A 455415-nucleotide genomic window follows, 5' to 3' on the forward strand; every position below is an offset into this window, starting at 1 on the left:
ACCACCAGGGGCGGGTCTGGCGAATATGGGTGAAGCAAACCGCCGCCGCCGGCAGGACGCCGAGCAGCGCCAGCCACAGCCCCATGCGCGGCGTCAGCAACGCCGTCGCTTCGTGGGTGTTGGTTTCAAAGGCGTTTTGCATCATGTTGCCGTCGATCACCACGCCATAGCTGTACATGAAATAGTTGGCTGCGGCGCTGCCGAGCAAGAAAAAGACGATCAGCGGTTTGCGCAGGTAGGGCACGGTCAACACGCTGAAGATAATATTCAGCGCACAGAAGATCACCACCGGCATGCTGGCGGCGAATATCACGCTGTGGACGCTATCGAAGGTGATATACGACCAGGCGCGATGCAGGAATAACGCGTTTTGGAACAGAGTGAAGAACAGGGCGGTGGCGAGGATAAAACCGAGGCTGTTGCACTGTAAGCGTTGACGTAACCACATTGCCAAATCTGGATCCTGAGAGTAGATAATGCCTTGAAATCTACCGGATGAAACTTAAGAAAACCTTAGAAATTCAGAATACTGGCGGCGGCGAACGCGGGAAAACGCCAGGCCGGTGGCCTGGCGGTGAGGGGAATTAGTAGGCGGCGGTGAATTGGGCGCGAATAAACTGAGGTTTTTCAATCTCATCGACGATAGCCACCGCCAGATCTTCCACCGAAATGCTGGCCGGCGCGTCGCCGTTCATCAGCAGCTGCGTGGTGCCGAGGCGGAACTGGCCGGTGCGTTTGCCCGGTTCCAGCAGGGCGGCCGGAGAGAGATAGGTCCAGTCGAGCGCTGATTCGTTGCGCAGTTTATTGCGCAGATCGCGCACCGCCTGCGCGCCGGGGCGGATATTTTCCGGGAATTGCGGCGTATCCACCAGTTCAACGCCCGGCGCCACTTCCAGGCTGCCTGCGCCGCCTACCACCAACAGGCGCTTGACGCCTGCCTGCTCGACCGCGGTAAGGATCTGCTGGGCGCCGCGCGCAGTCTTCTCATACAGGTTGTCTTCACCCCAGCCGGGATTGTAGGCGCTGATCACCGCATCCTGACCGTGCAACTGCCCCGCCAGCCAGGCGGTATCGGCGACGTCGCCCAGCGCGACGGTCAGATTGGCGTGGTCCGGCAAATCTTTTTTCTGACGGGCGATCGCCGTTACCTGAATGCCGCGAGCCAGCGCTTCATCCACCACACGGCGGCCAACAAAACCGGTTGCTCCAATAATGGCTACTTTCATCTGTATGCTCCTTCAGGGATGGTTCAGTATCGTAAGGCAGGCCGATGCGCCTGCTGCGTGGGATCTACTCTAGTCCTTAACAATAGCCGTGATTAGTGCCATATTCATGCTTTCTTGATTAAGTAAAACTTCATAATCGTGGATAAACTCAATCGAATGGCGGTGTTCGCCACCGTGGTGGCGGAGGGATCGTTGGCCGGTGCGGCGCGGCGGCTGGGCATGACGCCGTCGGCGGTCAGTCAGCATATGCGCTCGCTGGAGAAGGCGCTCGGGGTGCCGCTGTTGCACCGCTCCACCCGCCGTCTGGCGTTGACCGAGGCGGGGGCGGCGTTTTATCCCGGCTGCGAGGCGATGTTGCAACAGGCGCAGCAGGCGGAGCAGCGGCTGGCGGAACTGCGGGACACGCTGGTGGGCGAGCTGCGCATCGCCACTCCGGTCGGCATCGGCGGCCGCTCGTTGGCGGAGGCGCTGGCGCCGCTGTTGCAGGCGCATCCCAAGCTGACGCTGCGGGTGCTGGCGGACGATCGCATCGTCGACATGATAGAACAGCGGGTCGACATTGCGCTGCGCGCCAATCGTCAACTGGCGGACGCCAATATGATCGCTCACCCGCTGACGGCGTGGCCGATGGTGCTGTGCGCGGCGCCGCGTTACCTCAGCCAGCATGGGGTGCCGGAAAAGCCGCAGGATTTGGTGCAGCACCGTTGGATCTCCAGCGGCTACAGCGGGGCCCATCTGGATTTGCTGCATCAATCCGGCCAGCAGGTCAAGCTGCGGCTGGCGGAGGGGCAGATCGTCAGCGAGAGCATGAACGTGATGCGCGCCTTTACCCGCGCCGGCCTGGGCATTTCCGTTCAGCCGCTGTATGAAATTGGCGACGAACTGCAGCGCGGCGAGCTGTTGCTGCTGTTACCGGAGTGGCGGCCGGCGCCGCTGCGGCTGCACGCGCTGACGCTGGAACGCACTATGCCGGAGAAAAGCCGCCAGGCGCTGCGCTATTTGCGCGACTATTTTCGCCGCAATGGCGAAAAGGGACTTGCCAGCGGCGGCGATGACGTCTTCAATTAGCAGGAGAATGCAGGAGGGCCCGTGGCACAGCAGCTTGAGTTTTTCGACATCCCCAGCCCGTGTCGCGGCATTTGCCAGGCCGACGATCGCGGTTTCTGCCGTGGCTGCCTGCGCAGCCGCGAGGAGCGGTTCGGCTGGATGAGCATGAGCGACGCGCAAAAGCGCGAAGTGCTGCGTCTGTGTCGCCAACGTTTCCTGCGCCTGCAGCGCGCCAACAAAGCCCCCGACGAGCCGCTGCCGGAACAGCCTTCGCTGTTTTGACCCTTTCCTGATCTGCCGCACGTTCATGCGCCTTTGCGCTTCCCTGCGCCTCACCGGCTTGTGTATGCTGGCTGACAACTAATGTCATGAGGTTTTCGCAATGGTAGAACGCATTCGTCTCGCGCCGCAGGGGCCTGAATTTTCCCGCATGATTTGCGGTTACTGGCGGTTGATGGAGTGGGGCATGTCGCCGCAGCAGCTGCTGACGTTTATCGAACAGCATGTCGAACTGGGCGTCACCACCGTCGATCACGCAGATATCTACGGTGGTTATGCCTGCGAGCAGGCATTCGGCGACGCGCTGCGCCTGAAGCCCGCGTTGCGGCAGTCGCTGGAGCTGGTGAGCAAGTGCGGCATCGCCACCACCGCCAAGCCCGGCAACCCGATCGGCCACTACATCACCGATCGCGATCATATCGTACAGAGCGCGGAACACTCGCTGCGCCATCTGCATACCGACTACCTCGACCTGTTGCTGATCCACCGCCCGGATCCGTTGATGGACGCTGACGACGTGGCCGAAGCCTTTGTCGCGCTGCACAAAAGCGGCAAGGTGCGCCATTTCGGCGTCTCTAACTTTACGCCCGCGCAGTTCCAACTGCTGCAGTCGCGTCTGCCGTTCTCTCTGGTCACCAATCAGGTGGAAATTTCGCCGATTCACCAACCGGCGATCCTGGACGGCACGCTCGACCAGTGCCAGCAGCTGCGCATCAAACCGATGGCCTGGTCCTGCCTGGGCGGCGGCCGCTTGTTCAACGACGCCGAGTTCCAGCCGCTGCGCGACGAGCTGCAGCGGGTGGCGCAAGAGATCGGCGCCGAGACCATTGAACAGGTGGTTTACGCCTGGGTGATGCGCCTGCCGTCTTCGCCGCTGCCGATTATCGGCTCCGGCAAGATCGAGCGGGTGCGTTCGGCGTTGAAGGCGCAGAAACTGGCGCTGAACCGCCAGCAGTGGTTCCGCATTCGCAAGGCGGCGTTGGGGTATGACGTGCCCTGAGACGGGGTAGAAAGAGGAAAGCCGGGCGGCGAAAGCGCCCGGCTTTTTTTACGTCGGTCTTTAGGCCAACACCACCTGATCGGGGTTGAAATGATCGAGCGAGACGCCGATCAGCGTGACCTGGCTGTGGCCGAAGGCCAGCACCAGATCGTCGTTTTGCTGCGTGGCATAGTCGCGGATATTCCCGCTGGCGCCCTCGGTGCCGATAAATACCAGTTTGTCGGTGGCGTTGAAGCCATACAGCTGGTCGCGGCCGAAATCGCCGCTGAACAGGAAGGTATTGCCGTTGCCGACCCCCTTCAGAATGTCATCGCCGCTGCCGCCGACGAAGGTCAGGTTGCCGCCGGCATGGCCGATCAGCGTATCGTTGCCGGCATTGCCGAACAGCCAGGCGTCGTGGCTGCGAGCCTGCAGAACGTCATCGCCGTCGCCGCCGGTGGTGGCGGCTGCATAGGCTTTGAGGCCCGAATCCGATTTCAATCCGGCGGCGGTCACCTGATGATCCACCTCTTTGCTGAAAATCAGCCAGGAGGTTTCTTTGCTGCGCAGGGTGCTGATGTCGTCCGCCAGCGTAATGCCGCCTTTGGCGTCGCGCAGGTAAAGCGTATTGCCGTCGTAGGCGACCTCGGTGTTTTTCAACGCCTGCTGGGTATCGAAGATATTGTGGCCTTTGCCGCCGGCGATCAGGTTATAGCCGCCGGCGTCGCGGAAGATATCGTCACCGTCGCGGCCCTCGAGATAGTCGTTGCCTTTGCCGCCCTTGATCAAATCATTGCCGTCGCTGCCGATGATAAACGTCGGCCCGCTGTGCGTTTCCGCGTTGCGGTTCAGATCTTCCACCCAGGTACTGCCGCGCGTGACGTTCGACAAGTTGGAGACGATGATGGTCGAGTCTTTGTCGGTCAGCGAATAAAACTCGGAGTTCAGCACCCGCATCAGGCCATCCTGATAGAAGAACGGCAGGTGGGATAGCCAGGTTGGAATGTTGAGAATGGAGAACGGCAACAGATTCCAGGCGTCCGACGCGTAGTGGTCGTTGAAGTTGACGATATTGTTGGTGGCGGAGGTATGCGGCGCATCGTGAACGCCCAATGACGGCAGGGTCAGCGAGGTGCCGTCGAGCGCGCGAAACACCGGATCGTTCTCATAGCCGATGTTGATCACCTTGCCGCCGGCTTCGTACTGGGTCGGCGAGGCGAAGGCGACATAGTTGGACTGCGCGTAGAAGCCGCCCCAGTTGGCGTCGCTCTGCGCCGCCATGCTGTTGACCGCCAGCCCGCCGAGGCTGTGGCCGCTGATCACCACGTCTTCGCCGCTCAGCCCGTGGGCCTGCGCGAATTTCGCCACGTCCCCCAGCAAATTGCCGAAGGCCTTCAGCGTATAGCCGTCGGCATAGCCTTTCGGCCCGAACCCGGCCAACAGATCGTTAATCACATCGCCGATGGTATCGCCGATCAGCGACTCGCGCGGGCCGCTGGTACCGCGAAATGAGATGCCAATGGCGGTGAGATTGCCTTCGCTGTCATATTTGCCCAGCACCTCGGCCTGAGCGGTGGTGTAACCGGCGGTTTCGCCGTAGTAGGTGCCGCGCGCATCGGTTTTGCCGGCGTAACCCAACTGCGCGGCGTCGATCACTGACCAGCCGGCATTGTTCACCGCGTCCTGCGCGGCCTGTTCGGAGTCGGGGTTCCAGGGAAGACCGGGCAGGCCGCCCTGCGATTGGGTGCTGCCGATGAGCGCCGTGATCAGCGTCAGCGGCAGACCGAGGCCGAAACCGGTCTGGTGATAGCCTTCATTGAAGCCGTTATCGATATTGTGGTAAGCGTAGGTAGAGATGGCCAAGGCGTCGGAAAACAGCGCCTTTGACGCGTTTTCGTCCAGATCCTTATAGCTAAAGATGCCCATATCAGTTCCTTATGAAGTATGCCGCCTGGCCGGGAAGTGAACTCTCGCGCGTCGGCGGTGGAAACAGGGAAACAACGTTAGCCGAACGACAGCTGGTCAGAGGACCAACATCGGTAGAATTATTATTGGTGCTAAATATTAGGCCCGCGAATCAAATTGGCGAGATTGTGCGTTGGTTAACAGTGCTGGCGCTGGCTCTCCTATACTGATAACTCGATATAGTCATTAAGGAGACTGATTGATGAAACGTTATTGGTATGCGGCGCTTGGCCTGATGGCCTGCGGGGCCGCTCAGGCGGCGACGGTCGACGTTGAGATGAACTTGGTGACCGGGCAGGGCATCGGTCAGGATATCGGCAAAGTGGCCATCAGCGAAACGCCTTACGGCTTACTGTTCACGCCGAGCCTGAAAGCCTTGCCGGCCGGGGTGCACGGTTTCCATGTGCATGAGAAAGGCAGCTGCGAGCCGGGCATGAAGGACGGTAAGGCGGTGGCGGCGCTGGCGGCCGGCGGGCATTTTGATCCGCAAAAAACCGGGAAACACCTCGGGCCGTATGCCGACGGGCATCTGGGCGATTTGCCGGCCATCTATGTGACCGCCGACGGCATGGCGAACGACCCGGTGTTGGCGCCGCGGCTGAAAAAAATCAGTGAAATTGAGGGCAAGGCGCTGATGGTGCACGCCGGCGGCGATAATCACTCGGATCATCCGCTGCCGCTCGGCGGCGGTGGTGAGCGCTTCGCCTGCGGCGTGATCAAGTGATCATCTGCCGCTGACGGCCGCTGTGGCGGCGGGCTGGCCAATGGCCTGTTGCAGTTGCTGCAGCGAGCAGTAGAGCCGCCAAATCAGGCCGGCCAGATCGCGCGCCGCCTGTTCCGGGTGGTGCGCCAGGGTGTTGCTCATGCGCAGCAGTTCTTGCAGCGTGGCGTCCAGCGAACTGTGCTGTACGCCTTTCTCCGTCATGATGCCGCGCAGGCAGTGGATACAGACGTTGCGCACCGCCGACAGCGGATCTGAGCGGGTTTGCCAGTCGCGCAGCTGCCAGACGATATGGCTGCAGTTGAGCAGCACCACGCCCCAGCGCAGCAACCAGGTGCGCGCCTCCTGATCCTGACTTTGATTGAGCTGGCTGATGCGATGGTAGATCAGCGATTCAAACTGGCTTTCGCTCTGCTGCGGCTTTTTGCTCAACTGATCGATAAAGTCGCGGCGCAGCGCGCGGATAATACGGCGGCTCTTTCGCTTGTCCGAGCTGGGGCGCAGGATCTGAAACGCCAGCCCGGCCAGCAGCACACCGACAATTTTACCGATGTTGTCATTGATAAAGGACTGGTAGTCATAGCTCGGCGGATTGCTGACGGTCAGAAATGAGCCCATAAAGACGATCAGCTGCCCCCAAAGCGCGGCATAAGGCGGATTCTGCAGCTTGAGCATCTGCATGGTCACCAGGATCGGGAACAGGAAGGCGCAGAACACCCAGAAATCGTCAATCTGGATCATCAAACCGAATTTCACCACGAAGCAGGCGACCGAGAGCAGCAGCACCGCCTTGAGCAAGGTGCTGACGCTGTTGATCGGCGAAGGCGTGGAGGAGTAGAGCACGCAGCTGATGGCGGTGAGCGTCAGCGCCGCGCTGCCGGCGTCCCACTGCGTGTTGATCCAGTAGGCGCAGCCGATCACGATGCATAAAAAGGTGCGCAGGCCGTTATAGGCGGCTTCGTAGCTGTCGGTATGGCGCGCCAGCGAGGTGACGCGCGGCGGCTGGAGATCGCTGACCGCCGTGGCGCTTTCCAATCGCTGCAGCCAGCGGTTGCAGCGCAGATAAAGCCAGCAGAAATCACGCAAACGCAGCCAGAAGGCGCGATGGCGGTAGTCCGCTGCATCTTGCGGGGCGATCTGCTGGAGCAGGCGCGCCAAGCGATATTTATCGGTGGCGGGATCGCGCAATTCATCCAGCAGTTGCGTCAGCACCGGCATCAGATTGGCGGGACGATCCGGCCAGTTCAGCAGCATGCGGCGCAGGCTGGAAATGACGCTGGTAATGCGCAGCTGCTGGTGCAGCAGATAGTTGAGCAGGTTATTTTGCCGCCGCAGGCGGTAGTGGCTCCAAAACGCCTGAATGCGCAGCAGGTTCATGGTCAGGATCTGGCCGATAACCCCTTCGTGCGAGGTGCGCATCTGCGCGGTGACCTCCGGCTGCCATAGCATGGCGGCGTGCTCCAGCAGCCGCTGCTGCATGCGCCGCAGCGAAGTCAGCAAGGCTTCGCCGTCGGAGGTGCTGGGCAGGATCATCATCATCAGCCCGCCGCACAGAATGCCGGTGATCACTTCGCAAACCCGCGCCTGGGCGATATCGAAGATCTGCTGGGTATCGGTGACGTTGACCGTACCGAAGGCGATGATGGCGGCGGTATAGCCCGCCAGCGCGAACGCGTAGGAAACGTTGTTTTGATAATGGTTGGAGAAATAGGTGCATAGCCCGATCCAGGCGGCGATGAACAGCGTGAACAGCCAGGGATCGTTCAGGCAGTGGCCGGCGATCGCCACCGAGGCGGCGGCGCCCACCAGGCTGCCGAAGATGCGGCCGATGCTTTTGCTGATCACGCCGCCGATGGTGGGGAAGCTGACCACCGCGGCGGAGGTGAGCGCCCAATAAGGTTCGTCGAGCTCGAGCACGAACGCCACCCACAGCGCCAGACACATCGCCAGCGAGTTGCGCAGCGCATAGCGCCATTGGCCGCCGGTCGCTTTACCCCAGGGGGTACGGCTCCACTCCAGAAAGGGCAGGTTCACACTTTAGTTCCGCTGATGAATCGAAATGGTGCAGGTGGTGCCGGCAACCAGCGTCAAATCGGCGGGCACGTTGAGCAATTTTATCCGCACCGGCACGCGCTGAGCCAAACGCACCCAGGGAACATTGGGCTTAACATCCATTAATAGATCGTTGTTGCTGTCAACGCTCTGATCGTAAATGGCGCGGCCGATACTCTCTACTTCCCCCTGCAACGGGGTGTTGCCGTTATATAAGACAATATCGGCTTTATTGCCTTCTTTTATATGTTTCAGCTTGGTTTCTTCGAAATAACCGAGTACATAAAACGAATGGACATCCACCAGTGCGACCAAAGGCGTGCCGGCGTTGGCGTAGTTCCCGACCCGCGACTGCAGATTGGTGATATAACCGTCGGTCGGCGCGTAAATTTTAGTTTTGCTCAAATTCCATTTGGCCTGTTCCAGGTTGGCCAGGGCGGCTTTATAGGCGGCCTTCATTGCCTGAGCGGCTAAATTGGACTCATCCAAATCTTCAGCGGAAATAACGTTGCGCGGCAACCCGCGGCGTCGGGCGGCTTCATGGTCCGCCTTGGCCAGATCCGATTGCGCTTTTGCCACCGCGGCCTCGGCATTGTTCAGCGCGATCTGATAAGGCACCGGGTCGAGGGTAAAAATCAGACTTCCCGCAGGTACGAATTGATTGTCATTCGCACTTATTTTCTCTAATCTTCCAGAAACCTCAGGGGTGATATTGACGAGTTCTGCGCGCACTTTTCCGTCACGGGTCCATGGGGATTGCATATAATAATTCCAGAGCCACCAACCGGCGCAGACGGCAATGGCGCAGACGATCACCGTAGAAAAGTATTTTAATGTTTTATGCTGCATGGGTTACCAACTCGCTAAAATCCATAAGGAACCGCTGACGGTCAGGACGAAAATGGACAGGTCCATCAACATGGGGTGCCAGATTTCACCGGAATACATCCAGTCCCTGAGCAGCTGATGAATCAGCAACCATAAGACCAGTCCTAGCAAAAAAGCTTTAAATATGGGTGGAAAATAAAGCGATGCCCCCAGGACCAAATCGGGTAAGGGCGATGAGGCGTGTAACCATGATGTATTCACATTAACAATCCCTACGGGTGAATATGTTGAATATTTGCATAACGATTAAACAATAGCGGTTAAAAATAGTGGTTATTTCCACAATATACATTATATACATTTGTGTTTTTAATGTGAGTTACCCAAAATAGTCTAAGCTCTGGGAGGTAATGTTAGCATGCTAATTATAAGGAGGGGTAAGTGGAGTCAACATTAGGTTCAGATTTAGCACGATTGGTTCGTGTTTGGCGAGCGCTCATCGATCATCGGCTCAAGCCGTTGGAGCTGACCCAAACGCATTGGGTTACGTTGCACAATATCAATCGCTTGCCGCCGGAGCAGTCGCAAATCCAGCTGGCCAAGGCGATCGGTATCGAGCAACCGTCACTGGTTCGCACGCTGGACCAACTGGAGGAGAAGGGGCTTATCACGCGTCACACCTGTGCCAACGATCGCCGCGCGAAGCGCATCAAGCTGACCGAAGCGGCCGATCCGATCATCAGGGAAGTCGACAGTGTGATCACGTCTACGCGCAGTGAGATTTTAAGCGGCATTACCGCCGACGAAGTGCATCTGTTGGTAGGGCTGATTGGCAAGTTAGAACAAAATATCACCGAACTGCAGAACAAATAATAATATTCTTATTTTTCTACGATTACAGTTTCACAGCATCAGAAATAAAACCGGAGGCGATTGCCTCCGGTTTGCCGTGTGCCGCCTGCTGACTTACAGCGGAGAGACGGTGATGGTGTCGCCCATGCGCGCCATGCGCACGCGCTGACCCGGGCTGAACTTGGTGTCGCCTGCTTTCTGCACCACGACGATGTTCTCTTTCTGGTCGGTTTTGATTTCCAGCTCGTAGCCTGAGGTACGACCGGCCACTTCACCGATGCTGTTGCCCGCCGCGCCGCCGGCGATAGCGCCCGCCGCGGTAGCCAGCGTACGGCCGGTGCCGCCGCCAACGGTGTTGCCCAACAGCCCACCAATTACCGCGCCGCCGATCATCCCCAAGGCGTTGGAGCCTTCGCCGCCCTGAATTTTAACCGGACGCACGGAAACCAGCGTCCCGTAAGTGACGTTCTGCACCTGCTTGGCCTGCGAGGACGAGTAGACATCGCCGGACATGGATTCATTGGCACACCCAGCCAACGTAACGGCGGCGACGGCAACGACGAGAAGACGCTTGATCATATAAAACTCCTGATGGTAGTAGTCCATAACCTGGCAATGCTCACCAGGCAAGATTCAGTGAAAATGATAGACAAAGTATGGCTGAAAGTTGATACAGCGCCATGCCTCATCGCTGCACGCAGCTTAACTTTTCTCTGTTCAACCAATAATAAACCGCGGTTTACCTTTATGACAGCCTCACCGACATTCCGTTGCCGGTTAACGCACGGTTTAACACATAAAATGTGCCACAGCGACGCACCTGGCTCACGGCGCGTAAAAAAAGCATCATAATTCATGGCGTTAATTCGTCAATTCTGGTTTATTTGTCAGGATAAAATTTGCTTACCGTGCGGGTTAGAGGATGTTGCTATGAAGTCAGGCCGCTATATAGGCGTCATGTCCGGCACCAGTCTGGACGGAATCGATGTGGTATTGGCCGCGATTGACGATCGCATGGTGGCGCAGCAGGCCAGCTATAGCCATCCGATGCCGATCGCGCTGAAAAAAGAGATCCTGGGAATGTGCCAGGGGCAGCAAACCACGCTGGCCGCCGTCGGCCGGTTGGACGCACAGCTGGGCACGCTGTTTGGCGAGGCGGTGCTCGGCCTGCTGAAGCAAACCGGCATCGACGCGGATCATATCACCGCCATCGGCTGCCACGGCCAGACGGTATGGCACGAACCGGAAGGCGACGCGCGTTTCTCCATGCAGCTCGGCGACAATAACCGCATCGCCGCACTGACCAATATCACCACCGTCGGCGATTTCCGCCGGCGCGACATGGCTTACGGCGGGCAGGGCGCGCCGCTGGTGCCGGCGTTTCATCAGGCGCTGCTGGGGCATCCCGTCGAGCGACGTATGGTGCTGAACATCGGCGGCATCGCCAACCTCTCTCTGCTGTTGCCCGGTGCGCCGGTGCGCGGTTTCGACACCGGGCCGGGCAACATGCTGATGGACGCCTGGATCTGGCGCCACTGCGCACAACCTTACGATCAGGACGGCGGCTGGGCCATGCAGGGGCGCGTCTGTTTGCCGCTGTTGCAGCAGATGCTGGCGGACCCTTACTTCGCGCTGCCTGCGCCGAAAAGCACCGGCCGCGAGTATTTCAACATCGCCTGGCTGGAGCGTCAGCTGGCCGGATTACCGGCGTTTGCGCCGGTCGACGTGCAGGCCACGCTGACGGAGCTGACCGCCGTCAGCATCAGCGAACAGGTGCAGCTGGCCGGCGGGTGTGAGCGCCTGCTGGTCTGCGGCGGCGGGGCGCGCAACACGCTGCTGATGGCGCGCCTGTCGGCGCTGCTGTCGGGCACCGAGGTCGGCCTGACCGACGATTGCGGCGTCAGCGGTGACGACATGGAGGCGCTGGCCTTCGCCTGGCTGGCGTTTCGCACGCTGTCCGGCCAGGCCGGCAACCTGCCTTCGGTGACCGGCGCCAGCCGTGAAACGGTGCTGGGTGGGATTTATCCGGTTTTGCCATTCGGGGGGCGCTAGCTCTGTTAGGATAGCCTGTGAAGGATTTTTCTAAGGAGCAACAGCATGAAAAAAGTCATTTTCATCGCCGGCGCGCTGGCGCTGTCCGGCTGCAGCTATATCCTGCCGCAGAGCAGCCAGACGATGCACTACCAGTGCGGCACCACGCCGTTGACGGTGGCGCTCGACGGCAAGGCGAGCGAAGTCAGCCTGCTGATGGATGGCGAACAGCTGCATCTCAAGCAGGTGTTGGCGTTGACCGGCGCCAAATACAGCGACGGCAAATACACTTTTTGGTCGAAAGACCGCAATGCCTATCTTGAGCGCAACGGCAAGGTAGTCATGAGCGACTGCGTGTTGACGGAGTGACGGTCAGCGGCGGCGTCGGAGCGATTGAGTTCCTGGCGCCGCAGGCGCAGAATGTAACGACGGATTTTTCAGTTGGTCGATAACCCAGATGATTGAAAAGAATGAGTTTGATGTTGCGGACCTGCGCCGTGAATATACCCGAGGCGGCCTGCGCCGCAACGATCTGACCGCCAATCCGCTCGAGCTGTTCGAGCGTTGGCTGAAACAGGCCTGCGACGCGCGCCTGGCCGATCCGACCGCCATGTGCGTCGCCACCGTCGACGAACGCGGCCAGCCGTATCAGCGCATCGTGCTGCTCAAGCATTTCGATGAGCAGGGGCTGGTGTTTTACACCAACCTCGGCAGCCGCAAGGCGCAGCAGCTGGCGCAAAACCCGCATATCAGCCTGCTGTTCCCCTGGCACATGCTCGATCGTCAGGTGATTTTCCTCGGTCAGGCGGAGCGCCTGTCGACCCTCGAAGTGCTGAAGTATTTCCATAGCCGGCCGAAGGACAGCCAAATTGGCGCCTGGGTGTCGCAGCAGTCGTCACGCATTTCCGCGCGCGGCGTGCTGGAAAGCAAATTCCTCGAGTTGAAGCAAAAGTTCCAGCAGGGCGAGGTGCCGTTGCCGAGTTTCTGGGGCGGATTCCGCGTGAAATTCGACTCCGTCGAGTTCTGGCAGGGCGGCGCCCACCGCCTGCATGACCGTTTCCTGTATCAGCGGGACGGGAATGACTGGAAAATTGACCGACTGGCACCTTGAAGACGTAAAATCCCCCTCTAAGCGCTGGTGCTGACGCCGCCGGCGCTTTATTCTATGCGCTACCCTGAATTTTTATTTCGCCACTGGGCGAAAGGCCGTGTACCGGCAAAGGTGCATTCGTTTATACATGGAGTCATTGATGGCAAGCAGCAACTTGATTAAACAACTGCAAGAGCGGGGCCTCGTTGCCCAGGTTACGGATGAGGAAGCGTTAGCGGAGCGACTGGCGCAAGGGCCAATTGCACTGTATTGCGGTTTCGATCCGACCGCTGACAGCTTGCATTTGGGCCATCTGGTTCCTCTGTTGTGCCTGAAGCGCTTCCAGCTGGCCGGCCACAAACCGGTAGCGCTGGTGGGCGGCGCCACCGGCCTGATCGGCGATCCGAGCTTCAAAGCGGCGGAGCGCAAGCTGAACACCACCGATACGGTGAACGAGTGGGTGGAGAAGATCCGCAAACAGGTTTCCCCGTTCCTCGATTTCGACTGCGGCAGCAACAGCGCTATCGCGGCCAACAACTACGACTGGTTCGGCGGCATGAACGTGCTGACCTTCCTGCGTGATATCGGCAAGCACTTCTCCGTCAACCAGATGATCAACAAGGAAGCGGTCAAGCAGCGCCTGAATCGCGACGACTCCGGCATCTCCTTCACCGAGTTCTCCTACAACCTGCTGCAGGGCTTCGATTTCTCCGAGCTGTACAACCGCCACCAGGTGGAGCTGCAGATCGGCGGTTCCGATCAGTGGGGCAACATCACCTCGGGTATCGATCTGACGCGTCGTCAGCATCAGAAGCAGGTGTTCGGCCTGACCGTGCCATTGATCACCAAGGCAGACGGCACCAAGTTCGGTAAAACCGAAGGCGGCGCGGTCTGGCTGGCGCCGGAAAAAACCAGCCCGTACAAGTTCTACCAGTTCTGGATCAACACCGCCGATGCCGACGTTTACCGCTTCCTGAAGTTCTTCACCTTCATGAGCCTGGAAGAGATCAACGCGCTGGAAGAAGAAGACAAGAACAGCGGCAAGGCGCCGCGCGCCCAGTACGTGCTGGCGGAAGAAGTGACCGGCATGGTGCACGGTGCGGAAGGCCTGGCGGCCGCCAAGCGCATCACCCAGAGCCTGTTCTCCGGCGCGCTGCATGACATGACCGAAGCGGACTTCGCCCAGCTGGCGCAGGACGGCATGCCGACCATCAAACTTGAGCGCGACGCCGATCTGCAGCAGGCGCTGGTGAATGCCGAACTGGTGCCGTCACGTGGCCAGGCGCGCACCATGATCGGTTCCAACGCGGTGACCATCAACGGCGAGAAACAGTCGGATGCCGAATACCGCTTCAGCGATGCGGACCGTCTGTTTGGCCGTTACACGCTGCTGCGCCGCGGCAAGAAACACTACTGCCTGGTGGACTGGCAGTAAGCGTCAGGCTACATGACATGAAAAGCCCGGGGTTCTCCCCGGGCTTTTTTTTCGCATGGCGCGGATGAAGATTAGGCAAACGCCTCCGACGGCGAATTTTCGGCCGCAAGACCGTTCACGGTGACGGCCGGCGCATGGTAGTGCAGAGAGACGGCGGCCAGATAGGGATCCTGATTGCCGATCGAGAACACCACATCATCGGCGTCAAACGTCTGGTTATGATTTTTATCCACGATGACATAGACCGATTTATCCAGTTTCAGCAAACCGACTTCCGCCAACTGGTGGGTGCTGGCGCCGTTGGTCATTTTCGCCAGAACCTGCGAGAACAGCGCCTGGGCGTTGTTGGCGCCCGTCAGACCGCTAAACGCCGCCTGCAGTTCGGTGGCGCTGGTCGCGCTGCCATACAGCGTGGCGGTTTTATCGCCGGCCTTGGAGAAGACCCATTGGCTGGCGGCATCACCGACATTGATCACGCTATTCTGATAGCCGACGTTCAAGGTGACCATGTCATCTATTTTACTGTCGCTGAAGGAGAGTGTCCGTGCCGAGTCCACCGTGGTATTACCTTTTACCTGTGCTTTCAACACCGTCAGGCCGGTATCGTCAATGGTCAGTTGATGCCCGTTCAATTCGTTGATGACAGTGCTGAAATCGTCTTTGTTGGCCAAGGAGTTCAATGTGTTGTAGAAGCTGCCGCCACCGGTGCCGCCTTTCTCCGCCACTAACTGCAGCTTCATATCCGAATAAAAGCGGCGATCGATGTAGTCGTTTCCGCGAATGGTTTGCAGATTATCGCTGAAATCCGCCGCGACGGTGAGGTTGAGCACCAGTGCTTGATCGCCGGCATACATCGCACCGGTCAGTAGCAGGTCGGAAATTGAGTTATCCCCGCCGCTGAGCGTCATGGTGCGGTTTTGCACCATTTCTGCGTTGCTGCCCATATAGACTTCCAGCGTTTGTTTATGGTCAGAGGTAAAGCTGAACGTGCCCATATCCAAATCGAAGAACTTGCCGCTGTCTTTGGTGAATTCCAACGTAAAGCGGGTATCGCTTTGCCGGGTATCATGAATATGAATATGGCTGTTGCTTGTCAGACCGCCGGCCAGTTTGAACGAGTCATTGCTGACGTTAAGCAGTGTCAGGTCGCCGGAATAAGCTGAAATAATCCCACCGGCGTGGCCGGTATAACCGTTGCCGTTGCTCAGGGGCAACTCGGCTTGGGTGAGGGAGGATACGTTGGCGTAAGCCGCGTTGTGGATGCCGGCATTTTGGCTGAAAAGACCAAAGTCGAAGACCTTGCTGCCTTCGCTGGCAACCCATTTTCCGTCGAGATAAATGTCGCCGGTTCCTTTGTAGTGAGTCAGATCGATATAGTCAAAATATCTGAATTGGTTGACGTTGCTGACGATACTGCCGTCGAGATTACCGAGCTGATTTGTGGTCAGATAAACTGATTTGGTAATGAAGTTAGCTGACAGCATTGTGATAGTGGACGAACTCGCGGATTTAGCCTCTGCCAAAAAATGGCTGCCGATATGGTTGGCGCCGCCGTTGACGCCATTGCCGGCCCAGAGCAAGTTTTTCGCCATCAGGCTGGTATGGGCATTGTTCAGGCTGCTGCTTCCTTCAACCACGACGTTTAAAAAGCTGATGGGTAAAGCGGCATCCGCATTGGCGATATTGGCATCGTTGAGGCGCAGAGAAACGAATTTATTGCCCAGCGAAGAGAGCACCATGGTGTTCGTAGCATAGAGACCGGACAGCACGATGGAATTAACATTCTTCAAGGCTGTCACATCAAGGTTCGTGGGCGTATTGACGTTGAGGTTGATCTGACTCAACGTGACTATCTCGGCATTGGTGACCTCATGATCCCCTCTGCCATTAATGCTGGCCACCAGTTTACCGCTATCTGACAGGCTTAACGTTCCGTTGAAGTCCCGTTGATAGCCCAATGCATCGCCCAATTTTATATCGAAGTTTTTCAGCAGACTGGCCTGGGGCGGGTAGGGGTGATTATCCAGTGGGAATTTGCCTTCGCGGAAGGCATCGATAATCAGCGAGGAAGCCTTGATATTGTCGTTGCCGGCCTTCAGCAGGATAGCCTGCGCTGAAGCGCTGTCGAGTGGCTGGCCATAGAGTTTGAGGTAAATCTTTTGATAATCTCCGGCGTTGCGGAATTGGTAGGCGCTTGACAACATTTTAAGCAGATCGCTGTGAGAGGTGCCGCTGGCCAACAAACGGCTAAAGGTATCGAGCGCAGTGGCGTCAGCGGCGGTTCCGGCAACCGTCAGGTACAGCGCCATCACCGCTTCGGTATAAACGGGCGGCGGTAATTCACCTGGTCCATATACATGAGTTGCCGCCGTGAAGTTTTGCTTGGCGGTGGTGGCGGCGGCGTCATTTCTGATGTCATCCATCATGCGCACTATGACATCACCGCGTGTTTCACTGTGATCGTTCAATCCCGTCACGTATTTTTGCAGGTCACTCTCACTGGCGCTTTTACCAAACCCCGTCGAAAATATTTTCCTGACAAAATCGTCGTTGCTGAGTGAATGGATATAGCTTTTCGTGGCGATGAATGCATTGGCGATGTCGACGGTGTTTTTCTTGCCGCTAACCAGTAGGTCGCTCCAGTATTGGACGGCGGCGGAATGGGTCATGCTACCGAGCAGATAATAGAGACCTTGTACATCTGCTGCTGCAGAGAGCTGTGACGGTTGCACCAGCTCTGAAGGATACAGCGTGGTGTTGACGATCGTCTGCAAATGCTGTTGTTGAGCTTGCAGTCCGGCATCGTTGCCCGTGTAGTTTATGACGTTGGCGATCAACTCAGTCGTCAGGTTGCCGAGAGATTTTCCCGCGTTGACCTGCGTGGTGAGCGCGTTCAGCGTCAAGGCATCCGGCTGTGCGCCGGTGGTATTCTGATAGATGTATTGTATTTTTTGGCTGGTGGTCAGGCCATCGTAGCGATGTTGCCCGTCTTGCGAACGAATAAACATATTGGCTAATTCACTTTGCGTGTAATCGCCTTTCTCCAGTTTTTTGGCGAAATAATTCAACGCGTCATCATCGGCTTTTTTGCCCAATGTGGCATAGAACAGCTTGGCTACACCTTGTTGCAAGGTCAGTAGGCTCATGATATTTCCCTGTGTGTTGTTAAAATAAGTGCGAGGCATCGACAAGTACAGCCCAAAACAGCCTGATTGCAATGCGAGTGAACCTAAGGAAATTCTGTATTTGTTGAAAGTGCGGCCACCCACGACGCGAGGCGGCCGCTAATGACCATCAGGCCATGGCTAATTCCGTTGCGGGTGCGGCGGTGTTGCCGGCAAGCGTGATGACTGGCGCCTGATAATGAAGATGGGTCGTGATATCGTGGATGTCTTTATTGCCTAGCGAGAAAATAATATCCTGAGAATCAAGTTTTTGGTTGTTATTATTGTCAATAATAATATAAGCATTATTACCTAGCTTAACCACACCGACGCTTTGCAATAGGGCTTCACCGTTGCCATGCGTTATTTTCGTCAGGGCCTGGTTAAATATGTCCTGCGCGGAATCGCTGGGGCTGACAGCCAGTGAGTCAAACAACGCGTTGACCTGTTCCGTTTGGCTCAGTTCACCGTAAATGACGATCTCGCCTGATGACTTGGCGTTGAAGACCCAAGAACGATTCAAGTTGTTTAGCGAAATAGATCAGGGCGTTATCGTCGGCTTTTTTGCCCAGCGTGGCGTAGAATAGAATGGCAACGTCTTGCTGTAGTTTTAATAAACTCATGGCATTCTCCATGGCGTCGTGAAAAAGCAACATTGGCAAGTAAGTAAAGTCTATCGTCGTCGAAATGCAATTCAGCGGCCGTGGGAAGATCCCGGATTTTCAGGTCGCAGAGGCCTTGCATGCGGTTCTCGGCTTTTTTTGAATCGGACTTTTCGCTACAATACGCCGCCGTCGAAAGCATAAAAATTCCTCTCATTTCTTGTTTTTAACAGCGCCGGCATGACGTTTTCGCGTTATGCACCCATTTTCATTTCGCCGCGGGCTGATGCACACGGCATGGCGAGGTCAGTTGTTCCGATGAAAAACATTCTTTCTATCCAGTCGCACGTGGTGTTTGGTCACGCCGGCAACAGTGCGGCGGAGTTTCCGATGCGCCGCATGGGCGTCAACGTCTGGCCGCTGAACACGGTGCAGTTCTCCAACCATACGCAATACGGTCAGTGGACCGGCTGCGTCATGCCGGCCAGCCACCTGAGCGATATCGCGCAGGGCATCGCCAATATCGATCAACTGAAGCGCTGTGATGCGGTGCTGAGCGGTTATATCGGTTCGCCGGAGCAGGGCGACCATATTCTGGCGATCGTGCGTCAGGTTAAGCAGGCGAATCCGAATGCCTGGTATTTCTGCGATCCGGTGATGGGACATCCGGAAAAGGGCTGCATCGTGGCGCCGGGGGTGGCCGAGTTTCACTGCCGTCAGGCGTTGCCGTGCAGCGACATGGTGGCGCCGAACCTGCTGGAGCTGGAAATGCTGAGCCAGATGGCCGTCGCCAACGTGGACGACGCGGTGCAGGCCGCTCGTTCGCTGATCGCCAAGGGGCCGCGATTGGTGCTGGTCAAGCACCTGGCCCGTGCCGGCTATCACACCGACTGTTTCGAAATGCTGCTGGTGACGGCGGACGAAGCCTGGCACATTAGCCGGCCGCTCGTGGACTTCGGGGCGCGTCAGCCGGTCGGCGTCGGCGATTTGACCAGTGGTCTGCTGCTGGTGGATCTGCTGAAGGGCGAGGCGCTGGATAAAGCGCTGGAGCACGTGACCGCCGCCGTGTATGAGGTGATGCTGACCACGCAGGCGATGGGCGAGTATGAATTGCAGGTGGTGGCGGCGCAGGATCGGATCGTGCAGCCGCGCAGCGAGTTCAGAGCGGTAAAACTGTAAGCGGCATCGGGCCCCGGCGAGAGCCGCCGGGGCTGAACCTTACTTCAATCCTTCGGCGTTCAGCGCCGCATCTACCGCCGGGCGCGCCGCAACGCGATCGAACCAGGCCGCCAGATGGGCGTGCTTGCGCACATCGAACTGCAAGGCGAATGCCCAGCGCAGCACGGTGAACAGGTAGGCGTCGGCCACGCTGAAACGGCTTCCCAACAGGAAGTGCTGCTTCGCCAGCACCGAATCCAGATAGCTGAACTGCTGCTCCAGCCTGGCGCGCGCGATGGTTTTATATTCCTCGGGCGTCTTCGGGTTGAACAGCGGGCTGAACCCTTTGTGCAGCTCGGTGGCGATGTAGTTCAGCCATTCGATCGCGTGGTAGCGCGACAGGGTGCCCGCCGCCGGGATCAGGTTGCGGTCCGGTACGCGGTCCGCCAGGTATTGCACGATCGCCACGCCTTCGGTCAGCAGGCTGCCGTCATCCAGCAGCAGCGCCGGTACCTGTCCCTTGGGGTTGATGGCGAGGTAATCGGCACCGCTCTCGGTTTTCTTCTGCGCCAGATCGACCTTCTCCGCCGTAAAATCCAGCCCTGCCTCACGCAGCACGATATGCGGGGACAGCGAACAGGCGCCGGCTTTATAGAACAGTTTCATCGGAAGCTCCTTGTTGATGACGAATGACGGGCATGCTTAACCTCTCATCGTAGTCCCACAGCGCCAAAATTACAGCGGCTTAGCTAACAAATTTAACCGACGATCGCCTCGGCGGGCTGCAGCTGCGCCAGCGTCGCGGCGATCTGCTGCTGCAGCGCCTGCGGCGCCACCTGCATCGGCGAGCGCAGTTCGTTGGCGATCAGCCCCTGTTGGGCCAGCACGGTCTTGACCGGCGCCGGATTCGGGAAGCTGAACATCTGGTGGATCATCGGCAACAGCTCATAGAAGTTGCTGCGCGCCGCGGCCAGATCGCCGGCGGCGACTTGCTGCACCAGCTGGACGAAACGTTCCGGGTGAACATGCGCGGCGGCGGAGATGGCGCCGGTGCCGCCGAGGCACAGCGTGGTGAGGATCAGATTGTCTTCCCCGGTCATCACATCGATTTCGCCGTCGGCGATCAGCGCCATGGTGGCGTCAGGGTTGCCGCCGCAATCCTTGATGGCGGTGATGCGCGGGTGACGTGCGAGCCGGCGCAGCGTGGCCAGCTCCATGGCGATGCCGGTGCGCTGCGGAATGTTGTACAGGATCACCGGCACGGTGGAGGCGTCGGCCAACTGGGTGAAATAGTCTATCAGGCCGCATTGCGAAGGGCGGATGTAGTAAGGCGCCGGGATCAGCACGCCGGCGATGTCGCGCAGCTGAATGGCCTGCTGCATCTGCAGCGTGGCGGCCATGTTATTGCCGGAAAGGCCCATCACCACCTGATGGGCGGGCGCCACCTCCAGCACGGCGTCGAGCACCGCCAGCTGTTCTTCCTTGCTTAGCGCGGCGGCTTCACCGGTAGAGCCGCAGACCACCAGACCGTCGATGCCGGCGTCGAGCAGGTGCCGCGCCAGGCGTTTAACCGCCGGCAGATCGACGGCATCTTGATTGAAAGGGGTAACCATCGCTACCCAAATACCCGAAAATGAGGCCATAAAATATTCCTTCTGTGTGACCGACAGAGAAGCCAGATGAGAAAATTGAAGGCGGGGCATTGCAGGCCATCCAGTCAGCTCATCTGACGGGACAGCTCGCCCCGGTCAAATGAGCGTCTGTTTCTTTGATGTAACCGCCGCCAAACCGCCAACGGGCAACGCCGGGAGAATCGGTGTATTAACGTTGCGCGGATAGGTCATGGCAGTCTCGTGAAAAGAGGATGTGGAGGTGATAATGAATATTCTTCATCAGGCTGTCAATTTACAACAGATTGATAACATTGTTATTCATGATGGGTGAGGGCAGATGAGTTTGGCTAATAAACGACAATCCCCGCGGCGGCGGGGATTGTTTGGCTGATTCAGCGCGGCGGGCGGGTACCGATGGTGGCGGACCAGCTGAAGGTGTCGCCGCTTGGTCGGTAGCGGTTGGCCTTGCGCTCCGCGCGCTCTGCCTTGGCGAGCTTCGCTCTGGCGGCCATGATGCGCGCCACCACTTCATCTTTGACCTTGTGCTGTTCGGCGTTGGTCAGCGGCCGGCCGTGGCTTTTACGCGCTTTGTCCAGCTCGGTTTTGACTTCTCGTTGCTCGCTTTCCGTCATCTCTTTCAACGTCAACTTTTTCATCTTTGCCGCCCGTTCGGTGAAGTTGGCTTTCAGTTTAACGGCGTTATGTGACCGAAAATGTTATGGGCATAACGAAAATGCCCCGTAAGCCCAGGTTACACCTCTTCCAGCAGATCGTCGACAAAGCGCCGCATGCGTTCGGTGCGCTGCTCGGCCATCTGTCGCCCGGCGGCGGTCTGGAAGCCGTCTTGCAGCTTGAAGAGCTTGGTTTCGAAGTGATCCAGGCTGAAACGCTTGTCATCGTATTGACGATGTTCGGCCCGCGGATCCGCAGCGTCATACAGCGCGCTGCGCATGCGGCCGCCGATATAGAAGCAGCGGGCTACGCCAATCAGGCCAATGGCGTCGAGACGATCGGCGTCCTGCAGGATCTTCGCTTCCAGCGTTTGCGGAGGGATGCCGGCGGAAAAACTGTGTGCTTCGATAGCGTGGGCCACCGCCGCGATGTCCGCCGGCGACCATTCAAGCCGGGTCAGCGTCAGCGTGGCTTGCTGCGCCGCCATGCGCGAAGCCAGGTGACGCTGCGGCGAATTCTTTTCCACCGCCACGGCGTCATGTAGCAGCACCGCCGCGCAGAGAATGCGCCGGTCGCCGCCTTCCAGCTTGCTGATGCGGCGGCAGTTCTTCCAGACTCGGTGTAGGTGCGCCACATCGTGCGAGCCATCGTCCGATTCGAGGGTGAGCGGCAGCAGCGTTTGCGCCAGCGTCTGGTAGGGGGAAAACGGCTGTAACAGCTCTTGCGTTAGCGAGGGTAAAGACACGTTCAGCTCCTGTTGGGGGAAATCGGGCAATCAGCATAGCCGCGTCGGAGGTCGAGAGAATGACAGAAGACGACTATTGTTTACTAAAGTGCAACCTACTATTGTCACAACTGCGGTTTTTGCAGCGAAACAAGCAACCTAGAATAGCCGCATTCCGCCGTCTCCGCCTGGTGAGAGCCTGTGTCCGCGGAGATGGTCGGAATATCCTTATCAGCCATGGGAGAAGAGACATGCCAACCCCTCTTGAGATAGTGCGCGCGACTTACGAAGGCAGTTCCGAAGAAAACGGCCGTAATCTGCTGGCGGCGCTGTCCCCCGATGCCGAGTGGACCGAAGCCGCCGGTTTCCCTTACGCCGGTACTTATATCGGCCCGGAGAATATCATCAAGAACGTGCATCAGCGTTTGGGCAGCGAATGGCAAGGTTACCGCGCCGATGTCGATCACTTTTACGACGCCGGCGACAACGTGATTGCTCAGGGTTTTTATCACGGCACTTACCGGGCCACCGGCAAAACCTTCAGCGCCTCCTTTGCGCATATTTATACGGTGCGCGCCGGCAAGATCGTGAAGTTCGTGCAGATTGTCGACAGCGCTAAAGTGCTGGAAGCGATGCAGCCTTAATCGCCGCTGTGCTTGCCGAATTTGCGGTCAAACTCGCGCCGGTAACCCCGAGCCTTGTTGCGATCGCGGATCCACAAATAGCCGCACACCAGCGCAACCGCTCCCGAGAAGGTGACGTTGCGCATATCCCGGTCATACCAAAACACCAACAGCGCATCCAGCGCAGCAATCAGCGCGATCCATTTGTACATATGGGATTGGCGCCGCGTGGCGGCGTTGAGTCGTTTTAACTGTCTGGCTTCGTCCAACACCGGTTTTTGCTGCATAGCGTTTCGTTATCATCAGGCTGTTCACGCTAAATTAGCAGAATCCTGCCAACTGCCGCAAAGATTAACGCACGCCGTCAGGCGGTTTTCAGCGTTCCCCGGGGCACGCTGAAAATTTATGCGCAGACGCTGGTATTGTTTATCGGGTGTGATAGGTTATTTATTCGCTATTTATGGGTTTTTATTCAATCGTCGCTGTGTCATCAAGCCGTAGCACTGGGCGGTTAACGTGATGGGTTCGACGCATGCGGCGGTTAACTTCGGCAGGAGAACATGATGAACGATAAGACGGCACGCCCGCAGGATGTGGTTCAACAACAGCTTGACGCCTATAACGCCCGCGATATCGAGGCCTTTATGGCCTGTTGGGCGGATGACGCGCAGTATTACGAACACCCCGACACGCTGCTGGCCAGCGGCAAGGCGGCGATCCGCGAACGGCATCTGGCGCGCTTTCGCGAGCCGAGCCTGTACGGCGAACGAATAAAACGCATGGCGGTGGGGAATATGGTGGTCGATCAGGAGGTGGTGACGCGCAACTTCCCGCAGGGGCGCGGCAAAATGGATGTCATCGCCATTTACGAAGTGGAACAGGGGCGGATCGCCAAAGCCTGGTTCAAGATCGGCCCCTGCGTGCCGGACGAAGGCGCGCTCTAGCCGCGCCTTATTGCAACGCCATCACCGCCTCTATCTCTACGCACACTGCGGGTGAGAACAACGCGCTGACCGCCATCAATGAACAGGCCGGCAGCGCGCCGTCGAAATAGTCAAACAGCACCGGGCGCACGCTCGCCAGATCGGCGATGTCGGTCAGGAACACGCTGATTTTAATCAATGCCTTGAGATTGACGCCTTCGCTGGCGGCGATGGTCGCCAATTGCTCAAGGATCTCCTGCGTTTGCTGCGGCGCGCTCAAGCCCTGCGCGTCGGTGGCGAAGGCCGTCAAGCCAGATACGTACAGGCGATCGCCGTGGCGCACGGCGTGCACATAAGGGCCACCCGGCGTAGGCAATTGCGGATAATTAATGCGTTTTAATGATGTCATGGTCAAACCCCGCGCAAGACCGGTTAATAAAATCGACAAACTTGGTTAGGATACTGGAGAAAACGCGGCAAAGCGCCGCACGCCGATGATATCTGAGAGAATCATCCCCCTTTATGTTATACGCCGTCTCTCACGCGAATGTGACAGTGCGGCGCAGATCGGCAACAAGGACGCAGAGACGATGAACCCGCTTTTTACGCCTTACCTGCAGCGCTGGCGGCTGGAGCAGGACGGCAAAGCCTTCGAAACCCACAGCAGTCTATTGATGCCGGTGCGTTACCGGGGCGCGGCGGCCATGCTGAAGATCGCCCGCGAGCAGGAGGAGCGCTTCGGCGGGCAGCTGATGTGCTGGTGGCGTGGAGAAGGCGCCGCGCAGGTGCTGGCGTGGCACGACGACGGCATTTTGCTGGAGCGCGCGCAGGGCGAAGGGTCGTTGGCGCAGCTGGTGCGTGACGGCGACGATGAACAAGCCACGCAGATCCTGTGCCGGGCGATCGCCGCCTTGCATGCGCCGCGGGCGGCGCCGTTGCCTGAGCTTATCCCGTTGCAGGAGTGGTTCAGCTCGCTGTGGCCAGCGGCCCAGGCGCACGGCGGCATGCTGCGTCTCAGCGCCACGGCGGCGGCGGAGCTGTTGAGCAGCCCGCGAGAAGAAAGCGTGTTGCACGGGGATATCCACCATGACAATGTGCTGGACTTTGGCGCACGCGGTTGGCTGGCGATCGATCCCAAGCGTTTGTACGGTGAACGGGGCTTCGATTACGCCAACATCTTCTGCAATCCTAACTACGGCGTCGCCACCGATCCGGCCATTTTCCATCGCCGCGTGGAACAGGTGTGCCGGTTGGCCGGGCTGGATCGCCGGCGTCTGCTGCAATGGATCCTGGCCTGGTCGGGGCTTTCCGCCGCCTGGTTTATGGAAGACGGGCAGGCGGCGGACATTGATTTTCGCGTCGCTGAACTGGCGGCGCGCGCGCTGGATCTCACGTTGCCGGACGGCGATTCAGGGTTCATCCTGCCAGTAATCGAGCGAGGCTGAAGGGCGCTGCAGATAACGCACCTGCTCGCCATCATTGCCGCGCGCCATCGCCTGGTATTTACCTGAGTCCGGATACATCACCACTTCCGGCTGTTCGCGCGTGCTGACGGACAGATACTTAAGCGGCGCATCGGAGGTGTTGATGATCTGGTGCGGGTATTCCGGGCCAGGCGGAATGAAAATGACATCTCCGCTGATGATCGGCAGCATTTCTCCGGCTACCCGCAGCGTTCCGCTGCCTTCCAGAATGATGAACATTTCCTCCTGAGCGTAGTGAAAATGATAGGGGCAGGAACGCATGCCCGGCGCCACACAATCGAAGGAGGCGCCCAGCTTGTCGGCGGCGGTGCCGGTGCCGAGACGAGCGCCGACGCTGTCATACAGCGGCGGCCGCCGGTCATGCTTCATCTCTACCTGTTCGACATTGCGTATCAAGCGCTGGGCCAACAGCGCGGCTTTCTCGGTCATAATCTTCCTTGGTGACGGTGTCACTTATTATGTGAATTGACATTCAGACGACAGAGAAAGTGAAGGCGCCACGGCGCCGCTTGTCAATGTAGACCGCCCGTTACGCCACGGTGGTTCGCCGCGGCAGCGACAGCAGCAGATGCGCGATGGCGCCGCCGACAATGCCCCAGAATGCCGAACCGATGCCGAGCAACGTGACGCCGGAGGCGGTGATGAGGAAGGCGATCAGCGCCGCGTCGCGCTGTTTTTCATCATGCAGCGCGCGTTGCAGGCTGCCGCCGATGGTGCCGAGCAGTGCCAGCCCGGCGATGGTGTGGATCAAGGCGACCGGCAACGCGCTGAACAGCAGGCCGATGGCGCCGCCGAACAACCCGGCCAACAAATAGAAGCCGCCGGCGGCCACCGCGCCCATATAGCGCCGCTTTGGATCGGGATGCACGTCCGGCCCCATGCAAATCGCGGCGGTAATGGCGGCGATGCACACCGAGAAACCGCCGAATGGCGCCAGCAGCAGCGCAGTCAGCGCTGTCCAGGCGATCAGCGGTGAGGTGGGGACACGGTAGCCCGCCGCCTGCAGCGTAGCGATCCCGGGGGCGTTCTGTGAAGCCATGGTGACCACGAAGAAGGGCACGCCGATGCCGAGCAGCGTCGGCCAGCTGAAATGCGGCGCGATAAATTCCGGCACGGCGACCGCCGACGCCTGTTGCGCCAGATGGATATCGCCCTGTAGCGCGGCGATCGCCAGCCCAATCGCCAGCGTCAGTACGATGGCGTAGCGCGGCAGGTAACGGCGGCTGAGCAGATAGGCCAGCCCCATACCGGCGCTGAGGAGGAAATTGAGCTGCAGTGAAGCGAAGGCGTCCAGCCCGAAACGCAGCAGGATCCCCGCCAACATCGCGGCAGAAATCGCCTGCGGAATATAATCCATCAGGCGGGCGAACAGCCCGGTGACGCCGCAGAGCAGGATCAGGCCCGACGCGAAGATGAACACCCCGATCGCCTCATTGATCGGCGTGCCGGGCAGGCTGGTGACCAGCAGCGCCGCTCCTGGCGTCGACCACGCGGTGAGGATCGGGGTGCGATAGTACAGCGAAAGCCCCAGCGAGGTGACGCCCATCGCGATCCCAAGCGTGCTCAGCCAGCCGCCGATCTGCGCCGGCGTGGCGCCAGCAGCGGCGGCGGCCTGGAAAATGATGGCGGCAGAGCTGGTGTAGCCAACCAGAACGGCGACAAAGCCGGCCATGACGGCGGGCAGGGTCAGATGGCGCAAGGAGAGGGCTGGGCGCATGAGGAGCTCCAATCGGTGAGTGTGCGTTATAACGCACGTTGAGAAATTAGCATAGCACCGTGCGCTATAGCGCACAAGCGGGTATAATCGAGCGCGATATGCAGAGGAGAACAGGATGCAGGAACTTGCCGGCCATTTGGCGCACACCCTTCGCACGCTGCGCGCGCAGCGCGGCTGGAGCCTGACGCAGGCGGCGGAATACACCGGCGTCAGCAAGGCGATGCTCGGGCAGATTGAGCGCGGCGAATCCAGCCCGACGGTGGCGACGCTGTGGAAGATCGCCACCGGTTTCAACGTGGCGTTCTCCGCCTTTCTTGAGGCGTCGCCCGCGCAGCAGCAGGCGACGCTGCACCGCTACGGCGAGTTTCCGGTGTACGATCAGGACAACGCCGATATGCGCGTGGTGCCGCTGTTTCCGTACGATCGCCAGCTGGGTTTCGACATGTTCGTCATCGATCTCGCGCCGGGCGCGCTCAGCGAATCGTCGCCGCATGAGCCGGGCGTGATTGAGCATGTGATCGTGATCAGCGGCCGGTTGGAATTGGCGATAGACGGCGAGTGGCACAGCCTGGCGGCCGGCGAGGCGATGCGCTTTCAGGCCGATCGGCCGCATGCCTACCGCAACGCCGGTTCACACACGGTGCGCATTCACGATCTGATCCACTATCCTCAATCCTGACTCAACGCGGCGGCCGCGGGCTTTGACTCCGCGCCGCCAAACGCCTACCTTGTTGAAAATGACTCTTATTTCACAGGCTGTCGCCCATGACGAGGCGGCGTTGCAGCCGACTCAAAAGGAGCTTGATTTTGCCGGTCACCAATCGACGTCAGTTTATTAAACTCAGTGCGCAAACCGCAGGAGCCGTATTCGCGATGACTTCATTACCCAACAGTATCCGCCTGGCGATGGCGGCGGAGGGCGGCGCGGCCGCCGGCGATGAATTCCTGTGGCTGGAAGAGCTGCAGGGTAAAAAAGCGCTGCAATGGGTGCAGCAGGAAAATCAGCGTACCGTGGCGCGTTTCGGCCAGGGCGAAGACTTTCAGCGCATTGAGCGCGAAGTCCTGGATATCCTCAATAAAGACACCCAGATCCCGTGGGTGAGCAAACGCGGCGAGTACTATTACAACTTCTGGCAGGATCAGGCCAACCCGCGTGGCCTGCTGCGACGCGCCACGCTGGATGAGTACCGCAAGGCCAAACCGGCCTGGGAGACGGTGCTGGATATCGATGCGCTGGGCAAGGCGGAGGGCAAAGATTGGGTTTATCAGGGCTCTCAACCACTGGCACCGGAATACCGTTATTGCCTGATGCAGCTGTCGCCGGACGGCGGCGACGCCACCGAAATCCGCGAATTCGATCTGGTGGCCAAACGCTTCGTCAAAGACGGTTTTAACGTACCGGTGGCGAAAAGCCGGGTTTCCTGGGTCGATCGGGACACGCTGTTCATCGCCACCGATTTCGGCCCCGGCTCGATGACCCAGTCCGGCTACGCGCGCATCGCCAAACGCTGGCGGCGCGGCACGCCGCTGAGCGCCGCCGAAACGCTGTACGAAGCGCAGCCCGAGGACATGGCGGTCTTCGCCTATCACGACCGCACGCCGGGCTTTGAGCGCGATTTCGTCGGCCGCAGCCTGGACTTCTACCGCCGCGACTATTTCTTGCTGACTCAGGACGGCCGGCAGAAAAAAATCGACATCCCCGCCGACGCCGAGCTGGATACGCATCGAGAATGGCTGCTGATAAAGCCGAGCAGCGATTGGGACGTGGGCGGCAAGCGCTATCCGTCCGGCTCGCTGTTGGCGGCCAATTTCGACGACTATCTGGCGGGCAAGCGCGAGCTGCAGCCGCTGTTTACCCCGACGGCGGAGCAGGCGCTGAGCGGCTACAGCGGCACTCGCGATCACCTGATCCTCAGCATCATGGATAACGTGGTCAACCGACTGGAAGTGCTGACGCCGCAGGGCGGCAGCTGGCAACGTCGCCCGCTGGGCAACCCCGGCGCCATCAGCACCCTTTCCGCCGGCGGCATCGACGACGAGAGCAACGCCTATTTCCTGACGGTCAGCGGGTTCCTGCAGCCGACCTCGCTGTATATGGGCAACCTCGACGGCGGGGAAGCGACGCTGCTGAAACAGGCGCCGCAGGACTTTGACGCCGCCGGCTATCAGGTCAGCCAGCATTTCGCGCGCTCCAGGGACGGCACCCGCGTGCCGTATTTCCAGATCGCCGCCAAAGATCTCAAGCTGGACGGCAGCACGCCGACGCTGCTGTACGGCTACGGCGGGTTTGAAGTGCCGCTGCTGCCGGGCTATCTGGGCGGCAAGGCGCCGGCCTGGCTGGAGCGCGGCGGGGTATACGTGGTGGCCAACATTCGGGGCGGCGGTGAATATGGTCCGGCCTGGCATCAGGCGGCGCTCAAGCAGAATCGTCATCGTGCCTATGAGGATTTCGCCGCCGTGGCCGAAGACCTGTTCGCGCGCAAGGTGACTTCCGCGCCGCATCTCGGCGCGCGCGGCGGCAGCAACGGCGGCCTGCTGGTAGGCAATATGCTGACGCTGTATCCGCAGCTGTTCGGCTGCATCGTCTGCGAAGTGCCGCTGTTGGACATGCAGCGCTATACCCAACTCTCCGCCGGCGCGTCGTGGATCGCGGAATACGGCGATCCGAGCAAGCCGGAGCAGTGGGCCTATATCAAAACCTTCTCGCCGTACCACAATATTCAGGCGAAAACGGCCTATCCGCCGGTGCTGTTCTATACCGCCACCAGCGACGATCGTGTCAACCCGGCCCACGCGCGCAAAATGGCGGCGCGCATGCAGGCGATGGGGTATCAGCAGGCTTACTTCTACGAAAATACCGAGGGTGGGCACAGCGCCGCCGCCGACAAGCAACAGGCGGCGTTCCACAGCGCGCTGGTGAGCGAATTCATGTGGGCCAACCTGAGCGGCAAGCGCAAGCCAGCGTAAACACGTTTCTTGCGGGCATAAAAAAACGCCGGGGGTTAACCCCGGCGTTTCTATTTACGCTCAATCCACAGGCGATCAGTGAGCCGCCGTGGCTTCCTGCGCTTTCTGATTCAGGTCTTCGCTGGTGTCCAGCGTCATGCGGTACAGTTTCGGCGCGGTCAGCATCATCAGGATGGCGATGACGGCGGTGGCGATGCCGATTTGCATAAACACATGGCTGTAGATGGCCAGTGAAGCGTGCGCGTCGTTGATGTCGCTGGGGACGGCGGTCAGACCGGCGACTTTACCGGCGATCAGCGCCGCGGCGGCGGTGGTCAGGAACCAGGAACCCATGATGAAGCCCATCAGACGCTGCGGCACCAGCTGCGCCACCATCGCCAGACCCAGACCGGAAATCATCAGCTCGCCGATGCTCTGCAGCGCGTAGCTCAGGATCAGCCAGTTGACCGACACGATGCCCTGTTCGTTGGCGAAGCTGGCGCCCCATGGCAGCACCAGGAAGGCGCAGGAACACAGGATCATGCCGAAAGCGAACTTGTGCGGCATCGGCAGGCGATCGCCCATCTTGTTATACAACGCGGCCAGAATCGGGCTGGCGAGCATGATCCAGAACGGGTTCAGCGCCTGGTACTGCTCCGGCTCGAAGGCGACGCCGAAGATGCTGTGCTCCACGTTGTGGATGGCGAAGAAGTTCAGCGACGTCGGCATCTGGCTGTACAGCACGAAGAATACCACCGCTTCCAGCATCAGCAGGAAGGCGACGATCATTTTGCGGCGTGCGGCGCCATGCAGGGCGAAGGCTTCCTTGGCGAACACGATCACGATCCCGGCGGAGATGAAGGCCAGCGCCCAGCGCGCGATCACCTGGTTGTGCAGCAGCCAGCTGGACACGGCGACCAGCGCCACGATGCCGACCAGCACCATCAGCAGTTTCGGCAGATGCAGCGGCTTGAAGTCAGGCCTGGAGCCGTTTTTCTTCACCCACTTGTGGCACATCATAAAGTTGACCAGGGTGATCAGCATGCCGACCACGCTCAGGGAGAACGCCACGCTCCAGCCGTACTTCGCCGCCAGCCACGGGGTAGCCAGCATGGAGAAGAAGGAACCGATGTTCACCGACATGTAGTACATGGTGAAGGCGCCGTCGATACGCGGGTCGTCTTTCTCATAGCAGGTGGAGAGCAGGGAGGACGGGTTGGCCTTGAACAGGCCGCTGCCCACGGCGATGGTCGCCATGCCCAGATAGACCCAGAAGATGTCGTGGCCGGAGTAGGCCACCATGGCGTAACCGGCGGCCAGCACCAGCGCGCCGAGCACGATCACGCGTTTGGCGCCCAGCACCTTGTCGCCCAGCCAGCCGCCAATGGCGACGAAGCCGTATACCAGAGCGCTGAAAGAAGAGAACAGGGTGATGGAGTCGGCTTCGCTCAGACCGAGCATCTTGACCAGATAAACCGCCATGATGCCTTGCAGGCCGTAATAGCCGAAGCGCTCCCACAGTTCGATCGAGAAGATCAGATAGAATGCTTTCGGTTGTTTGAACGCGTTAAGGCTCACGCTCTCCTGGTGTTGGTTGTTTGCTGTTGACACGGGTACCTCTGTTTTTTCGCAGCCCGTCTTTAGGGGACGGGAAAGTACAAAAGTTGATGCGGAACGGCATCCTTTTGCGTTGTTATAGGATGGGGACGGCGGTTAATGTTCACTATCTTTGTCAACGTGGCAAGCAGTTTGTCATATTCGGTTACATTTAACGCTGGCAGGATTATGCCGCGATGTTGCAAATGTTATGCAGTATTAACTTTCGGCTTTTAGTGGTTTATCGATTTTTTGTTTTGACTAAAAGCTATACGAATTTTAAACAGGGATATATTCTGCTGAATTGCTATTTTTTAGCGCATCAGTGTACGTGAGGTTATTAATCCGTTGGAATGTTGTGTATATGGCGCGATTTGTAAAATTATAGAAATTTAGGAAAACGGGGCTGGCATTTGTGAACGCCTTGTGATCCCGAAAGCGTGACGTTCACCGCAATTTTCGACTAATTTTTTGCTTGAAAATAACGCAGCGATGGGTTTCTTACTGAAAACCGCGATAACGCCGGGGTTACTGCTGCGCGATATCACATTTTTGATAAAAAAGCGGCGTTGGCGAGGGAAGAGGACGCGGCGGGTGCGGTTTGCCGCACCCAACGGACTCAGGATTCCGGATAAACCTTTTCTTTATATTCGCACAGGTCTTCGATGATGCAGGAGCCGCAGCGCGGTTTGCGCGCGATGCAGGTGTAGCGTCCGTGCAGGATCAGCCAGTGATGGCAATCGACCTTGAATTCGGCGGGCACCACCTTCAACAGTTTCTCCTCCACCTGATCGACGTTCTTGCCCGGCGCAAAGTGGGTGCGGTTGCACACCCGGAAGATATGGGTGTCCACGGCGATGGTCGCCCAGCCGAAGGCGGTGTTGAGCACCACGTTAGCGGTTTTGCGGCCAACGCCCGGCAGCGCCTCCAGAGCGGCGCGATCTTCCGGCACCTCGCCGCCGTGCAGCTCCAGCAGCATGCGGCAGGTCTTGATCACGTTTTCGGCCTTGCTGTTGAACAGACCGATGGTCTTGATGTACTCCTTGACGCCATCAACCCCCAGCGCCAGCATGGCGGCGGGGGTGTTGGCGACCGGATAGAGTTTGGCGGTCGCCTTGTTAACGCTCACGTCGGTGGCCTGCGCAGACAGCAATACCGCGATCAGCAGCTCAAACGGCGTGGTGTACACCAGCTCGGTGGTCGGATGCGGATTGTTGTCGCGCAGCCGGGTCAGAATTTCCAGTCGCTTCTGCTTGTTCATCAGGCCTTCTCAGCACGTCCTTGTTCCAGCAGTGGTTCCGCCGCCACGGCGCGGGCTTTGCGCGCCTTCATTCTTTCGTCGATCAGATACTTGACCGCCAACAGCAGGCCCAGGCCGATAAAGGCGCCTGGCGGCAGCATGGCCAGCAGGAACGGGCTGTCGAAGTGCACCACTTCGATGCGCAGCGATTTGGCCCAGCCGCCCAGCAGTTGATCGGCGCCGTCGAACAGCGTGCCGTTGCCCAGCAGCTCGCGCATTGAACCCAGCGTCACCATGACGCCGGTGGCGCCGAGGCCGATGGCCATGCCGTCCAGCGCCGAGAGGCCGACCGGTTTCTTGGCGGCCACCGCTTCGGCGCGGCCCACGACGATGCAGTTGGTCACGATCAACGGAATAAAAATGCCGAGCGACTGATACAGACCGAAGGCATAGGCGTTGATCAGCATCTGCACGATGCTCACCACCGCGGCGATGATCATGACGTAGATCGGAATACGCACTTCGCTTGGCACCCAGCGGCGCACCGCGGAGATGGAGGCGTTGGTGAGCGTCAGCACCAGCGTGGTGGCCAGCCCCAGCCCCAGCGCGTTGGTGACGGTGGAGGTCACCGCCAGCAGCGGGCACATGCCCAGCAGCTGCACCAGGGCGGAGTTGTTCTTCCACAACCCCTGGACGATCAATTCTTTGGCTTCACTCATTCGCTGGCTCCACACGCAGGTAAGCTTTCAAGTTTAGGCGGCAGCGTTTCCATATACAACGCCGTGCGGCGCACCGCATTGACCACCGCACGCGGGGTGATGGTGGCGCCGGTGAATTGGTCGAACATGCCGCCGTCTTTCTTCACCGCCCAGCGTTTGTCGTCCGGGCCTTCGATTTTCTTGCCGCTGAAGAAGGAAATCCAGTCGGAAATGCGCAGTTCGATCTTGTCGCCCAGCCCCGGGGTTTCATGGTGTTCAATCACCCGGGTGCCGAGTACCGTGCCGTTGAAATCGGCGCCGACCAGCAGCTTGATGGCGCCGGAGTAGCCGTCCGGCGCGGTGGTTTCCAGCGCGGCGGCGGTCGGTTGCCCGTTTTTGCGCGCCAGGTATAAACGGTGTGGCGCGCCGTCGCCCAGCGCCGGATCGCTGACCAGGAAGCATTCGTTCTGCATGACGTTATCGTAATTTTCCGGCGGCACCACCTGATCGAGCAGGGCTTTTTGCTGCAGCGCCGCCTGATGCGCGATGGTGGTTTTCGTCAGGGCGTAGACCACGGCGGTGAGGCCGGTGGTGACCGCCGCAAACACCGCCAGCGTGGTGCCGTGCTTTCTCATGGAATTCAGCATGGCGGCTCCTTAGCGATGGCCGTACACGCGTGGCTGCGTGTAGTGGTCGATTAACGGGACGGTGATGTTGGCGAGCAGCACGGCAAAGGCCACGCCGTCAGGGTAGCCGCCATAAACGCGGATCAGCCAGACCAGCACGCCGATCAGCGCGCCGTAGATTAAACGGCCCTTCGGCGTGGTGGAGGCGCTGACCGGGTCGGTGGCGATAAAGAACGCGCCCAGCATGCTGGCGCCGGAGAACAGGTGGATCAGCGGCGAAGCCTGATGCGCCGGATCGAGCCACCAGGCCAGACCGGAGCAGAAGGCGATGGCGGCCAACATGCTGAAGGGGATCTGCCAGTGGATCAGGCGGCGCGCCAGCATAAACAGGCCGCCGGCCAGAAAGCCGAGGTTGACCCACTGCCAGCCGATGCCCGCCAGCGCGCCGCCGAACAGCGGCTGCTGCAACACTTGTTCAACGCTGTGGCCGCTGCGCAAACCGGTTTTGAAGCCGTCGAGTGGTGTAGCCTGGCTGATGCCGTCAACGCCCATCTGCAATTCGTGCAGCGTCGTGCCCTGAGCGGTATGGCCGCTGAAAATGGCCAGCAGCGTGTCGTGGAACGACAGCGCGGTGGCGCGCAGCTCATCCGGCGGCAACCAGCTGGTCATCTGCACCGGGAAGGAGATCAGCAGCACCACGTAACCGACCATCGCCGGATTGAACGGGTTCTGCCCAAGGCCGCCGTACAGCTGTTTGGCGATGACGATGGCGAAGAAGGTGCCGATGACGATCATCCACCACGGGGCCAGCGGCGGCAGGCTGATGCCGAGCAGCAGCGCGGTCAGCAGGGCGGAGTTGTCCGCCAGCCGGCTGCGCACCGGCAGCTTGCGCAGCCTGAGGATCGCGCCTTCTGCGGCCAGCGCGACGATCGCCGCCAGCGCCACCTGAATCAGCACGCCGTAACCGAAGAACCAAATCTGTGCTGCGATGCCGGGAATGCAGGCCAACATCACCCACAGCATAATGCGGCTGGTGCTTTGCTGGTTGTGGGTGAACGGCGAGCTGGCGATGTGTAAGCCTTTGGCGGCTGTGGGTGATACCGGCCTGAACTTCATAGAGTAACGATACCTTCTGCGCCGCGCCTGCGGCAGTTTCGATGCGCCGAATTGCGGGCGCGGCAAAAATAATAGCCGAGCATTCTACCTGATTCGATGCGAGGGTAATACGCCTTAATGATAGGGGTATTCGGCTTTTCGCACCCGTTGAGATCGGCGTGGCGCGATTTGATTTTTTTTTGGCCGGAAAATGGGCTAACGTGAGGAATTGTCTGTGGAACTTGTGCCGCCATCGCCCCTGAGAAATGGGGTAACCGTATGAATGAAATATCATTTTTGTCCAGATTTCCGCACAAAATAACAACTTTCACATAATACGTGTAGGTTACTATCGCGAACATTATTGAGTCAGTGAATCCATAATAATGACAAATGAAGACATTTTTTTTATTGAAGAGCTAATTGAGTGGGTGGAGATACATCTGGAGAAACGGCCAAACCTGGATGAAGTTGCGCGTATTTCGGGCTATTCCAAGTGGCATCTGCAGCGTAAATTCAAGCGTATTACCGGCATTCAACTCGCCACCTATATCCGTTCGCGCATCCTGACGCGCGCCGCGGTGGCGCTGCGCATCACCCGTCGCTCCATCATCGACATCTCCGATGAGCTGGGCTTCGACTCGCAGCAGACCTTTACTCGCATGTTCAAGCAGCGCTTCGGCACCACGCCCAATCGCTACCGCTCGATGGAGCACTGGGACGTGAAAAACCTGATGCCGCGCTTTAACTTCGAAGCCAGCTACGGCGCGGGATATTATCCGGAAGTGAAGCGGCTGACGCTGCCCGAGATGCAGCTGGTCGGCTTCTCGCGCCGGCTGGATTTCGCCTCCGAACAAGAGCTGGAGTACGCGTCCTGCATGGCGATGAAGGACGAGATTTTCAATGACTTCTTCAAGGGGTTGCACGTCGACTGCCGGCGAATTTACAGCATTTATTGCCCGCAGGCCGGGGAAGGCGACGAGCTGTCGTCCACGCTGGTGATGGCGGTCGATCCTGAACATAAAAAGGACATTCTTTCCAATCATCAGATAGACACCATCCATCTGCCGAGCCGCGAGTTTATCTCCATCAACCATAAGGGCACGGCGAAGGAGTGTCTGCAGTTTTTCGGTTATCTGGTGTCGCATGTGATGCCGGGGCTGAAGGATAAGGTGCGCGGCAGTATGGAAATGGAGATCATTCAAACCAAAGAGTGGAACCCGGAGTCCAAACTGCGTCAGATTGAAGTGGACTATACCTATCTGATCTCTATCGATTAAACGGCGCCCGGCGTAGGCCAGGCGCCGCCGTCATCATTTGTCTTCCGTTTCCGCCGCCAGCGATTCTCTGGCGGCTTTTTTGGCTTTGGCGCGGGCGATAGCCGCCGCGACCGCCGCCTTGCGCGGATCTTCTTCGGCGTCAGCCGGAGCCGGTTCTGTCTCGGCAGGAGCGTCCCCCTGCTGCGCCGCTTTTTTGGCTTTGGCGCGGGCGATAGCCGCCGCGACCGCCGCCTTGCGCGGATCTTCTTCGGCGGCAGCTGGAGCCGGTTCTGTCTCGGCCGGAGCGTCCGCCTGCTGCGCCGTTTTCTTGGCTTTGGCGCGGGCGATAGCCGCCGCGACCGCCGCTTTGCGCGGATCTTCTTCGGCGGTAGCCGGAGCCGGTTCTGTCTCGGCCGGAGCGTCCGCCTGCTGCGCCGCTTTCTTGGCCTTCACGCGAGCCAGGGCGGCGGCGACTGCCGCTTTACGCGGATCTTCTTCGGCGGTAGCCGGAGCCGGTTCTGTCTCGGCCGGAGCGTCCGCCTGCTGCGCCGCTTTCTTGGCCTTCACGCGAGCCAGGGCGGCGGCGACTGCCGCTTTACGCGGATCGTCCTCTGTCGCGGCAGGGGCGGTGATGTCTGCGGCCGGTGCCTCTTTGCGCGCCTTCACGCGGGCCAGCGCCGCGGCCACGGCGGCCTTACGCGCGTCGTCACCTGAGGTTGCCGGCGAGGCTTGTTCCGCTTCGGCCGCCAACTGGGCGCGCCGTTCACGCGCCTGCGCTTTACGCGCTTCGCGGGCGGCGATCATCTCGCTGTTGTCCGGCTGCTGGCCGTCGACCGGCGTAACCGCCGCTTCGGCATTCTTGCTGCGTACGCGCGCCAGTGCGGCCTGTACCGCCCCCTGATCGTCGTCGGTCAGTTTGACGGCGGCCTTTTTGTGCCGCTCTTCGCGCGCCAGTTTCTCGCGCTCCAGACGCGCCAGCTTGGCCTCGTAACGCGCCTTGGCCTCGGCGGTGCGCGCCGCTTCCAAATCGATAGCCTTGATTTCGGCCTTTTCCTGCCGGTAGTACTGCACCAGCGGAATGTTGCTGGGGCAGACGAACGCGCAGGCGCCGCATTCGATGCAATCGAACAGGTTGTGGTTGCGCGCCTTGTCGTGCTCCTGCCCGCGGCTGAACCAGTACAGCTGTTGCGGCAACAGCCCGGCAGGGCAAGCGTCCACGCACAGGCCGCAGCGGATGCAGGATTGCTCGGGTTCCTGCGGCGTCATTTCATCCACCGTCGGCGCCAGAATGCAGTTGCTGATCTTGACGATCGGCACGTTCAGCGCGGGCAGGGTAAAGCCCATCAGCGGGCCGCCCATCACCACCATCTGCTGCGCCTGCGGACGGAAACCGACGAAATCAAGCAGGTGCTGCACCGGCGTGCCGATGCGTGCCCACAGGTTGCCAGGGCGCTCGACCGCCTCGCCGGTCAGGGTCACCACGCGCTCAATCAACGGTTCGCCGTCGACGATCGCCCGCTTGATGGCGAAGGCGGTGCCGACGTTTTGCATCAGCACGCCGATAGCGGAGGAGTGCTTGCCGTGCGGCACTTCCTTGCCGGTCAAAATCTTGGTCAGTTGCTTGGCGCCGCCGGACGGGTATTTGGTGGGGATGACGCGCAGGGCAATGCCGGTCTGGCCGCGCAACGCCTGTTTCAGCGCCGCGATCGCCTCTGGCTTGTTGTCTTCGATCCCGATCAGCGTGACCTTGGGCTGCAGAATGTGTTGCAGGATCTGCGTGCCTTCAACGATCTGATCGGCATGTTCCTGCATCAGGCGATCGTCGGCGGTGATGTAAGGCTCGCACTCGGCGGCGTTGAGGATCAGCGTTTCCACGCCGCTCATGCCGCCTTGCAGTTTACTGGCGGTCGGGAAACCTGCGCCGCCCAGACCGGCGATGCCGGCCTGATGAATACGTTGAATCAGCTCCGCGGCGGGCGATTGGCGGTAATCCGCTACCGGCTCGCGCTCGCACCAGCGGTCTTCGCCGTCTGCCTCGATAATCACGCACAGCTCCGACAGCCCGGAAGGGTGAGCGGTGATGTGCGGCGTGATGGCGCTAACGGTGCCCGAGGTCGGGGCGTGCACCGGCACGGTGCGCCCGCGGCCGACGGTCAGCGGCTGGCCTTTCAACACCCGATCGCCGGCGTTGACGCACAGTTCGCCTTCCGGCCCCAGATGCTGCTGCAGCGGAATGATAAAGGTCTTGGGCAGAGGGGCGACACGCAGCGGCGCGCCGCTCGACTGAGTCTTCATTTCCGGTGGATGGATCCCGCCGTCGAAATCCCAGATCCGGTCTTTTTTAAAGGCGGCGAACAGATTAAGCATGTTGCTCCACGTGGATCACTTGCACCGGGATCGTCTTCATGTCCCACTTCCAGTTGGCGGTGGTGGTGGCGACCGGTCTCATTTCAATACAGTCGGTAGGGCAAGGGGCGACGCACAGATCGCAGCCGGTACAGAGGTCGGTAATGACGGTATGCATGGCGCGGGTGGCGCCGACGATGGCGTCAACCGGGCAAGCCTGAATGCACTTGGTGCAGCCGATGCAGTTGGCCTCGTCGATATAGGCCACTTTACGCTCCGGCTCGGCGGCGGCTTCGCTGCCCAGCGGCTGCGGCTCCACGTTGAGCAGCTCCGCCAGTTTCAGCATCACCTGTTCGCCGCCCGGCGCGCATTTATTGATCATCTCGCCGTTGGCCACCGCCTCGGCATAGGGGCGACAGCCGGGGTAGCCGCACTGGCCGCACTGGCTCTGTGGCAAGATCGCGTCGACCTGCTCGGCGACCGGATCCTCTTCCACCTCAAAACGGCGCGCGGCGTAGCCCAGCACCAGTCCGAACAGCAGCCCGAGCGCGCTCAAAGCCGCGATAGCTATCCACAACGCAGTCATTAGAATTTCACCAGCCCGGTAAAGCCCATAAAGGCCAGCGACATCAGCCCGGCGGTGATCAGTGCGATCGAGGAGCCGCGGAACGGCGCCGGCACGTCGGCCACCGCCAGACGTTCGCGAATGGCGGCGAACAGCACCATCACCAGCGAGAAACCGGCGGCGGCGCTGAAACCGTAAACGGCGGACTGCAGGAAGTTATAACCGAGGTTGACGTTAAGCAACGCCACGCCCAGCACCGCGCAGTTGGTGGTGATCAGCGGCAGGAAGATGCCCAGCAGGCGATAGAGCGCCGGGCTGGTCTTGCGCACCACCATCTCGGTGAACTGCACCACCACGGCGATCACCAGAATGAAGGAGAGCGTGCGCAGATACACCAGATCCAGCGGAACCAGAATAAAGGTGTTGATCACCCAGGCGCTGACGGAGGCCAGCGTCATGACGAAGGTGGTGGCCATTCCCATGCCGATGGCGCTTTCCAGCTTCTTGGAAACGCCGAGGAACGGGCACAGGCCAAGAAACTTCACCAGAACGAAGTTGTTCACCAGTACGGTGCCGACAAACAGGAGCAGGTATTCGGTCATTGCGATGCCTAAAAAAATAAAAGCCGCCTATTATCGGGAATCGGCGGCCGGACGACAACATATGAATCGCAGGGGTATTGCCTTTTTTGGTGAAAATTTACACAAATTACCCAATAAAATGTGCTGCAATCGCCTTTAACGTTCGGTAAAGGTCCCTTTGACCCGCTGCGAACGCTTGATGTAAGGCACCAGCAGCGCCGCCATCAGCAGCGGCCAGCCGAGGCTGCGCACCGCCACTTCATCTGGCACCGGCGCGAAGGCGAAGGCTTTCACCGCCAGGATCACCGTGATCAGCAGCCATAACAAGAACAGTTTAGGGAAGCGCTGCGACCGCTGGCAAAACAGAAATACCAGCCACAGGGTGAAGCCCCACATCAAGAGCGTGGTCAACACCGAAAAGTACCACTGCAGGGTAAACGCCTGGGCGTTGGTCAACAGATAGTCGCGCGACTCGGGCATGAAGATCGCCATGGCGTACAGGAGCAGCATCAGGCTGGCGCTGAGCAGGGTGACGATCAGATAGGCCAGCGGGGCCAGCAACCAACCGCCGATACGAGAGTATTCAGCTTGAGACATAAAACGGCTTCCTGATTGAAACGGGGATCACAGGCGGCATAGCTTAGCGGGTAATACCGGCTTCGTCATCCCTATCAACCGGATAGCTCGGCATCGCGGGACCGGGCCGCACGTTTGGCTACTCCGGCGCCGTGCCGACCCCGCTTCGAATTAACATCTCATTTACTTCTTGTTCCAGCCGTCCGCATGGTGTCAAATCGAAAGGGTCTGTCGTGAGCCTGCAAGAGGAAATCCCATGGCTGAGAAAATTCGTGTCGGGCTGGTCGGTTACGGCTACGCCGGCAAAACCTTTCATGCGCCGCTGATCGCCGGTACGCCCGGGCTGGAGCTGGCCGCCGTTTCCAGCAGCGATGCCGGCAAAGTGCGCGCGGACTGGCCGTCGATGACGGTGGTGGGCGATGCGCAGGCGCTGTTCGCCGATCCGGCCCTCGATCTGATCGTGATTCCTACCCCCAACGATACCCATTTCCCGCTGGCGCAACAGGCGCTGGCCGCCGGCAAGCACGTGGTCGTGGACAAACCGTTTACCGTGACATTGTCACAAGCTCAGACGCTGCAGCAACAGGCGCAGCAGAGCGGTTTGCTGTTGTCGGTGTTCCACAACCGTCGCTGGGACAGCGATTTCCTGACACTCAAAGCGCTGCTGAACGACGGTTCGCTGGGCGAGGTGGTGTACTTCGAGTCGCACTTCGATCGTTACCGGCCACAGGTGCGTCAGCGCTGGCGCGAACAGGGCGGCGTCGGCAGCGGCATCTGGTTCGATTTGGGGCCGCATCTGCTCGATCAGGCGCTCCAACTCTTCGGCAAACCCGAGCGGCTGTTTGTCGATCTGGGTGAGCTGCGGCCGGGGGCGCAGGCGGTGGATTATTTCCACGCGCTGCTGAGCTATGGCGATCGCCGTGTGGTGCTGCACGCCAGCATGCTGGCGGCGGCGGAGAGCCCGCGCTATGTGGTGCACGGCACCCGCGGCAGCTATGTCAAATACGGCCTGGATCCGCAGGAAGACCGGCTGAAGGCAGGCGAACGCTTGCCGCAGGCCGACTGGGGTTATGACATGCGCGAGGGTGTAGTGACGCTGTCACGTGGTGACCTGCTGGCGGAACAGCCGCTGCTCAATATTCCCGGCAACTACCCGGCTTATTACGCGGCGGTGCGCGACGCGATTGCCGGCATAAGCGAAAATCCGGTGCCGGCCGCCGACGCCATCGCGGTGATGGCATTGATCGAACTGGGGCTGGAATCGGCCCGGCTGCAGCAGGCGCTGCCGGTGGTCTGATCCCGCCCACTTTTCTGTGGCCCGGCGCAACGTCGGGCCTTTTTACGACTCTACGTGCAAGGAAATCCGTTTCATGTCCTGGTTGCAGCGTTTGCGCATTGATAAATTTTTGCTGGTTCTGATTTTGGTGGTGATCGTCGCCTCGCTGTTCCCCTGCGAAGGCATCTGGAAAACCTTCTTTGAACACCTGACCACCGCCGCCATCGCGCTGCTGTTCTTTATGCACGGCGCCAAGCTGTCGCGCGAGGCGATCATCGCCGGCATGAGTCACTGGAAGCTGCATCTGCTGGTGTTCCTCAGCACCTTTGCGCTGTTCCCGCTGCTCGGGCTGGCGATGAACCTGTTGGTGCCGGGCATCATGACGCCGACGGTCTATCTCGGCTTCCTCTATCTGTGCGCGCTACCGGCCACGGTGCAGTCGGCCATCGCCTTTACGTCGGCGGCAGGCGGTAACGTGGCGGCGGCGATCTGCAGCGCCTCGGCGTCGAGCATTCTCGGCGTGTTCCTGTCGCCGCTGCTGGTGGGGGCGTTGATGCATACTCAGGGCGGTAATACCGACGTGCTGCACGCCATCGGTTCGATCATTTTGCAATTGATGGTGCCGTTCGTGATCGGCCACCTGGCGCGGCCATTGATCGGCAAGTGGATCGATCGCCATCGCAAACTGATCAACCTGACCGACCGTTCGTCGATCCTGCTGGTGGTGTATACCGCGTTCAGCGCGGCGGTGGTGGAAGGGATTTGGCATCGCATCGACGGCTGGTCGCTGCTGACCATCCTGGTGATGTCGCTGGTGCTGCTGACGGTGGTGCTGGTGATCAACACCTACGCGGCGCGCTGGCTGGGCTTTAACACCGCCGATGAAATCACCATCGTCTTCTGCGGCTCGAAAAAGAGCCTGGCGAACGGCATCCCGATGGCCAACGTGCTGTTCCCGGCCGCGGCGGTGGGCGCCATGGTGCTGCCGCTGATGATTTTCCACCAGGTGCAACTGATGGTGTGCGCGGTGCTGGCGCAGCGCTATGCGCGTAAAACCGCTAAACAGCGGGCCGAGGCGGAGGCGCTGGCGGCCAAATAGGCCGCAGGCCGCTAACGGCGGCCCAGCGCGTCGAGCAGAAAGTCGGCGCGCTCGTCCGGTGAGGCGTGCGGCAGTTCTTGCAGCTGATAGTCATAGCGTCGATAGACGGCCACCATCGCCCGATAGGTTTGCTCGGCTTCGGCGAAAGACTGTTTTCTCTCGCTGTCCTGCACGTAGATCGCTTGCCACGGCGGGGCGATGAACACAGTATCGGCATAGCGAAAGACGTCGATCGCCGCCGTTAAGGGGGCGGGGATCGATAATCCGCACAGCGTGAGGTAACCGGCGATATCCGGCAGGCCGCGATCGAAGAACCAGCATGTTTCCCCCGTCGCTTCGCGCCATGAGCGCAGTTCCCAATCGAGCATCCGCTCGGCGAAGGCCTGGCGATCGCCCCACGGCAGCGCATGGCCGCCGATACTCACCTGATCCTGAATAATCGCCCGGCCGGCCTCCTGCGAGTGCGGAAAGCCGCGGCGATGAAGAACGTCGATGAGCGTGCTTTTGCCCGAGCCGGGGCCGCCGGTCAGCACGATGCGGCGTGTTTTGTCAGACATGCGAAATTCCTCTCTTGCAGCAGGGTCATGGGGTAACACAGCGATAAAGACGAGCAGTCGGAAGAAGACGGCGGGGAGAGGGATGAGAAGAAGGCGCCGTTTGGCGCCTGGGGGGGATTTAGCCCTGAACTTTGGCGCGCAGCGCCTGTTTTTCCTGCTCGCTGAGGAAAGCCAGCTTCAGGCCGTTTTCCTGCGCGGTGCGGATTTCTTCCGGCGTCAGCCCGGCCTGCGGCGCGGCGACGCGGTATTCATGCTCGATCTCGATGCCCTGAACCGCCGGATCGTCGGTGTTGATCGACGCCAGCACGCCGTGGCGCAGGAAGGTGGCCAGCGGATGCTGCGCCAGCGACGGCACGGTGCTGGTCTGGATGTTGGAGGTCAGGCAGGATTCGATGCCGATGCCGTGTTCCGCCAGGAAGTCCATCAGCGCCGGGTCTTCGACCGCTTTCACCCCGTGGCCGATACGTTCGGCGCCCAGCTCGCGGATCGCCTGCCAGATGCTTTCCGGGCCGGCGGCTTCGCCCGCGTGCACGGTGATGCGCAGGCCGGCGTCGCGGGCGCGGCTGAAGTGGTTGAGGAACAGGCTACCGGGGAAGCCCAGCTCATCGCCCGCCAAATCCAGCGCGGTAATGCCGTCGCGGTGCGCCAGCAATCCTTCCAGTTCCTGCAGACAGGCGGCCTCGCCGAAGGTGCGGCTCATGATGCCGATCAGGCGAATGTCGATGTCACGATCGCGGCAGCCCGAACGGATCCCGTCGATCACCGCTTCCACCACGCCGGCGACCGGCAGTTGATGCTTCATCGCCATGTAGTAAGGGGAGAAACGCAGCTCGGCATAGTGCAGGCCGGCGTTGGCGGCGTCCTCGACGTTTTCGTATGCCACCCGGCGGCAGGCGTCCAGATCGCCCAGCACCGCCACGCCCCAGTCCAGTTTCTGCAGGAAGCTGACCAGATCCGGTTCGGCATGGGTGATCTGCACGTGCGGGCGCAGGCTCTCCAAATCGTTGGCCGGCAGGGCGAGATTGAACTGGCGGCCGAGGTCGAGAATGGTCTGCGCGCGGATGTTGCCGTCGAGATGGCGGTGAATATCGGTAAGCGGTAGGCGGGGATCGATCATGCTGGGCACTCGCTAATTATCGTAGGTAAAGTGCAGAACAGTATAAAAACAAATGGATGAAACTTGCCATTGCGTTGCATAAAAAAGTGATGTGGATCACAAATAATGCGCGATATATCGCATTATCGTCGTGAATCAGGCTTTCAACACGCTGACCCCCGCCTGCTGCAACGGCGCGATCAGCGCGTCATCGGTAGCCCGCTCAACGATGATGGTGTGCGCCAGCGTAATATCGCCGATCGCATACTGCGATGCGGCGTTAAGCTTGGCGGCGGAAGCCAGCACTACGGTTTCCGCCGCGCGAGCCGCCAGCGCGCGTTTGATGTAAGCCTCCTCCAGATCGCCGGTGCTCAGCCCCGCGGTGGGGTGCACGCCGGTCACGCCCATGAAATAAATATCGGCGCGGATATGCGACATCGCTTCTACGGCGGCGGCGCCGACGCTGACGATCGAATGCTTATACAGTCGGCCGCCGATCAGGATCACCTCGACCGTGGGGTGATCGACCAGGCCCACGGCGACGCTGGGGCTGTGGGTGACGATGGTGGCGTTGAGGTTGGCCGGCAGTTGCCTGACCAGCTCTGCGGAGGTGGTGCCGCCGTCGATGATCACCACCTGGCCGGGGGCGATCAGCGCCGCCGCCGCTTTGGCGATCGCGCGTTTGGCGCCGGATTCCAACTGATTGCGTTCGGCGAAGCTGGCGATGGCGGAAGAAACCGGCAGGGCGCCGCCATGCACCCGTTGCAGCAACCCCTCGGCGTCCAGTTCACGCAGATCGCGCCGGACCGTATCTTCCGACAGCCCGAACATCTCGCTGAGCTGTTTGGCCAAGACCTGACCCTCCTGGGCCAGTTTTTCCAAAATGATCTTCTTGCGTTGGCTGGTCAACATGGCCATTTCCTCTCAAATTTCCTATGCACGAAATATCTTGATCATACACGAAACTGCACGATAGTATCCATTTCCTTCCTCTGGCGGAGTAAACCGATGATAGCCACCAAAGACAGGGTTCGTATTGTCGAAACCCGGGTGTTGTCCGATGACTGGTACCTGCTGAAAAAAAACCACCTTTGATTTTCTGCGGCGCGATGGCGTCTGGCAGCGGCAAAGCCGTGAGACTTACGATCGCGGTGACGGCGCGGTGATTTTGCTGTTCAACCGGCAGGCGCAGACGGTGATCCTGACGCGCCAGTTCCGCTTTCCGGTGTTCGTCAACGGTCATGACGGCATGCTGATTGAGGCCGCCGCCGGGCTGTTGGACGACGCGTCGCCGGAGGCGCGCATCCGCGCCGAAGTTGAAGAGGAAACCGGCTACTTCGTGCAGAACGTGGAGAAGGTGTTTGAGGCGTACATGAGCCCTGGTTCGGTCACCGAAAAGCTGCACTTTTTCGTCGGTGAATATCAGGCGAGCGATCGCCTCAACGAGGGCGGCGGGCTGGCGGCGGAGGGGGAAGATTTGGAGGTGATCGAGCTGCCGCTGGCGCAGGCCCTGCAGGCGGTTCGTCAGGGTACGATCGTTGACGCCAAAACTATCATGCTGCTGCAGTTTGTCGCCTTGAATCGGACGTTGGAGGAACAACGATGAAAGCACAACAAATCTTGATCGCCGGCCCTTATCGCAGCGGCACCGATGGCGATCCGCAGCGTATCGCCGCCAATCTGGCGCGCCTCGAACAGGCGGCGCTGGCGGTCTACCAACGGGGGCACGTGCCGGTGATCGGCGAATGGCTGGCGCTGCCTTTGGCGGCCGCGGCCGGTTCCACTCAGGTTGGCGATGCGGTCAGCGAGGCGTTTCTTTACCCGGTGGCTCACCGACTGATTGCGCAGTGTCAGGCGGTGTATCGCATCGAAGGGGCGTCTGCGGGGGCCGATAACGACGTGCGGTTGGCTAACGAATGGGGATTGACGGTCTATCGTCATCTGGAGGAAATTCCGTCTGTTCAGGCGTAACCGAGGGGCGGGCAGAGGCTCGCCCCCTCGCGTTATTTCTCGTCCAGCACAAACTTCAACCCGGCGATCAGCTTGTCCATGCCGGCTTCCAGCTTGCTGCGCGGGCAGCCGACGTTGAGGCGCAGGAACCCGCGGCCTTCTTCGCCGTAGGTAAAGCCCGGCATGATCGCCACCTTTTCACGCTCGATAAGCACCTGCTGCAGCGCCCGATCGTCCACGGCCAGCGGCCGCAGATCGATCCAGGCCAGATAGGTGGCCTGCGGCGGGCGCCAGCCCAGCGCGGGAAACGCCTCCGCAAGCCGTTCGGCGATGTAGGTCAGGTTATCCTGCAGATAGTCGCGCAGGGCATCCAGCCAGGGTTCACCGCGCCGATAGGCGGCTACGTGCGCCACCACCGCCAGCACCGCCGGCGAGGAGAGGCCATCGCGGGCTTTGAGCTGCTGGAAATAGGCTTCGCGGCTGGCGTCGTCGCTGATAAAGCCGTAGGCGCCGGTTAACGCCGGAATGTTAAAACTCTTGGAGCCGGAGGTCAGCAAGGCCCAGGGGCCGGTCGCCACCTGGCTCCAGGGCGTATGGCGGTGTTCGCCCCAGACCATGTCCATGTGGATTTCATCGCTGATCACGCGCACGTCGTGGCGTTCGCACAGTTCGGCCATCTGCTGCAGCTCTTCGCGGCGCCACACTTTGCCAGTGGGATTATGCGGGCTGCACAGCAGCAGGATCTTGGTCTGCGGCCGCGCCAGCAACGCTTCGAGGTGCGCCATGTCGCAGCGCCAGTCATCTGCGGCCTTGTGCAGCGGGCAGGCCAGCAGCTGGCGCTGGTTGGCGAGGATCACCTTATAGAAGGCGTCGTAGGCCGGGGTATGGGTCACCACGTAGTCGCCCGGCACGGACCATTGGCGGATCAGCTGCGCCGCCATGTAGATAACGGAAGGGCCGTACACCGCCGTTGCGGTGTCGATAGCGGTGTTGAAACGTTGTTGATACCAGTGGCGCAGCGCGCCGAGAAAATCCTCATGCTGCCAACGGCTGTAGCCCAGCACACCGTGCTGCAGGCGCTGCTGCAGCGCCTCGAGAATGCACGGTGCGGTGGCGAAATCCATATCGGAGATGGTGAACGGCAGCAGGTCTGCGCTGCCGAAGCGATCGGCGATGTAATCCCACTGGGTGCACCAGGTACCGTGGCGGTCGATCGGGGTAGAGAAATCAAACATGGGTGGCTCCCTGCAGCGCCGCGGCAGGGCGCGCCGTGGCTATCAGTGAGTCTAATTCATCCTTCACCGATTGCACCTGCGGGCCGATCACTACCTGCAGATTATGATCGTTGAGATGCACCACGCCGATGGCGCGGTTGGCCTTCAGTGCCGCGTCGTCCACCTGGCTCATGTCGTTGACCGACAGGCGCAGGCGGGTAATGCAGTTGTCCAGCGTAATGATGTTGTCCGGGCCGCCGAGCGCCGCCAAAATCGCCGGCACATTGTAGCCGGATTTGCCCACTGCGCCGCTTGGCGCGCTTTGGGTGACGGCGCCGTCGCTCTCACGGCCCGGCGTTTTGATGTTAAAGCGCCGGATGGCGAAGCGGAAAATGGCGTAATAGCCGACGAACCAGATGGTGGCCACCACCGGCACCAGATACCACTTGGTGGCGGTGCCGTGCAGAATGCCGAACACCACGAAGTCGATAATGTTGCCGTCGGTGTTGCCGATGGTCACGCCCAGCAGCGCCATGACGGTAAAGCCCAACCCGGTGAGCAGCGCATGGATCAGATAAAGGAACGGCGCGACGAACAGAAACAGAAACTCGATCGGCTCGGTGGTGCCGCCGACGACGCAGGCCACCACGCCGGAAATCAACAGCCCCTTGATTTTATGGCGGTTCTCCGGTTTGGCGCAGTGGTACATCGCCAGCGCCGCGCCCGGCAGGCCGCCGAGGAACGCCGGCATTTTACCCTGCGACAGGAAGCGGGTGGCGCTTTCGGCGAAACCGGTGGTGGTCGGGCAGGAGAGCTGCGCCTGGAAGATGGTCAGGGCGCCGCTGACGCTGTGGCCGCACACCTCCATCGTGCCGCCCGCCTCGGTAAAGCGGATCAGCGCCACCAGTATGTGATGCAGTCCGAACGGCAACAGCAGGCGTTCGCCGGTGCCGAAAATCATCGGCCCGAAAATGCCGGCGCCATTGATCATGCGCCCCAGGCCGTTGATGCCGGCGGCGAACCATGGCCAGATCAGGGGGATGAGCAGGCCGCACAGGCCCAGCGTCACGGTGGTGACAATCGGCACGAAACGGGTGCCGCCGAAGAAGGCCAGCGCATCCGGCAGCCGGATGGTGTGGAAACGTTCATGCAGCAGATACACGATGATGCCGACGATCACTGCGCCGAGGATGCCGGTGTCGATCGACTGAATGCCGAGAATGTTTTGGATGTTGTTGGCCTTCAGCACCAGCGGATCGCTGGTGGGCAGCACGCCGGCAGCGGTCAGGTAGAAGTTGGTAGCCAGATTCAGCACGGCGAAGCCGACGAAGCCGGAGAAGGCGGCGACGCCCTTGTTGTCGCGCGCCATGCCCAGCGGAATGGCGATGGCGAACATCACCGGCAGGAAGCTGAAGGCGAAGGAGCCTATCTTGCTCATCCAGGTGAAGATCAGCTGGAAGATCGGATGGCCGATAAACGGCATCAGGGTGATCACGTCGCGGCTGCTCAGCGAGCTGCCGATCCCCAGCATGATGCCGCAGAAAGAGAGCAAGGCGACGGGCAACATGAATGTTTTGCCCAGGCTCTGGAAGAACTCCCAGAGGGTGATTTTGGGTTTATTGGCTGCTGACATAACCGACTTCTCCTGGCGAAAAGACGAGCAAAAAGGGGACTTCTGATTAGGTAAAAAGAAGATAAAACGTTTTACCTAGCAAAAATGCGCCGCCAATCACAAATCTGTCGCCCGGTTTTTGGCGACAATGCGGCGGGCAGTAAAACGTTTTACTGCGTTGACGGATTCGGTATACCCTTGATCACTACGGCGCGGGTTGCCCAGGAACGGGTTCGCAGAGACTATGAGCATCAAAAAGATCACCATTACCGATGTGGCGCAACAGGCGGGCGTTTCGGTCACCACGGTTTCTCTGGTATTGAGCGGCAAGGGGCGGATTTCGCCGACCACCGTCGAGAAGGTCAATCAGGCGATAGAGCAGTTGGGCTACGTGCGCAATCGCCAGGCGGCGACGCTGCGCGGCGGCGAATCCGGGGTAATCGGCCTGATCCTGCGCGACATTTGCGAACCTTTCTATGCCGAAATGACCGCCGGGCTGAGCGAAGCGCTGGAGGCGCACGACAAACTGCTGTTTTTAACCCAGAGCGGGCGCGATGGTCAGGGGCTGCAGCGGGCGTTTGACGCGCTGCTGGCGCAGGGCGTCGACGGCATCGTGCTGGCGGGCGGCATCCGCGCGGCGGCCGGGCTGAAGGAAAAGGCGGCCGAGCAGGGCGTGCCGCTGGTATGCGTGGCGCGCTCCAGCGGTCTCGAGGGCGTGGACGTGGTGCGGCCGGACAATATGCAGGCCGCCAAGCTGGCCACCGAATTTTTGATCAAACGCGGCCACAGCCAGATTGCTTATCTCGGCGGCCAGAGCGACTCGTTGACGCGCGCCGAAAGGTTGGGCGGATTTTGCGCCACGCTGTTGCAGTACGGCCTGCCGTTTCGCAGCGAATGGATCGTCGAGTGCGATTGCCGGCAGCGTGAGGCGGCGGAAGCGGCGGAACAGCTGCTGCGCCACTACCCGAATATCACCGCTGTCGTTTGCCACAAGGCGTCGGTGGCGCTTGGCGCCTATTTTGGCCTGACGCGCAGCGGCCGCAGCATCGGTTCGGACGGGGTCGACGCCTACTACGGCCGGCAGGTGGCGCTGATCGGTTTCGGCGACGTGCCGGAGGCCGAGCTGACCGAACCGCCGCTGACCTTTGTCTCCAGCTCGGCGCGGGAAGTGGGGCGCAGCGCCGCCGCACGCCTGCTGCAGCGCATCAATGACGCCGATCTGCCGGCGCAGAACGTCATTTTGCCGCCGACGCTGATCCGGCGCGGCTCCGCCTAATCCCGCCGCTGTTCCTCTTCCGCTTCGCGGCAAATCCAGCCGATAAAGGCCTTCATCGCCGGCGTCAGATCCCGCGATTTCAAATGGGTCAGCCAGTAGGCGCCGAGCGCGGCCTCGGCGGCGAACGGCCGCTGTAGCGCGCCGGCGGCCAGTTCGCGGCGGAACATGCTGACCGGCGCCAGCGCCACGCCGTCGCACTGGAGCGCGCCTTCCACCATCAGCCTCGATGAGTCGAACACCGGGCCGTTGATTCGCCACGGCGTTACCTGCGCAGCCGTGAACCAGCGTTCCCATTCATCCTGGCGGTAAGTGCGCATCAGCAGTTCGTGCTGCAGATCCTGCGGCGTATGCAGCCGCGCGGCGACCGCCGGCGAGCAGAGCACCGTCAGCGGCGCGTCGAACAGCTTAATATTGCGGGTGGCGGGCCATAAACCTTCGCCGAAACGGATGGCGAAATCCATGCCGTCGGCCGACAGATTGACCTGGTTGTTGTGGGTCAGCACCCGCAGATCGATGAACGGATGCGCCGCGCGGAACGCCGCCAGCCGCGGCATCAGCCAGCCGACCGCGAAGGTGCCGACCACCGCCACCGTCAGCACTTCGTGGAAATGCCCGCCTTCGAACTGCTGCAACACCGCCTCGATGCGATCGAAAGCGTCGCTCAACACCGGCAGCAGTGCCTGGCCCTCTTCGGTCAGATCCAACCCGCGCGGCAGGCGGCGGAACAGCTGAATGCCCAGCTGTTCTTCCAGCATGCGCACCTGCTGGCTGACGGCGGCCTGAGTGACGCGCAGCTCCAGACCGGCGCGGGTGAAGTTCAGGTGGCGGGCGGAGGATTCGAACGCCCGCAGGGCGTTGAGGGGAAGTCGGTTGCGCATTGTTGATAGCCATAAGTTTTTCTTTATGCTGGCTGAAATTATTATCGCTTGTCAACCCGGCGGCAAAAACCGATATTTGGCGCGGCTGCCGCAAGATTGGCGGAGCCCGTAAAGGAATGACATCATCCATCAGGGAGTGCGCCGTGCGCAACGCCAATAAAAACTTTTGGCCGCGGCCGATGCCCTGCAACCGAAGAGCCTCTATCATGACGAAAATGAACCGCCTGGCGGCCGCGCTGATCGCCGCACTGATCTTGCCGACCGCGCACGCCGCACAGCAGCAGGATATCGACGCCGTTATTCAGCCGCTGATGAAAAAATACGGCGTGCCGGGCATGGCGATCGCCGTATCGGTCGATGGCAAACAGCAGATTTACCCGTATGGCGTCGCCTCGAAACAGACCGGCAAACCGATCACCGAGCAGACGCTGTTCGAAGTGGGGTCGCTGAGCAAAACCTTCACCGCGACGCTGGCGGTCTATGCGCAGCAGCAGGGCAAGCTGTCGTTCAGCGATCCGGCCAGCCATTATCTGCCTGAGCTGCGCGGCAGCGCCTTCGACGGAGTCAGCCTGCTGAATCTGGCGACCCACACATCCGGCCTGCCGCTGTTCGTGCCGGACGACGTGACCGACAACGCCCAACTGATGGCTTACTACCGGGCCTGGCAGCCGAAGCACCCGGCCGGCAGCTACCGCGTCTATTCCAACCTCGGCATTGGCATGCTGGGCATGATCGCCGCCAAGAGCCTCGATCGGCCGTTTATCCAGGCCATGGAGCAGGGCATGCTGCCGGCGCTGGGCATGAGCCACACCTACATTCAGGTGCCGGCGGCGCAGATGGCCAACTATGCCCAGGGTTACAACAAGGACGATAAGCCGGTGCGCGTCAATCCCGGCCCGCTGGACGCCGAATCTTACGGCATCAAATCCAACGCCCGCGATCTGATTCGTTACCTGGACGCCAACCTGCAGCAGGCGAAGGTCGCGCAGCCGTGGCGCGAGGCGCTGGCCGCCACGCACGTCGGCTATTACAAAGCGGGCGTGTTCACGCAGGATCTGATGTGGGAGAACTACCCGTACCCGGTGAAACTGTCGCGGCTGATAGAGGGCAACAACGCCGGGATGATCATGAACGGCACGCCGGCCACCGCCATCACGCCGCCGCAGCCGGAGCTGCGCGCCGGTTGGTATAACAAAACCGGTTCGACCGGCGGTTTCTCCACCTACGCGGTGTTTATCCCGGCGAAAAATATCGCCGTGGTGATGCTGGCCAACAAATGGTTCCCGAACGACGATCGGGTCGAGGCGGCTTACCGCATCGTGCAAGCGCTGGATAAGCGCTGATCGTGGGGGGCGCCGTCGGGGCGCCCCTGTTACCGGTGCTGTCGCTCTCGCCGCTCGCGCATGAAATCGATAAAGGCGCGCCGCAACGCGTCAGATAATCGGGTGAGGCGACCAGCACCCGGCGCTGGCCGTTGTCGATCGGCACGGCGATCATGTCCTTTTGCAGCATGGCGTGCATGCGAATGCCGGCATCGAAACTGCCCAGCACCAGATCGGAAAAGCGGTCTTCGGTAAACAGCTCCAGCTGCACTTCGGGATAGCGCCGCTGAAACTCCGCCAGGTGCGGCATCACCAGCAGCGAAGCGGCCAGTTGCGGCAGCGTGATGCGCAGCAGGCCCGCCGGCTGCGCGCCCAGGGCGCGCACGTCGTCCGCCGCCACGTCGATCTGGTTCATCGCCGGCGAGACCTTCTGGTAAAACAGTCGGCCCTCGTCGCTGAGACGTACCGAGCGGCTGGTGCGGTGGAATAAGCGCACCCCCAGCTGATTCTCCAGCGCCTGAATGTTTTGCGACACCGCCGGCGGCGTGACGCCCAGTTGGTTGGCCGCGCGGGTGAAGTTGCCCAGCCGCGCGACGGCTTCGAAATAGGGCAGCAGCTGCAGGAGTGAACTCATCTATCAATAACCTGTGCTTAATGATTCATTAAATTATGCCTTATTTTAATTTATGACGAACGTTTTAGACTGATTTTTACTTTCCCTCAGCGAGATAAAAATCATGTCGGCAGAACAACGGGCGTTAACAGAACGGATCGCGGCGATCGATCAACAGGCGATGGCCGAAGGGCGCATCGTGGGCAGCGTGGTGCTGGTGGCGCGGCGGGGTGAAATTTGCTACGCCGGTGCGGCCGGTTATGCCGATCGCGAAGCGCGGCAACCGATGCGGCGAGAAACGCAGTTTCGGCTGTCGTCGGTTTCCAAACCCTATACCACGCTGGCGGCGCTGCGCCTGATTGAACGAGGCAAGCTGAGCCTGGACGATGCGGTCAGCGATTGGCTGCCGTGGTTTACCCCGGCGCTGGCCGACGGCCGGCGCCCGACGATCAAGATTCGTCATTTGCTGAGTCATACCGCCGGGCTCGACTATCGGCTGAACCAACCGCCGGCAGGCGTTTACCATCAGTTGGGGATCCAGGACGGCGTGGAGCTGTCGACGCTGACGCTGGAGCAAAACCTGGGGCTGTTGGCGCAGGCGCCGTTGCTATCGGAACCGGGCGCGCGCTTCAACTATTCGCTGGCGATCGACGTGCTCGGCGCGGTGCTGGAGCGAGTGACGGGCATGCCGCTGCCGCAGCTGTTTGTCGAATGGGTGGCGCGGCCGCTGGGGCTCGGCAATACCGCGTTCCATGCGACCCATGCCGCTAACCTGGCGACGCCTTATTACAATACGCCGCAGGGGCCGCGGCGCATGCCGGAAGGCGTGCGGATCGCCTTGCCGGAAGGCATGGCGGGGGGAGAAGTGACGTTCTCGCCGGCGCGCGCGCTTAACGTCGGAGCCTATCCCTCCGGCGGCGCGGGCATGGTCGGTGATGCCGACGACGTGCTGCGGCTGGTGGAGGCGCTGCGCAGCGGCGGGCAGGGCATTTTGCAACCGGATACGGTGGCGTTGCTGCGTCACCCGCACGTCGGCGCCGAGGCGCAAACGCAAGGGCCGGGCTGGGGCTTCGGCTTTGGCGGCGCGCTGCTGGTGGATCCAGACGCTGCGCAGACGCCGCAGCATGCCGGTACCCTGACCTGGGGCGGCGTTTACGGCCACAGCTGGTTCTTTGATCCAGAGGCGCAGCTGAGCGTAGTCGTCTTGACCAATACCGCATTTGAGGGCATGTGCGGCCGCTACCCGCAGCAGATCCGCGATGCGGTTTATGCGGCGTAAATAAAAAGGGCCCCACAGGGGGCCCTTGTTCAGGCTTTCAGGCGATTACTGCGCCGGTGCCGGAGCGGGTTCCGCTTCCTGCGCCGGTTCAGCGTCTTCCGCCGGGGCGCCCAGCATGGCGAACTGGCCGATGAACTCCTGCAGCGACATTTTGTTGCCGTTCAGGTCAACCTGATTGTCAGCGTAGTGGAACTTGCTCGCGATCACGCCGTCTTTCTGGGTGGTCAGCTTGAACATTTGACCCATGGCCGCCAGACCCTGCACTTGCTGCTGCGCCAGTTTCTGCGCGTCTTCCTCATTGTAACCCTGCAACAAGGCGGTCTTCGCAGTCACTTCGGTGGCCATCGCTTCCGGAATGGTCAGGCTGAGATCCAGCTTTTTAACCGCCTGAGCGATCACTTGATCCGGCGACTGTGCCGGGGAGGCGGCCTTGCTCGGATCGGTCATCGCCAGATCCAGCGTGAAGATGCTCTCACCCTTGCTGTTTTTCCAGCTCAGAGGGGCGATGCTGAGGCTTGGGTTGCCTTTCAGCAGCAGCGGCAGGTTCTTTTGCAGCATCTCGGAGGTCTGCTGTTCGTAGACGTCCGGATCCAGGTTCTCGCCCTGCTGCAGCAGCGCCATGGTTTGGCGGTTGTAGCTGTCGGAGAAGTCTTTCAGCGCCTTGCCGTCGACGTTGTCGATTTTCAGCGTCAGTTTACCGGCGCCGAAGTCGTTGCCCTGCACCTTGAGCGCGTCCATGGTGTAATCGATCTGGCCGCCGATATTGCTGCTGCCTTGCTCGCCGAACTTGCTCACCAGATTGAAACCGTCCAACGCCACGGTGTCTTTACCGTCGATCGTCAGTTTGAACTGCTTCAGGGTCATCGTCTGATCGCCGAGCTTCACGCCGAACTTGCTTTCGTTGCTGTTGCCTTTCAGGTTGAAGCCCTGGAAGGTGATCTGCTCGTTTTGGCCGAATTCGTTCGGGCTGGCGAACACGATAGTGTCGCTATTGGCGTCCAGCGCGAATTTTTTCAGATCGCGGGACACGTCGGCGTCAATGGTGGCGCCGCTGAATTTCAGCGAAGACTTATCCTTCTGGTAGTCCAGTGGGATAAAGTCGATGGTGGACGCGGTATCGCCGCTGTACGAGATGCGCGAATCGGCGGTAAACAGCGATTTGCCTTTGGTGGTTTCAAACAGGCCTTTCACCGCCGGGGTGTTTTCCAGCTCGGTATGCACCGACGCCATGCTCGGCAGCAGGTTGAATTTTTTCAGCTGCGCGAACGGGAACGGACCGTGATCGATGGTTTCCAGGAACGCCACTTCTTCACCGGCTTTCAGCGCCGCGTTTTCGCTGGTATCCGTGCCGTCGGAGCGCAGCACATAACGCACTTTGCTGCTGAACAGGCCGCGCTGGTAATTTTCATAGCTCAGCTTGACGCCGGCTTTCGGCAGATAGGCTTTCAGTTGGCCGTTGGCGTTGTCGACGACTTCGCCCATGTGCTGCTCGATCTGTTTCCCGGTGTACCAGGATGCCCCGGTCCATGCTGCGCCAAGAACGACAATGACGCTGACAGCGACTAACGATTTTTTCATAGCTCTGTTTCATCCTTTTTTCTTATAACCCTCCGTTGCGAGGGAGGGGGCAAATGTGGGCCGACAAAAAACGCCCGCAGGCGTTTAATTGTGGGGGCAGCTCTCGCTTTCAGCAAGCAATTTGCTGAAATTTATCAACGGTTAGGCCAGTTGGTTATAAACCCTGGCGATACGGCCGCGGCCGCTGACGTTGACCGGCGATTCGAAGGCGCCGATAAAGCAGGATTCACCCGGTTTGAGCGTCAGGCGCTGCCCGGATTTTTCCAGCGTCGCTTCGCCGCTGACGCAGAACACGATAGCCGCGCTCCGTTGCGCGAGCGCCTGCGGCGCGGCGGTCAAATCGTGCAGCGAGAAGGCGAAATCTTCCACCGGGATCGGGAAGAACAGTTCGTTGCCGCGCCGCTCCGGTTGGGTCAGCAGGCCGGACGCCGGCTGCGGGCGGAACTGCAGGTTGGCCAGCAGCTCGGGCACGTCGATAAATTTCGGCGTCAGGCCGGCGCGCAGCACGTTGTCCGAGTTGGCCATCACCTCCAGCGCCACGCCTTTCAGATAGGCGTGCGGCGTTTCGGCATACAGGAACATCGCCTCGCCCGGCGCGAGCTGCACCACGTTCAGCAGCAGCGGTGAGAACAGACCGCTGTCGTCCGGATAGAAACCGGCGATGAAGCGCACGGTATCCCAGGGTTCACCCTGCTGGTTGTTGAGCGCGGCTTTCAGCACGCCGAGCGCCAGCGACTTTTGCTCGCCGCTCATCGTCAACAGGCTGGCGAACAGGGTAGACAGATGGGCGGTGTCCGGCTGCTGCAGGAAGGTGGCGATATCGTGGTGCGCGCCGGCGATCGGTTGCAGCAGGGAGACGATATCGGCCAGTTCGCGAAAGCCGTTCATCGCCAGGAACGGCGTCAGGGCGAAGACCAGCTCGGGCTTGTGATTGGGATCTTTATAGTTGCGTTCGGCGGCGCTCAGCGGGATGCCGGCGGCGTTCTCTTTCGCGAAGCCGATCTCGGCCGCCGCTTTGCTCGGGTGGACCTGGATCGACAGCGGTTGATCGGCGCAGAGCACTTTAAACAGGAACGGCAACTCGCCAAAGCGGCTGGCGACGTCAGCGCCCAGCTGCTTTGGCTGGTCTTCATCGATAAGACAGCGCAGCGAACGCAGTGCGCCATCGGCGCCGGGCACGCGGGAAGGGCTCTTGGGATGCGCGCCCATCCACAGTTCGGCCATCGGCTGATTATCCGGGTTGGCGATGCCGTAAAGACGGGTCAGCGCATCGTTGCTGCCCCAGGCGTAATTCTGTACCGCGTTGGTCATTTTTTGCATGTCGATAAACGTCCTTTGCGTCATTGCCGCACTAATGGCAATAACTTACTGATTTTATAAGATTCGCTTCATCTGTGCCGACAACCATCATACGCCCGCGTCGGCAGGAACCCTCATGGGCGCGATCAAAACAACGCCGGATAAGGTTGCGTCCGGCCACGCGGCCAGAGTATAGCGTGATAACGATCGGCGTCTCAAATGGCTCACCGGCCTCAAGAGGGCCCGGCAAATCCGCCAATCGATCGTTGATGGGAGGGAAAGAAATTATTGCCGACAGCGCAGGCTTTCTACGTCATTATTTATTTATCGGCATGTCAAAGTATGTCGGCGGAATTTATTTTTTACCTTCTGAGCCATTCCCTTATTATTATTTTTTGCGCCAAGTCGGGCGATCACACGCCGAGCTTAAACCTGAACGACAGACCGCTTTACCGTAGCCGTTAACGAGTCGATTTAACGAAATGAGAGGTCTGTTGCATGAAAAAATGGTTGCTGTTGTTGGGGCTTTGCACCGGGGCGGCTCAGGGGGCGGTGATCGTCACCTATCCCTACGCGGCCCCGCGCGCCGTGGTGATAACGCCGGCGCCGATCGTCGTTGCGCCCGCACCGGTCGCGCTTCCCGCCGTGACTGCACCCGTGGCGCATCCGCTGGCGCTCACCGCCGGCGCGGTGGCGACCGGGGCGTATCGCCATAATGAACGGCAGGATGCCTACGATGAGATCAATCATTTGCAACAGCAGCGGATCGATGAACTCAATCACTTACAGGCGCAGCGCATCAATAATTTTAATTCGCGTCACGCGCGTTAATTTTCATCTCCGCGTTTATTATCCCGGTTCTTTCTTCGTCTTTATTTCGGCACGGGTTAACCGACGGCAAATAACCGCGTCATGAATGGGTAAAAGAGATGAATCGTGCTGTGAGATAACTCTCTTAATGCGAATAGTTATTATGTCACTATACTGGGAATGCGTGCCGACGGGGGGTAGCGCGTCGGCCTAACCCTACAATTTTAGGAATTATGCTAAGGAGACAATGATGGCAGGCGTTCGTATCGAAAAAGACTCCATGGGCCCCATCGAAGTACCGGCCGACAAGCTGTGGGGCGCACAGACCCAGCGCTCATTGGCGCATTTCCGCATTTCCTCCGAAAAGATGCCGACCGCGCTGATCCATGCGCTGGCGTTGACCAAACGCGCCGCCGCGCAGGTGAACGTGGACCTGGGGCTGCTGCCGGCCGAGCGGGGCGCCGCCATCATCAACGCTGCCGACGAAGTGCTGGCGGGCAGCCATGCCGACCAGTTCCCGCTGTCCATCTGGCAAACCGGCTCCGGCACTCAGACCAACATGAACATGAATGAAGTGTTGGCCAACCGCGCCAGCGAGCTGCTGGGCGGCGTGCGCGGTGAAGAGCGCAAGGTGCATCCGAACGACGACGTCAATAAAAGCCAGAGCTCCAACGACGTGTTTCCCACCGCGATGCACGTGGCGGCGGTGATTGCGCTGCGCGAGCACCTGATCCCCGAGCTGAAAGTGCTGCACAAGACGCTGAGCGACAAGGCCGAAGCCTACCGCGACATCGTCAAAATCGGCCGCACCCACCTGCAGGACGCCACGCCGCTGACCCTGGGCCAGGAAATCTCCGGCTGGGCGGCGATGCTGGCGCACAATCTGAAACACATCGAAGACAGCATCCCGCACATCGCCGAGCTGGCGCTGGGCGGCACGGCGGTCGGCACCGGCCTGAACACCCATCCGGAGTATGCCGTACGCGTCGCTAAAGCGCTGGCGGAGTTGACCCATCAGCCGTTCGTCACCGCGCCGAACAAGTTCGAAGCGTTGGCGACCTGCGATGCGCTGGTGCAGGGGCACGGCGCGCTCAAAGGGCTGGCGGCTTCGCTGATGAAGATCGCCAACGACGTGCGCTGGCTGTCGTCCGGCCCACGCTGCGGCATCGGCGAGATTTCTATCCCGGAGAACGAGCCGGGCAGCTCCATCATGCCGGGCAAGGTCAACCCGACCCAGTGCGAAGCGATGACCATGCTGTGCGCGCAGGTGCTGGGCAACGACGTGGCGGTGAATATCGGCGGCGCTTCCGGTAACTTCGAGCTGAACGTGTTCCGCCCGATGGTGATCCACAACTACCTGCAGTCGATCCGCCTGCTGGCCGACGGTATGCAGGGCTTCAACGAGCACTGCGCGGTGGGCATCGAACCGAACCGCGATCGCATTACCCAGTTGCTGAATGAATCGCTGATGCTGGTGACGGCGCTCAACACCCATATCGGTTATGACAAAGCGGCGGAAATCGCCAAGAAAGCGCACAAGGAAGGGCTGACGTTGAAAGCCGCGGCGCTGAAGCTCGGCTATCTGACCGAAGCGCAGTTCGATGAATGGGTGCGCCCGGAGGCGATGGTCGGCAGCATGCAGAAATAATTGATCTGTGAGGCAACCGGGGGCTTACTGAGGTAAGCCCCTTTTTTATGGAGAAATTAAGATGTCGCGCGCACAACGTTTACTCGATCTGATGCAGCTGTTGCGCAGCCACCGCTATCCGGTGGCGGGCCATGCGTTGGCGCAGACGCTGGGCATCAGCATGCGCACGCTTTACCGCGATATCGCCACGCTGCAGCAGCAGGGAGCGGAGATCGTCGGCGAAGCGGGGCTCGGCTATGTGCTGCGCCCCGGTTTTATGCTGCCGCCGCTGATGTTCTCGCAAGCGGAAATAGAAGCGCTGGTGCTGGGCATGCGCTGGGTCAGCCGCCGCGGCGACAGCCAGTTGGCGAGCGCCGCGGGCCAGGCGCTCGCCAAGATCGCCGACGTGCTGCCGACGGCGCTGCGGGAGGAACTGGAGGCCAACACGCTGCTTATCGCACCGGCTCAGTCGCCGCCGGTGGCGGATGAGATGCGGGTGTTAATCCGTGACAGCATCCGCCGCGAGCGCAAGCTGCATATCGACTATCTCGACCTGGCGGGGCAGCGCAGCGAACGCCTGCTGTGGCCCTTTGCGCTGGGCTTTTTCGACCAGTTCCAGATGCTGGTTGCCTGGTGTGAGTTGCGTCAGGCCTTTCGTCATTTTCGCCTCGATCGCATTCAGGCCGCCACGCCGCTTGAACAGCGTTATCCGCATGGCCGGCGGCGACTGTTGAAAGAGTGGCGGTTGAGCGAAGGCATTGCGGAACAATAACGACACGCTGCTGCCATAAACTGTCAGTCGCCTCCTTTAGTCTGTGCCTATCGGGAACCAACCGGTTCCCATCACCCAGAGGACAGACCGATGACCCTTCCCAGCATGACCCTGCTTTACGTCGATAACCCGCTCAACAGCGCCGCCTTTTATCAACGCCTGCTGGGGCAGGCGCCGGTAGAGCTTTCTCCCGGCTTTGCCCTGTTCGTGCTCAACAACGGCTTCAAGCTCGGGATGTGGGCCAAACAGGGGGTAAAACCCGCCGCCACGCTGACCGGCGGCGGCGGTGAACTGGGCTTTTTATGCCAGGATCCGCAAGAGGTGGAGGCGCGCTATAACCAGTGGCGCGAGCTCGGGCTGCCTATCGAGCAAACGCCAACCGAAATGGAATTCGGCTACACCTTTGTGGCGCGGGATCCGGACGGCCATCGCCTGCGGGTATATGCCCTCAGCGAGTAGTGCCGTCGGTATACAGATGCAGACGCGGCACCAGCAGCCGCAGCGGCCTGGCGTCGGGTTTGTAGCGATGCTTCACTGCGTCGGCGTCGTAGTTGAGCAGTTCGCCGATCTTCGGCACCGCAGCGCCGCTTTCAACCTGACACAGGGCGATCAGCGGCAGCGGGCAGGGATGTTGCACTTGTTTTTGCTGCTGCTGATACCACACGCGGGCGATCGGCTGCACTTTTACCGGCCGCTTGATTTTCAACGTCGCATGCTGCGGCAGGCGGCTGACATCGTCTATCTCGCGGCTGACCAGGGCGGCCCACTGTTCACGGCTGTGCGGCGGCACCGCGCGGCCGGCTTTCAGGCTTTTCTCCAGCTGCGCCAGGATGTCGTCCCGTTTGACGTTTTTGATGATGTGCTTGTTGGCCCAGCCGAAGCGCACCGAGTCGGGATTGGTCAGGGCGGTGAGGGTGCGGTAGGCGCTGAGGGTAATCAGCCCGTGCAAATGGGTGTGCACGAATTCGAAACGCTGCTCCGGCGCCAGGCCGGAATCGACGGTGATAATCTGCTCCAGTTCGCCCTTCAGGCGGTTGATCAGCGCCAGCTGCGCCTGCAGCGCCTGATACTCCGCTTGCTCCACCGCCAGACAGATGACGCCGGGCAGGCGCACGGCGGCCTTGCTGCTGACATTCTCACGGTTATGGTGGATGAAGAGCCGCTGATAGTGTTCCAGCGCCAGATCGCGCGCCGCTTGCCCCACATGCTGCTCGACCGCGATATGCGAAATGGCCTGATGTTCCTGGCCTTTTTCTACCTCCGGCAGGCTAAACACCCGCGCCGCCAGCAGCCGCAGCGGGGTTATCTGCTGCTGCAATGCGCCGAGAGCTTGCTCCAGTTCGGCAAAGCAGGCGTTCATCCGGCCAATCACATCGTATTTGCTCATCATATGCCCCTTTTTTAGTTACAACATACTATAGGAGAGTAACAGGCTGGGGGCAACATCGGCAATGGGGCAATACTCGGCTTAACTGCCCGCCCGGCTTACCAGGGGGAAATAGGGCGGGCAGCAGGGGGAATTCTCTCGCTCGTCTGCTACGCATGCGGGCAAGTGTGATTGTCGAAAATAAACCTGCTCTTCTTATGGTTTTGATTCATTGATGGATTTTTTCCTGTTCGTTTGTCTTCTGTTTAATCCATTTCCCGTTTGCCGTTGTCCAAACGCTGGAACAAACAGAATGGCAGGACGCTATGAGCCCTTGGGGTTATCTTTTCTTCTGTCATTAACGGGTGCTTTAACAGGAGGTTTACTGTGGATATTAAACAGAAAGTCAAAAACATGACGCTGGAAGAGAAGATCGGGCAAAAAATCATGCTGGATTTTCGCTACTGGGATCGGAACGGTAGCAGCAATCAGGATATGACCGTTCCCGATGAAGCCATTGGCAAGCTGATCACCGATAACCATGTGGGCGGGGTGATCCTGTTTGCCAATAATCTGAAAGATAAGCAGCAGATCAATACGTTAACGGCCTGGTATGCCGCGATGAAAACCCACGCCGGCATCCGCCTGTTCATTGGCACGGATAACGAGGGCGGTAACGTTTTCCGGCTGCCGCGCGGCGACTATGCCTCATTCCCCGGCAATATGGCGCTCGCCGCGGCGATTGAGGGCGGCGCGGATAAACAGCTCGCCGTTGAACAGGGCGAACTGATGGCCCAGGATATGCGCGCGTTGCATATCAATACCAACTTTGCACCGGTTGTGGACGTCAACACCAACCCGTTCAACCCGGTGATTAACGTTCGCGCCTTCAGCGATGATAAGAACGCCGTTTCCCACCTGGCCGAGAAAATGGTGGCGGGGATGAAGCAGCAAGGGCTTATCACCGCTTACAAACACTTCCCTGGCCATGGCAGCACCTCCACCGACTCGCATACCGGTTTGCCGCGCGTCGACCGTACGCGGGAAGAGGCGTTTGCCATCGATATCGCGCCTTACAAACAGGCCATTGACCGCTGTGCGGCGCCGGACATGGTCATGACCGCGCATATTCAGTACCCCGCGCTGGATAACCGCCAGATCGACACCCGCAGCGGCGAAAAAATCACGGTGCCGGCCACCATGTCGCATGAAATTCAGACCCGCATCCTGCGCGATGAGCTGGGTTATGCCGGCGTAACGATTTCAGATGCGCTGGATATGGGTGCGATTGCCGAGCATTTCAGCCAGCAAGGGGCGGCTGAAAACGTCTTTGCCGCCGGGGTGGATATCGCCCTGATGCCTGTCAGCATCGCTTCGCCGGCCCAGGCTAACCTGCTGCCGGACCTGATTCGTTACCTTGCGGACCGGGTGAAAACAGGGCATCTCAACGAGGCCGATATCGATGCTTCGGTCGAGCGCATTTTGCGCCTCAAATTACGCCATCACCTGATGGGGCATCGCGAGGCCCCTTGTTCCAGCAGCGTTTCGTCCTCAGCGCATAAGCTGGAAAAACGCATCGCCGATCGCTCCATTACCGTGGTCATTAACCGCCACAGCCTGCTGCCGTTGAAAGACAAGGCGCTGCGCTATTTTATCCTGACCCCGTGGGGTGAGCAGGCCAAAGGCATCGCTAACGTGATGGCGCAGGAGGGCTACCAGAACGTCGTTGCCGCGAAGGAAACGGAACTGAGCGATGCCCAAATCAGGGCGCATATTGCCGATTGCGACGTGTTCCTGCTCGGCACGCTTTCGACCCGCTTTACGCCTGCCGAGCAGGATGGTGTCGTTACCGCTGCCACCGGATCGGGTAATGACAGCAGCCCTTACCCGGGCTGGTTGAAATACGCCGCCGAGCAGGGGAAAAAACGCGTTCACCTCTCATTGCGCGCGCCTTACGATATCGTGAACTATGCCGCAGACGTGGATGCAGCCGTCGCCACCTATTCTTACTACGGGTATGACAGCGGCGTATGGCGCGGTCCCTCGATGATATCTCTGGCACAGGTGCTGACGGGGAAAATCACACCGCACGGCAAACTGCCGGTCAACACCTGGCATGACTACGATGAGGAAACCAATACGGGCAAGGTGGCGTTCCCTCGCGGGACGGGGCTGAGCTGGTAATGGGACAAGTACCGGCGTCGTCAGAAAGGGCGACGCCGGTCGCGGGATAGCGTTGATAAAGCGGGCGGTTTCTTGCTCTGCACGATACGACATGGGATAACCGTCACTCACGGAAGGAGAACATTTATGCCGACAGGCGCAACAAAACTAGGCGGATGGCTGTTGATGGCCGCCATGCTGGGCGTGAGCGGATGCGCCAAACCCCCTGAGCCGGAAAAGCCTCCGCAGCCTGCACCGCCGGTCACACCGATGCGGGGCATCTGGCTGGCCACCGTCATGGGGCTGGACTGGCCGCCGGCGGCCTCCCTGAAAGCGGAAACCGCGCCAGAGCGAATTCGCCTGCAGCAGCAGGCATTGACGGACGCACTGGACGACATGGTGAAAACCGGGATTAACACGGTGTATTTTCAGGTTAAACCGGACGGAACGGCCCTGTGGCGTTCTGACATCTTGCCCTGGTCGGAGGTCTTGACCGGCACCGTGGGCCAGGATCCGGGTTACGATCCGCTGGCCTTTATGCTGAAAGAAGCGCACCGGCGCGGCATCAAAGTGCACGCCTGGCTGAATCCTTATCGGGTTTCCATGAATACCCGGCAGCAAACGATTGATGCGCTTAATCAAACGCTGCAGTCTCCGCCGGCCAGCGTCTATGCGCTGCATCCCGACTGGATACGTACGGCCAACGACCGCTTTGCGCTCGATCCTGGCTTACCCGACGTGCGCAATTGGATCACCGGCGTGGTGGCTGAAGTCGTCAAAAACTATGACGTCGACGGCATTCAATTTGACGATTATTTCTATTATGAGACGCCGCAATCGCCGCTGGATGATGAAAAGACGTATCGCGAATACGGCAAAGGGTTTGCAGACAAGGCCAGTTGGCGAAGAGACAATACGCTGCAATTGATAAAACAGGTTTCAGCCACCGTCAGGGCGCTAAAGCCCGCTGTCGCGTTTGGCGTCAGCCCGGCGGGCGTCTGGCGAAACAAAGCGGACGATCCCGCCGGCTCGGCGACTCAGGCCGGCGCGCCATCGTACGATGCGGCCTATGCCGATACGCGCCAGTGGGTCAAACTGGGGCTGCTCGACTACATAGCACCGCAGCTGTACTGGCCTTTCGATCGTGAAATAGTTCGCTACGACGTGCTGGCCAACTGGTGGGCCGAGGTGGTGAAAGACACGCCGGTTCGGCTTTATGCCGGGGTGGCGCTGTATAAAGTGGGCACGCCATCGGCGAGCGAACCGGCATGGACCGTCGACGGCGGCGTTCCCGAGCTGAAAAGGCAGTTGGATCTCAACGAGAGCTTGCCGGGGATGGGGGAACCATCCTGTTCCGGCAACGTTATCTGACCGAGCCGCAAACGGATAAGGCCGTGGAGTACCTGCGCACCCGCTGGAAAACCGGTCAATAATCACCGGCATTGGCATAGCGAGCCGCGGTATTCCACCGCGGCTTTTTTATTCACAGGCGCGCCGCTTCCGGCAGGCGCTTCAGGTAATGCACCACCAGCAGCGCCAGCAACAGCATCAGGCTGATGAACGCCGCCACGCCATTCCAGCCGAAACTGTGCCAGAACACGCCGCCGAGGGTCCCGGCCACGCTTGAGCCGACGTAATAACAGAACAGATACAGCGACGACGCCTGGCCTTTGGCGCGGCGCGCACGGCGGCCGATCCAGCTGCTGGCCACCGAGTGGGCGGCGAAGAAACCGGCGGTGAACAGCATCATGCCGATAAAGATCGCCGGCACCTGCGGCAACGCGGTAATCAGAATCCCGATCAGCATAATCACGATCGACGCCAGCAGCACCGGGCCGCGCCCGAAGCGCGAGGTGAGCGCGCCGGCCTTGGGCGAGCTGTAGGAGCCAGTGAGGTAGACCACCGACAGCAGGCCGACGATCGCCTGGCTCAGATGATAAGGATCCGCCAGCAGGCGATAACCGATGTAGTTGAACAGGGTGACGAAGCTGCCCATCAGCAGAAAGCCTTCCGCGAACAGCAGCGGCAGCCCCTTATCGTGCCAATGCAGTTTGAAGTTGATCAGCAGCGTGCGGGGGCGCAGTGAGCTGGCGCGAAAATGCCGCGAAGCTGGCAGAATGCGCCAGAACATGAAGGCGGCGGCGAGGGCGAACAGACCGATGACCCCGAGTGAGACGCGCCAGGAGAAGAAGTCGGTCAACACCCCGGTCACCAGGCGGCCGCTCATGCCGCCGATCGAATTGCCGCTGATGTACAACCCCATCGAGAAGGCGACGAAGCTGGGATGGATCTCTTCGCTGAGATAGGTCATGCCGACCGCCGCCACGCCGCTCAGCGACAGGCCGATCAACGCGCGCATCAGCAAAATGCCGTGCCAGCTGGTCATAAAGGCGCAAATCAGCGTGCAGACTGCCGCCAGCAACAGCGCCACCACCATCACCGACTTACGGCCGATGGCGTCGGACAGCGGCCCGGTGAACATCAGGCCGATCGCCAGCAGGCCGGTAGAGACCGAGAGCGACAGGCTGCTTTCGGCCGGCGAGACGCCGAAATCTTGCGACAGCACCGGCAGGATCGGCTGCACGCAGTAAAGCAACGCGAAGGTCGCCAGCCCGGCGGAAAACAGCGCCAGCGTTACGCGCATAAACTGCGGCGTGCCGCGTTCGATATAGGGGAGTTTGTTGTTGAGGGTGGAGCGTTTTACTTTTGGCGCAGCGGCCGCGTCATCGTTGGCGGCCAGCGTCGACGGCATCACGGCCGCAGAACGCACAGGGGTTGTCACAGCGTTTCCTTACCGAACTTCGGGGAGATAAACAGACACTTTGCAGATAACAAAATGATAGGGAGCGGCGATTTTTTTTGTCTAATATATTAATAATTACAATTAAGACTTTTTAAATATGAATATCGAGTTGAGACACCTGCGTTACTTTATCGCCGTGGCGGAAGAGCTGCATTTTGGCCGCGCCGCGGAGCGGCTGCGTATCTCCCAGCCGCCGCTCAGCCAGCAAATCCAGGCGCTGGAGGACATGGTCGGCGCGCGGCTGCTGGCGCGCAACAACCGCAACGTCAGCTTGACGCAGGCCGGGGAGATGTTCCTCAAAGAAGCCTATCAGGTGCTCGATCAGGTCGGCCGCGCGGCGGAAAAGGCGGCGCGCCTGGATCGCGGCGAACTGGGGGAAATGACCATCGGCTTTACCTCTTCCGCGCCCTTTATCGGCGTGGTGGCGCGCAGCCTGCGCGCTTTCCGTCAGCATTCTCCGCAGGTGCACATCAAGATGCGCGAAATCAACACCAAACAGCAGATCGAACCGCTGCTGAACGGTGAGCTGGATCTGGGGGTGATGCGCAACACGCGGCTGCCGGAAGCGCTGCACTATCAGCTGCTTCTGCGCGAACCGCTGCTGGCGGTGGTGCCGGAGGGGCATCCGCTGGCGGAAACGCCCGGCGGCGCGCTGCGTTTTCAACACCTGGCGCAGGAGCCGTTCGTGTTCTTCTCGCGCGAAGTGGGCACGGCGCTGTATGACGAAATTCTGCTGCTGCTCGGCAAGGCCGGCATTACCCCGTATATCACTCAGGAAGTGGGGGAAGCGATGACCATCATCGGTTTGGTCTCCGCCGGATTGGGGGTCTCGATTCTGCCGGCGTCTTTCGCCCGGGTGCGGGTGGACGGCGTGCGTTATTTGCCGCTGGCGGAGCCCGACGCCACGACCGAAGTGTGGCTGGTGCATCACCGCCGACGGCCGCTGACCGCCGCGGCGCAGGCGCTGATGGCGTTGATGCTGAAATGACGTTGAGATTGGGCAAATAAAAATCAATTCGCGCTGAAATTGCGAGGAATTTGTGCAGCAAATCACATAACGAATCAAATAGTTGACGCTGTATGACAAAAGCCCCACCATAACCCCTAGTCTTTATTTAGAAGCGCGAAAAATAGTAGGAGCCGGTTTGTGATTGCGGTTGGGCAGCCTGGGCATATTGATCAAATCAAACAGACCAATGCGGGGGCGGTTTATCGGCTAATCGATCAACTGGGCCCGATTTCGCGCATCGAACTGTCAAAACGCGCACAGCTGGCGCCCGCCAGCATCACCAAGATCGTGCGCGAACTGCTGGAAGCCCATCTGGTCAAGGAAACCGAGTACCAGGAAATCGGCAGCCGGGGGCGCCCGGCGGTGGGGCTGGTGCTGGACACCGAGGCCTGGCACTACCTGTCCGCCCGCATCAGCCGCGGCAGCATCACGCTGGCGCTGCGCGATCTGAGCAGCAAACTGGTGGTGGAAGAGCTGCTGCCGCTGGCGGCCGAAGATCCCGAACCGCTGCTGAAACGCATCCTGACCGAAGTCGATCAATTCTTTATTCGCCATCAAAGCAAGCTGGAACGGTTAACGGCGATCGCCATTACGCTGCCGGGCATTATCGACGTGCAGTCCGGCGTGGTGCACCGCATGCCGTTTTACGACGTGCTGGAGATGCCGCTCGGCCCGGCGCTGGAAACCCGGACCGGTCTGCCCGTCTATTTGCAACACGACATCAGCGCCTGGACCATGGCCGAGGCGTTGTACGGCGCCTCGCGCGGCAGCCAGAACGTGATTCAGGTGGTGATCGACCACAACGTCGGCGCCGGCGTGATCACCGGCGGCCACGTGCTGCATGCCGGCAGCCACAGCGTGGTGGAGATCGGCCACACTCAGGTCGATCCTTACGGCAAACGCTGCTACTGCGGCAACCACGGCTGCCTCGAGACCGTGGCCAGCATCGAGAACATGCTGGAGATCGCCCAGCAGCGGCTGAGCGGCTCGATGAGCTCCAGCCTGCACGGCGCGCCGCTGACCGTTGAATCGCTGTGCGACGCCGCGCTGGCGGGCGATCAACTGGCACGGGACATCATCCTCGGCGTCGGCCACAGCGTGGGGCGCATTCTGGCTATCATGGTCAACCTGTTCAATCCGGAGAAGATCCTGGTGGGTTCGCCGCTCAACCGCGCGGCGGAGATCCTGCACCCGGCCATCGCCTCCTGCATTCGCCAGCAGGCGCTGCCGGCCTACAGCGAGCAGGTCAAGGTTGAATCCACGCAGTTCTTCAATCAGGGCACCATGCCCGGCGCGGCGCTGGTGAAAGAGGCGCTGTATAACGGTTCATTGTTGGTGCAACTGCTGCAAGGCTAACATCAGAACTTCTTATTAATCCCGCAAAAGATTGAGCTACCTCAAGCCCCTACGTGGCGGCATCCCCTAGAATTTTTCCGCAAGACTTCTTCGCCGCCGGTGCGGCGATACATTGTTAACGGGGCATTCTGGGGCATTTTATTCATGTTGAAGCGTTTATTTGTGACAGGCACGGATACCGACGTCGGTAAAACCGTGGTTTCCCGCGGGTTGATGCAGGCGCTGGCCGCCGATGGCCGCTCGGTCGCGGGCTACAAGCCGATCGCCGCGCGCTGCCAGGAAACCAGCGAGGGCATCCGCAATAAAGACGCTTTGGTGTTGCAGGCATCTTCCACCTTGCCGCTGTGCTATGAGGAGATCAATCCCATCACCTGTCTGGATGAGGTGTTTCATGCGCATGCCACCGAGGACATCAACTACGGCCTGATGAGCAGCGGCCTGCGCGATCTGTCCGCCAAAGCCGATACGGTGGTGGTAGAGGGCAGCGGCGGCTGGCGCGTGCTGATGAACGATCTGCGGCCGTACGCCGAATGGGTGGTGCAGGAGCAACTGCCGGTGGTGTTGGTGGTGGGTATCAAGCTGGGCTGCGTCAGCCACGCGCTGCTGACCGCGCAGTCGATCATCAACGACGGCCTGCCGCTGCTGGGCTGGGTGGCCAACCGCATCAATCCGGGGTTGGCGCACTATGCCGAAACCATCACGGCGCTGCAGCAGCGCATTTCCGCGCCGCTGCTGGGTGAAATTCCGTATCTGCCGCGCGCGGAGCAGCGCGAACTGGCGCACTACCTCGATATTTCCACGTTGCTGTAGCCCATTCAGGCGCAGAACGTCGCCAACAATCGGGCGGCGATCAGCAGGCCCAGCCCATACACCGTGTGGGTGAGCAGGCTGAGGAGCCGCGCTCTGCGCGGGCTGGCGGTTTTCGCCGCCGCCACGCCAAAGCCCAGCGCGGGCTGCATCACCAGAAACGGTGCCGCCAGGCTCAGCCAGCCGCTCAACAGCGCGATGCGCGGTTCCGGCGCCGCATACCACTCGATGCCCGCCAAACCGAGCGGGATAAAGGCGAACGCCAAGCCGATGGCGTAGTGCAGTATCCAGCCGATTTTTCTCTCACCCTGGCGCGGCGGCGCCGTGACGATGGTGGCGTGAAACCAGCGGCCGTCGAACATGCCGAGAAACCAGCGGCCCACCAGCGCGTAATCGAGGGAAGGGATGCCGAAGTGCCGCTTCAGCAGCAACGCCCACAAATCCATGCAGAGGGTGGCGCCGGCGCCGGTTAACAGAATGCGCAATAACAAATCGGGGGTCATAGGGGTGTCCTTGGCTCAGTGACGTGATAAGGTGCGCACAGTGTGCAACTTAAAGTCGGCTTCAAGTCAATGGCAAAAGAGCTGGATATCGGCGCGGTGGCGCGCCTGAGCGGAGTCGCGCCTTCTGCGCTGCGGCATTACGAGAAAAAGGGGCTGATCGCGTCGATAGGCCGCCACGGTTTGCGCCGTCAATACGCCGCCGGGGTGCTCGATCAACTGCGGTTGATCGCCCTCGCGCGCCTGGCCGGTTTTAAGTTGGATGAGATGAGCGCCTTGTTTGACGAACGGGGCAAAATCGCGCTCGATCGCGTGTTGCTGGCGGCGCGGGCGGATGAGTTGGATCGCCATATCCAGCGCCTGATACAGGTGCGCGACGGGCTGCGGCACATGGTCGATTGCCCTGAACCCGAGCACCTGCAGTGCCCGCAGTTCAGGAAAATATTGCAGCAGGGTGAGTTCTAAACCTCGCGTTTGGGCAGCGGCGCCGTGTGGTACACCGAGATCGGCCGCAGGCCGCGCGACACGGTGGTGGCGATCACGCAGGCGAGCAGAATGCCGGGCAGCAGCGCGTATTCGCCGGTCATTTCAAACACCATCAGCGCCGCCATGATCGGCGCATGGGTGGTGGCGGCCAGCAGGGTGGCCATGCCGGTCAGCGCCAGCAGCAGCGGCACCGCCGCATCCATGCCTGGCCACAGGCCGAACAGCTGACCGATTATCGATCCGAGCGCGGCGCCGACGAACAGCGTCGGGGTGAAGACCCCGCCGGGCGCGCCCGAGCCGCTGCTGGCGAGGATCGCCAACAGTTTACACACCAGGATCGCGCCCAGCAGCAACACCCCCGGCGGCGCGATCAGCAGCGCCTGCACCACGCTGTAGCCATTGCCCCACACCTGCGGGAACAGCAGCGAAAGCAGCCCGACGATCAGGCCGCCCAACGCCAGCTGCAACGGCGGCTTCAGGCGCAGCGATCGGAAGGCGCGGCCGCTGGCGGTCATCAACCACAAAAACAGCGGCCCGCCGGCGCCGGCCACCACGCCGACCAGTGCCATCAGCAGGTATTGCGTCGGCAAGGGGGCGGCGAGCGGCGTCACCAGGTAGAGCGGCGCCTGGCCGCCGTTGAGCAGGTTGGTCATCAGCAGGGCGCTCACTGCGGCGATCACCACCGGGCCGAGCGAGGCCAGCATCAGGGTGCCGAACAGGATCTCGGCGATAAACAGGCTGCCCGCCAACGGCGCATGGTAGGCGCTGGCCATCCCGGCGGCGGCGGCGCAGGCCACCCACAGTTTCCATTCTTTCTCGTGCGTAAAGCGCTGGGCGAAGAGCGATCCCACCAGCGCCGCCAGCAGGATCATCGCGCCTTCACGGCCGATGGCGCTGCCGCTCGACACCACCAGCAGCGACGCCAGACACTTCACCAGGCTGGCGCCGGTATCCAGCTTGCCGTTGCCGGTCTCAATCGCTTCCATATAGTCGGTGGGCGCCGCCGGGCGATGGTGGCGGTAGCGCTGGTGAATATACAGCAGCAGGCCCGCCGCCAGACCGCCCAGCGCGGGCGTCAGCGCGCGTCGCCAGCCGGGCAGCGCGGCGGCGGCGGCCACCAGGCTGCCGTCGGCATTGCCGAGCAGCAGCCACTCGAGGTCAATCGTCAAACGGTAGAACAGCCGGCGACGCCGATAAACACGGCGATAAACAGGCTGCGTAGCAGGGCGCGATAGTGGTGCAGATGGACCAATCTTTTCATGCGTGGGCGGCGTCGTGAGAAAAATCAAAGGGTCATCAGCGCATTGTGCTTGGCGCTCCGGCCGATGACCAGTGAATCTTTAGCAAACTGCGGCATGGGCGGGGCGGCGAGCGCCCCGGCGTGGGTTATTGCGGCGTCAACACCCGGCGCAGGAAGTGTTGTGTTCGTACAGCTTCGACAGCACCACGCGCAGGTTCTCTTCCGCGCGGGCGGTGACGCGGAAACGGTGCAGGCTGTCGGCGCACACCCCCGGCGCGCCGCGCGCCTCACGGCGTTTGACGTAGCCCAGCGGCTTGCCGTCGGCGTCCACTACCGTCACTGAACGGGCGTCGATATCGTCCATCAGCCCGAACGCCTCCACCAGCGGCGTTTCCCGGCGCACCGTCACCGTCTCTTGTTGGCCTGCCACGTCGCCGGCCTGCACCAGCAGCAGGCGCTTCAGCGTGCGATCCTGGCCGACAAAGGAGGCGACGAACTCGTTCGCCGGCCGCGCCAGCAGCTCATCGGCGCTGGCGTTCTGCACGATTTTGCCCTGGCGGAACACCGCAATGCGATCGCCGAGCTTCAGCGCTTCGTCGATGTCGTGGCTGACCAGCATCACGGTCTTTTTCAGCTGGCGCTGCATGTCGAGAAACTCGTTCTGGATGGTTTCGCGGTTGATCGGATCCACCGCGCCGAAGGGTTCGTCCATCAGCAGCACCGGCGGATCGGCCGCCAGCGCGCGGATCACGCCGATGCGCTGTTGCTGCCCGCCCGACATCTCTTTCGGGTAGCGGTGCAAAAAGCGTTTGGGGTCCAGCGCCACCATGCTCATCAGCTCTTCGGCGCGGGCGTGGCAGCGTTTTTTGTCCCAGCCCAGCATGCGCGGCACCACGGTGATGTTCTCCTCGATGGTCATGTTGGGGAACAGCCCGATCTGTTGGATGACGTAGCCGATTTTACGGCGCAGGCTGACGGTATCCAGCGCGCTGGTGTCTTCGCCGTTGATCAGAATGGTGCCGCCGGTGGGTTCGATCAGGCGGTTGATCATCTTCAGCGTGGTGGTTTTGCCGCAGCCGGAAGGGCCGAGCAGCACGCAGATTTCGCCTTCCGGCACGTCCAGATTGATGTTGTCGACGGCGTTGAACGGCGTGCCGTTCTTTTGCATGAACTGTTTGGTCAGATTTTCCAATTTAATCATGAGCGGATCCCCTTGGGCGTTAGCGCAATTTGCAAGCGGTGCAATAACCAATCGAGGACGATCGCCAGCAGGCTGATCATCACGGCGCCGGTAATCAACTGGCGAATGTCACTGCTGCTGATGCCGTTGAGCAGCAGCAGGCCGAGGCCGCCGGCGCCGATCACCGCGGCGATCGCCATCACGCCGATATTCATCACCACGGCGGTGCGGATGCCGCCGAAAATCACCGGCAGCGCCACCGGGATTTCCACCCAGCGCAGGCGTTGCCAGAACGTCATGCCGATGCCGCGGCCGGCTTCGCGCAGCCCGCCGGGCAGATTGTCGAGCGCGGTGTGGGTATTGCGCACGATCGGCAGCAGCGAGTAGAGGAACACCGCGGTGATCGCCGGCACGTAGCCGATGCCGTGGCCAATCAATGAAAACAGCGGGATCATCAGCCCGAACAGGGCGATGGAGGGCACGGTCAGCACCAGCGTGGCCAGGCTCAGCACCGGCGTCGCCAGCCATTTGTGGCGGACGATCAGCACGCCAAGCGGCACGCCGATCAGGATCGCCAGACCCACGGCGACGCCGACCAGCAGCAGGTGTTCCAGCGTCAACCCGGCGATATAGGCCCAGTTTTGCCAGGCGTAGAGTAAGGTATTCATCATGCCTCCTTAAATCAGGCCGCGCTGCTTGAGAAACGCGTCGGCGACCTGTTGCGGCGTCTGGTAGTCGATATCCACCTTGGCGTTAAGCTCGGTGATCACCTGGTTATTGAACTGTTTCGACAGCGTGTTCAGCGCCTCTTCCAGCCCCGGCGTGTTTTGCAATACGTCGGCGCGCACCACCGGCGTGACCGCGTAGCTCGGGAAATAGCCTTTGTCGTCTTCCAGCACCTGCAGATCGAAGCCTTTCACCCGGCCATCGGTGGTGTACACCAGCCCGGCATCGACGAAGCCGTCGCGAATGGCGTTGTAGACCAGGCCGGGATCCATCTGGCGGATTTGCGGGCGGTCGAGCGGCATGTCGTACAGCGCCTGCATCGGCTTCAGGCCATCCGAGCGGCCGGCAAACTCCAGATCCAACCCCAGCAGCCAGTTGTGTTTCGGGTCGGTTTTACGCACCTGTTCCACTTTGGCCACCAGCTGCGACATCGTGCGGATCTGCTCTTTTTCCGCGCGCCGGCGCTGCATGGCGAAGGCGTAGGTGTTGTTCATGTCCGCCGGCTGCAGCCACACCAGGCCGAGTTTGGCGTCGAGCTTTTTCACCGTGTCGTAGGTTTCCTGCGGCGTCATGCGCTTATTGATGTGGTTAAAGATGATCAGCGAGGTGCCGGTGTATTCCCAGGTCATGTCGATCTGCTTGTTGATCATCGCGTTGCGGGTGATCACCGTGGCCAGGTTGGTCTTGGGTTCGACCTGAAAACCTTTGGCCCGCAGGTATTGCACGGTGATCGCCGACAGAATGCGCTGTTCGGTAAAGTTCTTGCTCGCCAGCGTCAGCGGGGCGGCCCAGGCGGCCGCGCCGGTCATCAGCAAGGAGAACAGCAGCGCGTGGCGGAGGCGTTGTAACCATCGAGTCATCGCGTTTCTCCCATCAGGATGCGGTGTGCGGGCTGAGCCGGCGGCCGAGACCGGCCAGCGCCAGATCGAGCAGCAGGGCGATCAGCGCGGTGGCGGCGGCGCCGAGGATCAGCGTCGGGAAGTCGTTCAGGTAGATGCCGGGGAAGATCAGCTCGCCGTAGCTGCTGGCGCCAATCAAAAACGCCAGCGGCGCGGTGCCGACGTTAATCGCCATCGCGATGCGTATCCCGGCGAAAATCACCGGCAGCGCGTTAGGGAGTTCGACCTGGCGCAGCCGCTGCCCGGCGGTCATGCCAATACCGTTGGCGGCCTCGACCAGCGCCGGCGGCACCGAACGCAGGCCGGCATAGGTATTGCGCACGATGGGCAGCAGTGAGGCGAGGAACAGCGCCACCACCGCCGGCCGATCGCCGATGCCGATGATCACCATCGCCAGCGCCAGCACCGCCAGCGGCGGCAGGGTGTTGCCGACGTTGAAGATTTGCATCACGTGTTCCGCCCAGCGGCGGGCGAAAGGGCGGCTCAGCAAGATACCGCTGGGAATACCGACCAGCAGCGACAGCAGCATGGAGCAGGCCACCAGGAACATGTGTTGTTGGCCGAGGTAGATCAAATCTTCGCGGCGCGACTTGAGGGTGTCCCAACCGATGCCGTAAACCAGCAGTGCGATGACGGCGATAAACAACAGGCTCCCGAGGAGCAGGCGCCGGTATGGCGCTGACTTGTGCATGATGTTGCGTCCTCCGTTGCGCGGAGCGGCCGACGAGACGGCGCATTCCGCTCTGATTGTTACCCACGGCCCGGCGGGCGTGGCGGTACAAAACGGGCGTTTCGCATGAGGTTAGCGACATTGAGCGAAGGGTGCGTTCGGCACAGCGTGCTGAACGTAGGCTCAATACGTGAGTTAATCAGCATAAGATACTGATATTTAAACCCGAGAAAGCACGAAGCCCAACGACTCCGGCTAGGGAAGGTATAGCACCCTGTCGTTGACCGTGCCAAGTTTTATGAACAAAATCAGGTGATTGAGTTTGCGCCGATCGGCGTCTCAGCCCGCGTCAGCGCTGGGAGTGGGGGAAAGTGAAAAAAATCCGCCGCATAACGTTACGCCGTAACAACAAGTCCAAATGGTGCGATCCGCCGTCGGCGAAGACGGGATGTGAGGGCGGATAGACTCGGCGCAGGCGCTTGCTGATATACTCAGGGAAAACAAAAACGCCAGGAAACCTGCATAACGCCATGACAAATAACGTTTCACCCGCACCCATCGCTCACCGCCCGCTGATTCTGATCGCCTGCATGCTGGCGATGTTCATGTCGGCGATCGAAGCCACCATCGTCGCCACCGCCATGCCGACCATCATCGGCGATCTCGGCGGTTTCTCGCTGCTGGGCTGGGTGTTCGCGGTCTATTTGCTGTCGCAGGCGATCACCATTCCCATCTACGGGCGGCTGGCGGATCTCTACGGCCGCAAGCGGGTGTTCTTCTTCGGCGCCACGCTGTTCCTGTTGGGATCGGTACTGTGCGGTTTCGCCCCCGACATGTATTGGCTGATCGGCTTTCGTCTGCTGCAGGGGCTGGGCGCCGGCGCCATCATGCCGATCGCCTCTACCATCATCGGCGATATCTACAGCGCCACCGAACGGCCGAAGGTGATGGGATACCTGTCGAGCGTGTGGGGCGTGTCGGCGATCATCGGCCCGCTGTTGGGGGCGTTTATCGTGCAGCATTTGCCGTGGGCGTTGGTGTTCTGGGTCAACCTGCCGATCGGCCTGTTGGCGATGTTCTTCCTCTGGCGCTATCTGCCGGCGCATCAGCCATTGCGCCAGCACGCGCTGGATCTGGCCGGCACCGCCTGGCTGACGCTGTTCGTTTCGGCGCTGCTGCTGGCGCTGTTGCAGATGGAAAGCCTGGGCTGGTGGGTGGTGCCGCTGTTTGCGCTGGCGGCAGCGGCGCTGGCGCTGCTTGTCCGCCAGGAGCGGCGCGCGGTCGAACCGCTGTTCCCGTTGGCGCTGTGGCAAAGCCGGGTGATCGTCGCCGGCAACATCGGCGGGCTGGTGATCGGCGCGGCGATGATGGGCATCAGCGCCTTTCTGCCGACCTTCATTCAGGGCGTGATGGGGGGCTCGCCGCTGGAGGCGGGCACCACGCTGGCCCTGATGTCGATCGGCTGGCCGCTGGCCAGCACGCTGAGCGGCCGCTTGATGCTGATGACCTCGTACCGCGCCACGGCGCTGCTGGGCGCGCTGTTGTTGGTGGCGGGCGGCCTGATCTTGCTGCTGCTGCAGCCGGAGGGCGGCTTGCTGTGGGGCCGGGTGGCGGCGTTTATGGTCGGCGCCGGCATGGGGCTGTGCAATACCACGTTTCTGGTTTCGGTGCAGAACGCGGCGCATTACAGCATTCGCGGCATCGCCACCGCCTGTACGGTGTTTACCCGCATGGTGGGCTCGGCCATCGGCACCGCGATTTTGGGCGCGACGCTGAATCTCAACCTGCAGTGGCGTTTGCCGGAGATTGACGATCCGGTGCAGCGGCTGATGGAACCGGCGGTGCGCCAGAGCATGGGGAGCGAGGCGTTGGCGCAGCTGACCCAGCAAGTGGCGGCTTCGCTGCATTGGGTGTTTCTGGTTTCTGCGCTGGTGTCGTTGCTGGCGCTGGCGGCGGCGATGCTGATCCCGGCGCGTTGTCGGCCGCAGGGCGAAGAGGAAGAGGCGGAACAGGCGTAAGGAAGAGAAGGAGCGGGCGCTGCTGCAGAGCGCCCTGGTAGCCGGTGCGGCTTACTGCGTGTTGGAGGTATCCTGGCTGGTGCCGGTCTGCGCCGCATCACCGCGATCGTCGCCGTTGTTCAGGCGGGTGTAGACGATCTTCTGGGTGTCGTTTTCGCAGTGGCCGACCACCTGGCCGCCCGCTTGATCGGCCTGATCGTTTGGCACGATCTCCAGTTTGAAGCCGGACTCCGGTACGCCGTTATTGACGATTTTTTGCGAAATGTCCGCTTTCACGCTTTCGCAGGAGGCCAGGGCCGCTATCGGCGAGCCGGCCAGCAACACAGCGGTTAATATCAGCGTTTTTTTCATCACGTCATCCTTTTAGACAATGGACTTCCTGTAACAGGATAGCAGCAACGGCGGCCGGGTTTCACGCTTGCCCGCCCGCCGCAGGCGGATTAAGGATTAATCCGACGCCCGGTCTGGCGATCCAGACATTTACGGGTGTCCGGCTCCCAGTAGGCGTTGACGTTGTTGCTGTCGTTGCAGCGATCTTCGTCATCCGCCGCGCGATCGATCTTGTCGAATTCTTTCTCGACGCGGGTGTTAACCTTGTGGCGCAGGGATTTGGTATCATTCCACTGCTCTTTGCTCTGGCGCGCTTCTTCGGTGCTCATCGCGCCGCTGCCTTTGCCATCGACGGTGACGCAGGTGCTGCCCTGAGTGCAGGTGGCGGCCAGCGCCGGCGCCTGCCAGGCGCCCATTACGGCCAGCATGGCGACCGGCAGCATCCCGCGCAGCAGTCGTTGGGTCGAAAATGTTTTCATCGTTTCATCCTTATGAGTGAGTGCGCCTGATGAAGGCGGCACTGGCGTTACCTCGCCCGCAGGCGTGGTGACAAATATACCACCGCGCTCCTGGAATTCACCAGCCAAGCGCCGATTCGTTTACTTTATCGAGAGAAAACTGCGACCGATGTTAAAAACTACGCTGTTGTTTTTCGCCACCGCCCTCGCTGAAATTATCGGCTGTTTCCTGCCTTACCTGTGGCTCAAGAAGCAGGGCAGCGCCTGGCTGCTGCTGCCGGCGGCCTTGAGCCTGATGCTGTTCGTCTGGCTGTTGACGCTGCATCCTGCGGCCAGCGGGCGGGTCTACGCGGCCTATGGCGGCGTGTATGTGGCGACGGCGCTGCTGTGGCTGCGAGTGGTGGACGGCGTGAAGCTGTCTACGCTGGATTGGGTCGGCGCCGGGGTGGCGCTGGCGGGCATGCTGATTATCGTTTCCGGCTGGCGCGCGGCCTGAGGAAACACGGCGGGAGTTGCCTCCCGCCGACAGGGCTCAGGCGCCGCGGTGGATGTTCAGCCCGGCGAAGGACTGGCTGACCGGCATCATTTCCAGCGTGTTGATGTTGACGCGCGCCGGCAACGTGGCGACCCAGAATACCGACTCGGCGATGTCTTCCGGCGTCAGCGCATCGGCGCCTTCGTAGGTTTTATTGACCTTGCCGTCATCGCCCTTGAAGCGCACGTTGGAGAATTCGGTGCCGCCCACCAGGCCCGGCTCGATATCGGTCACGCGGATGCGCGTGCCGTGCAGATCGGCGCGCAGGCCCAGGCTAAACTGCTTGACGAACGCCTTGGTGGCGCCGTACACGTTGCCGCCGGCATAGGGCCAGTTGGCGGCGGTGGAACCGATGTTGATCACGTGGCCGACGTTGCGCTCGACCATGGCGGGCAGCAGCGCGCGGGTCATGTTCACCAGCCCTTTGGCGTTGGTGTCGATCATGGTTTCCCAGTCATCGGCGTTGGCCTTGTGCGCCGGCTCCAGCCCCAGCGCCAGCCCGGCGTTGTTCACCAGCACGTCGATCTGGCGCAGCTCGGCCGGCAGCGCTTCTATCACCTGCTGAATGGCGGCACGGTTGCGCACGTCGAGCCGCACGATGTGCAGCGCTTCCCCCAATTCTTCCTGCAGCGCTTCAAGACGCTCAAGGCGGCGCCCGGCGGCGATCACCTGGTGGCCTTCACGGATAAAACGGCGTGCGATCGCCTCGCCGAAACCGGAGGTGGCGCCGGTAACAAATATAATCATGTTGCTGTTCCTCAACTGTTTTTACCCTACATGCTTCTATCATTAGCACAAACCCGCAGGCAGTGGCAGCGGTTATCACGGCGGAAAGGAAAAAAGGTCACACCGGGCCAGCGGCCCGATGCTGATTAGCGCTGAGGCGGCAGGTGGTAGACCACGGCGTCATACTTGATGTTTTCACGTTTGCCGGCCAGCACGCCGCCCAGCGACTCGACGAGGCGGCGGCTGGCGGTATTCTGCTCGGCCACCGGGTAGAGAAAGTGCGGCGGCTGAAAGCGCTCGCTGGCCCAGCGCGCGATGCCCTGCACGATTTCGCGGCCGTAGCCCTGGCCATGCAGGCTCTCTTTCACCCAGATGCCCAGCTCCGGGGTGGGGCTGCGCAGGTTGTGCGCGCCGCCGACGCCGACGAACTGCCGGTCTTCGCGCCGGCGGGCGACGAAGATCACTTCTTCGCCTTCGCGCATCAGCGGCAGCCAGCTTTGCCAAACGTTGGCGAAATCTTCCGGCGACGCCTCCGGCTCAAAGGTCATAAAGCGCGTCAGCGTGGGGGTGATCGCCTGGTAAACATCGTCGGCGTCTGCTGCGGCAAAGGGGGCAATCAACAAACGGTCGGTGTCAACGCGGCACTGAGAAAGGTCATTGTGATTCATTTTATTTCCTCGCTTTTCAGGCCATAACGGCAAAAAATCCGCGCACATAAATCGGGGCGGATCGTCGATATTACGCGTATTGGCGTCAGAAGCGACTTATTTTTCGCCGTTGCGGCGACGCGGAGGAACGGTTTATGTGACGTCGTCACGTTGACGGGAAAGGCGGCGGGCACGGTTAACCGCGCCCGCCGTTGAGGATCAGAACTTCACCGAACCTTGCAGATAAATCGTGCGCGGCTGGCCGATGTACAGACCTTTGTTGTTGTCGTCATAAGCGCGGGTGAAATACTCGTGGTTGAACAGGTTTTTCACGCCGACGCCCAGATTCAGGCCGGCCATTTCCGGGCCGAAATCATAGGCGGCGCGCACGCCCCACAGCATATAGCCGGGAATGCGGCCGGTGCTGCCGTCGGCGCTTTCCGCCACGGTGTTGGCGTTGTCGGCGAACTGGCTGGATTGGAACTCGCCGTTAAGGTTAAACGCCCAGTTGCCCGGCGTGTAGTCAAGCCCCAGGGTGCCTTTATGCTTCGGCGAGAACGGCACCTGGTTGCCCTTGTAGCCGCCGTCTTCGCGGATGGTGGCGTTGACGTAGGCGTAGCTGGCGTAGGCGGTCAGGTCGTCCAGTTTCGGCGTCAGCTGCGACAGATCGTAACGCAGGCTGCCTTCCAGCCCGGCGTGGCGGGTTTTGCCGCGCGCGGTCACGCTGTCGGTCACCTGGTTGGAATCGTACTGGTTGTTGAAGTTGATCAGGAACAGCCCGATCTCGCCGGTCAGCGCATCGCCGGCGTAGCGGGTGCCCAGCTCCCAGGTGCGCGCCTTCTCCGGTTCAATCTTGCCGCTGTCGACTGCCTTGCCCATCTGGCTGTATTGCACGGTGCCGAAGGAGCCTTCGGTGTTGGCGTACAGGTTCCAGTATTCGTTCAGGTGATACATCACGTTCAACGCCGGCAGCGGCGCGTTATAGCTGACGTCGAGGCGGTTGTTCTTGATGTAGTTGTTCTGATACGACTTGATGTACTCGTAGCGCATGCCCGGCGTGATGGTCCAGTCGCCGATGTCGATGCGATCGTCGAGATAGAAGGCGTGCGCCTCGGTGCCGGACTGGGTGTCGCGATCGTACGGGCTGGCGGTGGACGGCAGCCTGCCGGTGCTGGCCTTGCTGGTGTAGCGCAGCTCATGGGTGGATTCACTGACGTAACGGTAGCCGACGCCGACCTCATGGGCAGAATCTCCCCAGCGGAAACTTTGGCTGTAGCGCGGTTCTACGCCGCGCACCCAGTATTCGCGCGGCGACAGCGTCAGGTTCTTGCCCTGATCCAGATAGCCGCTGCGCAGGGTGTAGGTGTAGAAGCTCTGTACGTCGAACTTATGCTGCTGATCAGGCTGATATTGGTAGCCGAAGTTCGCCAACTGGCGGCGGCCCCAGAACTTGTCGTACGGGCGCGTAGACTGGAACGGGTTGGCGTTGTAGTCCGCCCGGCTCAGGCCGCCCGGCATGTTCGCTTCGCCTTCGTAGTATTGCAGCAGGCTGTTGAAGGTGTGCACCTCGTTCGGGGCGTAGCGGCTTTTCAGCATCACGTCGTCTATCTTGGTCGCGCTGTGCTCGCGCCAGTCGCTGCCGCGGGTGCCGGAGTAAAGCAGCGCCGCACCGAAGCCGTTGTCGGCGGTGCCGCCGATCATCAGGTTGCCGGTGCCTTTCGGGTGATCCTGGCGCGAGGTCGGGCTGAGCTGCCCCTGCATGCCGGCCTCCAGGCCGAAGGTTTTCGGGATGGCGCGGGTAACGAAGTTGACGACGCCGCCGACGCTCTGCGGCCCATAGCGCACCGCGCCGCCGCCGCGCACCACGTCAATCGCATCCATATTGCCGAGCGAGACCGGCGCCAGCGACAGCTGCGGCTGGCCGTAAGGGGCGAAGGGCACCGGGATGCCGTCCATCAGCACGGTGGAGCGGCTGGCGAGGCGCGGGTTGAGGCCGCGTATGCCGAAGTTCAGCGCCATATCGTGGCTGCCGGTGCCGTTGTTCTCCGGCGCCACCACGCCCGGCACGCGGTTCAACGCTTCACGCACGGTGGTGGTGCCGGTTTTGACGAAGTCTTCGCGGCGCACTACGTCGCGCGCGCCGGGATGCTCGAACACGTCTGCCTGACGGCCTTCCGCCAGCCAGTCGCCGACCACGGTGATGTCCTCTTCTTTCTGCGGTTGTGGCAGTTTGGCCAGCGTGTAGCCGTTGTTGCCGAGCGCTTTAGCCTGCAGGCCGCTGCCCGCCAGCAGGGCGTTCAGGCCGTCATCGACGCCGTAGCTGCCGCTCAGGCCCGGCGAACGTTTACCGGCGGTCAGCGCGCCGTCTACCGAGAGCGCGATGCCGGCGCGCGCGGCGAAAGCGTTCAGCGCGCCGTCCAGCTCACCGGCCGGAATGTGATAGGCGGCAGCGGCGCTGGCGGCGCTCGCCATCTGCGGTGCAGCGAATACCAGGCCAATGGCCACGGCCAGCGGCGTGGCACGTTTTCCCCAAAGCGAAGCCGGAGCGACCTTTCCCCAAGCGTTGTTCATACCTTCTCCTGAATCATTTTTTATTTATTGCTGCAGTGTTTTCCTGGGAGTCGGATGAGCAAAGCAAAAGGGACAATCAAGAATGCGATTTTTTATCATTTTCATTTAAAAAATTCAGGCGGGGACGATTTGCAACCAATAGCGGGTAAAGCTTTGCAGGCGTACCGGCAGCGTCTGGCTGAGCAGGGCGAGGGCGCGATCGGTATCGTTGAGCGGGAAACTGCCGCTGACGCGCAGGCCGGCAACGGCCGGATCGCAGCTCAGGTGGCCGCGCCGATAGCGCGCCAGTTCGGCGATCACCCGGTCCAGCCGCCACTGGCTGACGCTCAGCACCCCGTGCAGCCAGCCGTCTTCCGCCGTAGCCGGTTGCTTATCGCTGAAGGCCGCCGCGCTGAAGCTTATCTGTTCGCCGGCGTTCACCCGGCGCTTTTGTTGCGCGTCTTGCGCCAGCTGCGCTTCGACTGCATGCTCCAGCACCGTCAGGCGCGTTTCGCCGCCGCTCTCGCGCACCAAAAAACGGGTGCCGAGCGCGCGCATCGCCCCTTGCGGGCTCTGCACCCACAGCGGCCGGGCATCGCGTCCGGTAACCAGGCTGATTTCCCCGGCGTGCAAGCGGATCAGCCGTTGGCGATCGTCGTAATGCACGTCCACCGCGCTGGCGGTGTTCAGCACCAGCTGGGTGCCGTCGCTTAACACAATGGGTTTGATTTCGCCGGTGGCGGTGCGGTAGTCGGCGCGCAGCTCCTGGCCGAGTGGCGACCGATAGAAGAAGCCGCCGCCGCCCACGCCGAGCAACAGCAGCAGGCTTTTCAGCAGGGTGCGGCGATCGATCGCCGATTGACGGCCGGCGCGATCGAGCGCGCGATAGCTGAATTTGCCCGGCACGCCCTGCAGCTGGCTCTGCAACGCTTCGACGCGCTGCCAGGCCCAGCGGTGATCGTCATGCTGCTGGTGCCAGGCTTGCCACTGTTGGCGCTGGCGTTCGGTGACGTGCTCGTCGCACAGCAGGGCATACCAGTGTGCGGCCATTTTCAGCGCCTGGCGCTGCTCGGGGGTGATGGCGTTGCTCATGAATAAACGTCGTTTTCGAGGCTGAACAGCAGGCAATGCTCGGTGGCTTTGGCCATGTATTTTTTAACCGAACTGACCGACACGCCGAGGCGCGCGGCGATGTCCGCATAGCCCAGGCCTTCGAGCTGCGACAACAGAAAGGCCTGCTTTACCTTCGGCCCCAGGCCGTCGAGCATGGCGTCGATCTGCTGCAGGCTTTCCAGCAGGCTCTGGCGCTGCTCCGGCGACGGGGCGTAGCCTTCCGGGATCAGCGCCAGCATCTCAAGATAGGCGCGCTCCAGCGTTCTGCGGCGGAACAGATCGACCATCACCCGCTTGGCGACGGTGACCAGAAAATCTTTCGGCTCGCGCAGGGTCGCCGCGGCGTCGCTTTTCAGCAGGCGCATAAAGGTGTCCTGCGCCACATCGTCCGCGTCGAAAGCGCAGCCCAGCCGCCGACGCAACCATCCCTGCAACCAGGCGTGGTGGGTGGCGTAAAGGCGCGACAGCGCGGCGTGCGGGGCAGAGGCGGTGGCGGACATGGTTTTCGCATTGCTGGTCAAAAAGATGCGCGGATGATAATTGAGAATAGTTATCGTTTCAAGTTTGGCCGTTGCCTCCAGGCTGGGGTTCCGCCCCCGGACGCGGCGTTGAAATAAAGCGGACGGTCGTAAAGAGCGTCGTTTGCCCATTAAAGGTGCATCGGCGCGGTGTTATTTCGGCAAGCAAACGGTTGCTATTTATCCGCCGTCGAAGACTGAGCGTGGGTCTTATTCGCTTTCGCCGGTCTATGCTTTTAGGTTAATTACCAATCAATTGTTTTTATTTAAAAATGTATTTTATCGCCGCCTGTTGGCATACGGCTTGCTATGCTTAAGCCGGTCTTTGCGTTTGGGCAAAAAAGCCTTGTTTCATCGGCGCAGGTTATTTCGCGGGTGAGCTTGGTCGGTCGTCACAAGGAAGAAAATAATGGCACTGCAATTCACCACGGCTATTCGTGGCAATTTTTTTGATATCGCAGCCTGTGTGGAGGCGCCGCAACAGCTCGAAGAACGCCTGCGGCATGTTCCCGACGGTTTGCTGCTGCTGAACGACGGCGTCATCGTCTGGTTCGGCAGCTGGCGGCAGGGCGAGGCGCTGCTGCCGCCGGGCTTCGCGGTCACGGAGTATCGCGACAAGCTGATCGTGCCGGGTTTTATCGATACCCATATCCACTATCCGCAAACCGAAATGATTGGCGCCTATGGCGTTCAACTGCTGGACTGGTTAAACAATTACACCTTCCCGACCGAAAGCCGTTACGACTGTGAGCAGCACACCGACGCGATGTCGGCTTTCTTTCTGCAGCAGTTGCTGAGTAACGGCACCACCACCGCGCTGGTGTTCGGCACCGTGCATCCACAGTCGGTCGATGCGCTGTTCAGCCAGGCGGCAGCGCTGAACATGCGCCTGATCGCCGGCAAGGTCATGATGGATCGCCATGCGCCGGAGGCGCTGCTGGAAACGCCGGAGCAGAGTTATCGCCAGACGCGCGAACTGATCGAACGCTGGCACGGCAAAGGCCGCCTTGGTTACGCCATTACGCCGCGCTTTGCGCCCACCAGTACGCCGGCGCTGCTGGCGCAGGTGCAGCGGCTGCGCGAAGAATATCCCGACGTTTGGCTGCAGACGCACCTGAGCGAGAACCCGCAGGAAGTGGCCTGGGTAAAAGCGTTGTTCCCGCAACACCGCAGCTATCTGGATGTTTACCACCGCTACGGCATGACCGGCGATAAAAGCGTATTCGCCCATTGCCTGCATCTGGAGGAGCAGGAGTGGGACTGCCTGTGCGATACCCGCTCGGCGATCGCCTTTTGTCCCACCTCCAACCTGTTTCTCGGCAGCGGGCTGTTTGACCTGCAGCAGGCCTGGCGTAAGCGGGTGAAGCTCGGCATCGGCACCGACGTGGGGGCCGGCACCACCTTCAATATGCTGCGCACGTTAGGCGAGGCGTACAAGGTCGGCCAGCTGCAGCATTACCGGCTCTCCGCCGTAGAAGCGTTCTATCATGCCACCCTGGGCGGCGCCCGCGCACTGGCGCTGGACGACAAAATCGGCAACTTTAACGTCGGCAAAGAGGCGGATTTCGTGGTGCTCGATCCGGCGGTGACGCCGCTGCAGCAGCTGCGTCACGCCAACAGCGCCACGCTGATGGAGCAAGGGTTTGTGCTGATGACCTTGGGGGACGATCGCAACATTTATCGCACTTATGTGGACGGTAAGGTGGTTTATCAAAGTTAAATATTAGAGTGTTTGAAAGGGAATGTAATTCAGATGCATCAATTATATGATGCATCTGAGGATGTTAAAGTTTCGAGAATATAGAGCCACTGTTTGTGGTAAATATGCGGTCATAAAGCATTGATGCATAGTTATCCGTCATTCCGGCAATGAAGTCACATACGAATCTTTCTTTTGGTACTTGAGGGTTTTCTTTTATTCTGTTTATATATCGCTCAGGTAAAAGTTTTTCAGTATTTTGATTTAAAATATCAAATAATTCAGATATTAATCTCCCTCCTCTAAATTCTATTGTTTTTATTTCATATTTATTTACCACCTTTTTATAAGTTAGCCGTTTTAATGCGGAGATTTCCTTGGAAATATCTTCTTTAACAAAAGCCTTTAAGTCTATTAGTGGCTCCTTAAACAACCCTTGTTTTTTCACCTCAACACTATCAATAAATCTGTGTACCATGTCGCTTATGACTTTCTTTCTTTTGGGGTGGTTTGTGCCGAACAAATCATCAATGTATTTCATATATCCCTCTATATTATTTTCATTTGCCCAGAGGCGAAAATCTTCGGCATTGATTATTTTTAATGCGATAGCGTCTTCTAAGTCATGTACTGCATAGGCTATATCGTCTGATAGCTCCATGATACTGCAATCAAATGATTTATAAATTGTTCTTCCGTTTTCATTGCTGGGGTTTATATTGTCTATTCTTAGGAATTCATCCTTGTCACTATTTGGCAATATATCAATAATCCAAGCTAACTCTCCTCTTTCTGTGTCAAGAATGCACTTAGGTGGCTTTTCTGTTGGGCCTGTTAATGCTTTAAGATCATTAAATACACCAGGGTATTTTAATAGCCCCAATAGTGTTCTGCGTGTTAGATTAAGACCGTTGTATTCTGATGACTCTCCTAGTCTTGTACAAATTCTTAATGTCTGCCCGTTCCCCTCAAAACCTCCAAAATCCCACATTTTCTCAGAAAGAGCTGCTTCTCCTTTATGCCCAAACGGAGGGTGACCAATATCATGGGCCAACCCTAGAGCTTCGATTAAATTTGCGTCTGGTAGATAATCTCTTATGGGTAAATCGTCTTTGTATTTCTTACTCAAGTGAGCAGTAATTCCACTTCCAATTTGAGCAACCTCTAAAGAATGAGTTAGGCGTGTTCTATAAAAATCACTTTCGCCAACACCAAGAACTTGTGTCTTACCTTGTAGCCGCCGGAATGAAGCGGAGTGAATTATTCTCGCTCGATCTCGAGCATAATCATTCCATTGAGTTGATGGAGGCTCTTTTCTTTCTAACCATTTATTTGCCATTTTTGTTCCTTTGTTAATGATTTTATATTAATTAATTAAAGCATCATACATTTCGTGAATGACATTCCACTATACTATAGCAATCATAATGTTAGAATTAATAACATTACCTTTACTAAGTGATATTTATTAAAAATTCTGTCACACTTAAAGAATACCATCAATATTAAGTTATTTTTTATCTAATCACTTGTTTTTGCTCAAACTGCCAACTGCGCCTAAGCTAGGAGGTGACTCAGAGGGAGCCATTCCCCGAGACCTTATTCTGTGAACATGGAGGAGTTTCGATTTGATGCGTTTATCCACATTGGTGCTGGCGATCGGCATGGCGCTGGGCTCGCAGGCACAGGCAGCAGAAACCCAACCTCACGCCGACCATAGCGCGCTGCCCAGCGGCCAGGCGAAGGAGGCTACCGTGACCGGTGAAGCCAATCAGCACGACAAGCAAAAGACCCAAAATCCGTTCTTCTATCAAAGCCGTCTGCCGTTCCAGGCGCCGCCGTTCAACCTGATCAAGGAAAGCGACTACGCGCCGGCGATCGAAGCGGGCATCAAGCAAAAGCGGGAAGAGGTGGAGAAGATCGCCAACAACCCGGCCAAGCCCAACTTTAAAAATACCTTCGTGGCGCTGGAGCAGGCCGGTTCGCTGCTGACGCGGGTGATGAACGTGTTCGGCGCCATGACCTCGGCCAATACCAGCGATGCGCTGCAGAAGCTGGATGAAGAAACCTCGCCGAAGCTGGCGGCGCTGAACGACGACATCATGCTCAACGGCAAGCTGTTCGCGCGCATCAAGGCCATCTATCAAGATCGCGATGCGCTGAAGCTGGATCCGGAGTCGCGTCGGCTGGTGGAAGTCACCTATAAGAACTTCGAGCTGGCGGGCGCCAACCTGTCGGACGCCGACAAGGCCAAGCTGAAAGCGCTGAACCAGGAAGCGGCGACGCTGAGCACCCAGTTCACCAACAAACTGCTGGCGGCGAGCAAAAACGGCGCACTGGCGATAACCGACCAGGCGAAGCTGGACGGTCTGTCCGAAGGTGAGCTGGCGGCGGCAGCGCAGGCGGCCGCCGAGCGCAAGCTGGATAAACAGTGGCTGTTGGTGCTGCAGAACACCACCCAGCAGCCGCTGCTGCAGAGCCTGAAAGATCGCGATACCCGCAAAGCGCTGTTCGACGCCTCCTGGACGCGGGCGGAGAAGGGCGACGGCAACGATACCCGCCAGACCATTTCCCGACTGGCCAAGGTGCGCGCCGAGCAGGCCAAGCTGTTGGGTTACCCGAACTACGCCGCCTGGAAACTGCAAAACCAGATGGCCAAGACGCCGGATGCCGCGCTGAGCTTTATGCGCAACATCGTGCCGGCGGCCACCGCGCGCGCCGAACGTGAAGCCAAAGACATTCAGGCGGTGATCGACCAGCAGAAAGGCGACTTCAAGGTGCAGGCCTGGGACTGGCAGTTCTACGCCGAACAGGTGCGCAAGGCCAAGTACGATCTGGACGAGTCGCAGATCAAACCTTACTTCGAGCTGAACAACGTGCTGAACAACGGCGTGTTCTACGCCGCCAACCTGCTGTACGGCATCAGCTTCAAAGAGCGCAAGGACATTCCGGTCTACCAGCCGGACGTCAAGGTGTATGAAGTGTTCGACAAGGACGGCAAATCGCTGGCGCTGTTCTATACCGACTACTTCAAGCGCGACAACAAGGGCGGCGGCGCCTGGATGAGCAACTTCGTCGATCAGTCGAAGCTCAATGGCACCAAGCCGGTGATCTACAACGTCGCCAACTTCACCAAACCGGCGCCGGGGCAGCCGGCGCTGCTGTCGTATGACGACGTGATCACGATGTTCCACGAGTTCGGCCACGCGCTGCACGGTATGTTCGCCGATCAGGAATACCCGAGCCTGTCGGGTACCAACACCGCGCGCGATTTTGTCGAGTTCCCGTCGCAGTTCAACGAGCACTGGGTCAGCGATCCGAAAGTGTTCAGCCACTTCGCCAAGCACTATCAGACCGGCGAGGCGATGCCGCAGGAACTGGTCGACAAGATCAAGAAGGCCGACAAGTTCAACAAGGGCTACAGCATGACCGAGCTGCTGTCCGCCGCGCTGCTGGATATGCACTGGCACATGCTGACCGCCGATCAGCCGCAGCAGGATGTGGACAAGTTCGAGGCCGAGTCGCTGCAAAAAGACAAGGTGAATCTCAGCTACGTGCCGCCGCGTTACCGTTCCAGCTACTTCCAGCACATCTGGGGTAACGGTTACGCCGCGGGCTACTATGCCTATCTGTGGACGGAAATGCTGGCGGACGACGCCTTCCAGTGGTTCACCGAACACGGTGGCCTGACCGCCGAAAACGGCCAGCGCTTCCGCGACATGATCCTGTCGCGCGGCAACAGCCAGGATCTGGAGAAGCTGTACATCGACTGGCGCGGCAAAGAGCCGAGCATCGAGCCGATGCTGATCAACCGCGGGCTGAAGGACGAGTAAGTTCGGCCATTCCCGGTAAGCAAACAAAAGGGCGCATTATGCGCCCTTCGTCTTTTTGGCGTGGCCGACGCTCAGCGGTTCACCACCAGCCCGGAGAGGTTGGGCAGCGATGTGATGTCGCTGAGCGTCACGACAACGCTGAATGTGAAACCGCAGGCACAAGATGGCGCGGCTGCGCATTGAGCCGCCTCAGGCCTGGCGCAGGAACGCCACCAGCCGCTGCGCCGGCAGCGGCAACTGCGTCAGGTCACGCACCGCGATCGACAGGCGCCGGGTCGCCCACTCGTCTGTCAACGTCAGTGCGCTGTGCCGAATTTGCGGATGGCGTTGGGCGCTCTCTTCCGGCACCACCGCCAATCCGGCACCGCGCAGCACCATGCGGCAGATGGCGTCGAAATGAGCCGCGCGCGCCCGCAATCGCATTGGGCCGCCGCTGCGTATCGCCAGCTGTTCCAGATGCTGTTGCAGCGCGCTCTCTTCCGGCAGGCCGATGAAATCAAAAGGCAGGGCGTCCGCAAAGCTGATCTGTCGACGGCCGCTGAGCGCATGCCCCGGCGGCAGCACCAGCACCAGGCGATCCTGGCGAAAAGGGTAGCTTGTCAGCCCGCGCAGATCGGCGTGATCCGCCACGATGCCGATATCCGCCGCCTGTTCAGCGATCGCCTGCGCGATGGTCGGGCTGGGCAGCTCCTCCAGTACGATATCGGTATGCGGGTGCAGCACCAGAAAATCCGCCAACAGCTCCGGCAGAAAAGCGTCGGCGGCGACGGTATTGGCGACAATGCGCAGCCGGCTGCGCTGGCCCGGCGCGAACTCGGCCAGGTCGCCGCGCAACCGCTCGCGCTGCTGCAATAGCACTCGCGCGTGATGCAACAGGCGCTCACCGGCGGGAGTCGCCTGGACGCCGCGCGGATTGCGCGTCAGCAGCGTTACGCCGGCCTGTTGCTCCAGCCCGCGCATGGCGAGCGCTGGCGGCGGCCAGCGACAGCCCGACGCGCTCGGCGCCGGCGGTGATGCTGCCGGTCTCGAGCACCGCCGCCAACAGTCGCAGATCGATAAAGTCAAAATGCATGCGTTTTCCCTCTGTCTTTGCCGCAGGCAGGCTCTGCCATTGCCGCATTGTGCCGCGCCATACCGCCGGCCACAATCGAGCCGTTGATTCGCCATAAGGATAGACGCATGTCGCTGACGCTACTCGAGATTATCGCCCTGACGGGCATTTTTACGCTGGCCGGCACGGTCAAAGGAGCGATCGGTCTGGGGCTGCCGACCGTGTCGATGGGGCTGCTCAGCCTGATGATGCCGCCGGGTCAGGCCGCCGCGTTACTGTTGCTGCCTTCGCTGATCACCAACCTGTGGCAGTTGGTGTGCGGGGCGCGGCTGGGGACGCTGTGCCGCCGGCTCTGGCCGATGATGCTGTGCGTCACGCTGGGCACGTTGTTGAGCGCGGGGGCGCTCACTGCCGGCGACGGCCGCCTGGCGCCGCTGGCGCTGGGCGTGTGTCTGATCGGTTATGCGCTGCTGGGTTTTACCCGTTTCGACTGGCGCGTTTCCGCTGCGGCGGAACCCTGGTTGGGGCCGCTGTGCGGCCTGGTGACCGGTGCGCTGACCGGCGCCACCGGAGTGTTCGTCATTCCGGCGGTGCCTTACCTGAATGCGTTGGGCCTGGCGCGCGACGATCTGGTGCAGGCGCTGGGGCTGTCGTTCACCGTCTCGACGCTGGCGCTGGCCGCCGGTTTAGCCTGGCATCAGGCGCTGCCCGCCACGCTGCTCGGCGGTTCGCTGTTGGCGCTGTTGCCGGCGTTGGGCGGCATGTGGCTGGGGGAGAGGGTGCGCCGTCATTGTCGCCCGCAGCTGTTCCGCCGCCTCTTCTTTATTGGGCTATTAATCTTGGGCGTTGAGATTATTTGGCGATTCAATTAATTGAATCGATAGTACCTACGTGTAATCAGGTTCGATATATTATTCTGGGGTTTATTTTAATATGATGAGTTGCAATGTTTAGAACACACTTTTCTTATTGGTTTTTTTCATGAAATACAGGGTGGTTATGGATTGTTATTAGTGTGTTTTACTTTTTCAACTATAACCCTTTTAAAATGGGATAACCCCAGTGAATGCATAGGGGAACATTGATGAAGGAAATTTTAAGCAGCCAATTCTATGCGATGTCGGGTGGATGGCAGGATCGAGATGGGAGTGGAAAAAGAGCGTCTGATAACGGAGATGGGGTATATGATGAATAGATATGTTGTTTTTATAAAGAGTGATGAATCAAAAGTGCTAAGAAAGGAAGTGGTTACGCGAGAAATAATTAAAGACATGAAGCAGAAGGGGTTCAGAAAGCATTATGTTGAAGTAGAGGCTGAGAACGAAAGCGATGCCATTAAAAAATTAAATAAGAACAGCAATGATTATTTGGATTCATTGAGAAATTTTTCAGGTGATTTATTGTTCTGTTCTATTTTTGTTATTATTATGACGATAGTCTATTTTGCCACGATGAAAATGAGTTAGAAGTAGATACTGTAGGATTTAAAAAATAAAAAGGCTTGTCGAACGGGATCTCTCTGATTTTTCTCTGGATATGATACCGCCATTGGGTGAAACATACGTTCATAAAAATTTATTGGCGCCAGGATCACTCAGAAGATTTAAAGGTGTTTATTTTAATAGCTTCATATCCTCTCACCAAAATTAACTGACCTTCAGATTATTTTATTGTCAATACAGTAGTCTGTGAATTTGAATGTTAGCTATCACTAAGGGACGCTGTTCATGTTTCGCCAGGAAGCGATCGAGAATCAGAAAATGAAATGGCGTGGCAGGGCGCTTCTGCTACCCGGTATTCCCGTTTGGGGCACGACAGGGCTCTGCCTGTTTTTCTTCATCGCCTTTCTCACCTTCGCGATCGCCGGTACCTATACCCGGCGGGTCAACGTGACCGGCGAGATCAGCACTTATCCGCGCGCCGCCAACGTTTATTCCGCCGTCCAAGGGATAGTGGTCAAGCAATTCGTCACCGAAGGGCAGGTGATTGCCGCTGGTGCCCCCATTTACCAGATCGACGTCAGCAAGAGTACCCGTAGCGGTGTGATCAGCGACAACCAGCGCCGGGATATCGATGGCCAGCTGGCACGCATTGCGCAAATCATCAACCGACTGGAAAGCAGCAAGCAGGCCACGCTTATCATGCTGGAACAACAGAAGGCGCAATACACCGCCGCATTCACCCGTTCCACCGATATCCTCAAACGCGCCCAGGAAGGGATTCGCATCATGAAGGAAAACATGGAGAACTACCGGCACTATCAGACCAAGGGGCTGATCAATAAGGATCAGCTCACCAACCAGGTGGCGCTGTATTACCAGCAGCAGAACAACCTGCTGGGCCTGTCCGGCCAGAACGAACAGAATGCGCTGCAGATCACCGCGCTGGAAAGCCAGATCCATATCCAGGCTGCCGAATTCGACAACCAGATTTACCAGATGGAGCTGCAGCGCTACGAGCTGCAAAAGGAGCGGCAAAACATAGATGCCACTGGCGATATTATCGTTCGCGCGCTGGTCGGCGGCCGTATCGATTCGCTGAGCGTCACGGTTGGCCAAATGGTCAACGTCGGCGACAGTCTGCTGCAGATTATCCCGCAAAACATCGATCGCTATGCCCTGGTACTGTGGGTGCCCAACGACGCTATCCCCTACATCGTCGCCGGCGATAAGGTCAATGTGCGCTATGACGCTTTTCCGGCGGAGAAATTTGGCCAGTTTGCCGGTACGGTGGCCGTCATCTCCAAAGCCCCGGCCTCGCCGCAGGAAATGCTGACCTATCAGGGAGCGCCCAAAGCGGCGCTGACCGCCGCCGTGCCGTACTACAAGGTGATCGTCATGCCGGAGAAACAGGCCATTGCCTATGACGGTAAACGTCTGAGCCTGGAAAACGGCATGAAAGCGCAAAGCACCCTGTTTCTGGAAAAAAGGAAGATTTATCAATGGATGCTGTCGCCGTTCTACGACATGAAACACAGCGCGACGGGGCCAGTCAATGAGTAGGGCCACATTCAAACAACGGGTCAGCCAACTGGATCTGCGGTTGCGCCACCGGGTTTCGATGGTGCACCAGACCGAGTCGTCGGAATGCGGGCTGGCCTGTCTGGCGATGATCTGCGGTTATTACGGCAAAAATATCGACATGATCGCGCTGCGCCGGCAGTTCAACCTGTCAACCCGCGGTGCAACGCTGGTTGGACTGACCGGTATCGCCGAGCAATTGGGGTTGAGTACCCGTCCCCTGTCTCTGGATCTGGACGAACTCGGCGCGCTAAAACTGCCCTGCATTTTGCACTGGGAATTCAACCATTTTGTGGTGCTGGTCAGCGTCAAAGGCCACCGCGCAGTGCTGCATGATCCGGCGCGCGGGCGCCGGGCCGTCAGCCTGACGGAACTGTCGCACAGTTTCACCGGCGTAGCGCTTGAGGCCTGGCCTGGCAGCGAATTCACCGCCGACAGCGTCCGCCATCGCATTCATCTTCGCACGCTGATCGGCAGCGTGCATGGCCTCAAGGGGGCGCTCGGCAAAATTTTTTGCCTGTCTCTGGTATTCGAAACCATCAACCTGGTGATGCCCATCGGCACGCAGCTGGTGATGGATCATGCTATTCCTGCCGGAGATCGCGGGTTACTGTCGCTCATCTGCGCCGGATTGATGCTGTTTATCTTGTTGCGGGCCGCCATCGGCATGGTGCGGGCATGGTCAGGATTGGTCATGGCGACGCTTATCAACGTTCAGTGGCAGTCCGGGTTGTTCACCCATCTGCTGCGCCTGCCGCTCGGTTACTTTGAACGTCGTAAGCTGGGGGACATTCAGTCACGCTTCGGTTCACTGGATACGCTGCGCAGCACTTTCACCACCAGCATCGTCGGCGCCATCATGGACGGCATCATGGTGATCGGTGTGCTGGTGATGATGGCGCTGTATGGCGGCTGGCTGACCTGGGTAGTGCTCACTTTCACTGCGCTTTATGTGTTGATGCGACTGCTGACCTACGGCTATTACCGTCAGCTGTCCGAGGAGGCGCTGGTGAGAGAGGCTCGGGCCGGCTCGTATTTTATGGAAACGCTGTACGGTATCGCTACCGTCAAGATGCAGGGCATGGCAGAACGCCGCATCGCTCACTGGCTAAACCTTGAAATCGACACCATCAACACGGGGATCCGCGTCACCCGAATGGACATGCTGTTTGGCGGGATCAACACCTTTATAGCGGCGTGTGACCAGATCGTCATTCTGTGGTTGGGAACTAGCCTGGTGATCGATAACCAGATGACCCTCGGTATGTTCGTGGCGTTCGGCGCCTTTCGGGGGCAGTTCTCCGACCGCATCGGGTCGCTGACGGAATTTTTGCTGCAGCTGCGCATGATGAGCCTGCATAACGAGCGCATTGCCGATATCGCCCTGCATCCGCGGGAGGAGCGTAAACCCGATCACCCTTACACGGCGGGCCTGCAACCTTTGGGATTGACGACCCATGCCCTGAGCTATCGTTACGACAGCCAGTCACCGGCTATCTTTGATGGCCTGGACATCAGCGTTGCGCCGGGCGAAAGCGTGGCCATCGTGGGCCCGTCCGGCGCCGGAAAAACCACGCTGATGAAGGTGTTGTGCGGACTGTTTACCCCGGCTGCAGGGCGGGTTGAGGTGAACGGCGTCGATATCCGGCAGCTCGGCATCAACAACTACCACAAAATGATTGCCTGCGTGATGCAGGACGACAAACTGTTCTCCGGCTCAATCCGCGAAAATATTTGCGGGTTCGCGGACAAGATGGATGATGCCTGGATGGAAGCCTGTGCCCGTGCCAGCTATCTGCATGAGGTGATCATGCGCATGCCGATGGGGTATGAAACCCCGATCGGCGAGTTGGGGGAAGGATTGTCCGGCGGGCAAAAACAACGGCTATTCATAGCCCGGGCAATCTACAAGAAACCGGCTATTTTGTTCCTGGATGAGGCCACCAGTGCACTGGATAAGGAGAGCGAAGCTGCCGTGAATCAGGCAATTAAGAGACTCAATATCACTAAGCTGATCATTGCCCACCGTGAAACGACCATTGCGTCGGCAGATCGGGTTATCCATCTTGGATAAGGGGGGATATCACCCGCGCCACAAGCCATTTACATTGCTTTTCTCCCTAAAAACCCAATAAGTGGCGATGGGGCAAGGCTATTTTTGCTGCTCGCTTCCGCTTTCAATTTACGGCGCGGCGCATTGCGCGATATTCTGGTTTTCTGATGGGCTAACGGCGGATGAGGGAACCATGACAGACAGCCAGGCATTTGAACAACAAAGCCTCGATAATCTGCTGAGCTATTGGCGGCGCCACCGCCGCCTGCCGGGCGCGCGTTATCCGGCCGGCCCGACTGACACCCTGTGCGATGTGCCGGGCGTCAGCGTCGGGCATCACACGCTGGCCGACGGCGAATGCCAGACCGGCGTCACCGCCATCGTGCCGCCGGGTGACCTATTCAACCAGCCGCTGCCGTGCGGCAGCGCGGTGCTCAACGGCTTCGCCAAGCCGCTGGGGCTGGTGCAGCTGAACGAACTGGGGGTGCTGCAAACGCCGATCCTGCTGAGCAATACCTTCGCGGTCGGCACGCTGTTCAACGCCATGGTGCGGCGCAGCTGCCGGCGCTACCCGCAGATCGGCCGCGGCAGCGCCACCATCAACCCGCTGGTGCTGGAGTGCAACGACGGCTACCTCAACGATATTCAGGCGATGGCGGTGCGTGAGGAGCACGTCTTCAGCGCGCTGGATAACCATTCCACCCGCTTTGCGCGCGGCAGCGTCGGCGCCGGGCGCGGCATGAGCAGTTTCGGCTTGAAAGGGGGCATCGGCACCGCTTCGCGCTATTGCCCGGGGCTCGGCACCACGCTCGGCGTGCTGGTGCTGGCCAATTTCGGCACCCTCGACTCGCTGACGCTGAGCGGCGTGCGCGTTGGCCAGGCGCTGGGCAAGCTGTTGGCGGATCCGCCGCCGCAGGTGGATGCCGGTTCGGTCATCATCATCATCGCCTGCGATCGGGCGCTGGACAGCCGCCAGCTGAACCGCATCGCCCGCCGCGCGGGCGCGGGCCTGGGGCGGGTGGGCAGCCATTGGGGGCACGGCTCCGGCGACATCGCGCTGGCGTTCTCCACTCGGTTGCTGGGGGCGACGCTGCCGGACGAACGGCTGGAGCCGCTGTTCGCGGCGGCGGCGGACGCCACCGAATACGCGGTGCTGGATGCGTTGCTCAGCGCCGAAGGCGTCAGCGGCTTCGAGCAGCATGCGCGCGTGGCGCTGGGCCCGCTGCTCGATCGGCTGGCGGCAAATTAAATAACGGGAGCTTGATGTGAAAGTCTTTATCTCTGCGGATATCGAGGGGATCGCCGGCGTGATGCGGCCGGAGCAGTGCAACCCGGCCCACGCCGACTATGCGGCGGCGCGCGAGCTGATGGAGCAGGAGGTCAACGCCGCCATCGACTGCGCTTTTGCCGGCGGCTCCACCGAGGTGACGGTGGCCGACAGCCACGCGATGATGCAGAACCTGCGCGCCGAACGCATCGATGCGCGGGCGCGCCTGGTGCAGGGCAAACCGCGCGGGCTGTCGATGGTGGAAGGGCTGCAGCATCAACGTTACGACGGCCTGATGTTTATTGGTTATCACAGCGCCGCCGGCGAGCGCGGCGTGCTGGCGCATACCATCAACGGCCGGGCCTTTTATCGCGTCAGCCTGAACGGCGAGGCGGTAGGCGAAAGCGATCTGTATGCGGCGGCGGCGGCCGAATTAAACGTGCCGCTGTGGCTGGTGAGCGGTGACGACGAGCTGCAACGCTGGATCGCTGAACGTTATCCGCAATCCGGCTATGTTTGCGTGAAACGCGCCCTCTCGCAAACCGCCGCCGAATCGCTCAGCCCACAGCGGGCACGCGCCGAGATCCGCGAGCGCGCGATGCAACAGGTGCGCCAGGGCGCCAGACTGCCGGTGGAGCGCCGTTTTATGCCGCCTTACCGGCTGACGCTGATGGCGGCCAAACCGGTGCTGGCGGATCTGTTCAGCCTGGTGCCCGGCGTGGAGCGCCAGGATGCGCTCACCGTGGCCTTCGACAGCGACAACATGGCGGCGCAAATCCGCCTGCTCAGCGTCTTCTCCTATTTGGCGACGACGCAGAGCTGACCCCCGGTGCGGGTTTCCGCCCGCACCGCACGATTCTTCAATAGAAAATCCCTCTTCAACATTAAGCCTACTGGATAATAGGCTACGCTAATTATTGCTCTGTTGTGCTATGTCACCTGACCGGCGCGGCAAGCCATTCCCATAATTAGCGCTGTTTCGCCGAAGGCAGTGACGCCTTCGGTTTTTTTGGAGTCATGAGCAATGAGCATATCCCAAGTTCCGCTTTCGCGGCGGCGGTTTATCGTCGGCGCCGGGGCGTTGGTGATCGGCGCCTATCTGCCGTCCACCGGCGCGCTGGCGCGCTCGAACGCCCCGGCCGCCGCCGGCGCGACGGCGTTTGACGCCAACGCCTTCGTCCAGATCGGCACCGACGGCATCGTCACCGTCATCAGTAAACACACCGAAGTGGGCCAGGGGGTCTATACCGGCATGGCGACGCTGGTCGCCGAAGAGCTCGACGCCGACTGGGCGCAGGTGCGGGTCGTGGCCGCGCCGGTGGATACCGCCGTCTACAAGAACCTGGCGTTCGGCTTCCAGGGTACCGGCGGATCCAGTTCGGTGGCCAACGCCTATGAACAGATGCGGCGCATGGGCGCCATGGCGCGCGCGCTGCTGGTGCAGGCCGCCGCGCAGAGTTGGAAAACCTCCGCGCAGGAAATCACCGTGCAGGCGGGCAAGATCCGCCATGCCGCCAGCGGGCGCGAAGCGGGTTTCGGCGAGTTCGCCGAGTTGGCCGCCACGCTGCCGCCGCCCGATCCCGCCAGCCTGGCGCTGAAGGATCCGGCCAATTTCACCCTGATCGGCAAAACGCGCGGTCTGCACCGCGTCGATTCACTGGCGAAAACCAACGGCAGCGCGCAGTTCTCGCAGGATATCCACGAGCCGGACATGCTGACCGTCACCATCAAGAAACCGCCGCGCTTCGGCGGCAAGGTGGCGACGTTTGACGCCGAACGTGCGTTGGCGGTGCCGGGCGTGGTGGCGGTGAAACAAATCGCCACCGGCGTGGCGGTTTACGCCAAAAACACCTGGGCGGCGATCCAGGGGCGGGATCGGCTTAGGGTCACTTGGGACGATGCGCAGGCGGAGCGACGCAACACCGAGGAGATCTACGCCGAATTCCGCCAGGTGGCGCAGAAAACCGGCGTAGTGGCGAAGAGTCTCGGTAAGCCGGACGAGGTGTTCGACAAGGCCGATAAGGTGATCGAGGCCGAATACACCTTCCCCTACGTCGCTCACGCGCCGATGGAGCCGCTGGACGGCTATCTGTTCTGGGACGGCGAAAGCGTCAAGGCGCGCTACGGCTGCCAAATCCAGACGCTCGACCACAAGCAGCTGTGCGATCTGTTCGAGCTGCCGCCGGAGAAGGTGCAGATTGAAACCATTCTGGCGGGCGGCAGCTTCGGCCGGCGTATCGATCTGGGCAACCCGACGCTGGGGCCGGATCTGGCGGCCGACATGGCGGCGGCGGCCAAGGGCATCGGCCCCGGCCACGGCGTGAAGGTGGTATGGACGCGCGAGGACGACATCCGCAACGGTTGGTATCGCCCGATGATCCTGCATCGCCTGCGCGGCGCCATTCGCGGCGGCAAGGTGGTGGGCTGGACCGATACCGTAGTCGGCCACTCCTGGACGCGCCACAGCGCGATGGATGCGCTGGTGGTCAACGGCCTCGATCAGATGATGGTCGAGGGCGCCAGCGAGGTGCCTTATACCTTTGAGGCCTTCCGCTGCGATGCGCATATCGTGCCCGGCAAGGTGCCGACCACCTCGCTGCGGTCGGTCGCCAGCACCCACACCGGCCACGCGGTGGAGAGCTTTATCGATCAACTGCTGCAGGAAACCGGGCAGGATCCGGTGGAAGGGCGGCTGGCGCTGATGGGCGACGCGCCGCGCGCGGCGGGCGTGCTGCGGGCGGTGGCCAAAGCCGCTGATTGGCAGGGCGCCAAGGTGGTGGACGGACGCGCGCGCGGCGTGGGCGTCGCCAAGGCGTTCGATACCTATGTGGCGCAGGTGGCCGAGGTATCGATCGGCGAAGGCGGTATCCCGAAAGTGCACAAGGTGTGGTGCGCGGTGGACTGCGGCGTGGCGGTGAACCCCGACGTGATCCGCGCGCAGATCGAAGGCGGCATCGGCTACGGCCTGAACCTGGCGCTGTACGGCAATATCACGCTGAAAGACGGCGTGGTCGAACAGTCCAACTTCAATAATTTCCGCCCGCTGCGCATCAATGAGATGCCGGAGGTTGAGGTGATCATCGTGCCTTCGACCGAGAAACCGACCGGCGTAGGCGAACTGGGGGTGCCGACCATCGCTCCGGCGGTCGGCAACGCGCTGGCGCTGCTCGGGCGGCCGCGCGCCTCGCTGAGCCTGCCGCTGCATAATCCCACTGCGAATCCGGCGTCTGACAAGGAGAGAACCTGATGATTCATTTAACCGTAAACGAGCAGCCGCTGACCTTTGAGGGCGATCCGCACATGCCGCTGCTGTGGTTTCTGCGTGACGAAGCCGGCCTGACCGGCACCAAGTTCGGCTGCGGCATCGCCATGTGCGGCGCTTGCACCGTGCATCTGGACGGCGTGCCGGTGCGTTCGTGCATGACGCCGGTCTCCGCCGCCGCCGGCAAGAAAATCACCACCATCGAAGCCGTCGGCGCCACGCCGGAAGGCAAGGCGGTGCAGGAAGCTTGGCTCAACCTGGACGTGGTGCAGTGCGGTTACTGCCAGTCCGGCCAGATCATGAGCGCCAGCGCGCTGCTGGCCCAGAGCAAAAACCCGAGCGATGCGGACATTGACGCGGCGATGGGCGGCAACGTCTGCCGCTGCGCCACCTATGTGCGCATTCGCGCCGCCATCCACCAGGCCGCCAAGGCGTTGGGTTAGGGAGAGACGTGATGAGCAACGCCTTGAAAGGGCTGTTATGGCTGATTATCGCCGTGGTGGTGTTGGCGGGAGGATACGCGCTGTATACCCTGCTGCGGCCTGCCGGCGCGGAGCCTGCGGCGCCGATCGCCGGGGCGCCGGCCGGCATGACCGATAAACTGGCGCGCGGCGAGTACCTGGCGCGCGCCGCCGACTGTGTGGCGTGCCATACCGCGCCGGGCGGCGCGCCTTATGCGGGCGGCTTCGCCTTTAAACTGCCGTTCGGCACCATTTACGGCACCAACATCACCGCCGACAAAGAGACCGGCATCGGCAACTGGAGCGACGATCAGTTCGTGCGCGCGGTGCGTGAGGGCATCGGCCCGCAGGGCAACCTGTATCCGGCGATGCCGTACACCTCGTACACCGGGCTGAGCCGCGACGACGTGCTGGCGATCAAGGATTATCTGTTCAGCCTGCCGCCGGTGAAACAGGCCAACCCGCAAAACGATCTGTCGTTCCCGTTCAACCAGCGTTGGGGCATGAAATTCTGGAACCTGGCGTTCTTCCAGGAGCAGCGCTTCGCGCCGGATCTCAACAAGGATGAACAGTGGAATCGCGGCGCCTATCTGGCGACGGCGCTCGGCCACTGCGGCGAGTGCCATACGCCGCGCAATCTGGGGTTCGGCCTTAACCAGAGCAAGCACCTGAGCGGTGAAGTGGTGCAGGGCTGGTTCGCCGCCAACATCACGCCGGACAAACAGACCGGCATCGGCGGCTGGAGCGACCAGCAGCTGTCGCAATATCTGGCCACCGGTCATGCGCCGGGGCGCAGCAGCGCCGCCGGCCCGATGGCGGAAGCGGTGGAAAACAGCCTGCAGTTCCTGACGCCGGAAGATAATCTGGCGCTGGTGAAATACCTGCGCGATATCGAGCCGATCGCCGGGGACGACGCCGCGGCGGTGAACCTGCAGCCGAAGGGGGCGGGGGCTTCCACGCCGATCCTGCCGGGCGGGCAAGACAGCTCGCTCGGGCGCCGGGTGTTCGCCAACGACTGCAGCGGCTGCCACCAGTGGAACGGGCCGGGCCGCCAGAGCGAGTACGCGTCGCTGGTCGGCAGCACGGCGGTGAACGATCCGCAGGGTCGCAGCGTGGTGCAGGCCATCCTGAAGGGGACAAGCATCAGCGTCGGCGAGCGGCATGAGATGATGCCGGCGTTCGGCAGCGCGTATTCCGACGAGGAAGTGGCGGCGGTCGCCAACTTTGTGGTTGGCCATTTCGGCGACAAGCAGGGCAAGGTCACCGCCAAACAGGTGGCGGAGCAGCGCAAGCAGTAAAGAAAGCGGCGAGGGAGATTCTCCCTCGCCGCGGCGTCAGCGGCTGCGGCGCGACATCACCCGTTTGTCTTTCGGTCTATCCTGCCAGTCCTCAACCTGATTATTGAAGTTGTCCGCCAGCAGGTAGGCCGGGGTTTTCGCCAGCCAGTCGGACAACGAAATATCCTGATAAATGCCGTTGTCCATCACGATCAGTACCTTCAAATCCTCATCGCCGATGTTCTCGATGTAATGGCCGAAGCCCTGCGGCACGTAACCGACGTCCGAAGGGGCGTACTCTTCCGTCTGCGCGTGGCCGTGCGAACTGAACACCGTCATGCGGCCTTTGCCGGCAATATAGTATTGCCATTCGTTGGCATTGGGGTGCCAGTGCAATTCCCGGATTGCGCCGGGTTTCACGATCTCGATGATGCCGGTCATGGTGGTGGAAATGGGAAATTCTTTCGACGACACCAAATGGACGCTGCCGGCGTCATTTTCAAAGAACGGCTTTTGCTTCATTAATTCATAGCGGTGGGTCAGCGGGGCGTTATTTAATCCGCCGTCGCTTTTCGGCAATGGCAATGTGGGCGGAACGGCGCCGCCGACAATATAAGCCTCGCCCTGTTTGGCCTTGGAAAATACCGCCGCCGGCATGTCGACGCTTTTTTCCAATACTTCTTTCGGCATATGCGCCACCCAATCGGTAATGCTGAAGGTGCCGAATTCGGAGAAGTGGCCGTTATCAAACGCCAGAATAAAATGCGCGCCGTCCGCCAGCGCCTGAATGGAATGGCCATAGCCTTTCGGGAAATACCAGACGTCGCCGGGGCCGAAGTCCGCCACCTCACATTTTCCCTCGGGATCGAGGATGGTGATGCGCGCATGGCCTTCCAGCATAAACGCCCATTCGGCGGCGATGGCGTGCCAGTGCAGTTCGCGCACGCCGCCCGGCTCCAGCGTCATGTCGACGCCCGCCACGCCTTCGGAGATCGGGAATTGCTCGACGGTGGCTTCGCGCGCCCAGCCGTTGGGCAGGCTGCGCTTTTTGCTGTCGGTGAATTTGTATTTATAGAGATGCTGCGCATCGGCAGGCGGCTGATAGCTGCTGGGGGGCACGATATTGCGATGGTCGTCGGCAGCGGCATTTTTGGCGATGCCGCCGATCATGCCGGCGGCGGCCGCGCTGACGGCGGAGACTTTCAATATATCACGACGTGATAGCATAGCGTTTTCTCCAATATAAAACCGTGCGCCTGCAGCGGCAGGCGACAGGGAAGGCGCGATCGCCATTGAAATGATTTTTTGTCATCGGCGGGAATAGGCTGTGACCCTTAAATCCTAGCGGCTGGAATGTATCGCGTAGGCGCTTATTTGTTTGCGTTTGTTACTAAGTGAGAGCGGGTTTAATTAATTAACCGGAAGTTGAATAGTTATGGATTGGAATTAATTTTCACCGCTCACAGGCTTAAATAAATAATAAACGAACGTCATTTTTTATTGGCCGTTCGGGCTTTTTATGACTGCCCCACGGTCTCCAGCACCAGCTGACGAAAGCGCTCGACGATCGGCGAGGCCGGGCTGCGGCGCAGCGCCAGGTAAAGCGGGGCGCTGAGCTGCACTTCTGCGGCGAGAGTGCAGTAGACGATGCCGTCGCCGCCCAGCCGCCGCATGGAACCGGGCACGATTGACACCCCTAATCCGGCGCCCACCAGGCTGAGGGTGGCCGGCAGGCGCGGCGCTTCCTGCACGATGCGCGGGCTGAAGCCGGCGCGGTGGCAGGCGGCCAGGATGGCGTCGTACAGCCCCTGGCCGGCCGGGCGGCGATAGAGAATAAACGCCTCGTGAGCCAGTTCGGCCAACGGCAGCGGTTGCTGCGTTTCTTGCGCCAGCCGGTGGCCCAGCGGCAGGGCGACGATCATCGGCTCGCTGAGCACTGGCTCTACGCTCAGGCCGGGAATGCCGTTGGCCGGCGAGCGTACAAAGGCGGCGTCGAGGCGCTGTTCCAGCAACGCCTCCATCAGTTCGCCGCTGCCGGCTTCTTCCAGTTGAGTGGTGATGCCCGGCAGGATGTCGCGGTAGCGGCGCAGCAGGTTGGGCACGAACGGGTGCAGCGCGGCGGAACTGGTGAAACCGATGGCGATGTGGCCCTGCTCGCCGCGGGCGGCGCGCTGCACCGCTTCGCGCAGGCGTTCGGCGCGCGCCAGCAGGGCGCGGGCTTCTTCGAACAGCACGCCGCCCGCTTCGGTGACGCGCACGCCGCGCGGCAATCGCTGTAACAACTTCACGCCCAATTCGTCTTCCAACCCCTGCAACAGGCGGGTCAGCGGCGGCTGCTGGATAAACAGCCGCTCGGCGGCGCGGGTGATGTTGCCTTCTTCCACCACGGTGACGAACGCCCGCAGGCGACGCAGTTCAATCATAGCCATACCTCAAAGGTATCTTTCGTTGTTCCGGAATGCATTAGACATCATGGCACGGCGACGCGCATGATACCAGACATCAAAACAAGCGATGTGGAACGGCAATGTCATGTCAGATATCAATACGTTAAAACCGCACCCGGCGGCAGCGCCGGGCAACGCGGCGCTGTTTTTGGGCTTTCTGTGGCTGGGGCTGATCGGCTTCGGCGGCGTACTGCCGATGGCGCGCAGCATGTTGGTGGAACGCCGGCGCTGGCTGAACGCGGAACAGTTCACCGAGCTGCTCGGCCTGTGCCAGTTTTTGCCCGGCGGCAATGTGATCAACCTGTCGGTGGCGGTGGGGATGGAATTTCGCGGGCTGCGCGGCGCGCTGTGCGCCTTGCTGGGCCTCATCAGCGCGCCGACGGCGATCGTGGTGGGACTGGGCGTGGTGTACGCCCGCTTCCAAAACGATCCCCATGTGCAGCATGTGTTCGCCGGGCTGGCCGCCGCGGCCGCCGGGCTGCTGCTCTCGACCGGGATCAAGATGCTGCTGCCGCTGCGCGGCAAATGGCCGGCGCTGGCGATCGTCGCGCTGGCGCTGATCGCCATTGCCTGGCTGCGCCTGCCGCTGTTGCCGACCATGCTGGTGCTGGCGCCGCTGAGCATTCTGCTGATGTGGAGGTGGCCGTCATGAGCGGGGTGTTGATGGCGTTGGCGCTGATCTTCACCGAGCTCTCTTTATTGGCGTTCGGCGGTGGCATGACCATTCTGCCGGAGATGCAGCGGCAAGTGGTAGAGGTGCATCAGTGGATGAGCGCCCAGGAGTTCAGCGCGCTGTTCGCCATGGCGCAGGCCGCGCCGGGGCCGAACATGATGATCGTACCGCTGGTCGGTTGGCACGTGGCCGGCTGGGCGGGGCTGCTGGTTTCTTCGATCGCCAAGTTCGGGCCGTCTTCCATCGTTACGCTATTGGTGATGGGCGCCTGGCGGCGCTTTAAGGATCGTCCGTGGCGCCGTATCGTGCAGGCCGGGTTGGTGCCGCTGACCGTGGGGCTGGTGGTGGCCAGCGGCCTTTTGATCGCCGAGGCTTCCGCGCCCCATTGGCGGCTGGCGGCGATCGTGGCGCTGGCGACGGGATTAAGCATGAGCAAGCGCCTCCATCCGCTGTGGGTGCTGGCGGGCGGCGCGCTGCTCGGCCTGCTGTTTGCCTGAAGGGTTAGCGCGGGATCAGCACAAAGCGTGAAGGGCCGTTGCGGTCGATCAGCTCATAGCGCTTCGGCGCGGTCAGGGCCAGAAACGCCACCATGCTCCCTTCGGCGTCGGTCAGCGTCATGCCGTCCGGCGTCGGCCGCCAGGCGACCGGCAACGTTTGCAGCGCCAGCGGCTGCAGGCACTCGGCGGAGGCGCTGAAGCGGAAAGCGTTGGTGTTGGCTACCGCTTCAGCGCTCAGCTGCACCTCGCAGACGGCTTTACCGTCGCCGATGGCGGCGAGCTGCCAGTCGCCCTTCAGCGCGGCGGGTTCCAGCAACGGCAGTGAACTGCCCAGGGCACTGCTGCACAATACGCTCATAACGACTCCTGTCAGGCTGGCGCGACGCAAGGCGCGCATAAGGAAATGGGTTGGCATCGGGTCACTCCTTTCGGCTGTCCGTTCACACCTTAGCACGTTCCCGGCGGGATGATGAGGCAAGGATTAGGTTTTTTAATCCTCGATTATTCTGATCTAACCGTCGCTAAAAGGCGCGAAAAGACGAGTGATTAACCTGTTATTGCGCTTATTTTTCTCATTAATATAGTGAGAATACAAATTGTTATGGTTATCTCCTTCTTAACGCCCGGCGCGGTGAAGCCAGGCTGGGCGGGCTCGCGCCGCCGGAGTGAGTCACTATACTGGTCAATCCTAAGCCTCGACTTAGATAAGAACGACTGATGAATGGTCTTACAAATCGAGTGGATTCCTAGTGTGTAAAAGGAGAATGCAATGAGCAGTCGCCACAACGACATTTTGCAAGATGACGATGAGTTCACCAGCCTGGCCGCCACATCCCCCAACGATCATAACTATCAGTTTTACTATCACCAGCCCGGCAGCCCCTATGACGGATTGGGCTACGGCGCGCTGTTCACGCTGGACAACGCTAACCTGTACAGTAACCAGCGCGGCGGGGCGGCGATTAATAATTTGGGTAAAATCCGCGATAACTTCAGCTTCGATCGCGCCGCCGATCAGTTGACGCGGCCGGGCCTGACGCACAACGGCGACCAGGTGTATCACCAGCCGGTCGCGCTGACCTATTCCTTCCTGACGCAAAGCGCGCTGAACCGCATCGGCCAGACCGGTGACGGCGACAAGGGGCTGCAGCCGTTGACCCAGGCGGCGCAGGCTCAGGCGCTGAAATCGATGCAGGCGTGGGCCGACGTGGCGAACGTAACCTTCACCGAGGCGGCGTCCACCGATATCAACCACCGCGCGGATATCACCTTCGCCTACTTCACGCAGCGCGCCGACGGCAGCACCGCAGCCGGCAGCGGCCCGAATGCCATCAACGCTTACGCCTATTACCCGCCGAGTTCCAAATCGGGCAGCGATAACGCCTTTGCGGGCACGGTGTGGTTCAACAAAAATTTCGCCACCCATAAGGCGCCGGTTAGCGGCGACTTCAGCAGCCAGACCTTCACCCACGAACTGGGGCATGCCCTGGGGCTGGCGCATCCGGGATCTTATGACGCATCGTTAGGCAACCCGAGTTACCAGAACGACGCGGCTTATTATCAGGATTCGCTGCAATACTCGATCATGAGCTATTTCAACGCCGGTTACACCGGCGCCGACACCAAAGGGGTGTATGGCTATGGGCCGATGGTGGATGACATCGCCGCGATCCAGAAGCTGTACGGCGCCAACATGAACACCCGCACCGGCGACACGGTGTACGGCTTCAACTCCAACACCGGCCGTGATTTCCTGACCGCCACGGCGGACAACGGCAAACCGGTCAACTTCGCGGTGTGGGACGCCGGCGGCAACGACACGCTGGACTTCTCCGGCTACAGCCAGCAGCAGATGATCAACCTGAACGACGGCGCGTTCTCCAGCGTCGGCGGCGGCACGCAGAACGTCGCCATCGCGCGCGGGGCGATCATCGAGAACGCCATCGGCGGCAGCGGGCGCGATCTGCTCATCGGCAACGATCAGGACAACCTGCTGGCGGGCAACGCCGGTTCCGACATCCTGTACGGCGGGCGGGGGGCGGACCATCTGTGGGGCGGCAAAGACGCCAACAACTTCACCGACTATTTCGTCTATCTCAACGCCAAAGAGTCGACGGTGGCGGCGTTCGACGTGATTGAAGACTTCGAGCACGGCATCGACAAGATCGATCTCTCCGGCCTGCGCTTCAACAATAGCCTGAGCGAGCTGCGCTTTATCGACAGCGGCAGCGCCTTCAGCGGCCAGAAAGGCGAGATCCAGCTCAACTTCGACGCCTTCAACGGCACCACCGATCTGTTGATGAACACCCAGAGCAACAGCTATGCCGCCGACTTCAAGATCCACGTGGTCGGGCAGGTGGAGCAGAGCGATATTTTGTTTGCCTGAGGTGAGGAAGGGAAAGAGAAAAGGGCCGACCGGCCCTTTTTTTACGACTGGGCCGCCGCGGCGCTTTCCGCCACGAAAGAGCCGGTTTTCACCGCGCCGGCGCGGCGGTAGTGAGCCACAATGACGCCGCCGGGCGAGACCACCGAGTGGGTCAGCGTGAAGGCCGCCGGCGCCGCGTTGTCATCGAACAGCCGCTTGCCGCCGCCGAGCAGCACCGGGTAGGTGAGCAAGCGCAGTTCATCCACCAGATCGTTGGCCAGCAGCTGTTGCATCAGCGTGCTGCTGCCCTGCACCAGCAGCACCGGCCCCTGGGTGCGCTTCAGCTCGCGCAGCCGGGCGAGGATGTCTTGCCCCAGCCACTGGCTGTTCTCCCACGTCAGCGTCTCGCCGTGGTGGGTGGCGACGTACTTGGCCGCCTGATTGAACGTGCGGGCGATATCGGCGGAAAACGGGTCGGCCTCGTCGGTGATATGCGGCCAGTAGCCGGCGAAGATATCGTAGGTGCGCCGCCCGAGCAGCAGATCGAAAGGCGCAGAGAAAAGTTCGCCCATCGTTTCCGCGACGGCGTCATCCCAATAGGGGGCGGTCCAGCCGCCGAAGCGAAAGCCGCCGCTGCGGTCTTCGTCCTGCCCGCCGGGCGCCTGCATAACGCCGTCGAGGCTGACGAACGCGCTGGCAATAATCTGTCGCATGGCTGTCTCCTGCAATTGAGTGCCAGCTGAAAGTTTAGCCGCCGCGCGCCGGCTGCGCCAACCGGCCGCTCAGGGTTGCAGCGCCTTGAGCAACGCCTGATGGAAGCGCGCCGGCTCCTCCATTTGCGGCGCATGGCCCAGCCCGGCGAATTCGATCAGCGTGGCGTGCGGGATCAGTTTCGCCGCCTGCTTGCCCAGCACCGCGTAGTGCCCGATCTTGGCCTTGACCGCCGGCGGGGCGATATCGCTGCCGATGGCGGTGGTGTCGGCGGTGCCGATCATCAGCGTGGTGGGCGTTTGCAGATCCTTGAACTCGTAATACACCGGCTGGGTGAAGATCATGTCGTAGATCAGCGCCGAGTTCCACGCCACCAGGCGGTGGCCCGGCCCGTTGTTCAGCCCGGCCAGCATATCCACCCAGCGATCGTACTCCGGCTTCCAGCGGCCGCCGTAGTAGGTGCGCTGCTCATAGTTGCGGATGCCCTCGGCGGTGGTGTTCAGCTCGCGCTCGAACCACCGATCGACGCTGCGCCACGGCACGCCTTTCGCCTTCCAGTCCTCAAGGCCGATCGGGTTGACCATCACCAGCCGTTCCACCGCCTGCGGATACATCAGGCTGTAGCGCGTGGCCAGCATGCCGCCGGTGGAGTGGCCGATGACGATGGCCTTGCTGATGTTCAGATTCTGCAGCAGGCCGTGGGTATTTTGCGCCAGCTGTTGGAAGCTGTACTGGTAATGCGCCGGCTTGGTGGAGGAGCAAAAACCGATTTGATCGGGCGCGATGACGCGGTAACCGGCCTTGCTCAGCGCCTTGATGGTGTCCTGCCAGGTGGCGGCGCAGAAGTTTTTACCGTGCAGCAGCAGCGCGGTGCGGCCGTTGGCGGCGCCTTCCGGCGGCACGTCCATATAGCCCATTTTTAACGGCTGCCCCTGCGAGGTGAAGCTGAATTGTTGCAACGGGTAGGGGTAGTGAAAGCCCTGCAGCTCCGGGCCGAATTTCGGCGTTTCGGCGGCGCCGGCGGTGAACGCGGCCAACGTGGCGCACAACAGCGCGCGGCGGGTTAATCTCAGCATCCTGATCTCCTGAAAAGGGCGATAGCCGAGTATAGCCACAATCGGCGCGCTGGCGCGCCAGTGGTTTCAGATAATTCTGTAATATTACGGTTTGATTCCCGGCAAGATTCCGACAACGGTCTTTTTCACAGTGAACGGGGTCACGCCGTGCAACATTCGCAGTATCTGATGGTTTTATTTCAAGGCTAAGTTATGCGATGCTTAAGCATTATTTATGCAAAAGGATCCTCGCATGTCCGCTTTATCCCGCTGCGCTTTCAGCGAAGGCAGCGTCGCTTTGCCGGAAGGCTATGCCGATCGCACCGTCAACGTGCTGTTGGCCGGCGATGATGTTTCCCCCTCAGTCAATATTTCCCGCGATGCGCTGCAGCCGGCGGAGAACCTGGAAAGCTACGTCACTCGCCAGCTTGATGCGCTGGCGCAGGGGCTGAAAGGTTGGGCGTTCAAAAGCCGCGAGCCGGCGTCGCTGGGCGATGGGCTGGCCGCCGGTGAGTGGGTGCGCGCCAGCTACCTGCGCGACGGCAAACGCATCTGGCAGAACCAGGCGGTGTTCGCGCTGGCGGAAGGCCGGGTGCTGGTGTTCACCCTGGCGATGGCGCGCAAGCTGACGCCGCAAGACGACGCGCTGCTGCAGCAGGTGCTGAACAGCTACCGGGCGGCCTAACGATGAACTTTTTGCGTAAAAGGAACTTACGATGACCGAAGCGGCCCGCGTCGGCGATACCATCGGGCATTCCCATGCCCTGGCCGGCATGATTGCCGGCACCCTTGTCGGCGGCCTGATCGCCGCCGCAGGCGCATTGGCGGCGGGTGCGCTGTTCGTCGCCGGCCTGGCGGCTTCCTGTATCGGCGTCGGCGTGCTGCTCATCGGCGCCAGCCTGGCGGTGGGGTATCTCACCGGGGAGGCGGCCACCGCGGCGCGCGACGGCATTGCCGACGCCGGTGCCGGTAGCCTGACCCCCAAAGGCAATATCGTCACCGGCTCCCCCAACGTCTTCATCAACGGCAAACCCGCCGCGCTCGCCACCAACAGCCAGGTGGCCTGCAGCGACGACGGCCCGAGCATGCAGATGGCGCAGGGCTCCGACAAGGTCAGCATCAACGGCCAGCCCGCCTCGCGCGTGGGGGACAAAACCAACTGCGACGCGCAGGTGATGGAAGGTTCGCCCAACGTGTTTATCGGCGGCGGCACCGTCACCACCTTGCCGATCAAGCCCGAAGTGCCGGATTGGCTGTATAAGGTCTCCGATCTGACGCTGCTGTTCGCCGGCCTGGTGGGCGGCGTGGGCGGCGCCGCCGGCAAGCTGGGGGCGCTCGGCAAACTGCTGGGCAAACTGCCCGGCATCAACAAACTGGCGCGCATCGCCTGCCGAGCCGGCACCCTGATGACCGCGACCGCCGCCGTTGGCATTATCGCCCGGCCTGTGGATATCGTCAGCGGCCAGAAATTCCTCGACGGCGAAGACGATCTCGATTTCGTGCTGCCATCGCGCCTGCCGGTCGCCTGGCAGCGCTATTGGCGCAGCGGTAACCCCGGCGACGGCGTGCTGGGCCGCGGCTGGAACCTGTTCTGGGAGAGCAGCCTGCAGCCGTATCAGGACGGCCTGGTGTGGCGCGCGCCTTCCGGCGACTTCGTCGCTTTCCCCAGGGTGCCGCGCGGCCACAAAACCTATTGCGAAGCCGAAAAATGCTGGCTGATGCACAACGACGACGGCAGCTGGCAGCTGTTTGACGTCGGCGAACAGATTTTCCACTATCCGCCGCTGGCGGGCGATCGGCCGAGCCGGCTCAGCATGATCACCGACGCCATCGGCAACGCCACCTCGCTGTTCTACGACGGCGAGGGGCTGCTGAATGAACTGGTGGACAGCGCCGGGCAGCGCCTGATGTGCCGCTATGCGCAGGGCCGCCTGTGCGAAGTGGCGCTGCAAACCGCCGAAGGCGAACGGACGCTGGCGCGCTACGGTTACGATGAGCAGGGCCAACTGACGACGGTGAGCAACCGCGCCGGTGAGGTGACGCGCCGCTTTGGCTGGCGCGACGGCCTGATGATCAGCCACCAGGACGCCGCCGGACTGCTGAACGAATACCAATGGCAAGAGATCGACGGCGTGCCGCGCGTGACGGCCTATCGCAACAGCGCCGGAGAATCCCTTGAGTTCGGCTATGACTTCGCCGGCGGGCGCCGCAGCGCGGTGCGCGGCGACGGCAAACGGGCGGAGTGGCGGCTGGATGACGACGACAACGTGGCGCAGTACACCGATTTCGACCAGCGCCGCTACGGCTTTATCTACCAACGCGGCGAACTGTGCAGCGTGCTGCTGCCCGGCGGCGCGCAGCGCCGGAGCGAATGGGATCCTTACGGCCGCCTGCTGTCGGAGACCGATCCGCTCGGCCGCGTGACGCGCTATCAATATTCGCGCAACAGCGGCCGGCTGTTCGCCGTCGCCTACCCGGACGGCAGCAGCGAAGCGCAGCACTGGGACACGCTGGGGCGCCCGACGCGCTATGTCGATGCGCTGGGCAATGCCACGCTGTACCGCTATCCGGATGACGAAGAGAGCCTGCCGGCCAGCGTGATCGACGCGCTGGGCGGGGAAGTGAAGCTGGAGTGGGACGCCCGCGGCCAGCTGACGCGCTACACCGACTGTTCCGGCAGCGTCACGGCTTATACCTACGATGCGCTGGGGCAACTGACGACGCAGACCGATGCCGAAGGCCACCAGACGCGCTACCTGTGGGATAACGGCGGCCGCCTGCATACCCTGATCCACCCGGACGGCGGCGAAGAGCGCTTTAACTGGAACGCGCACGGCCAGCTGGCCGAACATCAGGACGCGCTGGGCAGCCTGACCCGCTGGCAGTACAACGCCCTGGGGCTGCCGGTCAGCATCACCGATCGCATCAACCGCACCCGGCGCTATCACTACAGCCCGCAGGGCTGGCTGACGCGGCTGGAGAACGGCAACGGCGGCGACTACCGCTTCAGCTACGATGCGGTGGGCCGTGTGGTGGCCGAAGAGCGCCCGGACGACACCCGCCATTATTATCGCTACGGTGCGGCCGGGCTGCTGGAGGAGCTCCGTGAGGTCGGCTTGCCGGGCAGTGCGGGCGAGCTGACGCAGCGCGAACAGCGCTTCCGCTTCGACGAGGCCGGGCAACTGGTCTGGCGCGGCAACGCCAGCGCGGAATGGCATTACCGTTTCGACGCCATGGGGCGGCTGCGTGAGCTGAACCGCCTGCCGACGGCGAGCGGCGCGGCGCTGGGCATCGAGCCGGACAGCGTGCAGATGCGCTATGACGCCGCCGGGCGGCTGCTCGGCGAGCTGGGTGTGAATGGCGAACTGCAATACCAATGGGATGCGCTGGCCAACCTGCAGGCGCTGACGCTGCCTCAGGGCGATCGCCTGCAGTGGCTGTATTACGGTTCCGGCCACGCCAGCGCCATCAAATTCAACCAGCAGGTGGTGAGCGAGTTCACCCGCGATCGCCTGCACCGGGAAACCGGCCGCAGCCAGGGCGCGCTGCAGCAGCAGCGGCGTTACGACGCCATGGGCCGCCGCAGTTGGCAGAGCAGCGCCTTCGGCCACGACAAACTGATCCGGCCGGAAGACGGCGTGCTGTGGCGCGCTTATCGCTACACCGGCCGCGGCGAGCTGGCCGGGGTGAGCGACGCGCTGCGCGGCGAAGTGCACTACGGTTACGACGCCGAAGGCCGCCTGCTGCAACACCGCGAGCCCAATCAGGGCAAACCGGGCGCGCGGCTGGTGTACGATCTGGCGGATAATCTGCTGGGTGAACGCAGCCCGCAGAGCGACATCGACGCGCACCTGCCGCTGGCGCCGATCGCCGACAACCGCCTGACGCACTGGCAAAAACTGTTTTACCGTTACGACGCCTGGGGCAACCTGATCAGCCGGCGCAACGGCCTGTACGAACAGCACTACCGCTACGACGCCGACAACCGGCTGGTGCGGGCGCACGGCCGCGGCCCGCAGGGCGAGTTCGAAGCACAGTATCATTACGACGCGCTGGGCCGCCGCAGCCGCAAGGCGGTGCGCTACAAGGGCAAAACCGAACAGACGACCCGTTTCCTGTGGCAGGGCTACCGGTTGCTGCAGGAGCAGCGCGACGACGGCAGCCGCCGCAGCTGGAGCTACGATCCGGCCAGCCCGTGGAGCCCGCTGGCGGCGCTGGAGCAGGCGGGCGACAGCCGCTCGGCGGATATTTACTGGTACCACACCGATCTGAACAGCGCGCCGCTGGAGGTGACCGACGCGGCGGGCAACCTGTGCTGGTCCGGGCAATACGACACCTTCGGCAAGCTGCAGGGCCAGACGGTGGCCGGCGCGGCGAAGCGGCAGGGCGCGCAATACCAGCAGCCGCTGCGCTACGCCGGGCAATATCAGGACGACGAAAGCGGTCTGCACTACAACCTGTTCCGCTACTACGAACCCGAGGTGGGGCGTTTCACCACGCAGGATCCGATAGGGTTGGAAGGCGGGTTGAACCTGTATCAGTATGCGCCGAACCCGCTGATGTGGGTGGATCCGTATGGGTTGACTGAGGTTACTGTTGGTCGCTGGATGGGACCGGCAGAATATGAAAAAATGGTTTCCACAGGTAAGGTTGTGCAAAGCACAACGGGAACAACCCATGTAGCATCACCTGCAAATATTGATGCGTTTGGAAAACAAGCTAAACCGGGTACTATGTACGTTGAATTCGAAGTGCCTGAACGATCATTAATCAAGACAAATGAAGGTTGGGCAAAAATAGTTGGTCCTGACTCGTTGGAGGGGCGATTAGCCAAACGTAAGGGGCTACCAGTACCAGAAATGCCGACTGTGAAAAACATTGAGGTTAAGGCTCATAAAACAGAATCAGGAATTTCAACATGCTCAAAAAAATAAGTGATTGGATCTTATCCAATAGCCATTATGAAGTTAAGTACAATGCTAATGATTTTACAGATAGTCTGGTTGTTGATATAGATGACGATACGAAGATTGCACGTTTTACGGTGTGGGATGATGCATCTTGTATGTTGGAGATCATTGATGTTGAAACCGGGAACTATATAATTAATGAACGAAGAGAATTATCAGACGAGGAAACTGTAATAGAAGCATTTAAAGAGTTTGTATCGTTGCTTAGAACTTAGTTATAAAGATTATTGATCTGATTTTGATTTGCTAATTTTAAATGCTCGGCTTTATGCACTGATGGACTTTTAAATAACGATCCGGCGAGCCCGCTGGCGGCGCTGGATCAGGCGGGCGACAGCCGCTCGGCGGATATTTACTGGTATCACACCGATCTGAACAGCGCGCCGCTGGAGGTGACCGACGCGGCGGGCAACCTGTGCTACCTGTTCCGCTACTACGAACCCGAGGTGGGGCGTTTCACCACGCAGGATCCGATAGGGCTGCGCGGCGGGTTGAATTTATATGCTTATAGGCCAAATCCTTTGGGATGGATAGATCCTCTAGGACTTAGTGGCTTAAATAATCTTCAGCAACAAATTGATGAGATTCTATTGGAACATCTTCCTGCTATACAGAAGATAGATTCAAACGCAACCGTTGGATATAGAGGTAGTGCTGCAAGTGGAATAAGTAAGTCCCATGATCCTGCGATTGCTAGACCTATTAACATGAATGATTTCGATGTTGATGGATTTATTAAGTCGGATTACTTAGCGAGTTCACCTGAGTTTAGGAATAGACACCGGGACGCATCTAAGCTTGGGGGGGTGAAATCAATAGAGGAGTCTATCGATTCGAAGTTAAGGCAGAAATTCCCAGGATTAAGAAATGAACCATTTGGGTTTAGGGTGTTCTACACCCATGAGTTAGATTATCTGGCTAGAAAAGGCGACGTCCAAAGAAGGTTAGGGCGTTCCGGATGTTCATGAAATGGAGAGTGGCTGTGAACGAGAATAGGCAATTAGGTATTTTATTATTGGAAGACATTCCATTTGATAAGCTGCTTATTAAACTGGAAAGGGCGTTTGGTGTTTCACTTCCTTGTGAAGATGATAAGGGGCGCTATGTGGCAAAAGCAGAACTAGAGGATTATAATATAGAGGTTATAGATAGAGTTGATAGATTGGGGGATGTTCTTTGTGATGATAATCATGTGATCGATGTGAAAATAAAATCTAATGATTTTTTTAATCTAGACTTTGAGAGAAAAATAAAAAAAATACTAAGAGATGGAGATGTGAAGTGGAAGGATGGAATTTGGACTAAGCTTCATAGGGATGAGGATTATAGAGTCGTCTATCCTGATTCTTAGTATTCACGTTAACAATGTAACCATTTCTAAATCTGCGTTAGAGCCGACAATTCTCAGTCGGTTCTAAATATCTAGAGTAAAAAAGTATCTAAAAGCAGGTTTGATAATTTTGAAATATCCATCCATAAACATTGATAAATCATTTTATATTACGGTATCTAACATGATTGATTTTAACGCTAGGATTGTGTCTGGTGTTTCCATAGGGAATGTCGTTCTAAATGAAAATATTTCATTATATATTAATGAGATGCACTCCAGATTTAGCGTTAAGATTAAAACCCACTTCCTACCTGACGGGAGTGAGCGAAAGTCATATATAGTCGACAATACCTTGACCGTCGTAACTGATAAAGACGGTATTATTTTATCACTTGGATGTAATTCTTATTATAATGGGAGTTACAACGAAATCATATCCCCCGGAATGGAAATAAAAGATGTAATCAAGCTGACGGTTTCACAGAAAATATACAATGGTTCAATCATTATTAATGATGACTTTGGCGTTTCGTTTATACTCCCACCTCCATATGATGAGATCGCCGATGCGATAAGCCATATTCCTAGTGGATTGACAATAAACGAAATTTTCGTATCTGATTTTTCATTCTGGCGATAGCTTATGGAGTATGTGAGTAAGTTTAGTGAGCATGTGATTAAATTTGGGGTCAGTGATATAGTTGTCACTGGCTACATAGATTCGAATATGCCGCCGGTTTTTCACCCGATGTATGACAGGGTTTACTTTATATCTGGTGAGGTTATATTTGAATTTTACATTGATGATGATGGGGTTGTTAATTCACATTTAGTTGAAAACATCGCTCCGTGGTTTGAGGTAGATGTGGATGATCAATTTTCTATGATGTCAATCTATTCACAAGCGTTTAAAACTGAACGGGAAGTTAAAATAGTTGCAGTGGATTATAGTGAAAAGCCGTTCTCAGTATTCATTGTAAGATATAAAGATGGTGACCATGAAAGTTCACTGCATTTAGAGCCAAAGAATTTCTTTTGGTTTTTTGATTTCATAGAAAAACCTGGGATCATCAGGAGTTAAATGAGTAGTATTTATCTAATTGACATTGATAGCTTTAAAACTAATATTAAGGATGGAGATTACCAATAATTAACAAATCTAGTCTGGTTGATGGTATCCTTTTTCGAGATGAGAATGACTCGAATGAAACTGTAGTTTTAAATTTTTATACTTGGGTGGAAATGCTTAAAGCGATCATTGTTAAATATGCGCAAAAGTCTGAAAGTGACGCGGAGTTATTGGTTTTATCATCGAGCTTAGTGTGCAAGCCTATCAACAGTTATACGGCTGTCTGTCTCAGGAGCTATGAAATTGAATATCATTGGGCAATGCTGATAGCTTATGGTGAACAGTATTGGCTGAAAGGCGTCGAATCCAAACAGCCTGATGGCTACTTTGACTGGGATGTGCAACATAGGAAAGAACATAACTTAGCAGAGGAAAGCTTTGTTTTTAGCAATTCATGAATCGCGATCCGATAGGGTAAACACCCCTCCAAATGTCCAACGCCTTCCTTATCCTACATCTCCAAACTAAATACCCAATGTGCCGTTAATCAGGGTGCAGCACTGCCCGCCGATCCAGGGCTCGCCGTCAATAAAGCGCACGCTCACGCGGCCATCTCGCTTCAGTTGGGTGCCCTGGCGCACCAGATAGCCATGCGCGGTCCAATCGCCGTCGGGGAAGCGGTTGGCCTTCAGCAAGCGCGCCAGGCAGGCGTTGGCGCTGCCCGTTACCGGATCTTCGATCAAGGCGCCGCATTCCACCATAAATGCGCGCATTTCGTAATCTGCCGGTTCGGCCGCAGAACAGGCGCCATAAATCACTACGCCATCCACATCACAGGCGGTTTGCAACTGTTCGATCATAGCCTGATCCGGCATCACCGCCAGGCAAGATTGCGCATCCGGCAGGCGCATCATCAGCCAGCGGATGCCCATGTCGACAATAACCGGCAGGGTATCGGCTTCAATCACCGCCGGCTGTAAAGCGGCCATCAGCCGTTCTGTTTCCTCAACCGCCATCGCGCGAAAACTGACTTCGGGCGCGGCGAACGCCAATGCGCCTTCCGGCAGGATATTGATCGCCACCAGGCCGACGCCGCATTCCTGCATCACCGTTCCGGGGCGTTTAGGCGCCAATCCGGCTTCCAGCAGGGCGTGTGCGGTGCCCAGCGTCGGGTGGCCGGCGAAGGGCAGCTCCTTTTCGGTAGTGAAGATGCGCACCTTATAATCCGCCGCCGGGTGCGTCGGTTTAAGCACAAAGGTGGTTTCCGAAAGGTTGGTCCAACGGGCCAATGCCAGCATCTGCGCGTCGTTCAGCCCTTCGGCTTCCAGCACCACCGCCACGGGATTGCCGAGCAGCGGCGTGGCGGTGAAAACGTCCACCTGTTTGTAGGCGCGGGGTGTCACATCATCGCTTCTGAGCATTGGCCATCATCCGTTATCAACAAAACCTGATGATAACGATATTCGCCAATGGCTTCAAAGGGTTGAATTTTGTTTTGGCATACCTGCCCGTCGCCACCTCAGCCCCGGCTTGGCGAACATCACCAGGTTGCCCAGCAGAATCAGGCACAGCCCCAGCACGGCGTTGAAGTGCCACTGGTAGCCTTCGTAGATCGTCGAGATGGTCAGCGCCACCAGCGGGAACAGCAGGGTGCTGTAAGCCGCCGCGCCGGCGCCGATGCGGCCGAGCAGGCTGAAGTAGGCGGCGAAGGCGATCACCGATCCGAAGACAGCCAGGTACAGCAGGGAGCCGATATAGCGGCTGCTGAATTCGATCTGGAACGATGCGCCCTGCGTCAGGGCGATCAGCGCCATCAGCATCGCGCCGTAGGTCATGGCGTAGGTGTTGGTGGAAAAGATATCCAGCCCGCGGCGCTGATGACGCGCGCTGATCATATTGCCCAGCGAGAAGCCGTAGGTGCCGAGCGCGCTCAGACCGATGCCTTTGAGCAGCTCCGGCGCCATGCGGGTGGCGGCCAGATCTTGCCAGAACAGCGCCACGATGCCGGTCAACCCCAGCAGCGCCGCCGGCAGCAGGTTGGGGCTGGGGCGCTGGCGGAAAAACAGCAGGCTGTTGAGGGCATTGAACAGCACCGCCATCGAGAAGATCACCGATTCCAGCCCGCTGCTGATATAAGCCGCCGCGTGGTAAAAGCAGAAGAAGTTGAAACCGAACACGCAGCAGCCCTGCAACACGCAGAACAAATGATCGCGCGGGGCGATGCGGCGCAGGCGGCGCGTTAGCAACAGCACGGCGAACATCACCGCGGCGGAAATGGCGAAGCGGTAAGCGATCGAGACAGGAATGGCCACCGGGCCTTCTTGTTGCAGGGTGATCGCAATCCAGGTGGTGCCCCAAATCAGCACCACGGCGAGGTACAACAGCGCATTCATTCTATTCACTCCGAAAAAGCCGATGGCGCAGTATCCGCTTTGGCGTGCGGCCGCGCTTGCAGCGCCTTGCGCCCAGTTGCATATTCTTGCGCTTTTTTTTGCCAAAAGCGCGGGGCGGCCGCTGGCATGCCGAGGCGCCACTCTTTACACTGTCGGCATGTCGAACAACGGGGCCGGCGATGTCCAACTATCAGGCGTTTGAAACACTGCGTGAGCATAAAGCGCGGTTGCACGGCAGCGTGCTGCTGGGCACCGGCGTGGAGCTGGCCGCCTGGTCCAACTGCAACGATCGCGTCACGCAGGAGAGCGCCGACCACCATACCCTGAGCCTGTACGTCGCCGACGGCTATGAGTGTTACCAGCAGGTGCCGGGCGGCTGGCGCAACGGCGGCGGGCCGGATCGGTTCTGCATCATGCCGCGCCAGTATGCATCTACCTGGGATGTGCGCAGCGATCTGTCGTTCGTGCATCTGTATTGCACCGACGGGCATTTGCGCCGGCTGGCGGAGCAAACCTGGGATCGCAGCCCGGCGGCGATCAACGTAGAGCCGCGCAGCTTTGGCGAAGATCCGCAAATTACGCTGCTGTATCGCCAGTTTTTGCTTAACTGCGACTGGCGGGACAGCGCCAATCTGCTGTCGCTCAGCAGCGCGTCGAACCTGCTGATGTCGCACCTGATCCAACGCTACAGCCAGCTGCAGTGGACGCTGCCGCAGGCGCGCGGCGGCCTGGCCCCCTCGGTAGCCAGGCGAGTGCGGGAATATATCGCAAGCCATCTCGATCGGCCGCTGCTGCTGGCCGATCTGGCGGCGCAGGCCGGATTGAGCGAGTACCACTTCGCCCGCATGTTCAAGCACGCCACCGGCCTGGCGCCGCACCAGTTCGTGATGCGCGCGCGGCTGCAACGGGCGGAACAGCTGTTGCGGCATAGCCAACAGCCGATCACCGAGATCGCGCTGGCGTGCGGCTTCAGCTCCGCCAGCCATTTCAGCAACCGCTTCAAGGCGGCCTATGGATTTGCTCCGCTGCAGGTGCGGCAGGGGCGCTAACCGGAAGGGAGTGCAAGTATGGATCAACAATTTGCGGGCCTGGGCGTATTGTTCGTCGCCGGATTCGGGCCGATCACGCGTGAGAGCGACGCGAGCAAGGCGTTTTATGTCGAGGCGCTGGGGTTGCCGCTCAAGCCGATGCCGGGCAACGAGAGCTATCTGCTGGCCGAGCAGGGCGCGCTGGACGGGGTGAAACACTTCGCCCTGTGGCCGCTGGCGCAGGCGGCGCAGTCCTGTTTTGGCGACGATCGCTGGCCGGCGGATCTCGCGGCGCCGCAGGCGTGGATCGAGTTTGACGTGGCCGACATGGCGGTAGCCACCCAGGGGCTGGTCGAGCGCGGTTATCGGCTGTTGGTCGCCAACCGTGAAGAGCCGTGGGGGCAAAGCGTTACCCGGTTGCTCAGCCCGGAAGGATTGCTGGTTGGCGTCACCTATACGCCCTGGCTGCGTTAAACGCCGCGCCGTTCGCCGCCGTTTCCCTGCGGCGGGCGGCTTAAGAACAAATTCGCATTAGCTTAAAGCTATCTGCGCTATAGACCTACCGAATCCCCGAGCTATCCCTCATCCTGAAAACAGTAATCCCGTTCATTGCGTAAAAACCAAGGGTCAGAACGCGCTATTGCCACGCCATTTCACGGCGATTTTTTACCCTCTTTTGGCGTCGTCAGGTGCCTGATGGGAATAGAGATTATTCTTATATTTCCGCTAACCGTTAAGAAATAATAATGATTCTCGTTTTCAACCACGGAAAGGAGAAGGAACGATGAAAACAGTGAAGCGAACGGGTATCGCGCTGGCGATAGCCCTGACTTTCCCCTGGCATTGCCTGCCGCTACGGCGGCGCAAACCTCCCTGACAAACAGTAAGGCGGCGACGATGACGGAAAAACACGGGCAGTTTATTGCGGTTGGTAAAGTGGTGCAGGTGACCTTTGGCGATTTCGCCTTCAAGCTGGATTTTACCGATGACAAGACCATGACCTTCACCGGCATCGGCGAGGCGTCGCAGGGCATCACCGATACCGTGCAGTACACCGCGGTGGAAATTCGGCCGAAGGTCTACATGGTCTACTGGCATGAGCCGCAGTCCGGCGACAACGTGACGCATATCGAGGACTTCGAGCGCGGCGAGGTGTACACCAACATCGCCGCCAAGGACGGCAGCTTCACCCATCTGAAAGGGCAGCTGAAAATTGTAGGTCACTCAGGAAACTAAGGAGCAGTTATGAAAAAGGCATTGATCACCTGTGCGATCGTCGGCGGCCTGCTGGCGAGTTACCCGGCGCTGTCAACGGATCAGGCGGCGTCTTACAAATCGGCCGGCAAGGGCGGTTATCATCATGCTCAGCAAAAGCTGAAGGTGGTGGAAGATCTGTACGCGGGCTTCTTCAACCGCCATGACATCGGCGTGGCGCGGAAGCTGATTGTGGAAAACTACAAGCAGCATAACCCGTTCGTCGGCGACGGCATCAAGCCGTTCCTCGATTTCTTCAGCCAGACCTTCAAAGACAACCCGCAGTACAGCGCTAAAATATACCGCAGCGCGGTCAACGGCGATCTGGTCTACGTTCACGTCAAATATCAAAATAACCCGCAGGATCGCGGCACTGCCAGCGTGGATATTTATCGGGTGAACGATCAGGGGAAAATCACCGAGCATTGGGACGTCAATCAGGATGTGCCGGAAAAATCGGCCAACGACAACACCATGTTCTGATGCAAAAGGGCCGCTGCGGCGGCCCTCTACGCGCCTGCAACACTTTATTTACTTACATAAATACCAAACGTTCATCGCGTCGAGTAGGCTACGGCCGCCTTTGGCAGTGGCGGCGCGGTTGATGGGCGTCATTGTCCCGCCACTGCTTGAGGCGCTTCCCTCGCATTCCCCGCTATCCCGCGCGTTTAGGCTGCACTTTTTTTGAACTGATGGCGCAGCTGCAGCGCATTGAACAGCACCAATACCGCCGTCACGGCGAACACCCAACGGAACCCCATCATCGCCGAAATGCCCGAACCCAGCAGCGGGCCGACCACGTTGCCCAGATACATAAATGACTGGTTATAGCCGAAGATGCGCCCGGTCACCTGATCGGAGGAATACTTCAGCAGCAGCGCCTGCACCGCCGGCATCAGCGCGCCATCGGCGAAGCCCAGCAGAAAACGCAGAATGCCCAGCTGCAGCGGCGTATTCACCCAGGCCATCACGGCGAACAGGCCGGTGGTGAACAGCAGCGCGGCGATCAGAATGCGCGCGGTACCGATGCGATCGCCGAGCCGCCCGAGGCGCGGCGCGGAGATCAGCGCCGCGATGCCGGGCACGGCGGCGATCATGCCGCTGACGAAGGCGATATTGCTGACGTTGCCCGACAGTTCGCGAATGAACAGCGTCAGGATCGGGCTGATGGAGGAGTTGGCCAGCTGAATCATCAGGGTGCAAACGAACAGGGTGACGATCAGCGCCGGATAGGGCAGCGACCGGAATACCGCCTTGCCGCTCAGCTGATCCGCTTTTTTCACCGTGATGCGCCGTTCTTTAATCAGGAACAGCGTCACCAGGAAGCTGACGAACATCAGCCCGGAAGTGACGAAAAACACCACCCGCAACCCCAGATGGTCGGCCATCAGCCCGCCCAGCAGCGGCCCGGCGATCACGCCGGAGATCTGCCCGGTCGAGAGCGTGCCCAGCGCCCAGCCGCTTTTATCGCGCGGCGCCTGCGAGGCGACCAGCGCCATGGCGTTGGGAATATAGCCGGACGTCAGCCCCATCAGGGCGCGCAGCGCGAACAGCTGCCACACGTTAGTGGCCAGCCCCTGCAGCGCGATGACGATCGCCATGCCCAGCGAAGCGCGCAGCAGCATCAGCTTACGGCCTTTGCGGTCGGCCAGGCTGCCCCACAGCGGCGACACCACCGCCGAGACCAAAAAGGTGCCGCTGAATACCAGCCCGGACCACAGGCTGAGGGATTGATGATCGCTGACGCCAAGTTGTTCGACGTACAGCGGCAGAAAAGGGAGGATTTGGCTCATCGCCAGCCCGGTGAAGAAACACCCGAGCCAGACCGAGATCAGATTGACTTTCCACGCTTCCATCGGCTTATCGTACCACGTTGAATGAGGAGGGACTTGTTAAGCAAAATAATAATAACACTGCAAATTAGTCGGCGAGGGGGCAAATGCGTGAGCAAACGTAACCCTGCCGGCTGCAGTGTCTTTTTGCTATATATTAATAGCTATATTATCATAGATAAATGGGTTAAGCCAGAAGCGCGCGGTGGCCGAACGGGGCGCCATTGACTGCGCGATCCGGCGATGTGAAAGTAGGGACAAACTGAACGTTATCGACTGATGCCAATGAAAAAAGATCATCCTGAAGACGTGACGCTGCTGCGCACGCAGTTAATGTCGCTGGTGCGCCGCATGCGGCGCGAGTCGCGCAGCGACGAAAAATCCTGGGCCCAGCTGATGCTATTGGGGGCTATCGATCGCCATGGCGGCGAGGCGACGCCGTCGTTGCTGGCGGAGTCGGAGCGTATGCGCTCCTCAAACCTGGCGGCCGCGTTGCGCGAGCTGGAAGCCGATGGGCTACTGGTGCGCACACCGGATGCCGAAGACAAACGCCGGGTGCGGGTGCGGCTGACGTCCGCCGGGCTGGGTTTGCTGCAGCAAAGCCGCGCCCGACGCGAGGCATGGTTGCTGGCGGCGATGGAAAGCTGTCTGTCCGAGCGGGAGCAGGCGCTGTTGCTCGAAGCGGGGGCGCTGATGGCGCGGCTGGCGGCGGCGCCGTCTGCGGAAGCGGACTGATTGCAGGGGCGGCCTGAGTTGCCCCCCAGCGGCGAGATTACGGCATCGGCCAATCGACCGGCATGGTGCTGACCACGTCCACGTAGCGATCCCAGGCCGATGACCAGAATTGGGTGAAGGCTTCGAGGGTGAAGTGAATGCCCATCAGGCCCATCACGAACCAGCAGGCGGTAAACAGGCCCAGGCTGCTGAACATGAACGCCATGCCATTGCGGCTGGTTTTACGGCAAACGACGTTTAACTGGCTGGCGAAGAACATCATCACGGCGCTCAGCAACTCCCAGCGCATCATGATTAAACCGGTGGCAATGGTACTCATCGAACTCGATCCTATGTAACAAAAAGCCGCATCCGGCAGGGCGCCGACAGGAAAATGCGGAGGAGAATAACGGTAATAGTGTGATATGGATCACATTGTAGCATTGAGAGGAACGGCGGCTCAATGGGGCGCGCGGTGAAAAAAACGCCGCCGGTAACATTCCAATATGCTGAAACAGTTATGCCATTTCATTAGCAACCTTTTCATGGGGCGTCGCGCCCGATAACGCTATGCTTGCCGGCTTTTCAGTTCCCTGATTTTGCGGGGAAATGTGACGCAAAAGGTATCGGCTCCGCATGGCCCTGTTAAAAGAAAAAATTCGCGACCACTCCGCGGAAGAGATGTTGTTTATCCGTCGGGCGGCCGTGGCGCTGGCGCTGGTGGTGGTCTGTTTCGGCGCGCTGGTCGTCAACCTCTACCGGCTGCAAATTCGCCAGCACGGCTTTTACCAGACGCGCTCCAACCAGAATGACATCAAGATGTTGCCGATCGCCCCGAGCCGCGGGCTGATCTTCGATCGCAACGGCATTCCGCTGGTACGAAACGTGACACTGTATCGTATCGAGATCACGCCCAGCAAAATCACCGACATGGCCGCGCTGCTGCAGGCGTTGACGCCGATCGTCGATCTGACGCCGGAAGATATCAGCGCGTTTCGCGACGACATGCACCACAACAGCCGCTACAAGCCGATAACGCTAAAAGCGGGGCTGAACGACACCGAGGTGGCGCGTTTCGCCGTCAATCAATACCGTTTCGACGGGGTGACTATCGATACCTATCAGCAGCGCGAATATCCTTACGGCGCGCAGCTGGCGCACGTGCTGGGCTATGTGTCGAAGATCAACGACAGCGATCTCAAGCGCCTGGACAAGGCCGGGTTGAGCGAGAACTATGCCGCCGATCGCAACATCGGCAAACAGGGCATCGAGGCCTATTACGAGTCCGAGCTGCACGGCACCACCGGCTATCAGGAGGTGGAGGTGGATAACCACGGGCGGGTGATCCGCTTGCTGAAGGAGCAGCCGCCGCAGGCCGGCAAAAACATCTACCTGACGCTGGATCTGCCGCTGCAGCAGTACATCGAATCGGTGCTGAAGGGGCAACGCGCCGCGGTGGTGGTGGAAGATCCGCGCGACGGCGGCATTCTGGCGATGGTCTCCAGCCCCAGTTACGATCCCAATCCCTTCGTCAAAGGCATCGGCTATCAGGCCTATAAGGCGCTGCTCCGCAACCCGGATCTGCCGCTCATCAACCGCGTCACCCAGGGGCTGTACCCGCCGGCGTCGACGGTGAAGCCCTACATGGCGGTTTCGGCGCTGTTTGCCGGGGTGATCACGCCCACCACCACCTTTTTCGGCGCGCCAACCTGGACGCTGCCCGGCACCGAGCGGCGCTATCGCGACTGGCTGAAGACCGGTCACGGCATGCTCAACGTCACCAAAGCGATAGAAGAGTCCGCCGATACCTTCTTTTATCAGGTGGCGTATGAGATGGGCATCGATCGCATTCACCATTGGCTGAGCCAGTTTGGTTACGGCCAGTCGACCGGCATCGATCTGAACGAAGAGTACCGCGGCGTGCTGCCAAGCCGCGACTGGAAGCTGAGGGTGCACAAAAAAGTCTGGTATCAGGGGGATACGGTATCGGTCGGCATCGGCCAGGGATATTGGGTGGCGACGCCTATTCAGATGGTGAAAGCGCTGACTACGCTGATCAACAACGGTAAGGTGAAAACGCCGCACCTGCTGTATTCGCTGCAGCAGGGTAAGCGGGTCACGCGTTATCAGCCGCCGACGCAGGCGCTGCAGATTGGCGATCCCCGTTCGCCTTACTGGGGCATTGTGCGCAACGGCATGTATGGCATGGCCAACCTGCCGAACGGCACAGGATACAAGCTGTTCCATACCGCGCCGTACCAGATTGCCGCTAAATCCGGCACCTCGCAGGTGTTCAGCCTGAAGCAAAACCAGACTTACAACGCCAAAATGATTCCGGTGCGGCTGCGCGATCACATCTTTTATACGCTGTTCGCCCCCTACAAAAACCCCCGGGTGGCGATGGCGTTGATCCTGGAAAACGGCGGCGGCGACGGCGTGGTGGCGGGGCCGACCGCGCGCGCGATCCTCGACCACATTTTCGATCCGGCCAACGCGCCGCAGCCCGGCGACGCGGTGCAAACTAAACCGCAGTTAAACGACAGTGCGGATGTGCAACGGTGATGCGGTTTGTTTTTACTTTCTTACAAACTGCAATCTCCTGACCATTTCCGGCAAGGTAGACTGAAATAACACGATAAACCGAATAAAAACGCAGGGTTAACACAACAGTGGCGCCATCGACCAAAAAGAGCGGTAAAACCTATTCCACAGTTCGTTTCGGCTGGATTTGCGCCGGCATGCTGGTCTGTTTTTTTCTGTTGGCGTTCAGGGTCGGTTACCTGCAACTGCTGGAACACCAGCAGTTGGCGAACCAGGCAGATCAGCGCTCGATTCGCACCCAGGTAGTGCCGACCAACCGCGCCATGATCACCGATCGCAACAATGAGGCGCTGGCGGTCAGCGTGTCGTCGAAAGACATCGTGCTGGATCCGAAGCATATTCTCGATACCCAGACCGATACCGGCAACGAACGCTGGCAGAGCATGGCCAACGTGCTGAAGATCCCGCTGGCGGACGTGCAGCATCTGATCCAGAGCAACGCGCACAAACGCTTTGTCTACCTGGCGCGCAAGGTGGAGGACGACAACGCCGCTTATATCAGCAAACTGCACCTGACCGGCGTCAGCACCGAGCAGGATTTCAGCCGCTTCTATCCGATGGGCCAGGATGCGGCCGGACTGATCGGCATCGTCGGCCAGGACAATCAGGGGCTGGAGGGCATCGAGCTGGGCTTCAACCCGTTGCTGCAGGGTAAAAACGGCCTGCGGGTCTACCAGAAGGACGGCAGCGGTGCGGTGATCGGCGTGATTAAAAGCGTGGATCCGGTTCCACCGCCGAATGTGACGCTCAGCATCGACAAATTTATCCAGTACGTGCTCTATGCGCAGATCCGCGACGGCGTGGTGGCTAACCAGGCAGATTCCGGCTGCGCGGTGCTGGTGAAAATCGACACCGGCGAAATCCTCGGCATGGCCAGCTACCCGTCGTTCAACCCGAACAACTATGGCAGCACGCCGGCGAAAGATATCCGCAACGTGTGCAGCAGCGACAGCTTCGAACCGGGTTCGACGGTGAAACCGGTCGTGGTGATGGTGGGGCTGGAACATAAGCTGATTCGGCCGGATACCGTGTTGGACACCACGCCGTATCGGGTGAACGGTCACCTGATCAAGGACGTCGGCCACTGGTCGAAGCTGACCATCACCGGCGTGCTGCAAAAATCGAGCGACATCGCGGTATCGCACATTGCGCTGGCGCTGCCGGCCACGGTGCTGCCGGCGGTCTACCGCAGCTTTGGCCTGGGGCGGCCGACCGAGCTTGGCATCGGCAACGAGAGCAGCGGCTACCTGCCGCAGCATCGCGAGCGCTGGGCCGATATCGAACGCGCCACGTTCTCCTTCGGCTATGGGCTGCGCGTGACGCCGCTGCAAATGGCGCGCGAGTATGCCGCGATCGGTTCCTTCGGCATTTATCGGCCGCTGTCGATCACTAAGGTGACGCCGCCGGTGATGGGGCAACGCATTTTGCCGGCCGATACGGTCAGGTCCGTGGTGCATATGATGGAAAGCGACGCCTTGCCGGGCGGCAGCGGGGTGAGTGCTGCGGTGCCCGGCTACCGTTTGGCGATCAAAACCGGTACCGCCGAGAAAATGGGCCCCAGCGGCAAATACGACGGCGGCTATATCAACTATACCGCCGGCGTGGCGCCGGCCAGCGATCCGCAGGTGGCGCTGGTGGTGATGGTCAACAACCCGAAAGCCGGCAAGCACTTCGGCGGCTCGGTAGCCGGGCCGGTGTTCGGCAAGATCATGGCCCAGGTGCTGGAGCACATGAATATCCTGCCGGATGCCCAGCCGCTCAATGTGGTGTCGTCGGTTAAAGGGTGAGGATTTAAGCGGGAAGTGAGTGGGTCAGAAAATGTCTGGCCCACGCTTCAATACAACGAGTTTAACCTACGGCAGTATTTATTATGGATATGCCTTGAGGTATTGATTGATATTCGACTTGAATGAATTTCTCTGTTTCTAAAATAATATTTCTTATTTGGCGATTCGCAGAGAAGCTTATTTTCTCACCAAGACAATTCCCTCTTTCGTTCACGCCTTAACATGATTTCAACGCATTCCGAACCCGGCAACACCCGCCTATGGGAGGCTGTAATCGTCGTGTCATCAATGCTCGTTAGACTCGCGGCATCCTGGTATTACCGACTAAAAATCATGAATATAAAACTGACACTTGGCCGCGGGGCAAAACCTGCGCCCGCGCTGCCGCGCGCGTTTGGCTTCGGCAAAAGCATGGGGTTATTAAGCGGCGTAATTTGCGTTATCGCGCTATTTTCTCTGCTGCAATTGTTTCCACCGTATTTATTTCCAATATTCTGCGCGACGCCAAGATTAACCTGATGACGGGCGACGCCTTGCATCGCCAGCAGGCGGCGATGGATCGCGCCAGGCTGTCGCTGCTGACGGCCAGCGATACCCTGAACCTTGCGGGCATTTACTATCTGCAGGATAAAGCCACCGGCTCCGACGGCAGCTGGCATAGCCTGCTGGATGAATCGCTGGCGGCGTTGCAGGCTTCCGAGCAGGCCTTCGCCCGGTTTGAGCGCCTGAGTGCGACGGCGCCCGAGGCCGCTGACGCCCTGAAAGGCAGTTATCGCCTGTTCTATGACGGTCTGAAGGAGCAGGCGCAAGGGCTGCAACGCAGCGACAGCATCGATGCGTTTTTCGCCGTGCCGATCCAGGCTTTTCAGGCGGATTTCAACGAGAAGTATCTCGCTTATCAGGCGCTGAACGAACGACGAGGCGATGACGTCAACGTGCGGCAATTGGCGGCGCTGGAGCAGGCCAAAACCTATGCGCTCGGCGCGCTCGCGGCGTTGGCGCTGATCGCCTTGGGCGTGTGGTTCGGCGTTGCTCGTTGGGTGATCGCACCGTTGCAAAGGGCGATCGCCCATCTCAACGTGCTGGCCGCCGGCGATCTTTCGCGGCCGTTGCCGCCTGAACGGGCGGTTAACCGCGAAATGCGTCAGTTGCAAACCAGCATTGGCCACATGCAAAACGGCCTGCAGCGGCTGGTGAGTGAGGTGCGCGATGCGGCGAGCGGGATCCTGAACGGCGTCGGGCGGCTGGCGGACGGCAATCGACAGTTGACGGCGCAGTCGGCGAAGCAGGACGGCGAATTGCAGTTGGCGACCGAGCACGTGCAGCAGTTGGCGGCGCGGGTGGAAGAAAACGGCCAATACGCGCAGCTGGCCAATCAACGCACCGAACAGGCCAGGCAGTGCGCCGGCGCCGGTGAAAAGATGATGCAAACCGTCAACGTCTCGATGCAAGGGATCGTCAACCAATCGGCCGAGATGCGCGGCATTGTGGCGCTGATCGACAGCGTGGCGTTTCAGACCAATATTCTGGCGCTGAATGCGGCGATCGAGGCCGCGCACGCCGGCGTTCACGGCCGCGGTTTCGCCATTGTCGCTAAAGAAGTGGGCCTGCTGGCGCAGAAGAGCAGCCATTCTACGCGCGATATTCAGCAGCTGATCAACCGCTCGTTGCAGCAAATCGATCAGGGTTCGCAAGCGGTGGATCTGCTGGCGGGCAATTTGCGTCAAATTATCGATCTGGTGAACACGTTTAGCGCACTGATGGGGGAGATCTCGCTGGCGTCGCTCAATCAGGGGGAGAGCATTCAGGACGTGACGGCGCGCATCGCCGGGCTGAATCAGGTGGCGCGGCAAACCGGCGCCGTGGTGAACGCGGTGACCGAGGCTTCGCAGTTGCTGCAGGGCGAATCGGAACGATTGGAAAAAGCGATGGCGCGTTTCAGGCTGCCGGCGCAATAAATAACCCTGGCGCAGGTTAATGAATAATAAAGCCGCGCTTAACGTTATTTATTTAGGTCCGCTCCCTGAGGAATTTCAGCGGAGTAAATAAAAGCAGGCCGGCGCGTGTGGATTAAAAAAGCGTCGGCCTGCGGAGGTTATTTTTGGCGGGAGAATTAACGGCTGGTCTGGTGGCCGATGATGCCGCCCAGCGCTGCGCCGCCGAGGGTGCCCAGCGTGCTGCCGTCGGTCAATACCGCGCCGCCCACGGCGCCGACGCCCGCACCGATCGCCGTGTTGCGATCGCGATTGGACATATGCCCACATGCGGTAACGGAAAGCGTCGCCATTACCACCACCAACACACCCGCGGCACGTTTAATATTCATAATGAGTTCCTGGTAAATTGGCTAATTAATGGATTAAAAATAATCCGATTAACTCGCCGGTAGAAGTTGGGATGAATGTATTCCTCCGAAAGAAAATCGAACAGGTAAAAATTCTTAATTTTGGCGCGGTGAAAAGCGATCGCTCGCCGAATGTGCGGCCGTCGGCAAAACCGTTCGGCTATACTGGGAAGACGCCTCATGAGGGGCGGGGCGCACACGCTGGAGGCCGCCATGTCCGAGCTCGTTTCCGCATCCGGCAAACCGGTGAAAATTCCCGGCCCGGACCATCCGATTACGCTGACCCGCCATCCGACGCGGGTCGTGGTGCGCGGCGCCGGCCAAATCCTGGCCGACAGCCGTCATGTACTCATCTTGCAGGAAGCCAACTATCCGCCGGTGTTTTACTTTCCGCGTGAGGATGTGAATATGGCGCTGCTGCATAAAAGCACGCACGTGAGCTACTGCCCTTATAAGGGCGACTGCAGTTATTTCTCCCTCACGCTGAACGGCCCGCAGGGGGACAATGCGGCCTGGAGCTATGAAATGCCTTACAACGCCGTGGTGGCGATCAAGGATCATCTGGCATTTTATCCCGACAAAGTCACGGCGATCCGTACCGAAGCCTGAGCCGCCGCCGCCTTCGGGCGGGGGCAGGTTGACATTCCACTTATCCCTACTCATTATGTGTATTACCGGAAATTGATACGCTTTCCTTATGTTTCAATCCGACATAAGCGAAACTCTGAGCAGGTGCCAAGGTGTCTACCTCTACGCGATTTGCCGTTGCCATCCATATTCTGACCAACATCACGCTGTGTCGCGGCCAGACGGTGCGTTCCGAAGATATCGCCCGCAGCGTCAACACCAATCCGACGGTGGTGCGGCGCATTCTCGGGGCGTTGGCGGAGGCGGGGCTGACCTATTCACAGATGGGGCAAGGCGGCGGGGCGCTGTTGGCGCGGCCGGCGGAAGCGATTTCTCTGCTGGACGTGTATCGCGCGGTGGAGGATCAACCTTATTTCACGCTGCATCGCACCCGGCCTAACGAGGCGTGCTATATCGGCCACGCCATTACCCCGGTGCTGGAGCAAGAGTTTGCGCGCGTCGGTCACGCGCTGGAAGCCAGCCTGGCGCAGACCAGCATCGCCGAAATGGCCGGGCAGGTTGAGCTGCGCGCCGGCTATCCCTTCGTCCCTTGTTCACCGCAATATCAAGCAGATACGCAGTAAAAAATCACGACAAACCCCGTTCCGCGCAGAGCATTTTTTGCATTGCGTTAATGTAATTGTGTAAGTTACATTAGCTCGCATCAAGTGTGATGTAGCTCACGTTTTAGACTGCCTCCCCACGATAATCGACCGTTTGGCCGGAAACCTTTTCTTCCGGCGCAGATTCGCTGTGCTTATAAACCAGGAGAGAACGATGTTAGAAATGATTGAAAGCTTGGCCACCGTGGTGGTCCTGGTGCCGGTAATGGTGGCCGTCTTGCTCGGCGCGATTTACGGCCTGGGTGAAGTGTTCAACGTCTTTTCCGCTATCGGCAGAAAAAATAACGGCTGAATTTGAACGTCAGGGGACGCAACGCCCCCTGACGAAGGGTTACAATACCGTCGACAGGAAGTTGCGCGTCCTCTCATGTCCCGGCGCATCCAGAACCTGCTGCACGCTGCCCGTTTCAACCACCTTTCCCTGATCCATAAAGACAATCTGGTCGGCCACTTCGCGGGCGAAGCCGATTTCGTGCGTGACCACCACCATGGTCATGCCCGAATGCGCCAAGTCTTTCATCACCTGCAGCACTTCGCCAACCAATTCAGGATCGAGCGCGGAGGTCGGTTCATCAAACAGTAACACCTGCGGGTTCATCGCCAGCGCGCGGGCGATGGCGACGCGTTGCTGCTGGCCGCCGGACAGTTCACGCGGCCAGGCGTTGATGCGATGTTCCAGCCCGACGCGGGCCAGCAGCTGCTTCGCCCGTTCCTGCACCTCGGCTTTTTTTTCCTTTTTCACCCGCAGCGGCGCGTCGCTGACGTTTTGCAACACGGTGCGGTGCGCAAACAAGTTGAACTGCTGAAATACCATGCCGATGCTTTTACGCTGTTCGGCCACCTCGGCTTCTTTCAGCTCGTACAGATGCCGGCCTTTTTGACGATAGCCGATCAGCTGTTCGCCAACGCGAATGGTGCCGCCGTCCAGTTTTTCCAGGTGGTTGATGCAGCGCAACAGGGTGGATTTGCCGGAGCCGGAAGGGCCGAGGATCACCGTTACCGAACCTGCCGGAATGGTCAGGCTGATGTTTTTCAACACTTCGGTGCCGGAAAAGGATTTCCGCACCCGGTTGATGTGGATGGATGCGCTCATTGTTCACCTCCCTGAGGGGCTTTGCGGTTGAGGAAGAACCGGCCGCTGCGCGTTGCCTGCGTGCCGCGGCCAAAATAGCGCTCCACGTAGTATTGACCAATTGACAGAATCGAAGTCATGGCCAGATACCACAGGGTGGCGACCAGCAACAGCGGGATGACCTCGTAGGTGCGTTGGTAAATGATCTGCGCCGAATACAGCACGTCCTGCAGGGCAATCACCGACACCACCGCGGTGGTTTTCAACTGCCCGATCACCTCATTGCCCGCCGGCGGCAGGATGGTGCGCATCGCCTGCGGCAATACCACGCGCCACAGGATTTGCCCACGACGGTAACCCAGCGCTTTGGCGGCTTCCAACTGGCCGCTGCTGACGCTTTGGATGCCTGCGCGCACAATTTCCGCCGCATAGGCCGACTGATGCATCACCAGCGCGATCACCGCCGCGCTGAAGGTGCTGATAAGGGTATTGGTCGGCGCGCTGGCGACTTCGCCCAGAAACGGGATCCACAAGCTGATGCGCGGATAAAGCGCGGCGATGTTGTACCACAGGAACAGCTGCACCAGCATCGGCACCGCACGGAAGAACCAGGTGTAGAACCAGCTTACCGCAACCAATACCGGATTGGCCGACAGGCGCATCAGCGCCAGCAGCACGCCGCCGGCGAAGCCGAACACCACCGAAATCACCGTCAGCTTCAGCGTCATGAGCACGCCGTTGAGGATGGACGCCTCGGTCAGATTTTCCGCCACCACCGACCATTCAAAGCGCGGGTTGTGCAGCATGGAATTGATGATAACGCCGACGATCAGCAGCACAACCAGGGCGCTGAGCCAGCGCCCGTAATGTCGGTGGCCGACGATGCTCAGTTCCGCGTCGTCGACAGGGTGTTGCCCACTCATTTTGCGATCTCTTCATTGATGCCGGCGGTTTTCACGGCACCAAAACCGATATCCCAGCCGTCGAGGATTTTCTGGTAGCTGCCGTCGGCGATCAGAGAATTCAGCGCCGCCTGCACCGGTTTCACCAGTTCGGAGCCTTTCGGCAGGGCGATGGCCACCGTGGTGCCGTCGATGTTGATATCACCGGCCAGCGTCAGCGGTTTAACGTGGGTGGCCTGGTAGCGCAGCCCTTCATACGGGCCGAAAAACATCGGCACGCGGCCGCTGATCACCGCCTGCACCCCGGCCGGGCGGTCCGGGAAGATCGGCATGGTGATGGCCGGCTTGCCGGCGGCGACGCATTGATCGCTGGCCTGCTGCAGGCGGGTGATCTGCGAGGTGCCTGCGCCGGCGCCGACGGTCTGGCCGCACAGCTGGGCCAGCTCGGTGTAAGGGCCAAGCGCAGCGTCTTTGCGGGCGATCAAGGCCAGCTTGGAAGCGTTGTAATAGCCGACGAAGTCCACTTGCTGGAAGCGCTTTTTGTTGGCGTCAATGTTGGCCAGCGCGACGTCATAACGGCCGGACTTCAGGCCGGGGATGATGTTGTCGAAACCGCCGGTGTCCTTCCAGTGGATCGCCACGCCCAGGCGATCGGCAATCGCGCTCATCACGTCGATTTCACGCCCGGCCAGCGTTTTGTTGTCCGCCTGGTAAAAGGTGGTCGGCGGGGTGTTCGGGTTGGTGCCGGCAACGATATAGCCGGCCTTTTTGATAGCGTCAGGCAGGCTGTCGTGCAGCGCCGGATCGGCGGCAGCTTTCACCGCCGCCTTGAAGGGAACATCGCCTTCAGCGGCATGAGCTGCGGCCAACGGCGCCAGCGTGGAGGAAGCCAACAGCAGGGACAGTACGGTGCGTTTGAATGTGGTTTTCATCATGATTTCCCTGCGGATTAAGCCGATTTTACGTTAGCGAAGTTGATTGCCGGTTCCGGCAGACCCAGGTTTTCACGCAGGGTTGCATGCTGATACTCCTCACGGAACAGGCCACGGCGGCGCAGCTCCGGGATCACCAGCTCGACGAACAGTTCCAGCTGGTTAGGCAACACCGCCGGCATGATGTTGAAGCCGTCTGCGCCTTGCTGTTCCAGCCACAGCTGGAAGTCGTCGGCGATCTCTTCGGCGGTGCCTACCACCACGCGGTGGCCGCGCGAACCGGCCGCGACGGCCGCCAGCTCGCGCAGCGTCAGGTTTTCCCGCGCGGCCAGATCGGTCAGCAGTTTCACGCGGCTTTGGCCGCCTTCGGTGGCGCCCACGTTCGGCACCGGGCCGTCCAGCGGGTAATCGCTCAAATCGAAACCAAAGCGCGCCGACAGCTGCTCAATGCCGTTATCGATATCCACCAGTTGATTCAGCTGATACCAGGTTTCCCGCGCTTCTTCTTTGGTACGGCCGACAATCGGCATCACACCTGGCAGGATCAGCAGGTGGTCCGGGTTGCGGCCGGCGTCGGCCACGTATTTTTTCTGACTGCGGTAGAAAGCCTGTCCTTCTTCCAGGCTGGCGGCGGCGGTGAACACCACTTCGGCGGTTTCCGCCGCCAGCTGTTGGCCGGCCGGGGAAGAGCCGGCCTCAATGATCACGGGCCGCCCCTGCGGCGAGCGGGAAATGTTCAGCGGGCCCTGCACCGAGAAATGCTTGCCCTTATGGTTGGCGGCGTGGATTTTCTCGTCGATGGCGTACACGCCATTTTGCTTGTCGCGCACGATGGCGTCTTTTTCCCAGCCGTCCCACAGTTTGTAGCTGGCCTCGAGGAATTCCCGCGCCACTTCATAGCGTTCGGCGTGCGACGGCAGATCTTCACGGCTGAAGTTGCGCGCCGCATCGCTGGAGAATGAGGTCACCACGTTCCATGCGGCGCGGCCGTGGCTGATATGGTCGATGGAGGCCATGGCGCGCGCCAGGTGGAAAGGTTGATCGAACGTGGTGGAGGCGGTCGCCGCCAGCCCGATATGGCGGGTATTGACCGCCAGCGCCGCGAGCAGCGTCAGCGGCTCCAGGCGTGACATCGTCGAGGGCAGGCGGTGCACGCTGGTCGCCAGCGCGTCGCCGACGAAGAACATATCGAAGGTGCCTTCTTCGGCTTTTTTTGCGATCCAGGTGAACCAGTCGATATCGGTCGGTGAACCGCTGGCGCCTTCTGCGCGCCATCCCCCGATGTGGTGCCCCAGCGCCTGAACGAACAGGCCGAGACGGAGTTGGCGCGATGGTGTTGAAGGTGAAGTACTCATAGTTATTCCTGTTTTATTATTAATTTAACAATGCAATCAGTCGCGGCAGCGCGCCAGGGGACATAAGCGCACAGTCGCGGATAACGCTCTCACCTTCGAGGCCCGGAAGCAGCTGCAAAATGGCGCGCAGCTTGGCGTCGAGGTCTGTTGGCCGGGCGGCGGTTTGCTTTCTTGTGACTATGTCACTTATTTGCCTTCCGTCCTGCAGCGTCAGGGTCAGGCGATGGAAGCGCATCTCCGGATCGAGCGCGTCCGGCGGGGCCGCGGGATCGGCATGGCGCTCAACTTTTGCCGCCAGGGCGGCGATAGCCGCATCGACCGGCTGTTCGCCGTAATGCGTCAGCGCGACCTCGCCGTGGTATAGCGCATCGGCGATGACGTATTCGAGGCTAAAGCGCGCTTCCACACCGGTGGCCGGTTGGCGAATATAGGGCGCGGTATCTGCGCCGGGCGGAAAACTGACCTCAACCAGGGCGATCTCTGCAAGGGCGTCGCCTTGTTCCAGCAGCCGCTCGCGCAGGGCGAGCGCCGCCTCGGCCGCGCTGTGAGTGCCACTGCAGGTCGGGTAGCGCTTGAACTCCAGCCCCGGCTGCAGGATGCGCCAGGGCGCGCCCCAGCCGGCTGTCAGGCATTCCGGTTTTTGCCGGCCGTCACCGTGGGAAGCCAGCAGGCTGTCCAGCACGCCCTCCGGTTGGCCGATGAAACCGGCCTGAGCCAGCAGGGCGGCGTTGACCGCGTTGCGTGCCGCCAGGCCGGCGTGCAGCGGTTTGGCCGCCGAACCGAACTGGCTGCGCAGGCCCGCCGCCTGCGTGGCCGCCAGGCCGAGAGCAATCTGCGTTTGCCGCTGGTCAAGCTGCAGATAACGCGCCACGGCGGCGCAGGCGGCGACCGCGCCCAGGGTGGCGGTGCTGTGAAAACCCAGCACGTAATGTTGCGTGCCAGCGGCCAATCCCAGCCGGCCAGCGGCCTCTACGCCGATGACATAGGCGGTTAACACTTCAGTGACATTGTCACTCTCACCGTTCAGCGCCAGCAGGGCGGAGAGCACTACGGTGCTCGGATGTCCACGCAGCGCAGGATGGTAATCATCGAAGTCCAACGAGTGGCTGACATAGCCATAGCGCAGTGCGCGGTTCTCACTGCCGTTCGGCGGAAACGTCGCGCCGATCGCTGCCAGACCGGCATCGCTCAACGCCCCGCGGGCAATCGGCAATGCGCAGGCGAAGTAATCTTTCACGCCGCGGCGAGCGGCTGACAGGGCGGTTTGATCCGGCTGGCTGTTCAATATCAGATGAGCGAATTGGGCGGTTATCGATAATGACAAGGCGTTAACACCTGAATTTATAGATGGTTATGCACGAGTGCGGGGTGAAAGGTATTGTGTGGCGGTTTTCTTTGTCCCGAAAGAACGAACGGCGCTTCCATATCGCTGAATGGAATATCACGACGGCACTGCGCCTCCGTCAGGGCTGCTGGCAGGCGCGCCAGGCTGCGCTTTAGCTATTTTTGTGCAAAGCAAAGCTGAATTTGTTCTGACGCGGTAGAGGACTTAGGCCGAGAAAAGGCGAACGCTCATGATGTCGATAAATGCCCTGAGACGCGGTGTAAGATGTTTGCTGGAAGGCCAGAGAATTTTGAGACTGCCACTGTGTCGGCATTGGTCGCCAAGCACGGGTTGGAGCCGCTGCTGCTCCAGCGCCTCCCGTACCGCGAAATCGGGCAGGCAGGCGATGCCCAGGCCCTGTTCCGCCAGGTAAATCAGCGTGTCGACGGTATTGCATACCGTGCGCTTGCCCAGGCCTTCGTCGAGCAGTTTATCTCCGCCCGCCACCGGCCAGGTCTCGACTTTGCCGGTGGTGGGGAATCTGTATAACAGGCAGGCGTGATCGCGCAGTTCTGCCGGCTGGCGGGGTATTCCCGCCCGGCGCAGATAGTCCGGCGCCGCCACCAGCTGTAGGTGAAACGTGCCCAGTTGGCGGCTCATTAAGCGAGAGTCCTCGGTATCGCCCACGCGGATCACCGCATCGAACCCTTCTTCGATCACCGCGGCTCGCCGGTCGGAAAAATCGGCTTCCAGCTCAATATCGGGATAGTTCCGGACAAATTCCGCCAATACCGGATTTAACAGGCCTCCCACCAGCGGCAGACTGACGCGCAGTTTGCCGCGCGGCGCGCTATGCGTATCACTGATATCCCGTTCCGCCGCCGCCATCTCCTCCAGAATGCGCTGACACCGCAGCAGAAACCGCCGCCCCTCGGCGGTTAGCGTCATGCTGCGCGTGCTGCGGTGAAACAGACGTACGCCCAGTCGGTTCTCCAGGCGGGCGATGCTTTTTCCCACCGCCGAGGCCGAGATGCCGAGCACGCGGCCGGCGTCAACGAAGCTGAGAGTTTCAGCGGCCTGCACGAAGGCGCTCACGCCGGCTAAGTTATCCATCGTTTGTCCTATTGCGGACGTTAATGTCCGTTATGAAGGGAAATCTAGCCTGTTTTTCCGCTAATCGCCAGGCCCTATGCTCGGTGACTACAGCATGGGCTGATTATCTGGAGCAATGACGATGAGTGCATATGGGCATACTGCGGGCGTGATAGACCGGGCGATCGATAACGCGCTGGCGGAAAAACGACTGGTTGGCGCAGTGGTTTTGGTGGCGCAGGGGGGCGATACGTTTTATCGCCGCGCGGCGGGGCTGGCGGATCGCGAAGCCGGCCGGCCGATGGCGTTCAATACGCTATTCCGTCTGGCTTCGGTATCCAAACCGATCGTGTCCACGGCGGCGCTGGCATTGATGGCGCAAGGCCGTATGCAGCTGGAAGATCCCATCACCCGTTGGCTGCCGCATTTTCGTCCGCGGCTGGCGGATGGCACCACGCCGTTGATGACGCTACGGCATCTCATGACCCACACCGCCGGACTAAGCTACCGTTTTTTTCAGCCGGAAGGGGGATTCTACGCCCAATCGGCGGTCTCCGATGGCATGGATGAGGCGTCTGTCAGCCTGCAGGAGAACGTGCGGCGTATTGCCTGCGCCCCTTTGCTGGCTCCGCCCGGCGCGGCGTGGCGCTATTCCATCGCGACCGATGTCCTGGGCGCAGCGATCGAACAGGCGAGCGGCCTGCCGCTGGCGCAGGCAGTAAAAAAATGGGTGACCGGGCCGCTGGCGATGACGGATACCGATTTCCTGGCGGTGGATCCTGCACGTTTGGCGGCCGCTTACGCCGATCATCCCGGCGAGCCGCGCCGCCTGCGCCAACCGGATCATTTACCGTTTATCGATGGCAGCGCCGGTTTTCATCTGTCGCCGGCGCGAGCGTTGGATCCGTTGGCTTACGCCTCAGGCGGCGCCGGCATGGTCGGCTCGGCCGAGGATTTCCTGCGCCTTCTGGAAGCGTTGCGCCAGGGAGGAACGCCGGTGCTGCCAACCGATTGGGTGACGGCGTTCACCAGCAACCAGATCGGCGATTTGCCGATGCCGTTTTGGCCGGGGCGCGGTTTCGGCCTCGGCATTACCGTACTGAAAGACCCCATCGCCGCGCAAACGCCGGAGTCCGTGGGGACCTGGCGAATGGGCGGCACCTATGGCCATTCCTGGTTCGTCGATCCTGTCCGGCAGCTCAGCGTGGTGGCGTTTACCAACACGGCGCTGGAGGGCATGTCCGGCGCCTTTGTCGGCGAGATTTGTCAGGCGGTCTATGCCGCGACGGGAGCGATGCAATGCGCCTGATGCCGCCGATTTTCTTTATCGCGCTGGGGTTGTTCGGCGTCTACTGCATCGAGTTCGGCGTGGTGGGCATTTTGCCGCAGATCATCGCACGGTATGGCATCTCTACGGCGCAGGCCGGCTGGCTGGTCGGGATCTTCGCCCTGACCATCGCGCTGCTCGGGCCGCTGTTGGTGCTGCTGGCGTCGCGATTCAATCGCAAACGCATGTTGTTGATCGCGTTGACCGTGTTTGCGGCGGCCAGCGCGCTGTCCGCTCAGACGGACAGTTTCGCCATGCTCATGCTGCTGCGCATTGTGCCGGCGCTGTTTCATCCGATCTATTTTTCGCTGGCCATGGTGGCGGCCGCGGCGCTTTATCCCCCGCATCAGGCCACCAAAGCAACCGCCTATGCGTTCATCGGCACCAGCATGGGCATGGTGCTGGGGATACCGTTGACGCAATGGATCGCCGGGCAGTTCAGCTATGAAGCCTCGTTCCGGTTCTGTGCGTGGGTCAATCTCCTGGCAGCGGCGGGATTGCTGATGCGGTTGCCCGACGTCGCCGTTCAGCGCCTCAGTTATGGCAAACAGCTGATGATCCTGCGCAGCGGGACGCTGTGGCTGAATATCATCACCTGCGTGCTGATCTTTGCCGCCATGTTCGCCGTCTATGCTTACGCGGCTGAATATCTCAGCCGTGAAATCGGCCTCAGCGGCGGCGCCATCGGCTTTCTTCTGGTGGCGTTCGGCGTGGGCGGTGTCGCGGGCAACCTGTTGGCCGGCAAGGGGTTGAGCCGCCATCGAGCGCTGACGGTGCTGCTGCACCCGCTAGCCTTGATTGCGGCTTATGCGCTGCTTTATCACTACGGCAGCGCGAATATCGGTTCGATGACGGCGCTTTGTCTGTATTGGGGAGCGGCGCACACCAGCGGTTTGATCGTGACGCAGATCTGGCTGACATCCGAAGCCCCCCAGGCGCCGGCGTTCGCCACCGGGCTGTATATCGCCTTTATCAATCTGGGCGTGGCGCTGGGCTCACTGGCGGGCGGCTGGTTCATCACCGCGTGGGGGCTACAGGGCAGCCTGCTGTGCGGAGCCTTGTTCGCCGCGCTGGCGGTGATTACGATCGCTGCCAGGCTGCGGTTGCAGCGGCAGGCTACCGTTGCGTTGCGTCGATCATCGCCATCACCTGCCGAAACATCGCGCTTTCCGCATCCGCCAGCTCGTTGACCAGCGTAAAGTGATTGCAGTGACGGTCGGCCAACAGCTGGACGTCGAGGCCGCGCGCCAGGCAGGCGTCATAATAGGCCTGCGTCTGGTTTTTGAACCCTTGCGTTTCGCGGTGGCCGACGTCAAGCAGGATCTGCGGCGCATGCGCTTTCGCCGGCAGCAAAAACAGCGGGCTGAGAGTTTGCGCCTGTTCGGGCGTCAGGTGCAGCCAGTCGTTGATGTAGATATCGCACAGCGGGCGCAGATCGTAGAGGCCGCTCAGCGCCAGCGCGCCTTTGATCGCATCGGGCGGCAGGCGATAGCGTTGCTGCCAGCCGTCGGCGATCAGCATGCCGCACAGGTGGCCGCCGGCCGAGCTGCCGCTGACGAAAATGCGCGCCGGATCGATGCCGAACGGCGCCCCGTGATGATAAAGCCAGGCGACGGCGCTGCGCACCTCATACACGATCTCCGCCAGCGTCGCTTCCGGCGCCAGCGTATATTCCAGCGTGGCGACCGCCACACCGCGGCGGGCGAACGCGGCGGCCATCGAGCAGGCTTCCTCTTTGCGCTGTGAATGCCAGTAGCCGCCATGAATAAAGATCAGCAGCGGGGCGGGCTGTGCGCTGGCCGGGAACAGATCGAGACGCTCGGCGGCGCTCATGCCGTAGCGCAGATCGTAAATGCCCGGCGTCTGCGCTTTGGCGCGCTGGGCCAGCGCGGCATAGTCCGCCATGCAGGCGTCAAAATCCTCCACCGAAGCGCGGGCGTTGTATTGCGCGGCGCGGGCGCTCAGGTCTTCAAACGTCAGATCGATGTTCATGCGTTTCTCCGGATTGTTATGCGTTATGTCTTCATCATCGTCCCGCCGGGGAAAAGATGTTTGATCTCCGGTGCGCACAATTGCGGCTTCTCCAATGCTGTTATCTGCTGTATATTGCCGTTTTATGCTTTTTTAATGCGGAATAATCCCATGCACAAAGCGGCACGACAGCGCCATTTACTGGATTTGCTCAGCGAACGCGGGCAGGCGGCGGTGGCGGAATTGGCCAGCGCCATCGGTGTTTCGGTCGATACCGTGCGCCGCGACTTGGCCGATCTCGAGCGGCAGGGGTTGGCGCAGAAACATCACGGCGGCGCGATAGCGCTCGAACCGTCCGGCATGCCGCGCCAGGCGCGCGCGGCGCTGTTGCCGCTGGTCAAGCAGCGGCTCGGCCGCGCGGTGGCCGCGCAGATCCCGCCCGGCAGTACCCTGATGCTGGATGCGGGCAGTACCCTGATGCTGGATGCGGGCAGTACGCTGTTGGCGGTGGCGCAAGCGTTGCGCGGCCCGGCGACGGTGATCACCGCCTCGCTGGATATCGCGCAGTGCCTGAGCGATAAGCCGGAGATCCAACTGATCCTGCTCGGCGGCCAGTGGGACGCGCGCCAACGGCTGTTCGCCGGCAGCGCGACGCTGGCGTTGCTGGAACGCTACCGCGCGGACATCGCTTTGCTGGGCGCCTGCGCGGTGCATTCTCAGCTGGGGCTGAGCGCCGGCGAAGAGGCCGATGCAGAGGTCAAACGCGCCATGCTGGCCAACAGCGGCGAGCGCTGGCTGGTGGCCGACCATATGAAGCTGGATCGCTGCGAGCCGCATCACGTGGCGGATCTGGCGCAGATCCAACGCCTGTTTACCGATCGCCCGTGGGATAACCTGGACGAGCAATCAATGATTGAACTTTGTGTCGTCGCCGACGACCGCTAGAGGAGAACCCTGATGAACGATAACGCTCAACCGTTGCAGGTGGCGCTGATTGGTTACGGCTTTGTCGGCAAGGCGTTTCATGCGCCGCTGATTAACGCGGTGCCTGGTCTGGTGCTGAGCGTGGTGGCTTCGCGCGATGCCGCCAAAGTCCATGCCGATCTGCCGCACGTGCGCGTGATCGCCGATCCGCTGGAGGCGGTCCGCTTGCCGGAAGTGGACCTGGTGGTGATTGCTTCGCCGAACGCCACCCATGCGCCGCTGGCGCTGGCTGCGCTGGAAGCGGGCAAGCACGTGGTGGTGGATAAGCCGTTTACGCTGGATTTGGCGCAGGCGCGCACGCTGATTGCAGCGGCGGAGAAGCACGGCCGTCTGCTGTCGGTATTCCAGAATCGCCGCTGGGACAGCGATTTCCTGGGCGTGAAGCAGGTGATCGAGCAGGGACTGATCGGCAAGGTAACGCACTTTGAGTCGCACATCGATCGCTACCGTCCCGAAGTGCGGGTGCGCTGGCGCGAGCAGAATCTGCCGGGCAGCGGGCTGTGGTTCGATCTGGGGCCGCACATGGTCGATCAGGCGCTGCAGCTGTTCGGTTTGCCGCACAGCGTGCAGGCCAACATCGCCACGCTGCGCGCCAATGCGCAGATCAATGACTGGGCGCATGTGGTGCTGAACTACCCGACGCACCGCGTGATTTTGCATGGCAGCATGCTGGTGGCGGGCGGCGTCGCGCGCTTTACCGTGCACGGCGATAAAGGCAGCGTGGTCAAAGCGCGCGCCGACGGGCAGGAGAGCCAACTGCTGGCCGGCGTAACGCCGGGTTCGGCGGAGTGGGGTAAAGACGACGACGCGATGAGCCTGTTTATCGGCACGGAGCCGGTGCGTACGTTGCCGACGCCGGATGGCGATCAGCGCCAATATTACGTCCAGGTGCGTGATGCGCTGCGCGGCGCCGGCGCCAATCCGGTCACCGCTTCGCAGGCGCTGGCGGTGATGGCGGTGCTGGAAGCGGCCACGCTGGCGGCGGAAACCGGCGTAACCCAAACGCTGCCGCTCACCGAGGCGGAGATCGCCGCCTGGTAACGCATCGCGCCAGATAAGGCGTCAGATGCATTGATACAGTGCATCGCATGCGTCTTCCGCCATCCCAACCCCTGACATAGGCTAAGCCTCAGTCTATGTCAGGAGTGCTTATCATGTTATCCCATCCTTCGCCGCAGGGCGTCCGCGGCATACTGGCCGCACTTTCTCTGTGTATGCTGCTGTCATCGCTCGGCATCAGCATCGCCAACGTCGGGCTGCCGGCGCTCGCCACCGCATTCCATGCCTCGTTCCAGGCAGTGCAGTGGGTGCTGCTCTGCTATTTGTTGGCTGTCACCACCTGCATCATCGGCATCGGCCGCTTGGGCGACAGCCTCAATTGTCGCCGCCTGCTGCTGGCGGGCATCGCGCTGTTTACCGCCGCTTCGCTGGCTTGTGCGTTGGCTCCGCAGCTGTGGCTGCTGCTGGCGGCGCGCCTGGCGCAGGGGCTGGGGGGCGCAGTCATGATGTCAATCACCATGGCGCTGGCGGGCGAGGCGCTGGGCACGGAAAAGATCGGCCGCGCGATGGGGCTGCTCGGCACTATGTCGGCCGTGGGCACCGCGCTGGGGCCGTCGTTGGGCGGCGCGCTGATCGCCGGCTTCGGCTGGCGAACGATATTCCTGATCAACCTGCCGCTGGGGCTGCTGGCGCTGTGGCTCGCCTGGCGATACTTGCCGAATGGGGCGCGGGCGGCGACGCGCCCTGAACCTTTCGACCGCGCCGGCACGCTGCTGCTGGGCGGCGCATTGCTTTGCTACTCGCTGGCGATGACTCTGGGACACGGCGATTTCGGCGCGCTTAACCTGGCGTTGATGTTGGGCGCTCTGTTGGCTGCCGGGTTGTTTATCCGCGTGGAACGCCGCGCCGTGTCGCCGCTGTTGGCGCCGACGATGTTTCGCCATCCGGCCCTGACAGCGGGGCTGGCGGCCAGCGCGTTGGTCATGACGGTGATGACCGCCACGCTGGTGGTCGGGCCGTTTTATCTGGCGCGCGCGCTGGGGCTAAGCGCCGCGCAGGTGGGGCTGGTGATGTCGGCAGGGCCGGCGGTGGCGATCCTGACCGGTATTCCGGCGGGTTATCTGGTGGATCGCTTTGGATCGCAACGCATCGCCCAGCTTGGGCTGGCGGCAGTGGCCGCCGGGGCGGGATTGCTGTCGCTGCTGTGCCGCTGGGGCGTACTCGGCTATGTCGCGCCGATCGCGCTGTTGACCGCCGGTTATGCGCTGTTTCAGGTGGCCAACAACACGGTGCTGATGAAGGACCTGTTTCCCGAACGACGCGGGTTGATCGCCGGCATGGTCAATCTGGCGCGCAATCTGGGGGCGATCACCGGCGCGTCGGCGATGGGGGCGCTGTTTTATCTGGCCTCGCAGCGGGTGGCGGGCGCCGCGGCGGCCGCGGCTTACGGCATGCGCGTCACCTACGGCGCGGCGGCGTTGCTGGCGTTGGCGGCATTGCTTATCGCCTTCGGCGGCCGCCGACTGGCGCTGCGTTATGACGCGCGCTGAACGGCGTAGCGTTCTTGCACGAAACCGTTGTCCGACTGGGTGACGGCGAGCAGACGCAGGCGCTGCTCAGGGGCATCGACGCCGAACAAGGGAATGCCGCCGCCCAGCAGCAGCGGCACGCGCGTAATCGTCAATTCGTCGATCAATCCGGCCTGCAGGAAACGCTGCACGGTCTGGCCGCCGTCGATATACAGGTGACGGCAGCCGGCCTCGGCCAACCGCGCCACGACGCTGGCCGGTTCGCCGCTCATCCAGCGGACAGGCTCTGCGCTCTGCGGTGCGGATTGCGTCGACAGTACCACCACCGGCAGTTCTCCATAGGGCCATTCGGGAAAGGCGCGGACTTTTTCATAGGTATGGCGGCCCATCACCAGCGCGTCGATGTCGGCGATAAACGCTTCAAAACTCAGACCATTGAGCAACGACACCGCGTACTCGGGCCGCAGCAGCCAATCGATGTCGCCGTCCGTGCCGGCAATGAATCCGTCTACGCTGGTGGCGATGTAAACCGAACATTTCATCAGGCGAGATCTCCGCGGTAAACCACATGGACCTTGTTGCCGTCAGGATCGCGCAGGTAAGCGCCGAAATAGCCTTTGCCGTAGTGCGCGCGCTCGCCGGGTTCGCCTTCACTGCTGCCACCCGCCAGCAGGCCGGCGGCGTAGGCGCGTTTAACCGCCAGCTCGTCGGCGGCGAGAAAGGCCAGCATGCTGCCGTTGCCGGCGCTGGCGGGCTGTCTGTCGAAGGGTTGGTAGGCATAAAACCGCGGCAGCGTTTGGCCCGGCATCACCCAGCAGCGGGCGGCGGGGCCGCCGTCCGGCGTCACTTCCCGCCGTTGTAAACCCAATGGCAACAAAATGGCGTCGTAGAACGCGGCGGCGGCGTCCAGATCGCTGACGCCGACGGTAATATGGCTGAACATGGCGCGTTTCCTTTCCCAAGAGAGAATAATGAACGGATAAAACAGTAGCAGCGATAGCGCAGGATGGACAGACCGCCGTGGAGGATTCGGATTAGGGACGCGCGCAGGGGGGCAAAGCGCGCTTCACGGTTTGTGGGGCGGGCCGCCTCAATTGCTCTCGACGCGAGGATTGGCGTGGGTCGGCTGGCTGGGATAATCCACCTGATGCTTGTGCAGATAATCGCGAATCAGCTGGCGCACCACCTGGGAAGGGGTGACGTCCTGCTGCAGGCACAGCTCTTCCAGGGCTTTCTTCTTGTCCGGGTCAATCAGCACCGTTAGCCGCGCCGTTTTCTTTTCCATCAGGATCCTCCAGAGAATGATGACTGAATGATAATACCATGTGAGCGAAGCGGCCAGCCAGACATCGCCGCCGCTCGTCTTTAGCGGAAATGCAGCCGCTCTATCTTGCGTGACAGGTAGCCGAGTTCGCAGTTGAACAGCTCGCCGCTGCCGGCGGCCAGCGTGCGCAGCGTGCTGAGCGGCAGCGACACCTGGGCCGGCGTAGCATAAATGATCACGTTGCCGCTGGGGGCGATGCAAAACAGCACGGTGGCGAATATCCGGTGCAGGCTGTGGTACAGCAGGCTGTTTTCGTCGGGCAGATCGTGGTAATTCAGCACCAGCCAGCCCCCGTCATTCAGCCGCGCGGCGCAGTTCTCCAGGAATGTCTGGGTGCCTTGCTGCGGATCCATGGCGAACGCCGAATAGAGATCGGAGAAAATCAGATCGTAACGCGTCTCGGCGGGCGGGCGCACGAAGTCCATGGCGTCGGCGGTGCGCAGGCTGATGGTGTCGGTGGCCGGCAGCGTAAAATAGCGGCGTGCGACGGCGATTACCGCGGCGCGCAGCTCGACGACCTCCAGGCGCATAGCCGGATCGAGCGCGTGCAGCGCACGCAGCAGGCTGCCGCCGCCTAACCCCAGGATCAACGCCGACGTCGGCGGCTGCCAGGCCACCGCCATCAGCATCGCTTTGATGTAGTTGTGGATCGGCTGTGCGGGGTTGCTGAGGCTCATCTTGCTTTGCTCGCAGATGCCGTCAAACCGCAGCGTGCGGTAGTCCTTGTGATCGGAAACGATGATTTCGCCCCAGGCGTCGGCTTCGCGAGCGATCACCTGGCCACGCGGGGAGAAATCGAGGGTTCTGAGTAAGCTGTCAACCAGAGACATGGTATTCGCAGGGCTCCTTTGGCAAGCGGCCTGTTTACTTACGGGCGCACATGAAATCGGCGGTGCAAATGCGCCGGCCATCGATGCTGGCACGGCCGGTGAAGCGGGCGATCGCGCCGCGCCGGCGTACAAAGGCGACCTCCATCAACACCTGGTCGCCGGGACGGGCGGCGCGATAAAACCGCGCCCGCTGAATGGAAGCGAAGTAGTAATGTTCCCCTTCGTTAAGCGCCCCGAGATAGTAATGCGCCAGCAGACCGGTGCTTTGCGCCAGCGCTTCCACCAACAGCACGCCAGGAAAACCGGCGAAGCGCGCATGGCCGCTCCAGAACGTCGGCTCATTGGCGGTGATGTTCTTGATGGCGCTCAGCCGCCCTTCGGCGATGCAGGTGCCGGCGGGCAGCACGCGATCGACCAACAGACAGGGATAGCGATGAGGCAGAATCGCCTGAATATCGTGGAATTGCAGGGGGTGACCATGTAATGGCATGGGGGAGCGTGATCCTGTCTGCGGCGAATCCGGCGCGATGGCCGGCGTTCGGTCCATAATGAGTGTAATGACATTATAATAAAATTATCATCAGATGTGCCAGATGAAAGACATGATGGCGGCGACGGTTGGGAAACAGCGAAGGAGGGGAAGACACCCGATCCTGACGATCGGGCGTGGCGGCGCGTTTAGTGCTTGGAGCGGGTCACTTTGTCCAAATAACCCATCACGAAGGCGGAGAGTACGAAGGTGAGGTGGATGATCACATACCACATCAGCTTGTTGTCTGGCACGTTCTTGGCGTCCATAAACACCCGCAGCAGATGGATGGACGAGATGGCGACGATAGACGCGGCGACTTTGTTTTTCAGCGAGGTGGCGTCCATTTTGCCCAGCCAGCTCAGCTTTTCTTTTCCTTCGGTGATATCCAACTGCGAGACGAAATTTTCGTACCCGGAGAACATCACCATCACCAGCAGCCCGCCGACCAGCGCCATGTCGACCAACGACAGCAGGGTCAGGATCAGATCGGCTTCAGCGACGGAGAAAATGTTGGGCAGGACGTGCAGGATCTCCTGAAAAAATTTGATAGACAGGGCGACCAGGGCCAGTGAAAGGCCGAAATAAACCGGCGCGAGCAGCCAGCGGGAGGCGTACATCGCGTTTTCTAGCAAGCGTTCCATCATAAAATTGTTTTGAATGCGTAGCAAAAAGGGCGCTCAGTATAGCGCAAGAGGCCTGGGTGAAATCAACCGCTTGCGCCAGTAGAGGGCGATATCAGGCCGCTACGCGTGCCGTTTTGCGCCCGCAGCGGATCCACAGCGCCACGGCCCCCGCCGCGGTTGCCAGCGCCACGACGCCCGGCCAGCCCGCGCTTGCCAGAATGCGGCTGCCGAGGGCGGCGCCGGTCGCCATGCCGATGAATACGCCGGTGAACAAGAGGGCGTTCAAGCGGCTGCGGGCCGCCGGATCAAGACCGTAGACGATGGTCTGGTGTGCGATCAGCGTCGCCTGGATGCCCAGATCGAATCCGACGGTGCTCAGCGCAATGAGCGCCAGCTGCGCCGGGAGCGGCAACAGCGGAAGCAGAAACATCAGGGCGAAGGCGGCCAGGACCAGTGCCGCGCCGATGCGGGTCACGGCGTCAGGGCCGTGCCGATCGGCCAGGCTTCCCGCCAACGGCGCCGCCAGCGCACCCGCCGCCCCGCCAGACCAAACGCGCCGGCCGCCGCGCTGCCGATCTGGTAGCGCTCCGCCAGCATCAACGCCAGCGTTGACCAGAAAGCGCTGAAGCCCAATGACAGAAAGCCTTGCGCCAGCGTTGCACGCCGCAGCTCGGGATACGCGGCCCACAGGTGCCCCAGCGAGCGCAGCAGCGCGGGGTAACTCAGCGCGTTATGGGGGCGAAGACGCGGCAACATGCGCCAGATAGCCAGCGTGATCGGCAAAACGCCCAGCGCCGCCAGCGCGTAAACGCTGCGCCAGCCGGCGAACTCGGCGAGCGCGCCGCTGAACACGCGCGACAGCAGAATACCGGCCAATAGCCCGGTCATCACCGCGCCGACGGTTTTGCCGCGGCTGGCCTCCGGCGCCAGCGTGGCGGCGGCGGGGATAATGTCCTGGGCGACGGTGGCGGTCAGGCCTATCGCCAGGCTGCTGAGCAACAACAGCGGGAATGAGGCGGCAAACGCGCAAAGCAGCAGCGTCAGCGTCAGCAGCGCGCCTTTGATCAGAATGATCCGCCGGCGATCGTACCGGTCGCCCAGCGGCGCCAACAGTAAAATGCCCAACGCATAACCCAACTGGGTCAGCGTCGGCACCATGCCGGCATCGGCGACGCCGGCGTGGAAATCGGCGCCCATCATGCCGAGCATGGGCTGGCTGTAATAGATTGAAGCGACGCTGAGGCCGGCGCCGGCGGCCAGCAGAAACACGACGTTGGCGGACGGGGCGCCGTTGGTGGCGGTGGTGCTCATGGCAAAGATCCCTGCAAAGTGAATGTGCGGCCATTTTTACCGCTTGCTTCATTCCGCTGTAGCCCCCTCGCAGGTAAAACTGTTATACACTTAACGTATGAATAAAATTAATTTACCCAACGGCGACCGCATAACTTTGCTGCATACGCTGGTGCGCATCGTCGAAAGCGGCAGCCTGTCGGCGGCGGCGCAGCAGCTGGGCACCTCACAACCGACGATCAGTCGGCGTCTGCAGGCGTTGGAGCAGCTGCTGGGCGCCAAACTGATCCAGCGGACGACTCACGCCCTCAAACTGACCGACGACGGCGAGCGCTGTTACCGCCAGGCGCGGGGGCTGATCGAGCAATGGCAAAGCCTGGAAGAATGGCTGGGCGGCGCGCGCGACGAACCGGTCGGGGTGTTGCGCGTGCGGGCGCCGCACGCTTTCGGCCAGGATCAGCTGATCGGTCCGTTGGGCGAGTACTTGCGGCGCTACCCGCAAACTTACGTTGAGTGGACGCTGAACGATCATTCTCCGGACTTTATTCCCGAAGGCGTGGATTGCGCCATTCACGTCGGTGCTGTGACCGATCCGTCGGTCGTGGCGGTGTTGCTGGCGGAGGTGCCGCGCAGCACGGTAGCGTCGCCGGCGCTGCTGACGAGCCGAGAACCGGTTCGCTGTCTTGACGATTTGGCGCGGTTGCCGTGGCTGGCGTTGAACAGTTTTTATCGCAATGAAGTGGTGCTGACCCATGTTGAGCGCGGCGAGCAGGGGCGGTTCGATATCACGCCGAGGTTGAGCACCGACAGCCTGTACGCGGTACGCAAGGCGGCGCTGGAGGGGCTGGGCGTCGCGATTGTCTCCTCCTGGCTGGTGCGGGACGATGTGGCCGACGGGGCGCTGCAAACCGTGTTGCCGGCCTGGCGCGCCGCGCCGCTGCCTATCTACCTGCTGTATCCCTACGCCAGCTATTACCCGGCTCGCCTGCGCAAGTTCATGGAAATGATGAAAGAAGTGATGCCGCGCATTCTCGGCGCGCGGCCGCCGGCGGTGGGCTGACGCCGTTCAGTGCCGGGCTTTTTTGCCGTCGTTGTGGCCGAGGGAACGCTCGGGAAAGCTGTGATCGCGCAGCCGCTGCTTTAACTGCGCCGCATCGGGGAAGCCGCCGTCAATTTTGCGATCCCAAATCATCACGCCATCGACGCTGATTTGATACACCCCGCCGGTGCCCGGCATCAGGGTGACGGAGGCGAGATCGTCGCCGAAGGTATTGAGCAGCTCTTGCGCCATCCAGCCGGCGCGCAGCAACCAATTGCATTGTGAACAGTAGTGAATCGTAACGGCGGGGGCATTTTTCATCGTTGATCGACCGGTTAGTGGTGACGGCTTGCAATCAGCCTGATGGCTCGCAAGCGATGGTGGCTGTGTATCGCCAAATAGTCAAGCGCCTGCGGAAGCCGCGAGGCGCGGATAACGATGACGGTCGCTATGGCTTGCTTTTGGCAAACCATTCGACCCCGCGCAACATGCCCGCCCAGTAAAATTTGGGTAAAAACCAGGCCTTCAGCCACCATGCCATACGGCTGGGATGCGTGTTGTCGAACAGAGGAAAGGTGGGGAGCAATTTACTGTCGTAACCAAACTCCGCCAGAACAACCTTGCCTTTCTCTACCGTCAATGGGCAGGAGCCATAACCATCATACCGTGCCGCATCAGGGGCGCCGTTAAGCTGCGCCGCGATGTTCTCTGCCACCACCACCACCTGTTTGCGAGCCGCCGCCAGGGTTTTGGCATTTGGCGTGGCGCAACAGTCGCCAACCGCAAAAATCGTCTGCCACTGCTTATGCCGTAGGGTGAATTTATCCACGTCGCACCAACCTGACTCGTCAGACAACCCACTTTGCGAAATGAACGCCGGCGCAGATTGCGGCGGCACTACGTGCAGCATATCGAAGGGCAGTGTCACTTCGCGTTTGCCTCCTTCATCACCGTCCAGAGAAAAGGTCGCTTGCCGACGCTGCCCATCAACGCGAACTAAATTATGCCGGAAGTTGACCTGTGCGCGGTATTTTTTCAAGTAATCGGTCAGCGGAGGAACAAATTGCGGCACGCCGAATACCGCCGCGCCCGCCAGGCAAAAATTGACGTTAATATTATTAAGGACACCTTGTCGCCGCCAGTGATCGCATGAAAGGTATAAGGCTTTTTGCGGCGCGCCGGCGCATTTTATCGGAATTGGTGGTTGAGAAAATATCGCCTCGCCGCCTTGCATTTCACGAACCAGTTTCCAGGTGTATTCCGCAAGATCAAAACGATAATTAGAGGTGACGCCATTCATTCCCAACGTTTCTTCAAGACCCTCTATTTTATCCCAACGTAAAACGAGGCCGCAGGCAACAATAAGGAAGTCGTAGTTTATTTTCTGCCCTTGGCGGGTCTCGACATATTTTGGGCCGGGCTCCACTCTGACCACGCTATCCTGAATCCATGCGGTTCCTGGGGGGTGACGGCGCGCATGGAACGCCGCGTTTCATTGATATCAAAAAGCCCGCCGCCCACCAGGGTCCATGCCGGTTGATAATAATGACAGTCGCCAGGTTCAATTACCGTTATATCAATGCCTTTAACTCGCTTCCTTATGCTTGCCACGACGCTTATTCCAGATGAACCACCGCCAATAACAACAACTTTTTTCTGGGTGTTTATTTTTTCCGGTTTCATGCAGGCCTCCTTTCATAAGAAAGTAGGGGGTTAATGCCCAGATTAAAAGGGAATTCATAGAACTTATGATTATATTGAAAATCACATATTCGATTTAGCTATATGTAATAGCTAAATGTAATAAGTTATTTGACAATCAATGCGAACTGATCGTTAATAAATGCCACAAACACCGTTCAGGAATTAGCGCATTGGATTTTTTCCATTTTACTTTTTATACCCTGATGTTATTGGTGATAACCGGAGGAATAGTCGGATTTCTCTTGGCCCTGACAGGCGGAGGCGGCTCCATCGTTTGTGTGCCGCTGCTGCTGTATATGGTGCAAATCCCGGATACGCATTTGGTGATAGGCACCAGCGCCATGGCCGTCGCCGTCAGTGCGCTGCTCAACCTTTTTGCGCACGCCGCCAAAGGAAACGTCCGGTGGCGAACCGGCATTGTCGTGTCGCTGGTCGCGGTGGCAGGAACGCTGGCAGGTTCACAGATGGGAAAAATCACGGACGGGCGCTATCTAACCCTGCCTTTCGCTTTGCTGATGCTGATTGTCGCCGGATTAACGCTGAAAAAAAATCACCGGGCCGGCAACGGGTTGGCTTCCCCGGATGCAACCTTTCATCCCGCCATCGTGTGGCCCAGCGTGTTGGCGCTCGGCGCGGTGGCCGGCTTTCTGGGTATCGGCGGCGGATTTTTAGTGGTGCCGGCGCTGCTCTGGTTTTTCCGCTTTTCGCTGCTTGAAGCGGTGGCCACCTCGCTGGTGGTGGTTTCTGCCATGGGTTTATCGACGAGCGCAAGCTATGCCTTGTCCGGCAAGGTGTCGCTCGTCATCACGTGCTGGCTGATCGTCGGCGGTGTTCTGGGGGGCGTCGTGGGGGTTGCGCTCACCGAGCGCCTGAAGAAACGCGAGGACATTATCCGTGTGCTCTACGCCGCCATGCTCTTGGTGCTGGCCCTTTATATGCTTTTTAAAAGCTTATAAGACAGAAGGAAAAAATATGCGCATCCGTACATACCATCATCAGCTCTCCTTTTCGGGGCGCCCGCAGCGAGTGATTTCGCTACCCTGCATCAACAAGGCTACCGGCTTATTGTCAACAACCGGCCAGATGAAGAACCGGGGGAGCATCTATCCCATCAGCAAGAGAAAACGCTGGCTGAAGGCATGGGCATAGACTACGTCTATCTTCCTTACACGTTCGACACGCTGACCTGGGAGACCGTTTATACCTTCCATTACCTGTTGCGGCGGGGCAAGAAGACCCTGGCGCACTGCCGGAGCGGGGCGCGCTCAGCCTGCCTTGCTCTGCTGCATGCGCTGCGCGAAGGGCGGATCGATGAAGCGCGATTCCGCAGCCAATGCGAAGAATATGGCGCGGATGCCGATAAGGCGCTCAGCTGGTATCGCCGGCATCAGTCCGTTCAGTCTCATGCGCAAGTGCACGCATTTTATGAGCCGGAAAGCGGCAGCCTGCAGTATGTCGTCGCCGATCCCGAGGCGCGTCGCTGCGCCATCATCGACCCGGTACTGGATTTTGACCGCCGATCGGGCACGGTATCGCATCAGCAGGCGCACACCATTTTGAGCTTTATCCGACAGCAAGGATGGGGCGTGGCCTGGGTGCTGGATACGCACCCGCATGCCGACCATTTTTCTGCCGCAACCTGGCTGGCGCAGAAAACCGGCGCCCTCAGCGGCATAGGCGAAAAAATCACCGCCGTGCAGGGGCTGTGGCAAGACATCTATAATTTGAAGGAACTGCCTCCCGCCGAGACCGTGTGGGATGCGCTGTTTGCGGATGGGGACGTCTTTTTTATCGGCAACCTGCGCGCTGAAGTCTTGCTGTCTCCTGGCCACACCCTGGCTTCCGTCACGTATCACATTGCCGATGCGGCGTTTATTCACGATACGTTTTTCATGCCTGACAGCGGCACCGCAAGGGCCGATTTCCCCGGCGGAAATGCGGAAGCCCTGTGGGATTCGTTGCAGCGGATCTTGAGCCTGCCAGCGGATACCCGCCTGTTTACCGGCCACGATTATCGCCCGGCGGGGCGTGAGGCCCGCTGGGAAAGCACCGTGCGAGAGCAGCGCGAGAACAACCCCTGGGTGGCCAACATGGATAAAGCCCAATTTATCGCGCAAAGGAAGCAGCGAGACGCCACGTTGCCGCATCCGGAATTGATGCTGATGGCGCTGCAGGTCAACATTCGCGGCGGCGTTCTGCCTGATTGCGAAGATGATGGGCGGCACTACCTCAAAATCCCTGTTAATCGCTTCAAGGGGTAAATCAAGCCAGAGAGGCGCGATTGTTCACGGCTGCCAATCTCAAGGCGATCGCGCCGTCTGTTAATGGTTTTTTATGAAATAATCAGACTGATTCATATTTAATTATTTGTTTTTACACAAAACACGCGGCGCTTGCCCTCGCCGAATACAGTCACTACATTAACAACTGTACTTCCCACACTGCTAAGGAAAACACCATGAAAGCTGCCGTAGTGACGAAAAACCATACCGTAGACATTCAGGATAAAGTGCTGCGCCCGCTGAAGCACGGCGAAGCGGCGTTGAAAATGGAGTGTTGCGGGGTGTGCCACACCGATTTGCACGTGAAAAACGGCGATTTCGGCGAGGTGCCGGGCATTACGTTGGGGCATGAGGGCATCGGCGTGGTCTCCGCCGTCGGTGAGGGCGTCACCTCGTTAAAAGTGGGTGACCGCGCCAGCGTCGCCTGGTTTTACCAGGGTTGCGGCCACTGCGAATACTGCGTCAGCGGCAACGAGACCCTGTGCCGCTCGGTGAAAAACGCCGGCTACAGCGTTGACGGCGGCATGGCGGAAGAGTGCATCGTGGTGGCGGACTACGCGGTGAAAGTGCCGGACGGGCTCGATTCTTTCGCCGCCAGCAGCATCACCTGCGCCGGCGTCACCACCTACAAGGCGGTGAAGATTTCCGATATCAAGCCGGGGCAGTGGATCGCCATCTATGGCCTGGGCGGGCTGGGCAACCTGGCGTTGCAGTACGCCAAGAACGTGTTTAACGCCAAAGTGATCGCCATCGACGTCAATGATGGCCAGCTGGAGTTCGCCAAACAGATCGGCGCCGATCTGACGATCAACTCCAAAACGCAAAACGCGGAGGAGATCATTCAGCAGCAAACCGGCGGCGCTCACGCGGCGGTGGTGACGGCGGTGGCGAAAGCCGCCTTCAACTCGGCGGTCAATGCGGTGCGCGCCGGCGGTAAAGTGGTGGCCGTGGGGCTGCCGCCGGAGAGTATGGATCTGAGCATTCCGCGCCTGGTGCTGGACGGCATTCAGGTGGTGGGTTCGCTGGTGGGCACGCGCGAAGATCTGAAAGAGGCGTTCCAGTTCGCCGCCGAAGGCAAAGTGACGCCGAAAGTGACCAAACGGCCATTGGGCGATATCAACGCCATCTTCGAGGAGATGAAGGCGGGCACCATTCGCGGCCGCATGGTGATCGATCTCGGCATGGCGAAGTAGGCCACGCGAAAAAAGAAGGCCACCTGCGGGTGGCCTTCTTGTTATCTCATTACGCCGGCTTCAGAACAGGCCCAGCGGTTTGGCGTCGTAGCTGACCAGCAGGTTTTTCACCTGCTGATAGTGCGACAGCGCCGCCTTGTGGGTCTCGCGCCCGATGCCGGAGTTTTTGTAGCCGCCGAACGCGGCGTGCGCCGGGTATAGGTGGTAGCAGTTGGTCCATACGCGGCCGGCCTTGATCGCGCGTCCCATGCGGTAGGCGCGGTTGATGTCGCGGGTCCACAGCCCGGCGCCCAGCCCGAACTCGGTGTCGTTGGCCAGCGCCAGGGCTTCGGCCTCATCCTTGAAGGTGGTGACGCCAATCACCGGCCCGAAGATCTCCTCGCGGAAGAAACGCATGCTGTTGTCGCCGGTGATCAGCGTCGGCTGCAGGTAGAAACCGTTTTGCACTTCGTCGCCGCGCTGAGCGGGCTCGCCGCCCGCAACGATTTTGCCGCCCTCGTTTTTAGCGATGTCGATGTAGGACAGGATCTTGTCGTACTGCTGTTTTGACGCCTGGGCGCCGATCATGGTCTCGGTGTCGAAGGGATCGCCCTGGCGGATGGTGGCGATACGCGCCAGCACTTTCTCCATGAACTGCGGGTAGATGGACTCCTGGATCAGCGCGCGTGAAGGGCAGGTGCAAACCTCTCCCTGGTTGAAAAAGCCCAGCACCAGCCCCTCAACCGCCTTGTCGATAAACGCCGGCTCCGCCTGCATGATGTCTTCAAAATAAATGTTCGGCGATTTGCCGCCCAGCTCGACGGTGCTGGGGATGATGTTCTCCGCCGCACAGGCGAGAATGTGGCGGCCGACCGGCGTGGAGCCGGTGAAGGCGATTTTTTCGATGCGTTTGCTGCGCGCCAGCGCTTCGCCGGCCTCGGCGCCGAAACCTTGCACCACGTTGAGCACCCCCGGCGGCAGCAGATCGCCGATCTCTTCCATCAGCACGCTGATGCCGAGCGGCGTCTGTTCCGCCGGTTTCAGCACCACGCAGTTACCGCCCGCCAGCGCCGGCGCCAGTTTCCAGGCGGCCATCAGCAGCGGGAAGTTCCACGGGATAATCTGGCCGACCACGCCCAGCGGTTCATAGATATGGTAGGCCACGGTATTTTGGTCGATCTCCGCCGCGGTGCCTTCCTGCGCGCGCAGGCAGCCGGCGAAGTAGCGGAAATGGTCGACCGCCAGCGGCAGATCGGCATTCAGGGTTTCGCGGATCGGTTTGCCGTTGTCCCAGGTTTCGGTCAGCGCCAGCATCTCCAGCCGCGACTCGATGCGATCGGCGATCGCCAACAGCACATTGGCGCGTTCCTGCACGCTGGTTTTACCCCAGGCGTCCGCCGCCGCATGCGCCGCGTCAAGCGCCAGTTCGATGTCTTTGGCGTCGGAACGCGGGAATTCGGCGATCGGCTGGCCGGTCACCGGCGAGGTGTTGGTGAAGTAGTTGCCGGATACCGGTTCGACAAATTTGCCGCCAATGTAGTTGCCATAGCGTGGACGGAACGAAACCAGCGAGCCAGGCAAACCGGGGTGAACATATTTCATGTGAAGCACCTCTCTGCAGATGATAACCGGCGCTATTGCGCTGCGCCTGTGAGTGCGGCCTGTCGCCGCAGCACAGAGAAGCACGCCCCGTGCCAGATTAGCGACGGACGTAGCGTTATTAAAAAAATGGCTATTTATTAAAATGTTAAGCACTGATGTGGGTAAGCCAATCGAGCGGTGCCGCTGCCGCCGATGATTTTTTGTGTTCCGTGTCGCAACGCCTGATACACATCCATGATACATATTTGCAACACTTGCAGCCGGGGGAGAAACGCATGTTGCCTGACGATCGCTTGCTCACTGAGAGCGCCAGTTTGCTGACCCACCCGCTGGCGGAATCCTGGCAGCGCAGCCGCAGTTACGGCCTGACGCGCGCCGATCAACATATCCCGTTTATCAAAGCCGGTCTGCTCGAAGAACTGCGCAGCCGCAACGACTGGGTGCCGCAACGGGTACAGCCGCTGATCGAACAGTTGGGCGCGCAAATTACGCGTCAACCGGCCATCGTGGTGATCGCCGACGCCGACGGGCTGGTGTTGGAAACCCGTGGCAATCACGATTTTCTGCACAAGGCGTCGCGCTTTGCGCTGGCGCCGGGCAACCAGTGGGGAGAAGCGGAGCGGGGCACCAACGCCATCGGCACTGCGCTGGCGCTGGGCGCTTTCTGCGAAGTGCGCGGCGATCAGCATTTTCTCAACCAAAACGCCGGATTGAACTGCACCGCCGCGCCGATCTACCGGCCGGATGGCCATATTGCCGGCATACTGGATCTCTCTGCCCCGGCCCAGCGCCCGTATCCTGATGCTCAGCGCCTGATCATGCAGGCGGTGCGCCATATCGAACACCGCTGGGTCAGAAGCGCGATCGCCGATCGTCACTGGACGCTGCGCCTGCACGCCGACGCTGGCCGCCTGGGCTGCGCGCAGGAACTGCTGCTGGTGTTTCACAACGAAGTGCTGATCGCCGCCAATCGGCTGGCGATGGTCGAGTTCCAACTCTCGCCGGCCGCATTCGGCTCGCTTGAATTCGCTCAGCTGTTCCCCGATCTGTTGCGGCAACCCTCCGGCGCGCCACGCCAGACGCTGGCCGGCAATCAACGGCACTATTATTCGCTGCTCGAGGCGCCCCAGCGTCGCGTTAGCGCTCTGCGTTCGACGCCGCCGGCGGAACGGCACGACGAGCAGCACCAGAAAGCGTTGCGTATTCTCAACGCCGGCCTTTCTCTGTGCGTGACCGGCGAAACCGGCTGCGGCAAGGAGCACTTCAGCCGCCGCCTGTTTCAGGAAAGTCGCTGGCGCAACGGCAACTTCGTGGCGATCAACTGCGCGGCGTTGCCGGAACCGCTGATCGAGTCCGAACTGTTCGGCTATGCGCCGGGGGCGTTTACCGGCGCCAACCCCAAAGGCTATATCGGCAAGATCCGTGAGGCGGATGGCGGCGTGCTGTTCCTCGATGAAATCGGCGACATGCCGGCGGGCCTGCAAACGCGCCTGCTGCGGGTGTTGCAGGAGAAAACGGTCACGCCGCTCGGCAGCCGCAGCGCCTATGCGGTCGATTTCGCGCTGGTTTGCGCGACGCACCACGATCTGCATCGGCAGGTGCAAACGGGGGCGTTTCGCGAAGATTTATTGTATCGCATACAGGAATACAGCCTGCGCATCCCGCCGCTCAGAGAGCGGGCGCAATTGGAGGCGTTCATTCTGCAGCTGTGGCGGGAGCTGGGCGGCGAACGGCGCGACATTCGCCTGTTGCCGGAGGCGCTGGCGATGCTGGCGCGCTATCCGTGGCCCGGCAACGTGCGGCAATTGTTAAGTACGCTCAAGGTGCTGCTGGCGCTGGCGGACGATCGCGCGGTGCTCACCCTGGACGATCTGCCGCAGTCGATCGCGGTGCTGTCGCCGCGCCAGGCATGCGCCGACGCCGGCGGCGAGGATCTGCAGGCGGCGATCGACAGGGCTGGCGGCAATCTCAGCCGGGCGGCGAAGGCGCTCGGCGTTTCGCGCAGCACGCTGTACCGCAAGCTGGGGAGGCGAAAAGCGGCAGAGGAATGACATTTCTCGATTGACCGGCGATAAGGCCCCGCTGGCGGGGCCTGTTTGTTGCTCTCTCAATCCCCCAGTCCCGGCGGGTTAATCTCGGAATGGGCAATCTTCTCGTCGCTCTCCGCCCAGCGATCCAACACCTGCAGATAACTGCCGTTGGCGATGGCGCTGTTGAGCGAAGCCTGCACCGCGTCCACCAGGCCGTTGCCTTTCTTCAGCGTGACGGCGATGTTGGCGGTCTTCGGCCAGCCGCCGGGCACGATGCCCACCAGCCGGGTTTTACCGGTCAGCCGCGCCTGATAAGCGCCGGAGACGTTGGGCCCGAAGGTGGCGTCGGCGCGGCCCGACTGAATGGCCAGCGTGGAGGCGGCCTTATCGGTGACGTACACCGGCTGCAGCGGCGCTAATCCCTTGGCGCGGTTCTCCTTGTCCCAGGCCAGCAGTACCGCTTCCTGATTGGTGCCGGAATCGACGATGATCTTTTTACCGGCGATATCCGGCGCCGTTTTGATCTGGGTGATTTTACTGTCGGACTTGACGTAGAAGCCCAGCGTATCCTGCCGATAGGTGGCGAAATCGAATTTGGTTTTGCGTTCGTTGGTCACGGTGATGTTGTAAACCGCGGCGTCATATTTGCCGGAGGCCACCCCCAGCGGCCAGTCTTCCCACGAAGTGGGCACCAGCCTGAGTTTTAACCCCAAACCGTCGGCCACCAGGCGCGCGATGTCCGCCTCGCTGCCGATCACCGTTTTATTGTCGCGGGCGTACAGGCCGAACGGCGGGCCGCTGCCCAGCAGGGAAATGGCCACCGTCAGCGTGCCGGGTTCCACGAACCGGAAGCCGGCGGGGATTTTGGCCACGGCTTCGGCGCTCTTCACCGTGTGGATCGGCGTTTCGTTGGCGACGAGATCCACGCCCGGTGCGGCGGCGGCGGAAAAACTCAGCAGCGCCGCAATCACTATCATCTTTTTGCTATATATCATTATGTTAATTACCTTCATTATTATGGGTGTCACACGGTCGTTGCACTATCTCTAAAGGCTGCAGATCTGTGAACGAACAAAATCAACTAACCAATCTTGGAAAAATCATGAGGCGCCTCTGGCGGCGCTGAATCGATCGAGGATGAACCATGTCGTCGCGTTTCGCTACGTTGGGCCGCATACCGCGCGGCGTGTGGGTATTGGGTGGCGTGAGCCTGCTGATGGACGTTTCCTCGGAAATGATCCATAGCCTGTTGCCGCTGTTTATGGCGACGACGCTCGGCGCCAGCGTGATTGTCATCGGTCTGATCGAAGGGCTGGCGGAGGCGACGGCGTTGATCGTCAAGGTGTTCTCCGGCGTGCTCAGTGATTACCTCGGCAAACGCAAAGGACTGGCGCTGCTGGGCTACGGGTTGGGCGCCATCAGCAAACCGTTTTTCGCCATCGCGTCGTCGTCCGGCATGGTGATGAGCGCGCGCCTGCTGGATCGCGTGGGCAAAGGCATTCGCGGGGCGCCGCGTGATGCCCTGGTGGCCGACGTGACGCCGCCGGAAATTCGCGGCGCGGCTTTCGGGCTGCGCCAGTCGCTGGATACCGTCGGCGCCTTTTTAGGGCCGCTGCTGGCCGTCGGTCTGATGCTGCTGTGGCACAACGATTTTCGCGCCATCTTCTGGGTGGCGGCGATCCCGGCGGCGCTGGCGATTGCGCTGCTGTTTTTCGGCCTGAAAGAGCCGGCCGCCGCGATAACCCACAAGCGCACCAACCCGATCACTCGCGCCAACCTGCGGCTGCTGGGGCGCAACTATTGGTGGGTGGTGAGCATCGGCGCGATCTTCACGCTGGCGCGCTTCAGTGAAGCATTCCTGGTGTTGAAGGCGCAGCAGGGCGGCACGCCGCTGGCGCTGATCCCGCTGGTGATGGTCGCCATGAATCTGGTCTACGCCTGCTCGGCCTATCCGTTCGGAAAACTGTCCGACCGCATGAGCCATGAAGGATTGCTGAAAGCCGGGTTGCTGGTACTGATCGCCGCCGACCTGGTATTGGCGCTGAGCGATCATTGGGGCGGGGTGCTTTTTGGCGTCGCGCTGTGGGGCGTGCACATGGGCATGACCCAGGGGCTATTGGCGGCGATGGTGGCGCATACCGCGCCGGCGCATCTGCGCGGCACCGCGTTCGGCATGTTCAATCTGATCAGCGGCGTGGCGCTGCTGCTGGCGAGTCTCGGGGCCGGAACCCTGTGGGAGCTGTTCGGTTCCGCCTCCACCTTCTACGCCGGGGCGCTCATCTGCGTGGTGACGCTTATCGGCATGAAGCTGGCGCCGTTCGGCGAACGGCGGCCGTGAAAGCGGCGGCGCTCAACGCCGCCGCGCGGTTTACGCCGGATGGGCGTCATTCTCGTTGCCGCCAATCGCCAGGTAATCCGTGTAGATTTGCGGCGCGCCGGAGAACGACGCCAGTGTTTTCCACTCGTCGTACATGCGTTCGGTGTCCTGATGCTCGGCCACGAACCTGAGCGCTTGCTCGGTTGAGACATCGAGCTCCGGATGGAACGCGTTGAGCGACGCCAGACTTTCAATGATCAGCATCACCGCGTATTGGTCCAGCCGGTTGCCGCTCTGGCCCTTCAGCAGGTGAAACTTCCAGCCCGGGTAGTCTTCCACGCGGTGGATGTTGTCGGTAATGAACCGTTCAAACTGCTCGGGCGAGACGCCCGCTTTAAGCGCCAGGTTATGAATGCCGATGACACGCTGAATGCTTTCCTTCCCTGGTTCGCTGCGGTAATTGGGGCCGGGCGGCAATGAACTGCGGCTATTCTCGGCCACCAGACGGTAACAGGTGTAAAGGGTCGGCAGTTCGGCGAAGGTCGCGAAGGTTTTCCACTCCTCAATCAGCGCGGCGGCCTCCGGACGCTGCCGCCAAAAGGCGTGCGCCTCGTCGGTCAGCTCGCCGTTGCCGTCGATATAGCGCGCGTAGGTGGCGGCGTCTTTAGCCTGATAAACCATCAGGTACTGATTTTCACGCTCGCCGCGCAGGCCGCGCAGCAGCGTCCATCGCCAGCCGGGATAGGCCGGGATGGCGACGCCTTTATGGCGAACGAACGCTTCGAAACGATCCGAGGCGACGCCCCGTTTCAGGTTGATTCCCACGTAGTGCAGGGAGAAAACCGGCGTGGTTGATGCATGCATTAAACGATCCTCGCAAGTTAAGTTAGTGAGATGTGTTCGTCACGGCTTTGGCGCTGATGCTGACCAGCAACAGGCACAGCAACGTGCAGCCGAAAGCCAGGGCCAGGCTGGTGTAATTGGCGATAAAACCGATCAGCGCCGGGCCGGTTAATAAGCCGAGATAGCCGACCAGCGTCACGGCCGGAAACGCCTGGCCGGGCGGCACCTGTTTTTGATTGCCGACGGCGTTGAACAGAATGGGAACGATGTTGGCGATGCCCAGGCCGGCGAGCATCAACCCGCCAAAGGCGGCCGATGCCAGAGGGACGGTGACGGTCAACAGCACGCCTGCCGCGGCGCACAGGCTGCCGAGTAGCAGAGTGCGGAAGCGCCCGACGGCGCCGATCAGCCTGTCGCCATACAGCCGCCCGCAGGCCACGGCGACGGCGTACAGCGTGAACCCGATCCCCGCCTGCGATTTGGCCACGCCGCGCTCGGCACGCAGGAATAATGCCGACCAGTCGAGCATCGCCCCCTCGGTCAGGAACACGAAGAAACAGAGCAGGGCGATAAACAGGATCTTGCCGTGGGCCAGCGCCCACCGCGCGCCGCCCCGTCCCCGCTCGCCGATGCCGCCGTGCGCCAGTAAATCGCCGGCGACGATCAGCAGCAGGATCGCGATGAGGAGGGCGATCAGGCCGATGGCCTGGGCCGGGGCGAGGCCCGCCAGCAGCAACAGACTGACGCCGCCGGCGCCGGCAATGCCGCCAAGGCTGTAGAAGCCATGAAAGCCGGACATTTTCGCCTGGCCGCTCTCCCGCTCGACGATTATCGCCTGTGAGTTCATCGCCACATCCATGATGCCGTTGACGGCGCCAAATACCCCCAATGCCGCCCCCATCAACAGCGACTCATCGAGTAACGCCAACAGCGGCAAGTCGACGCACAGCAAGGCGCCAGCGCCCAGCAACACGGCGCGGCACCCCAGTTTGGCGATCAGATACCCGGCGAAGGGCATGATCGCCATGGAGCCGGCGGCGAGGCAAAACAGCAGCAAACCGAGCGCGCCGTCATCGATGCCCAATCGCGCTTTCACGAAAGGGATCAACGGCGCCCAGGCGGCCATGCCCAACCCGGCGAGGAAGAAGATCGCTCGGGTGGCGATTTGCCGGCGCTGATTCTCTGCGGCCTCGCCGGTTAGCCAAGGCAGCATCATGACGATCGGCTCTGCGCGACGGACAGATAATCGGTATAAATCTGCGGTGAACCGGAAAATGACGCCAGTTGCTTCCACTCTTCATACATTTGCTTGGTGTCGCGATGCGCTTTGGCGAAGGTTGCCGCTTCGGCGGTGGCGATATCGGGCTCCGGATAGAACACGTCCAGCGCCGCCAGGCTGACGATTTCCATCATCACCGCGTACTGATCGAGCCGATTGCCGCGCTCTCCCTTCAGCAAGTGAAACTTCCAGCCCGGATAATCCTCAATGCGATGGTGATTTTCGGCGATAAAGCGTTCGAATTGCGCCGGGGTCACGCCTTCGCGCAGCGCCAGATTGTGGATGCCGATAATGCGCGCCGCGGGCGGTTCGCCCGGCCGTTCCCGGTAGCGCGGGCCGGGCGGCACGTCGCTTTTTCTGTTCTCAGCCAGCAGGCGATAATCGCTGAACAGCGTCGGCAGCAGGCTGTAGGTGCCCAGTTTTCGCCACTCGACGAGGATTTCCTGCGCGGCGGCATGCCGCCGCCAGAATTCGTGCGCGTGCGCCGTTCGCTGCCCGGTGGCGGTGACGTAACGATCGCGCTGCTCGGCGCTGTCAATCTCGTACAGCATCAGGTATTGCCCGACGCGTTCGCCGCGCAGGCCGCGCAGCAACGTCCAGCGCCAGCCGGGATAACAGGGGATATGCACGCCTTGTTCGCGCACGAAGGTTTCAAACTGTTGTGGCGTGACGCCGGCTTCGGTATCGATGCCGATGTAATAGAAGCTGAATACCGGTTTGGGATCGGAGACTGTCGTCGTCATCTTTCACTCCTGATTGGCGAATGCGGCGGAAAATTGGGTATTGATAATGGCTTCGACCAGCGTGACGCCGATGGGCGTGAGCGTCACGCACGGACCATCGACGGTGACCAGCGCTTTATCCACCAGGGTTTTCAACGTGCGGCGGATGACCGGGTTAGCAAACAGGCTGTTGCCGTCAAAGCGCCGTTTAAACACCCGATCGTCCACCGGCAGCAAGGTGGAGAGCGCCATTTTGAAGGCGTTCACTTCACGCTGGATCGGGGAGAAACCGCGGCTTTCCTCGATGGGCAGGCGGTCTTGGTTGAGCGCCTCCTTGTACTTCTTGTAACCGGTGATGTTGATGGCTTCGGATCGCGTCGATTTGGAGCTGCCGCCCAAACCGATCGCCACTTCCGGATACTGCTTGTCGAGATCGGTGATGAGCGCTTTCCACTTTTCCGGCTGTTGATCATTGCGGTGAAAGTACATGGTGGGGTGTTCGGTATAGCCGCCATTCAGGTAGTTCTCGACCAGCTCGCGCATTTGGTACTGTTTGCCCAGGCCAGGGAAGCGCAGGTTGTTGATGCTGATCAGCCCCTTCTTCTGCCACAGGCTTTCGCGCTCGCCCGAGACGCCGGTGCGATTTTTAATAAACTCATCCATGTGCAGCTTGGTGCAGACGACGTGCGACAGATTCAGCTCGAGGGTTTTTTCCATGTCGTATTTCACGTCGTCCACGCTTTGGCCCAGCATGCCGTAAATGAGATCCACGCTGACCCAATCAATGCCGAGCGCGCGCGCATGATGAATGGTCTCCACGCACTCTTCGGCCGAGTGCATGCGCCCGCAGGCGGTGATGATGTCGTCATTGAAGGATTGGGTGCCGAAACTGATTTTGCTGAAGCCGAGCTCTTTCAGCAGCGCCAGATAGGCTTTGTTCAGGGTGCCGGGCTCCCCTTCGAAGCGCAGGGTGGCGTTGGTGAAGTTAAAGTGGCTGAAGTAGAAGGCCATCATGCGGCGCAGTTCCGGCTCCGGCAGCAAGGACGGCGTGCCGCCAAAGACGTTGAATTCGCCGATTTCCACTTCGGCCAGGCTGGGCACGCGCGCCAGCCACATTTGCGCCTCCTTGATGTTGAAATCGACCAAATCGCGGAATACCGCCTGAGAGGCGGGCGCCTTGGGATTGAGGATCACCGTGGGATACTGACAAAAATGGCAGCGATAGCGGCAGGTCGGGATATAGGCCCAAAGGTGGATTTTGCCCGCCTGGCGAATGTCGGCCTCCATATCGGCAAAAAACGCGGCCAGCGGGTAGTCGACGAGATCGCCGGGGAACACGTGACAGCCGAACGGATCCTTATGGACGTACTCCAGAAAGGCCCGGTTTTCCGGTTGCGCCAGGAACGCGTTCACCCGCGGCGTGGGATAGTTTTCATCGATATCCAGCAATGAGTGCAAGGCTTCGTCGTTCATCAGAATACCCCTCCGTTGCCGAAATAGTTGTGGGCTTCGCCGGACTCGCGGTCTTCACAGAAGTAATAAACAAAGCGGGTGAAATCCTCGTCTTTGACCGTATCGAAGCAGGCCGGCAATGCGGGCGGGAAGCCGATATCGTCACCGACGGCGCGCCGCATGGCGGCAAACAGCGCATCGCGAAATTCGAGGTAGAGCCGATAGGCGGGGGTTTTGTAGGCATGGATCGGTTTGAAATCGATGATGCGCATCTCGTGTTTCAGCTCGTGAATGCGGCGGTAGAGGCTGTCGGCCAGCGGACCGGAGAAGAAATCGCGCACTTCGCTGTTTTCCAACAGCAGATACGGATTGAGCAGCACCGGCAGTAAGATATTCTTTGGCGTGTAGTCCTTGACCGAGTAGTCCCAGGCCTGTTTCGCCTCTGCCGGCGTGGCGTCCGCCAGCGCGGTTTTCTGCCGCTCAACGTCCGGCCGGACGTCTTTCATGATAATGATGCCGTCCTTGCCGTAGGCGATGCCGTTGATCACCTCATCGAGAATGGTGTCCACCCGGCGGCTGTTGATCTCAACGTAAGCATGGCGAGCGTAAACCGGCTTGCCGCCGTAGGCGATGACCTTAATGCCGAAGTCCCAGTCGTCGGACAGGTGTTCGACAAAGCGGCCATGGTTGAGCTGGTAGAAGATTTCGATGCCGCCTACCGCGTCATACAGGCTGCGCTCCACCCCGAACCCTTTGCCGTCGGGGAAGCCGCCGAACAGGGAGAACGAAAATTCGCGCAGACGCAGCGTTTTTTGGATCTCGCGGAACAGGTTGGGGCGGTGCTCAAACTCTGCGGGAGGGTAGTAATAGTTGCAGGTGCCCAGGTCGCCTTGTTGCTCGATCATGGTATTCACCAGCTCGTAAAGCCAAAATGCATCCACGGTGCAATCGGCATCGGCGGAAACGATATAGTGCTTGCGTTTATTTCCCAGCCGGCTGTCGCGGGCTTTAGAACGCAGCGACGCATAGTCCATGCCGCGTTTTCTGGCCGAGGAGACACCCTGCACCGTTTCGGCGATAACATGAATGGCCATAGCCGGATGCCTTTCACTAAACGCGTTTATTTTAGCGACGGAATCATCGGTGGAGTTGTTATCAACGACAATCAGTTCGTAAGTGTCGTGGGTGATTAATTCATTCTTGGTGTGCTGATTGAACAGCGAAAGTAAAACCGCCTCAATACGGTCGCTTTCATTATAAACGGGCAGTACGACAGACACAAAAACAGTATCACGCATAGATCCTCCAAGGGCTAATGAAAGTCCACAGTTAGAAATGGTTTGTCTGAAAATTAAATGTCACGTCATTCGATGATTAGCTGATATTTAAGAACTCCATGACGTTGTTGGATAAAATCCGCTTGCCCAGCGCGTAATTCTTTTCCGCCACGCGCTTCATCTTCTCCTTGTTATTAATGAACCGGTAGACTTGCTGGATGAATTCGTCGTTCGGCGGCCCATCCTGTAACTCGGAGATCGGCATGACGGGCGCTTCAAACCCATGCCGGCCGTAGACTTCGTGATAATATTCGTAGCGAGTGGTGATATAGCAACGGCGGCAACTGATCGCTTCGCCGATAGGATTGCCATAGCTATCATAATCATACGAGGTGAGAAAAGAGACCAGGTCGCAAGAGTGATAGAGATCCTCTATGCAAAACGCGTCGTTTTCCGAGCGCATATCGACATGGGGAAGCATGCCGACGAATTTGACATAGGGGAGAACATTCAGTTCCTGCGCCAATTTGGCGAGTTGCAGATAACATGACGGATTTTCATATTCATTGCCGGCGATCGCCAAATAGGCGCGTCGAGTGTTGTGGTCGCGGATAAATAAATCGTTAAGCCGGCTGATCAGTATAATATCGCGGTCCAATCTTTTCTGAGGGATGATGCGGGTGGTTCTGGCAATGAGAAGATCATTGTCGCGAATATTCATCTGCTTTCTGACATTCGTTCTTTCGTGACTGTCCGAGAAGTCATAGGTATTTTTCTTTACCTCGACATGGACATCATGATTGCACCAGGCCTCCAGCTTTTGCTTCAGATCGTGATTGAGCGTGACATAGGTAATGTATTTTGAAGGGATAGGTTTGATGGCGTGAGAATAAGGTGGCGGGCCGTATTTGAGCACCTTCTTTTCGCTGTTCCACATCAGGTCATGATCGCGCCAGATGACGAAACGCGTCAGTCGATAACGTCGGCCATAATCTTCGATCGCCAGATACAGCGCTTTGGTATAGATGATGTTTTCCGGCAGCGTGCCGTTTTCCACCACCACATGGCTGATTGCGAGCGCTTCCCATTGGGCGATGAGGCGATCCGCCAGCTGCCGCGCCGTCAACGCGATGGTATGCAACAAAGCGGCTTTTTCTTGCTCGTCAATGGGCGTTTTCTGGCCGATCAACGCCGCGTGCGCGTACTCGAGAAAGGCGGGGTGGTAATCTGGAATCGACGTGATGTCGTCCAGGCGGACCAGCGTAAAGACATCGCGGTAGATGTCATGCTCATGCTGATAGGGTTTATTAAAGTTTCCCTTATCAATCTTGATGTCGTATCCCAAATCAAGATAAGAGCGAAATCCACAGGCTTGCAGTCGTTTGGCAATCTTCATTGCTTCCACCGTGATCCCCGAGACCGAGACGGCATCGAACGAAATGAACATTGCATTCTTCTCTTGCCTTTCGTGCATCGCAGTACCTCCTGCTATTATTTGTAGTGCATTGATTTAAATTAACTATTTCTTAACAAGTCTCCGGTAACGTTCCCAATTGAGTGGAAAAAGAATCGTTTTGACGCTCTGGAATACACTCAAATCTGACAGAACGGAAGCTTAACCGTTCAAAAATGTAAAGATACGTTTATGCTTTGTGAGGGCTCTCACAAATATTCCGGTGCGGGAGGCGTGAAACAAGCAGAGGAAAAGAGGGGGATCAAGCCCCCCGAATGTGGGGCATGCGATGCCGATTTAACGATTCGCCGTGCCGCCTTCGGCAGGCTGAAGTATCGCCTGCAGCAGCGTCGGCACCTGCTGGGATCCCACCGCCGGGCTGAACAAAAACCCCTGGCCGATATGGAAACCGGCTTCGCACAGCGTTTGGCGCTGCTGCTCGGTTTCCACGCCTTCGGCGATGATATCGATCGACAGCTTTTGACCGAGAATGCCGATGCTTTCCACGATCGCCAGGATCGCCGGTTCGGTGTTCATGCGTTGAATGAAGTCGCAGTCCAGCTTAATGCAGTCCAGCGGGTAGTCCATGATATGGCTGAACGAGGAGTGGCCAGTGCCGAAGTCGTCCAGCGCGATACGGATACCCATCTCTTTGAGCATGTGCAGCGCGCGCAGTACGTATTTCGAACCGTGCTTGTTGAACGCGTGTTCGGTCACTTCCAGTTCGATCAGGTGGTGGGGAATGTGGAACTTCAGCAGGCGTTGCAGGAAGGTTTCGGCGTAGTTGTCGCGTAAAAACTCGATCGGCGACACGTTCAGCGAAACGGGCCGCACCGCCACGCCGGCCGCGCGCCAGCGGGCGATATCGGCGAAGACTTTCAGCTGCATGGCTTCGCTGATTTTGGTCGCCAGTTCATAGTCGTTGAAGGCCTCGCTGACCGTCGCCGGCAGCTGTATGCCGTTTTGCGGGCAATGCCAGCGCAGCAGCGCTTCGAAGCCGACGATGCTGCCGTCGGCGAGGCTGACCTTCGGCTGGTAGTTGGGGCGAATGCAATTATCGCGCACGATCTGGCGCGCGTAGTTGAGCTGACTGGCGCGGGCGCGGGCTTTGTCCATCATCTTGCTGTCGAACATGTAGACGCCGCCGCGGCCGCCTTCTTTCAGTTCATACAGCGCGGTATCGGCGCACTTCATCAGCTCTGACGCATCGCGGGCATCTTTGGGATAGATGGCGCCACCGATGCTCATGCCGCAATGCAACGTCTTGCCGCCGTGGGTGATCGGCGTCTCCAGCTGCAGCAGAAACTTGTTGGCGATGCGGAAAATATCCTGCTCGTTTTCGACGTCGCTGATCACGACGGCGAACTCGTCGCCGCCGAGGCGAGAGACGAACGAATGAGTATTCATGCAGGCGCTGAGCCTTTTGCCCAGCACCCGCAGCAGATGATCGCCCGCCGCGTGGCCCAGCGTATCGTTCACCAGTTTAAAATGGTCAAGATCCAGCAGCATCAGCCCGAGCGACTTGTTGCCGTGCAGGGCGCGCTTCATCTCTTGCTTCAGCTTTTTCTTGAAGAGGCGCCGGTTGGGCAGGCCGGTCAGTTCGTCATACTCGCTGGCAAGCAGCAGGCGTTGCTCCATCACGCGCTGCGACGTCACATCCCGTGAGACGCACAAGATCTCGGCCACGGCGCCGTGCTCATCGCTGACGGGAGAGAGGATGTTGTCCCAATGCTGTTTTTTGCCCTGCGGCGTCACGCTCAATCCCGCGAAACGCGCATTCTTACCGGCTTTGACGCTGCGCAACGCTTTGCTGCCGCGGCGGCGAACTTCGGGCGACAACAGCCCCAGCCAGGGCATGCCAAACTCTTTTTGCGCCGGATCGAGGCCGAGCGCCAGGCTGCCGGAGCGGTTCATGTGGCGCAGCGTGCCGTCGCGATTGATCACTTTGATGCAGTCAACGCTGGCGTCCAGCATGTCTTGCTGGATAGAGAGCGCCTGAACGTTTTGCTGGCGTTGCAGCATTTGCGGATGGATGTCGGTAGCGGTGAGGTACCAGCTGGGCTCCAGCGCCTTGCCGTCCTGGCGGGCGTTAAACGCCAGCATAAACCACCGGTAGGCGCCGCTGCGCTCGCGCAGACGGGCTTCGCCGGCGAACGAGGAGAGGGCAACGATGGCCTGGCGCCATTGCGCGGCCAGGCGTTCGCGATCGTCAGGGTGCAGGGCCTCGAGCCAGTCTGCGGCGCCGTGCTCACCGGCGATTGCGCCGGTATAGTCGCGCCACTGCTTGTTGAAGTAACCGCCAAGGCGGTTGCCGAAGCAGATCAGACCCGGCAAGTCGTCTACGATTTCGCTGTAGAGGTCGATCGGATTTTTGTTATTGGTCTGCTCGGGCAACAGGCTCATGCGGTATTTCCTCGGAAAATTACCCATATTCTTGCTCTATAGCAGAGCCTCTTTCAATATAGTCTTGCCAATGAAAATGGGAATAGCCAGCGGGCGCGGCTAAAAATCGGCCTGGTAGCATGAAATAGATTACGCAAGAACGCATTAGGAATACTCCTGTTATTTATAAGCCCCTCTTATATTGCATCGAAAAATAAGTGCTCCGACCAGGCGGTTTAATAACCGCAAAAAAGTAATCAAACCTGATGTTTCTTTTTGAGGAAATGTTCAGTCTTTCTGCTGCTCTTTCACTCGTCATACCGCCTCTCTTATGCATCATGACTGACAAAATCCGCATGCCGGGCGGTAAAAAGTGCCATGTTATGCCCGGCTCAGCGGTGGCCGACGTACCTGTCGCCGACGTTTGCGGTGAAAGTTATGATGCAAATCAAGAAATGTTTTGTTTCATCTGTTGACACTTTACTTACGTATAAGATAGCCTCGCGAATGAAAATCATTAACAAAACTGGATAATTAAGCGAGATGCACTCACAGCCTGATTCTCGCGCTTCGGCCGGATGGCCGAGCCGTGCCGGTATAACGGCGCCGGGTTTATCGCCGGCAAACGTACATTCGCCACCTGTCTGCACTTCTGCGCCCTAAGCGTATGGCGTGGTGACATCTTCATGTCCGCACGCCCGAATTTTTATCACTCAGCCGGTTTTATGCGGCCCGCGTCGGGCAGGCATGCGTTATCTGTCGTTTCACGATCATAGGAGGTTTCAGCGCGGTTAAAACGTCAGTTTTCTTCTGGGTATAAATAAACATGGAGCGTAAAATGATACTTAATAAAAAATTGAAGTTAGCGTATTGCGTGTTTCTGGGGTGTTATGGCTTATCTCTTCATTCATCTCTTGCCGCTTATCGGGAACCAGGGCAATTAGGTTCACCCGACAGTTGGAAAACCGAAGAATTTAATCGCCAATGGGGGCTTGAGGCTATTTCCGCTGAGTTCGCCTATGCCAGAGGCTATACCGGAAAGGGCGTGACTATTGGCGTTATTGATGATGCCATTCTCTCTCATCCGGAATTCGCCGGTAAACTGACGCGGCTGGATAACGGCAGCTATAATTTCTCGTATGATAACAAGATAATATGTCATTCGGCACGCATGGCACGCATGTCGCCGGTATTGCAGCCGCCAAAAGAGATGGCTCCGGTATGCATGGCGTCGCCTACGACGCGGACATTATCGGCGCCAAGTTGAACGACTTCGGCAATCGCAACGGCCGCGAAGAACTGATCCAGAGCCCAGCCCGGGTTATCAATAACAGCTGGGGGATCCCACCGGCGGTCAGAAAGGATGCCAATGGCAACACCATTTGGCTGCCGAACGGGCGGCCTGACTATGTGGCGTGGGTGAAAACCGACGTCATCAATGAAGTGATGCGCAATAAGTCCAACCTGGAATGGGGCAGCGAGCAACCCGTGCCCACCGGCGGGCACAGCGCCATGGCGACGCTGCTGCGCGCCGCCAAGCATGGCAAGCTGATCGTTTTCTCGGCAGGCAATTACAATAACTACAATATTCCTGAGGCGCAAAAGTCACTTCCCTATGCTTTCCCTGAGGTATTAAACAATTATCTGATCGTGACCAATCTGAGTAATAACGATAAGTTAAGCGTTTCCTCAACCAGCTGCGGACATACGGCCAGTTTTTGCGTGTCAGCGCCGGGCAGCAGTATTTACAGCAGCGTAGGAGAGCTGGTTTCCAACACCGGCGGGGCGGTGAATCGCGAAGCCTATAATAAGGGCGAGCTGACGGTTAAACCCGATTACGGAAATATGTCGGGCACCTCAATGGCGGCGCCGCACGTCACCGGATTTGCCGCCGTATTGATGCAGCGCTTCCCTTATATGAGCGCCGCTCAAATATCCGCGGTCATCAAAACCACCGCCACCGATTTAGGCGAGGCCGGCATTGATCATTTATTCGGCTGGGGCCGCGTCAATTTACGCGATGCGATCAACGGGCCGAAGATGTTTATCACCCAAGAGGATATTCCGCAGGAATTCTATGTGCCGGGTTCCTACAGTGAAAAACAGTTTGTGGTGAATATCCCCGGTCTGGGGAATATCGTCGAAGCCGGAACCCCGGTTGAGCGGCGTTGCACGTCGGGCGAATGCGACTTCGATTCGTGGAGCAATGACATCCGCGGCCACGGCGGGTTGACCAAAACGGGCGCCGGTACGCTGGCGCTGTTGGGCAATAATACTTACAGCGGTGACACCTGGGTGAAACAGGGCGTGCTGGCGATCAACGGTTCGGTGGCGTCCAATGTCTATATCGAAAATAGCGGCACGCTGGCCGGCGACGGCACGGTGGGGGCGTTCAGAGCGGTTCGGGGCGGCAGCGTGACGCCGGGAAATGGCATCGGTACGCTGCACGTGTTGCATGACGCCGTGTTTGATCGCGGTTCGCAGTATAACGTCGAGGTCGCAGACAATGGCCGCAGCGATAAAATCGAAGCGCGGCGCGCTTTCCTCTACGGCGGCAGTGTGAACGTCAGCCTGGAGCATAGCAAAAACCTGCTGTCGCAAAATGAGGCGCAAAGCCTGCTGGGCAACAAATACACCATCCTGACGACGACGGATGGCGTGACCGGCCGCTTCGAAAACGCCAATCCTTCGTATCCGTTTGTCAATGTGACGCTGGACTATCAGGGCAATGACGTTGGCCTTGGGATCACGCGCACCGCCGCCCGTTTTGACAGCCTGGCCAGCACCGAAAACGAGAAAGCGGTCGCCCGCGCGGTGGAAACGCTCAACGCCACGGAACCGGTCACGGAAACGGCCAAACGCAGCGTCGCGGCGCCTACCGCTGAAGCGCTAACCGCACTGCAGGGCGTTGAAGGCGAGGCGACAGCCGTTACCGAAGCGACCAGCCCCGTGGCCGGCCATCCGGTTTATGAAAGCTTCCTCGGCTTCACTTCGGCCAGAGAATTGCAGCAGGCGACCCGTCAACTGTCCGGCCAGATCCACGCGGATATGGCTTCCGCCCAGATCAACGAAAGCCGTAATCTGCGCGATACCGCCACCGAGCGCTTGCGCCAGGCTGAAGGCCGCCGCACCGCTTCCGATATCAAAGCGGATGATAATGGCGCCTGGGCGAAACTGCTGGGCAATTGGGGGCATGCTTCCGGCAACAACAACGCCACCGGTTACCAGACATCCACCTATGGCGTGCTGTTGGGTCTGGACAGTGAACTGTTTGACGACGGCCGGCTGGGCGTGATGACCGGGTATACCCGCACGTCGCTGGATGGCGGCTATCAGTCAGATGCTCACAGCGACAACTACCATCTGGGGCTGTACGGCGACAAACGTTTCGGCGCGTTGGCGCTGCGAGCGGGTGGCACCTATACCTGGCATCGCATCGACACGTCGCGCTCGGTAAACTACGGCGCGCAGGCGGATCGCGAAAAGGCCCGCTATAACGCGCGCACCGGTCAGCTGTTTATCGAAAGCGGTTACGATTGGAGCAACGACGTGGTCAATCTTGAGCCGTTCGCCAACCTGGCGTACACCCACTATCGCAACGAGGGGATCAACGAGCAAGGCGGGGCGGCGGCGCTGCGCGGCGATAAGCAAAGTCAGTCCGCCACCGCTTCGACGCTGGGCCTGCGCGCCGATACGCAATGGCAGACCGACAGCGTGGCGATCGCGCTGCGCGGCGAGCTGGGTTGGCAACATCAGTACGGCACGCTGGAGCGTAAAACACAGCTGATGTTCAAACGCAGCGATGCGGCGTTCGACGTGAACAGCGTCCCCGTTTCCCGTGACGGGGCGGTTCTGAAGGCGGGCGTCGATGTTTGGGTTAACAAAAACGCCGTGTTGTCCCTCGGTTACGGCGGGCAATTGTCGTCCAACCATCAGGACAACAGCGTCAATGCCGGTCTGACCTGGCGCTTCTGATAGCCGTTGATCCGTTTCACGCTACTCAGCCCCCATCGCAACGATGGGGGTTTTTTATGGGGCGCGCGGAAGCGACAGGCCGGGCGGCGGTGTCTTCACAGGATAAAGGCGCGTTAGAACAGGATGTTTCTAATGAAAAGAGGAAAAGGCATGAAAATGAAACGGATGGTTAATATTCTGCTGTTCAGGCAATAAACCCAAAAAAAAGGAGACGTCATGCAACGTCTCCCTCTAAATGCCCATTGAGCGCGGTGCGCCGCTTTATTTAACCGGCGTTCCGGCGATTATTTATCCAGTGCGTAGGCGATGACGTAATCACCGCGATCCGGCGACTGACGTGCGCCGCCGGCGGAAATGACGACATACTGCTTACCGGTGGTCGGCGAGACGTAACTCATCGGCGTGCCGCCGCTGCCGACCGGCAAGCGCGCTTTCCACAGCTCTTGCCCGGTGGATGAATCAAAGGCGCGCAGATAATAATCCTGCGTACCGGCGATAAACACCAGGCCGCCTTGAGTCGCCAGCGTGCCGCCCAGCGTCGGCATGCCGACCGGCATCTGCGCGCGCATTTTGATGCCGAACGGCCCGGTATCCTGCACCGTTCCTACCGGAACCTGCCACACCACTTTGCGCGTCTGCAAATCGATGGCGGAGAGGGTGCCGAACGGCGGTTTTTGGCAAGGAATGCCCAGCGGCGACATGAAGCGATTCTTATTGACGGCATACGGCGTGCCTTTGAGCGGGACCGCGCCCATGCCGGTATTCACGGCTTCACCGCCGTTGCCGGCCGGCGCGCCTGCGTCGGCTTTCTGCGGGATCATCTGCACCCACAGGCCCAGACGCATATCGTTGGCGAAAATATAACGGTTGTTCGGATCGGTAGAGAGACCGCCCCAGTTCATGCCGCCCAGCGAGCCGGGGAAGCTGAGGGAAACGTCGGTGTCCGGCGCGGTGAACAGGCCGTCATAACGCATCGATTTAAAGCTGATGCGGCACATCAATTGATCGAATGGCGTAGCGCCCCACATGTCGGACTCGCTGAGCTTCTGCGCGCCAATCTGCGGCATGCCGACGGAGAACGGCTGCGTGGCGGAATATTGCTCGCCCGGAATGGTGCGGGTCTTCACCGGCAGTTCCTTCACTTCGGTCAGCGGTTTGCCGGTATGGCGATCCAGCACGAAGATCTGCCCGCTTTTGGTGCCGATAACCAGCGCAGGGCGGGTGGTGCCGTCCTGCATCGGGAAGTCGAGCAGGCTGGGCTGCATCGGCAGATCGAAGTCCCACAGATCGTTATGCACGGTCTGATAGACCCATTTCTCTTTGCCGGTGGTCGCGTCGAGCGCCAGCACCGAGGCGCCGTATCGGTGATCCAGCGCGTTGCGGTTGGCGCCCCACAGATCGACGGAGGAGCTGCCCATGGGCAGGAAGACCGTGTTCATCGCCGGATCGTACGACATCGGCGCCCAGGAGTTCGGGGTGCTGCGCACGAAGTGTTGATCCGGTTTCAGGGCAGCGTTCGGCTGCGGATTGCCCGGGTCAAACGCCCAGCGCATTTCGCCGGTGATCACGTTGAAGCCGCGCAGCACGCCGCCGGGCATATCGGTTTGCACGTTATCGGCAACGCGCCCGCCGACCACCACGGTGGTGCCGGCCAGCGTCGGCGCCGACGTCAGTTGATATTTCGGATCGGCGGCGTCGCCGAGACCGGCCTTCAGGTCTACCACGCCCTGGTTGCCGAAGTGTTGGCAGAATTCGCCGTTGTCGGCGTTAATCGCCATCAGGCGCGCGTCGATGGTGTTCATCAATATGCGCCGTTGGCAGCTGTCGCCGGCCGCCAGCGCGACGGGCGCGGCGGGGGTTGAACCCGGCACGCTCGGCGCGGGCAACGGCTTGTTGATATCGAAGTAGGCCAGGCCGCGACAGCGGTTCCATACCTGCGACTTGGCGTTGACTTCTCGCCGCCAAATTTCTTTGCCGCTGTCGGCGTCGACGGCGATCACATTGTTATGCGGCGTGCACAGGAAAATGCGGTTGCCGATCTGCAGCGGCGTTTGCTGATCTTCCGCGCCGTTGCCATCGGGGCTGATAGGGATGTCACCCGTATGGAACGTCCAGGCGACTTTCAGCTCCCGCACGTTATCGCGGGTGATCTGATCCAGCGCGACGAAACGGCTGCCGCCCGGCGTATTGCCGTAGTTATCCCAATCTTTCTGCTGTTGCGCTTTATCAACCGGGATCAGCGGCAGCGGCTGGCCGCTGAAGGCAACGGTGGGATGCGGCTGGAACATTTGGACAAAGGCGCCGACCATGCCGACCGCCAGCAAGGCGGAGAGCAGGTAAGCCGGCTTGGCCAACGGCGCTTTGCCTTCGCGCTTGCGCAGCGCCGGCCAGGTGAGGAAGGCCAGCAGCATCAGGCCGGTCGGCACCATCAGACGGGAAATCAACGGCCAAAAATCAAAACCGGCGTCCAACGGCGCCCAAATGACGGTGCCGATGAACACCGCCAGGAACAGCCAAACCGCTGAGGACTTGCGGCGGAAAAACTGAATGGCCGACAGCAGGATGACGAGGCCGGCAATCAGGAAGTAGGCGCTGCCGCCCAGCGAGAGCAGTTTGCCGCCGGCGACGGTGAAGAACAGGCCGGTGGCGGCCAGGATGATGCCCAACAGGCAACACCACAGCGTAAGTTTTATGCCCGAACGTGCATTGGCATCTGACATTGAATAATCTCCAATAACATACTGATTCTTAAAGGTGAAAAGGTCGTTATTGGCGACTATTGTAACATTGATGGAGGTGCGCTTGTTAAGGATATGTAACTGTTTTTATGAGGGAAAAGCCGACGTTATCGGCACAACCTCGGTTTGGCTTAGAGGAATATCCGTTTCTGCCAGTGTACGAGCTGCGCGGCAGGCAGAGAGGCAACCTGCGCCACCCGGTGGCGATTTTCCAGGGCGATTTCCCGGGCGCGTTGCAACGGCTCGGCGCTGAGGCGCTGCACGCTTTGCCGCAGCGCCTGTTGCGCCAGCTCCAGTTCGCCGGCGCCGAGGTGCGCCAGTTCATGGCGCATCTGCAGCAAGAATTCGTCGGTTAACTGCCGCAGCTGCTCAACGGCGAACGTCGGGGATTGCAGCGCAAACAGCAGGCCTTCGGCATCGGCGCTGCGATGAAAGGCGCATTGCACCACGTAACCCACGTTGCGCTCGACGCGCAACTGCTGGAAGTAACGCGGCGCGTAAAGCCGGGCTAGCACGCGCAGCGCCCAACGCCCTTCGGCTTCGTCGTTCGGCAGCGGGTAAAATTGCAGCAAGGCGTGTTCTGCGCCGCTTTCCGTCAGGGTGACGGGGTGGCGATGCAGAGGCGCCGGCCGCTGAGCCTCGTCGGTTATGGGAAAAGGAAAGTCATACAGCAAATGCGACAGCCGCCGTTTTAACTCGCCGTCGCCGCCGACCAAGGTGGCATGCCAGAGTGGGGCCGTTGCCGTTGATACGCTCAACGCCGCCGGCAATTGGGCTAACAGGCGGCGAATGGCGATATCGTTTTGCGCTTTGAGCTGCGCGTGGCGCAGGTTTCTCGCCGCCTCGTTGATGACGGCCGGCGGCAGCGCCGCCAGGGCTCGATTCACGACGTTCAGACCGTGGCAGATCAGCGCTGCGCTGCCCGCCAGCTGTAATAACCACACGCCCTGGTGGCGCTCGACGCTTAAATGTCCCTCCCGATGTGCTAACTCGGCCGCTCCAGGGCGCAATGCCGCCTGCAAACCACAGGCCTGTTCTTCGCTGAGAGCGCCATGCGACGCTGGGCGCAGCAGCAGCACCGGCTGCGCTTCGTCGGGGTGCAGATGCCGCAGCGGCGCCTGGCCGGCCGGCAGGGGCGGGCTCGGCAACGCCGCCGAGGTGGAGAAAAAGCGGAAAGGATCTATCGTGGGCGTCGGCACGGTGCGGACGAAGGGCGCGAGCGCCAACGGCAGCCCTTGAATTTCACGCGTTTCACCGCCTCCCTCAGGCAGCACGGCCAGACGGCGATGCGGCGCGCTAATCAGCGCCGAAATATGCCGTGGCCAATCGTCGTTCGGCTCCACCGGCGGCAGCCCAAATGCTCTGGCGCGCAACTGATCGAGCGGCGCCAAACGGTGGAAATCGCGGTTTGCCAGTTGCCCGAAATGCGCAAGCTGAGCCGGTGTCAGCGCGATCAGCGCCTGCAACCAGGCCAGCAAGGCGCTTTCGATGTGGGCGGCTTCAGACGCCGAGCCGTGATTGACGGTAAAAATAAAAACTCAGCAGGGCGCTGTTTTCAGCGCAGCGGGCGTAATTCAGCCTAACGGCGTCGGCCCACGCGTGAGCGCGCAGCCGTGCCAGCAGCCCGCCAGGGGCTTCGTCCAGCAATAAACGCTCCAGCCGCCGCAGCCAGCCGCGTGAACGGGAGTGCGGCAGGGCAAACACCAACCGCAGCTGCGGCGCGCCGGGCAGAGACAGCGTGTAATCTTGCCCGGCGGCCAGCGGCGGCAATGCCTCGGGCGGTGCGACGCTGCCCGGTGGCAAGGCGCCGCCGTAGCGCTGCGCCAGCGCATGCAACTGCTCGAGCGATTGCGGGCCTTGCAGCCACAGCGTGATGTTCGGCGCGCGGTAATAGTGGTGGTGAAACTGCCGCAGCGCCCGTTGCAACGCGGGAATATCGCTGCCGAAAGCGGCGCGGCTGCCGATATGAAAGCGGTGCAACGCGTCAATGCCGCTGAACATCTGCCGCTGCGCCGCTTCGCAGCGGGTTTCACCGTCGGCGCGCAGCAGGCGATATTCGGCGTCGATGACCTCGATCTCCTGAGCGATTGCCTCAGCCGCCAGCTGTGGGACGGCGAGCATATCGATCAGCCTGGCCAACCCCTCCGCCAGCTGTTCGGCGCCCACCTCAAAGAAAAACGCGGTTTGCGTGGCCTGGGTCGTGGCGTTTAACCGGCCGCCGACCGCCGGCGTCCAGCCCATCAGCCCATCCTGTGCGCTAAAGTTCATGCTGCCGCGAAACAGCATATGCTCCAGCAGATGCGCCAGGCCCGGCCAGGCGGCAGGCGCCTGAAAGCTGCCCGCCTCGATGCGCACCAGCGCGGCGGCGGCCTCGGCGTCAGGCGTGCTTATCGCCCTGACGGCCAAACCGTTATCGAGCTGCCACGAGGCGGCGAGTGTCATCGTCAGCCCTTGAAGATCAGTCGGGAGTTGGTCTGATTGCGAAAACGCAGCTGATCGATGCCGATCTGCGAGCGATTCGCCGCTTCACGCGCCGCCAGAATGGTGCCATGGTGCGGCGACTTGCCGCACACCGGATCGGCGTTGTCGGCGTCGCCGGTCAGCATGAACGCCTGGCAGCGGCAGCCGCCGTAGTCTTTCTCTTTCTCCGAACAGGAACGGCAGGGCTCAGGCATCCAGTCATAGCCGCGATAGCGGTTAAAGCCGAAGGAGTGATACCAGATATGCTGCAGATCGTGCTCCAGCACCGACGGAAAGGCGATCGGCAACTGGCGGGCGCTGTGACAGGGTAACGCCATGCCTTCCGGCGTCACGCTCATGAAAATAGCCCCCCAACCGCCCATGCAGCCTTTGGGGCGTTCCTCATAGTAATCCGGCGTGACGAACAGCAGGTTGGCCAGCTTGCCGTCGGCAGCCATGCGCTCGCGATAGCGTTTCACCACGGCTTCCGCCTCGGCGATCTGTTCGCGGGTCGGCAGCAGGCCTTCACGGTTCAGGTGCGCCCAGCCGTAGAACTGGCAGGTCGCCAGCTCGACGTCGTCGGCATCCAGCTGGATCGCCAGTTCGATGATGCGGTCGATCTGGCCGATATTATGGCGATGCAAGACGAAGTTGAGCACCATCGGATAGCCGAGGGCCTTGACCGCCTTGGCCATCGCCAGCTTCTGCTGAAACGCCTTGGCGGAGCCCGCCAGTGCGGCGTTCAGCGTTTCATCGCTGGCCTGAAAACTGATCTGAATATGATCCAGCCCGGCGTCGGCGAAGGTCTGCAGCTTTTTCTCGGTCAGGCCGATGCCGGAGGTGATCAGGTTGGTGTAAAACCCGAGATCGCGCGCGGCGGCGATCAGCTCGGGCAGGTCTTTACGCACCAACGGCTCGCCGCCGGAGAAACCGAGCTGTACGCTGCCCATCGCCCGCGCCTGGCGAAACACCGCGATCCATTGCTCGGTCGTCAGCTCTTTTTCCTGCGCGGCAAAGTCGAGCGGGTTGGAGCAATAGGGGCACTGCAGCGGGCAGCGATAGGTCAGCTCCGCCAGCAGCCAGAGCGGCGGATTTACCGCCGGCGCGCGTGGCTCAGTCACGGAAGGTCACCCATTTTTGTTCGTAGGCGCGCTGGAAAAACGCCAGCACGTCGTCCGCCAGCCCCTCGGCGCCGGGGAAGCGGGCGTTCAGCTGCGCGATGATGCCGTTCAGCGTGGTGTTGCCGTCAACCAGCTGCAGGATGGCGGCGGCGCTGTCGTTCAGTTTGGCCATGCCTTCCGGGTAGAGGATCACGTGGCTGTTTTGCACCTGCTCCCATTGCAGGCGGTAGCCGCGGCGGAAGACGGGGGTGTGTTCAGGATTCAGTGTCATTACACCAGCCTCTGATTGTGCCAGACCCGCGCGGCGGTCACGCTGTGGTAAGGCGGGCGGTTCAGGGTATAGGCCATGCTCATGGCGTCCAGCATGCTCCACAAAATATCCAGCTTGAACTGCAGGATTTCCAGCATGCGCTGCTGTTTTTCAACGGTATCGCAATAGTCCAGCGCCAGCGCCAGCCCGTGCTCCACGTCGCGGTTGGCCTGGCCGAGGCGACTGCGGAAATAGTCGTAGCCGGCGGCGTCGATCCACGGGTAGTGCTGCGGCCAGCTGTCGAGTCGCGACTGGTGGATCTGCGGCGCGAACAGTTCGGTCAGCGAGCTGCAGGCCGCTTCCTGCCAACAGGCGCGGCGCGCGAAGTTGACGTAGGCATCCACCGCGAAACGCACGCCGGGCAGCACCAGCTGCTCGGATAGCAGGGTGTCGCGCTGCAGCCCAACCGCCTCGCCGAGGCGCAGCCAGGCCTCGATGCCGCCTTCGCTGCCGCCGTAACCGTCGTGATCCAGAATGCGCTGCACCCATTTGCGACGGGTTTCCGGCTGCGGGCAGTTGGCCATGATCGCCGCATCCTTGATCGGAATGCTGGTCTGATAGTAGAAACGGTTGGCCACCCAGCCCTGGATCTGCTCACGGGTCGCTTCGCCGTTGTGCATCGCGATGTGATACGGGTGGTGGATATGATAATAAGCGCCTTTGGCGCGCAGTGCCGCTTCAAATGCCTGCGGAGTCAGGGGGAGTGGTTGCGTCATGGCGATTCCCTACAGTTCGATATTCATGCCGTCCCAGCTCACTTCGATGCCGGCGGCGCTCAGGCTCTGCCGTTCCGCGGAGTCTTCATTGAGGATCGGGTTGGTATTGTTAATGTGGATCAAGATCTTGCGTTTGGCGGGCAAGGTGCTGAGCAGGGCCGCCAGCCCGTGCTCTTCCGCCAGCGCCAGGTGCCCCATGTCTTTGCCGGTATTGCGCCCCACGCCGGCGTTGGCCAGCTCATTGTCGCGCCAGAGCGTGCCGTCGATCAGCAGGCAATCCGCCCGGCGCAGCCAGGGCATCAAAGCCTCGTCCGGCTCACCCAGGCCCGGCGCGTACAGCAGACCGACCCCGCGCGCGGTATCTTCGATAAACAGCGCCACGTTGTGGCCCGGCAGCGGGCGATCGCGGTACGGCGAATAGGGCGGCGCGTTGCTGAGCAGCGGAATGGCGGTGAAGCGCACGTTTGGGCAGACCGCCGTGTGGAACGGCTCGGCGGGCGTCACCGGGTGATGGATTAACCCGCCGTTCCAGTGAGAGAGCATGGGAAACACCGGGAAACCGGTGCTGAGATCGTCGTGCACTTCGGGGGTGCACCAGACCTGATGCGGGCAGCCCTCACGCAAATTGAGCAAGCCCGCGCTGTGATCGATCTGGCTGTCGGTCAGCACGATCGCGCCGATGCCGGTGCCGCGCAGCACGTCGGGATTGTTCAATTCGGGCGAGGCCAGCAGCTGATGGCAAATGTCCGGGGAAACGTTGCACAGCACCCAGTTTTTACCGTCGTCGCTGACGGCGATGGAAGACTGCGTGCGGCGCGTGGCGTTGATGCTGTGGCTGCGAACGCCCCGGCAGTTGTCGCAGTTGCAATTCCACTGGGGAAAGCCGCCGCCCGCTGCCGAGCCGAGAACTTTTATCTGCATGTCTGAACCAGAAAAAGAAGGAAAGAAATGCCCGCGCGAAAGGCGGGCAGACAGGCGATTAACGGTTGGAAATGTACAGCGTCACTTCCAGCCCCAGACGCAGGTCAACAAACTCAGGTTTGGTCCAGGTAGTCATAGCGGTGCTCCTTTGCATGCATCGTGATAGTTCGAAGCCAATGAGAAAAATTCGCATTCGGCTGGCTCAATGTTGACGAAATGTGACGGAGATCGCAACCGTTAAAGCGTAACCGGGTTATTCACCCCAGGTGGCGGAGAGCACGTTCAGCCAGTTGCGCCAGGTCAGCTTCTCCAGCAGCCGGTCGTCAAACCCCGCCTGCTTGAGCGCTTGCGTCAGGCGCGGCAGGCCTGCGGCGTCCTCCAACGGTTGCGGTACGTTAACCCCGTCAAAATCAGAGCCAAATCCCACGCGATCTTCACCAAGTTTAGCGATCAAATACTCAACGTGTTTAACAATTTCTGTTAAGCCTGTCGTTGCACTGTCACGTTTTCCGTCAGCCCGCAGGAAGGCGGTGCCGAAATTGACGCCGACCATACCGTCGCTCTGGGCGATAGCGTCCAACTGCGCGTCGGTCAGGTTGCGCGGTTGCGGGCAGAGGGCGTGGGCATTGGAGTGGGTAGCGACCAGCGGTGCGGTGCTCAACGCGGCGGTTTGCCAGAAGGTTTTCTCGTTCATGTGCGAGACGTCAATCATGATGCGGCGCTGGTTGCAGGCGCGGAGCAGCGCTTCACCGGCCGGCGTCAGGCCGGGGCCGGTATCGGGTGAGCCGGGGAACGGCCCGCTGACGCCGGTGCCGAAGGCGTTCGGCAGATTCCAGAACGGCCCGATGCTGCGCACACCCAGCCGATAGAAGGCCGCCAGCTGCGTCAGCGCCGCATCGATCATGCCGGCGCCTTCGATATGCAGCACCGCGGCAATTTGCCCGTCGAGGCGGCACTGTTCTATCTCGGTAGCCGTGCGGCAGAGGCGCAACTGCCCCTGAGAGGCGCCCTCCAACTGGTGCAGGATGGCTATCTGCCGTTCGGCTATCGCCAGCGGATCGAACGCGGCCTGCGCGTCCTCCAGCGTTTGATTACGCATTTGGGCGATATAGCTGACCGGAGGAATAAACACCGCGAACAGCCCGCCGCAGAATCCGCCGCGCCGCATGCGTGGAAAGTCGAGGTGGCCCGGCGTGACGTGCGAATAAAAGGCGGTGACCGGATCGTCATCGTGCTGCAGCCACAGGTTGAGCAGCAGGTCGTTATGGCCGTCGAACACCGGCCAAAGGGGGGAAGCGTCATGGGCGTTTCACTGTGTCAGGCATCATGCACGCTATGTTGTACGATCGCGCGAGGGGGAACAACCCCCGCGCGATGAGGGATTTAAAGGCGTATCGACAGCTCGACGTCATCCGCGAACGGCGTGGAGAGATAACCCGACGCCGGAGAACGCACGCGCGCCAGATAATCTGGGCTGTAATCGGCGTTGTCGGCGACGATCAGCGCGCCGGGGCGCAGACGATTTTCCAGCAGCGCGAGGATATCGGGGTAAAGCCCCTTGGCACCATCCAGCAACAGCAGGTCGACAGTGGCCGGCAGATCGTCGCGCAGCGTTTCCAGGTTTTGGCGCAGGAGGGCGCCGCGCGTTTCACTACCGCCAGAGTGGCTGAACGCGCCGGCGTCAGTATCGGTTCGCTTTATCAGTATTTTCCCAACAAAGCGGCGATCCTGTTTCGTTTGCAAAGCGACGAATGGCGGCAGACCACCGCCATGCTGAGCGGCATTCTGGCCGATCGAGAGACTGCGCCATTCGAGCGTTTACGGTTGCTGGTGCAGACATTTATCCGTTCGGAATGTGAAGAGGCGCAGATGCGCGTGGCGCTGAACGATGCGGCGCCGTTGTACCGCGATGCGCCGGAGGCGCAGGCGGCGAAGGCCACCGGCAAAGACATCGTGCAGGTGTTTATGGGCGAAGCGTTGCCCGATGCGGCGGAAGGCGTCCGTACGTTGGCAGGCGAGTTGATCGTCGGCACGCTGGGGGCGGCGGGCAAGCAATTCTCCGAAACGCCGCGCAGCGATGCGGAAATTGTGGCTTATGCCGATGCGATGGCGGACATGTTTTGCGCCTATCTGGCCGATTTAAACGGGCGAGAGGCGCCGTAAGGGAATGTTTGGTGACATTGTCACTTGAGGTGCGCGGTGCCTACGCCCGTTGGCGGCAGACGGCCAACACCAACTGCCGCAGCCAGCGGTGCTCCGCTTCAGCGTCCAGGCGCGGGTGCCACATTTGCGAGACGGTAATGGGCGGCGTTTTCACCGGCAGCTCGAACATGCGCAGCGGGCCTTCGTCCGGATGAGCATGCAGAAAGGAGGCGGGCAACAGCGCCAGCAGGTCTGAGGCTTGCGCCACCGCCAGCGCGGCCGGAAAGCTCGGCACCACGGCGGCAATCTGGCGCGTCAGCCCCAGCTCCGCCAACGCGGCGTCTACCGGCCCGAGAATGCGCCCGCTGCGTGAGGCCACCACGTGGCCGCAGGCGGCGTACTCGGCGGCGCCTATCTTGGGCTGCTGCGCCAGCGGGTGCGCGCTTCTCATCACGCCGACGAAGCGGTCGCGAAACAGCGCCTGCAGGCGGATTTCCGGCCCCATTTCGCCCAGCACGCCAATCTCCAGATCGACCAGGCCTTCACGCAGGGGGCGGTCGCTTTTCTCCGGCTTGGGCGCAAAGCGCAGCCGCGCCCGTGGCGCCTGTTGCGCAGCGGCGGCGATCAGCGCCGGGCCGAAGGCCTCGACGAAGCCGTCGTTGGCGCGCAGCGTAAAGGTCCGGTCGAGCGTGGCGGGATCCAGCGCGTTCGGCGTCGGACGCAGCAGCGCCCGAGCTTCGAATGCCGCGTTTCGCGCCCGTTCGCGCAGCGTTTCGGCATAAGGCGTCAGCACCATATGACGCCCGGCGCGCACCAACAGCGGATCGCCGGTGGCCGTGCGCAGTCGGCTGAGGGTGCGGCTCATCGCCGAGGCGCTTAAACCGAGACGTCGCGCTGCGCCGGCAACGCTGCCCGTCGACAGCAGCGCGTCGAGCGCGGTCAGCAGGTTGAAATCAGGGTCGGTCATGCGTTTATCCTGTGGCGCCGGAAATAAGAGAAGGCGTTTACTGCAGTATATCAGCGTAAGCGCTGTGTCACTTGCTCTCTGATGGGCAATAAAAAAGCCGATAACCAGGGGGTTATCGGCTTTTAATGCGCAGTGGCGGAGGGTTACGCCGGCAGCTGCTGCGCGGTTTTCTCGACCAGCGCCAGCAGCAGCTTGATGTCTTCCAGCGTCACGATCGGGTTCAGCAGCGTCATCTTCAGGCAGGTCACGCCATCGAACTCGGTCACGCCGACGTTGGCGCGGCCCGACTCCAGCAAGGCGTCACCGATGCGCTGGTTGAACAGCGCGACGGCCGCGTCGCCTTTCGCCGCCAGCTGCGCCGGACGGTAGCGGAACAGCACGCTGGCCAGCTGCGGCTGCATCACCAGTTCCAGCGATTCCTGATCGGCGATGTAACGCGCCACCTGTTGCGCCAGCGAGACGCCATGATCGATGATCTCGGCATACTGCTTCTGCCCCAGCGCTTCCAGCCCCATCCACAGCTTCAACGCATCGAAGCGGCGGGTGGTCTGCAGCGATTTGGAGACCAGGTTCGGCACGCCTTGCGCTTCGTCGAATTCGGAGTTCAGGTAGGCAGCCTGATAGCGCATCAGCTCGTAGTGGCGCTCGTCTTTCAGCAGGAAGGCGCCGCAGCTGATGGTCTGGAAGAACTGCTTATGGAAGTCCAGGGTGATGGAGTCCACCAGCTCCAGGCCGTCCAGGTAGTCGCGGTACTGCTCGGAGAGCAGCAGCGCGCCGCCCCAGGCCGCATCCACGTGCACCCAAATTTTCTGCTCCGCCGCCAGCCGCGCGATATCGCGCAGCGGGTCAATGGCACCGGCATCGGTGGTGCCGGCGGTGGCGACGATCGCCATCACCTGCTCGCCGTTAGCCTTGGCCTGCGCCAGTTTTTCCGCCAGATCATTCACGTCCATGCGGGCGAAGCGATCGGTTTTCACCAGCGTGACGGACTGGTAGCCGAGGCCCATCAGCGCCATGTTCTTCTGCACCGAGAAGTGGGCGTTTTCAGAACAGAACACTTTCAGCTTGCGCAGATCGCCCACCAGACCGTCCTGCTGCACGGAGTGGCCCTGACGCGCGAAGAATGCATCGCGCGCCAGCATCAGCCCCATCAGGTTGCTCTGGGTGCCGCCGCTGGTGAACACCCCGGCGTCGCCGGGCTGGTAACCGACCTGGGCGCGCAGCCACTCGATCAGCTTCATTTCGATCAGCGTGGCCGACGGGCTCTGATCCCAGGAGTCCATGCTCTGGTTGGTGGCGTTGATCAGCACTTCAGCGGCCTGGCTAATCACCAGGCTCGGGCAGTGCAGGTGCGCCACGCACTGCGGGTGGTGCACCGACAGGCTGTCTTTCAAAAAGTACTCGATGGCGCGCTCGATCGCCGCCTGGTTGCCCAGGCCTTGCGGGGTAAAGTCGAGCTGGATGCGTTCGCGCAGTTCGGCAACGCTTTTGCCCTGATACATCTCGGGCTGTTGCAGCCACTGCACGACGGCTTCACTGCTCTGTGCGATCGCCTGGCGGTAAGCCTCGGCGCTGTGCGCCGAGGAAGCCAGAATCGGGTTTAACTTGGACATCGCGGTCATTCGCTCCAATCAGACTGGCTTGACGCCGGCGGCCAACAGCGCCTGCTCAAATTTATCCAGGAAAATACCCAGCTCATCATTGGTGATCAGCAGGGAAGGCAACAGACGCAGCACACAGCCATTGCGCCCGCCGCGCTCCAGGATCAAGCCGGATTCGAAGCATTTTTTCTGCAGCAGCGCGGACAGCTCGCCATCGGCCGGGTAGCAGCCCATGTGATCCTGCGCTTCGTTCGGCTTGACGATCTCGATGCCGATCATCAGGCCCAGACCGCGGACGTGGCCGATCACCGGATAACGTTTCTGCAGCTCGGCCAGCTTGCCTTTGAGCCATTCGCCCTGAGCGGCCACTTTGTCGGCGACCTTATGCTCCTTCAGGTACTGCAGGGTGGTCAGGCCGGTGGCCATCGCCAGCTGGTTGCCGCGGAAGGTGCCGGTGTGGTGGCCCGGTTCCCAGGCATCGAACTCTTTTTTGATGCCCAGCACCGCGAGCGGCAAGCCGCCGCCGACCGCTTTCGACATCACGATGATGTCCGGCTCGATGCCGGCGTGTTCGAAGGCGAACAGCTTGCCCGTACGGGCGAAACCGGCCTGAACTTCGTCGATGATCAGCAGAATGCCGTGTTCCTGCGTCACTTTGCGAATGCGCTGCAGCCACTCGGCCGGGGCCGGGTTAACCCCGCCTTCGCCCTGAACGGCTTCCAGGATCACCGCCGCCGGTTTACGCACGCCGCTTTCCACGTCGTTAATCAGATTATCGAAGTAGTAGGTCAGCGCCTTGACGCCGGCTTCGCCGCCGATGCCCAGCGGGCAGCGGTATTCATGCGGATAAGGCATGAATTGCACTTCCGGCATCATGCCGTTGATGGCCGCTTTCGGCGACAGGTTGCCGGTGACCGACAGCGCGCCGTGGGTCATGCCGTGGTAGCCGCCGGAGAAGCTGATCACGCCGGAACGGCCAGTGTGTTTTTTCGCCAGCTTCAGCGCGGCTTCCACCGCATCGGCGCCGGACGGACCGCAGAACTGCAGGCAGTACCCTTTGCCTTCGCCCGGCAACAGAGAGAGCAGGTAGTCGGAGAAACGATCTTTCAACGGGGTCGTGAGATCGAGAGTATGTAACGGCAAGCCGCTGGTAATGACATTTTGGATGCTTTGCAGGACGTCGGGGTGATTATGTCCAAGAGCCAACGTTCCCGCCCCGGCCAGGCAATCAAGATATTGATTATTCTCAACATCAGTGATCCAAACGCCCTGGGCTTTCGCAATTGCCAACGGCAATTTGCGCGGATAACTCCTAACATTCGACTCAAATTCGGCTTGACGCGCCAAATAGGTTTCATTGTTTCCGTTTAATGAGTTTGCAACTAAAGTATCAATACGGACTTTATCCGTCATCATATCTCTCCTACAACCGAAGGTCTCAAGACGCAACGATTGAATTAATGAATTAGAAAAGTAACTGCCTTGTGAAAAGCGCGACCAATATATGGCTTTTTCGCCTGGGACTCAATAGCCGATTTTGTTTTGAATTGTTTAGTTTTTTCTTAGGCTCATCAATATGTTGTTGATTTGTTGACCGTTGGTTTTGTCGGCAAAAAACAACATTTCTTTAACATTGCGTAAAAATCCTTTTCTGCTTTCCTTTGGCTGCTTCTTTAATGCATTTATTATTAAGGTGAATTTCCGATTAATAACATAAATAGAAAATAGCGGCTTATTTTCATCTATTCACCACCTTAAGTCCTATAGCGGTTATATACACAAAATTTGTGATGAATATAAGCAGTCGAGCGTTAAAAGCGCAGTATCCAGGGTGGTGATTTCTTGCAGATTTTACGTAGCGCGATCAAAACAGCGGGATTTTTGTGCGGCGCCGGCGTGTCTGCCGGCGCCGCGGTCATTAACGTTGCCGTAACCAGGCATGATAGCGCTGCAGAGTGCGGCGGGTGCGCCACCGATCGATGAGCAGCGACCACAGCGGTGAGTAACGCACGTTGCGCGTCCGATCGCGGCTCAGGGCGTGCATGCGGCGCTTGATCAGCGACATGCGGGCGAGCAGCGTCAGCGTTTTGTCGCGCCATTTTACCGGTGCAGGCAGCGCATGAGGGGCTTCACCGGTTTGCCAGCGGCGCGGCAGATCGGGAATTTCCGCCATGGCAGTGGCGATGCCGACCACCGCGACGCCGCTGTTCAGCACCCGTTGCGCCACCGACGGGCGGGCGATGCCGCCGGTGGTCATCACCGGCATGCGCGCTACTGCGGCGAGATCGCGGGCGAAGGTCAGAAAATAGGCTTCACGCGCCAGGGTGCTGTCGTCTGCGGCTTCCCCCTGCATCGCCGGGCTTTCATAACTCCCGCCCGACAACTCCACCAGATCGACCGGCAGTTCGTTGAGCATCAACAATACCTGTCGGGCCTCGTCCGGCGAAAAGCCGCCGCGCTGAAAATCGGCTGAATTGAGCTTCACCGCCACGCAAAAGTCTGGCGAGACACGCTGGCGCACCGCGCGCACCACCTCCAGCAGCAGACGGGCGCGATTCGCCAGTTCGCCCCCCCAACGATCGCTGCGCTGGTTGGCCAACGGCGACAAAAACTGGGAGATCAGGTAGCCGTGCGCCGCATGGATCTGCACGCCGGTAAACCCGGCCTTTTCGGCGGCGTGCGCGCTGGCGGCGAAGCGGGCGATCACCTCGGCAATCTGCGTTTCACTCATGGCCTCCGGCTGTGCGAACGCCTTGCTGTACTTGCCCATCGCCATCGGGATGGCGGAGGGCGCCCAGGCGTTGCCGCCCATGTTGGTCATCACCTGACGGCCCGGGTGGCTGAGCTGCATCCATACCTGCGCGCCTTCCTGGCGCGAGGCCGCCGCCCAGGTTTTGAACGCCTCGAGCGGCGTATCCTGTTCCAGCACCACGCCGCCGGGGCCGGTCATGGCGCGTCCGTCGATCATCACGTTGCCGGTGATGATGAGGCCGGCGCCGCCGATACCCCAGTGGCGATACAGACGCCATAGCGCGGGGCCGGGCAGTTGGCCTTCATCGGCCAGATTTTCTTCCAACGCGGCTTTGGCCAAACGGTTGGGTAAGCGGCTGCCGTTGGGCAGAATAAGCGGGGTAAACATCGGGTACGTTCCTGTCGCAGGGGGAATGGCGCTATACTAGGTTTAAAGTTAACTTTAAGGTCAATAGGGCATGAAAATCGGAGAGTTGGCGGAGCGCGCCGGCATGGCCGCCTCGGCGATACGTTACTACGAACAGCAGGGTCTGCTGCCCAAAGCGATGCGCGGCGTTAACGGATATCGGGTGTATAGCGAAAGCGCGCTGGAGCGGCTGCATCTGATCCAAATCGGCCAGAATCTGGGGTTCTCGCTGCAGGCGATCCGCGGGGTATTGGCGCTGCAGGGCAGCGCCTATCAGGATGGTTTGATACAAGGCGTCGACAGCCGGCTGGCGGAAATCGAGCGGATGATGGCGACGCTGAACGAGCAGCGTGAGACGTTGATGGCGACGCGGCGCATTCTGTTGGAATCCGGCGTGGCGGGGTTGTGCCAGGTCAAAAATGAAAAGCTGGCCGGCGGGCTGCCGCCCTGCAAGGCTTAGCGGGGGGCGCCCGGCCTGTGCCGCCGCGACGACGCCGGCCGACAGGCCTTGTTCCAGCTGGCGAGAATGCATAATCGGATTGATACTGAGTGAGTCTATGATGGACAAGGATATTTGCCGCTAACCGACGGATAGGCTGAACGGAATCACGCCGGCCGGCTGCACCGGATCCGTGGGTGTCACAATGGGAGTCAACATGCTCGAGCCATGCTTCCCCGAAAACGAAGCCGAACGCCTGTCGGTATTGGATTCGCTGAACGTGCTGGATTCGAACTCAGTAGAAAAGCTGGATCGCATCACGCGACTGGCTGCGAAATATTTCGGCGTCACCATTGCGCTGGTGTCACTGATCGACCGCGATCGTCAATGGTTTTTATCACGCTATGGCCTGGATGTCCGGGAAACGCCGCGCAACATCTCGTTCTGCGGCCATGCCATTCTGCAACGCGAAGCGCTGGTGGTGCCCGATACCGCGCAGGATCCGCGCTTTTTCGATAACCCACTGGTGGTCGGTGGCCCGCGCATCGGCTTCTACGTCGGGCAACAGCTGCTGTCCCTCGACGGGTTGCCGCTCGGCACGCTATGCATTATCGACAGTCACCCGCAGCCGTTTCCTCAAGATAAACTGGCCGACCTGCGTGACTTCGCCGCGGTGGTGGAAGAGTATCTGCAGAGCATCGAACGCAACGTCTATACCGAAAACCTGAAATCCGATCTGCAGCGCACGGAGGCGTTATTCGAACAGACTTTCTCTCAGGCGGCGGTGGGCATGGCGCTGGTTTCGCTGCAGGGGTATTGGCTGCGGGTCAATCCGCGCATCTGTGAAATGCTGCAATACTCCGAGCGTGAGCTGATGGATCGCACCTTTCAGGACATTACCTATCCGCTCGATCTCAACACCGATCTGGAAAAACTGCAGCAGTTGCTGAGAAACGAGATCGACACCTACTCGCTGGAGAAACGCTATTTCCGCGCCGATGGCACGATCGTATGGGTGGAACTGACGGTGGCGCTCAATCGGCTGCCGAACGGCAAGCCGGATCATTTCATCTCGGTCATCGTCGACATCAGCGAGCGCAAGGCGGCGGAGGCTGACCTGTATGCCTTGCAGCATGAGCTGGAAGAACGCGTCGAAATTCGTACGCATGAGCTTAACGCGGTGGTCAAACAGCTTAACGAAGAGATAGAAACCCGGGTGCTCGCCGAATCTCAGCTCAGTGCGGAAAAAGAACGCCTGCGCGCCATTACCGACAATATGCCGGCGTTAATCAGCCAAATCGACGCCAATGAACGCTACCTGTTCGCCAATAGCGCCTATAAGACCTGGTTTGGTCTGGAAGAGGCCAGCCTGCAGGGCATGACGGTGCGCGAGTTCATGGGGGAAAGCGTGTATCAGATGGCCCGGCCGATGATCGCGCGGGCTTTGGCGGGCGAAATGGTCAGCTTCGAAAACGAATTGCAGACCCAGCAGGGGCTGCTGATGATCCATACCACGCTGGTGCCGTGCGAGGCTCAGGGCTTTTACATTCTCTCCATGGATATCACCGAGTTGAAGCGACTGCAGCAACGATTGGAATATGACGCCACGCACGACATGCTGACCGGGTTGACCAACCGACGCGCATTTCTGCGCCGGTTGTCGGGCACGTTGCAAGCCTGCTGTCATCAGCGGCAGATGGCCCTGTTGTTCATCGATCTCGATGGTTTTAAGGGCATGAACGACAGTTACGGCCATGACTTCGGCGATCTGATCCTGAAGACGTTCGCCAAATTGCTCAGCGCTTGCGCCGACGAACGGCACAGCGTCTCGCGCCTGGCCGGCGACGAGTTCACGGTGATCCTGTGGCCGCTGACAGCGCCGCGGCCTGAGGTCAGCGCGTTTTGCGAAAAGGTGTTGGCGGAGCTGGCCGGTATTTCGCAGATCGGTCAGCAGAAGGTCTGCCTGTCCGCCAGCATTGGCGCCGCTATCTCTGCGAGTGGGGACGTGACGCCGGAAATGCTGCTGGCCAGCGCCGACGGCGCGATGTATCAGGCGAAATCCGCCGGCAAAGGCACTTACGCCATCTGTGAGCTATGAGCCAATGTTACGACATCTCAGTAAGAACGAAGACGAGCGCCTGGCGGCCATCGATGCGCTGGCGGGGTTGGGCGCCGGCCATGACGACGCGATCCATCAGGTGCTGACGATCACCCGCAAGCTGTTACAGGCCGAGGGTTGCCTCATTTACCTGCACGGAACGCGCAAGATTTGGATCCGCGAGCACATTGACGTCGGGTTCGAGGAGATCGATTTCGTCAGCCCCTTGTTCAATTTCGTTCGTCTGAGCGGCGAGGCGTTGATTTGTCCGGACACCCATGCGGATGAACGCTTTGCCTCGGATCCCATGGTCAACGGCGCCGCGGCGATCCGCCACTGCGCCGCCATCCCGCTGTGCACCCGCGAAGGCTATACGATCGGCGCGTTCTGCCTCGTGGGTTCGCAGCCAAAGCATCTGACTCGCCGTCAGGTCGAACTGCTGCGCAGCATGGCCACCATCGTCGGCGAGTTGATTGAAGCGCAGAGTGAGGTCGGCCTGGTCGATGCCATCACTCGCTTGCCCAATCGACAGCGGCTGATGGGTGAACTCGGCAATTTACCGGACACGGGCAAATACGCGTTATTGCTGTTCGATACGATAGATATCCAATACGCCTACGAGATGGCGCGTTCCTTCGGCCTGTCTACGGTAGAGTTACTGCTGGGGGATATCAGCCATTTCCTGAAAGAGACGTTTCTCAGTGAGCGCATGCTGTACAGCATCGCGCCCGGACGTTTCGCCGTCATTATCGAGGCGCAGCACATGCTGCAGGCGAAGCGCGATCTGTTGCGTTGCGCCGACCGTTTGCATCACGAAGTGAGAGGCGCCGTGCCGCTGCGCCTGGAGCTTAATGCCGGTTATGCGTTGTTTTCCGCGCCGCATGCCGATCCTCCCGAGATTTTGCGCCAGGCGACCAGCGCGCTGCATGATTCGATTGACGAGGGGCGAGCCGTCTCCCTCTATAGCGAGCCGAAGGATGCGGCGCGCAAGCATAATTTCAATATTTTTAATGAGTTGGCGCAGAGTCTGAAGGAAGATAATCGCGGGCTATTTTTGGAATACCAACCGCAGATTGATTTGGCGAGCGGCAGGATCGTCGGCGCGGAAGCATTGCTGCGTTGGCGGCATGAACGTTGGGGGCGATCCCGACGGGGGAGTTCATTCCGCTGGTGGAAAATACCTCGCTGATCAAACCGTTGACCGAGTTTGTCATCGCGCAGTCGATTGAACAGTTGTTGTTGATGCGTGAAGCGGGGATCGCGTTTCCCATCTCGATCAACGTGACGGCCGGCAATCTGGCCGAGCGGCACTTTGCGGCGCGGTTGAATGAAGCCATCACCCGGCGCGGGCTGCAGGCGGGGGACATTGAGATAGAGTGCCTGGAGTCGCAACGCATTCAGGAAAGCAGCGCGGCGTTGGCCTGTCTGCATGCGCTCAAGGCCAACGGGCATCGCATCGCGCTGGATGATTTCGGCGCCGGCTACAGCAATTTAAACTATCTGCGCCATATCCCCGCCGACGTCGTCAAACTGGACGCCTCCCTGATAAGACTGCTGAAGAGCGATGCGGACAGCCGCATCATCGTGCAAAGCATCATCGATATGCTGCATAAACTCAACTATGAAGTCTTGGCGGAAGGGGTGGAAGACCTGGAGTCGCTCCACTACCTGACCGAGTATCGGTGCGATGTCGTACAGGGCTTCTATTTTTCACCGGCGGTGACGTTGGAAAAGCTGTGCGCGCTCGTCGACATTCACGGGCAGCAGCGGCGAAATGCCTGAGGCAGCGCCGCTCATGGCGCGCCAACCGGAAATCGCCGGCGATTCTCACCCAGGCGCAGGCCATGACTGTCCGTCAATGTCGTCACCCGGTCAGGCCTGGTAAGTGCGCAGCCAGGCGGCGAATGTTCTCACGACGTCATCGTCCCGGTCGCGCAGCAGCAGAGAATAGACGCCGGTTCGGATGGTCAGCGTCGGGAAAGGCGACACCAGTCGGCCGGACGACAGGTGTTTGGCGCAGAACAAATAAAGGCACAACGGCCAGCCCCAGGCCGTCTTCGGCCGCCTGAATGGCGGCGAAGGTATGATCGAGCGTGAGCGGCGGCGGCGAAGCGTCCAGCGCCGTCGGATAAGCATTCAGCCAGCTGCGCCACAAATCTTCCCGGGCACGGATGCGGATGGCGGTATGCTCGCCAAGCGTGTCCGGCTCAATGACCGGTCTGGCGTGCAGATAGCTCTGGCTGCAGACCAGCAGGCTGTCTTCCTGCAGGAAAGGGATCGCTTTCAGCCCGGAGAAGTGCGCGGGATCGCGCCGGATCGCCACGTCAAACGGCGTATTGCGATCGACGGCGCCGATGCCGGTGGTGATATCAATCGCGACCCCCGGATGACGCTCATTGAATGCCGCCAGCTTCGGCATCAGCCAGTGCATGGTGAACGTCGGCAGGCTGTGCACCACCAGCCGCTGCTGGCCGGCGCTCGCTTTCAGCGCGCTCTCCGCAGCAAACAGTTCGCCGATGACCCGGGACGCGGTGCGGGAAAAGTTCTCACCGGCCTGCGTCAGCCGCACGGATTTGTGTCCGCGATAAAACAGCGTGATCCCCAGCTGTGCTTCGAGACTGCGAATATGGCGGCTGACCGCGCCGGTGGTGAGAAACAGCTCATCCGCAGCGGCGCTGAAGCTGCCGAGACGGGCGGCGGCTTCGAAAGCGGACAGGTGCGGCAGGGAGTGGATTTTTTTCATAGGTTGAGTCTAGCTCAACCAAATGGGGGAAGAAAGATCGTTTGTCAGCCTTTGATTTTGCTCACTATGATGAGGCATCTCCTTCTGATTGCTGAGTTTATGATGCGGATCTTTTGGCTATCGGTCATGCGTGTTAATGGCGTTATTCTCCCCCTGCGGTTGGCAGGGAGGCGGCGCTGAAATGCGGGCTTTTTATCTGCTTTGCGTGAGCCGGGCGGGTCTGTGTCTGGGCACCATGATGTTCGCCGGCGCGCTGCCGACCATCAGGAGCGAGTGGCAGCTCGACGCCGCTTCCGCCGGCACGGTGCAGACGGTGTTCAGCCTGACCAACGCCCTGGCGTTGCTGGTGGCTTCCTGGTGGTGTGATTCGTTGGGCGCCCGCCGGGTTTATCTGCTGTTCTCCTGGCTGGGTGCCGGTGCGCTGATGCTGTTCGCCGTATTTGCCCATTCTTATCTCAGCGCGTTGGTGTTGATGGCCTTCGTCGGTTTGACGCAGGGCGGGGCTTATACGCCGGCGCTGCTGTTGGCGATGGGGATGAACGGTCCGGCGCGGCGCGGTTATGCCATCGGCATGGTGCTGGCGGCCAGTTCGTTGGGGTATTTTCTGTCGGTTTTCATCGCCGGTTGGAGCGCCATGCGCTGGGGCGCCGGCGTGGCGTTTTCTCTGTGCGCCGCCGGTGCGTTACTGGGAGTGCTGGCGGGATCGTTGGCCCTGGTCGGTTATCGGGAACCGCAACCGCGCACGCTGGGGAGGAAGACGAAACGTGAAAGCTATGCTATCACCTACGCGACCCTGCTGTTGCTGATCGGGTATATCGCCCACAGCTGGGAACTGCTCGGCAACTGGGCCTGGGCGCCCAGCCTGGTCAGCGAGGCGTTGAGCGGTTTCTCTCTGGATCCGCTCAGCGCCGGATTGATCGTCGCGGCGGTGATCCACCTGGCCGGCATGATCGCCACGCTGATTGTCGGCACCGTTTCCGACTATTTCAATCGCGCGTCGGTGCTGATGTTTATGGGTGCCGCCGGCGCGTTGGGTTCGCTGCTGATGGGAGGGTCGGCGAACTGGGGGCCGTGCTGGACGCTGCTGCTCGTCAGCATCGGCAGTTTCTTTATTCTCGGCGACTCCGGCGTGCTGTCGGCCGCGATGGCGGACAACGTGCCGCCGCAACAGCTCGGCAGCGTGATGGGCTGGCGATCGTTGCTGGGGTTCGGCATCGGTTCGTTCGCCCCTTTCTCCTTTGGCGTGGTGATGGATACCACCCACAGTTGGGGCGCGTCTTATGCCGTATTGGCCTGCGGTGGCGGGGTAGCCTGTCTGGCGGCCTGCTTGCTTTGGCGACAACATTTGAAATGAGGTACGGACATCATTAAATGAATGGAACATCATCACGCATTGTTATCGTGGGCGCCGGGATTGTCGGGGCATCGATCGCCTATCATCTCGCGCGTCAGGGGCAGCGCGTTATCGTCGTTGAGCAGGCGTATCCCGCGGCGGGGGCCACAGGCAGCTCGTTCGGCTGGATCAGCGAAGGCGTGCCAGAGGGCGCTCCAGACGCGTTTCTGCGGCGCGAGATCGTGGCTGACTGGGTGCGGCTGACGCAGGAGATCCCGGCATTGTGGGTGAATTGGTCCGGCGCGCTCAGCTATGGTCAGGCGCCGGCGACGCAAAACCCCGGCAATCGGCGTCTGTCCTCCGCCGAGGTGATGGCGCTGGAGCCGGCGCTCGGGCGGCCCGATAGCCAGGCCTATTTTGCGGCGCGCGATGGCGCGGTCGATCCGCAAGAAGTGACACAGCGGCTGCTCGAACGGGTAGGCGCGTTGGGCGGCGAGTTGCTTCTGGGACGTGCGGTCAGCGGATTTCTGCGCGAGGCCGGTGGTCAGATAACCGGCATCGTTACCGAGGAGGGCGCGATCGCCGCCGAACGGGTAGTGCTCGCCTGCGGTACGGGGATCTCGGCGCTGCTGGACGGCAGCGAATTCTCGTTGCCGATCGAGGCGTCGCCGGCAATTTTGTTGCGCTATCACGCGGCGGCGCAGGCGGTGAACACGCTGATTGCGGGCGACGACATCGAAGTGCGTCATGCGCAAAATGGCGATCTGCTCGCGGCGGAGGATTATCCTGCGGGCGGCGATGTCAAACGCGTGGAAGAGGACGCGCGATCGGCGATTCAAAACCGCCTGCACGGCTCGGCGCCATTGCAACTGCAGGCGTGTTCGGTGGGGCTGCGCCCCAGGCCGCGCGACGGTTATCCTATCCTCGGGCCGCTGGGCGCCACCTGTCTCTATGTGGCGGTGATGCATCCGGCCGTGATGTGCGCTCCGACGTTGGGTCGGCTGGTCAGCGACGAGCTGTTGCACGGCGTTAATCCCGCCATTCCTCACGGTTACCGCCCGGCGCGATTTATTGATGATGGGGGTGAAGGGGGGATATCATCGCGATTGCCGGTCGGTTCGCGCTGGATACCGCGCAGCCGCCGCTCAGTCTTTATCCCTATGCGCCGGTTTATAAGATAGGGGAGCACGTCCTGAAGCGCACCCGTCGAAGCCCGGGCGCTGGCGGCGTATCTCACCGCGTTGCATCGTCAGGGCGTTGACGTCGTGGCGCCGACGGCCTGTCCGCAAGAGATAGCGGGCAGTATGTGGGTGGTTTATCCCTTTGTGGCGGGAGAAAAATATGCGGGCCGCGATGAGCAGATTATCGCGGCGGGCAGGCTGTTGGGAAGGATCCACGCGTTATCTTCGGCAGACAATAACGCCGGGCTGGCGGTTTATGACGAGTATGCACTGACTGAATACGATATCTCAGCGGATCTGGACGAGATCGCCAGTCATGCGGCAAGCCAGGGGCTGACGCTCGACATCGAGGCGCTAAAAACGCGTATGCTGCAGATTGCCGGGCGGCAGACGGCGCTTAGCGCACGGGATCTCCCTTGCGTGGAACGCCCTATGACTTTAAAGCCGATAATCTGATTTATGTCGCGCAGGATAGGCCAGTGCTGATCGACCCCGATAACGCGCTGTTTTTGCCGCGCGTGTTCGATCTGGCGCTGGTCCTGCTGCTGTTCCACAACGCACTGGACTCGGCGCCCGACCGCGTGTTCACCGTACGGGAATGGCGGCTGTTTTTGACGGGGTACGGTGAGTCTGTCGCGTTGACGGCCGGCGAAGTGCAAAGCTGGCATCAGGCGGTAGAGCATCTGTTTCTCGACGAAGTCCTGTGGCTGATGGCGGACTTTGCCGATGGCTGGCGCGATCCTCGGCAAACGGCGCTGTTCTTCTCTCTGATCGGGCTGCTGGATAATCTTTCCGACTACGGATTAACACCGTAATGCGCTCAACGTTGCAGTGGTTTTTTGCGCCGTTGGCGAGGCTCTTATATATTTATTAGCATGCCTGAGGCAGGTTAGGCATGAAGCGGTGGCCGTACAGGCCGCTGCAAGCACGACAGTTAATCCGTTCGCCAAGAGGCTGCGAGACGGTGCTTTCGGTAGGGACAGCCGCCAAACGTTTTTACGGCGACCGAAGGCGGAGCAGCTACTCACAGGTCACGAGGACACTTACCATGCATAAGAGAACACTGGCGTCACTGCATTACGAAAACATGCCTTACGATGGGGTGCGCTTTCATATTTTGAAACGGGAGACGCCGGGCCATACGGCGTTGCTGAAGCTGGATGCGGGCAGCCGACAACCGGCGCGTTTTCATCCGGGATGGGTGAAACTGATGGTGCTGAGCGGTGAACTGAAGGTTGACGAGCAGACGCTGCAACCTCATGAGATGTTAATCATTCCTGCCAATACCGCCTATACGGTAGAGGCCATAACGGAAGTGATTTGTCTGGCAATTTCCGAGCTGGACGGCGCCGAACTGGCCCGTTGACGTATTGACAAGAAGGGATAGCGGAGAGCCTAGGCGCTCTCCCTATCCATTCAGCATTGAGCCGCCCCCCAGGCTAAGCTACCTGCTGACTAGGCATAAACCTCCTGATTCAATCCACCGCGCTTTCCCTTTCCATCACTTTCGGCCTCCGTCGCCCCCGCAACGTTGCCGCCATTGTGCAGCGCATGCACAATGTCATCGCCCCGTTACCACGCAGAACGATGAAATGTGGGTGTCATAGTGAGTTTATTCGCATAAGGCCCCTGGTGTGGCTTGCGAGAACGTCACTATATGGAGGATCATGCGGCCTCTCTATCAAATAAAAGACATTCGCGTTATCAAAAGGGACAAACGACCATGGGATTCGAAGTCGACAACGCCGAAACGAAACGCATCAACCTGAGCAGCCACGAGAATTCCTCGTTCGAGGTGACAGGGCTGGTGAAACACTATCCGGCAGGCTTTGTCGTTCCTTTCCACTCGCATAAACGTTGCCATTTGCTCTATTCGCAACAGGGAGTGATGGCGGTCGAGGCGGGCAGCGGGCGTTGGATCGTGCCGCCAACCACCGCGGTCTGGCTGCGGCCGGGGGTGGAGCATCAGTTGGTCATGCAGAGCAATATCTGCGTTTACGGGATTTTTGTCGATGAATTCACCGCCGCGCGGTTGCCGTTGCGCGACGGCGTTTTGCAGGTGTCACCGCTGCTGCGGGAGCTGATTGCCCAACTGGCGACGCTGGCACCCGAGGGCGAGGAAACCAAACGCCACGCGCTGCTCAGAGCGCTGTTCCTCGAGGAACTGAGCCTGCAGCCGCAGCTGGCGCTGCATCTCCCCTGGCCGATGGAAGCGAGAATGGCCGCCATTTGCCGGCAGTTGGTCATCACGCCGGCCGACGATCGCGGCATTGAGATCTGGGCAGATTCACTGTCGATCAGCGCGAAAACCTTCCAGCGTCACTTTACTCAACAAACCGGCATCACCTTTGGCCAGTGGAAACAGCGTCTGCGGCTGCTGTCGTCCATTCCGCTGCTGTTGGCCGGCCACTCCATCATACACGCCGCTTTCGAAAGCGGTTATGAGAGCCACAGCGCCTATTCGGTGGCGTTTAAAAAACTGTTTGGCGTTTCGCCTTCGCGCTTTACGCTATAGCCGTATTGCAGAGCGCGCTTCTCCTATAGATTGAAGCAACCTAATGACGTATAAAGCAAAGCAGTCAACCTCCGAGGCCGCTTCCCGTGATAAAAATTGTCGTGTACCTGATTATCGCCGTGACGATCGCCATTATTGCGGCAAGAGTCATCTTTCGTTTGCCGGATATTTCGCAGCGTCTGCCGCAGGCGGCATTGCCGGCGGATCCTGCCGCGCTATTGCCGGCGCGGGCCGCCGAACAGATGGCGGCGCATCCCGGCCTGAGCGGCGTGGTGCCGCTGGTCAGCGGCCACGATGCGTTCGCCAGCCGCCTGGCGTTGGCGCGGATGGCGGAAAGGTCGATCGATGCCCAGTACTATATCTGGCATAACGACACCTCAGGGCAGATCTTGCTGAAAACCCTGTATGACGCGGCTCAACGCGGCGTGCGTGTGCGGCTGCTGCTGGACGATAACGGCGTTGCCATGGATGAGACGCTGGCGGCGCTGAACGCGCAGAAAAACGTCGAGATCCGTCTGTTCAACCCGTCTACCGTGCGTACGCCGAAGCTGGCCGGTTACGCCTTCGACTTTATGCGCATGAACCGGCGCATGCATAACAAGTCCTACATCGTCGACGGCGCCGTGGCGATCATCGGCGGCCGCAACATTGGCGATGAGTATTTCCAGGTCGGCGACGAGAACTATTTCCTCGATCTCGACGTGTTGAGCGTCGGCAGCGTGGTGGCGGAGACCGCCGATGTCTTCGATCGCTACTGGAACAGCGCCTCGGTATTCGGCGTTGAGCAAATTATCCGGGGCCAGGGCAACCTCTCGGCATTCCTGTCGCAGGCCGCCGCAACCGAAACCAGCGAGCGCGCCCGTAAATTGGCGGTGCAGCTGGAAACCAGTGCGGTGCGCTTTCGCGATGGCGCCGTGCAGCCGGAATTCACCCAGGTAGAGCTGGTGGCCGACGATCCGGCGAAGGGATTGGGCAAAGCGTCGCGCGATCGCTTGATGGTGACGCAGCTGGGCAAGATCATCGGCGGCGTCAGCCGGCAATTGGATCTGGTCTCCGCCTATTTCGTGCCGGGGCGGGAAGGGGCAACCTTCTTTGAATCGCTCGCCAAGCAGGGAAAATCCATCCGCGTGCTGACCAACGCGATGAACACCACCGACGTGCTGGTGGTCCACGCCGGCTACGCCAAATACCGGCGTGAGCTGCTGCAGGCGGGCGTCGAGCTGTTCGAGCTGAAGCTGCGCGCCGGGCAACCGACGGGGCGCAAGGAACTCAAGCCGCTGGGGCTGTCCGGTGCGGCGCTGCATGCTAAAACCTTCGCCATCGATGACAAACGGGTGTTTATCGGCTCGTTCAATTTCGATCCGCGCTCGGCGCACCTGAACTGCGAAATGGGATTCTTGATCGATAGCCCGTCGCTGGCGGCCGACACCCGCCAACTGTTTGATGGCCCGCTCGAATACGCCGCCTATCGGCCGGTATTGACGCCCGAAGGCAAAATGGTGTGGAAAGAAGCCTTCGAAGACGGCCACACCGAGGTGCACCAGCAAGAACCCGGCGCCGGCTGGGTAAAACGCATCGTTCTTACCGTGGCCGGCTGGCTGCCTATCGAGTGGATGCTGTAACGCCGGCGAAGGCCGTCGCCACCCGGTGTAACAGCCGTTGCAAGGGAATCTCGCCCGCGATGATTGCGATGAGGCGCGCATCCTCAAACAGGGCGAGGGAGGGCGCGGATTTGATGCCGAACGCAGGGGCGACCGTCGGCGCCTGCGCGACGTCAATGCGGCCGAAGGCGATCTCGTTGGCGTGACGGTGCAGCTGTTCAACGATCCCCTGCATATTCTGACAAGGGCGGCACCAGGAGGCGGAAAAGTAGAGGATGGCCCGCTGCCCCTCGGGTTTGTCTGCGTCATAGAGGAAACGGGTCACCTCATGGGGCTCTGCCAGGTTCGTGATCGTCATGGCAGGCTCCTGACGATCTCTATCCCCATCCAAATCATCGTGACGATTTGCGTGAAAAAGAAAGCGAAGCGCCAGGTGGCGACTTTCTCCGTCTGCTCGAAACCGATGTGAACCAGACTCTGCGCCATGCGCGCGCCGAGCAGGGCCAGAGACAAGACATTCAGCGTCGTGCTTTCCACCTGAAATACGGCTATCGCTACAACGAGGGCGGTATAAACCGGCAAATTTTCAATGCAGTTGCGATGCGCCGCAATGGCGCGCTGGTAGCCATCGCTGCCCTGCGGTTTGTTCGCTTGCCATTCGCTGACCGTGGCGCGGCCGGTTAAAATTCGGGACCAGCGATAAACGCCGACGGTGCCTAATAGAATCAATAATGTCCAGCCGGCAAACGCCAGCAACACCAGGGTTGGCATATTCATAACGCATTCTCACTTGTGTTGGGAAAGAGCCTGCGGCCTCAGGGAGAGCCGCTCGGCTTGAATACAAGGCTATATTAGAATTGTATAAATTAGCAATAACTAATTTAACAGGTACTAATGTAATGCTGTGCCGGCGCCTGAAAGCCGCTATAATGCGGCTGAATGATGACGGGGCCGTGATTGACCATGAATGCAAAAGCTAAGCAGGATCCCTTTTTGAATGAAGGGGCGATTGAGGCCGCCAGGCTGTTGAAAGCGATAGGCAACGAACACCGTTTGCTGGTGCTTTGCCTGCTATTGAAACACGATGAGATTGCCGTGGGGGAGCTTCAACAGTTGGTGCCGCTCAGCCAATCGGCGCTGTCGCAGCACCTGGCGAAAATGCGCAATGAAGGTCTGGTAACGTACCGACGCGAAGCGCAAACCCTGTTTTACCGTATCGATAACCCAAACGTGGCGAAAGTGATCGCCACGCTCAGAGAGATTTACGCGCCGAAGTGAACAGGGTGTTGATCGCCGGCCGAGATTCGCTTATCGGTTGGTTTCTGCATCACCAGAGAGTTTAAAAGTAAACAATGCCGTTTCATGAATGCGGCCCGGTATCCAGCAGCTGCGTGCAATGGCGCTTTTGGTGTCGCGATAGAACTCTGGAGTGCCCGTCAGCACGATATTTCTGGCTTTACCCTTATCATCAACATCAAACGTTGCGCTCACTTCGCCTTCGCGTTTTTCTGCCTTCGCAGAGGCGGAATAGTGCGGCCGCTCATAAAAAACTTGTCCGTCGCATCCCAGGTTAGGCGGTTGCTTTGCCGTTGGAACATCGCTGCCTGCACGCCAGGCATAAACGCAATCATTCACCGCACTGGCTTTTTCACAGCCATCGGGTTGCATTGGCGCGCAGCCGGCGAGTGCCAGACCAAGCGCGAGAAGGGTGAATCGTGGCATTGCGTTCCCTGCATGATTTATCACTCAGATAACGCATATTTTCCCTCAGCCTGGGGTATTTAGAAAGAGAAATTATGCAACGTCTGTCAATGTAAAGCGGCCGTGTTTTTCATCAGGGTGATAAAGCGGATTTCACTGGACGTCATATTATTTAATTATATTTTTAATATTATTCACTGGCAGCTATTACTGGTGATTTTAATTATATCGGAAGGTATTAAAATCGGAAAAAACGGTCTATTGGATTATTCTTTTCTGTAACCACTTCGACAGAAACCAAAGGATCTTCCGCTATGCGCATGATGAAAGCCGCTGCCTTTATCGAAAAGGGCCGGATAGAACTTGTTGAAAAACCTATTCCTTCTCCTGGCCCCAATGATGCTTTGCTCAAAATAACCACGACGACGATCTGCGGCACGGATATTCATATCCTCAAAGGGGAATATGCGGTACCTCGTCTGCTGACCATTGGCCATGAGCCGGTCGGCATTATAGAAAAATTAGGAAGTAATGTTAAAGGCTTTCAAGAGGGACAGCGGGCATTGGCTGGGGCTATTTGTCCCTCATTCACCTCCTATTCTTGTCAGGGCGGTTTTCCCGCGCAGGACGGTTCTTATTTGCCCGAATGTCGTTGCCATGGATATAAAGCCACGGCGGGATGGCGCTTCGGCAACGTTATCGACGGCACCCAGGCTGAATATGTATTGGTGCCTGATGCTGAAGCCAATCTGGCGCCCATACCTGATAATCTGACGGATGAACAGGTGCTGATGTGTCCGGATGTGATGTCTACCGGATTCAAAGGGGCGGAAAACGCCAACATTAAAATTGGCGATACGGTGGCCATTTTCGCTCAAGGCCCGATCGGTTTATGCGCCACAGCGGGCGCTCGCCTGCAGGGCGCGAGCCTGATTATTGCCATCAGCAGCTCTCCTGAGAAGCTGATGATGGCGGGAAAGATGGGGGCAAACGTGTTGCTGAATTACAAGGAAACCGATGTGATTGATGAAATATTCAAGATTACGGCAGGGCGCGGTGTTGACGCCAGCATCGAGTGTTTGGGGACGCAAACCACCTTTAATCAGGCGCTGCGTGTCTTAAAACCCGGTGGGACCCTGTCGAGCCTTGGCGTCTATAGTGACGATATTCAATTGCCCGTAGAGGCGTTTGCCTATGGGTTGGGCGATCATACGATTCGGTCGGCTCTGTGCCCCGGCGGCAAGGAGCGAATGCGCAGAATGATGAACGTGATTCAGCATGGCAGTTTGGATCTCACGCCGTTCGTGACGCATCGTTTTCGGCTGGAGAATATTGTCGAGGCTTACCGCCTGTTCTCTGAAAAGCGCGATGGCGTGATTAAGTTGGCGATAACCCCGTAACGTGATGAACTCTGCGCAGCGGCCGTGGCCGCCGCGCAGGGGGTTATTGACTGATCGTCTGCTGCAGCGCCTGAACGGAAGAGGCGATGCCGGCATCGACCGACATGGTCAGGTCTTCCATTTCCAGCGACACCCAGTCGTTGTAGCCCATCATGCGTACCACCGAGAAGAATTCCTTCCACCACTGCAGATCCCTGCCGCAGCCGACGGCGACATAGTTCCAGGCCCGGCCGGCTACGTCGTCGATCGGTTTGGTCTCCAGCAGCCCGTTAACCTCGACGACGCCGCGCTCAAGGCGTACGTCTTTGCCGTGCACATGGTGAATGGCGGGCCCAAGGGCGCGGGCCACCGCGATGGGATCTGCGCCCATCCAGATCAAGTGGCTGGGATCGAGGTTCAGACCCACCATAGGGCCAACGGCCGCGCGCAGCCGGAACAACGTTTCCGGATTCCACACCAGCATGGCGCTGAAGTTTTCCAGCGCAAAGCGCTCGACGCCGCACGCTTTGGCCTGGGTGACCAGCGCCTGCCAATAGGGGATCGCCACTTCGTTCCATTGATAGTCCAAACAGTTTTTCACCGTCGGCGGCCAGCTGACGGTATAAGTGATCCAGTTGGGGATGGTGTCATGCGAGCTGGCCGGGGGCAGGCCGCTCATCATGACGATCTTTTTCACCCCCAACAGGCCGGCCAGCTCCAGCGTATTGTCGGTTTGCCGCAGATGACGCTGCCCCAGCTCGCCCGGATCGAGCGGATTGCCGGAGACATTGAGCGCGGCGATCTCCATGCCGCGGCTGGCCAGGGCCTGCTGCAGCTGCCGGCGTTTGGCCGGGTTGGCCAGCAGATCGTCGGTATCCAGATGGGGCGCCGGAGACCAGCCGCCGGTGGTCATTTCCACGCCGCGCACCCCCAGCTCCAGCAACCGATCCAGCATCGGCTCGAAGGGTAAATGGCCCAGGCTGTCGGTACAGAATGAAAGTTTCATGATGCTTTCCTTATCGGTAATTGACCCAGGTGGCGCCGTTGTCGGCGGAACGAACGCAGTTTTCAATCCAGCGCACGCCTTCTAACCCGGCATCGATATCCGGATAGATCAGCGTGGCCAGCGTTTGCCGATCGCCGCGCTGGCTGGCGCTGATGGCGATGGCGAACTTGAGGTAAATATTGGCCCAGGATTCGGCCAGGCCTTCGGTATGCAGCGCGCCGAGCCGCTCTTCGGCCAGCGCGCTGTCGTCCAGATAGGGCATGCCATGGTGCAGCGTTTGGTTGGGCCGCCCCTGGATCTCATAGCGCAATTCGCCGGGCGTGGAATCGCTCCATTGCAGGCTGGCGCGTGCGCCCACCACGCGAATGCTTTGGCTGTCCATCGCGCCCGCGTTGATGGCGGAGGCCCACATGCGGCCGACGGCGCCGTTTTCGTAGTGCATCAGCACCATGGCATTGTCTTCCAGCGGGGCGCGGGAAGGGATAAAGCTCTGGCGATCGCACAGCAGGGAGGCAATCTTCATGTCGGGCATGACCAGCTGTGAGATGTAGAAGGTGTGGGTAGAAATGTCGCCCAGCACAAAGGAGGGGCCGGCGATTTTCGGATCGACGCGCCACTTTTGCGCCTCGAACGTGTCCGCGCTTTCGTTGGCGTTGAAGCCATGGGTGTACTGCAATTCGACCATGCGTATTTCGCCGATGTCGCCGTTCGCGATCATGGCGCGCATCTGCATCAGCAGCGGATGCCCGGAGAAGCCGTAGGTTACGCCGACGATCAGGCCTTTCTCCGCTGCCAGCGCCTTGATTTCTCTCGCCTCCGCCGTAGTGAAGAACAGCGGTTTTTCGCAGATGACATGCAGGCCGGCATTCAGCGCGGCGCGCGTGATTTCATAGTGGGTGCCGTTAGGGGTGGCGATGGTCACCACCTCAACGCCATCTTCGCGGTTGGCCTCTTGTTTCAGCAACTGCTGATAGTCGTCATAGCAGCGTTCAGCGGGCACGCCGAGATTGACGCCAAACTCACGCCCGCGCGCCGCGTCGATATCAAAAGCGCCGGCAACCAGCCGATAGGCGGTATTGTCGCGCAGTGCGCCGGAACGGTGCTTGTAGCCCACCTGACTGAGGCGGCCGCCGCCGATCATCGCCCAACGCAGCGGGCGAGGGATGCTTCTTTCACCATTTAACATGCTGACTCCTGATACTGTGGCTTTGCACTCGGGTGCAAAGTGGGTTGAAAAAGAGAGTGGCAACGGTTTATTTCTGGTTCATTTGCGCAAATTGCGGGTAGTTTTCTCGCGTCACGGTGGCATAAGGCACCCAGTTGTAAGACTCGGTTTTGGCGTGATCCAACATCGCTCGGGTCACTTGCACCGCGCTGATCGCCTGGGCTTTGGCATCCTGGAAAATGGTCACCGCCAGGTCGCCGTTTTTGATAAATTGCAGGCCGTCGGGCGTGCCATCGATACCGGCAACCAGTACGCCGTTCTTTTTGGCCTGCTTCAGCGCCATGATCGCGCCGATGGCCATCTCATCGTTGTTGGCGGCGATCGCATCGATCGGTACGCCGTTCAGCAACCAGCCGGAGACCACGTCGACCGCTTCATTGCGTTGCCATTTCGCAGTCTGTTTCTCTACCACTTTCAGCTCTTTGTGTTTGGCGATCACCGCTTCCACCGCGCGGGTGCGCTCGCGGGTTTCTTCGTTGGAGAGGGCGCCCATCAGGATCGCCACGTTGCCGCGGTAATTCATTTTTTTCGCCAGGGCCTCCATCTGCAGGTGGCCGCTGAGCGCCGAATCGGAGCCGACGTAGGCCGTCGCGCCGCTCAGCGGCACTTCGGGTTTGCGGTTGACGAAGATAAGGGGGATAGCGGCGCGTTGGGCGGCCGCTATCATCGGCTGAACGCCTTGCGTATCGACCGGGTTAAGGATAATGGCGCCCACGCCCTGATTAATCAGATCGTCAACCTGCTGCACCTGCAGGGCGACATCGCCTTTGGCATCAACGAACTGGCCTTGCAGCTGCTGCGCAACCAGTTCCCGCGCCATTTGGATGCGCAGGATGGAGACGAAGTTGAGATCGAAGTTGGCCAACGCCACGCCGACCTGGTAGCTCTTGGCCTGGGCGGTCACGACAAACAGCGAGCAGGCTAACATCAACAACAGTCTGGTTTTTTTCATTACGGTATCCTGTTGAGAAGAGAGGTGTTATGTAAAATCAGTTCTTTTGCAACCGGGTGCAAAGCAAGAGACAAAACGGCGATGAGTCTCTGAATGCCACCGTGAATGTCGGCCATGGATAAAATTTGGTCAACAGGGGAAAGGTGAAAACAGCGCGGACGATCACAAACTCTTTATGTTTTGCACCCGGTTGCATAACAAATTGCAATCGGGTGCAAAAACGGGACATAATCGCAGCAGGTATGCCGGCAGGCGCTTAGGGGATCTGAGCGAGCAGGGTTATAGTGTGACTTCACCGAAGCAGGGATCGACGCAACCATGACGAAACACCACAAAGCCACCGCCAGCGACGTCGCCGAAAAGGCCGGCGTCTCTAAATGGACGGTATCGCGCGCCTTTACGCCCGGTGCGTCGATCTCAGACAACGCGCGTGAAAGCGTGTTGGCGGCGGCGGCCGAGCTGGGCTATCGACCCAATCTGCTGGCGCGCAGCCTGTCGCAAAAACGCACGCACATCATCGGCGTGGCCATCGACGAGATGAAGAACCCGCATTCGATGATGATGCTCGATATGGTCACCAAACAGCTGCAAGCCCGCGGCTATATGGCGCTGCTGCTGAACATCACCGCCGGGGAAAACTACCGGGCGGTGATGGCGATGGCCGATCAGCTGCAGGTCGATGGCATTCTGTTCCTGGCGACGGTGTTAACCCAAGAGTGGGCGGCGATCGCGCAAGATCTGCATCAGATCCCGCTGGTGCAGGTATGCCGCAATACGGAAAGTGAACATATCGATGTGGTCAATATCGACGGCTATCGTGCCGGCGAAGAGATCGCCGCGCTGCTGATAGAACAAGGTCATCGCCGCTTTGGCTATATGAAGGGGCCGGATACGCAAAGCAGCCATTTGCTGCGCATGGAAGGCTACCGCGATAGGCTGATAACCTCTGGCTTTCAGCTGGATCGGGTGCTCACGGCTGGCCACTACGATCGCCAACGCGGTTTCCAGCTGATGAGCGAATACCTTCAGGCAACGCCGGAAAGCGAGCGGGTTGAGGCGCTGTTCTGCGAGAACGACGTGTTGGCGCTGGGGGCGCTCGAAGCGCTCAGGCAAGTGGCACCGTCGTCTTCGATGGCCGTGGTAGGTTTCGACGATATCGACGAGGCCGGATCAGCCAACTGGGCGCTGACCAGCTACAGCCAACGCATCGATCGGCTGGTCGAGGAGGCCTTGAATCGCCTGATCGACAATCGCGCCACGGCAGACGACGCCTGGCGGCATGGGGAATTGCGGGTTCGGCGGTCGCATTTGGCTGGGAAACCGGCGTAAGGATTTCTTTTTGTGTGACACTGTCACTATTGAGGCTTGATGAGAGCACATCGAGATGGAAAGAAGAAACTCTATAGAAGAGAAAGCGTTGCATCCAGAGGCCCCATCGCCAGCGGTGGCGAGTACCGCTGGGGGCGCCATGGCAAACAGGCGGACGATGAGCCGTTGCCGCTGCGTGAAAGTATGCATGGGCGGATACAACATGGCATGGATTACACGCCGCTATTTCAATTTTTGCTCAGTAAAGTGGGCCAACCCTGGAATGAAGTACACAGTGAAGCGATTAGTCGGTTGGATAAAGAAGCGCCTATTTGAGAAGGAATCCTGGGAATAGTCAGGTTTCACGAGAGTCATTCTGGTGTAGATTGACTGCCGAAGTTTGCCAGATTTCACGTAGCGCGATCAAAAAGGAGGGCATTTTGACGCATTCTGCAAAGTTGTTTAGCCAAATCCAGATGCTTGAGGTTGAACTGCATCAGTCATCGGTGCGCCGCGATCCGCAGCGCGTCGCGGCATTGCTGCATGAAGACTTTGAAGAGATTGCTCGTCAGGTCTGCGTTATGACAAACGCCAGACCGTTGCGGCGCTGGAAATGGAAACTGAGCATCCGCAGATTGTTGCCGAAGGTTTTACGCTGGCGAAAATCAGTGAAGGCGCCGTGTTGCTGACGTATAAGAGTTTTCAACGCAACGCGCAGGGCAGCGCCATTCGTTGCACAGAACGGTCGTCGATTTGGATGCTGACGGAAAAGGCCGGTTGGCAAATGCGGTTTCATCAGGGCACACCGACCGAGGATTAAACTGAGGTGCTGAAACTGAACGGGCTGATGATGGGCTTAAACATAAAAAAGGTTAGCAGCTTGATAAGGCTTGAAGGTGAGGTGAGAAAGGACGGCCAGGCTAACGGCGGTGCGTACTCAATAATGCAATTTAACATAATATACATTATGCGCACCCATATGGTTATACGTGGATTCTGGCGTCCTGGCTTGATCATGGGTTTTCTCCTGTGGCCAACCATTTCAACGCACGTTACTCATGCCGTTGAACGAATTCGTTTTTCAGCTGGTCTTAAGCCGTCGAGTTTTCGCTGCAGGCTTCATTGCCATTGCCGCTTATTGCTGCGCGACACCATGATGTTTGCGCAAAAATCTCTGAACACCCAATGCCTGTCGCCTGTTCACTTCCTGCCGTAAATGCATGCATGTGAGGCATGCGCTTGCCGCTTCCCAGGATTTCGGCACTTGGCGTTCCAACGCCGCTTAACCTCCCAGCAAAATTATCAATCGTTGGTTTGGTCGCCAGCCAACTCTGCCGATGTGATGAACTGCCGTTAACACGCCAGCCAATATCTCGCGAAGTTTCAGCTTTATCACGTTCCACCCACTGAGGATCATAGATAAATGCGTTCTGTCATTAATGATGACCGGACATGCTTATAGCGACACATCTCTGCGGATATTGAGGCGAAATCCCCCCGCTTTTTTGATCGCGCTACGTGAAATCTGATAAAACATGGCTACTGCGATACTGCAGATTTCACCAAAACGCGCCATAAAAATGAACAACTTCTGCCTGTCAAATGCGTACTGGCGTTCGTCTTCACCGTTTCCGGTGGCCTTCATGGCGTTGGCTATACTGAATGGGAGCATTCTTCCACACTCCAGGACATCCCCATGTTTGACCATGTGAAATTTGGCGTCAGCGACTTTGCTCTGAGCAAAGCGTTTTTCCTTAATGCGCTGGCGCCGCTGGGCGTAAAGATCGTTGCCGAAGGTGAACCCGATTATGGCGTTGAGCTGTGTCCCGATCGGGGTAACGTGTCATTATGCCTGTTTCAGACCGATGAAAAACCGGCGCATCTGCACCTGGCATTTACCGCAAGCAGCCGTGAACAGGTCGATGCGTTCTATCACGCCGCGTTAAGCGCCGGCGGCAAAGATAATGGCGCGCCCGGTTTACGCCCCAATTATCATGCCCACTACTATGCGGCGTTTGTCATTGGTCCGGATGGCCATAATATCGAGGCGGTTTGCCACAACGCGAACGACTAGTTTTTCCCTTTTAAAACAGAAAATTACACAGAGGTAAAGACTCTAAATTTAACATAATGCATAGTGACGGTGTCACTATTAGTTACCCCGTCACGTCAATCCACTCCGCTCCCGTGATGCCGGCCAGCCGCTGTGGCGCAATTCTCACGCCAGAGTTATCGCTGCCGCCTGCCGGAAGCACTTCATCGAAAGCGCGCAGGCTATGATCGCAGTAGATCCTCACCGCCTCCGGTGCGGCAAAGGGACAAACGCCGCCGGGCGGATAGCCGGTTAATGCTTCAACCTCTTCCGCCGGCAACATACGCGCCTTCACGCCGAAGAATTGCTTGTACTTCTTGTTGTCGATTCTGGCAGTTCCCGCCATCACCAGCAGCACCACATCGCCGTTAACGCGAAACGAAAGCGTCTTGGCGATCTGCCCGCTCTCCACGCCAAAGGCTTCTGCCGCCAGCGCCACCGTTGCGGTGTTCTTTGCCAGCACCGTCACCGTCGTCTCCGGTGCGTGCTCGGCCAGAAAACGCTGAACGCGTTCTATGCTCATGCCCTGCCTCCTGATATTGCTAAGCCATTGATAATGCCGAAGTGATGGTTTCGGTTTTAACATCGCATGCTAAAAAATGAGAATCAAAATTGTTCAAATCGCTGGATCTGAACAAAGCTTTAAGGGGCCAATGGCCTTTTTACCCATCATTTTTCATGGAGATGCCTGCATGACCACGCAAACGACAGCAAGGCCCTCAGCGGCCGCAGTGGCCGTCTATGAATGGCTCAACCCGATACCTTACGGATTTTTCACCGCGGCGCTGATTTTCGACATCATTTATGCCTGTACCGCTAATATTCAGTGGGTCAATGGCGCAAGTTGGCTAATTGCCATCGGCCTGATTTTTGCCATCATTCCCCGCCTGATTAACCTGGTACAGGTATGGTTCGGCAGCGCTCGGCTGCGGGGATCGTCGGTCAAACTCCATTTCTGGCTGAATTTGCTGGCCATCGTTCTCGCCATTATCAACGCTTTCGTGCATAGCCGGGATGCGTATGCCGTGGTGCCCCAAGGCCTGGTGCTGTCTGCGATCGTGGTCGCGCTGCTCAGCCTGGCGAATATTCTGCTGGCCCTTGGCGCCCGCGCAAAATAAGGAGGTTTTCATGAAGCTCTCATCTCTGGCGCTCACCCTTTCCGCCGTTTTGGCCTTGGCCGGCTGCGATAACAGCGCCGTCATTTCGCCAGAGCAACAAATGGGCCCGGACCCGACGTTGCCGGCGGCGCAAGACTTCCTGATCCCGCCGATGCAGGTGCCTAAGGGCATTGGCTGGCAACAAGATCAGACGCCGAAAGTGGCGGAAGGCTTGAAAATCGATAAGGTGGCAGACGATTTGCTTCATCCGCGTCAGTTGCTCACGCTGCCCAATGGCGATGTGTTGGTCGTGGAGGCCAACGGGCCGGGCACGGAAGCGGTGAGCACGCCCAAGCAGCTGATCGCCGGCCTGGTGAAAGGCCAATCCGGTAAAGGCGGCAAAGGGGGCAATCGCATCACCCTGCTGCGCCCGACCGCCGGCGGCAACTGGGAAAAGCACGTCTTCCTCGAGGGGCTCGATTCCCCGTTCGGCGTCCAGTTGATTGGCAATACGCTGTACGTGGCCAATACCGGCAATATCATGCAGTACGCCTATCAGCCAGGCGAAACGCGCATCAGCGATCCGGGCAAAGAACTGGCCGACCTGCCGGACACCATCAACCATCACTGGACCAAGGCCCTGCTGGCCAGCCCTGACGGGAAAAAGCTGTATGTCGGCGTCGGTTCCAACAGCAACATCACCGAAAACGGCCTGGCCGTAGAGTACCGGCGCGCCGCCGTGCTGGAAGTGGACACCGCCTCCGGTGCCAGCCGCATCTTCGCCAGCGGCCTGCGCAACCCGACCGGGCTGCAGTGGGAGCCGCAAAGCGGCAAGCTGTGGGCGATTGTCAACGAGCGTGACGAAATCGGCGCCGATCTGGTGCCGGATTACCTGACCTCGGTGCAAGACGGCGGTTTCTACGGCTGGCCTTACAGCTATTTCGGCCAGCACGTCGATCGACGGGTACAGCCGCCGCGGCCGGACCTGGTGGCGAAAGCCATCAAGCCGGATTACGCGCTCAGCTCGCACGTCGCGCCGCTGGGGCTGCTGTTCTACACCGCGAGCGCTCTGCCGGCCGACTATCGCGGCGGCGCTTTTATCAGCGAGCACGGCAGTTGGGATCGCTCGCCGCTGAACGGCTATCGGGTCAGCTATGTAGCGTTTGAGCAAGGCAAACCGGTCGGCAAGCTCAAAGCGGTGGTCACCGGCTTTGTCTCCGATGATGAGAAGGAACTCTATGGCGCCCCTGTGGGGCTGGCTGTCGATAAGACCGGCGCTTTGCTGGTTGCGGATGACGTCGGCAACACTGTCTGGCGCGTCAGCGCGAAGTAAGGTTACGGGCGGGTTCCGGTGAACTCGCCCGTGACATTGTCACTCACTCCTCAGCGCCAGCCAGATCGTAATAAAGCGGAATAATCGTGCTCGCCAGTTTTTCCGTCATTAATATTGTCCCCGTCACGTTATTGGCGCAAAAAAAATAGCCATTGGTCAGAATTAAAGCGCTCATTCGATAATATATTCATCAACAGACTGTTGACCAGAAATAAAAGGTTTTAACATTTCGACATAAACCAGTACAATTCCCTCCCCTGTGTTAACCCTTTTTTAGGTTGATTGTGTCGTTAATTCAGCCCCCTGCATCACGTAACCGGGCCGCCGCCTGGTTAGGGATGTTCGCCATTCTGATGTTGTTCATTGCGCCGGTGGTCTCGCGATCCCTGGAGCATGCGCGCGCCGGAAGTGCTGAAACGACCGTCATGGCGGACTGCGGCATGGCGATGCCGATGCATCATGAGATGCATTCGCCGCCGGCCGCGCCGGAAAAGGCCGCATCGCCGATGATGCAGCACGGCGGCGGCCACCACAACATGGCGATGATGATGGACGACAGCGCCTGCGGCTACTGCGTGCTGTTGCTGCACGCGCCGCTGCTGGACGTGAGCCACGCCCCGCTGTTCTGGTCTCAATCTCTGGCCTCGCGCCCGCCGCCGACTCATTATCTCGTTCCCCTGTTTGCCCACGTCGTTCATACCGAATTACAGCCGCGCGCGCCGCCCGTCTCTTTCCTCTGATTTAACAATACCCCATTGCCGTTTCTGTATTGCCGTTGATCGTTTCAACATGGCGGAATTAATACGCCCAATGGTTATGCATCGAGACGACATTATTAGCCCGGTTATTTCCACGTTGAGGGAATTAACCTCCGTATTTTCCGATGGTGATTTTCGCCAGGCATCCCCACGCCTGAATAAATCGCCGGAGAATAATGGAAAAAAGTTAGCTTAAGGAAAGATGATGTTTAAACCCGCTTATAAAAAGAACGCCGTCACCCGCGCAATCACCACCGCCATGCCGCTGTTCCTGCTGGCCGGCCACGCGGCGCAGGCGCATCAGCACCCTACCGACGCACAGGTTAATGATGGCGACGTGATCACCGTCACCGCACCGCTCTACTCTCCGCTGACCATCGTGACGTCACCAAAAACCCCGCGTCAGCCGGTGCCCGCCAGCGACGGTTCGGACTATCTGAAAACCATCCCCGGTTTTTCGCAGATCCGCAACGGCGGCACCAACGGCGATCCGGTATTTCGCGGCATGTTCGGTTCGCGGCTGAAAATTCTCACTGACGGTTCGGAGATGCTCGGCGCCTGCCCATCGAGAATGGATGCGCCCACCTCTTACATCTCGCCGGAAAGCTTCGATCTGCTGACCATCACCAAAGGGCCGCAGACGGTGCTGTGGGGGCCGGGTTCGTCGGCGGGCACGGTGCGTTTCGAACGTGAACGTCCGCGCTTCGACAAGCCGGGCATCAAGGGCAACGCCAGCGTGCTGACCGGCTCCAATGGCCGCTGGGACGAGAATATCGACGCCAGCCTCGGCGCCGAGCAAGGTTACCTGCGGGTGATGGCCAACAAGTCGCGCGCCAACGATTACCAGGACGGAACGAATACGCGCGTGCCATCGCGCTGGGACAAATGGAACGGCGATCTGGCGCTCGGCTGGACGCCGGATGCCGACACGCTGCTGGAAGTGACGATGGGGCGCGGCAACGGCGAAGCGCGCTATGCCGGCCGCAGCATGGACGGTTCGCAGTTCAAACGCGAAAGCCTGGGCATGCGGGTGGAGAAATCCAACATCGGCGAGGTGCTGGATAAGTTGGAAGCGCAGGTCTACTACAACTACGCCAACCACGTGATGGACAACGTGACCCTGCGCTCGCCGGGCAGCGGCGGCATGGGCGGCCACGGTGGGCATGGCGGCATGAGCATGGGGGGCCACGGCGGGCACATGATGTCTTCCGGCATGACGATGCAGCTCGATCGCCGCACCGTCGGCGGCCGTGTGATGGGCACCTGGCAGTGGCAGGACGTGAAGCTTGAAAGCGGCCTGGACACGCAGACCAATACCCACCGCAGCATGAGCCGCGGCAGCTGGGAAAAAGACGCCCAGTTCAACAGCTACGGCGCCTTCGGCGAGCTGACATGGTCCACCAGCGAGCAGGATAAGCTGATCGGCGGCGCGCGTCTCGACCGCACCCTGGTGGAGAACTTCCGCAGCGGCAGCGACGGGGAACGTTCAGACACGCTGCCGAGCGGCTTTATGCGCCTGGAGCATACGCTGGCCGAGCTGCCGCTGATGCTGTATGCCGGCGTCGGCTATACCGAGCGCTTCCCGGATTACTGGGAGCTGTTCTCGCCGAAGCTGGGTCCGAACGGCAGCAAGGATCCGTTCTCCAGCGTCAAGAGCGAGAAAACCACGCAGCTCGACATCGGCGCGCAGTACAACGGCAAGCGCTTCAACGGCTGGGTCTCCGCGTATGTGGGCCGCGTCGATGATTTCATCCTGTTCAAATACGATCCGCACAATGCGCGTCTCAGCCAGGCCGATAACGTCAACGCCAACATTATGGGCGGCGAAATGGGCATGGGTTATCAACTGAGCGAGCACTGGAAAACCGACGCCAGCCTGGCCTACTCCTGGGGGAAAAACACCAGCGACGGTCGCCCGCTGCCGCAGATCCCGCCGCTGGAGGCACGCTTGGGGCTGACCTATGAGTACGGCGACTGGAGCGGCACCGGCCTGTGGCGTCTGGTCAGCAGCCAGCACCGCGTGGCGATCAACGAAGGCAACGTAGTAGGCAAAGACTTTGCCGAAAGCGCCGGCTTCGGCGTGCTCTCCGCCAACGCCGCCTACAAGGTGAATAAAAACGTCAAGCTGAGCGCCGGTCTGGATAATATCCTGAACAAGACCTACAGCGAGCACCTCAACCTGGCGGGCAACAGCGCCTTCGGCTATTCGGCCAACAGCGCGGTGAATGAACCGGGCCGCACCCTGTGGGCCAAGGTTAACGTCACCTTCTAAGCCGTTCACCGGGCGATGGGTAACCGTCGCCCGGTTACGCGATATGCGATCCGGTTCTTAGGATATGAGTTTTAAGTTTTTCCCATCCGGTTTAGCGGCGATTACTATCACCCTCAACGTAATCAACGATCCGGAGGGAATATGCAAAAGCTCACTCGTTTTCTGGCCCTGCTCGGCGAGCTGATGATTGAAAAAGCCGAAGACGCCGCGCCGCAGGCTGCTCAGCCTGACGATCGCGACGACGCGCTGCCACCGCGCCTCGAGCGTGGCGTTGCGCTGGCCGACCGCTTCCTGTTCATGTAATTTCCCGCGCAGTTTAACCCGCTCACACTGACCGCACGATATGTTCGCGCAGCCACCGGTGCGCGGGATCCCGATGCGATCGTTCGTGCCACAGCATGGTCATTTCAAAAACCCGGCACCGCCAGCGGCGGCTCGAGCTGTTGCAATAAAGGCTGGTTGCGCACCAGCCGCTCCGGCAGCATCGCCACCAAATCGGACTGCGTCAGCACCGAGATAACGAAGAGAAAATGCGGCACGGAAAGCACCACGCGCCGCGTCAGCCCCACGTCCGCCAGCGCCCGATCGGTGATGCCGTAGAACCCGCCGCCGTCCGGTGAGACCATCACCTGCTCCAATCGGCAAAATTGCGCCAGCGTCAGGTTTTCATGCAGCTTGGGATGGCCGATTCTGCCCACCAGCACATAGCGTTCACTGAACAGCGTGCGCTGACGCAGACCGGGCGGCGCCCCTTCGCGGGTGTGAAACGCCAGATCGATCTCCCCCTGTTCCGCCAGTTTGGCGATGCGTGACGGCGCGGTCTCCAGCACCGCCAGCCGGGTGCCGGGCGCCGCCGTGCGCAAACCGTTCAGCGCTGGCAGGACGATGGTGGATTCGCCGTAGTCGAAGGCGGCCGCACGCCAGGTATCGGTCGCCACGGCGGGATCGAACGGCGTGGCCGGCGTCACCGCCAACTCAAGCGCCGCCAACGCCTGACGCAGCGGTTCCCGCAGTTGCTCCGCTCTGGCAGTCGGACGCATGCCGCGCGGGCCGGGCAACAGCAGAGGATCGTCAAAGATCGCCCGCAGTTTGGCGAGATGCACGCTGACCGCCGGCTGAGAGAAATTGAGCCGCTGCGCCGCGCGCGTGACGTTGTGCTCCGCCAGCAGCGCGTCGAGCGTCACCAGCAGGTTGAGATCCAGCCGCCTTAAATTATTCATGGTTATACCTGTGATAACGGTAATTCATTTCTAATATACCTTGTGACGCCCTAACCTGCAGCTCTCACCCCAAGGAGCGTTGTTATGAATGTGCTGATTGTTTACGCCCACCCGGAGCCACAGTCGCTGACCGGCTCACTGAAAAACTTCGCCGTTGAGCGTCTGACGCAGTCCGGCCATCAGGTACAGGTGTCCGATCTGTACGCTATGAAGTGGAAAGCGGCGATCGACGCCGACGACAGCCTGGAAGGCGCATCAGGGCCCCGTTTCGTTCCTTCGCTGGATTCCCAGCGCGCGTTCGCCAACGGCGTGCAGAGCGCCGATATCGAACGGGAACAGCAAAAGCTGCGCTGGGCGGACGCGGTGCTGCTGCAGTTTCCGCTGTGGTGGTTCTCGATGCCGGCGATTCTGAAAGGCTGGTTCGATCGTGTCTATGCCTATGGTTTTGCCTATGGCGTCGGTGAGCATTCCGATACGCATTGGGGCGACCGTTACGGCGAGGGTATGTTGGCGGGCAAACGGGCGATGCTGCTCGTCAGCGCCGGCGGGTGGGAATCCCATTACGCCCCGCGCGGTGTCAACGGGCCGATCGACGATATTCTGTTTCCTATCCAGCATGGCATGCTGCATTACCCGGGGTTCGAGGTGTTGCCGCCGTTCGTCACCTATCGCGCCGGAAAGACCGACGAGACGCGCTTCGCTGCCCTGTGCGAGCAGCTCGGACAGCGGCTAGATAATCTGTGGCACACCGAGCCGATTCCGTTTCGGCGGCAGAACGCCGGTGACTACCTGATCCCGCAGCTGACGCTGAAAGCGCATCTCGCGCCAGGGCAAGACGGTTTTAGCATTCACCTGAAATAGCGCGAGCCGCTCCCCTTATCGCGGCGCTGACACAGCGCCGCCCCCGAGGAGGAGTTTGGCGCCCAATCCCATCATGACCAAGCCCGTGAATCTCTGCTGCCACACCAACAACCGGGGATTGCGGGCGAGCCATTGTCCCACGGTGCCGGAGGCCATAGCGACAGAACCCAGCGAAAGGATCCCGGCCAGCTTCTGAATGGAACCTAAAACGAGCAATTGCAGCCAAACCGGCCCGGTTTCAGGGTTAACAAACTGCGGGAGGAAAGCAAACATGAACAGCAGCGACTTAGGGTTGGTCAGGCTGTTAATCGCTCCTTCTTTCACCGCCTGCCACTCGGTCATCATCCGGGGTTTTCGCACGGCATCGGAACGCTGCCGGCTTACCTTCAGCATTTTTATCCCCAGCCAGACCAGATAGGCGGCCCCAACCCAACGCAATACGTCCAACGCCAGCGGATAAGCATGCAGCAGCGTGGCGAGGCCGAGCACCAGCATGGAAACCTGCACCATACCGGCGACAAAAACCATGCCGAAAACATTGAGCAGCGCGATACGGCGGCCTTGGCCGATACCCCGGGCCAGCGTGAGCATCATGTCCGGTCCAGGAGACAGTTCCAGAAGGGTAAGTGCAACAAGAAAAGCAATAAACGTTTCGGCTGAAGGCATGGGGTTATCACCGGCGAGTCAAAGGATACGGCAATCATATTCCTCCCCGGACATTCGCAACAGCACTATCAGGCGCATCCGGGGAGTCTCGTTAATTCAGGGCGGCGAGAAATGCCCGATAGCCCTGCGCGCTGCTGTCCAACTCGTGCTGCTGAACCTGCTCTGCCGTCCCGTCCGAAGCGGCTTCCTTGCCGTAAAAGGCAAAGAACGAAGCATAGTCGGCCCGCACATAATCGGCGGTCACTTCAAACGGCCGGAAGATCTCCTCCAGCGAGTAGCGATAACGCCCTTCACGCGCGTAATCTTCTGCGCGTACGCCCGCCGTGACCGCCAGCGCCAGTTTCTTGTTCTGCATCTTATAGCCGCTGCGGGAACCGTAGGCCCAGCCGTAGGTGAGCACGTCGTCCAGCCATTTTTTCAGCAGCGGCGGGCTGCTGAACCAGTAAATGGGGAACTGCAGCACGATGTTGTCATGCGCTTCAATCAACTGCTGTTCTTTGGCGACGTCGATCTGCCAGTCCGGATAGGCCTGATGCAGTTCGTGCACGGTATACAGCGCCGGATAGCGGCGCAGTTCCTCCAGCCAACGTTTGTTGACCACCGAGTTCGCCATATCGGGATGTGTCACTACCACCAACGTTTTCATACTGATCTCTCCAGTCAGGTGTTTCGACGCATCTTAGGGTATGCTGACAGAATGTAAAATACGCACACTCACGACACATACTTACCCTGGAGAAAGTGTAAATGACCGCCGAATCCCACTGCAGCCCTACGGGCATCAGCCTTGAAGACACCGGTTATGGCTACACCCTGTCGGTGATCAACGGTAAATACAAAATGATTATTCTCTACTGGCTGGCGTTGTATAAGCCGGTATTGCGGTTCAACGAACTGCAGCGTTGCATCGGCACCATTTCGTATAAGACGCTGAGCTCGACGTTGAAAGAGCTGGAAAAAGACCGGCTAGTGGTGAGGAAGGAGTATCCGCAGATCCCGCCCAAGGTGGAGTACAGCCTGTCCGAGCGCGGGCGTTCGCTGATCCCGGTGATCGACATGATGTGCGACTGGGGGGAGCGGCACCGGCCGGAACAGCCGGCGCCGTGAGGGGTCAGTTGTCCGCCGCCGCTGAGGTTGCCGGAGCCGGCTCATCGTGCTCGACCAACGCGTCCGCCGGCCGGCACTGGCGCAGCGTGCGCACGCTGAAGGCCACCAGCACGCCGAGCACTGCGGCGAATGCGCCAAACGACAGCACGCTCATCAATGGGGTGAATACCCTGCCCAGTACACCGAGCCCCAGCGCGCCGATCGAATCGCCTGTCACGTCCTGCGCGGTGCCGAGGCTGTTCACCCGCCCCAGCAGATGATCCGGCGTGTTGCTCTGGATCAGCATGAACTGCAAGAGCGAGGCGATGGCATTCGCGTAGCCGTAGCACACCAGCGCCAGCAACGCCGGCGCCAGGTGGCTGAACAGCCCCAGTGACGCGATGGCGGTGAACGCGATGATAGCGGCGATCAGGATCAGCACGCCAGGGCGAGAGAAACGCCCCACCCAGCCGCTGGTCAGCGCGCCCAGCATCGCACCGAGCGGCACTGCGGAGTACATCAGGCCTATAGAGGACGCGCCGACGTGGTAAGCGTCCTGCGCCAGCGCCGGAAACAGTACCCTGACGGCGCCGACGATGCTCATCAACATCCCCAGCAACACCACCGAGCCGACCACCTTATTGCGCCAGACAAACTGGAAGCCGCTGGCGAGCGCGCGCAGCGGGTGTTCCGGCTCCTGCTGCTGCGGCAGCAACGTCGGCAAGCGCACCAGCGGGACCAGGGTGCCCAGCGTCCCTGCCGCCGCGACGGCGAAGGCGAGACCGACGCCGCCGAACACGATGATGATCCCCCCCAGCGCCGGCGCCAGGATCGCGCCGATGCGCACCGTCACCATGCTCAAGGCCCCCGCCGCCGCCAGGTTTTCGCGCCCGACCAGCAGCGGGATCACCGCCATCAGCGCCGTCATGCCGAGCGCGCCGAAGAACCCGTCCCAGGCCGCCAGCAGGTAGAGCGCCCACAGCGACGGGGCCGGCGCGAAGGCGTTTAGACTCAGGGCGACAAAGCCCAGCCCGCAGGTGCCGCGCGCGAACAGGATCAGCTTGCGGCGATCGTAGCGATCGGCGAGCACCCCGCCCAACATCAGGCCGATAAACATGCCTACGCCGTCCAGCGCCACCGCCACGCCCACCTGCAACGTGGAGCCGGTCATCGCCTGGATCTGAATCGGCACCCCCACCGCCAGCATGCCGAGTGAAAACACCGACAGCATGCGGGCGCAGAAAATCGCACGAAAATGCGCATTGCTTCTCAGCAAACTGAAATCAAGAAAAAAAGAAGGTCTGGCCATAGTGTCCTGCATATCATGTTTTAGTACGGGCCGTGGCGCACGCCCCGGCCCGGTTGCGTTATACCAACCCGTATTGCCGCGTCAGCAGCGAATGCAATAGCGGCCCTAGCGTCTCCAGCGAGGCCGGCGACAGAATGTCCGCGTGCTCGCAACCTTGGTGATGACAGATCAGCCGATCCAGATACGGCGCCCACACGGCGTTGATGTCCATCAATGGCGGCAGCGTCCGATCGGCGACAAACAGCGTCGCCGTGCCGTGGAAACGCTGACTGCGCGCCTGAGAAAGAAGGCGCACCGCGTCACGATAGTTGGCGACGATGCTGTCGAACATCGCCGCCTTCTCCGCCATCAGCGTCGGATCGCCATGATCTTCCGCCATAAACTCGGCCTGTTCCTGCGCCACCTCCTTCTGCGCCTCTTCCTCGGTGGGGCCGGTCCAGTCCTGGCCTTCCGGCGGATAGGTATCCAGCATGCCGAGGAACGCCACCTCTTCACCCTGCTGCTGCAGACGCGCGGCCATCGAATGCGCCAGCGTGCCGCCGAGCGAATAGCCCAGCAGGTAGTAAGGCCCCTGCGGCTGCAGGCGGCGCAGAGTGGCGAGATGACGATCGACCATCTGCTCAATGTCCTCACAGGTGGCGATGACGCCGTCCGGTCTTGGCGACTGCAGACCGATGATCGGGTAACTCCCCGGCAGATACCGGCTCAGCCCCGAGTACTGCCAGGCGAAACCGGAAGCCGGATGCAGGCAGAACAGCGCCGGGCCTTGGCCCGCCCGCAGCTGCAGGCACTCGCCGACGCCGCGGCTCTCGGCCGAGCCGGCGGCCTGCGCATCATCGAGCAGGTGCGCCATTTTCTCCAGACTGCGGGCGAACATGATCTGCCCGACGCTCAGCGGCCGGGTGACGCGCCGACGCAACTCCGCCGCCAGGCGCATCGCCAGCAGCGAGTGGCCGCCCAACGCGAAGAAGTCGTCGTCGGCATACACCGTCTCGCGCCCCAGCAGTTCGCTGAACAGCGCCGCCAGCAGGCGCTCGCTGTCGCTGTGCGGCACGCGGCCGCTCTGCGGGCTCAGCTGCGGCCGAGGCAACGCCTTGCGATCCAGCTTGCCGCTGGCGCTGAGCGGGAAGCTGTCGGTCATGACATAGCTGACCGGCATCATGTGCGCCGGCAAACGCGCCTCCAGCGCCTGATGCAGGACGGCGGTATCCAGCGTCACGCCCGGCTGGGCGATCAGCCAGGCAACCAACTGCCGCATATCGGCGCCGCCCAGCCCCGTCGGGCCCTCACCCAGTTCGATGGCGTGCACCGCCGCCTGCGCTACTCCCGGCTGCGCCAGCAGCGCCTGTTCGATTTCGCCCAGTTCGATGCGCTGGCCGCGGATCTTCAGCTGATCGTCGCTGCGCCCCAAATACTCGACGCTGCCGTCTTCCAGCCAACGGGCGATATCGCCGGTGCGATACATGCGCGCCCCGTTGCCGGCGGGATCGGCGACAAACCGCTGCGCCGTCAATCCCGGCCGATGCAGATAGCCGTCGGCCAGCTGAATGCCGCGCAGGTAGAGATCGCCGGCGCAGCCGACGGGCACCGGCCGCAGCATGGCGTCGAGAATGCTCAGTTGGGTGTTCCAGACCGGTTTGCCGATCGGCACGCCGGCGCCGCTCACCGCCGCCAATGCCTCGCCGGACGCCGGTTGATAGGTGACATCGACCGCCGCCTCCGTCGGGCCATACAGGTTATGCAGCGGCGCGGCGACCAACGCCTGGTAGCGGGATGCCAGTTCACACGACAACGCCTCACCGCTGCAGAACACGCGTTTCAGGCTGGCGGCGGCGCGCTGCGGCGCACGTTCGTTCAGCGCCTCAACCCAGATAGCCAACATGGACGGAACGAAATGCAGCGTGGTTACGCCATAGTCGTCGATCAATGTCGTCAGCGCCTGCGGATCGCGGTGCGCCTCCGGCGGCGCCATCACCAGGCGCGCGCCGACCATCAGCGGCCAGAAGAACTCCCAGACGGAAACGTCGAAGCTGCACGGCGTTTTCTGCAATACCACGTCCTGCGCATCGAGCGAATACTCATGCTGCATCCAGAACAGACGGTTGACGATCGCCCGGTGGTTCACCACCACCCCTTTCGGCCGCCCGGTAGAGCCTGAGGTATACAGGACGTAGGCGGGATAATCGCCGTTCCCCGCCGGTGCGCGCTGCATCGGTTCGCGCCCGCTGTCGTCCAGCGCATCGAACCGCAACGTCGGCGCCAGCGCGGCAAAACGGGCATCCAAGGCGCTCTCGGTGATAATCAGCCGTGGCTTGGCGTCTGCCACCATGTAGGCCAGACGCTCATCCGGGTAACCGGTATCCAGCGGCAGCCAGGCGGCGCCGGTTTGCACAATCGCCGTCAGCGCCAGGCTGAGGCGCACAGAACGCGGCAACGCCACCGCGACGATATCGCCCGGCTGAATGCCCGCCGCCGTCAGCCGTTCGGCCAACAGCGCGGCCTGGCGCTGCATGTCACGGTAGCTGAGGGTGTGCCCGGCATCCTGCAACGCGATGCGTTCGGGCGTGCGCCGCGCTTGATCGGCGATCGCCTGATGCAAGGTGGTGTCCGCTACCGCCTGGGCGGTGCGGTTGACCGCCGCGATCAACGCCTGTTCCTGCGGGGTTTGCAATTGCCAGCGCGGCAACGGCAGATCCGGTTGCGCAATCCATTGTTGCAGCAGCGCCATCAGCCGCGCGGCGAAGCGTTCAGGCTGCGGCACCGAGTCGCGGTACTCCATCAGCAGACGCAGACGCTCGCCCGGCAGCACCAGCAACGTCAGCGGATAGTGGGTATAGCCTTTGTTGCGGATGGCGTCGCAGCGCAGGGAACCTGTGCCGCCGAGCAAGGCGTCGCTGTCCGGGTAGTTCTCCACCACCAACAGCGTATCGAACAGCGTGCCCGCGCCGGCCAGGTGCTGGATCTCACCCAATCCCAAATCGTCGTGCTCCAGCAGTTCAATCTGCCGGTGTTGCAGAGCGGTCAGCTGTTCCGTCAACGGCCGGCCGTTTTCCAGCCGTACGCGTACCGGCAGCGTGTTGCTGAACAGGCCAACGTGCTCTTCCACGCCGTCGATCTGGCCAAACCGCCCGGAAACCGGCGAGCCGAACACCACGTCCTGATGGCCGCAACAGCCGGCCAGCTGCAGCGCCCAGATGCCCTGCATCACAGTATTGAGCGTCAGCCCGCGTTCGCGGCACAGGGTCAGCAAACGCTGTTCTTCCGCCGGCGGCAGCGTCATTTCCAGCTCAAACACGCGGTCGTCCTGCGTCTCGCCAAACAGCAGCGTTGGCCGTACGTCCTGCAGCGTCTCGCGCCAGATGCGGCGCGAGGCGTCGGCATCCTGCGCGGCCAGGCGGCGCACGATATCGGCATAGTTCGAACGCAGCGGCGGCAACGCCGTTATCCCCTTCACGCAATGCGAGCATCAGATCGTTGAGCACCACCGGCGTCGACCAGCCATCGACGATCAGGTGGTGGGCATTGAGGAACAGCGTGTAGCGTTCGCTCTCGCCGTGTTTGACCCACAGCGCATGCAGCATCGCGCCCGGCTGGTTAAACAGATCGCGCCGCAGTTCTTCCTGCTCCAGCTCATTCAGCGCCTGCATTTCTTGTTCGGCGGACAGCGGCGGCAGCCTGTGGCTGTCCAGCGGCCAATGGCTTTCCTGCGGTATCAGCTGCAGCGGTTCGCCCTCGCGGTTGAACCGGGCGGCCAGCTGCGGATGGCGGCGGATCACCGCATCCAGCGCCTGCTGGAGCCGTGGCGCATCCAGTTCGCCGCAGAGGCTCAGGCGCGTCAGCGAGTTATAACTGCCGCCCTGCTGCGCCGTCTGAGCATGGAACAGCAAGCCGTGCTGTAAGGGCAACAGCGGCAGCGCGTCGGCCAACGGCCCATACTCCCGCTCCCAGGCGCGCAGCGTTTCATCGTCGACGTTCGGTTGGGCGATCTCAGCCGCCGTCAACGTTGCCGCTGCGCGTTCGGGATGCCGTTCAGCAAACTCGCACAGCGCACGCACGGCCTGCTCGATGCCCCTATGCAACGCCTCGATGTCGCTCGCGCTGAAAATCCCCTCCAGCCAGCTCCAGTTGATCGCCAGACACGCGCCGTCACGCCGCTCTTCGACAAAGATGTTCACTTCCAGCCCGTAACACAGCGCCTGCTGCGCATCCTGCGCCACGGCGAAGGCGTCGCGGAAACGGGTCCGGCTGCGCTGCGGCGTCCAGTGTCCCTCATCCTGGCCGAAGCGCCCGAGGTAGTTGAACAAAATCTCCGGCGCATTGCGCTGCGCCAGCGCGGCCAGTTCGTCACGCTGCGGATGCAAATAGCGCAGTTGACCATAGCCGATGCCGCGATCGGCCACCGCGCGCGTCACCCGTTTCACCGCGCGCACGGCCTCGTGGTGTTCGGCGTCATGCAGTTCGATGCACAGCGGGTACTCCGCCGTCAGCCAGCCGACGGTGCGCGCCAGATCGAGGCTATCGTCCAGTTCGGCGCGGCCGTGCGACTCCAGCGAAAAGCGCAGCGAAGCGGCCTGGAAATGACGCCGGCAGGCCAGCGCCAGCGCGCACAGCATGATCTCTTCGACCTGAGCGCGGTATCCCTGCGGCAAGGCGCCCAGCAGCGCGGCGGTCAGCCGGCTGTCGAGCAGCGTGCGCCGTTCGCTCACCGAAGCGAGACAATCGGTCTGCGGATCCAGCGCGCGTCGCCCCAAGCGCGGCACGCCGTCCGCCAGCATCTGCCGCCAGAACGGCAGCTCGGTTTCCCGGCGTTCGGCGTCGGCCCGTAAACGCGCGGACCACTCATAGAGCGAGGTTTCCTCCGGCGGCAGCGCGATCGGCTGCCCCTGCATGGCGCTGTCGGCCACTTGCCGCAGTTCGTCGAGCAGGATGCGCCAGGAAACGCCGTCAACCACCAGGTGGTGGATCGCCAGCACCAGCCCGAGGCTCTGCCCGTCACGCTGCAACAAGATGGCCTGCATCATGTTGCCCTCGGCCGGATTGAGGCGCGCCAGCGCGGCATCAAACGCCTGTTCCGCTGCGGTTTCCAGATCGTCGGATACGGGATGACGCTGCATCAATTCACCGGCGGCGGCGGTTTCAAACACCAACTGGCCGTCGCGGATCCGCGCGCCCAGCGCCGGGTGTGCCGTACGCAGCTGTTCCAACGCATAACGCAGCTGTGCCGGTTGCAATTCGGCAGGCACGCGCAGGAAAACGCCGTGCGCGAAGAGACGATGCATGTCGCCCGTCTCGGCAAACCAGTGCAGGATCGGCAGCCCGTCGATCGGCCCTTGCTGCACGCTGCGCGCGGTCTGAGATCCAACGGCCAGCGGCTGCATCGCCTGCGCCATGCGCGCGGGGGTGTGCAGCGCGAAGATCTCACGCGGCCGCAGCAGATACCCGTTGCGCCGCAGGGCGGTGCCCAGCCCCATCGCCGAGATGCTGTCGCCGCCGAGCGCGAAGAAATCGTCGTCGGCGCCGACGCGCTCCATCCCCAACAGCTGGGCCATGGCGCGGCAAATCAGCCTTTCCTGCTCGGTGGCCGGCTCGCGCAGGCTTTGCGCCAGCGTCTCCTGCGGTTTGGGCAGCGCCTGACGGTCAATCTTGCCGTTAACGTTAAGCGGCAGCTCCGGCATCACCACCAGGATCGCCGGCACCATGTAATCCGGCAGACGCTGCGCCAACTGCGCCAGCAGCTCGCTCTGCAGCGCGGGTGAGGCGCGCCGCGCGTCATCCTGCACCGAGCAGTAACCGATCAGGCGATAGGTGGCGCCGATCGGCTCGGCGATCACCACCGCCCGCCCCACGTCCGGCAAGGCAGCCAAGGCGCTTTCCACCTCACCCAGCTCGACGCGGAAGCCGCGCACCTTGATTTGGTGATCGGTACGGCCAATGAACACCAGCTGGCCGTCCGCGCTCCAACGCATCAGATCGCCGCTGCGGTACATCACCTCGCCGTCGGCGAACGGATTGGCGACAAAGCGCGCCGCCGTCAGATCCGGGCGGCGCAGGTAACCGCGCGCGATGCCCTTGCCTGAAATGTACAGTTCCCCCGCCGCGCCGATCGGCACCGGCTGCAGGCGACTGTCGAGCAGCCAGACTTCGGTATTGGCCAGGGGGCGCCCGATCACCGGCTGGTCTGCGGCCGTGACCGGCGCGCCGAGGGTATCGACAGTGTATTCGGACGGGCCGTAATAGTTATGGATCTCGACTTCCGGATGCTGCCGCATCAGGTTCCACAGCGTCGGCGTCGCCGCCTCGCCGCCGATCATCACAAACGCCGGCAGCGGGAACTGTCCCTTCAGCAGGCCGCAATCCACCAACTGCGAGAGGAACGACGGCGTGATGTCCAGCAGATCGATCGGGGTCTGTTGGGTCTGTTCGAGCAGCGCCCAGGGGTCGCGGCGCAGCTCTTCATCGAAGATAACCAGTTCGCTGCCCATCATCATGCAGAACAGCGGCTCCCAGGAGGAGTCGAAAGAGAACGAAGCGGTATGCCCGGCGCGCAGACGCCGCCCGCGGCGAGCCTGGAATTTTTCAATCGCCGGGCCGAACAGCGAGGCCTGATGCGACAAGAACAGGTTCAGCAGCCCGCGGTGCGTGGACATCACGCCTTTGGGTTTGCCGGTCGAACCGGAGGTGTAAATCATGTAGGCCAGATGCGCCTCGTTCAGCGGCGCGCGCCGCTCTTCGTCCGATATCGGCGCGGCCTCGGCGGCCGCGCAGCGCGCCCGGCATTGCGCCTCATCGAGGCACATGATCTGCGGCAGATCCGGCATGTTGGCCCGCGTGTCGCTGTGGGTCAGCAGCATCACCGGCCGCGCGTCGTCGCACATCAGCGCCAGACGTTCACGCGGATAATCCAGATCGAGCGGCATATAGGCCGCGCCGCTGGCCAACACGCCAAACAGCGCGACCAGCGAGTCCACCGAGCGCGGAATGCCGATGGCGACCACGTCTTCGGCGCCGATGCCGCTTTCGATCAGCACGCGCCCCAGTTGCATCACCCGTTCACTGAGTTGACGGTAGCTGAGGCGCACATCGCCGCAGGTCACCGCCAACGCCTCGGGCTGTCGCTCAACCTGACGCTGGAAAGCGTCCATGATCGACACCATGCCCGCCGGCGGCGTCAGCTCAGCGCCGCGCCCCCAGGCCGCGAGTTGGCGCAGCTCCCCTTCGCTGACCAGCGCCAGTTGACCGTTCGGCTGATGCGGCCGCCGCGCCAGTTGCTGCAGCCAATGGCCAATGCGCTCCGCATGGCCTTGCAAGGTGCGCGGCGCGTATTTGGCCGGGTTGGCCACCAACGACAGCGTCAGCACGCCGCTTCGAAAACCGATCTCAAACTCGAGGTCGTCGACCGGCCCCATCGCCAGCGTATGGGTAACGGCCGCTTGACCGTCGAAGGACAAGGCGCTGTGGTAAACCTTGACGTTGACCACCGGGCCGTACAGCTCCTGATGGCCGCCGACCAGGCCGAGATCGCGTTTGATCTGCTCCGCCTCATAGCGTTGATGGCGCCGCACCTGTTTGATTTGCGCCGCGGTGGCCTGGCAGACGTCCGCCAGCGACATCTCAGGCGTCACGTTCAGCAGCAGCGGCAGCACGTTAACCACCGGGCCGATCGCCGCCAACGCCTGCGAGCCCATGCGGCGCATGAAAGGAAAACCGATGGAGAGCCGGCTTTCGCCGCTCATGCGCGCCAGATATATCGCCAGCGCCGCCGTGACGATATCGGCCGGTTGCAACGACTGCAGCGCCGCATCGCGCAGCGCTTCGTCAAACAGCGACTCCGGCAGCACCAGCGCCTGTTTGAGCGGCCGAGCGCCCGGTTCGACCTCGCGGTTTTCCGTCGCCAATGACAGCGGCGACGGCAGATCGCGCAGATGCTGCCGCCAGAATTCGGCCGCCCGCTGGCGTGCGGGCGACGTTTGCCATTGCTGAAACTCTTCCACCACCTTGCCGAACGGGGTAAACGGCGAGGCCGCCGGCGACAGCCCGTGGCGCAGCGCGCGGTAGATATCGGCGATCCGGCGGGTGATGGCCTCGAAGCTGAAGCCGTCCAGGGTCAGATGATGAAAGCGCTGGTACCAGAACCAGCGATCGGCGCTGATGCGGATCACCGCATGGCGATAGAGCGGGCGCTCGCCGTCCGCGGGCAGATCCTGCGCCAGATCGTCGTGCATCAGCGCCAGCGCCGCCTGCTCGGCGTCTGGCCGCGCACTGAAGTCAAACCACTCCGGCGCCAGCACCCGCGCGGGATCCGCGTTCAGCGGTAAACGTTGCACCGGCTGGCCGTCCTGCGCCTCAAAGAAGCGCGCCTGAACCGTATCCGCCTCCGCCAGCCCCTGGCGAATCGCGCGCTCCAGCGCCGAACGATCGATATCGCCGTGCAGTTCGGTGTAGTGCGCCACGGCGAAGCTGTTGCGCCGCAGCGCGATTTGGTCGGCAATCCAGATCCCCGGTTGCGCCGCAACCAGCGGATAATCCCGATACTCGACCTGAGTATCCGGCAAAGAAAGCGTTTCTGACATGGTGTCTGTCCTTTTCCTCAAACGGAATGTAGCGATGTGGCTGTGCGGCGATTAACGCGGCGCATCCGCCGCTTTCAACGACGCCGGCCGCATGTCCTGCCAGTGCGCTTCGATATAGTCGATACATTCACCGCGCGACGCCGGCCCCATCAACACGCGCCATCCCGGCGGCGTATCGGCAAACTGCGGCCACAGCGAGTACTGCTGTTGCGCGTTGACCAACACGGAGAAACGGAGACTTTCGTCATCGAACGGGTTTTGTTGTTCCTGAGTCATTTGCCTTACCTGTCTGTCAAAATGTGGGATTACTTCATTGCGGAAAGCAGCCGGCGCACGCCGTCCACCAGACCGCCGCGCCAGCAGAGCGCGTCATGTCCGCCGGAATACACGCGGTAGTCGGCACGGTGTCCGGCCGCCGTCAGCGCCTGGTGCATCTGGCGATTGACGAATTCGATGTCCGCCTCCCGATCGCCGGCTTGCTGAATCACGGTGAGCGTCGGCGCGGTCGCGCCGCGCTGCCGAACCTGGCGTATCAACCAGCCTTCCTCCAACTCGTGGCGTTTTTCAAACTGGGTAACGAATTGCACCGTGGGCCACCAGAAGGAGCCGGACTGGCTCAGCACATGGCCGAAGCGCTCGGGCCAGTGCAGGCCGGCGTATAACGCCGCCAGCCCGCCGTAGCTCTGGCCGGCGACCACGGTGCGCGCCCCCTCTTCGCTGAACGGTTCGCGCCGCTGCGCCTGCGGCAGCAGTTCGTCGATCACCGCCTGCCAAAAGGCGGCGTTGCAAGGCAGCTCGTTTTCCCGGTGTTCGCCATCGATCGCATCGATCAGCAGCCAGCACGCGGGCGGCAGATGCCCTTTTGCGGTCTCGTTCTCAATCACCGGCAGCAATGCGTGCCTTTCGATCCAGTTCTGGCCGTCGAGCAGCAGCACCAGCGGGCGGTTCGCGTTGTCCGCCGCCTCGCCGGCGGCATACAGCCACACGCGCCGCCGGGTGCCCAGCCGTTCGCTGTGCCAGTGAAAAAGCTGTAGCCGCGCTTCATCCAATGGCCGATCGGCGGCCTGCCAGGCGCTTTGGTCGTCCGCGTCCGGCCCCTGAGCCAGGGAAACGGCGCGCGGGCGATAAGCCGGCCCCAGCGAGGTGCGATTCAGCGGATCGGCGATCGCCAACGGGAACAGCGATACCCACCAGGCGCGCTGCTGGCGATCGCGCAACGTTTCGTCGTCGCTGAAGACGGGAGGAAGATCCCGCGCTGTAATCGGGATCAGGCTGTAACTGCCGCGCCAGCGGCGATCGACAACGGCCGCGCCGTACCAAACGTCGGTGCCGGGGAGCCTTTTCAGGCTGCTGGGGGTCGTGCTGTGATGGTCGGTAATGCCGTTGATATCGGCATAGACCCGGCATATCGGCGAGAGCCGCTCGTCGCCGGCAGGATCGCGCCATAGCCAGGTCATTCTGACGTGCTGTTCATCGTGCGCGTCGACGACAGGCGTGCCATGGGCGGCAACCTTCTGCCACCATGCGGGTTGCCCCGCCGCCGCCTCACGCAGCCAGTGCGCCGCCAATCCCTCATGGCCGTGTTCTGGCCTCTTTTCCGGCAAAAACTCCATAGCGCCCCTTACATAACGTGCGTGACTTTTACAAAACCTGACAATCGTATTGATACTCATTATCATTTTCAATACTATTTGTCGGATTTTTGCCGTCGTGCAAACGCGACGTCTCCGCGTCGACGAGGGAAAGCGTATTCATCGGCATTGCGGGGTTTATCAGGGTGGCATTACACACAAAAGTAGGCATGCAGGAGAGATAATGAATATTAGAAACAAAGGGATAGAAAACGATAGCGCAGAGGCGATGTCCGCCAACCGGCTGTTGCTGGGGGCGACGCTGGCGCTACTGCCCTTCGCGCAAAACGCTTTTGCCGCGGCGGACGAGACGATGGTGGTGACCGCCGACGCGCAGAGCAGTGTGACCGCGCCCGTCAAAGGGATCGTCGCCAAAGAGAGCGCCGCCGGCACCAAAACCGCCGCCCCGCTGAGCAAAACCCCGCAGTCCATCTCGGTGGTGACGCGCGAGCAAATGAACGACCAGGAACCGGCGTCGGTCGCCGACGCCTTGAACTACACCAGCGGGGTGATCACCACCTATCGCGGCAATTCCAACCGCAATGACGAAGTGATCAGCCGCGGCTTCCGCTACGCGCCCAAGCTGCTCGACGGCCTGCACTTTGGCCTCTCGAGCCAAAACGGCGGCGCCGGGCAGATCGATCCCTGGTTGCTGGAGCGCGTGGAAATGGTGCACGGCCCGGCCGGCGTGCTTTACGGCCAGGTCAGCCCCGGCGGCGTGGTGGTGATGACCAGCAAACGCCCTACTGCCCAGAGCATTCACGAAGTTAAATTCAGCACCGGTAACCGTCATCTGGCGGAAACGGCGTTCGACTTCGGCGGCAAACTCAACGACGACAACACCCTGTTCTATCGCCTGAACGGTATCGCCAGAACCGAACATGAGTTTGTCAAAGACAGCAAGCAGCAACGGGTGGCCATCGCCCCGGCCTTCACCTGGCTGCCGAACGAAGACACCAGTTTTACGCTGCTGACCAGCTACCAGAACGATCCGAAAGCCGGATCGCGCAACTTCCTGCCGCGCGCCGGCACGCTGTTCCCGACCAGCGCGGGCTATGTGCCCTATGACTTCAACATCAGCGAACCCAGCTTCAACAAGTCGCGGCGCGAGCAGGCGTCGATCGGCTACAGCCTCGAGCACAACTTCAGCGATGCGCTGTCGTTTACCCAGAACCTGCGTTTCACCCACCGTGATGAGGACTATAAATATCTGGTTTATAACGTAAACTCGAAGGTCAACGACCACACCGTCACCCGCATGGCGCAGCATGAAACGCAGATGACCAACGAGTTTGGCGTGGATAACCAGCTGAAGGGCCTGTTCGACACCGGCGAGGTGAAGCACACGGTGCTGGGCGGATTGGATTACCGCTACAGCCATATCGATTCGAAGATGTATCGCGATCGCGGCAACGATTACCCGATCGACTGGGCCAACCCGGTTCGCCCCAGCATCGATGGCAGCACGCTGGCGCTGGCTTCCAGCGACTTGAAGACGCTGAATCAGGTCGGGGTGTATCTGCAGGACCAGCTGGCGTGGAATAACTGGAATCTGTTGCTGTCCGGCCGTCAGGACTGGTCGCAGGTCAACACCCGCGATCGCACCAGCGGCGGCAAAGAGCAGACCTACAACGATGCCCAGTTCACCGGCCGTGCGGGCCTGCTCTACGCCTTCGACAACGGCATTTCGCCGTACGTCAGCTACAGCACCTCGTTCGATCCTAACCTGTACCCGAGCGCGCCGGGCGCCGACCCGCTCAAGCCGACCACCGGCAAACAAACCGAGGTGGGCGTGAAGTACCAGATCCCGGGCGGCAACACCCTGCTGACCCTTTCCTGGTTCGACATCACCCAACGCAATGTGGCGTCTTACAACCGTCTCACCTCCGCCTACGAGCAGATCGGTGAGGTGAAATCCAAAGGGATTGAGGCGGAAGTGCACGCTCAGCCGACGCCGGAGATCAAGCTGATCGCCGCCTACACCTACACCGACGTGGTGACCAAAGACTCCAACTCGGCGGACGAAATCGGCCACAGCCCGGCGGGCATTCCGCGCCACGCGGCGTCCGCCTGGGGCAGCTACAGCTTCCTGAGCGGTGCGCTCAACGGCCTGACCGTCGGCAGCGGCGTGCGTTACATCGGCGATGCGCCGGCCGACGCCACCGGCCAGTACGACGTGCCGCACTACACGCTGTACGACGCCATGGTGAAATATGATCTCGGCCAGGCCTCGCCGGCGCTGCGCGGTGCGGCGCTGCAGCTCAACGTGCAGAACCTGACGGACAAGAAATACGTTTCATCCTGCAGCGGCGAGTACGCCTGCTTCTACGGCAGCGGCCGCAGCGTCATCGCTTCAGTGAACTACCGCTGGTAACGAAAAGGGGCGGCCAGCGCCGTAATGCTTGTCAGTTAGCGTTTTTCTGAAGGTATTGGTGACGTATTTCGGTCGATAAATGTGAGATGCACCATGAAACTCATGCGCCTCGACCGAGCAAGACGGTGTTGTCAGGGGCAACCGGCCAGGGAAGGCCGGTTGAGGCGAGACTAACAGGGACGTTTGTCGCACCCCCCCCGCCCGACAATGCAGACGCGGCGAGGGTATCCGCATAGCGGACAGACGGTGTTAAGCGAAGGCGCGGGTGGAGGGGCCGCGCCTTCGGCCCCTCCAATTGCCGTTCATTGTGGTAACAGAGAAATTCGGGGTATTTACGGCAATTTTTCCTGCACGGCGCTGACAGAGACCGGATAAAAAATGCCAGTCAGGTTTACGGCCATCGCCGCCCCTTTCTTCCACCTTTCCCGCCGCGTTTACTCTTGCTTCAATTCCCGCAGATGCTTGTACACCGTAGCGCGCCCCATCGACAGCACGTTGGCGATATAGTCCGCCGCGCTTTTGGCCTTGAACGCCCCCTGATGATAGAGATCGCTGACCAGCCGCCGTTTCTGTTCGCGGCTCAGCGCGCCAAGCGCAGCGTTCTCGCGCCGCAGCCAGTCATGCAGGAAGGTATTGATCTTCTCTTGCCAGTCGTCTTTGAACAGCTGTTGCGGCTGCGGCTGCAATCGCGTGACCGACAGGAACATATCCAGCGCGTTGCGGGCGTCCTCGAACATCGCGGTGCTCAGGTTGATGCACAGCAGATAGCTGGGGTTACCCTGCTCGTCGCGCGCGGCGATGCTCACCGAGCGCATCTTTTTGCCGTCCCAGTTCAGCTTTTCGTAGGGGCCGGTCACGTTGGCGCCGCCATCAAACGTGAAATCTTCCAGCCCCGCGTCGTCGCCCGGTTTGCGCTTCGACAGGTTGTTCGCCAGGTAGGCTATCTTGTTGGCGGCCAAATCGTGGATCACCACTTCCGCATTCGGGAAAAACAGGGCCGCGATGCCGTCGGCGACCGACCGCAACAGTTCAAGTTGAGAAGAAGAATTCGCCACGCAGGGGTGTCTCCGTATAGCCCGGTTTGGTTTGTTGTTCAGCCGCTTAGCATACCGCAGTTGCCGCCGCTTGCCGAGCGGATGGCGTTGGTTCCCCCTCACTACCGGCTGCGCCGCAAGTGACCTTTTATCCCGACGGGGGGGGCATGATTGGCCATTGCCGGTCGCCGGCGAAATAACGCCCGCCCCTTCAAAGTGGAAAAGGAAATAGGTTAACCACGCCGTTCACATACCGTTTTTTTATTTAAAAACCGCCCCTTTGCCAATGACATTAATAACCGCACCATCGTTATTGAATTATTGCCTCAGGCCGTTGGTAAGTTGATTAGCAAACTCCCTTATGCAAGAAAAATCTCATACAAATCATCATGTTTTGCATAAAGCAAAGCGCCGATTCAGATTATTCCTAATTATTTATTTCAGACATCAGGAATAAATTTAACCTGCAGTACTGCAATAAGGATGCAGCTTAATTTGAGTTGTATAAGCAATTTAATTTAAAGGACTTTTATTATGAATTATGAATCCAAGGCGGTCTGTTCCGCCAACAGCTACATTATTGAAATTTCAAGTTTTAAACTGCCGGCCTCACTCAGCCCTGAAGCGTTTGCCGTATTGGACAAACGCGTTGAAGAGGAATTTATCTCGAACCAAAACGGGTTTATTTCGCGTGACTCGGGCATCAGCGTAGACAATGAGCCTCGCTGGGTGAACATTGTAAAATGGGAGACGCTGTTGGATGCGGATGAAAACATCTACCAATTTACGCAAGCTTCCGCGCCGGCGTCCGTCAAAGAATATCTGGCGAGTATCGGCGCTGAACCGGTGGAATTACAACGCTATCAGCATACCGGCGCCTAATGCGTATCGGATGACCACGCCACCGCGGCGCGGTCTTCTTTAAACGAAACGCTGATTCGCCAAACCAGAACGGGTGGCCGGCCGCTCGCGGTCACCCGTCCGTTTCAGGTGAACACGCTTTTCAGCCCACTCTTCTGCCGCAATACGGTAAAACAGCCCCGAATCATGCTTCTCGCTGCCCAGGCAAAACGCGGCGGCAGACGGCGTTTTAACAGGATTTTAACGCTGCCGAGGGGAAACGCCATTGTCAACATAGCAGTTAAATAAAATGAAACTTTTTGATCACATTCAAGCTTCTGAAAAATAGATATAAAGGGTTTTTATGCGTTTTATATGCATAAAGTATGCATGTGCCCGCTAACGCCCGGCCAAAAGTAATTAACTATTCATTTACCGCCCTGCAGGCGGCGAAAAACCGTCCGCTGGCCCGATGAGCGGGGGGCTAACAACCGGCATAATTAGTGGTAAATTTAGCGGCGCAAAGTGTTATGCGCTTGCTAATCCACGGTTAAACGAAATAAATACCTCTAAAATATAAAGGTTGGTTATGGAAAAGCTATCCTACGCTTCAGACAGCAGCACCACCGCTTGGGCTACATATCTGCAACAAATCGATCGCGTCGCCCCTTACCTCGGCGACCTCTCACGCTGGGTTGATACGCTGCGTCACCCTAAACGCGCTTTGATTGTCGATATCCCGCTGCAGATGGACGATGGCACCATCCGTCACTTCGAAGGCTTCCGCGTACAGCACAACCTGTCGCGCGGGCCGGGTAAAGGCGGTATCCGCTTCCACCCTGACGTCGATCTGAACGAAGTGATGGCCCTGTCCGCCTGGATGACCATCAAGTGCGCCGCGGTCAACCTGCCGTACGGCGGCGCCAAGGGCGGCATCCGCGTCGATCCGTTCAAACTGTCTGAAGGTGAACTGGAGCGACTGACCCGCCGCTACACCAGCGAAATCGGCTTCATCATCGGGCCACAGAAAGACATTCCTGCGCCGGACGTCGGCACCAACGCCAAAGTGATGGCCTGGATGATGGATACCTACTCCATGAACCACGGCACCACCATCACCGGCGTGGTAACCGGTAAGCCAATCCACCTCGGCGGCTCCCTGGGCCGTGAGAAAGCGACTGGCCGCGGCGTGTTCGTCACCGGCAGCGAAGTGGCCAAGCGTCTGGGCGTGCAGATCGAAGGCGCCAAAGTGGCGGTGCAAGGCTTCGGTAACGTGGGCAGCGAAGCGGCTCGCCTGTTCGTCGGCGTCGGCGCTCGCGTCGTCACCATCCAGGACCACTCTGCAACCCTGTTCAACGCCAACGGCATCGATCTGGCCGCGCTGACCGAATACCAGGCCAAGCACAAGCAGATCGCCGGTTTCCCAGGCGCCAGCGAGATCGAAAGCGAAGCGTTCTGGTCGGTTGACATGGACATCCTGATCCCTGCGGCGCTGGAAGGCCAGATCACCCGTCAGCGCGCCGAAATCCTCAGCGCCAAGCTGGTGCTGGAAGGGGCTAACGGCCCAACCTTCCCAGAAGCGGACGACATTCTGCGTTCCCGTAACATCACCGTGGTTCCGGACGTTATCTGTAACGCCGGCGGCGTAACGGTCAGTTACTTCGAGTGGGTGCAGGACATGGCGAGTTACTTCTGGAGCGAGTCCGAGATCAACGAGCGTATGGACAAGATCATGACCGACGCGATGGTCCACGTCTGGAACAAGGCCGCAGAGAAAGAGTGCAGCCTGCGCACCGCCGCTTATATCGTGGCTTGCGAGCGCATCCTGACCGCACGTAAAGAGCGCGGCATCTACCCAGGTTAATGCCCGTTTCCCGGCCTGCCCCGGCAGGCCGGATTTTCCTCAGCGCAAACAGCGTTTCAACACCTTACCGGTACTGGTCATCGGCAAGCGATCGACAAACTCGACGATACGCGGATACTTGAACGCCGCCAGCCTCTCCCGGCTCCAGGCGATCAGCGCCTCTTCCTCGATCGGCTCCTCCGTCTCTTTCAACACCACCACCGCTTTGATCTCTTCACCCAGCGAAGGATGCTCGACACCGATCACCGCCACCAACGACACCGCCGGATGGCGAATCAGCGCCTCTTCAATCTCGCGCGGATAGACGTTGAACCCGCCGCGAATGATCATGTCCTTGGCCCGATCGACGATGAAATAGAAGCCGTCGGCATCGCGGCGCGCCAGATCGCCGGTGCGGAACCAGCCGTTTTCCAGCACTTCCGCCGTCGCCTCGGGACGGTTCAGATAGCCTTTCATGATGTTGTAGCCGCGCACCGCGATCTCTCCCACCTGATCGACACCGTCGATCGGTTGTCCGGTGACGTCGAGCAAGCGAACCTCCACGCCCCAGATCGGTTGGCCGATGGAGCCGGGTTTGGTCACGCGGTGCGGATGGTTAAAGGTGGCGACCGGGCTGGTTTCCGACAGCCCATACCCTTCGAGAATGTTGACGCCGAAGCGGCGCGAGAAATCCTCCAGGATCTGCACCGGCAGGCTGGCCCCGCCGGACACCGCCATACGCAGCGTGCTGCGCAGGCGCTCGATATCCGTATGCTCATCCAGCGCATTCAACAACGCCCAATACATGGTCGGCACGCCGGCAAAAAAGGTAATGCCGTGCCGCTGCATCAGCGCGATGGCCTGCGCGGCGTCGAAGCGTTCGACCAGCACCAGGGTGGCGGCGGCGGAAAATCCGGCATTCATCTGCACCGTCGAACCAAACGTGTGGAACAGCGGCAACGTCACCAGATGGCGATCGGGATCCGTTTCCGAGCCGTCGAACAGCCGCACCGATCCCAGCGCGTTAAGCACCAGGTTGGCGTGGGTCAACTCCGCCCCTTTGGCCCGGCCGGTGGTGCCGCTGGTATACAGCACCACCGCCGTGTCGCTTTCGAGCGTCGCGGCCGAAGCGAACTCGGTGGCCTGTTCGGCTATCGCCGTGCTGAAACGTTCGCCTTCGAGCGGCAGCCGATCGCCGATGATAAACACCTCACGGCATTGCTCCGCCTTCGCCGCCGCCCGCAGCGCCTCTTCCCCCAACGGCAGGCCGCTGCTGCCTTCGAAGCAAAACAACGCCACCGCCGCCGAGTCCGCCAGGTAATAGTCGAACTCTGCGCTCTTAAGCAGAATATTGAGCGGCACCACCACCGCGCCGCTTTTGAGAATGCCGTAATAGATAGCCGGAAACTCCGGCCGATTGGGGCAGGCCAGCGCCACCCGTTCACCGGGCTGCACGCCGCGCGCGACCAGTAAACTCGCCACCCGGTTGGCCATTTCATTCAGCGCCCGATAGCTGAGCGGTATATCGTCCTGTATCACCGCCGGCCGTTCCGGCCAGGTGCGCGCACTTTCTTCAAGCAAGGTAGCCAGATTCAGCATCGGGGATCCTCCCTGGGTTGAGCGGCGAGAAAGCGCCGCAGTATCACGAGTATAGATAGGCGCTTTGCGGTTCGCATTCCCAGGGGCGCTGGGCTATACCTTAGGCATTCCCCCTCCTGCAGGAGTTGTGATCATGAGCAAGAAAAAAATCCTGATGCTGGTCGGCGACTACGCCGAAGATTACGAAACCATGGTGCCGTTTCAGGCATTGCAAATGCTTGGCCATTGGGTGGATGCCGTGTGCCCCGACAAAGCCGTCGGCGACTACATCCAGACCGCGATCCACGACTTTGACGGCGCGCAGACCTACAGCGAGAAACCCGGTCATCGTTTCACCCTGAACGCCGACTTTGCCGCCGCCAAAGAAGAACACTATGACGCGCTGTTGATCCCCGGCGGTCGGGCGCCCGAATACCTGCGCCTGAATCCCGACGTGATCGCGCTGGTGCAGGCGTTCGACGCCGCCAAAAAACCGATCGCTGCCGTTTGCCACGGCCCGCAGCTGCTGGCGGCGGCTGGGGTGTTGAAGGGCCGCACCTGCAGCGCCTACCCGGCTTGCGCCCCGGAGGTGCGGCTCGGCGGCGGCCACTATGCGGAGATCGGCATCGATCAGGCGCACGTCGACGGCAACCTGGTCACCGCCCCGGCCTGGCCGGCGCATCCGCAGTGGCTGGCGAAGTTCGCCGAGCTGCTGGAGCCGTAACCTGGCGCTAGCGCAATTGCTCGATAAGAAAATGGATGTCGTACAGCCAGCGTTTGGCGCGCGCCGAGCGCACCAGCATCGATACGCACAGCGGCCGGGTGTGTTCTTTACAGGCGGAGGGGGAAAACCAGCGCCCGGTATTGCTCGGCGGCTGGAAATACAGCTCGTGGTTGTAGTTGCTGCTGTCGACGCCGAAGGTATCGAAGTAGCGGCGCATCAGCGTGTTGGAGTCGCTGAACGACAGGTTGAGCGCGGTGTTAATCTCGGTTTCCGGGGTGATGACCGCCCCCTTCTTCTGCCGCCCTGGCGCGTTGAATGCGGCGATAAGCGCGATGACCTGTTGCTGAATATCTTCTGCCATGACGACCTCGAGCCGATATGAAGAAAAGGTGAATGCAATTATCTGTCTGACTCTGCCCGCCGCGGCGAGTTCGAGCCGCCGCGCGGGTTTTCCGTTTCTTTACACTTTCCATAAGTAAACCGCGCGCCGCCCAACTCGCGGCGCGCGCGGTCGACGGTTAGCGGCTGAGCGCCGCCTTATCGGCGATGACGCCGTCCCCCTGCCGCTCGGCGGCAACCCCGCCGCCCAACACTTTATACAGGGTCGCCTGATTATCGTACGCGGTCTGCTGTGCGGCGATCAGCGACTGCTGCGCCGTATACAGCGTGCGCTGCGCGTCCAGCAGCGTCAGGTAGCTGTCCACGCCCTGGCGGTAACGCAGTTCGGCCAGGCGATAATATTGCTGCGCCGCCGCCACATAGCCGGTTTGCGCCGCCAGCTGTTCCTGCAGCGTGGCTTTGCGCGCCAGCGCGTCGGCGGTTTCCTGAAATGCCGTCTGCACCGCTTTCTCATAGGTGGCGACATACAGGTCTTTCTGCGCCTGGGTGTAGTTGAGCTGAGCCGTGTTATAGCCGCCGCTGAAGATCGGCAGGCTGATGCTCGGGGCGAACGACCAGACGCCGGCGCCGTGGCTGAACAGCGCCGAGAGTTCACCGCTGCCCACGCCGCCGCTGGCGGTCAGGCTGATCGACGGGAAGAACGCCGCCCGCGCCGCGCCGATGTTGGCATTGGCGGATTTCAGATTATGCTCGGCCTGCAGCACGTCCGGCCGCGTCAGCAGCACCTGCGAAGACACCCCGGCCGGCAGATTGCGCATGATTTCGCCGAGCGCATCGATACCGCCGGGCAGCAGGTTTTCCGGCACGCTTTGCCCCACCGCCAAATCCAGCGCGTTTTTCGCCTGCGCGGCGAGGGTGGCGTAGCTGGCGGCGTCCGAACGCGCCTGCTGATAAACGGTTTCCGCCGACGCCACGTCGACCAGCGACGAAATGCCGTGCTGTTGATTGTTGCGCGTCACGTCCAGCGAACGTTTGGCGCTTTCCATCGTCTGCTGCGCCACCGCCAGATTGCTGCGCCCGGCCGCCACCGCCACCCAGTCGGTGACGATATCGGCGATCAGCGTCAGACGGGTGCTTTTCGCCGCTTCCGAGTTGGCCAGATAGGTTTCGAACGCCGCCCGCGACAGGCTGGCGTTCTTGCCGAACAGATCCAGCTCGAACGCGCTGACGCCGCCCTGCGCTTCGTAGCTCTGGTTGATGGCGGTGGCATTGCCGTTGCCGGTCAGCGAACGCCCGCGGCTGCCGTCGGCGGTGGCGTTGATCGTCGGGAACAGCGCCGAGCGCTGCTCACCGTACAGGGCGCGCGCCGAGGCGATATTGGCGATCGCCTCACGCAGATCGCGGCTGCTGTTCAGCCCCATCGCCACCACCTGCCGCAGCCTGGCGTCCTGCACATAGTCGCGCCAGGCGACGTCCGGGTAGCTCAACGCCTGCTTGCCGGCGGCCTCGCCCTGCGGCAGGTTGGCGGGCACCGGCGCCGCCGGGCGCTGGTAGTGCGGATCCAGCGACAGACACCCGCTCAGCAGCAGCGGTAAAGTTAACATCATGACTCGTTGCAACACGTTATTCTCCTGCCTGCGACGGCGAGTTGGTGGGCCGACGGGTAAACATGCGGCGCACCAACACATAAAACAGCGGTACGAAAAAGATCGCCAAGGCGGTGGCGGTGATCGTGCCGCCGATAATGCCGGTGCCGATGGCGATTCGGCTGTTGGCGCCGCTGGATACCGCCAGCGGCAGCACCCCGGCGGTGAACGCCAGCGAGGTCATCAGGATCGGCCGCAGGCGCATGCGCGCCGCGTGGACCGCCGCGCCAATCAGCGTTTCCCCCCGCTGGTGCATCTCCTCGGCGAACTCGACGATCAAAATGGCGTTCTTCGCCGACAGCCCGATGATGGTGAGCAGCGCCACCTGGAAGTAGATGTCGTTTTCCAGCCCGCGCAGCGTGATCGCCAGCAGTGAGCCCACCACACCCATCGGCACCACCAACATGACCGCGAATGGAATCGACCAGCTCTCATACAGCGCCGCCAGGCACAGGAACACCACGATGAGCGAAATGGCGTACAGCGACGACGCCTGGCCGCTGGTCAGCCGTTCCTGATAGGACAGCCCGCTCCAGGAATAGCTGCTGCCGGCGGAGTATTTCGCCGCCAGTTTCTCCATCTCGCTCATTGCCGTACCGGAACTGACACCGGCGGCGCCCTGCCCGGTGATCTCGAACGACGACAGCCCGTTATAACGCGACAGGTTCTCCGGGCCGTAGATCCAGTGCGAAGACGCAAAGGCGGAGAACGGCGTCATGCTGCTGGCGCCCGATGCATTGGTGCCGCGCACAAACCAGCGGTCGAGGTCTTCCGGCTTGGCGCGGTACTGCACGTCGCCCTGCATATAGACTTTTTTCACCCGGTTGCGGTCGATAAAGTCGTTGATGTAGGTGCTGCCGAACGCGCTGCTGAGGGTGCTGTTGACGTCCGCGGCGCTCAGGCCGAGTGCCTGCAGTTTGCCGTTGTCGATCGCCACCTGCAGCTGCGGGGTGTCCGGCAAGGTGTTGGCGCGCACTGCCAGCAATGCCGGATTGTTGCCGGCGGCGGCGACGATCTGGTCGCGCATCGCCTGCAGCTCGGCGCGGGTGGTCGCCCCCTTGGCCTGCAGCTCGAAGGTGAAGCCGTCGGACTGGCCGAAGCCGTCGATCGCCGGCGGGCTCATGGAGAACACCTGGGCGTCGCGCAGCGAGGCGAAGTGCGCCATGGCGCGTTTGGCGATGGCGTCGGCGGTGTTTTCGCTGCCGCGGCGTTGGCTCCAGTCTTTGAGGCTGACGAACGCCATGCCGGCGTTTTGCCCGCTGCCGCTGAAACCGAAGCCGTTGATGGTGAAAATGGTGCTGACGTTGGCCTTTTCCTGGTCGAGAAAATAGGCGGTCACCGCCTCGCTCACCGCCGAGGTGCGCGCGTTGGTGGCGCCGGCCGGCAAGGTGTACTGCACCATCACCGAGCCCTGATCCTCGTTGGGCAGGAAGCCGGTCGGCAAACGCAGATACATTACGGCGGCGGCGATCAACAGCAGGCCGTACAGCAGCAGATAGCGCGTTGGCCGGTGGATCACTGCGCCGACCTTGTCGGCGTACTTCGCCTGCAACCGGTCATAACCGCGGTTGAATTTGCCCAGCAGCCCGGTGTCAGTCTGCGCGTCGTGCGCGGGTTTCAGCAACGTGGCGCACAAGGCCGGCGCCAGCGTCAACGCCAGCACCACCGACAACACCATCGAGGAGACGACGGTGATCGAAAACTGGCGGTAGATCACCCCGGTGGAGCCGCCGAAGAACGCCATCGGCAGAAACACCGCCGACAGCACCAGCGCGATGCCGACCAGCGCGCCGGTGATTTCGCGCATCAATTTCTCCGTCGCCTCGCGCGGCGGCAGCTTATCCTCGCGCATCACCCGTTCGACGTTTTCCACCACCACGATGGCGTCATCCACCAATAGCCCGATCGCCAACACCATGCCGAACAGCGTCAGGGTATTGATCGAATAGCCGAACGCCGCCAGCACGCCGAAGGTGCCCAGCAACACCACCGGCACGGTAATGGTCGGGATCAGCGTGGTGCGCAGGTTTTGCAGAAACACGAACATCACTACCACCACTAACACCACCGCTTCAAACAGCGTTTTCACCACCTCTTCGATCGAGATGTTGATGAAGTCGGTGCTGTCTTTCGGGTAGGCCACCTTGTAGCCCTGCGGCATGGCGCTTTGGTATTCCGCCACCTTGGCCTTCACCAGCTTGGCGGTGCTCAGGGCGTTGGCGCCCGCCGCCAGCTTGACCGCGATCCCCGCCGCCGGGTGGCCGTTGAGGTGCGCGCTGGCGGAGTAGTCTTCGTTGCCCAGCTCAACCCGCGCCACGTCGCCCAGCCGCACCAGCGCCCCGCTGCTGTCGCTTTTCAGGATGATATTGCGGAACTGTTCCGGCGTTTGCAGCCGCGACTGAGCCTTCACCGTGGCGGTCAGCTGCTGGTCGGCGGCGGCCGGCAGATCGCCTATCTTGCCGGCGGACACCTGGGTGTTTTGCGCCTCGATCGCCGTCTGCACGTCGGAAGGCATCAGCGAAAAGCTCGCCAGTTTGGTCGGATCCAGCCAGATGCGCATCGCGTATTCCGAGCCGAACACCTGTACGTCCCCGACGCCCTCGATGCGCGACAGCGGATCCTGCAGGTTGCTGACCAGATAGTCGGAGATATCGGCCATCGTCGCCTTGTCGCTTTCGTCATACAGCCCGACGATCAGCAGAAAGCTGCTCTGGGATTTTTTGACCGTCACGCCCTGCGCGGTAACGGCGCTCGGCAGACGACTTTCCGCCTGCTGCACCTTGTTTTGCACCTGCACCTGAGCGATATCCGGATCGGTGCCCTGCTCAAAGGTGACGTTGATGCTGACCGAGCCGCTGGCGCTGCTGGTCGACGAGAAATACAGCAGGCCGTCCAGGCCGGTGAGCTGCTGCTCAATCACCTGGGTGACGCTGTTTTCCAGCGTTTCCGCGTCCGCGCCCGGGTAGGTGGCGGAGATGGCGATCTGCGGCGGTGAGACGTCCGGGTACTGCGAGACGGGCAATGAATTGATCGACATCAGACCGCACAGCATGATGATGATGGCGATCACCCAGGCGAATACCGGACGCCGGATAAAGAACTGCGCCATATCACTGCTCCCCGCGTTGGGTTTTGTCGACCGAGACGTCTACCGGCTTCACCGCGGCGCCGATCGTCACCTTGCTGGTGCCTTCGACGATCAGGCGATCGCCGTCGTTCAGCCCGCTGTCGATCAGCCAGTTGCTGCCCACCACCCGTTCGGCGCTGACGGTGCGTTGCGCCACTTTGTTTTGCGCGTTTACCACCAACGCGGTGGCTTCCCCTTTGGCGTTGCGGGTGATGCCCTGCTGCGGCGCCAGGATGGCTTTGGGATCGACGCCGTTATCCACCGTGGCGTGGACATACATGCCGGGCAACAGCTCATGTTCGGGGTTGGGGAACACCGCGCGCAGCGTGACCGAACCGGTGGCCTCATCCACCGCCACCTCGGTCAACTCCAGCTTGCCGGCGTGGGCATAAGGCGTGCCGTCCTCCAGCTTGATGGCGACCGGCGTGACCGCACCGCGCTGCAAAGCGGCCTGCTGACGGCGCAGTTTAAGCAACTGGGCGCTGGACTGGGTCAGATCGACATAGATCGGATCCAACGCGCGGATGGTGGCCAACGCATCAGTCTGGCCGGCGGTGACCAGCGCGCCCGGCGTCACCGACGAGATGCCGATGCGGCCGGCGATCGGCGCCCGCACCTGGGTATAGGCGAGGTTGATGCGCGCCGTTTCCAGCGCCGCCTGATACTGCGCCACCGACGCCACGGCCTGCAGATACGCGGCTTTGGCGTCGTCTGCGTCCTGTTTGGAAACGCCGTTCTCTTTCACCAGCGCCGCATAGCGCTGCGATTTGAGCCGGGTGGATTGCACCGTGGCCTGAGCGTTTTTCAGCTGGGCGGCGGCCTGATCGTAGCTGGCCTGATAGCTGGCGGGGTCAATTTGATACAAGACCTGCCCGGCTTTCACCTCGGCCCCTTCGGTAAACAGCCGCTGCTTGATGATGCCGTCGACCTGCGGCCGCACGTCGGAGGTCATGGTGGCGTTAACCCGGCCGGTCAACTCGCTGCTCAGGGTTACAGACTGGCCGCGCAACGTGACGACGCCGACCTCCCGTTCACCGCCTGCGCCCGTCGGCGCGCCGGCGTTTTGCCCATCGCAGGCGGCCAGCGACAGCGAAAGCCCCAGCGCCAAAAGCGTTTTCCTCTGCATTGCAATACGATCCTATTGAGAATGACTATTCTCAATATATCGAATGCCGGAATGCGCTTCTGAAAGGGTTGCGTAAGGATTGCGTAAAATCTTTTCGAAGCGGAAAACGGTGGCGCAATCTCGTTCAGCATGGTTTCAGCACATTGCCGCAGCGGTTTTTAGCCAATGCAATAAAGCGTTCCACTTCAGCCGGGGGCGGCGCCGCGTGGGATTTTTAGGGTTTAACCAGCCTAAACACCGTTTTGGTGTGCCAATAGTAGTCGATCGCTGCCGAAACAGTCGGCATCCAGCCGTCCGGCTCATAGGGCACGAAGCCGGAAAAACCCAGCCTGCGGGCAGAGACCTGGAACCCCGCGGCGGAGAAAATACGCGCATAATCGTCCAGAGAACGATCCTGCACCACGGTATGCGTCTGTTCAGCCACCCTTTCGCGCCATTGCGGCCACAGCGGGTTGTCGGTGTGGCAACCGGTCACCGCATAATAAACGCCGCCCGGCTTCAGCACCCGCAGCATATCGGCGGCATGCTGCGCGATATCTTCAATCAGGTAGATGACTTCATGACTGAAGGCGATATCGAAGTGGTTCTCATAACCCGTCAACCGTGTGTCGGTCTGATAAACGATCGGCAGGTTTCCTTTCAGGCGGTTGGCTTGTTCGACGGATTGGCGGGCGATATCAACGCCGATCCCCTCACTAAATGGCCGAATTTGATGCAACAGGCGCAAAAAACCGCCCTGATTGCAGCCGAAGTCCAGCACCCTGACGCCGGACAGTTCGCGTTCCGGCACCAGGCTCAGCAGATGCCGCCAGATGGGCGCATGGCCTTCGGCCATGGCCTGTTCTGCGTGCGGATCGCGATACCAGGTGGGAATGCTCAAGGATGAGTCGTTCATTATGGCCTCCTTATGTTTCCACTCAGCCAACCACAGCCTATGGCGACAAACAACCGCACGCGCATTTTTTGAACATTCACGGGTCTGGTTTGCCAGGCGCCGGCAGTTGGCTGGTCACGCAGTGAATGCCGCCGCCGCCGGCGGCGATCGCGTCGATCTCCAGCTGCACCACCTTGCGCTGCGGATAGAGCGCCGACAGCAGTTCAAACGCCGCCTTGTCCGCCTGCTGGTCGCCAAACTCCGGGGCGATCACCGCGCCGTTGATAACGAAATAGTTGATGTAGCCCGCCGCGAAATCAGGATTGCGGCGGCTGAAACGGCTGTCGCGCGGTGCCTGCGGCGGCGAGAGCGTATGCACCTGCAGCGTGCGGCCGTCGGCGTCGGTCGCCGTCTTGAGGATCGCCAGATGCGTCTGGGTGACCGCATGATCGTAAGAGGCCGGGTCGGTGTCCAGATTGGCCACCACCACGCCCGGCCGCACGAAACGGGCGTAAAAATCGACGTGGGCATCGGTGATGTCTCGGCCTTTAATGCCCGGCAGCCAGATAATTTTACGCAGGCCGAGCATCGCCTTCAGCTCCTGCTCAACCCGATCCCTGCTCCAGCCAGGGTTGCGGTTCGCATTCACCCAACTGCTCTCGGTCATGATGCCGGTGCCGCGCCCATCCACCTCAATGCCGCCGCCTTCGCCTACCAGTGCGCTGCGGCGCGGTTGAGGGACGCCGTATCGCCTGGCGGCAAACCCTGCCAGACGCGCATCCCTGGCATGCTGCTGCTTATCGCCCCAGCCGTTGAAGTTGAAAGCCACTGCGCCCAGTTCGCCGGCATCATTGACGACGAAATTGGCGCCGATGTCGCGCATCCAGATATCATCCAGCTCGGTGACGACATAGCTAACGTTGTGACTGCCGCAGGTGGCCTCGGCCAATTGCCGTTCACGCTCGCGGCAAAAAACCGTCAACGGCTGAAATTCGGCGATGGCGTGGGCGATACGCCCCTGCGCCGCCCGCACGTCCGCCATGAGGTCGCCCCAAATCGCGCGCTGCGCGCCGAACGCGATAAACGCCCGTTGCTGCGGTTCCCCTTCATCCGGCAAGCGCCAGGCCGGATTAAGCGCAGCTTTTGCGTGACCGCGTAACGAAATACCCAATGATACCGTCAAGCCGACGCCGGCCACCGCCGAAAGCTGCTTGATAAAGGTGCGGCGCGTTGACATAAATGCCCTCTTTTAATTAATTTAAATTCAACTGGTTAACCGGTTTTTTCGCTCTCCGGGAATTGAATCTCATGCTAGTCTTCCCCTGCCGCTGCGACAAACGATATATTTAGTGGATATCTGATTAGACAGGCTTATTGATAATGTTAAAACACTGGCCCCCGTTAAGCGCATTGCGCGGATTTGAAGCGGCGGCGCGTCTGGGCAGTTTTCATCAGGCCGCCGAAGAGCTGCACCTTACCCAGTCGGCGATCAGCCAGCAGATCCGCAGCCTCGAGGCGTTTCTGGAACAGCCGCTGTTTTTCCGCACCGGCCGCAGCGTGACGCTGACCGATGCCGGCCACGATCTGTTCAGCACCGCGCAGGTGATGCTGCAACAATTGGCCGTCGGCATTCGTCGTCTGGACCAATACCGCAAACCCAATCAGTTGATCGTCAACACGACGCCGGCCTTTGCCCGCCACTGGCTGACGCCGCGGCTGGGCGAGTTCAACCAGCGGCATCCGCAGATAGATCTGTGGCTCTTCACCAGCTTCGAGCCACCGGATATGGCGACGGACAGCATCGACTTGGCGATCCGCGACGATCTCAGCGCGCAGGCGGACTGCACCTTTAAGGTTCTCTGCACCGACCGGCTTTATCCCGCCTGCCACCCCAGCCTATTGGCGCTGGCGGCGGAGCAGCGCGTCACGCTGCACGGCGAACGCGAAATGGACTGGAGCCACTGGACGGTGGCGGGCGGCGCGCACGTCGGCCAGCGCGACAGCGGGCTGAATTTCTCCGATCCCGGCCTGCTGCTGGATGCCGCCTGCCAGGGGCTGGGCATCGCGTTGGTCAGTCAGCTGTTGGCGCAGCAAGCGCATGACGCCGGGTTGCTGCATCCGTTAACCGAGCAACGCGTGCACGGCGCCAACTGGGCGTGGCTGCTGCATCGCGACAGCGAACACAATCCGCTCGCCCGGCACTTCTGCCAATGGCTGCAATCGACGCTGCCGGCCGACGCATAACGCGCCACATCACGATTTGCTACTCTGGTCAGGCGGCCCCGCCTGACCGCTGCTACTTTCAATAAAGCGCCGCAACAGCCCGAATAAAACGCGCTAACCCGCTGTTTCAAAAATAATTAGTTGAATTCACCTGATAACTGAACATCGCTAAAAGGATCTTCTATGTCTGCCGGTTTATTGAAAACGATAGCTCTGAGCGTGACCCTGGCCTGCACCGTTCCCGCCGCCTTTGCCGCCGATCTGACCGCCGGCGCGGTCGCCGCTCCGGATCAGTATGGCGCAAAAGTCGCCGCGCACATTCTGCAGGCCGGCGGCAACGCGGTTGATGCGGCGGTCGCCACCGCCTTTACCCTGGCGGTCACCTACCCTGAAGCCGGCAATATCGGTGGCGGCGGCTTTATGACGCTGTACGTCGACGGCAAACCCTATTTCCTCGACTACCGCGAAGTGGCGCCCAAGGCCGCCGGCAAAACTATGTATCTGAACGAGAAAGGCGAAGTGATCGAGAATCTCAGCCTGGTGGGCAGTCGCGCCGCCGGCGTGCCGGGCACCGTGCTGGGGCTGTGGGAAGCCCATAAACGCTTCGGCAAGCTGCCGTGGGCCGAGCTGCTGACGCCGGCGATCGGCTACGCCCGGCAAGGTTTCACCGTGGCGGGTCAGCAGTATCAGTACCGCGAAGACGCCAACAAGCTGTTTGCCGGTAAAACCAACTTCGGCGACTATTTCGGCGCCATGAAGCCCGGCACGGTGTTCAAACAGCCGGAGCTGGCCGCCACCCTTGAGCGCATCGCCAAATCGGGCGCCGACGATTTTTATCACGGCGAAACCGCCCGCCTGCTGGTGGCGCAAATGCAGCGCGACAACGGGCTGATCGGCGCGGCGGATTTGGCCGACTATCGGGTGAAATGGCGTGAACCGATGCGCATCAGCTGGCGCGGCAACACCGTGTATACCGCCCCGCTGCCCAGCTCCGGCGGCATCGCGCTGGCGCAGCTGCTGGGGATAAAAGAAGATCGCGCCGCCGACTTCAAGGGCGTGCCGCTGAACTCGGCGCGCTATATCCACCTGCTGGCGGAAATCGAAAAACGCGTGTTCGCCGATCGCGCCGACTACCTCGGCGACCCGGATTTCACTAACGTGCCGGAAGCGCAGCTGATCGCCCCCGACTACCTGCAAAAACGCGCCGCCGAGATCAACCCGACGGCGATCTCGCCGACCGAGCAGGTGCGGCCGGGGCTGGAAAGCCACCAAACCACCCACTTCTCGATCGTCGATGCGGCCGGCAACGCGGTCAGCAACACCTATACGCTTAACTGGGACTTCGGCAGCGGCGTGGTGGTCAAAGGCGCCGGTTTCCTGCTCAACGACGAGATGGACGACTTCAGCGCCAAACCCGGCGTCGCCAACGCCTTTGGCGTGGTGGGCAGCGACGCCAACGCCATCGAGCCGGGCAAACGCATGCTCTCCTCGATGAGCCCGACCATCATCACCCGCGACGGCGACGTCACCCTGGTGATCGGCACGCCGGGCGGATCGCGCATCTTCACCTCGATCTTTCAGGTGATCAACAATCTCTACGATTACCATCTGCCGCTGGCGCAGGCGGTGGCCGCCCAGCGCGTGCATCACCAACTGTTGCCGAAGGACACCGTTTATTACGACAGCTTCGCGCCGCTGACCGGCAAACCGGCGGACGAGCTGAAAGCCATGGGCTACACCCTCGAAGACCAGGGCTGGAACATGGGGGATATTCAGGCTATCCGCATCGATGGCCGCACGCCGGAAACCGCGTCCGATCCGCGCGGCCGCGGCGTGGGGCTGGTGGTGAAAAAGTAACCCTCCGGCGGCCCGCCTCCGATTAGACGGGCCGCCGCTCTCCCCGCACAGATGGCCGCTGTCTCCTTTTTCACTCATCTATACTGAATCGACAGGCCTGCGTTCAACGACGGCGGCGCCTGCGGTCCGTCTTGGACGATAAGGATAATATTCATAGTAAATCAATCACCTGCATTTATCGTAAGCGGTATCGGAGGCAATCAATAATGGCGAAAAGACGAGCAGTGCCCGGGGTTCATCCCTACGATGGGCCCGCCGGCGGTTGGGGCGCGCTGAAAGCGACGGCCATCGCCGTGCGTACACAGATGGATACCCTGGAGGCGCCGGTAACGCTGATGCGCACCAATCAGCCCGACGGGTTTGATTGCCCGGGATGCGCATGGCCGGATAAAGAACATCGATCCACCTTCCAGTTTTGCGAAAACGGCGCCAAAGCCGTGACCTGGGAAGCGACCAGCAAACGCGTGACGGCCGAATTCCTGGCGCAAAATACCGTGACCTCACTGCTGCGGAAAACCGACTATGAACTGGAGGATTATGGTCGCCTGACCACGCCCCTGTTCTATGACGCCGGGACCGACACGCTGCGCCCGCTGGCCTGGGATGAGGCGTTTCAACGCATTGCCGCCGTTTTGCAGACGCTGCCGCCGGAGGAGGTGGAGTTTTATACCTCCGGCCGGGCGTCCAATGAGGCGGCCTATCTGTTCCAGCTGTTTGCGCGGGAATTTGGCAGCAATAACTTCCCCGACTGTTCCAATATGTGCCATGAGCCGACCAGCGTTGGCCTGCCCCAGTCGATCGGCATCGGCAAAGGCACCGTGTCGCTGGACGACTTTGACAGCGCGGAGCTGATTATCTCCATCGGGCACAATCCGGGCACCAATCACCCGCGCATGATGGGCACGCTGCATGAGCTGGCGCGCAAAAAAGTGCCGATTATCGTGTTCAATCCGCTGCGCGAGCGGGCGCTCGAGCGTTTCACCGATCCGCAAAACGTCATCGAAATGGCGACCTACAGTTCGACCCCTATCGCCTCCACCTACTATCAGGTCAAAGCCGGCGGCGACGCCGCAGCGCTCAAAGGCATCGCCAAAGCGCTGCTGCAGTTGGATGACGAACATGGCAATGCGCTGGACCACGCCTTTATTGCCGAGCACACGGAAGGTTTTGCGGATTTCGCCGCCGATCTGAAGACCACCGGTTGGGATGCGATTGAGGCGGAGAGCGGCCTGGCGCGCCGGGATCTGGAACAGGTCGCCGCCGCTTACGCGAAATCCAACGCCACCATCGTGACCTACGGCATGGGCATTACGCAGCACAATAAAGGCACCGCCAACGTGCGCCTGATTGCCGATCTGCTGTTGCTGCGCGGCAACATCGGCAAACCGGGCGCCGGCATCTGCCCGCTGCGCGGCCACTCCAACGTGCAGGGCAACCGCACCGTCGGCATCACCGAAAAACCCTCGGCCGATTTTTTGGCGAAGCTGGAAACGGTGTTTGGCTTCACGCCGCCCAAAGCCCACGGTCACGATGCCGTGAAATGCATGCAGGCGATGATCGACGGCGCCTCGAAGGCGTTGATCTGCCTGGGCGGCAACTTCGCCGTGGCGCTGCCGGACCCCGAGCAGAGTTTCCCGGCGATGAAAGCGCTGGAATTAAGCGTGCATATCGGCACCAAACTCAACCGCAGCCATTTGTTGGTGGCGAAAGAAACCCTCATTCTGCCCTGCCTGGGACGTACCGAACTGGACATGCAGGCCAGCGGGCGACAATCGGTGACGGTGGAGGATTCGATGTCGATGGTTCACGCCTCGTCCGGCAAATTAAAACCGGCGTCGGAGCTGTTGCGTTCGGAACCCGCCATTGTGGCCGGCATGGCCAAAGCGGTGATGCCCGCCAGCAAGGTGCCCTGGGATGAACTGATCGAAGATTACGACGTGATCCGCGATTTGATCGAAAAAACCATCCCCGGCTTCGACGATTACAACGCGCGCATTCGTCAACCCGGCGGTTTCCGCATGCCGCTGCCGCCGACCGAGCGCCAGTGGCCTACGGCGACGGGCAAGGCGATGTTTTCCGTATTCAGCGGGCTGCATGAGGACGAGACAACAGCAGACAAAGACACGCTGCGGCTGATCACGCTGCGCAGCCACGATCAGTACAACACCACCATCTATGCTCTGGACGATCGCTACCGCGGGGTCTTCGGCCGGCGCGACGTGCTGTTCATGAATGACAGCGATCTGCAACGTTTGGGGCTGGAACATGGCGACGTGGTCGATCTGGAAACGGCGCTGCCCGGCAGCACCCAGCGCCTGGAAGGCATCACGGTGATCGCCTACAACATCTCAGCCGGTTCGGTCGGCGCCTACTACCCGGAGGCCAACGTGCTGGTGCCGCTGCATTACATCGATGAGGAGAGCGGCACGCCTTCGTATAAATCGGTGCCGATCCGCGTGAAGTTGAGATCCAAAGAGGTGCGCGCGGTCGATATCGCCTGACGGAAGCGGTTTGAGCCTTTCTCCGCATGGAGAAAGGCTTCTCCCCCTTTAGACCTGCGCCACCAACACATTGACGTTGGCGGGGAAAACCAAGCCCTCTAATGCATTACCGCTGTCGGAGGTCACCAGATAATCGACCTCGGGCCATTTGGCCACCAGCGTCATCGCATGTCCGCGCAGCTTATTTTCGTCGGCCAGCACGATGCACTTGCGGCTCTGGGCAATCATTTTGCGCGCGATGGCCGCTTCATTGACGTTCTGATCCATCACGCCGGTCTGCAGATTGACCGCGCCCGCGCCGATGATGGCGTAGTCGGCGAAAAACGCCTCGATATTATTCAATGCGATCGCGCCCAGGCACGCCATTTTGGAGTCGATGAACTGCCCGCCGATCAGCACCACGTCAATGGAGTCATTTTCCAGACAGACGTTGGCGATAAGCGGCGAGTTGGTGATGACCGTCAGTTGATCGATCGTCGCCAACTGACGGGCAAACTCCAGCGTGGTGGAGCCGAAATCCACGAACACCGTATCGCCCGGTTGGAGCAGCGTCGCCGCTTTCTCCGCGATGGCGCGCTTCTCGGCCTCGGCGATTTTGGCACGCTCGTTGAATTCATGCTCGAATTTAAACTGGCTGCTCACTGCGCCGCCGTGGATCTTCTTGATCAGCCGATAGTCTTCCAGCTTGTTCAGGTCGCGCCGAATGGTTTCCTGCGAAACCTGGAATTTATCCGCCAGCTCATTCACGTAAACCCGGCCGTTGGCCTGGATCAGCGCCAGTATTTCATTGCGCCTTTCCACGGAATTAGAGATATCCATTCACATTACACTCGCTGCCTTTAGTAAGAGTGACTGCCTCCGCCGAGACTTGCGGCGTTAACTGACGGAATACTACGGGTTTCAGGGCGTTAGACGCAAGCCGTTGCCGTCGTTCATCCTGCGGATTCGATGCTGATGTGCAGCGCATCACGCTCAGCCTCGGCCGGCAAGACGATATTGCGCAGCAGGATCCGCCGTTCAGGCAGGCAACGATGCGTTTTGCGGTACAGCACTTTCTCTCCCAGCCGTACCACCACCGAACCGGACACCGCCTGTTCCACGCGCATATTGATCGTGACCGTGGCGGGATTGCCGATCAGCGCCACACGGGCGGGCGCAGTCAGGCGTATCCGTTCGTCGTGCCGCACCGGCAGGATTTGCCGCGCCGGCGGCAGCGTGCGCTGCAGCGAATGGGCAACGGCCTCGCCGACGCGCAGCCCTTCCTGATAACACTGGTCGCCCATGTCCGCCGGGTGCAACATGTTGCCGACGGCGAAATAGGCGGCATCGGAACAGCGGCCGAACTGATCGGTCAACGGACAGCCGCTGTCCGGCCGCTGCGCCAGGTGGCTCTGGCGGATCAGCGTATACTCCCCGGTGAAGCGGCCGGTGAAGATCAGGCTGTCGCAGGCGATGCGCCGTTTCTCCCCCTGGCGATTTTCCACTTCTATGGATTCAACCCGATCGCGGCCGGCAATATCGGTCACGCGCGAATAGTAGTGGATCGGCACTCCCATCAGACGCGCATAGAGCGCGCTCAGACGCCAGGCGACGGGTCTGCCGCCGCTTTCAATCATGGCGACGGCGCGCACGCCGGCGTTACGCAGCGTCCACAGCGCGGAGAAACTGACCAGCTCGGTGCCGATCACCACCGGCGCCTTGCCCGGCTGCAGCCCGCGCAGATAGACGAACTGCTGCAGCGCACCGGCGGTGAGTACGCCCTGCGGCCGCAGCCCGCTCACCAGACGCGGATGGCGCGGCGTCTCGCGCACGCCGGTCGCCAGGATCACCCGCTGCGCTTTCAACGTGCTGACGCCGCGGCAGTCCGTGATGGTCAGCTCGCCGTCCGGCTTGATGGCGAGCACCGTCACGCCGGTACGGATCTCCACCTGCCCGGCGCGCGCCAGTATTTTATCGACATAGGTGGATCCCAGCATCGGCCTATAAAACGTTTGCAGCCCAAAGGTGGGGTGCCGACAGTGTCTCGGCACGCCGCCCGCCTGCCGTTCCCGTTCCAGGATCACCACATCCTCGATCCCCGCTTGCCGCAGCGCGGTCGCCGCCGCGATCCCCGCCGGCCCGGCGCCGACAATCGCCACCTGATACTCAGTTTTCATCAATGCTCCCTACGGCCAGCGTTTGGCCAAAACGATCGCCTACCATTTCCGCCACCCGGCTGCTGCAATAAAAGCCGTTGCAGCGCCCCATCATCACGCGCGTGCGGCGCCGCAGCCCGCCGATGCACTCCGGCGGCACGGCGGAATCGAACGCCGCCTCGATCTCCCGCTGGGTCACCAGCTCGCAGTGGCAAACGATGCCGCCGTTGTCCGGGCGCGCGTAATCGCGCAGCGCGTAGTCGGCAAGCATCGGCATTTGCGGCCAATACACGGTCTCCGGCGTTTTTGGCGTGAAGCACGGCGTAAAGTGGTCGCGATAGAGCTGTTCCACATATTGCGCGATGCCCAGCGCCGCCGTCAGGCCGGTGGAGCGAATGCCCGCCACGCAGATCCACTGCCGATCGGGATAGTGCTGAATGCGGTAGTGTTTCTGCTCGGTGGCCGGACGCAAGCCGGCATAGCTGGCGGTCACGCTGTAATTCGCCAGCGAGGGCAGCAGCCGGGTGCCCTGTTCGATCAGCTCGCGCATTTTGGTTTCGTCCACCGTCGCCGTCTCGCGATCCTGCTGTTCTTCGGCGGTCGGCCCGAGCAGCAAATTGCCGAAGATGGTTTTCGACAGCAGCACCCCTTTGGTGATCGCCGTCGGCACCGGCAGGATAATGGCGTTGACCTGCCCGGCGGCGGCCTTGTCGAACACCAGGAACTGCCCTTTGCGCGGGCGAATTTCAAACTCGGGCTGATGGCAGAAACTTTCTACCCGGTCGCCCTGATTGCCGGCGCAGTTGATGACGATTTTGCCGTGAAACTCGCCCCGGTTGCTGGTTAGCCGCCAGCCGGTCGGCAAGCGTTCGGCGCCGGTCACCTCGGTATTGAAGCGATAGTCGCCGCCGTGTTTAACGCCCTGCGTCAGATAAGCCAGCGGCGTGCTCCAGGGATCGATCACGCTCTCCCCCGGCACCTCTACCGCCGCCAACGCGCCGGGCGCCAGCTGCGGCTCACGGCGATACAGCTCGGCGGCGTCGATCTGCGCCACGTCCAGCACGCCGTTGTCGTGCGCCTGTTGCACAATCGCGGGCAGCGCCGCCAACTGCTGCTCGTCCCAAGCCACGACCAGCGCGCCGGTGGGCAACAGCGGCAGATTCATTCGTTCACGGATGGCGATAAATTCCCGGTACCCGGCCTGCATGCAATGCAGTTCCAGGCTGCCGCTGGGCGCATCGAAGCCGGTATGCAGCAGCGCGCTGTTGGCTTTGCTGGCGCCGGACAGGATATCGCCCCCTTTTTCCAACAGCAGCGTACGGGCGCCCATCAGGCAGAATTTGCGGAATACCGCACACCCGACCACACCGCCGCCAATCACGACAATGTCCCAACCCGTTTGTTCTTCCATCATGCTGATGTCCCGTTTTGATGTGATAACCACAATAAAACCACACAATAACCGCATTTGAAATGACAAAAACAACATAACTCCCAAAAAAAAGCCGCAAAAGGCGGTGATAAGCAAAAAGTATGAGGTCGATCACGCGGGGTTATTTTATCTTGTGATTTATGTTGCTTTTGTGTGTGAAATTGAAGATAGATTATTAAAACAGTCACACAACCAACACCAGGCACAATAAAAAAACAAAACCTATAAGAGAGCGAAGCAATGATGAATCAACGTTATGCCGCGATTGATCAGGGGACCACCGGCACCCGGGTCGTGGTGTTCGGCGAAGACGGCAGGCACCATTCACCGGCCAGCATGCCGCACAAGCAGATCACCCCCAATCCGGGCTGGGTGGAACACGACGCCCTGGAGATTTTGGCGAATATCCGCCGCTGTCTCAGCCAGTGCGACATGGTGGATGCCATCGGTTTAGGGCATCAGGGCGAAAGCCTGCTGGCCTGGGACGCCGATAGCGGCCTGCCGCTGTACAACGCCATCGTTTGGCAAGATCAGCGCACCGAGCCGGAGATCCAGCGGCTGAAACGCGAAGGCGTTGAGCCGCTGGTGACGGCGAAAACCGGTCTGCCGCTCGATACCTACTTCTCAGCCAGCAAGATGGGCTGGCTGATGAACAACGCCCCGGGCGCCAGGCAATTGGCGCAACGCGGCCGCCTGCGGCTCGGCACCATGGACGCCTTTTTCCTGTTCCACCTGTGTGGCCGGCATCTCACCGACTATAACTCGGCCTCGCGCACCTCGTTGTTCAACATTCATACCCTGCAGTGGGATGAAGAGCTGTGCCGTTTGTTCGGCGTGCCGATCGACAGCCTGCCCGAGGTCAGAGACAACATCGGTCATTTCGGCGACGTCGCGCTCAACGGCAAACCGGTGCCGCTGACGGCCTGCATCGTCGACCAGTTTGCCGGCACATACGGCCACGGCTGCCATCAACCGGGGCAGATGAAGATCACCTTCGGTACCGGCGCCTTTTTACAGGCGATCACCGGGCCGCGCCCGATCGATGCCGGCGAGTCCGGCCTGTTGCCCACGCTGTGCTGGAAGTTGCCCGACAGCGAGCCGGTGTATGGCCTGGACGGCGGCGTTTATAACGCCGCCTCCGCCATTAACTGGGCGAGAAAGATAGGCCTGTTCAACGATTTCGATGAATTCGGCGACTTCCCCTCTCAGCCGGCCATCGCGCGCGGCCTGGCCTTTGTGCCCGCGCTCTCCGGACTGGCTTGCCCGTACTGGGACCGCTCTGCCGCCGGGATGTGGGCCGGGCTGTCGCTGGAGACCGAGCGCAAGGATCTGCTGCAGTCGATCCTCGAAGGCATCGCCATGCGTTCCGCCGAGGTGATCAACGCCATGGATAAACTGAAACCGATCGGCGACAGCATTTCGGTGGACGGCGGCCTGTCCGCCAACCGCTATTTCACGCAGTTTCTCGCCAACCTGATCCAAAAGCGCATCGTCTCTCCCGCCAATAAGGAGATCACCGCCCAAGGCGTTGCGTTGTTGGCGCGTAAAGGACTGGGGGTGGAACATCCGCTCAAGGTGCTCAACCGCTATGAAGTGACGGAACCCGCCGAGGTCGATATGGCGGGCTGGTTTGCCCGCTATCAGGAAATCATCGCGCGCTCGCGCGGCTTACGTTCATCGCAGGAGGAACACCATGGCTGAGTTCGGTAATTTCATCATCTATATCATCATGGCCGGCACTCTGATCGGTGCGCTGGCGTCGATCGCCAAACCGGAAGGCGAGCTGGGACGCGAATTCGTCAACGGCATTCACGCCATCGGCCCGGTGTTTCTCGCCCAGGCTGGCATCATGGCCGCAATCCCGATCATCTCTTACCTGATCATGTACAGCATCGGCCCCTTCTTCTCGGCGCTCGGCTCCGACGTCTCGATCGCGGCGCTGGCGGTGATCGCCGTGGACATGGGCGGCTATCAGCTGGCCGACGCCATTGCCGCCAACCGCGACATGTGGATCGTCGCCATGTTGGTGGGCTACACCTCGGGTGCCAGCATCGTGTACCTGATCCCGGTCGGGCTTATCATGCTGAACCGCGACGACCATAAATATCTGGCGCTGGGTGCCATGGCAGGCCTGATCAGCATTCCGTTCGCCGTGCTGATCGCCCTGGTGACCATCACCTTCAATAACCTGCCGGTCAGGGAGATTATCTCTACCACCTCACCTGCCGCGCACTATCTGCAGCTGGACTTGCTGCAGGCGCTGCGGCTGCTGTCGCCGCTGTTCGCCCTGTGCTTCCTGCTGGCGTTGGGGCTGAAGCTGCGGCCGGCGGCGATGGTGAAAGGATTCCTGATCTTCGGCAAGGCGGCGGATGCCTTTATCAAGCTGGTGTTGGCGCTGTGCATCATCGAGCATTTTACCGGTGTATTTAAAAAGGTGTTCGGCGGCTGGGTATTCGATCCGTTATTTGCCGACAAAGACGAATTATTCCGCGCTATCGAGATCGCCGGTTATATCGGCATTATGTTGGCGGGCACATTCCCCATTTGTTATTTATTCCAGCGCTATTGCCGCAAGCCGATGCATTTTATCGGTAAAAAACTCGGTTTATCGGATACCGGCGCGCTGGGCTTTATTATGGTATTGGCCAATATCATCGCCGTTTATCACCTGTTCAAAGGCATGCGCGCCCGCGATAAGGTGCTGTGCGTGGCCTTCGGCATCTGCGCACAGGCCACGTTGGGCGATCACCTGGCGTTTACCGCCAACTTCCAACCTTCGCTGGTGTTGCCGATCATGATGGGCAAATTCCTCGGTGGCATGATCGCCGTGCTGATCGCCATAAAAATTTCGGTGCCGGAGGCTGAATTGCTGGAAAAAGAACAGACGCAAAGGCAATCGACGGCCATTGCCGCCGCCGCTCGCTGAATTTATCCCTAAGCCATAAAAAATAAACGGGGCGCGGCCTCACGGGGAAGCTGCGCCCTTTTTTCGTCCCTGACAACAATTATTGAGAGAACAAACGCTAATGAGAAAAATATTTTTAGCCTGCCCCTACAGCCACACCGACGCCAACGTCGTGCAGCAACGCTTTATCGCCTGCAACGACGTCGCCGCCGCTATCGTGCGCGCCGGCAGCGCCGTTTTTAGCCAGGTCAGCATGTCGCATCCGATCAACCAGTGTTTGCAAGAGCTAGACAAAACCGCCATCGGCAAGCTGTGGGCGCCGATCGACGCGCTGTTCATGGCGGCGATGGATGAATTGATCGTGCTCGACTTGCCGGGTTGGCAAGAGAGCGGCGGCATCAAACGCGAGATGGACGCTTTCGCGGCGCGCGGCTGCCGCGTCAGCCTGTGGTCCGAGGTCGCGAGCGAGTTCAACTGAGGCGTGCGCCCCGCCGCTTGGCGCGGCGGGGCAGCGGCCTATTTGCCGTTGGCCAATTCACCGTACACCACCTGGCCGCGGAAACCGCGCCGCACCTGCTGGAACAGCTCGCGGAACGCCGGGTAATCCTGCGCCTGGCACAGCGCTTCCTTGCCGCGAATGGCATTCACCTGCAGGCGGTGATTGGCGGTCACCTGCTGCCCGTCGCGCCGCCACTCGACGCGATAGTCGCCCGCCGCATTGCGGAATTGCCGATCTTTCGGAATGGCGATGATCGGCACGTTGGCCGGCAGCTGCAGACGGTAGGTTTCGTCGTAGCGCTGCGCGGTGCAGTAGAACGGCGTTTCGTTGCCCGGCGCCGCCGTGGTGGTATACAGCGTGCGGAACGATTTGCCGCCGGGCGGGTTGGGCAACGTCATGCCGCCCACCACGCCGAAATCGACGTAGTCGTCCGCCTTGAAGCGGAAGCGATAGCCGAACTGCTTTTTGAGATCCAGCGGATCGCTGTTCATCGCCACTTCGCCGTTGCCGTCGATGCCGGAAGCGGACATGATCGTCGCTTCGGCCTGCGCCCGATTCTGACGGTTGATCTGCGAGAAGTAGCCCCGCAGGTCAATTTCTTCCACTTCGCTCAGCCGGCGCTCGGTCTGTCCGCGCAGATTGCCCGCCTTGTCGAACACGAAATCGACGTTCAGCGCGCTCTTGACCGGCTGCTCATCGCTGCCCGGCGTGCGCGCCAGCCTGGCGTCGCGCGTCAGCAGCACCGGTGCGCCCAAATCGCCCTCCGGCAGTTGCCCGAAACGCGCCCAGGGATTGGTGGAATCGAGGTACAGTTTGAATTCCGGCACGTAGGTGATGGCGTGATTGAAGCGGCCAAGCAGCGGCACTTTAGGCAGGATCGGGCCTTCATCCATGCCGATCAGCACCGGCGAGCTTTCAATGCCTTTGGCGGCGAGCAGCGCCTCCAGGATCACCACGTGATCCTTACAGTCGCCGTAATGGTTATCGAGAATGCTCTGCGCCGAATTCGGCTCCAGCCCACCGTTGCCCAGGTACACCGCCACGTAGCGAATGTTTTGCGCCACCCAGCGATAGAGGGCCTCCGCCTGCTCGCGCCGATCGCTGATACCGGCGGTGATATTGTCCGCCAGCGCCTGAATGCCCGGCGTCACCTTCGCCGCCGCGCCGGCCTTCAGCTGGTAGGCCTTGGCCAACTGCGGCCACTCGCGGTAGGTGCTGGCCATGATGGTCGGGCTGAAGGTCCAGCTGTCCGCCGCCCAGTTTTGCGCCTTCATCGGGGCGCTGCGCGAATAATGCCAGCGCCAGTGCGCCTGGCCGTTGCGGATCTGCGGTTGGTCCCCGCCCTCGACGCCGCGCGTGAAGATATGCATCGGCAGCTTGGCCGGCGCCTGCAGGGTCACTTCGGCGTCGTCGAACTGATCGAAAACGCTGAACGTCTCCCACAGGCCGAAATAGTCAGGGAAATACGGGGTGTTCTGCGTGCGGCGCAGTTCGTACACCACGCGCGAGCCCGGCGCCAGGTTGGAGAACACGATGACGCGCACTTTGCGATCGGCATACAGCGGCGCCGTGGCGCTGGAATAGCTCTCCTGGGTATAGATGCGATCGGGCGCCACATCGTGGCGCTGGCCGTCGGCGGTCAGCGTATAGGCGGCGACCACCTCCAGCGTTTCCATTTTCTCGCTGTAGCTCAGGCGGATCTGGCTGAATTTTTCGACCGCCGCCTTGGTTTTCAGCAGCACTTCGTAGCTTTCCGTCTTCACGTTAGTGGCGTTGGCGTTAACGTGGTAATCCGCGCGATAGCGCACGAAGCTGAAATCGTTGTTGGCCGTGTCGTTCTGGCCCTGATCCGCCGCGGCGGGCGGTGCAGCGGCCAACACGGTGGCCGGGTACGTCGCCGTCAAACCGGCGAGTAACAGTATGGAAGGAATAGCGATTTTCATCTTCGGTCCTTGAAGGGCAACAAACGGCGACGCCGGGCTACGCGCCTGCCCCGGCGTCAAAACAGGCGGGCACACTAATATAATTGAGAATTATTTTCAATAAACGAACCGTCAACGCCGTGCTAGCCCTGCTCGATCAGCATCACAGCGGTGGTCTCCGGCTCCAGGGCCTCGAAAACGTGCTCGCGATCGGCGGAGTAACTGATGTAATCCCCGGCGCTCAGCTCCAGCGGCTGATCCGCCGGCCCGAGGCGCGCCCGTCCACTGCTGATAATCACATGCTCGACGGTGCCCGGCGGATGTGGCCGGGAAAGTTTGATTTCGCCGGGCTGCACCCGCAGCCGGTAAATGTCGCGCTGCGCGCCCGGTGGACAAGTGGCCAGCAACGTGGCGGCGTAGTTGCCCTGCTCTGACACCGCCGCGGTCCCCTCATGAGCGCGGATCACTTGCACCTGCCTGCTGGGTTGCGAAATCAGTCGGCTGACCGGCACATCCAGCGCCATCGCCAACGCCCACAGCGTTTCCAGACTGGGATTACCGCTGCCGGCTTCGAGCTGCGACAACGTGGACTTGGCGATACCCGCGCGCTTCGCCAGTTCGGTGACGGACAGGTTCAATCGCTCCCGCTCACGGCGGATTGCCGCCGACAAGAGGCCGATCGGCGTGATGTTCTGCATTAGGCTCTCGCTCATTGTTCGTTATACCATTCATTTGTTCGACTTGACGAACACCGTCAACCATGTTCATCATAATGTTCGATTGTTCATTTTAATGATTAAGCGACTTCACCACAAGTACGGTCAGGCCGCGAGGGAAACGACATGAAAACGAAAAAGCGCGGCGCAGTGCAAATGATCCTCGCCATGACGATCTCCGGCACCGTCGGTTGGCCGGTGATCGTGTTAGGGCAGTCGCCCGCCACGGTGGTGTTTTGGCGCTGCGCGTTCGGCGCGCTGGCGATGCTGGCCACCTGCGCCGCGCTTGGGCAACTGAAATCAGGCGCCATCAACCGGCGGCAGCTGGCTTTCGCCGTCCTGGGGGGCCTCGCGCTGGTGCTCAACTGGACGCTATTGTTTGCCGCCTATGCGCATGCCTCGATCGCTGTCGCCACCGTGACCTACCATGTTCAACCGTTTATGTTGGTGGCGCTGGGAGCGCTGCTGTTCGGCGAAAAACTGACGGCTAATCGGCTGGGCTGGCTTCTGCTGGCGTTCGCCGGGATGGTGTTGATCGTCACCGGCCGGCAGAGCGGTGGCGGCGATGGCGACTATCTGCTCGGCGTGGCGCTGGCGCTCGGTGCGGCCCTGATGTACCCCCTGGCGGCAGCGATTGTCAAACAGCTGGCCGCGTTGCCGCCGCAGCTCATCGTGTTGATTCAACTGACCGTTGGCGCGCTGGCGATGGCGCCGTTCGCCGGTCTGGCCCACCTTCCCGCAGAACCGCTCGACTGGCTGCTGCTGGCGACCCTCGGCCTGGTGCATACCGGGGTGATGTCCACGTTGCTCTATGGCGCTATCCAGAAAATCCCCACCGCTCTGGTTGGCGCGCTGTCGTTTATCTACCCGGCAGTGGCGATCGTGGTGGACTGGGCGGCGTTCGGGCACCGTCTCAGCCTGTTGCAGCTGCTGGGCACGCTGGCCATTCTCGGCGCGGCCGCGGGCATGAACTTCGGCTGGCGATGGGCGCCCGCCGCGCACCGGGCCGGTAAAATCGGTTAATCCCGCCCGACGAGCAAGCTATGCACAATAAGGCATTCGCCTTGTGTCCGGCGCGGTGTTATTTATTTAAACCGTGTAGGGTAGAAGGAGTGTTCTATGTGGCATCACCGCCTGCAACGGCGCATCCGTTTCAGTTACTGGAACGAACTGTGCGTCATGACTAGTCCTGATATAGGTTGACACTTTTCAGCCGGATAACGCCCGATGAACCTCATCGGGCGTTTTGTATTTCAGCGACAGGTGCGGCCGCCGCGTGTTGTACAAGTTCACCGACTCCCTGACCATCTTTCTTGCCTGCGCGATATCTTCTGGCCTGCCGAGCAGGTATTCCGTTTTGAGTATCCCGTTTATCCGTTCCGCCAGCGCGTTCTGATAACAGTCATACCCGTCCGTCATCGAGCAGGTGATGCCATATCTCTGATGTAACGCCTGATATTCCTGTGAGCAGTACTGGATACCCCTGTCCGAGTGGTGCACCAACGGCAACGCCGTGCGTCTGCCGGCCAGTGCCATTTTGAACGCGCAGGCGACATGCCGGGTATGCAGACTGTCATGCACATGATACCCCACGATTTTTCTCGACCAGGCATCCGTTACCAGGCTGACATACGCCGTCCCTGTTCTCAGCGGCAAGTAGGTGATATCCGCCACCCATACCTGTTCCGGACGGCTGGCTATGACCTGGTTGTCCCCCGCCTTCAGCAGGTTGGGATGACGATAAAAACGATGATGGCTCTGCGTCGTCTTGTGATATGCCCGTTTAGGCATCACCAGTAACCGCGCGCAGCGCAGGATACTGAACAGCCGGTCGCGCCCCACATGCAATGCCGGTTCGGGGCGTTGCCGCAACAGGTGATGCAGCTTACGTGTCCCCAGCCGGGGCTGGTGCAAGCGGATGGCCGTCACCTGTTCGACGAGATGCCGGGTCTGCTCCTCTTTGCCTGCTTCACGCTGCAGGGACTGATACCACGCTTGTCGGCTGATGCCCATCCATCGGCAGGCCCGCGTTACTGTGAGTCCCGGTACTTGTGTTTGCGCGATAAGGCGGTTAGCTGCTTTTTTGTCAGCGTGGCGCCAAAGTCGGTGTTCATCACTTTGACGACAGCCTCGAAGAACTGGGCTTTGACTTCAGATTCAGCCAGTTGCTGCTCAAGTTCTTTAATACGCTGTTCGGGCGTCAGGGGGAGTTTGGGCATATTGTCTCCGCACGTTCTGGTGGAAGGAGAAGTCCGCCAGTCAAGCTGACCGTATTTGCGCAGCCAGTTCATGACGGTTACGTTGCCCTGGATACCATAACGGTCTGTGGCCTGACGGCAAGTCATTTCGCCTTTTTCGACCTGTTCGACGACGGCCAGTTTAAAGGATAGAGAGTAATCGCGTCGTGTGCGTTTAATATACCGGTTCATCACATTTTCCTTTGCGCGTGAGTAAAATGTGTCAACTCTATTCAGGACGGGTCATCATAAAAAAATAAGGGAAGGCGCAAGCCTTCCCTTTTGTCATTCACCGTTCAGCTCAGAAGCGATCGGTTTTCACCACCTCGTCGAACGGCAGCTTGCCGATGCGCGGGTAAGGTTGCCCCGCCGCCTTGCCGATAGCGACCATCAGCGCGATCTGATAATGCGCCGGCTTATTGATAATCTCGCCCACCGCGTCGAAATCAAAACCGTCCATCGGGCAAGAGTCGTAGCCCTGCGCCTTGGCCGCCAGCATCAGCGTCTGGGCGAAGATGCCGCTGCTGCGCATCACTTCGTCGCGCTGCACCTGCGGTTTACCGCGATAATACTGATCGACAGCCGGGATCATGAATTGCTGCACCGGCTCCGCCGCGTCGGCCCAAACGGTTTTTACCTTCGATTCCCAACTCGACAGATCGCCGCACAGCACGACCAGCATCGACGCGTCGGTCACCTGCGCCTGCCCCCACGCCGCCTCGCGAATTTTCTCGCGCTGCGCGCGATCTTCGATCAGCAGCGGGCGCCAGTGCTGCAGGTTAAACGCGCTGGGAGCGCCCTGCAGCGCAATGTTCAACAGCGCTTTTTTCTCTTCGAGCGTCATCACGTGCTGCGTATCGAACTGCTTGGTGGCGCGGCGTTGGCGGATCGCGTCTAACGTATTCATTTTACTGCCTCTGTCCATGTGAAAAGGTCTATTGTCGTCAACGCGGCGCGGCTGTCCAGCCCCAGGCGGCTATTTCTGCGCGGTTTCGGCGCGCAAACGGCTGACCTGCGCCGCCAAGTCCGGCCACGGCGCCTGATCGGCGTAATGCTGCCGCAGGTAGTTGAGCAGGATGGCGATCTGCGCGTCATTCAGGTTATGGCGAAAGCCTGGCATATAGCCCAGCTCGGCGTTCGTCGGCCGCTGTATGCCGTCCAGCACCACGCGAATGGCGTTGTCCGGCGCCTCGGCGAACAGGTTGGTATTCAGCGCCAGAGACGGGCGCACCCCCGCCATCTGCGCGCCTTTTTCCTGCGCATGGCACGCCATGCAGGCGCCGGAAAACAGCCGCGCCCCTTGCGAACTCAGGGGCTCGACCTGGCGCTCCGCCTGAGCGTTCAAAGTTGCCGCCGCGGCCTGCGCCGCCGCTTCCGGATGATAGCTGCGCAGATAGACGGCGATCGCCTGCAGGTCGGCCTGCGGCAAGCGCGACAGCCCTTCTTCGATCACCGGCGCCATCGGGCCGGCGGCGACGCCGTGGTTGGCCGAGTAGCCGGTGCGCATGAAATCGACCAGATCCTGCTGTGACCAGGCGAGCGGCGCGGGCGAGCGGCCGGTCAACGCCGGCGCCGTCCAGCCTTCCGCCACGCCGCCGGCCAGGTGCTCGCCGCCGGTTTTCTCGCCGAACAGCACGTTGCGCGGCGAGTGGCAGGCGCTGCAGTGCCCCAACCCTTCGACCAGGTACGCGCCGCGGTTCCAGTCGGCGCTTTGGGCTGGCTGTTCCGGCAACGCGCCCGGCGTCAGGAACAGCAGGTTCCAGGCGAAGATGCCCTGGCGAATGTTGAACGGAAAGTGCAGATCGGTGGCCGGCGGCCGGTAATTAACCGGCGGCTGCGACATCAGATAGGCATACAGCGCCTGCAGATCGTCGTCGCGGGTGCGGGTAAAGGCGGTATAGGGAAACGCCGGATAGAGATAGCGGCCCTGGCGATCGACGCCGTGGCGCATGGCGCGTTCGAACGCCGCGTAGCTCCAGCTGCCGATGCCGGTTTCCACGTCCGGCGTGATGTTGGTGGTGTAAATGGTGCCGAAGGGGATCTCCATCGCCAACCCACCGGTGTTGCGCTCGCCGCCCGCACGGGTGTGGCACACGGCGCAGTCGCCGAGATCGGCCAACGTTTTGCCACGCGCGATCTGCGCCTCGCTGAAACGGTGGGTCGCATCGGCGGCGAGCGGCGCAATCTCCGGCTGCCAACTGGCGACCACGCCGGCGACCACAACGGCGATCACCGTGACGCCGCCCCACCCGACGATTTTTTTCATCTTACTCATCTTTGCTGTCCTTGTTCGTAACGGGGGTTAATGGCCGGCCTGAGCGCGCAGCGCGGCGAGCACCCGCGCCGGTGTGAACGGCACCTCGCGCAGGCGCACGCCGAGGGCGTCAAACAGCGCGTTGCCGATCGCCGCCGCACTCGGCACCGAGGCGGACTCTCCTGCGCCCATCGGCGCTTCGTCCGGGCGGTCGATCAGTTGGATATCGATCTGCGGCAATTCGTCAAAGCGCAGGATCGGATAGCCGCCCCAGTCCAATGACGTCACGCCCGACGCGTTGAAGGTCACAAACTCTTTCAGCACCCGGCTGGCGGATTGGATAATGTTGCCGTGCACCTGATGGCGCACCCCGGCCGGATTGATCATCCGGCCGCAATCATGCGCCACGAAGATTTTATTGAGCGTGATCTGCCCGGAAAGGCGATTGACGCTGAGATCGCACACCCAGGCCGCCCAGGCGGCGCCGAAGCCGGGGAATTTGCTGTGGAAATAGCGCGCATAGGCGAAGCCGCGGCCGCTCACCACTTCGGCCCCGGCGGCACGCGAGCGGTGCGCCGGGCCGTCTTGCCAGTTAGCCTGGCGCTTCAGGGCCTCAATCAAGGCCACCGCGTGCGGATCGTTCAGGTAACGCAGGCGAAACGCGATCGGGTCCTCGCCGGCGCGCCAGGCCAGCTCGTCGATCCAGGATTCATGGGCGAACACGTTGGGCAGCGCCGAAACGCCGCGCATCCACGACGCCCGCACGATCGGCGCGGCGTCCTGACAGATCACCCGCATATGCGGATACGCGTATTGCGGAATGGCGGTGCGATCGCCCATCTGTTGCACGTCGGCCCGGTTGGCCACCTTGCCGGTCAACACCAGCGGCAAGGTCACCGCATTGTTGGAGGGATAGCTGGTTTTCAACTCGTAAGCCGCCACCCGATTTTGCGCGTCGAGGCCGCCGCGCACCCGGATCAGTTGGCCGGTGCCCTTCGGCTCCCAGCCGGATTCCTGTTCACGCATCAGCTGCACTCGCACCGGGCGGCCGGTGGCCCGCGCCAACAGCGCCGCGTCCGCCGAGACGTCGTCGGCGCAGTTGCGGCCATAGCAGCCGGAGGCTTCCATGCGGGTGATGTGCACCTGCTCAGACGGCAACTCGAGCAGCCTGGCGATATCTTTGCGCAGATCGTGCGGGTTTTGCGTGCCGGACCACACCTGCGCCCGCCCGTCTTTGACCTCCGCTACCGCGCAGGAGGGGCCGATCGAGGCGTGCTGATGGTAAGGCCAGACATAGTCCGCCCGCACTTCGGTATGCAGCAATGCCAACGCCTCGTCCGTGCCCGCATCATCGCGCAGCACGCGGTCGGTTTTCGGGTTGGCTGCCAGCGCGGCGGGCAGCGCCTCCGGCGACAGGTCCGGCAGGCCGGCCCAGGGTTTCCATTCGGTTTTCAGCCGGCGCATGGCGGCGATCGCCTGCTCTTCGCGCTCGGCCACAATGCCGATGAAATCGTTGATCACCACCAGTTTCACGATGCCCGGCAGGTGCGCGATCGAACTTTCATCCACCGACAACAGGCCGCCGCCCAGCGGCGCGCTGCTGTCGGCGCCTGCGTAAGGCGGACGCACCACCCGGCCATGCAGCATGCCGGGCAAGCGCAGGTCGTGCACGTAGGTCAGCCCCCCGCTGACCTTGGCCGGAATATCGACCCGGGCGACGGCGCGGCCGACATAGCGGCCCTGCTGTTCACCGTTCAGCGGCACGTTTTTATCCAGCGTCACATGCAGATTTTGCCCGCTCGCCAGCTGCGCATAGCTCAAGGAACGCCCCGGGTGCTTGGTCACAAACACCTGTCCCGCCGCCGCCGTCAGCTGGTCGGCCGGCAGTTCGAAGGCTTTGGCCGCCAGCGCCGTCAGCATATGTCGCACCTGCGCCGCCGCCTGCCGCAGCGGCACCGACGTGACCTGTATGGTGGCGCTGGCGATGGTCGGCCCCTGATCCGGCGTGCGTTGCGTATCGCCGAGGAGCATCGTGACGTGCTCGAACGGCACGCAAATTTCGTCGGCGACGATCTGCGCCAGCGCGGTGCGAATGCCGGTGCCGAGATCGACATGGCCATTGAAGGCCGTCACCCGGCCGTCGGCGGTGAGGCTGATAAAGCTGTCCACCCGATCCAGCGGCAGAGCGGCAGGCGATGCAACCGTCTCGGCGGCGAAGGCGTTAAACGGCGCGGGCAGCAGACTGCTGACCATCACCACACCGCCGGCTTGCAGCAACTGTCGGCGGGTCAGTTCGAGGCGGCTCATGCTTGCCTCCGCGCAGCCAGCAGATCGCGGGCGCGCTCGGCGGCGCGCAAGATCTCAAGGTGGGTGCCGCAGCGGCACAGGTTGTAGGCCAGCTCTTTCTTGATGGTTTGTTCATCTGCATCCGGCTCGCGTTCGAACAACGCGACCAGCGTCATGATCATGCCGTTGGCGCAGTAACCGCACTGCGCCGCCTGCTCATCGATAAACCCCTGCTGAACCGGATGCAGCGCCTCCGGCGTGCCCAGGCCTTCCAGCGTGGTGACGGACTTGCTTCCTACGGCGGCCAGCGGCATTGAGCAAGAACGCGCGGCGACGCCGTCGATCAGCACCGTGCAGGCGCCGCACTCCCCCAGGCCGCAGCCATATTTGGGGCCATTCAAGTGCAGATCGTTGCGTAAAACGTACAGCAGCGGCGTGTCGGGCGCGAGATTGCCGAGTGGAACCACCCGGCCATTAACGTTGATTTCCATGGTGAAACTATCCCTTAAACAAACGGATTTAATCCGTAACATCACTGCGGTGAATAATTGCGCAGCGTGCTAATAATTATCATCAAAAGACTTGACGATGTTAAGGGAATGTAGCCGCCATGGCTTTAACGAAAAGTGGGTATTTTCTATAAATTTCCGATAGATAAGCGCGCTTTTATGATTGCCGCCCGTGATTATTGTCGATCGCCAGTCCGGCCTCGGCGCCGTCGACCAACAGCCGCACCCCGGCTTCGAACAGCGCATCCGCGCCCTTCTCCTGCAATGTTTCCCAGCCTTGGCACAGCAGCGGGTAACGGCGGCGGTCGGCGTCATTGAGCGGATCGTCAGGCTGCATTTGCTGTTCCTCCAGCACCCAGCCCACCACGAAACGCCCGACGGCGAACAGCAGGTTTACCGCGCGCTCCGGCGTCAACCCCGCCCGGCACAGCAGCGCCACCTTGGCCTCAATGACGGCGAATTGCGGCTCCTGCGGCCGGGTGCCGGCGTGCAGACGCGCGCCGTCGCGGTAAGCCAGCAACGCCCGACGAAAGTTGCCGGCATTGGTGACAACCCAATCCTGCCAGGGCATGTCGGCGGGCACCTCCTCACGGTGATCCAGCATGATGGTTTCCGCCATCGCCTTCAGCAGCTCGGCCTTGTTCTTGAAATGCCAATAGAGCGTGGGAGATTGCACGCCCAAATGTTGCGCCAGGCGGCGGGTGCTCAGGGCATCGATGCCGATGTCGTTCAGCAACGCCAGCGCCCCGCGCAGGACGGTTTCTCGCGTTAAACGTGTCGCAGTATTTTTTTTACTCATCTCTCTATCACTGATAGGGTAACTGTGGAATACTCAATACTCTATCACTGTTAGAGTCACAATTTTGAAAAAACCCATGCTGGTTATTTTGTTGACGGTGTTGCTGGATGCGGTGGGCATCGGTCTGATCATGCCGATTCTGCCGGCGTTGTTGCGTTCGCTGGGCGGTCTTGACGCCGGCAGCCTGCACTACGGCGCCCTGCTGGCGGCCTATGCGTTAATGCAATTTCTGTTCTCGCCGATCCTCGGCGCGCTGAGCGATCGTTTCGGCCGGCGGCCGGTGCTGCTCATCTCGCTCGCCGGCGCGGCGGCCGACTATCTGCTGATGGCGTTCGCGCCGACGCTGGCCTGGCTCTATCTGGGCCGGTTGCTGGCGGGCATCACCGGCGCCAACATGGCGGTCGCCACCGCTTACGTCACCGACATTACGCCGGCCGGTCAACGCGCGCGGCGTTTCGGCCTGGTGGGCGCGGTATTCGGCGTCGGTTTTATCGTCGGCCCGCTGCTCGGCGGTTCGCTGGGCGAGTGGCATCTGCATGCGCCCTTCCTGGCGGCGGCGGCGATGAACGCCGTCAACCTGGCGATGGCGTTTTTCCTGCTGCCGGAATCGCGTAAACCCCGCGCCCGCGCCGCCGAGAAAATCCGCCTCAATCCCTTTTCGTCATTGCGACGGCTGCACGGCAAGCCTGGCCTGCTGCCGCTGGCCGGCATTTACCTGATCATGGCGCTGGTTTCGCAGGCGCCGGCCACATTGTGGATTTTATACGGTCAGGATCGTTTCGGCTGGAGCATGATGGTGGCGGGCCTGTCGCTGGCCGGTTACGGCGCCTGCCACGCGCTGTCGCAGGCCTTCGCCATCGGCCCGCTGGTCGCGCGGCTCGGCGAACGCAAGGCGCTGCTGATCGGCCTGGCCGCCGACGCAATGGGCCTGGCGCTGCTGTCGATCGCCACGCGCGGCTGGGCACCTTTCGCCTTGCTGCCGTTCTTCGCGGCGGGCGGTATGGCGCTGCCCGCGCTGCAGGCGTTAATGGCGCAAAAGGTGGACGACGATCATCAGGGCGAGCTGCAAGGGACGCTGGCCAGCATGGGCAGCCTGATCGGCGTCGCGGGGCCGCTGGTGGCGACGGCGCTGTACGCCGCCACGCGCGATGTCTGGCCGGGCCTGGTCTGGGCGTTGGCCGCCGCCCTCTATCTGTTGGTTCCGCTGTTGCTGGCGCGTTCGCGCGAGCGTGACGCGGCATAACGTCGAGCTCACCCTCTCCCGCTTAAGCTGATTTATGGCTAAGCAAGGCATTATTCAGCATAAGCGGGCGCTTTACACGCCACTGCGCCGCTCATTATCATCGCCCTTATCCCGCCGCAGGAAAATTTAAATGCCGTTTCATGGCGTTACGCCCAGCGCGTCATCGCTACCGTTCACTTCGCCTATCGGAAAATCAGGATGAGAAAACTCACAACGCCGCTGATCGCCGCCCTGCTGCTCGGCCTGTTTAGCCTGCCGGCCGGCGCGCAGGAGAAACCGCAACAAATCACCATCGGTTACCAGAAAGCCAACATTTTTGCGCTGCTGAAATACCGCGGCACGCTGGAGAAAACCCTGGAGCCGCAGGGCGTCAAGGTTCGCTGGATAGAATTCCCCGCCGGCCCGCAGATGTTGGAAGGGTTGAACGTCGGCAGCATCGATCTGGCGGCGACCGGCGACGCCCCGCCGGCCTTCGCGCAAGCCGCCAAGGCCGATCTGGTTTATTTGGCGCATTCGCCGCCCAGCCCGAAAACCGAAGCCATCGTGGTGCCGCAGGATTCGGCGATCCGCTCCGTGGCCGATCTGAAAGGCAAACGCGTGGCGTTGAACAAAGGGTCGGACGTCAATTACCTGCTGGTGAGCGCGCTGGAACAGGCCGGCTTGAGCTACAAGGACATCACGCCGGTCTATCTGCCGCCGAGCGATGCCCGCGCAGCCTTCCAGCGCGGCAGCGTCGACGCCTGGGTGATTTGGGATCCCTACTACGCCGAGGTGGAAACCCATGCCAACGCCCGCCGGCTGAAAGACGCGGAAGGTCTGGTGCCGCACTACACCTTCTATCTCGCCAGCCGCCGCTTTGCCGAAACCTACCCGGACAGCGCCAAGCAGGTGATTCAACAGCTCGGCGCGCTGAGCGACTGGGCCAACGGCCATCCGCAGGAAGCGGCGGCGATCCTCGCTCAGAGCACCGGCTTGGATCAGGCCATTTGGGCCAGAGCCATCGCCCGCATGCCGTTCGGCAGCCAGCGCATGTCGCCGGAGGTGTTCAGACAGCAGCAGCAGTTGGCGGATAAATTCACCGCCATCGGACTGCTGCCGGGTAAGGTGGACGTCAACGCCGCCCGCTGGTCCGAAGATAAGCCCGAGGCGCCGTAGCCTTTGCCGCGCTTTGGCTTTAGAAAGCAGAAACCGGCATTTTGCCGTCGGAGTAAGCTGACCTATGCTAACCCTGTGTGATGAAACGCGTTTTCATGGCATGTCTTCCGGAACGTTTTGCTTTATTTGTTCGTCGTGAACCCTGGGCCGCCCCTGACTGGTGCGGCTTTTCTTTTTTGTTCGGCAGTGCCAGCGGCGGGGAATTTTGCTATGTTAACCCGCAGATACGCTTCCCGTTTTCAGCCGCCGGATCGACTCATGTTTACCCACAAAGCAATCGCCGCGCTCAACGCCCTGGAGCTGATGGTTTATAACTACGTCAGCAAACACAAGAATCAAGTGATGTACATGACCATCCGCGAACTGGCCGAGGCCGCCGGCGTGTCCACCACCACCGTGCTGCGATTTTGCAAAAAAATGGGGTGTGACGGCTATTCGGAATTTCGCATCCGTTTCAAACTGTACCTGGAGCAAACCGATGCGCCGCCGGTCGATTCCGGCATCGGCGAAATTCTCAGTTTTTTTAAAAGCGTCAGCAACGATGAATTTAATCAGCTGCTCGATGAAGCGGTGCGGCATATCGCCGCCGCCGAGCGAATTATTTTCGTCGGCATCAGCACCTCCGGCGCCCTGGGGAAATATGGCGCGCGTTTCTTTTCCAACGTCGGAAAATTCAGCACTCATATCGACGATCCTTATTATCCCGTCAACAGCGATATGTATAAAAGCGCGGTGGCGATCATGTTGTCGGTTTCCGGCGAAACCGAAGAAATCCTGCGGCTGGCCAGCCAGTTCAGCCTGCACCACTGTAAAATCATCAGCATCACCAACAACGAAACCTCTTCGCTGGCGCGGCTGGCGGACTTCAATCTGTCTTATCACGTCCCGCAACACTTGATCGGCGATCATCATAATATTACTACGCAAATCCCCGTGCTTTATATTATTGAAACCATCGGCAAGCGTCTTGGAAGAATGAACGCGATAAAATAAAACAGGCTGTTTTTTTATTGTGACAAATCACGTTTTACGGCGATTTGTTATATCGTGACATTTCTTTCGGTCTTGTTACTCTATTGGCAACGCGAGCGTTATTACCCTTCATTAAATAAGATGAGACATTGACGATGAAACAGTTGCCGAAAGATTTTCTGTGGGGAGGCGCGGTCGCCGCGCACCAGGTTGAAGGCGGTTGGGATCAGGGCGGCAAAGGGCCAAGCATCGCCGACGTGCTGTCCGGCGGTTCGCACGGCGTGGATCGCGTGATGACCGACGGCGTGCTCGACGGCTATCGCTATCCCAACCACGAAGCGGTGGACTTCTACGGCAGCTACAAGCAGGACGTGGCGCTGTTCGCCGAGATGGGCTTCAAGTGTTTTCGTACCTCGATCGCCTGGACGCGCATTTTCCCGAACGGCGACGAAGCAACGCCGAACGAGGCCGGCCTGCAGTTTTACGACGACCTGTTCGACGAATTGCTGAAATACGGCATCCAGCCGGTGATCACCCTGTCCCACTTCGAAATGCCTTACCATTTGGTAAAAGCCTACGGCGGCTGGAAAAATCGCCGGGTGGTGGAGTTCTTCGTGCGCTTTAGCGAAGTGGTGATGCGCCGCTACCGCGAAAAAGTGAAGTACTGGATGACCTTCAACGAAATCAACAACCAGAGTAACTACCGCTACCCGCTGTTCGGTTACTGCTGTTCCGGCGTGGACTACACCCAGGAAGACAACCCTGAGCAGACGCTGTACCAGGTGTTGCACCACCAGTTCGTCGCCAGCGCGCAGGTGGTCAAACTCGGCCATCAGATCAACCCGGAATTCAAGATCGGCTGCATGCTGGCCTGCGTGCCGTTCTACCCTTATTCCTGCAAGCCGGACGACGTGATGTACGCCGTGGAAGCGATGCACCAGCGCTATCTGTATACCGACGTGCAAATGCGCGGCTACTACCCCAGCTACCTGCTGCGTGACTGGGAACGCAAAGGGCTGAAGATCGAGATGCAGCCGCAGGACGCGCAGATCCTGCGCGAGGGCTGCACCGATTACATCGGCTTCAGCTATTACATGAGCAATGCGCTGCAGGCCAACGCGGTGGACGGCAGCGACGGCATGTTCGGCTTCCCGGGCAACGTGCCGAACCCGCACGTCAAAGCCTCCGACTGGGGCTGGCAGATCGATCCGGTCGGGCTGCGCTATTCGCTGAACGTGCTGTATGAACGTTACCAGAAGCCGCTGTTTATCGTGGAAAACGGCTTCGGCGCCTTCGACAAGGTGGAAGCGAATGGCCAGATCAACGATGACTATCGCATCGACTATCTGCGCGCCCATATCGAAGAGATGAAAAAAGCGGTGATTGAAGACGGCGTAGACCTGATCGGCTATACGCCGTGGGGCTGCATCGACTGCGTGTCGTTCACTACCGGCGAGTACAGCAAGCGTTACGGCTTCATCTACGTCGATAAACACGACGACGGCACCGGCACGCTGGAACGGTCGCGCAAGAAAAGCTTCGACTGGTATCGTCGGGTGATCGCCAGCAACGGCGAACAGCTGTAACCCCCGCAGTTCAGGGGCGGTGACGCCCCTTCTCGCCCATGCCGCCCGGCATGGGCGTTTTCGCTTATATCGCCGGGAATGGCGCACCGACATAATTTTCCGCCAGCATCGTCATGGCGCTGCGCGATTTCACCGTGTACTGCAACTCTGAGAGTTGCAGCCGGTGTTCGAAAGGCGTGTCTTCCCGCCGGGTATGCAGCATGTGGGTCATCCACCAGGAAAAATGCTCGGCGCGCCAGACCCGCTGCAAGGCGGTGTCGCTGTAATCATCCAGCCGTTGCCAGTCGCCTCGCCGGTAAAACGTCTCCAGCGCCTGGGACAACAGGCAAACATCGGCCATGGCCAGATTCAACCCTTTGGCGCCGGTCGGCGGCACGATATGCGCCGCGTCGCCCGCCAACAGCAGGCGCCGGTAGCGCATCGGTTCGGTAACGAAGCTGCGCATGCCCACCACGTTTTTCTGAAATATGCGGCCCTTTTTCAGCGTCCAGCCTTCATGGTTTTCCAGCCGCTGCTCCAACTCGCGCCAGATACGATCGTCCGACCATTGATCGACCTGTTCCGCAGGATCGCACTGAAAATACATGCGTTGCACGCCGGGCGAACGGGTGCTGATCAACGCAAAACCGCGCGGATGGCAGGCGTAGATCAGCTCTTCGCTGGACGGCGGCGCTTCGACCAGAATGCCGAACCAGCCGAACGGATAGGTGCGGGTGTAATCCTGCCGCAGCCCGCCGGGCATCGCCGCGCGGCTGATGCCGTGGAATCCGTCGCATCCGATGACAAAGTCGCAGCGCAGCCGGCGCGGCTGGTCGCCATGACGGTAGTGAACCTCGGGCTGCGCGCTGTCCAGCGCCTTCAATTCAACCTGCTCCACCTCGAAAAACAGATGGCCCTGCGCCGCCAGACGCGCGGCGATCAGGTCTTTCAAGACTTCGTGCTGGGCATAAACGGTGACGGCGCGCTCGGTCAATCCGGCCAGATCGATGCGGTGCTGCCGGCCGCCGAACGCCAAGCGGATCCCCTGATGCCGCGCCCCTTCCCGCCGCATCCGCTCCCCCAATCCGGTCTGCTCGAGCAGATCGACGGTCCCCTGTTCGAGCACCCCGGCGCGAATGGTCGATTCCACCGCCTCCCGGCTGCGCGTTTCCAACACCACCGATTCCACACCTTGCAGGTGCAGCAGATGGGACAACATCAAACCGGCCGGACCGGCGCCGATGATCACAACCTGTGTGCGCATAGCATGACTCCCTCATAGCATTTTGTTGAGCGGCGCCGGCAGCGCCGGGTAGCCGCCGGAAAGGTGTTTGGCGAGCAGCGCCAGCGCCGCGATCAGCGCCGGGATGGCCAACAGCGTGAAAATGGTGCTGAACGACAGCTGCATCTGCATCAACACGCCACCGCTCATCGCCCCCAGAATGCCGCCAAAACGCCCGAGACCGAGCATCCAGGCCACGCCGGTCGCCCGGCTCTGGGTGGGATAGAACCCGGCCGCCAGGGCCGGCATGGATGACTGGGCGCCGTTCATGCAGGTGCCGGCGATGAACACCGTGAGCGCCATCAGCAGCGGAGAGGTATAGACATAGCCGATGATGCCGACGAACAAACCGGTCAGCAAATAGCCGACGGCCACCACCTTGTGCGGGTTCATGCGATCCATCAACCAACCGATAATCAATACGCCGAGCCCCCCGCCGAGCGGAAACAGCGCGGTGATCAGCGACGCCTGCGTAACGGAGGCGCCGGTTTCACGGATCAGCAGCGGCAGCCAACTGGTCAGCAGATAGAAGATCATCAATCCCATGAAGTAAGTCAGACACAGCATCAACGTGCCCAGCAGATAGCGACGCGAAAAGATCATGCCCAGCGGCGACGCTGCCTTTACCAGCCCCTCTTCCTGCAACATGAAGCGCGGCGGCGGCGTCATTCGGATCGGCGCAATGCGCTTCAGCACCTTGGCGATGCGCTCTGCGGCATAGCCGCGCGCGACCATGAAGCGCACGGATTCAGGCAAGGCGGCGATCAGGACCAGCGCCAGCAGCAACGGCATGACGCCGCCCAGCACCAGCACGCTCTGCCAGCCGAAATGCGGGATCAGCCAGGCGGAAGAAAAACCGCCCAGCGACGAACCGAGAGGGAAACCGCAAAACATCAGATTCACCATCAGGGCTCGGCAGCGCTGAGGGGCATATTCCGACATCAGCGTGGCGGCGTTCGGCATGGCCGCCCCCAGTCCCAGCCCGGTCAAAAAACGCAGCAGCGTCAGCGTCGAAAGCGAGCCGGCGAAGGCGGTCAGCAGGCTGAAGCCGCCGAACAGCAGCAGCGAAATCACCAGCACTTTCTTGCGGCCGATGCGATCCGCCAACGGGCCGGCGGCCAACGCGCCTACCGCCAGACCGACCAGCGCGGCGCTCATTACCGGCCCCAGCGCGGTTTTGTCTATTCCCCACTCCTGCACCAGCGACGTGGCGATGAAGCCGATAATGGCGGTATCGAAACCGTCCAGCGCGACCGCCAAAAAACACAAAGCCAGTATCAACCACTGGTAGCGAGAAAATGGCTGGTTATCGATAAACCCTCGAATTTCTACGTTGTTATCATGCGGCATGGCTTGCTCCTCAGAGAGTGCGGCAAACCTCGCCGCACGGAACAGCCGGCTGCGAGCCGGCGAGAGGGTTAATTTGTGCGATTATCGGAATATAGTTCGTTAATCGACAATCAAATCAAACCACCCCACGGCGAATGCTTCAATATTGTTAAAAAAATAAGCGTGCGATAAACGAACATCAGAAAGCGGTAAATAAAATAATTTTATTTACTATTAATTGGATATGGAGATTTAAGCCGTGACTGCGGCATGGGGAGTTGTGATTTTGTTAACATTTTAAAAACATCATGAGCGCCCGGTCTGACGTTGACCCTGGGCCGGAGGGAACCGGCGCTTGTCAAACCGCGCTCGCCGCCTAAAAACAGGAAACGAGCGCAAGCCTCGGCGCTATTGACTCACGGCGCCGTTTGCGCGGCGGCGAGGTATTTCGCCATTTCCGCCGTCGGCACCATGCCGCCGCCGGTCGCCCATACCAGATGCGTCGCCTGGGCCAGGCTCTCCGCGCTCACGCCCTGCTCGCTGAGCTGCCGCGCATGAGCGGTAACGCGCCACGGCCCGGCCATGCCGGCCAGGGCGGAGGGTTCCAGCTGGATATGCTCGTGCCTGTCCAACAACCCGAGCAGCGCGAACATCTCTTCGTCGCTCAGGGTGTAAAACGCGCTCAGCAGGCGCTCCATCGCCCGGCCGACAAAGCCGGAGGCGCGCCCCACCGCCAGTCCGTCCGCCGCCGTGCGGTTGTCGATGCCGAGATCTTGCACCGCAATGCCGTCATGCAACCCGCTGTAGACGCCGAGCAACATGCAAGGAGAATGGGTCGGTTCGGCGAAAATGCAGTGAACGTGATCGCCGAACGCCAGCTTGAGGCCAAAGGCGACTCCGCCCGGCCCGCCGCCGACGCCGCACGGCAGATAAACGAACAGCGGATGCTGCGCATCCACCACGATACCCTGTTCGGCAAACTGCCGCTTCAGGCGGCCGCCGGCCACCGCGTAGCCGAGGAACAGGGTTTGCGAGTTTTCATCATCGATAAAGAAGCAACTCGGATCGTCTGCCGCCTGTTTGCGCCCTTGTTCGACCGCCACGCCGTAATCTTCGGCGTATTCCACCACCGTCACGCCGTTGTCACGCAGCTTTTGCTTTTTCCACGCCCGCGCATCCGCCGACATGTGCACGCTGACGTCAAACCCCAGCCGGGCGCTGATGATGCCGATGGATAATCCCAGATTGCCGGTCGAGCCGACGGCGATGCGGTACTGGCTGAAGAACTGACGAAACTCGTCGGAAAACAGCCGGGCGTAGTCGTCGCCGATGTGCAGCAGCCCCGCCTCCAGCGCCAGTTTCTCCGCATGCGTCAGCACCTCATAGATGCCGCCGCGCGCCTTGATTGAGCCGGAAATCGGCAGATGGCTGTCCTTTTTCAACAGCAGGCGCCCGCCCAACGTCTGCCCATAGCGCCGATCCAACGCGAGCTGCATGGCCGGGATCGCCACCAGCTCGGATTCGATGATCCCCTTTGTCGGTTGGGTTTCCGGGAAGGCCGCGGCAAGATAAGGCGCGAAACGCGCCAGGCGCTGCTCCGCGTCGGCGACGTCGGCGGCGGTCAACCCGACGTGGGGCAACCCTGCGGCCAGCGTTGTCGCGCGCGGATTGAACCAGGTGATCGGCTCTAGCGCGACCATGCGTTGCAACAGCGGATGCTGGGCGACCCACGATAGGATCTGTGATTTCTGCATAAGTGTCCCTGACTGATGTTGGCGTTGCCATCACCTTGCCGCGAACGCCGGCGGCTGACAAATGATAAATTCTGAGCTTGAGGTGCACTAGATTGATGCAAGCGCGACGTTAGCCGGCCGTCACGCCAAACAGCAGGCCGACGCCGGAAGAAACCGCCATCGCCAGTGCGCTCCAGATGAGGATGCGCGCCACGCCCGGCAAGATCGGCGCCCCGCCGGTTTTCGCGGCGATGCCGCCGAGAACGCCGAGGGAAATCAGCGCCGACGCCACCAGCGCCGGCCGCGTCCAGGCGACCGGTACCCACATCGCCACCAGCAGCGGCAACAGCGCGCCGAGGGAGAAACTCAGGGCCGACGCCAACGCAGCCTGCAGCGGCCGGGCGCGGGTGGCGGAGGAAATGCCCAGTTCGTCGCGCGCGTGCGCCTCCAGCGCATCATGCGCCATCAGCTTTTCCGCCACCTGCCGGGCCAGCGCCGGATCCAGACCGCGATGCACGTAGATTGACGTCAGTTCGCGAAACTCCCCCGGGTAGTCTTCAAGCAGCTCCGCCTGCTCTTCCGCCAGCGCGGCCTTTTCGGTATCCGCCTGCGACGAGACCGACACATACTCGCCGGTGGCCATCGACATCGCGCCGGCCACCCACCCGGCGACGCCGGCGATCATCAGCGCGGAATGCGAGGCGTTGGCCGCCGCGACGCCCAGCAGCAGGCTGGCCGTTGAAACGATGCCGTCGTTGGCGCCGAGCACCGCCGCCCGCAGCCAGCCGATGCGTTCAATACTGTGCCGTTCTCGGTGCATCCGTTCTCTCCCTCTGTGAGCGTTGCGCTACTCGCGCGCCGCCGCTTCCAGCCCGGCGATGTCGATTTTGCCCATCAGCAGCATCGCTTCCGTTACCCGCCGCACGCGGGCGGCGTCGGGATCGTTCATCAACTCCGTCAGGCGCCGCGGCACAATTTGCCAGCACAGCCCCCAGCGATCGCGCAGCCAGCCGCACTGCTCCGCCTCGCCGCCCTCGCTCAACGCATCCCACAGCCTGTCGACTTCCGCCTGATCGTCACATTCCACCATCACGGAGAAACTGTGATTGAACGGATCCAGCGGCCCGGCTTCGATCGCCGCGTAGCGCTGGTCCCCCAGCGTGAAGGCGGCCAGCTTCACGCTGCCGGCCGGGCCGCTCGGCGTATCCGCCGGCAGGTCGGAAAACCAGTTCACGGATGATCCGGGGATCAGCGCGACATAGCAATTCAGCGCCGCTTCCATGTCTTTTTCAAACCACAGATGTTGCGTAATTCTGGCCATCTGCGCCTCCTTTACGCATCGAGGAGCGGCGCGAAACCGCCGAAGATCATGCGTTTGCCGTCGAACGGCATCTCGCCCAGCGCTTTCATGCGCGGATCGTTCATCATTTTCTCATTGGCGGCGTCGCGCACCGCTTTGGAGGGGTACTCTATCCAGCTGAACACCACCACTTCGTCTTCCTGGGCTTTCACCGCGCCGCGAAAGTCGGTGAGCTTGCCATCGGGCACGTCATCGCCCCAGCACTCCACGATGCGCGTGGCGCCAAACTCTTTGAACAGCGGCGCTGCCGCCGCCGCCAACCGGTGATAAGCCTCCTTATTGGCGGCCGGCACCGCCACCACAAACCCGTCTACGTATTTCATTCTGGCATCCTCTTGTCTGATTAAGGACAGTCGGTTCGGCGCAGGCGGAAATGCCCGCGTCCCTTACCAGTTTAGACCGCAGGCACGCAGCGCGGATCGGAAGTTCAGCGGCCGTGACAGGCCGGCGGAGACGATTCCGGTGTGGCGACCCGGTTGCGGCCGGCGTTTTTCGCTTTGTACACCGCCAGATCCGCCAGCTTCAGCAGATCCGCCAGGCTTTGGCCGGAACCGCCCGGGCAGGTCACCATGCCGATGCTGACGGTGATCTGCAGCGGATGCCCGGCCGGCATGAGGATAGACTCCGTTTCGATGCGTTGCCGCAGGCGTTCGGCCAATTGCCATCCCTGCTGCGGCTGGCCGAGCGTCGAAACGATGGCGAACTCTTCGCCCCCCATGCGGCCGAACAGGTCACCGACGCTCAGATCGGCGGCGATCGCGCGGGTAAAGGCCATCAGCGCCTGATCGCCGCCGGCATGGCCGAAACGGTCATTAATCGATTTGAAATAGTCGATATCGAGCATCATGACGCACACCAGCTCGCCCTTTTGGTCTATCAACCGTTCGCCGCGTTGCATAAACGCATTGCGCGTCAGCACGTGCGTCAACGCATCGTGATTCGCCACGTGCTCCAGCGTGCGCAGCAGCGCATTGCGCGCATAGTTCATGCTGGCCACGGCGATGGGCCCCAGCGCCAGCAGCGCGATGCCCAAACGCATCGATACCGCGTTTTGCAACACCTTCATGTCGAGCGTCGAACTCAACAGCCCGAAATCGATAGCCAGATGGCACCACAGCACATAGATCAGCACCGCAATCATGGTGCAGAACAGTGAGAAGGACATCGCCAGCCACAGCAGCACCGGCATGGGAAAGATCACCGCCCCGGGGCCGCCGATCAGCACGCTACACACCGCCGCCAGCAACAGCAGCGCCAACACCGTGAGTTTTCGCCCCGCCCGCGGCCATTGGCTGCGCTGGGTGAACATGGCGCCGGCCGCCGCAAGGCGACGTCGCCAATCGCCGGGAAACGCCAGAATAAACGGCATCAGCGTGACGTAATTGGTGAATTCGGACGAGAACCACAGCGCCAGCGAGGTCAGATAGGGTCTGCCGAACAGCCACTGCGAAGTTACGGCGCCCACCGCGCCGGTCGCGGCGGCGGCGGCCAGGCAGATGCCGAACAGGTACATGCTGGACGTGCCGCGTTGCAACATGCGCGCCGGCGGCGACAGCCGCATGAACAACAGATACCCCACCACGACGCCGGTCAGATTGGCGACATTCAGCAGCAGCGTCTTTTGCAGCGAACTGCCGGTCAACAGATCCGCCGCCAGATAGCCCAGCACCGCCATGCCCCAGCCGGCTCGCGTAGCCCACTGTGGCCGACGCACCAAAACGGCCAGCAGTACGGCGTTCACCGGCCAGAATATCGCCAGAAAGCTGCCGGGGCGACTCACGATGCCCAGCAGACACAGGGTGAACACCAACAAAAAAATGATGAGCGCGGGCCAGATTTTCCGGGTATCGGACAACGAGGTGGTTTGCATCTTGGATCCAGAGACTTCCGCTAGCATAAAGTGACAGTCTGTTCGCGTCACAACCGTCGGCGGCGAGGCGAAGATAAACGGCCGACCCGCCTATTATTGCCAGTTTTGCCTGCCCGGACACCTGTTTATTCATCAAGGGAAAATATATTTGTGTATCAATATATTGACAGGAATCACCCTTCCGACGAACAAACTGCCGCGTCCCTCCCGTCACTGCGATCGTTATTGCCATCCATCCGAATTTTTACCGGCAAAATCGCCGTCTTTTTCCCTAATGACAAAATTAAATCGTGCAATGAAGGGATACCGGCATTCCCCTCTATTCAAAACCTATAAATGATAATTATAATGATAATCGTTACTATTTATTATTTTTTCATGGAATTATATGCACCAGTCAGTTCTTCGCCACCCCACTAAAAGAAATAAAAATCACGTTCTTCGCACGCTGCCCCTGATTGCCGGTTTGTTCCCCGCGCTGGCGATCGCCGCCGCGCCCGGCGCAAAAACGGAGGAATCCATTACGGTGACCGCCGCGGCCCAGCCTTCCGGCAGCTATAGCGCCGACACCGCCTCGACCGCCGGCAAGACCGCCGCGCCGATCGCCGAGGTGCCGCAATCGGTCAGCGTCGTCACCTCTCAGGTCATTGACGACTTCCAGGTCAAAAGCGTCAATGAGGCGATGAAGTTCGTCAGCGGCGTCACCCAGGGCAACACGCTCGGCGGCACGGAGGATGGCTTCGTCAAACGCGGGTTCGGGGTTAACTCCGACGGCTCGGTCTTCATCGACGGCGTGCGCAGCAACCAAGGGCTGAGCATGGACGCCACCACCGATCGCGTCGAGGTCCTGAAAGGTTCCGCGTCGCTGCTGTATGGCATCCTCAGCCCCGGCGGCGTCATCAATCTGATCAGCAAAAAACCGCAGTATGACTGGAACACCCGCATCAGCGGCGCCACCAACAGTTTTGGCGGCGGCAGCGGCAGCGTCGATGTGACCGGCCCGCTGGGCGGCGGCTTCGCCTTTCGCCTGATCGCCGAACGCCAGCACGCAGATTACTGGCGCAATTTCGGCAGCGACGAACATACGCTGATCGCCCCCTCGCTCAGTTGGTTCGGCGACCAGGCTTCCTTTAACATCGCCTACAGCGAATACAAGTACGACATTCCTTACGATCGCGGCACCGCATTTATCGACGGCAAACCGGTCGATGTGCCCTATAACCGCCGCCTGGATGACTACGCGAACCATGCCTGGGGCAAGAACAAACGTCTGAACGCCCATTATGAGTACGCGCTCGATCCGATCTGGACGACCCGCTTCAACTACGCCTGGCTGCAACGCCGTTACGACAGCAACGAAGTGCGCGCCACCGCGGTCGACACCACGACCGGCATCGTCTCGCGCCGCGCCGACGCCAACCGCGGTTTCAATCATCAAACCCACTATTACTCCTGGGATCTGACCGGTTCGCCGCAGCTGTTCGGCATGCAGCACGATCTGCTGCTGGGCGTGGACTACGAGAAAAATCAGACCTACAAGGCCTATTCCTACCGCGGCAAGGTCTCGAAGACCTTCAACATGTACGATCCGGTGTATGGCGAAACGCCGGTCACCGACAGCACCACCTACAGCGACGCGTCAAGCAACCTGCGCGCCACGCTGTTCAGCCGTTCCCTGTACGCCAAGGACAGCATTCATCTTACCGATCAATGGATCGCGGTGCTGGGCGCGCGCTATCAGTCGTATTACCAGAACAACAGCAACGGTTTCCAGAAACCGAAAAATACGCTCAATGACAAAGACGACCAGTTTTTGCCGCAGGCGGGGTTGGTGTATAAGCTGACGCCGAGCCTGTCGCTGTACGGCAATTACAGCCGTTCGTTCACGCCGTCCACCGCCATCGACGACAATGGCGACGTCGCCACGCCGGAAACCGGCACCACCTATGAGGTGGGCGGAAAATGGCAGATCACCCCGGCGTTTGACGCCACGCTGGCGCTCTATCGCATTGATGAAAGCAACATGTCGATCTTTATCAACGGCGTGACCCGCAGCATCCCCAAAGCGCGCTCCACCGGCGTCGAACTGGAGTTGAACGGGGAAGTGGCGCGCAACTGGAATCTCACCGCCAACTACAGCTACGACAAGACCGAAATTGTCGAAGACAACCTCAACCCGGACAACGTCGGCAATCGGCTGGTCAACGCCCCAACCAACATGGGCGGCCTGTACCTCAGCCGCCGCATGACATTGCCGGTGGTGCCCGGCGAGATGCGCATTGGCGGCGGCGCGCGCTACGTCGGTCGCCGCGCCGGCGATCCGGAGAACAGTTTCACCATGCCGGCCTATACCGTGGCGGATGCCTTTGTCGCCTGGGACAGCAAGCTGCTTGGGAAACATACCCAGCTGAAACTGAATGTGAAAAACCTGTTCAACCGCGAGTACTATGCCTCCAGCGCCGGTAATTTACGCGTGATTGAGGGTGAACCGCGCAGCCTGAGCCTGCAGGCGACGGTCGATTTCTAACCTGTCATGCCTTGGGCGCCGTTTGGCGCCCGTTTTCTTTGCGCCGGCCGCGGCACATCACATCGGCGAGAAAATCCAGCAACGCGCGGTTGAACAGCGCGGGCCGCTGCAGCGGCGCGAAATGGCTGACGCCCGGCAGCGTCGTCAAACGGGCGCCGGGAATGCTGCGGCTCAGGTAGGCGGCATGTTCGGCGCGGATAAATTCATCGTATTCGCTGTGAACGATCGTCACCGGCACGCGAATGGCCGCCAAATCCTGTGCGCGGTAGTCCGGCTGGCTGCTCATCATCAGGCTCACGGCGGCGACGAACGCCTCGAAATCGTCCGGCGTCGGCGACAAGGCGGCATAGTCCTGCGCATGGCGCGCAAAACAGCGCTCGACGATCGGGCTGGGCGCCAACGGTTTAACGCCGCTGGCGTCCATATTGCAGCCGAAGAAAAAAACGCCGTCCACCTGCCCGGGCGCCTGATGGGCGGCGATGAGCGCGACGCAAGCGCCGTCGCTCCAGCCCGCCAGCGCGGCGTGGGGTATTTGCAGCGCCGCCATCACCGCCAACAGATCATCGGCCATCCGATCGTAACGATACGGCCGGGCGTCGCGCGTGCTGCGCCCGTGCCCGCGGCTATCGATGAGCAACACCCCGTACCCGGCGGCCCGCAATGCCGGCAGCTGATACCCCCAGTTGCCGCTGTGGCCCAGGCCGCCGTGCAACAGGATCACCGCCGGTCCGTCGCCATAGGCGGCATACCAAATACGCGCGCCGTCGTGGTCTATATAGCCCTGCCGGGCTCCCGGCGGTAAGGGCGGCGCCCCTAACGCGGCAAAGCGCGTCAAATCGTCGTCGATGTGCATCTTTCCCACCTCGTTCGGGCGAAACGGCATCCAAGGAGTATAGATCGCACTGGCGGGCGGTAGCGTTCGCTTTCCCGACATATACTTAAAGGAGGAATCGCAATGGAGGACGGAGAGATGAAAAAGATAACGCTGGTGCTTTTGACGTTGTTGCTGAGCGGCTGTATCGGCGGCGGCGGTCCGTCGAATGCGCCGCCGGCGTCGCCGAATGAGCCCTACACCTGCAGCAACTCCGGCGCCAACAGCGACTGTTCGCAGTCCGTGGAGCCGTCGATGTACTAGCCGCGTTCGGCGGGCCGTTGATAAACGACCCGCCGCCTCATGGCAGAACTAGGAAGAGTGTTCCTCTTCGTTAGCCTGATATCGCGTCGCCTGCTGCTTCATGAACACCACCTCCTGCGGGCTGGACAGGCTCACTTCCTGAGCGCGCAACAGCTTGAGGATGTTAAACAGCAGTTCACTCTTGGTGGCGCCGACCATGCGCGGGCTCGGCACATAGCCGGTCACGCTCAGGATAATGCCGTCCGGCCCCAACTGGCTGAAGCGCACGTAAGGCGCCGGCGTCTCCAGAATGGTTTCGTACTCGTTGTAAGCGCTCAGCAGGATATTGCGCACCTGCTCCGGATCGATCGAGGTCGGGAACGTCAGCGCAATGGTTACCACGCCTTGCGCGTTGCCCATGGTGGCGTTACGCACGTTCTGTGAGATCAGCTGCGAGTTCGGTACGATCATGGTGGAGCGGTCGCTGAGCTGAATTTCGGTGGCGCGTACGTTGATGCGCCGCACGTCGCCTTCCACGCCGCCGATGCCGATCATATCCCCGACCTTCACCGGGCGTTCGGTCAGCAGGATCAGGCCGGAAATAAAGTTCTTCACAATCTCCTGCAAACCGAAACCGATACCGACCGACAGGGCGCTGACGATCCACGCCAGGTTGCTCCACTGGATGCCCAGCGCCGCCAGGGTGATCAGAATCACCAGCACATAGCCGATATTGCTGAACAGCGTCACCAGCGAGGCGCGAATGCCGACGTCCGAAATGGTCTTCGGCAGCAGCTCAGAGCCCAGCCAGCGCCGCACCGCGCGCAGGATGTAGATGCCGATCGCCAGGCAGATCACGGCGTTGAGCAGGTTGCCTGGCACGATGTTGAAACGCTGCAACCCTTCGCCGGTCAGGATGGAGACGATTTTCTCCATCAGCGAGCCCGGCGTGGTGCTGCCGAACGAGCCGTTGAACAACGCGACGATCATCAACAGCAACAGTGAACATTTGGCCAGCGCGGTGGTGATGATCGCCACCTGCTCCAGATGGCGATCCTTGAAGCTGAGCGTTTTCTTCAGCATCTTGCCGCTGACGGTCTGCGGCGAAAACAGCGCGGCGCACAGGTCAGTGGCGAACAGCACCATGAAGTAGAACGCCATCAGCACCAGCACCACCCAGATGAGCTGGTAGGTCAGGAAGCGGGCAAAAGCGATATAGCCCACGAGCAGTGAAAGCAGGATCACCACCGAACACACCAGGGTGACGATATGCACCAGCCCGCCGACCAGCGTGCGTTTTTCCAGGTGCGCGCCCTGCTGCTCCAGACGGCGACGAATGCGCTGGCCGCGCAGCGGCGCCGCCAGCAGCACCATGCCGATCAGCCCCGCCACCAGGCCGTTACCGAAGATGGTGGTGGCCAATGAGGCGCTGACGACGTTGTTGATCAGCTCCACGGTGCCGAACGCCAGCGCCAGGCCGGCCAGCAGCGGCGAGAAGTAACGCAGCCCGGCGGCCACTTCATTGTCCAGCGAAGCCAAACGCCAGGACGGGCGATTCAGCGACAGCGCCGCACGCCCCAGCCCGGCGATCAGCGCGCAGAAAATCCCCAGACGGTTAAAGCCTTCGGCGAAGTCTTCCAACATGACCGGCAGCGGCTGCACGCGGATAAAGACGTAATACAGCAGGTTCAGCGCAATCGAGGTGGTGATCACCGTCACCGCCACGGTAATGATGGCCATAAAGCTGCGGCGCAGGCGCCCGTCCGGCAGGAAGCGAATGCTGACCCAGGCGAGGAAACGCTCGGACAAATAACGCCCCCAGGACCAGACGATCACCGCCAGCGCCAGCAACGCCAGCGTGCCGTACCGCCATTCGTCCTGCCAACTGGCGTCCCAGGCCGCTTTCATCTCGGCGTTGAACTGGTCCAGCCGCTGCACGTCATCCGCTGACGGCTGCACGACCGGCGTCCAGAATTTGACGCCCAAAATGCTGCCGGTGTTCAGCGCCAGCTGGGTTTTGAACGCCACCCGACGCAGATCGCTGATCTGCTGGCCCAGGTCGAAGGCGCTGGTCTTGATGGCCTGCGCGCGTTTTACCGCATCGTCCAACTGCTTCTTGCTGCTGTTCAGCGCATTGCGCTGCTGGGCGACGGCCGGGGTTTCCGGCAGCGCGCCGGCCGCCGGGGCCGGCCCCAGCACGTCCAACTGCGCCTGCAGTTTTTCCTGCACCGGCTGCAGATCGGCGGACAATTTATCCATGCTGGCGACCAGATCGTCCGTCGCCAACCGCAGCTTGCTGAGCTGGGTGTCGGTCGTCGCTTTGGAAACCAGCTGCTTCATGCTGTCCAACTGCTTTTGCGCGGCTTTCAACTGCGTAGCGGGATCGGGCGCGCTTTCGGCGGCGGGATCATCCTGGGTGGCGGCGACGGCGGCGAACGGCGTCAGTTGCATACCCAACAGCAATAATAACAACAGCAGGAACGGGCGAGGCTTTAACATAAATTCAGTGCTCAGCATCATTATCTGATAGACAGACGAACAGGCGGCGGATGAACCGTCGCTTAACCATAAACGCTAATTATAATAGCTGCTTAATGTCGGCCGAAATACAGTAATTATTCCCATTGTGTGCCACGCGCCCGCGCTCGCCTTAGCTTGCTGATTATTCGGGCGCTTTTACACTGGCGATACGGCATGAAGCGCTCTATAATCCAGCCACCGATTAACCTGCAACCAATAAAAGGAGACTTACTATGCTGACGTGTGAATTGGTTTTTCACTCACACTTCTTTGGTAATCGTCGCCGCTCAAGCATTACCGGTATCGCGCTGCGATAACCCAGCTTGAGCGAAGCTTACTAAAATCCAGGATCTTCCCTCCGGCTTACCGGGTTATCGTCAGCAATGTTTGACGATAGGCATTGTTATGCCTGTAACTCTTGAGTAAGCAATGAGCACATTACTGTCTGCACAATCTGTCGGTTACGACAACGCGTTCGGCGTCCTGCTGAGCGAGATTTCCTTCAGCCTGAAAAAAGGCGACCGCATCGGTTTGATCGGCGATAACGGCTGCGGCAAAAGCACCCTGCTGCAAATTCTCAGCGGCGACCTGCCTGCGCACACCGGAACGGTGACATTGTCACATCAATGTCTGATGGCGCGCATCGAGCAGCACCTGCCGCCGGAACTGCACGCCAGCACCCTGCTGGATGCGGTTCTGGCGCGGCTGCCTGCGGGCCAACACCTCAGCGAACGCTGGCGCTGCGAAGCGCTACTGGCCGAGCTGGGGTTTGAACCGGCGAGCTGGACGCTGACCGCCGGCACCCTCAGCGGCGGCCAGCATACGCGGCTGCTGTTGGCGCGCGCGCTGATCCGCCAACCCGATCTGCTGCTGCTCGACGAACCCAGCAACCACCTGGACCTGCCCACGCTGCTGTGGCTGGAACAGTTCTTGCGTAACTGGACCGGCAGCTTCGTGCTGGTGTCGCACGATCGCTACCTGCTCGACCAGGTAACCAACTGCACCTGGATCCTGCGCGACAAAACGCTGCAGTTCTTCCGTTTGCCCTGCTCTGCGGCGCGCACCGCGCTGGCGGAACAGGACGCCGCGGACGAACAGCGGCGCCACGCCGAGCAAAAGGAAATCGACCGGGTGGAAAAAAGCGCCAAGCGCCTGGCGACCTGGGGCAAGGTCTACGACAACGAAGATCTGGCGCGCAAGGCCAAGCAAATGGAGAAGCGCGTCGATCGGTTGAAGGAAGAACAGACCACCCTGACCGCCGGCAGTCCATGGCGGCTGCGGCTGCAGGGAGAAGCGCTGGACGCCGATCGCCTGCTGGCGTTGCCGCACTGGGCGGTGCGCCCGGCGCCGGATGCGTCGGTGCTGTTCAGCCTGGAACATCTGCGCGTGAAAAGCGGCGATCGCATCGCCATCGTCGGGCGCAACGGCTGCGGAAAATCGTCGCTGTTGCGCCTGCTGTGGCGCGAGTATCAGCAACAAACGCAGCGCCCGGCGCTGTTCCATCCGCGCGTGCGTATCGGCTATTACGATCAGAGCCTGCAACAGCTGCGCGATGAAGACACGTTGAGCGAAGCGCTGGCGCAGTTTGCGCCGCTGACCGAGGAACAGCGGAAAATGGCGCTGATCGGCGCCGGGTTCCCTTACCTGCGCCACCATCAGCAGATCCGTTCGTTGAGCGGCGGCGAGCGTTCACGGCTGCTGTTTGTCGGCCTGACGCTGGCCAACCATTCGTTGCTGCTGCTGGACGAGCCCACCAACCACCTGGATATGGCGGGCAAAGAGGAGCTGGCGGAAACGCTGCGTCAGTTCCCCGGCGCCGTCATGCTGGTCACCCACGATCGGATGCTGATCGAACAGAGCTGCAACCGCTTTTGGCTGATAGACCAACAAAAACTGGAGGAGTGGCACGATCTGGCGCCGGTGTACCAGCGTCTGGCGGGCGAAACGCCGGAGCTGCCGACGGCGCACGAGGCCAACGCAGACGCCCCGACGCCAAACCCGCAGTTGGAAGGCGAAGAGGCGTTGCTGACCGCCCTGTTTGCCCTCGAAAGCAAACTGGAGGCCGACCTGGCGCGTAAACCGAAGCATCAAAAACCGGAGCTTCAGGCGCGTTGGCGCCGCGAGATTGCCGACATCACCGCCCGGTTGCATCTGGGCTAATCCCACAGGCCGCCGCCCGGCGGCCTGTCAGGCTATTGACAAAGAGGGGAAAAAGCGTGGTTTTTCCCTCTTTGTGGTGATCAGTCGAAAATCAATAAATTGATTTTCCTTGTTTTTTATTCGGTGCTCTCTGCCAACCCGGCAAGGGTATAAGGTTTGTCATCAATCTCACAGGCCGCCCGGCGGCCTGTTTTTTCCTCTTTGCAAAACCGCGTGCCGCCGGCGGCTTGAGGCGCGACACGCAGCGCTTTTGTTATCCGCAGCGCTGAGCGACACATTACTTTCATCATTCTCTGGCAGGCTACTGCCATTCCTTTTTTCGTTATCAGGCACTCCATGACGTCACTCTCTCCACGGGACATCGAGGCGCGCTACCGCTTCGCGCGTGAGATCGCCCGCGCCGCCGCCGATCTCGCCTTCAGCTTTTACCAACGCCGGCAAAGCCTGGCCGTCGAGTTTAAACAGGGCCTGCAGGACGTGGTCAGCGAGGCCGACCGCCGCGTCGAGGCGCTGATCCGCCGCATGATTAACCGGCGGTTTCCCCTGGATGGGTTTCTCGGCGAAGAGAGCGGCGGCACCAACGATAGCGCGGCCTGCCTTTGGATCGTCGATCCGATCGACGGCACCGCCTGCTTCCTGAACGGGCTGCATACCTGGTGTATCGCGATAAGCGTGGTGATCGACGGTGAGTCGACGATCGGCGTGGTTTACGATCCCAATCACCGCGAGATGTTCCGCGCCTGCCGCGGCCAAGGCGCTTTCCTCAACGGGGAACCGATCGGCGTGCATGCCGGGCGCAGCGTCGCGGATGGAGTGATGGGCGTCGGGATATCACCGCGCGCCTCGGCGGCGGAATTCAGCGGTTTTCTCTGTCGCCTGCTGCAGGCGGGCGGCATGTTCGTGCGCAGCGGTTCCGGCGCGTTGATGACCGCCCAGGTGGCCGCCGGTCGGCTGCTGGGCTATTACGAACCGCACATGAATGCCTGGGACAGCCTGCCTGGGCTGGTGCTGACGCGCGAAGCCGGCGGCGTGGCGAATGACTTTATGCACCACAACGGGCTGCGACGCGGCAACCCGCTGCTGCTGGCCAACGCGGCGCTCTATCCGCAATTGGCCGAGCTGATTCAAACGCCGGGCTTGATCGGCTCGACGTGCCCTATCGCGCGTGAGATGGCCGGATAAAGTGCGCGCAGCCGCCGCTCGACCCGATCGACCGCATCGTGCGCGGCGGCGATGGTTACCGCCGGCGACACGCGGCAGTGGAAGTTGACGATGATGCCGCCGTCGGTTCTGCGCGCCCGGATGTTGTGCACGTCTTGCACCTTATCCCCCTGCTCCAGCGCCGACTGCAAAATCAGCCGGATATCGGCCAGCTCGGCAGCGGAAACATCTTCGCTGGCCAGCCAGTGCGGCGTCTGCGGCTCCAGATGGGTCTCTATCTCGGTGTCCTCGCCGATCGCCTGACGCAGGATCCCTTCTATCTCCGTGGCGATATCATGCGCCTGCGCCACGCTGGCGTTGGCCGGCACCGCCAGATCCATGCCGATCGCCATGTGCGTCGGCAACTGCTGCAAGGTGACGTTCTGCACCTGCGCGCCGTGATTGGCGGCGATCGCCCGAATGCGCGTCGCCATGTCTTCGTCGCTGCGGGTCTGCGGCACCGCGATGACGGTAAACTCCGCCTTGGCATACTGCTGCCGCAGCCGTTCGACGATTTCTCGCTTCAACGCATCGATGCGCTCCAGCGGCAAGGTGCGGCACACCGCCACCGTGATCTCGACAAACAGTACGGCGCCGGCGTTGCGAATACGCACGCTGTCGCAGGCCAGCACCGCCGGGAAGCTGTCCAGCGTGGCGCGAATCGCCTCGGTGGCCCCGGCGGGCGCAGCATCCATCAGCGAGTCGAAGGAACGTTTACCCAGTTTGATTGCCGCGACAAAGATAAAACCGGCGACGATCAGCGCGGCGATGGCGTCCGCACGGCCAAAGCCCAGCAGCACAAACACCATGCCCAGCAGCACCACGCCGGACGAAAGCATGTCGGAGAAGAAATGCAACGCATCCGCCTCCAGCGCCGCGCTGTCGGTCGCCTTGGCGACGCGGTTGAGCGCCCGCACGCGGAAAAAATCGACGCAGATGGAAATCAGCAGCACCGCGATCACCACCGGCGCCGCGACTATCTCATGCGGTTGTCCGAGCAGGCTGCCGCCCGCCTCGTAGACGATCCAACCGGCGGCGCCGAGCAACAGCAACACCTCGAACAGCGCCGCCAGGTTTTCCACCTTGCCGTGGCCGAAGTGGTGATCGTCATCGGCGGGTTTATCGCTGATGCGCACCGCCAGCCAGGTGATGCTGGTGGCGATAAAATCGGTGAAAGAGTGGATCCCTTCGGATATCAGGCCAATACTGCCGGTAAAAATGCCGGCGACGAATTTGCCCGTGGCCAGTAACCCGCTGGCGATCATCGAGTTTCTGGCCACGGCCTGTTTTTCATTTTGCATTATGCTGCTCACATTCGGACGGTGATTTATTTTTTTACTTTAGAGGATAATTGCCAGACAAAGGCGATCAGCAGCATACTGCCAGAGAAAGTCAGCATGAGGCTAGTAAGAAAATTGGATTTTCCGGTGGAATAAAAATAAATCTCATTCACCCCCACCGAAATCATTAAAATGGCGTAGAGCAATCCCAGAATAAGAATCGTCATTATTATCAACTCCCGTATCAGGCCGCGCGTTCAGCGCGCCGCTAAATCCTCCCCATAATAAATAGCGGTTACGGGGAGGATGCATCTAGGCGGATCTTTAGCGTTCATCAATCATCCCATTTGGTGCTCATATAGGCCGCCAACAGGCCCAGTGAGCTGATCATTGCCAGGAATCCCATAAAAATAGTCATGTTTCCCATTGTTTTGTCCTCAGGTTAAATGTTATCGATAAAATCCCCTTGCGTTAAATATCGGGGTTGGTCGGTGTCCATGGTTTTTTAACGTCCTCCTCTTTTTTCAACATTCCCGCGCTTTCAAGCGCGGGCCCCGTTTAAATTCCCAGGACGTGCTGGGCAATTTTGAAATAGATAATCAGGCCGGTGCCGTCGATAAAGGTGGCGATAAACGGCGCCGACACCACCGCCGGATCGATACCGAGCCGTTTCAGCAGCATCGGGATGATCGACGAAACAATGGCGCTCCATACGGTGATCGCCACCAGCGACAGGCTGACCACCAGCGTCACCTCCATGCCGACGCCCATGATCCAGGCGCGCACCCAGGCCGCCAGACCAATGGTGACGGCGATCAGCAGCGAGGTCGTGACCTCTTTGCGGATCACCGCGCCCAGATTGCGCAGGCTGACCTCGCCCAGCGCCATGGCGCGCACCAGCGTCGAGGTGATCTGGGTGCCGCTGTTGCCGCCGGTGCCGATCAGCAGCGGGATGAAGAACGCCAGCGCAATCGCCGCTTCGAGCTGATCTTCAAACGCTTTCAGCACGTTGCCGGTGTAAGCTTCGGCCACGAACAGCATCAGCAGCCACACCGAGCGTTTGCGCCACAGCGCCCACGGGCTGGTCTCCAGATAAGGCTTGTCCAGCGGCAGGCTCGCGCCCTGACGCTGCGCGTCTTCGGTGTTTTCATCTTCGACCAGCCGAGCGATCTCGCGCTCGCCCAGCACGCCGACCAGCGTGTTGTTCGCCACGACCGGCACCACGTCCAAACCGCCTTTGCCCAGCAAATGCGCCACGTCGTTGCGATCGTCATCGGGTGAAACCTGGAAATAGCTGTAATCCATCATTACGCCGACCGCTTTATCCTGTTCTTCGCACTGCAGCAGTTTTTTCACCGACAGCGTGCCGCGCAAATGATAATCGTCTGCGGTAATAAAGACCCGGGTAGGAATTTCGTCCGTTTTTAGCTGTGAAAGTAAATATTCCCGGGCATGCGTGACCGTCATCGTCGCGGGAACGGTAATAAAATCGGCGTTCATATAACCGGCGACCGAAGTTTCATCGAGAGTTTCAGTCGCGCGCAGCGCCGGAGAAGAAGAGTATTGATGTGACTTGATCATTTTGTCAGTCCCTATTTCTGTTGTGAACTTCAACAGCGAATCGCATAGGGGCGTAACCACAGAGGGAGTGCAGACTGCCTATCTCCGCGTCCAGGTTTTAGCACTATACAACGTATCCGAATTGTTGCTCGGAAGTTACTTTGGGCTGAACCTTAATCCGATAAAGCCTGTCTTAACCTTGGGCATCTCTCGATGTCGTCAGATCAGTAACCTGTGTTTGTATAGGAGCCTCGCCAAACGAGATACTGCATATAAACTACCGGCGCAGTATAGGCGTTGTTTTATCCGGCGGGAAGAAAAGATTGCCCGTCGTTTATGGAGTATTTAGGATATTTTTATTAAACGCGAATCTATAAAAACGGCTGATATAAATCAGCCGTTTTTTTTATTTATCAGTGCGCGAGAATGTAGACGTTTTTATCGTATAGGGCGCCCTGTCGGGTGAAGTCGATCCCCTTGACGTAGGGTTTGATGAGCGTGGCGTTGGCTTCGTAGTACACCGGCGCGACCGGCGTATCGACGGCCAGCACCGCCTCGGCCTGCTGGAAATACTGCTGCACCTGCTGCGGTGTCGGCGCCGCCGTCGCCTGATGCAGAATGCGATCGTATTCCGGGTTGCGGTATTTGGGGCTGTTCTCGCTGCTGTCGGCGCGGAACACATTCAGGAAGGTAGAAGGATCGTCGTAATCCGCCAGCCAGCGGGTAAAGGCTACGCTGTACTGGCCGCGGTTGATATTATCCAGCGTCACTTTACGCTCCTGGCTTTGCATGCCGGCCTCCACTCCGAGGTTCTTTTTCCACATGGCGGCGGCGGCGATGACGATCTTCTTGATAGTGGCGTCATTGCTGTACAACACGGTAAAGCGCAGCGGATGCTCGGCGTTGAAACCGGCCTCCGCCAACAACTTTTTCGCCTGGGCGTGACGTTGTTCCGGCGTCAAACCGGCCGCTGCGCCGGCCTGCAGGCGATAGCCGCCCGCCCCCGTTGGGGTAAAGGTCCAGGCCGGCTGCTGGCCGTATCCCAGCACCTTGCCGGCGATGATCTCTTTGTCCAGCGCCAGGTTCAGCGCCTGGCGCACCCGCACGTCGTTAAACGGCGTCTGGCGGTTGTTGAAGGCGAAATAGCTGGTGGAGAGCAGCGGATAGGTCACCAGCTGTTGATCCCCGAGCGTTTTTTTCAGCTGCTGATACAGTTCCGGCGGCGTGGTATAGCCCAACTCCACCTCGCCGGCGCGGAAACGCGCCACCTCCGGGAACCCCTGAATCGGCAGGAAGGTCACCTTGTTGAGCACGGTGTTGGCGTTATCCCAATACTGCGGATTGCGTTCCACCACCACTTTTTCGTTCACCACCCACTCGCTGAGACGAAACGCGCCGTTGCCGACAAAATGCGCCGGTTGAGTCCAGTTTTTGCCGTATTGCTCAACCACCTTGCGGTTGACCGGCAGAACCGGAAAATGCACCAGTTGTTTGAGCAGGTAGGCGTTGGGCTCAGACAGCGTCACCTGCAAGGTGTGCGCGTCCAGCGCTTTAACGCCCAGCTCGCTCGGCGGTTTGCTGCCGGCGTTGATCGCCGCCGCATTCAGCACATAGGCCGAGGCCAGATAGCTGCCGTAAGGCGACGCGGTTTTCGGATCGGTGAGGCGCCTCCAGCTGTAAACGAAATCGTCGGCGGTCACCGGATCGCCGTTCGACCATTTGGCCTGCGGCCGCAGATGGAAAGTCCAGACGTTGCCCTGGTGCTCCCATTTCTGCGCCAGCGCCGGGATCACTTCGCCCTCTTTTCCGACTCGCAGCAGACCTTCGAACAGATCGTTGAAGATGTAGAACTCCACATTGCTCTCGGCCAGGTTCGGATCCAGCGTCGCCGGTTCATACCCGTTGGCGCGCACCAATTCCTGTACCGGCGCCAGTTTAGCGCCCGCCGGCACCTCCGCCGCCTGAGCGATCGTTGAGTTTAAAGCCAGGATGATTAAACCAGCAAGTTTCTTGCCATTGAATGAATATTTCACGTCGATATACCTGATTAGTGTTTTATCGCGTTCAATATGCAATGTGGTAGTGGAATAAATTAAATCATTAATCGCTATGAGTCATAACCAAAAGCGGTGTTGAATTTCTTTCATTATCAAAGGAATATCCCTCACCGCGCTTCCCGCTTTCAACACAATGCGCGTTGCCGTCCCCTACTTGATGTTCACGGTCGTGATACCAAACAGCGGCAGGCCTTTAACCGGTTCCGGGCCGGGCTCTCCCCATACCATTAATGATTTACCGCTCGCCTGCGCCTGGATCGCCAGATTCACCAGCAATTTCGGATAGGGTTCATTAGCCGCTACCGATAACGGAAATACGTTTTCGTATAGTCCTCCAGCGATCGCCATCTCCACATGCACGCAATCATTAGCTACATCGATAACCACGATCGGATTGGTATAAAACGGTCCATTAGACATAGATACCTCTCTCACTATTTTTTGGTGAATATAACTCTTAATTCGCGTTGGCACTCCGTGTTATTAATGACTGTGCGAAACGCTGAAGAACGACATGAAAAGACTGAAGAAAAAACTCGCCAGTCGATAACAAGCCGTCAATATTGCAACAGGTTAATAACCATTACAGATTCGACAAAGAACTGATATAAGTCAAATGCAAACCCGCGCTTACACGTTACCTCAATGAATATATTGAGAATATTCACAAAAAAGACAATATTAAATCAACTCTTTATAAATCAATGAATTAAAGTTGACGCCCGATTAATTTATATTAATTAATCGGTTGCAAAAAAGGTTAAAATGAAAATAATAGACATAAGAAACAAGTAGCGCCTTAATGTAAAAATAACAGTAAAAATCTCACTTGATATCTCCAAGCCCCCTAACTACCTTTAAATGGCTTCGCGACACACGCGGAGATGCCGTCGGTTATAAAACCAATAACAGGCGAATGATTGAATAAAAAATAATTATCGAAAGAGCAAGCAGGATATATAAACACGTGCCGTGAGGATAGGATGTAACGGTCTGGTTGCCATACCGTTTTCCTGCCGAAGGCAATAACTATTTCCATTCAGATGCAATTACCTGTCTGCTGGCTAACCGGATTCAGCGTGATATGCATTTCAGACTGACTCAGCAAAAATCATAGGAGTTTACATATGCCTTCACTGCAAGATATTACGCCTGAACAGGCTAACGCATTGAATAAACAATCACGTGACGCTTATAACGCGGAAGTGCAGAGCCGTCAGGCGCTGCTCAACCAACATCCGCAACTGAAACCAGCGTTCAACCAGCAAGTGCATCCGCAATCCTTGTGCGGATGCGGGTGCCAACAAAAATATCTGCGGCTACTTCAGCTTCCAGGGCTGTGGCTGCGGATGTGGCTGCGCGCCACATGCGGAGACCGTGCAAATTTCCGCGCAGCTTGCCAATATTGGTCCCAATGCCCCATCAAGCGGTACATCGGTGCGTTTTGTCGGCCAGGCCACCGGCACTGGCTCAGACGGTAACATCAACATCCCGACGATCTATTTGCAAGGCACCGTGCCCGATGCCGAAAATCTGATCGGCGTTCCGTTAACCCTGCAATTGGCCATCAACCCCGGTTCGATCGTCCTGACGCTGCTGGAGAATGGCCGGGTGCTGGCCTCTTTGGTTCATCCGCCGCAGTGGGCGGGCAGCATCAACGGGCAGTTCTTTGGCGTTGGCAACGGTGAGTTTGTGCTGGCGTGACAAGAAGCAAGCCTGACGGGCGGCTGCCTGCGATGGCAGGTGGCCGCTCACTGTGAGGTAACGCGCCCCAATTCTATTCAGACAATCAGTACAGATTATTCCAGCCGAAACTTAACGTATCCTTAGGGCAATTCATTTTGTGAGCGATCGTCAAAAATAATTTAATACGAATCGTTTTCACTATCATTATGGATGTTCTTGGCTAAAATCGGGCTGCTTGCGCTTGCCAGGCGATATTCGTTTTCCTCATTCGAACGCTAAAAAGGATAACTGCATGAAGCTGCGTATTTCATCCCTCGGCCCCGTGGCCCTGCTCGCCTCCTCGATGATGCTGGCCTTCGGCGCTCAGGCGGCCCCCGCCGACCAGGGCATCGTTATTTACAACGCCCAGCACGAAAATCTGGTGAAATCCTGGGTCGACGGTTTTACCAAAGACACCGGCATCAAAGTCACGCTGCGCAACGGCGGCGACAGCGAGCTGGGCAATCAGCTGGTGCAGGAAGGCAGCGCCTCGCCTGCCGACGTGTTCCTGACGGAAAACTCCCCGGCGATGGTGTTGGTGGATAACGCCAAGCTGTTCGCCCCGCTCGACGCCGCCACGCTGGCCCAGGTAGAACCGCAATATCGCCCAAGCCACGGCCGCTGGATCGGCATCGCCGCCCGCTCTACCGTATTCGTCTATAACCCGGCCAAGCTGACCGACGCGCAGTTGCCGAAGTCGCTGCTGGATTTGGCCAAGCCGGAATGGAAAGGCCGCTGGGCCGCTTCGCCATCGGGCGCCGATTTCCAGGCGATCGTCAGCGCGCTGCTGGCGCTGAAAGGCGAGCAAGCAACGCTGGACTGGCTGAAAGCGATGAAAGCCAACTTTACCGCCTATAAAGGCAACAGCACGGTGATGAAAGCGGTCAATGCCGGCCAGATCGACAGCGGCGTGATCTATCATTACTACCCGTTCGTCGACGGCGCTAAAACCGGCGAGAACAGCAAAAACATCAAGCTGTACTACTTCAAACATCAGGATCCGGGCGCATTCGTCAGCATCTCCGGCGGCGGCGTGCTGGCTTCCAGCAAGCATCAGCAGCAGGCGCAGGCGTTCATCAAGTGGATCACCGGCAAACAGGGCCAGGAGATCCTGCGCACCAACAATGCCTTCGAATACGCCGTCGGCGTCGGTGCGGCCTCCAACCCGAAACTGGTGCCACTGAAAGATCTGGACGCGCCGAAGGTAGACGCCGCGCAGTTGAACAATAAGAAAGTTGTCGAACTGATGACCGAGGCCGGCCTGCTGTAAGGCCCGCCGGCAAACCGAGAGTTTTTGATCGTTATGTCAAACCTGAGTACCCACGCCGCGCAGACCGCGCGGCGTTATTCCACTATCCCTCGTCACCCGCGGCCGGGGCCGATCGTGGTGGCCTGCGCCGTGTTGCTGTCGTTGCTGGCGCTGCTGCCGCTGGGATTCGTTATCGGCGTGGCGTTTGAAACCGGTTGGCAAACGGTCAAAGCTCTGGTTTTCCGCCCGCGCGTAGCGGAACTGCTGTTGAATACCCTGCTGTTGGTGGTGCTGACGCTGCCGATCTGCGCCGTGCTGGGGGTGGCCCTGGCCTGGTTGACCGAACGCACCACGCTGCCGGGCCGCCGTCTCTGGGCGGTATTGGCGACCGCGCCGCTGGCGGTGCCGGCCTTTGTGCAAAGCTATGCCTGGATCAGTCTGGTGCCGTCGATGCACGGCCTGGGCGCCGGCGTTTTCATCTCGGTGCTCGCCTATTTTCCGTTTATCTACCTGCCGGCCGCCGCGGTCTTGCGCCGTCTGGATCCCGGTATCGAAGACGTCGCCACCTCGCTCGGCTCCCGGCCGCCGGCGGTGTTTTTCCGCGTGGTGTTGCCGCAGTTGAAGCTGGCGGTCTGGGGCGGTTCGCTGCTGATCGCGCTGCACCTGCTGGCGGAGTACGGCCTGTACGCCATGATCCGTTTCGATACCTTCACCACCGCCATCTTCGATCAGTTCCAGTCGACCTTCAACGGCCCGGCGGCCAACATGCTGGCCGGCGTATTGGTGCTGTGCTGCCTGGGGCTGCTGTTGCTTGAGGCGATAAGCCGCGGCCGCGCGCGCTATGCCCGCGTCGGTTCCGGCAGCGCCCGCAGCCAAACGCCGCGTCGCCTCTCAGCGCCGCTCGCCGCGCTGGCGCTGCTGCTGCCTATCGCGCTGACCGCGCTGGCGCTGGGCGTGCCTTTCATCACCCTGGTCCGCTGGCTATGGCTGGGCGGCCTCGACGTATGGCGCAACGCCGATCTGTGGCCCGCGCTGTGGCAAACGCTGTCGCTGTCCGCCTCTGGCGCGCTGCTGATTACGCTGTGCGCCATTCCGATGGCCTGGCTGTCGGTGCGCTATCCGGCCCGCCTGTACCGGGTGCTGGAAGGCTGCAACTACGTGACCAGTTCGCTGCCCGGCATCGTGGTGGCGCTGGCGCTGGTGACCATCACCATTCACAGCTTCCGGCCGATTTACCAAACCGAGATCACCCTGCTGCTGGCGTATCTGCTGATGTTTATGCCGCGAGCGTTGATCAACCTGCGCGCCGGCATCGCGCAGGCGCCGGTGGAATTGGAAAACGTGGCGCGCAGCCTGGGCAAGTCGCCGGCGCAGGCGCTGTGGAGCACCACGTTGCGGCTGGCGGCACCGGGCGCCGCCGCAGGCGCCGCGCTGGTGTTCCTGGCGATCGCCAATGAATTGACCGCCACGCTGCTGCTGGCGCCGAACGGCACCCGTACGCTGGCCACCGGTTTCTGGGCGCTGACCAGCGAGATAGACTATGTCGCCGCCGCGCCTTATGCGCTGATTATGGTGGCGCTGTCGCTGCCGCTCACCTGGCTTCTTTACTCTCAATCTAAACGTACGGCGGGACTATGAGCACGCTCGAACTGCACGGTATCGGAAAATCTTACAATGCCATCAGGGTGCTGGAACACATCGACTGCTGCGCATCATCGCCGGTTTTGAAATCCCCGACGGCGGACAAATTCTGCTGCAGGGGCAAGCGATGGGCAACGGCGGCGGCTGGGTGCCGGCGCACCTGCGCGGCATCGGCTTCGTCCCGCAGGATGGCGCACTGTTCCCGCACTTTACCGTCGCCGGCAACATCGGTTTTGGCCTCAAAGGCAGCAAGCGCGAGAAACAGCGTCGCATCGAGGCGCTGATGGAGATGGTGGCGCTGGATCGTCGCCTGGCCGCCCTGTGGCCGCACGAGCTGTCCGGCGGACAGCAACAGCGGGTCGCATTGGCGCGCGCCTTGTCGCAGCAACCGCGGCTGATGTTGCTGGATGAGCCGTTCTCGGCGCTGGATACCGGCCTGCGCGCCGCCACCCGCAAAGCGGTGGCCGAACTGCTGACGGAGGCCAAAGTCGCGTCGATCCTGGTCACCCACGACCAGAGCGAGGCGCTGTCGTTCGCCGATCAGGTGGCGGTCATGCGCAACGGGCGGCTGGCGCAGGTGGGCGCGCCGCAGGATCTTTATCTGCGCCCGGTCGATGAACCGACCGCCAGTTTCCTTGGCGAAACGCTGGTGCTGACCGCCGAGCTGGCGCACGGCTGGGCCGACTGCGCATTGGGGCGCATCGCCGTCGACGATCGCCAACGCAGCGGCTCGGCGCGCATCATGCTGCGTCCGGAGCAGATTCAAATCGGTTTGTCCGATCCGGCGCAGCGCGGCCAGGCGGTGATCACCGGCATCGATTTCGCCGGCTTCGTCTCCACCCTCAATCTGCAAATGGCCGCCGACGGCGCGCAGCTCGAGATCAAAACCGTCAGCCGCGAAGGCCTGCGGCCCGGGGCGCAGGTCAGTCTCAACGTGATGGGGCAAGCGCATATTTTCACCGGCTGAAAGTGTGGGGAGCGACCCTTGACGTTCCCCTCACCACCGCGCATTATCAATGGCATGAATCGCATCGTGCACGCCCTCACCACCACCACCGCAACCGCCACGCAATGGCGGGCTGCACGGGTGCGCAACAGCTAACGACGTATCCCCAAGCCCCGCCAGCCATGGCCGGGGTTTTTTATTTCTCCGTGCCCGCCGGCAATTTCATTACGGAGAAGACCTATGCCAACTATCCCCGCACCGCGCAGCGCCCTGCTGGTTATCGACATGCAAGTCGGCCTGTTCGCCTCGCCGGACGATCCGCCGTTCGCCGCCGAAACCCTTCTGGCGAAGACCCATGCGTTGATACGCGCCGCACGCGTGGCGAATGCGCTCGTGGTGTTTATTCGCCACACAGGCCCGGCAGGTTCACCTATCGCCGTAAACAGTCCACTGTGGCAAGTTCACCCCGATCTCGACACCGATGCGCAAGCCGACTGGTTCATCGATAAAACCTATCCCAGCTGTTTTTACCGGACTGGCCTGGCGAAGCGGCTTAAGCAAGCCGGCATCGGTCGGTTGGTGATTTCGGGAATGAAAACGCAATACTGCGTAGACACCGCGTGTCGGCGCGGCGCGGAGTTGGGATTTGACCTGGTGTTGGCCGCCGATGCCCATAGCTGTTCGGACACGGCGGCGCTGGGCGCCGACGCCATTATTCGTCACCATAACCAGACCCTGTCGGGGCCGTTCGTGACGCTGGCGCTGGCGGAAGAGGTGAAATTCTAAAACACGCGCGATTTGGCTGTCAGGCCGGGCCAACGCCCGGCCTCCTCAGCGGCAAACCTTGTCGCGGCGCGGCTTTTTCGGCGCCAGCAGATACTCCACCACGCTTTCGTCGACGCAGCTGTCGATGCCGTTCAGCGCCAACGTATGTCCGTCGCGTTCGCGGGTGATGAGCGGGCTTTTAAAGGCCGAGGCCATCACCTGGGCATTGCGGTACGGCGTGGTTGGATCGTAGCGCTGGGCGACGAACAGCAGCGGCGGCAGCGCGGCGGAGGCCACCGGCATGTGCGGCCGATCTTTGCCGCGGTACGGCCACAGGTCGCACATTTCCAGCGGATACTCGTGCAGCGGCAGATAGTGGGCATATAAAGCGGCGGTATTGATCTCCTGCCGCTGCCTGCGCAACAGCTGCGGATCGGCCGTTGGGTTGGCGACGTCGGCGCAGGTGATGACGTTCAGGGCATCATCGGCATCCGGAGAATAGCTTTCGTCGATCAGATCGGAAACCTGTTGCCCGGCGATGCCGGCATCGAGCTGGCGCAGTACGGTGGCCAGTTCATGCCAGCGCTCCGGCCACAACAGCAGCGAACGCGTCACCGTCAGCACATCGTCGGCGGAGATCTCATAGCCCGCCGCAGTGACGAACGGCTGCTCATGCAGCTTGCGCAGCAAAGCGTGATAACGCTGAAGCGCCTGATTGGCGCCGCCGCCAAGCTGGCAGCTGTCGGTTTTTCCGCAATAGGCGGCGAAACGCAGGAAACTTTGCTGGAAGCCTCGCTCCTGATTCATGCGCTGGGTGAAATCGTCCTCGGCCAGATCCACCACCCCGTCCAGCACCAGCGCGCGCGTTTTCTTCGGAAAACGTTCGGCATACAGCGCCGCCACCTTGGTGCCGTAAGAGTACGCCACCGCCGTCAGCCCCGGTTCGCCCAGCGCGTGGCGGATCGCGTTCAGATCGTTGACCGCCTCGTCGGTGCCGATGTGTTGCAGCACGTCCGCGCCGGTCTGTTTGATGCAGGCGGCGATCAGGATGCGCGTCTGGTTCTCCGCGCCGGCCACGTCGTTGTCGTCCGGTTCAGGGAGTTCGTCACCTTCGGCCACCTGGCAGGAAATTTTTGGCGTCGATTGACCGACGCCGCGCGGATCGTAACCGATGATGTCGTAAGATTTACGCAGTTTGGCGACGTGGGCGTCGTTGCCGAGATAAGGATTGATCCCCGGCAGGCCCGGGCCGCCGCTGATCATCACGACGCTGCCCTTTTTCGGCCCGGTGGCGGGCAGCAGGGTCAGCGCCAGACGCACGGTCGGTTCCCCCGCCTGTGCGGAATGGGCGGGAGGCGTGGCGTAAGCCAACGGCACGTCGAGGTAGCCGCAGCGCAGCCCCGTCGGCGGCGCTTCATCGAACCAGCGCTGAAAGCCGCTGTTGAGACAAGATTGCCAACGAATGCCGTTCTCGGGCGCCGCGCCGTGCGCCGCAGGTTTGGCCTGGGCGGGCAAAGCGGCGGCGGCCGCGGCGAACAGCGCCAGAATACGCAGTACTGACATGGGGAGTCCTTTCAACTCAACGAATCGGTCAAAGGGTAACGATACTCGGTTAAACCGCTAGCCAATAGAACATAAAAAAACGCGCGGGTGAAGCCGAGGCTGTGCGTATGGAAAGACTTTTCTTTGCTCGGATTGATCTTATAACGCACAGAATGCTGCAAAAAACGCCGTTCACCTGCTAGGCTTAGAGTTCGTTAACCCACAAGGAACAGGAGAGCAGCATGTTTGGTAAAGCGGAAGACAAAGCTAATGAAGCCGCAGGCGCGGTAGAAGAAGCGTTCGGTAAAGCCGTCGATTCGCCGGAGCATCAGGTGCGCGGCGCGGCGCGCAAGTATGCCTCCCAGGCCAGCTATGCCGCCCGTGACGCAGCGGACAGCGTAAGAACGCAGGTGGAAGCCAACCCGCTGGCCGGCGTAGCCGTAGCGGCGGCGGTCGGCATCGTTTTCGGCTTCCTGCTGGGACGCAAATAAGCGGCGAATGCGCCCTACGACAACAGGCCCGTTATGGGCCTTTTTTTCGCCCTTTCCTCCACCAGCGCCGTTGTGCGTGCAAACTTTCATCTATCACAACCATCGCTTAAAAAAACCAACGCCTTCAACTACGATTAGTTTGTGACCAGAGCAAGGCTCTGCGATCCGGCGGATAACCCTATGAGGATTATCATCATTATCCATGCTGTTTAAGCCGCTCTCCTTCACGCGGCTAAGAAAGGTTGATTATGGCTCGCACCACCCCTATCGAACGTTACCGCAATATCGGCATCTCCGCGCATATCGATGCCGGCAAGACCACCACCACCGAGCGGATTCTGTTTTACACCGGGGTCAGCCACAAGCTGGGCGAAGTGCATGACGGCGCGGCGACCATGGACTGGATGGCGCAGGAACAAGAGCGCGGCATCACCATCACCTCGGCGGCCACTACCTGCTTCTGGAACGGCATGCAGCATAATTATCCGCAGCACCGCATCAATATCATCGACACCCCCGGGCACGTCGATTTCACCATTGAAGTGGAGCGCTCGATGCGCGTGCTGGACGGCGCCGTCATGGTCTATGACTCGGTGGGCGGCGTCCAGCCGCAGTCGGAAACCGTCTGGCGCCAGGCCAACAAATACAAAGTGCCGCGGCTGGCGTTCGTCAACAAGATGGACCGCATCGGCGCGGACTTTTTCCGCGTGCGCAAAATGATGATCGAGCGTCTGAAAGCCAACCCGGTGCCGATCGTTATTCCTATCGGCGCCGAAGACCGCTTCAGCGGCGTGGTGGACCTGGTGCGGATGAAAGCCATTCTGTGGGACGAAGCCTCGCAGGGCATGAACTTCAGCTTCGAAGAGATCCCGGCCGAGCTGCGCGCATCGGCGCAGGAGTGGCGTGAAAACATGATTGAAGCGGCCGCCGAAGCGTCGGAAGAACTGATGGAGAAATACCTCAATCAGGTGCCGCTGAGCGAAGAGGAGATCGTTCACGGGCTGCGGGTGCGCACCGTCGCCGGCGAAATCCAGCCGATGCTGTGCGGATCGGCGTTCCGCAACAAAGGCGTGCAGCGCATGCTGGACGCGGTGATCGAGCTGATGCCCTCGCCGCTCGACGTGCCGCCGATGGAGGGCCACGGCGAACACGATGAAATCATCACTCGCAAAGCCGACGACAATGAAAAATTCTCGGCGCTGGCGTTTAAGCTGATGACCGACCCGTTCGTCGGCCAGCTGACCTTCGTGCGCGTCTACTCCGGGGTGCTGGCCAAAGGCAGCAGTGTTTACAACCCAATCAAGGCCAAAAAGGAGCGTATCGGCCGCATCGTGCAGATGCACGCCAACGATCGTAAGGACATCGACGAACTGCACGCCGGCGACATTGCCGCCTGCGTCGGCCTGAAGGACGTCACCACCGGCGATACGCTGTGCGATCCCGGCGCCATCATTACGCTGGAGCGCATGACCTTCCCCGAGCCGGTGATCGCCCAAGCGATCGAGCCGAAGACCAAGGGCGATCAGGAGAAAATGGGCATCGCGTTGCAGCGGCTCTCTTCAGAAGATCCGTCGTTCCGCGTGCGCACCGATGAAGAATCCGGCCAAACCATTATCTACGGCATGGGCGAGCTGCACCTGGAGATTATCGTCGATCGCATGCGCCGCGAGTTCGGGGTGGAGACCACCACCGGCAAACCGCAGGTGTCTTACCGCGAAACCATCCGCAAACGGGTGGCCGACGTGGAAGGCAAGTTCGTGCGCCAATCCGGTGGTAAAGGGCAATACGGCCACGTGGTGCTGACCGTCGAGCCGAACGAACCCGGCAAAGGCTTCGAGTTCTTCGATGAGATCAAGGGCGGTGTCATTCCCGGTGAGTTTATCCCGGCGGTGAAAAAAGGCGTGCTCGAGGCGCTGAATAACGGCGTGCTGGCCGGTTATCAGGTGGTGGACGTCAAGGTGCACCTGACCTTCGGTTCTTACCATGACGTCGACTCGTCGGAACAGGCGTTCCGCATGGCGGCGATCTTCGGCTTCAAGGACGCCTGCCGCCTGGCGGATCCGGTGATCCTCGAGCCGATCATGTCGGTGGAAGTGGAAACGCCGGAGGATTACGCCGGCAACGTGATGGGCGATCTCTCCTCACGCCGTGGTCTGGTGCAGGGCATGGAAGAGATCCCGGGCGGCGGCGGCAAGGAAATTCGCGCCAAGGTGCCGCTGTCCGAGATGTTCGGCTACTCGACCACCCTGCGTTCGATGTCGCAGGGCCGCGCCACCTACACCATGGAATTCAGCCACTACGCCGAAGCGCCGCGCAACGTGGCCGAAGAGATCATTCACCACAGCAAGCGTTAACCCTTACGCCCGCCGCCACGGCGGGCGTCACCTCGGTTTGTCCTCCAGCGCCACCACCACCGGCTGCGGCTTGATGCGCATGGCGTACACCACGCCGGCAATCAGACAGACGATGCCCGCCAGCGTCAGCAGCGGCGGCCAGGCCTGGCGCAACAGAAAGGTATACGCCAGCCCCGCCAGAATTTCGAACACGATGAGCGGCCCCACCAACACCGTCGGCAGCCGCTGGCTGGCTTCGTTCCAGCACAGCGCCCCCAGCCAGGAACAGAACACGCCGATGATCAGCATCAGTGGGATAAACACCTCAGGGCGCGGGCCGAACGGCAAGGCGAACGCCGGTTCGCTCAGCGCCAGCTGACCGCAGACAGCGAGATAACCCAGCAGCGCCAGCGGCAGCGTCACCAGCCCTTGGGCCGTGGCCCAAGTGGCCGGACGCTGCGTCGGATTCTCTCGCAGCCAGCGTGAATTGCGCAGCGGGAACCAGGTCCAGCACGCCACCGCCAACACGGCCAGCCCAAGACCACTGAGATAGCGCCAGCCGTCGATCGGCACCGCATTGCCGCGCAGCTCGGCGACGTTCACGCACGCCAATCCACAGACGATCAGCAGCAGCGCCGGCGCCAGTTTGCCCCAGGCCAGGCGCCCGTCGTGCCGGCCGTAAAACAGATTGGCGCAAATGGCGATCACCACCGGCAAGGTGCCGATGATCATGGTCGATACCGGCGCACCGGTGCGCTGAATGGCGCTGGCCAGGCACAGGTAGTACGACAGATTGCCGATGGCCGTCAGCTTGAGCGCTTCCCGCCAATCCTGGCGCCGCAGCTTGCGTAGGCGGCGTCGATCGAACCACGCCAGCGGCAGGGTAATCAGCCCAAAGGCCAGATAGCGCCCGGTGGACTGCAGCGCGGCGGGATAGTCCGGCACCAGCAACGGACCGACGAAAATCAATCCCCACATCAGCCCGGCGGCCAGGGCAAACACAACGCCAATGAACATAACGACTCCGACAAACGGCCGGTGCGGCCAACCCGCCCGACAAGACAGCGGCAGAGTAACGAAAACGCAGGGAGGAATTATTGTAGCAGGTTGCTGTTTTAGCCCAATTTCACCTGTTTCTGGAAACGCACTGGCGTGACGCCGTAACGGTTGGCGAAGGCGCGCGTCAGGTGCGCCTGATCGGTCAGCCCCGCCGCCGCCGCCACATGTGCGGCGGGCATGCCGCGCTCCAGCATACGTTTGGCCTGCGACAGCCGGATCGCCATCAGCATCTGCTGCGGCGAGACGTGATATTCGGCCTTGAACTTGCGCAGGAAATGGTACGGGCTGAGCGACACCAGCTCGGCCAGTTGGTTGAGCGTTATGGCCTCGGCGAAGTTATCGTGCAGGTAGCTTTTCACCACCTCGAAACGGTGCGCCGCCTCGGCTTTCTCCCGGCGCCCTGTGCGGATGTGCGGTTGCAGCAACGCCACCGCTTCCAACAGCAGGCCGTCGAGCGTAAGCGGATCGTCGGTTTGCCACAGCGCGGCGAGAATGGCGGACAAGCGCTGCGCCGCTCGCGGATCGTGGCGCACCGCATCGGAGAACCACTGGCTCCTATCGCCGGACAGCTGCTCCAGCGCCTCGGGCGCCAGATAGAGCATGCGGTAACACCAACCGCCCGGCGTTTCGGCTTCGCCGGTATGCAGCTCGTCAGGATTCATCAGCACCAGCGCGCCCGGCGCCGCCAGGTGCTGCGCCCCGCGATAGCGAAAACGCTCGGCCCCGGTGTCCACGGTGCCGATGGCGAAGGCGTCGTGGGTATGCGGCTCGAAGGCATAGCGTTCGATATGCGCCTGATAGAGTTCGACGCCGGGCAGATGCGACAAATGCCGGAACTGCGCGCAGTCCTTCTCGAACGGAAACTGTTGTGGAACCCCTTGCACCCGATCTCCTCATCCGTGCTGACAATCTGCTCAGCATAGCCAAAACATCGCCGGTTGAGTAGCCGCCCTGGTCCTTTCGTGCCCCTCGCCTGGACGATCGGCGCCATTCGGCGTAGGGTTAAGGTCCCTGTCCCTTTCAGACGGGCCGCATCGCGAAGCTCATCGGCCCCTGACACTCCGTAAACAAGAGGCAACAATGTATCCGGATACTCAACTGTATATCGATGGACAATGGCGCAGCGCGCTGGCCGGAAAAACCCTGCCGGTCTCCAACCCCGCTACCGACGAGATCATCGGTCAAGTGGCGCACGCCGCCGCAGAGGATCTCGATCTGGCGCTGGCCGCCACCGAACGCGGGTTTAACGTTTGGCGAAACACCGCCGCACACCAACGCGCCAACCTGATGCGCAAAGCCGCTGCGCTGCTGCGCGAACGCGCCGACGCCATCGCCGCCATCATGACGCAGGAACAGGGTAAGCCGGTGGCACAGGCCAAAATCGAAATTCTCAACGCCGCCGACGTGATCGACTGGTTCGCCGGCGAAGCCACCCGCACCTACGGGCAGATTATTCCGTCCCGCGCTCGCGACGTGCAGCAGCAAACCCTGAAACTGCCGGTCGGCCCGGTGGCCGCCTTCACGCCGTGGAACTTCCCGATCAACCAGATCGTGCGCAAGCTGTCCGCCGCGCTGGCGGCGGGTTGTTCAATCATCGTCAAAGGCCCGGAAGAAACGCCGGCCTCACCGGCTGAGCTGATCAAAGCCTTCGCCGACGCCGGCATTCCGGCCGGGGTGATCGCGCTGGTGTACGGCACCCCGGCGGAAATCTCGGAATACCTGATCCCGCATCCGACCATTCGCAAGATCTCCTTCACCGGCTCCACCCGCGTGGGCAAGCATCTGGCTGCGCTGGCCGGCCAGCATATGAAAAAGGCCACCATGGAGCTGGGCGGCCACGCGCCGGTGCTGATCTTCGACGACGCCGATCTCGACGCGGCGGCCAAAGAGCTGGCGCAATCCAAGTTCCGCAACGCCGGCCAGGTCTGTATCGCCCCGACCCGCTTCCTGATCCAGCAAGGCGTTTATGAAGCCTTCGTGGAGAAATTCACCGCCGCAGTGCGTGAACTCAAGCTCGGCAACGGGCTGGAAGACGGCGTGACGATGGGGCCGATGGTGCTGGGCCGCAGCGTCGACAATATCGAGGCGCTGGTGCAAGACGCTATCGCTCACGGGGCGAAGGCCAGCACCGGCGGCAAACGCGTGGCGGGCAAAGGCAACTTCTTCGAGCCGACGGTGCTGCGTGACGTGCCGCTGAGCGCGCGCGCCATGTCGGAAGAGCCGTTTGGCCCGGTCGCCCTGCTGCGCCCGTTCGCCACCTACGACGAGGCGATCGCCGAAGCCAATCGCCTGCCGTACGGGCTGGCCGCCTACGCTTACAGCCGCAACATCGCCACCGTCAATGCGCTGGGGCGCGACGTGGAGAGCGGCATGCTGAGCATCAACCACATCGGTTTCGGCCTGCCGGAAACGCCGTTTGGCGGCGTGAAGGACTCCGGCCACGGCACCGAAGGCGGCAGCGAAGCGATCGAATCCTACCTGGAAACGCGCTTTGTCACCGTCGCCGGTCGTTAATCGCACGTCGGATGAATAGCCAGAAGCCCCGCAATGCGGGGCTTTTTTTTACTCACCGGCCAGCTCGAACAGGCGCCGCGCCGCCGGGGTCAGCCCCAACATGTGAATGCAGGCATGCACCATGCCCGGCAACCGTTCACAGCGTACCGCCACACCCGCCTCACGCAGCCGCTGCGCATACAGTTCGGCCTCATCGCGCAGCGGATCATATTCGCAGCTCAGGATAGTGGCCGGCGGCAATACGCGCAGCGTGGCGGCGTGCAGCGGCTCGGCGCTCGGATCGCGTCGCTGGGCCAGGTACTGCTGCCAACAAAACACCATCGCGTCGCGCGTCAAAAAATGCCCCTCGGCGAATTCGTAATAGCTCTTCGTCGCCATTTCGCGGCTGAGCGCCGGGTACAGCAGCAGTTGACGTTCAATGTGCGGGCCGCCGCGATCCCGCGCCAACAGCGCGACCGCCGCCGCCAGATTGCCTCCGGCGCTGTCACCACCCACCGCCAGACGGTCAGCGTCAATCCCTAACTGCGGCGCCTGTTGCGCCGCCCAACAGAGCGCCTGATAGACATCTTCCAGCGGCTGTGGAAAAGGAAACTCCGGCGCCAGTCGATAATCGACCGACAGGATCACCCGATCGGTGGCGTTAGCCAGCGCCTGACAGGGCTGGTCATACAGCGACAGCGAACCGAGGCACCAGCCGCCGCCGTGGGCGAACAGCATCGCCGGTTGTGCGGCAGCGCACCTTTCCCCCGCCGGTAGATAGGCGCGCAGCGCAATCCGGTGCCCATCGGTGGCGACCAGCGTAAAATCCCTGACGCCGCCGCTCGGTTGCGGTGCGCCCTGCAGCAGACGCAAACCGCTTTCCGTGGCCGCCCGCATGTCCGCCAACGAAGCGGGTAGCGGCGCGTCGGCCGAGGCCGCCAAAAAGGCGGCGATGTGTTCATCAAGCGGCATGTTGCTCTCCCGTCAGGAACGGCGTAATCAGGGCAATAAATTCCTCATGACACTCCTCGGTGATGAAATGGCCGCAGCCGGCGACCGTTTCGCCCCGCAGATCGCGCGCATTGCCCCGTAGCGTCGTCAGCGGCGCGTCGCCGGTGGCGTGCTCCGCTCCCACCGTCAACACCGGCATCGTCAACGGCGTGGCGGCGCGCAGCCGGTTCTGGCGAACGGTCTCCGGGATCGCCCGGTAATAGTCGAATCCGGCGCGCAGGCCGCCCGGCGCCGAATAGGCGGCGATATAGACCTCAGCCGCCACCCGATCGCGCCGATAAGACCAGCGGTTGAAGATATAGCCAAGATACTCCCGCTCGCGCCCCTGGGTCAGGGTCTCCGGCAAATCCGCCAGCTGGTTGAACATGAAATGCCACAGGAAGATATTCTCCTCCGGCGCGACGAAAATTGGCGGCGGCGGCGCCAGACCGGGGATCACCGCCTCGGTCAGTACCAGACGCTCCACCGCCTGCGGGAAATCGCTCGCCATGGCGTAACCGATCCACATGCCGATATCGTGGCCGACCAGTTGGTAACGTTGATGGCCCAGCTGCGCCATCATCGCGTGCAACGCCGCACCGATGCTGCCGGTGTCGTAGCCGCCGGCGGGCTTGTCAGAGTCGCCGATGCCCGGCGGATCGACGGCGATCGCCTGAAAACCGGCCGCCGCCAAGGCGCGCATCACATAACGCCAGGTGTACCAGGTTTGCGGCCAGCCGGGGATCAGCAGCACCGGCCGCCCTTCGCCGGCCACCACGCAGTGAAGGCGCCGGCCGTTGACCTGGGTATAGACGTGTTCCGCCGCGAGATCCTGCAACAGGATCTCGTTTTGACTGTGTTTCATGGGGTTAACTCCCTGTGGGGTCAGGCTCAGCGAATGCCGAGCAATGCATTGATCTGCTGAGGATTGACCGGCGCACCGGCGAAGTCATCAAACACTTTGTCGGTGACACGGATAATGCGCTCGCGAATGAAGGCCGCGCCTTCGCGAGCGCCGTCCTGTGGATTTTTCAGGCAGCACTCCCACTCCAGCGTCGCCCAGCCCGGATAGCCATACTGCGTCAAACGGGAGAAAATGCCGTTGAAATCGACCTGGCCGTCGCCCAGCGAGCGGAAACGGCCGGCGCGATCGATCCAGGACTGATAACCGCCGTATATGCCCTGACGACCGGTCGGATTGAACTCGGCGTCCTTAACGTGGAACATGCCGATAACGTCCTTATAGATATCGATAAACTCCAGATAGTTAAGCTGCTGCAGCACCATGTGGCTCGGATCGAACAACACCCGGCAACGCGGATGGTTGCCGACGCGCTGCAGAAACATCTCAAACGTCACGCCGTCGTGAAGATCCTCACTCGGGTGAATTTCATAACATAGATTGATGCCCTGCTCCTCGCAGGCGTCGAGCACCGGCAGCCAGCGTTTGGCGAGTTCGTTGAACGCGGTGTCAATCAATCCTTCAGGGCGCTGCGGGAACGGGAACAGATAGGGCCAGGCCAGCGAACCGGAAAAGGTGCCCAGTTCGCTGAGCCCCAGCCGCGCCGACGCCTTCACCGCCAACAGCATTTGCTGCCGCGCCCACTCGCCGCGGGCCTTGGGATCGCCCTGCAGCGCCGGCGGCGCAAAGCTGTCGCACAGCGCATCGTAAGCCGGGTGCACCGCCATCAGCTGGCCGAAGATATGGCTGGTCAGTTCGCTGACCACCAACCCCTGCTCCGCCAACATGCCGGTCAAATCGTCGCAGTAGGTTTGGCTTTCCGCAGCGGTGGCCACGTCGAATAAACGCCGATCCCAGGCCGGGATCTGCAAGGCGGTAAAACCGGTCCGCGCCGCCCACTCGGCAATGGCGGGCAAGCTGTTGAAAGGCGCCGCGTCATCGCTGAATTGCGCGAGATGCAGGCTTGGACCTTTGAGGGTTTTCATCGTAAACTCCCATTAGTTGTCGATTGACAAACAATAGAAGCAAAGCGCGGCGACCGCAAGCGAAATTTATAAAGGCATTGGTATTCCCGTCGATTTAAGCGATCCTATGTCGCTGAATGGCAGGTAAATTGGAGCAGCGAATGGCAGGCAGACCGCGCGAGTTCGATCGCGAACAGGCGCTATTGAAGGCGCGAAACTTATTCTGGCGGCAAGGTTACGAAGGCACTTCGATGTCGGATCTGGTGGCGGAGTTGGGCATCGCTTCCGCACGCATCTACAAAGCGTTCGGCTCCAAAGAGCAGCTGTTCCGCGAGGCGATTGCCTGTTATGAAGCCGCCGAAGGGGGCTTCGCCGATCGCGCCTTCGCGACGGAAAACGGCATTCGCCCGGCGCTCAAACGCCTGCTGGAAGACGCCGTGCGGCTCTATAGCCGGCCCGATCTGCCGCAAGGCTGCATGGTGGTCTCCGCCGCCGCCAGCGTCAGCGCGGAAAACGACGGGCTCAAAGCCTGGCTGGCAGAGCATCGGCTGCAGCGCACGCAGCAGATCGTCGAACGGCTGCGGCAGGCGGTGCAAACCGGCGAATTGCCGGCCGACACCGATGCCGACAGCCTGGGTGACTATTTCGCCGTCTTCCTGCACGGCCTGTCGATTCAGGCGCGTGACGGCGTCACCGAGGCGCGGTTATTGGCGGCGGTAAACGTGGCGCTGACGGCGTTGGGCGACGCTTAATCCTCCGGCAAATCGACAATCACCAGCGTGCCTTCGCTGCCCGGCAACACGCGGTGCGGCACGCCGGCCGCGGCCTGATACAGCTGACCGGCCCGCACCACCACGTCTTCCCCCGCCACCTGCAGCCGCAGGTGGCCGCTGATCACCAGCAACCCTTCGCTGTAATCATGCACTTCATCCGCAATGCTGCGCGCATCCATGCGCAGCACTTTGATATTGGCCGCACCGACGCGGCCCAGCACGGCAGAGCGCCAGGCCTCAGGCAGTTCGGCCGCCTGCTGGTTTAAATCGAACAGCATCGGAATCCCCCAGGTGCATGAAAAAACGCACTCTAGCCTGATTCTGCGCCGCAGGGAAAGACGCTTTGGTTGCAGGTTATGACCGTTGGTTCTGAGGCGAGACGCGCCGGATGAACGCTTAAGGCAGCAGCGCCGCGGCCTCCCGATCGGCGATAATCAACAGGTCCGGATGCAGCATCAAAATGCTGGCGGGCACCCCGCTCTCCACCGGCCCGCTGACAATACGCCGCAAAATGTCCGCTTTGTGCGAACCGTTGACGAGCAGCACCAGCTTTTTGGCGGCCATCACGCTTGCAGGCCCCAGGGTGACGTAATGATCGGGCAGCCATTCAGTGCGGCCGCCCACCTCTTTGAGCAAAATGTCCGCCATATCCGGCCTGGCGGAAACCGGCACCCGACAGGTGCGGTCTTCGAAGGCGGTGGTGCCCGGCAGATTGCCGCAGAAATGCCCGTCCGCCCCGACGCCCATCACGATTGCATCCAGCCCGCCATCTTCGGCGATACACCGATCGTGCTGGAGGTAGTTGTCCGAATTCAAGACGTGCAGTTGCCGCTCGGGGATCGCCGCCGGACCAAAGAACATACGGTGCAGATTCTCCATGGTGACGCCATAGCCCGGTCGACCGGCGTAAGGAATTTCATCGAAATTATAGTAATGCGCGTTGGCGAATTCCGCGTGGCCCTTGACGCGCGGAGCCAACAACTCATACATCCGTTTAGGCGTCGAGCCGGCGGTGATAGCCAGATTGACGCGCTGCGGGCGCAGCATGTAACTCAACAACAGGCTGGCGGCCAGCTCACTCATTTCCTGGTAATCATTAGCGACGACAAGTTTCATTCCCTTCTCCTTTTTGCAAAAAAAAAACCTAACCGCCCATCCGGCCATGTTCGATGCCGGGAGAGAAGTTAGGTTTTGCCTGATCGCGTCAGTAACAATCCGTTTCTTGTCAGGTTGTGGCGGCCAGGAATGAAATGCAAACCGCGTTGTGTGATGCAAGCCGCAATTGCGGCGATGCCTTTTTCGCGCCCTATACCGGCACGCGGCGGCTAATCTCCACCACCTGATCGCTGGGCAGGTAGTAATAATCCGTGACGTGCATGCCGTTGCGCACCATCAGCGCGAACAGGTTGCGCTGCCAGGATGGCAACCGGTCGTTCGCTTCGCGGCGCACCACGGTCTCGTGCCCGAGATAGTAGGTCGCCTCGTCGAAGTTCAGACCGGATTTCTGCGCCTCGACGTGCTGCAACAGCTGCGGGATGTTAGGCCGCTCCATAAAGCCATAGCTGGCCACGCCGCACCAAAAGCCCGGCGACAGCTCGCGCATCACCAACCGTTCAGCATTCGAGACCCGCGGCTCATTGACGATGGCAATGGTGAGCGCCAGCACGTTGGCGTGCAGCGAACCGTTACGCTTGACCTGCCATTTCATCACCGGCGGCGTCCCCTGCAGGCTGCGAGTCAGAAATACCGCGGTGCCCGGCACGCGCGGCACGGATTCGCTGCGGATTTTCTCCAGGAAATCCTCTACCGGCACTGTCGTTTCACCGAGGGTGCGCGCGGCCGCCAGCACCCCGCGATGCCAGACCAGCATCACGGTATAGACCGCGGCGGCCAACAGCAGCGGGATATAACCGCCCTGCAGCACTTTAGTCATGTTGGCCGTCAGGAAGCTCAAATCGACCACGAAGAAACCGCCCGCCACCAACAGGCTGGCGATCGGCCCCCAGCGCCACACCTCGCGCATGGCGACGAACAGCAGGCCGGTGGTCATGGTCATGGTCAACGAGACGGCGATGCCGTAGGCGGCGGCCAGATTGTCCGACGATTTAAAGAACACGGTCAGGAACAGCGTCACCACCATCAGCAACCAGTTGATGGCGCCAATGTAGATCTGCCCGTAACTTTCCTCGGTGGTTTGCCTGACCCGCAGCCGCGGCAGCCACCCCAGTTGGATCGCCTGGCGGGTCATGGAAAACGCACCGCTGATGATCGCCTGGCTGGCGATGATCGTCGCCAGCGTAGCCAGGATCACCAGCGGGATCAGCATCGCCGGCGGGCATAAACGGAAGAAGATGTTCTGCGTGACATCGGCGCCGCTCAGGATCAGCGCGGCCTGACCGGCGTAGTTAAGCAACAGGCTGGGAAAAACGATGCCGAACCAGGCCAGCCAAATCGGCCGTTTGCCGAAATGCCCCATGTCGGCATACAGCGCTTCGGCGCCGGTGACGCACAAAAACACGCCGCCTAGCACCAGGAAGCTGGTCAGTCCGTTGGAGAACAGGAAGTGAATGCCATAGAGCGGGTTCAGCGCCAGCAAAACCGCCGGATGCTGGATGATGCCCCACACGCCCAACGCAGCGATCGACAGGAACCACAGCGCCATGATCGGCCCGAACACGCGGCCGATGCGCGCGGTACCCAGCGGCTGAATGGCGAACAGACTGAGCAAAATCACCACCGCCGCCGGCAGAATATAGGGCTGCGACGCCGGCAGCACGATGTTCAGCCCTTCGAGGGCCGAGAGCACCGAAATGGCCGGCGTGATGGCGCCGTCGCCGTAAATGAGCGCGGCGCCGAACAGGCCGGCGAACAACACCAGCGGCCGGGATTTTCGCTTGCTTACCAGCAGCGACATCAGCGCCATGATGCCGCCCTCGCCGCGGTTGCCGATGCGCATGGCGAACATGGCGTATTTGAGAGAAGTGACGATCACCAGCGTCCAGAATATCAGCGACAGCAGGCCAAGGATCACCGGCGCCGAAGGCGCGTCGCCGGAGAGAAACAGCACGGTTTTCAGGGTGTACAGCGGGCTGGTGCCGATATCGCCGAACACCACGCCCAATGCGCCCAACGCCAGCGGCGCCAGCCCCGTCTTATTCACGGTTTCCGTATCATTGCCGACAGACATCTGCTCGCTCCTTGACGTTGCGCTGAGAGTGGGAATTATTGTCACTTTATGGCCGTCGCGCCACGTGATCGGCAAGTTAAGCATAGCCGTCATCTTCGCCAGTGACAGCATCGCGCGTTGAAGCTTCAGCAATCATCGCCGGTGAGCAACGGTTTAAAAACGCCCACCCCGGAGGGCCTATTACTTTCCTGTTGGCGTGGCGCGCGTCGTGGGAAAGTGAAATGAACGTCCGGCTCCCCCCTGTTTCCGCCCGGCGTTACGCGAGCCGGCTCTCATCGGCTTCGCGGCGCAGCCACTGCCGCAGATTTTCGCCTTCCTGCGACAGCTCGCTATCCAGTCGAGCGCACAGGTAATAATCGCGGCCGTCGTCGATCGGCAGATCGAACATTTTAATCAACTCACCGCTTTCAAGGTACTGGGCGATTAACGGTTCACGCATCAACGCACACCCTAGCCCCGCCTGCACCGCCGCCAATGTCAACAATCCGTCCTCAAACATCGGGCCGATACTGCGCAGCGGGCGCTTGACGCCGGCCTGCTGAAACCATTGCATCCAGGTATTGCGCTCCTCGTCGTGCAGCAGCGGCAGCGTCGCCAGCTGCTCCGGCGTATCGAGCAAACCATGCAGTTTACTGAATGCCCGGCTGCACACCGGCACCATTTTGCCGGACATCAGCTTCTCGCTGCGATAGCCGGTCCACTGCCCGACCCCGAAGCGGATCGACAGGTCGGCGGCGTCGCTCAGGTAATTGCGGTGGTTGGCGTAGACCACATTGATGTCGATATCCGGATTTTCGCGCAGGAAACCACGCAGCCGCGGAATGAACCAACCCATGCCGAACAGCGGGATCAGGCTGATGGTCACCTGCCGCGACGCGGATTGCTCGCGCACGTGTTCGGTCGCCTGGCGCAGCACGTTGAACGCCGAGCGAATCGAACGGTAATACTCCCGCCCCTCGCTGCGCAGCACCAGGTTACGCCCCTGCCGTTCGGTCAACGGCATCTGCAAAAATGCCTCCAGCGTTTTGAGTTGATGACTGACCGCCGAAGGCGAAATCATCAGCTCATTAGCCGCCGCGCTGATGCCCCCCAGGCGCGCGATGGCTTCGAACGCCCGCACGGCGCGCAGCGGCGGATCGTTCGGCAGCATCGGCAATGGCTCATCGTACTGTTCTGTTTTTTTCATATATTGACTGTTTTTGGGAAATCGACACTGAAGGAATGGATTCAATATACATAAAAATCAACGCATTAAAATCACTCGTTTTTTGTATAAGAAAGTATTTTTCCGTATTTTACAATTTTTTTAAATTCTCTACTGTGACCCTCCTGACTCATTATCTCCGGACTCTCTCTATGGATACGCTGGTACAGCAAACCGTCAACGGTTTGATGCTCGGCAGCATCTATGCGCTGATCGCGCTCGGTTACACCATGGTGTACGGCATCCTGCGCATCATCAATTTCGCGCACGGCGACGTGCTGATGGTCGGTGCGCTGAGCGCGTTGTCGGCGATAAGCGTGTTGCAACACCATTTTCCCGCGTTACCGCCGTACGCCACGCTGCTGCTGGCGGCCCTGTTCGCCATGGCGGTCTGCGCCATCACCTCGATGGCGATCGAGCGTCTCGCCTACCGCCGATTGCGCAATGCACCGCGCCTGGCCCCGCTGATCAGCGGTATCGGCGTCTCGCTGCTGCTGCAAACCCTGGCGATGCTGATCTGGTCACGCAATCCCCTGATGTTTCCGCAGCTGCTGCCAATGACCCCCATCGCCCTGACCGCAGGCAGCGGCGGGCATGCGCCGGCGGTGATCACCGGCACGGCGATCGTCACGCTGGCGGTAGCCGTCGCGGTCATGGCCGGCTTATGGCTGCTGGTCGAACACAGCCGTTTCGGCCGCGCCATGCGCGCCACGGCGGAAAACCCGCAGGTCGCCGGCCTGATGGGCATCAGTCCTGACCGCATCATCGTTCTGACCTTCGCGCTCGGCGGCGCGCTGGCGGCGGTGGCCGGCATCATGATGGCCAGCAACTACGGCAACGCCGGTTTCTCGATGGGCTTTCTGCCGGGCATCAAGGCGTTTACCGCCGCCGTGCTTGGCGGCATCGGCAACCTGCGCGGCGCGATGCTCGGCGGATTGCTGCTGGGCCTGTTCGAATCGCTGGGCACCGGCTATCTCGGCGAGCTGACCGGCGGCGTGTTCGGCAGCAACTACCAGGACGTGTTCGCGTTTCTGGTGCTGATCGCCGTGCTGGTCTTCCGCCCCTCCGGGCTCTTGGGCGAACGCATCGCCACGCGCGCATAAGGACATCACCATGACCGTTTTGACTCCTCCCGTTCCTCTGGCCACGCCGCGCCGCGCCAGGCTGGGGCTGACGCTGTTCATTCTCGCGCTGCTGCTGGCGCCCTGGGTGGCGGGCGCCGCCGGGGGCAACTACTGGGTGCGGGTCGTCGATTTCGCCCTGCTGTACCTGATGCTGGCGCTCGGGCTGAACATCGTGGTGGGCATGACCGGGTTGCTGGACATGGGCTTTATCGCCTTTTACGCCGTCGGCGCCTATTTGGCCGCGCTGCTGTCGTCACCGCATCTGACACAGCAATTCCCGCTGCTGCTGCAGTGGTTCCCCGACGGGCTGCACCTGTCGATGCTGGGTCTGATCCCGCTGGCGGCGCTGCTGGCGGCGGCGTGCGGCATCCTGCTCGGCGCGCCGACGCTGCGGCTGCGCGGCGATTATCTGGCGATCGTCACGCTCGGTTTCGGCGAAATCGTGCGCATTCTGATGCGCAATCTCGACCGCCCGGTCAACCTCACCAACGGCCCCAAAGGCATTTCCGGCATCGATCCGGTCAGCCTGTTCGGCCTGAAGTTTTCCGGCATGCATGAGTGGTTCGGCGTACGTTTTTCCGGCCTGTACCTGTATTACTACCTGTTCGCCGCCCTGCTGCTGGCGATCCTCTTCATCAGCCTGCGGCTGCAGAACTCGCGCATCGGCCGCGCGTGGACGGCGATCCGCGAAGACGAGGACGCCGCGCGGGCGATGGGCATCAACACCCGCAACTTCAAGCTGCTGGCCTTCGCCATCGGCGCCACCTTCGGCGGCGTGGCCGGCGCGCTGTTCGCCGCGTTTCAGGGCTTCGTGTCGCCGGAATCGTTCACCCTGCAGGAATCGATCGCCGTACTGGCGATGGTGGTGCTCGGCGGCATGGGGCACATCCCCGGCGTGATCCTGGGCGCGCTGCTGCTGGCTGCCCTGCCGGAGCTGCTGCGCAGCAGCATGGGGCCGCTGCAGCAGGCGCTATTCGGCCAGGTGCTGATCGACCCGGAAATCATCCGCCAACTGTTTTACGGCCTGGCGCTGATCCTGGTGATGCTGTATCGCCCGGCGGGCCTGTGGCCGGCCCGCCACGCACGGGGGAACGCCGCATGACGCCGCTGCTCGCTTTACACCATATCAGCAAACGCTTCGGCGGCCTGACGGCGGTGGATGACGTCAGCATGAGCATCCGCCAGGGGGAAATCTACGGCCTGATTGGGCCGAACGGCGCCGGTAAGACCACCTGCTTCAACCTGATCACCGGCCTGTATCGCGCCGACGCGGGCGAGTTCCGCCTGGCGGGCCAGCGCTATAAGCCCCAGGCGATCGACAAAGTGGCGCAGGCCGGCATTGCCCGCACCTTCCAAAACCTGCGGTTGTTCAATGAAATGAGCGTGCTGGAAAACGTGATGGTCGGCTGCCACGTGCGCACCCGCAACGGCCTGTGGGCGGCGATCGCCCGGCACCGTCGCGCCAGGGAGGAGGAACAGGCGGTGCGCGATAAATCTCATGCGCTGCTGGAGTACGTCGGCATCAGCCAATTCGCCCATTACCGCGCCGGCGATCTCGCCTACGGCCATCAGCGGCGGCTGGAGATCGCCCGCGCGCTGGCGACCGAGCCCCGGTTGCTGGCGCTGGACGAACCGGCAGCCGGCATGAACGCCGGAGAAAAAGTGGCGCTGCGCGAACTGCTGCTGCGCATCCGCGACAGCGGCAAAACGCTGCTGCTGATCGAACATGACGTCAAGCTGGTGATGGGCCTGTGCGATCGGCTGACGGTGCTGGATTACGGCAAAGCGATCGCCGAAGGCGAACCGGCGCAGGTGCGGCGCGAACCGGCGGTCATTCAAGCCTATCTGGGAGGCGGCGCGCATGTCTGAAGCCCTGCTGAGCGTTAAACGACTCAAAGTGTCTTATGGCGGCATTCATGCGGTCAAAGGCATCGATTTCATGGTGAACGCCGGCGAACAGGTGACGCTGATCGGCGCCAATGGCGCGGGCAAAACCTCGAGCCTGCGGGCGCTGACCGGCCTGCAGCCGTTTGAGGGCGACATCCTGTTCGACGGCCGTTCGATTCGCGGCATGCCGCCGCACCGCTTGCTGCAGCAAGGGCTGGTGATGGTGCCGGAGGGACGCGGCATTTTCACCCGCCTGACGGTGCGAGAAAACCTGCAGCTGGGTGCCTATGCGCGGCGTGACGCATCGGCGGTGCGGCAAGATTTTGAACGCGTGTGCGCCACCTTCCCACGGCTGAGCGAGCGCCTGCATCAACCGGCCGGGCTGCTTTCCGGCGGTGAACAACAGATGGTGGCGATGGGCCGCGCGCTGCTCAGCCGCCCGCGGCTGCTGATATTGGACGAACCGTCGATGGGGCTGGCGCCGATTGTGGTGGAGGCCATTTTCTCGGTCATCAAGCAGTTAGCCCGTGACGGCGTCACGCTGCTGTTGGTCGAGCAGAACGCCCGCCTGGCGCTGGCGTCCACCGATCGCGCCTACGTATTGGACAGCGGCAGCCTGAGCCACAGCGGCCGCTCCGCCGACATGCTGGACGATGAAAAAATCAAACGGATCTATTTGGGTGAATAACCGTTGTTACTTTTAACCGCACCAGGAGTATGACATGCAGCAGAACATTCGCATCAAGCCGTTGGCGCTGGCCGCCATGACAATGATCCTGAGCCTCCCGGCGCTGGCGGACGACACCGTATTGATCGGTCTTGCCGGGCCGCTGACCGGCCCTTCCGCGCGCATCGGCAAAGATCTCGAAAACGGCGCACGGCTGGCGATCGCCGACGCTAACGCACAGAAACCGACGCTGAACGGCAAACCGGTCACCTTCAAGCTGGTGTCCGAGGACGATCAGTCCGACCCGCGCACCGCCGTGGCCGTGGCGCAGCGTTTGGTCGACGAAGGCGTCGCCGGCGTGGTCGGCCACTGGAACACCGGCACCAGCATCCCGGCGGCGCGCATCTATCACGACGCCGGCATCGCTCAGGTGGCGCCGGTGGCGACCGGTCACGGCTACACGCAGCAAGGTTTTGACACCAGCTTTCGCGTGATGGGCCACGACGACGACGGCGGCAACTACGCCGGGCAATATGCGGTGAAGACGCTGAAAGCCAAGCGCATCGCAGTGATAGACGATCGCACCGCTTTCGGCCAGGGGCTGGCGGACGAGTTTATCAAATCGCTGCAGGCCCAGGGCGTGCAGCCGGTCACCCGTGAGTATGTGGATGACAAGACCGTTGATTTCAGCGCCGTACTGACCACCGTCCGCAGTAAAAACGCCGATCTGATCTTCTTCGGCGGCGTGGATTCGCAGGCGGCGCCGCTGGCGCGCAAACTGAAACAGCTGGGCATGAACGCGCAGCTGATGGGCGCCGGCGGCTTCGTCAGCCAAACCTTCCTGACGCTGGCGCAGCGGGAAGGCGAAGGCGTCGTCGCGCTGGAGCCGGGGCTACCGCTGGAACAGATGCCGGGCGGCAAGGCGTTTGAACAAGCCTACCGCGATCGTTATCACACCCACATCGAACTGCATGCGCCCTTCGCCTACGACGCCACCCGGATGCTGATCGCCGCCATTGAGCAAGCCGATTCGGCCAATCCGGCCGATTATCTGCCGAAACTGCGCGCCATACATTACCAGGGCGTCACCGGCGACATCGCCTTCGATGCGCAAGGCAACCTGCAACAGCCGAGCTTCACCCTGTACCGGGTGGTTGACGGCAAATGGCAGCCGCAAACCGTGTTGGGCGGCGCCAAGTCACAATAAATCAAGAGGAGCAAGGCGATGAGCTGTGCAAAAAACGAATTGGGCATTTTGGCCCGCAGAAAGATCGAGGCGGAGATCATCAAGCCGATCTACCAGATTCTGGTGCGTGAAATCGGCAAGGCGCGCGCTCAGGCGGTGATCGGCGAAGCCATCGAGAATGCCGCCATCGAGGCGGGCAAACAGTTCGCCGCCCAGGAACCGAACGGTGCGGATCTGCGCAGCTTCGCCGCCTTGCAGTACCTGTGGGAAAAAGACGATGCGCTGCGCGTCGAGGTGATCAATCAGGACGCGCAGCACTTCGACTATAACGTCACCCGCTGCCGCTACGCCGAGATGTATCACGAGATGGGGCTGGGGGAGATCGGCCACCTGCTCTCCTGCGCTCGCGACAGTCAGTTTATCGTTGGCTATGCCCCTGACGTCGACCTGCAGCGCAGCCAGACCATCATGTCCGGCGCCCCCTGCTGCGATTTCCGCTACACCGCTAAAACGCCGGGAGAAGATCAATGACGTATCGAGTCAACGGCGAGCGCCTGTGGCAAAGCCTGCAGACGATGGCGCAGTTCGGCGCCATCGCCGATAACGGCGTCACCCGGCTGGCGCTGAGTGAAGAAGATCGGCAAGCGCGCGAGCAACTGCGCGCCTGGGCGCAGGAGGCGGGTTGCAGCGTACGCGTCGACAAAATGGGCAACATGTTCCTGCGGCGTGAAGGCGCTCGCCCCGAGCTGGCGCCGGTCGTCACCGGCTCGCACGGTGATTCGCAGCCCCGCGGCGGCCGTTTCGACGGCATCTACGGCGTGCTGGCCGGATTAGAGGTTATTCGTACCCTTAACGATCGGCAGATCGTCACCGAACGCGCGATCGAAGTGATCAACTGGACCAACGAAGAAGGCGCGCGCTTCGCGCCGGCGATGATCGCCTCGGGCGTGTTCGCCGGGGTATTCGACCTGGAATACGGCCTGACGCGCCGCGACGAGCACGGCGTCAGCCTCGGCGACGCGCTGGAGCGCATCGGCTACGCCGGCGAGTACCCGGTGGGCGACACGCCGATCCATGCCGCCTTCGAGTTGCACATCGAACAGGGGCCGATTCTGGAAGCGGAGCATCTCGACATCGGCGTAGTCACCGCCGCACAAGGGCAGCGCTGGTATGAACTGGAGGTCGTCGGCTTCAGCGCCCATGCCGGCACCACGCCGATGGATCGGCGCCGCGACGCCCTGCTCGGCTTAGCGGCGCTGGTCACGGCGGTCAACCGCATCGGTTGGGATTTCGCGCCCGACGCGCGCGCCACGGTGGGCATGGCGCAAATCACCCCCAATTCGCGCAACGTGGTGCCGGGGCGCGTCTTTTTCAGCGTCGAATTCCGCCATCCGCAGGAGGCTATTCTGGTGCAGATGGAGCAGCGCCTACTGGCGGCGGTAAACGAGGTCAACGGCGGCGGCCTGGCCGCCCGGGCCGAGCGCATCTTCCAGTATCCCCCGATCGCCTTCGATCCGGGGTGTATTGGCAGCGTGCGTCACGCCGCGCAGGCATTGAGCTATCGCCATCGCGACATGATTTCCGGCGCCGGCCACGACGCCTGTTACCTTAACCGCGTCGCCCCGACCGCCATGATTTTCATTCCCTGCGTGGACGGCATCAGCCACAACGAGCGGGAAGATATCACTCCCGCCTGGGCCGCCGCCGGCGCCGACGTGTTGCTCAACGCCCTGCTGGCGCACGCCGACGCCTGATCCTCGCCCCGGTTTGGCGCCGGGGCAAAAAATATTCAACAAAACGGTTGAATATTAGCCCGCCTGATCTATATTCAACCATATGGTTGAATTATCTTCCTCACAGCTGGACGCCATTTTTCATGCGCTGGCCGACCCGACCCGCCGCTCGATGTTACGCGCGCTGGCCGGCGGTGAACGCAGTATCGGCGAACTGGCCGCGCCGTTGCAGATGTCGTTCGCCGGCGCCTCCAAGCACGTGAAAGCACTGGAACATGCGGGCCTGGTGCAACGCACCGTGCAAGGAAGAAACCATATCTGCCGGCTCGAACCCGAGCCTATGGCGCAGGCCATGCACTGGCTGCAAACCTATGAACATTTCTGGACTGAACGGCTGGATGCGCTCGAACAGGCGCTGCTGCAGCCCGAACAGCTTCCTCCCAAGGAGTGAACCATGAATGATTACGGCATGATTATCGAACCCGGCACGCTGCGCATCCAGCGGCTGCTGCCCGGCCCCATCGAGCGGGTGTGGGCTTACCTGACCGAATCCGACAAGCGCGCCACCTGGCTGGCGGCAGGCGCCATGAAGTTGGAAAACGGCGCGCCGCTGGAGCTGGAGTTTCGCAACTCCGATCTGGCGGGCGAGCACGAGCAACCGCCGGCCAAGTACAAACAGCACGGCGGCTGCGTCAGCAACCGCGGCCACATCACCTGCCTGTTCCCGCCGCGCCTATTGAGCTTTACCTGGGCCGAACAGGATCAGGGGCGCCCTTCCGAAGTGACCTTCGAGTTGACGGAACAGGGAAACGCGGTGCTGCTGACGGTCACCCACCGGCGCCTGGCTAACCGCGACGAGATGCTCAGCGTCGCCGGCGGCTGGCATACCCATCTGGATATTCTGCTGGATCGCCTGCACGATCGGGCGCCGCAGCCGTTCTGGAGCACCCATGCCCGGCTGGAAGAAGAGTACCGCGCCCGCCTGTAATTACGACTCGTCCCTGCGCCTGAACGCCAGATAACCGGCGATCAGCGTGAAACTGCCGACCAGCAACACCAGCAGGATAAAACCATGGTGATTGCTGGCCAGCGGTATGCCTCCGACGTTCATGCCGAAAAAACCGGCGACGATGTTGATCGGCAACGCCAGCACGGTGATCACCGTCAGGGTGTAAAGCGTGCGGTTATTCTGCTCCATCAGTTTGGCGCCCAGCTCTTCCTGCAGCAGCCGAATGCGTTCGGTCAGGCTGGCGAGATCGTTCAACACTACGGTGAACTCTTCGGTAAACTGCCGCAGATCCTGTACCACCTCACGGCTCAGCCAGCTCGGCGGCCGGTTCAACAGGCGAAACAGCGCGGCCGGCTCCGGCGCCAACAGGCGCTGAAAGCGCAATAGCATGCGGCGCATGCGCCCCAGCTCGGCGCGGTTGCGTTTAACGCGGCTCGTCAGCAGACGATCCTCGATGGTATCGACATACTGATTGGCCTGCCGCACCACCTGCTCCAGCACATCCTCCTGCTCTTCCAGCAGGTGCGCCAGTAGCTCGGTGGACGACGCCAGCTGCAGCGCCGTCAGGCGGCCCAGCAACCGCTCGATCAATCGCACCGGTTTATGACGCACGGTCACCACCAGCCCACGGCGGCAATACAGCCACAGCGTCGCCGTTTCCGGGTTGTTGTCTTCAGGGTGAAAGATCACATCGTTGAGCACGGCGAACAGATCGTCGCCCTGCCGCTCGATGCGCGTAGTGTGGGAACCGTGACGAATTTCGTGAAAGAAAAAATCGGAAATGGCGAAATGGTTTTTCAGCCACTTCTCCGCCGCCGCGTGGTTGAGATTGAGGTGCAGCCAGATAAAACCGTCGCCGGGCGACAACGTTTGGTAAGCCAGGCAAAACCTGCTGCGAGTTCAGGCGCGCCGGCGGCTCGCCGGAGCGAAACGCATGGCCGTAGATCAGCCCGGTCACTTCATCATCAAAATCCAGCTTGTGCATCTTTTCCGCTGCCCTTTGCACCATAACGCCTTATCCTGCCTATTGCCGTTAGCCCAGATCGTCCACGCTGTTATAACAATCTTTATCGCTCGGCGTTAATGATTTTCAACGCTCTTGCTCATTAATATTTCCGTCATAAAAACGTCATTTCATTTTAAAAAGTTTTCATCCCTTGCCCGTTCAGCAACCGCACAATGGCTAAATGAATATAGCGGCTGATACCCTCCATCATGCAAGACACATTCATTTAAGGAACACGCTCAATAAGGAGATAACGACAATGAACAAGTTTATTACGGGCGGATGGAGCCAGTCTCTGGCTGGCCAACCGCATAAAGCGTTCGATGTCATGATGTACGGCATGGTAACCAACCTTGATGGCTTAACCACAGGCACCTCAGCCCAGCCAGGATGGAGCCCGGAAAAACAAAACAAACCCGATACGCTTCCCGGCTTTAACGGAAAGACGCTATGGGTTTACGGCGGCGGCGGATGCTCCCCGCAGCAAAAGCCGGCCAATGAGGATGAAGTGTTGAGGATCGTCGCGGCCACGGTCGATCGGGGCTGGGATGGCGTCGATTTTGATGACGAATGCAATATGAACACCGAACGGGTCATCGAAGCCATGAAACGGCTAAAGGAGGCCGGGAAAGAGACCAGCTTTGGTTTTATTGCCGGTTATTCTTACAACCACCCCAATACGGAAAATGGCAACAAGCTCAACGAGAAAGTCAGAAAAATCATTCAATCAGACCAATGCGACCGCTTTATCCATTACTGTTATGCGGCAGCGATGTGGAGCAATGACGATATTCTCGCTAATGTGATCCCGGCATTAAAACAATCGTTGGCGAACGGGGCCGAAAATAAAAAATGCATTCTGGCCCTGACGACCAAAGGATTGACCGACTGGAATTTAAATTACTTTATCGATCAGGTTTTGGACTTTAACCTTGGCGGATTATTTATTTGGAATTACGCTAACCTGACGGATGAGCACGATAAAATTATCCAGCGCCGGCTAGGCAATTAGCGCAGTTCGATTTGTCGCCGCACAACAAGCGGCCGCATTCGCGGTCGCTTTATCAGCTAAAGAAAGGGCTATTCAATAAATCCCAGTTTAAACTGCGCCTTGCCCGCCAGCGACATCAGGCTCGCATCTTCAGGATAGGTCGCCAGCAGCGGGAAAAATACTGCGCCGCCGATAATGCTGCGGCGCTTTGAATCTGCCGGGCGCAGCCCCCAGATATTCTGGTACGTCATCGGCACAACCTGGCCGTCAATGAGCGCATTACCGATATACAGCATGATATGGCCCGGAATGTAAACCAGCGTGGTGAAGGGTTTGCCGTGATCTTTGAGATAGCGCAGCCGTTCACTGGTGTTCGCTTGAGCAAGATCAACCACGCGGGTGGCCGCCTGTATCTGCGCGGCGGAATTTCTGGGAAGAAAGAGGCCAAAAGGCATCAACAGACTGCGCAGTTCGGCGGAGCAGTCATTATTGAAGTTATAGTTCCCCAGCCATAAGGCCTGCCGCTCATTGACCGCATCAGTACGGCAAGATGTTCGGGCGTCATTTTCCACGGCATGGCGGCAAATTCCCCCTTCTTGACAACGACCCGGCGCATCTGTGCGCGGCCATCCTCTCGGCGTACCGGCACGGCGACCACAAAAAGGCCCTGTCGGTGACGGTAAAATGGCAGAATCGTGCCGTGGCGCGCCGTAAAATAAAACTGGCCGCCCGTTTGCACCGAAACCGGCTGTTTAATGAATGCCCCCAGATTTTTCCCCGCCAGCGCCAGCCATTCGGAGACAAACCGCTGATCCGCCGCCGCGATGTCTTCGCTATGCACCCAACCGATCACCGTAGGCGACATGACGTATTTCCAGCGTTTATCGCGGCTTTGCGTAATAACGTATACCGGAGTGCCGGGGCGGATAGACGAATCCTGCAAATTATCAAAGGGATAACCTTGTCCAGCCAGGCGAGGGTCGTCATAAGCCGGATCGTCCGTCGGCAGGATCCTGACCAGCGTCTCCCTGACCGCAATGCCTCGGGCCGAAGAATGATAAACCTGGCTAATGTCCGTAGAAGCGTTATCTCTGACTTGCTGTTTCCAGCGGTCGGTGTGAGTCCTGAAGTTTTCCCCCCAGGAGACACTTCCACGGCCAAGGTGTTTATCCATTGCGGCATCACGGTGGCTTTCCGCTTCGCGGTTCAGGACGGCAGCGATGTAATGCGGATTCCAGGGGGATTCATCGTTCGGCTCCATGCCAAAATAGTGAGATTTAAGAGCGGAAAAATGACGTTGCTGCGTGGCGGCATCCATCACGGGCACCCGCCGCTGCGGACCGGGCGGCAACCATTTATCGACAGACTGCGAATAGTTCCCCAGCGGGAACAGCGATTTGGTGGCATCGATAGGGGCTGTCGCCGTGGCGTCTTGAGGGGGCTGGCTGACCGGCGCGCTGTGGCAGGCCGACAGCAGAAGAAGAGTCATCAGGCACAGCGGTTTTATTCCATTAGTAGGCATACGTTATCAACTCCATGATAGGTTAAAATCCCTGCTTTATCCTGACGCGAAATTATTCGAATTGATACTTAATAACATCTGCGATTGATTTCCCGTTGAAGAAAACAAAGCCGGAGGCAACCCCATGACAGACGCCGACCGGATTTCCCGCCGCCGCACAGAATGCGATCGACCTTCCCGCCCTGCGCCGCCAAATCTGCTATCCTGCGGCTTTGCTTTCTGACAGGAGTCCTCCATGCGCCAACGCATCATTGTCTGCCCGCTGATTGAAAACGATAACGCCTTCCTGCTGTGCAAAATGGCCGCGCACAAGGGCGTATTTCCCGGCCAGTGGGCGCTGTCCGGCGGCGGCGTCGAGCCGGGTGAGCAGATAGAGCAAGCGCTGCGGCGCGAAGTGCGCGAAGAGCTGGGCCCCGCGCTGATCCTCGACAGCATCACGCCCTGGACCTTCCGCGACGATGTGCGCATCAAAACCTACGCCGACGGCAGCCGGGAACAAATCTACATGATTTACCTGATTTTCGACTGCCACGCCGCCAACCGCGACGTGACGATCAACGATGAATTCGACGACTACGCCTGGGTGCCGCGCGAACGCCTGGCGGACTACGATCTGAACGAAGCCACCCGCTTCACGCTGCGGCAAAAGGGATTGCTGTAACAGTTTGAGCGATTATCACCCTATTTCCTTCACATTTGCCGGGCAGACTCTTTTGATATTTTTTAATCACTTAGGGTCACTATTGCCGTCGCTATGCTTTTATTTCTCCCTGTTCTCCGTCTGTCCGTCCGGCGCTTCGGCGCCGCCGCCCTGTTCAGCCTGCTGTTCGTTTTGGCACCCGCCCATGCCGCCGCGCCGCCATTGGTGTTGAATGCCAAATCGGTGCTGGTCGTCAATCAGCGTACCGGAAAAACGCTCTATCAGAAGCAACCGAACCGCGTGCTGCCGATCGCGTCTCTGTCCAAGCTGATGACCGCCATGGTCGCCCTGGACAGCAAACGCCCCATGGGCAGTCAACTCAAAGTCACCGCCGCCGATCGCGATCTGCTGAAGAAAACCCATTCGCGGCTGACCATCGGCTCGGTGCTCAGCCGCCGCGATATGCTGCACATCGCCCTGATGTCTTCGGAGAACCGCGCCGCCGCGGCGCTGAGCCGCAGTTATCCCGGCGGGCGCAAGGCCTTCGTGGCGAAAATGAATCAGAAAGCGCGCGCCATCGGCATGAAACGCGCCCGTTTCTACGATCCGACCGGGCTAACGCCGCGCAACGTAGCCACCGCCAACGATCTGCTGAAAATGGTCAATCACGCCTATCGCTATCCATTGATTCGCCGCTTCAGCACCGACAAGCAGCAGATCGTGCGTCCTGGCCGCGGCCAGCTGGTCTATCGCAGTTCCAACGGTCTGATCAACAACCCGGCCTGGAAGATCCAGCTGCAGAAAACCGGCTTTACCGACGAGGCCGGTCACTGCCTGGTGATGCGCACCACCATCAAAGGGCAGCCGGTGGTGATGATCTTGCTTGGCGCGCAGCCGCGCTACGGCCACTACCGTGACGCCATTCGTCTGAAGGCCTGGCTGGAGCGGTAAAATCGCGGCGCTTTACCGTTCTGCGCATATCCAAATCCGTTTTGGATCAATGGAATATCCTATCGCCAATCAGTATTAAGCCGCGCGCCGCCCGCATGGTATTTGTCAGGCATATCTGATGATGAAAGGAGCGGGAAAAATGGCTTATGCCTTGAGCATATTGGAAAAAAGTCCGATCGCCGACGGGGAAAGCGCCGCGCAGGCGCTGGCGCGCACGCTGCAGCTGGCGCAACGGGCGGAACGCTGGGGGTATCGGCGTTTCTGGCTGGCGGAGCACCACAACACGCCGCAGCTCGCCTGCCCGTCGCCGGAAGTGCTGATCGGCTACCTGCTCGGCCAGACGACGCGCATTCGCATCGGCTCCGGCGGCGTGATGCTGCAGCACTACAGCGCCTACAAGGTGGCCGAAAACTTCAACCTGCTGGCGGCGCTGGCGCCGGGACGCGTCGATCTCGGGGTGGGCAAAGCGCCCGGCGGGCTGCCGCTCGCAACCCAGGCGCTGCAGGCGGCCCACGATCGGCAACGCAAGCCGGACTTTCCTCAGCAGCTGTCGCAGTTGACCGCCTATCTGAACGACGACGCCGAGCCCGGCCTGAGCGCCACACCGCTGCCGCCGCAGGGCGCACAGCGTTTTCTGCTCGGTGCCAGTAAAGAAAGCGCAACGCTGGCGGCCGAGTCCGGCTGGGCCTTCGTGTTCGCCGCCCATTTGAACGGCAATCCGCAGGATATCCGCGACGCGCTGGAGCACTACGCCGCACACAGCGGCGGCCGCAAGGCGCTGCTGGCGGTGGCGGCGATCGTGGCCCCCAGCGAGGAACAGGCCGCGGCATTGGCGGCCGACATTCGGCAATACCGCGTGCACGTTGCCGGTGAGCAGAGTGTGACCGTCGGCAGCCTGGCGCAGGCGGAGAGTTTCGTGCAGCAGGCCGGCGCCACCGACTACCGCATCGAGCCGCGGGAAAGCCATATTCTGCTCGGCACCGCGCAGCAGGTGCATCAGCAACTGGCGCAGCTGCAGCAACAGTACGGCGTGGAAGAGTTCATCATCGACACGCCGATCGCCGAACCGGCCGCCCGGTTAGCCTCGCTGCAGTTACTGGCGGAGGAGAGTTTGACGCCGGCTTAGTTGATCGCCGCCGCCGCCCGCATGGCTTCGGACAGATCCTGCGCCAGCGGCGCCAACTGCGACGGCGTGACGTTCGCCAGGCTGACGCGGAGCGCCGGACCACACTTCAGGCGAAAAGGTTCACCGCCCTGCACCAGCCACCCCCGCTGCGCCATCAGTTGCGCGGCGGCGGTTTCCGAGCGCACCGGCACCCACAGATGCAGCCCTTCACCTACCGCCAGCGCCGTGTGATTCAACGCATTGAGCCGCTGGACCAGCTCATCCCGTCTGGCCTGATACGCCTGTTGCGCCCGCTGCAATTGCCCTTCCTGCAAGGCTTGTTCCCACAGTCTGGCGGCGATCTGCTGCAAGATATGGCTGACCCAGCGTTCGCTGATGTACTGATCGGCGCGCATCGCCTGCAGCAAGGTCGGGCTGCCGCAGGCCAACGCGATGCGCAGATCCGGGCTGAGAAACTTGCTGAGCGACAGCACGTACAGGCCGCGATCGCCGTCGAACGGCAGATGCAGCGGCTGTTGCGACAACGGCCCCCAGAAATCGTCGACGATCGCCAGACACTGCGGATGGCCGCGCAGAAAACCTCGCCACTGCTGCGCACGTTGCGCTGAAAGCGAAGCGCCGGTCGGATTATGGGCGCGCGGCGTCAGGATCACCGCGTCAGCCGCGCCACTCTCCGGCAGCCGACAGCCCTGTTCATCCACCGCCAGCGGCAGCGGGCGCAGGCGCAGGTGACGCAGCAGCGTCAATAGCGGCGGCCAGCAGGGATCTTCCACCCACACCGCCGCCCCAGGCTGTGCATGGCAGCGCAGCGCCTTTTCCATCGCGTCCAACGCGCCGGAAAACACCGCCGGTTCCCCCAGGGCCACGCCCTGGCGCCCGAGCCACTCACACCCGAGACCGGTCAATACCGGCAGGTCGCCGCTGATTTCATAGCCGTTTTGCTGCGGGAACACCTCCGCCGCGCCGAGCCTCAGCGCCGGCAGCAAAGCGGCATCCAGGTTGCCGCTGGCCAGATCGCACATCCCCGCCGGCACCTGGCGCGGCGCATAGGCCGCACTCACCGCCGCCAGCGGCGGCTCCAGCACCACCGTACCCGCCCGCCCGCGCGTCGCCACCAGGCCGGCATCGCGCAATCTGGCGTATGCGCTGGCCACGGTATTCGGATTGACCTCCAGCTCCGCCGCCAGCTGGCGTACCGGCGGCAACAGTTCGCCCGGCCGCAGCGCGCCGTTTTTGATGCGTGCGGCGATCTGCTCGGCAATCTGGACAGCGCCGCCGCCTTTTGCATACAATGAAGTCATACATAAATCCTTTTGTACTAGTTCAAATAAGATTAGCAGCTTCTGCGGCCAAAAGTAAGGGGTTCCATGGATAAACATTACGTGCTCGACATTCAGTATGCAGGAAAAGCCTTTGCCCGCCTGCAGCTGTTCACCCCGTGGGCAGCCGATCAGCTGGAGCAGGCCTGCGCGCTGTTCCCGGCCGCACAGGGTTATCAGGTGCAGCTCAGCCAGGTCAGCGAACGCCGCATCGTCTACCAGAGCGGCGCGCAAGGCATCACGGTGCTGGGCGAGTCGCTGGCGCTGATCCCCTTCACTCACGCTAGCGAGGTTAAACAATGAAAAAAGCCGTCGCCATTCGGCACGTCAACTTTGAAAACCTGGGCATCCTCGGTTCCCTGCTGTCACTGCGCGGCTATCAGATCGATTATTACGATGCCGGCCGCGATGATATTCGTGCTATCAATAATGAAGAGACCGATCTGTTGGTGGTGCTCGGCGGGCCGATCAGCGCCGCTCAGCACTTTTCCGGCGAGCAGCGGTATGATTTTCTCGACCATGAATTCGCGCTGGTCAAACAGCGCCTGGCGCAGCGGCGGCCGACCCTCGGGGTTTGCCTCGGCGCGCAAGTGATCGCTCAGGCGCTGGGCGCTGAGGTTATTTCGCTCGGCGTGAAAGAGATAGGCTTCGCCCCGCTGACCACGCCGCCGGCGGAAGAGGAGTCGGTGCTGGCGCCGCTGGCCGACACGCCGGTACTGCACTGGCACGGGGATATGTTCATGATCCCGGACGGCGCCCGCTGCCTGGCCGGCACGGCGGTATGCCCGCATCAGGCCTTCGACTATCAGGGGTTCGCGCTCGGCCTGCAGTTCCATTTGGAGGCGGATTATCGCGATATCGAACGCTGGCTGATTGGCCATGCCTGCGAGCTGGAACTGGCCGGCATCGCGCCCCAGACCCTGCGCGACCAGGCCGCGCGCCACGGCGCGCAGCTGGAACAGCGCGCGCGGCAGGTGTTCGCGCGCTGGCTGGATAACAACGAACCAAGGAAGTAACTCATGCAACAGGCTTCACCTTTGCGGTCACCGTCTATCGACGTGATCAGCATTCAATCTCAGGTGGTCTACGGCAGCGTCGGCAACGGCATCGCCTACCGCGCTCTGCTGAAAAAGGGACTGGAGGCGCTGCAGGTGCCCAGCGTGCTGTTCGGCTGCCCGCCCTATTACGGCAAACCGCACGGCGGCGTCATCTCCGGCGATTGGTTCGGCGGTTTTCTCGACGACCTGATCGCCCGCGGCGTCATGAAGCGCGCACGGGCGGTGATCGTCGGCTACCTGGGCGACGTGATGCAGTGCCATATTCTGGCCAACTGGCTGCAGCGGGTGCGCTCGCTCAATCCGCAGATAAAAATCTATATCGATCCGGTGATGGGCGATTACGGTGAGGGGATCTACGTGGATGAGCGCATCGTCAACTGCTATCGCTCGCCGTTCCTGCGGCTGGCCAACGGCCTGACGCCGAACGGTTTCGAACTGGAGCAGCTGTGCGGCCGGCAACTGAGCAGCCGCGAGCAGACGCAACACGCCGCGCAGGCGCTGTTGAACGACACCACCGAATGGGTGTTGGTCACCAGCGCGCCGGGCGTAGCACAACACGAAGACGAAGTGGGATTGATGCTGGTCACCCGGCAGGAAACGCAGTGCTTTACTCATCCGAAGGTCAAATCGGCGGTCAAAGGCACCGGCGATCTGTTCACCGCGTTGCTGGTCAGCCATCTGCTGCAGGGCGCTGCGCTCGACGCGGCAGTGGTTGCCGCCGGCGATGAAGTGTGCGGCGTACTGGCCGAAGCGGCGCATTTCGGTTGGGAAGAGATCGGCAGCCTGCGGGCACTTAACCCCTAAGGCCGCAGGCGAGTCAGAGGGGCAGCGCACTGCCCCTGATAACTATCAGCGTTTTTTCTTTTTGTTGAAATCCAGCTCGAAGGCGAACACGGCGCTCTGAATTTTGCGCTCCATCGCCAATCCGAGCTTAAGAAAGCGGCATGACAGGCGCGAGAAGTGCACCACCTGGTCGTTATCATCGATTTCCTGATCGTCGTTGACCACCACCAGCTCCATGTTGACCTTGAAGCTGCCGTAGCTGCCCAGATCCAGCTCCGCTTTCTTGAACTGCAAGCCTGGCTGGAAGAAATCCGGCAGCGGGCCGTCGAAGCGTAAACCGACGCCGCCGGCGGAGAGATCGTGGATCCGCAGCTCGTACGGCGTGCCGTCCGGGTATTCGCCGGTACAAAAGAATTGGCGCCAGTGCGGCGTAGTGATGCGGAATTGACGACGGCGCTGGATATAGACCAGCTCCTGCGGCAGCCGGGTCGAACAGGCCTGTACGCCCTGATGTTCGGTCAGCTCCGCCTGGGGGACGGAAAACTCGATTTTGGCGTCGTTGCTTTCAATCACGATGGTGCAAGCGCCGTCGATGGCGCTCGAGGCTTCCTCACCGCTGAACACGATATTGTCCGGCCCGACGCTCAATAACAGACTTTGAAACCGGTGCTGCTGATTTTCTACGCGCAGCGGCGTGCGTTGTTTGCAAATTTCTCGCAGAATCGCCAGAACTTCAAAACGCTCCCGTTTGATAAACAGTCCGTTATCGCTGTGCTCCACACGTGTCTCCTGACTTTTTTTCTAATGACGTCTTACGTATTCCTTACGGTTATCATCTCTGGGAATATTCCTAAAGTCAAATTTGCCAGCGTTGCCAGGCCTGCGGCAGCAGGCGCGCGAAACGTTTCGCCCATGCCTGTTGCCCGCGTTCGTCAGCGACCAAATCCTGGCGAATTTCGATGCCGACGTAAGGCAAACCGCGGCGCTCCGCGTGCACCGGCAACGTGTAATCGGTGGCGTCCGTCATCGCATAAGGTTCGTTAATACCCACCTGCAGATCCCCCTCTTCACGCAGCAGTTCAGCTAACAGCAGCGCAAATTCCGGGTAGCGGTTAAACAGCAGCCCCACCTGCCAGGGGCGCGATTGGCCCTTGAACACCGGCGTGAAGCTGTGCATGGCGATCACCGCCGTCGGCAGTTCGCGCAGTTGGCGTTGCCCCAGATGCTCGTCGATGGCGTGGTGATACGGCAAAAATACCTCGCGCTCACGCGCCAGCGCGTGTTCGGCGTCGATGCCGATATTGCCGGGGATGGGCGTCAGTTCAGACAAATGCGGGATCGAGCTGGCGATGCCGGGCGCCCGGTTGCAGTCGATCACCAACCGTGAGTAACGCTGATGAATCAGCGTGGCGTCCAGTTGGCGGCTCAGATGGCGCGATACGCCCAGCGCGCCGATATCCCAGCCGATGTGGCGCTCGATCTCCCCCGGCGGTAAGCCGAGATCCCCGAGGGATTGCGGTATCGCCTTGCCGGCGTGATCGCACAGCAGCAAAAATGGCGCTTTGCCGCGCGGGGTTTCAACGGCGGCGGCGGGCGGTTCATCGGCGGACAATAACGGCGGGATAAACGAATGAGGCATGAAAGGCTCCGGCGGTGGAAAGCAAAACGTTTATCGTAGCGCTATCCCGTCGCCGGCCCCAAGGTCGTGCTTAGATCAAAAAGGCATGAGTCAGACGCCGATCATGCCGTCTCGGCTTCCTGCGGCTGATGCACCGCAATATAACGTTGATAACGCGACGGCTTGAGCCGCGAGGTATCCACCAGCACCAGGCCGTCGATGCAGTTGTTGAAGGCCGGATCGGTGCCAAAGTCGATAAACTGCACCCCGCCCGGTTCGCACAGCTCGGTGTACTGTTTGTACAGCGTCGGGATCGAGCAGCCGATGTTGCTGAGCAGGCTCTTCAGCCGCACCAGATCTTCCTGGTAGTTATCCCCGGCAAACTGCGCCAGCACCTGCGGCAACGACGCCGGATAAGGACGACGCGACTGCGCGAAGGCGTGGTCCGGCGAGAAATAGAGTCGATAGAAGGCGATCAACAGATCCCGCGCCGCCAGCGGCATGCCGCCGGAAATGGATACCGGGCCGAACAGATAGCGGTACTGCGGGTATTTCGACAGATAGGCGCCGATGCCCAGCCACAAATAGTCCAGCCCGCGCTTGCCCCAATAGGCCGGCTGAATGAAGCTGCGCCCCAGTTCGATGCCCTGCGCCAGGATCGGTTCCATATCGCGGTCATAGTGGAACAGGCTGTTGCTGTAGATGCTCTCCAGGCCCTTACGCGCGATTTGTTCGGCGGTGGGGATAAAACGATAGGCGCCGACGATCTCCAGCTCCTCTTCATCCCACAGCACCAGGTGATAATAATCGTCGTCGTAGCTGTCCAGATCGCGGCGGCGGCCGGATCCTTCCCCCACCGCGCGGAAAGCGATCTCGCGCAGGCGCCCCAGCTCGCGCAGGATCGGCGTGCGCGCTTCATCGTGACGGCGATAGAGATAGATGGTTTTGCCGTCCGGCGTAACCCCCAGTCTTTCGCAGTTCGCCAGCGCCTTTTTCAGCTCCAGACGCTCTTCCGGCAACGCGATCGGCGATTCGCTGGCGAACAGCCCCGGTTTGCCCTGGCCCAGGCGATACACGTGGCGGCGAAAGCGCTCCGCCAGATCCTTGGCGCTGGTGTGGCCATCGTGCCAGTTGGCGAACGGCACGCGGCCGCCGATGCGGATCCTGATGCGCCCGCCCCGCTGCTGGAACATTTCACGCACCAGCAGCAGCGTCGACAGCGGACGGTAGACCAGCGACGTAAAGTAGAACAGGTTGCTGTTGCGCGCGCTGATATGAATCGGCACGATCGGCGCGCGCGCCTTGGCGGCCAGACGCAGAAAACCGGTATGCCAGTGGCCGTCGCGGATGCCTTTCGGGCTCATGCGCGACACTTCGCCGGCCGGGAACAGGATCAGCGCGCCCTGATTGTCCAGCTGCTGCTGCATGCCTTCTATCTGTTTGCGGCTGGTTTTATAAGCGACGTTATCCACCGGCACGAACAGGTTGCGCAGCGGTTCGATGTAGGTCAGCAGTTGGCTGGCCACCACTTTCACATCCGGACGCACCGCCGCGACGGCGCGCAACAGCACCAGTCCGTCGAGCGAGCCGATCGGGTGATTGGCCACGAGCACCACCGGCCCCTGGCTGGGGATGTTTTCCAGATCGCCGTCCACCAACTCGCAGCTGAGGTTAAAGTAGTCCACCACCTGCTCGATCAGATCGAGCCCTTTCAGGTGGGGATAGTCGGCGGCGAACTGTTTGAATTCTTTTTCGAAGAGAAGGGTTCTTAGCAGGCTGCGCTGCCAGGCAGGGGTATTGCGGTGTGGAAATGCATCTTGCAACAGAGAATCCAGGCTGAACATCGCGTTATCTCCTGACGTAGTCGCTGCAAACTTAAGCCAGAGCCATGACTCTGACATGTCAGTCACATGACAATAAAATGAATCCATCGACTATCAGGTATAGCAAAGTAATGGCGATTTGGGAGCGAAAGACGCATTTTCGCCCCACTTCCCCTCACATCGGCGCCAGCAACGCTTCAATGCGGCGGTTCACCGCCTCACGCAAGCGCTATCGGCTGCAGATCCTCGCCGGAGGGAAACGCATGGCCGCTGTCGTTCACCCTCACCCGCTGCAATGCGGCGCTATTACACGCGCCGGCATAAAAAAACAGTGAAAGCCCGGCGGCTGCCGAATTATCGCTGCGGCTTTCGGCCTCGACGGACTGAATAATTAAATGCCGGGAATTGTCGACTGAAAAATAACGAATTTGCCGTTTTCAGTTTGCGTTGACGCTGCTTTCGGTTGGCGCTCAAACGAAAGCAAAAACAAATATAAGCAACTGATAGATATAGATATTTTAAAATTAATCGATTGCATTTCAGTGTTTCGTTTGCTGTAATTCGCCACGAACAACTGAAAGCGCTCCGGTCGGTATTGCTGCGGCTTATTAAGCCGCGGTCGGGCACGGCTACAGGTAAATCAGGAGTCTGCGTTAATGATCACTACCGCAAAACGCCGGGAATTAATTATCGACCCGCTGTGCCGCGAAGGCGCGTCGCGCGTGGAACCGCTCAGCCAGCTGCTTTCGGTCTCCAGCGTCACCATCCGCATCAATCGCGACGTCAAACACATCCTCGCCGACGCCAGCAAATTTGGCCGCACAAGTTTTTGCACGATCGCGACATCGGCCAGATCCACCGCCTGGTCACCGACAGCCGTATTCCGGCGCACTACCTGCAGGCGCTGCACCATTTAGGGATCGACGTGATTATCGCCGACCGTTAACCGAGGCTTTTAAGGAGTTGTCATCATGAACGCGTATTTCTCTTACGAGGCGAATTGGCTGAAGCAGCGCAACGCCTGGCACACCGCCGCAGAAATTTGGCATCAGCCGGATCTGTGGGCGGCGCTGCATCGGCAGCTGCAGGATCAACAGGCGCAATGGCAGCCGTTTCTGGCGCCGCTGCTGGCCAATCCGCGCCTGCAGATCGTGCTGTGCGGCGCCGGCAGCTCGGCGTTCGCCGGCCGCGCCCTGGCCCCCTGGCTGCGCGAACGCACCGGCCGCAACGTGGTGGCCTACGGCACTACCGATATCGTCGCCAACCCGCTGCAGTATCTCGACCCTGAGCGGCCGACGCTGCTGGTCTCCTTCGCCCGCTCAGGCAACAGCCCGGAGAGCGTGGCGACGGTGGAGCTGGCCGACCAACTGCTGCCGGAAAGCTACCACCTGATGCTGGTGTGCAACCCGGACAGCAAGCTGGCGCAGTATGCGCATCGGCGCGACAACGTCTGTTCGCTGGTGATGCCGCAAGGCGCCAACGATCAGAGCTTCGCCATGACCTCCAGCTTCAGCTGCATGATGCTGAGCGCCGCGCTGCTGCTCGGCCCCCTGTCGCTCGAGGCCGCCCAGGCGCCGCTGCATGCCATGGTGCAGCGCTGCCGCGCTCTGCGAGAAACGCTGCCGCCGCAGGTGAAGGCGCTGGCCGCCGGCGGTTTCCGCCGCTACATCACCCTCGGCGGCAGCTGCTTTACCGGCCTCGCCGAAGAGGCCTCGCTCAAGATGCTGGAGCTGACCGCCGGGCACATCGTGACGCGCTACGACTCGCCGCTCGGCCTGCGTCATGGTCCGAAATTTATGGTCGACGGCCAGACGCTGGTGGTGTTGATGTTCTCGCGCGACGACTACGCCCGCCAGTATGACCGCGATCTGTGGAACGAACTGCAGCGCGATGGGCAGGCGATGCAGCTGGTCGGATTGACCGGCGAGCGCCAACCCCTCGCTGATGCCCTGCTGCATATGCACGATGCGGCAGACGATATCTGGCTGCTGTTCCCGTATCTGCTGTTCACCCAAATGCTGGCCTTCGAGAGTTCGCTGGCGCTGGGGCTGACACCAGACAACCCTTGCCCGACCGGCGAGGTTAACCGGGTGGTGAAAGGCGTGACGATTTACCGTTTTCCTTCCCCCGAGCTGTAAGGAGATCCCATGTATCTGATAGCCAACCGAGACATGCTGCTCAAGGCGCAGCGCCAGGGTTACGCCGTTCCGGCGTTTAACGTTCACAATCTGGAAACCGTGCAGGTGGTGGCGGAGACCGCCGCCGAGCTGCGCTCGCCGGTGATCATGGCCGGCACGCCCGGCACCTTCAGCTATGCCGGCACCGACTACCTGATCGGTATCTGTCAGGCGGCCGCGCACCGCTACGATCTGCCGCTGGCGCTGCATCTGGATCATCACGAAGAGCTCGATGACATCGAGCACAAGGTGAAAAGCGGCATCCGCTCGGTAATGATCGACGGCTCCCATTTGCCGTTCGAGCAGAATATCGCCAAGGTGGCCGCCGCAGTGGCCCTGTGCCATCGCTACGGCGCCAGCGTGGAGGCGGAGCTGGGCCGCCTGGGCGGGCAAGAGGACGATCTGATCGTCGATACGGCGGACAGCTTCTATACCGACCCGGTGGCGGCACGCGAGTTTGTCGCCGCCACCGGCATCGATTCGCTGGCTGTGGCGATCGGTTCCGCCCACGGCCTGTATCACGGCGAACCGAAGCTGGACTTCGAACGCCTGGCGCTGATCCGCGAACAGGTAGACGTGCCGTTGGTGCTGCATGGCGCCTCCGGCATTCCGGAAGCGATGGTCAAGCGCGCGATTTCGCTCGGCGTTTGCAAGGTCAACGTCGCCACCGAATTGAAAATCGCCTTCGCCGATGCGGTGAAAAGCTATTTTTCACAGCATCCGGATGCCAACGATCCGCGCAAATACATCGTCCCCGGCAAGCTGGCGATGAAAGAAGTGGTGGCGGAAAAGATCCGCATCTGCGGCAGCAGCGGCATGCTGTAACCCCACGCCCGCCCCCGGTTTCAGTGGCTGCACCACGGGGGCGAAAACATCCCGCCATTTTCCGCTTTCCTGAGAGAACGATCACAGCCTGTTATCCCGCCCGCGCCTGAAACCATTAACCGGTCTTCACTATGATCCAAATCATGGTTTTACTCATCCTACCTCTCTATTATCAAATTCATTGAATGCAGGCAGTAGGATTTTTGCCCATTCGTTTTTATTTCGCCAAGCGAAATAGCTTATTTTATGAAAACAAGCGCGCTTGTTTTTTAATTGGCAGTGTTTTTACTCTGAAAGGAACAGCGTATGAACCATTACTTAGCCGTATTAAGCGCATTGGTCATTCTGCCCTTCGCTCTGCAAGCAAAACCGCTTTCCGGCAGCCAGGTCGCCTCTGGCGTCGTCCGCTTCACCGGCGCCATTACCACGCCTGCATGCACCGTCAAACATCAGGATGAAAAGCTTATCTCCAGCTGCTTCGGTAAAGTGACGGAATATCAGAACGGGTATATATCCTCTTCGTTAAAAGCGATGCCAAAAGAATTAGTTTCTGCCGTCAGCAGTGAGATGGTGAATAACGATCCCCATTTAAAACGCGTGACCATCAGCTATAAGTAACCACAAAGCATTACTGCCTGCTGAAATAATAAACAAGACACAATTTGTCTTGATGACTTATAAATTTATTTTATAAATTTATCGTACAATAACTCCCCGCCTTACCGTAAGCCGGCTATTCGGGCGACCCTGCGGTCGCCCATCAGCATGTCCGAAATCCGCCATCGCTCCCTTCCATTTCATGCGATAATCGCCCTACCAAACCGAGGAGTGATCCAGATGCAGACTTTTTTTGATTGATCGTACCGCCACGCCAGTGGGAGAACTGGTGCTGATTGCCGATGAACAGGGGCGCCTGCGGGCGATTGACTGGACCGATCACGAAGCGCGCCTGATGAAGCTGCTGAATACCCACTACCGCGCCGATCGGTTCACCCTGCGCGAACAGCGCGATCCCAGCGGGCTGACCGACGCCATGCAGCGCTATTTCGCCGGTGAACTGAGCATTATCGATCGGTTACCGGTGATGACCGCCGGCACCGAGTTCCAACGCACCGTCTGGCAACAGCTGCGCCAAATCCCCTGCGGCGAGATCCTGACCTACGGCCAGCTCGCGCAACGCATCGGCCGTCCGACCGCCTCGCGCGCAGTCGGCATGGCCAACGGTTCAAATCCGATCAGCATCGTCGTGCCCTGCCACCGAGTGATCGGTTCGCAAGGCGCACTGACCGGCTATGCCGGTGGCGTACAGCGCAAACAATGGCTGCTGCAGCACGAAGGCTACCTGCCTAAAAGCCTGCTGTAGCCGCGCCAGGCGATTATCCGGCGCCATTGTTTGGCGACGCTTAATAAAGCCCATTGCTCAACGCCACGCTCGCAGGCCGCTGGGCCCCATGAATAACTTGTGTGAATAAAACGCATAAGTCACAAATAATACTCATAACTTCAGTCCCCTACAGAATAATCGGCGGCATGTGTGCGTAAAATTCGCACACAATGCCCCTATTCAGACTAATGCTACCCTTATCAGCTGCGGCAAAAGATGTTAAAATTGACTCATATCAATTATTGAATGAGCGTAATCTATGATCCCGGAAAAACGCGTGATTCGTCGTATCCAGTCTGGTGGTTGTGCGATCCATTGCCAGGACTGCAGCATCAGCCAGCTGTGCATTCCTTTCACCCTTAATGCCCACGAGCTGGATCAGCTCGACAACATTATCGAGAGGAAAAAGCCTATTCAGAAAGGCCAGACCCTGTTCAAGGCCGGCGACGAGTTGAAATCGCTGTACGCGATCCGTTCCGGGACCATCAAGAGCTACACCATCACCGAGCAAGGCGACGAGCAAATCACCGGCTTCCACCTGGCGGGTGACCTGGTGGGCTTTGACGCCATCGGTGGCCTGAAGCACCCAAGCTTCGCCCAGGCGCTGGAAACCTCGATGGTGTGCGAAATTCCGTTCGAGACCCTCGACGATCTGTCCGGCAAAATGCCAAACCTGCGTCAGCAGATCATGCGGTTGATGAGCGGCGAGATCAAAGGCGACCAGGACATGATCCTGCTGTTGTCGAAGAAAAACGCCGAAGAGCGCCTGGCGGCGTTCGTTTACAACCTGTCGCGCCGCTTTGCGGAGCGCGGTTTCTCTCCGCGCGAGTTCCGTTTGACCATGACCCGCGGCGATATCGGCAACTATCTCGGCCTGACGGTGGAAACCATCAGCCGGCTGCTGGGCCGCTTCCAGAAAAGCGAAATCCTCAGCGTGAAAGGCAAATACATCACCATCGAAAACGCCGACGCCCTGTCGGTGCTGGCCGGTACGCCGCGTATCAACGTGACCGTCAACGCCTGATTCTCCTGCCGGATCACCATTTCCCCGAAATTGTTGATCCGGCACGCTTCTGTTGTTGTTCTGTTTTTCAATGTTGGGTTACTCTGTAAATTAACAGACTGTTGATTTCAGCTGTAAGGAGGCCCTATGGCGAAGTATCAGAATCTTCTGGTGGCTATTGACCCCAATCAGGACGATCAGCCGGCATTGCGCCGCGCCGTGTACCTGGTAAAACGGAACGGCGGGCGCATCAAGGCCTTCCTGCCCATCTATGACTTCTCTTACGAAATGACGACCCTGCTCTCCCCGGATGAAAGAACGGCGATGCGGCAAGGTGTGATCAGCCAACGCGCCGCCTGGATCAACGAGCAGTGCCGCTTCTATCTCAACGACGGCGTGCCGATCGAAATCAAAGTGGTCTGGCATAACCGCCCCTTCGAAGCCATCATTCAGGAAGTGCTTTCCGGCCAACATGACCTGCTGCTGAAAATGGCGCACCAACACGACCGGTTGGAGTCGGTGATCTTTACCCCCACCGACTGGCACCTGCTGCGCAAATGCCCTTGCCCGGTGTGGATGGTGAAAGACCAGCCCTGGCCGGAAGGCGGCAAGGCGCTGGTGGCGGTCAATCTGGCCAGCGAAGAACCCTATCACGACCCGCTCAATATCAAACTGGTGCAAGAAACCGTCGAACTGGCGCAAAACGTCAACCAGACCGAGGTTCACCTGGTCGGCGCCTATCCCGTTACCCCGATCAACATCGCCATCGAATTGCCCGACTTCGACCCGAGCGTCTACAACGACGCCATTCGCGGCCAGCATCTGATCGCCATGAAGGCGCTGCGGCAAAAATTCTGCATTAAGGAAGAGTTCACCCACGTGGAAAAAGGCCTGCCGGAAGAGGTGATCCCCGATTTGGCCGAACACCTGCAGGCCGGCGTGGTGGTGCTGGGCACCCTGGGCCGCACCGGTATTTCAGCCGCCTTTATCGGCAACACGGCGGAACATGTGATCGATCATCTGAAATGCGACCTGCTGGTGATTAAACCGGAAAACTTCAACTGCCCGATCGAGGCGGATGAAGACGACGAACACGACGACGAAGATTAGGCTTCGCACATAAAGAAACGGGCCGCTGAAAAGCGGCCCGTTTTTCTTTGGTTGCCCAATTTTACTTCTGCAACGCCCGCAAAATCGCTTCCACGCTGTCTTTGGCGTCGCCGAACAGCATTTGGGTGTTCTCCTTGAAGAACAGCGGGTTCTGCACGCCGGCGTAGCCGGTGTTCATCGACCGTTTGAACGCGATCACGTTCTGCGCTTTCCACACTTCCAATACCGGCATGCCGGCGATCGGGCTGCGCGGATCTTCCAGCGCCGCCGGGTTCACCGTATCGTTGGCGCCGATCACCAGCACGGTGTCGGTATCCGGGAAATCGTCGTTGATTTCATCCATCTCCAGCACCACGTCGTACGGCACCTTCGCCTCTGCCAGCAGCACGTTCATGTGGCCCGGCAAGCGCCCCGCGACCGGGTGAATGCCGAAGCGCACCTTCACGCCGCGCGCCCGCAGTTTTTCGGTGATTTCCGCCACCGGATACTGCGCCTGCGCCACCGCCATGCCGTAGCCCGGGGTGATGATCACCGAGGTGGAGTTCTTCAACTGCTCGGCCACCTCTTCCGCCGTGGTTTCACGGTATTCGCCCATCTCTTCGGCTTCGCCGGTGGATGAACCGTCGCTGCCGAAACCGCCGGCGATCACGCTGATAAACGAGCGGTTCATCGCCTTGCACATGATGTAAGATAGGATCGCCCCCGAAGAGCCCACCAGCGCGCCGGTGACGATCAGCAGATCGTTGCTCAGCATGAAGCCCGCCGCGGCCGCCGCCCACCCCGAGTAGGAGTTGAGCATCGACACCACCACCGGCATGTCGGCGCCGCCGATCGAGGCGACCAGATGCCAGCCGAACGCCAGCGCGATCGCCGTCATCAGCAGCAGCGTCACCACCTGCCAGCCCACGCTGTCGGTGCGCACGAACGCCACCAGCAGCAGGAACGAGATCACCAGCGCCGCCAGGTTCAGCTTGTGGCGATTCGGCAGCATCAACGGCTTGGAAGAAATGATGCCGCGCAGCTTGCCGAAGGCGACGATCGACCCGGTGAAGGTCACCGCACCGATAAAGATGCCGAGGAACACTTCGGTCAGATGGATATTCGCCATCACCGGCTCCATCGGCGCACCGTGATCCAGATAACTGTTGAAACCGACCAGCACCGCGGCCAGGCCAACGAAGCTGTGCAGCACCGCCACCAGCTCCGGCATTTCGGTCATCTCGACCTTCTTCGCCAGATAGACGCCGATCGAGCCGCCGATGATCATGGCGATGATGATCCAGCCGACGTTGCCGGAATCCGGCCCCAGAATGGTCGCGATCAGCGCGATCGCCATGCCGGCGACGCCAAACAGGTTGCCCTGCTTCGACGTTTCATGACGCGACAGGCCCGCCAGGCTGAAAATAAACAAAATAGCGGCAACAATGTATGCAGCTGTAACCAATCCTCCAGACATTTGTTACCCCTTAGTTCTTGCGGAACATCTTCAGCATGCGCTGAGTGACGGTGAACCCACCGAAAATATTGATGCTGGCGATCAGCACGGCGATAAAGGAGAGAAAACTCACCCAGCCGCCGTGGCCAATTTGCAGCAGCGCACCGACCACGATAATCCCTGAGATCGCGTTGGTGACCGACATCAACGGGGTATGCAGCGCATGGCTGACGTTCCAGACCACGTAGTACCCGACCACGCAGGCCAGCGCGAACACGGTAAAGTGCGACAGGAACTCTTTCGGGGCTGCGTCCGCCAGCCAGCCGAACAGCAGGATCGCCAGAGCCATCAGGCCGTACTTCAGCCACGGCGAGGTCGGCTTGGCTTCAGGTTTGGCGACCGGTGCAGCGGCGGGCGCCGCTTTCGGCTGGGCGGAAACCTGGATCGGCGGCGCCGGCCAGGTGATTTCACCGCTGCGCACCACGGTAACGCCGCGGATCACCGTATCGTCGAAATCGATATCGATCTCGCCGTTCTTCTCTTTCGACAGCAGCTTCAGCAGGTTGACCAGGTTGGTGCCGTACAGCTGCGAAGATTGTGTCGGCAAGCGGCTCGGCAGATCGGTATAGCCGATGATTTTCACGCCGTTGTCGGTCACGGTAATGGTGTCGGCCACGGTCAGTTCGCAGTTGCCGCCGGTTTGCGCCGCCAGATCGACGATCACGCTGCCCGGCTTCATCGACGCTACCATCTCTTTGGTGATCAGCTTCGGCGCCGGTTTACCCGGGATCAGCGCGGTGGTGACGATGATGTCAACCTCCGCCGCCTGTGCGGCGAACAGCGCCATCTCGGCCTTGATAAAGGCTTCGGACATCACTTTGGCGTAACCGTCGCCGCTGCCCGCTTCCTCTTCAAAATCCAGCTCGAGGAATTCCGCGCCCATGCTCTGCACCTGCTCTTTCACTTCCGGGCGGGTGTCGAAGGCGCGCACGATGGCGCCGAGGCTGCCCGCAGCGCCGATCGCCGCCAGGCCGGCCACGCCGGCGCCGATGATCATCACCTTGGCCGGCGGTACTTTGCCGGCGGCGGTGATCTGGCCGGTGAAGAAGCGGCCGAACTCATGCGCCGCCTCGACGATGGCGCGGTAGCCGGCGATGTTGGCCATCGAGCTCAGCGCATCCATCGACTGGGCGCGCGAGATGCGCGGCACCGAATCCATCGCCAGCGCGGTGACGTTGCGCGCCGCCAGCTTGGCCATCAGCTCGGGGTTTTGCGCCGGCCAGATAAAGCTGACCAGCGTGCTGCCTTCGCGCATCAAGGCGATCTCGTCGTCTTGCGGCGCGTTGACTTTCAGGATCAGATCCGACTGCCACACTTCGTTTTCGTCGACCAGCGCCGCGCCGGCGGCTTCGTAGGCGACGTCGTCAAAACTGGCCAGTTTGCCCGCCCCGCGTTCAATCGCGACGGTAAAACCCAGCTTCAGCAGTTGTTCCACCGTTTTCGGCGTGGCTGCGACCCGGGCTTCATTGGCCAACCGCTCTCTTGGTACACCAATACGCATAATGTTCCCTTCTCACCTGTCTTGGATGATGTTTATTATTTTCCTGCCCATAGAACGGCGCCATCGGCGAGCGAGGCGTCAACTTGCCCGCACTGATTTCAGACGCCAACTATAACCTACTGAAAATAAGGTCGATGATCCATAATTGCTTACGCATTCAGCCCTGTTTTTACATAAAAATGCCGGGCGCGATATGACAAATCGCAATTTACAGTGAAAAAATGCATACAGAACAGCATATTCTGCATGATTAGAGGTTTGCGCCCGGCGTAACGATTTATCGCCATGCGGGGCGGATAAGCATAAAAGTTATCATTTTGTGAACAATTAACACTAATGACACCAAAGCCTTTATTATGGAAACTTATGGCGGCGGCGCCATCCGTGCGACCCGCGTCACCGTCAAGGATTTGTCGCACGGGATAACATAAAATGCTGAGACAGTTTTCAGAATTACATGTAATAATCGACGGCTGAATTACACTTAAACAGTTCAGTACGTTATAAACGTTAATGCGCTAGGCGAAAGGATTTTTTATGAAGCTGAAGACCACGATCATCGCGTCAGCCTTGTTATCACTCACCGCGCTGTCCGCTCATGCGGCGCAAGAGTTAACTCCTGAGAAAGCAGCGGCGCTGAAGCCGTTTGATCGCATCACGATTACCGGCCGCTTCAATGCGATCAATGAAGCCGTCGACGCCGTATCCCGCCGTGCAGACAAACTGGGTGCCGATTCCTTCTATATCCAGGACAGCAACAACAGCAACAACGGCGGCAACTGGCGCGTCACCGCAGACCTTTATCATAAAGATGCGCCAGAAGTGAGCAAAACACCAAAATACCGCGTATTTAACGGCGTGAATGAACTGCCTAAAGAGGAAGCCTACCTGCTGGAGCCTTACGATACCGTGAGCGTCAGCGGTTTCTACCGCAGCCAGCCGGACATTAACGACGCCATCTCCAAAGAAGCGCAGAAAAAAGGTGCCGCCTCGTTCTTCATCGTGCGCCAGGTTGACGCCAACTCCGGCGGCAACCAGTTCGTCACCGCCTACATCTATAAGGCCGATGCGCCGAAACGCCGCGTGCAGAGCCCGGACGCCATACCGGCCGATTCTGACGCCGGCCGCGCCGCGCTGGCCGCCGGCGGCGCCGCAGCCGCGAAAGTCGAAATTCCTGGCGTCGCGTCTTCCGGTTCACCAAGCCGCGAAGTGGGCCGTTTCTTCGAAACCCAGTCCTCTACCGGCCAACGCTATACCGTCACGCTGCCTAACGGCACCAAGATTCAGGAAGTGAACAACGTGACCGCCGCGCAGATGGTGCCGTTCGATTCCGTCACCTTCACCGGCCACTTCAACAGCATGACCGACGTGTCCACCGAAGTGGCGAAACGCGCGGCCGAGAAAGGCGCCAAGTACTACCACGTCACTCGCCAATGGCAGAACAAGAGCGGCGGCAACCTGACCGTCAGCGCCGATCTGTTCAAATAAAACCCGCTTTTCGGTTTACCATCGGGCAGCCCTTGAGCTGCCCGTTTTTATTGCCGCTCTTTTCGCCGCTCGTTGAATAGTTTTTTGTAAATTCCGCATATTCAATCATTGCATCTCTAATCATCCCTCCGTAGAATTTGCGCCAATTTTTAGGGCTATTGTCTATTAGCGCAATGGTTGTTAACACATTGTTGCCGCCAAGCAGTTCCCTTCCAGTTGTTTATTCTGCGTTCAGGATCCGTCATTGGAAAAAAAACTCGGTCTTACCGCGCTAACCGCTTTGGTGCTCAGCTCGATGCTGGGCGCCGGCGTGTTCAGTCTGCCGCAAAACATGGCGCAGGTCGCCAGCCCCGCCGCGCTGCTGCTGGGTTGGGGGATCACCGGCGTCGGCATTCTGTTTTTGGCGTTCGCCATGCTGTTGCTTACGCGTCTGCGCCCGGATCTGGACGGCGGCATCTTCACCTACGCCAAAGAGGGATTCGGCGAGCTGATGGGCTTCTGCTCCGCCTGGGGTTACTGGCTGTGCGCCGTGATCGCCAACGTCTCGTATCTGGTGATCGTGTTCGCGGCATTGAGCATTTTCACCGATCGCGGCGGCAACGTTATTCTCGGTGACGGCAATACCTGGCAGGCGCTGATCGCCGAATCCGCCCTGCTGTGGATCGTGCACGCGCTGGTGCTGCGCGGCGTGCAAACCGCCGCCAGCATCAATCTTGCGGCCACCCTCGCCAAGCTGCTGCCTCTGGGGATGTTCGCCGTTCTGGCGGCGATCGCCTTTAAAATGGACGTGTTCACGCTGGACTTCCAGGGGATCGCCCTCGGCAAGCCGGTATGGGAACAGGTCAAGGACACCATGCTGATCACCCTGTGGGTGTTTATCGGCGTGGAAGGCGCCGTGGTGGTTTCCGCGCGCGCGCGCAATAAGAAGGACGTGGGCCGCGCGACCATGTTGGCGGTGCTGTCGGCGCTGGCGGTGTATCTGATGGTCACCTTGCTGTCGCTGGGCGTGGTGCCGCGCAGCGAACTGGCCGACATGCGCAACCCGTCGATGGCAGTGCTGATGGTGGAACTGATTGGCCCGTGGGGAGACGTGATCATCGCCGCCGGTCTTATCATTTCCGTGTGCGGCGCCTACCTCAGCTGGACCATCATGGCGGCGGAAGTCCCCCTGCTGGCCGCACAGCACGGCGCATTTCCACGCGTGTTCGGCAAGCAGAACCGCCATCACGCCCCATCGTCTTCGCTGTGGCTGACCAACATCGCGGTGCAGCTGGCGTTAGTGCTGATCTGGTTGACCGGCAGCAACTACAACTCGCTGTTGACCATCGCGTCGGAAATGATCCTGGTGCCTTACTTCCTGGTCGGCGCATTTCTGTTCAAGGTGGCTTACCGTCGCCGCGACAAGCGCCTGATCTTCGCCGCCACCGGCGCCTGCGTCTATGGTTTATGGCTGCTGTACGCTTCCGGGCTGATGCACCTGCTGATGTCGGTGCTGCTGTATGCGCCGGGCCTGTTGGTGTTCATGTACGCCCGCCGCGGCCATCAGGATATCAATCTGCTGAATCGCCTGGAAAAAGGCAGCATCTTACTGCTGCTGGTGGCCACGCTGCCCGCCGGCTGGTTTATGCTGCACTAAAGTGTCCCGTCAATGCGGCTGCCCGTCAGCCGCATTTTGCTTCCTCTTTTTCCCCTGCTACCGTGTTCCCCCCTTTGCACAGTCAGCCATGCGCCACGCTTGCGATCTCAAATGCAATTAATTATCATTATCATTTGTTGGTTAATGGTAAGACGCGAGTGCCCCTGGCGAGAGGCGTCAGGCGGCGGATGAAGACAGGCTGAAAATGGAAGGCATTTCATGGCTGAGAAACTGCTGCACGCATTACCTTTGTTTACCGCCTGGGAGGCGCTGATCGCCGAGGGCAACATGGCGTTTAATCAGCGGCACGATCGCCAGGCGATGGCGCGCTATCAACAGGCGCTGGAGGGGGCTCAGGCGATCATCGCCGAGAAGCCCTGGCTGAATGCGGACTATACCGCCAGATTTGAAGCGCTGAATATTTTCGAGTCTGCCCTTGCCGCGCTGATCGTCACGTTCAACAACATTACCCATCTGCGCCTGCGGCAGAAGCCTCTGCGCGGCGTCGAGCTGCATGTTCATCAGGCCCGAGTCGCTATCGAGCAACTCTTGGCCGATTCGTCGCTGTGCGAACAGATGCAGCAGATCGCCGAACGGCACCTGCTGCGCTTCAGGATTGAAACCCTGCACTTGCTGCGCGAACACCGGTTGCCGGAAACCAGCGTCTGCGCGCCGGCCGCCAACGCTTCCGCTACCTTGCATTAAAAGTGACACACCAATCTGAGGGCCATCTGTAATGAATGAATTGAATGACGAGATGAAGAAGATGCTGGCTAAACAGCTGCCTGTGCAGGCGACCAGCAGCCCGAACGGCGTTCCCGATATCGGCCCCAAGCGCTCTTTGCGCCTCTATGATGACCGTACGCTGATTTACAACGAAAATACCGGTGGCCAAACGCTGAAAAACATCAAGGCCGGCTCGAAAATGGCCGTTGTGGTCATCGATCGCGAGGCGCTGGACGGTTACCGCTTCGTTGGCACGCCCGAACTGTTTCTGGCGGGTAAGCCGTTTGACGATGCGTTGACGTTTGCGGAAAAAAACGGGATGAAGCCGCCGAAGTACGCGGTGTTAATTCATATAGACAGTATTTATACCCTGCGCTCCGGCCCGAATGCCGGGACCCAGCTCTAGCGCCGGCCGTCATGCGGCGTGAAATATCACGTTCATGGTTAGGCCACCGCGACGAGTCAATTGCCTAACCATGAACGGGCGGCCGGGTTGATGCCCGGTCAGCTTTTGGGAGGGATCGCGACGGTCATGCGTTCACCCACCAGAGTAATCGCAATGCCTTCTGCACACTCTTTCTGAATGGCCGCCAGTTGTTGAGCCTCCAGCGCATAAGGCAACTGAATATCAAACACCGCCAGGCCCTGCTGCTGCGCCAGGTCAATCAGGCGCACAATGTTGGTTTCATCGCTGACCTGCGTCGACACCACCTGCAGCGCCAACTCTTTTAACTGCTCTTTGCGCGTTTGCGACGTGGTCACGCGCGATTTCAACACCATGCCGAAGATCGGCATCACACCATAAATAGCATCAACAAAGCGCCAGTGCTTCCTGCACGATGCGGACAGAAAATCCATATAGTCGAAACAGATTTTCTCACTGCGCGCGATGGATGCAAGGTGATTGCTGTTCATCCCCTCATTCCTCTCATGGCCAGTGTTAACCCGTGGTCTTTCAAGCCGCCGCCGGGGGCAACCTGAAATGCATTGGGGATCTTATATCCAGAAATGGATAATCATGCGAAGCTTTAACGACTTTCCGCCGTATGATGGCATAATTCCCCTATTGTTTGCCAGTCTGTCCAGGAGCTTTAATCAATGGAACACCACAACTCCGCCCCGGTGCTGATTACCGGCGGCGCACGGCGCATAGGGCTGGCGCTCGCCAGAGCGTTTCTCCAGCGCGGCGTTCCGGTCATCATCGCCTACCGCAGCGAATATCCGGCGATGGCCGAGTTGAAAGCCTTGGGCGCCTGCTGCATTCAGGGCGATTTTTCCACCCATGAAGGCATTTATCGTTTCGCCGATCAGGTGCGGCAGGCCGCACCCAAGCTGCGCGCGGTGATCCACAACGCCAGCGCCTGGCAGGCGGAATCGCCGGAGGTGCCGCCGGAACAGGTCATGGCGGCGATGCTGCAAATTCACGTCTATACGCCCTATTTGCTCAATCAACTGCTCGAGTCCTGCCTGACCGGCCAGGGCCAGGCAGGCGCCGACATTATCCATCTGACCGACTATGTGGTGGAAAAAGGCAGCGACAAGCATATCGCCTACGCCGCCAGCAAAGCCGCGCTGGACAACATGACCCGGTCGTTCGCCCGCAAATTGGCGCCCGAAGTCAAAGTCAACGCCATCGCGCCGGCGCTGATCATCTTCAATCCGGGCGACGACGAAGCTTATCGCCGGCAGGCGCTGGCGAAGTCGCTGATGAAGGTCGCGCCGGGCGAGAGCGAAGTGGTCAATCTGGTGAACTACCTGCTGGAGAGCCGCTACGTCACCGGCCGCACCCACGGCGTCGACGGCGGGCGGCCGTTGCGCTGACGCAAAGATCCGCTTGGCGCAACCTCGCGGGCCGCGCTATGCTGAAATCCGCTTTTCTTATTAAAACACGGGCATATGCATAAAATTGTTTTTGTGGAAGACGATCCTGAAGTCGGCAAACTGATCGCCGCCTATCTGGGCAAACACGATATCGAGGTGCTGATCGAACCGCGCGGCGACAGCGCGCAGGCACGCATCGAGCGCGAGCAACCCGACCTGGTGCTGCTGGACATCATGTTGCCCGGCAAAGACGGCATGACGCTGTGCCGCGATCTGCGCCCCACCTTCCCCGGCCCGATCGTGCTGCTGACCTCGCTCGACAGCGACATGAACCATATCCTGTCGCTGGAGATGGGCGCCAACGACTATATCCTGAAAACCACGCCGCCGGCGGTGTTGCTGGCGCGCCTGCGTTTGCATCTGCGTCAACACAGCCAGCAGCCGAAAGAAGAGTCGGCTCAGCCGCTTACCCAGCATAACGCGCTGCATTTCGGGCTGCTGTGCATCGATCCGGTCAACCGTCAGGTTACGCTGGGTGAGGAAACCATCACCCTGTCCACCTCGGATTTCGATCTGCTGTGGGAGCTGGCGACCCACGCCGGGCAGATCATGGATCGCGAGGCGCTGCTGCAAAACCTGCGCGGCGTGAGCTACGACGGCATGGACCGCAGCATCGACGTGGCGATCTCCCGCCTGCGCCGCAAACTGTACGACAACGCGCTGGAGCCTTTCCGTATCAAGACGGTGCGCAACAAGGGCTATCTGTTCGCCCCTAACGCCTGGGCATCGGTGCAACAATGAGAAAACTTTTCGTCCAGTTCTTCCTGTTGCTGTTCGTCTGTTTTCTGGTGATGGCGATGCTGGTCGGCCTGGTGTACAAGGTGACCGCCGAGCGCGCCGGCCGCCAGTCGATGGACGATTTGATGAAAAGCTCGCTGTACCTGATGCGCAGCGAGCTGCGCGAAATCCCGCTGAAGGACTGGAACAAGACTATCGCCACGCTGGATCTCAATCTGTCGTTCAAGCTTCATATCGAACCGCTCGGCAAACAGGAACTGAGCGAGGATCTGAAAAAGCGGCTGCGGCTGGGTGAAATCATCGCCCTCGACGATCAGTACACCTTTATGCAACGCATTCCGCGCAGCCACTATGTGTTGGTGGTCGGCCCCATTCCTTATCTGTTCTATCTGCACCAGATGCGTCTGCTGGATCTGGTGTTGCTGGTGTTTATCGGCATGTCGCTGGCGCTGCCGGTGTTTCTGTGGATGCGGCCGCACTGGCAAGACCTGCTCAAACTGGAAAACGCCGCTCAGCGGCTCGGCGCCGGGCATCTGGATGAACGCACCCACTTCGATCCCACTTCCAGCCTGAGCCGGCTCGGCGTGGCGTTCAACCAGATGGCCGACAACGTCAACACCCTGATCGCCAGCAAGAAACAGCTGATCGACGGCATCGCCCACGAGCTGCGCACGCCGCTGGTGCGCCTGCGCTATCGGCTCGAGATGAGCGATAACCTGTCCGAAGGCGAGCAGCAGGCGCTGAACCGCGATATCGGCCAACTGGAGTCGCTGATCGACGAGTTGCTGACCTATGCCCGCCTGGACCGGCCGCAGGTTGCGTTAAACATTGAACCCATCAATCTGCCAAAGTGGCTGGAGGACAAGGTCGATGATATCCGCCTTATCCATCAGGAACGCGACATCCAGCTCGACATCCCGCACGTCGGCGACTTCGGCGGCGTCGATCTGCGCCTGATGGAGCGCGTGCTCGATAACCTGGTCAACAACGCGCTGCGCTATTCCGAGCAGCGCCTGCGCGTTGGGTTGTGGTTCGACGGTGACCTCGCCTGTTTGCAGGTCGAAGATGACGGGCCGGGTATCCCGCCGGAAGAGCGCGAGCGGGTGTTCGAGCCTTTCGTTCGCCTCGATCCCAGCCGCGATCGCGCCACCGGCGGCTGCGGGCTGGGGCTGGCCATCGTCCATTCCATCGCCGTCGCCTACCAGGGACAGGTGTTCGTCGAAGGCAGTTCGCTCGGCGGCGCCAGCTTCCGTTTCTGCTGGCCGGTGAAGCCGACATTCAGTTTAAAAGCCGATCTGGCGTAATACCGCCGGACCCTTCTCATTGGAGCCGAATAATAATGACATCTGCACCTTCCAACACGTCTGCTTACGATCACCTGCGCGCGCTTTTTAGCCGGCTGTCGCGTTTCGGCCACCTGTCCGCCATCGCCGGTTGGGACATGCAAACCATGATGCCACCGGGCGGCAGCAAGGCGCGCTCCGAAGCCCTGGCCGAATTGAGCGTGCTGCAGCACCAGATTTTAACGGCACAAAGCACCGGCGCGCTGTTGGATCGCGCGCAGCAAGAGACGCTGGACGAGATCGACCGCGCCAACCTGCGCGAAATGCGCCGCCAGTATGAAGACGCGGTGCTGCTGCCGGCGTCGCTGGTCGAAGCCAAATCGCTGGCCGGCGCCCGCTGTGAACACGCCTGGCGCGCCCAGCGCCCGGCCAACGACTGGGATGGCTTCGCGGAGAATCTGCGCGACGTGGTCAAACTCAGCCGGGAAGAGGCGCAGATCCGCGCGCAGGCGGCCGGCACCAGCCGTTACGATGCCCTGCTCAACCTGTATGAGCCGGGCATGCGCAGCAGCGATCTCGATCGCATCTTCGGCGATTTGAAAACCTGGCTGCCGGATTTGCTGCAGCGCGTGGTGGCCAAACAGGCCAATGAACCCTGCCTGGCGCCGCAGGGCCCGTTCAATGTGGACACCCAGCGCCAGCTGAGCCTGAGCGTGATGAAGCTGCTCGGTTTCAACTTCGACAACGGCCGCGTCGACGTCAGCGCCCACCCGTTCTGCGGCGGCGTGCCGGAAGATGTGCGCATCACCACGAGTTACAACGAGAAAGAGTTCCTGACCGCGCTGCTCGGGATCGTACACGAGACTGGCCACGCCCGTTACGAACAGAACCTGCCGCGCGATCTGCTTGGCCAACCGGTCGCCCTGGCCCGCTCCACCGCCATCCACGAATCGCAGAGCCTGCTGTTCGAAATGCAGCTGGCGCGCGGCAATGAATTCCTGAAAATCTTGCGTCCGCTGGTTACCGCGCAGTTTGGCGAACAGCCGGCGCTGGAAGAAGCCAACTTCATTCGCCTCAACCAGCGGGTGAAACCGGGCCTGATCCGCGTCGACGCCGACGAGGTGAGCTATCCTGCCCACGTCATCCTGCGCTACGAAATTGAAAAAGCGCTGATCGAAGGCGAGATCGAAGTGGAGGACATTCCGGCGCTGTGGAATGAAAAGATGCACGCTTACCTGGGCCTCGATACCATCGGCAACTACCGCAACGGTTGCATGCAGGATATCCACTGGACCGACGGCGCCTTCGGCTACTTCCCGACTTATACCCTCGGCGCGATGTACGCCGCGCAGCTGTTCCACAGCGTGCGTCAGGCCCTGCCTTCGCTGAACGAGGACATCGCCGCCGGCAACCTGCAGCCGTTGTTCCACTGGTTGCAGCATAACATCTGGCGCCACGGCAGCCGTTTCCCGACCGACACGCTGATCGCCAATGCAACCGGTGAAGCGCTCAATCCGCGCTACTTCCGCCAGCATTTGGAAAACCGCTACCTGTAATCTCTCCCCGTGCGCGGCCACGGCCGCGCCCTTTTTCCCCTGCTTGACCTAATAATGCTACATAGCGCGCTTTCCTTGCCGGCAACGCCTTGGCTGCAGGGTGGCGGGTTACTACTCACCAACAGTATGTTGTAACTAAAACCATAAACAGCAACGCCCCTATCTGCCTCTCATCCCAGCGCATGACGGGCGATCATCGTCACCAGTTGTGGTCTCAACGCGGCGGGCAGATCATGCCCCATGCCCGGCATAATCTGCAATCTGGCGTTGGCGACGGCCCGAGCGATCGCCACCCCGCCGGCCTTGCGCACCAGCCGATCGCGATCGCCGTGAATCACCAGCGTCGGCGCGGCGATGCGCCGACTGTAACGCCGCAGATCGCCGCTGCCGAGCAGCGCGGAAAGTTGCCGCTGCATGCCCTCCGGATCCACGCCCCGCTTCAGTAGCCGCTTCACCAGGGCATCCAGCTCCGCCTCCTCCGGCGGATAAGTCGCGGTGCCAAGCGCGCGCAGAAAGGCCTTCATCCCTTCCTGGCGCTGCTGCAGCGTCATATCGGCGGCAGGCCGGCGCACCAGCAACCACAGCAGCGAAGGCGCCGGCGGCGGTAACAGCGGTTGATTGGTGCTGGAAAACAAGATGCATAACGAGGCGACGCGCTGCGGGTATTCGGCGGCCAACACCTGGGCGATCATCCCCCCCATCGAGGCGCCAAGGACATGAGCCTGAGGAATGCGTAAATGATCGAGCAGATGCGCTGCGTCCGTCGCCATATCCGCCAGGGTATAAGGCACCGGCGTTTGCCAGCCGAACTGGGCACGCAACATCAACAGCCACAGCGGTGTCTTGCGCTGCGCCCGCGTTTTACCGGAAAGGCCGACGTCGCGGTTGTCGTAGCGGATCACCCGAAATCCCTTGGCAACCAGAGCGCGGCAGAAATCGTCAGGCCACAGCAAAAGCTGCGCGCCGATGCCCATGATTAACAACAGCGGCGGATGCGCCTCATCGCCCCAGTCTTCATAGGCCAGCGGCACCTCGCCCTGTTCCGTCACGCCACAACGAACCGTTATCTCGTTCATTTTAAATCCCTTTTATCGAGCCAGACGGTCATTATAGCAGCAATCCCTCCTGCCGCCGCCGCCCTGTACATTAGGTTACAAGCCGAAACCAATCACTCACGGAAAGCCGGACGCCGTTTGCCTACTATCATCTCAACGGCCCCGCAGTGGGGTTGATACCCAAAAGTCATGTTGAGGATTCTGCGATGAAAAAAGTATTAGCTCTGGTTGTTGCCGCTGCAATGGGTCTGTCTTCCGTGGCTTTCGCTGCCGAGGCTGCCACCACTACCGCACCTACGGCTACCGCAACCACCGCCACCGCTGCGCCAGCTAAAGCTCAGGTGAAACACCACGGCAAGAAAGCCCCGGTACAGAAAGCTCAGGCGGCCAAAAAGCATCACAAGAAAGCCGGCAAAAAAGCCCCGGCGCAAAAAGCCCAGGCGGCTAAAAAAGCACCACAAGAAAACCAGCCACAAAAAAGCGTAATGTCGTGAGGTTCCCCTCACCGCTTCAGGCTTGACGTGCACGACACCCGGTTCACCGGGTGTTTTTTCATCCGGGGGGTTCTCATTGATGCTGCGCCGCTACCTGTTCGAGATCATTCTGACCGCCCTGATCCTCTGTGGACTGATCGCCGTCTTTTTTTATCTGTAGCCTGCCGCCTCGCCGGCGGGAAATTATTGAAAAATCAGTTATTGCCCATCCACATGGCTGCTAAATCAGTCTATAGTTAGCATTCAGTGTGTTTATGGATGATCCGTATTTGTCAGGCAAGAGATCTATGCGCATATCCGTTTTACTGTTGCTGTGCTCACTCCCGCTCATCGCCTCCCAGGCGGCACGCGCCGACGGCCCGTCCAAGGCCGAGCAAACGCGTCTGTTTTTCGGCAAAGATGAACGAATCAAGGTCACGGATACCGCCGCCCAGCCGTGGCAAGCCATCGGCCAGGTCGAAACCGCCAGCGGCAATCTGTGTACCGCCACGCTGATCTCCCCACACCTGGCGCTGACCGCCGGCCATTGCGTGCTGGCGCCGCCGGGACAATTGGATAAAGCCGTCGCCCTGCGCTTCGTGGCGGGCGATAAATCATGGCAGTATCAAACCGATAATATTGAAACCCTGGTAGACAGCAAACTGGGCAAAAAGCTGAAAGCGGACGGCGACGGCTGGATCGTGCCGCCCGCCGCCGCCGCTTATGACTTTGCGCTGATCCGGCTGAAAGACAAAACGCCGCTGCCGATCGCCCCGCTGCCGCTGTGGCAAGGCGACAGCAAGGCGTTGACTCAGGCCCTGAAACAGGCCAAACGGCTGATCACCCAGGCGGGCTACCCGGAGGATCATCTTGATGACCTCTACAGCCACCAAAACTGCAAGGTGACCGGCTGGGCCCAGCAAGGGGTGCTGTCGCACCAGTGTGATACCCTGCCCGGCGACAGCGGCTCACCGCTGCTGCTGAAAACCGCCGACGGCTGGCAGCTGATCGCCATCCAGAGTTCGGCGCCGGCGGCGAAAGATCGTTACCGCGCCGATAACCGCGCTCTGGCGGTGCCCGGCATCCGCGACGCGCTGGACGCCCTGGCGGCAGGCAAGTAGCTCTCGCAACGGCGCATCAAGCGCCGTTGCTGTTTCTCTGTTTCCTGAATTTCAACTTGCGCTGCGCCGGCCGTTTGCCGGCCGGCGCGCCTGAGCTTAGCCCGAAAGCTGTTCGATGGTTTGCAGAATGCGCTTGTCGGAGATCGGGTAAGGTGTGCCCAGCTGCTGCGCGAACAGGCTGACGCGCAGTTCTTCAATCATCCAGCGCACCGCTTTCACCTCTTCCTCCTGCTGTCGCTTCGGCGGCAGCTTGTTCAGCCACTGCTGCCACGCCTGCTGCACCTGCTCCACCCGCAGCATCTGCGCGCGATCGCGGTGCGGATCGATAGCCAGTTTCTCCAATCGGCGTTCGATCGCCTGCAGGTAGCGCAGCGTGTCCGGCAGCCGTTTCCATCCATTGCCGGTGACGAAGCCGCGGTAGACCAGCCCGCCGAGCTGGGTCTTGATGTCCGACAGCGCCAGCGCCAACGACATGTCCACCCGGCCTTTCAGCCGTTTGTTGATGTTGAAGACCGCCGTCAGGATCTGTTCAACCTGCTTGGCCACCTCAACGACCGTGTCGTTCAGCTCGGCGCGGATCTGCTCCTGTAACCGGGCAAAGTCTTCCTCCTGCCAAACCGGGCCGCCGTGTTCGGCGATCAGTTTGTCGATGCCGCACGAAATGCAGTCGTCGATCAGCTCCAGCACCTTGCCGTACGGGTTGAAATAAAGCCCCAGCTTGGCCTTGTTCGGCAGCTTTTCATGCAGATATTTGATCGGCGAAGGAATATTCAACAACAGCAGGCGGCGCGTGCCCTGCCACATCGCCTGTTGCTGTTCGCTTTCGCTGTCGAACAGGCGGATCGCCACGCTGTCCTTTTCATCCACCAGCGCCGGATAGGCTTTCATCGAATAGCCGCCGCGCTTCTGCTCGTAGAACGCCGGCAATTGGCCAAAGCTCCAGACATGCAGGTTGCTCTGCTCCAGTCCGTCATCGGCCACCGCCGACAGCGTCTCCTGTACCTTCTCTTTCAACTGCAGGCGCAGGGCGGCCAGATCTTTGCCTTCGCGCAGCGTCTGGTTTTTCTCGCCCACCACGCGGAAAGTCATTTTCAGGTGATCGGGCACCTGATCCCACTGCCAGTCATCACGTGACACGGTCACGCCAGTCATACGCCGCAACTCGCGCTCCAGCGCGTCAAGCAGCGGCAATTCCAGCGCCGTTACGCGGCCAAGGAACGCTTCGGCGTAGTTCGGCGCCGGCACGAAGTTGCGACGCACCGGTTTCGGCAACGATTTGATCAGCGCGATCACCAGCTCACGGCGGATGCCGGGGATCTGCCATTCAAACCCCTGCTCCTCCACCTGATTGAGGATCGGCAGCGGGATGTGCACCGTCACGCCGTCGGCGTCGGTCCCTGGTTCGAACTGATAGCTCAGCCGCAGTTTGAGGTTGCCCTGATGCCAGAAGTTCGGGTAATCCAGCGCGCTGATCTTGTTGGCGCCATCCTTGATCAGCATCTCTTTTTCGAAGTTCAGCAGGTCGGGCTGCTGTTTGGCGGCGGTCTTCCACCAGCTGTCGAAATGACGGCCGGACACCACGTCGTTGGGGATGCGGCGATCGTAGAAGCCGAATAGCGTTTCGTCGTCCACCAGAATGTCGCGGCGACGCGATTTATGCTCCAGCTCTTCCACTTCGGCGCGCAGCTTTTGGTTATCGCGGAAGAAAGCATGGCGCGTCTGCCAGTCACCCTCGACCAGCGCATGGCGGATAAACAGCTCGCGGCACAGCAGCGGATCAATGGCGCCGTAATTGACCTGACGCGCCGCGACGATCGGCAGACCGAACAACGTGACCTTTTCGCTGGCCATCACCGCCCCCTGCGACTTCGACCAATGCGGTTCGCTGTAGCTGTGTTTCACCAGGTGCTGAGCCAGCGGCTCGATCCATTCCGGTTCGATGCGCGCGGCGATGCGCCCCCACAGGCGGCTGGTTTCCACCAGTTCGGCCACCATGGTCCACTTCGGCGGCTTCTTGAACAGGCCGGAGCCGGGGAAGATCGAGAAGCGGGCGTTGCGCGCGCCGGTGTATTCCTGTTTGTCCGCATCCTTCTGGCCGATGTGCGACAACAGGCCGGTCAGCAGCGCGGTGTGGACGCTGCGGTAGTCGGAAGGCGTGCTGTTGATCGGCAGCCCCAGCTCTTTCACCACCTGGCGCAGCTGGGTATAGATATCCTGCCACTCGCGCACCCGCAGGTAGTTGAGAAAATCGTTGCGGCACAGCCGGCGGAACTGGCTGGAGGAGTTCGCCTTTTGCTGCTCCTGCAGATAATCCCACAGGTTGACGAACGCCAGGAAGTCCGAGTCCTTGTCGGCGAAGCGGCGGTGTTTTTCATCCGAGGCCTGCTGCTTGTCCATCGGGCGCTCACGCGGATCCTGAATCGACAGCGCGGCGGTGATGATCATCACCTCGCGCACGCTGCCGCTCTTCTGAGCTTCCAGCACCATGCGCGCCAGACGCGGGTCGATCGGCAACTGCGCCAGCTGCCGGCCCTGCGGCGTCAGCTGATAGTGGCCGTTATCGGCGGTGGTGATCGCCCCCAGCTCTTCCAGCAGGCGCACGCCATCTTGAATGTTGCGTTTGTCCGGCGCCTCGACGAACGGAAACGCGGCGATGTCGCCCAGCCCCAGCGAGGTCATCTGCAGAATGACCGACGCCAGGTTGGTGCGCAGAATTTCCGGATCGGTAAACGCCGGCCGCGAGAGGAAATCCTGTTCGGAGTACAGACGGATGCACACCCCCTCCGACACGCGGCCGCAGCGCCCTTTACGCTGATTGGCGGAGGCCTGTGACACCGGCTCGATCGGCAGGCGCTGCACCTTGGTGCGGAAGCTGTAGCGGCTGATGCGCGCGGTGCCCGGATCGATGACGTATTTGATGCCCGGCACCGTCAGCGAGGTTTCCGCCACGTTGGTGGCCAGCACGATGCGGCGGCCGTGGTGCGACTGGAACACCCGGTTCTGCTCGCTGTTCGACAGGCGCGCATACAGCGGCAGCACCTCGGTGTGCGGCAAATTGAGGCGGTTCAAAGCGTCGGCGGTATCGCGGATCTCACGCTCGCCGCTCATGAAGATCAGAATGTCGCCCGGCCCTTCGCGCCCAAGCTCGTCCACCGCATCGAAAATCGCCTGCAGCTGGTCGCGATCGGTATCGTCGCCGTCGTCGACCACCGGGCGGTAGCGCACCTCCACCGGGTAGGTGCGGCCGGAAACCTCGATGATCGGCGCATTGTTGAAGTGGCGCGAGAAACGCTGCGGATCGATGGTCGCCGAGGTGATGATCACCTTGAGATCCGGGCGCTTCGGCAGCAGTTCGCGCAGGTAACCAAGAATAAAGTCGATATTCAGGCTGCGCTCGTGCGCTTCATCGATGATCAGCGTGTCGTACTGCATCAGCAGGCGATCCTGCTGAATCTCCGCCAGCAAAATGCCGTCGGTCATCAGCTTGACCAGGGTGTTTTCCCCTACCTGATCATTGAAGCGCACCTTGTAGCCCACGCTGCCGCCGAGCGGGGTTTCCAGCTCGTCGGCGATGCGGTTGGCGACGGTGCGCGCCGCCAGGCGGCGCGGCTGGGTATGGCCGATCAGCCCTTTCACCCCACGCCCCAGCTCCAGACAGATCTTCGGCAACTGGGTGGTTTTCCCCGAGCCTGTCTCCCCGGCGACGATCACCACCTGGTGGTCGCGGACAGCGTTTAAGATGTCCTGCTTTTTCTGGCTGACCGGCAGGCTTTCCGGATAGGTAATGCGCGGGCAAGACGCGGCGCGCGCCTGCACTTTTTGCCGCGCCGTCGCGATGTCGTTTTCCACTTCGGCGGCGACCGCCAGCTGGGCATCGGGATTTTTGATTTTTCGTGCGCCCTGCAGGCGACGACGCAGGCGTTGTTGATCGCGGAGCATCAGCTCGCCCAGTTGGGCCGGCAGTGCCTCGAGCGGAGATTTCACGTTCGGTGTTCCTTGTTTCATCGTGGCCAAGACCAGGCTTAGCAACGGTTTAATGTTTTTTTAGCGATTTTTTTGCTTTAGCCGCACAGCCTATCACAAACGGCTTTTTCCCCCTACTTTCGCGAGTAAAGCCTCGGCATGTTATTCAATAAAATCGAACGAAGATCTCGAAATATTGCGCTATCACTGTTGGGGGAATGTGAATAGCATGTAGTTCATGCAAGGGACGCTGAGTCCTGATGTCACTGTCACAACGTAAGGAATTATCGATGAGCAACGTATTGGTTCTGAAATCAAGCATCCTGGCGACCTACTCTCAGTCTAACCAACTGGCCGATTTCTTCGTAGAGCAATGGAGCAACGCCCACAGCGGCGACACCATCACCGTGCGCGATCTGGCCGCACAGCCAATCCCGGTGCTAGACGGCGAGCTGGTTGGCGCGCTGCGTCCTTCCGATGCTCCGTTGACTCCGCGTCAACAAGAAGCGCTGGCCCTGTCGGACGAACTGATCGCCGAGCTGCAGGCCAATGACGTTATCGTGATTGCCGCACCGATGTACAACTTCAACATCCCGACCCAGCTGAAAAACTATTTCGATCTGGTCGCCCGCGCCGGCGTGACTTTCCGTTACACCGAAAACGGTCCGGAAGGCCTGGTGAAAAACAAACGCGCCGTGATCCTGACCAGCCGCGGCGGCATTCATAAAGGCACCCCAACCGACCTGGTGGAACCTTACCTGCGTCTGTTCCTGGGCTTCATCGGCATCACCGACGTGGAGTTCGTCTTCGCGGAAGGCATCGCCTACGGTCCGGAAGTGGCGACCAAAGCACAGGAAGACGCCAAAGCGGCCCTGTCTCAGGTGGTTGCCGCGTAAGAGCCAGCGCAGGGGCGCCATGCCCCTGCCGGAAAAGAGGCAAGCCTTGTCAAACCTGCACTACCCTCATAATAATCATCTATCCGTATCATTCAGCGCGCCAGACGGCGCGCTTTTTTTTTACTTTCTTCAGCCACTGGCCGTTGATGCCGCGCACATACTCGCCGCTCTGCGCCCGCGTCACCAGCTTCTGGCCGGCCATGCGCGCCACTTCATCAACGGCGATATGGTTGCTGTCCGCAACTTCCTGATACTTCTCGGCGCGGCCGGCGTTGATGCGCTTCACCAGCGCCAAAGTTTCGGCGTCCTGCTGCACCGGCGCGATATAGCCGCTCAGGGTTTCCCCCACCCGCCCTTGCTGCTTCGCCTCATCCAGCGTCAGCGCCATCGCCAGGCCGCTGAACAGCCAGGCGGCGCCGGCCAACCACAAATAACGTTTTTTCATGTCGGCTCCTAGAACAGACCGCTTTGGGTTTTCAGCAGGTTTTCGACGTCCTTATCCACCTTGATATGAATTTCATGTTCGATCTTGACGTTCATATTGATGGTGATCGGATCCTTAGGCGTCGCCACCTCGATGCGCGGCACGCAGCCGCTCAGCAGCGAAACGCACAGCACCGCTGCCAGCGTCGACACACTCATGATTTTCATTGTTGCTCCCCAGGTTGTGAGAGGGCCTGCTCCAGCCACTCCTGTAAATTGTCGCCGAAGCGCAAACTGCGCCACAGCTGAAACACGTTTTCCTGATGGCGATAGTTCAGGATCACCTCGCGCTTGGCGCTTTTCTGCGGGTTGATGCCGTCGATGCGCGCGCTCAGCGTCAGCTCGCCCAGGTTGTCGAGATCGACCCGGGCATGCGAACGGTTGATTTCCATGTAGCGCAGCCAGTCGATCGCCGCGCCGGTCGCCAGGTTGTTGCTGCCGATGGCGTCGGCCATGTCTTTGTCCAGGCGCAGCGTCAACGTGCCGGCGTTGGCGATCCAGCCGTTTTGCACCAGCCACTTCGGATGGTTCAGGAACAGCGGCAACTCGCCGTCGACGCGGCCGGACATGGCGAACTGCTTCGGTTTCAGGGCGGTAAACAGCGCGCTGAGATCGACCTTGTCCAGCTTCAGCACTGCGGCGTCATGCTGCGGCAACCGCAGTGCCGACAGGCTGATATGCCCGTTGAGCATGTCCACGCCGACGTTGCTCAACGTCAGCGGCTGCCCTTCACTATAAGGATAGGTGCCCTGCAAATCGGCGGAAATGTTCTGCATCTCGAACAGGTTGGTGAAAGACTTGATGCGCAGCGATACCGGCTGTTTAGCTCCCAATTGCCAGTGATGCTGCTTGAACCGGTACGACAGGATGAAATCCAGGCCGCTCATCTCCCCGTCCTTCAGCCACATGCCGCCGTTTTTCACCACCCAGTGGCCACCGGCCTCGAACCCTTGTTCGCGGGCGGCGGAAAACGCCGACTGCGCGTAAAACTCGCCGTCGCGCAGCGTGAGATTGAGATCCGGCGCCAGCAGCGGTTGAAAGACCTTCAGCGACTGTTTCGGCCACCAGCCTTCGCCGCGCAGACGTTCGCCGTCCCAGCGGCCGCGCAGCGCGATCGGCCCGATCTGTTGCGCCTGCAGCTTGCCCTGCATCTGGAAACTGTCCGGCGAACGGCCGTTCACCTGCAGCGCCAGCACCGGCGCCGGCAGATAGCCGCCATCGCTGAAGCTGACTTTATCCGCAGCCAGCTGCAGCTCACCGTTGAACTGCGGGCTTTGTTCATCACGCCGCCAGCGCAGCGGCTGGTTGAGGCTCAAGCGCGGCGCGGCGACCGTCACCAGGCCGTACTTCAACTTATCGAAGCCGGTGGAGAGTTTATCGAGCACCAACTCGCTGTCGCGCCAGCTGCCGCTGCCGGCCACGTCCCAGGCGGCCTGCAGCGGCGGCAAGCGGCCATTGCCCCAGTAGCGCCATTGCCAGTGGCCCTTGTCCGGCCAGAAATCCTGCGCCTGGCCGTCCAGATGCAGCTTGAAGCGGCCCCAGTAACTGTCGCTGGCGCTCAAAATCGCCTGCAGGCGGCCGGTAATACCGGCGGCGGTCACCTTCACGCCCGCCAGCGGCAAACGCGCCTCTTCCAGCGTCATTTCCGGCGTCACCTTGCCCCACAGGCGCAGCAACGAACCCGGCTGCAGAACCAGCGTCGGATTGAGAATGCTGCCGCCGAGCACGCCCGGGATCGACGCGGTAGCGGAGAAGTCGGCCAGATTGGCCTGGCCGGTCAGTTGGAACCGCAGATCGCTGTCGGTCAGCCCCACCTTGCCCGGCCCAAGCGTCAGCACCGCATTGCCCTTGCCGTTGTGGCCGGCCGTGATCACGTTCAGCCGCGCGCTGATCTCCGTTTCATCCAGTCCCTTGCTCCAGTCGTGCAGCGCGATGCTGAGGCCGCCGTTCAACGGCTGTCCGCTGTAGGGCCAACGCCACTCGCCCTGCTTGATGCTGACCCGCTGCGGGGTCACTTCCCACGGCAGCACCGCCAGCGGCCGATCGTCGCCTTTCTCGCTCACCGTCAACACGCCCTGCTGCTGTTGCCAGCGCATATCCAGCAAAACCGGTTTTTCCAGATAGGCCGTCTGCATTTCACCCTGCAGCGCGCCCTGCGTCGGCAGGCTGGACAGATCCAGCGGAATGGTTATCTTGCCGGCGAGGCGCAGCGGTTGCGCGCTGTTGGGCGGAATGACGGTCAGGCTGTGCAACGTCAGCTGTTGTTTTTCATCCAGCTGCGCCTCGGCGCTGAGATTCGGCCCCCGATAATGCAGACGTTGCCCGTCAGAGCCGGAGGAAAGCTGCAGCTTCCCGGCATAACGCTGCCAAGGAATGAGCGTGAGGTCATGAATGGTGAGATCCAGCGGCGGCAGCTGCCGCTGCAGTTGATCGAGCGCAAGCGGCGCGCTGTTGGCGTCGCCGCCCGGCAGTTTTGACAAACAGGCGCTATCGACGCTGACCTTATCGCTCGACAGCTGCCAGCGGCCTTGCCGATAAGCCAGCCGCGTCGGCCCGACGCTGGCCAGCAGACAATCTTGCGCGGTGAAACGCGCCCCCGCCAACGTCAGGCCGCCCTGGCGCCAATGCAATTTGCCCTGCAACTCCAGTCGGCTTCCCGCCGGCAACCAATGCGATAACACCCCCGGCAGCCAGCGCGGCAAGGTTTGCCACAACGCCAGCACCAGGATTGCGCAGCCCGCCACCGTCCCTATGAATACTTTCAATCGCCTGGTCATTAAATGATTGCTTCGTTCCTGTGTTAGGCATTGGTTAAGTCTATGCCTGAATTGACAATAATGATGGCACGAATTTGACATAGGGTGAAGCTGAGTGCGGTCGCAGAGGCGATTTGCACCCTTTTGGCGCAAGCGCGCGCGGAGTTGTAGATTTTCGTTACATATACATCACATAAATAGGACAGTTTTCAGACTTTTGTTATTGTTGTTACCGTTGATGATTAATAGTCTTGCAAGCATTCTAATAAAAGTTTAGCTGCTAGCTAACTGTGTACTAGAGAAGCCATTCCCCACACCCCCGTGGGGATTTTTTTGTCGCCCGCCTCACCGTCGCCTTCCCTTCACCGTCGCCAGCCCACAGCAGCCTTGCAGCGTGGCTAACCAATTGTCGAATTTACTAAAATCTGTTAAATTGATCACAAAATCACGGTGGAGAAACCACGATGAAATTGGCGATATACAGCACCAAACAGTATGACCGTAAATATCTCGAACTGGTGAATCAGCAGTTTGGCTATGAGCTGGAATTCTTCGACTTTTTACTCAGTAAAAAAACCGCCAAAACGGCCGCCGGTTGCAAGGCGGTGTGTATCTTCGTCAACGACGACGGTAGCCGTGAAGTGCTCGAAGAACTGGCGGCGCTGGGCGTCGAAATTCTCGCCCTGCGCTGCGCCGGTTTTAATAACGTCGATCTGGACGCCGCCAAAGCGCTGGGCATCAAGGTAGTGCGCGTGCCGGCCTACTCGCCGGAAGCCGTGGCGGAACACGCGGTAGGCATGATGATGTGCCTGAACCGCCGTATTCACCGCGCATATCAACGCACCCGCGACGCCAATTTCTCACTCGAAGGGCTGATCGGCTTTAACATGCACAATCGCACCGCCGGCGTGATCGGCACCGGTAAAATCGGCGTGGCGACGATGCGCATTCTCAAAGGCTTCGGCATGAAGCTGCTGGCTTACGATCCGTTCCCCAGCGAACAGGCGCTGGAACTGGGCGCAGAGTATGTCGACCTGAAAACGCTGTACGCGCAATCCGACGTAATCACCCTGCACTGCCCGCTGACGCCGGAAAACCACCATCTGCTGAATGCCGACGCCTTCGCGATGATGAAAAACGGCGTAATGGTGATCAACACCAGCCGCGGCGCGCTGATCGACTCTACCGCCGCCATCGACGCGTTGAAGCAGCAAAAAATCGGCGCGCTCGGGATGGACGTCTACGAGAACGAACGCGATCTGTTCTTTGAAGACAAGTCTAACGACGTGATTCAGGATGACGTGTTCCGCCGCCTGTCGGCCTGCCACAACGTGCTGTTCACCGGCCATCAGGCTTTCCTGACCGAAGAGGCGCTGACCAGCATTTCGCAAACCACGCTGCAGAACATCAGCCAGTTGGATCGCGGCGAATCCTGCCCGAACCAGTTGAACGCGTAAATGGCATCTCGGGGCGCCCCTTGCGGCGCCCTGTTTATTTGAGAGCGCGACGATGAGAACAACGATGGCCGCCCTTGCGGCGCTGGTCTTGGGGGGATGCAGCATGAAACCACACGCGACCGTTACGCTCGGCGATCTGATGCATCATAATTTCGTGTTGCAGAGCGTCGATGGCGAAGCGGCAAAATCCCCAACGGGCGGCGTCCTGCTCAATCTGGAGTTCGGCGAGAAACTGCATGTGTCCGGCGCGATGTGCAACCGCTTTTTCGGCCAGGGGCAATTACGCGACGGCCTACTGACGGTAAAACCGTTGTCCTCGACGCGCAGGCTGTGCCCTGATGAGCAGCGCAATCGCTGGGATCGGGTGATCGGCACCGTGCTGGAAAACGGCGCCGAAGTGACGCTGAGCGCGCAGCAGCTGACGCTCAACGGCAGCGGCCACACGCTGGTTTATGCCCTGCGCGACTGGGTATATTGATTCTGGACGCCAGGCCTGGCGCCGTGGGCTTACCCGGCGCAGCTGCCCAGGCCCAGCGTGCGTTCCTCACACTGTTTGCCGTTCGGCATCTGGCACATGCGCAACGCTTCACCGTTCAAGTTGTGCGCGATGGTGGTGACGCCGCCGACCGCCGCGCAACCGGCGCTGGTCTGCAACGTATTGATTCTGGCACTGTTGCCCTGCTGTACTGGCTCTTCGTTGTTGCTGCTGCAGGCGGCTAAAAGCAGCACGGCGCTGGCAAGCAGCCATTTTGATGTCGTCATTATCCCACTCCTGAACCCGGAACTGCGCTGTGTAAAATCGCCATTGCCGATAACGCGCGTCACTTGGCGGACACGTTTCGCTATCTTTGATGCAAACTTGTTTAATCTAGCTCGATATATAAATAATGAAAATATATTCCGGCCATTATTTGTGGTTTTTTTGCGCCGGCCGGACATTTATTTTGTTTGCAGAATATTTCCGCCCCCATTGCGGGAGGTTAAACGTGACAGCGGCCCCCACCGCCCGCCCCGGCCGCAGAGAGAAAGTGATAACGTCACCGTTGCCGGCGACGGGGTTTCTTCGCATGATATCGGTATTAATTAACCCCGCGTGCTTTCGGCGTGACGGCGCATTTTTTGCTACCGGAGAGGATGATATTTGCGTCTATGCTGACGGCGCTAACTAATTAGCATTCCACTATTTTCAGTGAATGATGGCTGAATTCTTCAACCGGCGCGACTTGCTGTCACGCCGGCTTTTTTTACATCAAAATAACATTCAGTGCACAGAGGCTTTCGACAGTAAATTAATTACCAGCACGCCGGCAATAATTAATCCCATGCCGACAATCGCCGGCCAATCCAATTTTTGCTGATAAACGAATACCGCCGCGACCGACACCAGCACGATCCCCATGCCCGACCAAATCGCATACACAATGCCCAGCGGCATGCTCTTGACCACCATCGACAGCCCCCAAAACGCCACGCCGTAGCCCAGCACCACCAGCAGCGACGGCCACAGACGGGTAAAGCCCTCAGAGGCTTTCAACATGGTGGTGGCGATCACTTCCGCGACTATCGCCATCGTCAAATACATAAATCCGCTCATGGTTTTCTTCTGTCAGTTTACCGATGCGTAATTATGACGCGCCGGGAATAAATTGTCTTTAAACGGCGAAAACAATTTATTGAAGTGATCTCAACCGGCGATGCAAATAGCGATGCCGGATACGCTTGCCGATTTATCGCCCGCCACACAAACGCGATAAAGCCGCGTTCAAACCCTCTGTTAGACTTTTTTCCATTACTGCGAAAGTGCGCTTTCGCGGCTTTGTGAGCAATGAAAAGGTAATGTCGATGATAACTACAGATGGTAATAATGCAGTCGCTTCCGTGGCCTATCGCACCAACGAAGTGATTGCCATCTACCCTATCACGCCAAGTTCCACCATGGCGGAGCAGGCGGACGCCTGGTCCGGCGATGGCCGGCAAAACATCTGGGGTGATATCCCGCGAGTGGTGGAAATGCAGTCGGAGGGCGGCGCGATCGCCACCGTGCACGGCGCCTTGCAGACCGGCGCGCTGTCCACCTCGTTCACCTCATCGCAGGGTCTGCTGCTGATGATCCCGACGCTGTACAAACTGGCCGGCGAGCTGACGCCGTTTGTGCTGCACGTCGCCGCGCGCACCGTGGCCACGCACGCGCTGTCAATCTTCGGCGATCACTCTGACGTGATGGCGGTGCGCCAGACCGGCTGCGCCATGCTGTGCGCCGGCAGCGTGCAGGAAGCGCAGGATTTCGCGCTGATCTCGCAGACCGCCAGCCTCAACGCGCGCCTGCCGTTCATCCACTTTTTCGACGGGTTCCGCACCTCGCACGAGATCAATAAAATCGTACCGCTCAGCGACGATACGTTGCGGCACATGCTGCCGCAGGCGGCGATCGACGCCCACCGCCGCCGGGCGCTGTCGCCGGATCATCCGGTGGTGCGCGGCACTTCCGCCAACCCTGACACCTATTTCCAGTCGCGCGAGGCCACCAACCCTTGGTATGACGCCGCCGACCAGCACGTGATCGACGCCATGGAGGCCTTCGCCGCCCTCACCGGCCGCCACTACCGGCCGTTCGACTATTACGGCCACCCGCAGGCCGAACGCGTGGTGGTGGTGATGGGCTCCGCCGCCGGCACCTGCGAAGAAGTGATCGACACCCTGCTGACCCGCGGCGAAAAAGTCGGCGTGCTGAAAGTGCGGCTGTTCCGGCCGTTCTCCGCCAAACACCTGCTCGGCGCGCTGCCGGACAGCGTGCGCAGCGTCGCGGTGCTCGATCGCACCAAAGAACCGGGCGCGCTGGCCGAGCCGCTGTATCTGGACGTGATGACCGCGCTGGCGGAAGCCTACAGCCGGGGCGAGCGCGCCACGCTGCCGAGAGTGATCGGCGGCCGTTACGGCCTGTCGTCGAAGGAGTTCGGCCCGGACTGCGCGCTGGCGGTGTTTCGCGAGCTGGCCCAGCCGCAGCCGCGCCCGCGCTTCACCATCGGCATCTTCGATGACGTCACCGGCCTTTCGCTGCCGCTGAGCGACGAAGTCCTGCCACAGCGCGCCTCGCTGGAAGCGCTATTCTACGGTTTGGGCAGCGACGGCTCGGTCTCGGCCACCAAGAACAACATCAAAATCATCGGCAACGCCACGCCGCTGTATGCGCAGGGCTATTTCGTCTACGACTCCAAAAAGGCCGGCGGCCTGACGGTCTCGCATCTGCGCGTCAGCGAGCAGCCGATCAATTCGGCCTATCTGGTCAGCCAGGCGGATTTCGTCGGCTGCCACCAGCTGCAGTTTATCGATAAGTACCAGATGGTTGAGCGCCTCAAACCCGGCGGCACCTTCCTGCTCAATACCCCTTACGGCGCCGACGAAGTCTGGTCGCGCCTGCCGCAGGAGGTACAGGCGCTGTTGCATCAACGCCAGGCGCGTTTCTACATCATCAACGCCGCCAAGCTGGCGCGTGAATGCCGGCTCGGCGCGCGCATCAACACCGTCATGCAGATGGCGTTTTTCCATCTGACGCAGATCCTGCCGAGCGACGTGGCGCTGCAACAGCTGCAGGACGCCATCGCCCGCAGCTACAGCAGCAAAGGCCAGGAGATCGTCGAGCGCAACTGGCAGGCGCTGGGCGCCACCCGCGGCGCGCTGATTGAAATCCCGCTGCAGCCGGTCGACGACAGCAGCCCGATGCGCCCGCCGGTGGTCTCGGACGCCGCGCCTGACTTCGTCAAAACCGTTACCGCCGCGATGTTGGCCGGACTGGGCGATGCGCTGCCGGTTTCCGCCTTCCCGCCGGACGGCACCTGGCCGGTGGGCACCACCCAGTGGGAAAAGCGCAACATCGCCGAAGCGATCCCGGTCTGGCAACCCGACCTGTGCACCCAGTGCAACCATTGCGTCGCCGCCTGTCCGCACTCCGCCATTCGCGCCAAGGTCGTGCAGCCGGCGGAGATGGAACACGCCCCCGCCTCCCTGCAGTCGCTGGATGTCAAAGCGCGCGATATGCGCGGGCAAAAATACGTGCTGCAAGTGGCGCCGGAGGATTGCACCGGCTGTAACCTGTGCGTCGAGGTCTGCCCGGCGAAAGATCGCCAGAACCCGGAGATCAAGGCCATCAATATGGCTTCACGCCTCGATAATCTGACGGCGGAAAAAGACAACTACGATTTCTTCCTGCAGCTGCCGGAAATCGATACGGCGCAGTTGGAACGCATCGACATTCGCACCTCGCAGCTGATCACGCCGCTGTTCGAGTACTCCGGTGCCTGCTCCGGCTGCGGCGAAACGCCGTACATCAAGCTGTTGACCCAGCTCTATGGCGACCGTTTGCTGATCGCCAACGCCACCGGCTGTTCGTCGATCTACGGCGGCAACCTGCCGACCACGCCGTACACCACCAACGCCGAAGGGCGCGGGCCGGCATGGGCCAACTCGCTGTTCGAAGACAACGCCGAATTCGGCCTGGGCTTCCGTTTGACGGTCGATCAACATCGCGCGCGGGTGCTGCGCCTGCTGAATTCGCTGGCGCCACAGCTGCCGGAGCAGTTGGTCAATGCCTTGCAGATGGAAGATGTGGCGCCGGAGCCGCGCCGTAAGCAAATCGCCGAACTGCGCACGCTGCTGGCGAGTATTGAAGGTGAAGATGCGCGCCAGCTGGCGGCCGACGCCGACTATCTGGTGGATAAATCCATCTGGCTGATCGGCGGTGACGGCTGGGCCTACGACATCGGCTTCGGTGGTTTGGATCACGTCCTCAGCCTGACGGAGAACGTCAACGTGCTGGTGCTCGACACCCAGTGCTACTCCAACACCGGCGGCCAGCAGTCGAAGGCCACGCCGCTCGGCGCGGTGACCAAATTCGGCGAGCACGGCAAGCGCAAGGCGCGCAAGGATCTGGGCGTCAGCATGATGATGTACGGCCATGTTTACGTTGCGCAGATCTCGCTGGGGGCGCAGCTCAACCAGACGGTGAAAGCGATTCAGGAGGCCGAGGCCTATCCGGGGCCGTCGCTGATCATCGCCTACAGCCCGTGCGAAGAGCACGGCTACGATCTGGCGCTCAGCCACGATCAGATGAAACAGCTGACCGCCACCGGCTTCTGGCCGCTGTACCGCTTCGATCCGCGCCGCAGCGCCGAGGGCAAGGCCGCATTGGCGTTGGATTCGCGGCCGCCGAACAGCAACCTGTCGGAAACGCTGCTGAAAGAACAGCGTTTCCGCCGCTTGAACGCGCAGCAGCCGGAGGTGGCCAGCGCGCTGTATCAGGCCGCCGAGAAAGAGCTGAAGGAGAAATACGATTTCCTCAGCCTGCTGGCCGGCAAGGCGGAAAAGTCCGCCGCTGAGTAACCTCCCTTAGGGCGCGAGCGATTCGCGCCCTGATCTTTTACCGTTGACGTAAGGCGTAGCAATAAAACCTGCTGGCATTCCTGCGCGCAATCCGTACCATACAGGCCTCGCGTCGGGCGCGTGGAAGCTGGATGATGAATAATGATCAAAATCGGCCGGTTGAATGGTAAACTCGCGGTCTACAACGCCATGCCCCTAGTGCCCCCCATTGAGAATGAGCACGATTTAAATGTCAGAAAAGCAATCCGTTAGCCAAAAAGAGCAGTACAACCTGAACAAATTGCAAAAGCGCCTGCGCCGCAACGTGGGCGAAGCGATCGCCGATTTCAATATGATTGAAGAAGGCGACCGCATCATGGTCTGTCTGTCCGGCGGCAAAGACAGCTACACCATGCTGGAGATCCTGCGCAATCTGCAGCAAAGCGCGCCGATCAATTTCTCGCTGGTGGCGGTGAATCTCGACCAGAAACAGCCCGGCTTCCCTGAGCATATTCTGCCTGCTTACCTGGAAGGCTTGGGGGTGGAGTACAAGATCGTCGAAGAAAACACCTACAGCATCGTTAAAGACAAGATCCCGGAAGGCAAAACCACCTGTTCACTGTGCTCGCGCCTGCGCCGCGGCATTCTGTATCGCACCGCCACCGAACTGGGTGCCACCAAGATCGCGCTGGGCCACCACCGCGACGATATTCTGCAGACGCTGTTCCTCAACATGTTCTACGGCGGCAAGATGAAAGGCATGCCACCCAAACTGATGAGCGACGACGGTAAGCACGTGGTCATTCGCCCGCTGGCTTATTGCCGCGAGAAAGACATCGAGCGTTTCTCGATCGCCAAATCGTTCCCGATCATTCCATGCAATCTGTGCGGCTCTCAGCCTAATTTGCAGCGCCAGGTGATCGGCGACATGCTGCGCGACTGGGACAAACGTTACCCAGGCCGGCTGGAAACCATGTTCAGCGCCATGCAAAACGTGGTGCCTTCGCACCTGAGCGATATCAATCTATTCGATTTCAAAGGCATTCACCACGGCAGCGCGGTGGTGGACGGCGGCGATTTGGCCTTCGATCGCGAAGACATTCCGATGCAGCCGGTCGGCTGGCAGCCGGAAGATTCGGACGACGCGGCGCCTGCGCCGGCGCGTTTGGACGTGCTGGAAATCAAATAAGTCCCCTCGCCGCTCGCCACCCTGCGAGCGGCGACCTTTTCCCTCTCTCGACGATCTCGATCCTGTTCACAGTTTGCGCATAATTTGCTGGGCGATGCCGTTTTTACCCTATACTGTGCATTTATACAGTCATATGGAGATCGCGCAATGAATATCACCCCCTGCCTGTCCCACGTCTCGCTGGGCTCGAACGATTTCGTCGCCGCCGCGGCCTTTTACGATCGCACGCTGGCCGCCTTGGGTTGCCGACGGGTGCTGGAGCATCCCGGCGCGATCGGTTATGGCCGCGACTACCCGGAGTTCTGGCTGCAGGTGCCGATCGACGGCCAGCCCGCTTCACCCGGCAACGGCACGCACGTCGGTTTTTTTGCCACAAGTAAGCAACAGGTGGATGAATTCCATCGCCAGGCGCTGCTGGCCGGCGCCGTCGATGAAGGCGCGCCCGGTTCGCGGCCGCATTACGGTGAGGCTTACTACGGCTGCTTTGTCCGTGATTTGGATGGGCACAAGATTGAAGCCAGCTTCTGGGATGAAAGCGCGGCCTGAGGAAGAGAGAAATCGAATAAAAAAATGCCGGTGATTAAACCGGCATTGTACGAATCAAATGTGCTATGCAGTAATTCAAAAATAAGAAAGTAAGACAATTATGGAGCGCAACGCCCATCGCTTGACGTTGCATTCACCTGCGAGAGAGATCATGCCCCATTTCCCCCGGCTAAATGTTGATTTTGCTCAATGTTAACCGGGTTTTCGTCATTTTCGCCTACAGCCAGCGGCTGCGCTTCAGCCACCAGGCGACGCCAAGCACCAACCCGACCAGCATCAGGCAAAATGCCGCGAAACCGAAGGGGTTGCCGCCGCCCGGTATGCCGCCAAGGTTGACGCCAAACAGCCCGGTCAGGAAGGTGGTCGGCAGAAATACCATCGCCAACAGCGACATGGTGTAAGTGCGGCGGTTCATCGCGTCGGCCATCACCGTGGTAATTTCGTCGGACAAGATGGCGGTGCGCGCGATGCTGCCGTCCAGATCGTCCAACCCGCGCCCCAGGCGATCCGCGATGTCCTGCATGCGGCGGCGATCGTCGTCGCTCATCCACGGCAGGCGGTCGCTGGCCAGCCGTGCGAAAACGTCACGCTGCGGCGCCATGTAACGGCGCAGCACGATAAGCTGTTTACGGATCAACGCCAGCTGGCCACGCTCCGGCACCTGCTGTTCCAGCAAGGCGTCCTCCAGATCGATAATCTTGTCGTGCAGATCCTCAATGAATTCGCTGGTGTGATCGGTCAACGCATCGGAAATCTCCACCAGCCAGTTGCCGCTGTTGGTCGGCCCGGCGCCGCTTTGCAAATCGTTCACCACCTGATCGATGGAATACACCTTGCGGTGCCGCGTGGAGATAATCAGTTTATCGGTGATGTACACGCGAATGGTGACCAACTGGTCCGGCCGTGAGTTGGCGTTAAAGTTGATGCTGCGCAGCGTGATCATGGTGCCTTCACCCTGGCGGCTGACGCGCGGCCGTGAGCTTTCGCCGGAGAGCGCTTCGCGCACCGAGTCCGGCAGCAGCGGCGTGGTGCTCAGCCATTCGGCGCTGGCCGGGTGCGCGTAATCAAGATGCAGCCAGCAAGGCGCGTCACAGGTGATCTTGTCATCCAGCTCGATCGGCGTGACGCCGCCCTTGCCATCCAGCTGGTAGGCGTAGACCGCGTCGGCGACCTGCAGCTCGCTCCCCTCAATCACATCCATTCATTTATCCCCTCAGTCTTGCTTATGTTGCTGAGTCTAGCGTTAACGCCTTGGAGATCAAAGACCAAGCTGTAACGCCAGTTTTCATGTTGTCCCATAAGCGTGGTCTATACTTCTGCTGCCAGGAACGCAAGACAGCCCGAGAGGAAACTCGCATGTTACAAATCAGCACCGCAGATATCTTGAAAATCGTCCTACCGACCGTCATTACGCTGTTTATCGCCGTGGTCAAAACGCCTTTTCGCATTCGGCGGGAAAACCACGATAAGCTGTTAAACCTGCTCGAATCCGTCGAGAAGCCCCAAAGCGCCCCCATACGTCTGTTGCGGTTTCGCGACTATATCGGCAACCGCAGCGCCGGCCTTGTTGCGCTGCAGCTGCTGCTGGCATTGCCGGATAGCGTAGCGGCGCTGGAACGCTATCGTTTCACCGGTGGCCGTCAGCAAATCTTGCGCGCCACGCCCGCAGGCTTCGTTTTGCGGCCAAGCGCCAATAACGCGTTCAAGCGTTTCTTGCTTTCCTGTCGCTATTTCTTGCTGTATTTGGTGTTCGTTACGTTGCTGGTGCTGTTCCCTGCGTTGACTCAATGGGGGCTGCAGCAGTTAGGGGTATTGATTACGCCCTATTCACTCCGCTATCTGCCTAATGCGCGCATCACCGACGGCTGGCAGCTGCTGTTCCCCGGTTTATTATTTATTATCATTATGTTCAGCCTGGCATACCTGACCTTCAGGCAGCTGGCACGCGCGGGTAACCTCAGTTCGGAACGCGCCTTTTATCGCTACTATCAACGCGCGCGTGAGGAACAACGATGCCGGGAAGTCCTGAGACAACTGCGCGCTGCGCTGCGCCGAACCTGACGAGAATGCGCCGCCTGCGCTGCATCGCAATGGCCGCCCTGCTGCTGTTCGGCCAATCGGCTCGTGCAGAGCCGGTGTTAGAACGCCTCGCCACACCCTATCACGCGCCGACGGCGGCGGGTTCACTGCCTTATTTTGTCGCGCACGCTCACTCCCCCCAGCCGCGCACCGCGCTGGTGGTGATGCACGGCCACCCGCGCGATGTCGCCAAGACATTGCAAGCGGCGATCGACGCCGCGCAGGGAGCGGGAGACAACAGCTTGCTGGTCGCCCCGCTGTTCCAGGTGCCGGAGACGCTTGCCGCCCGCTGCCGTTCCGCCGGGCTGCCGGCGCCGCAAGAGGGGGACGCCCTGTGGCGCTGCGGCTCCTGGATCGAAGGCGGTTTGGATAATGGCGGGAAAACCGGCTCGTTCAACGCCATGGATAACCTGCTGGCCGATCTGAAACGGCGCTGGCCGTCGTTGCAGTCGATCACCGTCGCCGGTTTCTCCGCCGGCGCCCAATTCGTGCAGCATTATGTCGGCTTCGCCGACCCGCCGGACGGAGTGCGTCTGCGCTATGTCGTCGCCGATCCGGGCAGCTGGCTCTATTTTGACAACCTGCGTCCCCAGCCCCTTCATCCGGAGCGCTGCGGCAGTGAAAAAACCTGTCGCTTCCGCTGGCAAACGCTGGACGCCGGCCAGTGCCCGCAGGCTAACCAGTGGAAATATGGTCCGGAAGCGCTTCCCGCTCACCTGCAGCGCACCGCCGACGCAGCACGCCGGCGCTATGCGGCGGCGGATATCACCTACCTGGCCGCAGACGGTGATACCGGCACCGCGCCGGGGGCCTACTATCGGATACTCGACAAATCCTGCGCCGCCCAGCTGCAGGGCCCCTACCGGTTGCAGCGCGCCCTGGCCTATGCCGACTATGACCGGCGCTATCTGGCGCCGGAGAAGCCGCATCGGTTAACCCTCGTTCCCGGCTGCGGACACAACGTCGCCTGCGTCTTTCCCGCGCCGGCGGCCAGGCAAGCGCTGTTCTCCATTAATGCAGACTAATAATAACGGCATTGAAATAAACCATTGCCGATAAATCAGACAATATCGCCGATAAAGCGCTGGTAATGCCGTTATTATTATGACTTAACATATTGCTATCAATTTTAATTCAAAATGATAATAATAAATCAACACAAAGCTGTTTCAGCGCAAATTTTAGGGGCATATACTTTTCTCACTACGAGGAGGTAGTTATGTTACGCGACCATTTAAAAATAAACGCCAGCGATACGCTGGAAAAAATCAGCAATATCCATTTGCAAAACCAGGGCCAGGAAGAGATCAGTGAGTTTGTGGTGAAAAACGCCGCCGGCCTGCAGATTGGCAAGGTCTCCGTCCACGATCGTTTCAGTACCCGTCGTTCTTATCCCACCAGCTACCGCATTACTCAGACCGATATGAGCGGCCGCGTAGTGGTGGACGCCATGCGGGACTGTCTGTAAGCGTAACCGCTCTCTGAAATAGACAATATTAATGTGATGATGGCAACCCTGTTTATTATTAAACGGGGTTTATCGCGTGGAAAAATTAATTAGCCTCGTGGTTTCGCCGTCGAGAAAATAACGCCCCCGCATTGCGCGGGGGCGATAAATAAGCCCACTCAGTGTTTGATGATATACATCGTTTGGCTATAGGCCACGTCTTCCGGATTGGTGATCGGGTAGCCTTTTACCCACGGTTTGATCAGGCGGCCGTTGGTGTATTGGTATATCGGCGCGATTGGCGCCTGATCGGCAATGATCTGTTCCATCTTGTTGTAATCGGCAGTCACCGCCGCCGGGTTGGTTTCCCGCCCCGCCTGCGCCAGCAGCTTGTCGTAGTCCGCGTTCTTGAACTTGGCGATATTGCCGCTGTGGGTGGAGGTCAGCAGCGACAGGAAGGTCGACGCCTCGTTATAGTCACCCACCCAGGAGGCGCGGATCACATCGAAATTGCCGGTATTGCGGCTGTCGATGTAGGTTTTCCACTCTTGGTTTTGCAACTTGACGTCAATCCCCAGCTTTTTCTTCCACATCGAGGCCACGGCGATGGCGATTTTCTGGTGGCTCTCCGAGGTGTTATACAGCAGCGTCAGCTTCAGTGGGTTGTTCGGGCCGTAACCGGCCGCCTGCAGCAATGCCTTGGCCTGTGCGTCCAGCTCCGCCTGCGGCTGCTGTTGCAGCGAACTCGCCTCGGGTTTGAACCCGGCGGTGACGTCCGGCGTGAAGTGATAAGCCGGTTTTTCACCGGTGCCCAACACTTTCTCCGCGATAATCTTGCGATCGATGGCGTAGGACAAGGCCTGACGCACCCGCACGTCGTTGGTCGGCGCACGCTGAGTGTTGAACGCGTAATAATAGGTGCCGAGCTGATCCGGGGTGTACACCTGCCCCGGGATGTCTTTCAGCAGCTTCTGATACATGTTTTTCGGGAAGGATTCGGTGATGTCGATGTCACCCGCCAGGTAACGCTTGGTGGCGTTGGATTCCTGGTTGATCGGCACGAAGGTCACTTTGGTCAGCACGGTGCGCGCATGATCCCAGTAATGGTCATTAGGCGTCAGCACCAGCTTCTCGTTCACCACCCGCTCCTGCAGTTTGAACGCGCCGTTGCCCACCAGATTGCCGACCTTGGTCCAGTCATTGCCGTATTTTTCCACCACCGCCTTGTTCACCGGGAACAGGCTGAAGTTGGCCGTCAGGCTGACGAAGTACGGCACCGGCTTGTCCAACTGCACCTTGAGCGTGTAGTCATCCGGCGCCGATACACCCAAGCGATCGGCCGGCAGTTTGCCGCTGATGATCTGCTCGGCGTTCTGGATCCCCGCCAGTTGCGCGAACCAGGCGAACGGCGACAGATTTTTCGGTTCTACCAGCCGCTGCCAGCTGTAAACGAAGTCTTTTGCCGTGACAGGGTCACCGTTTGACCAACGCGCGTCTTTACGCAGATGGAAAATATAAGTCTGATTGTCGCTGGTCTGCCAGCGGGTGGCGACGCCGGGGATCACTTTGCCGTTGGCGTCCTGATTGACCAGCCCTTCGAACAGATCGCGCGCCAGCTGAGCCTCCGGCAAGCCAACCGCTTTGATCGGATCGAGCGAGGCCGGTTCGTCTTTAATGTGGCGCACGATTTCCTGTTTGTCCGCCAGCGCGGTGCCCGGGGGAACCTGCGCCGCCATGGCGCTGCTCATACAGGCGCCGATCGCCGCCGCGCAGAGCGCCAAACGAAAACCCCGTTGCATTTTTTTTCCCGTCATTATGATTTGTCCCCCGTTAACCATCTGAATTTTTTATCATATAGCACAAGATCCATCCGGCCTAGAGCCCGCGGGCGAGAAGTTGCAAAAAGTGCGATTCAGGCGATAAAAAACCCGTGCGGCGCAGGGCGGCACGGGTGGGATTACGGCAGCGACCGTCAGTCGTACAGGTGGATGCTGTTGATGCGGTAGCTGAACTCTTCACCCTCTTCTTCATCGAACACGGTGAAAAAGCCTTTCTCAGCCAGCGGACGGGCCGAGATATCGGTTTTTTGCAGCTGACGCGCATCCGCGTCGTCGTAGCCGTAGTCGAGATAGAAGGCATCTTTCTGGTAATCGATATGCAGGGTGAACGGATAGTTCGATTCGTCCCCGCGCCCGTCGTCATTTTTCACCACGCCGAACCATTCCCCCTGACGGATCTGGTTTTCAGCGTCTACGCCGCACAGCAGCGTGATGGTGTCATTTTCATTTTCGCTATAGCTGGCGATGATTCTGGCTACTGGCATGTTAAATCCTCTTGCGGGTGATTGGCTTAGCTCTGCCGTTAGTATAACAACAGCCTCAGGCCAGGTGCGGTTTAATTGGCGTTTTCGCCGCTACCGCATCACAGATCGCGCAAACGCCGCACAATTGCGATGGGAAAGATGTCTCAAAGCGTAATACACTGAATAAAATGACAATGACTCTCGGCCTTTAACTCAGGGACAACACCATGACCGAACATCGACCGCGCAGTGAACGTGGCCAGTTGGCCGTCGCAGGAGAGAACTACGGCAGCTCGCTGCTGGGCGCGCCGCTGCTCTATTTCCCGGCGGCGGTCAGCGGCCCGGAAACCGGGCTGATCATCGCCGGCACCCACGGCGATGAGAGCGCCGCCATCGTAACCCTGTCCTGCGCGCTGCGCAGCATCGCCCCCGAACAGTTGCGCCACCACGTGGTGCTGGCGGTCAACCCCGACGGCTGTCAGCTGGGGCTGCGCGCCAATGCCAACGGCGTCGATCTGAACCGCAACTTCCCGGCCGCCAACTGGCGCTCCGGGGACACCGTCTATCGCTGGAACAGCGCGGCGCCGGTGCGCGACGTCAGGCTCTCCACCGGCGGGCGTCCCGGCTCCGAACCGGAAACCCAGGCGCTGTGTCATCTGATCCATCGCCTGAAGCCGCATTGGGTGGTGTCGTTCCATGAGCCGCTGGCCTGCATCGAAGATCCCGCCAGCTCGCGGCTCGGCGTTTGGCTGTCGCACAAGTTCGAGCTGCCGCTGGTGACCAGCGTCGGCTATGAAACGCCCGGTTCGTTCGGCAGTTGGTGCGCGGATCTGTCGCTGCCGTGCATCACCGCCGAATTCCCGCCGATCTCCGCCGATGCCGCCAGCGAGCGCTACATCGACGCCATGACCGAACTGCTGACCTACCCGAATTAATCCCTACGGGGCGAGATCGACGATCGCCCCGCATTCGAACGCCAGACCCGGTTCGACGTCCCGCGCCAGCCAGGTCGGGCCGTCCAGATCGACGAAGCGCGCCGCCGGCGCCAGCGGCAAGGCGGCGGATATCGCCCGCGACGTGCACAACATGCAGCCGAGCATGATGGCGAATCCCTGTTCGCGCGCGGCCTGCGCCAGCGCCAGCGCCTCGGTCAAGCCGCCGGTTTTGTCCAGTTTGATGTTGACCATCTGATAGCGTTGCGCCAGCCGCGGCAGATCGGCGCGGGTGTGGCAGCTCTCATCGGCGCAGATCGGCAGCGGATGAATAAAGTGTTCCAATGCGGCGTCGTCACCGGCCGGCAGCGGCTGCTCCAGCATCGCTACGCCGAGATCGGCCAACAGCTGGCAGCGCGCCGCCAGCCCTTCCGCCTGCCAGGATTCATTGGCGTCGACAATCAGCGTCGCCTGCGGCACCGCGGCGCGGATCGCCACCAGCCGCTCGCTGATATAGTGATCGTCGAGTTTGATCTTCAGCAGCGTGGCGCCCTGCCGCTCCAGCTCACGCGCGGCGAAGGCCATCGCTTCCGGCGTACCGATGCTGACGGTCTGCGCCATGCGGATCTGCGCCGGCGCCGTCACGCCGCTGCGCTGCCACAGGCTCTGCCCGTGCAGACGACACTCCAGATCCCACAGCGCCGAGTCCAGCGCGTTGCGGGCCGCGCCCGCCGGCATCTGCATCAGTAGCTGCTCGCGTGTGATGCCCTGCGCGATCGCCGGCGCCATCTCAGCCAGCTGCGTCATCACCGATTCCTCGCTCTCGCCATAGCGCGGATACGGCGTGCATTCGCCGACGCCGCGCACGCCCTGCTGTTCGATTTCGACCACCACCACCCGGGCTTCGGTGCGGCTGCCGCGCGCGATCACGAAGGCGGTGTGCAGCGGCCAGGCTTCCGGGTAAAAACGCATGTCTCTCATAACGGCTCCTGAGCGAAAACTGCGCATCCAGGCAGGCTGATGCGCCGGTGATGTTTTATAGAACAGCCTAATATATACAACTATTTAGCAAACTTTGATATCCAATCCGCCCCGCTTGTCATAAACTGGCGTCAGGGTGTGAACCTGATGTTAACAGCCGTCGCCGGCGCGCCGTTTCATCAGGTTCATACCCTTTGTATAAACACCTGTAAAAGGAATCTAGCAATGACTCAGACAGTACATTTTCAAGGCAATCCGGTCAGCGTAGCGGGCAAACTGCCACAGCAGGGCGAACAGGCCAAGGCCTTCTCGCTGGTTGCCAAAGACCTGTCAGACGTAGCGCTGAGCAGCTTCGCGGGTAAACGCAAAGTCCTGAACATCTTCCCAAGCATCGATACCGGCGTCTGCGCGACGTCGGTGCGTAAATTCAACCAGCTGGCCAGCGGCCTGGATAACACCGTGGTGCTGTGCATCTCCGCCGATCTGCCGTTCGCCCAGTCTCGTTTCTGCGGCGCGGAAGGCCTGAGCAACGTGGTCACGCTGTCCACCCTGCGCGGCGCCGAGTTCAAACAGGCGTACGGCGTTGAAATCGCCGAAGGTCCATTGGCGGGCCTGACCGCGCGTGCGGTCGTAGTGCTGGATGGCCAGGACAACGTGCTGTACAGCGAGCTGGTGAACGAAATCACCACCGAGCCGGATTACGACGCGGCGCTGGCAGCGCTGAAATAATAAAGCCGGCGAACGCCGGCTTTGGATACACGGGAAGGCGCCGCAAGGCGCCTTTTTTATTCTTCGCCCTCAGCGCCGCCTTTGCGACTGCTCAGGCCATACTCGCGCAGCTTGTTGGCGATGGCGGTATGGGAAACGCCCAACCGCTTCGCCAGCTTGCGGGTGCTGGGATAGGTGCGATACAGACGCGTCAGCACCGAGCGCTCGAAACGCTTGCTGATGTCGTCCAGCGAACCGTCCAGCACCTCGTCGCCCAGCGACATCTCCACCTCGAACTCCGGCAACACGATATCCTGCGGCCGCAGTTCGTAGCCTTCGGTTTGCGTCAGCGCGCGGTAGATGGCGTTTTTCAGCTGGCGCACGTTGCCCGGCCAGCCGTATTTGCTGAGGAAACTGCCCAGATCGTTCGCCAGCTTGGGCCGCGCCACGCCCTGCTCATCGGCGAAGCGCGCCACGAACAGCTCGGTCAGCGGCATGATGTCCTGCGGACGTTCGCGCAGCGGCGGAATGGTGATGGTCAGCACGTTGAGGCGATAATAGAGGTCTTCGCGGAATTCGCCGCGCTGCACCAGCTCGGTCAGGTTCTTCTGGGTGGCGCAGATCACGCGCACGTCGACGTGCACCTCATGCTCTTCGCCGACCCGGCGGAACGTGCCGTCATTGAGAAAACGCAACAGTTTGGTCTGCATGCGCGGCGACATTTCGCCAATCTCATCCAGCAGCACCGAACCGCCGTTGGCCTGCTCGAAGAAGCCCTTTTTACCTTCCAGCGCGTTGGGATAAGCGCCCGGCGCATGGCCGAACAGCTCGCTCTCCACCACGTCATCCGGCAGCGCGGCGCAGTTCAGCGCCAGGAACGGCTGTTTGCCGCGCGGGCTGCGCAGGTGGCAGGCGCGAGCCAGAATATCCTTGCCGGTGCCGGTATCGCCCACGATCAGCAGCGGCGCATCGAGCATCGCCAGTTTGCGCGCCTGCTCCAGCACGTGACGCATCTTGGCGCTCACCGCGACGATGTGATCGAATTCGGTATCGTCGTTCACCGACAGATTTTGCAGTTGGCGGCCCATGCGCGCGGTGGACTTCAACATCACCACCGCGCCGACCGCAGCCGGCTGTTGCTGTTCGTCTTCCAGATAGATAGGCGTAATGTCCATCAGGAAGTCCTGGCTGCGGATCACCACCCGTTCTGAGTGCGGCGCCGTATGCTCACTCTCCAGCCAGCGGCTGAAGTTATAGCCGCCGATCAACGCCCCGGCGGTCTGGTTGCGGATCTTGTCTTCGTTTAGGCTGAACAACGCCAGCGCCGCCGGATTGGCCAGCTCGACCTTGCCCTTCATGTCGATAGAGAACACCGGCTCCGGCATCGACTCCAGCAGCGCACGCAGCGCGCGATGCTCGCGTTCGGAAGGCATAAAGCTGACGGTGCGCACGTCGGTCACGCCGGCGATGCGGCGGATCTCCGCCATCAGCGCGCGGAAAGTATCGAAGTCCAGCTGGGAGAAATTGAGGTAAATGCGGCCGATGGGATCGATCTCGATGCCACGTAAGTCAATGCTGCGCGATACCAAAAGATCGAGTAATTCTCGAGTGAGACCGAGGCGGTCTTCGCAAAATACTTCCAAACGCATCAGTGTTGGCCTTATCTCTGCAGGTGCGGGGATCGTTAGCGATGATGATACTCCCTCGCACCGGGCGGTAGAAGCGATCTGTCAGCAAAAGTTGACAGAACTCTGATTTATTGCCGTGGTTGCTGATTTTAAACGCAAGCGAATAACAGCATCGGCGTCATTTTAGCCCACAAACAGAGAGTTATCACAAACAGATTTAATTTTGCAGGTATTTATCACGCAAGCACAGGGTGATCGACTATCGTCAAGTCTCGATTACGTCCGGCGTTGGCGCCGGTGAAATAACGGCGCTGCCAGGAGCGCCGTCGCGGGGTTATTTGGCCTTGCCGTCGCTCTTTTTCAGCGTGTCTTTCAATTGGCCGATCAGCTGGCTGCGGAAATCGCCAAGCTTCGGTTTTTCCCCTTCCAGCCACGGCAGCGGGCGACACAGTTCCATCGCCTTGATGCCCAGCCGCGCGGTCAACAACCCGGCGCCGATGCCCTGCGCCGCGCGCGCCGACAGCCGCGCCGCCAGATCCTGCGACATCCAGTCCATGCCCACTTCGCGCACCAGTTCGGAAGCGCCGGCGAAGGCGATGTTGAGCAGCACCAGCCGGAACAAACGAATGCGGCTGAAGTAGCCCAGTTCAATGCCGTACAGCGCGGCGATGCGGTTAATCAAACGGATGTTGCGCCAGGCGATAAACGCCATATCCACCAGCGCCAACGGGCTGACGGTAATCATCAGCGTCGATTCGGCGGCGGAGCGGCTGATTTCGCGCCGCGCTTGGTTGTCGAGCACCGGCTGCACCAGTTTGGCGTACAGCTCCACCACTTCACGGTCATTTTGGGTTTCATGCAGCGAGGCCTGCCAACGCTGCAGCGCCGGATGCCCCTGATCCAGCCCGGCCTGGCGCGCCAGCTTCTCGCAGAATTCGCGCCCTTGCCCCAGTCCGTGGCTGTGCAACAGCTCGCGCGCCACGTCGCGCTCTTCCGCGCGCTGGCGTAGCCGATACAAACGCCGCCATTCGGTGACCACCGAACCAACGCCGGCGAACACGATCAGGCCGCCGGCCACGCCGCCACCCATGGCGATCCAGTCCTGCTGCACCCAGGCGGTATGCACCCACTGCACGCCCTGCGCCACCACGCTGACGCCGAACAGCGCCAGCCCGGCGGTGACCATTTTGCGCCACACGCTGCGTTTCGGCTTCAGCGCAGCGTTGATGATGCCCTCGGCGCGCCCTTCTTCCTCCTCCTGCTGCAGCTCCGGCGCCGCCGGAAAGAAGCTCTCCGCCTGCTCGGCGTCGAAAGCGACGCCGGCGCGCAACGTCGGTTCCTGCGGCGGCTGCAACGGCTCGTCAAAATCGATACGCGGTTTGATCGGCTCGCTCATCGCAATTTGTCTCCCAGTAAAAATTCCATCACCGCATCCAGACGGATATGCGGCAACGGGCTGTCCACGCTCATGGCACGCGGGCGAAACTCATCGAAGTGAAATCCCTGGCTCTGCCAGAACGCCGGCCCCGGCAAACGGGCCGGCACTTCGCCGGGGAACACCGTCAGCGGCGCGCCGTCGCTGAGGAGATTGCCCTTCAGCGCCGGAATACGCTGCCCCTGATGATCGACAATGCCGCTCTCGGTCGCCTGCACCGAGGCCAGGCCGACGCAATCCATGCTGATGCCTTCGAACGCCGCGTTCTGCCACGCCTCTTGCACCAGCTGTTGCAGCAACGACACCAGATTGGCGTGCTGATCGGCGGTGATGTGGTCCGCCTTGGTGGCGGCGAACATCAGTTTGTCGATGGTCGGCGAGAACAAGCGGCGAAACAGCGTGCGTTTGCCGTAATGGAAACTCTGCATCAGTTGGGTCAGCGCCAGGCGCATGTCGTTGAACGCCTGCGGGCCGCTGTTGAGCGGCTGCAGGCAGTCAACCAGCACGATTTGCCGATCGAAACGGACGAAATGCTCTTTATAGAAGTTTTTGACGATCGACTGGCAGTAATAATTGAACCGAGCGCGCAGCATGCCGATATTGGTGTGTTTGTCGGCCTGCGCCAGTTTCGACTCGCCCGCCGCGGCAACATCGGGCCACGGGAAAAACTGCAGCGCCGGCGCGCCGGCCATGTCGCCCGGCAGCACAAAACGGCCCGGCTGAATGAAGTGCAGACCTTCGCTTTTGCAGCGCAACAGATAATCGGTGTAGGCCTGGGCGATCGCCGCCAGGCGATTTTCGTCGGCCGGGGCCAGCGGATCGCAGGTTTTACACAGGTCAAGCCAGGGCTTGGCCCATTCGGCGCGTTCCCCCTGCAGCAGCCCAGTCATCTGCCGCGACCAGGCCAGGTAATCCTGCTCGAGCATCGGCAGATCCAGCAACCATTCGCCCGGATAATCGACGATCTCCAGGTACAGCGTCGAGGTGTCTTTGAAATGGCGCAGCAACGAGTCGTTGGAGCGGTAGCGCAGCGCCAGCCGGATTTCGCTGACGCCGCGCGTCGGCGTCGGCCAGGCCGGCGGCGTGCCGTACAGCTGCGCCAGCCCTTCGTCATAGGTGAAACGCTGGATGCCGAGATCGCGCTGCGGGATGCGCTTGACGCCCAGCAGGCGTTCTTCGCGCACAGGTGAAAACAGCGGCATGCGCGCGCCGCTGTGCACATGCAGCAGTTGATTGACGAAGGCGGTGATAAAGGCGGTTTTGCCGCTGCGGCTCAGGCCGGTCACCGCCAGGCGCAGATGGCGATCCATTCCGCGGTTGACCAGCGAGGTTAACTCATTTTGCAGTCGTTTCATTTTGCCTGGAGTCACATCCTTTTATTCACTAAAACATGCAGTTACACGGTAACACTTCGCTAACCACATGGCCTATGCTCACTATTATAGCCACAAGCTGAGTGAGATTTGCCACAGATGAAAATTGCCACCTTCTCAACTTAACCGACAACGCTTTGTGTAAGACATAGCCGAGCAACCTAATATCGCCCCTATACAAAGACGAGATAGTATTACCCCCACAGGAATAATCACAATCACTCGTACTAACGATACAACCCCTTCATCAAAACGTTTATGTCAATACGAATATTAACCGGAGAATTCGATGAGCACAATTAATTTCGAGCGCGACCTGACCATTATAAATTCGATGGCAACACTTAAAAACACCCAACCAGAATATGACGGTCAACGCATAATCTTAACCGAGTATTATCAAGGAAAGGGTAAAGGTGGTGGTGTATTTACAGGACACACCAACGCGGTAAATGCTATTGACGACGGTGGCTATTCGACGCTTAAAGTCAATCAATCCCCAGCAGCGTGGTATCGTAATGACTTAACCCAGCTTTCTTTATACGACGGGGGATGTGATCTTACTCTTGACGATAATGGCCCCCTGATTCAAAATATTGCACTGATCAGAGGTGAACGCTCCGTAAAGATTCCAAGCGGCTATTGGAATATTAAAACACCGGTCGTCTTTCCAGCCAACAGTGGAATTTCCCTTTACGGTGAAAGCAGTTACAACGGTCGTGCCGTGCTCGTCTACAACGGACAAGATTTGGCAGAACAGACTGATATAACAGGGATTATAACCATCGACGCCGCTCAGGGAGAAATAACCTATAGCGGTGTCAGTTTCAGAAACTTCCAGCTAAGGGGAAATAACAAGACGATTTGCGGACTGAGTATAAAATACGCAAGCTATGTGCACGCCCAGAATGTAAGCATTCTTTACTGTCGGGGAGCCGGTCTTTATTTAGATAAGGTTCAGGATAGTTACTTCAAATTCGTCGAGGTTCAAGGCTGCGGCAGAACGTCGGGAGATTATGATAACTACCTGGACATCACTGACTTCAATAAGATGCTTCTTGCCCCCATTCATTTAACATCAACAATGCAAAATGACCACTGCAACATGTTACGATTCGAAGATTGTCAATGGGAAGCCAATTTGATAAGCCCGACTATCTATGTTAATGGTGGAATAGGACTTTGGTTTAAAAACCTACATATGGAACATCGAACCGGCCCGCTTCAAAAATTGATCGGCAACAATCCCAATGCCAGCTGTCTATTATATATGAATAATTCTGGCGAAGTTTACCTCAATGAAGTTCAGGCATCAGAGATAAAACACTTAGTCTATAGCTCTGGATACGGTGTTTTATATGCTACAAATATTAATCGAGGAGGGAACATTACTCACGCAGCATCAGGCAAAAAATTCAATGTGTTCATGAATGGGTGCTGGCTTCAGGATATGGACTTTTCATCCAGTGTAAAAGCCATGATCAGCAATTGCCGACTAGCCAGTTTGACCTGGCGATACCCTGCTTATCCAAGTACTATTTCGGACACCCACTTTTCCGGCAACGTTGCTCTGACAGAAGATGGAGCCAACCCACGTATCGATTTGGTCGACTGCCAGTATGGCAGCGTGAAAAGCAATACCAGCAATCTACGTTTCCTCGGCGGGCGTTGCTCGGGAGATTTTTACTATGTCTCACGATCGGGGGCTGGCTCGGTCATTGACGTTGACGTTGAAGGCAACACGACCATCAGCACCAGTTACGGCTGTTCATATCTGCCTGGAAAATCCAACTATACCGCAGTACGGATCGCCGACGGCCCCAAAGAGCTCGGCGGCGTAATGCGCCCCATTGGTTCCGAATGGTTCAATACTGCTGTGGCCGGTGACGAAGAAGGTGCCATCTATAGCTGGGTGAAAACGACTACCGGGTGGCGCCCCTCCAGTCGCATCAGTCGTTTCGGCACGAGCTTATCTTCCATGACGTTTGCTCAACTTCCTGCTGCGAATGTTTGCAAAGGCACCGCTATTTTTTGCACCAATACCGCAGCAAATCCATCGGCACAGGCAATCATAAGCAACGGTTCGAATTGGGTCTATTTGGCAACCCCGGGGACAAAAATCACCGCAGCGAATTGAATGAACGATATCATGCCGCCCTACTTGGGCGGCATTTTCTCTCCCGCCACGTAACGCCCGAATGCCTTGTTCAGGCCTTTACGGAACAGCGGTTCCAGCACCAGCGCCAGCACGAAGCGCACCGGTTTGCGGCCGACGGTCTTCAACAGCCAGCCGGCGGCGCCCGCCGGGCCATAGTTCAATAACGCTATGATGATGACTTTAGCCAATGTCTTCAACATTGCCGCCGCTCCTGATTTAAATCCACCCGTTCTGGTGGCGTTCGCGACATCAATTTTATTCATGACAATGCCCTCCGGCACAAGACGATTAAGATAACCTTCAACGGGATGACGGCGGCGAGATACCCGGCCTGCACAGGCCGGATATCGCAAGAAGAGTTACAGCTTGCGGAAGCGGCTCTGAACGCCGAAGGTGTCGGACGTCACATAACGCTCGACCTGACGCAGCTGCTGTTCGCCGCTGCCCAGCTCATATTCCAGCTGATCGAGCAACTGGCGCGGCGTCTTCTGATGCTCGCCCTCGAAACGGCTGGCCGGCGCTTCGTCCAACACGAACACCAGCGCGATATAGGCCACCAGCGTGAAGAAAAACAGCCCAAAGAACAGCGACAGCACCACCATCACGCGGATCAGGCGCACCGGTACGTCGAAATAGTGAGCCAGACCGGCGCAGACGCCTTTCACCATGCCTTCTTCGGGTACGCGATAAAGCTTTTTACTGCCCAGCGTCATGCTCATCAGGACTGTCTCCAGTTCGGGTGTTCCGCATCGAGGATCTCTTCCAGCGCCTGAATGCGTTCACGCATGCGTTTGGCGTCTTCCGCCAGCTGCGCCAGGCGCTGCATTTCTTGCTGACTCAGCTGGATGCCGGTCTGTTGCCGATTGCTGTAATGCAGCCAAAGCCAAATCGGCGCGACAAACAGCACGAAAATTGTCAGCGGAATGGCAAGTAATAAAGCACTCATTGTTATTCCTTCTTATCGGATCCTGGATAGGCGGCCACCTCCGGCGTGTGGCCGCGGTTCGCCTTACTCGGAGCGGTTCATCTTGGCTTTCAGCGCCGCCAGCTGCTCACTGATAGCGTCGTCGGCTTTCAGCTCAGCAAACTCCTGGTCCAGCGACTTCTTTTTACCGATGCTGATGCTTTCCGCTTCGGCTTCCATATGGTCGATGCGACGTTCGAACTGTTCGAAACGCGCCATCGCCTCATCCAGCTTGCCGCTGTCGAGCTGACGGCGCACCTCGCGCGAGGAAGATGCGGCCTGATGGCGCAGCGCCAGCGCCTGCTGCCGCGCGCGGGTTTCGGTCAGCTTGTTTTCCAGCTCACCGATTTCGCTCTTCATGCGCGCCAGTGTTTCTTCTACGGTCGCCACTTCCTGCGTCAGCGTGGCGATCAGGTCGGCAACCTTTTGTTTTTCGATCAGCGCCGCGCGGGCCAAGTCTTCTTTATCTTTGCGCAGTGCCAGCTCGGCTTTTTCCTGCCAGTCGCTTACCTGGCTTTCACCCTGCTCGATGCGACGCAGCAACTGCTTTTTCTCCGCCAGCGCGCGCGCCGACGTAGAACGGACTTCAACCAGCGTGTCTTCCATCTCTTGGATCATCAACCGCACCAGCTTCTGCGGATCTTCCGCCTTGTCCAGCAGGGTGTTGATGTTGGCGTTCACGATGTCGGCAAAACGAGAAAAAATACCCATAATTCACTTCCTCTTGGTTCTGATGGCGTCTGAAGCGCCGCGTTAAGTCGTACAGCTTGCCCAAAGAGATAATCAAAACCCGTGCCAACTCTTATATCATTGAAAAACAACAACTCTTTATTTTTGACTCTCTGCGCGCTTGCTGTAGAGTGATTATTTTCACCAAACATTGGCGAATTTCATCATGAACGAACAGCCAGAGAATTTGTTGGGCGAAGCAAACGCCTTTGTCGAAGTATTGGAGCAAGTCTCCCAGGTGGCAAAGCTGAACAAACCGGTGCTGGTGATCGGCGAGCGCGGCACCGGTAAAGAGCTGATCGCCCATCGTCTGCACTACCTCTCCAACCGTTGGCAAGGGCCGTTCATCTCGCTCAACTGTGCGGCGCTGAATGAAAACCTGCTGGATTCCGAGCTGTTCGGCCACGAGGCCGGCGCCTTTACCGGTGCGCAGAAACGCCATCTGGGGCGCTTCGAGCGCGCCGACGGCGGCACGCTGTTCCTCGATGAGCTGGCGACCGCGCCAATGCTGGTGCAGGAGAAATTGCTGCGGGTGATCGAATACGGCCAACTGGAACGCGTGGGCGGCAGCCAGCCGCTGCGGGTAGATGTGCGCCTGGTGTGCGCCACCAACGACGATCTGCCGGCGCTGGCGGCGGCGGGCAAGTTCCGCGCCGATCTGCTGGATCGGCTGGCGTTCGACGTGGTGCAGCTGCCGCCGCTGCGCCAACGCCGGCCCGACATCATGCTGCTGGCCGAGCACTTCGCCATTCAAATGTGCCGCGAGCTGGCGCTGCCGCTGTTTCCCGGCTTTACCGAACGCGCCAGGCAGACGTTGCTCAACTACGGCTGGCCGGGCAACGTGCGCGAACTGAAAAACGTGGTGGAACGTTCGGTCTATCGTCACGGCGACAGCGACAACCCGCTGGATGAGATCGTCATCAACCCGTTTGCGCCACGCGAGGCCACACCGCTTACGCCTGCCCCTGAAGGCGCCGGCGCGTTGCCGGCGCTGCCGCTCGAGCTGAAAAACTGGCAGTTGGAGCAAGAGAAGGCGCTGATCGAAGCAGCGCTGCAGCAAGGCCGGTTCAACCAGCGCAAGGCGGCGCAGCTGCTGGGGCTCACTTACCACCAGTTGCGTGGCATGCTGAAAAAGCATGCGCTGCTGCAAAACGGCGAGCAAGGCGAAGATTAGCAACGCGGGGATTGGGTGCCGGTCTTTCCCGGCCGTCAGCTATTAGCCCCAGGTTGAGAGATGTGGCCTGAGAACGGCCGCCTGGAGAGGCCGGCTTTTTAGCGGCCTGGTCAGGCGAAGGCATCAATGCCGGTCAGCGATGCCGAAAGCGCCCACAGACGCTGCGCCTGTTCCGGGTCGATCGCGTATTCCTTCACGCCGACCAGCGCCTGACTGTCGTGGACGGCGATGCCGGCAATATCGCCATCCTCGCAGTAGAGGCCCCCCAATCCCTGCAACTGCGGTGAGGTGGCGGCCCAGATCTGCGTAGCAGCCCCCTGCTGAGGCGTTTTAAGGGCATCGGGATCGGCCGGATTGCCCTCTTCGTCCATCCAGCCCAGGGCTATCATCTCTGCTCTCGATATGTGCCGCTGCAGCGGCGTGGCGATGCTCCCCGGATGCAGGCTAAATGCGCGGATCCCCCGCGAGCGGCCCAGAAGATCCAACCGGACGGCGAACAGGGCATTCGCCGTCTTCGACTGACCATACGCCAGCCACTTGTCGTAACCGCGTTCGAACTGCACATCTTCCCAGCGGATCGCCGAATGGTGATGCCCGGCGGAGGAGACGGTTACCACCCGCCCGCCATCGGCAATGGTCGGCCACAGCAAATTAGTCAGCGCATAGTGGCCGAGATGGTTGGTGGCGAACTGCCTTTCCCAACCGTGCCCCACCCGCGCCTCCGGGCATGCCATCACCCCGGCGTTGTTAATGACGATATCCGCCCGTAGGCTCGATGCGGTAAAGTCTGCAGCGAAACGACGCACGCTGTTCAAATCGGCGAGATCGAGTTCGGCGATCTCGACGCCGGCGCTCTGCCCTAACACCGCTTTGGCTGCCGCCGGTGCCCGGCAAGCGACGATAACCCGTGCGCCGGCGTCGGCCAGCGCCAGCGTCGTCTCCAGACCGAGGCCTGAATGGCCACCGGTGACGATGGCCAGCGTGCCTGACAGATCCTGGCCCGCGAGCACCTCGCCGGCGGTCGTTTTGGGCCCGAATCCTGACTTGATGGGGGTTTGTTGGGTAATCACAGGCATTCTCCTCACGGTTAACAGTGGCCGGCCAAACGCAGCCGGCGCGTCGATGAGAAGGAGTATGAAATTCCATCACGGGACTGTGAATGCATGAAACCCCGAACTTCTGTCGAGATCGTCCAGGTTACACGGCAAAAAAGAAGAAAGTGGGGCATGGCGGCTCGCCAGGCGAGGTTTCCGGTCTGAAACAGGACAAAAAAAAAGCCAGCACCCGAGCTGGCTTAAAAAACACTGGAAGCAATGTGAGCAATGTCGTGCCTTCCACATCAGAGCCGCAAACTGTGGCCTTCCGTGAACTGCCAGGCGATGATAATAGTTATCAGTATCGTCTGTAAAGCACTTTGTTGAGAATTTTTCTCATTACCACACGAAGATTGCGCAATTACCACTCAGGGAACGGGTCTGCCATCTCCAGCCAATAGTCCACGCCGGCGGCCATTTCGTCGTCGCTCAGCAGGCAGTCGTCCAGCAGACGCACGATCGCCGCCTGTTGCAAGTGCTGGCCGATAAACACCAGCTCCTGGCGCATGTCGCCGAACGGCTCCACCCATTTCTCCTGTATATGCGCCCGCGTTTGCGGATCTTGCGGCCAATTGTCTTGCGGGATCGCGCGCCAAAAGGTGCCCGCCAGGCCGTAATGGGCGATGCCGCCGGCCTGGCTCCACTGCCCGGCCTGCCGCGGCCGCGTCGCCAGCCAGAAGAAGCCTTTCGAACGCAGCAGCTTGCCGCCGCCCCAGTCGCCGTTGATCACGCGGTAGAACTTGTCCGGCGCAAACGGCCGCCGCGCCTGATAGACAAAGCTGCTGATGCCGTAGCTTTCCGTCTCCGGCACGTGTTCGCCGCGCAGCTCTTTCAGCCAGCCGGGTGCCTGCTGCGCCTTTTCAAAGCTGAAGCTGCCGGTATTCAGCACCGCCTCCAGCGGCAGTTTGCCCGGCGCGATCGGCACAATGCGGGCGTCGGGATTCAGGCTGGCCAGCAGCGCCATCACTTCGCCCTGCTGCGTTGGCGTCAACAGATCGGTCTTGCTGACCAGGATCACGTCGCAGAATTCGATCTGTTCAATCAACAGATCCGCCACGCTGCGCAGATCGTCCTCGCCGAGACTTTGACCGGCCTCCTGCAGGCTTTGCGCCTGCTGGTATTGCCGGATGAAATTCACCCCGTCGACCACCGTCACCAGCGTATCCAGCCGGGCGAACTGCGACAGGCTTTCCCCTTGTTCATCCTCAAAGGTAAAGGTTTCCGCCACCGGCAGCGGTTCGGAGATGCCGCTCGATTCGATCAACAGATAATCGAAGCGCCCGTCCTGCGCCAGCTCGCGCACCGACACCAGCAGGTCTTCGCGCAGCGTGCAGCAGATGCAGCCGTTGCTCATCTCCACCAGCTTCTCCTGCTGGCGATCGAGGCGCACTTCATTCTCCACCAGCGCAGCGTCGATATTCACCTCGCTCATGTCGTTGACGATCACCGCCACGCGCATGCCCTGCCGGTTGTTCAGGATGTGGTTCAGCACCGTAGTCTTGCCGGCACCGAGAAAGCCGGAAAGCACGGTCACGGGAAGTTGTTTCATGGGGACCTCATTAAAATTCATTGCGTAATGCCTGGTAACCGCGCACCAGCTCGACGTTGGTGGCGGCCACTTCTTCCGAAAACTGCAGCGCGCCGCGATCGACCTGGCGATAGCGCGACAGGTCGCTGTCCGGCCCCACGCGCTCGGTCGAGGGGATATAGCGGTTTTCCGGCAGCGTCACGCCGTCCACGACCGCGTTGTAGCGCACCACGCAGCCGGACTGAACGTGGCAGTTGAACAGCACGCTGTTGAAGCCGATAAACACCCGATCGTCGATGCGGCACGGGCCGTGCACGATGGCGCGGTGGGCGATCGAGCTGTAACGGCCAATAGTCACCGCCGCCCCGCTCTTGGAATGGATCACCACGCCGTCCTGAATATTGGAGTGCGAGCCGATGACGATCGGCTCCATGTCGCCGATGGCGTTCAACTCATCGGCGCGAATTACCGCATAAGGGCCGACGTAAACTAAGTCTTCGACGATCACCCGGCCGCAAATAATGGCGGTGGGATCGATGTAGGCCAGCGGCGAGACCTGCGGCAGATGGCCGCTGGGATTTTTACGCAGCATGGTGTTCTCCCCGCCAGCTCAGCTCCGCCACCGCATTGTGGGCATGCAGGCTCTCCTGATGCTCGACGCGCAGCGAAAAAGCGCGGTAGTCGCACTGGCTGCGCAGCATGCGATACAGACGGCGCGCCGCGTCCTCGCAAAACATCAGATTCTGACCGTTGGCCAATGCGAAGGCCTGTTCGTCGCTGCGTTTCACCAGCGTTTGCACCGGCGTGCCCAGCGCGTGTTCGATGCGATCAATCAGTTTCACCGGCTCAAACGCCCGTTCATTCTCGGGCGTCACGGTGATCCAGGCCCAGCTACGCTGGCTGTGGGGGGTGGCCGGCATCCCTTGCTCCAGCAGCCACTCGCTCACCTGCCGTTGGCTGACCCGCTCCGCCGCCTGTTCAAAATCAAACTGGAACTGTTGCTGCGCCAACTGACGGCTGAGCGCCGCCGAACTCGGGCAGGTGGAGGAATAAGGCACGCCGACGGTCAGCGCCAGCGTCAGCGTATCCGTCAGGGTGGCCTCGATGCGCAGCGGATATGCTTTCCAGCCGCGCTGCGGCGACAGCAGCGCCGGGCGTGACAGCAACAGCTCGCCACTGATCGACAAGCTGGCGCGATCGCTGTGTTCCGGCTGCGAAGCCAAAAAGGCCTGCAGCGTTCGGCCAATGCGCTGCGGCGTCAGCTCGCCCTGCGTCAACTCGTCCAGCGCCAGATACAGCCGCGACATGTGAATGCCGCGCTCGCCCGCCGCTTCGGCGCGCAGGTTGATACCGGCGTCGACCTTCGCCATCAATGGCTTGCCGGCCAGCTCCAGCGGCAGCGCGATCCCTTGCATCCCGACCCAATCGAGCCCGACATCACTCATTTCGCCGCGCCATGCCTGAGCATCCGGCAGCGAACGGCGTGGTGGAAGTGCAACTTCGTTCATACATCCCCTTGCGTTATTGTGACTTTGCCGGGGAACGGTAACACGGTTTTGTTATATTATAACATAACATGAAAAACTTTTTTCTTGCCGCTGAACGGGCTAATTAATCAAGTCGCAGAAAACTCAGCGATTTTGCTCAATGGATTGGGCTGCTGGTCAGAGTGCGATACACTAACGCTATTGCTGATTAACCCATGAGCCTCTATGCGTGGTTTACCCTTTTGGATACTGTCGTTGTGCCTGACGGGCTCTGCCCTGGCCGCGACAACACCACCCGCGCCCAGCGCGGCGCCGCTGCCGGACATTCGCCAGAGCGGCTTTGTTTATTGCGTCAGCGGCATACTGAATACCTTCAACCCGCAAATGGCCAGCAGCGGCCTGACGGTGGATACCCTGGCCGCCCAGCTGTACGATCGCCTGTTGGACGTCGACCCCTACACCTATCGCCTGATCCCCGAGCTGGCGCAAAGCTGGGAGGTGCTGGACAATGGCGCCACCTACCGCTTCCATCTGCGCAAGGACGTGCCGTTTCAGACTACTGCCTGGTTCACGCCCACCCGCAAGATGAACGCCGACGACGTGGTATTCAGCTTCGCCCGCGTATTCGATCAGAAACACCCGTATCATGACGTCAACGGCGGCGAATACCCCTATTTCGACAGCCTGCAGTTCGGCGATTCGGTGCAGAGCGTGAGAAAGCTCGACGACTATACGGTGGAGATTCGCCTGCAGTCGCCGGACGCCTCGTTCCTGTGGCATCTGGCGACCCACTACGCGCCGGTGCTGTCCGCCGAGTACGCCGATCTGCTGACGCGTGAGGGCCATCAGGAGCTGATCGACCGCGAGCCGGTCGGCAGCGGCCCGTTCCTGCTCAACGAATACCGCTCGGGGCAATATATTCGCCTGGCGCGCAACGCCGCCTACTGGAAAGGGCTGCCGCGCATGCCGCAGGTGGTGATCGATCTGGGCGCCGGCGGTACCGGCCGCCTCTCCAAACTGCTGACCGGCGAATGCGACGTGCTGGCTTATCCGGCGGCCAGCCAGCTGTCTATCCTGCGCGACGATCCGCGCCTGCGCCTGACGCTGCGTCCGGGGATGAACATCGCCTATCTGGCGTTCAACACCCGCAAACCGCCGCTCGACAACCTCAATGTGCGCCAGGCGATCTCGCTGGCGATCAACAACCAGCGGTTGATGCAGTCGATCTATTACGGCACGGCGGAAACCGCCGCCTCGATCTTGCCGCGCGCCTCCTGGGCCTATGACAACGACGCGCACGTCACCGAGTACGATCCGGCCAAATCTCGCGAGATGCTACGGCAGGCCGGCGTCGGCCAGCTGAACCTGAAGCTGTGGGTGCCGACCGCCTCCCAGTCTTACAACCCGAGCCCGCTGAAAACCGCCGAGCTGATCCAGGCCGACCTCGGCCAGGTGGGCATCAACGTCACCATCGTGCCGGTGGAGGGTCGCTTCCAGGAAGCGCGCCTGATGGAGATGAACCACGATCTGACCCTGACCGGCTGGGCCACCGACAGCAACGATCCGGACAGCTTCTTCCGGCCGCTGCTGAGCTGCGCGGCAATCCGTTCGCAAACCAACTATGCTCACTGGTGTGACCCGAGCTTCGACGAAGTGCTGCAGAACGCGCTGCTGTCGCAGCAGCTGTCTCAGCGCATCGACAACTACCGCAAGGCGCAGAAAATCCTCGAGCAGCAATTGCCGGTGCTGCCGCTGGCGTCTTCCCTGCGCCTGCAGGCCTATCGTTACGACATCAAGGGATTGGTGCTGAGCCCGTTCGGCAACGCCTCGTTCGCCGGGGTGTACCGTGAATCCGCGCCGGAGGTGAAAAAGTGATTATCTTTACCCTGCGCCGCATTCTGCTGCTGCTTATCACGCTGTTCTTCCTGACGCTGGTCAGCTTCAGCCTGAGCTATTTCACGCCGCGCGCGCCGCTGAACGGCGCCGCCCTGCTGGACGCCTATCAATTCTACTTCGTCAGCCTGCTGCACTGGGACTTCGGCGTCTCCAGCATCAACGGCCAGGCGATCAGCGAACAGCTGCGCGAAGTGTTCCCGGCCACCATGGAACTGTGCCTGCTGGCCTTCGCCCTGGCGCTGTTTATCGGCATTCCGCTGGGCATCATCGCCGGCGTGCTGCGCGGCAAGTGGCAGGACACCGCCATCAGCACCTTCGCGCTGCTGGGCTTTTCGATGCCGGTGTTCTGGCTGGCGCTGCTGCTGATGCTGTTCTTCTCGCTGCATCTCGGCTGGTTGCCGGTTTCCGGCCGTTTCGATCTGCTGTATCAGGTGAAACCCATCACCGGTTTCGCGCTGATCGACGCCTGGTTGTCGGACTCGCCGTATCGCGCCGAGATGATCGGCAGCGCCCTGCGTCACATGATCCTGCCGATCGCCGCGCTGGCGGTGGCGCCCACCACCGAAGTGGTGCGGCTGATGCGCATCAGCACCGACGACGTGCTGAGCCAAAACTACATCAAGGCCGCCGCCACCCGCGGCCTGTCGCGCTTCACCATCATTCGTCGCCACGTGTTGCACAACGCCCTGCCGCCGATCGTGCCCAAACTGGGGCTGCAGTTCTCCACCATGCTCACGCTGGCGATGATCACCGAAGTGGTCTTCAGCTGGCCGGGCCTCGGCCGGTGGCTGATCAACGCCATTCGCCAACAGGACTATGCGGCGATCTCCGCCGGCGTGATGGTGGTCGGCACGCTGGTGATCACCATTAACGTTCTGGCCGACATTCTGGGTGCGGCAACCAACCCGCTGAAACATAAGGAATGGTATGCCCTTCGATAACGTATACCGCGAGAAAAAGATGCCGAGCCCGCTGCGCTACACCTGGCGGATTTTCTACGGCGACGCGCTGGCGATGATCGGTTTTTACGGCGTGATCGCCCTGTTGCTGCTGTCGCTGTTCGGCAGCCTGCTGGCGCCCTACGCGCTGGATCAGCAGTTCCTCGGCTATCAGCTGCTGCCGCCGTCCTGGTCGCGCTACGGCAACGTGTCGTTCTTCCTCGGCACCGACGATCTCGGGCGCGACATCCTCAGCCGCCTGTTGACCGGCACCGCCGCCACCTTCGGTTCCGCGCTGGCGGTGACGCTGGCCGCGGCGTTCTGCGGCGTGATCCTCGGCGTGTTCGCCGGCGTCACCCACGGGCTACGCTCGGCGGTGCTCAACCACATCCTCGATACCCTGCTGTCGATTCCGTCGCTGCTGCTGGCGATCGTGGTGGTGGCGTTTATCGGCCCCAAACTTGAACACGCCATGCTGGCGGTGTGGCTCGCCTTGTTGCCGCGCATGGTGCGCACCATCTACAGCGCGGTGCACGACGAACTGGAGAAAGAGTACGTGGTGGCGGCCCGGCTTGACGGCGCTTCCACGCTGCAGATCCTGTGGTACGCGGTCATGCCGAACATCGCGGCGGTGCTGGTGACCGAGTTCACCCGCGCGCTGTCGATGGCCATTTTGGATATCGCCGCGCTCGGCTTCCTCGATCTCGGCGCGCAGTTGCCTTCGCCGGAATGGGGAGCGATGCTCGGCGATTCGCTCGAGCTGGTGTACGTCGCGCCCTGGACGGTGATGCTGCCCGGCGCGGCCATTCTCGTCAGCGTGCTGCTGGTTAACCTGTTAGGCGACGGTATGCGCCGCGCAATCAATGCCGGGGTGGAATAATGCCGTTACTCGATATCCGCAATTTGACGATTGAATTTATGACCGCCGAAGGGCCGGTCAAGGCGGTCGATCGCGTCAGCATGACGCTGACCGAGGGCGAAGTGCGCGGGCTGGTGGGCGAATCGGGCTCCGGCAAGAGCCTGATCGCCAAGGCCATCTGCGGCGTAACCAAAGACAACTGGCGCGTTACCGCCGATCGCTTTCGTTTCGACGACATCGATCTGCTGCAGCTGAGCCCGCGCGAGCGGCGCAAGCTGGTGGGCCACAACGTCTCAATGATCTTCCAGGAGCCGCAGTCCTGTCTCGACCCTTCCGAGAGCATCGGCCGTCAGCTTGCGCAGGCCATCCCGGGCTGGACCTATAAGGGCCACTGGTGGCAGCGCTTCAACTGGCGCAAACGCCGCGCCATCGAATTGCTGCACCGCGTCGGCATCAAGGATCATGACGACATCATGGGCAGCTTCCCGTACGAGCTGACGGAAGGCGAGTGCCAGAAAGTGATGATCGCCATCGCGCTGGCCAACCAACCGCGCCTGCTGATCGCCGATGAGCCGACCAACGCCATGGAACCGACCACGCAGGCGCAGATTTTCCGTCTGTTGGCGCGCCTCAACCAGAACAACAACACCACCATTCTGCTGATCAGCCACGACCTGCAGATGATGAGCAAGTGGGCCGATCGAGTGAACGTGCTGTACTGCGGGCAAACGGTGGAGAGCGCCCAGTGCGAAGAGTTGCTGGCGGCGCCGCACCACCCTTACACCCAGGCGCTGATCCGCGCCATGCCGGACTTCGGCCGCTCGCTGCCGCACAAAAGCCGGTTGAATACGCTGCCGGGCGCCATTCCTTCGCTGGAACACCTGCCGATCGGCTGTCGCCTGGGGCCGCGCTGCCCTTACGCGCAGAAGAAGTGCATCGAAACGCCGCGCCTGCGCCCGGTCAAAAACCACTTCTTCGCCTGCCACTTCCCGCTGAACATGGAGGAGCAATAACATGGAAACGCTGTTGGAAGTGCGCAACCTGAGCAAAACCTACCGCTACCGCACCGGGCTGTTTCGCCGCCAGCACGTCGAGGCGGTGAAATCGGTCAGCTTTACCCTGCGCGAAGGCCAGACGCTGGCGGTGATCGGCGAGAACGGCTCCGGCAAATCCACGCTGGCGAAGATGCTCTCCGGCATGGTGGAACCCACCGCCGGCGAGCTGCTGATCGACGATCATCCGCTGGCGTTCGGCGATTATCGTTACCGCAGCCAGCGTATTCGCATGATTTTTCAGGATCCGAGCACCTCGCTCAACCCGCGCCAGCGCATCGGCCAGCTGCTGGATGCGCCGCTGCGGCTGAACACCGATCTTGAGCCCGCCGAACGCGAGCAGCGTATCAACCAAACGCTGCGCCAGGTCGGCATGCTGCCGGATCACGCCTACTACTATCCGCACATGCTGGCCTCCGGGCAAAAACAGCGCGTCGCGCTGGCCCGCGCGCTGATCCTGCAACCGAAGGTGATCGTCGCCGATGAGGCGCTGGCCTCGCTGGACATGTCGATGCGCTCGCAAATCATCAATCTGATGCTGGAGCTGCAGGAAAAACACGGCATTTCCTATATTTATGTCACCCAGCACCTCGGCATGATGAAACATATCAGCGACCAGGTGCTGGTGATGCACGAAGGGGAAATCGTCGAACGCGGCAGCACCGCGGAGGTGTTGGCGGCGCCGCTGCACGAATTGACCAAGCGCCTTATCGCCAGCCACTTCGGCGAAGCGCTGACCGCCGATGCCTGGCGGCGCGACGGCGGCCGCTTCTGAGTCACGCCTTCACCTCAAACCCGCTGCGGCGGGTTTTTTATTCGCCTTGCGCGCCTGCCGCTTAGCAAGAAAGCGCACATGCAAATTACATTCTTGTTATATATCCTTATATTTTATTCCTTTCAGTTATTGATTAGTCCGTAACATTATTTTATCTCGCCAGGGCGATCGGTGAGGATATCCCCTACGTTGCACTTCTCATACGACAGGATATCGCACTGATGAACAGCATTCGCCATCGCCGCCTTACGCAGTTTCTGCTCACGCTGGCAGCCGGTTTTTCTGTTTACGGCCACGCCCTCTGCTGTGATGAGCTGCGCTAAAACCGCCTTTCGCCCCGCCTGCGGGCATGTTGCCTCTTTGTCCAGCCGACGCTGCCGCGCGCAGCGGCGGCTGTTGATCATGATTAAGGATTGACCCTATGGAACGACTCCGTCGACAACATAATGCCCAGTGGTATCACGAAACCCAAAGCAGCGTGCGGGGCGATGCGCCGCTGGAACCCCAGGCGGCCACCCTTCGCGATCGCTTTCTGCTGGGGCTGGGCGCTTTCGCCGATGAAGCCTTAAACAATGCGCTCAGCGCTCGCGCCGGGGTGTTCAGCGCCTCGTTGGCCGGTTACCACGCGCTGTTTCCCGACCAGGTGCCGCTGTCACGATACGTGACATTGTCACCCTACGATCGCCTCAGCACCGCTTTGACCGTCGCTCAGGTGACGGGCGTGCAATCGCTTTGTAGCCACTACGCCGCCCGCCTCGCCCCGCTGCACAGCCCGGACGCCTCCCGGGAAAGCAACATCCGCCTTGCTCAGATCACCCAATATGCCCGTCAGCTTGCCAGCCAGCCCACGCTGATTTGCCGCAAGGCGCTGCAACAGCTCGCCGACGTCGGGCTGAGCCCGGCGGATATTGTCACCTTTTCGCAGGTGATCGGTTTTGTCAGCTATCAGGCGCGCGTGGTCGCCGGCGTCGCGGCGTTGGCCGGCCGGCCGGCGGTGGTGGTGCCCGGCTTTCCTAACGTCGAAGACGCCGATGGCATCGCTTTCAGCGCCGACGAACTGACTTGGTCTGCCCGCCTGCCGCCGATCAACGCGGAAACCGCCGCCGCCGAACAGCTTGATGTGTTGGATCAAAGTCACCCGCAGGCGCGCGCCGAATCTTATTATTTGCTGTTAGCCCACGACGCCGCCACCCTGCGCGAGCGCAACGGGGTGTTCAACGGCATCAATGCCGAAGGATATGGGTTATCGAGTCGCCTCAAGGCGCTGGCGACGCTGGCGGTCTCGCGCATCAACGGCAGCCGTTACTGCGCGGCCACCGTCGCGCAAGAATTGCAGGATGAAGGATTGGTTCAGGCGCTGTTCGCCGGGCTGCCTCAGGGGCTGGCGTATACCGAAGATTCGGTAAAACTCGCAGTGATGCGCACCGCCGCCGAGCTGACTCGCGCACCTGAGAAGTTCACCCCGCAGAGCGTGCAGCCGCTGTTCAACAGCGGCCTGGATCAGGCGCAGGCGCTGGAGGTGATCCTCACCGTCGCGCTCTACGCCTGGGAAAACCGCCTGCGCCAAACGCTGGGCGATGCGGAATCTTTCAGCGCTATCGACTGAATACCACTACGCGGCTAATACTGGCCGCAATACATTCTTCCTTCAGATATTTTGCCGCCGCAACCACTCGCTGGCGGCATCGAAAAACTTCTGCGCCAACGGCGTGGCGCGCTCCGACATATCGACCACCACCGCCGCATGACGCGGCATGGCGGCGATGGCCACCGGACGCCGCTGCAATGCCGGCATCAGCGGCGATTGCAGTTGGCCGCGCGGGAACAACCCGCAGCCCAACCCGACGAAAATCCCCTCCAGCAGTTGGAAGATAGAGGTAGTTTCCAGCCGCGGGTGCAGCGTCAATCCAGCGTCGCGGAAATGCTGATCGAGATAGCGGCGGAAATAACGCGTCGGCTCGGCCAGACACAGCGGCAAGGCAGCCACCGCCTCCAGCGGCAACGGCGCATCCCCCACCAGCTTAGGGAAATGCTGCGGATGAAACACCAGCTCGACGCCGGTTTCCACCAGCGGCTGCGATTGGAAATGCAGTTCTTTCAAGGTCGACAGCTCGAAAAAGCCGATGCCGATATCTACGGTGTGCGCCGTCAGCGCCTCCAGCAGCTGATCGGCGCTCAGCACCGCCAACCGATAATCAAGATGGGGATAACGTTCGCTGACCGCCTTGAGCATTTCCGCCACCGAGATGCTGCACTGCGGCACCACGCCGAGGCGCAACGTGCCGTGCAAGCCGTGCTTGAGCGACTCCACCTCCAGTTTCAGCCCTTGGTAGACCGAGACGATCTCGCGCGCCCACGCCAACACCCGTTCTCCCTCGGCGGTAAAGCCGCCGAAATGGTTGCCGCGGTTAATCAGCGAAACGCCCAGTTCTTTTTCCAGATTTTTCAATCGCATGGACAGCGTCGGCTGGCTGACGAAGCTGGCTTCCGCCGCCCGACCGAAGTGGCGCTCCCGTTCTAAATTACACAGATAAATCAGTTGTTTAATATCCATAGCGCGGCTCAATGATCGGCATTCGCACCAGTATACCACCGGGCGCCGCCGCCCGCCCGGTGAGTCAGAGTTTGAGCTTCACGTAATCCGCCAGGCGCGAGAACACGCCGCCCTGCGGCACCGCCCGCAGCGCCACCAGCGGCAGGGTTTTCACCACCTGGCCATTGTCGCTGATGCGGATCTCGCCGACGATTTGTCCTTTGTTGACAGGCGCTTCCAGCCGCGCAACGTTGAGCACGTACTGCGCCTTCAGCTTGTCCGCCTCGTTTTTCGGCAGGCTGAGCGACTGGTCCTGCGCGCTGCCGACCGGCAAGCGGTGGCTTTCGCCGTACCAGATCGGCTCTTCCTCCAGGCTCTGGCCGGCGCTGAACAGGTGTACCGTGCTAAAGTCGCGCAGCCCCCAGCTCAGCAGCTTGCGCGCCTGTTCCTCGCGGCCTTTTGAACTTTTGCCGCCCATCACCACGGCGATCAGACGGCGATCTCCTTCGGTGGCGGAAGCGATGATGTTGAAGCCGGCCGAGGCGGTGTGTCCGGTTTTCAGGCCGTCGACGTGCAGGGTCTTATCCCACAGCAGGCCGTTGCGGTTCTGCTGCGTGATGCCGTTCCAGGTCAGCGATTTCTCGCTGTACATATGGTATTCCGCCGGCTCGCTCATGATGATGGCACGTGCAATCACCGCCAGATCGCCGGCGGTGGTGAACTGCCCCGGCGCATCCAGCCCGTGTACCGTTTCGAAATGGGTGTTCTGCAGGCCCAGCTGCGCGCTCTTCTCGTTCATCAGCTTGACGAAGTTGGCCTGGCTGCCCGCCACATAGTCCGCCATCGCCACGCAGGCGTCGTTGCCGGAATCGATGATGATGCCGCGGCTGAGATCGCGTACCGTGACCCTGTCACCAGGCTTCAGGAACATCAGCGAGGAGCCTTTGAACACCGGGTTGCCCTGCGCCCAGGCGTCTTTCCCCACGGTGACGACATCGTCGAGGCCAATCTTATGCTCATCGAGCGCATGATCGATCACCAAACCGGTCATCAGTTTGGTCAGGCTGGCCGGATTGCGCCGCTCGTCGGCATTGCCGGCAGCCAGCACCTGGCCGGTGGTGTAATCCATCAATACGTAAGAGGCGGCGTCTATCGCCGGTGGAGTCATGGTGGGAAAATGGGACGCCGTTTCCGCCGCCTGCGCTGCTAAAGGCAGTAAGATACCGCCGATCACCACTGATACTGAACGCTTCACGCTGTGTTCCTCAGGCCCGCAGGCTAAATAAAATGCCAATATAATCCGCGAGATAGACTGCATGAATTCACTTTCAGGCGAAACCATTACTCTTTTGCAGCGGGTGTCTTTATGCAACCATTTGTTTAGGTCAGCGTCCGCCTGCGATAGATATGCTCTATGCCGCCATTGCCCCATTCGATTAGACGCCTGCCTGCCGCGCCCCTAAACTTGTGACATAAATACGCAAGACGCATAAAAAAGCGTTTACTTTTTAGCTACAACCACCTGCGAAGTGTCACCATGAAATTCAAACCGTCAATCAAGCCTTATACCGGCCCAGCGGGCGGCTGGGGTTCGCTTGAAGCCACCACCCGCTTTGTCCTCGACAGTAAACAAACCCTAAAAAACATGCGCAACCTGATGCGCGTCAACAAGGCGCGCGGCTTCGACTGCCCCGGTTGCGCCTGGGGCGACGACAACCACAGCACCTTCAGCTTCTGTGAAAACGGCGCCAAGGCAGTCAGTTGGGAAGCGACGCGCAGCGCCGTCGAGCCAGAGTTCTTCGCCGCGCACAGCGTCAGCACCCTGCAGCAGCAGAGCGACTATTTCCTCGAATATCAGGGGCGCCTCACGCATCCGATGCGCTACAACGCCGAAACCGACCACTATGAGCCTATTCATTGGCCGGACGCGCTGGCGCTGATCGCCAGGCACATCAACGCAATGGACAACCCGAACCAAATCGAGCTGTATACCTCGGGCCGCGCCAGCAACGAAGCGTCGTACCTTTATCAACTGTTCGGCCGCATGCTCGGCACCAGCAATTTCCCCGACTGCTCCAACATGTGTCACGAGGCGAGCGGCGTCGGGCTGAAGCAAAGCATCGGCGTCGGCAAAGGCACCATCCGCATCGATGACTTCGAAAAAGCCGACGCCATCTTCGTGTTCGGTCAAAACCCCGGCACCAACCACCCGCGCATGCTGCACAGCCTGAAAAACGCCGCCCGACGCGGCGCGCGCATCGTCAGTTTCAACACCCTGCGCGAGCGCGGGCTGGAAAGATTCGCCGATCCGCAGGATCCGGTGCAGATGCTGACGCCAAAATCCTCGCCGATCAGCTCCTCCTATTACCAACCGAATCTGGGCGGCGATATGGCGGCGGTGCGCGGCATGGTGAAAGCGCTGCTGGAAACCCACCGCCAGCGGCTGGCCGCCGGTGAGCCCCCCCTGTTCGACCTGGCGTTTATCGAACGGCACAGCGTCGGCGTGGAGGCATACCTGGCGCAGGTGGATGCGACCGAGTGGCGGGCCATTACCGCGCAATCGGGCCTGAGCGAAGCGCAATTGCGCCAGGCGGCGGCCACTTACCAGGGCGCCGAGCGGGTGATCTGCACCTGGGCGATGGGCGTGACTCAGCATAAGCACTCTATTGCGACGGTGCGTGAAATCACCAACCTGCAGCTGCTGTTCGGGCAACTGGGCAAACCGGGCGCCGGTCTGTGCCCGGTGCGCGGCCACAGCAACGTCCAGGGCAACCGCACCATGGGGATTGACGAGAAGTCGCCCAAGGGGCTGCTCGACAGCCTGGAACGCCACTTTAACTTCACCGCCAATCGCGCGGTGGGCCACAACACGGTGGAAGCGATCGAAGCGATGTTGCGCGGCGAAGTGAAAGTGCTGATCGCGCTGGGCGGCAATCTGGCCGCCGCGGCGCCGGACACCGAGCGCACCGCCCGCGCCCTGCGCAACTGCGATTTGACGGTACACATCAGCACCAAACTTAACCGCAGCCACCTGGTGACCGGCAAAGACGCGTTGATCCTGCCGACGCTGGGCCGCACCGAATTGGACATGCAGGCCAGCGGCTCGCAGTACATCACTGTCGAAGATTCTTTCAGCATGGTTCACGCTTCGGAAGGCATCGGCAAACCGCTGGCGGATACCCAACGTTCGGAAACGGCGATCGTCTGCGGCATCGCCGACGCGGTGCTGGGCACGCAGCAGCTGGACTGGCTGGAGTTGGCCGACGACTACTCGCTGATCCGCGATCATATCGCCGCCACCATTCCCGGCTTTGAGGATTTCAACCGTCGCTGCGAGCAGCCCGGCGGATTCTACCTGGGCAATGCCGCCGCCGAACTGCGCTTCGCCACGCCGAGCGGCAAGGCGGAATTCAGCGCCGCCGCGCTGCCGGCGCCCCTGTTCCCGCAACTGGGCGACGTGCAAGCGCCGTTTACCCTGCAAACGCTGCGCTCGCACGATCAGTACAACACCACCATCTATGGTCTGGATGACCGCTACCGCGGCGTTTACGGCCAGCGCGAAGTGTTGTTCATCCATCCGGAAGATCTGGCGGCGCTGGGCCTGCAGGATGGCGAACGGGTTGAGATAGAGACTCTGTGGAACGATGGCGTGGTGCGTAAAGTGGACGGATTCAAGCTGGTGAGTTACGACATTCCGCGTGGCAACCTGGCGGCCTACTACCCGGAAACCAACCCGCTGGTGCCGCTGGCCAGCTTCGGCGACGGCACCGGCACCCCGACGTCGAAGTCGATCCCGGTGGCGATTCGCCGCAGCGAACAGCAACCCTCGCTGCGCATTGCCTGAAAACGCGCGCCCGGTTCACGCCGGGCGCTTCAATATCGCCAGGATGGTCTGTAATTCGTCGGACAGCTGATGCCGTCGCCAGACGAAGTACAGATCGCTCACGCCCTCCTCGCCCATTTCCACCACCTTCAGCCCCGGAGCGGGCAAAATCTGCGGCAGCAAAGAACCCGGCACGCAGGCGACGCCGCAACCTGCCTGCACGCAGGCCGCCATCGCGGCATAAGACTCCATTTCCAGCGTCATGCGCGGTTTCAGCCCGCGCGAGGCCAGCCAGTGATCCACCTTCAGGCGGAACGAGCATTCTCGGCTGAACGTGTAAAATTCCAGCGCCGCCAGCGTGGCGGCATCGGGCTGCCCGGCATCGGCCGGCATCAGCATCACCAGCCGTTCGTCAAACGCCTTTTGGCTGGCCAGCAACGGATGTTCAATCGGGCCGTCGGTGATCGCCAGATCGAGGGTACTGTCGATCAGCATGCGCTCCAGCACCAATGAATCGCGGCTGAGCACGTTGATCTGCAGTTGGGGTTGTAAACGGCGCAGCCGGGCGATGCGCGCCGGCAAATGGCTGACCAGCGAGAAATCCAGCGCCCCGAGGTTCAGCAGCCCATGCTGATGTTCTCCGGCGAACAGCTGCTTGCTGCGCTCCGCCTGCGCCACGATGTCGCGCGCCTGTTGGTAGAACAGCCGGCCTTTGGGATTGACGTACAGCCGGTTCTTGTCACGGAAAAACAGCTCGCCGCCCAGCGACTCCTCTAGTTCGCGCAGCCGCAGCGTGACGTTGGAAGGCACGCAGTGCAGCTCGCGGGCGGCTGCGGCGATGGTTTTGTGTTCCACCACGGTGCAGAAAAACTTCAACTGGCTCAGCTTCATCTATCATTCACTTTTAGTTAGCGTTTTAGTTAGAAACAATTACTTTAGATTAGCATCGATTTCACCTACAGTCTGTCGACACCCTGAGGAGGATCACTGATGCCACTGAATGATTTACTGACGCTGCCCGGCGTGGCGGCCCAACCGGACGCGGTAACCGACGGTTACGTGTTCAACCACACCATGATCCGCGTGAAAGACCTGACCAAAGCGCTGGATTTCTACACTCGCGTACTGGGTTTTACCCCGGTCTATCTGGAAGAATTCAAAGAGGCCGCCTTCACCATCTGCTACCTGACGCGCAGCCCGCGAGAGCAGATCCCGCAGGATGACGACGAACGCAAACGCTGGGCGCTGAGCCAACCGGGCATTCTCGAGCTGACCCATAACCACGGCACCGAAAATCAGGCGGATTTCCATTACCACAACGGCAACGGCGAGCCGCGCGGCTTTGGCCACCTGTGCGTCACGGTGCCGGACGTGCGCGCCGCCTGCGAGCGTTTTGAGCGCCTGGGCGTCACCTTTCAGAAACGCCTGCATGAAGGCCGCATGAACTACGTCGCGTTCATTCGCGATCCGGACGATTACTGGATTGAAATCCTGCAGCCGACGCCGCTGCAGGACTGATTGCCCCCTTCCTTCACCCCGGCCTGCGCGCCGGGGTTTTTCATCGTTCGCCCTTCGATTGACCAATCTTGCGCAAAATCGCGCGGCAACGCGGGGTTCCGTGACGTTAGGCTTGCTCGCAGCGGGTGATTCGCGTAAAACTGTCAGCCGCAAATCTTGCCACTCACAACCCATTCACTGGACGATATGTTTCAAGATAACCCGCTGCTGGCGCAGCTAAAACAGCAACTTCACTCTCAGACCCCGCGCGTTGAAGGCGTAGTGAAAGGGACTGAGAAAGGCTTTGGCTTTCTTGAAGTAGACGGTCAAAAAAGCTACTTCATTCCGCCGCCGTACATGAAGAAAGTCATGCACGGGGATCGCATTATCGCCACCCTGCACACCGAGAAAGAGCGCGAAATCGCCGAGCCGGAAACCCTGGTCGAGCCGTTCCTGTCACGCTTTGTCGGCCGCGTGCAAAAGCGCGACGATCGTCTGTCCATCGTGCCCGATCATCCGTTGCTGAAAGACGCGATTCCGTGCCGCCCGGCGCGTGAACTGACCCACAACTTCCAGGCCGGCGACTGGGCGGTGGCGGAAATGCGCCGCCATCCGCTGAAAGGCGATCGCGGCTTCAACGCCGACCTGACCCAGTTTATCACCGACGGTGAAGACCATTTCGCCCCGTGGTGGGTGACGCTGGCGCGTCACAACCTGGAAAAAGAGGCGCCGGAGATGCAGGCCCTCAGCGAGCCGGACGCTGCGCTGGTGCGTGAAGATCTGACCGCGCTCGAATTCGTCACCATCGACAGCGCCAGCACCGAAGACATGGACGATGCGCTGTACGTGACCGACAACGGTGACGGTTCGCTGCAGTTGACCATCGCCATCGCCGATCCTACTGCCTACGTAGAACAAGGCAGCAAGCTGGACGACATCGCCCGCGTGCGCGCCTTCACCAACTATCTGCCGGGCTTCAACATCCCGATGCTGCCGCGCGATCTGTCGGACAACCTGTGCTCGCTGCGCCCTAACGAGCGCCGTCAGGTGCTGGCTTGCCGCGTGACCATCGCCGCCGACGGCGCGCTGGGCGAAGATATTCAGTTCTTCGCCGCCGAGATCGAATCCAAAGCCAAACTGGTGTACGACGAAGTCTCCGACTGGCTGGACGGCATTGCCGGCTGGCAACCGCCGAGCGACGCCATCGCGCAACAGATCACCCTGCTGAAACGCGTTTGCGACGCGCGCAACGCCTGGCGCCACCAGCATGCGCTGGTATTCAAAGATCGCCCGGACTACCGCTTCGTGCTGGGTGAAAAAGGCGACGTGCTGGAGATCGTTACCGAGCAGCGCCGCAGCGCCAACCGCATCGTTGAAGAGTGCATGATCGCCGCCAACGTCTGCGCCGCCATCGTGCTGCGTGATCGCCTGGGCTTCGGCGTGTACAACGTGCACACCGGTTTCGATCCTGCGCTGGTTGAGCAAGCGGTCACCGTACTGCAGGCCAACGGCGTCGAAGCCGAAGCCGAGAAGCTGCTGACCCTCGACGGTTTCTGCGAACTGCGCCGCCACCTGGATGCGCAGCCGACCCAGTTCCTCGACAGCCGCATCCGCCGCTTCCAGACCTTCGCCGAGATCAGCACTACGCCGGGGCCACACTTCGGTCTGGGGCTGGAGGCTTACGCCACCTGGACATCGCCGATCCGTAAATACGGCGATATGGTCAACCATCGCCTGCTGAAGGCGATCATCAACCAGCAGCCGGCGGAAAAACCGCAGGATGACGTGACGGTGCAGCTGGCGGAACGCCGCCGTCTGAATCGCATGGCGGAACGCGACGTCGGCGACTGGCTGTACGCCCGTTTCCTGCAGGACAAGGCCGGTACCGATACCCGCTTCAACGCCGAGATCATCGACGTGACACGCGGCGGCCTGCGCGTGCGCCTGCTGGACAACGGCGCGGTTGCCTTCATCCCGGCGCCGTTCATTCACGCGGTGCGTGACGAGATGCAGTGCAGCCAGGAAACCGGCACCGTGCAGATCAAAGGCGAAGTGGTTTATCGCCAGAGCGATACCTTGCAGGTCACCATCGCCGAAGTGCGCATGGAAACCCGCAGCGTAATCGCCCGGCCGGCGGCCTGAACGCCAGCCTGAAACGGTAGCGACGCCAAACGCCGACGGTGAAAACCGCCGGCGTTTTTTTTCGTCCGCGCTAGCTAACGCAATGGATCACCGCCGGTTTCACGCAGCAATGGCAGCACCGCCAACGAAGCCAGCGTCGCCAGCATCAGGTAGACGGCGGGTGCCAGCAGCGAGCCGCTCAACGCGATCGACTGCGAGGCGATATATTGGGCGAAGCCGCCGAAAATCGCCACGCCGAGGCTGTAGACCAACGCAAACCCCAATGCGCGAATGCGCTGCGGAAACAGCTCCGAAATCATCAGCATGGTCGGCACCGAGCCGAGCGTGGTCAATCCGACCAATATCGCGACAATCAGCAGCAGCACCGCCGGATGCGGCGCGGCGCTCAGCCACCAAAACGCCGGCAAGGCCACGATCAAGATAGCGATGCGCGAGCCTCGTATCAGTGGCAAGCGGCCATAGCGATCGCACCAGTGCCCAACCAACAGGCTGCCGCCGAAGGTCACCAGCCCCGCCAGCAGCATCGCGGCATAGCCGTAGGCCTGCGGCATGCCTAAGTATTTCACCGCGTAAGTGCCGAGATAATACATCGAGATGTAAGTGGCGACGGTGGCGCCAATGGTCAGCATCACGCCGAGCACCACCGCCCGCGAGTGCCGTCGCAGCTGCGCCGGCGGTTCATGGGCCCGCGACACCGGCAGCCGGTCGCTTTCCAATCCGAGACGCAGCCAGCAACCGAGCGGCGCCAGCGCCACACCGATAAAGAACGGAATGCGCCATCCCCACTCGGCCATGGCGTTCGGCTCGCCGGAGATCGCCGGCAACGCCGCGCTGAGCGCCAGCGCGGTGACGCCGCCGACCACGGTGGCGATGCCCTGTGTCGCCAGCGACCAGCTGGAATAGAAGCCTCGCCGGTTAGCTGGCGCCGACTCCACCAGCAACGACATCGATGCGCCCACCTCGCCGCCCGCCGCCACGCCCTGGATCAAACGCGCCGCCACCAGCGTGACGGTTCCCCAATAACCGGCGCTGGCGTAGGTCGGCGCAAAGCCGATCATCGCCGTGCCGAGGCTCATCAGTGAAATCGTCAGGATCATCGCCGGCTTGCGGCCATGGCGATCGGCATAGGCGCCGATCAGAATGCCGCCCAGCGGCCGCATGAAAAAACTGACGCCAAACGTGGCGAACGCCAACAGCAACGCCAAATTGGGATCGCTCGAGGGGGGAAAAAACAATACGCTGATATAAATAACGAAGAAGTTATAGATACCGAAATCGAAAAACTCCAGCGCATTGCCGAAGGAGGCGGCAAATATCACTTTCTTGCCGCCTACCCTCGCAGGCGCGTTTATTGTTGGTTGCGTCGCCGCCGTATTTTCACTCATCATTATCTTCCCTGTTATTATTCTTCGAATTTATTTTAAATACGCTTCCGCCAACGCTCCCCAATACTGGCTGCCGGCCGCCAGACACCCATCGTTAAAGTCATATCCCGGGTTATGCACCATGCAGCTCCCTTCGCCGTCGCCGTTGCCGATGATCAGGTAGCAGCCTTGCGGATGCGCATCAAGCATAAAGGCGAAGTCTTCGCTGCCCATCAGCGGCCTGGCGCCGTAGTGTGCGCGGGCGGCGCCGAACTGCTGCTGCGCCACGCGATGGGCGAAACGGGTCATCGCTTCGTCGTTGACCAACACCGGCGTGCCGTTAACGTGTTCCACCGTCGCGTGGGCGCCGAAGCTTGCCGCCTGCGCTTCGATCAGCGCCGGAATGCGCGCCAGCAGCGTAGCGCGCGCCTGGCGATCCAGCGAGCGTACGCTGAGCTTCATCTCCGCGCTGTCCGGGATCACGTTGGCCGCCTCGCCGGCCTTGATGCTGCCAACGGTGATCACCGCCGCTTCCAGCGGATCGATATTGCGCGAAACGATGCTCTGCAGCGCGACGGTGATATGCGAAGCCACCACCACCGGATCGACCGTCAGTTGCGGAATGGCACCGTGGCCGCCGCGCCCCTGCACCCGCACGTTGAACTGATCCATCGAGGCCATAAACGGGCCGTGCTGGAAGAAGAACTCGCCGAGCGGCATCCCCGGCATGTTGTGCATGGCGAAGATGGCGTCGCAGGGGAAGCGCTCGAACAGCCCCTGTTCGACCATGCGCGCGCCGCCGTTCAGCATCTCTTCCGCCGGTTGGAAAATCAGGTGCAGCGTGCCGTTGAAATTGCGCGTTTGCGCCAGGTAACGCGCGGCGCCGAGCAGCATGGTGGTATGGCCGTCATGGCCGCAGGCGTGCATGCGGTTGGCCACGCTGCTGCTCCAGGGTTTGCCGTTGTTTTCCTCGATCGGCAAGGCGTCCATATCGGCGCGCAGGCCGAGGCGTTTAACGCCGTCGCCCACCCGCAGCCTCCCCACCACGCCGGTGCCCGCCAATCCGCGGTGTACCTCATAGCCCCACGAGCTTAGATAATCCGCCACCAGATCGCTGGTGCGAAATTCTTCAAAACCCAACTCGGGATGCTGGTGAATATCATGCCGGATGGCCGTAAGCTGCGGTAAATACCCTTCAATGACTTTATTTATCATAATTAAATTCCTTTCGTAGCTTTATTATTTATTTAATGAATGAATAAAAGTGCGAATTGAAATAAAGGTATAACACGGCATGAGTAATTTTATTTCGGCGCGCCTCGCCAGATAAAATAATAGGCCGCCAGACGCCGTGCTCAGATAAAAAACGGCGATGATTCGCTGTATGCGAAGTGAAAGTGCAGAATGAACTTCTGCCGGAAAGCGCATGGGCCGCAGCCTGCGCCAGCGGTATTTCATCACGTTGTTTTTACACTAAAACCCCACCTGCTTCACATTTCTCATCCGACCTGCCGCGGTTCGGCGGCAAAACTTCTACTGTTAAAACGTCATTCCTAATAACAACGTCGATTTTACCTCTGCACGCCAAGGAGTTATTTCATGAGAAACATCAGGTCCGGATTTATCTGGCTGCTGGTGGCGTTGGTCGGCGCCTTCGCCTTCGCCATGCTGGCGCTCAGCCGCGGCGAGCACGTCAACGCCGTCTGGCTGGTGGTCGCCGCCGTCGCTTGCTATAGCATCGCCTACCGCTTCTACAGCCGGTTCATCGCCGACAAGGTCTTTGAACTGGATGACCGCCGTCTGACCCCGGCCGAACGCCACAACGACGGCCTGGACTACGTGCCCACCAACAAATGGGTGCTGTTCGGCCACCACTTCGCCGCCATCGCCGGCGCCGGGCCGCTGGTGGGGCCGATCCTGGCCGCGCAGATGGGCTTCCTGCCGGGAACCATCTGGATCCTGGTCGGCGTTATGTTGGCCGGCGCGGTGCAGGATTTTCTGGTGCTGTTCATCTCCACGCGCCGCGACGGGCGTTCACTGGGGGAAATGGCCAAGCAAGAGCTGGGCGCGTTCGCCGGGGTGATCACCATGCTCGGCGCGCTGGGGGTGATGATCATCATCCTGTCGGCGCTGGCGTTGGTGGTGGTGAAAGCGTTGGCCGACAGCCCGTGGGGGCTGTTCACCATCGCCGCCACCATCCCGATCGCCCTGTTCATGGGCATCTACATGCGCTTTATCCGGCCGGGCAAGATCGCTGAAATTTCGGTGATTGGCTTCGTGCTGATGCTGCTGGCGATCGTTTACGGCGGCAACGTGGCGCAAGATCCCTATTGGGGGCCGTTCTTCACGCTGCACGGCACCACCCTGACCTGGGTGCTGGTGATCTACGGCTTCGTCGCCTCGGTGCTGCCGGTGTGGCTGCTGCTGGCGCCGCGCGATTACCTTTCCACCTTTATGAAAATCGGCGTCATCATCGGCCTGGCCATCGGCATCGTCTTCGCCATGCCGGAGATGAAAATGCCGGCGGTCTCGCGCTTTATCGACGGCAGCGGCCCGGTGTTCGCCGGCGCCCTGTTCCCGTTCCTGTTCATCACCATCGCCTGCGGCGCCATTTCCGGCTTCCACGCGCTGGTCTCCAGCGGCACCACGCCTAAGCTGGTGGAACGCGAAAGCCACATTCGCTTTATTGGCTACGGTGCCATGCTGATGGAGTCTTTCGTCGCCATCATGGCGCTGATCTGCGCCTCGGTGCTGGATCCGGGCGTTTACTTCGCCATGAACTCGCCGGCGGCACTGATCGGCACCACGGTGGAAAATGCTTCGCAGGTCATTAACAGCTGGGGCTTTATCGTCACGCCGGAGACGCTGGCGCTGATCGCCAAAGAGGTGGGCGAGAACGCCATCCTGTCGCGCGCCGGCGGCGCCCCGACCTTCGCCGTGGGCATGGCGCACATCATCAGTGAGGTGTTCAACAGCCGGGCGATGATGGCCTTCTGGTACCACTTCGCCATTCTGTTCGAAGCGCTGTTCATCCTGACCGCCGTCGACGCCGGCACCCGCGCCTGCCGCTTTATGGTGCAGGATCTGGTGGGCGTGGCGGTGCCGCAGCTGGCCAATAACCGCTCCTGGTTCGGCAACCTGGCGGGCACCACGGTGGCGGTGGCCGGTTGGGGTTTCTTCGTGTATCAGGGCGTGGTCGATCCGCTCGGCGGCATCAATACCCTGTGGCCGCTGTTCGGTATCGGCAACCAGATGCTGGCGTCGATGGCGCTGATCCTCGGCACCGTGGTGCTGTTCAAGATGAAAAAGCAGCGCTACGCCTGGGTGACTATTCTGCCGACCGCCTGGCTGTTCGTGACCTCCATGACCGCCGGCTGGCAGAAGATCTTCCACGAAAAACCGAGCATCGGCTTCCTGGCGCAGGCGAAGAAGTTCTCCACCGGCATCGAGCAAGGCACGATCATTGCGCCGGCCAAATCGTTGAAAGACATGGAAACCATCGTGTTCAGCAACCAGATTAACGCCGCGCTGTGCGGGTTCTTTATGCTGGTGGCGGTGACCATGCTGATCGCCGCCTTCTTCGCGATCCGCCGGGCACTGCGCGCCGAACAGCCGACGGCGCACGAGGTCGGCGCCGCGCTGAGGGAAGAGGCCGGCCGCAGCTAAACGAACCGAGCATCAAGCAAGGGCGCCGCGGCGCCCTTTTTACTGGCTTTAGCCTAACAGCGTGGAGCCGAACGCCCCCTGCCAATCCTGTTCGAATTTCTCGACCGCGGCCTGCACTGCCGGCGCGTTCAGGAACTGCTCCGCAACGTCCACCGGCAGCGTGATGGCCTGGCAGCCCGCCAACAGGCACTCCAGCGCCTGGCGCGGCGTTTTGAAACTGGCGGCCAGCACCTGCGCCGACGGCGCATGCAGGCTCAACAGCTGCTGCAGCTCGTGCACCATTTCGATGCCGTCGCCGCCCTGCGCGTCCACCCGGTTGACGTAAGGCGCCACATATTCCGCCCCGGCCAAGGCCGCCAACAGCCCCTGTGCAGCGCCGTACACCGCGGTGCCCAACGTCGGAATGGACATCGTTTTAAGCTTCTTGATCGCCGCCAGCCCTTCGGCGGTCGCCGGGATTTTCACCACCAGCCCCGGTACCCGCTGGCTGAGCAGCGCCGCCTCCGCCACCATACGTTCCGCATCGGTCGCCATCACCTGTGCGAACAGCTTGCCGGTGCCGCCGAGGGCGTCGCGCAGCGCGGGCAGCACTTCCCAGACCGGCTTGCCTTCCTTCGCCACGATGCTCGGGTTGGTGGTGACGCCGTGCAGCGGCAGAATGCGCGCCAGGCGTTTTACCGCGGTCACATCGGCGGTATCGAGATAAAGCTCCATCACGGACTCCTGTGTCATGTTCTGTGGGCGGATTCAAACTCTGATCATCATAGGGCAAAAACCGCGCTAACTTTTGATCAAAATCAATTCAACTTTCATTCGAAATATCTTTAATGGCGAAAGATACAGCAACGCCAAACGGGTGACTCATGATCTTCAATCTGCAGCGCTACTCGACCCATGACGGCCCGGGCATCCGCAGCGTGGTCTTTTTAAAAGGCTGCCCGCTGAGCTGCCAGTGGTGTCAGAACCCGGAAAGCCGCTCGCGCCACGCAGACCTGCTGTTTGACGAACGCCTGTGCCTGAGCGGCTGCACGCTGTGCGCCGAGCGTTGTCCGCAAGGGCTGCAACGCACCGCCGGGCCGTTGACGCTGCAACGCGAGCTGATTAGCGCAGACGATTATGCCGCCCTGGCCGCCGCCTGCCCGACCGGCGCGCTCAGCCTGTGCGGCAGCCCGATCAACCCCGACGATATCATGGCCGAGGTGATGCGGGATAAGCCTTTCTACCTGCGCAGCGGCGGCGGTTTAACGCTGTCCGGCGGCGAACCCTTTATGCAGCCGGACATCGCGGCGGAGCTGCTGCGGCGCGGCCGCGAGGCCGGCATCCACACCGCCGTCGAATCCTGCCTGCACGTCCCGTGGCGTTATATCGCCCCTTCGCTGCCGTGGCTGGATCTGCTGCTGGCCGATCTCAAACACACCGACGAAGCGCGCTTCAGAGCCTGGACCGGCGGTTCCGCCCGCCGGGTGATGAGCAATTTTCGTCGGCTGGCGGCGCACGGCGTACCAATGACCGTACGCGTGCCGCTGATCCCCGATTTCAACGCCGATCGCCGCTCTGTCCGTGCCATCGTCGACTTCGCCGCCGACGAGATCGGCGTGTCGGAGATCCACTTTCTGCCGTACCACACGCTTGGCATCAACAAGTACCACCTGCTCGGCGAACCCTACCATGCCGCCCGCACGCCACTGGACGCACCCGACCTGCTGGCCTTCGCCGAAGACTATGCCGGCGCCAAGGGCCTGACCGCCATTTTGCGAGGATAACACTATGACCACGTTGGATTTGACTACCCTGAGCGCCCGTATCCAGGCGCATAAGAATGCGCTGATTCACATCGTCAAACCGCCGGTGTGCACCGAACGCGCGCAGCACTATACCGAGGCCTATCAGCAGCATCAGAACAAGCCGCTGCCGGTGCGCCGCGCCCTGGCGTTGGCCAACCATCTGGCGAAACGCAGCATCTGGATCGCCAACGACGAGCTGATCGTCGGCAACCAGGCCAGCGAGCTGCGCGCCGCGCCGATCTTCCCCGAATACACCGTCGGCTGGATAGAAAACGAAATAGACCAGTTGGCCGACCGGCCGGGCGCCGGTTTTTCGGTCAGCGACGAGAACAAGGCAATTTTGCATCGTCTGTGCCCCTGGTGGCGCGGCCAAACGGTGCAGGATCGCTGCTACGGCATGTTCACCGACGAACAAAAGGCGCTGCTGGCCACCGGCATCATCAAGGCCGAGGGCAATATGACCTCCGGCGACGCCCATCTGGCGGTCAACTTCCCGCTGCTGCTGGAGTTAGGCCTCGATGGCCTGCGTGAAAAGGTGAACGCGCGCCGCAGCCGCCTGCGTCTGACCGAGTGGGAAGATCTGCACAAGGCGCAGTTTCTCAACGCTATCGATATTGTGCTGACGGCGCTGAGCGAACACATCCTGCGCTTCGCTCGCCTGGCGCGCGACATGGCGCAAAACGAAGCCCGCGACTGGCGTCGCGCCGAGCTGCTGGCTATCGCAGACAACTGCGACCGGATCGCCCATCGCCCGCCGCACACCTTCTGGCAGGCGCTGCAGCTGTGCTATTTCATCCAGCTGACGTTGCAGATCGAATCCAACGGCCATTCGGTTTCCTTTGGCCGCCTCGATCAGTATCTCTATCCCTGGTATCGGCGTGACGTGGAGCTGGAGCAAAACCTGGCGCGGGAAAACGCCATCGAGCTGCTGCACAGCTGCTGGCTGAAGCTGCTGGAGGTCAACAAGATCCGCTCCGGCTCGCACTCCAAGGCCTCCGCCGGCAGCCCGCTGTACCAGAACGTTACCATCGGCGGGCAAAAACTGGTCGATGGCCGGCCGTGCGACGCGGTCAATCCGCTGTCCTACGCCATTCTCGAATCCTGTGGCCGCCTGCGCTCCACCCAGCCCAACCTCAGCGTGCGTTACCACGCCGGGATGAGCGCCGATTTCCTCGACGCCTGCGTACAGGTGATCCGCTGCGGTTTCGGCATGCCGGCATTCAATAACGACGAAATTGTCATTCCCGAGTTCATCAAGCTGGGGGTCGAACCGCAGGACGCTTACGACTACGCCGCCATCGGCTGTATCGAGACCGCCGTCGGCGGCAAATGGGGCTATCGCTGCACCGGCATGAGCTTCATCAACTTCGCCCGCGTGCTGCTGGCGGCGCTGGAACAAGGCCGCGACGCCACGTCCGGGCAGATCTTCCTGCCGCAGGAACAGGCGCTGTCCAAAGGAAACTTCGCCGATTTCGAGCAGGTATTAACCGCCTGGGATCGGCAAATCCGCTACTACACGCGCAATTCGATCGAGATCGAGTGCGTGGTGGACAGCGTGCTGGAGGAGAACGCCCACGATATCCTCTGCTCAGCGCTGGTGGATGACTGCATTGAACGCGGCAAAAGCATCAAGCAAGGCGGCGCCAAATACGATTGGGTTTCCGGTCTGCAGGTCGGCATCGCCAACCTGGGCAACAGCCTCGCGGCGGTGCGCAAACTGGTGTTCGACCAAGGGGCGATCGGCCAGCAGCAGTTGGCGACGGCGCTGGCCGAAGACTTCGCCGGGCTGGATGGCGAGCAGCTGCGTCAGCGGCTGCTCAACGCTGCGCCCAAATACGGCAACGATGTGGACGAGGTCGATCGGCTGCTGGTGCGCGCCTACCAAACCTACATCGAAGAACTGAAGCAGTATCGCAACACCCGCTTCGGCCGTGGGCCGATCGGCGGCGGCTATTACGCCGGCACCTCGTCGATTTCGGCCAACGTGCCGTTCGGCGCTGCCACCCTGGCCACGCCGGATGGCCGCAAGGCGCACGCGCCGCTGGCGGAAGGCGCCAGCCCGGCGTCCGGCACCGACCACCTGGGGCCGACGGCGGTGTTCAATTCGCTCGCCAAGTTGCCGACCGAGGCGATCCTCGGCGGCGTGCTGCTCAACCAAAAGCTGAACCCGGCGACGCTGGACAACCCGCGCGATCGGGAGAAGCTGATGCTGATGTTGCGCACCTTCTTCGAGAGCTATCGCGGCTGGCATGTGCAGTACAACATCGTGTCGCGCGAAACGCTGCTGGCGGCGAAGCAACACCCTGACCAATATCGTGATTTAGTGGTTCGCGTAGCTGGCTATTCCGCCTTCTTTACCGCATTATCCCCTGAGGCGCAGGATGATATTATTGCGCGCACAGAACATACTCTTTAAACCTTTGACTCTTAGCGGCCGCACCTTGGCGGCCGCATCATCAGGCCGATATGAATTTACGACAACAGACCATATTGCAGTTGGTTAACGATCGCCGCCGGATCAGCGTCAATGAGCTGGCGCGCGCTTCGGGCGTCTCGGAAGTCACCATCCGGCAGGATCTCAACCTGCTGGAAAAACGCAGTTATCTGAAGCGGGTGCACGGCTCCGCCGTGGCGTTGGAAAGCGACGACGTCGACGCCCGCATGATGTCCAATTTCACCCTTAAGCAACGATTGGCGCAGTACGCCGCCGCGCAGGTCAACGACGGCGAGACGATTTTTATCGAGAGCGGCAGCGCCAATGCCCTGCTGGCGCGCTACATCGCCGAACGCAAGCGCATTACGCTGATCACCGTCAGCCACTACATCGCCAACCTGCTCAAAGAAACCGACTGCGACGTGATTGTGTTGGGCGGCATGTATCAGAAGAAAAGCGAGACCGTGGTCGGCCCACTCACGCGGCTGTGCATTCAGCAGGTGCATTTCAACAAAGCGTTTATCGGCATTGACGGCTTTCAGGCCGAAACCGGCTTTACCGGCCGCGACATGATGCGCGCCGATGTGGTCAGCGCGGTGCTGGCCAAGGGCGTGGAGAATATCGTGCTGACGGATTCCAGCAAATTCGGCCAGATCCAGCCTAACCCGCTGGCGCAGCCGGGGCAAATCAGCCGGGTGATCACCGATTCACGTTTGGCGCTGGAGTATCAGCATCAGCTGAAACGTCAGGGCGTACAGGTGGAGCTGGTCAACGAATAACGCGCCGCGCGGGCCACGCCGCCCGCCGTTTCCCTTGCGCAGCGGGATTTTAAGACTATTTACCTGTTTATCCTTCCCGAGAAACCTATACTCAGCTTCGGTAACTTTTGGGCCGTAACCCGCTAATTATTCGGCCGTTAACAAAAATGCCATTTTTTATATCGATACCGTATGGGAATCAACAGCAGGCCTGATTTATGGTTAACGCCTATACTTATAGGGCACTTCCATATAGCCAATGCTAAGGAGAAGTCATTATGATGATTATCAATAAACGTTTCGCCACCGCCGCTCTGGCTCTGACTCTGGCGTTTTCACTGAGCGCCTGTTCCAACATGTCCAAACGCGATCGCAACACCGCTATCGGCGCCGGCGCCGGTGCAGTCGGCGGCGCAGTGCTGACCAACGGCAGCGCTTTGGGCACGCTGGGTGGGGCTGCGGTGGGCGGCATCATCGGTCACCAGGTTGGCAAATAACCTGCCCGATGCTCCTCCGCCGGCAGGCGGGCAAAAGCGCCTCGGCGCTTTGACGTATTAACCAATAACGATGATTTCAGGTCTGTTTTACTTTAAGTCTATGGTTCTTTCGCCGTTAACGGGTTAACCCCCGGCAGCAACAACCTCTAGCCATGCCGCAGCATTGCACTGCGGCATGGCGATTCGCCTCAGCCGCCCACCAGTTTGACCTTCATGCCTTTGGCTTCCAGCAGCTGTTTGAGCAGATCGCGTTTATCGCCCTGGATCTCGATGACTCCCTCTTTCACCGAGCCGCCGCAGCCGCATTTCTTTTTCAGTTCGGCCGCCAGTTTGTCGAGCGCGGCATCATCCAGATCGACGCCGGTAATCAGGCACACGCCCTTCCCCTTGCGGCCGCTGGTCTGGCGCTGGATGCGCACAACGCCATCGCCCTTGGCGCGTTGCGGTTTAACCTCTTCCTGCTTGATGCGACCGGTGTCCGTGGAATACACCAGACGGCTGTTATCGTCATTCATCATCGCTTCCTCAGGCCAAAGAGGCGCGGATCGCGCGCAGCGTCGCGGCCGGATCCGCAGATTGGGTGATCGGACGCCCAATCACCATATAGTCCACGCCGGCGGCCTGCGCCTGCACCGGCGTCATAATACGACGCTGATCGCCCGCCGCGCTGCCTTCAGGGCGGATCCCCGGCGTCACCAGTTGGAAAGCCTGCCCGCAGGCGGCCTTCAGGCACTGCGCTTCGTGTGCCGAACACACCACGCCGTCCAGCCCGCAGTCGCGGGTCAGGCGCGCCAGGCGCTCGGCGTGTTCTGCCGGACTCGCCTCGATGCCGATGCCGCGAAGGTCTTCCGCTTCCATGCTGGTCAGCACCGTGACGGCGATCAGCAGCGGCGCATCCGCCCCGTATGACACCAGCGCTTCTTTAGCGGCGGTCATCATGCGCGCGCCGCCGCTGGCATGCACATTGACCATCCAAACGCCCAGCTCGGCCGCTGCGGCTACCGCATGCGCCGTGGTATTGGGAATATCGTGGAATTTCAGGTCAAGAAATACGTCGAAGCCGCGCCCGTGCAGATCGCGCACCAGCTGTGGTCCAAACAGCGTGAACATTTCTTTGCCCACTTTCAGCCGGCAGTCTTGCGGATCGATACGGTCGGCGAACGCCAGCGCAGCGTTCTTATCGGCGTAATCCAACGCCACAACGATTGGAGATGATTTTAAGTCATTGTTATTAGCGTTATTTTCAGACTTCATTTCTTCTACCTTCTGTAAAATGGAGATAATCAGGGACTCACCCGCGAAACTGACCGCCGCATTCTACATGCCAGGGGCCAGAAATCCCAGCCACAGCGCGCACCGGCGCTCTGTCATGTTACCTTGCGTCTTTGTCATGGCGCGTCAACGTAAGCGCGTCAGCAATAAACCACGCAGCGTAAAACGCCGTAAAGATGCGTAAATTATCGATCAAATATTTTGAACAACTTGCTCAGCATTATCAGATTTTCAATCGGCCCAGATGCTTTATTATTCACCACATCGGAAGCGAATGGCTTCCTTCCTAAATAAACAGACTGGAGTCACCCATGAAAACCATCAAATATTTTGCAGCCGCTGCCGCTATCGCACTGACCTCTTTCGCCACTTTGGCCGCTGAGCCTATCAACAGCCAGCAGGCCGATAGCCTGACCGCGACCGGCGTCGTTTCCGCAGGCCACGCAACCACCCTCAGCAGCCTGGAGAAAAAACTGGCCGCTAAAGCAGATGCTCAGGGCGCCAGCAGCTACCGCATTATCTCCGCCGGCGGTAACAACATGTTGAGCGGCACCGCGATCATCTACAAATAAGGTTTCCGGTACAGGGCCCGAGATTTCGGGCCCTGCCTCTATTTCCCGCTTAAAAACCCGCCTTTGCCCCGCTCTTTATTGTTACAAAAATATTAAATTTTTATTACACACTAGACACCCGATCGCCAGTGGCTTAGCTTGAAGGCATCTTCCTGCAGAAAGGCTTTCAAAATGAGCGAGATATCGACACTTACCATTAAAATTCCTCTGGCACTGAAGGAGAAAATCCGCGCCGCCGCCGCTGAAAACGAATTTTCATTGAGCGTGGAAGTGTGCCAGCGCCTGGAAAGCAGCTTCAACGCGCCCGTCGTCAAGGCAGAAAAACCGGCCAAGAAAGCGGACGACCTGCACCACGGCGAGATCGACAATCAAAGCACCGAAGAAGAAATCGAACAGCCTCTGAGCCAGAAAGAGCTGAAGAAGCTGCGTCAGCTATTGAAAACCGGCGCTAAAGGCGGCAAGAAAAAGTAAGCGATGAACATAAAAAAACGGGGCGAACAATCGCCCCGTTTTGTTTTGTCTCGCCGCCACGCTATTGTCCGTCCAGACCGCGGATCGGTTTAACCGATGACCAGGCGCGACACGACGGACAATGCCAATAGAGCGAGTGCGCGGTGAAGCCACATTTGTGGCAGCGGTAACGCGGTTTGGTGCGAATTTGCTCGCCGACCATATCGCGCAACAACAGCAGACTCTCTTTCGCACGGCCGTCTTCAGCGTCCGCCAGGTGATAATCCATCAGCCGATAAAACACCCGCATAGTGGGGTGACGCTGCAGCTGACGGTTGATATAGACCTGCACCACGTCGCGCCCTTCGTGCTGCTCGATGATTTCGGCCAGCATCAGATCGGCGGTTGCGCCGGTGTTCTCTTCCACGCAGCGCTTAAGGAAATCAGCCCAGTTGTGCTGCTGTTCCGGCAGATGCGTGTAGCATTCCTGCAGCATCGGCAGCGTTTCGCTGACCAGCTCTTTATCCTGGCTCAGTACGCGCTGCAGCGACTCCGCCGCTTTGGCGTAATCGTTTTGCGCCATGTAAATGCGCCCGAACATGATGGACACGCGCGCGCACTGTTTATCGGCCGCGTCCGCACGCTTGAGCAGGCTCATCGCCCGATCGAGATCGTCGCTGCCCATCGCCTGCAGCGCCAGTTCACAATAAAAGTGCGCGATCTCGACGCGTTGTTTCTCTTTGCCCAGCTTGACCAACTTTTCCGCCACGTCGATCGCTTTCTGCCAGTCGCTGGTCGCCTGATGGATCACCAGCAATTGCTGCAGCGCCGAGACGCGAAAATCCGCTTCGTCAGTCAACTGGCTGAACATGTCTTCCGCGCGGTCATAAAGCCCGGCGGCCATATAGTCACGGCCCAGCTGCTGCACCGCCAACAGGCGCTGCTCAAAGGTCAGGGAAGCGCTTTCCATCAAGGCCTGATGGATGCGGATAGCGCGGTCGACTTCGCCGCGCGAGCGGAACAGGTTGCCCAACGTCAGGTGGGCCTCAACGGTGTTGCTGTCCTCTTTCAACATGTCGAGGAACAGATCGACCGCCTTATCCTGCTGGTTTGAAAGCAGAAAGTTCACCCCTGCCACGTATTCACGCGACAGGCGGTTGGCTTCTTGCTGTTTATCCTGCTGAGCGCTTCTGCGCCCCATGTACCAACCGTACGCGGCAGCCACGGGCAGCAACAGAAACAGCAGTTCTAACATAGAGGGTTATTCCTTGCTGACAACGGCCTGAGCCGCCGGTTCAGCGGGCTGCTCAAGCTGCAGCTCCAGCCTTTTGATCTTGCGCTCGGCGCGGCCCAGCGCAATGCGCGTACGCAGATAGAACAGACCGCAAATGATCCAGCCGAGAATGAAACCGGCGCCAAACAGCGTGGCCAACAGGGTCGATACGCGATAATCGCCCTGCGCAACCAGATAGTTAAAATTGACCACCTGATCGTTATGCGCACCCAAGGTGACGGAAATCACGAAGATCACCAGAACCAACAAAAAAATCAGCAAATATTTCACATTCTTTCCCGCGATGCCGAGTGAATCGGATGAACGATGCCAAAACGTGGCGTCCCTAACCCTTAAGTTAGCATTTCCCGTTGCGGCAGGGAAACCCTGCGGCACGATAAAACCACATATCTGCTGGCATATTCGGCAGTAAACGGCTTTAACGAACAAATTGATGAGAAAGCTTCTCAAAACGTCGAATTTATAAGGATATGGGGGCGACGGCGCGGATTGCAATGGCGGGAAAATGTAAGCGGTTAATGCGGCGCCGATCTGGCGCCGCGATTTTTGTGACATGGTCACATAACGTTCATTTCTCCGGCTTGCGCGCCGCGATTTCCTGCTGCTCTTGCGGCGGCGGCGTCAGAGGACCGAACCAGCGCTGCGCCAGCCAGCAGGTGATCACCACCAGCAACCAGCTGATCAACGTGGCCATCGCCAGATCGCGCGGCCAGTGCATGCCCAGCAGCAAGCGGCTGCCCATTACCCCGGCCGCCCACACCATCAGGATCGCGACGGTTTTGTAATGGCGGCGCGGCCACAGTAGCCCTACGCCCAATAGCGCCCAGGTGGCGGCGAACATGGTGTGCCCCGACGGAAAAGCAAAGCCGGTTTCAAACTGCCAGTGCTTGCGCAGCCAGCTCGGCACCAGCGTCTGGTCTTGCAGTTGCTCGCGCACCAGCGCGCTGCGCTCTTTGCGCTGCAGCGAGTAGAAATACTTGCCGTCCACGCCGTGGGTTTGCTCCAACCACACCACGAAAGGACGCGGCTCTTGCACCCGATCCTTGATCAACGACTTCACGCCCTGCCCAATCACCAGCGCGGCGAAAAGCAGCATCGCCAGACCGATAGCCGGCTTCAGCCGAAAGCGCAGGCACCACAAAAACCAACCGCAGAGGATCGCGCTGGTCAGAATGCCCCACGGCGAGGTCACGGTTTCGGTCACCCAGTACAGCGCTTTCAGCAGCCGGTCATTGCCGCCGGGTTGCCAGTGCCAGCCGGATACCCAGACCGCCAGCGGCATCAACAGCAGCAGCAACGCGCCGCCCGCCGTGCGTTTTGCTATCTCATACATTCCCGTTTTCCTCTGCGTGAATCAGGCTGCAGTGTAACAAGAGTGCAATCTTGATAACACGCGAAAAATTAAACAGATAGACAACCTATCGCAATAATAGGTGGCCAGAAAACGCCATCTGCTGGTTTGCTGAGCACCGCCCGGCAAGAAGTTGTGGCAAAATAGCCGATAATTAACGAAATAGAGATCGGCGTAGCACGTTTTAGTCTTGGTCAATGCACTGACCGGACTTAGGATGCGCGACAATGATTGAATCGTAGGTTTTTGTGGAGAGTGACATGCAGCTTAAACGGGTGGCAGAGGCTAAACTGCCGACACCTTGGGGCGATTTCCTGATGGTAGGATTCGAAGAACTGGCGACCGGGCACGATCATCTGGCGCTGGTTTTCGGTGATATTTCCGGTGAAGCGCCGGTGCTCGCACGCGTGCATTCCGAATGTCTGACCGGCGACGCGTTGTTCAGCCTGCGCTGCGACTGCGGTTTTCAGCTGGAAGCCGCGCTGGAGCAGATCGCCGAAGAAGGCCGCGGCATCCTGCTTTATCATCGCCAGGAGGGCCGCAATATCGGCCTGTTGAACAAGATCCGCGCCTATGCCCTGCAGGATAAGGGCGCAGACACCGTGGAAGCCAACCATCAGCTCGGCTTCGCCGCCGACGAACGCGACTTCACCCTGTGCGCCGACATGTTCAAACTGCTGGGCGTCGACGCGGTGCGCTTGCTGACCAACAACCCGAAAAAGGTCGAGATCCTGACCGAAGCCGGTATCAATATCAGCGAGCGCGTGCCGCTGATCGTCGGCCGCAACCCGAAGAACGAACACTATCTGGCCACCAAGGCCGCCAAAATGGGCCATTTGCTCGACCAGAAGTGATCGCCGCCACGGTGAAAACAATCAGGGCGCCTTGCGGCGCCCTTTTTACTGCACGATTTACAGCATTTTCCTGATTACGTAGTGCAGGATGCCGTCGTTTTCGTAGTAGGTCAGCTCATTGCCGGTATCGATGCGGCAACGGGTGTCGATCACCTCCTTGCGCCCGTCGGCATAGGTGATATGTACCGGCACCGTCTGGCCCGGCTGCAGCTGTTGCAGGCCGCCGACGCTGATCTGCTCGTCCCCGGTCAGCCCCAGCGTTTTGCGCGTCACGCCCTGCGGGAACTCCAGCGGCAAAATACCCATGCCTATCAGGTTGGAGCGGTGAATACGCTCGAAGGATTCGGCGATCACCACCCGCACGCCCAGCAGGCGCGGCCCTTTCGCCGCCCAGTCGCGGCTGGAGCCGGAACCGTACTCTTTACCGGCGATCACCGCCAGCGGCACTTGCTCCTGCTGGTACTGCATGGCGGCGTCGTAGATAGACAGTTGCTGCTGCGACGGAATATGGCGGGTATAGCCCCCCTCCACACCCGGCACCATTTCGTTGCGGATGCGGATGTTGGCGAAGGTGCCGCGCATCATTACTTCATGGTTTCCGCGGCGCGAACCGTAGGAGTTAAAGTCCTGCGGCGCCACGCCGTGCTCGCTCAGGTAACGCCCCGCCGGGCTGTCGCGCTTGATGTTGCCCGCCGGCGAGATGTGGTCGGTGGTCACCGAATCGGCCAAAATCGCCAGAATGCGCGCGTCCTTGATGTCCTGCACCGGATCCGGCTTCACCTTCATGGTGCTGAAAAACGGAGGATGGCGGATATAGGTAGAATCCTCCTGCCATTGATAGGTCGCCGAACCGGTCACCTGGATCGCCTGCCAGTTGGCGTCGCCATCGAACACTTCGCCGTATTCTTTGTGGAACATCTCGGTGCGCACTTCTTCCACCGCCTGAGCAATGTCCTGGCTGCTCGGCCAGATGTCCTTCAGGTAGACCGGTTGACCGTCATTGCCCTCGCCCAGCGGCTCTTTGGTCAGGTCGATCTTCATGCTGCCCGCCAGCGCATACGCCACAACCAGCGGCGGTGAGGCCAGCCAGTTGGTTTTCACCAGCGGGTGGATGCGCCCTTCGAAGTTACGGTTGCCCGACAGCACCGCGCCCACGGTCAGATCGCCCTCTTTGATCGCCTGCTCGATAGGATCCGGCAGCGGCCCGGAGTTGCCGATACAGGTGGTACAGCCATATCCCACTAGGTTGAACCCCAGTTCTTCCAGATAAGCGGTGAGCTTGGCGCTGTCGAAGTAGTCGGTCACCACTTTGGAACCCGGCGCCAACGACGTTTTTACCCAAGGCTTGCTGCGCAGCCCTTTCTTGACGGCGTTTTTCGCCAGCAGGCCGGCCGCCATCATCACGCTCGGGTTGGAGGTGTTGGTGCAGGAGGTGATCGCCGCGATCACCACCGCGCCGTCGTGCAGCTCGTGCTGCTGCCCATCCAGCGTAAAGGGTTTGCTGTCTGCCTTGGTCTTGTGGCCGCCGATATCCAACTCGGTAGCGGCCTTGAACGCCTGCGGCACATTCGGCAGCGCGACGCGATCCTGCGGGCGTTTCGGCCCGGCGAGGCTGGCCTCGACCGTCGACATATCCAGCGCCAGCGAGCTGGTGAATACCGGCTCATCCCCCGGGTTGCGCCACATGCCCTGCGCCTTGGCGTAGGCTTCCACCAGCGCGATTTGTTCAGCGCTGCGGCCGCTGAGTTTCATGTAGCCGAGCGTGACGTCATCTACCGGGAAGAAACCGCAGGTGGCGCCGAACTCCGGCGACATATTGGCGATGGTCGCCCGGTCCGCCAACGGCAGATCGGCCAGGCCGTCGCCGTAAAACTCGACGAACTTGCCAACAACGCCGTGCTTACGCAGCATTTGGGTGACGGTCAGCACCAGGTCGGTGGCGGTAATGCCCTCGCGGAGCTTGCCGGTCAGCTTAAAGCCGACTACGTCCGGGATCAGCATCGACACCGGCTGGCCCAGCATCGCCGCTTCCGCTTCGATACCGCCGACGCCCCAGCCGAGAATGCCCAGGCCGTTGATCATGGTGGTGTGAGAATCAGTGCCCACCAGCGTATCCGGATAGGCCACGCGGCGACCGCTTTCGTCGCTGTGCCACACCGTTTGGCCGAGATATTCAAGGTTGACCTGGTGGCAGATGCCGGTGCCCGGCGGCACCACGCGGAAACGGTTGAAGGCTTTCTGCCCCCAGCGCAGGAAGGTGTAGCGCTCGTGATTGCGCTGCATTTCGATACGAACGTTGTCTTCGAAGGCGTTGTCATCGCCGAATTCATCGACGGTAACCGAGTGGTCAATCACCAGATCCACCGGTGACAGCGGGTTCACCTGGTCGACATTGCCGCCCAGCCGCCGCACCGCTTCACGCATCGCCGCCAGATCCACCACCGCCGGAACGCCGGTAAAATCCTGCATCAGCACGCGCGCCGGACGGTAGGCGATCTCACGGTCAGCATGGCCGGTTTGCAACCAGGCGACGATGGCCTTGAGGTCGTCAACCTGCACGGTATCGCCATCCACATGGCGCAGCAGGTTCTCCAACAGCACTTTCATTGATTTCGGCAACCGGTCGATATCACCCAGCTGCTTCGCCGCCAGCGGCAGACTGTAGTAGTAATATTCGCTATTCAGCGCAACCAGCTTATCCAGACTTGTTTCACGAAGATCGGACGACATAGCTCCTCCATTTCTTATTGTGATTAAAACAGGGTAATCAGTGAGGTCTTGTTTAAAGATACCACAAAGATAAGTTAACGTTTTGATAACAACACGATTTGATCACAGCGATAGGTGAGAACAATCAAGAAGAAGGAAGTGCGAGCGCAGCCAAGGGGTTAGGCCACGCGTCAACGAAAACGCCGCAACGAGGCGGCGTTTTGGCAGGGAAAATCTCGCGGCTTTAGCGGGGTTTGCGCACCAGGCGGCGACATACTGTGAGCACAACTGCAGCAATGATGGCAGAGACACCCAATTTAATGGCAATGACAGCCGAGTCGAAATTATTCATCCCTATTTCACCATCACCGTTAATTTCTATGTTGTTGGAAACGAAGCTGTCGAAAATTCCGTCTGGCAGGTAGCGCAACAACAAAAGGGTTAGCAACAAGAACAGAACAATCCAGAGACTTTTTTTCATTGTGATACCACGCATTTACTGTAATCAGGCTCGCCTTGAACATCTATACGACCGTACGCCATCAGCCCTCGACCTCCAGGCACTCTCACCTTTCTACGCCTTAGCAGCGCATCCCGAAGGATCTGGAAATCACTCGATAAATCAGCGTAGTTAAGCCTGCATATCTGCATAACGTTGAATTTCCATATTCAATTATCCGAACGTTTTGCAGTCTACTTAGAGGCTAACGGGTTGAAAAGAGCGCAGCGGCTTTTCAGGATGATCCTGAGAAACAAGGAAGGTGCGGGTTTCCGGGCTAAAAAAACCCGGTTTGGCAGGCGCCTAACCGGGTTTGATTTGATATCGTCAACGATTACTTAATCGGCAGCTTGATGTCCTTGAACATCGCTTCAATCTCTTCGTTGGAGCGCAGCGCCACTGCGCTGTCGACCACGTCGCGCGTCAGGTGCGGCGCGAAGCGCTGAATGAAGTCGTACATGTAGCTGCGCAGGAAGGTGCTGCGGCGGAAGCCGATTTTAGTGGTGCTGTAGGTGAAGATATCGCGCGCATCCACCGTCACCAGATCCGGATCCTGCACCGGATCCACCGCCATGCTGGCGATCACCCCTACCCCCAATCCCAAACGCACATAGGTTTTAATCACGTCGGCATCAGTGGCGGTAAAGACGATGCGCGGCGTCAGGCCGGCGCGGTTGAAGGCGGTGTCCAGCTCCGAGCGGCCGGTAAAGCCGAAGGTGTAAGTGACGATCGGGTAAGCCGCCAGTTCTTCAATGCTGATGCTGCTTTTGCCCGCCAAAGGATGATCGGGCTTCACCACCACCGCACGGTTCCAGTGGTAGCACGGCAGCATGATAAGATCGTCATACAGGTGCAGCGCTTCGGTGGCGATGGCGAAATCAGCGGTGCCCTTGGAGACCGCTTCGGCGATCTGCGTCGGCGAGCCCTGATGCATGTGCAGCGAGACACGCGGGTAACGCTCAATGAAGCCTTTAATCACGTTGGGCAAGGCGTAGCGAGCCTGGGTATGCGTGGTGGCGACGTACAGCGAGCCTTTGTCCGGGTAGGTGTGTTCACCGGCGACGGCCTTGATGGCGTCTACCTTGGACAGCACTTCACGCGCGATGCGAATGATTTCCTGGCCGGCCGGGGTGACCTGGGTCAGGTGCTTGCCGCTGCGGGCGAAAATCTGGATGCCCAGCTCATCTTCGAGCATGCGCACCTGTTTGCTGATGCCGGGTTGAGAGGTATAGAGCCCTTCTGCCGTCGAGGAGACATTCAGGTTGTGGTTAACCACTTCCACAATGTAACGAAGCTGCTGCAATTTCATATCTTATACCATCCTAGGTTAAACACTGCGGCTTACCCGCAGCCAGGTATATCGGTGTCGCCCCGGTATGCTGAAACTCACAAGCCATAAACCCCGTGTTCTACCCTGATGGTGAAGAAAACGCCGTTGTTAATAAGCTTTAATAATAAAAAACTTTTTATATAACCACTATACCACGATGCAGCTTCAAGTATAGATCCGCGTCACACTATGATAACGATTATTTTGCATGGGTATCAACGTGAAACGGCAGTGTCGGAGGGATAAAAACAGCAAAGGATAGATCCGTTTGCCCCTTTTCACCAATAAAAAAACCAGCCGCCAGGGCTGGTTTTTCATCTTGCGGTCAGGACATCGGCCTTACTTCTTGCCTTCGACCCACTTGCCGTCCACGTAGAACGCGGACCAACCGGTCGCCTTGCCGTCTTTTTCAGAGGAGACGTACTGCTGCTTGGTTTTACGGCTGAAACGCACCAGCGTTTTGTTGCCTTCGGCATCCGCCACCGGCGCATCGGCCAGGTAGCGTAGTTTCTCCGGCAGACGATCCTTGAAGCGAGCCAGTTCTTCCACCAGCGGCGCACGGGTCTCGCGCGATTTAGGGAAGGTGTTGGCCGCCAGGAACACGCCGGCAGCGCCGTCACGCAGCACGAAATAGGCGTCGGACTTCTCGCACGGCAGCTCCGGCAACGGCACCGGATCTTCCTTCGGCGGCGCGACATCGCCGTTACGCAGGATCTTGCGGGTGTTTTTGCAGTTCTCGTTGGTGCAGCCCATGTACTTGCCGAAACGCCCCATTTTCAGGTGCATTTCCGAGCCGCACTTGTCGCACTCCACCACCGGGCCATCATAGCCTTTCAGACGGAACTCGCCCTCTTCTATCTCATAGCCGTCACACGCCGGGTTGTTACCGCAGACGTGCAGCTTGCGCTGGTTGTCGATCAGATAGCTGTCCATCGCCGTACCGCATTTCTGGCAGCGGCGGCGGGCGCGCAGCGCGTTGGTTTCCGCGTCGTCGCCTTCGAGGATGTTGAGCACTTCCGCTTCCGGCACCAGGTTGATGGTGGTTTTGCAACGTTCCTTCGGCGGCAGCGCGTAGCCGGAACAGCCGAGGAAGACCCCAGTGCTGGCGGTACGGATGCCCATCTTGCGGCCGCAGGTCGGGCAGTCGATGCTGGTCATCACCATCTGGTTAGGCCGCATGCCGCCTTCTTCCGGATCCTTCTCCGCCGTTTCCAACTGCTCGCTGAAGTCGACGAAGAATTCGTCCAGCACCGCTTTCCACTCGGCCTGGTTGTTGGCGACCTCATCGAGGCCGTCTTCCATGCGCGCGGTGAAGTCATAGTTCATCAGCTCGCGGAAGTTTTCTTCCAGGCGATCGGTGACGATCTCACCCATTTTCTCGGCATAGAAACGGCGGCTTTCCACCCGCACATAACCGCGATCCTGAATGGTCGAGATGATGGAGGCGTAAGTGGACGGACGGCCGATGCCGCGTTTCTCCAGCTCTTTCACCAGCGAGGCTTCGCTGTAGCGCGCCGGCGGCTTGGTGAAGTGCTGGCTCGGGATCAGTTTCTGCAGATCCAGCTCGCTGCCGATTTCGACGAACGGCAACGTGCGATCTTCATCGCCTTTGCGCAGAGCCGGCATCACCTTGGTCCAGCCGTCAAAGCGCAGCGTACGGCCCTTGGCGCGCAGCTGATAATCGCCGGCTTTCACCGTCAGCGTGGTGGAATCGTATTGCGCCGGCGTCATCTGACAGGCGACGAACTGACGCCAGATCAGCTGATACAGCTTCTGCGCGTCCGCTTCCATGTCTTTGAGCTGTTCGGCGAGCACGTTCACGTCCGAAGGACGGATGGCTTCGTGCGCTTCCTGTGAATTCTCTTTGCTGCTGTACTGATTCGGCGCCTTCGGCAGGTATTTATCGCCGAAGTTGTCGCCGATGTAGCCACGCACCATGTTGAGCGCATCCTGGCTCAGGTTGGTGGAGTCGGTACGCATATAGGTGATGTGACCGGCTTCATACAGCCGTTGCGCCATCATCATGGTTTTCTTCACGCCGAAGCTCAGGCGGGTGCTGGCGGCCTGTTGCAGCGTGGAGGTAATGAAAGGCGCGCCCGGCTTGCTGCTGGTCGGTTTGTCTTCGCGATCCAGCACCGTGTAGCGGGCTTTTTCCAGCAACTTGACCGCGGCGTGCGTCTGCTCGCGGTTGACCGGCTTGAACGGTTTGTCGTGCGCATGGGTCACTTCCATCTGCAGCGCGGTGTCACCCTTCGCCAGCAGATCGGCATGCAGCTCCCAGTACTCTTCCGGCACGAACGCCTTGATGTCGCGCTCACGCTCAACCACCAGGCGCACCGCCACCGACTGCACGCGGCCGGCGGACAGGCCGCGGGCGATTTTTTTCCACAGCAGCGGCGAGACCATATAGCCCACCACGCGGTCCATAAACCGGCGCGCCTGCTGCGCGTTGACGCGGTCAATGTTCAACTCGCCCGGCTGTTTGAACGCCTGTTGGATCGCGTTTTTGGTGATTTCGTTAAACACCACGCGGCTAAAGCGTTTGTCATCCCCACCGATCACTTCCCGCAGGTGCCAGGCGATGGCTTCCCCTTCGCGGTCAAGGTCGGTTGCGAGATAAATGTGGTCGGCGTTTTCCGCCAACGATTTTAACTCGGCGACCACTTTTTCTTTACCCGGCAGGATTTCATAATGCGCTTTCCAGCCGTGGTAAGGGTCGACGCCCATGCGATTTACCAGCGCCGCCTTCTCATCTTTTTTAACTTTTTTCTTGGCTTTGTCTTCGGTTGAGTCAGCGCTCTTTTTGCTGGCTGAGCCACTGGTCGGCAAATCACGGATATGACCGACGCTGGACTTCACCACGTAGTCACTTCCTAAATATTTATTAATAGTTTTGGCTTTTGCCGGGGACTCAACTATTACGAGAGCTTTACCCATATTTACCTTTACCTAATTTATTTCTTCTAAAAAGAAGTCTTTTATCTCGCCGTGCCGCGGCAATTCGTGTCTCTTTTTTATATTGCGGCAGTCTGGCAAGAGATCAACAGATTTTTTTCTTTTGGTTGCCCAACTGCTCAACCTGAACGCAAGTTGTTGATCCTGCCTGCTATTCACCCATGCCCCAGAAGTATGGCTGCGTGATTTTTATTCATGGCGTAAACAAAACCTTCCACCCGACGCCGCAAAATCCCACACTGTACCTGATAAAAAGCGTCACGCAACCTAATTAGCACGGAAAGGCAGATTTCGCCAACCGGCCGCCGCCCATGGCCATCCAGACGGCAAATAAACCTTAGTCGGTTTGCGGATAAAAGCGAACCGGCGTTAGAATATGCGCAGCGTTTTTTGTTTGGAGTCTAATAATGCACAAGAATACTGCACCTATCGGCCGCGAGGCCCTGCTGGCGGAAGCAAATAACATCATCCGCCAACACGAAGATTATCTGCACGGCATGATCGCCACCGACGTTGAACAAAAAAGCGGCGTTTTAGTTTTTCGCGGCGAATACTTTTTAGATGCCGATGGATTGCCCACCGCAAAAACCACCGCCGTATTTAATATGTTTAAACATTTGGCTCACCTGCTTTCGGAAAAATACCATTTGGTCGATTGAGAAAACAAAACGGGGGCGCCTGGCCCCCGTTGATTCCTGCTCTTCTCGCCTTACAACAACGGCTTTTCCCCGCGCTGCCACCAGCGCAACAGCAAACGATCGACGCTTTCCGCCGCGCTGCCGGTGAAACGATCCATCAAACGTTTACGACGCGCATAGCGCACGGCGATCACTTCATGGTTATCCAACTCGGCGATCAACAAATCGTCGCTGGTGCCGATGGCGTCGATAAGGCCTTTCTCTTTGGCCTGGGTCCCGAACCAGTGCTCACCGGTGGCGACGCTGTCGATGTCCAGCGACGGGCGCTGCTCGTGCACGAAGCGTTTGAACAGCTCGTGCGTTTCGTTCAGATCTTCGCGGAACTTCTCGCGCCCCTGCTCGGTATTTTCACCGAACAGCGTCAGCGTACGTTTAAACTGCCCGGCGGTATGCAGCTCCACGTCGATGTCGTTCTTCTTCAGCAGGCGGTGGAAATTCGGGATCTGCGCAACCACGCCGATGGAACCGATGATGGCGAACGGCGCCGCCACGATGCGATCCGCGACGCAGGCCATCATGTAGCCGCCGCTGGCCGCCACTTTATCCACCGCCACCGTCAGGCGGATGCCGCCTTTGCGCAAGCGCTCCAGCTGCGAAGCCGCCAGGCCGTAGCCGTGCACCACCCCTCCCGGGCTTTCCAGACGCAGCAGGACTTCATCCTGCGCCGAGGCCACCGCCAGCACCGCGGAGATCTCTTCGCGCAGCGACGTCACCTCGTGCGCATCCATGCTGCCCTTGAAGTCCAACACGTACAGGCACGACTTGGCCACTTCCACCGCGCCGGATTTGGCGCGCTGCTTCTTCAATTTGTCATCAGATTTGGTCTGCTTCTTGAACTGTTTCAGCCAAACCTTTTGCTCGGCAGTATCCATACGCGCCAGGCGCATATCGCGCTGCATTTCGCGATACTGCTCACCGAGATCGGTCAGCTGCAGCTCCCCTTTCTGGCGGCTCTTGCGTTGCCCCAGACTGACCGCCAGGATGGCCAACGCGGCGATGGCGAGCACCACCGTGGCGACCTTGGCCAGAAACAGGCCATAAACAGATATAAATTCCACAGATTCCGCCTTTATTTACAGGTTGTTAGTATGATTCTTTCCATTTTAGCCAACCGCAGCGCCTGCTGTCGCGGCTAAATGAAAATTCATTGCGTTCTGCACGTCACTATGGGGACGATTCAAGGCCGAACCAAGCCGCCGCCGCGCCGCTTTTGTTACAAAAGAATGCCATTTCAGCCTGCTACGCATTGAAAATGCGTACGGATTAAGGCATATAACACCCATTATTCATCAATATGATGAGACAGATTCGCTGCGCGGCCCGCAGAAGGTCGAGCTCTCGCTCCCGCCCTGGCCGCGCGTTTCACCCTTGCTCCCCACGATACGCGGGAGAACAGCCACCCAGGCGAGGATTTATCGTGCATTACCAACCCAAACAAGATCTGCTCGAACAACGCATTATTTTGGTCACCGGCGCCGGAGACGGCATCGGCCGCGAAGCGGCGCTGACCTACGCTCGCTTCGGCGCCCAGTTAGTGCTGCTGGGACGCACCGAGAGCAAACTGCTGGCGGTACAACAAGAGATCGCGGCCCAGGGCGGCGCCCCGGCCCTGGTGGTCACGCTCGACTTGCTGCACGCCACGCCGGAGCAATGCCGGCAGATAGCCGACGATCTGGCGCGCCAAATTCCGCGCCTGGACGGCGTGCTGCACAACGCCGGCCTGCTGGGCGACATTGCGCCGATGGCCGACCTGTCGATAACCATGTGGCAAGAGGTGATGCAGGTTAACGTCAACGCCACCTTTATGCTGACTCAGGCGCTGCTGCCGCTGCTGCTGAAATCCCACGCCGGGTCGCTGGTGTTCACCAGTTCCAGCGTCGGGCGCACCGGCCGCGCCGACTGGGGCGCTTATGCGGTGTCGAAGTTCGCCACCGAAGGCATGATGCAGGTATTGGCCGATGAATACAAAAATCGTAATTTGCGGGTAAACTGCATCAATCCGGGCGGAACTCGCACCAAAATGCGCGCATCCGCCTTCCCGCACGAAGACAAAAACAAGCTGAAAACCCCGGCTGACATCATGCCGCTGTACCTGTATCTGATGGGCGAGGACAGCCGGCGAAAAACCGGCATGAGCTTCGACGCCCAGCCGAACCGCAAACCCGGCGCGGCCGAATAATAAGGAGCGTTTCATGGCGGAAGATCGTCATCAACAGCGCCAGCAGCGCCTGAAAGAACAGGTCGATGCACGCATCGCCGCGGCGCAGGACACCCGCGGCCTGCTGCTGGTGTTTACCGGCAACGGCAAAGGCAAAACCACCGCCGCCTTCGGCACCGTCACCCGCGCGGTCGGTCACGGCATGCGCGCCGGGGTGATCCAGTTCATCAAGGGCGAGTGGCCCAATGGCGAAAAGAATCTGCTTCAGCAACATGGCGTTGAATTTCAGGTGATGGCTACCGGCTTCACCTGGGAGACGCAGAACAAGGCAGGCGACACCGCCGCCTGCCAGGCGGTGTGGCAGCACGGCAAACGCATGCTGGCCGACAGCGGCCTGGATCTGGTGCTGCTGGACGAAGTGACCTACATGTTGACCTACGGCTATCTGGAGCTGGAAGAGCTCAAAGAAGCGCTGCGGCAGCGCCCTGCGCACCAAACGGTGATACTGACCGGGCGCGGTTGCCATCGCGAGCTGCTGGAAATGGCGGATACGGTTACGGAGATGCGGCCGGTGAAACACGCGTTCGACGCAGGCATCAAGGCGCAACAGGGGATCGATTGGTAACAAAACGTTCTGGCCCCGAACGGGGCCAGAATGACGGGATTAGCTGCGTTTGCTCGGTTTGCCCGATTTACTCGGTTTGCTGCCCGGCGCACTGCGACGGCCGCTGCCGGCCACCTGCGAGTGACGCTTAACCGCGCGACGGATCTGGTTAGCCTTCACGCGGCGGCGCTCACGCTCCACCGGCATCTTGCTGACCGTTTCCGGTTTCAATTCAACCAGCTCGCGCAGGTAGTTGATCGCCGGCAGATCCAGCTCGGCCCAGCCGCCGCGCGGCAGGCCTTTCGGCAGATCGATATCGCCATAGCGCACGCGGATCAGGCGGCTCACCTGCACGCCCACCGCTTCCCACAGGCGACGCACTTCACGGTTGCGGCCTTCGGTCAGGGTCACGTTGTACCATTGGTTGAGGCCTTCACCGCCCTGGAAGCTGATGGTGCGGAACGCGGCCGGGCCGTCTTCCAGTTGCACGCCTTTGCTCAGCTGCTTCACTTTCGCATCGTCGACCTGGCCAAACACGCGCACCGCGTACTCGCGTTCCACTTCACGGCTTGGGTGCATCAGACGGTTGGCCAGTTCGCCATCGGTGGTGAACAGCAGCAGACCAGAAGTGTTGACGTCCAGTCGCCCTACCGCCACCCAGCGCGAACCGCGCAGCTTCGGTAAGCGATCGAACACCGTCGGGCGGCCTTCAGGATCGCTGCGGGTACACAGCTCACCTTCCGGTTTGTAGTAAGCCAGCACGCGGCAGACCACCTCTTCGGACTCTTTGATCGACAGGACATGACCATCCAGACGAATTTTCATCGCCGGGGTCACTTCAACGCGATCGCCCAGCTTGGCGACCTTGCCGTCGACGCTGACGCGCCCGGCTTCAATCATGGTTTCGATTTCACGACGCGAGCCGTGCCCGGCGCGCGCTAATACTTTCTGTAACTTTTCGCTCATTGAGCAACCTCTAATGTCGCCTTCACAGGCGTCGGGGGATAACCGCCGCGGCCAATCGCCGCAACGGTAATAATACGTTTATCAGGATCGAACCGCGCATTATACAGGCTTTCTAAGGTGTTGAAACCCACTTTATCGGCGGTGACCCCAAGCGGCGTTCACGGCGCCAAGAAGTCCTCCACCGCCCTCAGCACCGCGTCGGGCCGTTCCAGAATGCCGAGGTGAGTGCGGGCCTCTTCTAAACGCGCCATGGAGAAAAACGGCCGCTCGGCGGCAAATGCCTGCTGTTGCCGCAGATAGTCATCGTGGCGATCCAGCGAGTAAATATGCCGGCACGGCGGCGGCGCGCTCATCCCCGCCAGGCGTTGCAGCGGCGAACCGAATTGCCGGTAGGCCTGTTCGATGGCCACGCCGGCGGCGCGCCAGAGCCGGTCATCTTCCTGCGCCATCTCGACCTCCAGATGGCGTTTGACCCGATCGTGGCGGATGCCGCCCTGCCAGAAGTCGAACAAGGCGTCGCGCGCCGCCAGCCACTGCTGCGGCTGCTGCATGCGGCTCACCGCCGTAAAGAACGCCGGCTCCGGCTGCGTCATGATCCAATCGAGAAACACCATGCCCTGCACCTGCTGCGGCAACGCCTCGGCCAACGCCACCGCCAACCAACTGGCGTGCGCCACCGACAGGGTGATCACGTTGTCCAAACGCAGCGCCGTCAGCAATTGGCGCACATCCTCCAGCAAATCGTCCGCCGTCAGCGACATCTCCGCCGCTTTTGACGACAGGCCGTGGCCACGCCAATCGAGGCTGATCATCCGATAACGGTCGGTCGCCAGCGCGATGAACGGCTCGAACACGGTTTTCGGTTCGCACCAGCCGGGCAGCAACACCAACGTGAGCGGCCCTGAGCCGATATCCTGATAATCGAGCGTCATGTTGGCACTGTGAAATGCGGTCATGTTACCTCCTGCGCGCCTCTCCCCGACCCGTTCGGGAATTACCGACGGGCTAAGGGTGACAGCGCAGCAGGTCATGATCTATTGAAGTTCGTGCGGAAAAGACCCGAGCGCACCTTATGAAAAAATGCGCACTTATTGGAATGGGAATTTAATGGCGCACGCAGGGATAGGCGGCGCTCAACGCCAGCATAATCACCGACGGTGCGGAATAATGTAGTTGCTCGGGATGTTCGTTCAAGTACTGCATTACCGCGTCGGCGGCTACGCCGATGCTCATTCCGGCCTCTGGGCAGATATTGCGATTGCCCTGCATGGAATAGGTATCGAATACGCCGGCGACGTATCCCATAAACATGCCGCCATTCAGCGCTTCGGCCACGGTGGCTTCACCGCTTTTATTTTTTACGTAACCGCCGGATTCCGCCAGCAAACCGCTGCCCGAATAAAAACCCGCATTTGCCATTGAGGAAAATAATAAGGCCGCTAAAAAAGAAACCTGTTTAATCATTGCTGCGCATCCTGCCCATTATCAATTCTGAAGTCTTAAAGAATAGCGGCTTTCACGCGAAATAGCGTCGCTTCAGCCGTTTTTCAGACAATGGGCAAGGTGGCAATATTTTACATCAGCGGAAAGGCGCCGCGTCGCCGGCGCCTTCGCGCACCACTTCCGGCGAGGATTCGGTCAGATCGATAACCGTGGTCGGCTGTTGGCCGAGAAAGCCGCCGTGGATCACCAGATCGACCACCTTGCCCAAATGATCGCTGATCTCTTCCGGATCGGACTCGGCGAAATCATTGCCCGGCAGCATCAGCGTGGTGGACATCATCGGTTCGTTCAACGCCTCCAACAGCGCCAGCGCGATCGGGTTCGACGGCACGCGCAGGCCGATGGTTTTGCGCTTTTCATTCATCAGGCGGCGCGGCACTTCTTTGGTCGCTTTCAGAATGAACGTGTAGTTGCCCGGCGTATTGTTTTTGATCAGACGGAACGCCGTATTATCGACGTGAGCATAGGTCGACAACTCGGACAGATCGCGGCACATCAGGGTAAAGTTGTGGTTTCCGTCCAACTGACGGATGCGGCAAATGCGCTCCATCGCCGCCTTCTCTTCCAGCATGCAGCCCAGCGCATAGCCGGAATCGGTGGGATAGACGATCACCCCCCTTTCGCGCAGCACCTCTACCGCCTGGTTGATCAGGCGCGGCTGCGGGTTGTCCGGGTGAATATAAAAAAGCTGACTCATGACTTGCTCCTAAAATAATGCCCGCGCGCGTTGCCACGCGCGTAAAATCAGACCGCCTGGCCCGGCTGCGGCCAATCGCGCCACACCGGCTCGACGCCGCCCGGCAGCCACAGCTTGCGCCCCAGTTCGATCCACGAGCAAGGTTGATGGAAATCAGAGCCTTGCGAGGCCAACAGGCGGTAGTCTTGCGCGTATTTCGCCAGCTGAGTGCGCTCATGCGGCGCCTGCTGACACTGCGCCACTTCCATGGCGTCGCCGCCGTGTTCGGCGAAATGCGCCAGCAAGCGCTTCAGCCATTTCGCGGTCAAATCGTAACGGCCCGGGTGCGCCATCACCGCCTGGCCGCCCGATTGATGAATCGCATCAATGGCTTGTTCTATTGTACACCACTGCGGCGGTACATAGCCGGTTTTCCCCTTGGCCAGGTATTTCTTGAACACCTGAGCCATATTGTCCGCCACACCGATCTCCACCAGGTAACGGGCGAAATGGCCGCGGGTCACCGCGCCGGCTCCGGCCAGGCGCTGGGCGCCGGCATAGGCGTCGGGAATACGCGCCTTGCCCAGCCGCACGCCGATCTCCTGCGCCCGCCGGTTGCGGCGTTCGGTTTGTTCCGCCAACAGCGCCACCAGCGCCGGATGCGCGACGTCCATACCCAACCCAACAATATGGATTTCATGATTTTCCCACAGCGTCGAGATTTCCACTCCATTGACCAACCGCAACGGCAACGCCTGCTCCGCGATGGCGGCGGCGGCCTCGGCCAGCCCGGCGGTCGTGTCGTGATCGGTGATCGCCAACACACCCACGCGCATCTCTACCGCCCGCTGCACCAGCTGCGTCGGCGTCAGGTAGCCGTCGGAGGCGGTCGTATGGCTGTGGAGATCGTACAGGGTAAAAGCGGTGGATTGAGGGTTACTGTCTGTCAAAACGGCTATCCGGCAATGGCTTGGTTTTCTATCATACCTGCGATCGGCGGCCGGACGGAAATCTATTCTGCCCCGGCTGGGCGCGCGGGCGGGATGATGAACAGAATTCACGCTGACCGCTAAAACATTGTACAAAAAGGGGGTTGACTTTGCCCTCGCGAACCAGTTAACTAGTACACAAGTTCACGGCAGTGGCCGTGTCGGATGAGAGTTAACAAAGAGAGTCTGCAAATGAACACATACATTTCTCTTCACGGTTGGTGGCGTACCTCCCTCTTGCGGGCGGTGTAATCGCGCATAGCTGTCATCTGACAATGCAGATTTCCTGAGCCCGCACCTGATGCGGGCTTTTTTATGGACAGAATTCACTGGAACCACCGATGATGAACATCAAACCACAATTGACATTACTGAAGGCGCAGGCCAGTTACCGGGGCGATCCCACCACCCTTTTCCACCAGCTGTGCGGCGCCCGGCCGGCCACCCTGCTGCTGGAATCGGCGGAAATCAACAGTAAACAGAATCTGCAGAGCCTGCTGGTGATCGACAGCGCGCTGCGCATCACCGCGCTGGGTCACACCGTCAGCGTGCAGGCGCTCACCGCCAATGGCGCGGCGCTGCTGCCGCTGCTGGACGAAGCGCTGCCGCCCGAGGTCAGCATTCAGGCGCGCCCAAACGGCCGCGAGCTGACCTTCCCGGCGATCGACGAGGTGCAGGACGAAGACGCGCGCCTGCGCTCCCTGTCGGTATTCGACGCGCTGCGCACGCTGCTGACCCTGGTCGACTCCCCGGCGGACGAGCGTGAAGCCGTGATGCTGGGCGGCCTGTTCGCCTACGATCTGGTCGCCGGTTTTGAAAACCTGCCGGCGCTGCGCCAGGATCAACGTTGCCCGGACTTCTGCTTCTATCTGGCGGAAACTCTGCTGGTGCTGGATCATCAACGCGGTTCCGCCCGATTGCAGGCCAGCGTCTTCAGCGAGCAAGCGAGTGAAATACAACGCCTGCAGCAGCGTCTGGCGCAATTGCAGACCGAATTGAAACAAACCCCGCAGCCAATCCCGCACCAAAAGCTGGAAAACATGCAGCTGAGCTGCAACCAGAGCGACGAAGAGTACGGCGCGGTGGTCAGCGGGCTGCAGGAAGCGATCCGTCACGGCGAGATTTTCCAGGTGGTGCCGTCGCGCCGCTTCTCCCTGCCGTGCCCGGCGCCGCTGGCGGCCTACCAGACGTTGAAAGACAACAATCCCAGCCCGTACATGTTCTTCATGCAAGATGACGAGTTCACCCTGTTCGGCGCTTCGCCGGAGAGCGCGCTGAAATACGACGCGGGCAATCGCCAGATCGAAATCTACCCGATCGCCGGCACCCGCCCGCGCGGCCGCCGAGCCGATGGTTCACTGGATCTGGATCTCGACAGCCGCATCGAGCTGGAAATGCGCACCGACCACAAAGAGCTGGCCGAGCACCTGATGCTGGTCGATCTGGCGCGCAACGATCTGGCGCGCATCTGCCAGGCCGGCAGCCGCTACGTGGCCGACCTGACCAAAGTGGATCGCTATTCGTTCGTCATGCACCTGGTTTCCCGCGTGGTGGGCACCCTGCGCGCCGATCTCGACGTGCTGCACGCCTACCAGGCCTGCATGAATATGGGCACCCTGAGCGGCGCGCCCAAAGTGCGGGCGATGCAGCTGATCGCCGCCTCCGAAGGCACGCGCCGCGGCAGCTACGGCGGCGCGGTAGGCTACTTTACCGCCACCGGCGATCTGGATACCTGCATCGTCATTCGCTCAGCCTACGTCGAAGACGGCATCGCCACCGTGCAGGCCGGCGCCGGCGTCGTGCTGGACTCCATCCCGCAGGCGGAAGCCGACGAAACCCGTAATAAAGCCCGTGCCGTGCTGCGCGCCATCGCCACTGCGCACCATGCCAAGGAGGTGTTCTGATGGCCGATATCCTGCTGCTCGACAACGTCGACTCCTTTACCTACAACCTGGTCGATCAGCTGCGCGCCAGCGGCCACCAGGTGGTGATTTATCGTAACCAGATCGCCGCCGAGGTGATCATCGAGCGTCTGGCGCAGATGGAACAGCCGGTGCTGATGCTGTCGCCCGGCCCCGGCGCCCCTTCCGAAGCGGGCTGCATGCCGGAACTGCTGCAACGCCTGCGCGGCCGGCTGCCGATCATCGGCATCTGCCTCGGCCACCAGGCGATCGTCGAAGCCTATGGCGGCCAGGTCGGCCAGGCGGGGGAAATCCTGCACGGCAAAGCCTCGGCGATCGTTCACGACGGTGAAGGCATGTTCGCCGACATGGCCAACCCGTTGCCGGTGGCGCGTTACCACTCGCTGGTCGGCAGCAACATCCCGGCCGATCTGACCGTCAACGCCCGGTTCGGCGAGATGGTGATGGCGGTACGCGACGATCGCCGCCGCGTATGCGGCTTCCAGTTCCACCCGGAATCGATTCTGACCACCCATGGCGCGCGCCTGCTTGAGCAGACCCTGGCCTGGGCGCTGGCGAAGTCATAAAAGGAACACGACGATGCAACCTATCCTTGAGAAACTGTACCGCGCTGAATCGATGAGCCAGCAGGAAAGCCAGCAGCTGTTCAGCGCCATCGTGCGCGGCGAACTGGAGCCGAGCCAACTGGCGGCGGCGTTGATCAGCATGAAAGTCCGCGGCGAGCGCCCGGAAGAGATCGCCGGCGCCGCCAAAGCGCTGCTGGAAGATGCTCAACCGTTCCCGCGCCCTGACTATCTGTTTGCCGATATCGTCGGCACCGGCGGCGACGGCACCAACAGCATCAATATTTCGACCGCCAGCGCCTTTGTGGCGGCGGCGTGCGGCGCGAAAATCGCCAAACACGGCAACCGCAGCGTCTCCAGCCGCTCCGGCTCTTCGGATCTGCTGGCGGCATTCGGTATCCGTCTGGATCTGCCGGCGGAAGAGGCGCGCAAGGCGTTGGACGATGTTGGCGTGTGCTTCCTGTTTGCGCCGCAGTACCACACCGGCTTCCGTCACGCCATGCCGGTACGCCAGCAGTTGAAGACCCGCACGCTGTTCAACGTGCTGGGCCCGCTGATCAACCCGGCGCGTCCGCCGCTGGCGCTGATCGGCGTTTACAGCCCGGAACTGGTGCTGCCGATCGCCGAAACCCTGCGCGTGCTGGGCTATCAGCGCGCGGCGGTGGTTCACGGCGGCGGCATGGACGAGGTGGCGATCCACGCCCCGACGCACGTTGCGGAATTGAACAACGGCGAAATCTGCAGTTATCAGCTCACGCCGCAGTCCTTCGGATTGGAAACCTATCCGCTGGAGGCCTTGCTGGGCGGCACGCCGGAAGAAAACCGTGACATTTTGGCGCGGCTGTTACAAGGTAAAGGCGAGCCGGCGCACGCCGCGGCGGTCGCGGCCAACGTCGCGTTGCTTCTGAAGTTATTCGGACATGAAGACCTGCGCCAAAATGCGCGGCAGGCACTGGATATGATCAACAGCGGGCAGGCTTATGAGCGTGTCATCGCACTGG

Annotated in this window: 402 protein-coding genes, 19 pseudogenes, 1 riboswitch and 1 other annotated feature (2 of these 423 cut by a window edge); of the genes and pseudogenes, 204 read left to right on the forward strand and 217 right to left on the reverse strand. The window is 60.4% G+C overall.

From position 1 onward, the window contains the following. Both eptA and SERRSCBI_RS10585 read right to left on the reverse strand, forming a co-directional pair. On the reverse strand, positions 1-448 hold the start of the coding sequence (gene eptA / locus SERRSCBI_RS10580; RefSeq protein WP_042784373.1) for a phosphoethanolamine transferase EptA. The gene continues 1190 nt to the left of window position 1, outside the view; the window shows 448 of its 1638 coding nt (coding positions 1-448); it begins with the start codon at positions 446-448; its stop codon lies beyond the left edge, outside the window. A gap of 136 nt (positions 449-584) precedes the next feature. Next, positions 585-1226 carry an NAD(P)-dependent oxidoreductase gene (locus SERRSCBI_RS10585; RefSeq protein ID WP_033652597.1) on the reverse strand — a complete coding sequence of 214 codons (642 nt, stop codon included), beginning with the start codon at positions 1224-1226 and terminating at the stop codon, positions 585-587. Between the two features lie 138 nt (positions 1227-1364). Here SERRSCBI_RS10585 and SERRSCBI_RS10590 point away from each other — a divergent pair, with 138 nt between their 5' ends. The 3 genes from SERRSCBI_RS10590 to SERRSCBI_RS10600 all read left to right on the forward strand — a co-directional run bounded on the left by SERRSCBI_RS10590 (position 1365) and on the right by SERRSCBI_RS10600 (position 3552). After that, positions 1365-2294, forward strand: coding sequence for a LysR substrate-binding domain-containing protein (locus SERRSCBI_RS10590; protein ID WP_187174031.1), 930 nt, complete (start codon positions 1365-1367; stop codon positions 2292-2294). 21 nt (positions 2295-2315) lie between these two features. Continuing rightward, positions 2316-2555: a DUF1289 domain-containing protein gene (locus SERRSCBI_RS10595; RefSeq protein WP_019455980.1), complete on the forward strand. Its 240-nt coding sequence runs from the start codon at positions 2316-2318 to the stop codon at positions 2553-2555. A 100-nt stretch (positions 2556-2655) separates the two neighbouring features. Beyond that, positions 2656-3552 carry an aldo/keto reductase family oxidoreductase gene (locus SERRSCBI_RS10600; protein WP_033652596.1) on the forward strand — a complete coding sequence of 299 codons (897 nt, stop codon included), beginning with the start codon at positions 2656-2658 and terminating at the stop codon, positions 3550-3552. Positions 3553-3612: 60 nt separating this feature from the next. Here SERRSCBI_RS10600 and SERRSCBI_RS10605 read toward each other — a convergent pair whose 3' ends face one another. After that, complete coding sequence (locus tag SERRSCBI_RS10605; protein WP_042784375.1) at positions 3613-5457, reverse strand: polyurethanase; 1845 nt, start codon at positions 5455-5457, stop codon at positions 3613-3615. A gap of 241 nt (positions 5458-5698) precedes the next feature. Here SERRSCBI_RS10605 and sodC point away from each other — a divergent pair, with 241 nt between their 5' ends. Beyond that, positions 5699-6220, forward strand: a complete 522-nt coding sequence (gene sodC / locus SERRSCBI_RS10610) for a superoxide dismutase family protein (protein WP_033642927.1) — start codon at positions 5699-5701, stop codon at positions 6218-6220. On the opposite strand, the gene SERRSCBI_RS10615 is transcribed toward sodC, so the two are convergent. The 3 genes from SERRSCBI_RS10615 to SERRSCBI_RS24095 are packed head-to-tail and all read right to left on the reverse strand — an operon-like array spanning position 6221 to position 9358. Continuing rightward, entirely contained in the window at positions 6221-8251 is a 2031-nt protein-coding gene (locus tag SERRSCBI_RS10615; RefSeq protein ID WP_042784376.1) for an FUSC family protein, read from the reverse strand. 3 nt (positions 8252-8254) lie between these two features. Next, complete coding sequence (locus SERRSCBI_RS10620) at positions 8255-9118, reverse strand: HlyD family secretion protein (RefSeq protein WP_042784377.1); 864 nt, start codon at positions 9116-9118, stop codon at positions 8255-8257. A gap of 3 nt (positions 9119-9121) precedes the next feature. After that, entirely contained in the window at positions 9122-9358 is a 237-nt protein-coding gene (locus SERRSCBI_RS24095) for a DUF1656 domain-containing protein (protein WP_025159708.1), read from the reverse strand. Positions 9359-9538: 180 nt separating this feature from the next. Between SERRSCBI_RS24095 and slyA the strand changes: the two genes are divergently transcribed. Next, positions 9539-9970, forward strand: coding sequence for a transcriptional regulator SlyA (slyA, locus tag SERRSCBI_RS10625; protein WP_004931301.1), 432 nt, complete (start codon positions 9539-9541; stop codon positions 9968-9970). Between the two features lie 93 nt (positions 9971-10063). Here slyA and SERRSCBI_RS10630 read toward each other — a convergent pair whose 3' ends face one another. Continuing rightward, a complete protein-coding gene (locus SERRSCBI_RS10630; RefSeq protein WP_025159710.1) occupies positions 10064-10528 on the reverse strand; it encodes a glycine zipper 2TM domain-containing protein in 465 nt (154 codons plus the stop codon). Positions 10529-10879: 351 nt separating this feature from the next. Here SERRSCBI_RS10630 and anmK point away from each other — a divergent pair, with 351 nt between their 5' ends. The 4 genes from anmK to tyrS all read left to right on the forward strand — a co-directional run bounded on the left by anmK (position 10880) and on the right by tyrS (position 14505). Further along, complete coding sequence (gene anmK, locus SERRSCBI_RS10635) at positions 10880-12001, forward strand: anhydro-N-acetylmuramic acid kinase (RefSeq protein ID WP_042784379.1); 1122 nt, start codon at positions 10880-10882, stop codon at positions 11999-12001. A gap of 45 nt (positions 12002-12046) precedes the next feature. Then, the gene (locus SERRSCBI_RS10640; RefSeq protein WP_042784380.1) at positions 12047-12349 is read left to right on the forward strand and encodes an MliC family protein; all 303 of its coding nucleotides are present in this window, start codon (positions 12047-12049) and stop codon (positions 12347-12349) included. A gap of 88 nt (positions 12350-12437) precedes the next feature. After that, positions 12438-13091 (forward strand): pyridoxamine 5'-phosphate oxidase, encoded by a 654-nt coding sequence (pdxH, locus tag SERRSCBI_RS10645; protein ID WP_033642930.1) that lies wholly within the window; start codon positions 12438-12440, stop codon positions 13089-13091. A gap of 139 nt (positions 13092-13230) precedes the next feature. Next, the gene (gene tyrS, locus SERRSCBI_RS10650; protein WP_033642931.1) at positions 13231-14505 is read left to right on the forward strand and encodes a tyrosine--tRNA ligase; all 1275 of its coding nucleotides are present in this window, start codon (positions 13231-13233) and stop codon (positions 14503-14505) included. A gap of 71 nt (positions 14506-14576) precedes the next feature. Here the strand turns inward: tyrS and SERRSCBI_RS10655 are convergent, their stop codons facing one another. Both SERRSCBI_RS10655 and SERRSCBI_RS10660 read right to left on the reverse strand, forming a co-directional pair. Then, a complete protein-coding gene (locus SERRSCBI_RS10655) occupies positions 14577-17651 on the reverse strand; it encodes a hypothetical protein (RefSeq protein ID WP_042784381.1) in 3075 nt (1024 codons plus the stop codon). A 148-nt stretch (positions 17652-17799) separates the two neighbouring features. After that, positions 17800-18192: a hypothetical protein gene (locus SERRSCBI_RS10660; RefSeq protein ID WP_156965096.1), complete on the reverse strand. Its 393-nt coding sequence runs from the start codon at positions 18190-18192 to the stop codon at positions 17800-17802. Between the two features lie 397 nt (positions 18193-18589). On the opposite strand from SERRSCBI_RS10660, the gene pdxY (SERRSCBI_RS10670) reads away from it, so the two are divergent. After that, positions 18590-19450, forward strand: coding sequence for a pyridoxal kinase PdxY (gene pdxY / locus SERRSCBI_RS10670; protein WP_042784385.1), 861 nt, complete (start codon positions 18590-18592; stop codon positions 19448-19450). Positions 19451-19489: 39 nt separating this feature from the next. On the opposite strand, the gene gstA is transcribed toward pdxY (SERRSCBI_RS10670), so the two are convergent. The 4 genes from gstA to SERRSCBI_RS10690 form a co-directional block, all read right to left on the reverse strand. Then, positions 19490-20095: a glutathione transferase GstA gene (gene gstA / locus SERRSCBI_RS10675; protein WP_025302671.1), complete on the reverse strand. Its 606-nt coding sequence runs from the start codon at positions 20093-20095 to the stop codon at positions 19490-19492. A 92-nt stretch (positions 20096-20187) separates the two neighbouring features. Beyond that, positions 20188-21072 carry a 4-hydroxy-tetrahydrodipicolinate synthase gene (dapA, locus tag SERRSCBI_RS10680; protein ID WP_042784387.1) on the reverse strand — a complete coding sequence of 295 codons (885 nt, stop codon included), beginning with the start codon at positions 21070-21072 and terminating at the stop codon, positions 20188-20190. A 362-nt stretch (positions 21073-21434) separates the two neighbouring features. Next, positions 21435-21698, reverse strand: a complete 264-nt coding sequence (locus tag SERRSCBI_RS10685) for a DUF3811 domain-containing protein (RefSeq protein ID WP_033642935.1) — start codon at positions 21696-21698, stop codon at positions 21435-21437. A gap of 95 nt (positions 21699-21793) precedes the next feature. Then, positions 21794-22489, reverse strand: coding sequence for an HD domain-containing protein (locus SERRSCBI_RS10690; RefSeq protein WP_080376477.1), 696 nt, complete (start codon positions 22487-22489; stop codon positions 21794-21796). A 200-nt stretch (positions 22490-22689) separates the two neighbouring features. On the opposite strand from SERRSCBI_RS10690, the gene SERRSCBI_RS10695 reads away from it, so the two are divergent. Further along, a complete protein-coding gene (locus SERRSCBI_RS10695) occupies positions 22690-23082 on the forward strand; it encodes a nuclear transport factor 2 family protein (protein WP_042784390.1) in 393 nt (130 codons plus the stop codon). Here SERRSCBI_RS10695 and SERRSCBI_RS10700 read toward each other — a convergent pair. Continuing rightward, a complete protein-coding gene (locus SERRSCBI_RS10700; protein ID WP_033642938.1) occupies positions 23079-23348 on the reverse strand; it encodes a hypothetical protein in 270 nt (89 codons plus the stop codon). The two genes, SERRSCBI_RS10695 and SERRSCBI_RS10700, sit on opposite strands and share 4 nt — an antisense overlap. A 276-nt stretch (positions 23349-23624) precedes the next feature. Here SERRSCBI_RS10700 and SERRSCBI_RS10705 point away from each other — a divergent pair, with 276 nt between their 5' ends. Further along, complete coding sequence (locus tag SERRSCBI_RS10705) at positions 23625-24005, forward strand: nuclear transport factor 2 family protein (RefSeq protein WP_033642939.1); 381 nt, start codon at positions 23625-23627, stop codon at positions 24003-24005. Positions 24006-24012: 7 nt separating this feature from the next. Here SERRSCBI_RS10705 and SERRSCBI_RS10710 read toward each other — a convergent pair whose 3' ends face one another. Next, positions 24013-24393 (reverse strand): RidA family protein, encoded by a 381-nt coding sequence (locus SERRSCBI_RS10710; RefSeq protein ID WP_033644265.1) that lies wholly within the window; start codon positions 24391-24393, stop codon positions 24013-24015. A 181-nt stretch (positions 24394-24574) separates the two neighbouring features. Between SERRSCBI_RS10710 and SERRSCBI_RS10715 the strand changes: the two genes are divergently transcribed. Beyond that, positions 24575-25429, forward strand: a complete 855-nt coding sequence (locus tag SERRSCBI_RS10715) for an aminoglycoside phosphotransferase family protein (protein ID WP_033642940.1) — start codon at positions 24575-24577, stop codon at positions 25427-25429. Here SERRSCBI_RS10715 and SERRSCBI_RS10720 read toward each other — a convergent pair. Together SERRSCBI_RS10720 and SERRSCBI_RS10725 are read right to left on the reverse strand one after the other, a co-directional pair. Beyond that, positions 25394-25897: a cupin domain-containing protein gene (locus SERRSCBI_RS10720; RefSeq protein WP_042784393.1), complete on the reverse strand. Its 504-nt coding sequence runs from the start codon at positions 25895-25897 to the stop codon at positions 25394-25396. The genes SERRSCBI_RS10715 and SERRSCBI_RS10720 overlap by 36 nt on opposite strands. A 100-nt stretch (positions 25898-25997) precedes the next feature. Beyond that, positions 25998-27185: a benzoate/H(+) symporter BenE family transporter gene (locus SERRSCBI_RS10725; RefSeq protein ID WP_042784394.1), complete on the reverse strand. Its 1188-nt coding sequence runs from the start codon at positions 27183-27185 to the stop codon at positions 25998-26000. Positions 27186-27300: 115 nt separating this feature from the next. Here SERRSCBI_RS10725 and SERRSCBI_RS10730 point away from each other — a divergent pair, with 115 nt between their 5' ends. Continuing rightward, entirely contained in the window at positions 27301-27864 is a 564-nt protein-coding gene (locus SERRSCBI_RS10730; protein WP_042784395.1) for a helix-turn-helix domain-containing protein, read from the forward strand. 194 nt (positions 27865-28058) lie between these two features. Beyond that, complete coding sequence (locus SERRSCBI_RS10735; RefSeq protein ID WP_042784397.1) at positions 28059-30152, forward strand: prolyl oligopeptidase family protein; 2094 nt, start codon at positions 28059-28061, stop codon at positions 30150-30152. A gap of 75 nt (positions 30153-30227) precedes the next feature. Here SERRSCBI_RS10735 and dtpA read toward each other — a convergent pair whose 3' ends face one another. From dtpA to rsxD, 5 genes are all read right to left on the reverse strand, one after another. Continuing rightward, entirely contained in the window at positions 30228-31742 is a 1515-nt protein-coding gene (gene dtpA / locus SERRSCBI_RS10740; protein ID WP_033642946.1) for a dipeptide/tripeptide permease DtpA, read from the reverse strand. A gap of 604 nt (positions 31743-32346) precedes the next feature. Further along, positions 32347-32988, reverse strand: coding sequence for an endonuclease III (gene nth / locus SERRSCBI_RS10745; protein WP_019455952.1), 642 nt, complete (start codon positions 32986-32988; stop codon positions 32347-32349). Beyond that, on the reverse strand, positions 32988-33686 hold the full coding sequence (locus SERRSCBI_RS10750; protein WP_033642947.1) for an electron transport complex subunit E: 699 nt from the start codon (positions 33684-33686) through the stop codon (positions 32988-32990). Before SERRSCBI_RS10750 ends, nth begins: the two co-directional genes overlap by 1 nt. After that, a complete protein-coding gene (gene rsxG / locus SERRSCBI_RS10755; protein ID WP_033652583.1) occupies positions 33683-34312 on the reverse strand; it encodes an electron transport complex subunit RsxG in 630 nt (209 codons plus the stop codon). The genes SERRSCBI_RS10750 and rsxG overlap by 4 nt, the downstream gene beginning before the upstream one ends. 9 nt (positions 34313-34321) lie before the next feature. After that, the gene (rsxD, locus tag SERRSCBI_RS10760; protein ID WP_042784399.1) at positions 34322-35407 is read right to left on the reverse strand and encodes an electron transport complex subunit RsxD; all 1086 of its coding nucleotides are present in this window, start codon (positions 35405-35407) and stop codon (positions 34322-34324) included. A 365-nt stretch (positions 35408-35772) separates the two neighbouring features. Between rsxD and SERRSCBI_RS10765 the strand changes: the two genes are divergently transcribed. After that, a complete protein-coding gene (locus SERRSCBI_RS10765; protein WP_033642950.1) occupies positions 35773-36666 on the forward strand; it encodes a helix-turn-helix domain-containing protein in 894 nt (297 codons plus the stop codon). 33 nt (positions 36667-36699) lie between these two features. On the opposite strand, the gene rsxC is transcribed toward SERRSCBI_RS10765, so the two are convergent. From rsxC to SERRSCBI_RS10785, 4 genes are all read right to left on the reverse strand, one after another. After that, entirely contained in the window at positions 36700-39012 is a 2313-nt protein-coding gene (gene rsxC / locus SERRSCBI_RS10770; protein ID WP_042784401.1) for an electron transport complex subunit RsxC, read from the reverse strand. Continuing rightward, positions 39005-39577 carry an electron transport complex subunit RsxB gene (rsxB, locus tag SERRSCBI_RS10775; protein ID WP_004938428.1) on the reverse strand — a complete coding sequence of 191 codons (573 nt, stop codon included), beginning with the start codon at positions 39575-39577 and terminating at the stop codon, positions 39005-39007. Before rsxB ends, rsxC begins: the two co-directional genes overlap by 8 nt. Then, complete coding sequence (gene rsxA, locus SERRSCBI_RS10780) at positions 39577-40158, reverse strand: electron transport complex subunit RsxA (RefSeq protein WP_004938443.1); 582 nt, start codon at positions 40156-40158, stop codon at positions 39577-39579. The genes rsxB and rsxA overlap by 1 nt, the downstream gene beginning before the upstream one ends. A 135-nt stretch (positions 40159-40293) precedes the next feature. Then, on the reverse strand, positions 40294-40734 hold the full coding sequence (locus SERRSCBI_RS10785; protein WP_004938446.1) for a DUF2569 domain-containing protein: 441 nt from the start codon (positions 40732-40734) through the stop codon (positions 40294-40296). Positions 40735-40969: 235 nt separating this feature from the next. Here SERRSCBI_RS10785 and SERRSCBI_RS10790 point away from each other — a divergent pair, with 235 nt between their 5' ends. Then, positions 40970-42010 carry an oxidoreductase gene (locus SERRSCBI_RS10790; RefSeq protein WP_042784403.1) on the forward strand — a complete coding sequence of 347 codons (1041 nt, stop codon included), beginning with the start codon at positions 40970-40972 and terminating at the stop codon, positions 42008-42010. Between the two features lie 73 nt (positions 42011-42083). Next, the gene (locus SERRSCBI_RS10795; protein WP_033640474.1) at positions 42084-43088 is read left to right on the forward strand and encodes a bile acid:sodium symporter family protein; all 1005 of its coding nucleotides are present in this window, start codon (positions 42084-42086) and stop codon (positions 43086-43088) included. Between the two features lie 11 nt (positions 43089-43099). Here the strand turns inward: SERRSCBI_RS10795 and SERRSCBI_RS10800 are convergent, their stop codons facing one another. The 3 genes from SERRSCBI_RS10800 to SERRSCBI_RS10810 form a co-directional block, all read right to left on the reverse strand. Then, positions 43100-43645 carry an AAA family ATPase gene (locus SERRSCBI_RS10800; RefSeq protein ID WP_042784405.1) on the reverse strand — a complete coding sequence of 182 codons (546 nt, stop codon included), beginning with the start codon at positions 43643-43645 and terminating at the stop codon, positions 43100-43102. Positions 43646-43763: 118 nt separating this feature from the next. Next, positions 43764-44762 carry an adenosine deaminase gene (gene add, locus SERRSCBI_RS10805; RefSeq protein WP_042784406.1) on the reverse strand — a complete coding sequence of 333 codons (999 nt, stop codon included), beginning with the start codon at positions 44760-44762 and terminating at the stop codon, positions 43764-43766. A 135-nt stretch (positions 44763-44897) separates the two neighbouring features. Further along, the gene (locus SERRSCBI_RS10810; RefSeq protein WP_042784408.1) at positions 44898-45653 is read right to left on the reverse strand and encodes a DeoR/GlpR family DNA-binding transcription regulator; all 756 of its coding nucleotides are present in this window, start codon (positions 45651-45653) and stop codon (positions 44898-44900) included. 96 nt (positions 45654-45749) lie between these two features. On the opposite strand from SERRSCBI_RS10810, the pseudogene SERRSCBI_RS10815 reads away from it, so the two are divergent. Together SERRSCBI_RS10815 and SERRSCBI_RS10820 are read left to right on the forward strand one after the other, a co-directional pair. Beyond that, positions 45750-46347: pseudogene (locus SERRSCBI_RS10815) on the forward strand (NUDIX domain-containing protein). Further along, positions 46344-46712, forward strand: a complete 369-nt coding sequence (locus SERRSCBI_RS10820; RefSeq protein ID WP_033640470.1) for a hypothetical protein — start codon at positions 46344-46346, stop codon at positions 46710-46712. The pseudogene SERRSCBI_RS10815 and the gene SERRSCBI_RS10820 overlap by 4 nt, the downstream one beginning before the upstream one ends. 32 nt (positions 46713-46744) lie before the next feature. Here the strand turns inward: SERRSCBI_RS10820 and SERRSCBI_RS10825 are convergent, their stop codons facing one another. Beyond that, a complete protein-coding gene (locus SERRSCBI_RS10825) occupies positions 46745-47926 on the reverse strand; it encodes a MalY/PatB family protein (protein WP_042784409.1) in 1182 nt (393 codons plus the stop codon). Beyond that, on the reverse strand, positions 47919-49538 hold the full coding sequence (gene malX, locus SERRSCBI_RS10830; protein ID WP_042784411.1) for a maltose/glucose-specific PTS transporter subunit IIBC: 1620 nt from the start codon (positions 49536-49538) through the stop codon (positions 47919-47921). Before malX ends, SERRSCBI_RS10825 begins: the two co-directional genes overlap by 8 nt. Before the next feature lie 223 nt (positions 49539-49761). Here malX and SERRSCBI_RS10835 point away from each other — a divergent pair, with 223 nt between their 5' ends. Further along, positions 49762-50793: a Mal regulon transcriptional regulator MalI gene (locus SERRSCBI_RS10835; protein ID WP_033650494.1), complete on the forward strand. Its 1032-nt coding sequence runs from the start codon at positions 49762-49764 to the stop codon at positions 50791-50793. Here SERRSCBI_RS10835 and SERRSCBI_RS10840 read toward each other — a convergent pair. Beyond that, entirely contained in the window at positions 50790-51671 is an 882-nt protein-coding gene (locus SERRSCBI_RS10840) for a LysR family transcriptional regulator (protein WP_042784413.1), read from the reverse strand. The two genes, SERRSCBI_RS10835 and SERRSCBI_RS10840, sit on opposite strands and share 4 nt — an antisense overlap. Before the next feature lie 206 nt (positions 51672-51877). On the opposite strand from SERRSCBI_RS10840, the gene SERRSCBI_RS10845 reads away from it, so the two are divergent. Then, positions 51878-53014: a class C beta-lactamase SRT-3 gene (locus tag SERRSCBI_RS10845; RefSeq protein WP_033642964.1), complete on the forward strand. Its 1137-nt coding sequence runs from the start codon at positions 51878-51880 to the stop codon at positions 53012-53014. A 67-nt stretch (positions 53015-53081) separates the two neighbouring features. Here SERRSCBI_RS10845 and SERRSCBI_RS10850 read toward each other — a convergent pair. Further along, positions 53082-53627 (reverse strand): annotated as a pseudogene (locus tag SERRSCBI_RS10850) (LysR family transcriptional regulator); the annotation flags it as partial. A 103-nt stretch (positions 53628-53730) separates the two neighbouring features. On the opposite strand from SERRSCBI_RS10850, the gene SERRSCBI_RS10855 reads away from it, so the two are divergent. Beyond that, a complete protein-coding gene (locus SERRSCBI_RS10855) occupies positions 53731-54885 on the forward strand; it encodes a serine hydrolase (protein WP_042784415.1) in 1155 nt (384 codons plus the stop codon). Between the two features lie 45 nt (positions 54886-54930). Here SERRSCBI_RS10855 and SERRSCBI_RS10860 read toward each other — a convergent pair whose 3' ends face one another. Both SERRSCBI_RS10860 and manA read right to left on the reverse strand, forming a co-directional pair. Then, positions 54931-56463: a YdgA family protein gene (locus tag SERRSCBI_RS10860; RefSeq protein ID WP_042784416.1), complete on the reverse strand. Its 1533-nt coding sequence runs from the start codon at positions 56461-56463 to the stop codon at positions 54931-54933. Positions 56464-56604: 141 nt separating this feature from the next. Beyond that, positions 56605-57783 (reverse strand): mannose-6-phosphate isomerase, encoded by a 1179-nt coding sequence (gene manA / locus SERRSCBI_RS10865; RefSeq protein ID WP_042784418.1) that lies wholly within the window; start codon positions 57781-57783, stop codon positions 56605-56607. A 176-nt stretch (positions 57784-57959) separates the two neighbouring features. On the opposite strand from manA, the gene SERRSCBI_RS24725 reads away from it, so the two are divergent. From SERRSCBI_RS24725 to SERRSCBI_RS10885, 5 genes are all read left to right on the forward strand, one after another. Beyond that, positions 57960-58220, forward strand: coding sequence for a hypothetical protein (locus SERRSCBI_RS24725; protein WP_156965097.1), 261 nt, complete (start codon positions 57960-57962; stop codon positions 58218-58220). 40 nt (positions 58221-58260) lie between these two features. After that, the gene (locus SERRSCBI_RS10870; RefSeq protein WP_042784419.1) at positions 58261-58593 is read left to right on the forward strand and encodes a hypothetical protein; all 333 of its coding nucleotides are present in this window, start codon (positions 58261-58263) and stop codon (positions 58591-58593) included. 229 nt (positions 58594-58822) lie between these two features. Next, positions 58823-60220, forward strand: a complete 1398-nt coding sequence (gene fumC, locus SERRSCBI_RS10875) for a class II fumarate hydratase (RefSeq protein ID WP_042784421.1) — start codon at positions 58823-58825, stop codon at positions 60218-60220. A 61-nt stretch (positions 60221-60281) separates the two neighbouring features. Continuing rightward, positions 60282-60971, forward strand: coding sequence for a YafY family protein (locus SERRSCBI_RS10880; RefSeq protein ID WP_042784422.1), 690 nt, complete (start codon positions 60282-60284; stop codon positions 60969-60971). A 90-nt stretch (positions 60972-61061) separates the two neighbouring features. After that, a complete protein-coding gene (locus tag SERRSCBI_RS10885) occupies positions 61062-61430 on the forward strand; it encodes a VOC family protein (protein ID WP_028128189.1) in 369 nt (122 codons plus the stop codon). On the opposite strand, the gene tus is transcribed toward SERRSCBI_RS10885, so the two are convergent. Beyond that, on the reverse strand, positions 61420-62358 hold the full coding sequence (gene tus / locus SERRSCBI_RS10890) for a DNA replication terminus site-binding protein (RefSeq protein WP_042784423.1): 939 nt from the start codon (positions 62356-62358) through the stop codon (positions 61420-61422). The genes SERRSCBI_RS10885 and tus overlap by 11 nt on opposite strands. Before the next feature lie 366 nt (positions 62359-62724). Between tus and SERRSCBI_RS10895 the strand changes: the two genes are divergently transcribed. Both SERRSCBI_RS10895 and SERRSCBI_RS10900 read left to right on the forward strand, forming a co-directional pair. Then, on the forward strand, positions 62725-64521 hold the full coding sequence (locus tag SERRSCBI_RS10895; protein ID WP_042784424.1) for a glycoside hydrolase family 3 protein: 1797 nt from the start codon (positions 62725-62727) through the stop codon (positions 64519-64521). Positions 64522-64647: 126 nt separating this feature from the next. Next, positions 64648-65933: pseudogene (locus SERRSCBI_RS10900) on the forward strand (glycoside hydrolase family 10 protein). Positions 65934-65983: 50 nt separating this feature from the next. Here the strand turns inward: SERRSCBI_RS10900 and SERRSCBI_RS10905 are convergent. Continuing rightward, the gene (locus SERRSCBI_RS10905) at positions 65984-67252 is read right to left on the reverse strand and encodes an MFS transporter (protein WP_169539675.1); all 1269 of its coding nucleotides are present in this window, start codon (positions 67250-67252) and stop codon (positions 65984-65986) included. A gap of 148 nt (positions 67253-67400) precedes the next feature. On the opposite strand from SERRSCBI_RS10905, the gene SERRSCBI_RS10910 reads away from it, so the two are divergent. From SERRSCBI_RS10910 to bioD, 3 genes are all read left to right on the forward strand, one after another. Next, positions 67401-68291 (forward strand): LysR substrate-binding domain-containing protein, encoded by an 891-nt coding sequence (locus tag SERRSCBI_RS10910; protein ID WP_033642977.1) that lies wholly within the window; start codon positions 67401-67403, stop codon positions 68289-68291. Between the two features lie 159 nt (positions 68292-68450). Further along, positions 68451-69668, forward strand: coding sequence for an ROK family transcriptional regulator (locus tag SERRSCBI_RS10915; protein WP_033642978.1), 1218 nt, complete (start codon positions 68451-68453; stop codon positions 69666-69668). Positions 69669-69812: 144 nt separating this feature from the next. Next, positions 69813-70478: a dethiobiotin synthase gene (bioD, locus tag SERRSCBI_RS10920; protein WP_033642979.1), complete on the forward strand. Its 666-nt coding sequence runs from the start codon at positions 69813-69815 to the stop codon at positions 70476-70478. 5 nt (positions 70479-70483) lie between these two features. Here bioD and SERRSCBI_RS10925 read toward each other — a convergent pair whose 3' ends face one another. Next, positions 70484-70978, reverse strand: a complete 495-nt coding sequence (locus SERRSCBI_RS10925; RefSeq protein WP_042784425.1) for a DUF2938 family protein — start codon at positions 70976-70978, stop codon at positions 70484-70486. 69 nt (positions 70979-71047) lie between these two features. On the opposite strand from SERRSCBI_RS10925, the gene SERRSCBI_RS10930 reads away from it, so the two are divergent. Continuing rightward, positions 71048-71440, forward strand: coding sequence for a helix-turn-helix domain-containing protein (locus SERRSCBI_RS10930; RefSeq protein ID WP_042784426.1), 393 nt, complete (start codon positions 71048-71050; stop codon positions 71438-71440). On the opposite strand, the pseudogene clcB reads toward SERRSCBI_RS10930, so the two are convergent. The 5 genes and pseudogenes from clcB to SERRSCBI_RS10955 all read right to left on the reverse strand — a co-directional run bounded on the left by clcB (position 71437) and on the right by SERRSCBI_RS10955 (position 76197). Beyond that, a pseudogene (gene clcB / locus SERRSCBI_RS10935) lies at positions 71437-72722 on the reverse strand (voltage-gated ClC-type chloride channel ClcB). The gene SERRSCBI_RS10930 and the pseudogene clcB overlap by 4 nt on opposite strands. A 151-nt stretch (positions 72723-72873) precedes the next feature. Then, positions 72874-73902: pseudogene (locus tag SERRSCBI_RS10940) on the reverse strand (ABC transporter ATP-binding protein); the annotation flags it as partial. Beyond that, complete coding sequence (gene osmW, locus SERRSCBI_RS10945; RefSeq protein WP_015377782.1) at positions 73899-74549, reverse strand: osmoprotectant ABC transporter permease OsmW; 651 nt, start codon at positions 74547-74549, stop codon at positions 73899-73901. The pseudogene SERRSCBI_RS10940 and the gene osmW, both read right to left, overlap by 4 nt. 9 nt (positions 74550-74558) lie before the next feature. Continuing rightward, positions 74559-75416 (reverse strand): glycine betaine ABC transporter substrate-binding protein, encoded by an 858-nt coding sequence (locus tag SERRSCBI_RS10950; RefSeq protein WP_227711513.1) that lies wholly within the window; start codon positions 75414-75416, stop codon positions 74559-74561. 64 nt (positions 75417-75480) lie between these two features. Continuing rightward, a complete protein-coding gene (locus tag SERRSCBI_RS10955; RefSeq protein ID WP_033642986.1) occupies positions 75481-76197 on the reverse strand; it encodes an ABC transporter permease in 717 nt (238 codons plus the stop codon). Positions 76198-76706: 509 nt separating this feature from the next. Between SERRSCBI_RS10955 and SERRSCBI_RS10960 the strand changes: the two genes are divergently transcribed. Then, positions 76707-78194 (forward strand): MDR family MFS transporter, encoded by a 1488-nt coding sequence (locus SERRSCBI_RS10960; protein WP_033642987.1) that lies wholly within the window; start codon positions 76707-76709, stop codon positions 78192-78194. A 51-nt stretch (positions 78195-78245) separates the two neighbouring features. On the opposite strand, the gene SERRSCBI_RS10965 is transcribed toward SERRSCBI_RS10960, so the two are convergent. Further along, positions 78246-78545, reverse strand: coding sequence for a DUF1161 domain-containing protein (locus tag SERRSCBI_RS10965; RefSeq protein ID WP_042784427.1), 300 nt, complete (start codon positions 78543-78545; stop codon positions 78246-78248). 89 nt (positions 78546-78634) lie between these two features. Then, complete coding sequence (locus SERRSCBI_RS10970; RefSeq protein WP_033633135.1) at positions 78635-79003, reverse strand: DUF1283 family protein; 369 nt, start codon at positions 79001-79003, stop codon at positions 78635-78637. Positions 79004-79151: 148 nt separating this feature from the next. Here SERRSCBI_RS10970 and SERRSCBI_RS10975 point away from each other — a divergent pair, with 148 nt between their 5' ends. Continuing rightward, positions 79152-79478 (forward strand): YnfA family protein, encoded by a 327-nt coding sequence (locus tag SERRSCBI_RS10975; RefSeq protein WP_033650474.1) that lies wholly within the window; start codon positions 79152-79154, stop codon positions 79476-79478. A 36-nt stretch (positions 79479-79514) separates the two neighbouring features. Here the strand turns inward: SERRSCBI_RS10975 and ydfG are convergent, their stop codons facing one another. The 5 genes from ydfG to fecI all read right to left on the reverse strand — a co-directional run bounded on the left by ydfG (position 79515) and on the right by fecI (position 85053). Continuing rightward, on the reverse strand, positions 79515-80264 hold the full coding sequence (ydfG, locus tag SERRSCBI_RS10980) for a bifunctional NADP-dependent 3-hydroxy acid dehydrogenase/3-hydroxypropionate dehydrogenase YdfG (RefSeq protein ID WP_033642989.1): 750 nt from the start codon (positions 80262-80264) through the stop codon (positions 79515-79517). Positions 80265-80389: 125 nt separating this feature from the next. Beyond that, positions 80390-80911: a GNAT family N-acetyltransferase gene (locus tag SERRSCBI_RS10985; protein ID WP_042784429.1), complete on the reverse strand. Its 522-nt coding sequence runs from the start codon at positions 80909-80911 to the stop codon at positions 80390-80392. A gap of 198 nt (positions 80912-81109) precedes the next feature. Then, on the reverse strand, positions 81110-83461 hold the full coding sequence (gene fecA / locus SERRSCBI_RS10990; protein WP_042784430.1) for a TonB-dependent Fe(3+) dicitrate receptor FecA: 2352 nt from the start codon (positions 83459-83461) through the stop codon (positions 81110-81112). A 114-nt stretch (positions 83462-83575) separates the two neighbouring features. Beyond that, positions 83576-84532, reverse strand: coding sequence for a ferric citrate uptake sigma factor regulator FecR (fecR, locus tag SERRSCBI_RS10995; RefSeq protein ID WP_042784431.1), 957 nt, complete (start codon positions 84530-84532; stop codon positions 83576-83578). Further along, the gene (gene fecI, locus SERRSCBI_RS11000) at positions 84529-85053 is read right to left on the reverse strand and encodes a ferric citrate uptake sigma factor FecI (RefSeq protein WP_033650469.1); all 525 of its coding nucleotides are present in this window, start codon (positions 85051-85053) and stop codon (positions 84529-84531) included. Before fecI ends, fecR begins: the two co-directional genes overlap by 4 nt. Before the next feature lie 427 nt (positions 85054-85480). On the opposite strand from fecI, the gene guaD reads away from it, so the two are divergent. Further along, entirely contained in the window at positions 85481-86791 is a 1311-nt protein-coding gene (gene guaD / locus SERRSCBI_RS11005) for a guanine deaminase (protein WP_042784433.1), read from the forward strand. A 64-nt stretch (positions 86792-86855) separates the two neighbouring features. Here guaD and SERRSCBI_RS11010 read toward each other — a convergent pair whose 3' ends face one another. Next, the gene (locus SERRSCBI_RS11010) at positions 86856-88109 is read right to left on the reverse strand and encodes an anti-phage deoxyguanosine triphosphatase (RefSeq protein WP_042784434.1); all 1254 of its coding nucleotides are present in this window, start codon (positions 88107-88109) and stop codon (positions 86856-86858) included. A gap of 292 nt (positions 88110-88401) precedes the next feature. Between SERRSCBI_RS11010 and dcp the strand changes: the two genes are divergently transcribed. Further along, positions 88402-90603 (forward strand): peptidyl-dipeptidase Dcp, encoded by a 2202-nt coding sequence (dcp, locus tag SERRSCBI_RS11015; protein WP_042784435.1) that lies wholly within the window; start codon positions 88402-88404, stop codon positions 90601-90603. A 189-nt stretch (positions 90604-90792) separates the two neighbouring features. Here the strand turns inward: dcp and SERRSCBI_RS11020 are convergent, their stop codons facing one another. Next, positions 90793-91563, reverse strand: a complete 771-nt coding sequence (locus SERRSCBI_RS11020) for a LysR substrate-binding domain-containing protein (protein WP_232230769.1) — start codon at positions 91561-91563, stop codon at positions 90793-90795. After that, on the reverse strand, positions 91484-91675 hold the full coding sequence (locus SERRSCBI_RS25080; RefSeq protein WP_232230770.1) for a LysR family transcriptional regulator: 192 nt from the start codon (positions 91673-91675) through the stop codon (positions 91484-91486). Before SERRSCBI_RS25080 ends, SERRSCBI_RS11020 begins: the two co-directional genes overlap by 80 nt. Positions 91676-91782: 107 nt before the next feature. Between SERRSCBI_RS25080 and SERRSCBI_RS11025 the strand changes: the two genes are divergently transcribed. The 9 genes from SERRSCBI_RS11025 to SERRSCBI_RS11065 all read left to right on the forward strand — a co-directional run bounded on the left by SERRSCBI_RS11025 (position 91783) and on the right by SERRSCBI_RS11065 (position 103015). Further along, a complete protein-coding gene (locus SERRSCBI_RS11025) occupies positions 91783-92526 on the forward strand; it encodes a sulfite exporter TauE/SafE family protein (RefSeq protein WP_042784436.1) in 744 nt (247 codons plus the stop codon). A gap of 270 nt (positions 92527-92796) precedes the next feature. Then, the gene (locus tag SERRSCBI_RS11030) at positions 92797-93120 is read left to right on the forward strand and encodes a hypothetical protein (protein ID WP_080376486.1); all 324 of its coding nucleotides are present in this window, start codon (positions 92797-92799) and stop codon (positions 93118-93120) included. 261 nt (positions 93121-93381) lie between these two features. Beyond that, positions 93382-94656 (forward strand): HlyD family secretion protein, encoded by a 1275-nt coding sequence (locus SERRSCBI_RS11035; RefSeq protein WP_042784437.1) that lies wholly within the window; start codon positions 93382-93384, stop codon positions 94654-94656. Beyond that, a complete protein-coding gene (locus SERRSCBI_RS11040; protein ID WP_042784439.1) occupies positions 94649-96748 on the forward strand; it encodes a peptidase domain-containing ABC transporter in 2100 nt (699 codons plus the stop codon). Before SERRSCBI_RS11035 ends, SERRSCBI_RS11040 begins: the two co-directional genes overlap by 8 nt. A 172-nt stretch (positions 96749-96920) precedes the next feature. Next, positions 96921-97976 carry a P1 family peptidase gene (locus tag SERRSCBI_RS11045; RefSeq protein WP_033650461.1) on the forward strand — a complete coding sequence of 352 codons (1056 nt, stop codon included), beginning with the start codon at positions 96921-96923 and terminating at the stop codon, positions 97974-97976. Positions 97977-97992: 16 nt separating this feature from the next. Beyond that, positions 97993-98817, forward strand: a complete 825-nt coding sequence (locus SERRSCBI_RS11050; protein WP_042784441.1) for a M55 family metallopeptidase — start codon at positions 97993-97995, stop codon at positions 98815-98817. 201 nt (positions 98818-99018) lie between these two features. Beyond that, positions 99019-101241 carry a molybdopterin cofactor-binding domain-containing protein gene (locus SERRSCBI_RS11055; protein WP_042784442.1) on the forward strand — a complete coding sequence of 741 codons (2223 nt, stop codon included), beginning with the start codon at positions 99019-99021 and terminating at the stop codon, positions 101239-101241. After that, positions 101241-101699, forward strand: coding sequence for a (2Fe-2S)-binding protein (locus SERRSCBI_RS11060; RefSeq protein WP_033650458.1), 459 nt, complete (start codon positions 101241-101243; stop codon positions 101697-101699). Before SERRSCBI_RS11055 ends, SERRSCBI_RS11060 begins: the two co-directional genes overlap by 1 nt. An 11-nt stretch (positions 101700-101710) precedes the next feature. Beyond that, the gene (locus SERRSCBI_RS11065; protein ID WP_042784443.1) at positions 101711-103015 is read left to right on the forward strand and encodes a c-type cytochrome; all 1305 of its coding nucleotides are present in this window, start codon (positions 101711-101713) and stop codon (positions 103013-103015) included. Between the two features lie 36 nt (positions 103016-103051). Here the strand turns inward: SERRSCBI_RS11065 and SERRSCBI_RS11070 are convergent, their stop codons facing one another. Both SERRSCBI_RS11070 and SERRSCBI_RS11075 read right to left on the reverse strand, forming a co-directional pair. Next, positions 103052-104221 carry a cupin domain-containing protein gene (locus SERRSCBI_RS11070; RefSeq protein ID WP_042784444.1) on the reverse strand — a complete coding sequence of 390 codons (1170 nt, stop codon included), beginning with the start codon at positions 104219-104221 and terminating at the stop codon, positions 103052-103054. 290 nt (positions 104222-104511) lie between these two features. After that, on the reverse strand, positions 104512-105423 hold the full coding sequence (locus SERRSCBI_RS11075; protein ID WP_042784446.1) for a LysR family transcriptional regulator: 912 nt from the start codon (positions 105421-105423) through the stop codon (positions 104512-104514). 103 nt (positions 105424-105526) lie between these two features. Between SERRSCBI_RS11075 and SERRSCBI_RS11080 the strand changes: the two genes are divergently transcribed. Next, entirely contained in the window at positions 105527-106093 is a 567-nt protein-coding gene (locus SERRSCBI_RS11080) for a chromate transporter (protein WP_042785697.1), read from the forward strand. Further along, the gene (locus tag SERRSCBI_RS11085) at positions 106090-106611 is read left to right on the forward strand and encodes a chromate transporter (RefSeq protein WP_033644268.1); all 522 of its coding nucleotides are present in this window, start codon (positions 106090-106092) and stop codon (positions 106609-106611) included. Before SERRSCBI_RS11080 ends, SERRSCBI_RS11085 begins: the two co-directional genes overlap by 4 nt. A 4-nt stretch (positions 106612-106615) precedes the next feature. Here SERRSCBI_RS11085 and SERRSCBI_RS11090 read toward each other — a convergent pair whose 3' ends face one another. Further along, positions 106616-106969, reverse strand: coding sequence for an AprI/Inh family metalloprotease inhibitor (locus SERRSCBI_RS11090; protein ID WP_042784447.1), 354 nt, complete (start codon positions 106967-106969; stop codon positions 106616-106618). 411 nt (positions 106970-107380) lie between these two features. Between SERRSCBI_RS11090 and SERRSCBI_RS11095 the strand changes: the two genes are divergently transcribed. After that, positions 107381-108997: a serralysin family metalloprotease gene (locus SERRSCBI_RS11095; RefSeq protein ID WP_042784449.1), complete on the forward strand. Its 1617-nt coding sequence runs from the start codon at positions 107381-107383 to the stop codon at positions 108995-108997. A 41-nt stretch (positions 108998-109038) separates the two neighbouring features. Here SERRSCBI_RS11095 and SERRSCBI_RS11100 read toward each other — a convergent pair whose 3' ends face one another. Together SERRSCBI_RS11100 and SERRSCBI_RS11105 are read right to left on the reverse strand one after the other, a co-directional pair. Then, a complete protein-coding gene (locus SERRSCBI_RS11100; RefSeq protein WP_042784450.1) occupies positions 109039-109689 on the reverse strand; it encodes a dihydrofolate reductase family protein in 651 nt (216 codons plus the stop codon). A 69-nt stretch (positions 109690-109758) separates the two neighbouring features. Next, the gene (locus SERRSCBI_RS11105; RefSeq protein ID WP_033650452.1) at positions 109759-110763 is read right to left on the reverse strand and encodes an alpha/beta fold hydrolase; all 1005 of its coding nucleotides are present in this window, start codon (positions 110761-110763) and stop codon (positions 109759-109761) included. Positions 110764-110995: 232 nt separating this feature from the next. Here SERRSCBI_RS11105 and SERRSCBI_RS11110 point away from each other — a divergent pair, with 232 nt between their 5' ends. The 8 genes and pseudogenes from SERRSCBI_RS11110 (at position 110996) to SERRSCBI_RS11135 (ending at position 118572) form a co-directional block, all read left to right on the forward strand. Continuing rightward, positions 110996-111427, forward strand: a complete 432-nt coding sequence (locus SERRSCBI_RS11110) for a DcrB-related protein (RefSeq protein ID WP_033643010.1) — start codon at positions 110996-110998, stop codon at positions 111425-111427. Positions 111428-111458: 31 nt separating this feature from the next. Next, positions 111459-115676 carry an RHS repeat-associated core domain-containing protein gene (locus SERRSCBI_RS11115; protein ID WP_232230771.1) on the forward strand — a complete coding sequence of 1406 codons (4218 nt, stop codon included), beginning with the start codon at positions 111459-111461 and terminating at the stop codon, positions 115674-115676. Further along, positions 115661-115927, forward strand: coding sequence for a hypothetical protein (locus tag SERRSCBI_RS11120; RefSeq protein ID WP_041035036.1), 267 nt, complete (start codon positions 115661-115663; stop codon positions 115925-115927). The genes SERRSCBI_RS11115 and SERRSCBI_RS11120 overlap by 16 nt, the downstream gene beginning before the upstream one ends. Before the next feature lie 81 nt (positions 115928-116008). After that, positions 116009-116680: pseudogene (locus SERRSCBI_RS24730) on the forward strand (RHS repeat-associated core domain-containing protein); the annotation flags it as partial. Next, positions 116677-117063, forward strand: a complete 387-nt coding sequence (locus tag SERRSCBI_RS11125) for a hypothetical protein (RefSeq protein WP_232091357.1) — start codon at positions 116677-116679, stop codon at positions 117061-117063. The pseudogene SERRSCBI_RS24730 and the gene SERRSCBI_RS11125, both read left to right, overlap by 4 nt. Positions 117064-117226: 163 nt before the next feature. After that, the gene (locus SERRSCBI_RS24105) at positions 117227-117685 is read left to right on the forward strand and encodes a hypothetical protein (protein WP_071883549.1); all 459 of its coding nucleotides are present in this window, start codon (positions 117227-117229) and stop codon (positions 117683-117685) included. A 12-nt stretch (positions 117686-117697) separates the two neighbouring features. Next, on the forward strand, positions 117698-118126 hold the full coding sequence (locus SERRSCBI_RS11130; protein ID WP_369795923.1) for a hypothetical protein: 429 nt from the start codon (positions 117698-117700) through the stop codon (positions 118124-118126). 161 nt (positions 118127-118287) lie between these two features. Further along, positions 118288-118572: a hypothetical protein gene (locus tag SERRSCBI_RS11135; protein WP_232097446.1), complete on the forward strand. Its 285-nt coding sequence runs from the start codon at positions 118288-118290 to the stop codon at positions 118570-118572. A 66-nt stretch (positions 118573-118638) separates the two neighbouring features. Here the strand turns inward: SERRSCBI_RS11135 and SERRSCBI_RS11140 are convergent, their stop codons facing one another. Next, positions 118639-119535, reverse strand: coding sequence for a PhzF family phenazine biosynthesis protein (locus SERRSCBI_RS11140; RefSeq protein ID WP_042784454.1), 897 nt, complete (start codon positions 119533-119535; stop codon positions 118639-118641). A 54-nt stretch (positions 119536-119589) separates the two neighbouring features. Continuing rightward, complete coding sequence (locus SERRSCBI_RS11145) at positions 119590-120507, reverse strand: DMT family transporter (RefSeq protein ID WP_042784455.1); 918 nt, start codon at positions 120505-120507, stop codon at positions 119590-119592. A 179-nt stretch (positions 120508-120686) separates the two neighbouring features. Between SERRSCBI_RS11145 and SERRSCBI_RS11150 the strand changes: the two genes are divergently transcribed. From SERRSCBI_RS11150 to SERRSCBI_RS11165, 4 genes are all read left to right on the forward strand, one after another. Continuing rightward, positions 120687-121556 carry a helix-turn-helix domain-containing protein gene (locus SERRSCBI_RS11150; protein WP_042784456.1) on the forward strand — a complete coding sequence of 290 codons (870 nt, stop codon included), beginning with the start codon at positions 120687-120689 and terminating at the stop codon, positions 121554-121556. 18 nt (positions 121557-121574) lie between these two features. After that, positions 121575-122009 (forward strand): glyoxalase/bleomycin resistance/dioxygenase family protein, encoded by a 435-nt coding sequence (locus tag SERRSCBI_RS11155; RefSeq protein WP_033650445.1) that lies wholly within the window; start codon positions 121575-121577, stop codon positions 122007-122009. A 423-nt stretch (positions 122010-122432) separates the two neighbouring features. Continuing rightward, the gene (locus SERRSCBI_RS11160; RefSeq protein ID WP_016927790.1) at positions 122433-122771 is read left to right on the forward strand and encodes a MoaF N-terminal domain-containing protein; all 339 of its coding nucleotides are present in this window, start codon (positions 122433-122435) and stop codon (positions 122769-122771) included. A gap of 9 nt (positions 122772-122780) precedes the next feature. Continuing rightward, complete coding sequence (locus SERRSCBI_RS11165; RefSeq protein ID WP_033643018.1) at positions 122781-123272, forward strand: nuclear transport factor 2 family protein; 492 nt, start codon at positions 122781-122783, stop codon at positions 123270-123272. Between the two features lie 185 nt (positions 123273-123457). Here SERRSCBI_RS11165 and SERRSCBI_RS11170 read toward each other — a convergent pair whose 3' ends face one another. Further along, complete coding sequence (locus tag SERRSCBI_RS11170) at positions 123458-124645, reverse strand: multidrug efflux MFS transporter (RefSeq protein WP_042784458.1); 1188 nt, start codon at positions 124643-124645, stop codon at positions 123458-123460. Between the two features lie 255 nt (positions 124646-124900). Here SERRSCBI_RS11170 and SERRSCBI_RS11175 point away from each other — a divergent pair, with 255 nt between their 5' ends. Further along, positions 124901-125356, forward strand: a complete 456-nt coding sequence (locus tag SERRSCBI_RS11175; RefSeq protein ID WP_223524949.1) for a MarR family winged helix-turn-helix transcriptional regulator — start codon at positions 124901-124903, stop codon at positions 125354-125356. A 37-nt stretch (positions 125357-125393) separates the two neighbouring features. Here SERRSCBI_RS11175 and SERRSCBI_RS11180 read toward each other — a convergent pair whose 3' ends face one another. Then, positions 125394-125675, reverse strand: a complete 282-nt coding sequence (locus SERRSCBI_RS11180) for a YjcB family protein (protein ID WP_033650442.1) — start codon at positions 125673-125675, stop codon at positions 125394-125396. Positions 125676-125971: 296 nt separating this feature from the next. Between SERRSCBI_RS11180 and mrdA the strand changes: the two genes are divergently transcribed. From mrdA to SERRSCBI_RS11195, 3 genes and pseudogenes are all read left to right on the forward strand, one after another. After that, positions 125972-127897 carry a penicillin-binding protein 2 gene (gene mrdA, locus SERRSCBI_RS11185; protein ID WP_042784459.1) on the forward strand — a complete coding sequence of 642 codons (1926 nt, stop codon included), beginning with the start codon at positions 125972-125974 and terminating at the stop codon, positions 127895-127897. A 107-nt stretch (positions 127898-128004) separates the two neighbouring features. Continuing rightward, positions 128005-129723, forward strand: coding sequence for a penicillin-binding transpeptidase domain-containing protein (locus SERRSCBI_RS11190; protein WP_033643023.1), 1719 nt, complete (start codon positions 128005-128007; stop codon positions 129721-129723). Positions 129724-130134: 411 nt separating this feature from the next. Continuing rightward, positions 130135-131681 (forward strand): annotated as a pseudogene (locus tag SERRSCBI_RS11195) (methyl-accepting chemotaxis protein). Positions 131682-131836: 155 nt separating this feature from the next. Here the strand turns inward: SERRSCBI_RS11195 and osmB (SERRSCBI_RS11200) are convergent. Then, the gene (osmB, locus tag SERRSCBI_RS11200) at positions 131837-132049 is read right to left on the reverse strand and encodes an osmotically-inducible lipoprotein OsmB (protein WP_004940700.1); all 213 of its coding nucleotides are present in this window, start codon (positions 132047-132049) and stop codon (positions 131837-131839) included. Positions 132050-132280: 231 nt separating this feature from the next. Here osmB (SERRSCBI_RS11200) and SERRSCBI_RS11205 point away from each other — a divergent pair, with 231 nt between their 5' ends. The 3 genes from SERRSCBI_RS11205 (at position 132281) to SERRSCBI_RS24110 (ending at position 133609) form a co-directional block, all read left to right on the forward strand. After that, positions 132281-132676 (forward strand): DUF427 domain-containing protein, encoded by a 396-nt coding sequence (locus tag SERRSCBI_RS11205; protein WP_042784460.1) that lies wholly within the window; start codon positions 132281-132283, stop codon positions 132674-132676. Between the two features lie 131 nt (positions 132677-132807). After that, positions 132808-133278 (forward strand): Rrf2 family transcriptional regulator, encoded by a 471-nt coding sequence (locus tag SERRSCBI_RS11210; RefSeq protein ID WP_033650438.1) that lies wholly within the window; start codon positions 132808-132810, stop codon positions 133276-133278. 193 nt (positions 133279-133471) lie between these two features. After that, a complete protein-coding gene (locus SERRSCBI_RS24110) occupies positions 133472-133609 on the forward strand; it encodes an AcrZ family multidrug efflux pump-associated protein (protein WP_016927779.1) in 138 nt (45 codons plus the stop codon). A gap of 39 nt (positions 133610-133648) precedes the next feature. On the opposite strand, the gene SERRSCBI_RS11220 is transcribed toward SERRSCBI_RS24110, so the two are convergent. The 6 genes from SERRSCBI_RS11220 to SERRSCBI_RS11245 all read right to left on the reverse strand — a co-directional run bounded on the left by SERRSCBI_RS11220 (position 133649) and on the right by SERRSCBI_RS11245 (position 140015). Continuing rightward, the gene (locus SERRSCBI_RS11220) at positions 133649-134410 is read right to left on the reverse strand and encodes an amino acid ABC transporter ATP-binding protein (RefSeq protein WP_042784461.1); all 762 of its coding nucleotides are present in this window, start codon (positions 134408-134410) and stop codon (positions 133649-133651) included. Further along, positions 134407-135312 (reverse strand): amino acid ABC transporter permease, encoded by a 906-nt coding sequence (locus tag SERRSCBI_RS11225; RefSeq protein ID WP_042784462.1) that lies wholly within the window; start codon positions 135310-135312, stop codon positions 134407-134409. Before SERRSCBI_RS11225 ends, SERRSCBI_RS11220 begins: the two co-directional genes overlap by 4 nt. Continuing rightward, positions 135309-136223: an ABC transporter substrate-binding protein gene (locus SERRSCBI_RS11230; protein WP_033640379.1), complete on the reverse strand. Its 915-nt coding sequence runs from the start codon at positions 136221-136223 to the stop codon at positions 135309-135311. The genes SERRSCBI_RS11225 and SERRSCBI_RS11230 overlap by 4 nt, the downstream gene beginning before the upstream one ends. A gap of 17 nt (positions 136224-136240) precedes the next feature. Then, complete coding sequence (locus tag SERRSCBI_RS11235; protein ID WP_016927776.1) at positions 136241-137578, reverse strand: LLM class flavin-dependent oxidoreductase; 1338 nt, start codon at positions 137576-137578, stop codon at positions 136241-136243. Between the two features lie 19 nt (positions 137579-137597). Further along, on the reverse strand, positions 137598-138902 hold the full coding sequence (locus SERRSCBI_RS11240; protein ID WP_042784464.1) for an MmgE/PrpD family protein: 1305 nt from the start codon (positions 138900-138902) through the stop codon (positions 137598-137600). Positions 138903-139127: 225 nt separating this feature from the next. Continuing rightward, positions 139128-140015 (reverse strand): LysR family transcriptional regulator, encoded by an 888-nt coding sequence (locus SERRSCBI_RS11245; RefSeq protein WP_042784466.1) that lies wholly within the window; start codon positions 140013-140015, stop codon positions 139128-139130. Positions 140016-140136: 121 nt separating this feature from the next. Here SERRSCBI_RS11245 and SERRSCBI_RS11250 point away from each other — a divergent pair, with 121 nt between their 5' ends. Continuing rightward, on the forward strand, positions 140137-141303 hold the full coding sequence (locus tag SERRSCBI_RS11250; RefSeq protein ID WP_033650436.1) for a serine hydrolase: 1167 nt from the start codon (positions 140137-140139) through the stop codon (positions 141301-141303). Further along, a complete protein-coding gene (locus SERRSCBI_RS11255) occupies positions 141294-142511 on the forward strand; it encodes an MFS transporter (protein WP_042784467.1) in 1218 nt (405 codons plus the stop codon). The genes SERRSCBI_RS11250 and SERRSCBI_RS11255 overlap by 10 nt, the downstream gene beginning before the upstream one ends. Here SERRSCBI_RS11255 and SERRSCBI_RS11260 read toward each other — a convergent pair. After that, on the reverse strand, positions 142438-143313 hold the full coding sequence (locus tag SERRSCBI_RS11260; protein ID WP_042784469.1) for an alpha/beta hydrolase: 876 nt from the start codon (positions 143311-143313) through the stop codon (positions 142438-142440). The genes SERRSCBI_RS11255 and SERRSCBI_RS11260 overlap by 74 nt on opposite strands. A gap of 150 nt (positions 143314-143463) precedes the next feature. On the opposite strand from SERRSCBI_RS11260, the gene SERRSCBI_RS11265 reads away from it, so the two are divergent. The 3 genes from SERRSCBI_RS11265 (at position 143464) to SERRSCBI_RS11275 (ending at position 146825) form a co-directional block, all read left to right on the forward strand. Continuing rightward, positions 143464-144237: a DeoR/GlpR family DNA-binding transcription regulator gene (locus tag SERRSCBI_RS11265; protein ID WP_042784470.1), complete on the forward strand. Its 774-nt coding sequence runs from the start codon at positions 143464-143466 to the stop codon at positions 144235-144237. A gap of 12 nt (positions 144238-144249) precedes the next feature. Further along, the gene (locus SERRSCBI_RS11270) at positions 144250-145317 is read left to right on the forward strand and encodes an oxidoreductase (RefSeq protein ID WP_042784471.1); all 1068 of its coding nucleotides are present in this window, start codon (positions 144250-144252) and stop codon (positions 145315-145317) included. 113 nt (positions 145318-145430) lie between these two features. After that, positions 145431-146825: an MFS transporter gene (locus tag SERRSCBI_RS11275; protein ID WP_042784472.1), complete on the forward strand. Its 1395-nt coding sequence runs from the start codon at positions 145431-145433 to the stop codon at positions 146823-146825. On the opposite strand, the gene SERRSCBI_RS11280 is transcribed toward SERRSCBI_RS11275, so the two are convergent. The 7 genes and pseudogenes from SERRSCBI_RS11280 to SERRSCBI_RS11310 form a co-directional block, all read right to left on the reverse strand. Then, a complete protein-coding gene (locus SERRSCBI_RS11280) occupies positions 146810-147346 on the reverse strand; it encodes a dihydrofolate reductase family protein (RefSeq protein WP_197781759.1) in 537 nt (178 codons plus the stop codon). The two genes, SERRSCBI_RS11275 and SERRSCBI_RS11280, sit on opposite strands and share 16 nt — an antisense overlap. Next, a complete protein-coding gene (locus SERRSCBI_RS11285) occupies positions 147346-147747 on the reverse strand; it encodes a VOC family protein (protein ID WP_015377846.1) in 402 nt (133 codons plus the stop codon). Before SERRSCBI_RS11285 ends, SERRSCBI_RS11280 begins: the two co-directional genes overlap by 1 nt. A 147-nt stretch (positions 147748-147894) precedes the next feature. Further along, the gene (locus SERRSCBI_RS11290; RefSeq protein WP_004928567.1) at positions 147895-148089 is read right to left on the reverse strand and encodes a ribbon-helix-helix protein, CopG family; all 195 of its coding nucleotides are present in this window, start codon (positions 148087-148089) and stop codon (positions 147895-147897) included. A gap of 80 nt (positions 148090-148169) precedes the next feature. Beyond that, the gene (locus tag SERRSCBI_RS11295) at positions 148170-148958 is read right to left on the reverse strand and encodes a spermidine synthase (RefSeq protein ID WP_033643034.1); all 789 of its coding nucleotides are present in this window, start codon (positions 148956-148958) and stop codon (positions 148170-148172) included. Positions 148959-148992: 34 nt separating this feature from the next. Next, complete coding sequence (gene fabZ, locus SERRSCBI_RS11300; RefSeq protein ID WP_033643035.1) at positions 148993-149448, reverse strand: 3-hydroxyacyl-ACP dehydratase FabZ; 456 nt, start codon at positions 149446-149448, stop codon at positions 148993-148995. Positions 149449-149636: 188 nt separating this feature from the next. Beyond that, a complete protein-coding gene (locus SERRSCBI_RS11305; RefSeq protein ID WP_025302805.1) occupies positions 149637-150131 on the reverse strand; it encodes a TIGR00645 family protein in 495 nt (164 codons plus the stop codon). Positions 150132-150225: 94 nt separating this feature from the next. Beyond that, positions 150226-151424, reverse strand: a pseudogene (locus SERRSCBI_RS11310) (MFS transporter). A gap of 97 nt (positions 151425-151521) precedes the next feature. Between SERRSCBI_RS11310 and SERRSCBI_RS11315 the strand changes: the two are divergent. Beyond that, positions 151522-152463 carry a LysR family transcriptional regulator gene (locus SERRSCBI_RS11315; RefSeq protein WP_042784475.1) on the forward strand — a complete coding sequence of 314 codons (942 nt, stop codon included), beginning with the start codon at positions 151522-151524 and terminating at the stop codon, positions 152461-152463. A 6-nt stretch (positions 152464-152469) separates the two neighbouring features. Here the strand turns inward: SERRSCBI_RS11315 and SERRSCBI_RS11320 are convergent, their stop codons facing one another. The 3 genes from SERRSCBI_RS11320 to SERRSCBI_RS25085 form a co-directional block, all read right to left on the reverse strand. Beyond that, a complete protein-coding gene (locus SERRSCBI_RS11320; RefSeq protein WP_033643038.1) occupies positions 152470-152763 on the reverse strand; it encodes a SelT/SelW/SelH family protein in 294 nt (97 codons plus the stop codon). Between the two features lie 127 nt (positions 152764-152890). Then, positions 152891-153868 carry an FAD/NAD(P)-binding oxidoreductase gene (locus SERRSCBI_RS11325; protein ID WP_232230773.1) on the reverse strand — a complete coding sequence of 326 codons (978 nt, stop codon included), beginning with the start codon at positions 153866-153868 and terminating at the stop codon, positions 152891-152893. Further along, positions 153820-154125: an FAD/NAD(P)-binding oxidoreductase gene (locus SERRSCBI_RS25085; RefSeq protein ID WP_232230774.1), complete on the reverse strand. Its 306-nt coding sequence runs from the start codon at positions 154123-154125 to the stop codon at positions 153820-153822. Before SERRSCBI_RS25085 ends, SERRSCBI_RS11325 begins: the two co-directional genes overlap by 49 nt. A gap of 191 nt (positions 154126-154316) precedes the next feature. Here SERRSCBI_RS25085 and SERRSCBI_RS11330 point away from each other — a divergent pair, with 191 nt between their 5' ends. The 3 genes from SERRSCBI_RS11330 (at position 154317) to adhP (ending at position 157621) form a co-directional block, all read left to right on the forward strand. Next, positions 154317-155102 carry a sulfite exporter TauE/SafE family protein gene (locus tag SERRSCBI_RS11330; RefSeq protein WP_042784477.1) on the forward strand — a complete coding sequence of 262 codons (786 nt, stop codon included), beginning with the start codon at positions 154317-154319 and terminating at the stop codon, positions 155100-155102. A 108-nt stretch (positions 155103-155210) separates the two neighbouring features. Beyond that, entirely contained in the window at positions 155211-156407 is a 1197-nt protein-coding gene (blh, locus tag SERRSCBI_RS11335) for a bifunctional sulfur transferase/dioxygenase Blh (protein WP_232230789.1), read from the forward strand. Positions 156408-156604: 197 nt separating this feature from the next. Further along, the gene (gene adhP / locus SERRSCBI_RS11340; protein WP_033643042.1) at positions 156605-157621 is read left to right on the forward strand and encodes an alcohol dehydrogenase AdhP; all 1017 of its coding nucleotides are present in this window, start codon (positions 156605-156607) and stop codon (positions 157619-157621) included. A 60-nt stretch (positions 157622-157681) separates the two neighbouring features. Here adhP and SERRSCBI_RS11345 read toward each other — a convergent pair whose 3' ends face one another. Next, entirely contained in the window at positions 157682-159202 is a 1521-nt protein-coding gene (locus SERRSCBI_RS11345) for an aldehyde dehydrogenase family protein (RefSeq protein WP_042784478.1), read from the reverse strand. A 275-nt stretch (positions 159203-159477) separates the two neighbouring features. On the opposite strand from SERRSCBI_RS11345, the gene SERRSCBI_RS11350 reads away from it, so the two are divergent. After that, positions 159478-161253, forward strand: coding sequence for a sigma-54-dependent Fis family transcriptional regulator (locus SERRSCBI_RS11350; protein ID WP_042784479.1), 1776 nt, complete (start codon positions 159478-159480; stop codon positions 161251-161253). Between the two features lie 56 nt (positions 161254-161309). Here the strand turns inward: SERRSCBI_RS11350 and SERRSCBI_RS11355 are convergent, their stop codons facing one another. Continuing rightward, entirely contained in the window at positions 161310-162227 is a 918-nt protein-coding gene (locus SERRSCBI_RS11355; RefSeq protein ID WP_089191740.1) for an ABC transporter substrate-binding protein, read from the reverse strand. A 149-nt stretch (positions 162228-162376) separates the two neighbouring features. Between SERRSCBI_RS11355 and SERRSCBI_RS11360 the strand changes: the two genes are divergently transcribed. Further along, complete coding sequence (locus SERRSCBI_RS11360; protein WP_042784480.1) at positions 162377-163570, forward strand: MFS transporter; 1194 nt, start codon at positions 162377-162379, stop codon at positions 163568-163570. A 30-nt stretch (positions 163571-163600) separates the two neighbouring features. Here SERRSCBI_RS11360 and SERRSCBI_RS11365 read toward each other — a convergent pair whose 3' ends face one another. The 7 genes from SERRSCBI_RS11365 to SERRSCBI_RS11395 form a co-directional block, all read right to left on the reverse strand. Then, complete coding sequence (locus tag SERRSCBI_RS11365; RefSeq protein WP_042784482.1) at positions 163601-164413, reverse strand: hypothetical protein; 813 nt, start codon at positions 164411-164413, stop codon at positions 163601-163603. A gap of 22 nt (positions 164414-164435) precedes the next feature. Next, a complete protein-coding gene (locus SERRSCBI_RS11370; protein WP_042784483.1) occupies positions 164436-165608 on the reverse strand; it encodes an MFS transporter in 1173 nt (390 codons plus the stop codon). Beyond that, positions 165605-166414 (reverse strand): hypothetical protein, encoded by an 810-nt coding sequence (locus SERRSCBI_RS11375; RefSeq protein ID WP_042784484.1) that lies wholly within the window; start codon positions 166412-166414, stop codon positions 165605-165607. The genes SERRSCBI_RS11370 and SERRSCBI_RS11375 overlap by 4 nt, the downstream gene beginning before the upstream one ends. A 3-nt stretch (positions 166415-166417) precedes the next feature. Then, on the reverse strand, positions 166418-167866 hold the full coding sequence (locus SERRSCBI_RS11380; RefSeq protein ID WP_033643048.1) for a radical SAM protein: 1449 nt from the start codon (positions 167864-167866) through the stop codon (positions 166418-166420). Next, positions 167866-169143, reverse strand: coding sequence for a glycosyltransferase family 2 protein (locus SERRSCBI_RS11385; RefSeq protein ID WP_042784486.1), 1278 nt, complete (start codon positions 169141-169143; stop codon positions 167866-167868). Before SERRSCBI_RS11385 ends, SERRSCBI_RS11380 begins: the two co-directional genes overlap by 1 nt. Before the next feature lie 76 nt (positions 169144-169219). Continuing rightward, a complete protein-coding gene (locus SERRSCBI_RS11390) occupies positions 169220-170596 on the reverse strand; it encodes a glycosyl transferase family 2 (protein ID WP_042784487.1) in 1377 nt (458 codons plus the stop codon). A 276-nt stretch (positions 170597-170872) separates the two neighbouring features. Then, positions 170873-172978, reverse strand: a complete 2106-nt coding sequence (locus SERRSCBI_RS11395; RefSeq protein ID WP_033650416.1) for a bifunctional diguanylate cyclase/phosphodiesterase — start codon at positions 172976-172978, stop codon at positions 170873-170875. An 817-nt stretch (positions 172979-173795) separates the two neighbouring features. On the opposite strand from SERRSCBI_RS11395, the gene SERRSCBI_RS25090 reads away from it, so the two are divergent. Together SERRSCBI_RS25090 and SERRSCBI_RS11400 are read left to right on the forward strand one after the other, a co-directional pair. Continuing rightward, positions 173796-174224, forward strand: a complete 429-nt coding sequence (locus SERRSCBI_RS25090; protein WP_232230775.1) for a hypothetical protein — start codon at positions 173796-173798, stop codon at positions 174222-174224. Further along, complete coding sequence (locus tag SERRSCBI_RS11400; protein ID WP_232230776.1) at positions 174113-176932, forward strand: autotransporter domain-containing protein; 2820 nt, start codon at positions 174113-174115, stop codon at positions 176930-176932. The genes SERRSCBI_RS25090 and SERRSCBI_RS11400 overlap by 112 nt, the downstream gene beginning before the upstream one ends. 284 nt (positions 176933-177216) lie before the next feature. Here the strand turns inward: SERRSCBI_RS11400 and SERRSCBI_RS11405 are convergent, their stop codons facing one another. The 9 genes from SERRSCBI_RS11405 to SERRSCBI_RS11435 form a co-directional block, all read right to left on the reverse strand. After that, a complete protein-coding gene (locus tag SERRSCBI_RS11405) occupies positions 177217-179652 on the reverse strand; it encodes a glucose/quinate/shikimate family membrane-bound PQQ-dependent dehydrogenase (protein WP_042784488.1) in 2436 nt (811 codons plus the stop codon). A gap of 149 nt (positions 179653-179801) precedes the next feature. Beyond that, positions 179802-181148, reverse strand: a complete 1347-nt coding sequence (locus SERRSCBI_RS25095) for a hypothetical protein (protein ID WP_232230777.1) — start codon at positions 181146-181148, stop codon at positions 179802-179804. 22 nt (positions 181149-181170) lie between these two features. Continuing rightward, on the reverse strand, positions 181171-182112 hold the full coding sequence (locus SERRSCBI_RS25100; protein ID WP_232230778.1) for an insulinase family protein: 942 nt from the start codon (positions 182110-182112) through the stop codon (positions 181171-181173). A 2-nt stretch (positions 182113-182114) separates the two neighbouring features. Continuing rightward, the gene (gene pqqE / locus SERRSCBI_RS11415) at positions 182115-183251 is read right to left on the reverse strand and encodes a pyrroloquinoline quinone biosynthesis protein PqqE (protein WP_042784489.1); all 1137 of its coding nucleotides are present in this window, start codon (positions 183249-183251) and stop codon (positions 182115-182117) included. Further along, positions 183244-183522 (reverse strand): pyrroloquinoline quinone biosynthesis peptide chaperone PqqD, encoded by a 279-nt coding sequence (gene pqqD / locus SERRSCBI_RS11420; protein WP_033643059.1) that lies wholly within the window; start codon positions 183520-183522, stop codon positions 183244-183246. Before pqqD ends, pqqE begins: the two co-directional genes overlap by 8 nt. After that, positions 183522-184277 carry a pyrroloquinoline-quinone synthase PqqC gene (pqqC, locus tag SERRSCBI_RS11425; protein WP_042784491.1) on the reverse strand — a complete coding sequence of 252 codons (756 nt, stop codon included), beginning with the start codon at positions 184275-184277 and terminating at the stop codon, positions 183522-183524. Before pqqC ends, pqqD begins: the two co-directional genes overlap by 1 nt. Before the next feature lie 9 nt (positions 184278-184286). Beyond that, positions 184287-185198, reverse strand: a complete 912-nt coding sequence (gene pqqB, locus SERRSCBI_RS11430; protein WP_042784492.1) for a pyrroloquinoline quinone biosynthesis protein PqqB — start codon at positions 185196-185198, stop codon at positions 184287-184289. Positions 185199-185256: 58 nt separating this feature from the next. Beyond that, entirely contained in the window at positions 185257-185334 is a 78-nt protein-coding gene (gene pqqA / locus SERRSCBI_RS24115; RefSeq protein WP_004937827.1) for a pyrroloquinoline quinone precursor peptide PqqA, read from the reverse strand. A 117-nt stretch (positions 185335-185451) separates the two neighbouring features. Further along, positions 185452-186477, reverse strand: a complete 1026-nt coding sequence (locus tag SERRSCBI_RS11435) for a dipeptidase (RefSeq protein WP_042784493.1) — start codon at positions 186475-186477, stop codon at positions 185452-185454. Positions 186478-186572: 95 nt separating this feature from the next. Here SERRSCBI_RS11435 and SERRSCBI_RS11445 point away from each other — a divergent pair, with 95 nt between their 5' ends. Then, entirely contained in the window at positions 186573-187361 is a 789-nt protein-coding gene (locus SERRSCBI_RS11445) for a TetR family transcriptional regulator (RefSeq protein WP_232230779.1), read from the forward strand. A gap of 40 nt (positions 187362-187401) precedes the next feature. Here SERRSCBI_RS11445 and SERRSCBI_RS11450 read toward each other — a convergent pair whose 3' ends face one another. The 4 genes from SERRSCBI_RS11450 to SERRSCBI_RS11465 all read right to left on the reverse strand — a co-directional run bounded on the left by SERRSCBI_RS11450 (position 187402) and on the right by SERRSCBI_RS11465 (position 193047). Then, positions 187402-188307, reverse strand: a complete 906-nt coding sequence (locus tag SERRSCBI_RS11450; RefSeq protein ID WP_042784494.1) for a LysR family transcriptional regulator — start codon at positions 188305-188307, stop codon at positions 187402-187404. A gap of 143 nt (positions 188308-188450) precedes the next feature. After that, a complete protein-coding gene (locus SERRSCBI_RS11455; RefSeq protein WP_042785705.1) occupies positions 188451-189920 on the reverse strand; it encodes an aspartate aminotransferase family protein in 1470 nt (489 codons plus the stop codon). An 18-nt stretch (positions 189921-189938) separates the two neighbouring features. Further along, entirely contained in the window at positions 189939-191321 is a 1383-nt protein-coding gene (locus tag SERRSCBI_RS11460) for a diaminobutyrate--2-oxoglutarate transaminase (RefSeq protein ID WP_071845182.1), read from the reverse strand. 505 nt (positions 191322-191826) lie between these two features. Further along, positions 191827-193047 (reverse strand): NADH:flavin oxidoreductase/NADH oxidase family protein, encoded by a 1221-nt coding sequence (locus SERRSCBI_RS11465; protein WP_042784495.1) that lies wholly within the window; start codon positions 193045-193047, stop codon positions 191827-191829. 70 nt (positions 193048-193117) lie between these two features. On the opposite strand from SERRSCBI_RS11465, the gene SERRSCBI_RS11470 reads away from it, so the two are divergent. From SERRSCBI_RS11470 to SERRSCBI_RS11480, 3 genes and pseudogenes are all read left to right on the forward strand, one after another. After that, positions 193118-193525 carry a MerR family transcriptional regulator gene (locus SERRSCBI_RS11470; protein WP_042784496.1) on the forward strand — a complete coding sequence of 136 codons (408 nt, stop codon included), beginning with the start codon at positions 193118-193120 and terminating at the stop codon, positions 193523-193525. Between the two features lie 196 nt (positions 193526-193721). Further along, positions 193722-195602 carry a diguanylate cyclase domain-containing protein gene (locus SERRSCBI_RS11475; protein ID WP_042784497.1) on the forward strand — a complete coding sequence of 627 codons (1881 nt, stop codon included), beginning with the start codon at positions 193722-193724 and terminating at the stop codon, positions 195600-195602. Between the two features lie 4 nt (positions 195603-195606). Continuing rightward, positions 195607-197384 (forward strand): annotated as a pseudogene (locus tag SERRSCBI_RS11480) (EAL domain-containing protein). 136 nt (positions 197385-197520) lie between these two features. Here SERRSCBI_RS11480 and SERRSCBI_RS11485 read toward each other — a convergent pair. Continuing rightward, positions 197521-198345 (reverse strand): LysR substrate-binding domain-containing protein, encoded by an 825-nt coding sequence (locus SERRSCBI_RS11485; protein ID WP_232230780.1) that lies wholly within the window; start codon positions 198343-198345, stop codon positions 197521-197523. Positions 198346-198526: 181 nt separating this feature from the next. Between SERRSCBI_RS11485 and SERRSCBI_RS11490 the strand changes: the two genes are divergently transcribed. The 7 genes and pseudogenes from SERRSCBI_RS11490 to SERRSCBI_RS11515 all read left to right on the forward strand — a co-directional run bounded on the left by SERRSCBI_RS11490 (position 198527) and on the right by SERRSCBI_RS11515 (position 204996). Then, complete coding sequence (locus tag SERRSCBI_RS11490) at positions 198527-199699, forward strand: nitrate/nitrite transporter (protein ID WP_232230781.1); 1173 nt, start codon at positions 198527-198529, stop codon at positions 199697-199699. 17 nt (positions 199700-199716) lie between these two features. After that, entirely contained in the window at positions 199717-200859 is a 1143-nt protein-coding gene (locus SERRSCBI_RS11495) for an FAD-binding oxidoreductase (protein ID WP_232230782.1), read from the forward strand. Positions 200860-200892: 33 nt separating this feature from the next. Next, positions 200893-201315 (forward strand): annotated as a pseudogene (locus SERRSCBI_RS24530) (phosphotransferase); the annotation flags it as partial. Between the two features lie 23 nt (positions 201316-201338). Further along, positions 201339-201674: a hypothetical protein gene (locus SERRSCBI_RS24535; protein ID WP_049866679.1), complete on the forward strand. Its 336-nt coding sequence runs from the start codon at positions 201339-201341 to the stop codon at positions 201672-201674. A gap of 233 nt (positions 201675-201907) precedes the next feature. Beyond that, positions 201908-202225 (forward strand): cupin domain-containing protein, encoded by a 318-nt coding sequence (locus SERRSCBI_RS11505; protein WP_042784500.1) that lies wholly within the window; start codon positions 201908-201910, stop codon positions 202223-202225. Positions 202226-202582: 357 nt separating this feature from the next. Beyond that, entirely contained in the window at positions 202583-203374 is a 792-nt protein-coding gene (locus SERRSCBI_RS11510; protein ID WP_033643079.1) for a helix-turn-helix domain-containing protein, read from the forward strand. An 86-nt stretch (positions 203375-203460) separates the two neighbouring features. Continuing rightward, positions 203461-204996, forward strand: coding sequence for a phospholipase D family protein (locus tag SERRSCBI_RS11515; protein ID WP_042784501.1), 1536 nt, complete (start codon positions 203461-203463; stop codon positions 204994-204996). On the opposite strand, the gene SERRSCBI_RS11520 is transcribed toward SERRSCBI_RS11515, so the two are convergent. Both SERRSCBI_RS11520 and SERRSCBI_RS11525 read right to left on the reverse strand, forming a co-directional pair. Further along, positions 204977-205333 (reverse strand): thioredoxin family protein, encoded by a 357-nt coding sequence (locus SERRSCBI_RS11520; RefSeq protein WP_049866680.1) that lies wholly within the window; start codon positions 205331-205333, stop codon positions 204977-204979. The two genes, SERRSCBI_RS11515 and SERRSCBI_RS11520, sit on opposite strands and share 20 nt — an antisense overlap. Then, positions 205330-205746, reverse strand: a complete 417-nt coding sequence (locus tag SERRSCBI_RS11525; RefSeq protein ID WP_232230783.1) for an MAPEG family protein — start codon at positions 205744-205746, stop codon at positions 205330-205332. The genes SERRSCBI_RS11520 and SERRSCBI_RS11525 overlap by 4 nt, the downstream gene beginning before the upstream one ends. A gap of 192 nt (positions 205747-205938) precedes the next feature. On the opposite strand from SERRSCBI_RS11525, the gene SERRSCBI_RS11530 reads away from it, so the two are divergent. Continuing rightward, positions 205939-206253 (forward strand): helix-turn-helix transcriptional regulator, encoded by a 315-nt coding sequence (locus SERRSCBI_RS11530; protein WP_042784504.1) that lies wholly within the window; start codon positions 205939-205941, stop codon positions 206251-206253. 30 nt (positions 206254-206283) lie between these two features. Here SERRSCBI_RS11530 and SERRSCBI_RS24125 read toward each other — a convergent pair whose 3' ends face one another. Continuing rightward, entirely contained in the window at positions 206284-206697 is a 414-nt protein-coding gene (locus SERRSCBI_RS24125; RefSeq protein WP_071883550.1) for an energy transducer TonB, read from the reverse strand. A 293-nt stretch (positions 206698-206990) separates the two neighbouring features. Here SERRSCBI_RS24125 and SERRSCBI_RS11535 point away from each other — a divergent pair, with 293 nt between their 5' ends. Then, positions 206991-208076, forward strand: a complete 1086-nt coding sequence (locus SERRSCBI_RS11535; protein ID WP_042784506.1) for an NAD(P)-dependent alcohol dehydrogenase — start codon at positions 206991-206993, stop codon at positions 208074-208076. Positions 208077-208119: 43 nt separating this feature from the next. On the opposite strand, the gene SERRSCBI_RS11540 is transcribed toward SERRSCBI_RS11535, so the two are convergent. The 3 genes from SERRSCBI_RS11540 to SERRSCBI_RS11550 all read right to left on the reverse strand — a co-directional run bounded on the left by SERRSCBI_RS11540 (position 208120) and on the right by SERRSCBI_RS11550 (position 211238). Continuing rightward, positions 208120-209061 (reverse strand): sugar phosphate isomerase/epimerase, encoded by a 942-nt coding sequence (locus SERRSCBI_RS11540; protein ID WP_042784507.1) that lies wholly within the window; start codon positions 209059-209061, stop codon positions 208120-208122. Positions 209062-209071: 10 nt separating this feature from the next. After that, complete coding sequence (locus tag SERRSCBI_RS11545; protein WP_042784508.1) at positions 209072-210247, reverse strand: Gfo/Idh/MocA family protein; 1176 nt, start codon at positions 210245-210247, stop codon at positions 209072-209074. 67 nt (positions 210248-210314) lie between these two features. Continuing rightward, positions 210315-211238, reverse strand: coding sequence for a substrate-binding domain-containing protein (locus SERRSCBI_RS11550; RefSeq protein ID WP_042784510.1), 924 nt, complete (start codon positions 211236-211238; stop codon positions 210315-210317). 318 nt (positions 211239-211556) lie between these two features. Between SERRSCBI_RS11550 and SERRSCBI_RS11555 the strand changes: the two genes are divergently transcribed. The 4 genes from SERRSCBI_RS11555 to SERRSCBI_RS24735 all read left to right on the forward strand — a co-directional run bounded on the left by SERRSCBI_RS11555 (position 211557) and on the right by SERRSCBI_RS24735 (position 213762). Further along, positions 211557-212567: a LacI family DNA-binding transcriptional regulator gene (locus tag SERRSCBI_RS11555; RefSeq protein WP_042784511.1), complete on the forward strand. Its 1011-nt coding sequence runs from the start codon at positions 211557-211559 to the stop codon at positions 212565-212567. A 39-nt stretch (positions 212568-212606) separates the two neighbouring features. Beyond that, positions 212607-212882 carry a hypothetical protein gene (locus SERRSCBI_RS24130; RefSeq protein WP_198036338.1) on the forward strand — a complete coding sequence of 92 codons (276 nt, stop codon included), beginning with the start codon at positions 212607-212609 and terminating at the stop codon, positions 212880-212882. 277 nt (positions 212883-213159) lie between these two features. Further along, a complete protein-coding gene (locus SERRSCBI_RS25355; RefSeq protein ID WP_369795925.1) occupies positions 213160-213366 on the forward strand; it encodes a hypothetical protein in 207 nt (68 codons plus the stop codon). Positions 213367-213372: 6 nt separating this feature from the next. Beyond that, positions 213373-213762, forward strand: a complete 390-nt coding sequence (locus SERRSCBI_RS24735) for a hypothetical protein (protein ID WP_156965099.1) — start codon at positions 213373-213375, stop codon at positions 213760-213762. A gap of 240 nt (positions 213763-214002) precedes the next feature. On the opposite strand, the gene SERRSCBI_RS11570 is transcribed toward SERRSCBI_RS24735, so the two are convergent. Continuing rightward, positions 214003-214218 (reverse strand): hypothetical protein, encoded by a 216-nt coding sequence (locus SERRSCBI_RS11570; protein ID WP_042784513.1) that lies wholly within the window; start codon positions 214216-214218, stop codon positions 214003-214005. Between the two features lie 24 nt (positions 214219-214242). Here SERRSCBI_RS11570 and SERRSCBI_RS11575 point away from each other — a divergent pair, with 24 nt between their 5' ends. Then, positions 214243-214620 carry a VOC family protein gene (locus tag SERRSCBI_RS11575; protein WP_042784515.1) on the forward strand — a complete coding sequence of 126 codons (378 nt, stop codon included), beginning with the start codon at positions 214243-214245 and terminating at the stop codon, positions 214618-214620. Between the two features lie 82 nt (positions 214621-214702). On the opposite strand, the gene SERRSCBI_RS11580 is transcribed toward SERRSCBI_RS11575, so the two are convergent. After that, complete coding sequence (locus SERRSCBI_RS11580) at positions 214703-215161, reverse strand: YbaK/EbsC family protein (RefSeq protein ID WP_042784516.1); 459 nt, start codon at positions 215159-215161, stop codon at positions 214703-214705. A gap of 169 nt (positions 215162-215330) precedes the next feature. On the opposite strand from SERRSCBI_RS11580, the gene SERRSCBI_RS11585 reads away from it, so the two are divergent. From SERRSCBI_RS11585 to SERRSCBI_RS24920, 5 genes are all read left to right on the forward strand, one after another. Next, on the forward strand, positions 215331-215756 hold the full coding sequence (locus SERRSCBI_RS11585) for a DUF2231 domain-containing protein (RefSeq protein WP_033650381.1): 426 nt from the start codon (positions 215331-215333) through the stop codon (positions 215754-215756). Positions 215757-215766: 10 nt separating this feature from the next. Next, positions 215767-217068: a sorbosone dehydrogenase family protein gene (locus tag SERRSCBI_RS11590; RefSeq protein ID WP_042784518.1), complete on the forward strand. Its 1302-nt coding sequence runs from the start codon at positions 215767-215769 to the stop codon at positions 217066-217068. A 338-nt stretch (positions 217069-217406) separates the two neighbouring features. Continuing rightward, positions 217407-217808, forward strand: a complete 402-nt coding sequence (locus SERRSCBI_RS11595; RefSeq protein WP_071845141.1) for a DUF2946 domain-containing protein — start codon at positions 217407-217409, stop codon at positions 217806-217808. A gap of 223 nt (positions 217809-218031) precedes the next feature. Beyond that, positions 218032-220098, forward strand: a complete 2067-nt coding sequence (locus SERRSCBI_RS11600) for a TonB-dependent copper receptor (protein ID WP_042784519.1) — start codon at positions 218032-218034, stop codon at positions 220096-220098. A 141-nt stretch (positions 220099-220239) separates the two neighbouring features. After that, a complete protein-coding gene (locus SERRSCBI_RS24920; RefSeq protein WP_182074138.1) occupies positions 220240-220401 on the forward strand; it encodes a hypothetical protein in 162 nt (53 codons plus the stop codon). A gap of 22 nt (positions 220402-220423) precedes the next feature. On the opposite strand, the pseudogene SERRSCBI_RS11605 reads toward SERRSCBI_RS24920, so the two are convergent. After that, positions 220424-221318: pseudogene (locus SERRSCBI_RS11605) on the reverse strand (LysR family transcriptional regulator). An 84-nt stretch (positions 221319-221402) separates the two neighbouring features. On the opposite strand from SERRSCBI_RS11605, the gene SERRSCBI_RS11610 reads away from it, so the two are divergent. Further along, positions 221403-222179 carry an NAD(P)H-dependent oxidoreductase gene (locus SERRSCBI_RS11610; RefSeq protein WP_042784520.1) on the forward strand — a complete coding sequence of 259 codons (777 nt, stop codon included), beginning with the start codon at positions 221403-221405 and terminating at the stop codon, positions 222177-222179. A 15-nt stretch (positions 222180-222194) separates the two neighbouring features. Here SERRSCBI_RS11610 and SERRSCBI_RS11615 read toward each other — a convergent pair whose 3' ends face one another. Both SERRSCBI_RS11615 and SERRSCBI_RS11620 read right to left on the reverse strand, forming a co-directional pair. Beyond that, positions 222195-222845 carry a LysE family translocator gene (locus tag SERRSCBI_RS11615; RefSeq protein ID WP_071883551.1) on the reverse strand — a complete coding sequence of 217 codons (651 nt, stop codon included), beginning with the start codon at positions 222843-222845 and terminating at the stop codon, positions 222195-222197. 91 nt (positions 222846-222936) lie between these two features. Further along, a complete protein-coding gene (locus SERRSCBI_RS11620; RefSeq protein WP_033643110.1) occupies positions 222937-223491 on the reverse strand; it encodes an NAD(P)H-dependent oxidoreductase in 555 nt (184 codons plus the stop codon). A 101-nt stretch (positions 223492-223592) separates the two neighbouring features. Between SERRSCBI_RS11620 and SERRSCBI_RS11625 the strand changes: the two genes are divergently transcribed. Continuing rightward, positions 223593-223952 (forward strand): helix-turn-helix domain-containing protein, encoded by a 360-nt coding sequence (locus tag SERRSCBI_RS11625; RefSeq protein ID WP_033643111.1) that lies wholly within the window; start codon positions 223593-223595, stop codon positions 223950-223952. Positions 223953-223956: 4 nt separating this feature from the next. On the opposite strand, the gene entS is transcribed toward SERRSCBI_RS11625, so the two are convergent. From entS to fes, 4 genes and pseudogenes are all read right to left on the reverse strand, one after another. Next, positions 223957-225240, reverse strand: coding sequence for an enterobactin transporter EntS (gene entS / locus SERRSCBI_RS11630; protein WP_042784524.1), 1284 nt, complete (start codon positions 225238-225240; stop codon positions 223957-223959). A 58-nt stretch (positions 225241-225298) separates the two neighbouring features. Further along, positions 225299-233810 (reverse strand): annotated as a pseudogene (locus SERRSCBI_RS11635) (amino acid adenylation domain-containing protein). Positions 233811-233861: 51 nt separating this feature from the next. Then, positions 233862-234086: an MbtH family protein gene (locus tag SERRSCBI_RS11640; protein ID WP_033643114.1), complete on the reverse strand. Its 225-nt coding sequence runs from the start codon at positions 234084-234086 to the stop codon at positions 233862-233864. A 29-nt stretch (positions 234087-234115) separates the two neighbouring features. Next, complete coding sequence (gene fes / locus SERRSCBI_RS11645) at positions 234116-235423, reverse strand: enterochelin esterase (RefSeq protein WP_232230784.1); 1308 nt, start codon at positions 235421-235423, stop codon at positions 234116-234118. A gap of 202 nt (positions 235424-235625) precedes the next feature. Between fes and SERRSCBI_RS11650 the strand changes: the two genes are divergently transcribed. Next, entirely contained in the window at positions 235626-237815 is a 2190-nt protein-coding gene (locus SERRSCBI_RS11650) for a TonB-dependent siderophore receptor (RefSeq protein ID WP_042784526.1), read from the forward strand. 434 nt (positions 237816-238249) lie between these two features. On the opposite strand, the gene SERRSCBI_RS11655 is transcribed toward SERRSCBI_RS11650, so the two are convergent. Then, a complete protein-coding gene (locus tag SERRSCBI_RS11655) occupies positions 238250-238870 on the reverse strand; it encodes a transcriptional regulator (protein WP_042784528.1) in 621 nt (206 codons plus the stop codon). Between the two features lie 513 nt (positions 238871-239383). Between SERRSCBI_RS11655 and SERRSCBI_RS11660 the strand changes: the two genes are divergently transcribed. Then, positions 239384-239731 carry an antibiotic biosynthesis monooxygenase gene (locus tag SERRSCBI_RS11660; RefSeq protein WP_042784531.1) on the forward strand — a complete coding sequence of 116 codons (348 nt, stop codon included), beginning with the start codon at positions 239384-239386 and terminating at the stop codon, positions 239729-239731. A 547-nt stretch (positions 239732-240278) separates the two neighbouring features. Continuing rightward, positions 240279-241553, forward strand: coding sequence for a Glu/Leu/Phe/Val dehydrogenase (locus tag SERRSCBI_RS11665; RefSeq protein ID WP_033643119.1), 1275 nt, complete (start codon positions 240279-240281; stop codon positions 241551-241553). A 39-nt stretch (positions 241554-241592) separates the two neighbouring features. On the opposite strand, the gene SERRSCBI_RS11670 is transcribed toward SERRSCBI_RS11665, so the two are convergent. Then, positions 241593-243131 carry a long-chain fatty acid--CoA ligase gene (locus tag SERRSCBI_RS11670; protein WP_042784532.1) on the reverse strand — a complete coding sequence of 513 codons (1539 nt, stop codon included), beginning with the start codon at positions 243129-243131 and terminating at the stop codon, positions 241593-241595. A 133-nt stretch (positions 243132-243264) separates the two neighbouring features. Here SERRSCBI_RS11670 and SERRSCBI_RS11675 point away from each other — a divergent pair, with 133 nt between their 5' ends. Beyond that, positions 243265-243834, forward strand: coding sequence for a DJ-1/PfpI family protein (locus SERRSCBI_RS11675; protein WP_042784533.1), 570 nt, complete (start codon positions 243265-243267; stop codon positions 243832-243834). A 7-nt stretch (positions 243835-243841) separates the two neighbouring features. Here SERRSCBI_RS11675 and SERRSCBI_RS11680 read toward each other — a convergent pair whose 3' ends face one another. The 6 genes from SERRSCBI_RS11680 to SERRSCBI_RS11705 all read right to left on the reverse strand — a co-directional run bounded on the left by SERRSCBI_RS11680 (position 243842) and on the right by SERRSCBI_RS11705 (position 252183). Continuing rightward, the gene (locus SERRSCBI_RS11680; RefSeq protein WP_033643122.1) at positions 243842-244195 is read right to left on the reverse strand and encodes a DUF1493 family protein; all 354 of its coding nucleotides are present in this window, start codon (positions 244193-244195) and stop codon (positions 243842-243844) included. Positions 244196-244352: 157 nt separating this feature from the next. Then, positions 244353-245795, reverse strand: a complete 1443-nt coding sequence (locus tag SERRSCBI_RS11685) for an efflux transporter outer membrane subunit (RefSeq protein ID WP_042784534.1) — start codon at positions 245793-245795, stop codon at positions 244353-244355. Position 245796: 1 nt separating this feature from the next. Further along, positions 245797-248928 (reverse strand): efflux RND transporter permease subunit, encoded by a 3132-nt coding sequence (locus SERRSCBI_RS11690; protein WP_042784535.1) that lies wholly within the window; start codon positions 248926-248928, stop codon positions 245797-245799. Position 248929: 1 nt separating this feature from the next. Continuing rightward, positions 248930-250072 (reverse strand): efflux RND transporter periplasmic adaptor subunit, encoded by a 1143-nt coding sequence (locus tag SERRSCBI_RS11695; RefSeq protein WP_042784536.1) that lies wholly within the window; start codon positions 250070-250072, stop codon positions 248930-248932. A 214-nt stretch (positions 250073-250286) separates the two neighbouring features. Continuing rightward, positions 250287-250967, reverse strand: a complete 681-nt coding sequence (locus tag SERRSCBI_RS11700; RefSeq protein ID WP_033643126.1) for a bifunctional 2-polyprenyl-6-hydroxyphenol methylase/3-demethylubiquinol 3-O-methyltransferase UbiG — start codon at positions 250965-250967, stop codon at positions 250287-250289. Positions 250968-251043: 76 nt separating this feature from the next. Then, entirely contained in the window at positions 251044-252183 is a 1140-nt protein-coding gene (locus SERRSCBI_RS11705) for an agmatine/peptidylarginine deiminase (RefSeq protein WP_042784537.1), read from the reverse strand. A 143-nt stretch (positions 252184-252326) separates the two neighbouring features. On the opposite strand from SERRSCBI_RS11705, the gene SERRSCBI_RS11710 reads away from it, so the two are divergent. The 3 genes from SERRSCBI_RS11710 (at position 252327) to SERRSCBI_RS11720 (ending at position 257527) form a co-directional block, all read left to right on the forward strand. Further along, a complete protein-coding gene (locus tag SERRSCBI_RS11710) occupies positions 252327-253190 on the forward strand; it encodes a LysR substrate-binding domain-containing protein (RefSeq protein ID WP_042784538.1) in 864 nt (287 codons plus the stop codon). A 162-nt stretch (positions 253191-253352) separates the two neighbouring features. Further along, a complete protein-coding gene (ggt, locus tag SERRSCBI_RS11715) occupies positions 253353-255026 on the forward strand; it encodes a gamma-glutamyltransferase (protein ID WP_042784540.1) in 1674 nt (557 codons plus the stop codon). A 203-nt stretch (positions 255027-255229) separates the two neighbouring features. Continuing rightward, entirely contained in the window at positions 255230-257527 is a 2298-nt protein-coding gene (locus SERRSCBI_RS11720) for an FdhF/YdeP family oxidoreductase (RefSeq protein ID WP_156965125.1), read from the forward strand. Between the two features lie 48 nt (positions 257528-257575). Here SERRSCBI_RS11720 and SERRSCBI_RS11725 read toward each other — a convergent pair whose 3' ends face one another. The 3 genes from SERRSCBI_RS11725 to SERRSCBI_RS11735 form a co-directional block, all read right to left on the reverse strand. After that, complete coding sequence (locus SERRSCBI_RS11725; RefSeq protein ID WP_033643131.1) at positions 257576-258346, reverse strand: DeoR/GlpR family DNA-binding transcription regulator; 771 nt, start codon at positions 258344-258346, stop codon at positions 257576-257578. Between the two features lie 113 nt (positions 258347-258459). Further along, positions 258460-259683, reverse strand: coding sequence for an FAD-dependent oxidoreductase (locus SERRSCBI_RS11730; protein WP_033650360.1), 1224 nt, complete (start codon positions 259681-259683; stop codon positions 258460-258462). Then, the gene (locus tag SERRSCBI_RS11735; RefSeq protein WP_042784543.1) at positions 259673-261076 is read right to left on the reverse strand and encodes an NAD(P)/FAD-dependent oxidoreductase; all 1404 of its coding nucleotides are present in this window, start codon (positions 261074-261076) and stop codon (positions 259673-259675) included. The genes SERRSCBI_RS11730 and SERRSCBI_RS11735 overlap by 11 nt, the downstream gene beginning before the upstream one ends. 258 nt (positions 261077-261334) lie before the next feature. On the opposite strand from SERRSCBI_RS11735, the gene SERRSCBI_RS11740 reads away from it, so the two are divergent. The 3 genes from SERRSCBI_RS11740 to SERRSCBI_RS11750 all read left to right on the forward strand — a co-directional run bounded on the left by SERRSCBI_RS11740 (position 261335) and on the right by SERRSCBI_RS11750 (position 264477). Continuing rightward, the gene (locus SERRSCBI_RS11740) at positions 261335-262795 is read left to right on the forward strand and encodes a glycerol kinase (RefSeq protein WP_042784544.1); all 1461 of its coding nucleotides are present in this window, start codon (positions 261335-261337) and stop codon (positions 262793-262795) included. Further along, a complete protein-coding gene (gene eutH / locus SERRSCBI_RS11745) occupies positions 262788-264020 on the forward strand; it encodes an ethanolamine utilization protein EutH (protein ID WP_042784546.1) in 1233 nt (410 codons plus the stop codon). The genes SERRSCBI_RS11740 and eutH overlap by 8 nt, the downstream gene beginning before the upstream one ends. A gap of 100 nt (positions 264021-264120) precedes the next feature. Next, positions 264121-264477, forward strand: coding sequence for a DUF1937 family protein (locus tag SERRSCBI_RS11750; protein ID WP_042784548.1), 357 nt, complete (start codon positions 264121-264123; stop codon positions 264475-264477). 38 nt (positions 264478-264515) lie between these two features. Here SERRSCBI_RS11750 and SERRSCBI_RS11755 read toward each other — a convergent pair whose 3' ends face one another. Both SERRSCBI_RS11755 and SERRSCBI_RS11760 read right to left on the reverse strand, forming a co-directional pair. Beyond that, positions 264516-266441, reverse strand: coding sequence for a DUF3857 domain-containing protein (locus tag SERRSCBI_RS11755; protein WP_042784549.1), 1926 nt, complete (start codon positions 266439-266441; stop codon positions 264516-264518). Between the two features lie 122 nt (positions 266442-266563). After that, complete coding sequence (locus tag SERRSCBI_RS11760) at positions 266564-267133, reverse strand: helix-turn-helix domain-containing protein (protein ID WP_042784551.1); 570 nt, start codon at positions 267131-267133, stop codon at positions 266564-266566. Between the two features lie 129 nt (positions 267134-267262). On the opposite strand from SERRSCBI_RS11760, the gene SERRSCBI_RS11765 reads away from it, so the two are divergent. Next, positions 267263-268159: a DMT family transporter gene (locus SERRSCBI_RS11765; protein ID WP_042784553.1), complete on the forward strand. Its 897-nt coding sequence runs from the start codon at positions 267263-267265 to the stop codon at positions 268157-268159. A 160-nt stretch (positions 268160-268319) separates the two neighbouring features. On the opposite strand, the pseudogene SERRSCBI_RS11770 reads toward SERRSCBI_RS11765, so the two are convergent. The 6 genes and pseudogenes from SERRSCBI_RS11770 to tetR all read right to left on the reverse strand — a co-directional run bounded on the left by SERRSCBI_RS11770 (position 268320) and on the right by tetR (position 275221). Then, positions 268320-269565, reverse strand: a pseudogene (locus SERRSCBI_RS11770) (IS3 family transposase). A 109-nt stretch (positions 269566-269674) separates the two neighbouring features. Further along, positions 269675-270280 carry a nitroreductase family protein gene (locus tag SERRSCBI_RS11780; protein WP_033643140.1) on the reverse strand — a complete coding sequence of 202 codons (606 nt, stop codon included), beginning with the start codon at positions 270278-270280 and terminating at the stop codon, positions 269675-269677. Between the two features lie 69 nt (positions 270281-270349). Beyond that, positions 270350-271648, reverse strand: coding sequence for a cytochrome c (locus SERRSCBI_RS11785; protein ID WP_042784558.1), 1299 nt, complete (start codon positions 271646-271648; stop codon positions 270350-270352). A 27-nt stretch (positions 271649-271675) separates the two neighbouring features. Further along, positions 271676-273934, reverse strand: a complete 2259-nt coding sequence (locus tag SERRSCBI_RS11790) for a molybdopterin cofactor-binding domain-containing protein (protein ID WP_042784559.1) — start codon at positions 273932-273934, stop codon at positions 271676-271678. Next, entirely contained in the window at positions 273931-274404 is a 474-nt protein-coding gene (locus SERRSCBI_RS11795) for a (2Fe-2S)-binding protein (protein ID WP_033643143.1), read from the reverse strand. Before SERRSCBI_RS11795 ends, SERRSCBI_RS11790 begins: the two co-directional genes overlap by 4 nt. A 175-nt stretch (positions 274405-274579) precedes the next feature. Continuing rightward, a complete protein-coding gene (tetR, locus tag SERRSCBI_RS11800) occupies positions 274580-275221 on the reverse strand; it encodes a tetracycline resistance transcriptional repressor TetR (protein ID WP_042784561.1) in 642 nt (213 codons plus the stop codon). Positions 275222-275285: 64 nt separating this feature from the next. Between tetR and tet(41) the strand changes: the two genes are divergently transcribed. From tet(41) to SERRSCBI_RS11820, 4 genes are all read left to right on the forward strand, one after another. Then, positions 275286-276464 carry a tetracycline efflux MFS transporter Tet(41) gene (gene tet(41), locus SERRSCBI_RS11805; RefSeq protein WP_071883552.1) on the forward strand — a complete coding sequence of 393 codons (1179 nt, stop codon included), beginning with the start codon at positions 275286-275288 and terminating at the stop codon, positions 276462-276464. A 198-nt stretch (positions 276465-276662) separates the two neighbouring features. Then, complete coding sequence (locus SERRSCBI_RS11810; RefSeq protein WP_033643146.1) at positions 276663-277619, forward strand: sulfonate ABC transporter substrate-binding protein; 957 nt, start codon at positions 276663-276665, stop codon at positions 277617-277619. A 258-nt stretch (positions 277620-277877) separates the two neighbouring features. After that, a complete protein-coding gene (locus SERRSCBI_RS11815; protein ID WP_033643147.1) occupies positions 277878-278612 on the forward strand; it encodes a MurR/RpiR family transcriptional regulator in 735 nt (244 codons plus the stop codon). A 128-nt stretch (positions 278613-278740) separates the two neighbouring features. After that, a complete protein-coding gene (locus tag SERRSCBI_RS11820) occupies positions 278741-280177 on the forward strand; it encodes a 6-phospho-beta-glucosidase (protein ID WP_156965100.1) in 1437 nt (478 codons plus the stop codon). A gap of 64 nt (positions 280178-280241) precedes the next feature. Here SERRSCBI_RS11820 and SERRSCBI_RS11825 read toward each other — a convergent pair whose 3' ends face one another. The 7 genes from SERRSCBI_RS11825 to SERRSCBI_RS11855 form a co-directional block, all read right to left on the reverse strand. Next, the gene (locus SERRSCBI_RS11825; RefSeq protein ID WP_016927657.1) at positions 280242-281420 is read right to left on the reverse strand and encodes a 4-hydroxybenzoate 3-monooxygenase; all 1179 of its coding nucleotides are present in this window, start codon (positions 281418-281420) and stop codon (positions 280242-280244) included. Positions 281421-281432: 12 nt separating this feature from the next. After that, a complete protein-coding gene (locus SERRSCBI_RS11830) occupies positions 281433-282788 on the reverse strand; it encodes an MFS transporter (RefSeq protein ID WP_042784567.1) in 1356 nt (451 codons plus the stop codon). 395 nt (positions 282789-283183) lie between these two features. Beyond that, entirely contained in the window at positions 283184-284521 is a 1338-nt protein-coding gene (locus SERRSCBI_RS11835) for a D-serine ammonia-lyase (RefSeq protein WP_042784568.1), read from the reverse strand. Between the two features lie 109 nt (positions 284522-284630). Next, positions 284631-285320 carry a VIT family protein gene (locus SERRSCBI_RS11840; protein WP_042784570.1) on the reverse strand — a complete coding sequence of 230 codons (690 nt, stop codon included), beginning with the start codon at positions 285318-285320 and terminating at the stop codon, positions 284631-284633. Positions 285321-285347: 27 nt separating this feature from the next. Beyond that, entirely contained in the window at positions 285348-285821 is a 474-nt protein-coding gene (locus SERRSCBI_RS11845) for a VOC family protein (RefSeq protein WP_042784572.1), read from the reverse strand. A gap of 11 nt (positions 285822-285832) precedes the next feature. Next, on the reverse strand, positions 285833-286183 hold the full coding sequence (locus tag SERRSCBI_RS11850; RefSeq protein WP_042784573.1) for a DUF1428 domain-containing protein: 351 nt from the start codon (positions 286181-286183) through the stop codon (positions 285833-285835). 104 nt (positions 286184-286287) lie between these two features. Next, positions 286288-287730, reverse strand: a complete 1443-nt coding sequence (locus tag SERRSCBI_RS11855) for a diguanylate cyclase (RefSeq protein ID WP_033650342.1) — start codon at positions 287728-287730, stop codon at positions 286288-286290. Positions 287731-288118: 388 nt separating this feature from the next. Between SERRSCBI_RS11855 and SERRSCBI_RS11860 the strand changes: the two genes are divergently transcribed. After that, complete coding sequence (locus tag SERRSCBI_RS11860) at positions 288119-290257, forward strand: TonB-dependent siderophore receptor (protein WP_369795858.1); 2139 nt, start codon at positions 288119-288121, stop codon at positions 290255-290257. Positions 290258-290261: 4 nt separating this feature from the next. Here the strand turns inward: SERRSCBI_RS11860 and SERRSCBI_RS11865 are convergent, their stop codons facing one another. After that, a complete protein-coding gene (locus tag SERRSCBI_RS11865) occupies positions 290262-291110 on the reverse strand; it encodes an alpha/beta fold hydrolase (protein ID WP_042785710.1) in 849 nt (282 codons plus the stop codon). A 117-nt stretch (positions 291111-291227) separates the two neighbouring features. On the opposite strand from SERRSCBI_RS11865, the gene SERRSCBI_RS11870 reads away from it, so the two are divergent. Continuing rightward, positions 291228-291392, forward strand: a complete 165-nt coding sequence (locus SERRSCBI_RS11870; RefSeq protein ID WP_176445936.1) for a hypothetical protein — start codon at positions 291228-291230, stop codon at positions 291390-291392. Between the two features lie 48 nt (positions 291393-291440). Here the strand turns inward: SERRSCBI_RS11870 and SERRSCBI_RS11875 are convergent, their stop codons facing one another. After that, entirely contained in the window at positions 291441-293870 is a 2430-nt protein-coding gene (locus SERRSCBI_RS11875; protein ID WP_169539598.1) for a DUF3772 domain-containing protein, read from the reverse strand. A 450-nt stretch (positions 293871-294320) separates the two neighbouring features. Here SERRSCBI_RS11875 and SERRSCBI_RS11880 point away from each other — a divergent pair, with 450 nt between their 5' ends. Next, positions 294321-296051: an ABC-F family ATP-binding cassette domain-containing protein gene (locus SERRSCBI_RS11880; protein ID WP_042784578.1), complete on the forward strand. Its 1731-nt coding sequence runs from the start codon at positions 294321-294323 to the stop codon at positions 296049-296051. Between the two features lie 116 nt (positions 296052-296167). Here SERRSCBI_RS11880 and SERRSCBI_RS11885 read toward each other — a convergent pair whose 3' ends face one another. Further along, positions 296168-296389, reverse strand: coding sequence for a hypothetical protein (locus SERRSCBI_RS11885; RefSeq protein ID WP_042784580.1), 222 nt, complete (start codon positions 296387-296389; stop codon positions 296168-296170). Here SERRSCBI_RS11885 and SERRSCBI_RS11890 point away from each other — a divergent pair. Beyond that, positions 296388-297233, forward strand: coding sequence for an inositol monophosphatase family protein (locus SERRSCBI_RS11890; RefSeq protein WP_042784581.1), 846 nt, complete (start codon positions 296388-296390; stop codon positions 297231-297233). The genes SERRSCBI_RS11885 and SERRSCBI_RS11890 overlap by 2 nt on opposite strands. On the opposite strand, the gene SERRSCBI_RS11895 is transcribed toward SERRSCBI_RS11890, so the two are convergent. The 6 genes from SERRSCBI_RS11895 to SERRSCBI_RS11915 form a co-directional block, all read right to left on the reverse strand. Next, the gene (locus SERRSCBI_RS11895) at positions 297176-298552 is read right to left on the reverse strand and encodes a cation diffusion facilitator family transporter (protein WP_042784582.1); all 1377 of its coding nucleotides are present in this window, start codon (positions 298550-298552) and stop codon (positions 297176-297178) included. The genes SERRSCBI_RS11890 and SERRSCBI_RS11895 overlap by 58 nt on opposite strands. A gap of 26 nt (positions 298553-298578) precedes the next feature. Then, positions 298579-298758, reverse strand: coding sequence for a hypothetical protein (locus tag SERRSCBI_RS11900; RefSeq protein ID WP_004938106.1), 180 nt, complete (start codon positions 298756-298758; stop codon positions 298579-298581). Between the two features lie 107 nt (positions 298759-298865). After that, positions 298866-298958: a protein MgtS gene (gene mgtS, locus SERRSCBI_RS24740; RefSeq protein WP_004938109.1), complete on the reverse strand. Its 93-nt coding sequence runs from the start codon at positions 298956-298958 to the stop codon at positions 298866-298868. 131 nt (positions 298959-299089) lie between these two features. Then, the gene (locus tag SERRSCBI_RS11905) at positions 299090-300112 is read right to left on the reverse strand and encodes a magnesium transporter (protein ID WP_033643160.1); all 1023 of its coding nucleotides are present in this window, start codon (positions 300110-300112) and stop codon (positions 299090-299092) included. A 75-nt stretch (positions 300113-300187) separates the two neighbouring features. Continuing rightward, positions 300188-300361: riboswitch (M-box (ykoK) riboswitch) on the reverse strand. Between the two features lie 143 nt (positions 300362-300504). After that, on the reverse strand, positions 300505-302124 hold the full coding sequence (locus SERRSCBI_RS11910) for an ABC transporter substrate-binding protein (RefSeq protein WP_042784584.1): 1620 nt from the start codon (positions 302122-302124) through the stop codon (positions 300505-300507). A 174-nt stretch (positions 302125-302298) separates the two neighbouring features. Next, positions 302299-302568: a hypothetical protein gene (locus SERRSCBI_RS11915; RefSeq protein ID WP_042784585.1), complete on the reverse strand. Its 270-nt coding sequence runs from the start codon at positions 302566-302568 to the stop codon at positions 302299-302301. Between the two features lie 957 nt (positions 302569-303525). On the opposite strand from SERRSCBI_RS11915, the gene SERRSCBI_RS25105 reads away from it, so the two are divergent. The 5 genes and pseudogenes from SERRSCBI_RS25105 (at position 303526) to SERRSCBI_RS11940 (ending at position 308495) form a co-directional block, all read left to right on the forward strand. Further along, on the forward strand, positions 303526-303852 hold the full coding sequence (locus SERRSCBI_RS25105; RefSeq protein WP_232230702.1) for a hypothetical protein: 327 nt from the start codon (positions 303526-303528) through the stop codon (positions 303850-303852). Between the two features lie 274 nt (positions 303853-304126). After that, positions 304127-305143 carry an iron ABC transporter substrate-binding protein gene (locus SERRSCBI_RS11925; protein ID WP_042784586.1) on the forward strand — a complete coding sequence of 339 codons (1017 nt, stop codon included), beginning with the start codon at positions 304127-304129 and terminating at the stop codon, positions 305141-305143. Positions 305144-305176: 33 nt separating this feature from the next. Continuing rightward, positions 305177-306760 carry an iron ABC transporter permease gene (locus SERRSCBI_RS11930; RefSeq protein WP_033643166.1) on the forward strand — a complete coding sequence of 528 codons (1584 nt, stop codon included), beginning with the start codon at positions 305177-305179 and terminating at the stop codon, positions 306758-306760. Continuing rightward, a pseudogene (locus SERRSCBI_RS11935) lies at positions 306757-307730 on the forward strand (ABC transporter ATP-binding protein). Before SERRSCBI_RS11930 ends, SERRSCBI_RS11935 begins: the two are co-directional and overlap by 4 nt. Before the next feature lie 219 nt (positions 307731-307949). Continuing rightward, complete coding sequence (locus SERRSCBI_RS11940; protein WP_042784589.1) at positions 307950-308495, forward strand: cysteine hydrolase family protein; 546 nt, start codon at positions 307950-307952, stop codon at positions 308493-308495. Positions 308496-308540: 45 nt separating this feature from the next. Here the strand turns inward: SERRSCBI_RS11940 and SERRSCBI_RS11945 are convergent, their stop codons facing one another. Beyond that, positions 308541-310037, reverse strand: coding sequence for an alpha/beta hydrolase (locus tag SERRSCBI_RS11945; protein WP_042784591.1), 1497 nt, complete (start codon positions 310035-310037; stop codon positions 308541-308543). Between the two features lie 221 nt (positions 310038-310258). Between SERRSCBI_RS11945 and SERRSCBI_RS11950 the strand changes: the two genes are divergently transcribed. Next, the gene (locus SERRSCBI_RS11950; RefSeq protein WP_004938127.1) at positions 310259-310507 is read left to right on the forward strand and encodes a DUF883 family protein; all 249 of its coding nucleotides are present in this window, start codon (positions 310259-310261) and stop codon (positions 310505-310507) included. Between the two features lie 248 nt (positions 310508-310755). After that, positions 310756-312861, forward strand: coding sequence for an elongation factor G (gene fusA, locus SERRSCBI_RS11955; protein ID WP_042784593.1), 2106 nt, complete (start codon positions 310756-310758; stop codon positions 312859-312861). Positions 312862-312888: 27 nt separating this feature from the next. On the opposite strand, the gene SERRSCBI_RS11960 is transcribed toward fusA, so the two are convergent. Both SERRSCBI_RS11960 and SERRSCBI_RS11965 read right to left on the reverse strand, forming a co-directional pair. Continuing rightward, complete coding sequence (locus SERRSCBI_RS11960) at positions 312889-313857, reverse strand: DMT family transporter (protein ID WP_042784594.1); 969 nt, start codon at positions 313855-313857, stop codon at positions 312889-312891. Between the two features lie 98 nt (positions 313858-313955). Beyond that, on the reverse strand, positions 313956-314783 hold the full coding sequence (locus SERRSCBI_RS11965) for an AraC family transcriptional regulator (protein WP_042784595.1): 828 nt from the start codon (positions 314781-314783) through the stop codon (positions 313956-313958). A 196-nt stretch (positions 314784-314979) separates the two neighbouring features. Between SERRSCBI_RS11965 and SERRSCBI_RS11970 the strand changes: the two genes are divergently transcribed. Then, entirely contained in the window at positions 314980-316413 is a 1434-nt protein-coding gene (locus SERRSCBI_RS11970; protein ID WP_042784596.1) for an NAD-dependent succinate-semialdehyde dehydrogenase, read from the forward strand. Between the two features lie 48 nt (positions 316414-316461). On the opposite strand, the gene SERRSCBI_RS11975 is transcribed toward SERRSCBI_RS11970, so the two are convergent. The 3 genes from SERRSCBI_RS11975 to SERRSCBI_RS11985 are packed head-to-tail and all read right to left on the reverse strand — an operon-like array spanning position 316462 to position 319329. Beyond that, entirely contained in the window at positions 316462-317364 is a 903-nt protein-coding gene (locus tag SERRSCBI_RS11975; RefSeq protein ID WP_042784597.1) for an alpha/beta hydrolase, read from the reverse strand. Beyond that, positions 317354-318247 carry an alpha/beta fold hydrolase gene (locus SERRSCBI_RS11980; RefSeq protein WP_042784598.1) on the reverse strand — a complete coding sequence of 298 codons (894 nt, stop codon included), beginning with the start codon at positions 318245-318247 and terminating at the stop codon, positions 317354-317356. Before SERRSCBI_RS11980 ends, SERRSCBI_RS11975 begins: the two co-directional genes overlap by 11 nt. Positions 318248-318273: 26 nt before the next feature. Then, positions 318274-319329: a sugar phosphate isomerase/epimerase gene (locus SERRSCBI_RS11985; RefSeq protein ID WP_042784599.1), complete on the reverse strand. Its 1056-nt coding sequence runs from the start codon at positions 319327-319329 to the stop codon at positions 318274-318276. A gap of 140 nt (positions 319330-319469) precedes the next feature. Between SERRSCBI_RS11985 and SERRSCBI_RS11990 the strand changes: the two genes are divergently transcribed. Then, positions 319470-320060, forward strand: a complete 591-nt coding sequence (locus tag SERRSCBI_RS11990) for a TetR/AcrR family transcriptional regulator (RefSeq protein WP_042784600.1) — start codon at positions 319470-319472, stop codon at positions 320058-320060. Here the strand turns inward: SERRSCBI_RS11990 and SERRSCBI_RS11995 are convergent. From SERRSCBI_RS11995 to SERRSCBI_RS12010, 4 genes are all read right to left on the reverse strand, one after another. Next, positions 320057-320359 carry a cupin domain-containing protein gene (locus tag SERRSCBI_RS11995; RefSeq protein WP_042784602.1) on the reverse strand — a complete coding sequence of 101 codons (303 nt, stop codon included), beginning with the start codon at positions 320357-320359 and terminating at the stop codon, positions 320057-320059. The genes SERRSCBI_RS11990 and SERRSCBI_RS11995 overlap by 4 nt on opposite strands. Positions 320360-320477: 118 nt before the next feature. Then, entirely contained in the window at positions 320478-321197 is a 720-nt protein-coding gene (locus tag SERRSCBI_RS12000) for a glucosamine-6-phosphate deaminase (RefSeq protein WP_042784604.1), read from the reverse strand. A gap of 190 nt (positions 321198-321387) precedes the next feature. Further along, positions 321388-323268: a potassium transporter Kup gene (locus tag SERRSCBI_RS12005; protein WP_042784605.1), complete on the reverse strand. Its 1881-nt coding sequence runs from the start codon at positions 323266-323268 to the stop codon at positions 321388-321390. Between the two features lie 256 nt (positions 323269-323524). After that, positions 323525-324454, reverse strand: coding sequence for a LysR substrate-binding domain-containing protein (locus SERRSCBI_RS12010; RefSeq protein WP_033643182.1), 930 nt, complete (start codon positions 324452-324454; stop codon positions 323525-323527). 170 nt (positions 324455-324624) lie between these two features. Between SERRSCBI_RS12010 and SERRSCBI_RS12015 the strand changes: the two genes are divergently transcribed. The 9 genes from SERRSCBI_RS12015 to SERRSCBI_RS12055 all read left to right on the forward strand — a co-directional run bounded on the left by SERRSCBI_RS12015 (position 324625) and on the right by SERRSCBI_RS12055 (position 332057). Beyond that, complete coding sequence (locus tag SERRSCBI_RS12015; RefSeq protein WP_042784607.1) at positions 324625-325575, forward strand: branched-chain amino acid ABC transporter permease; 951 nt, start codon at positions 324625-324627, stop codon at positions 325573-325575. Positions 325576-325585: 10 nt separating this feature from the next. Next, the gene (locus SERRSCBI_RS12020) at positions 325586-326698 is read left to right on the forward strand and encodes an ABC transporter ATP-binding protein (protein WP_033643184.1); all 1113 of its coding nucleotides are present in this window, start codon (positions 325586-325588) and stop codon (positions 326696-326698) included. Continuing rightward, positions 326695-327465 (forward strand): ABC transporter ATP-binding protein, encoded by a 771-nt coding sequence (locus tag SERRSCBI_RS12025; RefSeq protein ID WP_033643185.1) that lies wholly within the window; start codon positions 326695-326697, stop codon positions 327463-327465. The genes SERRSCBI_RS12020 and SERRSCBI_RS12025 overlap by 4 nt, the downstream gene beginning before the upstream one ends. Next, positions 327458-328171 carry an ABC transporter ATP-binding protein gene (locus tag SERRSCBI_RS12030; RefSeq protein WP_042784608.1) on the forward strand — a complete coding sequence of 238 codons (714 nt, stop codon included), beginning with the start codon at positions 327458-327460 and terminating at the stop codon, positions 328169-328171. Before SERRSCBI_RS12025 ends, SERRSCBI_RS12030 begins: the two co-directional genes overlap by 8 nt. Before the next feature lie 76 nt (positions 328172-328247). After that, on the forward strand, positions 328248-329357 hold the full coding sequence (locus SERRSCBI_RS12035; protein ID WP_369795932.1) for a branched-chain amino acid ABC transporter substrate-binding protein: 1110 nt from the start codon (positions 328248-328250) through the stop codon (positions 329355-329357). Between the two features lie 18 nt (positions 329358-329375). Beyond that, positions 329376-329867: an L-2-amino-thiazoline-4-carboxylic acid hydrolase gene (locus SERRSCBI_RS12040; RefSeq protein ID WP_033643188.1), complete on the forward strand. Its 492-nt coding sequence runs from the start codon at positions 329376-329378 to the stop codon at positions 329865-329867. Next, positions 329864-331090, forward strand: a complete 1227-nt coding sequence (locus SERRSCBI_RS12045) for a Zn-dependent hydrolase (protein WP_042784610.1) — start codon at positions 329864-329866, stop codon at positions 331088-331090. The genes SERRSCBI_RS12040 and SERRSCBI_RS12045 overlap by 4 nt, the downstream gene beginning before the upstream one ends. An 82-nt stretch (positions 331091-331172) precedes the next feature. Next, on the forward strand, positions 331173-331520 hold the full coding sequence (locus SERRSCBI_RS12050; protein WP_004938187.1) for a helix-turn-helix transcriptional regulator: 348 nt from the start codon (positions 331173-331175) through the stop codon (positions 331518-331520). A gap of 3 nt (positions 331521-331523) precedes the next feature. Further along, positions 331524-332057 (forward strand): SRPBCC family protein, encoded by a 534-nt coding sequence (locus tag SERRSCBI_RS12055; protein WP_016927616.1) that lies wholly within the window; start codon positions 331524-331526, stop codon positions 332055-332057. Here SERRSCBI_RS12055 and SERRSCBI_RS12060 read toward each other — a convergent pair. Continuing rightward, positions 332058-333087: pseudogene (locus SERRSCBI_RS12060) on the reverse strand (transporter). A gap of 256 nt (positions 333088-333343) precedes the next feature. On the opposite strand from SERRSCBI_RS12060, the gene SERRSCBI_RS12065 reads away from it, so the two are divergent. Next, positions 333344-334096 carry a hypothetical protein gene (locus SERRSCBI_RS12065; RefSeq protein WP_033643192.1) on the forward strand — a complete coding sequence of 251 codons (753 nt, stop codon included), beginning with the start codon at positions 333344-333346 and terminating at the stop codon, positions 334094-334096. A 68-nt stretch (positions 334097-334164) separates the two neighbouring features. Here SERRSCBI_RS12065 and SERRSCBI_RS12070 read toward each other — a convergent pair. After that, a pseudogene (locus SERRSCBI_RS12070) lies at positions 334165-335597 on the reverse strand (SH3 domain-containing protein). A 235-nt stretch (positions 335598-335832) separates the two neighbouring features. On the opposite strand from SERRSCBI_RS12070, the gene nudI reads away from it, so the two are divergent. The 3 genes from nudI to SERRSCBI_RS12085 all read left to right on the forward strand — a co-directional run bounded on the left by nudI (position 335833) and on the right by SERRSCBI_RS12085 (position 338314). Continuing rightward, positions 335833-336258 carry a nucleoside triphosphatase NudI gene (nudI, locus tag SERRSCBI_RS12075; protein WP_033650314.1) on the forward strand — a complete coding sequence of 142 codons (426 nt, stop codon included), beginning with the start codon at positions 335833-335835 and terminating at the stop codon, positions 336256-336258. A gap of 93 nt (positions 336259-336351) precedes the next feature. After that, on the forward strand, positions 336352-337188 hold the full coding sequence (gene pbpG / locus SERRSCBI_RS12080) for a D-alanyl-D-alanine endopeptidase (protein WP_042784611.1): 837 nt from the start codon (positions 336352-336354) through the stop codon (positions 337186-337188). A 139-nt stretch (positions 337189-337327) separates the two neighbouring features. Further along, entirely contained in the window at positions 337328-338314 is a 987-nt protein-coding gene (locus SERRSCBI_RS12085; protein WP_033650312.1) for an MsnO8 family LLM class oxidoreductase, read from the forward strand. On the opposite strand, the gene SERRSCBI_RS12090 is transcribed toward SERRSCBI_RS12085, so the two are convergent. After that, a complete protein-coding gene (locus tag SERRSCBI_RS12090; protein ID WP_042784613.1) occupies positions 338311-339615 on the reverse strand; it encodes an aminotransferase class I/II-fold pyridoxal phosphate-dependent enzyme in 1305 nt (434 codons plus the stop codon). The two genes, SERRSCBI_RS12085 and SERRSCBI_RS12090, sit on opposite strands and share 4 nt — an antisense overlap. Before the next feature lie 66 nt (positions 339616-339681). Between SERRSCBI_RS12090 and SERRSCBI_RS12095 the strand changes: the two genes are divergently transcribed. Genes SERRSCBI_RS12095 through pdxY (SERRSCBI_RS12105) form a run of 3 tightly spaced genes read left to right on the forward strand, consistent with a single transcriptional unit; the run spans position 339682 to position 341495 of the window. Continuing rightward, complete coding sequence (locus SERRSCBI_RS12095) at positions 339682-339936, forward strand: hypothetical protein (RefSeq protein ID WP_033643198.1); 255 nt, start codon at positions 339682-339684, stop codon at positions 339934-339936. Further along, entirely contained in the window at positions 339933-340649 is a 717-nt protein-coding gene (locus tag SERRSCBI_RS12100; RefSeq protein WP_033643199.1) for a glutamine amidotransferase, read from the forward strand. Before SERRSCBI_RS12095 ends, SERRSCBI_RS12100 begins: the two co-directional genes overlap by 4 nt. Positions 340650-340652: 3 nt before the next feature. After that, entirely contained in the window at positions 340653-341495 is an 843-nt protein-coding gene (gene pdxY, locus SERRSCBI_RS12105) for a pyridoxal kinase (protein ID WP_042784614.1), read from the forward strand. Positions 341496-341540: 45 nt separating this feature from the next. Here pdxY (SERRSCBI_RS12105) and SERRSCBI_RS12110 read toward each other — a convergent pair whose 3' ends face one another. From SERRSCBI_RS12110 to SERRSCBI_RS12120, 3 genes are all read right to left on the reverse strand, one after another. Further along, a complete protein-coding gene (locus tag SERRSCBI_RS12110) occupies positions 341541-342254 on the reverse strand; it encodes a flagellar brake protein (RefSeq protein WP_042784615.1) in 714 nt (237 codons plus the stop codon). A gap of 76 nt (positions 342255-342330) precedes the next feature. Continuing rightward, positions 342331-343113 (reverse strand): N-formylglutamate amidohydrolase, encoded by a 783-nt coding sequence (locus SERRSCBI_RS12115; protein WP_042784616.1) that lies wholly within the window; start codon positions 343111-343113, stop codon positions 342331-342333. A 101-nt stretch (positions 343114-343214) separates the two neighbouring features. Next, positions 343215-344936 (reverse strand): lysophospholipid acyltransferase family protein, encoded by a 1722-nt coding sequence (locus SERRSCBI_RS12120; RefSeq protein ID WP_033643203.1) that lies wholly within the window; start codon positions 344934-344936, stop codon positions 343215-343217. A gap of 773 nt (positions 344937-345709) precedes the next feature. On the opposite strand from SERRSCBI_RS12120, the pseudogene SERRSCBI_RS25360 reads away from it, so the two are divergent. The 7 genes and pseudogenes from SERRSCBI_RS25360 to uspE form a co-directional block, all read left to right on the forward strand. After that, positions 345710-345861: pseudogene (locus SERRSCBI_RS25360) on the forward strand (DeoR family transcriptional regulator); the annotation flags it as partial. Between the two features lie 25 nt (positions 345862-345886). Beyond that, a complete protein-coding gene (locus SERRSCBI_RS12125; protein WP_042784617.1) occupies positions 345887-347053 on the forward strand; it encodes an SIS domain-containing protein in 1167 nt (388 codons plus the stop codon). Positions 347054-347062: 9 nt separating this feature from the next. Further along, complete coding sequence (locus tag SERRSCBI_RS12130) at positions 347063-347917, forward strand: tagatose bisphosphate family class II aldolase (RefSeq protein ID WP_033650298.1); 855 nt, start codon at positions 347063-347065, stop codon at positions 347915-347917. Between the two features lie 306 nt (positions 347918-348223). Then, entirely contained in the window at positions 348224-348535 is a 312-nt protein-coding gene (locus SERRSCBI_RS12135; RefSeq protein WP_033643206.1) for a hypothetical protein, read from the forward strand. A 232-nt stretch (positions 348536-348767) separates the two neighbouring features. Further along, positions 348768-349280, forward strand: a complete 513-nt coding sequence (gene ogt, locus SERRSCBI_RS12140; protein WP_042784618.1) for a methylated-DNA--[protein]-cysteine S-methyltransferase — start codon at positions 348768-348770, stop codon at positions 349278-349280. 280 nt (positions 349281-349560) lie between these two features. Further along, on the forward strand, positions 349561-350325 hold the full coding sequence (locus SERRSCBI_RS12145; protein ID WP_004938278.1) for an FNR family transcription factor: 765 nt from the start codon (positions 349561-349563) through the stop codon (positions 350323-350325). A 126-nt stretch (positions 350326-350451) separates the two neighbouring features. Beyond that, positions 350452-351414 carry a universal stress protein UspE gene (gene uspE / locus SERRSCBI_RS12150; protein WP_004938281.1) on the forward strand — a complete coding sequence of 321 codons (963 nt, stop codon included), beginning with the start codon at positions 350452-350454 and terminating at the stop codon, positions 351412-351414. 61 nt (positions 351415-351475) lie between these two features. On the opposite strand, the gene pntB is transcribed toward uspE, so the two are convergent. Together pntB and pntA are read right to left on the reverse strand one after the other, a co-directional pair. Next, the gene (gene pntB / locus SERRSCBI_RS12155) at positions 351476-352870 is read right to left on the reverse strand and encodes a Re/Si-specific NAD(P)(+) transhydrogenase subunit beta (RefSeq protein ID WP_042784619.1); all 1395 of its coding nucleotides are present in this window, start codon (positions 352868-352870) and stop codon (positions 351476-351478) included. 10 nt (positions 352871-352880) lie between these two features. Then, a complete protein-coding gene (pntA, locus tag SERRSCBI_RS12160; RefSeq protein ID WP_042784620.1) occupies positions 352881-354410 on the reverse strand; it encodes a Re/Si-specific NAD(P)(+) transhydrogenase subunit alpha in 1530 nt (509 codons plus the stop codon). A gap of 537 nt (positions 354411-354947) precedes the next feature. On the opposite strand from pntA, the gene ydgH reads away from it, so the two are divergent. Continuing rightward, on the forward strand, positions 354948-355898 hold the full coding sequence (gene ydgH / locus SERRSCBI_RS12165; protein WP_025302966.1) for a DUF1471 family protein YdgH: 951 nt from the start codon (positions 354948-354950) through the stop codon (positions 355896-355898). Here ydgH and SERRSCBI_RS24745 read toward each other — a convergent pair. Continuing rightward, positions 355891-356085 (reverse strand): hypothetical protein, encoded by a 195-nt coding sequence (locus tag SERRSCBI_RS24745; RefSeq protein ID WP_127897184.1) that lies wholly within the window; start codon positions 356083-356085, stop codon positions 355891-355893. The genes ydgH and SERRSCBI_RS24745 overlap by 8 nt on opposite strands. 57 nt (positions 356086-356142) lie before the next feature. Between SERRSCBI_RS24745 and SERRSCBI_RS12170 the strand changes: the two genes are divergently transcribed. From SERRSCBI_RS12170 to SERRSCBI_RS12180, 3 genes are all read left to right on the forward strand, one after another. After that, positions 356143-357534: an amino acid permease gene (locus SERRSCBI_RS12170; protein ID WP_033643208.1), complete on the forward strand. Its 1392-nt coding sequence runs from the start codon at positions 356143-356145 to the stop codon at positions 357532-357534. A 219-nt stretch (positions 357535-357753) separates the two neighbouring features. Continuing rightward, positions 357754-358239 carry a hypothetical protein gene (locus tag SERRSCBI_RS12175; RefSeq protein WP_042784623.1) on the forward strand — a complete coding sequence of 162 codons (486 nt, stop codon included), beginning with the start codon at positions 357754-357756 and terminating at the stop codon, positions 358237-358239. A gap of 52 nt (positions 358240-358291) precedes the next feature. After that, entirely contained in the window at positions 358292-358666 is a 375-nt protein-coding gene (locus tag SERRSCBI_RS12180; protein WP_226886078.1) for a pyridoxamine 5'-phosphate oxidase family protein, read from the forward strand. A gap of 98 nt (positions 358667-358764) precedes the next feature. On the opposite strand, the gene SERRSCBI_RS12185 is transcribed toward SERRSCBI_RS12180, so the two are convergent. Further along, positions 358765-359175: a hypothetical protein gene (locus SERRSCBI_RS12185; RefSeq protein ID WP_033643211.1), complete on the reverse strand. Its 411-nt coding sequence runs from the start codon at positions 359173-359175 to the stop codon at positions 358765-358767. A 183-nt stretch (positions 359176-359358) separates the two neighbouring features. On the opposite strand from SERRSCBI_RS12185, the gene folM reads away from it, so the two are divergent. The 4 genes from folM (at position 359359) to SERRSCBI_RS12205 (ending at position 363718) form a co-directional block, all read left to right on the forward strand. Further along, positions 359359-360081, forward strand: a complete 723-nt coding sequence (gene folM, locus SERRSCBI_RS12190) for a dihydromonapterin reductase (protein WP_033643212.1) — start codon at positions 359359-359361, stop codon at positions 360079-360081. Positions 360082-360156: 75 nt separating this feature from the next. Continuing rightward, a complete protein-coding gene (rstA, locus tag SERRSCBI_RS12195; protein ID WP_042784624.1) occupies positions 360157-360882 on the forward strand; it encodes a two-component system response regulator RstA in 726 nt (241 codons plus the stop codon). Then, positions 360879-362183 carry a two-component system sensor histidine kinase RstB gene (gene rstB, locus SERRSCBI_RS12200; RefSeq protein ID WP_042784626.1) on the forward strand — a complete coding sequence of 435 codons (1305 nt, stop codon included), beginning with the start codon at positions 360879-360881 and terminating at the stop codon, positions 362181-362183. The genes rstA and rstB overlap by 4 nt, the downstream gene beginning before the upstream one ends. A 35-nt stretch (positions 362184-362218) precedes the next feature. Continuing rightward, a complete protein-coding gene (locus SERRSCBI_RS12205; protein WP_042784627.1) occupies positions 362219-363718 on the forward strand; it encodes a carboxypeptidase M32 in 1500 nt (499 codons plus the stop codon). A gap of 170 nt (positions 363719-363888) precedes the next feature. Here SERRSCBI_RS12205 and SERRSCBI_RS12210 read toward each other — a convergent pair whose 3' ends face one another. Further along, positions 363889-364794: an alpha/beta fold hydrolase gene (locus SERRSCBI_RS12210; protein WP_042784629.1), complete on the reverse strand. Its 906-nt coding sequence runs from the start codon at positions 364792-364794 to the stop codon at positions 363889-363891. A gap of 185 nt (positions 364795-364979) precedes the next feature. Here SERRSCBI_RS12210 and asr point away from each other — a divergent pair. Next, positions 364980-365259, forward strand: a pseudogene (gene asr / locus SERRSCBI_RS12215) (acid resistance repetitive basic protein Asr). Between the two features lie 295 nt (positions 365260-365554). Beyond that, positions 365555-366367 carry a serine protease gene (locus SERRSCBI_RS12220; RefSeq protein WP_042784631.1) on the forward strand — a complete coding sequence of 271 codons (813 nt, stop codon included), beginning with the start codon at positions 365555-365557 and terminating at the stop codon, positions 366365-366367. Between the two features lie 96 nt (positions 366368-366463). Here SERRSCBI_RS12220 and hrpA read toward each other — a convergent pair whose 3' ends face one another. Beyond that, complete coding sequence (hrpA, locus tag SERRSCBI_RS12225; protein ID WP_071883553.1) at positions 366464-370351, reverse strand: ATP-dependent RNA helicase HrpA; 3888 nt, start codon at positions 370349-370351, stop codon at positions 366464-366466. A 269-nt stretch (positions 370352-370620) separates the two neighbouring features. Between hrpA and azoR the strand changes: the two genes are divergently transcribed. Beyond that, entirely contained in the window at positions 370621-371226 is a 606-nt protein-coding gene (gene azoR / locus SERRSCBI_RS12230) for an FMN-dependent NADH-azoreductase (RefSeq protein ID WP_015377994.1), read from the forward strand. 88 nt (positions 371227-371314) lie between these two features. On the opposite strand, the gene SERRSCBI_RS12235 is transcribed toward azoR, so the two are convergent. From SERRSCBI_RS12235 to SERRSCBI_RS12245, 3 genes are read right to left on the reverse strand one after another with little or no spacing between them, the layout of a single operon-like run. Beyond that, positions 371315-371671, reverse strand: a complete 357-nt coding sequence (locus SERRSCBI_RS12235; protein WP_049866681.1) for a YdbL family protein — start codon at positions 371669-371671, stop codon at positions 371315-371317. An 8-nt stretch (positions 371672-371679) separates the two neighbouring features. Next, a complete protein-coding gene (locus SERRSCBI_RS12240; RefSeq protein ID WP_025302979.1) occupies positions 371680-371877 on the reverse strand; it encodes a YnbE family lipoprotein in 198 nt (65 codons plus the stop codon). Further along, positions 371874-374486, reverse strand: coding sequence for a YdbH family protein (locus SERRSCBI_RS12245; protein ID WP_042784633.1), 2613 nt, complete (start codon positions 374484-374486; stop codon positions 371874-371876). Before SERRSCBI_RS12245 ends, SERRSCBI_RS12240 begins: the two co-directional genes overlap by 4 nt. Before the next feature lie 443 nt (positions 374487-374929). Here SERRSCBI_RS12245 and SERRSCBI_RS12250 point away from each other — a divergent pair, with 443 nt between their 5' ends. Together SERRSCBI_RS12250 and SERRSCBI_RS12255 are read left to right on the forward strand one after the other, a co-directional pair. Continuing rightward, positions 374930-375922, forward strand: coding sequence for a 2-hydroxyacid dehydrogenase (locus SERRSCBI_RS12250; RefSeq protein WP_042784634.1), 993 nt, complete (start codon positions 374930-374932; stop codon positions 375920-375922). 52 nt (positions 375923-375974) lie between these two features. Next, the gene (locus tag SERRSCBI_RS12255) at positions 375975-376400 is read left to right on the forward strand and encodes an META domain-containing protein (RefSeq protein ID WP_042784635.1); all 426 of its coding nucleotides are present in this window, start codon (positions 375975-375977) and stop codon (positions 376398-376400) included. A gap of 29 nt (positions 376401-376429) precedes the next feature. Here SERRSCBI_RS12255 and SERRSCBI_RS12260 read toward each other — a convergent pair whose 3' ends face one another. Both SERRSCBI_RS12260 and ssmE read right to left on the reverse strand, forming a co-directional pair. Then, on the reverse strand, positions 376430-376684 hold the full coding sequence (locus SERRSCBI_RS12260; protein ID WP_015377999.1) for a DUF333 domain-containing protein: 255 nt from the start codon (positions 376682-376684) through the stop codon (positions 376430-376432). Between the two features lie 499 nt (positions 376685-377183). Next, a complete protein-coding gene (ssmE, locus tag SERRSCBI_RS12265; protein ID WP_033632935.1) occupies positions 377184-377516 on the reverse strand; it encodes a multidrug efflux SMR transporter SsmE in 333 nt (110 codons plus the stop codon). 248 nt (positions 377517-377764) lie between these two features. Here ssmE and nifJ point away from each other — a divergent pair, with 248 nt between their 5' ends. The 3 genes from nifJ to SERRSCBI_RS12280 all read left to right on the forward strand — a co-directional run bounded on the left by nifJ (position 377765) and on the right by SERRSCBI_RS12280 (position 383012). Beyond that, on the forward strand, positions 377765-381298 hold the full coding sequence (gene nifJ, locus SERRSCBI_RS12270) for a pyruvate:ferredoxin (flavodoxin) oxidoreductase (protein WP_042785712.1): 3534 nt from the start codon (positions 377765-377767) through the stop codon (positions 381296-381298). 229 nt (positions 381299-381527) lie between these two features. Continuing rightward, on the forward strand, positions 381528-382466 hold the full coding sequence (gene ttcA / locus SERRSCBI_RS12275; RefSeq protein WP_042784636.1) for a tRNA 2-thiocytidine(32) synthetase TtcA: 939 nt from the start codon (positions 381528-381530) through the stop codon (positions 382464-382466). A gap of 147 nt (positions 382467-382613) precedes the next feature. Then, positions 382614-383012: a VOC family protein gene (locus tag SERRSCBI_RS12280; RefSeq protein WP_033643223.1), complete on the forward strand. Its 399-nt coding sequence runs from the start codon at positions 382614-382616 to the stop codon at positions 383010-383012. A gap of 217 nt (positions 383013-383229) precedes the next feature. On the opposite strand, the gene zntB is transcribed toward SERRSCBI_RS12280, so the two are convergent. Further along, on the reverse strand, positions 383230-384213 hold the full coding sequence (gene zntB, locus SERRSCBI_RS12285; RefSeq protein WP_033650285.1) for a zinc transporter ZntB: 984 nt from the start codon (positions 384211-384213) through the stop codon (positions 383230-383232). Positions 384214-384263: 50 nt separating this feature from the next. Here zntB and SERRSCBI_RS12290 point away from each other — a divergent pair, with 50 nt between their 5' ends. From SERRSCBI_RS12290 to SERRSCBI_RS12300, 3 genes are all read left to right on the forward strand, one after another. Next, positions 384264-385073, forward strand: a complete 810-nt coding sequence (locus SERRSCBI_RS12290) for a hypothetical protein (protein ID WP_223524914.1) — start codon at positions 384264-384266, stop codon at positions 385071-385073. After that, positions 385025-386116: a hypothetical protein gene (locus tag SERRSCBI_RS12295; protein WP_147837998.1), complete on the forward strand. Its 1092-nt coding sequence runs from the start codon at positions 385025-385027 to the stop codon at positions 386114-386116. The genes SERRSCBI_RS12290 and SERRSCBI_RS12295 overlap by 49 nt, the downstream gene beginning before the upstream one ends. Before the next feature lie 194 nt (positions 386117-386310). Further along, positions 386311-386559: a hypothetical protein gene (locus tag SERRSCBI_RS12300; protein ID WP_004930507.1), complete on the forward strand. Its 249-nt coding sequence runs from the start codon at positions 386311-386313 to the stop codon at positions 386557-386559. 158 nt (positions 386560-386717) lie between these two features. Here the strand turns inward: SERRSCBI_RS12300 and SERRSCBI_RS12305 are convergent, their stop codons facing one another. Next, positions 386718-388352 carry an ABC transporter substrate-binding protein gene (locus tag SERRSCBI_RS12305; RefSeq protein WP_042784640.1) on the reverse strand — a complete coding sequence of 545 codons (1635 nt, stop codon included), beginning with the start codon at positions 388350-388352 and terminating at the stop codon, positions 386718-386720. A 158-nt stretch (positions 388353-388510) separates the two neighbouring features. Continuing rightward, entirely contained in the window at positions 388511-388861 is a 351-nt protein-coding gene (locus tag SERRSCBI_RS12310) for a hypothetical protein (RefSeq protein ID WP_015378006.1), read from the reverse strand. Between the two features lie 206 nt (positions 388862-389067). On the opposite strand from SERRSCBI_RS12310, the gene mpaA reads away from it, so the two are divergent. Continuing rightward, positions 389068-389775 (forward strand): murein tripeptide amidase MpaA, encoded by a 708-nt coding sequence (mpaA, locus tag SERRSCBI_RS12315; RefSeq protein WP_033643228.1) that lies wholly within the window; start codon positions 389068-389070, stop codon positions 389773-389775. A gap of 3 nt (positions 389776-389778) precedes the next feature. Here mpaA and ycjG read toward each other — a convergent pair whose 3' ends face one another. After that, positions 389779-390753 (reverse strand): L-Ala-D/L-Glu epimerase, encoded by a 975-nt coding sequence (gene ycjG / locus SERRSCBI_RS12320; protein WP_033643229.1) that lies wholly within the window; start codon positions 390751-390753, stop codon positions 389779-389781. Between the two features lie 225 nt (positions 390754-390978). On the opposite strand from ycjG, the gene tpx reads away from it, so the two are divergent. Next, positions 390979-391482 (forward strand): thiol peroxidase, encoded by a 504-nt coding sequence (tpx, locus tag SERRSCBI_RS12325; RefSeq protein ID WP_004930536.1) that lies wholly within the window; start codon positions 390979-390981, stop codon positions 391480-391482. 56 nt (positions 391483-391538) lie between these two features. Here tpx and tyrR read toward each other — a convergent pair whose 3' ends face one another. From tyrR to SERRSCBI_RS12340, 3 genes are all read right to left on the reverse strand, one after another. After that, positions 391539-393110: a transcriptional regulator TyrR gene (gene tyrR, locus SERRSCBI_RS12330; protein WP_033643230.1), complete on the reverse strand. Its 1572-nt coding sequence runs from the start codon at positions 393108-393110 to the stop codon at positions 391539-391541. Between the two features lie 313 nt (positions 393111-393423). Beyond that, a complete protein-coding gene (locus tag SERRSCBI_RS12335; RefSeq protein ID WP_042784641.1) occupies positions 393424-394485 on the reverse strand; it encodes a YcjF family protein in 1062 nt (353 codons plus the stop codon). After that, positions 394482-395879 carry a YcjX family protein gene (locus tag SERRSCBI_RS12340; protein ID WP_042784642.1) on the reverse strand — a complete coding sequence of 466 codons (1398 nt, stop codon included), beginning with the start codon at positions 395877-395879 and terminating at the stop codon, positions 394482-394484. The genes SERRSCBI_RS12335 and SERRSCBI_RS12340 overlap by 4 nt, the downstream gene beginning before the upstream one ends. Positions 395880-396186: 307 nt before the next feature. Between SERRSCBI_RS12340 and SERRSCBI_RS12345 the strand changes: the two genes are divergently transcribed. Then, entirely contained in the window at positions 396187-398034 is a 1848-nt protein-coding gene (locus tag SERRSCBI_RS12345) for a hypothetical protein (RefSeq protein ID WP_042784643.1), read from the forward strand. Between the two features lie 20 nt (positions 398035-398054). Here the strand turns inward: SERRSCBI_RS12345 and pspD are convergent, their stop codons facing one another. The 4 genes from pspD to pspA all read right to left on the reverse strand — a co-directional run bounded on the left by pspD (position 398055) and on the right by pspA (position 399730). Beyond that, the gene (pspD, locus tag SERRSCBI_RS12350) at positions 398055-398318 is read right to left on the reverse strand and encodes a phage shock protein PspD (protein ID WP_071883554.1); all 264 of its coding nucleotides are present in this window, start codon (positions 398316-398318) and stop codon (positions 398055-398057) included. A gap of 96 nt (positions 398319-398414) precedes the next feature. Beyond that, on the reverse strand, positions 398415-398774 hold the full coding sequence (gene pspC / locus SERRSCBI_RS12355) for an envelope stress response membrane protein PspC (RefSeq protein WP_033643233.1): 360 nt from the start codon (positions 398772-398774) through the stop codon (positions 398415-398417). Further along, on the reverse strand, positions 398774-399001 hold the full coding sequence (gene pspB / locus SERRSCBI_RS12360) for an envelope stress response membrane protein PspB (RefSeq protein WP_004930553.1): 228 nt from the start codon (positions 398999-399001) through the stop codon (positions 398774-398776). Before pspB ends, pspC begins: the two co-directional genes overlap by 1 nt. Positions 399002-399064: 63 nt before the next feature. After that, positions 399065-399730, reverse strand: a complete 666-nt coding sequence (gene pspA / locus SERRSCBI_RS12365) for a phage shock protein PspA (protein ID WP_004930555.1) — start codon at positions 399728-399730, stop codon at positions 399065-399067. A 184-nt stretch (positions 399731-399914) separates the two neighbouring features. Between pspA and pspF the strand changes: the two genes are divergently transcribed. Continuing rightward, positions 399915-400922, forward strand: a complete 1008-nt coding sequence (gene pspF, locus SERRSCBI_RS12370; RefSeq protein WP_042784644.1) for a phage shock protein operon transcriptional activator — start codon at positions 399915-399917, stop codon at positions 400920-400922. 110 nt (positions 400923-401032) lie between these two features. On the opposite strand, the gene SERRSCBI_RS12375 is transcribed toward pspF, so the two are convergent. Beyond that, the gene (locus SERRSCBI_RS12375) at positions 401033-401992 is read right to left on the reverse strand and encodes an SDR family NAD(P)-dependent oxidoreductase (RefSeq protein WP_084587962.1); all 960 of its coding nucleotides are present in this window, start codon (positions 401990-401992) and stop codon (positions 401033-401035) included. 89 nt (positions 401993-402081) lie between these two features. Here SERRSCBI_RS12375 and SERRSCBI_RS24545 point away from each other — a divergent pair, with 89 nt between their 5' ends. Then, positions 402082-402330 (forward strand): hypothetical protein, encoded by a 249-nt coding sequence (locus SERRSCBI_RS24545; protein ID WP_198036319.1) that lies wholly within the window; start codon positions 402082-402084, stop codon positions 402328-402330. Positions 402331-402377: 47 nt separating this feature from the next. Here the strand turns inward: SERRSCBI_RS24545 and zigA are convergent, their stop codons facing one another. Genes zigA through folE2 form a run of 3 tightly spaced genes read right to left on the reverse strand, consistent with a single transcriptional unit; the run spans position 402378 to position 405052 of the window. Continuing rightward, complete coding sequence (gene zigA / locus SERRSCBI_RS12380; protein ID WP_033650275.1) at positions 402378-403565, reverse strand: zinc metallochaperone GTPase ZigA; 1188 nt, start codon at positions 403563-403565, stop codon at positions 402378-402380. Positions 403566-403575: 10 nt separating this feature from the next. After that, positions 403576-404136, reverse strand: coding sequence for a carbonate dehydratase (locus SERRSCBI_RS12385; RefSeq protein ID WP_042784647.1), 561 nt, complete (start codon positions 404134-404136; stop codon positions 403576-403578). Continuing rightward, positions 404126-405052 carry a GTP cyclohydrolase FolE2 gene (gene folE2 / locus SERRSCBI_RS12390; RefSeq protein WP_042784648.1) on the reverse strand — a complete coding sequence of 309 codons (927 nt, stop codon included), beginning with the start codon at positions 405050-405052 and terminating at the stop codon, positions 404126-404128. Before folE2 ends, SERRSCBI_RS12385 begins: the two co-directional genes overlap by 11 nt. A gap of 204 nt (positions 405053-405256) precedes the next feature. On the opposite strand from folE2, the gene sapA reads away from it, so the two are divergent. The 5 genes from sapA to sapF are packed head-to-tail and all read left to right on the forward strand — an operon-like array spanning position 405257 to position 410551. Continuing rightward, a complete protein-coding gene (sapA, locus tag SERRSCBI_RS12395; RefSeq protein WP_033643238.1) occupies positions 405257-406906 on the forward strand; it encodes an ABC transporter substrate-binding protein SapA in 1650 nt (549 codons plus the stop codon). Next, positions 406903-407868, forward strand: a complete 966-nt coding sequence (sapB, locus tag SERRSCBI_RS12400) for a putrescine export ABC transporter permease SapB (RefSeq protein ID WP_004930575.1) — start codon at positions 406903-406905, stop codon at positions 407866-407868. The genes sapA and sapB overlap by 4 nt, the downstream gene beginning before the upstream one ends. Further along, positions 407855-408745, forward strand: a complete 891-nt coding sequence (sapC, locus tag SERRSCBI_RS12405) for a putrescine export ABC transporter permease SapC (RefSeq protein ID WP_004930580.1) — start codon at positions 407855-407857, stop codon at positions 408743-408745. The genes sapB and sapC overlap by 14 nt, the downstream gene beginning before the upstream one ends. After that, complete coding sequence (sapD, locus tag SERRSCBI_RS12410) at positions 408745-409737, forward strand: putrescine export ABC transporter ATP-binding protein SapD (RefSeq protein WP_016927551.1); 993 nt, start codon at positions 408745-408747, stop codon at positions 409735-409737. Before sapC ends, sapD begins: the two co-directional genes overlap by 1 nt. 1 nt (position 409738) lies before the next feature. Further along, positions 409739-410551 carry a putrescine export ABC transporter ATP-binding protein SapF gene (sapF, locus tag SERRSCBI_RS12415; protein ID WP_016927550.1) on the forward strand — a complete coding sequence of 271 codons (813 nt, stop codon included), beginning with the start codon at positions 409739-409741 and terminating at the stop codon, positions 410549-410551. A 146-nt stretch (positions 410552-410697) separates the two neighbouring features. Here the strand turns inward: sapF and SERRSCBI_RS12420 are convergent, their stop codons facing one another. Further along, positions 410698-410955, reverse strand: coding sequence for a hypothetical protein (locus SERRSCBI_RS12420; protein WP_004930590.1), 258 nt, complete (start codon positions 410953-410955; stop codon positions 410698-410700). A 17-nt stretch (positions 410956-410972) separates the two neighbouring features. Between SERRSCBI_RS12420 and SERRSCBI_RS12425 the strand changes: the two genes are divergently transcribed. Then, positions 410973-412157 carry a carboxymuconolactone decarboxylase family protein gene (locus SERRSCBI_RS12425; RefSeq protein ID WP_042784650.1) on the forward strand — a complete coding sequence of 395 codons (1185 nt, stop codon included), beginning with the start codon at positions 410973-410975 and terminating at the stop codon, positions 412155-412157. A 42-nt stretch (positions 412158-412199) separates the two neighbouring features. Here SERRSCBI_RS12425 and SERRSCBI_RS12430 read toward each other — a convergent pair whose 3' ends face one another. After that, entirely contained in the window at positions 412200-413105 is a 906-nt protein-coding gene (locus SERRSCBI_RS12430; RefSeq protein WP_033650272.1) for a LysR family transcriptional regulator, read from the reverse strand. 64 nt (positions 413106-413169) lie between these two features. Beyond that, complete coding sequence (dacD, locus tag SERRSCBI_RS12435) at positions 413170-414339, reverse strand: serine-type D-Ala-D-Ala carboxypeptidase DacD (protein ID WP_042784651.1); 1170 nt, start codon at positions 414337-414339, stop codon at positions 413170-413172. 282 nt (positions 414340-414621) lie between these two features. On the opposite strand from dacD, the gene SERRSCBI_RS12440 reads away from it, so the two are divergent. Continuing rightward, positions 414622-416928 carry an FdhF/YdeP family oxidoreductase gene (locus tag SERRSCBI_RS12440; protein ID WP_042784653.1) on the forward strand — a complete coding sequence of 769 codons (2307 nt, stop codon included), beginning with the start codon at positions 414622-414624 and terminating at the stop codon, positions 416926-416928. Positions 416929-416943: 15 nt separating this feature from the next. On the opposite strand, the gene SERRSCBI_RS12445 is transcribed toward SERRSCBI_RS12440, so the two are convergent. Continuing rightward, positions 416944-417798, reverse strand: coding sequence for a LysR family transcriptional regulator (locus SERRSCBI_RS12445; RefSeq protein ID WP_042784654.1), 855 nt, complete (start codon positions 417796-417798; stop codon positions 416944-416946). Positions 417799-417897: 99 nt separating this feature from the next. Between SERRSCBI_RS12445 and gloA the strand changes: the two genes are divergently transcribed. Both gloA and SERRSCBI_RS12455 read left to right on the forward strand, forming a co-directional pair. Continuing rightward, positions 417898-418425, forward strand: coding sequence for a lactoylglutathione lyase (gene gloA, locus SERRSCBI_RS12450; RefSeq protein ID WP_019452681.1), 528 nt, complete (start codon positions 417898-417900; stop codon positions 418423-418425). Between the two features lie 186 nt (positions 418426-418611). Continuing rightward, complete coding sequence (locus SERRSCBI_RS12455) at positions 418612-420546, forward strand: exoribonuclease II (RefSeq protein ID WP_042784655.1); 1935 nt, start codon at positions 418612-418614, stop codon at positions 420544-420546. Positions 420547-420620: 74 nt separating this feature from the next. On the opposite strand, the gene SERRSCBI_RS12460 is transcribed toward SERRSCBI_RS12455, so the two are convergent. Then, the gene (locus tag SERRSCBI_RS12460; RefSeq protein ID WP_042784656.1) at positions 420621-421931 is read right to left on the reverse strand and encodes an MFS transporter; all 1311 of its coding nucleotides are present in this window, start codon (positions 421929-421931) and stop codon (positions 420621-420623) included. Between the two features lie 30 nt (positions 421932-421961). After that, complete coding sequence (locus tag SERRSCBI_RS12465; RefSeq protein WP_042784658.1) at positions 421962-423125, reverse strand: M20 aminoacylase family protein; 1164 nt, start codon at positions 423123-423125, stop codon at positions 421962-421964. A 384-nt stretch (positions 423126-423509) separates the two neighbouring features. Between SERRSCBI_RS12465 and SERRSCBI_RS12470 the strand changes: the two genes are divergently transcribed. Beyond that, the gene (locus tag SERRSCBI_RS12470) at positions 423510-425576 is read left to right on the forward strand and encodes a carbon starvation CstA family protein (protein WP_033643249.1); all 2067 of its coding nucleotides are present in this window, start codon (positions 423510-423512) and stop codon (positions 425574-425576) included. A 48-nt stretch (positions 425577-425624) separates the two neighbouring features. On the opposite strand, the gene fsa is transcribed toward SERRSCBI_RS12470, so the two are convergent. After that, the gene (fsa, locus tag SERRSCBI_RS12475; protein ID WP_042784659.1) at positions 425625-426290 is read right to left on the reverse strand and encodes a fructose-6-phosphate aldolase; all 666 of its coding nucleotides are present in this window, start codon (positions 426288-426290) and stop codon (positions 425625-425627) included. A gap of 149 nt (positions 426291-426439) precedes the next feature. Here fsa and SERRSCBI_RS12480 point away from each other — a divergent pair, with 149 nt between their 5' ends. From SERRSCBI_RS12480 to osmB (SERRSCBI_RS12495), 4 genes are all read left to right on the forward strand, one after another. Then, positions 426440-427339, forward strand: coding sequence for a glycyl-radical enzyme activating protein (locus tag SERRSCBI_RS12480; RefSeq protein ID WP_042784660.1), 900 nt, complete (start codon positions 426440-426442; stop codon positions 427337-427339). A 4-nt stretch (positions 427340-427343) separates the two neighbouring features. Then, complete coding sequence (locus SERRSCBI_RS12485; RefSeq protein WP_042784661.1) at positions 427344-429776, forward strand: formate C-acetyltransferase/glycerol dehydratase family glycyl radical enzyme; 2433 nt, start codon at positions 427344-427346, stop codon at positions 429774-429776. Positions 429777-429826: 50 nt separating this feature from the next. Further along, on the forward strand, positions 429827-430573 hold the full coding sequence (locus tag SERRSCBI_RS12490) for a DNA-binding transcriptional regulator YciT (RefSeq protein ID WP_004930631.1): 747 nt from the start codon (positions 429827-429829) through the stop codon (positions 430571-430573). A 257-nt stretch (positions 430574-430830) separates the two neighbouring features. After that, positions 430831-431049: an osmotically-inducible lipoprotein OsmB gene (gene osmB / locus SERRSCBI_RS12495; protein ID WP_004930634.1), complete on the forward strand. Its 219-nt coding sequence runs from the start codon at positions 430831-430833 to the stop codon at positions 431047-431049. A gap of 188 nt (positions 431050-431237) precedes the next feature. Here the strand turns inward: osmB (SERRSCBI_RS12495) and yciH are convergent, their stop codons facing one another. Both yciH and pyrF read right to left on the reverse strand, forming a co-directional pair. Further along, entirely contained in the window at positions 431238-431564 is a 327-nt protein-coding gene (gene yciH / locus SERRSCBI_RS12500) for a stress response translation initiation inhibitor YciH (protein WP_042784663.1), read from the reverse strand. Positions 431565-431574: 10 nt separating this feature from the next. Further along, a complete protein-coding gene (gene pyrF / locus SERRSCBI_RS12505; protein ID WP_042784665.1) occupies positions 431575-432303 on the reverse strand; it encodes an orotidine-5'-phosphate decarboxylase in 729 nt (242 codons plus the stop codon). 329 nt (positions 432304-432632) lie between these two features. Between pyrF and SERRSCBI_RS12510 the strand changes: the two genes are divergently transcribed. After that, positions 432633-432893: a YdgH/BhsA/McbA-like domain containing protein gene (locus SERRSCBI_RS12510; RefSeq protein WP_033643254.1), complete on the forward strand. Its 261-nt coding sequence runs from the start codon at positions 432633-432635 to the stop codon at positions 432891-432893. A gap of 171 nt (positions 432894-433064) precedes the next feature. Then, positions 433065-433364, forward strand: coding sequence for a hypothetical protein (locus SERRSCBI_RS12515; RefSeq protein WP_033643255.1), 300 nt, complete (start codon positions 433065-433067; stop codon positions 433362-433364). 61 nt (positions 433365-433425) lie between these two features. Here SERRSCBI_RS12515 and lapB read toward each other — a convergent pair whose 3' ends face one another. The 3 genes from lapB to pgpB all read right to left on the reverse strand — a co-directional run bounded on the left by lapB (position 433426) and on the right by pgpB (position 435970). Next, a complete protein-coding gene (gene lapB / locus SERRSCBI_RS12520; RefSeq protein ID WP_015378034.1) occupies positions 433426-434598 on the reverse strand; it encodes a lipopolysaccharide assembly protein LapB in 1173 nt (390 codons plus the stop codon). A 6-nt stretch (positions 434599-434604) separates the two neighbouring features. Then, a complete protein-coding gene (locus tag SERRSCBI_RS12525; protein ID WP_033643257.1) occupies positions 434605-434907 on the reverse strand; it encodes a LapA family protein in 303 nt (100 codons plus the stop codon). A gap of 298 nt (positions 434908-435205) precedes the next feature. Further along, the gene (gene pgpB, locus SERRSCBI_RS12530; protein ID WP_042784666.1) at positions 435206-435970 is read right to left on the reverse strand and encodes a phosphatidylglycerophosphatase B; all 765 of its coding nucleotides are present in this window, start codon (positions 435968-435970) and stop codon (positions 435206-435208) included. Positions 435971-436248: 278 nt separating this feature from the next. Here pgpB and ribA point away from each other — a divergent pair, with 278 nt between their 5' ends. Continuing rightward, on the forward strand, positions 436249-436842 hold the full coding sequence (ribA, locus tag SERRSCBI_RS12535; RefSeq protein ID WP_019452695.1) for a GTP cyclohydrolase II: 594 nt from the start codon (positions 436249-436251) through the stop codon (positions 436840-436842). Positions 436843-436899: 57 nt separating this feature from the next. On the opposite strand, the gene acnA is transcribed toward ribA, so the two are convergent. The 4 genes from acnA to topA form a co-directional block, all read right to left on the reverse strand. Further along, the gene (acnA, locus tag SERRSCBI_RS12540) at positions 436900-439572 is read right to left on the reverse strand and encodes an aconitate hydratase AcnA (RefSeq protein ID WP_042784668.1); all 2673 of its coding nucleotides are present in this window, start codon (positions 439570-439572) and stop codon (positions 436900-436902) included. 223 nt (positions 439573-439795) lie between these two features. Then, positions 439796-440032 (reverse strand): hypothetical protein, encoded by a 237-nt coding sequence (locus SERRSCBI_RS12545; protein ID WP_049866682.1) that lies wholly within the window; start codon positions 440030-440032, stop codon positions 439796-439798. Positions 440033-440384: 352 nt separating this feature from the next. Beyond that, positions 440385-441359, reverse strand: coding sequence for an HTH-type transcriptional regulator CysB (gene cysB, locus SERRSCBI_RS12550; protein WP_004930690.1), 975 nt, complete (start codon positions 441357-441359; stop codon positions 440385-440387). A gap of 360 nt (positions 441360-441719) precedes the next feature. Then, positions 441720-444317: a type I DNA topoisomerase gene (gene topA, locus SERRSCBI_RS12555; RefSeq protein ID WP_042784671.1), complete on the reverse strand. Its 2598-nt coding sequence runs from the start codon at positions 444315-444317 to the stop codon at positions 441720-441722. 425 nt (positions 444318-444742) lie between these two features. Here topA and SERRSCBI_RS12560 point away from each other — a divergent pair, with 425 nt between their 5' ends. Further along, a complete protein-coding gene (locus tag SERRSCBI_RS12560; RefSeq protein ID WP_033650243.1) occupies positions 444743-444994 on the forward strand; it encodes a YciN family protein in 252 nt (83 codons plus the stop codon). Positions 444995-445044: 50 nt separating this feature from the next. Here SERRSCBI_RS12560 and sohB read toward each other — a convergent pair whose 3' ends face one another. Then, positions 445045-446091: a protease SohB gene (gene sohB / locus SERRSCBI_RS12565; protein ID WP_042784672.1), complete on the reverse strand. Its 1047-nt coding sequence runs from the start codon at positions 446089-446091 to the stop codon at positions 445045-445047. 359 nt (positions 446092-446450) lie between these two features. Between sohB and SERRSCBI_RS12570 the strand changes: the two genes are divergently transcribed. Further along, the gene (locus SERRSCBI_RS12570; protein ID WP_033643264.1) at positions 446451-447212 is read left to right on the forward strand and encodes a YciK family oxidoreductase; all 762 of its coding nucleotides are present in this window, start codon (positions 446451-446453) and stop codon (positions 447210-447212) included. Between the two features lie 13 nt (positions 447213-447225). Further along, a complete protein-coding gene (gene cobO, locus SERRSCBI_RS12575) occupies positions 447226-447816 on the forward strand; it encodes a cob(I)yrinic acid a,c-diamide adenosyltransferase (RefSeq protein WP_033643265.1) in 591 nt (196 codons plus the stop codon). 39 nt (positions 447817-447855) lie between these two features. Here cobO and rluB read toward each other — a convergent pair whose 3' ends face one another. From rluB to SERRSCBI_RS12600, 5 genes are all read right to left on the reverse strand, one after another. Then, complete coding sequence (gene rluB / locus SERRSCBI_RS12580; RefSeq protein WP_033643266.1) at positions 447856-448761, reverse strand: 23S rRNA pseudouridine(2605) synthase RluB; 906 nt, start codon at positions 448759-448761, stop codon at positions 447856-447858. A gap of 158 nt (positions 448762-448919) precedes the next feature. After that, the gene (locus SERRSCBI_RS12585) at positions 448920-449717 is read right to left on the reverse strand and encodes an alpha/beta fold hydrolase (RefSeq protein WP_042784673.1); all 798 of its coding nucleotides are present in this window, start codon (positions 449715-449717) and stop codon (positions 448920-448922) included. A gap of 148 nt (positions 449718-449865) precedes the next feature. Further along, positions 449866-450225 carry a Rap1a/Tai family immunity protein gene (locus SERRSCBI_RS12590; protein ID WP_016927523.1) on the reverse strand — a complete coding sequence of 120 codons (360 nt, stop codon included), beginning with the start codon at positions 450223-450225 and terminating at the stop codon, positions 449866-449868. A gap of 115 nt (positions 450226-450340) precedes the next feature. Then, the gene (locus tag SERRSCBI_RS12595) at positions 450341-450961 is read right to left on the reverse strand and encodes an L-threonylcarbamoyladenylate synthase (RefSeq protein ID WP_042784674.1); all 621 of its coding nucleotides are present in this window, start codon (positions 450959-450961) and stop codon (positions 450341-450343) included. A gap of 47 nt (positions 450962-451008) precedes the next feature. Next, complete coding sequence (locus SERRSCBI_RS12600; RefSeq protein WP_042784676.1) at positions 451009-451890, reverse strand: PHP domain-containing protein; 882 nt, start codon at positions 451888-451890, stop codon at positions 451009-451011. A gap of 252 nt (positions 451891-452142) precedes the next feature. After that, positions 452143-452246 (forward strand) — a sequence feature (Trp leader region). Positions 452247-452270: 24 nt separating this feature from the next. Here SERRSCBI_RS12600 and SERRSCBI_RS12605 point away from each other — a divergent pair. Together SERRSCBI_RS12605 and trpD are read left to right on the forward strand one after the other, a co-directional pair. Beyond that, positions 452271-453833, forward strand: a complete 1563-nt coding sequence (locus SERRSCBI_RS12605; protein ID WP_042784677.1) for an anthranilate synthase component 1 — start codon at positions 452271-452273, stop codon at positions 453831-453833. Next, positions 453833-455415 (forward strand): annotated as a pseudogene (gene trpD, locus SERRSCBI_RS25110) (bifunctional anthranilate synthase glutamate amidotransferase component TrpG/anthranilate phosphoribosyltransferase TrpD) (it continues 14 nt past the right edge of the window). The gene SERRSCBI_RS12605 and the pseudogene trpD overlap by 1 nt, the downstream one beginning before the upstream one ends.

Origin of the sequence: Serratia sp. SCBI (assembly GCF_000747565.1) — a bacterium.
Lineage (GTDB): Bacteria > Pseudomonadota > Gammaproteobacteria > Enterobacterales > Enterobacteriaceae > Serratia > Serratia ureilytica.

What these genes read in the sequence shown, in the direction of transcription:
- SERRSCBI_RS10585 (WP_033652597.1), bottom strand. Translation starts at nt 1,226, where the DNA reads ATGAAAGTAGCCATTATTGGAGCAACCGGTTTTGTTGGCCGCCGTGTG.
- SERRSCBI_RS10600 (WP_033652596.1), top strand. Translation starts at nt 2,656, where the DNA reads ATGGTAGAACGCATTCGTCTCGCGCCGCAGGGGCCTGAATTTTCCCGC.
- SERRSCBI_RS10605 (WP_042784375.1), bottom strand. Translation starts at nt 5,457, where the DNA reads ATGGGCATCTTTAGCTATAAGGATCTGGACGAAAACGCGTCAAAGGCG.
- sodC (WP_033642927.1), top strand. Translation starts at nt 5,699, where the DNA reads ATGAAACGTTATTGGTATGCGGCGCTTGGCCTGATGGCCTGCGGGGCC.
- SERRSCBI_RS10620 (WP_042784377.1), bottom strand. Translation starts at nt 9,118, where the DNA reads ATGCAGCATAAAACATTAAAATACTTTTCTACGGTGATCGTCTGCGCC.
- SERRSCBI_RS10630 (WP_025159710.1), bottom strand. Translation starts at nt 10,528, where the DNA reads ATGATCAAGCGTCTTCTCGTCGTTGCCGTCGCCGCCGTTACGTTGGCT.
- anmK (WP_042784379.1), top strand. Translation starts at nt 10,880, where the DNA reads ATGAAGTCAGGCCGCTATATAGGCGTCATGTCCGGCACCAGTCTGGAC.
- SERRSCBI_RS10640 (WP_042784380.1), top strand. Translation starts at nt 12,047, where the DNA reads ATGAAAAAAGTCATTTTCATCGCCGGCGCGCTGGCGCTGTCCGGCTGC.
- pdxH (WP_033642930.1), top strand. Translation starts at nt 12,438, where the DNA reads ATGATTGAAAAGAATGAGTTTGATGTTGCGGACCTGCGCCGTGAATAT.
- tyrS (WP_033642931.1), top strand. Translation starts at nt 13,231, where the DNA reads ATGGCAAGCAGCAACTTGATTAAACAACTGCAAGAGCGGGGCCTCGTT.
- SERRSCBI_RS10655 (WP_042784381.1), bottom strand. Translation starts at nt 17,651, where the DNA reads ATGAGCCTACTGACCTTGCAACAAGGTGTAGCCAAGCTGTTCTATGCC.
- pdxY (WP_042784385.1), top strand. Translation starts at nt 18,590, where the DNA reads ATGAAAAACATTCTTTCTATCCAGTCGCACGTGGTGTTTGGTCACGCC.
- gstA (WP_025302671.1), bottom strand. Translation starts at nt 20,095, where the DNA reads ATGAAACTGTTCTATAAAGCCGGCGCCTGTTCGCTGTCCCCGCATATC.
- dapA (WP_042784387.1), bottom strand. Translation starts at nt 21,072, where the DNA reads ATGGCCTCATTTTCGGGTATTTGGGTAGCGATGGTTACCCCTTTCAAT.
- SERRSCBI_RS10685 (WP_033642935.1), bottom strand. Translation starts at nt 21,698, where the DNA reads ATGAAAAAGTTGACGTTGAAAGAGATGACGGAAAGCGAGCAACGAGAA.
- SERRSCBI_RS10695 (WP_042784390.1), top strand. Translation starts at nt 22,690, where the DNA reads ATGCCAACCCCTCTTGAGATAGTGCGCGCGACTTACGAAGGCAGTTCC.
- SERRSCBI_RS10700 (WP_033642938.1), bottom strand. Translation starts at nt 23,348, where the DNA reads ATGCAGCAAAAACCGGTGTTGGACGAAGCCAGACAGTTAAAACGACTC.
- SERRSCBI_RS10705 (WP_033642939.1), top strand. Translation starts at nt 23,625, where the DNA reads ATGAACGATAAGACGGCACGCCCGCAGGATGTGGTTCAACAACAGCTT.
- SERRSCBI_RS10710 (WP_033644265.1), bottom strand. Translation starts at nt 24,393, where the DNA reads ATGACATCATTAAAACGCATTAATTATCCGCAATTGCCTACGCCGGGT.
- SERRSCBI_RS10715 (WP_033642940.1), top strand. Translation starts at nt 24,575, where the DNA reads ATGAACCCGCTTTTTACGCCTTACCTGCAGCGCTGGCGGCTGGAGCAG.
- SERRSCBI_RS10720 (WP_042784393.1), bottom strand. Translation starts at nt 25,897, where the DNA reads ATGACCGAGAAAGCCGCGCTGTTGGCCCAGCGCTTGATACGCAATGTC.
- SERRSCBI_RS10725 (WP_042784394.1), bottom strand. Translation starts at nt 27,185, where the DNA reads ATGCGCCCAGCCCTCTCCTTGCGCCATCTGACCCTGCCCGCCGTCATG.
- SERRSCBI_RS10730 (WP_042784395.1), top strand. Translation starts at nt 27,301, where the DNA reads ATGCAGGAACTTGCCGGCCATTTGGCGCACACCCTTCGCACGCTGCGC.
- SERRSCBI_RS10735 (WP_042784397.1), top strand. Translation starts at nt 28,059, where the DNA reads ATGACTTCATTACCCAACAGTATCCGCCTGGCGATGGCGGCGGAGGGC.
- nth (WP_019455952.1), bottom strand. Translation starts at nt 32,988, where the DNA reads ATGAACAAGCAGAAGCGACTGGAAATTCTGACCCGGCTGCGCGACAAC.
- SERRSCBI_RS10750 (WP_033642947.1), bottom strand. Translation starts at nt 33,686, where the DNA reads ATGAGTGAAGCCAAAGAATTGATCGTCCAGGGGTTGTGGAAGAACAAC.
- rsxG (WP_033652583.1), bottom strand. Translation starts at nt 34,312, where the DNA reads ATGCTGAATTCCATGAGAAAGCACGGCACCACGCTGGCGGTGTTTGCG.
- rsxD (WP_042784399.1), bottom strand. Translation starts at nt 35,407, where the DNA reads ATGAAGTTCAGGCCGGTATCACCCACAGCCGCCAAAGGCTTACACATC.
- SERRSCBI_RS10765 (WP_033642950.1), top strand. Translation starts at nt 35,773, where the DNA reads ATGACAAATGAAGACATTTTTTTTATTGAAGAGCTAATTGAGTGGGTG.
- rsxC (WP_042784401.1), bottom strand. Translation starts at nt 39,012, where the DNA reads ATGCTTAATCTGTTCGCCGCCTTTAAAAAAGACCGGATCTGGGATTTC.
- rsxB (WP_004938428.1), bottom strand. Translation starts at nt 39,577, where the DNA reads ATGACTGCGTTGTGGATAGCTATCGCGGCTTTGAGCGCGCTCGGGCTG.
- rsxA (WP_004938443.1), bottom strand. Translation starts at nt 40,158, where the DNA reads ATGACCGAATACCTGCTCCTGTTTGTCGGCACCGTACTGGTGAACAAC.
- SERRSCBI_RS10785 (WP_004938446.1), bottom strand. Translation starts at nt 40,734, where the DNA reads ATGTCTCAAGCTGAATACTCTCGTATCGGCGGTTGGTTGCTGGCCCCG.
- SERRSCBI_RS10790 (WP_042784403.1), top strand. Translation starts at nt 40,970, where the DNA reads ATGGCTGAGAAAATTCGTGTCGGGCTGGTCGGTTACGGCTACGCCGGC.
- SERRSCBI_RS10795 (WP_033640474.1), top strand. Translation starts at nt 42,084, where the DNA reads ATGTCCTGGTTGCAGCGTTTGCGCATTGATAAATTTTTGCTGGTTCTG.
- SERRSCBI_RS10800 (WP_042784405.1), bottom strand. Translation starts at nt 43,645, where the DNA reads ATGTCTGACAAAACACGCCGCATCGTGCTGACCGGCGGCCCCGGCTCG.
- add (WP_042784406.1), bottom strand. Translation starts at nt 44,762, where the DNA reads ATGATCGATCCCCGCCTACCGCTTACCGATATTCACCGCCATCTCGAC.
- SERRSCBI_RS10810 (WP_042784408.1), bottom strand. Translation starts at nt 45,653, where the DNA reads ATGTTGACCAGCCAACGCAAGAAGATCATTTTGGAAAAACTGGCCCAG.
- SERRSCBI_RS10820 (WP_033640470.1), top strand. Translation starts at nt 46,344, where the DNA reads ATGAAAGCACAACAAATCTTGATCGCCGGCCCTTATCGCAGCGGCACC.
- SERRSCBI_RS10825 (WP_042784409.1), bottom strand. Translation starts at nt 47,926, where the DNA reads ATGTTTGATTTCTCTACCCCGATCGACCGCCACGGTACCTGGTGCACC.
- malX (WP_042784411.1), bottom strand. Translation starts at nt 49,538, where the DNA reads ATGTCAGCAGCCAATAAACCCAAAATCACCCTCTGGGAGTTCTTCCAG.
- SERRSCBI_RS10835 (WP_033650494.1), top strand. Translation starts at nt 49,762, where the DNA reads ATGAGCATCAAAAAGATCACCATTACCGATGTGGCGCAACAGGCGGGC.
- SERRSCBI_RS10840 (WP_042784413.1), bottom strand. Translation starts at nt 51,671, where the DNA reads ATGCGCAACCGACTTCCCCTCAACGCCCTGCGGGCGTTCGAATCCTCC.
- SERRSCBI_RS10845 (WP_033642964.1), top strand. Translation starts at nt 51,878, where the DNA reads ATGACGAAAATGAACCGCCTGGCGGCCGCGCTGATCGCCGCACTGATC.
- SERRSCBI_RS10855 (WP_042784415.1), top strand. Translation starts at nt 53,731, where the DNA reads ATGTCGGCAGAACAACGGGCGTTAACAGAACGGATCGCGGCGATCGAT.
- SERRSCBI_RS10860 (WP_042784416.1), bottom strand. Translation starts at nt 56,463, where the DNA reads ATGAAAAAATCGTTAGTCGCTGTCAGCGTCATTGTCGTTCTTGGCGCA.
- manA (WP_042784418.1), bottom strand. Translation starts at nt 57,783, where the DNA reads ATGCAAAAAATGACCAACGCGGTACAGAATTACGCCTGGGGCAGCAAC.
- SERRSCBI_RS10870 (WP_042784419.1), top strand. Translation starts at nt 58,261, where the DNA reads ATGAAAAAATGGTTGCTGTTGTTGGGGCTTTGCACCGGGGCGGCTCAG.
- fumC (WP_042784421.1), top strand. Translation starts at nt 58,823, where the DNA reads ATGGCAGGCGTTCGTATCGAAAAAGACTCCATGGGCCCCATCGAAGTA.
- SERRSCBI_RS10880 (WP_042784422.1), top strand. Translation starts at nt 60,282, where the DNA reads ATGTCGCGCGCACAACGTTTACTCGATCTGATGCAGCTGTTGCGCAGC.
- SERRSCBI_RS10885 (WP_028128189.1), top strand. Translation starts at nt 61,062, where the DNA reads ATGACCCTTCCCAGCATGACCCTGCTTTACGTCGATAACCCGCTCAAC.
- tus (WP_042784423.1), bottom strand. Translation starts at nt 62,358, where the DNA reads ATGAGCAAATACGATGTGATTGGCCGGATGAACGCCTGCTTTGCCGAA.
- SERRSCBI_RS10905 (WP_169539675.1), bottom strand. Translation starts at nt 67,252, where the DNA reads ATGCCGTCGACGCTGGCCGCCAACGATGACGCGGCCGCTGCGCCAAAA.
- SERRSCBI_RS10910 (WP_033642977.1), top strand. Translation starts at nt 67,401, where the DNA reads ATGAATATCGAGTTGAGACACCTGCGTTACTTTATCGCCGTGGCGGAA.
- bioD (WP_033642979.1), top strand. Translation starts at nt 69,813, where the DNA reads ATGTTGAAGCGTTTATTTGTGACAGGCACGGATACCGACGTCGGTAAA.
- SERRSCBI_RS10925 (WP_042784425.1), bottom strand. Translation starts at nt 70,978, where the DNA reads ATGACCCCCGATTTGTTATTGCGCATTCTGTTAACCGGCGCCGGCGCC.
- SERRSCBI_RS10930 (WP_042784426.1), top strand. Translation starts at nt 71,048, where the DNA reads ATGGCAAAAGAGCTGGATATCGGCGCGGTGGCGCGCCTGAGCGGAGTC.
- osmW (WP_015377782.1), bottom strand. Translation starts at nt 74,549, where the DNA reads ATGAATACCTTACTCTACGCCTGGCAAAACTGGGCCTATATCGCCGGG.
- SERRSCBI_RS10950 (WP_227711513.1), bottom strand. Translation starts at nt 75,416, where the DNA reads ATGACCGGCGCGGCCGCCTGGGCCGCCCCGCTGACGCTGGCGAGCAAG.
- SERRSCBI_RS10955 (WP_033642986.1), bottom strand. Translation starts at nt 76,197, where the DNA reads ATGCACAAGTCAGCGCCATACCGGCGCCTGCTCCTCGGGAGCCTGTTG.
- SERRSCBI_RS10960 (WP_033642987.1), top strand. Translation starts at nt 76,707, where the DNA reads ATGACAAATAACGTTTCACCCGCACCCATCGCTCACCGCCCGCTGATT.
- SERRSCBI_RS10965 (WP_042784427.1), bottom strand. Translation starts at nt 78,545, where the DNA reads ATGAAAAAAACGCTGATATTAACCGCTGTGTTGCTGGCCGGCTCGCCG.
- SERRSCBI_RS10970 (WP_033633135.1), bottom strand. Translation starts at nt 79,003, where the DNA reads ATGAAAACATTTTCGACCCAACGACTGCTGCGCGGGATGCTGCCGGTC.
- SERRSCBI_RS10975 (WP_033650474.1), top strand. Translation starts at nt 79,152, where the DNA reads ATGTTAAAAACTACGCTGTTGTTTTTCGCCACCGCCCTCGCTGAAATT.
- ydfG (WP_033642989.1), bottom strand. Translation starts at nt 80,264, where the DNA reads ATGATTATATTTGTTACCGGCGCCACCTCCGGTTTCGGCGAGGCGATC.
- SERRSCBI_RS10985 (WP_042784429.1), bottom strand. Translation starts at nt 80,911, where the DNA reads ATGAATCACAATGACCTTTCTCAGTGCCGCGTTGACACCGACCGTTTG.
- fecA (WP_042784430.1), bottom strand. Translation starts at nt 83,461, where the DNA reads ATGAACAACGCTTGGGGAAAGGTCGCTCCGGCTTCGCTTTGGGGAAAA.
- fecR (WP_042784431.1), bottom strand. Translation starts at nt 84,532, where the DNA reads ATGAGCAACGCCATCACCCCCGAGCAGCGCCAGGCGCTGAAAATGGCC.
- fecI (WP_033650469.1), bottom strand. Translation starts at nt 85,053, where the DNA reads ATGTCCGCCACCGCCTCTGCCCCGCACGCCGCGCTGTCGCGCCTTTAC.
- guaD (WP_042784433.1), top strand. Translation starts at nt 85,481, where the DNA reads ATGGCACTGCAATTCACCACGGCTATTCGTGGCAATTTTTTTGATATC.
- SERRSCBI_RS11010 (WP_042784434.1), bottom strand. Translation starts at nt 88,109, where the DNA reads ATGGCAAATAAATGGTTAGAAAGAAAAGAGCCTCCATCAACTCAATGG.
- dcp (WP_042784435.1), top strand. Translation starts at nt 88,402, where the DNA reads ATGCGTTTATCCACATTGGTGCTGGCGATCGGCATGGCGCTGGGCTCG.
- SERRSCBI_RS11020 (WP_232230769.1), bottom strand. Translation starts at nt 91,563, where the DNA reads ATGCGCGGGCTGGAGCAACAGGCCGGCGTAACGCTGCTGACGCGCAAT.
- SERRSCBI_RS25080 (WP_232230770.1), bottom strand. Translation starts at nt 91,675, where the DNA reads ATGCATTTTGACTTTATCGATCTGCGACTGTTGGCGGCGGTGCTCGAG.
- SERRSCBI_RS11025 (WP_042784436.1), top strand. Translation starts at nt 91,783, where the DNA reads ATGTCGCTGACGCTACTCGAGATTATCGCCCTGACGGGCATTTTTACG.
- SERRSCBI_RS11030 (WP_080376486.1), top strand. Translation starts at nt 92,797, where the DNA reads ATGGGAGTGGAAAAAGAGCGTCTGATAACGGAGATGGGGTATATGATG.
- SERRSCBI_RS11035 (WP_042784437.1), top strand. Translation starts at nt 93,382, where the DNA reads ATGTTTCGCCAGGAAGCGATCGAGAATCAGAAAATGAAATGGCGTGGC.
- SERRSCBI_RS11040 (WP_042784439.1), top strand. Translation starts at nt 94,649, where the DNA reads ATGAGTAGGGCCACATTCAAACAACGGGTCAGCCAACTGGATCTGCGG.
- SERRSCBI_RS11045 (WP_033650461.1), top strand. Translation starts at nt 96,921, where the DNA reads ATGACAGACAGCCAGGCATTTGAACAACAAAGCCTCGATAATCTGCTG.
- SERRSCBI_RS11055 (WP_042784442.1), top strand. Translation starts at nt 99,019, where the DNA reads ATGAGCATATCCCAAGTTCCGCTTTCGCGGCGGCGGTTTATCGTCGGC.
- SERRSCBI_RS11060 (WP_033650458.1), top strand. Translation starts at nt 101,241, where the DNA reads ATGATTCATTTAACCGTAAACGAGCAGCCGCTGACCTTTGAGGGCGAT.
- SERRSCBI_RS11065 (WP_042784443.1), top strand. Translation starts at nt 101,711, where the DNA reads ATGAGCAACGCCTTGAAAGGGCTGTTATGGCTGATTATCGCCGTGGTG.
- SERRSCBI_RS11070 (WP_042784444.1), bottom strand. Translation starts at nt 104,221, where the DNA reads ATGCTATCACGTCGTGATATATTGAAAGTCTCCGCCGTCAGCGCGGCC.
- SERRSCBI_RS11075 (WP_042784446.1), bottom strand. Translation starts at nt 105,423, where the DNA reads ATGGCTATGATTGAACTGCGTCGCCTGCGGGCGTTCGTCACCGTGGTG.
- SERRSCBI_RS11080 (WP_042785697.1), top strand. Translation starts at nt 105,527, where the DNA reads ATGTCAGATATCAATACGTTAAAACCGCACCCGGCGGCAGCGCCGGGC.
- SERRSCBI_RS11085 (WP_033644268.1), top strand. Translation starts at nt 106,090, where the DNA reads ATGAGCGGGGTGTTGATGGCGTTGGCGCTGATCTTCACCGAGCTCTCT.
- SERRSCBI_RS11090 (WP_042784447.1), bottom strand. Translation starts at nt 106,969, where the DNA reads ATGAGCGTATTGTGCAGCAGTGCCCTGGGCAGTTCACTGCCGTTGCTG.
- SERRSCBI_RS11095 (WP_042784449.1), top strand. Translation starts at nt 107,381, where the DNA reads ATGAGCAGTCGCCACAACGACATTTTGCAAGATGACGATGAGTTCACC.
- SERRSCBI_RS11100 (WP_042784450.1), bottom strand. Translation starts at nt 109,689, where the DNA reads ATGCGACAGATTATTGCCAGCGCGTTCGTCAGCCTCGACGGCGTTATG.
- SERRSCBI_RS11105 (WP_033650452.1), bottom strand. Translation starts at nt 110,763, where the DNA reads ATGCTGAGATTAACCCGCCGCGCGCTGTTGTGCGCCACGTTGGCCGCG.
- SERRSCBI_RS11110 (WP_033643010.1), top strand. Translation starts at nt 110,996, where the DNA reads ATGTCCGCTTTATCCCGCTGCGCTTTCAGCGAAGGCAGCGTCGCTTTG.
- SERRSCBI_RS11115 (WP_232230771.1), top strand. Translation starts at nt 111,459, where the DNA reads ATGACCGAAGCGGCCCGCGTCGGCGATACCATCGGGCATTCCCATGCC.
- SERRSCBI_RS11120 (WP_041035036.1), top strand. Translation starts at nt 115,661, where the DNA reads ATGCTCAAAAAAATAAGTGATTGGATCTTATCCAATAGCCATTATGAA.
- SERRSCBI_RS11125 (WP_232091357.1), top strand. Translation starts at nt 116,677, where the DNA reads ATGAAATGGAGAGTGGCTGTGAACGAGAATAGGCAATTAGGTATTTTA.
- SERRSCBI_RS24105 (WP_071883549.1), top strand. Translation starts at nt 117,227, where the DNA reads ATGATTGATTTTAACGCTAGGATTGTGTCTGGTGTTTCCATAGGGAAT.
- SERRSCBI_RS11135 (WP_232097446.1), top strand. Translation starts at nt 118,288, where the DNA reads ATGCTTAAAGCGATCATTGTTAAATATGCGCAAAAGTCTGAAAGTGAC.
- SERRSCBI_RS11140 (WP_042784454.1), bottom strand. Translation starts at nt 119,535, where the DNA reads ATGCTCAGAAGCGATGATGTGACACCCCGCGCCTACAAACAGGTGGAC.
- SERRSCBI_RS11145 (WP_042784455.1), bottom strand. Translation starts at nt 120,507, where the DNA reads ATGAATGCGCTGTTGTACCTCGCCGTGGTGCTGATTTGGGGCACCACC.
- SERRSCBI_RS11150 (WP_042784456.1), top strand. Translation starts at nt 120,687, where the DNA reads ATGTCCAACTATCAGGCGTTTGAAACACTGCGTGAGCATAAAGCGCGG.
- SERRSCBI_RS11155 (WP_033650445.1), top strand. Translation starts at nt 121,575, where the DNA reads ATGGATCAACAATTTGCGGGCCTGGGCGTATTGTTCGTCGCCGGATTC.
- SERRSCBI_RS11160 (WP_016927790.1), top strand. Translation starts at nt 122,433, where the DNA reads ATGACGGAAAAACACGGGCAGTTTATTGCGGTTGGTAAAGTGGTGCAG.
- SERRSCBI_RS11165 (WP_033643018.1), top strand. Translation starts at nt 122,781, where the DNA reads ATGAAAAAGGCATTGATCACCTGTGCGATCGTCGGCGGCCTGCTGGCG.
- SERRSCBI_RS11170 (WP_042784458.1), bottom strand. Translation starts at nt 124,645, where the DNA reads ATGGAAGCGTGGAAAGTCAATCTGATCTCGGTCTGGCTCGGGTGTTTC.
- SERRSCBI_RS11175 (WP_223524949.1), top strand. Translation starts at nt 124,901, where the DNA reads ATGCCAATGAAAAAAGATCATCCTGAAGACGTGACGCTGCTGCGCACG.
- SERRSCBI_RS11180 (WP_033650442.1), bottom strand. Translation starts at nt 125,675, where the DNA reads ATGAGTACCATTGCCACCGGTTTAATCATGATGCGCTGGGAGTTGCTG.
- mrdA (WP_042784459.1), top strand. Translation starts at nt 125,972, where the DNA reads ATGGCCCTGTTAAAAGAAAAAATTCGCGACCACTCCGCGGAAGAGATG.
- osmB (WP_004940700.1), bottom strand. Translation starts at nt 132,049, where the DNA reads ATGAATATTAAACGTGCCGCGGGTGTGTTGGTGGTGGTAATGGCGACG.
- SERRSCBI_RS11205 (WP_042784460.1), top strand. Translation starts at nt 132,281, where the DNA reads ATGTCCGAGCTCGTTTCCGCATCCGGCAAACCGGTGAAAATTCCCGGC.
- SERRSCBI_RS24110 (WP_016927779.1), top strand. Translation starts at nt 133,472, where the DNA reads ATGTTAGAAATGATTGAAAGCTTGGCCACCGTGGTGGTCCTGGTGCCG.
- SERRSCBI_RS11220 (WP_042784461.1), bottom strand. Translation starts at nt 134,410, where the DNA reads ATGAGCGCATCCATCCACATCAACCGGGTGCGGAAATCCTTTTCCGGC.
- SERRSCBI_RS11225 (WP_042784462.1), bottom strand. Translation starts at nt 135,312, where the DNA reads ATGAGTGGGCAACACCCTGTCGACGACGCGGAACTGAGCATCGTCGGC.
- SERRSCBI_RS11230 (WP_033640379.1), bottom strand. Translation starts at nt 136,223, where the DNA reads ATGAAAACCACATTCAAACGCACCGTACTGTCCCTGCTGTTGGCTTCC.
- SERRSCBI_RS11235 (WP_016927776.1), bottom strand. Translation starts at nt 137,578, where the DNA reads ATGAGTACTTCACCTTCAACACCATCGCGCCAACTCCGTCTCGGCCTG.
- SERRSCBI_RS11245 (WP_042784466.1), bottom strand. Translation starts at nt 140,015, where the DNA reads ATGGATAACTTAGCCGGCGTGAGCGCCTTCGTGCAGGCCGCTGAAACT.
- SERRSCBI_RS11250 (WP_033650436.1), top strand. Translation starts at nt 140,137, where the DNA reads ATGAGTGCATATGGGCATACTGCGGGCGTGATAGACCGGGCGATCGAT.
- SERRSCBI_RS11255 (WP_042784467.1), top strand. Translation starts at nt 141,294, where the DNA reads ATGCGCCTGATGCCGCCGATTTTCTTTATCGCGCTGGGGTTGTTCGGC.
- SERRSCBI_RS11260 (WP_042784469.1), bottom strand. Translation starts at nt 143,313, where the DNA reads ATGAACATCGATCTGACGTTTGAAGACCTGAGCGCCCGCGCCGCGCAA.
- SERRSCBI_RS11265 (WP_042784470.1), top strand. Translation starts at nt 143,464, where the DNA reads ATGCACAAAGCGGCACGACAGCGCCATTTACTGGATTTGCTCAGCGAA.
- SERRSCBI_RS11270 (WP_042784471.1), top strand. Translation starts at nt 144,250, where the DNA reads ATGAACGATAACGCTCAACCGTTGCAGGTGGCGCTGATTGGTTACGGC.
- SERRSCBI_RS11275 (WP_042784472.1), top strand. Translation starts at nt 145,431, where the DNA reads ATGTTATCCCATCCTTCGCCGCAGGGCGTCCGCGGCATACTGGCCGCA.
- SERRSCBI_RS11280 (WP_197781759.1), bottom strand. Translation starts at nt 147,346, where the DNA reads ATGAAATGTTCGGTTTACATCGCCACCAGCGTAGACGGATTCATTGCC.
- SERRSCBI_RS11285 (WP_015377846.1), bottom strand. Translation starts at nt 147,747, where the DNA reads ATGTTCAGCCATATTACCGTCGGCGTCAGCGATCTGGACGCCGCCGCC.
- SERRSCBI_RS11290 (WP_004928567.1), bottom strand. Translation starts at nt 148,089, where the DNA reads ATGGAAAAGAAAACGGCGCGGCTAACGGTGCTGATTGACCCGGACAAG.
- SERRSCBI_RS11295 (WP_033643034.1), bottom strand. Translation starts at nt 148,958, where the DNA reads ATGTCTCTGGTTGACAGCTTACTCAGAACCCTCGATTTCTCCCCGCGT.
- fabZ (WP_033643035.1), bottom strand. Translation starts at nt 149,448, where the DNA reads ATGCCATTACATGGTCACCCCCTGCAATTCCACGATATTCAGGCGATT.
- SERRSCBI_RS11305 (WP_025302805.1), bottom strand. Translation starts at nt 150,131, where the DNA reads ATGGAACGCTTGCTAGAAAACGCGATGTACGCCTCCCGCTGGCTGCTC.
- SERRSCBI_RS11315 (WP_042784475.1), top strand. Translation starts at nt 151,522, where the DNA reads ATGAATAAAATTAATTTACCCAACGGCGACCGCATAACTTTGCTGCAT.
- SERRSCBI_RS11320 (WP_033643038.1), bottom strand. Translation starts at nt 152,763, where the DNA reads ATGAAAAATGCCCCCGCCGTTACGATTCACTACTGTTCACAATGCAAT.
- SERRSCBI_RS25085 (WP_232230774.1), bottom strand. Translation starts at nt 154,125, where the DNA reads ATGAAACCGGAAAAAATAAACACCCAGAAAAAAGTTGTTGTTATTGGC.
- adhP (WP_033643042.1), top strand. Translation starts at nt 156,605, where the DNA reads ATGAAAGCTGCCGTAGTGACGAAAAACCATACCGTAGACATTCAGGAT.
- SERRSCBI_RS11345 (WP_042784478.1), bottom strand. Translation starts at nt 159,202, where the DNA reads ATGAAATATGTTCACCCCGGTTTGCCTGGCTCGCTGGTTTCGTTCCGT.
- SERRSCBI_RS11350 (WP_042784479.1), top strand. Translation starts at nt 159,478, where the DNA reads ATGTTGCCTGACGATCGCTTGCTCACTGAGAGCGCCAGTTTGCTGACC.
- SERRSCBI_RS11355 (WP_089191740.1), bottom strand. Translation starts at nt 162,227, where the DNA reads ATGATATATAGCAAAAAGATGATAGTGATTGCGGCGCTGCTGAGTTTT.
- SERRSCBI_RS11360 (WP_042784480.1), top strand. Translation starts at nt 162,377, where the DNA reads ATGTCGTCGCGTTTCGCTACGTTGGGCCGCATACCGCGCGGCGTGTGG.
- SERRSCBI_RS11365 (WP_042784482.1), bottom strand. Translation starts at nt 164,413, where the DNA reads ATGCATGCATCAACCACGCCGGTTTTCTCCCTGCACTACGTGGGAATC.
- SERRSCBI_RS11370 (WP_042784483.1), bottom strand. Translation starts at nt 165,608, where the DNA reads ATGATGCTGCCTTGGCTAACCGGCGAGGCCGCAGAGAATCAGCGCCGG.
- SERRSCBI_RS11375 (WP_042784484.1), bottom strand. Translation starts at nt 166,414, where the DNA reads ATGACGACGACAGTCTCCGATCCCAAACCGGTATTCAGCTTCTATTAC.
- SERRSCBI_RS11380 (WP_033643048.1), bottom strand. Translation starts at nt 167,866, where the DNA reads ATGAACGACGAAGCCTTGCACTCATTGCTGGATATCGATGAAAACTAT.
- SERRSCBI_RS11385 (WP_042784486.1), bottom strand. Translation starts at nt 169,143, where the DNA reads ATGCGTGATACTGTTTTTGTGTCTGTCGTACTGCCCGTTTATAATGAA.
- SERRSCBI_RS11390 (WP_042784487.1), bottom strand. Translation starts at nt 170,596, where the DNA reads ATGCACGAAAGGCAAGAGAAGAATGCAATGTTCATTTCGTTCGATGCC.
- SERRSCBI_RS11395 (WP_033650416.1), bottom strand. Translation starts at nt 172,978, where the DNA reads ATGAGCCTGTTGCCCGAGCAGACCAATAACAAAAATCCGATCGACCTC.
- SERRSCBI_RS25090 (WP_232230775.1), top strand. Translation starts at nt 173,796, where the DNA reads ATGATACTTAATAAAAAATTGAAGTTAGCGTATTGCGTGTTTCTGGGG.
- SERRSCBI_RS11400 (WP_232230776.1), top strand. Translation starts at nt 174,113, where the DNA reads ATGTCATTCGGCACGCATGGCACGCATGTCGCCGGTATTGCAGCCGCC.
- SERRSCBI_RS11405 (WP_042784488.1), bottom strand. Translation starts at nt 179,652, where the DNA reads ATGTCAGATGCCAATGCACGTTCGGGCATAAAACTTACGCTGTGGTGT.
- SERRSCBI_RS25100 (WP_232230778.1), bottom strand. Translation starts at nt 182,112, where the DNA reads ATGACACTCGCCGCCTCGTGGCAGCTCGATAACGGTTTGGCCGTCAGG.
- pqqD (WP_033643059.1), bottom strand. Translation starts at nt 183,522, where the DNA reads ATGACACTGAATCCTGAACACACCCCCGTCTTCCGCCGCGGCTACCGC.
- pqqC (WP_042784491.1), bottom strand. Translation starts at nt 184,277, where the DNA reads ATGACGCAACCACTCCCCCTGACTCCGCAGGCATTTGAAGCGGCACTG.
- pqqB (WP_042784492.1), bottom strand. Translation starts at nt 185,198, where the DNA reads ATGCAGATAAAAGTTCTCGGCTCGGCAGCGGGCGGCGGCTTTCCCCAG.
- pqqA (WP_004937827.1), bottom strand. Translation starts at nt 185,334, where the DNA reads ATGACTACCTGGACCAAACCTGAGTTTGTTGACCTGCGTCTGGGGCTG.
- SERRSCBI_RS11445 (WP_232230779.1), top strand. Translation starts at nt 186,573, where the DNA reads ATGAGGGATTTAAAGGCGTATCGACAGCTCGACGTCATCCGCGAACGG.
- SERRSCBI_RS11450 (WP_042784494.1), bottom strand. Translation starts at nt 188,307, where the DNA reads ATGACCGACCCTGATTTCAACCTGCTGACCGCGCTCGACGCGCTGCTG.
- SERRSCBI_RS11455 (WP_042785705.1), bottom strand. Translation starts at nt 189,920, where the DNA reads ATGTCCAAGTTAAACCCGATTCTGGCTTCCTCGGCGCACAGCGCCGAG.
- SERRSCBI_RS11460 (WP_071845182.1), bottom strand. Translation starts at nt 191,321, where the DNA reads ATGACGGATAAAGTCCGTATTGATACTTTAGTTGCAAACTCATTAAAC.
- SERRSCBI_RS11465 (WP_042784495.1), bottom strand. Translation starts at nt 193,047, where the DNA reads ATGTTTACCCCGCTTATTCTGCCCAACGGCAGCCGCTTACCCAACCGT.
- SERRSCBI_RS11470 (WP_042784496.1), top strand. Translation starts at nt 193,118, where the DNA reads ATGAAAATCGGAGAGTTGGCGGAGCGCGCCGGCATGGCCGCCTCGGCG.
- SERRSCBI_RS11475 (WP_042784497.1), top strand. Translation starts at nt 193,722, where the DNA reads ATGCTCGAGCCATGCTTCCCCGAAAACGAAGCCGAACGCCTGTCGGTA.
- SERRSCBI_RS11485 (WP_232230780.1), bottom strand. Translation starts at nt 198,345, where the DNA reads ATGAAAAAAATCCACTCCCTGCCGCACCTGTCCGCTTTCGAAGCCGCC.
- SERRSCBI_RS11490 (WP_232230781.1), top strand. Translation starts at nt 198,527, where the DNA reads ATGCGGGCTTTTTATCTGCTTTGCGTGAGCCGGGCGGGTCTGTGTCTG.
- SERRSCBI_RS11495 (WP_232230782.1), top strand. Translation starts at nt 199,717, where the DNA reads ATGAATGGAACATCATCACGCATTGTTATCGTGGGCGCCGGGATTGTC.
- SERRSCBI_RS11505 (WP_042784500.1), top strand. Translation starts at nt 201,908, where the DNA reads ATGCATAAGAGAACACTGGCGTCACTGCATTACGAAAACATGCCTTAC.
- SERRSCBI_RS11510 (WP_033643079.1), top strand. Translation starts at nt 202,583, where the DNA reads ATGGGATTCGAAGTCGACAACGCCGAAACGAAACGCATCAACCTGAGC.
- SERRSCBI_RS11520 (WP_049866680.1), bottom strand. Translation starts at nt 205,333, where the DNA reads ATGACGATCACGAACCTGGCAGAGCCCCATGAGGTGACCCGTTTCCTC.
- SERRSCBI_RS11525 (WP_232230783.1), bottom strand. Translation starts at nt 205,746, where the DNA reads ATGCCAACCCTGGTGTTGCTGGCGTTTGCCGGCTGGACATTATTGATT.
- SERRSCBI_RS11530 (WP_042784504.1), top strand. Translation starts at nt 205,939, where the DNA reads ATGAATGCAAAAGCTAAGCAGGATCCCTTTTTGAATGAAGGGGCGATT.
- SERRSCBI_RS24125 (WP_071883550.1), bottom strand. Translation starts at nt 206,697, where the DNA reads ATGCCACGATTCACCCTTCTCGCGCTTGGTCTGGCACTCGCCGGCTGC.
- SERRSCBI_RS11535 (WP_042784506.1), top strand. Translation starts at nt 206,991, where the DNA reads ATGCGCATGATGAAAGCCGCTGCCTTTATCGAAAAGGGCCGGATAGAA.
- SERRSCBI_RS11540 (WP_042784507.1), bottom strand. Translation starts at nt 209,061, where the DNA reads ATGAAACTTTCATTCTGTACCGACAGCCTGGGCCATTTACCCTTCGAG.
- SERRSCBI_RS11545 (WP_042784508.1), bottom strand. Translation starts at nt 210,247, where the DNA reads ATGTTAAATGGTGAAAGAAGCATCCCTCGCCCGCTGCGTTGGGCGATG.
- SERRSCBI_RS11550 (WP_042784510.1), bottom strand. Translation starts at nt 211,238, where the DNA reads ATGAAAAAAACCAGACTGTTGTTGATGTTAGCCTGCTCGCTGTTTGTC.
- SERRSCBI_RS11555 (WP_042784511.1), top strand. Translation starts at nt 211,557, where the DNA reads ATGACGAAACACCACAAAGCCACCGCCAGCGACGTCGCCGAAAAGGCC.
- SERRSCBI_RS24130 (WP_198036338.1), top strand. Translation starts at nt 212,607, where the DNA reads ATGAGAGCACATCGAGATGGAAAGAAGAAACTCTATAGAAGAGAAAGC.
- SERRSCBI_RS25355 (WP_369795925.1), top strand. Translation starts at nt 213,160, where the DNA reads ATGGAAACTGAGCATCCGCAGATTGTTGCCGAAGGTTTTACGCTGGCG.
- SERRSCBI_RS11570 (WP_042784513.1), bottom strand. Translation starts at nt 214,218, where the DNA reads ATGCTCCCATTCAGTATAGCCAACGCCATGAAGGCCACCGGAAACGGT.
- SERRSCBI_RS11575 (WP_042784515.1), top strand. Translation starts at nt 214,243, where the DNA reads ATGTTTGACCATGTGAAATTTGGCGTCAGCGACTTTGCTCTGAGCAAA.
- SERRSCBI_RS11580 (WP_042784516.1), bottom strand. Translation starts at nt 215,161, where the DNA reads ATGAGCATAGAACGCGTTCAGCGTTTTCTGGCCGAGCACGCACCGGAG.
- SERRSCBI_RS11585 (WP_033650381.1), top strand. Translation starts at nt 215,331, where the DNA reads ATGACCACGCAAACGACAGCAAGGCCCTCAGCGGCCGCAGTGGCCGTC.
- SERRSCBI_RS11590 (WP_042784518.1), top strand. Translation starts at nt 215,767, where the DNA reads ATGAAGCTCTCATCTCTGGCGCTCACCCTTTCCGCCGTTTTGGCCTTG.
- SERRSCBI_RS11595 (WP_071845141.1), top strand. Translation starts at nt 217,407, where the DNA reads ATGTTCGCCATTCTGATGTTGTTCATTGCGCCGGTGGTCTCGCGATCC.
- SERRSCBI_RS11600 (WP_042784519.1), top strand. Translation starts at nt 218,032, where the DNA reads ATGTTTAAACCCGCTTATAAAAAGAACGCCGTCACCCGCGCAATCACC.
- SERRSCBI_RS24920 (WP_182074138.1), top strand. Translation starts at nt 220,240, where the DNA reads ATGCAAAAGCTCACTCGTTTTCTGGCCCTGCTCGGCGAGCTGATGATT.
- SERRSCBI_RS11610 (WP_042784520.1), top strand. Translation starts at nt 221,403, where the DNA reads ATGAATGTGCTGATTGTTTACGCCCACCCGGAGCCACAGTCGCTGACC.
- SERRSCBI_RS11615 (WP_071883551.1), bottom strand. Translation starts at nt 222,845, where the DNA reads ATGCCTTCAGCCGAAACGTTTATTGCTTTTCTTGTTGCACTTACCCTT.
- SERRSCBI_RS11620 (WP_033643110.1), bottom strand. Translation starts at nt 223,491, where the DNA reads ATGAAAACGTTGGTGGTAGTGACACATCCCGATATGGCGAACTCGGTG.
- SERRSCBI_RS11625 (WP_033643111.1), top strand. Translation starts at nt 223,593, where the DNA reads ATGACCGCCGAATCCCACTGCAGCCCTACGGGCATCAGCCTTGAAGAC.
- entS (WP_042784524.1), bottom strand. Translation starts at nt 225,240, where the DNA reads ATGGCCAGACCTTCTTTTTTTCTTGATTTCAGTTTGCTGAGAAGCAAT.
- SERRSCBI_RS11640 (WP_033643114.1), bottom strand. Translation starts at nt 234,086, where the DNA reads ATGACTCAGGAACAACAAAACCCGTTCGATGACGAAAGTCTCCGTTTC.
- fes (WP_232230784.1), bottom strand. Translation starts at nt 235,423, where the DNA reads ATGGAGTTTTTGCCGGAAAAGAGGCCAGAACACGGCCATGAGGGATTG.
- SERRSCBI_RS11650 (WP_042784526.1), top strand. Translation starts at nt 235,626, where the DNA reads ATGAATATTAGAAACAAAGGGATAGAAAACGATAGCGCAGAGGCGATG.
- SERRSCBI_RS11660 (WP_042784531.1), top strand. Translation starts at nt 239,384, where the DNA reads ATGAATTATGAATCCAAGGCGGTCTGTTCCGCCAACAGCTACATTATT.
- SERRSCBI_RS11665 (WP_033643119.1), top strand. Translation starts at nt 240,279, where the DNA reads ATGGAAAAGCTATCCTACGCTTCAGACAGCAGCACCACCGCTTGGGCT.
- SERRSCBI_RS11670 (WP_042784532.1), bottom strand. Translation starts at nt 243,131, where the DNA reads ATGCTGAATCTGGCTACCTTGCTTGAAGAAAGTGCGCGCACCTGGCCG.
- SERRSCBI_RS11675 (WP_042784533.1), top strand. Translation starts at nt 243,265, where the DNA reads ATGAGCAAGAAAAAAATCCTGATGCTGGTCGGCGACTACGCCGAAGAT.
- SERRSCBI_RS11680 (WP_033643122.1), bottom strand. Translation starts at nt 244,195, where the DNA reads ATGGCAGAAGATATTCAGCAACAGGTCATCGCGCTTATCGCCGCATTC.
- SERRSCBI_RS11690 (WP_042784535.1), bottom strand. Translation starts at nt 248,928, where the DNA reads ATGGCGCAGTTCTTTATCCGGCGTCCGGTATTCGCCTGGGTGATCGCC.
- SERRSCBI_RS11695 (WP_042784536.1), bottom strand. Translation starts at nt 250,072, where the DNA reads ATGCAGAGGAAAACGCTTTTGGCGCTGGGGCTTTCGCTGTCGCTGGCC.
- SERRSCBI_RS11700 (WP_033643126.1), bottom strand. Translation starts at nt 250,967, where the DNA reads ATGAACGACTCATCCTTGAGCATTCCCACCTGGTATCGCGATCCGCAC.
- SERRSCBI_RS11705 (WP_042784537.1), bottom strand. Translation starts at nt 252,183, where the DNA reads ATGTCAACGCGCCGCACCTTTATCAAGCAGCTTTCGGCGGTGGCCGGC.
- SERRSCBI_RS11710 (WP_042784538.1), top strand. Translation starts at nt 252,327, where the DNA reads ATGTTAAAACACTGGCCCCCGTTAAGCGCATTGCGCGGATTTGAAGCG.
- ggt (WP_042784540.1), top strand. Translation starts at nt 253,353, where the DNA reads ATGTCTGCCGGTTTATTGAAAACGATAGCTCTGAGCGTGACCCTGGCC.
- SERRSCBI_RS11725 (WP_033643131.1), bottom strand. Translation starts at nt 258,346, where the DNA reads ATGGATATCTCTAATTCCGTGGAAAGGCGCAATGAAATACTGGCGCTG.
- SERRSCBI_RS11730 (WP_033650360.1), bottom strand. Translation starts at nt 259,683, where the DNA reads ATGAAAACTGAGTATCAGGTGGCGATTGTCGGCGCCGGGCCGGCGGGG.
- SERRSCBI_RS11735 (WP_042784543.1), bottom strand. Translation starts at nt 261,076, where the DNA reads ATGATGGAAGAACAAACGGGTTGGGACATTGTCGTGATTGGCGGCGGT.
- SERRSCBI_RS11740 (WP_042784544.1), top strand. Translation starts at nt 261,335, where the DNA reads ATGATGAATCAACGTTATGCCGCGATTGATCAGGGGACCACCGGCACC.
- eutH (WP_042784546.1), top strand. Translation starts at nt 262,788, where the DNA reads ATGGCTGAGTTCGGTAATTTCATCATCTATATCATCATGGCCGGCACT.
- SERRSCBI_RS11750 (WP_042784548.1), top strand. Translation starts at nt 264,121, where the DNA reads ATGAGAAAAATATTTTTAGCCTGCCCCTACAGCCACACCGACGCCAAC.
- SERRSCBI_RS11755 (WP_042784549.1), bottom strand. Translation starts at nt 266,441, where the DNA reads ATGAAAATCGCTATTCCTTCCATACTGTTACTCGCCGGTTTGACGGCG.
- SERRSCBI_RS11760 (WP_042784551.1), bottom strand. Translation starts at nt 267,133, where the DNA reads ATGAGCGAGAGCCTAATGCAGAACATCACGCCGATCGGCCTCTTGTCG.
- SERRSCBI_RS11765 (WP_042784553.1), top strand. Translation starts at nt 267,263, where the DNA reads ATGAAAACGAAAAAGCGCGGCGCAGTGCAAATGATCCTCGCCATGACG.
- SERRSCBI_RS11780 (WP_033643140.1), bottom strand. Translation starts at nt 270,280, where the DNA reads ATGAATACGTTAGACGCGATCCGCCAACGCCGCGCCACCAAGCAGTTC.
- SERRSCBI_RS11785 (WP_042784558.1), bottom strand. Translation starts at nt 271,648, where the DNA reads ATGAGTAAGATGAAAAAAATCGTCGGGTGGGGCGGCGTCACGGTGATC.
- SERRSCBI_RS11790 (WP_042784559.1), bottom strand. Translation starts at nt 273,934, where the DNA reads ATGAGCCGCCTCGAACTGACCCGCCGACAGTTGCTGCAAGCCGGCGGT.
- SERRSCBI_RS11795 (WP_033643143.1), bottom strand. Translation starts at nt 274,404, where the DNA reads ATGGAAATCAACGTTAATGGCCGGGTGGTTCCACTCGGCAATCTCGCG.
- tetR (WP_042784561.1), bottom strand. Translation starts at nt 275,221, where the DNA reads ATGAGTAAAAAAAATACTGCGACACGTTTAACGCGAGAAACCGTCCTG.
- SERRSCBI_RS11810 (WP_033643146.1), top strand. Translation starts at nt 276,663, where the DNA reads ATGAGAAAACTCACAACGCCGCTGATCGCCGCCCTGCTGCTCGGCCTG.
- SERRSCBI_RS11815 (WP_033643147.1), top strand. Translation starts at nt 277,878, where the DNA reads ATGTTTACCCACAAAGCAATCGCCGCGCTCAACGCCCTGGAGCTGATG.
- SERRSCBI_RS11825 (WP_016927657.1), bottom strand. Translation starts at nt 281,420, where the DNA reads ATGCGCACACAGGTTGTGATCATCGGCGCCGGTCCGGCCGGTTTGATG.
- SERRSCBI_RS11830 (WP_042784567.1), bottom strand. Translation starts at nt 282,788, where the DNA reads ATGCCGCATGATAACAACGTAGAAATTCGAGGGTTTATCGATAACCAG.
- SERRSCBI_RS11835 (WP_042784568.1), bottom strand. Translation starts at nt 284,521, where the DNA reads ATGCAGAAATCACAGATCCTATCGTGGGTCGCCCAGCATCCGCTGTTG.
- SERRSCBI_RS11840 (WP_042784570.1), bottom strand. Translation starts at nt 285,320, where the DNA reads ATGCACCGAGAACGGCACAGTATTGAACGCATCGGCTGGCTGCGGGCG.
- SERRSCBI_RS11845 (WP_042784572.1), bottom strand. Translation starts at nt 285,821, where the DNA reads ATGGCCAGAATTACGCAACATCTGTGGTTTGAAAAAGACATGGAAGCG.
- SERRSCBI_RS11850 (WP_042784573.1), bottom strand. Translation starts at nt 286,183, where the DNA reads ATGAAATACGTAGACGGGTTTGTGGTGGCGGTGCCGGCCGCCAATAAG.
- SERRSCBI_RS11855 (WP_033650342.1), bottom strand. Translation starts at nt 287,730, where the DNA reads ATGCAAACCACCTCGTTGTCCGATACCCGGAAAATCTGGCCCGCGCTC.
- SERRSCBI_RS11860 (WP_369795858.1), top strand. Translation starts at nt 288,119, where the DNA reads ATGCACCAGTCAGTTCTTCGCCACCCCACTAAAAGAAATAAAAATCAC.
- SERRSCBI_RS11865 (WP_042785710.1), bottom strand. Translation starts at nt 291,110, where the DNA reads ATGCACATCGACGACGATTTGACGCGCTTTGCCGCGTTAGGGGCGCCG.
- SERRSCBI_RS11870 (WP_176445936.1), top strand. Translation starts at nt 291,228, where the DNA reads ATGAAAAAGATAACGCTGGTGCTTTTGACGTTGTTGCTGAGCGGCTGT.
- SERRSCBI_RS11875 (WP_169539598.1), bottom strand. Translation starts at nt 293,870, where the DNA reads ATGTTAAAGCCTCGCCCGTTCCTGCTGTTGTTATTATTGCTGTTGGGT.
- SERRSCBI_RS11880 (WP_042784578.1), top strand. Translation starts at nt 294,321, where the DNA reads ATGAGCACATTACTGTCTGCACAATCTGTCGGTTACGACAACGCGTTC.
- SERRSCBI_RS11890 (WP_042784581.1), top strand. Translation starts at nt 296,388, where the DNA reads ATGACGTCACTCTCTCCACGGGACATCGAGGCGCGCTACCGCTTCGCG.
- SERRSCBI_RS11885 (WP_042784580.1), bottom strand. Translation starts at nt 296,389, where the DNA reads ATGGAGTGCCTGATAACGAAAAAAGGAATGGCAGTAGCCTGCCAGAGA.
- SERRSCBI_RS11895 (WP_042784582.1), bottom strand. Translation starts at nt 298,552, where the DNA reads ATGCAAAATGAAAAACAGGCCGTGGCCAGAAACTCGATGATCGCCAGC.
- SERRSCBI_RS11900 (WP_004938106.1), bottom strand. Translation starts at nt 298,758, where the DNA reads ATGACGATTCTTATTCTGGGATTGCTCTACGCCATTTTAATGATTTCG.
- mgtS (WP_004938109.1), bottom strand. Translation starts at nt 298,958, where the DNA reads ATGGGAAACATGACTATTTTTATGGGATTCCTGGCAATGATCAGCTCA.
- SERRSCBI_RS11905 (WP_033643160.1), bottom strand. Translation starts at nt 300,112, where the DNA reads ATGATCAAGTCACATCAATACTCTTCTTCTCCGGCGCTGCGCGCGACT.
- SERRSCBI_RS11915 (WP_042784585.1), bottom strand. Translation starts at nt 302,568, where the DNA reads ATGTCTAATGGACCGTTTTATACCAATCCGATCGTGGTTATCGATGTA.
- SERRSCBI_RS11925 (WP_042784586.1), top strand. Translation starts at nt 304,127, where the DNA reads ATGAAGCTGCGTATTTCATCCCTCGGCCCCGTGGCCCTGCTCGCCTCC.
- SERRSCBI_RS11930 (WP_033643166.1), top strand. Translation starts at nt 305,177, where the DNA reads ATGTCAAACCTGAGTACCCACGCCGCGCAGACCGCGCGGCGTTATTCC.
- SERRSCBI_RS11940 (WP_042784589.1), top strand. Translation starts at nt 307,950, where the DNA reads ATGCCAACTATCCCCGCACCGCGCAGCGCCCTGCTGGTTATCGACATG.
- SERRSCBI_RS11945 (WP_042784591.1), bottom strand. Translation starts at nt 310,037, where the DNA reads ATGTCAGTACTGCGTATTCTGGCGCTGTTCGCCGCGGCCGCCGCCGCT.
- SERRSCBI_RS11950 (WP_004938127.1), top strand. Translation starts at nt 310,259, where the DNA reads ATGTTTGGTAAAGCGGAAGACAAAGCTAATGAAGCCGCAGGCGCGGTA.
- fusA (WP_042784593.1), top strand. Translation starts at nt 310,756, where the DNA reads ATGGCTCGCACCACCCCTATCGAACGTTACCGCAATATCGGCATCTCC.
- SERRSCBI_RS11960 (WP_042784594.1), bottom strand. Translation starts at nt 313,857, where the DNA reads ATGTTCATTGGCGTTGTGTTTGCCCTGGCCGCCGGGCTGATGTGGGGA.
- SERRSCBI_RS11970 (WP_042784596.1), top strand. Translation starts at nt 314,980, where the DNA reads ATGTATCCGGATACTCAACTGTATATCGATGGACAATGGCGCAGCGCG.
- SERRSCBI_RS11975 (WP_042784597.1), bottom strand. Translation starts at nt 317,364, where the DNA reads ATGCCGCTTGATGAACACATCGCCGCCTTTTTGGCGGCCTCGGCCGAC.
- SERRSCBI_RS11980 (WP_042784598.1), bottom strand. Translation starts at nt 318,247, where the DNA reads ATGAAACACAGTCAAAACGAGATCCTGTTGCAGGATCTCGCGGCGGAA.
- SERRSCBI_RS11985 (WP_042784599.1), bottom strand. Translation starts at nt 319,329, where the DNA reads ATGAAAACCCTCAAAGGTCCAAGCCTGCATCTCGCGCAATTCAGCGAT.
- SERRSCBI_RS11990 (WP_042784600.1), top strand. Translation starts at nt 319,470, where the DNA reads ATGGCAGGCAGACCGCGCGAGTTCGATCGCGAACAGGCGCTATTGAAG.
- SERRSCBI_RS11995 (WP_042784602.1), bottom strand. Translation starts at nt 320,359, where the DNA reads ATGCTGTTCGATTTAAACCAGCAGGCGGCCGAACTGCCTGAGGCCTGG.
- SERRSCBI_RS12000 (WP_042784604.1), bottom strand. Translation starts at nt 321,197, where the DNA reads ATGAAACTTGTCGTCGCTAATGATTACCAGGAAATGAGTGAGCTGGCC.
- SERRSCBI_RS12005 (WP_042784605.1), bottom strand. Translation starts at nt 323,268, where the DNA reads ATGTCTGTCGGCAATGATACGGAAACCGTGAATAAGACGGGGCTGGCG.
- SERRSCBI_RS12010 (WP_033643182.1), bottom strand. Translation starts at nt 324,454, where the DNA reads ATGAAAAAAACAGAACAGTACGATGAGCCATTGCCGATGCTGCCGAAC.
- SERRSCBI_RS12015 (WP_042784607.1), top strand. Translation starts at nt 324,625, where the DNA reads ATGGATACGCTGGTACAGCAAACCGTCAACGGTTTGATGCTCGGCAGC.
- SERRSCBI_RS12020 (WP_033643184.1), top strand. Translation starts at nt 325,586, where the DNA reads ATGACCGTTTTGACTCCTCCCGTTCCTCTGGCCACGCCGCGCCGCGCC.
- SERRSCBI_RS12025 (WP_033643185.1), top strand. Translation starts at nt 326,695, where the DNA reads ATGACGCCGCTGCTCGCTTTACACCATATCAGCAAACGCTTCGGCGGC.
- SERRSCBI_RS12030 (WP_042784608.1), top strand. Translation starts at nt 327,458, where the DNA reads ATGTCTGAAGCCCTGCTGAGCGTTAAACGACTCAAAGTGTCTTATGGC.
- SERRSCBI_RS12035 (WP_369795932.1), top strand. Translation starts at nt 328,248, where the DNA reads ATGACAATGATCCTGAGCCTCCCGGCGCTGGCGGACGACACCGTATTG.
- SERRSCBI_RS12040 (WP_033643188.1), top strand. Translation starts at nt 329,376, where the DNA reads ATGAGCTGTGCAAAAAACGAATTGGGCATTTTGGCCCGCAGAAAGATC.
- SERRSCBI_RS12045 (WP_042784610.1), top strand. Translation starts at nt 329,864, where the DNA reads ATGACGTATCGAGTCAACGGCGAGCGCCTGTGGCAAAGCCTGCAGACG.
- SERRSCBI_RS12050 (WP_004938187.1), top strand. Translation starts at nt 331,173, where the DNA reads ATGGTTGAATTATCTTCCTCACAGCTGGACGCCATTTTTCATGCGCTG.
- SERRSCBI_RS12055 (WP_016927616.1), top strand. Translation starts at nt 331,524, where the DNA reads ATGAATGATTACGGCATGATTATCGAACCCGGCACGCTGCGCATCCAG.
- SERRSCBI_RS12065 (WP_033643192.1), top strand. Translation starts at nt 333,344, where the DNA reads ATGAACAAGTTTATTACGGGCGGATGGAGCCAGTCTCTGGCTGGCCAA.
- nudI (WP_033650314.1), top strand. Translation starts at nt 335,833, where the DNA reads ATGCGCCAACGCATCATTGTCTGCCCGCTGATTGAAAACGATAACGCC.
- pbpG (WP_042784611.1), top strand. Translation starts at nt 336,352, where the DNA reads ATGCTTTTATTTCTCCCTGTTCTCCGTCTGTCCGTCCGGCGCTTCGGC.
- SERRSCBI_RS12085 (WP_033650312.1), top strand. Translation starts at nt 337,328, where the DNA reads ATGGCTTATGCCTTGAGCATATTGGAAAAAAGTCCGATCGCCGACGGG.
- SERRSCBI_RS12090 (WP_042784613.1), bottom strand. Translation starts at nt 339,615, where the DNA reads ATGACTTCATTGTATGCAAAAGGCGGCGGCGCTGTCCAGATTGCCGAG.
- SERRSCBI_RS12095 (WP_033643198.1), top strand. Translation starts at nt 339,682, where the DNA reads ATGGATAAACATTACGTGCTCGACATTCAGTATGCAGGAAAAGCCTTT.
- SERRSCBI_RS12100 (WP_033643199.1), top strand. Translation starts at nt 339,933, where the DNA reads ATGAAAAAAGCCGTCGCCATTCGGCACGTCAACTTTGAAAACCTGGGC.
- pdxY (WP_042784614.1), top strand. Translation starts at nt 340,653, where the DNA reads ATGCAACAGGCTTCACCTTTGCGGTCACCGTCTATCGACGTGATCAGC.
- SERRSCBI_RS12115 (WP_042784616.1), bottom strand. Translation starts at nt 343,113, where the DNA reads ATGCCTCATTCGTTTATCCCGCCGTTATTGTCCGCCGATGAACCGCCC.
- SERRSCBI_RS12120 (WP_033643203.1), bottom strand. Translation starts at nt 344,936, where the DNA reads ATGTTCAGCCTGGATTCTCTGTTGCAAGATGCATTTCCACACCGCAAT.
- SERRSCBI_RS12125 (WP_042784617.1), top strand. Translation starts at nt 345,887, where the DNA reads ATGAACGCGTATTTCTCTTACGAGGCGAATTGGCTGAAGCAGCGCAAC.
- SERRSCBI_RS12130 (WP_033650298.1), top strand. Translation starts at nt 347,063, where the DNA reads ATGTATCTGATAGCCAACCGAGACATGCTGCTCAAGGCGCAGCGCCAG.
- SERRSCBI_RS12135 (WP_033643206.1), top strand. Translation starts at nt 348,224, where the DNA reads ATGAACCATTACTTAGCCGTATTAAGCGCATTGGTCATTCTGCCCTTC.
- SERRSCBI_RS12145 (WP_004938278.1), top strand. Translation starts at nt 349,561, where the DNA reads ATGATCCCGGAAAAACGCGTGATTCGTCGTATCCAGTCTGGTGGTTGT.
- uspE (WP_004938281.1), top strand. Translation starts at nt 350,452, where the DNA reads ATGGCGAAGTATCAGAATCTTCTGGTGGCTATTGACCCCAATCAGGAC.
- pntB (WP_042784619.1), bottom strand. Translation starts at nt 352,870, where the DNA reads ATGTCTGGAGGATTGGTTACAGCTGCATACATTGTTGCCGCTATTTTG.
- pntA (WP_042784620.1), bottom strand. Translation starts at nt 354,410, where the DNA reads ATGCGTATTGGTGTACCAAGAGAGCGGTTGGCCAATGAAGCCCGGGTC.
- ydgH (WP_025302966.1), top strand. Translation starts at nt 354,948, where the DNA reads ATGAAGCTGAAGACCACGATCATCGCGTCAGCCTTGTTATCACTCACC.
- SERRSCBI_RS12175 (WP_042784623.1), top strand. Translation starts at nt 357,754, where the DNA reads ATGGCTGAGAAACTGCTGCACGCATTACCTTTGTTTACCGCCTGGGAG.
- SERRSCBI_RS12180 (WP_226886078.1), top strand. Translation starts at nt 358,292, where the DNA reads ATGAAGAAGATGCTGGCTAAACAGCTGCCTGTGCAGGCGACCAGCAGC.
- SERRSCBI_RS12185 (WP_033643211.1), bottom strand. Translation starts at nt 359,175, where the DNA reads ATGAACAGCAATCACCTTGCATCCATCGCGCGCAGTGAGAAAATCTGT.
- folM (WP_033643212.1), top strand. Translation starts at nt 359,359, where the DNA reads ATGGAACACCACAACTCCGCCCCGGTGCTGATTACCGGCGGCGCACGG.
- rstA (WP_042784624.1), top strand. Translation starts at nt 360,157, where the DNA reads ATGCATAAAATTGTTTTTGTGGAAGACGATCCTGAAGTCGGCAAACTG.
- rstB (WP_042784626.1), top strand. Translation starts at nt 360,879, where the DNA reads ATGAGAAAACTTTTCGTCCAGTTCTTCCTGTTGCTGTTCGTCTGTTTT.
- SERRSCBI_RS12205 (WP_042784627.1), top strand. Translation starts at nt 362,219, where the DNA reads ATGACATCTGCACCTTCCAACACGTCTGCTTACGATCACCTGCGCGCG.
- SERRSCBI_RS12210 (WP_042784629.1), bottom strand. Translation starts at nt 364,794, where the DNA reads ATGAACGAGATAACGGTTCGTTGTGGCGTGACGGAACAGGGCGAGGTG.
- SERRSCBI_RS12220 (WP_042784631.1), top strand. Translation starts at nt 365,555, where the DNA reads ATGCGCATATCCGTTTTACTGTTGCTGTGCTCACTCCCGCTCATCGCC.
- azoR (WP_015377994.1), top strand. Translation starts at nt 370,621, where the DNA reads ATGAGCAACGTATTGGTTCTGAAATCAAGCATCCTGGCGACCTACTCT.
- SERRSCBI_RS12235 (WP_049866681.1), bottom strand. Translation starts at nt 371,671, where the DNA reads ATGAAAAAACGTTATTTGTGGTTGGCCGGCGCCGCCTGGCTGTTCAGC.
- SERRSCBI_RS12240 (WP_025302979.1), bottom strand. Translation starts at nt 371,877, where the DNA reads ATGAAAATCATGAGTGTGTCGACGCTGGCAGCGGTGCTGTGCGTTTCG.
- SERRSCBI_RS12245 (WP_042784633.1), bottom strand. Translation starts at nt 374,486, where the DNA reads ATGACCAGGCGATTGAAAGTATTCATAGGGACGGTGGCGGGCTGCGCA.
- SERRSCBI_RS12250 (WP_042784634.1), top strand. Translation starts at nt 374,930, where the DNA reads ATGAAATTGGCGATATACAGCACCAAACAGTATGACCGTAAATATCTC.
- SERRSCBI_RS12255 (WP_042784635.1), top strand. Translation starts at nt 375,975, where the DNA reads ATGAGAACAACGATGGCCGCCCTTGCGGCGCTGGTCTTGGGGGGATGC.
- SERRSCBI_RS12260 (WP_015377999.1), bottom strand. Translation starts at nt 376,684, where the DNA reads ATGACGACATCAAAATGGCTGCTTGCCAGCGCCGTGCTGCTTTTAGCC.
- ssmE (WP_033632935.1), bottom strand. Translation starts at nt 377,516, where the DNA reads ATGAGCGGATTTATGTATTTGACGATGGCGATAGTCGCGGAAGTGATC.
- nifJ (WP_042785712.1), top strand. Translation starts at nt 377,765, where the DNA reads ATGATAACTACAGATGGTAATAATGCAGTCGCTTCCGTGGCCTATCGC.
- ttcA (WP_042784636.1), top strand. Translation starts at nt 381,528, where the DNA reads ATGTCAGAAAAGCAATCCGTTAGCCAAAAAGAGCAGTACAACCTGAAC.
- SERRSCBI_RS12280 (WP_033643223.1), top strand. Translation starts at nt 382,614, where the DNA reads ATGAATATCACCCCCTGCCTGTCCCACGTCTCGCTGGGCTCGAACGAT.
- zntB (WP_033650285.1), bottom strand. Translation starts at nt 384,213, where the DNA reads ATGGATGTGATTGAGGGGAGCGAGCTGCAGGTCGCCGACGCGGTCTAC.
- SERRSCBI_RS12295 (WP_147837998.1), top strand. Translation starts at nt 385,025, where the DNA reads ATGCCGGGAAGTCCTGAGACAACTGCGCGCTGCGCTGCGCCGAACCTG.
- SERRSCBI_RS12300 (WP_004930507.1), top strand. Translation starts at nt 386,311, where the DNA reads ATGTTACGCGACCATTTAAAAATAAACGCCAGCGATACGCTGGAAAAA.
- SERRSCBI_RS12305 (WP_042784640.1), bottom strand. Translation starts at nt 388,352, where the DNA reads ATGACGGGAAAAAAAATGCAACGGGGTTTTCGTTTGGCGCTCTGCGCG.
- SERRSCBI_RS12310 (WP_015378006.1), bottom strand. Translation starts at nt 388,861, where the DNA reads ATGCCAGTAGCCAGAATCATCGCCAGCTATAGCGAAAATGAAAATGAC.
- mpaA (WP_033643228.1), top strand. Translation starts at nt 389,068, where the DNA reads ATGACCGAACATCGACCGCGCAGTGAACGTGGCCAGTTGGCCGTCGCA.
- ycjG (WP_033643229.1), bottom strand. Translation starts at nt 390,753, where the DNA reads ATGAGAGACATGCGTTTTTACCCGGAAGCCTGGCCGCTGCACACCGCC.
- tpx (WP_004930536.1), top strand. Translation starts at nt 390,979, where the DNA reads ATGACTCAGACAGTACATTTTCAAGGCAATCCGGTCAGCGTAGCGGGC.
- tyrR (WP_033643230.1), bottom strand. Translation starts at nt 393,110, where the DNA reads ATGCGTTTGGAAGTATTTTGCGAAGACCGCCTCGGTCTCACTCGAGAA.
- SERRSCBI_RS12335 (WP_042784641.1), bottom strand. Translation starts at nt 394,485, where the DNA reads ATGAGCGAGCCGATCAAACCGCGTATCGATTTTGACGAGCCGTTGCAG.
- SERRSCBI_RS12340 (WP_042784642.1), bottom strand. Translation starts at nt 395,879, where the DNA reads ATGAAACGACTGCAAAATGAGTTAACCTCGCTGGTCAACCGCGGAATG.
- SERRSCBI_RS12345 (WP_042784643.1), top strand. Translation starts at nt 396,187, where the DNA reads ATGAGCACAATTAATTTCGAGCGCGACCTGACCATTATAAATTCGATG.
- pspD (WP_071883554.1), bottom strand. Translation starts at nt 398,318, where the DNA reads ATGAATAAAATTGATGTCGCGAACGCCACCAGAACGGGTGGATTTAAA.
- pspC (WP_033643233.1), bottom strand. Translation starts at nt 398,774, where the DNA reads ATGAGCATGACGCTGGGCAGTAAAAAGCTTTATCGCGTACCCGAAGAA.
- pspB (WP_004930553.1), bottom strand. Translation starts at nt 399,001, where the DNA reads ATGAGTGCTTTATTACTTGCCATTCCGCTGACAATTTTCGTGCTGTTT.
- pspA (WP_004930555.1), bottom strand. Translation starts at nt 399,730, where the DNA reads ATGGGTATTTTTTCTCGTTTTGCCGACATCGTGAACGCCAACATCAAC.
- pspF (WP_042784644.1), top strand. Translation starts at nt 399,915, where the DNA reads ATGAACGAACAGCCAGAGAATTTGTTGGGCGAAGCAAACGCCTTTGTC.
- SERRSCBI_RS24545 (WP_198036319.1), top strand. Translation starts at nt 402,082, where the DNA reads ATGCATGAAACCCCGAACTTCTGTCGAGATCGTCCAGGTTACACGGCA.
- zigA (WP_033650275.1), bottom strand. Translation starts at nt 403,565, where the DNA reads ATGAAACAACTTCCCGTGACCGTGCTTTCCGGCTTTCTCGGTGCCGGC.
- SERRSCBI_RS12385 (WP_042784647.1), bottom strand. Translation starts at nt 404,136, where the DNA reads ATGCTGCGTAAAAATCCCAGCGGCCATCTGCCGCAGGTCTCGCCGCTG.
- folE2 (WP_042784648.1), bottom strand. Translation starts at nt 405,052, where the DNA reads ATGAACGAAGTTGCACTTCCACCACGCCGTTCGCTGCCGGATGCTCAG.
- sapA (WP_033643238.1), top strand. Translation starts at nt 405,257, where the DNA reads ATGCGTGGTTTACCCTTTTGGATACTGTCGTTGTGCCTGACGGGCTCT.
- sapC (WP_004930580.1), top strand. Translation starts at nt 407,855, where the DNA reads ATGCCCTTCGATAACGTATACCGCGAGAAAAAGATGCCGAGCCCGCTG.
- sapD (WP_016927551.1), top strand. Translation starts at nt 408,745, where the DNA reads ATGCCGTTACTCGATATCCGCAATTTGACGATTGAATTTATGACCGCC.
- sapF (WP_016927550.1), top strand. Translation starts at nt 409,739, where the DNA reads ATGGAAACGCTGTTGGAAGTGCGCAACCTGAGCAAAACCTACCGCTAC.
- SERRSCBI_RS12420 (WP_004930590.1), bottom strand. Translation starts at nt 410,955, where the DNA reads ATGATCAACAGCCGCCGCTGCGCGCGGCAGCGTCGGCTGGACAAAGAG.
- SERRSCBI_RS12425 (WP_042784650.1), top strand. Translation starts at nt 410,973, where the DNA reads ATGGAACGACTCCGTCGACAACATAATGCCCAGTGGTATCACGAAACC.
- SERRSCBI_RS12430 (WP_033650272.1), bottom strand. Translation starts at nt 413,105, where the DNA reads ATGGATATTAAACAACTGATTTATCTGTGTAATTTAGAACGGGAGCGC.
- SERRSCBI_RS12440 (WP_042784653.1), top strand. Translation starts at nt 414,622, where the DNA reads ATGAAATTCAAACCGTCAATCAAGCCTTATACCGGCCCAGCGGGCGGC.
- SERRSCBI_RS12445 (WP_042784654.1), bottom strand. Translation starts at nt 417,798, where the DNA reads ATGAAGCTGAGCCAGTTGAAGTTTTTCTGCACCGTGGTGGAACACAAA.
- gloA (WP_019452681.1), top strand. Translation starts at nt 417,898, where the DNA reads ATGCCACTGAATGATTTACTGACGCTGCCCGGCGTGGCGGCCCAACCG.
- SERRSCBI_RS12455 (WP_042784655.1), top strand. Translation starts at nt 418,612, where the DNA reads ATGTTTCAAGATAACCCGCTGCTGGCGCAGCTAAAACAGCAACTTCAC.
- SERRSCBI_RS12460 (WP_042784656.1), bottom strand. Translation starts at nt 421,931, where the DNA reads ATGAGTGAAAATACGGCGGCGACGCAACCAACAATAAACGCGCCTGCG.
- SERRSCBI_RS12465 (WP_042784658.1), bottom strand. Translation starts at nt 423,125, where the DNA reads ATGATAAATAAAGTCATTGAAGGGTATTTACCGCAGCTTACGGCCATC.
- SERRSCBI_RS12470 (WP_033643249.1), top strand. Translation starts at nt 423,510, where the DNA reads ATGAGAAACATCAGGTCCGGATTTATCTGGCTGCTGGTGGCGTTGGTC.
- fsa (WP_042784659.1), bottom strand. Translation starts at nt 426,290, where the DNA reads ATGGAGCTTTATCTCGATACCGCCGATGTGACCGCGGTAAAACGCCTG.
- SERRSCBI_RS12480 (WP_042784660.1), top strand. Translation starts at nt 426,440, where the DNA reads ATGATCTTCAATCTGCAGCGCTACTCGACCCATGACGGCCCGGGCATC.
- SERRSCBI_RS12485 (WP_042784661.1), top strand. Translation starts at nt 427,344, where the DNA reads ATGACCACGTTGGATTTGACTACCCTGAGCGCCCGTATCCAGGCGCAT.
- SERRSCBI_RS12490 (WP_004930631.1), top strand. Translation starts at nt 429,827, where the DNA reads ATGAATTTACGACAACAGACCATATTGCAGTTGGTTAACGATCGCCGC.
- osmB (WP_004930634.1), top strand. Translation starts at nt 430,831, where the DNA reads ATGATGATTATCAATAAACGTTTCGCCACCGCCGCTCTGGCTCTGACT.
- yciH (WP_042784663.1), bottom strand. Translation starts at nt 431,564, where the DNA reads ATGAATGACGATAACAGCCGTCTGGTGTATTCCACGGACACCGGTCGC.
- pyrF (WP_042784665.1), bottom strand. Translation starts at nt 432,303, where the DNA reads ATGAAGTCTGAAAATAACGCTAATAACAATGACTTAAAATCATCTCCA.
- SERRSCBI_RS12510 (WP_033643254.1), top strand. Translation starts at nt 432,633, where the DNA reads ATGAAAACCATCAAATATTTTGCAGCCGCTGCCGCTATCGCACTGACC.
- SERRSCBI_RS12515 (WP_033643255.1), top strand. Translation starts at nt 433,065, where the DNA reads ATGAGCGAGATATCGACACTTACCATTAAAATTCCTCTGGCACTGAAG.
- lapB (WP_015378034.1), bottom strand. Translation starts at nt 434,598, where the DNA reads ATGTTAGAACTGCTGTTTCTGTTGCTGCCCGTGGCTGCCGCGTACGGT.
- pgpB (WP_042784666.1), bottom strand. Translation starts at nt 435,970, where the DNA reads ATGTATGAGATAGCAAAACGCACGGCGGGCGGCGCGTTGCTGCTGCTG.
- ribA (WP_019452695.1), top strand. Translation starts at nt 436,249, where the DNA reads ATGCAGCTTAAACGGGTGGCAGAGGCTAAACTGCCGACACCTTGGGGC.
- acnA (WP_042784668.1), bottom strand. Translation starts at nt 439,572, where the DNA reads ATGTCGTCCGATCTTCGTGAAACAAGTCTGGATAAGCTGGTTGCGCTG.
- SERRSCBI_RS12545 (WP_049866682.1), bottom strand. Translation starts at nt 440,032, where the DNA reads ATGAAAAAAAGTCTCTGGATTGTTCTGTTCTTGTTGCTAACCCTTTTG.
- cysB (WP_004930690.1), bottom strand. Translation starts at nt 441,359, where the DNA reads ATGAAATTGCAGCAGCTTCGTTACATTGTGGAAGTGGTTAACCACAAC.
- topA (WP_042784671.1), bottom strand. Translation starts at nt 444,317, where the DNA reads ATGGGTAAAGCTCTCGTAATAGTTGAGTCCCCGGCAAAAGCCAAAACT.
- SERRSCBI_RS12560 (WP_033650243.1), top strand. Translation starts at nt 444,743, where the DNA reads ATGCACAAGAATACTGCACCTATCGGCCGCGAGGCCCTGCTGGCGGAA.
- cobO (WP_033643265.1), top strand. Translation starts at nt 447,226, where the DNA reads ATGGCGGAAGATCGTCATCAACAGCGCCAGCAGCGCCTGAAAGAACAG.
- rluB (WP_033643266.1), bottom strand. Translation starts at nt 448,761, where the DNA reads ATGAGCGAAAAGTTACAGAAAGTATTAGCGCGCGCCGGGCACGGCTCG.
- SERRSCBI_RS12585 (WP_042784673.1), bottom strand. Translation starts at nt 449,717, where the DNA reads ATGACCGCATTTCACAGTGCCAACATGACGCTCGATTATCAGGATATC.
- SERRSCBI_RS12590 (WP_016927523.1), bottom strand. Translation starts at nt 450,225, where the DNA reads ATGATTAAACAGGTTTCTTTTTTAGCGGCCTTATTATTTTCCTCAATG.
- SERRSCBI_RS12595 (WP_042784674.1), bottom strand. Translation starts at nt 450,961, where the DNA reads ATGAGTCAGCTTTTTTATATTCACCCGGACAACCCGCAGCCGCGCCTG.
- SERRSCBI_RS12605 (WP_042784677.1), top strand. Translation starts at nt 452,271, where the DNA reads ATGATGAACATCAAACCACAATTGACATTACTGAAGGCGCAGGCCAGT.